Here is a 461,373-nt window from a genome sequence, read left to right as displayed (position 1 = left end):
CTGAACCTCACTACCACTAAAATCGTTATGCTCTAATTTACTGCCGGTAATTAAACGCCAATTTTTAGTGGGCGCGAACTCATACTGCAAGAAACCACTCGCCACGTCGTAATGCCGCTGCTCACGGGTAAAACGAATATACTGGTCAGGTAGCTTGTCGTCGGTGTAGCGATAAGCTAAGCCCCAAACCAAGCGCTGTCGATCATCAATACGGTAGCTGTGTTGAAAATCAGCGTCGTAACTGTCAACAGTCAAATTAAACAGCAGGTCGGTTCGCTCTGAGTGATCGGCATAGAATTTGAGACTATAATGCGATCGCTCATTTTGCTGATACTGCCAATGCGTCATAAAATTAATGCCCGAAAATTCCGCTCGGGCGTAGAGCAAGCTTTGTAAATTTAGGGCGTTTTGATCGGGAAGCACGAGTTCCTCCCCCTCCGCACCTTCATAGGCATTGAGCTGTAGGCTAAAGGCACCTAACTCAGGGCTGCCTTGATCGTAGCGTAGTCCAGCCTGTACCGAATTCCAGCCATCACGATTTTCAAGGCCGTCGGGCCTAATAGCATCGTCACGCTCAAAGGCCTTAATGTGAGCGCGCAGGTATTTTTGCTCCCCTAGCTGCACCCCAAAGCGATAGCCCGTAAACCATTTTTCCTCATTGCCAGCGCCCACTTCCAGCATGCCGCCCTGAGTATCGGCGCTGTGCCGGGTCACAATATTAATAACGCCATTAAAGGCATTAGAACCCCATAGCGATGCGCCTGGGCCACGCACTACTTCAATGCGTTCAATATCATTAATGAGGGTATCGAGGGTATCCCAAAACATACCAACCTTGGCGGGAGAAAACATACTCCGCCCGTCAACCAAAATAAGCAGGCGATTGGTAAATATGCCGCCATTAAACCCCCGAATACCGACACCCCATTTGGCAGAGCCAAACCGAGTAACCTCAACGCCGGGCACAAGCCGCAATAATTCAGGAATACTAGTCGCACCAGACCGCGCAATAGAATCCCGATTCAACACATACACTGCCGCAGACGACTCCCTATGCGACTCGCCTCGACGCACGCCCAGCGACACATCAATATCTAACAGCTCTTCTAAGCTCAACGACGCGAGATCTTCAGCGCGATAATCCTTGGCATTAAGCTCACTGGCAGCCAAGCCTACGCAAAGGCAAAATGCTGTTGCGCGCACGTCATATAATCTACTGCAATCGACCATAGCCGGCGCTTCCCATAATGATCATCGTCGCAGGAGACCTCTGGCGCAATGTAGCGAGCTCCCGTTTACAAAAAATCAACTCAAAATACCACGCGTTACGATCTACCACTTTTCGGTATCAACTGAAAATGAGGGCAGCGCAAGCTAAGAGGCATATAGGTGAACCCACCACTACTCCCCACTGGTTCAAAAAGTATAGAACACTAGGAGTAAACAGCGAGTTTGTTTGAGAAACTTCTCAGATCATGGGGCATCGTGCCCATCTGCCGCGCCGACCAGCGCGGCTACATGGCGAATAAATACCTGAGTAATCCGCAATTTGCATTCAAGCGTTCTTGCAGTGCACATTGATGTGTTACAGATAAGCAGACTGCCATTGGCCATTTCGGTAACAGGCAATCACCCTTGAGCTAGCGGGCAATTTGTCCTCGCAATAACTGCGATACAGCGCGGGAATAAGCTTACGAAACGAGAGATCGCCAGCACCACCAAAAATGACAATATCAAAGGGCTCTGTCATACCATTTCCTAATTATTTACGAGGTCAGTCACCAACAAGGGCGCATAGCCGAAGGCTTCCTAGCAACCGTGGGCAACTACATATCCATTACCGACGCACCGTGTTCGGCATCACTCACTAACTTTCTAAAACAAGAGAATAACTCGCGCCCCATGCCCTCTTGATGGCCACCGGCGTAAATCGCTACCGGCCGCTCGAACACAGATTCGTCAAGTACCCGCAAGACACTGCGCTCGGCGTCGAACTCGATCATATCGCCGTCACGCAACCGCGCTATTGGGCCACCATCAAGGGCCTCTGGGCTTAAATGAATTGCCGCAGGCACCTTGCCCGACGCCCCAGACATACGACCGTCCGTTACTAGAGCAACTTTGTAGCCACGGTCCTGCAACACACCAAGCAATGGCGTTAATTTGTGAAGTTCAGGCATACCATTCGCCTTGGGTCCTTGAAAACGCACCACGGCAATAAAATCGCGATTAAGATCACCAGAATCAAAGCGGGCCTTCATTTCATCTTGGTCATTAAAAATAACCGCAGGCGCCGTTAACACGCGATACTCAGGCTTGACTGCCGAGGTTTTAATCACCGAGCGTCCAAGGTTGCCCTGCAACAAGCGCAAGCCCCCTTCTTTGCTAAAGGGCTTTTTGACTGTGGCGATAATCTCTGCGTCCAAACTGACTGTCGGCCCATCGCGCCACACTAAACTGCCATCCTGATCTAAAAAGGGCTCTTTGCAATAACGCCGCATGCCACCTGCACCAGCGACCGTGCTCACATCGTTATGAAGCAGCCCGTTATCCAGCAATTCTTTAATTAATAGCGGCATGCCGCCGGCAGCCTGAAAATGATTTACATCGGCTAAGCCATTAGGGTAAATCCGGCACAACAAGGGCACCACTTCCGACAGCTCGGCCATGTCTTGCCAATTAATAATTACCCCAGCTGCGCGGGCAATGGCGACGAGGTGGATGGTGTGATTCGTAGAACCACCGGTTGCCAACAAGCCAATAATGCCGTTGATAATGCTCTTTTCATTAATCATCTCACCGAGCGGCAAAAACTCCGGCGATAGCGGCGACAATGTATTCAGCGTAGCAACCGCGGCTTTGGTCATTGCTTCGCGCATCGGCGTGCCCGGATTAATAAACGAACTGCCGGGCAACTGCATACCCATAATTTCCATCAGCATTTGGTTGCTATTTGCAGTGCCGTAAAAAGTGCAGGTACCGGCGCTGTGATAAGACTCACTTTCCGCCTTGAGCAATTCCGCTCGCCCTACCTTGCCTTCGGCGTAAAGCTGGCGAATACGGCTTTTCTCGGCGTTGGGCAGCCCCGACTCCATCGGCCCTGCGGGTACAAACAAACAGGGCAAATGCCCAAAGGCCAGCGCACCAATTGCCAAGCCCGGTACAATCTTGTCGCACACACCAAGACATAAAACGCCATCAAACATATCGTGAGAAAGCGCAACGCCAGCCGCCATCGCAATATTGTCGCGACTAAAGAGCGACAGTTCCATGCCCTCACGCCCCTGGGTCACGCCGTCGCACATCGCCGGCACACCACCAGCGAACTGAGCTACGGCGCCCAACTCGCGAGCCGCCGCTTTAATTTGCGCGGGGTAATCCTGAAACGGCTGGTGGGCCGACAACATATCGTTATAAGAAGAGACAATGGCAAAGTTCGCCGCGCGATCTATCGCCAGTGCAGACTTGTCGTGAGCATCTGAAGCGGCAAAACCGTGCGCTAAATTACCGCAGGATAAATGCCCTCGCGACACCCCAGGGCGATGGGCGCGACGAATTTTTTCAAGATACGCTTGCCGACTTGCTGCACTGCGCTCGATTACCGCTTGGGTGACCTTGTCGATAACGTCGTTAAGCACCTTATGTATCCTCGCTGATCCAACCGTTCATCGCCAATTAAAGCCTCACGCGCATTTCCCTTAATACGCCCGAGGCCAGCTTTTCGCCTATCTGCACCCAACTCTACACCCCAATGACCTCCGCAGTTAAGCCCAAATGGCCTTCCCAACTATCTATTTTGGCGCAAAGTCCTATCAAACAAGCAATTGCTAGGCCGGTTCCTTGCAGGCTCTTAAAGAACGAGACAAGGTTCAGGTGGTTGTCATGGACCTGTCTGAAACCTATCGCAGTATTGCTCGGCGTTACTTCCCAAACGCCATCATTACCGCAGACGGATTCCGCGTTGTGAGATTGATTAATCAACACTATTTAAAAGTCTGGTAGCAGTATGATCCCGAGGGCCGGAAGAACAGAGGTTTAATCAGCCTTATGCGTCGTCACCAGTGGAATTTGAGCGATGAGCAGCACGCGAACCTTATGAACTACTTAGCTAAGTACTCAGCGTTACAGATATTTTGGGCTCTTCATCATTAACGGGGGACACCGGCATTCATTAAACTGAATTTGCGAAGAAACAGTTTGATGGAGAATACCGATGTCCCACGCAGGAAGAATTATAGGCATACCTGGCCTTGAGATTGAACGGGTAGTCCGCAGGAAAGGGATCGAAGTCTGGGCAAAGCCTGTGCACAGGCCGCCTTGTAAGCATTGTCAGGGCAATGGCCTGAGGATTAAAGCCACGCATCTCAGGACGGTGAAGCACACTCGTCAGGGGAATCAAGTGATGACCTTGCACCTTCGAGTACCCAAGTACCATTGCCAGGAGTGTAAGCGCTATTTTCGTCACGCCTTTACCGGTATTCGTCCGCGTTTTCGCGCTTCAGAAGCCTATCGACTGGAAGTGTTCGAAGCCCACGATGGCGGTGTAACGCAGCGCAAGTTGTCTCGAACCCATCAAATCAGCCCAGCGACGGTAGAGCGTTGGTATCAGCACCATATTAAGCAAAAGCGTTCCGAGGGGGATCGCCGATATTGCCCTCGCGTATTAGGGATAGATGAGCATTTCTTTACCCGTAAAAAGGGTTATGCGACCACGCTTACCGACCTCAAGAATCACAAAGTGTTTGATGTCCAACTAGGACGATCAGAATTGAGTTTGCGCCGCTATTTAAAGGCCCTTGAGGGACGAGAGCGCGTTCAGGTTGTGGTGATGGATCTCTCGGAAACGTACCGCAGCATTGCCCGCCGCTACTTTCCCAATGCCGCGATCGTGGCTGACCGATTCCATGTGGTCAGGCTTATTAACCAGCACTTTTTAAGTGTCTGGAAGCAGCATGATCCTGAGGGCAGAAAGAACCGCGGTTTGATCAGTTTAATGCGTCGCCATCAATGGAATTTGCGGGATGAGCAGCACGCCAACCTTATGCAGTATTTGGCTGAGTACCCAGTGCTGCAAGCACTGTATGTGGCCAAGCAACGATTAATCCGATTTGTGTTGCTCAAGACCCTGACGCGCAAGAAAGCCAGCATCAAGTTGCCGGTATTCATGAAATTGCTTGATGAGCTAGCTGAGAGCCCGCTACGAGCGCTAGCTAACACATTGCGCTCCTGGTTGAAGCCCATTGTGGCCATGTGGCGATTTAGTAAAAGTAACGGAATAACTGAGGGCTTCCACAACAAAATGGAAATGATGACACGACGAGCGTATGGTTTTAGAAACTTTGAAAATTACAGGATGAGAGTGCTGGCCCACTGCGGGTGGGACGGAGTGATTAACAGGGTTTGATGAGTGCTATCCCCCGATAATGGGGTAGAGCCAATAACTGAGGGCTTCCACAACAAAATGGAAATGATGACACGACGAGCGTATGGTTTTAGAAACTTTGAAAATTACAGGATGAGAGTGCTGGCCCACTGCGGGTGGGACGGAGTGATTAACAGGGTTTGATGAGTGCTATCCCCCGATAATGGGGTAGAGCTATATTTTGGCTGTGGTCACAGGATGGGCACGATTTGGTCACAAGGTGGTCACAACAGAAAGTCCAGACGAAAAAAAAGCGCTGCATGTATGCAACGCTTTGAATTCTTTAGAGAAAATGGTGGGCCGTGATGGATTCGAACCATCGACCAATTGGTTAAAAGCCAACTGCTCTACCACTGAGCTAACGGCCCATATTCTCTTACTATGCTACCCGCGAGTTCCGGGGGCCGCATTGTAATGCTATCTTCCGAATGAATCCAGTATTATTTACCAGACCTAAATCACTGATTAATCGCCAAAATTGCGTCTTTTCAGTGACCCCGAAAGAGGCGCCTATAATACGGATTTCAAAAGAAAAAACAACCGCAACACACTAAAAAAAGCAGTTTTATTACAGTTTGTGGTATCGGGTGGGATCAGCGACGCCAGCTTGCAGAAAACCTTCGCGACGAAGATGGCAGCTGTCGCATCGCCCACAGGCTTCGCCTTCGGTATTCGCCCGATAACAGGACACTGTTTGCCCATAATCAACACCTAGGCCAGTACCTAACTTGACGATATCCGCCTTACTGAGCGCCATTAAGGGGGTGTGGATGCGCATGCCATGCCCTTCCACTCCGGCCTTGGTCGCGACATTCGCGAGGGTCTCGAAGGCCTCTATAAAGGCTGGGCGACAATCCGGGTAGCCCGAGTAGTCCACTGCGTTCACGCCGATAAATATATCGTCCGCATCGAGGACTTCCGCCCAGCCTAGGGCAATCGACAAAAACACGGTATTGCGCGCTGGCACATAGGTAACTGGAATACCCACTGCGCCCGCATCGGGAACATCGATTTTCATATCGGTTAAGGCTGAGCCACCAATACTGCTTAAATCTAATTTAATAATTTTAAATTCTTTGGCACCGCCACTTTCCGCAACGCGGCTGGCGGCAACTAATTCGGCGCGGTGACGCTGACCATAATCAAATGCCAGGGCATAGCACTCATACCCTGCTTTTATTGCCTGGGCCAATACCGTAGCGCTATCTAAGCCACCGGAAACCAGTACGACTGCTTTCTTTTGCAAAACACGTCCTCGTTGCTAATGCCCTGCGGCGTCATTCCACAATATTTTATGTAATTGCATTTGAAAGCGCACAGGGAGGTTATCTGTCACTATCCAGTTTGCCAAATCGGTGGCACTAAGCTGACCAAAGCTAGGCGAGAACAACACCTCGCCAGCACGTTTATTCAGCTGGTAACTATCGAGTTGAAACCGTGCCCAGTCGTAATCTTCACGATTACACAGCACGAACTTAACTTGGTCGTGGTCGGTAAGAAAGGGGATATTATCCATAAGATTGCGGTGCATTTCACCTGACGCGGGAGTTTTTAAGTCCATTACCCGCGAAACCCGCGCATCAACCTTTTCTATTGGTAGGGCGCCACTGGTTTCTAATGACACCTCATAGCCTGCGTCACAGAGCGCGGTGAGCAAGCTTAGGCATTCGGGCTGCGCTAGCGGTTCACCACCGGTCACGCATATATAGCGGGGAGAATACTGCGCTACTTCAGCGAGGATATCGTCCAATTCGCGACGCTCGCCACCGTGAAAGGCATACTCCGTGTCACAGTAAACGCAGCGCAAAGGGCAACCTGTAAGGCGCACAAATACTGTGGGTAAGCCCAAAGTACGAGACTCGCCCTGCAGAGAGTAAAATATTTCAGTAATACGAAGGGTGTTCGCTTTCATTAGCACTGGCTACCGGATACTGGATTGCTCCCGGAGACCAGCCGCGCAAGCTTTGCTCCGCGAACAATCAGAAATTCTTACGGAGAAATTCCCGTGATTTGTTCACTGCAGAGTTACCGGTACTGCCGTAACGGTCAATAACATGGGTCAGTAATTCTTGGGATTTTTGCTTATTGCCATTCAAAAAGTAAACCGTGCCCAGTTTATACATGGCCGCGGGGACTTTATCGTGGTCGGGGTATTTGCTTAGCAAATACTGAAAGGCGTCAGTTGCAGCCTTTAAATTCTGGGGTTTAACAGCGACGTAGAGTTCACCGAGCCAATACCACGCATTAGGTGTGTAGCGACCTGAGGGGTAGCGCTCAACATACGCCAAAAAAGACGTGATGGCTTGATCGTAATTGCCACTTCTCACCAAAGCGTAAGCGTCGGTGTAATCAGATGATTCATTGCCGTTACTTGCAACGGCGGGGACAGCACTAACTGCTGGCGAATTAACAACATCTGCACCCGTTACTGCGGCACCAGCTGCCTCACCAGTAATTCCAGCGTCACTTCCAACATCTACAGCGGCATTGGCTGCCGTAGAAGAGCTGCCAACCACGGCGCCAGCGGCGCCAGTGGTTAGCGAACCCAAACGGCGGTCTAGATCAATATAGCGATCTAGGCCCTGCTGTTTTAGCTGGCTGATCTGATGCTCTTGCTCTTCCACTATCCCCCGCAACGTCATCATTTCTTGACGAAGCTGCTGTAACTGCTGGTAGATCTCCCCTTGCATACTACGATTGGATTCAGCACCCGCTCGCGGAGAGTTCATATCAACAACTGGGGCCTGAGCCCAAAGTTGCGCCGACAGGCAGGCTGCCGGCAACAGTAAGAACAGTGGTTTTGTAAACTGCATCAGTACGCCTTTAAATTACTTCAGTTCAACGCGACGGTTCTGAGAGTAAGTTGCTTCAGACTGGCCGAATGCAACTGGACGCTCTTCGCCGTAGCTAACAGTCTCAATACGGTAGCGCGGAATGCCATTAATTGCCATGTAATCTGCAACTGCATTAGCACGACGCTCGCCTAGAGCGATGTTGTATTCACGGGTACCGCGTTCGTCAGCATGACCTTCCAGACGCACAGGGCCAGTAGTTTTCTTCAGACGAACAATTTGTGCGTCCAGAGCTTTACGAGCCTTAGCAGTCAAAGTGGCTTGGTCGAATTCGAAATGGAAAACCGTTTCGAGATTCATCATGTCCTGGGCATCGTACGCAGAAGCATTTGCATCAGCAGACTCAGTGTAAGTGCTAACGGTATCAGCACCTTCCTGGCCACTGCTATCGGTATCAGTTGATGCACAACCAGCCAACAGCACGCTGAAGAAAGCTACACCCAAAAACATATTTTTTGCTTGGTATTTCATGGCATTTTCCCGTCAAATTTTGATTACACACTTCCGGACACACAATTAATTTTGTCTGCCCGGTCTTTCTTTCCCGGCTACTACATCATTGAAGAAAAGGCGACCAAGCCGGTTCGCGCACATCCCCGAATCGCGACGGCAAGCGATACTTCACTCCACCGTCTATCGATACTGCCGCCAACACACCTTTACCATCGTACTGCGTTGCATACAATAGCATACTGGCGTTTGGCGCTACACTAGGTGACTCGTCCAAATTAGTGGTAGTGAGAATTTCAACACGGTTACGTTTCAAATCCTGTACTGCAATATGAAAATTACCGCTATTTCTATGCACTAACACTAATCCCAGACCGTCGGGCAGTACTCTTGCCCGCGCATTATAGTCACCTATAAATGTCATTCTTTCTACCGCACCGCTGCCCAGTTGGACCTTATAAATCTGCGGTTTACCGCCTCTGTCGGACGTGAATATTAACGATTTCCCGTCCGGCATCCAGGCCGGCTCAGTATCAATAGCAAAATGGTTGGTTACCTGCTGCAAACTGCCGCTGGCCAAATCCATCACATATATATCGGGACTGCCGTCCTTCGACAATACCATTGCCATTTGTGTTCCATCCGGTGAAAACACCGGAGAACTATTCAAACCTCTAAACGAGGTCAATTGCTTACGCACCCCAGTCAGCAGGTTCTGCGTATAGATTGCAGGCCTGCTAGTTTCAAAAGATACATAGGCGATTGTCTTGCCGTCGGGAGCCCAAGTCGGCGCCATAATTGGCTCTCGACTGTCAAAAAGTACCGATTCGTTGGCTCCATCGATGTCGCTTTTCAGCAACCGGAAGCGGGTTCGATTGCCCCCTTCGCGAACAGCGGAAACATAAAGCAGTTGCGTCCTAAATGCACCGCGAATATTTGTGAGTTTTTCATATATTTTGTCGCTGACCGTATGCGCGAGGTAACGCGGCTTGTCCACACTCACTGATTCCGTGCCAGTTAGGATCACACGCTGAGTATTAACGTCTAAAAGTTCATAATTCGCGGTCAGGGCATTCGGCCCATCCTGAGTCAATGAACCCACTACCACATAGTCGACACCCAGACTCTTCCAGTCGCGATAATAGACTTCACTGGCATTGCGCGGCCGTCCCAGCATGTCGCCACGACTCAAGGGCGCAAACTGGCCGCTGCGATGCAAATCCATCTCAATGATAGACGCAACATCCTCTGCCACCGCCACGCCGGGCTGCCAGCCGAAGGGCACAATGGCAATCGGTACCGGATCATCCTTGCCCTTATTAATTTCAATAGTGAGATCAGCTATTGCGAAATTGCCGGCCAGCACTAGTGCTAACACTGTAACGATTTGTTTAAACATTACCGCCTCAAATCTTGGGGTGAGAAATTAATCGTAAATCGTCGGAAATTCTTCTCGTACGCCGACGGATCTTTGCGGGCCAGCTCAGCCAGCTCTTCTATTTTACCTAAACGGGTGACCGCTCGGGTTACCGATAAATCAAAAGCGCTATCACCACTGCCTCTGGTAATCGTATGCCCAACGATTTCGCCGGTGGGCGTCGTCATAATCTGGATCGTGGTCTGCATGCCGTTTCTGGCTGACAGAGGCCGCGTCCAATTATTGGAAATTAAGGTCGTAATCAAATCGGCATAAGTCGACGCCAATTCACCGTCTTCAACCAAGTCATCTTCTGATGCTAGCGCATCAGCCAGCTCTTTTTGCTGCTCGCGACGAATCTCTTCCTCTAGGGCACGCTGCTTAGCCGCTTCCCGCGCTTTTTCCTGTTCCTTTTGTTTACGAATCTCCTCTGGCGTCGGCCCTTTCGGTTCAGGCTTTTTGACCTGCGGCACCGGCTTCGGTTTTGGCGGTGGCGGCGTTGGTTTTGGCTCGGGCTTTTTGACCGGCTCAGGCTTCGGTGCCGGTTTGACCACGGGCTTCGGCGTTGGTTTCGCCACGGGCTTAGCCGGTGCAGGCCGACTAACGGGTTTCTCTATAACCAGTTTCGCCTGTATTGCCAACGGCCGCGCTTCCAAGGGCTTGGTATCCTGCATAGCCGGAATACCGAACAGCAATAACGCGATTATGCCAGTGTGCAGACTGACGGTGACCGCTGCGGGAAGCAGTTTAATATCTGTCATCGCGCTTACTTCGCTCCACTGCGCGATTGAGGTTCCTCGGTAATCAAACCTATCGATGTTGCGCCAGCACCCTGCAAAACCGCCATCGCCGCGACTACCGCCGAATAATCAACCGCGCCGTCACCCTTCACCATCACTGGCGTTTTGGGCTTATTACGCAAAATCTTACTAATCTTGTCACCAATATCTGCCAATTCCGCTGGCTCGCCCTGCTTACTAGGGTCGCCGAGGGTCACGTAGTATTTACCCTGTTTATCTACCGAAACGACAATAGGGTCGTCGTCGGTCGGTGGTACCGGCTCGGTAGACGCCTGGGGCAATTCAACTTGCACACCTTGCACCAGCATTGGCGCCGTCACCATGAATACAATTAATAGCACCAACATAACATCAATGTAGGGAACCACATTGATGTCGGACATTGGCTTACGCTTATTTCGCCGCGACATAGCCGTTTCCCTTAATCCCGCGAGTGAATCTGGCGGTGTAAAATGCTAGAGAACTCTTCCGAGAAGGTATCGTACTTACCCGCGAGGGAATCGACCTTGGAAGAAAAACGGTTGTAACACACCACCGCCGGTATTGCGGCAATCAAACCCATCGCGGTCGCAACAAGCGCTTCAGAAATACCGGGGGCCACAGTTGCCAGCGTCGCTTGTTGCACCTGACCTAAGCCGTGGAACGAACCCATAATTCCCCACACTGTTCCGAGCAAGCCAACGTACGGGCTGGTAGAACCCACAGTAGCCAAGAATGGCAGGCCATGCTCCATCGCTTCTTCTTCCCGCGACAGCGCCACGCGCATCGAACGCTGACAAGCATCCATCATGGCATCGGAGTCCAGACGCTTTTTGGCGAGCCGGGTAAATTCTTTGTAGCCAGCCCGAAATACACTCTCCATCCCGAAGACGGCGTGTTTTTCTTCCCCTTCTTTATATAAGGTATGCAAATCGGTGCCAGACCAAAAACGCGATTCAAAGCGCTTCATCTCGTTCTCGGCCTGATTAAAATACATGACCCGGTTGGCAATTTGATACCAGGACACCACCGATGCAAGTAACAGCACCATCATTATCAGCTGCACAAACAGACTGGCCTGACTCACTAAGTGCCAAATGGAAAGCTCTTGTCCCACAGTTAACTCCTGATATTTTTTGTATTAATGCTGTAGCGCCGCCAATAGCGTCGCCGGTATTCGTTTTGGTTTTAATGTCGCGCTGTCGACGCAGGCTACTGTTACTTCTGCGTCGCAAATCAATTCTTCACCACGATACACTCGCTGTTCAAAGCGCAAGCTAACTCGAGCCGCCGCTATGACTCTGGCGGTAACAATAAGTTGCTCATCTAATCGTGCTGGACGTAAATATTTTGTCTGCAGTGCGCTAACTACAAACATTAGCGCGTCATTCATGATTTCTGTTTTAGAAAACCCCAGCGCCCGCATGTATTCTGTGCGTGCACGCTCCATGAATTTCAGGTAGTTCACATAAAAAACGATGCCACCCGCATCAGTGTCCTCGATATAGACTCGCAGCGGTAGCCTGAATTCCATTAGGGCGCACCACCGTTTTCGGTAATATCCCCACTTTTGGGCATTTCAAGACCAAAGTGACGGTAGGCCATATTGGTTACCACCCGGCCACGCGGTGTACGCATGATATAACCTTGCTGGATCAAGTAAGGCTCAAGTACATCTTCAATGGTACCGCGCTCTTCACTAATCGCGGCGGCAAGGCTGTCGACCCCTACTGGGCCGCCATCAAAACGCTCAATCATAGCCAACAATAAGCGCCGATCCTGATGATCAAAACCACTGCTGTCGACATTAAGCATATTTAATGCCTGATCGGCGATCTCCGCACTCACAAAACCATCGGCCTTCACTTCAGCATAATCTCGCACGCGCCGTAATAGCCGATTGGCAATACGCGGCGTGCCTCTGGAGCGCAGTGCAATTTCATGGGCACCGGCATCATCAAGGCGCATGCCGAGAATGCCCGCACTACGGCTAACAATGGTGGTGAGATCCTTCACCCCATAAAATTCCAAGCGCTGAACAATACCGAAGCGGTCCCGCAGCGGTGACGTTAACAAGCCCGCCCGAGTGGTAGCACCAACCAGTGTGAACGGCGGTAAATCTAATTTAATTGAACGTGCGGCCGGTCCTTCGCCAATCATGATATCCAGCTGATAGTCTTCCATCGCAGGATAGAGAATTTCCTCAATATTAGGGCTGAGACGATGGATCTCGTCGATAAACAGCACATCACCGGCATCGAGGTTGGTCAATAGAGCAGCAAGGTCACCCGCTTTTTCCAATACCGGCCCCGAGGTCGTTTTGAGCGACACCCCCATTTCATTGGCCAAGATATTTGCCAAGGTGGTTTTGCCCAAGCCTGGAGGGCCGAAAATCAGGGTGTGATCCAGTGGTTCATTGCGCATCCGCGCTGCACTAACAAATATCCCCATTTGCTCACGCACCGCTGGCTGACCAATATAATCAGCCAAACTTTTGGGTCGTATGGCGCGGTCATAGCGCTCTTCGGCAGGCTCGCCGAGTTCCGGCGCCACGAGGCGGTCTATTTCAATCACTGAGTTTTGCTCATTACTTAATCATGTTTTTTAAGGCAGCGCGGATTAATTCCTCGCTACTCGCATCGTCCAGTTTCAAGGCGCTAATTGCCTTGCTCGCCTCTTGGGGCTTATAGCCCAGCGCCACGAGGGCGGCCTCGGCTTCGGCGATATTCGCTCGGCCCAACGCCTGGGGCGTTGGCATACTTACACTGCCAAACTCCGGCGCCCAATCTTTGAGACGGTCACGCATCTCAATAACCAAGCGCTCAGCGGTCTTCTTACCCACCCCCGGCAAGCGCACCAGCGCAGCAGTATTACCATCTTGCACGCAGCGCACAAATTCATCGCTGTCGATGCCCGACATAATCGCCAAGGCCATTTTTGGGCCAACACCGTTTACCTTAATCAAATCCCGAAACAAGCGCCGCGCACGAACATCGCTAAAACCGAACAACTGCTGGGCATCTTCGCGAACTATAAACTGGGTGTAAAGCGCCACTTCCTCGCCCAGCGCGGGCAAATTATACAAAGTAGTCATGGGCACTAGCACTTCGTAGCCCACACCCTGTACATCAATCACAATTTCCGGTGCTTGTTTTTCAATCAACACGCCGCGCAAACGTCCTATCATTACTGCTCCAAACTTAGGTAAGGCGCCCGCGCCGCATGCGCGTTGCCGTGGTCGATGCCGACATTGTTAATAATCCCTGACGGGAGTTTGCATGGCAAATTGCCGCCGCCAGCGCATCGGCAGCATCTTCTTGGGGTACTGCCGGCAACTTCAGTAGAATTTTTACCATGTGCTGAATCTGGTCTTTATCCGCCGCACCGGTTCCCACCACAGCCTTTTTAATTTGCCTAGCGGTGTACTCAGCGACAATCAGATCATTACTGACGCAAGCCACCACCGCAGCGCCCCGCGCTTGCCCCAGCTTAAGTGCCGAACCAGCACTCTTGGCCATAAAAACCTCTTCCACCGCTGCCTCTACCGGGGAATACTCAGCAATGATGGTACTTAAGCTCTTAAAAATAATATCCAAGCGCGCAGGTAGCGCACCCGTAGGAAGGCGGATAACCCCGCTGGTAATATAGCGATGGCGATTGCCAATCACCTCTATCACCCCAAAGCCGGTTTTTTGTGAACCGGGGTCCACACCCAAAATAATTGTCATCGCAACCGCTGTGTTGTTCTTTATATAAGTGCAGATAGCCTAAACGGGATGTTTAGCCGCGATCCTCACCACCGCGCCAACTTCTGCGCAGTGGGCACCGATCAAGATATTATTATGCACAGGTTTGTACCGAGATTAACATGCTCTAGGCTCGCAGTTTGTGCCCGCAGCCACCATTAAGACAACTGATCGAGTACTGCTTGCGGGATTTGCGCATTGGTATGGACTTGCTGAACATCGTCGAGATCTTCGAGCATATCAACTAATCCCAGTAGCGCCTCGGCGCCAGCCACATCAAGCTCAACGTTCAGCGTAGCCAGCATCACTGTGTCCGCAGTGTCATGCTTAAAACCCGCTGCGAGCATCGCATCTTTAACGGCCATAAAATCGCCAAACTCAATCAACACCTCGGTGGACCCATCATCGTGGCTCACCACGTCTTCAGCGCCTGCTTCAAGCGCCGTCTCCATTAAGGCGTCTTCATCAATACCCGGCGCATAAACCAGCTGCCCCTTACGGCTAAATAAATAAGCGACGGAGCCATCAGTACCAAGATTACCACCGCGCTTATTAAAGGCGTGCCGCACATCGGCCACGGTACGGTTGCGATTATCAGTCATGCACTCAACAAATACGGCCACCCCACCAGCGCTATAGCCTTCGTAGCTGACTTCGTCATAATTATCACTATCGGCATTGCCCGCGCCACGGGCGATCGCCTTATCGATGGTATCGCGCTTCATATTGGCGGTGAGCGCCTTGTCGACCACCGCGCGCAAGCGCGGATTATCTTCAGGCGTCGGGCCACCCGCTTTAGCAGCGACGACAATCTCGCGAATCAATTTAGTGAAAATTTTGCCGCGCTTGGCATCTTGCCCAGCTTTGCGATGCTTGATATTGGCCCACTTGCTGTGACCCGCCATACAGCCTCCTGATAGCAGTGAGCCCCGCATTGCGAGGCTCACCCAGATCAAATAATCGAACGCCGCAGCGCCTTTTAGCCGATTATTATTTCTCTTCTAACTTGCGCAAACGAATATTCAGCTCGGTTAATTGCTTAACTTCAACTGTACCCGGTGCGTCTGTCATCACACAGGCCGCACTTTGGGTTTTAGGGAAGGCAATAACGTCGCGAATAGACTTTGCGCCAGTCATTAACATGACCAAACGATCCAGACCAAAGGCCAGACCACCGTGCGGTGGCGCGCCGTACTTAAGCGCGTCCAGCAAAAAGCCGAATTTCTCGTCGGCTTCTTCTGGGCCAATGCCCAACACGCGGAATACCGCCTGCTGCATGTCTGAGCGATGTATACGAACCGAACCGCCGCCAAGCTCAGTACCGTTAAGTACCATATCGTAGGCAATAGACAGGGCTTCACCCGGTGCTTTTTCAAGCTCTTCTGGGCTGCACGATGGCGCAGTAAAGGGGTGATGCAAGGAAGTCCAGTTGCCACTGCCATCTTTCTCAAACATTGGGAAGTCAACGACCCACAGTGGCGCCCACTCGCAGGTGTATAACTTAAGATCTTCACCGAGTTTGCAGCGCAGTGCGCCTAGAGCCTCGTTAACAACCTTGGCACTGTCGGCGCCAAAGAAGATCAAATCGCCATTCTCAGCGGCTAAGCGATCCAAAATCGCTGCACGCACGGGCTCAGGCAAGAATTTAACAATAGGCGACTGCAGGCCATTTTCCAGATCGCTCTTGTCGTTGACCTTGATATACGCCAGACCTTTGGCACCGTATATACCAACAAACTTGGTGTATTCGTCAATCTGCTTGCGAGTCAGGGCTTCATTACCACCGGGAACTTTCAGCGCAGCTACGCGACCTTCTGGGCTTTTGGCTGGACCAGAGAAGACTTTGAACTCCACGTCTTGCATCAAATCGCCAACGTCGACCATCTCGAGCGGAATCCGCAAATCAGGCTTGTCGCTACCAAAACGCGACATGGCCTCGGCGTACTTCATGGTAGGGAAGCTGCCAAGGTCAATATTCATCACTTCTTTAAACAGATCGCTAATCATGCCCTCGGTAACGGCCATTATCTGCTTGTCGTCCATAAACGACGTTTCAATATCGATCTGGGTAAATTCGGGCTGACGGTCGGCGCGCAGGTCTTCGTCGCGGAAGCACTTGGCGATTTGATAATAGCGGTCAAAACCAGACACCATCAGCAGCTGTTTAAACAACTGGGGCGATTGCGGCAGCGCAAAGAACTTACCCGCGTGAGTACGACTAGGCACCAAGTAGTCCCGGGCACCTTCTGGCGTGGCGCGGGTCAAAATAGGCGTTTCAATATCCAAGAAGTTCTGGCTATCGAGGTAACGGCGCAGCACCGAGGTAATCCGCGCGCGTAGGCGCAGCTTGTCGGCAATTTGTGGGCGACGAAGGTCTAGGTAGCGATAGCGCAAACGCACGTCTTCGCCAACATTGGTGTGATCGTCCAACTGGAATGGTGGGGTTTCTGACTCATTCAGAATTTCCAGCTCTTTGCCCAGCACTTCGATCTCGCCGGTTTTCATATTGGCGTTGACGGTCGCACCGGCGCGGGCGCGAACCCGGCCGCGAATACGCAAAACATATTCACCGCGCACCCGGTCAGCCGTGCGGAAATGCTCTTCGGTGTCTGGGTCAAACACCACCTGAACAATACCCTCACGGTCGCGCATATCTAGGAAGATAACCCCACCGTGATCTCGGCGGCGATCTACCCAACCACACAAGGTCACTTCTTGATCTATGTTCTCACTACCCAAGCTGCCGCAATAATGACTGCGCATGAATTCTGTCCCGCTATATCGAGTTTATAAAGTCACAATCCGAGTTTTAATCGGAGGAGGAAGATGTGGCCGGGGCGCTAGTGGCACCGCCATCGCCAGCCAAATTTTTCTTTTTGTCGCCAGATTTAAAATCGGTTTCATACCAACCACCGCCTTTTAGGCGAAATCCCGCCGCTGAAACCTTTTTGACCAGCTCTGCCGCTTTACACTCTGGGCAATCGCGCAGCGCCGGATCACTCATTTTGTGCAATGCTTCAAACTCATGCTCACAAGCCCGGCACGCATATTCGTAAATAGGCATATCAATCTCCCCAAACAAAACACATAAATGACATCATTAAGGGCCAAGCGGCTCAAAAGGAGCGGGATTATAACGCAAAGCATCCCCCGCAATAAATGCAAGAGCCTATTTGAGGGGGAAATAAACTGTAAAGCGGGGAGGTTTAGACCCCAAAGTAGCTAAAAAGCCACTTTGGGGGGAGTAAAGCGGGCACTTATACTGCGAAATCTTTCAGCTTTTTCAGTGGGCGAACCTTTACGGCCACACTCGCTGGCTTGGCTTTAAACATGGTTTCTTCACCGGTGAAGGGGTTAATGCCCTTGCGCGCCTTAGTCGCTGGCTTCTTCACTGTGGTGATTTTCATCAAACCGGGAATAGTGAACTCGCCTAATGCACGCTTTTTAATACTGCGCTCAATCAAGATTTCCAGCTCAGCCATAACATCACCAACCTGCTTACGGCTCAAATTGGTGTTTTCAGCAATTTCAGTCAGAATTTGAGTTTTGGTCATTTTCTCACTGATTGCTGTTGTTTTACGCTTAGGTGCCGCGCTTGCTGGTGCGCTCGCTTTTGCCTTAGCGGCAGCTTTTTTGGGAGCAGCTTTTTTTATCGCCATTATGATTATTCCTGTATCTCACGTTGAATAGTACTTGCCCATTTGAATCTTTAGCACCTCAAGCCAATACCTCAGCATTCACCACTAAAAAGTGCATGCGACTACCTATAGTCGATTGTTTTACGCAATACAAGATACAAGGGCCTTTTTTGATCAAAAACACTGTAAAAAAGGCATATTCTTATAAAAATCACCTCGTTTATCACCTTGCTCAGCAGTGCCCGCATTTTTCAAACCGCAATGAAAAACAAGCTTAACCACCTCATTTAAACCTAAAAATCCAAGGCTGAGCGACCTTGAATCACCTGTCGCAATTGCGCAACGACGCCCTGCAATTCGTCAGTTGAATACGGCTTCGCTGGCAACTGTCCCCATACCGGTTTCGGCCAAGCCGGATCTGAACTAAATCTGGCAATATGATGGATATGCAGTTGCGGCACCATATTGCCTAAGGCGGCAATATTTAACTTTTCGGCACCAAACTCACTCCGCAAAACTGCACTGCAAAGATTAGATTCCTGTAGGTATTGCAGCTGATCGTCACCACTCAAGTCGCAAATTTCACGCATTTCTGCGCGACGCGGCACCAAAATCAGCCACGGATACTGCTTATCGTTCATTAATAGCAGCCGACATAGGGCTAAATCACCCACAAAAGCGCAATCTCGGGCCAAAGCCTCATGTAATTCGAACATCACTACTCCTTGCGGCTGTACCGCGCTGCCGATCAATCGTAAAATGCGCACACTCTGATAAACAAGGCCAGAATTACATCATGCGCGCTAGCCAATTTCTAATTGCCACCATTAAAGAAACCCCCGCCGATGCTGAAGTCATCAGTCACCAGCTAATGCTGCGGGCGGGCATGATACGCAAGCTCGCCACCGGCCTCTACACCTGGCTGCCCATGGGCCTGCGAGTGCTGCGCAAAGTCGAAGCCATTATTCGCGAAGAAATGGACAATAGCGGCGCCATGGAAGTTCTCATGCCGGTCGCCCAACCTGCCGAATTATGGCAGGAATCTGGCCGCTGGGAACAATATGGCGCCGAGCTATTGCGTTTTAACGACCGCCACGGCCGTGATTTTTGCCTTGGCCCCACCCACGAAGAAGTAATTACCGACCTCATTCGCAACGAAATCAAAAGCTACAAACAGCTACCCGCCACCTTTTATCAGGTACAAACCAAATTCCGCGACGAGATTCGCCCGCGCTTTGGCGTAATGCGCTCGCGGGAATTCATTATGAAAGATGCCTACTCTTTTCATAATGACCAAGAATCCCTACAAGCGACCTACGACGTGATGCACGCCGCTTACTCACGCATTTTCACGCGTTTAGGCTTGGATTTCCGCCCCGTTATTGCCGACACCGGCTCCATTGGCGGTAGTGGCTCCCACGAATTTCACGTACTGGCGTCTTCTGGCGAAGACGATATCGCCTTCTCTGACACGTCAGACTATGCCGCGAATGTGGAGATGGCTGAAGCTATTGCCCCCGCCGGAGAACGCCCAGCGGCTAGCCAAGCGCTAGAAAAAATCGCCACGCCAAACACCCACAGCATCGACGACGTTAGCGCGCTGCTAAAGGTAGACGCCAAGCAGGTTTTAAAAACCCTCATCGTTTACGGTGAAGAAGATGAACATGGCAAACAAGACTTAATCGCACTGATCTTGCGTGGTGATCACCAGCTCAACGAGATTAAAGCTGAGAAAATAGTCGGCGTGGCCTCGCCACTTACCTTCGCGTCAGAAGAAGACATTGTCGCGACACTGGGCTGCAAGCCTGGATCAATTGGCCCAGCCGGTTTAAAAATTCGCGTTATTGCCGACCGCAGCGCAGCCCACAGCAGTGACTTCGTTTGTGGTGCCAACGAAGATGGTTTCCATCTTACCGGCAGCAACTGGGATCGCGACGCCGCCTTCACTGAAACCGCCGACATCCGCAATGTCGTAGAAGGTGACCCCAGCCCCGACGGCCAAGGCAGTCTGCTAATTAAGCGCGGCATTGAAGTGGGCCACATCTTCCAGCTCGGCACTAAGTATTCCGAAGCACTTAACGCCAGTGTGCTGAATGAAAACGGCAAAGACCAAATCATGACCATGGGCTGCTACGGAATTGGCGTTACCCGCGTGGTTGCCTCGGCCATTGAACAAAACAACGACGACAAAGGCATACTCTGGCCCGCCAGTATCGCGCCCTTTGAAATCGCCATCGTGCCGTTAAATATGCAAAAATCCGAGCGGGTTCGCGAGCAGGCTGAGACGCTCTATAACACCTTGCGCGGCTTAGGCTACGACGTGCTACTCGACGATCGTAACGAACGTCCCGGTGTTAAGTTTGCCGACATGGAGCTGATCGGCATTCCCCACCGCATCGTGATCGGCGACCGCGGGCTCGACAACGGCATGCTCGAATATAAAAATCGCCGCGCCGCAGACAATGAAGACATAGCCATTGACGATGTCGTCGACTTTATTCAGCAGCAGCTGCCTCGTTAACATGATGTGGCGCGGCCTCCAATCTGTCTTACTCGCGCTTTGCCTGCTCGCCGCTCCCAGTTGGGCGGCAACGGGCAAGGACGACCAAGACCGCGATGAGCTGCGTCAATATCTGCAACAGGCGATTGCCGAAGCCGACAGTTTTGAAGACCGTTTCGACGCCGAAGTCTGGCTATTCGATATGTCTAGTCGCATGAGTCGTTTTATAAAAGACCCTGAGGAACGCCTCACCTTTTTGCGCAGTGTTCACCGAGAGGCGAGCGCCGCTGAGCTAAGCCCCGAACTCGTCCTCGCGCTAATCGAGGTAGAAAGCTATTTTGATCGCTACGCGGTGTCCCGAGTCGGCGCCCAAGGCTTGATGCAAGTGATGCCCTTCTGGAAAAAAGAAATTGGCCGCCCGGAAGACAACCTCACCCAGCCCGACACCAACCTGCGCTACGGCTGCCATATATTAAAATTCTACTTAGACAAAGAGAAAGGCAATCTTCACCGCGCCCTGGCCCGCTACAACGGCAGCCTAGGCAAGCACTGGTACCCAGAGCGCGTGTTCACCCGCTGGCGCAAGCATTGGTATAACGGAGAGTTAAGCTTTAATTAACCGGGTAGAACTCATGATAAGGAAAGGTGAAAATCTCGACTTAGAGCGAATCGCAGAATTTGATGTTTTTTCCGGTTGCCGTCGCACTGAAATCAACGAAGGTCGACTTACCGTCTACGACAAAGGCGGCGATATCGTGGGGTTTATAGTGGAATCGCGCAAGGGCTTGCTCGGCCGCCCGTATATAGAATATTTAGCGGTCGACAATCATTATCGCCGACAAGGACTGGCGGTAAAGCTCCTTCAGGCTATTGAATCAAAGCACACCGGCAAGCGCTTGTTTATTTCAAGCGAGGCGACAAATACAGCCATGTTGAATCTGCTTAAAAACGAAGGCTATACAATGTCTGGCCGAATAGCGAATGCCAATCTTAGCGGGGCAGACGAGCTGTATTTTTTCAAGCAAATAAACTAAACGCGGACGCTTTGAAAATCTGTACCTTTCTACGCGCAATTATTCCCCTCTAAACAGGTAAAATTCATTGCCAGAACTAAAAACCATCGGCCTTTTTGTCATCACCGCACTCGCTGAAATTATCGGCTGTTACCTGCCCTATTTATGGCTGCGCGAAGGTAAATCGATTCTCCTGCTAATACCAGCCGCATTGAGTTTGGCGATATTTGCCTGGTTACTTACTTTACATCCCTCTGCGGCCGCCGCTGGCCGAGTCTATGCAGCCTATGGCGGCGTGTATATTGGCATGGCGATTTTATGGCTGTGGGCAGTAGAAGGCATTCGCCCAACACCATGGGACCTTATAGGCTCTAGCGTGGCACTGTTAGGCATGGCGATTATTATATTTGCACCGCGTGCGGCACAATAAAAAGAGACCTGTAATCCCTAGCTTGCGCTAGCGATTATTCGCCTCAAAGCCGGTAATAAATTCATAGGCTTGCGCCGCATCGTCCTGAAATGAGTACAACGTAAGATTTTCTTTTATATAATATTTATAATTTGGCAGATCAGCGATTTTATCCATATTTTGAAAACCCATAGACCAATCTTTAAAATTCCGGGCTTTAAGGCTGCCGGTGATGATGGTCAGCACATTGTGATGTCGTGGGTCTTTTCTGATGGTAGCGTACAGCTCACGTACCGTTTGCTCTTCACCTTCCAGCATCTGCATAAAATTGCCGCCTTTGTATAACAGCATGCCCGTAATACCGAGATTCAGATTTTTGGACTGGGACTGCCGCAAAAGTAGCAATAATTCTTCTTCAGGTAGCAACTGCACAGCAGAACTGACGTAGATCAAATAACAGATCATTTTCCCCTCCGATGGGTAAACGCCGTCTTTTTCAGGGCGCGGTCTCGCCCCCAATATGTAAGATAAGAATAGCGGCCGCAACTTGCCGACGTCGGCCAGGGAATCACTTCCACATTGACCTTTTTTATGCCGGTATTCGCGTTAAAAGATCCAATATGCTTTTAGATTAGCGCAATATCAAATTGGCTCAACAATTTCGCCAATATTTCCCGCCTTGGCCAATGCTAAAAAATCCTCGCCCAGTTCTAGGCTGCGTGTTGCCGAATCCCGCCACAGGCGCTTTCGCATAGTATCGTCGCCCTGCATACGCAGGAAGTCTCGCCGATCTGGAATGCGGCCTAATTCCGTCGACGCTAAGAACGACTCTGACGGACTAATTAACACCACTTTATCTAACAACGCTTTTGGGGTTTTCCGCCAAAAAAAGTATTTATCAAACCAACCAGAAGTAACTTCCGAATAAAAATGGGGGTAAAGCACGAGACCTTCGCCCTGCCAAAGATTTCCGGGCACGGGGTGATAATCAAGCAAGCCACCATCCCGGTGCATACCCGCTGGAGCGCCAAGCACGTCGCTGACACCGTGCATCACTACCGGAATAGAACCCGATGCCATTACCGCTGAACGTAAATTGTCGCGATTTAAGGCAACCCGATGGCTTACATAAGCGTCGCGGCCAGCGAGTGCGCCATCGGCTCGGTCATCAGCAAATATAACGCGCTGCATGCTTTTTTTATGAATATTGCGACCGAAGCCATTGAGCGCAAAGGCCAGGGCCATAGCGTATTTCTGCTGCGTCACCGAGGCACCTGCCAGCAAACCCTTGGCCAATACGGTGCCGCAGTGATATCGAAATACCGGATGGGCGAGAATTTCATCTACGCCCGCCTGATCGACAACGGCGTTCAATAATTTTTGAGTTTCAACATCGATGAGATCCGCGCTAAAGCCATTGGGATAGGATTGCTCAATATACGCATGGGCTAAGTCATCCAAAGCTTTGGCCGGGTCTTGCCGACACGCCCCGGCCAATTTAAATGCGCCGACCGAAGTACCAAATAAATTAATTGGATGATTAGCACCGACCAGCCACTGAGAAAAAATAGCGCGGTCTAAACCGTAAATAGCCAACCACTTCGCCGCACCGGAAGCGCCGAATACCGTACTTATATCTGCCGGACTCAGCCCATGCTTCTGAATATGCTCAAATGCAGCTTGACCTGCACGAATCCTTAATAAACCCATTACATCCTTTGAAAATATTCTGGCCCTTAGTATTAGGCATTGTATAACACCTAGCGCACAAACAGATAAACACTACCACGCGTTAGCCGCGCTGGACACTGAACCTCCATCTACAATTACCTGTCAGAGTGTTCGCGGTCAATATTAGCACTCGCCACCACAAGCCCACTCGCCCCGCCTTTCACTTGCCGCATATTTGGGTAAGATGGGAGATTCAGCGCCGAAGGATCGGCGTACTCATTGGCTTAATCAAGGAGTGATTAGCTATGCAGCGCAAACTCACCCAAGTCATTTTCGGCTTACTCGCACTCTGCAGTATCAATCTAGTTCACGCAGACGCGTCACTAACAGCGCAAACAACGCAAAAACCTGCCCTTATGCTGGCAAAACCCTACCGCAGCGACATTGAGCTTAAGCATTACTGGATCAGTGAAAAACTCGATGGCGTCAGAGCCTATTGGGACGGCACTCAGCTTATTTCTCGGCAAGGCAACCGCTTTTCAGCACCGGACTGGTTTACCCAAGGCTTCCCTAAGCAAGCATTAGATGGCGAGTTGTGGATGGGCCGCAATCGTTTTGCGGAGGTCTCCGGCGCGGTGAGGCGGCAAATTCCCGATCCAGCCCAATGGCAAAAGATACGCTTTATGGTGTTTGACTCGCCCGGCGAAACAGGAGACTTTGATCACCGGCTGCAGGCGCTAAGGGTATTGTTTGCTCAACTGAATAGTCCCTCAATCGCCTTGATAGAACAGTATAAAATCGATGACGAAACGGCGCTGATGCAAGCGCTCGATCAGATTATCGCCAACGGCGGTGAAGGCTTAATGCTGCATTTAGGCAGCGCACCCTACCGAGGTATTCGCAGTGATGATTTATTAAAGCTCAAGCGCTTTAGCGACGCCGAAGCGGTCGTTATTGGCCACATTCCGGGCAAGGGGAAATTCAGCGGGATGCTTGGCGCGGTGTTAGTGAAAATGCCAGATGGCCGGGAGTTCAAAATAGGTTCTGGCTTTAGTGACCAGCAGCGTCGTCACCCGCCCGCGATTGGCAGCACCATTAGCTATAAATACCAAGGTACTACGGCGAGCGGCTTACCGCGGTTTGCCAGCTTTTTTCGGACGCGCAATGATTTTTAATGCGAGCCTAGCAACGCCTTATTCGCTGTCACTACGGCTATTTTGGGCGGCCTTTTTTTGCTGGCGATATTCAATGGGAGTGAGTTCGGTCCAGCGCTTAAAGGCTCTATAAAAGGTGCTGGGTTCAGAAAAGCCGGTTAAATAAACCACATCGGCAATACTTTCATCGGTTCTTGCCAGCAGACGCTTGGCCAGAACACAACGGTAATCTGCCAGCACCTGATTAAAGCTGGTACCGGCTTCCGTTAACCTGGCCCGCAGCACCCGCTCATTCATGTCTAGTCGCGCCGCAACGCTCTCTAAACTGGGCTGGCCCAGCTCGAGCATTTCGGCAATGATCTGTCGCACGTCGCCCACCACGTCTTGGCGAGACAGGCGCTCTAATTGCTTGCTGGCCAATTTCTCATGCAATCGCAATAAATCGGGTTCAGCATGTGTTGAGGGTGTGGCGAGTATGCTGCTGGCAAAAACCAATGAGGCTTCCTGCTGTTTAAAGTGCACCGGACAGCCCATAACCTTACTGTATTCGTCGGCATCACCCACCGCATCGTGTAGTAGATTCACTTCGTCGGCAACAAACGCACCATCGGTGACCGCTTGAAAGTAACGTATTAAAAATCGCGCAAAGCACTCGTTACGATGACGAAAGATTAGGGCATCGTCATCGTCTTCGTCACCGGCAAACGCCAGAACTAACTTCGACTGAGTTTCACCGACATGCAGCTCAAATTGCATGGCATCGGTAACCAAGCGCTGATAATTTTGGGCGCGCTTGAGGCCCTCGCCAAAATTCGGGCTACTCAAAAATAAGTATTCCAGCACCTGACCACGATACACCTGCACCGCGTCCGCTAGATGCAAGCCAATATGGTGATCGCCACTAACGTCCTCTAGTACACGCCAGAACTGCTGTTGCGCCGCATGCGGGAAACGCGAACTGCGGTCTTGCAGCAAAGTGGTGGATATTCGACACTCGCTAACGATGCGTTCAACATCCAGCCCCATTGCCTGCATAGCCGGATACACCAGCTGAATCAGAAAACTGGAATCGCTTAAATCAGAAAGGTTCTTTGGACTTGTTTCAATCATTCAACACGGTTTCTGCTGGATACTAAGTGAGCGGGACTAAATCAGCGGCTATTGGCCGAGCTGCCAAAAAATAGGGCATGGTCGGGCTAATTATAGACGAGCAGTTATTCATTATACTGCACAGTCACACACCACTGGAATTGTCCCAGTATGGAGATAGAGTTGTATGACCGCAAGTGATGAGTTAAGACTGAAACGCCTGCCAAGCACCCTACCAATGCTACTAAAAGCAGCTATTACCCGCAAAAAGCCTAATTCAGCGCCTGTCTTCCCCAGTTACACCTTAACGGTTGCAAAAGTCATCTGCTCTAATAGCCAATTACAACGCTATCGCAAGACTTGTGGCTTTACCGCTAACAGCGAGACATTGCCGATCACATTTCTGCATGTTCAGGCATTTCGTCTGCACATGAAAATGATGCTAGACCCGCAGTTTCCAGTATCCCCAATGGGCTGCGTGCACTTGAGCAATAGTATTACCCAGTTTCGGCCTATTAATGCCCAAACCCCCTTAAGCTTGCAATGCCGGGTGTCTGACCACCAAGTTACTGATAAGGGCATAGAGTTCAGCTTTCACTGCGCGGCCTTTGTCGACCAGGAAAAAGTCTGGGAAGACACCAGCCGCTACCTTTCGCGCTGTAAAACTGACGTTGCAGCAAGCCCTAAAGCGGCTCGCAGCGAAGCCCGCGTATATGGTCAACAGCAAACCTTGGCCATTGGCCGCCAAGACGCCCGCAGCTATGCCCGCGCCTCAGGTGATTTCAATCCAATCCATCTCCACGATCTCAGCGCCAAAGTCTTGGGGTTTAAGCGCATGGTCATTCATGGCATGTGGAGCAAAGCAGCCTGCCTTGCGGCCTTGAACAAGGAGATTAACGGCGAAAGTTACTGCTGCGACATTGACTTTAAAACCCCCATTTTTCTACCTACACAAGTGCAGCTGCTCTTTGATACTAAAAATGACGGGGTCGATTTTGAGCTTCGCGATAAGGCGGGCACCAAGCCCCATCTTATCGGCACAATTCGTCTCATCGGCAACTAAGACGCCATTAATGCAGCTCCGGCACGCCTACTTTTTAAGTAGCAAGTCCGGAGCCATATTGCGCACCATTTCTCTAATACCCTGGCGCCAGTCAACCCGAGTTTCGCCAATCAGTGCGTGCATGGTGCCAGTATCAATCGACAAACTCCCAAACGCCTTAGGGTTATTCTGAAAACGCGGCGTGAATCCCGTTAGCTCGGCCAAGTAGTCACACCACTCTTCAATGCTCACCGCTTGGGAGCCGCCAAAATTGGTGGTGGTTACCTCGGGCGTTGCCGCCGCAAGTAAATAGGGTATTTTTGCAACATAGTCATCTGAGTGCAGCAAATTATAGTTATTCGGCGCATCGGGGTGTAAATCTATGGCCATATTTTCTTTCATCATTAGCAGGTGAAAATAGGGCCAACCACCGTTATTGCCATAAGGCACACTTAATCGAGCAATAGTCGTTGGTATTTTAAATTGGTGGGCTGCAAAGCGGCACACCGTTTCTGCCGCAATCTTGGCAATGCTATAGGTGGGGAACATTGCTCGGTGATTATCACCCAAAGCGTCGTTTTCACAGCGCGGTGACTGTCCCGCATATTGGTAAACCGCAGTAGATGACAAATGTAAAAACGCTTTAACGTTGCGGCAATGGGCCATTAAATTGCCGACGCCCTCGCCATTTGCGGCCAAGTCGTAATCAAAAAGCCCCGTTTTCACAACGGCAAAATTCAACACATAGTCAAAATCTTGTGGGCATGCGGCTAAGCTGTCCATATCGGCAAGATCGGCGCGAACGGTGTGAATACCGCGTTTTTCTAAATCGAGTCGCGCAGCTTTGTCGCTAAACCGGGCGAGCGCCGTCAATTCCGCTACATCGCACAAGGCGTCAAGCACTGGCGCGGCAACCTGGCCGGTTGGCCCGGTGACCAGAATTTTCGCCCCTTTTAAATCAACTGGAGTTACCGCCATAAACACGCCTCATCACAAGTATTTATCTTTTGAGACGAGTGTATAGGGGCTAATGGAGGTCGGGCACCGTCCAAACGGATGGCACCCAGATATTGCGAGGATTACAGCGCGTGTTACAGGTAACTCTCTAATTCACGCAGCCAGTCTTGGAGCTTCTTCATATTTTCTGGCCCCAAGCGCCACATCCATTTGCTGAGGGGATCGGCGTTTTCAAGGACTGGATCAACATATTGATACATGACCTTGGGACGCTTCATGGCAGCATTTTCAGGAATCGGCTCAACAATGAGCAAGTGCTCAATCATGGTCCGCAGCTGATTATCAAAGGACTGAGGGTTGCCCAGTTCGTTATAGGTGCCTTCTAAAAACGGCGACCATTTTTTATAGAATATAGCCAAACTCTTAGGATCTGCCGCCGTAACCGTGGAGATCATACTGTCCCAACGCGTGAAATTGCCTGGGTCATTCACTAAGCCGTCTTCTGTTTTAATCACCAAAAACGGTTCTTTGCTATATACAAAAGGCAAGTGTTTGGTTGGCAAGCGGTAGTTGGCTAATTGGTCTACTGCAGAAACCCATTTACGAACCTGCTCAGAAGGTTGCAACCAGCCAGCCAAAGGTGCAGACAATTTCGCAGCCGCGGCTCGGATTTGCTCGTCACTGCCGTTGACCGCAGCGGGTGGCTCTGGCACTTCTGCCGCTTTCTCGCTGTAATCTTCTTCAGACTCTACCGCGAGCGTTTGCTTCACCGTTTTTTCTGGCTTGTTCGTTTCATCAATAAGCGCCGATGTCGGCTCGTCATTAAATTCACTCGTCGCCGAGCGATCTAAAACAAACCAAACAAAAGCGGCAATTCCGACGATCACAACAACCGCAGATAATGCTTTCCAGTTCATCACAAAATCCTATCGTTAAATGAGGCAAATTTATTGTTGTGCCACAAAGTTGTACCAGACACAGACATCTACCGTAACGCCCTCAGCGATAGCATGCAAATAAGACGCCGTGGGGCATGATGGTATTACCGCGGCCAAAAATCAGCAACTAGGTATTGCTATACTACGCGGATATAAGTGAAAAACGCCACTTAGCGTGGCGTTTATGTGGTGAACTCTGTGCTCGACCTAGCGATTCGAGTAAAACAAGGCGCTACAGGTCGAAATCGTCAAGCAGATCCAGCTCATCCATTAGGCGTTTACGCTCTAGGCGCTCTTCAATTTTTCGGCGGATGCTACTGTCGCGCCCACCCATATCACGCCGCTCATCAAAATCGGCGCTCGAATCATCTTCTACAAGATCATCGATATCGTCATCAGCTAGGTCACTTGCCATTGCTTGCCCACTCCAGTACCACGTATATACAGAATGAACACCTCGGCTTACCGTGGTGGTTCAGGGCACTATTTATGATGAACACGCGACCCTGTCAATAAAAATTTTTTATTATTTCACTGGCGCAATTTAAGTCCGTCGATAATGCCCGAGCCTTTCAAAACCTTTCCTCAATATTTGCTAGCTAACTACCGCTAGCAAGCACTAACTTTTAAGAAAACAGGGTAGGTATATGTCACACCACCCCAGCTCATTTACCAAGCCGATTAAGACCATTCAAGGCCGCAGTACGATAGGCTTCAGCCATGGTTGGGTAATTAAAGGTTGTGGTCACAAAATAGCGTAAGGTATTGCCCCCGTTTTGCTGCTTCATAATAGCTTGGCCGATGTGGATAATTTCCGCCGCCTCGGCGCCAAAACAGTGGATGCCAAGAATCTCCAGCGTGTCCACGTGAAACAGCAGTTTGAGCATGCCCACAGTTTCGCCACTAATCTGCCCCCGGGCGGTATCTTTAAAGAACGCCCGCCCGACTTCATAAGGCACTTTGCCTTCCGTTAATTCCCGCTCAGTTTGGCCGACCGAGCTGATCTCGGGCAGGGTGTAAATCCCCGTGGGGACGTCATCAACAAAACGGCAGTGCTCTTTGCCCCGCGCCGACGCCGCCGCTGACCGCCCCTGGTCATATGCCGCGCTCGCTAAACTGGGCCAACCAATCACATCGCCCGCCGCAAATATCGTCGGCACGGCTGTTTGGTAATGCTCGTCTACCACCAGCTGGCCACGGTGATCAGTTTCTAAACCAACGGCATCCAAACCCAGGCCATCGGTATTACCACTGCGGCCATTACACCAAAGCAGAGCATCCGCATGGAGGCGCTTCCCCGACTCCAAATGCAACACAATTTCTTTGTCGCTCAACTCTACTGACTGATAGACCTCCCGATGGCGAATCATCACACCGGTGTTGCGCAGCTGGTAGCTCAAAGCATCAGAAATCTCATCGTCCAAGAACTCAAGCAAGCGATCTCGGCTATTAATCAACTCCACTTTCATGCCAATGCCGGCGAAAATCGACGCATATTCACAACCGATAACCCCCGCCCCATAAACAATGATTTTATTGGGGGTATTACTCATCTTCAGAATGCTATCGCTGTCATAAACCCGCGGGTGACTAAAGTCGATATTGGCGGGCTGGTAAGGCCGAGATCCTGTAGCGATCACCACACTGGCGGCAGTGATGATTTCGCTTTGGCCGTCCTCACCCTTTACCGAAATAGTATGTGGGTCAACAAAACGACCTTCACCGTGAATAAGACGAATCTGATTGCGGTGATAAAACCGGCTGCGCATAGCGACCTGACGCGCAATAACTTCATTGGCATGGCTCAACAAGCGCGGGTAAGTCAGCGTCCGAGGGTCGCCAATATCGCGAAATATTGGTGTCTGATTAAAACGAATTGCCTGCCGAACCATATGACGTAGTGCTTTAGACGGTAATGTCCCTTGGTGCGTACAGGCGCCACCTACCGTACCTTGCGCCTCAACAACCACAACACTGCGACCGTGTTTAACTGCATTTAATGCCGCGCTTTCGCCAGCCGGGCCGCTACCCAATACCACCATATCGTAATCAAACTTCTTTACCACTGTGACTCCCTCGTCGTCATATAGGCCCGTTGCTAGCTTACGCCACCACCTGCCCAATCGGAATTAGACCTTCTGCTAATAAAAACTCGCGCGCCACAATGGCAAACCCTAAAATACCCCTATTATTCAGCGCGCAGCCGGAGAAAAATCGTGTCTGACCTCAAACCCCATAGCCGAGAGTATTTTGGCGTAACCAGCCTGCTTGCCGCTCACCCCGATATGCGCAAACTAAAACGCAGTACCTCAGCCACCCACCTCCACGGCAATAAATTGTGGGGCAGTGCCTACATCCTCATGGACTATTTACAAGAACACCCACTGCAACCCGGCAGCCGCGTACTCGAACTGGGCTGCGGCTGGGGTTTAGCCAGCATTTATTGCGCCAAGTATTTGGGGGCAGATGTTACCGCCTTAGACGCAGACCCCGCCGTTTTCCCTTATCTCGCCCTATTAGCAGACCATAATAAAACGACGATCAACACCTTGAGTGGCGATTTTACCTCGCTCAGCGTTGAGGAGCTCGCCGAATACGACATCATTATCGCCAGCGACATCTGCTTTTGGGATGAAATGAGTGAGGCGCTATATGAACTCATTGCGCGAGCCGTCGATGCGGGGGTGAAACAAATTCTCATTGCCGACCCCCACCGCCCGCCATTTCTCGATGTTGCTGAAGCCTGCATCGACGATTTCTTTGCCGAACTGCTGCCCCGCGAGGTCATTACAAGTCGCCGCCATCGCGGCAGCATACTGGTAATTGAAAATGCCTAAGCCCAAAAGGCTGTCTTAAAAGTGACTTAATTTCGTCATACAACTGCAAACAGCTCGGCGTATGGTCTCAAGTGTGAGGATCATACTATGCGTTTAATACAGTCGATTAATCAGTTCGATGTAAGAATGTTTCTGGCCTGCGTCAATACTCGCCACCAGCAACACTTATCCCGCATTGCCCGCAGTGTATCAAAAACAGGAGATGGCTACGCTCAACTCGGCCTCCCGGTTCTGGTATATGCCGCAGGGATTCAACAGGGCCTAGCCTATTTTAGCGCGGTGCTAATCAGTTTTGCCGCTTGGCTGCCCGCCTACTGGGTTCTGAAAAACACCTGCCGAAGACGGCGTCCACCTGCGGCCATACCGGCGTTTAATGCATCGATCATCGCCTCCGATGAATTTAGTTTTCCGTCTGGTCACACCGCTGCCGCCTTTCTTTTAGCCACAATGACCGTACTGTTCTTCGGTGTCATTGGCGCCCCCTTGTTTATCTGGGCTGCAGCAGTAGCCGCCTCGCGGGTGATCTTAGGGGTTCACTTCCCTACCGACACATTGGCAGGCGCTAGCCTTGGTATTGGCATTGCACACCTGGGTCACAGTATTGCCATCGCCTAAGCTCGCAGCTGCACATACCTTGTCAGGACAAAATCCCTTATGAAATTACTTTACGGTGTGCAGGGCACAGGAAATGGCCATATTGCCCGCGCGCGAATGATGGCCCATCACTTTGCCAAACGCGGCATAGAGGTTCAGTATTTATTTAGCGGCAGACCACCTGAACAGTATTTCGATATGGCCGCCTTCGGCGATTACTGGCATTACGCCGGACTCACCTTTGCTACTGAACAAGGCCGCATTAGCAGTATAAAAACCCTGCGCCAACTGCGTCCGCTGCAATTTATTCGCGACCTGCGCAATATCGACTTGAGTCCCTTCGACGCTGTTATCACCGATTTCGAACCCCTTACCGCGTGGGCTGGTCGCCTGCAAAACAAAGCGGTAATTGGTATCGGTCATCAATACGCCTTCGGCAACGCAGCGGTTCCCGAAAGCGGCGCAGACTTACGCAACCGCCTCATAATGCGCTATTTCGCACCGGCTCGGTTTCGCTTAGGGCTGCACTGGAATCATTTTAATGCGGCCATCGCGCCGCCGATCATCAACCCTGAGGAACGTCGCGCCGCTGCTGCTGAACATATTTTGGTCTACCTACCCTTTGAAGATCAGCAGCGAGTGTGCGCCACCTTACAAAATATCCCCCAATATCAATTCATTCAGTACGCCCCGCAGCTCAGCGACACAAGTATTGGCAATGTCGCGCAGCGTAAAACCAGTCTCCACGATTTTAAGCACGATCTTTGCTCCGCCCGCGCGGTCATTTGCAACGCTGGATTTGAGCTCATAAGCGAATGCCTGCACATGGGTATTCCGGCACTCGCCAAACCGGTTTCCGGCCAAGCCGAACAACTCGGCAACGCCGCTGCGCTCAAGCAACTTAACTTAGCCAGTGTCATGGACGAATTTAGCCAGCACACCATTGAGCAATGGCTTTTAAATATTCCAGCGCAAACGCCACAGCACTACCCCGATGTCGCTGAAGCAATTTGCGACTGGGTATTAAAAGGGCAATGGCACGACAATGAGGCACTGGTTAATCAGCTCTGGCAAGAAACCGGCATCCATACGGCAATGCCACTATTAACGCCATAATGCCCCAAACCGACTCAGGCATTAATACGCCGCCGCTCGAAAATGAATGCCATGAGCACATCGGCCCCCAGTTGCCCGACTTCACCACAGTCATGGATGCCTGTCGCGGGCGCCTGCACAAACGCCTGTCGGAATTACTGTCATTAGAGCAGCTCTGCCGCCAAGCAGGTTCACTGATACAGAGCAGAACCGAAGCCCTAATTGACGTCGACGAGTTTACCCTGCCGCTGGTGTCACTGGTCATTGGCAATCCAGATACCGCCAAACACTGCCTATTCGTCACTGCGGGCATTCACGGCGTAGAACGCATTGGCACGCAAGTTTTACTCGCATGGCTAGAAAGCGTGGTAGAACGCTGTCGCTGGGACAGTCACTGGCGCCAACAATTTGAAAGTGAAATCTGTATTGTTGCCGTACCCATTGTGAATCCCGGCGGCATGCTCAGGGACTCGCGCTGCAACCCCAATGGCATTGACCTTAACCGCCACGCGCCGATCGATGCCGAAGACAAAGTGCCCTTTCTCGTCGGCGGTCAACGTCTATGGCGCAAAATACCCTGGTATCGGGGTCGTCGCGACGACGACTTTGAACCCGAATTCATCGCCCTCCAAAATATTATCGGACGACACTGCAAGCGTGGCCGACCAAGCATCGTAGTCGACTTCCACTCTGGTTTCGGCTTCCAAGACCACCTGTGGATACCCTACGCTTACCGCCGCCTTCCCATCGCCGATATTGGTAGCTACGTCGCCCTAAAATTATTGTGGGAACGCAATTTCCCCCACCACAATTACGTATTTGGCCCCCAAGCCATGCACTACCTCAGTCACGGCGACATATGGGATTACTTCTATCAGCGCTGTCGAGCACAAGGCATCACCCTGCTACCCCTCACCTTAGAAATGGGTTCGTGGTTATGGGTAAAAAAGCACCCCCAGCAATTATTTAGTTTTGCGGGTTTGTTCAACCCCACGGTGCCCCATCGCCACGCGAGGGTGTTACGTGGCCATTTACTACTGATCGACTTTTTACTCGCCGCCGCGCGCAATATGGAGCACTGGCAACCCAAGGGCGAGCAAGAACGAGAAATGCAGCAAATGGCCCAGAGTCTCTGGTATCGGCAGCTATAAAATATGAACATCAAACACTGGCTCTTTTTGCGTGGCCTTGGTCGAGAACAAGGACATTGGGGCGATTTTATACAGCGCTGCGAAATCCAGCTCGGCTGGCATTGCCACTGCCTCGACCTCCCAGGCTTTGGCAGTGAACACCAGCGGCCATCACCAACAAGAATCAGCGAAATTCGCCACGACCTACAGCAGCGACTCCCCGAGCCATTAAAAGCCAACACCCCTTTCGGCGTGGTTGCGCTGTCTCTCGGCGGTATGGTCGCCCTAGACTGGCTGGCCACTACGCCAGAGCAAATAGCCAAAATTATTTTTATTAATACCAGTACCGGTGACTGCCCACTATTTCAGCGCTTAAGATTTGCAGCACTCCCAACCGCTCTCAGCGCATTGCTTGCCCCCCATGAACACCAGCGAGAAAGGGCTGCCTTAAAAATGGTCAGCAATCATCACGCAAATGATCCCGCGTTATTACAAGCCTGGTATAAAATCAGCACGACCCAAGCAATAAAGAAAATAAATGTCCTGAGGCAATTATTCGCTGCCGCCCGCTATCGTGCACCGCCCGAATTGCCCGGCGCCTCACAACTCCTTATCAGCAGCCGCGCCGACCGCATGGTTTCATATCAATGCAGTGAATACTTAGCGGCAAAATATCGCTGGCCGCTTGTATTACATAGCAGCGCTGGCCACGACCTGCCGATTGATGATCCGGCGTGGTTGATTGAGGTGTTTAAGAGAAATGTTTAAAAAGTCGGACGTCGGGTGTCGGATGCCTGACGTCAACGCTCGTAGCTGACATCGGACGTGGCTCGAGTTTGCCATGACATTTAAAAAGATTTACTTTAGCAGTAATCCGCACACAACGATCCGTCCGGTGGTTTTACCCCACGTCAGACATCAGACGTCCGACCTCGCCCCCCAAATACCGCTTGCGCCGCGCCGCTTTCATTTTGCTAAGATCCACCAGCACCAAACCATCAATACAATCGGCAAAGTCGGGGTCAACATTAAATGCGGCGAAGCTAACACCGCCCGGCTCACAGAGTTCGGTATACTGCTTATAAAGCGTCGGCACTGCGCAGGACAGATCGGCAAGCTCTTGCTTTAGCTGTGTAAATTCAGCGCGATAATCGTCACCGCAAAATTGCAAAATGCTCGTTTCCGCGCGGTAAGGGCTTTTCGCACTAGCCCAGGCTTGAGTGGTGGGGAAATAAGTTTGATAAAATGGGATTAGCAGATCCTTCGCCGCTCGGGGTAGGCTATCGCTCAAACTCACCGGCCCAAATAAATAGCGCACGTCTGGATAGCGCTGCAAATACGTGCCCAGCCCCTGCCAAAGATAATCCAGACCATTGCGCCCCCAGTAGCGGGGCTGCACAAAACTGCGACCAAGCTCCGCGCCGCATTCAAAATATTCTTCGGCATAAGGAATTTGATAGTCAAATAAAGATTCGCTGTACAGGGTCTGGCCGTCGTCTAAACTCGCGATGCGCTTTAAACGGTAGGCGCCAACGAGCTCTAACTGGTTCTCATCCCACAGCACAATATGGTCGTAATAAGCATCAAAGCGATCCACATCGCGACGACGGCCGGTGCCTTCGCCAACCGCGCGAAAACTCACCTCTCGCAGTCGACCAATCTCCCGCATTACCGTGCAATCACCGCTGTATTGATAACAGTAAATTTCCATACCGTCTCGGGTATTACCCAAGTGGTCACATTGACGAATAGCGGCTCGCAATTCCTGGCGATCTTCCGGATGCGCAACTGCCTGGGCAACCGGCATAAAGCAAGGCTCACCCGCGCGTTTACGTCGCCCCAGTTTATATAGATGTTTTTTAAACAGACGCGCTTTAGCTGGTGCGGTAAGCGGTAACTTTTCATAGACATCAAACTCGATCGCCGAGCCAATAGTCACTCGCACAGTTCGATTATTTTGCTTAAACATTTCCCGAATCAACCACAGAGTAGATAATGGCTTTGCCAGTAAAGACAATGCGTAGAAGAACACCGAATTTCGGGCATTTATGTGAACCGGTAAGATTGGCGCTTTAGCCTTGACGGCAAACTTAATAAAGCCATTGCGCCAACGGCCATCACGGATACCTGTCGGACTAAATCGGGAAACCTCCCCGGCCGGAAAAATAATGACGGCACCTTCACTATTCAAATGGCCGTGGATTGCCTGTAAGTTTTCCTTGCGATTGCGTTTACCGCTCATATTGTCGACAGGCAGCAACAAACTCCGCAGCGGCTTTATCGCATAGAGCAGTTCATTCGCTACCACTTTGACATCAGAGCGCACCTCTGACACCAGTTTTAAGAGTGCCAGACCATCCAAGCTACCAATAGGATGATTAGAAATAATCACCACGCGGCCGGTGACCGGTATACGCTCTTTGTCTAGCGCGCTTACCGCGTAGCCAAAATCAAAATATTCTAGGCCTTTTTCAACAAAATCCAGTCCCTGCAAATAGGGGTAGTCGCGCTCAAACTGCTTGAACTCCGCTTCGTGAAATAGGTATTTAAGTAGCGCCGACAAGGTTTTCTTAATGCGCGGGCTGCCCTTAGATATCCGGGGAAACTGCTCATCTATGACTGAATCAACCGATATCATATGTAACTCCTATTAGTTAACCGGCGCGACGCAAAGGCACAACATCGGCTTTTACCCGGCCGCCGTTGCCGGTCATGCTTTGCAGCAGCGTTTGATGCTCTGTCCACTGCAGCAGTTCTAAATTGCCCTCAAAGGTCTCCCCTAGCAGGGTGCAGTTCTCTATCCAATCGCCGTCGTTGCAGTACAGCAAACCCTTTACTTTCTTAAGCGCTGGCTGGTGAATATGACCGCACACGACGCCGTCGAGCCCCCGCCGAGATGCCTCGCGGATAGCGGCCTCTTCAAACACACTAATGACCTGACGAGCGTTGGGAATACGCTGTTTTATATAGGTAGCGAGGGACCAATAATTGCGGCCGAAGCGCCGACGAATAAAATTGGCCCAGCGATTAAGAAATAACAAAAGATCGTAGGCTGCGTCGCCAACCAGGCCCTCCCACTTACTCAAACGCATATGCTCGTCCAAGCAATCACCGTGAAACATCAGCAATCGTTTGCCGTTTACGGTGGTGTGTATGGCTTCACGTTTTATTTCAATGGGGCCAAGAATGTGGCCGACATAATCGCGCAGAGGCTCGTCGTGATTACCCGGAATGTACACCACGCGCGTGCCAGTGCTAGCCTTTTTAAATAAGCTGCGTACCACTTCGTAGTGACTTGAGGGCCAATACAGACTGCGCTTTAGCGCCCAAAGGTCGACAACATCGCCAACCAAGTACAGCGTTTCACACTCTGTTTTCGCCAAAAAATCGAGAAGATAATCAGCTCGGCAATCTTTAAAGCCGAGGTGGATGTCAGATAACCAAACGGTTTTATAACGCTGTCCTAGCTCCACCCGTGTGTATCCTCTTTGCCCATTTGGGCCAAGATTAGGGTTTTAGTATGACAATAGCAGGACTAAACGAGGACAGTTTTATGACAAAGACGGGATTTAACGAAGAGCGAACGAGGGGCTACAGGCAGCTTAGCGCCGCAACGCCTCAGGGTAATACTCGGCGAGTACATCGTCTAAGCGACTCTCAGTAAGCGGCTTACTAGAAAAAGATTTAACCGCCGCCTTGCTTTGAGCCAAGGATGCATCATCAGGGTTAAGTGACGTAGTGAGCATTACTACAACCACACCAGCCTGCTGCGCCTCGGGTACATCGGCGTATTTTTCCAAAAACTGCCAACCGTTCATCACTGGCATATTAATATCCAAAAAAACCAACTCTGGCTTGGGGTAGCTACCATCTACTTCGGTGGTTAAATATTCCAGTGCTTCGCGGCCATTATTCACTTCTACGACCGCCTCAGCGCAGCCGTATTTCTCTATCACCAGACGATGAATGTAATTTGTGGCCTTGCAGTCGTCTATAAGCAAGACCCGTTTAAGCTTGTTCATCACGATTATCCCTGAGCGAAAAATAAAACACCGTGCCCACATTCAGCTGAGATTCTACCCAAATTTCACCACCGTGTAACTCTACCACTTTTTTACAGTGGGCCAAACCGATGCCACTTCCCTCAAATTCATCGCGCCCATGTAAGCGCTGAAAAATCATAAAAATGTGTTGGAAATGTTCAGGGGCAATACCAATACCGTTATCACTGACGCTAAACTGCCAGCAGTCTAAGCCTCGCTCCGCCGCAATAACGATTTTCGGGGACACATCGGGACGTCGAAACTTAAGCCCGTTGCTAATTAAATTTTGAAATAATAAGCGCAACTCCGTTATCTTCCCGGTAATAACTGGCAGGTCCTTATATTCAACACTGCCGCCCACTTCATCTAGCCGTAAGCTAAGATCCACACATACCGCGTCCACCAATTCTTGACAATTCACCTCAGTGAGATCTGACTCGCTCCCTAAGCGGCCGTAATCCAGTAGCCCACGGATCAAGGCCGTCATCCGCATAGTCGATTCTTTAATAAAACCCAAAAAGGTTTTAGCTTGTTCATCCATCTCAGAACCGTAGTTCTCTTCAAACATTTCTACTAAGCTTTGTACTGTGCGCAGTGGTTCCTGCAAATCATGTGACGCAATATAAGTAAATTGCTCCAATTCTTTGTATGCTACTTTCAGTTTTTGATTATTTACGCGCAGCTCAAGCTCAGCGCCTTTACGCTCAGCCACCTCAGTGGCCAGGAGGGCCTGCTTGCTCGACAATTCTTGCAATAGATTGTCAAAAACTCGCGCCAGTTCGCCCAACTCTCCACCATCATGAATCGGCAAGTCCTCACTTTGGGTTGCCAAGCCATCGCGATTCAGGGTGTTGCGCATAGAGATAATAGGCCCGGCGATACGTCGCGACGCATATATTGCCAATACCCCGGACATTAACAGCACAAAAATCAGAAACAGATAAATCTTACTGAGCACGCGTTCCTTGATGGCGAGGGCGTCTTGAAAGTCATGGCTGGTGGCTAAAATTAATCGATCGGTGCTGTCTTCAGGGTTATAGGCAATACTGCGCAAGGAATATACCGACGCCTTACCATTAGCATTACCTTTACCGTTTACCACCTCGAGCTGAGGGTTGTCCAATAGACGCTGAGTGGCAGGAAAATCTTGGCTTATATTGCTACTGCGACCATATTCAAAGGCAAAGCGACGTTCAGCCTCGGGGTGCGCTAAATATTCACCTCTACCATTGGCGATAACAAACTGATGATCTACCCCTGCTATCGATTTCAAGGCATCAAAGCTGGTTTGCAAATTGTGATTAATAACCACAATCCCGAATAGTTCGCCATCGGTGGTGTACACCGGCGTTGCTGCGCGAATAACTGGTTGCAAAGGCTCCACAATTTTGCCAAATTCACGGTTGAGCTCAATATCAGAAAGATAGACCTGACCGGCATCTAAACTTAGGGTTTCCGACAAATATTTACTCGCGCTTTTATCTTGTAATTCATTTTGCGAAACGCGCTGGATAGTGCCGTTAGGCCCGTAACGATCAACCCTAATTAACTCTAGGCCGTTAGCGCGAATAAAACGAATTTGCACGTTTTGAGGCTTTGCCTTGAGCATTTCGCTAAAGATTACCCCAAGCCGAGCTACCCATTCTGCTTCACTAGAACCATCTGAAGGATCGGCACCACCATTGCGCTCCGCCCGAATTAGCCCCTGAATAGGCGGGGTTCCTGTCACAAACCGCAGATCTCTAACCAATTCAGCCATATTGGCGCGAAACTGCACCGCTTGCAGCTCTGACTCGCTGATCAGATCTTGTTCAGTTGCGTTAAGTAGCTGCTCGTCTAACTGCCCAATAATGATGTAAATTATCACCGCATTACTGAGAACGATGAGTGCAGCGAAAGGGAACAGAATACGCCGAGTAATACTTTTTCGTTTGCCGAGTATCGGCATATGCTCGGAAGCAGGCATATAAAGGCTCGTGATGTAAGATTACCTACCATTAGGCAACTTATCGCAGTTGAGTCGCGGCTAAGGCGCAATAATAACTACGCAATCCCGTTGTTCTACTATAGGCAATAAGAATGCCGATAGCTATTATCCGGAGTCAAAATCAAATAGGTAGTTATCGCTATAAAGGCAGAACTTAGCCGTCGGCAACCGCCCCTAGTCACCGAGGCTTTTCTGCTAAAAGTGGTAAGCCAATGTCCCCCGATAAGTACGAGGTTCCATAGGGTGCGAGTGGCGGTCTAGCTGGGGTTCAATACCGGCGTTGCGCTCGGATAAAGTCCGTGAGGCATAGTAATAAGTGATATCGTCATCACGCTCATCCAAGGCATTGACAATCTCAAGCCCCAGCGATATACCATTGCTAAAGCGGTAGCCAATATTGGCATTGACGCTCTTCGAGGCCGCCGATTCAACATCACCGCCTTCGGTAAGCTTGCGAGGGCCGAAATAGCGCAGTCTAAGCCCCCCGTACACGCCGTTATCTAAATCGATACTCGCGCCCATAGCAAAGACCTGTTCAACGCTGTCGGGCACATATTTGCCCAATACCTGCCCCTCGTCGACCTGCAGTTGCTTAAACTCGGTTTCCGACGAGGCAACATCCATATCCAATACAAACCAGTCCACCGGCTGATAAAATACGCTCACCTCAAGGCCTTGGCGACGGCTGGCATCCCGAGGTTCGGTTGTCGACTCATCGCCAACAAACACCAACTCTGAGTCTAAATCTAAACGAAACGCCACCACCGACAGCTGAATATCATTGGCCAGCAAGCTGCGCATCCCCAATTCATAGCCGACCGACGAAGATATCAGCGGCACTGCACTTTCCCTTCTCACTACACCCCGCGCATCATTGCTGTGAAAGCCCTCGCCATAATTAATGAAGAACTCCGTGGTCGCGAATGGGCCAAAGCGCAGTGATAATTTGGGCGACAACAAGGCCTCGCGGTCGCTGCCACCCGCCGTCGCGTCAAGCTTATCGGCTACCGCCACATCAATGGTTTGGTAGCGCAAACCCGCGATTGAGGCAAACCACGCCGTCCATTGGCTGTGTACGCTGCTGTATACACCGAGCGCCTGCTCTTCCACCGCCGCGCTGGCAAACAGATCGTATATTAGGCCTCGCTGGCTAAAGCCCACACCCACGTCGTTAATATCGTCCAGTCGCCATTCACCGCCGTAGCGCAATTCATGTACCGCGCTTAGGGCCTGCGTAAAATCTAGCTGGCCGCCGAGAGTCAGGCGATTATCGAATTGGGTAAATTGGTCACCGCGCACCTCGGGGTCGTCACTGTTATCGCGGGAGTAATAACTCGCGTTAGAGCTTAAACGCAGCGCATAATCCACCACGTAAAATTGACTTTGCAGATTCAGACCATCGTTCAATACCGACCAAATTTCAGCCGACAGGCTATAGCGGTGGGTGTCGCCACCCGTGCTGTCATCTAGGGAACCATAGCGATCCACGCTGCCCTCAGCCACTAGGCGCTGGGGAATCTGATCTGTCGAGGTCCAATCCGCTTCATAGGCCATGGCCGTCAGCGAATAACCTTGCTTGCGATCACCACCGCTGTATTTCAATACACCATTGGCTTTATCAAAGCCCTCTGGCAGCTGCCATGGGCCGTCGTTTTGCTGAGACTCAAAAGCATAAACCAGCTGGCCATCTGCCGCCGCCACTCCGCCAAAGGCCAAGAGACGCGCATAATCGTTTTCGCCCGCGGTAAGTTTCACGGTCTGATTTGCCATAGCCCGCGCATAAGATGTTCGCGCTGTACCCGCCGAGGAAAAATCCCCCGCCTCGGCATAATAGGGACCTTTGCGATAAACAATGCGGTCGACCAATTCGGGAATTAAAAAATTAAGATCGGTATAACCTTGGCCATGACCGTGACTCACCATATTGATGGGCATGCCGTCGACATAATTAGCAAAGTCGCTGCCGTGATCCAAATTAAAGCCCCGCAAAAAATATTGATTCGCCTTGCCGTCACCGCTGTGCTGGGTCACCACCATACCCGGTATGGTTTCTAATAACTCGGCGGGACGCAGCGCTGGGCGGTGCGCAATTTGCGCTGCCAGAACCGTACCTACCGAAGCAGCCTCAGCGTCGGCTAGCCCCCTATTGGCGAGCGAGCTACCTGTAACCTGCACTTCTTCAAGCTGACCAGCGCTGCGCTCGCTCACACCACTCAAGCCAGCCGCGTATGCTGGACATGCAAAGACAAAACAACTTATTACTAGCGGATTAAATATCGAATTTTTCAAAGGAATCGCCTCTTGATTGCAACAATCTCAATGGCGGCGGGAAATTAACGAGGAAATAGCAGAAGCCACAGAAATGACTCTGATTATACTCGCCTGATTGCACACCCCGACCATCAGGTAAATGCATATCAGGCAGGTCTACTGGCTCACGACTTCATTCTACGCGTTTAAGAAAACGCCAGAAAATGCGCTAATCGCCTTCCCAAGTTCAGTGACAACACCTTACTCAGTGGCCGTGATTAGCACTCATCGCATACAGTTGCGGGGACAGCTTCAATTAATCTCGCAAAACCGAAAGTCAATTTTACGCACTGAATTCCCTATTAATCGCTACGGTGAAAATATCACCTTGGAACCTAAAAATGCGCAGCGACTTTAACCTAAGTAATATTTAAATTCATCAAAAAAAACTATTTAAAAAAGTTACTTTAAACCGCCAAAAATAAATGAAACAATATGGTATCGAAACCCAAAAACCGAATTAAATGCCTGTAAATAAAAACTATTTTTACCTAAAAAGCACAACACGCAACAATCCAACCGCTCTCAAAACAAAAACTAAAGACGACACAAATCCCTCCAACAATATGGAGCCATTCAAGTACAAATCTATTAAAAAATTAATTTATTTACGCGCCATCAACAAACTTAATCCCTCAATGCTAATCAGTTACATCAATCCTTTTACTTCAATCACTTCTACGCAATGGACACCCGCATGACGAATTTAGAAAACCTGCCCAACAATTGCGGCTTACTTATCTGTGGTCACGGCAGCCGCGCCAAAATCGCTGAGCAGGAATTTAGCCTACTCGCTAAAAACCTGCGCCAGCGCTACCCCAAACTCAAAATCGAATACGGCTTTTTAGAGTATTCCGCGCCCAATATTCACATGGCCCTCGACGCGCTTCGCGAGCAAGGTGTAAAAACCATTTACGCCGTTCCCGGTATGCTGTTTGCCGCCACCCACGCCCAGAACGATATTCCCTCGGTACTCACCAGTTACCAGCAAAAGCACCCAGATCTGCATATTCACTACGGCCGTGAACTGGGCCTACACAGCAATATGATTGCCGCCTTTCAGCAGCGCATTCTCAATTCTCTTGGCCACACTGAGATTCCCGCCCCCGGCGCCCTCTACGACACCATGCTGGTGGTCGTCGGTCGCGGCACCTCGGTCGTTAATGCCAATGCCGACGCCGCCAAGCTCTGCCGTATCGCCGCCGAGAGCCTGGGCTTCGGCTGGTCCGAGACGGTCTACTCTGGCGTCACCTTTCCCTCGGTTGGCCGGGGCTTAGAAATGGCCTGCAAGCTCGGCTTTAAAAAAATTGTTGTCGCTCCTTACTTCTTGTTTGGCGGCCGGCTTATTGACCGCATTCACAGCTATATTGATAAAGTCGCCGCCGAACAGCCCGAGGTGCAGTTCATCAAAGCCGATTATCTCCGCGACCACCCCAAAGTCATCGATACCTTTGTGGCCCGCTTTGCCGAAACCATGAACGGCAGCCAACAACAAACCGGTCTACTCGCCGACTTTAGCGCTCGGCTCGCCCGAGGCGAAGTTGACTTACATCACCACCACGCCGAATACCAAGAACCCAATGCAGCGTATCAGCACAGTCACGATCACGATCACCCCCACAGTCATTCACATGAGCACGAGCATTCCCATGAATATGAAAAGCAACATGAACATGGCCATAGCCATGCCCGCTACCAACATATCGCCCATCCCCACGGCCCCCGCACCATGATTAACGACAATGTCTGCTGCTGTTTTATGAGCCAATTCCCAGCAGAACTCATTGCCGAAGAGCAGGCGCGCAAGCCCGCCCTAGACGGTATACCTGCCTGCAAGAAGCGGTCTGCTTAACACCATTCGGCCCATTCCAAACTTAAAGCACCGGCTGTTTTAAGCTGGGATGGGCGGCGCTGCTATTCACATCGCGCAGACGAGCGGGCTTAACTTTGGGGCGATACACATGGGCCTTATCGTGGTCGTATAAATACGAGTCGCTAAAGTCTTCACTGGCCAAAACCCAGCCCACTAAAATCAAACTGGTGCGGGTAAATTTCTTGTCGCGTACCTTGGCAACAATATCGCTTAAGGTGCCAACAACTTTATCTTGATCCGGCCAGGAGGTGCGGTAGCAAACTGCCACTGGGCAGTCGGCGCCGTAGTGGGGAATTAGCTCCTCCACAATTTTATGAATACGGGTCACCCCCAAATGAATCGCCAAAGTCGCGCCGCTGGCGGCCAAGGCAGGCAGTCGCTCGCGCTCGGGAAATGGGGTTTTGCCTTCGTAGCGGGTGTGAATAATGGTTTGCGACACCCCAGATAGGGTTAACTCCTTGCCGAGCCACGCCGCCGAGGCCGAGGTTGCGGTCACGCCGGGAATAATCTCATAGTCAATATTTAGGGCCTGCAAGCGGCGGATTTGCTCGCCGATGGCGCCGTAAACCGAGGGGTCGCCGGAGTGAATCCGCGCCACATCATGGCCCTCCTCACTGGCCCAAGAAATATGTGCCATGATTTCATCAAGGTCTAAAGACGCGGTATCGACAATCCGCAGGGCATCGCCTTGCCGTCCAGCAAAAATATCGGTGGGCACCAATGAACCAGCGTAAAGCAACACCGGACAGGCACTGATTAAGCGCTGGCCTTTTACCGTGATTAACTCTGGGTCGCCGGGGCCGGCGCCTATAAAAAATACTTTCACAGCGTTTCCTTTTTAAAAATCTTTAAGCAAGCCAGTCGTAAAATTTACGCTTTGCTGGCATAACCGCGAGGCGTGTAAATCCATTCTTTACGGCCGTTAACAATATGACGGGTTTCGCGATTGCCCACCGACACCAAGGTGAACATATCAACGTCGCCGGCCTTAAGATCGCCCAAGCACGTAAAACGAATATCTTCGTCGCTGCGAGTGAGCTGGCGGCCGATTACCACTGGGGTATTTGCAGGGCGATACTGCAATAAAATGTCGCGGGCGGTATTCAGCTGCCAGTCCCGCTTTTTAGATACTGGATTATAAAAAGACACCACAAAATCGCCGCTGCCAGCGCCGTGTAAACGCTGCTCAATCACTTGCCAAGGCGTGAGCAAATCCGAGAGCGAGATCGTGCAAAAATCGTGGCCTAACATGGCGCCAACACGGCTCGCCGCCGCCTGCATCGCCGAAATACCCGGCACCACTTCAATATCGACCGCCAGCCATTCGGGGTGATGCTCTGCGCCGTTAAGCTGCTGATCTAATAGCTCAAACACCAAAGTGGCCATGGCGTAAATACCAATATCGCCGCTGGACACCAGCGCCGTGGCCTTGCCACTGGCGGCAAGATCTAGCGCCAACCGCGCTCGGCCAATCTCCTCGCCCAAGGGCAAATCATGGCAGCGTTTACCGGTGGTCATGTCTGCCAGCAAATCCAAATACAAGCCGTAGGCCACCACGTCGCTACACTGGGCGATAACGGCGCTAGCCAGCGGCGTAATCAAGCGCTCGTCGCCTGGGCCCATACCTACTAAATATAATTTACTCACAATCGCTCAATGTCCTTTTTGTGCTTCTATCGAATTCAACTTGGGGTAGGCTCGCGCTATCGCGCAGGTCGCCTTGGCATTTTTCTGCTTGCTTAGCAGTAATTCTGGGCTGTCGCCGGCGTAGTCTTGGGCCGCGTACAAGGCGGCGGATTCGGCCACGCCGTATACACCCACCGTTGCAAATACATAATCCGAGCGCTGACTAAGCAGCCCCTCAACCGTCGTGAGTTGCGGCACCGACCAAGTTTGAAACGCCAAGCGGTGCTTTGCGGCCAAACTGATTAAACCCATTTCGTCAGCCTTAATATCAATGCTGTTCAGGCTGTGAATATCGACCATCGACAATCCTGCTTGCTGCAGGCAGCTCGCCAGTAACTCTGCCAAGACGTCTTCAGGGCAATGTCGCTCGCAGCCCATGCCCACGGTATACACTGGCTTGAGATAGGGTTTGGCCGTGGTTTGCACAAATTGCGCGCCGAGCAGCTGCGCCACGTCAAAACCCCAGTCGTTGGCGCCGCCCTCGTGACCAGACAATAGCGGAATCACAAACTCGCCCTGCTCATCTAACACCAGTACGGCGGGGTCTTGATGCTTACTCACCAGCACCGGCGCCAAGCAGCGCACCGCAATACCGGTCGCACAAATTAAAATTAAGCGCTCACCGCGCAAAAAGGCCTGCTGCACAGTGCTAGCAAAATTATCCGGACGATAGCTCAGCACAGACAATGGAATCCGCGACAGTAAGTGCTCACCTAAACACTTCCCCGTTGGCGTTAAAGCAAAAATCCGAATCATGCCCGCGCCCCGCTACGACTCACCAAAAACAGCGAGAAATACGGCCCCGGCACTGCCTCCAATTGCCTAACATCCTCAACAATGCGCTCATTGGGCCGTCCCACAAATTCAAGATAGCGGGCATCGGCTTGCCGCCCCGCCTCGCTCAGCGCAGCGAGAATTTGCGGCCGCGCCTGCCCTGCTTTTAAAATAACCACCGTATCGTGGCGCTCAAGGGCCGCGCGTAATTCATCTGGGGCGTGGCGACCGCTAAGTACCGCAAACGACTCGGCAAGCATGGCGAGTGGTGTTTTACTGCGAGCAGCGGCGGCATTAATCGAGCTAATGCCGGGCACCACTTCGCAGTGAAACCCCTCAGCAAAACGCGCCATTAAATACGCAAAGGAACCAAAGAACAGCGGGTCGCCCTCACACAAAAACACCACATTACGGCCCGCACATAGCTGCTCGCTAATCCGCAGCGCGGCATCGTCGTAGGCAGCATTTGCCAGCGCGCGGTCGCGGTTCATGGGCATATAAATAGCAAGTCGTAAAGCTATACTCGCACTCATAGACGCCGCCGCAATTTCAGCCGCTTGAGAGTGACCGTCGGCATTTTCTAAAAAGGCAATCACATCGGCTTGGGCAATTAGGCGATGGGCTTTTAAGGTCAGTAGCTCTGGGTCGCCAGGCCCCACCCCCACCCCGTAAAAAATACCTTTTGCTTGGGCTGGGAGTAGAGTGGGAGTTTGCGTTTCCGGCAAATGCTCAGACATTGTCGATAACCTCGCTGCGCGCCGCCGTTTTTTCAAAACGGTACAAATACACCGGCAATAGTGGTCTAAAGCAGGGTTCACCGGCCAGCTCTCCACGGCGACTCACCGCAATTTGAAGGGCTTCGCTGCGATATTGGCCAGCCACTAATTGCTGTTCAAAACTGCGTAACAACTGCTGACTGGTCTCGGTAACCGCGCTCACTACCACGCAGCCCCCACGCGGAATACCCGACCACACTTGCTGTAAAATCTGAGTAAGCTCACCACCACTGCCGCCGATAAACACCTTATTCGCTGGCGGCAACTCAGCCAAGGCCGCAGGCGCGCGCCCCGCAATAATATGCAGGCGATCTGGCACCCCAAAGTGATCCCTATTTTGCAGCAAACACGCTAGGCGCTGCGCTTTAGATTCCACCGCAAACACCTGCGCCCCGCCGCCCCAGCGCGCCAACTCTACCGCCACACCACCGCAGCCTGCGCCGATATCCCACACCACATCGCCGGCCTGAACTTGCATTAGCGACAATATGTTCAAACGCACTTCGCGCTTGGTGAGCATGCCCTGACCACTGGCGCCGTCGGTAAAAAACTGCGCGTCGGCAATACCGGGGAATACCGGTAAGACGCCATCGCCCACCCCCGCATAAATCACCGAAACATGCAGCGCAGCAAACTCGCGATTCTGCCCGCTCCCCTCTGCCAGCAATTCAGTGACAGTCCAATGGCTAATCGCTTCCTGCGGGTAGCCCAAGTTCTCGCACACACTGATTCGCGCTTGGCTAAAACCGCACTCCACACAGAGCTGAGCCAGCTGGCGGGGATGACTGTGTTTGTCGGTCAATATCAGCAAGCGCGCGCCAGCGCGCAAATAACGCCGTAAAACTGAAACCGGACGGCCATGCAAACTCAGTACGTCTACATCCTGCAGCGACAAAGCCAAGCGATGGCAAGCCGCCTGAATACTGGATACCCCTGCATGGAAGCGCAGCGCATCAGCGCCAAAGTGGGCGATCAAACAGCGACCAATGCCGTAGTACAGTGGATCGCCCGAGGCCAGAACCACCACCCGCTTGTCTGGCATGTCCTCAAGCTGGGCGAGTAGTTCTGGAATTTTCGGCAGCAGACGCGCTCGCTGCTCAGGAACCCACGGCGCAACCAGCGCCAATTGCCGCGCACTGCCGATAACCCAATCTGCAGCGCCCAGTGCCGCTTGCGCGGTGGCGCTTAAATGCAATTCCTCGCCAGCTGAATTGCCCACGCCCAAACCAATGACATCCACGGGGGAAAGACGCGTTTGGCTTAATGACGGCATCGCCTTATCTAGCGGCATCAATACAGCTCCCCGCGATTACAGCGCAGCAGGGCATTGCACACCGAGGCGGCAATAGCGCTGCCCCCTTGACGGCCCAATAGGGTAATACACTCTATACCGAGTGTTTGATGGCAATCCCACAGCGCCTGTTTGGATTCCGCCGCGCCGACAAAGCCTACTGGAATGCCAATCACCAGTGCGGGGCGGCCCAAACTCGAATCACTCGCCAGCATTTCTAACAAACGAAATAAGGCGGTGGGGGCATTACCGATAATCACCACGCTGCCCGCTAAGTGCGGCCCCCAAAACTCCAGTGCCGCCATGCTGCGGGTTTCGCCCCGCGCTTGGGCTATTGCACTCACGCCCTCGGCATTTAAAAAGCACTGGGCTGGGCGCGCCAACATGCGCTTGGTCAGCCCCTGCTTAAGCATTTCTACATCGCAGAGTATTGGCGCCTGCGCGGCCAAGGCCCGCCGCCCAGCATCGCAAGCGCCCACACTAAACCGCAGCTGTGCTGCCAATGCAGGATCACCCGCGCTATGAATTACCCGCATTGCGACCTGTGTTTGCACAGCGTCAAAGGCCGACAAATCAGCCAGTTCGCGAATCATCGCAAAGCTATTGCGCTCTATTGCTTGCGGGTCTATTTCGTAATCGAATGTCATTTTAAAACCACGTCCAAAAACTATTCATTAGGGCTACTCGCCAAATAGCTTTGTTTAAGCGCTAACACCAAGGCCTGTTCGGTACTAAATTCTGTACACCATCTTTCATCACCCAGCACAGGCTCTGGCCGCCGCTGCATATACACCGGCAGGGATAATTGCCGCGCCGCCGCCAATTTTGCTGCCACTGCGTCGCCGCCACTGTTTTTGCAGACGATGGCGTCAATACCGTAGTTGCGCAGCAGCGCAAGTTCGCCCGCTAAAGAAAACGGCCCCACGGCCTGCACCCAAGACGCGTTATTTGTAAGCCCGCCTTGCAGCGGAATAGCGCTGCGAATGAGCAGCAATTGGCGATCTTTAAACAGCGCCAAATCATCGCTATCGAGCTGGCCTAGGCTCATAAAAATACGCTGTGGGCTTGTCTGAGCACTCGCCTTAAACAAGCACGGCAACTCCGCCAAATGATTAAACTCATGCCAATTATCATTCGGCCCCGCCTGCCACAGCGGGCGCGTAAAGCGCCAACAGGAAATACCTAGTTCGGTACTCGCAGCACTGGCACTGGCGCGTATTCTGCTGGCAAAGGGATGGGTGGCATCGACAATGCCTTGCACCCCGCGCCGCTGACACCACGCGGCCAAGCCGCCGTATTGGCTGAAGCCGCCACTAATGACCTCGCAAGGCAAGACTGGCTGGCGCACGATGCCAGCAAGGCTATAAATCAGCGGTCGGCCAATATTGGCTAACTGCTGGCAAATCGCCTTGGCCTCGCTGGTGCCGCCCAATATTAAAATCGTCATTGCGCTAGTGCCGTAGTGTTAGCCGAGAAATCACTGGCATGGCCGACGACTTCACCACGGCGATTTATTGCCCAAACTTCTAATTCGGTGGTGTGCGGCACAATGCGCCGCGCTTGGACTAGAGCTTGATTGCAAACAACGGCAGCGAGGTCTAGCCCTTCCGCATGGCAGAGATTTAACGCCTTTATGCTGGTGTTAGCATTTTTTACTTGGCTGCAAAGTGCATCATTAGCCCCTGCTTGCGCAGCCCAGTCGGCCAACTGCATAAAGTCGATGCTTGAGGCGCGGCTGTGTAAATCTAAATGCCCCGCCGCCAATTTACTGATTTTGCCAAAGCCGCCGCAGAGACTTAATTTCGCGATGGGCTTACGGCGCAAGTACTTTAAAACCGCGCCAACAAAGTCACCCATTTCGATGAGCGCCATATCCGCCAACTGATAATGGCGGCGAATATAATCTTCGCTTTGGTTGCCGGTGCTAGCGGCGATATGCTCGTAGCCATTGCTCGCCGCCACATCAATGCCCTGATGAATAGAGGCGATGTATGCGCTACAGGAAAACGGCCGCACAATGCCGCTGGTGCCTAGTACCGACAAACCACCAAGAATCCCCAAACGTGGATTCATGGTTTTTAAGGCGAGGGCTTCGCCGTTTTCTATGCCAATACCAATATCAAAACCGCCGTGATAATCCGCACCCGCCGCAATACCTTGCAAATGCTGGCTAATCATTTGCCGTGGTACCGGATTAATCGCTGGCTCCCCCACCGCCAAAGCCAAGCCACTACGAGTCACCGTGCCCACGCCGCGCTCGGCACGAAAATGCATGCCGCTGTTGGCGCTTAAAGCGAGATGAACAAACACCGTGGCGCCGTGGGTAACGTCGGGGTCATCACCCGCGTCTTTAATGGTTTTGGCCAGTACCCCTGCGCCTGCGGGGGACAAATACACAATGGGCAAGTCCACTATTTTGCCCTTGGGCAAGGTAATGCTGGCGCAGCTTATCGATTCATTGAAAAACAACTTTCTCGCTGCCGCTACCGCACAGGCTGTGGCGCAGCTACCCGTGGTTAAGCCGCTGCGCAGCGGCGTAACTGGGCTAGCGTTTTGGCTGGCATCTGCGCTCTCTGGCCACATAATTTATAGCGCCTGCACAAACCACACCGCGCCAAATACCACCGTGGCCGCGCCTAAGGCCTGCCTGAACAAATCAAATAAATTGCTGTGGCGCTGAGCCAAATACGATTGCACACTACCAAGGCCCAAGCCGAACACCACCATGCCCAATAGCACCGAGCAGGAGAAAACCAAGACATAAAGCAGCGCCGACAATAGCGCCATATCATTTATCACCGGCACCAAGGCCAAGGCTGGCGCGCTGCCCGCCAAGCCGTGCAGAGCGCCAACCATAACTGGGGTATGGGCTATGGCCGCAGGCATTGCGCTGTGTTTTGTAGAGTTTGAGGAATTGGCACCGGCATCATTCACGGTACTGCTTTTTACTAAATGAACATGCTCCAGCTCGCCATGCTCGTGCTGGTGCTTATGACGCAACACCACCACCCGTTCCCGTCGTAATTGCCACAACAGCGAACCGCCAATCACGACCAGCACCAAACCCACCGCAAGCTCGGCAAAATGACCTAGGCTCGCAGGCAAGCTCAGCCCCAGCCCAAACACCACGCCAGCGCTCAGCAACAGTACCGCGCCGTGGCCCAATGCCCAATGACTACAGTGGCGCAAGGTCAGCGCCAAATTGGCCGCTATACCGCGCTGTTTGCCGTTGTCGTGATGGCGATTGCTCAAGGCCGACACCGCCATAACATGATCTGCATCCATGGCGTGAACAAAGCCCAGCGAGAAACCCAAGGCGAGAATTGAAAGATTAATCCCTGACACAATCTGCATCCTTTATTTGCGTATGCGGCAAAAATACCTTGGCGATTACCTCGGGTGCCGAGAGAAAGAACAAGTGCAAGTACGAGGCGGTTAAACCCCGCTGCCGGTATATGGACTCGCCCGGTGCGGGGTGCTTTGGCCGCCTGCCGTAGCCAATCGGTTCTGGGGTGTTTTCTGACTGGGAGCGATGATGGGCGTGGGCGCGCAGCTCGCCCTCGGGCAATACCGCGCTCTGCATACCTTGGCAACCACCACGGCCACGCATGGCTGCCTGACCAGCCAACAGCCCCAGCATGGTATGGCGCGTACCCGCCAAATCTTTGAGGTTTTCTAGGCAATACATAAAGCCGCCACACTCGGCCAAAATCCCTTTGCCGCTTTGAAAAAACTGCTGAATTTCCCTGTGCATTGCGGTGTTCGCCGCCAACGCATCTGCGTGTAATTCTGGGTAGCCGCCGGGCAACCACAGGGCGTCGGCCTCGGGCAATTTAGCATCGTGAATTGGCGAGAAAAATAACAATTCGGCACCCATCGCGGTTAACAACCGGGTATTAGCGGGGTAAATAAAACTAAAGGCTTCATCCTGCGCAATCGCAATGCTCACCCCCGCCAATAAGCGCGGTGGCGGCATAATTGACTGGGCAGAAAATTTCACCGGCGGCGGCAGGCTCGCCAAGCTACTGGCAGCAACCAGCTCGGCGGCGGCATTAAAGCAGGCCTCTAATTCCTCGCGCACTTCACAGGCTTGCACCAAGCCGAGATGACGTTCCGGCAGGTGAATATTCGGCGTATTGGCAAAACTCGCTAACAAAGGCAGGCTTGCTGGCAGGGCGTCGGCAATCAGTTGCCGATGGCGCTCAGAAGCGCAGTGATTGACAATTAAACCCGTCACCGCAACGTCGTCGCGGTAATTGGCTAGGCCACAGGCCAGCGCCGCCGCCGTTTGCGCCATGCCCTTCACGTCCATAATCAGCACAATGGGAATGCCAAAGGTGCGCGCCAAATCCGCACTCGAGGGATCGCCGTCGAACATACCCATGGCGCCTTCCACCAAAATCAAATCGGCGGTTTGCGCAGCGCGATAAAACTGATCTCGGCAATAGGCCTCGCCCGCCATCCACAGATCGAGCTGAGCCACGGGATGACCAGAGGCCTGCTCTAAAATTTGCGGGTCTAAATAATCGGGGCCCATTTTAAAAATGCGCACCTCGCGGCCCTGCAAGCGATGGTAGCGGGCAATAGCCGCAGTAATCGTGGTTTTACCTTGGCCCGAGGCGGGCGCAGTCAAAAACACCGCCGGACATAAAATATCAGCAGGCATATGTCACCCCGCCCTTTGTTAAAAGAGAACGAGCAATAGCCAACTTTTGAACGTGCAAACGCAGTGTCATTTCCTACTCCTTTAGAAATTCTGAACGTACTTATATCGCCGTTAAATTAACGACGACGCGATACAATAAAACTCAGAATAAGCTAGGGATGTAGAATAAGGCCGGTATGCGGAATACACGCGTTATGAAAAACGAGGGAATATGCGGAATAGCGGCAATAAAGCCGAATTCCAGCGCTGGAAATTGCGCAGAAAACCGAGAGTACATGAAATCTCCTCGCACCCGCCGTGCGATGTTCTGTGAATGAAACCAATGGCCGGTCTTCGGGCTCATAAGCGGATCTCTCCTCGGTTCACCCCTTCCCATGCCGTGGCACAGTGGTTATGGCGAATCTAGCTTAATTACCGATGCGGGGGCAGCGCTGGATTCAAATACACACCAGACTTCCCGATTATCTCTTTACAGAGCACCTTTGGTGGGGCGATTGTAGCGACTTTAAGCTGGGAGGCAAAGGACTAAATGGCAACAAAGGCTCCGGGCATTAAGATTTAGCTTGGGCTTGCAATACCCCCATACATGCGCAGAATGATAGCTATGTATTCGGCTAGCGGACAAAATCATACAGCGCCTATTTGCCCAAAAATCCCCAAAAGAGTCTACAAACCTTGGTTTAAACCGCAATTTACTCAAAAAGTGCAAAGACTAAAAAACCAATCTCTCGGCAACACTTGAGCAAGCCCTTAGCGACAAATTAGCAAAGTTAAATTCTGAAAAATGGACCGATGAGAACAAGAACGCCATACAAGCCTACAATCAATTTATAGATGAACATGGCTGTTTTGGTGACGAATTCAGGGAGTTTTGATTGCCTTACATTACGACAATTCGTTCACGCTTTTTTCTAAATGGCTTCATACCCATACAGAGCGATATTAGAAATCACGCCCTAATTTAATAAGGACAGGCACTCTAAAATTGACAAAATAATAACTCTGCTTTACGTTTAATTCACCAAATCGTAAAAGGAATTACGATGACTTTACCTAGAAAAGCCCTAGTCTGTGTCGACGATACACCCTACTACCACGTCACTTCTCGCTGTGTTCGACGCTCGTTTCTCTGCGGCGTCGATCATGCCAGTGGCAAAGACTATTCCCATCGCCGACTCTTTATTGAGCAGCGCATCCATTTACTCAGTAGCCTGTTTGCTCTTGATATTGCCGCCTATGCAGTGATGGCTAATCACTTGCATTTGGTCGTCAAGCTCTCGCCGGACGTGGCCAATGATTGGTCTGATCGCGAGGTACTGGAGCGCTGGACGAGCTTATTCAAAGGGCCGTTCTTGGTTCAGCAATACCTTAAAGGTGTCGAGCTTCCTGCCCCGGAACAGCAGGTGCTAAATGAAATTATTTCGATCTATCGGCAGCGCTTAGCGAATTTGGGTTGGTTTATGAAATGTTTAAACGAGCCGATTGCCCGCATGGCGAATAAGGAAGATGGCTGCCGAGGCCATTTTTGGGAAGCCCGCTATTGCTCCCAAGCATTGTTAAGCGAAGAAGCACTATTAAGTTGTATGGCCTATGTGGATTTGAATCCAGTACGTGCAGCGATAGCACCGATCCCAGAATAATCTGAGCACACTAGTATTAAAGAGCGTATTCGCCCCTCATTGAACTTAGCAAAGAGCATCACCAACCTTATTCAAAGCCATCAACTTAATCATTTTAATTTCACCCTCAAACCCATGCTGCCCTTTGACGGAAATGCCACCGATAAACACCAACACGGCATTCGTTTTAAGCTCAAAGATTACCTAGAATTAGTGGACTACACTGGCAGGCAAGTTTGCAATGACAAACGCGGCGCTATCGCTCAAAACCTGCCCCCAATTCTAAAGCGCTTGGGTATTGACCAAAAAACATGGCTGAACAATGCCACTGCCTTTGAGCAGATTTATCGGAAACGCTTTGCGAAAACGCGGCAAGGTACAAACAAAGTCGCTTAATAATTCAAACTCTCACCTAAAACCCGATGGGCGGTTTGGCTCAGGGGCTTCTGCATTGCAAAACCGGCTTTCAACGGTAATTTCCGAGATTTTGTCGTCGGTGTTGTGAATACTCAGCGTAAAAGTAGGGCGTGATATTTATGATGAGGGGGGCTTTTCTTAGCTTTTAAAAAGTGCCTGTCCGTTATTAGGAAGATGCCTGTCCTTTTTGAAGATAGCACACCTCCAGCGATGGCATAGCACGAACCCAGTTAGACGTTAGCTCGCTAATTGCGGGCTGGCTGCTATTGAGAAAACCAACAAGCTTCACACCAAGCTCACCCTAAGCAGTCTGTGCCAATTTCGCCGTAAGATGCTGCTTAACTCCCGGCCATTCATTACTGATAATGGTGAACACCACGGAGTCTCGAATTCGGCCGTCGGCCATTACCATGTGGTTGCGCAGAATGCCTTCTTGCTTGGCGCCTAGGCGCAATATGGCGTTGCGGGAGTTTTGATTAAGAAAATCGGTGACGAACTCGACCCGGTTTACTTTTAGGTTTTCAAAGGCGTGTTCCAGCATCAAGAGTTTGGCTTCGGTATTGATGTGGGTTTTTTGATGGGATTTGGCAATGAAGCTAAAGCCTATTTCTACACGCTTATTTGGCGGGCTGGCGCGCATATAGCGACTGGAGCCAACTACCCTGCCACTGCGTTTATCGATGATGGCGAATACGAGGCCGTCGCCCTCTTCTAGCGCATAATAGGCGTTGCCGATAAATTCGTCGAGGTCGTCGGGGTGAGGAACTTTGGTAACGAAGATTCGCCACAATTCGCCGTCGGCGATGGCTTCGGCTAGGCCCTGCTTATGGCTAATCGACAGCGGCTCTAGTCGCACGTTGGGACCGTCTAACACTATCTTGTCGAATACCATAACACCTCCATGTCTATAGCCAATTTAACTACAGTTGGAAATGCAAAGCGAATGCCAACAGCTGCGTCATGAACAAATGGTTGCCGCTGCTGGCATTGGTGTTGTATCTGTAATTAGAAACTCAGGCGAATATCCATGCCATAGCTTTTGGGCTCGCCAAAATAGCCCGCTTGGTAGGCGCCCAGGCTAATGCTGTGCACTTTGTATTCCTGATCATCGAGGTTGCGCCCCCACAGTGCGACTTCTAGACCAAGGCGTCCGAGGCTGATATCCGACAGCGCGAGCCGTGCGTTTACTAGGCCGTAATCGTCGAGGAAAAAGCCGCTCATATCGTCATTAAAAGCCGTGCCGTAGCGCTCGTCGGTCCATTGATAGTCAATACTCGCATTCAGCATCATGGGGCTAGATACACTGCCCACCGCGCGCTCATAATCCAAGCCAAGAGTGTAATTGTGTTCTGGTGCATAGGGCATTTCGGCCTGATTGGCGACGTTTTCGCCCTGGGTTGGGCTAGCGCCGCGCTGGTCGATATATTCGATGAAATCGGCATCGGTATAGCCGTAAGACAGCTGCATGGTTAGGCCGCGCATTAACACCGCCATGACATCAATTTCAAAGCCGTCGATCTGAGCCTCACCTACGTTGAATACGTCGGTGAGGAAGATGGTGGCGTTATTGGTGATCTGCTGCAATTGCATGTCTTCGTATTCAGCGCGAAACACCGAGGCGTTGACGCTGACGCGATTATTAAGCCAGCTCGACTTGACCCCAAACTCGTAGGACACCATATGCTCTTCATCAAAAGGCGGGGTAAATCCGTCTTCGGTACTACGCACATTGTAACCACCCGACTTATAGGCGGTGACCACCTTAGCAAAGGTACTCAGCTCGTCGGTCCAGTTATAGTCTAGGGTGAGGCTGGGGTTAAAGTTGCTCCAAGTCTCGCTGTCTGACTGTTCGCCGCCAGTAAAATACACTGCACTGTCTTTGCGCGCTTCGCGCTTATCAACGGTGTAGCGTCCACCCAAAGTCACATCTAAGCGATGCGCAAGCATCGCTGGGGACCAAGTCAGCTGACCGTAGGCAGCATAGGCCTCAGAGGTTGAATAGATTTGCCGATCTTCAAGCGTCACGGTGAGTAAGGTGGGCGGCAAGAGTGGATTGGGGTCGGGAATTAGCACCGGCACGGTGTCGGTTTCTAGCTCGCTGCCGTGTTCTTTAAAGTAATATAGCCCGGCGACATAGCGCCAGTTTTCGCCGCTCTCACCGACAAACTGAAACTCTTGCGAGAGCTGATCTTGTTCAATGTCGACACCAATTTTAAAGCCGGGCAAGCCGCCACCGTAATTCTGCACAATATCTTCAGCAAGCTCACGGTAGCCGCTAATGGACTTTAGCTCGCCCCAGCCGGTATCGATGCTAACAATAAAGCTGTGACCGCTAATTTCGGTGTGGCTTGGTGTTACGCCGCCATCCCAACTACCAGTGTCACTGCGCTGTTCATTCGCCGGAATAGCATTGCCAGTAGAGGATGTGGTTTGGTAATAATGCTGGGGGCCGTCAATTTCGGAGAAGTCGTAAGCGTAATCAATACTTACTCGCTCGCTGAGATCCCAGCGCACGGCGGCGCGGCCAGCTTGTTTTTCTTCTTCGCCAAAGTTTTTACCTTCGCCGGTATTCTCAACCCAGCCGTCGTGGCCAGACTCTAAGTAACTTAGCTTGGCCGAAAAGCCGCCAACTTTTCCGCTTTCAATTTTGCTTAATAAGCGCCAGTAATCGCGATTACCCGCACTAAACTGCTGGCTAATGGCAAATTCTTCGCCGGGCTTTGCGGTAATTAAATTGATGGCGCCGCCGGTGGTATTGCGGCCGTATAAGGTGCCTTGCGGGCCACGCAGTACTTCAATGCGCTCAAGGTCGGCAACATCACTGGTTAAGCCAATACTGCGCGCGACGTAAACGCCGTCTAAATAAATGCCCACAGCGGGATCTTGAGTCGACTGGCTGTCGTTATTGCCAACCCCACGCATAAATACCACAAGGGAGCTGCGACTATTGGGGAAGGGTGTAATGGTGACGTTGGGCGCCAAGCCCGCAATGTCGCCAAGATCGCTAATGCCAAAGCGCTCGAGGCGCTCACTTGAAAATGCCAGAATTGAAATTGGGGTGTCCTGCAAAGAACTTTCCCGCTTTTCGGCGGTAACCAAAATTTCTTCTAGCGCCAAATCGTTTGCAGCCAGCGCGCCACTCGAGTTGAGCGCAATCGCCATCGCGAGAGCCGATACTCGGTAAACAAAATTGCTCATAACTGTCTCACTTGTCATTTTTATTATTGCGGAATCAAAACCGCACCATTTAACAAGGGATAATCGCAGCTCCCGCTATTGGCGAGCTATCGTCTGTATGGATTATCGAGTGAGTAGGTAAACTGGGAAGGGACTTTTACGATGAAAGTAGCACATATTAAGCCTCGAGTGACACGGCGGTATCGCGCCACTCGAGGCCAGTAAACTCAGCTAGCTAACGCGGCTATTACACTGCCATAGAGGCCACCAAGTACTAATACCAGTGTTGCCAGGCCACCAATACCAAAGCCTAGGCTGCGTTTTTCTGCCGCCATTAGGTAGCCCCGGCAATACAGCGCACGGCCAAGAACAAACAGGGCACCTAAGCCCGCTGCTACCGGTTCACTAACATAGCTAGCAAATAGCCACATCGCGGGAATCACCACTACCATTTGCTCTAGGGTATTTAGCTGCACACGAATCATTCTTTCCAACTTTGGGTCTCCGGTCATGGCCGGAGCCTGAATACCGGTTTTACCGCGGGTCATTCCAACCATCATCACAAACACAATGTACTCGAGTAAAATCACACCTATTACAACGCTAACTAATGCCATTTTCTTATTCCTATTTTATAAATACACCGAGAGGCTAAGTTTTAATCTCAACTACCCTGAATTGTCTGCTTACGTATTAACTGCTGCATACTTTGTTGCACATCGGGCCCTAACAAGGCCACCCAGCGCTGCGACAAAGACTCCAGACGTTTATCTACCCGGAGCAACTCCTCGTCACTCCCCTCTTCAAGCACTAACAGGCCCTGCTTTATGAGGGTGTCCATATAAACACGAAACAGGTTTTTATCGAAATATTCCGGCGCCTCGCGGCCACTTAGTATCGCTAAGCGCTGCGCCATTTCAATGGTGTGTTGTTCAATGTCTTTGCGAGGTGCTGGGGTGTCAGAAATTTCTTGTACCAATAACAGACTCGTTACGGTGTAGCGTTCAAAGGTTTCCCGCAGAATACGACCAAGCCCGGTCAACACGGCGTAGGTCTCGGTGCCGACATTGGCGCGGCTCAAGCTGCCGCCTGCCTCATTGCGACTCAGCAAATTGAGGTCGACCAAATTATTTATTTGTTCAGCAACCGCCTCGGCACAATCAGCAATACTCACACGCAAAAACAATTCTTGTTTCACAAAAGGGTAAAGCAAAACACAGGCCTGAATTAACTCGGCCTCGTTAACGGTCTGACTGTGGCGGAAAAAGCGTGCGATCAAACTCGGCAAAGCCAGTACGTGCATCACTGAATTGCGGTAATAGGTTAACATTACCGCTTCTTTTCCGGTCGCGGTAATAATCGGCCCCCAGGGGTGTTCAATACGCGAAAGTCCCGCCGTGCGCGCTGCCTGCTCAAATATTTCAATAGCACTGCCTTCAGGCAGCGTCACGTCTGGGCTATACGGCAGACGTTTTAAGAGTGCAATAAAATGATCTATTTGCAAAAGCAACTCGTCTTCGGCCATCGCCCGCTGAGGACTGGATAATAAGATCATGGACACTAGGCCAATGGGATTCACCACCGCCGCCGCGTTGATCCGCTCCATATTTTCTTGGGCGATATAATCGACTACCGCAGGCACAAAACTCTGGTCGCCCTGCTGATTCAACTTGCGCCAATTAGGCTCAATATGACTAAAACATTCATCCAGACTTAGTGGCTCACCGAAGGCGATATGGGGGCTGCCGTAAGACGATTTAAAAATTTTGCGGGCCTTTAACAAGCCGCCCGCCGATTCACTTTGCTTGGCGGCGCCACGCAGCTCTTTAACATAGGAGGCGCTTTCCACCAGTTTGTCGTAGCAAATGTAAATAGGAACTAAAGCCACCGAGCGGCCAGGCTGCTGAATAAAGCTGTCTACCGTCATTCGCAACATGCCCTTTTTGGGCGGCAATAATCGCCCAGTGCGGCTACGGCCACCCTCGGGGAAAAATTCCACGGGGTAGCCCCGGCTCAAAATTACATCTAAATAGGATTGAAACACGGCAGTATAAAGCGGTTGCCCAGAGAAGCTGCGGCGAATATAAAACGCGCCGCCCCGGCGCAACATGCCGCCCACCGGCCAAAAATTTAAATTCACGCCAGCGGCAATATGCGGTGCCAACAAACCCTGCACATAAAGCGTGTAAGAGATGAGCAAATAATCGAAATGGCTGCGATGAGAAGGCATATATATCAGCTGCTGACTATTTGCGGTCTCGCGTAGACGCTCAACATGATGGATATTTAAGCCCGAAAAAATCTTACGAAACACCCAACTCAAAATCAATTCTAGTGCGCGAATCATGCGGTCGTTGTAATTGGCCGCTACTTCTTCGGCCATTTTCCGCGCCTTCTTTTTTATGGCGCTCACGTCGTCTTCTGGCCCATTGAGTTCGGCAGCGATTGCGTCTTTCACTGTTTGACGACGCAGCACAACATCAATAATTTGCTGGCGCGACAGTGAACGCGGCCCAAGGCTCGCGGTTGCCCGACGCGAAAAGTAAAAGGACATCATGCGGGCCAGCATGGCCGCCGCGGCCACGGGGTCTTTCTTGCGCGCCACAAATTTATCAAAGGTTAAGGGCTGGGCGACATGCACCAGTACATTGCGGCGCTGGGCAATAATAATCAGCAATTTACGCAGCGCACCGGCGCGCTCGCCATCCCCGAGCAGTAATTTAAAGAACGAGGTCTCACTGCCGGGGTTACGCCCCCAAAAAATCGATACTGGTACAATCTGCAAGGGATAATCGCCTTGCGCAGCCTGCTCAATTAGCCCGGCCATAGTTTGCTGGCCGCGAGAACCGCCGCGCTGTCCAGCTAAAACAGGCAAATAAAGGCAGCTGGCGCGTCCGGCATCCGGCAATTTACCCGGCGAGGTGCGCAACAGGGGCAGGTCATGGGCTTTAAAGATGCGCTCAAGCAAAAAGCGATCAGTCCAGCTGTGCAAGCGCAGTACGTAACACACCGGCTTACCGCGAAGCTGATCGTACAGCGCTTCGTCAAATTGAATTAACTTTGGTTTTACGCCAGCAAGAAAAGGCGCCGACAACATTCGACACAGCACAAAATACAAACGGGTAAACCACGGCATGATGCTCAAATCCTTAGTCAATTCTGCGTCCACTCAATTATATTTGTCGTTTTAACGCCGAGTGAGCGCTTAGATGAGGGCCATTGTGGCCGCTGGCGGCAATTTTACTTGGTCTGCACGCTCCCGTCGCGTTTTTCGCTAAAGGCCACACTCTCGGTCACGCAAAAGCCGTCTTAGGGATAACAGGTAAGTCCTCGCTATTGGAGGTACAATTCACTCAATAGCTTTAAAGCTTAGCCTACACCCGTTGTTTTACCGTTTTTATACAGGTCGATACCATGAGCGAATCCCGCAGCCCCGTGTTTGACAATAGTTTCGCCCGCCTTTCTGGGCCATTCTATACCGCGCAAGCGCCAAGTTCGGTGCCAAACCCCGGCCTCATTCGTATTAACACCGCGTTAGCAGAGCAATTGAATATTTCCCCAGACTGGCTGGCCTCCCCCGAGGGCATTGCCACCATGGCGGGCAATCACGTTCCCGATGGCGCCCAAAGTCTTGCTGCGGTCTATGCAGGTCATCAGTTTGGCGGCTGGAATCCCCAGCTCGGCGACGGCCGCGCGGTTTTACTTGGCGAGTTAATAGGCACTGACGGTGTACGTTACGACTGGCAACTTAAAGGTTCAGGGCGCACGCCTTATTCCCGCGGTGGCGACGGTAAATCGCCATTGGGGCCAGTGCTTCGTGAATATATTCTGTGTGAAGCCATGGCGGCCTTGGGCGTACCAACCACGCGAGCCTTAGGTGCCGTCACCAGTGGCGAAATGGTGTTTCGCGACCAAGGCTTACCCGGCGCTGTCTTCAGCCGCGTGGCGCAGAGCCATATTCGCGTGGGCACCATGCAATTCTTTGCCGCGCGCCGAGACAATGAAGCCCTGCAAACTCTCAGCGACTACCTTATTCAACGTCACTTCCCTGACGCTGCCGAGGCCGAAAACCCCGTACTGGCGATGCTCAATAAGATTATTAGTCGCCAAGCCAGCCTAATAGCAAAATGGCAGAGTATTGGCTTTATTCATGGGGTAATGAACACCGACAATATGCTGCTGTGCGGCGAGACCATCGACTACGGCCCCTGCGCGTTTATGGACAGCTACGACCCGGCCACGGTATTCAGCTCAATAGACCACAACGGCCGCTACGCCTATGGCAACCAGCCCAGTATCGCGCACTGGAACCTAATACAATTGGCCCAAGCGCTGCTGCCGATTCTCGACAATAGCGCCACAGCGGACGACGACCGTGCCGTGGCCATTGCCCAAGAAGCCATTAATGCCTTCCCTGCGCAATTTCTAACAGCCTATCAAACTATTATTAAAGACAAGCTCGGGCTAAGTGAGTTTAAAGACAGTGACGACGCCTTATTTCAAACGCTGCTAAGTATTATGGAAGCACAAAAATCGGACTTTACGCTGTGTTTTAGACGCCTAGCAGAGTTAAGTAACGAGACCGCCTGTATTAATAGCAGCGTTCGCGAGTTGTTTGAATTTAACGAAGCTTTTACACCGTGCTTACAACAATGGCGCCAGCGTATCAGCGAAGACCCACAAAGCCCTGCCCAGCGCCAAACGCAGATGTTTGCCGCCAATCCAGTGTTTATTCCCCGCAACCATCTCGTACAAGAAGCGATTGCCGCCGCAGAACAAAATGGCGATTTCAGCTTTTTTAATCAGCTAGTCGATGTATTAGCAAAACCCGGCGAATTTGACCCTACTAAGTCGCGCTACGCTATGCCCGCAAAACCTGAGCAGCAAGTGCACCAAACTTTTTGCGGTACCTAAGCATGACAAACCGGCCAAACTTACTCAAAGTGGCAAACATAAAATTGTGAACCAAGCCGCCAGCGACATCACACTAAAATATTTGCAGGGCTATTCAGAGCAGCTGCAAAATCAGGTGCGCCAACTCATTAGCGAGCGGCGCCTAGCCGCCTATATTGAGCGGCGCTACGGGCAGCAACACCCCATTCAAAGTGACAAAGCCCTATACAAATATATTAATGACTTAAAACAAAACCACCTTCGCAACGCCCCGCAAATAGACAAAGTTTTATACGACAATCGTCTCGACCTTACCCACCGCGCCCTAGGCCTGCACACTGCTGTGTCCCGAGTGCAGGGCGGAAAATTAAAAGCCAAAAGGGAAATCCGAATCGCCTCGCTGTTTAAACATGCGCCGCCGGAGTTCTTAGAAATGATTGCGGTCCACGAGCTGGCCCACTTAAAGGAAGCTGACCACAACAAAGCCTTTTACAAACTTTGTGAATACATACTGCCCAATTACCACCAACTGGAATTTGATTTACGGATTTATCTCACCGCCCGGGAGCTTGTAAGCGAGTAAGAGCGCAAGTTCTCCGCATGAATACGTTCTAGCCCAGCCAGTATTAAATTACCGTAATTTGATCAAATATTCGCCAACAACTTTTGCCGTTAGCCTATTGATTACTATCACTTTCCGTCAATTCGGCGACATTAGCCGCCAAGTCTCGCTTCTTATTCGTGTTGTCACAAGCCAGCCAGAATGTATACTACGGGCAATATATGCACCGAGAACACCGAACAGTACGCATCCCCATGCCGTACCCGACGTGAAGTGCGAATAATAAAAATGACTATCCTTAACTCGCCCCAGCCCGCCCTTGGCCGTCCGTGGTGACAAAACCGACTCTTTTACACTCAGCCCGAGGTGTATGCATGAAGCACACAATTAAACCGCTCACATTCCTTATTTCTAGCCTGATTCTATCGGCTTGTGGTGGGGGCGGAGGCAGTAGTGCGACCACCGAACGTCCAACGTCACCTCAAACTAGCCTGACTGGCTACGTGATTGATGGGCCGGTAAAAGGCCTACTATACACCCGAAATAATCTCTTCCCATCGATTACCCCTACTGACGGCAGTTTTCGATTTAACGCGGGCGAAACCCTCCGTTTCACCTTGGGAAAAATTCCCCTCGGCGCGGTGCTGACGTCGGGTGACACCGTGTTTATTACCCCCAAACAGCTAGCCAATAACAATGAGACGATCCGCATTAACATCGGTCGCTTTCTTATCACCTTAGATTCCGATAAAGATCCACGCAACGGGATCGACATTAGCACCGTCGCACAGCAGGCCGCTGAACGATTTAGTGGCGCCGTCGATTTTCTGAACTTTGACGACAGCGCCTTAGCGGAATTTGCCCGCAGTGCAAATAACGACGGCAACCGCGAGCTGGTAAGCAAAGAAACGGCAAAGGCTCACCTAGATGCCAGCGAAGCTGATATTAGCGACGGCCAATACGACTATGACAGCAACTCCGACAACGGCACCGACAGGGATGGCGACGGTGTAAATAACGCCGACGATCAATGCCCAAATACCCCGACTGGGGCCACCGTGAACGCCAATGGCTGCATTGACCAAGTCGACGAGGCGCAAGACAGCGATAATGACGGCGTGGTGAATAGTGAAGACAACTGTCCCAATACCGCAAACCCTGACCAGCTCAATCTTGATGGCGACGAGCGCGGCGATGCTTGCGACGCCGACGCTGATGGCGACGGTATCCTTGATGAAGACGAAACCGATACCGACCCGCGCCTAGCGGATACCGACGGTGATGGTATTAAAGACGGCGCTGATAATTGCCCGACCATTGGCAACGCCCAGCAAAACGATACTGACAACGATGGGATTGGCGATGCCTGCGATGACGACATCGACAATGACGGCGTCGCAAACGACAGCGATGTATTCCCTTACGACTCGAGTGAAAGCAAAGACAATGATCTTGACGGCATTGGCGACAATGCTGACGACGACGATGACAATGACGGCGTTAAAGACGAAGACGATGCCTTCCCCTACGACCCGAGCGAAAGCAAAGACAATGATCTGGACGGCATTGGCGACAATGCTGACGACGACGATGACAACGACGGTGTAACCGATGAAGATGACGCCTTCCCCGAAGACAAAAATGAAACCAGTGATGCCGACAGTGATGGCGTTGGCGACAACAGCGACAGCTGTGCTAACACACCGGCAAACGATGGCCAGATTATTCGCGGTTGTTCAGAATCCCAGCGGCCTACCATCTCGGCCGCCAATACTAACGCCAGTGAAAATGACGCCACTGTTCAAATTCAGGTAGCTATTAGCGCAGCCCAAGATTTCGACATTTCATTTAGCTTTCATACCATTGACCGCAGCGCACAGGCGGGAACGGACTATAGCGCGAGCAGCGGCAGCGCGGTGATTGCAGCGGGAAATACCACCGCGAGTGTCACGGTCAATGTAATTGACGACGAGGAACTTGAAGGTACCGAAACCTTTGAGCTGAACGTCGACTCCTCTGATTTTGCTGTTATTGGCGAATCCGCAACGGCATCAATTACGCTCTATGACAACGACACCACGCAGAGCACACTGCGCGTTGGCGCGAGTAAACAACGCGTCAATCCAAACGCCAGCCAGATTAGCGGCGAAACGGAGCAGCGCTTAGGCGCTGCCCCGCGCACCCAAAAATTCAATCTTGGCGGCTTTGGCCTAAACCCCCTGCAAAATTTCTCTGACCCGTTCAACATGGCTGGCGACCAGCTTACACAAGCCGCCGAGCAGCCCTGTTTACTGCAAGACCAAAGCAGCTACGATCCTGCCAGTTTTACCGAAAGTCAGTGTTTAGAAAGCACCTGGATTCGCGCGTTGGTTATCGAACAGCCCGACCCAGAAAATATCGCCAATAATCAGGAAGTGGTGTTTTTAGTCTTAGACGCTATTGGCGCCGGTAATGTTATTCAAAATAATGTTCGCGCAGCGATTGTTGCTGCCACCGGCATTCCATCGACAAATATTGTTTTTGGCCAAACCCACAGTCACGCAGGTGCCGACCTTCAAGGTTTGTGGGGCGGCGTTCCGCAAAGCTGGCTTAACAATGTTTTATATCCGCAAGCAGTTGCCGCAGTGATCGAAGCGCGCTCGCGCAAACAGGATGTTGAACTCACTGTGCGCAGCGGCGCTCTGCCGGAATTCAACAATTATCGACGTCCACGTCAGACTGACCCGAACGTTGACGCCGATGTTATTGGCACACTGATGCAAGCAATATCGCTAAGCAGTGGCGAACCCGTTGCGCATTTTATGCAATTTAATGGGCACCCCGTCTCCATCAATGAGTCGCCGCGAATTCCACATCCCGACTATCCGCTTGGCGTTACTGATTACTTAGAATCGCTTGGCGGCGTTGCGCTTTACTTTAATGGTCCCATTGCCGACGCTTCTTCATCAGGCCGCCGTGAAGGCTGCGTGAATGATCCTAAATACGACAATGTCTCTGCCGATTACGGCAACCAGCACTGTAAAGGTGAAGGCATCGCAGACGGTGGGCTCGGTTTTCCTATAGAGCGCCGCATTAGCCACGGCCTTAGCATTCGCAACGAGGAAGTGCTGCTGCCAGTCACAAACCCGCTGTTTGTTGGCGCAGGCCTGCTTGGCGCCTTTAACCAGTATTACGACTTTACCGGCACTAATGGTCAACTGCCCGAGGAAGCCCGCGCGCAGGCCCAGTACTTACCCCAAGCCACCCCGTATACCACCACGAACGTTACGCGCATTACCTTAGGTGATGCTGAAACCGGACTGGAAATTGTCACCATTCCCGGTGAGGCGACCGGGACCTTTGGTAAGTGGATTCGCTCGCTGGCAAACCCGAACGCCCACACCATGCTGCTCGGACTAACCCAGAACAGCTTTGGTTATATTATTCCTGAAGAAGAATTCAGCGCACTTGATGCCTCCGGTGACGGCGGGCTAGCCGGTGTGCCATTTACTGGCTACGAAGAGTTTGTCTCCTTAGGGCCCTTAACCGCACCGCTGCTGAGAACCCAAGGTTATATTCCGCTGTTTGAGCGGGAAGAAGAGGCGCAAGCCTATTTACCACCGTATCTGGCGGCCTGTCAGACGGACCCCGCGAGTAACGAATGCTTGTTTAGTATGGCGGGATTCCGCGTTGACTATGTGCAGCGCGAATACGCTGACCGCTGCCATGAGTTTGGCGGCGAAGACGCCGCTATGTTCTGCGAGTTAGTAAACCCCAATACGCCGCTCGCCAGCCAGTGCCTTGCCGCCGGATTTCCCGACGGCATGTGTTCGGTATTTGGTGATATTGGTGAAGTCGCCCCGCCACAGGTACAGAATGCATCTTGCGAGCAGCAGAGCAATCTGCAAGGCAATCGCAGCTACCACGTTCAGCTGCCGCTAGTGGATCATGACGGCATTAATCAGGTGGTCAGTTTTCAAGTGCTGGAACCAACAAACTTCGATTGTAGCAAGCGCGCGACTGCAGCCCACCCTCTGCTTTTGCAAGGGCATGGCTACGGTGGCTCACGCAGCGAGTCGGGTTTTGCTGAGTATCGCAACGACGGCTACACGGTTATCAGTATTGATCAGCGAGGCTTTGGCGCCAGCTCCGGCACCATCAGGGTTATGGACCCGGAGTTTGAAGGGCAATATTTACTCGCAATATTAGATTGGGCTGAACAAAACCTTGATTATCTCGCGTGGAAAAATGACGCGAGCGGTGAACTTGTCGCGCGGCCAACGTCTGGCGAGAGTGTAGCTGGTGGCGACAATTTACTGGTCGGTGCCACGGGTGGAAGTTACGGCGGTGGCTACCAACTACTGCTGCTCACCGTTGATGAGAAAAAACGTCTCGATGCACTGCAACCCGATATAACCTGGCATGATTTGCGTAATTCATTAAATCCAGGCGATACCGTTAAATCAATGTGGACGGCGGCACTGGTCGGGCTTGGTGAAAGCGCGAGCTACGGCGTTGGTTTGAGCAATGGCCAAACACCGGATAACCGCGGGCAAGACCCCTTTATCAAAGAAACGCTCGCTCGGGGCGTCTCAAGTAATGAGTTCCCGCGCAGCGCCCTCGATTGGTTCCAATTTCACGGCTTAGGCTACTGGTGTCAGGCGGCTGGCCTACCCAGCATGCCTTACAAACAATACCCTGCCGACACCATAGCGATGATTCTCAACGGCAGTTTTGATCCAGGTGCACTGGTCTTGCCCAACGGTTCTGCAGCTGATTACCTAAGGGGTGTGAGCGTTTTACTCACCCAAGGCATGCCCGACACCTTATTTAACTTCAACGAAGCTTGGTGGAATCTGCAGTGTCTGACCGCAGCGGGTGCCGACGTAAATCTTTACACCCATACCAGCGGTCACGCACTACCCTACGCCCAAGCCCCAGACGGCCCGGCAACACCGGTTGGTGGCGCTGGCTGCAGCACAGACGAGCTGAAATGGTTTAATAGCAAATTACGTCCAGCACAAAGCCTCGTCGCCCTTGACGATGTGTGCATGGTGCTCGGTGACGGCGACACGGTTTACTTTGACGACACCGCACTATTGGCACCGCAACCAAATCTCAGCGCCCCTAGCAGCAACTTCAGCACCAGAGTAATAAATACCACTACTCCTGTGCCAAACGGTTATGCCGCAGCCACTAACGGTGTTGGCGCGGCACCAGTAGCGGTGGAATTGGGCGAGATTTTGAACGAAACCATTCTTGCGGGTATCGCGCATTTGAACGTTAACATTGCGGCGCCTGCAAGCATCAATGAAACGGCATTCAATTGCGATTCCCCCGACCTTGGCACCAATACCACTGGCTGCGACAGCATTATCTTTGCTGGCCTGGGTATAAAGTATGCCGGAACCGCTAACTGGGAACTGATCGACGACCAGCTCACGCCACTGCGTGGCTTAGGCGAGCACAGTGTCGACTTGGTCGGCGTTGCCGAACGTTTACTACCTGGCGATAGCATCGCGCTTCTGCTCTTTGGTCAGCACGTGCAATTTGTTGCGACATTCTCCCGCGATGCCAGCATTGCAGCGGTCACCGTCAACGGCACCGTAGATTTGCCCTTGTACAGTGTCGACAGCAATGGTGACCCGCAACCCGAACTAGGCAAACCCAGCGATGTATTCTCGCCAGCCCCAAGCCTAGCTGAATTCCAAGTCTGCGTACCCGACGATGGCCCCTGCCTTAGCGAAACACCACTCGTCGGCGAGGAACTGCAGTCTGCAGTGAATCAGCTGTACAACTTAATCAATAACACTGGCGCCTTGTCGGCAGACAACAGCGCCTTGTTACTGGAAGCGGCAAAAGCCAGTGTACAGGGCTGTGATGTACTCGACCCGGCACATTGCCTATTCCCCTTCCCGAGCGATCAATACACCACCCAGGCCCAAGTCGGCTCGCCGCAATCAGCCGACATGGGCGGCACCGGCCGCCGGGTAAACTTTAATCCCTTAGCGATGCCGCGCAATGTTGCAGGGAAACCAATTGACCCTACTGAGTGGAACCGCAACGACGGTTTCTCTCCCGGTCAAATGATCCTGACCTATGTTCCGGATATTGCTACTGTGAAAGATCAAAGCGGCAAACCCATCGGCCCCATTGAAGGCGCAGTGCCCATTACTCGTTTGGCCGATTACACCGCCAGCGACGCGCCAATAGTGGTCATTAATACAGCGACGGGCGAGCGCCATCCGATCTGGGCAGAAATTGATTTGAACGCAGGCATTTTTGTTCAGGGCAAAATACCCGAAACCGATCAACCTATACCGTCGCCGCCGACCAAAGGCGAAACACGGCCTGCGCTGATTATTCGCCCCGCGCAAAACTTTGAAGAGAGCACTCGTTATATTGTTGCGCTGCGCAAATTAAAAAATAATAGCGGCGAAACCATTGCGGCTGGCCCGGCTTTTCGTATGTGTCGCGACGGCGACGCCACTCTACTTCCGCAACTCAACGACCGCTGCGCGCAATTAGAAACCCAGGTCTTTGACTATTTGCCTCAGGATATTCATCGCGACGAACTCTACCTCGCCTGGGATTTCACCGTTGCCAGCGAGCGCAGCCTCGCTGGCCGCTTATTGCATATTCGTGATGACGCCTTTGCGACACTGGGCGAAACCGTGAATATATTACCGGGGCAAGCCGGCTATGAAATGGGACAGGCGCCGACCATTACCGTCGACAGTAACACTAACTCCTCCAACCCGCGCATCGCGCGTCGTATAGAAGGCACGATTACCGTGCCTAGCTATATAATGCCGAGCGACCCTTCGCCACTTGAAGGCGGCGCGATCAACGACTTATTTAATCGTTTGCGCGAGGATTACCCCGCAGCACTTGCAGAACTTTACAACCAGTGTCGTTCCTTTGCTCGGGACCTGCGTGACCTTGCCGGGGACCTGCGTGACGTTTGTCTGCCGCTTGATCCCGATGCACCGGAGTTCGGCCGCGCCGTGAGTGCACCGCCAAATCGCTTTTTCTATAATCCCACCGATGCACCGGACTCGCGATCCGTGTTTGGCGATGGCTTGCCCGATAGAGCTAGCCCGCAAGCCACCATGACCCGCAAGTATATTTGTAATATTCCAAACTCGGCCCTTATTAGCCCGGCACGGCCTTCACTCTACGGGCACGGTTTACTCGGCAGTCGTGGCGAAGTGAACTCGGGGCATGTGGCCGACATGGCCGATGCCCATAATATGATGTTCTGCGCGGTCGATTGGTTTGGCTTTTCCGAGGGGGATATCGCAAGCATCGTCGCAATATTGCTGGATGTTTCTAATCTACCCTCACTTACCGACAGCTCTCAGCAGGGCATGCTGAACATGATGTTCTTGGCCCGTGCCATGAAACACCCCGAGGGTTTTGCCGCGCAGCCTGCATTCCAAGATGGCGATGGCAAAGCATTATTTACCACTAACGAAGTCTACTACGACGGCAACAGCCAGGGTGGCATTATGGGCGGCGCGGTTGTTGCGGTATCTCGCGATGTTAATCGCGGGGTACTGGGCGTGCCGGGTATGAATTATTCAACCCTGCTGAGACGCAGCGTGGATTTTGACATTTACGCCACTCCCTTAAATCTCGCCTATCACGATGACCTCGATCGCAGTTTGGTGTTCTCTTTAATGGAGATGCTCTGGGAGCGCGCTGAAAACAACGGCTACGCCCACCATATGGGTACCGCCAGTTCAAGCAATACGCCCTACCCCAATACACCTGACAACGAACTTTTATTGCAAGTTGGCTTCTCTGATCATCAGGTCACTATGTGGAGCGCCGATGTAATGGCACGTACTATTCATGCAGGTGTTGACCGTCAAGATTTAGCGTTTCCCAACCGTCACCCCGATGAGCAGGAATACGCGCTACTTGACGACCTCACCGTTGCCAGTGGTGCGCAGTACATTGACAAGCAGTACGTCGGTTCTGCGCTGGCCATTTTCGATGCCTCGTGGGATGCCGCGCCCGATGACCGCTGCGCAACCCAAAGCACCTTGCCGGCACCTATCGGCAACGTTCCTCCGCGTAACCCAGAATCGATGCCAGCCGGGCAAAGCAACGATGACCCCCACGAATGTCCACGTCGTGAGCCCTCGGCAAAATGTCAGAAGTCGCATTTTTTATACCCAATAAGTGCGGTACTAAACGTTAACGGCGTGACTCGTGATGATCTCTGCCCGCAACTGCCAGCAATACCATAAATGACGCCGATCACAACTAAAGCAAATAGGACAAAAGCACTGCAATAGTTAATAGGCGCAAATTCAAAGGCCAATACCCATTCCGGTATTGGCCTTTTTTATTACTATGCTGGCCGCAACATCACAGACCAAGGCGCCAAGCAATAAGCTTGTTCTGGAATGTCGTAAGACTCTTTTGTGTAATACTGAGCCGAATAAGTGTGGCTAAGGTCACACTAAGAAATCATACGGTAGACAAGCACCGCAAACCTCTGCCAGAATCTGCGCTACAAAAATTTATGCGTTAACGTAAATAAAAATGCATTATGTATGAAGTGCAGCAAGTAAATTGGCTGCTGTAACAAGCAATATGGCAGTACAGGAAGTAGCCTGCCATAACAAACTCGGATCGCTGTATTTACATGTAACGACGTATCCACACTGCAAATGGAATTTGCTATGCCGACACGCCAAAACTCGAATGGCTTTAGTTTAATTGAAGTTTTAATCGCTCTTCTGATTACAGCCCTCGGCGTCATGGGCACCGTCGCCACTCATATCAATACCATTAAATTTAATCAGACATCTGACGTGCGCTCTCACGCCACTATGTTGGCGTATGAAATCGCGGACCGCATGCGTGCCAATCGCACGGCAGCATTATCGGGCCACTACGATATTACCCTTAGCGCTAACGCACCCACCGGCACGCCCAGCACCATTGCTGAAGTTGATCTACATGACTGGTTCAATGCGCTGACCTCCTATTTAAGCGAGGGCGATGGCAGCGTCGCCCGAAGCGGCAATATTTTTACCATCGTCGTACAGTGGGACGAGAGCCGTATTAGCAGTAGCAGGCAGGCCGATGCCAATGGCACCCACCTCCAGTCATTTGTGTTTACAACTGAGCTATGAGGGCAAGTCTATGACGCGAGCTGCACAGGCCGGTTTCGGCATTGTTGAACTGATGATCGCCATGACCTTGGGGCTATTTTTAAGCGCCGCTGTCATTCAGGTCACTCTCGCCAGCCAGCGCAGTCAGCGCGTATTAGAAGCCGCAGGACAACTCCAAGAGAGCGGCCGCATTGCGGTGAGTTTTCTTACCCGAGATCTCCGCATGGCGGGCTATATGGGTTGCCCAAACCTAGAGCGCATTCCGGTCAATATCATTGCCAAGAACCTGCCGAGCGACTTTAATTTTTCAGCTGCCGGTGTCTTGGTCGGGCAAGACAATATCAGTGCCGGCAATGATTACGATGCGGTTGAAAATACCGACGTTGTTATTATTCAGCGCGCCGCCTCACCCGCCGTTAATTTAGTGGGCAACGTCGATCAGGATAATGCCAATATTCAAATTAGCGCCAACCCAGCAGGTATTGGCGCTAATGACCTTGTGTTTGTTACAGACTGCATCACCGCCGACCTGTTTAGAGCGACAAACGTATCCAACGGCAACGGCAACGGCAACGGCAACGGCAACGGCAACAATAATAGTAGGGTGACCATCGCCCACGCGAGCAACAACAATACGCCAAACCGACTAAGCAAGATCTACGGCACCGATGCCGAAGTCATGGGCTTTCAATCACTGGCCTATTTTATTCGCGACACCAATCGCACCACAGCAGCGGGCAATCCCATTCACTCGCTATGGGTTCAGGCCCGCAGCCTCGGCAGCGGTGCGGCCCCGGCAGCCACCGAGCTTGTCGAAGGCGTTGAAAACATGCAAATCAGCTATGGTGAAGACACCAATGATGACCGCAATATTGATGTTTATCGCAGCGCCGCCGACGTGAGCAACTGGGCGGCCGTACTAAGTATTCGCATCGAATTACTCATGCACAGCCTAGATGACAATATCGTTGGCTCCTCCGGCGAGTTTGTGCAAAACAATCTGGAATTCAATGGCGCCGCCGTTGCCAGTGACCAACGCCTGCGCCAGGTATATCGCACCGCCGTCGCAATTCGCAATCGCCTGCCATGAGGGTCGCCGCCGCTATGGGACAACAGGACAAGCACATGAGCCAAATTAACCCCTCATTTCAGCGAGGTGCCGCGCTGCTTATCAGCCTCGTTTTTATGCTGATTCTCACTATTATTTGCGCCAGCGCGCTGCAGTCCACCACCTTGCAAGAACGCATGGCCGGTAATGCAAGAGACACCAATTCCGCATTCCAAGCTGCTGAAGCCGCGCTGCGCGAAGGCGAAAAAGTTTTGCAGGCCACGTCTGTTGGGCCCTTTAACGGCAGCAACGGTTTATACAAGCAATGCAGCGGAACTGGCATTGAATGCACTCCACCCGACTGGAACGATATTGCCTCCACCGGCTGGCGAACTGCCAGCGGTATAAGTGGAGTCTCCAGTGCACCACAATTTTACCTTGAAGAACTTACACAGCTGGATGACCCCCTTGCTGCGCTCGACGCTGGCAAACCCGTAAAGGTCATTACCAATTACCGCATCACCGCACGCGGTTTTGGCGTCAGTGACAGATCAATAGTGGTACTGCGCACAATTTATCGCCGCGAATAAAAAAATGAGAATTAAACATGATCGCTAAAGCTGGCTTACGCTGTTTACTGCTTATTATTGGCCCAATACTGCTCACCGCTATCTCGCCTAAGAGCTTAGCTGCACTTAATATAGCAAACACCCCGTTATCGTTTGCTACTGGTGTAAGTCCAAATATCATCATGGCGATTGACGACTCGGGCAGCATGGACGCAGAACTCCTTATGCCCACCAACGATGGCGCGCTGTGGTGGCATACCGGGAGCAAGAGTTTCGTCGGCCGAGATAAGGACGATGTCATCACTGCTGGCGTGCTTAACTTTAATAAGGTGGGTGGCGCCAACGGCACCTGGAAGAAATACACTTATCTTTTTCCCAACGGTACCGGCAGCGGCAATCGCGTCTACGGCGACAGTGATAACGACCACTACGCCGTACCGCCGACCGCGCAATTTGCCTTTGCCCGCTCACCGGATTACAACAAAGCCTATTTTAATCCAGAGGACATTTACGTACCCTGGCCTAGTGCTGGCAGTGCGACTTTTAGTAATATTATCGCAACGAGCGCGCCCAGCGACCCAACGCAGAACTCATCCAGCTTCGACCTTACGCAAAATATAAACAACAGCAATAACAATCATAAATTCAGATTTCAGCCGGGAATGCGCTTACCCAATGGCGATACCGCCACGAGCACCACCAACGAAGCCCTGAGCTACTACCCCGCTACTTTTTATTTAACGGAACCGCTGCCCAGCCGCTTTGCTTACACCAGCGCGCCACTAAGCGGCTATGCACCTGACGGCACAACAGTGCTGTATGGTTACGAAATCAAATCGGCGAATTTTTCGTCAACCGCAAACTACAATGCCATGATGCAGAACTTCGCTAATTGGTTTTCCTATTACCGCAAACGTCATTTAGCCACTCGCGCCGGTGTGGCCTTGTCTTTTTTCGACGTAAATAACGCCCGAGTTGGCGAATTTACCATTAACAATCGCAACAACGTTAGCATGAACGCCTTAGCGGATAGCAGCGACCGCATTAGCTTTTATGACACCATTTATTCCCGCGGCGGGAATGGCGGTGGCACGCCCAATCGCGAAGCACTCAATCACGCTGGCCAGCAATTTCAGCGCTCAAATAATGGCGCTCCAATCACCCACGCCTGCCAAGCTAATGCCGCCATTCTCTTTACCGACGGCTACAGCAATGTCAGCAGCATTAGTGGCGTCGGTAATGAAGATGGCGGTAAAGGCGCGCCCTACCAAGACTCCGCGAGTTCTACCATGGCCGATATCGCCATGAAATATTACGACAATCACTTGCGTTCAGACCTCGCCACCGGCCAAGTGCCCGTGGCGGCGGCCTGTAACCGACAAAGTCGGCCACCCGCTTTAGACTGCAAAACCAATTTACATATGCTCACTTATGCCGTCACCTTGGGTACCGGTGGCATTTTGTACGACCCAGACAATCCGGCAGACCCGTATGCAAATCCCCCTAACTGGCACACCACATTTGAAAACCGCAGCCCAACCGCAATCGACGACCTGTGGCACGCCACAATTAATGGTCGTGGCGCGCTCCTTATTGCCAGTAAGCCAGTAGAAATTGCCACAAAATTAAAATCGGCAATCACCCGTATTCTCCAGTCAATTGGCTCGTCATCCGCTATTGCCAGCAACTCCACTCGTTTAGATTCCGACACCTTAATATTTCAAGCGCGTTATGACAGCCGCGACTGGTCTGGGCAAATATTGGCCTATGAAGTCGCCAGCGATGGCGCCTTAGCCGACGTAAAGTGGGACAGTAACACCAGTAATGGCATTGCCTCTCACGGTGACCGCAACATACTCACGTGGTCCGACAGTGCCGTTAATTTCACCTGGGCGAACCTTGCCACTGCTGAAAAATCAGCGCTTACCGCCGACCTGACGTCAGCTGACGCGGCAATAGAGGGACCACGACGAGTCAACTGGCTGCGTGGCGACAGGAGCTTAGAAGGCACTAATCCCGACTATCGCATTCGCTCACACTTGCTCGGTGATATTGTCCACTCTAACCCATATTTCCACTGGGACCAGAACTACGGGTTTTCGCGTTTGTCCGGTACCGAAGGCAGTAGTTACGCAGCCTATCTTTCCGCAAAAAAAGCCAAACCGGCTATGCTATTTGTTGGCGCCAACGACGGTATGCTACACGGTTTTAATGCCAATACCGGCGCCGAAGAATTTGCCTATATTCCCAAACGCGCGTACAGCGCCTTATACACATTGACCAAGCCCGACTACGAGCACAAATTCTTTGTAGACGGTTCCCCCCTTGTTATTGATGCCTATTGGAACGATGCATGGCGTTCTGTATTAGTCGGTGCTAGCGGCGCCGGCGGCGGATCGGTCTTTGCTATTGATGTTAGTGACCCCGCCAATATCGACACCAACGATATTCTTTGGGATTTTCATACTGCGCCGACCGCCACTAACAAACTGGGCTTAAGCATGAGCAATCCAGTACTCACTCGTCTCGCCACGGGCGACTGGGTAGCGATTTTTGGCAACGGCTACAATAGCGACGACACCGTAAAATTGTTTGTGGTGAATCTTAATACCGGCGCCTTGATTACAGCGCTGGACACCAAAATCGATGGCGCCGACAACGGCCTCGGCGACATCTTGGCCGTAGACACTGACAACGACCGCATTACCGACTATGTCTATGCTGGCGACCTCAGCGGAAATGTTTGGAAATTTGATCTGAGCGCCACCAACAGCAGCCAGTGGGATTCCGCGTTTAAAACCGGCAGTGATCCCGCACCATTATTCGTTGCGAAAGATGTTGACGGCAACAGGCAGGCGATCACGGCCGCCATGACATCTGGCCGTCACCCCGACGGCGGTATTATGATTTACTTCGGCACCGGCAAATATTTTGAACAGGGCGATTCAGTAGTCAGTAGCTCGCCACAACTGCAAAGCTTTTACGGTATTCGAGACAACGGCAGCCGAATCAGCGCACGTAGCGATTTGCAGCTGCAAAGTATTATTTACGAGGCTACCCCCACACTGCGCGGCGGCACCGCCGAGTTTCCTGTCCGGGTAGTGTCGGACACTGCCGTAAACTACAGCGCCAAAAAAGGTTGGGTTCTCGACCTAAAAAACCCCAACGCCACCAATGGCGCTGGGGAGCGGGTCACCGATCAAGCCATATTGCGCAATGGCCGCGTTATTTTCAACACACTGATTCCCTCAGCAGACCCCTGCAACTTCGGTGGCACCAGCCACCTAATGGAAATCGACACCATCACTGGCGGTCGCCTCGCCAATACCGTGCTCGACATCAATGGCGACGGCTTAATTAATGACGATGATATGGTCAATATTAATGGCGATTTCTTCCCACCGAGCGGCAAAAAATTTGACCAATTAATCTCCCAACCAGGCATTATTGGCGCCGGTGAAAAAGAGTACAAATACACCTCCGGCTCCCGCGGAAGTATTGGCCTTACCCTAGAGCGCGGAACCGGCAAGGAATTGGGGCGGCAATCTTGGTGGCAGCTGCGATGAAAAAAACACTCATTGACCGCTGCGCCCGATTCATTGTATCAAAGCACACCCTCGGCTTTAGCTTAATCGAACTCTTAATTGTTATTGCCATAGTCGGCATATTAGCCGGCATTGCCTATCCGTCTTATCAAGAATCAGTCGCCAAAGCCCGTCGCAATGACGCCGCAGGAGCATTACAAGAGGCAGCCCAAGCCCTGGAGCGCTATTACAGCGTCAACGGCCGCTATATTAATAGCAGCGGCAGCCTACCGGCGATATACCCGACTCGCGTCCCCAACAGTGGTGCGAGCTATTACACTATTGCCGTTACCGGCACGCCCTCCGCCAATACTTACACATTGCGGGCAAGCCGCACTGGAAGCATGGCGGGTGATAAGTGCGGAAACTTTCAGATTAACCAGTCTGGGACGCTGTCTTTAGACTCGGCCGCGTCTGCTTATACCGTCGCCAAGTGCTGGCGACGTTAAGCGTAAAGACGACACTAGGCTGGTCTTGCCGCCGCAGGCCCAGCAATCGCCATCGCCTTAATATACGCTGGACGCTGAGAAACGCGATCTACATAAGCTTTAACATGTTCAAGGTCATCAATACCGCGGCCGCCAAATAGCGGCAATGCCGTTAAATTAAACATTACCATAATATCGGCGCAACTGAACTCTGGCCCCGCCAAGTAGGCCGACTCCGCAAGTCTGTCGTTCAAATAATGGTAGTAAGCATCTTCACGGCGTTTGGTCATTGCCTTAATAATATCGACCGCGCCGCCACCCTCACCCATGCCCAATTTGGTGAAAAACAGTTGCTGTAAATTATTATTGAATTGCATCCAGTACAGATAATCTGGGTAACACTCGTGGTCTGGGGCAATACTCAGCTTCGCCTGACCGTAGCGCTGGCTAATATACTCAACAATCGCCGCAGACTCCGCCATAACTCGCTCGCCGTCGCGAATAATTGGCGATGTACCCACTGGGTGTAAGGCGCGGTATTCCGGCGGCGCCAGCATATCTGCGCCGCGATCAAACCATTCTAAGTTATAAGGTAGATTCAGCTCTTCCATCAGCCACACAATCCGATCCGATTGCGATGCGCCCAGGTGGTATATTGTGATCATCATTGCCGTCCTTTCTGTTTTACATTGTAGTTATATCTTTATGTGTAGCACCTACGTTAACAGGCTACATTTAGATCTGCATTATTTACTCAGCGCGTTCTTATTGCGGCAATCTTCGGCATAAAAAAACCGCTGCAGCTTGCGCTACAGCGGCTTCCCTTTCCTGCCTTTTCGGCATTTTATAATGCTTTACAGTACTTCAAATAAACCCGCCGCGCCCATGCCGCCGCCAATGCACATGGTAACAACCACGTATTTAACACCGCGACGTTTACCTTCAAGCAGTGCGTGGCCAACCATGCGCGCGCCGCTCATGCCGAAAGGATGACCAATGGCGATTGCGCCGCCATTCACGTTAAGTTTGTCATTGTCGATGCCCAGTTGATCGCGGCAGTAGATTACCTGCGCCGCAAAAGCTTCGTTCAATTCCCACAAACCGATATCGCTGACTTTTAAACCCGCGCGCTTTAATAGCTTAGGTACAGCGAAGACTGGGCCAATGCCCATCTCGTCCGCCTTGCAACCAGAAACAGCCAATCCGCGATATAAGCCTAAGGGCGCCAACCCTTGTTGTTCAGCTAATTTACGATCCATAACGACGCAGGCTGAGGCGCCATCAGAAAGCTGAGATGCGTTACCGGCGGTAATGAAGCGACCTTGCTTTACCCATTGGCCGTCTTTCCAAACCGGCTCCAATACTGACAAGCTTTCAAGCGTTGTAGTAGGACGGTTACACTCGTCCTTCTCCAACAGCACCTCTTTAAATGTGGTCTCTTTAGTTTCTTTGTTGAACACCGACATACTGGCCTTAAAGGGCACAATTTCGTCGGTAAACAGGCCCGCTTGCTGCGCTGCCGCAACTCGCTGCTGGCTTTGCAGAGAATACAGGTCCTGAGCTTCACGGCTAATGCCATAACGACCGGCAACGATCTCAGCGGTCTCAATCATTGGGATATAAGCAGTAGGATCAATGTCCAATACCGTCTGTGAGACATTACGATGTGAATTTTTATGCTTAGTCTGAACAAGTGAAATAGATTCTAAACCGCCAGCAACGGCAATATCCATTTCATTACACATAATCGATTTTGCTGCCCAGGCGATTGACATCAAACCCGACGAGCACTGACGCTCTATCGCCATGCCCGGAACACTGTCTGGCAGACCGCCAGCAACAGCGCACAAGCGCCCGAGGTTATAAGCTTGAGTACCCTGTTGGGCAGCAGCGCCAAAGATCACATCTTCAACAGACGCCGGATCGATACCCGCGCGCTCAACCGCTGCGCGCACGACATGGCCGCCCATAGCCGGTGCTTCGGTATTGTTTAATGCGCCGCGAAATGATTTGCCCATACCCGTGCGGGCAGTTGAAACGATGACAGCTTCTCTCATGGTGTTTGTATCCTTTTTGAAATTTGATTTTGCATTTTAATTCGCAATATTTAATCAGGCGCTGAATCGTCAGACGTCCGACGTCGGGCGTCTGACGAACATTACGCTCGCTGTGACGAGCAACTTACAATTTCGCCGGTCATATAACTGGAATAATCCGAGGCGAGGAACATCATAATATTGGCAACTTCCCATACTTCGGCGCCGCGGCCATAGGCCTCGCGGGCCTCAAGTTCCGCCAACAATTCTTCCGGTGCTGATTTTTTAAGCATGGCGTGAACCGCCAAGGATGGCGCTACGGCATTGATGCGCACACCGAAGTCAGCGGCTTCTAAGGCGGCACAACGGGTCAGGGCCATTACCCCCGCTTTAGCGGCAGCGTAATGGGCCTGTTCTTTTTGGGCGCGCCAACCGAGTACTGAAGCGTTATTAACAATGACGCCCTCACCACGGGTTTTCATGACCTTCATCATGTAACGGGTCATGCGCATGGTGCCGTTGAGCGTAACGTCGATCACCTTATTCCACTCGGGGTCTTCCATCTCGATAAGCAGTTTTGTCGTGCCCAAACCCGCGTTATTGATCAGCACATCGACGCCGCCCAGTAACTCCTCGGCGGTATTGATTAGTGCCTGCACGTCGTCTTCAACAGCAACGTTACAGACTTTGCCATAGACCTGCTCGCAGCCGGTTTCTGCTTTTAGCTTTTCTACCGAGGCATTCAAACGGCCCTCGTGGATATCAGAAATAACGATACCCCGACACCCTTCCTCAATGGCGCGCTGCGCCGCCGAAAAGCCAATACCCGCGCCCGCCGCTGCGGTAATGAGTACCGACTTACCTTTTAATAAGCCGTGGCCTTTTACGTATTCTGGGACTTTGATGTTCATTGATTGCTCCGCTTGATGCTAAATGGGAGACGGGAGACGCAAAGTTCAATTCTTAGTATTGCCCGTCATCACTATATCTATGGTTAATTCGTGTTTTAACATTTCTATTCAGGCGCTAAACGGGAGACGGTAAACGCAAAAAAATCGACCTTAGCGTCTTCCTTCTCTCGTCAAGCATTTCATATCAAAAGCATTCGCTTCGCTCACGTGGATACCTGCCTACGCAGGTATGACGTGATGGTTAATTCTATCTATATTCAACGTCACTCATGCGTAGGCACGAGTCCATTTACCACCAAGCCAACACACTGGCTATTCGCTTAAATCATTCGCTTCGCTCACGTGAATACCTGCCTGCGCAGGTATGACTCAACCGTGACATCTATCTATACCCAACGTCACTCCTGCGTACGCAGGAGTCCACTTCCCACCAAGCCAGCACATTAGCTATTCTCTTCAACCATTCGCTTCGCTCACATGGATACCTGCCTCCGCAGGTATGACTCAACGGTGACATCTATCTGTATCCATCGTCACTCCTGCGTAGGCAGGAGTCCATTTACCACCAAGCCAGCACACTGGCTATTCGCTTAAACCATTCGCTTCGCTCACGTCAATACCTGCCTGCGCAGGTATGACTCAACCGTGACATCTATCTATACCCAACGTCACTCCTGCGTAGGCAGGAGTCCACTTACCACCAAGCCAGCACACTGACTATTCGCTTACACCATTCGCCTCGCTCACCTAGATACCTGCCTGCGCAGGTATGACTCAAAGGTGACATCTATCTGTATCCACCGTCACTCCTGCGTAGGCAGGAGTCCATTTACCACCAAGCCAGCACACTGGCTATTCGCTTAAGCCATTCGCTTCGCTCATCTGGATACCTGCCTACGCAGGTATGACGCTAGAGTGATTGCGCTACCTTGCCGCCTTTGCGTCTCCCGTTTCCCGTCCAGCGTTTCATAGCAAAAGCATTCGCTTCGCTAACCTGGATACCTGCCTTCGCAAGTAGGACTCAACGGTGACATCTATCTATATCCACCGTCACTCCTGCGTAGGTAGGAGTCCACTTACCACCAAGCCAGCACATTGGCTATTCGCCTCAACCATTCGCTTCGCTCACATGGATACCTGCCTTCGCAGGTATGACGCTAGAGTGATTGCGCTACCTTGCCGCCTTTGCGTCTCCCGTCTCCCGTCCAGCGTTTCATATCAAAGGCATTCGCTTCGCTCACTTGGGTACCTGCCTTCGTAGGTATGACGCTAGAGTTACTGCGCAATCTTCTCCGCCTTTGCGTCTCCCGTCCAGCGTCTCCCACCTCAAGCAAGCCTCAATTCCTTCGGCATTCCCAAGCCCCGCTCGGCAATAATATTGCGCTGAATTTGGTTAGTACCGCCGTAAATAGTGTCCGATCGCGTGAACAAGAATAGCGACTGCAAGCGATTTAATTCATAGGGCGTGTCGGCCAAGATATCCGCTTCGGGGCCGAGTATATCCACGGCGAGTTCGCCGAGGTCGCGGTGCCAAGTGGCCCAGTACAATTTATAAATCAGCGCTTCTTTTTGCAGACTGCCGTCACCGCCGCCAGAGAGCATACGCAGGCTGTTATAGCGCATTATCTTTAGGCCAATATGGGCGTCGGCAATGCGTTGGCGGATTAGCGGATCTTTAGCCGCGCCATTTTCTTTAGCGAGTTTAATGACTTCGTTCAATTCATTTTGAAAAGCCATTTGCTGGCCTAGGGTAGACACACCGCGCTCAAAGCCCAGCAGGCCCATGGCCACTTTCCAGCCGTCACCGGGCTGGCCGACAATATCCTCAGCCGCGCACTCGGCATCGTCAAAAAACACTTCGTTAAATTCAGAGGTGCCGGTGATTTGTTCAATCGGGCGGACGGTTACGCCGGGTTGATCCATTTTTATCAAGAAAAAACCCAAGCCTTTATGGGCTTTAGATTCAGGGTCCGTACGGGCAATCACAAAGCAGTATTCAGACTCGTGAGCCAATGAGGTCCAGACCTTCTGACCATTGATTAACCACTTGCCACTGGCTTCGTCGAAGCGCGCCTTGGTTTTAACATTGGCTAAATCTGAACCGGCGCTTGGCTCCGAGTATCCCTGGCACCAGAATTCAGTGCCGGACAAAATACCGGGCAAATATTTGCTTTTTTGTTCTTCGCTACCAAAGGCAATCAGCGTTGGGCCCGCTAAGCCCTCACCGATATGCCCCATACGCCCCGGTGCACCAGCCCGTGCGTATTCCTCAAAAAAGATGACCTGCTGTTCAATTGATAAACCACGCCCGCCGACTTCCTTCGGCCACCCCACACAGGTCCAACCGCCTTCGGCGAGCTTGCGCTCCCACGCCTTACGCTCCTCAGGGAACATGTGTTCATCACCTGGGCCGCCACGGAATTTCAGCTGGGCAAACTCACCAACTAAATTGTCCGCTAACCAGCCTGCAATCTCGGCGCGGAATTGTTCGTCTTCAGGGCTGAATTGTAGTTTCATAATGTCATGCTCAAATTAGTTTACAAGCGCGTCGGACGCCGGGTGTCTGACGTCGGAAGATAAAGCACCGCTATTTGCTTTCCTCCAACATCCGACTTCAGACGTCCGACTAATCAAGTAGTATCTTCGCCACGCGCTCGCGGTGATAACCGCTATCGCCGAGAAAATGTTCACTCGCTTTAGCGCGTTTGAAATACAGATGCACGTCGTATTCCCAGGTAAAGCCCACACCACCGTGAATCTGTAGCGCTTCACCGGCATTTTTAAAATAGGCTTCTGAGCAGTGGGATTTAGCGATACTGGCGGCTTCGCTTAATTCATTGGCGAGGGGGCCGTCGTTCAGGGCTTCGTCGGCAATACACGCGGCGTAATAAACCGCCGAACGGGCAACTTCGCCGCGTAGCATCATGTCGGCGGCCTTGTGTTTAATCGCTTGGAATCCCGCAATCGTGCGACCAAATTGGCTGCGACTTTTACTGTATTCCACTGACATATCCAGCACTTCCTGCATGCCGCCGGCTTGTTCGGCGGCCAGAGCAATGGTGGCTAGATCTAATATTTTATTTAAATGCTTAGCCGCCTTACCGAGATCGCCCATGACAGTGCTTTCGTCTAGGCGCAGATTGGTGACCGTAATAGTCGCCTGGCGGCGGGTTTGATCCATAGTGGGTAAAGCAGCACGTTCAATACCATTTAGATCCGTAGGACAGACAAAAAGGCTAATGCCATTTTCGCCAACACTGCCCTCTTCTCTTGCCGCAAATACCATAACATCGGCGTTATCGCCATCTAACACGTAACGGTAGTTGCCATTGAGAATAAAATCATTGCCGTCGCGGCGATAGGTCACCGATACCGCGCATGCATCCCAATTGCGGTTTGCAGAGTTAAACGCGAGACTGGCGATTTTGCCTTCGATTATTTGCGGTAAATACAGCGTTTTTTGTGCGTCGGTGCCCGCCACTAACAGGGCGTTAGTAGCCATAGCAACGCTCGACATATACGGCGCGCAAAGCAGGTAGCGCCCCATTTGCTCCAGCACGGCCACGAGTTCAACATAGCCTAGCCCCATGCCACCGTATTGTTCAGGGATATGCAGTGCCTGCCAATACATATCGGCACAAATGCTTTGCCACAGCGCGGGATCGAAACCTTTGTCACTGACCATCGCGGTGCGCACTGCCGCACTGGACGACGAGGCTTTTAAAAACGCCGCCGCCGTGTCGCGTATCATTTGCTGTTCTTCAGTAAATGCGAAATCCATACTGTCTCCGAAACACGACGGCGGCTTTCACGGCAGTGATGTAATAGCGCTTATCGCTCAAGCAATAAGCGCGATAGCATTACAAACGCAGCTGCAAACGCACAAAGGCGCCGTCTTCAAATTCAAATCTTTTGCCAATATCGGCATCAAAATCCATGCTGCCGTAACCAACTTGAATAGCCGAATTTTGGAACAAACTAAATTCGGCACTCACCGACCACTCGTCGTAACCTTCAATATCGCCGAAACTGGAGGCCTCTGGCGCGTAATATAAACCCGCCCGCAGGCGTACGATTTCGTTTAATGGCAGGCTCAAATCGCCGCCAAAGGCCACTGCACCACCGTTTATATCGGTGTCGTCGCCGTCCAAAGCAATTGCCTTTGCACCGACGCGGCCAGTAAGCGCACCGCGCTGACCGTTGGCGTATAAGCCCAGCGCAACCATGTCGGCATCGTCTTCATGGTGAAACCAATCCAGTTGCGCACTACTCTCTGGGCTCATATCGCCGGCAAGCGAAACGCCAAAGGTATCAGCGCCAAAACGAAACGCGACGCCGCCAGCCAGTGCCGAACTGCTCGCCGTTGCCAAGAGTAAAGCTGCAATAAAGGGGGCTTTCATGGTAGTGATTCTCCTGTTTATAAAGATCTAAGGATAAAATCAGCTACCATACACTTTCTGAGCCGGAACTGCCTGTTCTAGCAAGGTTTTTACTGCACCACCCACTTCACTGGGCGCCCAGCGATCACCTTTATCTACCTCTGGGCCTTTGCGCCAACCGTCGGCTAGGGATATTTTCCCGCCCTCGGCTTCAAACACACAGCCAGTGACATGAGCAGATTCACTGCTACCCAGCCAAACCAAGAGCGAAGACACATTCTCTGGGGCAAAAAAGTCAAAGCTACCGTCTTCTGGCTTAGCCATACGCGCGGCCATCGCTTCAACAGAGGTCGTCATATTAGTTCTTGCCGCTGGCGCAACCGCATTGGCAGTAATGCCGTAGCGCGCCAATTCCACGCCCTGATTCAAGGTCAGTGCCGCAATACCCGCTTTAGCCGCAGCGTAATTCGACTGACCAACGGAACCTTGCAGGCCAGCGCCCGAAGTCGTATTGATAATACGCGCGTCCACGGCTTTGCCTTCTTTCGACTTACCGCGCCAGTAGTGCACTGCGTGAGAAGTAATACAGAAGTGACCTTTCAAATGCACCGCCATAATAGTGTCCCACTCGGCTTCCGTCATTGACGCAAACATACGGTCGCGATTCACACCGGCGTTATTCAAGACAATATGCAGATCACCGTAGGTCTCAATGGCCTGTTTAACTGCATTCAAGCTGTCGTCATAATTGGTAATGTCAGAGGTATTCACCACAGCCTTACCACCGGCTGCAGTAATCTCTTCAACAACCTTTTGGGCAGCTTCTTCGTTAATATCATTCACAATCACCGAGGCGCCCTCGGCGGCAAAAACTTTGGCATGTGCCGCACCAAGGCCGCCACCTGCACCGGTGATAATCACCACTCTGTTGTCACAAATACCCATAGTTCCGAATCCTTTATGTTGATGCTGGGTCTGATGTCGGAAGTCAGAGGTCTGACGCTAAACCAACTCGTCCGACACCCGACTTCTGACGTCCGACTAAAGTCTCTCGATAATTGTTACATTCGCCTGCCCGCCGCCTTCGCACATCGTCTGCAGGCCGTAGCGGCCACCAGTGCGCTCGAGCTCATGCAATAGCGTGGTCATAAGTTTGGTGCCGGTGGCACCCAGTGGATGACCAAGGGCGATGGCGCCACCGTTAACATTGGTTTTAGCGTGGTCGTAGCCGGTTTCTTTTAACCAGGCCATAGACACTGACGCGAAGGCTTCATTGATTTCAACAAGATCAATGTCCTGCATCGACATACCGGCTTTCTTTAAGGCGTAAGCAGTTGCGGCAATCGGCGCTGTTAACATCCAAATCGGGTCGTCGGCGCGCACGCTGATATGATGAATACGAGCGCGGGGCGTTAGGTTATAGCGCTTTAAGGCGTCCTCGCTGACCAATAACATTGCACTAGACGCATCACAGGTCTGGCTCGATACGGCGGCGGTCACTTTGTCGCAGCCGAAAAGGAAATCCAGCTCAGCCATTTTTTCTAGACTGGAGTTGCGTGGCGTCTCATCCATTTTGACGTCGCCAAAAGGAATGATTTCCCGATCAAAACGGCCTTCAGCAATGGCGCGCAAGGCCCGCTGGTGAGACTCAAACGAATACTCTTCAAGATCCCGACGGGAGAAGCCCCATTTCTCAGCAATCATTTGCGCTGATTTAAACTGGGTTGGTGGCTCGGCGCCATAACGCGCTACCCAGCCAGTTGAACCCGAGAACGGATCGCTAAAACCCATTGGGATCGCCGCGGTCATTGCCGAAGAGATCGGAATCTGGGTCATGGTCTGCACGCCACCCGCGACCACCACGTCCATGGTGCCGGACATAATGGCCTGCGCGGCAAAATGCACCGACTGCTGCGAAGAACCACACTGCCGATCGATCGTGGTGCCCGGCACCTCGTCAGACAAACCAGCCGCCAGCCACGCACTGCGGGCAATATCCCCAGCCAATGGACCGATGGCGTCGACACAGCCAAAGATCACATCGTCGTATTCATTATCCGGAATACCATTGCGCTCGACGATGGCTTTTAAAACATGGGCACCCAAATCTGCGCCGTGCACATGAGCAAGACCACCCTTGCGGCGTCCAGTTGGACTGCGTACTGCATCAACGATATAGGCTTCAGCCATGATTATTCCTCTTTGTTAGTCGGACGTCGGAGGTCTGATGTCTGACGTGTAATTACTAGTTTATATAGGGCTCGACGTGCGTCCGACGGCAGACATCCGACCAAGCAACTCACGCTGCAAAGGTATTCCCCGCCCCCAATAGCGCGTCATCACCAAATACATAAGCGGCTAAACGCTGTTTATGAAATCCCGCAGTGCCGTAGCTGCTGTTTAATGCCCAGGCGCGTTTCATAAAAATATGTAAATCCATTTCCCAGGTGTAACCCATGGCGCCGTGGACTTGTATGCTGTTTTTTGCTGCTAAATCGGCGACTTCGCAGGCGACAATTTTGGCGTGACTGACATTGCGCCCAGCACTGCTGAGGTCATTGGCCAGTGCATAAGCTGCGCGATATACCGGGGTTTTGGCGTATTCGAGTTTATAAGCGATATTGGCCATATGGTGTTTTACGGCTTGGAAGGTGCCGATAGCCACACCGAATTGCTTGCGCTCGGAGGTGTACTGAACGGAGATATCAATCATGCGCTGGGTGGCGCCAAGTGCCTGCGCCGCTGCGGCAAGGGCGCCACGATTCAGTGCGCCGTTAATTATTTGCTGAGCAGCTTCGCCGTCGGCGAGCTTAGTGGCCGCCGCAACATCAAACTCCACCGCAAATAATTTACGACCAAGGTCTATCGATTCGTTATAGCGCAGATTTGCCTGCGCTGGCGTTACGGCATACAAGGCGCCGTCTTTTTCCAGAATCAGTAAATCAGCAATATGCGCGTCTTCTACCAGAGCATTCAACGCTAAACCAACCACGACCTTGGCTTCACCTGCCGCAATTTTCGGCAACCATTGGGCTGAAAACTCGCTGTTGCCTAATTGTAAAATAGTCGGCACCGCGACCAAAGCGCTGTGTACCAATGGCTCAGACAACGCGACATAACCCGCCTCTTGGGCCAGCAGCACAAAATCCAATTCATTCATGCCCAAGCCGCCAAATGCTTCTGGCACAGTGATCCCTGTTAAACCCAGTTCGACAAACTGCTGCCAAAGGCCGTCACTGCGACCGGTATCCGTCTGCCAAGCGGCGCGGATTGTTTCTGGCGTCACTTCATTAATCAGAAAGTCTTTTACCGATTCCTGAAATAACAACTGATCTTCGCTAAATGTAAAATCCATTCCGTTACCTATTCTATTTACTTTCGCTCATCACCAATTACCAAACCAAGCAGCGCAGATTTTTGTGCGCTGGCAAGGCAAAAATACGCGCAGGGCGAGAGCGTATATTTAATACGTGACCAACCGAGCATATTTTTAACGCAGCCAGCGTGCAAAAAGATCACTGCGTTACTTCCGCGGCATTCCCAGCAATCTTTCGGCGATGATGTTGCGTTGTATTTCATTGGTACCTGCGTATATCGGCCCCGACTGCGCAAACAACCAGCCGTCTAACCAACTACCCACTTCACCGGCATCTGGCGCATGGGGCAGTAATTCAGCGCGGGCACCCAAAATTTTCAAACCCAAGCCGTGCATTTGCTGATCTAGCTCAGACCAAAATATTTTATTGGTCGACGCCTCTGCGCCAATTTTGCCGCCCTGTATTAAGCGACAGGCGGTTTGGTAGGTTGTTAGTGCGTAGGCCTCGGCATCCATATAGGCGCGCAATACGGCGTCGCGTACGGCGGGATCCTGATCAGCAGATTCCTGATTGGCTTTGTATAAATTCACTAGACGCTTAGCGGTTTCTTGGAAACGCGCTGGCGAACGCAGCATTAAGCCGCGTTCAAATCCGGCGGTGGCCATGGCCACATTCCAGCCCTCGCCTTCACCACCTAAGCGGCAGTCGACGGGTACTTTGACGTTATCAAAAAAGATCTCGGCAAAGCCTGGCAAGCCATCTAATTGGGGGATTGGCCGCACGGTAATGCCTTCAGTTTCCAGCGGCACCAGAATAAACGTCAGGCCTTTATGGCGCTCTGAGGCTGGATCGGTGCGAAACATACCAAAGCACCAATCCGCCCACACCGCGCGGGTAGACCAGGTTTTTTGGCCGTTGATAATGTAATGGCTACCGTCTTCGCTTAATGTTGCGGTAGATCGAATGGCCGCCATATCGGAACCAGCATCGGGCTCAGACCAGCCCTGACACCAGATATCTTTACCGGTCGCCATGCCATTTAAAAAACGCTTTTTCTGCTCGTCAGTGCCGTATTCCATTAAGGTGGGGCCAAGCAAGAAAATACCGTTTTGGTTCACCCGCAGCGGCGCCCGCGCGGCGTAATACTCTTCTTCAAAAATTAGCCACTGCAATAAATCGGCGCCGCGACCACCCATTTCTTCCGGCCAGGTAATCATGCCCCAGCGACCTTCGTAGAGCTTGGCCTCCCACTCGCGGTGCTGCTGAAAACCAAGCTCGGTGTCGAAGCTCTGTAGCGGCTCTGTAGGCACGTTAGCCGCCAGCCAAGCGCGGACTTCTTTGCGGAAGGCGTTTTGTTGTTCGGTGTATTCGAGTTGCATGATGTATCCCGTTATTCGCAGTACGCTAGGCGGGAGACGGAAAACGCAAAACCACATTCTTTTGCGTCTCCCATCTCCCGTCTAGCATCTCCCATTACCTTAGAATTTCGCGTCGCGCTTCTCTACAAACGCGTCTTTGGCTTCCTGGGAATCTGGATCTGCATAAGCTTCCTGGGTAAAGCCTTGCTCCCAGCGGTATTTATCTTCTAGGTTGCCGTCTTCAATGCCGTTAAGTGCTTCTTTAGCAAGCTGCACCATGCGCGGTGATTTCGCGGCAATTTTGCGGGCGATGTCCCTGGCGGTATCGAGCAGCTGGTCACGGGGAACAACCTTTTCGACTGCACCCAGGCGGTAAGCTTCTTGAGCGTCGATAGGCTCACCGGTGAAGTACATATAGCGAACCTTTTGCACAGGGAACATGCGCTGCAAGTGCGCGCCGCCGCCCATGGCGCCGCGATCTACTTCGGGCACCGCGAAAGTTGCGCATTCCGAGGCAACTAAAACATCGGCTGCGCCGCTAATACCGATGCCGCCACCCAATACAAAGCCGTGCACTGCAACGATAACCGGCTTAGGATTGCGATGAATGGCTTTAAAGGTATCGTAATTACCTTTGTTCACTCTGGTGATCATGGCGCTATTGGCGGCCAATTCTTTTATGTCGACGCCTGCGCAAAAACCGCGGCCTTCAGCGGCGATAATAATTGCTCGCACGTCGGCGTTTTCACCTAAGGCGTTTAGCTCGGCAGCGATCGCCAACCAACCCGCACTGTTAAAGGCATTAACGGGCGGATGATTAAAAATAACTTCGGCAATCCCACTATCAATACGGGTAGAAAATGGCAGACTCATTGGTTTGCTCCCTGCGTGCACAGACGCTGTAATTGGGCTTCGGCTTCTACTACCAGGCCGCTAATTAATTCTTCACAACTCAGAATTTGGTCAATGACACCAGCGACCTGACCAGACGGTAAAACCCCGTCATCAGGCCGCCCATCAACCATGGCCTTTTGGATAATCATTGGTGCATTGGCCGACATAATGGCTTGCGCTGGCGTAAGGTCACCGTCTTTACTCATTGCCAGCGCAGATTTCAGTAAACCAAAAATACTGGCGCCGGTGAATTTACGAAATGCCAAACCATTGCGCAGTGCGATCACTAATTTTTTGAGGTTGCCAGCGCGCTCTAACTCACCTAAAAACCGGTTGAGAATCATGCGCTGCTGGATACCGTCGAGCGCTTGAGAAACGATAATCTCGGCGGGGTTTTTGCAATCGAGATAACGCTGCTTCGTCGCATCCGGAACCGGACTTTCTTTCGTTAATAAAAAGCGGGTGCCCATGGCAATGCCATCGGCCCCGAAAGCCATAGCCGCGACTAGGCCGCGACCATCTTTAAATCCGCCCGCGCCGAGCACCGGCACTTGTGCGCCCACGGCATCAACCACCAGGGGCAATAATAATGTTGTGGGTACCGAGCCGGTGTGACCACCACCCTCGCCGCCCTGAACCGTGACTGCGTCAGCGCCCATTTCTACTGCTTTGATGGCGTGCTTAGGCAAACCGACGGTTGGCATACACACCACACCGGCGTCTTTTAACTTGGCAACCATTTCTTTACCCGGCGAGCGGGAATAACTCACTGCCTTAACCTTGTGTTTAATCACAAGGTCTACAATCTCCGCCGCGTTCGGCTGATACATATGAAAGTTAACGCCAAAGTTCGCATCGGTAAGCGACTTTACTTTGAGAATATCGGCTTCCATTTGGGCAGGAGGAATCGTCGCACCAGCAAGAAAACCGAAACCACCGGCATTGCCTGTACCGGCCACCAAATTAGGATCAGCCACCCAGCCCATCGCCGTTTGAATAACAGGGTAGCGGCAGCCGAGGAGTTCGGTGATGCGGGTGTTAAGTAATTTTGACATAGCGTATTCAGCCTAAGGTGATAAGGTCTGACGACTGAGGTCGGATGTCGGACGTAAAACCATCGTCAGACTTCTGACGTCCGACGCCCGACTCACAAGCGCACTCCCGGCGGATTATCCTTCAGCTGCTTGCTGCGCAGATTATGAGGATCCATTTGCCGAATAATGTCTAACTGCTCCTCGGTTGGCGCGGTAGTTACGGCAATCGAAGCCGGCACATGCACTTCAAAGCCGGTGTTCTCGATCACTTCTTCTACGCTAACGCCGGGATGCAGGCTAACAATCTGCATTTGGCGATTCGGGCCGTTAAAATCGAATACACCCAAATTGGTGTAGACGCAGCGCAAATCAATCTCGTCGAAGCTATAACCCTTAGGCAGGCGCTCGGGGTTATAGCCGATGGTGCAGACCACATCGCACTCACCTTCGATAAAGACCCGCTTGCCATGAGCAGGCACCATATAGCTATTGGCGTGGCAGATAGAGTTACCGGGGAAACCCCGCACACCCAACATTTGCACTTTGGGCTTTTGGTAGTCGCCGCCCATGGCAGAAATATTCGACTGACCAAAACGATCAATCTGGGTCGGGCCACCAGTAAGGTGACGACGACCGCTCCACACATTGTCAAAAATGCGGCTAAAGCCCATCCAGTTTTCGTTCATTTGCACAAAATCGGCGGGGCGTTTACCGACGGGATTCGGCGTGGATAAAATCCATGCTTCCGAGTCGGTCATCATAATGCCGGGATTGGTAGTCAACATCGCTAGGCTTGCCGCAAGGCGCTGCAAAACGCCGATGCCGGTAACCAATACTTCGCCGTCATTGGCATAGGCCTGGGCATTAGCGCAAATCATCAATTCCGCCAAACTGTAATCGCTTGCAGGTGTACTCATTTCAATTCTCTCCTGTTAACCGATTAATAGACGGGCTGGGGCAGTTTACGAATGGCATCTAAGCCGCCAACTTTGGCCTGATATTCTTCTTCGCTACTGTCTTTAATGTATTTGTCAAAATAGGCGGCAAATCCACCCTCTTTGGCCGAGGCGTTGTATTCCTGGAAATGGGGAATATCAAAACCGTAATTGGGACTGCACGATGACGGGTGGGCGCCACCGGGAACCAGTGCAACGCCGCTAGTGAAATTGCGCTCCCAAAAGACAAGACGAGCATCGGCCGGCTCGGCAAAGGCATCGGCCTCCACGATTTCCTCACACGTCACATAGGTTTTAGCAGCGGCGCGCACAAACCAGTCATCCATATGATGATCCGGTGCTTTGATCTGACAAACGCCGCGCACATCGGCGCGATCAACGTGAACTAGCGCGGCATCAAGCTTGAGTGCAGGCATAGCAACCCACTCTTTGTCGTCGTAAGGGCTGTCGATGACTTTTATATCGGGATTAAATTTAATGACGTCGGTGCCCAAGCCCACTTTGGTAGGAATAAACGGGCAACCCCACGCTGCAGCGCGCAAGCCGAGGAGCATCATGCCCTCGTCAATCTCCATCACCTCCAATTCACCGCTCTGGCGGGCTGCCCGAAAATAGGGCTCCAAGGGAATGAAATCCAAGGACACAAAGGCAAACACCAATTTGCGTACTTTACCCGCTGCGCACAGCATGCCGACATCGGCACCACCGTAGGCAACGATTGTTAAATCTTTCAAGTCGGATTTAAGGATTTCGCGAATCAGCGCCATCGGCTTGCGACGCGGGCCCCAGCCACCAATACCAATGGTCATGCCGTCTCGCAACTGACCAACCATCTCCTGCAGACTCATTTGCTTATTCACGAGCGCTCCTTTTATTCACCCAATACGGGAATGATGTGTAACGGCAGGACGCCCAAAAAGAAAGTCGACGACCGGCCTGAATTACGATATACGTAAATATAACACCAATTAAATGCGCAAAACATAAATTATTGCAATATTTAACTCTAGATTAAGGATTATCGTCATCGTGAATAGCAATACCCACCCACAAGGCTTGTTTCGCAGCAGACGTTTTAACCGAAAGAGTTAATAGAGGAGCCAAATGAGGAGAAATCACCCACTTACTGTGGGCGTGTCAATGACCTTGCGGCCTATGCAACGACAGCGCAGGGGAGTATTGCCGCCGGATCAAGCACTGAAGATTGAGCACAGCCGCGGGCGCGAAGGCTGCGCCGCGACAATGAGGATATCGAAAAGTCTGAACCTTAGCTCAGCGCGCCCGCGCTGCAATACGGCGATATTCACGGTATTGCGGCGTCCAAAAATTACGCTCAATATCGCCACGCAACTCGTCGTCGCTGCGCTCGCTAGCGAGGCCTTCGGCCTGAGCAACCTTAGCTACCGCAAAGGCGATCGCTTTACTTAATTCAGCCAGCGCGGTCAGGGGCGGCAATACCACATTGCGGCTGGCATGATGAGCGCTAGATGCCTCAGCAAGGCAGCGGCTAGCCGCCATTAACATGCCATCACTCACCCGACGAGCCTTACTGGCGACCACCCCCAAACCGATACCAGGAAAAATATAGCTGTTGTTGCACTGGGAAATCTCGTAGCGCTCGCCCTTATACTCCACTGGCGCAAAGGGACTGCCGGTGGCGACAATCGCCTGACCATCGGTCCACTGCAAAATTTGCTCGGGACGCGCCTCAACATGACGCGACGGATTGCTTAACGGCAGCACAATGGGCTGGGCACAGCGGCGATGCAGCTGACGGATAACATTTTCAGTAAACAATCCCGGCTTACCTGATACACCAACCAACACACCCACATCAACATTGCTGACCACATCGAGCAAACTAGGGTAATCAAGCCCATTGCACTGCCAAGCCAGCTGGGCTGGCTGCGCGAGCGCCTCCTGAAAATCCAGTAAACCTGTCATACCCTGACTGACGAGGCCGAAGCGGTCTACCATATAAAGTTGCGAGCGCGCCTCGGCGTCGGTTAGCCCCTCTTCCACCATTGCGCGAATCAATTGCTCCGCGATACCACAGCCCGCCGAACCAGCACCGACAAACACAATATTTTGGTCCCGCAAGCGCTCGCCCTTACGCTTACATGCCGACAGCACGGTACCCAAGGTTACCGCTGCGGTACCTTGAATGTCGTCATTAAAACAGCAAGCACTGTCTTTGTGACGCTGCAAAATAGGCATGGCATTGGGTTGGGCGAAATCTTCAAACTGAATAAGCACGCCGGGCCAGCGCTGTTGCGCAGCCGCAATAAACTGATCAACAAATTCGTCGTACTCTTCCCGACCGATACGCGGATGGCGCATGCCCATGTACATCGGATCGTCGAGTAGGCTCTGGTTGTTAGTACCCACATCGAGCACAACTGGCAGGGTGTAGGCTGGACTGATGCCGCCGCACGCGGTGTATAGCGACAACTTGCCAATGGGGATACCCATACCACCGACACCTTGGTCACCGAGGCCCAGCACGCGCTCACCGTCGGTTACCACCAATACCTTAACGCGATCCTTGCTGACGCTGTGCAGAATATCGTCCATGTAACCACGATCTTCATAAGACACGAAAATGCCCCGCGCACTGCGATAAATATCGGAAAAGTGTTCACACGCCTCACCCACCGTCGGCGTATAGATAATCGGTAACATTTCTTCGAGATGATCGTTGAGCAAACGATAAAACAGAGTTTCGTTATTGTCCTGTACTGCACGCAGGTAGATATGCTTGTTAATCGGCTCCTCGAAACTGCAGTATTGCAGATAAGCGCGCTCAACTTGCTCGTCAATATTTTCATAGCGCGGCGGCAACAGTCCCATCAGATTGAAACTGCGGCGCTCCTTTTCAGTAAACGCCGATCCCTTATTTAGCAGCGGCGTCTCCAACAACAGAGGACCGGCGTAGGCAATATATAGGGGCTTATCGGAATTCATGGAACACTCGTCTCTGGCTTATACGGAAATAGGCTGCACATTCTACATATGAATATCGCCAATCACAAAATAAATAGTTACTTCAATGGCAGCCCGGCGGCGCATGTTAACAAACTTTAGCCCTCACTAGCAGCGCCAACTAAAACGCAAGGCGCAACGCCTCGCAAATTGCTAGCCGCGCCCGAAACAAGCAAAACAACCCTTCTATATCAATAACTTAAAATCAGGCGTGAAGCTTGCATATCGAACTACTGCGATTACCGGTAAGGAGGATTACAAAAATATGAGCAACAGCGGGCGGCAGGTAAATACAATACCAACGGCAAGAGTCATGCTTATAGACGACACCCCCAGCGAGCTTTATCGCCTAGAAATCATACTTAAGAGCTTGGGCTTCACCACCATTTGTTGCGACAAGCCCAGTAACGCCCTACAAATTCTACTGGTAAAACACGTGGACATTGTCATCTGTGACTGGCAAATGCCGAGCATGAGTGGCCTAGCCGTTTGTGAGAGTGTCAGTCAGAGCCCAGCGATGGGAGATCCCTATTTTATTATGCTGACCGGCCGTTGCGACCGATCAGACATGATTGAGGCAATAGATGCGGGTGCGGATGATTTCATCTGCAAACCGGCAGCACGAGATGAGTTACGCGCACGACTGCAAGCCGGTCTGCGCCGCCTTGATCGTGAGCGCGCATTGAGCAATAACCTCCGCTTAGCCTAACCGTGAGTAGCTGCTGCTAGAATGGCAAATACAAGTCGATGCCCGTGCTTGAGCTTAATTCACACCGGTAAAAATCACTCACCCTAACAGGCAAAATTAGCTTTGAAATTTCACCGGCTCTTTTGCCTTATCGCTAATTACAACCGTACTGGCAAGCTTGTCGTGCCAACCCTGTTTACGCCGATCAAACCCAACCCAAATAAAACCCAACATAAACACAAAGGCGGAAACATAGTAGCCAATATAGCGAATTAGCCATTGCACAGTGCTAGGTTTACCGCCGGTTTTGGCGTCGACGATTCGAATTTTCAGCAGCAGTTTCCCCGGTGTTGCAGACTTATACGTCCAGAAAATAATGACAACGATCGCTGGCAGAATGTAGTTAAGCAGCACACTTACGCCACCGCTCATACCCATGCTTTGAAAACTCATGGTCGAGGCGTGCATGCCATCGCGCTCGATACTCGACCACTGAGCGTCCCCCATTGTTAACGCGAAAACAGGCATCAGTAAGAGACCAAAAAGCACGGTATCAATAATGGACGCCCACACTCGCACCCAGAATCCGGCGTAGTCTAACTGCGTCTCTTCAGGGCTTTGCTGCGTCTCGTTCATTGTGGCTCCGTTCTGTGATTTTACTATTTTCACCAGAAATCATGCATCAAGTAGACAACGGCAGTCTCGCTTTGTTGCGGCAACCAGCAGCGCTGATGCAACAGGGTTCAGCCGTCGACAATACGGCTCATACGATAGTCATGCTTAACAAAATTCACCCCTAAGGAGCATTCAGTACGGCGCACGCCGGGCAAACCGGTGATTTTACTGTGTAAGAAGTGCGCTAATTCGGCATTATCTCGCACGAGGGTAATCGCCAAAATATCCGAGCGGCCCAGCATTTTTCCGACAAAACCAATCTCAGGCACGGCCGCAAGTTGTTCGGCGACATCATCGCACTGCGCGCTGCGCTCAACCTCTACCCAAATATAAGCAAGAGTCGGATTGCGCAAGCGAGCGATATTGGTCATGGCGGTGATCCGCACCTGCCCCTCGCTCTCCATCCGCTTGATGCGGCTGCGCACGGTGCCCTCGGTAATACCTAAATCGGCGGCAATTTTGCGATTGCTAATCCGGGCGTCTTGGGCCAAACCATCAAGAATTTTACGGTCGAGTTCGTCTAATTGCTTCTTAGCCACGGTCACCGCCCTAAACACCGTGCCCAAAGGGCACCCAATTCGATTGATTTTTTAACACATCCAGCGCCACCGACGGCTGCAATTTGCGCACGCCCGGCACCGCACCTAAACGCACCAGCAACTCGGTAAGACTCTCCTGATCCTTAGCCACCGCCAAGGTTTCAATGTCCAAGGTGCCCACCACCTGGCACACCGAAAACACCTCAGGGAAGGCCGCCAAATCATTTGCAACAGCATCAGCGGGACGCCCTTCAACTTGAATCCCCACCGCCAGCATCATGGAATAGCCGACCGCCTCGTAGTCCGTCACCGCCACAACCCGCAAGCTATCACCCTCTTCAAGGCGACGTACTCGTGAACGCACCGTGGCCTCGGTCAAACTCAATTCAGTAGCCAGGGCCTTAAAAGCCATGCGACCGTCTCGGCGCAAATGAGCGACTATGCGGTGGTCGACCTCATCCATATGCTGAGATGGCGCGGGGCGTAAATGATCGTCGCCTTCGAGTTCTGTCATCGTTATTTACCTTAGCTATTCTGGTTTTTACCGCCCAACAGACCTGCGGCTAGGGTTTTCAATTCCGTTTTCAACACTTTGCCCGAGGCATTTAGCGGTAGAGCCTCGACAAACTCAACGTAAAAGGGGCACTTATACCTAGCCAAGTGCTGGACGCAATATTCGCTTACCGCCTGCGCACTTAAATCGCTGGCTGTCTTTTTCACCACAAAGGCCATACCCACTTCGCCCTGCGGTGCCTTGGCCACGCCAATGACCGCGACCTGTGCAACCCCAGGCAAGCCGTACAAGACTTTCTCAACTTCGGCGGGGTATACATTTTCGCCGTTCATAATGTACATGTCTTTCAAACGATCGGTAATACGCAAATAGCCACGCTCGTCCATTACGCCAATATCGCCAGTCTTCAACCAGCCGTCGGCAGTAATGGCTTCGGCGGTGGCTTCAGGCATATCAAAATAGCCCTGCATCACGTTATAGCCTCGCAGCCAAACCTCGCCCTCGCTACCGCGAGGCACTTCTTCGCCGGTGTTGGGATTGGCGCAGATCAACTCGACGCCCTCAATCGCGCGCCCCGAGGTGCTCGCAATGGTTTCTGGCTCGTCCTCTGGGCGGCAAATACTGACCACGCCAGTGGACTCAGTCAAGCCATAGGCGGTAACCACGGTTTCAAATCCGAGAATATCTCGCATATCCCGCACCAGCTGCACCGGCACAGACGCGGCTCCCGTGACGCCCAGACGCAGGCTCGACAAGTCGTAGTCACCACGCTCTGGTGCATTCAAGAGCATTTCATACAGCGAGGGTGCGCCCGGCAACATCGTCACTTTGTCGCGCTCAATGGTCTCCAACACGCTGCGCTTATCGAACTTCGCCACCGGCAAAATGGTCGCGCCACTGATAATTGCCGCCAACCACCCGGCTTTATAACCAAAAGAGTGGAAAAAGGGATTCACAATTAAATAATTGTCGTCGCTGCGCAGCCCAACCGTCGCACTCCAACTCTGGAATACCCGAATGTTCTGCTCATGGCTGCACAAGACGCCCTTGGCCTTGCCAGTGGTACCCGAGGTGAACAGCATATCGGCGCTATCAAAGGGATTTACGGCCCGCTCGGCGGCAATGAATTTGGCGTCGTCTTGCGGCGAAGCGCTTGCCAAAAAATCTGCCCAGCTTATTGCCGTAGCAACACTGCCTGTGGCAGTAGACGGCAGCAAAATTCGCTGCTGCAAATTCGGCAGAGCTTGGTCCGCTAGCATCGCCAGCGGCTCACCCTTTTCTAGCTCCGTTACAGTAAGCAGCACAGTAACGCCAGCGCGAGCCAATATATCGGCGGCCTCGCTGCCCTGCAAACGGGTATTCAGTGGCACAAGAATAGCGCCTACTGACTGAGCGCCCGCCGCGGCCACGATCCACTCGGCACTGTTTGGCGCCCAAATGGCCACCCGGTCACCATGACCAAGCCCCATTGCCATAAAGGCACGGCCAGCACACCGGCGTAAATCGTTGAGAGCGGTATAAGAAATGTCGCGACCCGCTTCGCGAATGGCAACTTTAGCGCCAAATTGCTGCGCGGCCCACCCGAAAAGCCTCGGTAGAGTCAGCGGCATAGTGGTATTTTGCGGTGAGTTTTCCAGCAACATAGGCGAAGACTGTCCTGTTTAAATTTCCAACAGGCCCAAGTCTAGGGGGATGCGCGAGCCACGACAAGAGAAATGCGTAATTTACGGCAATCTAAATTACGCATTTAAGCCATCACTACAATTTAAACCACCCTGCGCTAAAATGATCCGACGTCGACAATAAGCCTAATTCTCAGCAAGCAGGCTTAGCTGCGCGCGCCGCCTCATGCACTAAAATCGCCTGTTTGCGCTCTGCCCCCCAGCGGTATTGGCTGAACTCGCCAGTGCTGCGAATTACCCGGTGGCAGGGTATGAGATAGGCGATATGATTGCGAGCGATGGCGCTCGCCACCGAACGAACAGATGAAGCGACCCCCATGGCACCCGCCAATTGCTGATAAGAACACACCTCGCCTTCGGGTATCGCCAATAAGGCCTCCCACACCTTTAACTGAAACTCGCTGCCCTTTAACAAAACGCGCAAAGGCGCAGTACTGGCTGTGGCTCCAGAAAATATCCGAGTAAACACGGAGCCAACAGCTTCTTGATCGCGCAGTAATTCAGCTGCCGGCCATTCTTTTTGTAATTCTTGAACCACCGCAGGCTCATCACTGGCCTGGTCAAAAAAGGCTACTTTACACACCCCGCGCCCTGTCTGGGCAATTAAGCAGCAACCGAATAGCGACGGCTGCACACCGTAAGTTATCTGCAGTCCAGCGCCCAGTCGGCGGTATTCACCAGGGGTCATGCACTCGGCTTTAATCATTAAATCGTGCAGGCGACTACTACCACTTAAACCGCTATCCAGCGCTGCGCCCTGCACACTATTGCTGCGCAACTGCTGTTTAGCGCGCTCCTTGGTCAGAAATTGCAGAAACTGCTTGGGCGAAATACCTGCCCACTCAGCAAATACTCGCTGCAGATGGTATTCACTCAGGCCCACGTAATTCGCCAGCTCCGCCAAGCCTGGCTGTGCTAACTGCCGCTCGGCAAGGTAACGGATTGCCTTGGCAACCCGTTGGTAATTAATATGTTGTTCGCTCATTGGCGCTAGCACCTTTATTGTCGTGTTCTCAGTTTGCCCATGGACTCGACATCCTACCACCCGATTCTTGCGTAAAATGACGGTGAGCTAGCATCAATGGCACAGGCTTTGCTCGAATTTGACTATACTGGGCTAAGATGAATTTTCTACATAGAACTTATCTGGGCTGGCCTGTCCAATAAATTCATTAGCGTGTTTCTCGCTACTTAGCACGCCACGATAAAACATCACGGAGAGACGTATGCCCACCGCATTAAAATACACCCTTATTGGTTTACTCAGTGTGGTGATATTAGCGGGCAGCGCCCTCGCCGCGCTCGTCTTTTGGATAGATCCAAATACCTTTAAAGACGAAATTGAAAAATTGGCCGCAGACCAGGGCCTCATCCTCCACTTAGACGGTGATTTGTCGTGGCAGATATTCCCTAATATTCAAATTGCCGTGGGCGAGGCTAGCCTAGCGACCCCAGCGTCACCAGACACAGCCAGCGCTGAGCTCCTGCGCTTTACGCAAGCCCAGCTCGCGGTGGCACTCAAACCTTTATTGCAAAAGCAGTTAGTCATTCAAGGCGTAAAACTCAGCGGCCTAAATGCTAATTTAGTCGTCGACAAAAACGGCGCCGGCAATTGGAGTAAAATAGGCAACCAAACAAAAACAACCGAAACCACACCCAGCGGGCAAAGCAGCGCCAAGCAAGACCTTGGCATTCAAAAACTGCAGCTCGACAACAGCACTGTGCATTATGTTAACGCGCAAACCGGACAGGATATTCTCCTTAAGAATCTCAGCCTAAGTGGCGAGAACATTCAATTGAATAACACTGAGTTTCCACTGCGACTCAGTAGTGAAGTTAGCTTCAAAGACGCTCAGCAAAATCTCGCCGCCGACATTGAGCTCAACGCCAAACTACAGATCAACGACACTCTCGATAACTTCGTAGTGAATGATGGCGATATTCGCCTAAGCGCTGAACACAGCAATGCCCAAGCCAAGCTCTCGGCGAAAACTCGCCTTAAACTCACCGCCACCGCAAATATGAAAGATGCGCTCGTTTGGTCGTTAAGCAATCTCGATGTGCAGGACACCAGCCTACAATACAGCGCCAAAGACGGCACCGAGCTAAAGCTGAAATCTTTAGATTTGACCGGCACAATTCAACCGGGTGGCGAGCCGGGCCTGCTGCGCCTGCAATCTGAACTCAGCTATAGCGCACCCAAACAACCCGTCATCAATACTCAAGTCACGCTGGCCTCTACTCTTAGCATCGATTCCGCCTTAAATAAGATCAACAGCACCGGCACGGTTTTCACAACGAGCATTGGCGACGAAACCATTAGTATCAAAGGCGATGCCCAGGCGACTATTGAACCCTTATCGTATCAGTCAAGTGTTCTGCTCAGCCCCGCCAATTTCCGTAAAATCGCCAAAACACTCGCGATTAGCTTACCCGAGATGGCAGAGGCCAATAGCCTGAGCAAGGTTGGCGTCAACGCGACAATTAAAGGCGATGACAAACTCATCGTAATATCTGGCCTTACTGCCACCCTCGACACCAGCACTATTAGCGGTGATATCAGCCTGCCGCTAGGTGAGGGCAAACTCACGAAATTGGCACTGAATATAGACAAAATCAATGTTGATCATTATCTGCCGCCGGCAAAAGAGACCCCACCCACCAGCAGTAAAGACAAGGCCAGCGCACCAACGCCGTCGTCCAGCAGCGACGAAATAGCCTTGCCCAGAGATATGCTGAACAGCTTAAATATTGAAGCAAATATTGGCGCTGGCGAGCTTATTATCAGCCAACTGCCATTCAAGAATCTGAAGCTAAAACTGTCGGCCAAGCAAGGCATTACTCAGCTTAGTCCTGTTAGCGGCCTAGTCTATGACAGTCCGTTTACGATTGCCGCCGAGATCGATACCCGCGCGACTGCCGCCAAATTTCAATTTAAGGCCGACAGCAAGCAACTACCTATTGGCAAAGTACTCACAGCGTTAGAAATTAGCCAGGAGCTGTCTGGTCTGAGCGACGTTGACCTTAATTTAAGCACCAACGGAGCAACTATTAGCAGCATTAAAAAGAACCTCGACGGCAATATTGTGCTCTCTGCCCAACAGCTGCGCTTAAATAATATGAATATTGAACGCGCATTCTGCCAACTCGTTAACCGTCTTCAGCAAGAAACCTTCGACCCCAATAATTGGCCGCTGTACACCGACCTTAAAGACGCGACCACAAAAATTGTTATTACCAAGGGCGTGGCTAAAATTGAACAACTCAATGCTGGGGTGACTAAACTCGCCCTTCGCGGTAACGGCAAAGTCGACTTAAGCAGCGATAGCTTTGATGTGGTCTTAAACACACGCCTCGCCCAAGCCGACCAAGACGCGATGGCGTGTAAAATAAATAACGAAAAGCTACTTAATCGCGACATTCCTATTCGCTGCAAAGCGAACTTTGACAGTGTCGGTGCCACCAGCTGCCTCCCAGACTTCCGCGTTATCGAAGACATTGCCAAGGAAAAAGCCAAAGACAAAGTAGAAGACAAAGCCAAAGAGTTGATCGATCGCAAAATGGGTGGCGAGAATGGTGAAGCCGCCAAACAACTGTTCAATCAGTTTTTCAAGAAATAGGGCCAGCTTCGCCCTTACAAAACCGATTCCCAGCGGCGAAAATCACGCTGTTGGGCACCGGCCACCGCCGCGCAACACAAGTGTCCGTTCGCAACACTCAGGCCATGGGCCAAATTAGGGGCAGCGCTTAAGGCCTGTTTTAGCGGCTGTGCAGCCAGCGCCAAAACAAAAGGCAATGTGGACAAACTCAAAGCCTGCGTAGCCGTGCGCGCCACTGCACTGGGAATATTCGCCACGCAGTAATGCACAATGCCCGACTCAACATAGGTCGGCGCTAAATGCGTCGTTGGGCGGGTAGTTGCAAAACACCCACCTTGATCGACAGCCACGTCCACTAACACCGAGCCGGGTGCCAGCCAATTGAGAGCCTCAGCAGACAAAAGCTTAGGCGCTGCCGCACCGGGTACCAGGGCGGCGCCGATGACCATATCAACCTCGGCCAATAAGCGCGGCAAATCGAGATTTTCACCGCCCAGCACCGTAAAACGATCGTGAGTAAATTGCGCGCGCAAACTGTTCTGTCGTGGCGAAAACGGCTCAATCAAGGTAACTTTGGCGCCCATTCCCAAGGCCACGTCTGCGGCATTACTGCCAACCACGCCGCCACCAAAAATCAACACATGCCCCGGATCGAGGCCTGCCACCGACCCCAGTAACACTCCCGAGCCGCCTTGCGCTTTCTCTAAACAGTGGGCGCCCGCCTGCGTGGCCAAACGCCCAGCAATTTCACTCATGGGTTTGAGCAGGGGCAGACGACCCTCATCGTCGGTGATGGTTTCGTAGGCAATGCAGTGGGCGCCGCTGGCAATAAGCGCATCGGTCAAAGACCGATTAGGGGCAAGGTGCAAATAGCAAAATACTATTTGTCCTGGTCGCAGCTGAGCAACCTCTTCTGCTTGGGGCTCCTTCACTTTGACGATCAATTCGGCTTGACGGTAAAGCTCCGCAACAGAGGACACAAGTGTGGCGCCGGCACCCTGATATTCGTCGTCGCTGTAACCTGATCCCAAACCAGCACCAGACTCCACGAGAACGCGATGACCTTGTTGAATGAGTGCGGCTAGCGCTGGCGGATGCAAACCAACGCGATACTCTTGCGCTTTGATTTCTTTGGGTACACCGATCCGCATACAACTCCCGGTTAAATCAATTTGCCAAACCTGATAAATCTGTAGACCTTACTTAGACTAAATTAGCTCCCACTGACCTTGACTTTGAGTAGCCCGAGACTCCTTCTCTAATTTAAGCAGATGCGCCGATAAAGACAATTTTGCAATGGGGTGAATGCTCACGTCGACGTCGCGATAGGCCACTGCCACCAATTCATCAAGATCACCTTTAGGAACCTCATTAAACGCCGCGACAATCCTAGCCTCCCGCCCTTGACGATGGGCAACCAGCCCCTCAACTTCAGCGTGCGGCGTGTCAATTAAACTGCCGTGACCCGGCGCGAGATAACGCATGGGGTAGCCGAGCAACAGCTTGAGGGAGTCCACATAATCTGCCATATCACCGGCGGGCGGAATAATTACCACGGTTGAACCCTGCATAATGTGGTCGCCGGTAAAAACACAGCCGCTGGTCTCTTCGATAAAACAATAGTGGTTGGCAACGTGACCCGGTGTATGAATTGCCCTTAGTATGCGCCCCTCAACGTCAAAGCAGTCATCATGCGCCAAGCCTGATGTTGGCGCAAAACGGGGGTCTTGATGGCCATCATCGGCAACCCTCGCACCGATTACCGGCACCCCAGGAAAACGCAGTTGCAACTCGGCCGCGCCCGGTGAGTGATCTGGATGGGTGTGAGTGGTCACAATACGCTCAATCTCACCACCCATGCTATGTACCGCAGCGACAATAGCCTCGATGTGCTCGGGAATATCGGGACCAGGGTCTAATACCGTGATTGATTTGTTGCCCAGTAAATAGGTATTGGTGCCTGGGCCTGTTAGCACACTGGGATTAGGCGCGACCAATCGATGGATACTCGGAAGAATTGTTTCCAATACACCTGCTTGCATAATAAACCTATCTCACTCAAAAAAAGCGACCAAGCACTTGGCCGTAAACAGTCATATATCAGATTAAGAGGGTCACCGGCTGATAGCAAGCCAGAATACCAAGGCACGCGAAGAAGTCAGACAGTGAAGCAAAAAAAGCGCAGCTATTACACATTTATGATACATTGTGCACATAGAGCGCAATAAGATAGCGGCTAAGTGTGCCCACTATCGATTTATTACGCGGTGACGGCCAAGCAGGGCAATGTGTGAAGCGGCTATTCGCTATGTTAATAAACGCCGAAATTCCCGAGATCGGCGAACGCTACCGGCGGGCAGCCAACGGCCTTGTTCTGGTCTTTGCGCTTGGCTATAGCATCGGCTTTTTACAACTCCTGCACCTTGGCGCCTATCTCGGCCCCGGCCTTGGTGACCTTGTTAGTTTTCAACCCTTAATAGACAGCCTCACGCGTCTCTACAACGAACAGCCTCTGCTTTATTACTGCGCTATCGGCTTATTGGTATTCACCACGGTGTTCCGCTTAATGGTGATGTTGGCAGGGTATTTCTTTTACCAATACGAACAAGGCCAGCGCTATCCGATTCAGTGGCTAGTGGTATTTTTGCTCTGCAATATGCTCGCGACGGCGGCTATTCCGGCAGTACTATTCGCGCTGGCAATATTAGGTAGTTTAGCTGGGGTGGGCTTTAGTGCAGGCTGGCATTGGATAGAACTCAACGTTAGCTTGGCCGAACAATTGGTTATGCACCACATCCCCACATTGATCGACGCGCCGGCGCCCTTAGCGGTAGTGTGCATTGCGGTTATTGCGGGCTTTTTCCATTATTGGTTTCACCGCCTAGGTCATCATAGCCGCTTACTATGGCTACTATTCCACCGCCCCCACCACATGACACCCGGTCTGGTGCAGTCAACCACCCTCGCGGTATTTAGTGCGCTACCACTCTTTGTATTCTTGGTTCTACCCTACAATTTAGTGCTTGGCGCTTGCACTAAATTGTTCAGCAGCGAACCACTGTATACCGAAGTTATTATTTACAATGCCCTGATTTTGATTCCAGAAATTTTCGGTCATCAAACGGCACTATATCGACGCGCCTCACGCAGCCGGATTATTCGTGTCGCCAGCTTCATCACCGGTGGTGGTGTGTACCATTATATGCATCACTCGTCGGAGCCAGAACATTGCGGCCGCAGCGGTGCGGTAAACCTGGTCAACCTCGGCGGCGGGCCCATGTTTATTTGGGATATTATTTTTGGTACGTACTGCCCATTAAGCGCCACAACACCGCGCGTCGGACTCAGTGGTCAACCCCGCCTGCACATGAATCCGCTGCGCTTAGCGCTGGCTGGCATCATGCAGCTGAGCAAAGAACTTATGATAAACCCGAGCTGGACGGACAAATGGCATATTGTCACCGGCAGCTCTGCTTACCAGCCCCCGCGCAGCCTAGATTATGCCATCCGCCACAGTCAGGCCGTTACCGCGCAAATAACACCCTGCCCTCACTCGGCAGGCCAAGCGCCTTATAAAAAACCTAATACAGGGGCTGGTTTAATCGCCAGCGCAAGCGCAAGCCCAGCAACAGAGCCGCAGAGCTAAGCCCCGCAAATAACCCCAGCCAAAACCCACTTGGCCCCATTGCGGGAACCAGTGCGTCGCTCATTGCCAAGGTATAACCAAGCGGCAAACCCACCCCCCAATAAGCAAACAAGGTCAACACCATGGGAATGGAGGTGTCTTCAAAGCCCCGCAAACACCCATTTGCGGTAACCTGAATAGCATCGGAGATTTGGTAGAGCGCCGCAAATAGCAGCAAATAACTCGCTAAAGCAATAACAGTGGCGTTATCAGTATAAATTAGCGGTATCCAGTTTTTTAACAGTATTAACATCACCGCGGCAGAACAGCCAATGCACAGGGTTATTTTAAACGACACCTTCACGGCCCGATTCAAGCCCTCCGCATCGTCGGCGCCCCGCGCCAAACCTACCCGGGTCGTTGCGGCCAGCGCAAAGCTCAAGGGCAGCATAAACAAGAGGGAGGTGAAATTGAGGGTGAGCTGATGCCCCGCAACTATTTCTGCGCCGGCCTGGCTAATAAACAAGGCGATAATACAAAACACACTGACTTCAAAAAAAATCGTCATGCCAACCGGCAGGCCGAGTTTGAGCAAGTACGCAATAGTTCGCGGTTCCCAGTGCCAAGGGCTAATGGATAGCCGCACCGCTTTATAGGCGCGATGGCGATGCACGTATACCAGTAGCATCGCCGCCATCAACCACATCACAATCGCTGTTGCCCAGCCACAGCCAACGCCGCCCATGGCCGGAATACCCAGCTTGCCGTAGATAAGTACATAGTTAACGGGAATATTGATAAGCAGACCGATCACGCTAATTAATAACACTGGCCGAGTATGACTAAGCGCTTCGGTATAACTACGCAGGGCCAACACCAATGCGATCGCAGGCATCCCCCAACTCAAACCAAAGAGGTATTCCAAGACCAGCGGCCGCATTGCCGGATCAACGTCCATAAATTCGAGCAAGGGCCCAGTATTACAAAGCAGTACCGCAGCGATCACACCCGCCGCCACGGCAATCGTCACCACTTGGTGCACCAAGGGGTTCACTCGTTGCAGTTGCTTGGCTCCAACATGGCGAGCCAACACCGAGGTTGCACTCATCAGCATTCCCGTCATAAACAGAAAGACTGGCACCCAAATACTGGCGCCCACCGCCACAGCGGCCAAATCTAAAGCCGAAACGCGACCGGCCATAACGGTATCGACAAAACCGTTGGCAGACTGGGCTAACTGACCACCGAATATAGGCAGCGCCAAACTAAGCTGGGCGCGCAACTCTAGACTGGATAACTGACGAGCAACTGAAGACATGGAAATTCCGAAGCAAAAAGCCGCCACACTCTAGCTCAGCAAGGCGCCCGCCGCAAATACTAGCGGCATAAAAAAAGGAAGCCTGAGCTTCCTTTTTAAACACCGAGTTGCTGTGTCAGACCATATTATTGATTACAACCACGGGGTCGACATCGGCGTCGTAATCAACACCGTCGATTTCAAACCCGAACAGACGCAAAAACTCGCGTTTATACCCAGCGAAATCAGTGGTTTCAAGTAGGTTCTCGGTGCTTACGGCCTCCCACATTTTAGCAACCGCATCTTGGATTTCTGGTCGCATTTCCAGACCATCCGCGCGCAATCTTCCCTCCTCGTCACGAATCGGTTCAGCGCCGTATAAGCTATTTTTAAACAAGCCATAAACCTGCTCAATGCAGCCCTCATGGCTACCATCACTCTTCATGACTTTAAACAGCAGCGCCAAATACAGCGGCATAACAGGAATTGCCGAGCTCGCTTGAGTGACTACCGCCTTTAATACCGACACGCGAGCATCGCCGCCTTTGGCCGCAAGACGTTCACGAATATTAATTACCCGCTTATCAAGATCTTTTTTAGCGGCGCCAATAGTGCCATGCCAGTAGATGTCCCACGTCAGGCGATCACCCAAATAGGTGTACGCAGTAGTTTTGGCGCCATCGGCCAATACACCGGCGTCATCTAGGGCGTCAATCCACATCTGCCAGTCTTCACCGCCCATGACAGCGACAGTGTTATTGATTTCTTCATCACTCGCCGCCGTCAAAGTGAAGTTTTCAATGGTTTCTTTATCGGTGTTCACGCCGCGCTGGGTAACATCCTTACCAATCGGCTTAAGCGTTGAATTATGCACCACACCGGTTTTTGGGTGCTGACGGCGGGGTGACGCCAAGCTATAGACCACCAGATCTATCTGGCCCAGATCCGCTTTTATCTGAGCGATGGTTTTTTCTTTAATCTCGTCTGAAAAGGCGTCGCCATTAATACTTTTAGCGTACAGTCCCTCGGCTTCGGCAAACTTGTGGAATGCGGCGGAGTTATACCAACCTGCAGTGCCGGGCTTCCGGTCAATACCTTCTTTCTCAAAGAAAATCCCGAGCGTAGCGGCACCGGCGCCAAACGCGGCGGTGATACGCGAGGCTAGACCGTAGCCCGTCGAGGCACCGATAACCAATACGCGCTTGGGGCCATCGGTGATCGCGCCCTGAGCCTTAACGTAGTCAATTTGCTGACTAACGTTGGCCTCACAACCCTTGGGGTGAGTGGTTACACACATAAAACCGCGCACACGAGGCTTGATGATCATAAGGTCCCTGCTCCAAATTATAGAAAAGATATTTCAGCGAGGGGCATTATAACCAGCCTTATCGACTCGCACTAATACTCACCGTCAACATAGAAAAGCGATTAGACTGAGTAAAACCACTAATCTAATACTGCTATGGCAGTATCACTGAATAAAATCTAAAAAAAATCTCATGTATTTCACACCAAGCAACACCTAGCTATGGTAAGATCCCAAAGTAACAACACTGTAACCTAAATCACATATAGCAATTTATGCGTAATATAATAGATATATAATTACGAATTAATAAATATAAACATCAATAGATCGCGATAATGCGCCAAGACATCAAGAGGCAGTCATGAACAAAACAAGGCTAAAATTCATAGCAGCAATCAGTGGCATCAGCTTGTCAGCTATCGGCACCAACGCCCTGGCACAAGAGAAGTTTGCTCTCGAAGAGGTGATTGTGACGGCCCAGAAGAAGGCTGAATCGCTGCAGGATACGCCCATTTCACTGACTGCTTTTGGCAGTGAACGCCTCGAAATTGAAGGTATTAGCAGTTTAGGCGATATCGGTTCTAAGGTTCCCAGCCTCACTATTGAACCATTTCCAATTAATAACGCCACTTTACGAATTTTTATTCGCGGCATTGGTATTTCTGACGCCCAAATAACCCAAGACCCACCAGTAGGCATATACGTAGACGGTGTTTACATTGCCCGCTCTACCGGCACCGCCTTGGATGTTGCTGATTTGGAGCGTATCGAAATATTGCGCGGTCCTCAGGGCACACTCTATGGTCGCAACACAACCGGCGGCGCGATTAACTTAATCACCAAAAAGCCGACCACTGACACCCTTGAGTTTAAGCAAAAGCTGACCTTTGGCAATCGCGATCTCTTTACTTCCAAGACCATGGTCAACATCCCCCTAACCGACACCTTGGCTGTTAAACTCGCGGCGCTGCAAACCATGCAAGACGGCCACGTTGCCAACGACGGTCCCGGTGGCGACTTTGGCGACCGTGATGTCGGCGGCTTTCGCTTTGATTTACGCTGGGATATTAGCGACACCCTCGCGCTAGACTACGCCTACGACAAATCTGATTTTGACTATTACAACAGCCAGTATCAGCATGTTCGAAAGCGCACCCCGATATCAGGGAGCCAAGCCGATTTAGTAGACGCTAGCGCTTACAGTAGCTACTCACCGAGCCGTCAACAAAGCGTCTCGACTATTGCAAATTTTGAACAGTCATCAACTGATATCGAAGGGCATGCCTTTACTCTCACCAAGGAATTTGATCACGTTCAATTGAAATATATTGGCGCCTTCCGTGAGCTTTACGACCAATCCTACGCCGACCTCGGCGGTGGCAAAGGCCTAGAGCCCGGCCAAGACCCCCACGGCAATGGCAGCACCAGCAAAAAAGTCTTCCGTCTAGACTCCAACGAATATTGCGGCCAAGCAGCAGAGTTTGTGCTTGGTGCTGGTCAATGTACCCCACTGGTCTACCCCAAGGTTTCTCAAGAGCAGTTTTCCCATGAGCTGCAATTGAGCGGCGACGCCTTCGACGGCAGCGTAGACTATATTGTGGGTGCTTATTACTTTGAAGAAACCGCGCAGGAAGACAACACGCCCCTGCATCACCAGCTGAGCGGCCCGATAAACCTCGGCCTCCCCTCGGTCGCTGCCATTCCCGGTATTGGTGCCTTACTAGGCGGCATTACTGATCCGCTAACGACGTTCCGCGCGGTTAATATGCTCAGCCAGAAATACGACATCGACAACAGCGCCGCTGCGATTTTTGGTCAGTTTACGTGGACACCCAAAATACTGGATGAACGTCTTCACCTAACTTTTGGCGCGCGTCACTCTGAGGACGAACGTAAAACGGTTAAGTTCCAGCGAGATATGACGATCGCAGAAACCGCCTTGACCGCAATTGACGTCTCCTTTGTTCAGTGTGGCAGTAATCCACTCAACGCCGACTGCCGTAATTTTGATAGCATTCCCGCGTCACAAGACTTCAGCAATGATTCCTTCAGCTTTGTTGCGGAATATGACATCACTGACGACATCAATATTTACGGCAAGCGTGTTGAAGCCTATAAGTCTGGCGGTTTTAATACCCGCGACCCACAAAAAGACGGCAATCAAGGCCCCGCAACCGACGGCAATGACTATGGCTTTGGTTATGCAGACGGCTTTGACGCGGAATACGTCACGTCGTATGAGCTAGGTCTAAAAAGCGAACTGATGGATCGCCGCCTACGTATCAATGCCAACGTCTTTTTTAGCCAATACGAAGACATGCAATTAAACTTTATCCTGACCGGCACTGTCGCAGACACCAAGGTCACCAACGCCGGTGAAGCAGAAATGTACGGCTTTGAAACCGATATTACGTTTATGCTGACCCGCGAGCTGTTGTTGATGGCCAACTACGCCTATCTCAATACCGAGGTAACCAAAGCGACTGACATAAACGGCAACGATGCCTCAGATAAGTTCGTGTTCTTCTCTGCGCCTGAAAACTCCTTCACTCTGTCTGCTGATTACACTTTGTTCCAAGCGGATTGGGGCACCGGTAGCGCGAATATCAGCGTAAACTATATGGACGAGCGCAACGGTGGCTCCCGCGCTGAAAATGTAAAGAATACGCATTTGCGCCAGTACGAGTTAGTTAATGCGCGGCTTAGCTTAAGCGACATCGCCTTTGCCGACGGACGTCTAGGTGCAGGCATATGGGCGAAGAACCTGCTCGACACGGAATACGAATTAACCGCCGTCGACAATCTACCCCAAGCTGACCGCTCAGTGATCTGGGGCGAACCGCGCACCTTCGGGCTTGATGTGTTTTACGAGTATTAATCAACACTAATAAAAAAGGCTGCTTCGGCAGCCTTTTTTTATGTACTGCAAACAGATCATTTACCGTGTAATGGCTGCCACGCACAATTTGCACTCGGTAAAGCATCAGCACTCGTGCGCGTAGACAATAAGATGAATAGGTAGCCCCATGACGACAACAGAAAAAACCACTGCCAGCAAGCCCCGTAACAGCGGCGATATTCAGCACTGGGACATCGAAACCGACGTTGCCATTATTGGTTTCGGCGGCGCCGGGGCAGCTGCCGCGATAGAAGCGGCCGACGCCGGTGCCAAGGTTACTATTTTTGAATTAGCCAGTGCCAGCGGTGGCTCCACGGCCCTGTCTAGCGCTGAAATCTATATGGGCGGTAATGGCGGCACCCCAGTCCAAAAAGCATGCGGTTATCACGACGACACCGAGAATATGGTGAATTACCTGAAAGCCTGTTTTGGCAATCAGGCCGACGACAGTAAAATTCGCGACTACTGCGAAAACAGTCTCAACCATTATCAGTGGCTCATCGGTCTTGGCGTGCCCTTTAAAATGAGCGAGCTGAAAGAACGGGCGATCATGGCCTTAACCGACGACTGCCTGCTGTTCACTGGCAATGAAAAAGCCTATCCCTTTACCGAGCATGCCACGCCGGTACCCCGTGGCCACAACCTCGAAGTAGAGGGCGACAACGGCGGCCCTCTACTAATGAAGATTCTCACTGAGGCGGTACAAAGTCGCCAAGTAGACGTCCACTACGATAGCCGCGCACTGACCTTAATTAGCAATGACAAGGGTGAAGTTGAAGGTATCGTAGTGCGCATCGATCAACAAGAAAAAGCCGTGCGCGCCCGCAAAGGCGTCATACTGTGCGCCGGCGGTTTCTGCATGAACGAAGCCATGGTGCGCAAATACGCGCCCACCTTTGACCGTGGTCTAATTCCCATCGGCAATCCGGGCGATACCGGCAGCGGCATTCTCATGGGCATGGGAGTGGGCGCTGGCACCACCAATATGCACGAATGCTTTGTCAGCCTGCCGTATTACCCCCCAGCCTCACTTACCTACGGTATTTTAATCAACGACAAGGCCCAGCGGTTTATTAATGAAGACTGCTATCACGGCCGTGTTGGCTATAACGCCTTAATGGCCCAAAGCAATGCCCAACGCATTTACTTTATTACCGATTTTGAAGGCTATGGCGACTACGAGAAAATGAGTTATCTCGGTGCGCAGGTGGCGGGAACCGGCGACAGCGTAGTCGAGTTAGAGCAAGAATTAGAATTACCCGCAGGTAGCCTGCAACACACTATAAGCCAATACAATGCTGGCGCCAGTGAAGGCAAAGACCCCTTGTTTCACAAAGCGGCGGCGTGGCTCCGACCACTCACACCGCCCTATGTGGCCTTGGATTGCACCTTAGGTCGCGGCCCCTTCTATCCGTTTTTTACCCTCGGCGGTCTAGATACCCTAGCCAGCGGCGAAGTGCTTAATCCTGACGGCGACATTATTCCCGGACTTTATGCTGCGGGTCGAACCACCGCTGGAATACCACGCACTGCCGCTGGCTACGCCAGCGGCATGTCGGTAGGTGACGTCACCTATTTCGGTCGTCGCGCAGGCCTCAGCGCCGCGCAAAAGTAATTCTGCAATCCCCCTGGCTGCGCTGCAATCAAGAGCGGCGCAGTCAGCCCGCTAAATTTTGCCGCTCGCGAGCGGCAGCTTCCCTATTCGTTGCCTATACTGTCGAGAATTCTGACGAAACGGTATTGTTCCTATATAGTTCAAGTACTTGAGGTGCACTTTTGCCACGAACATGCGATGCACCAAGCCAGTCGATTTAGCAATTTTGCCAACTACTGATTTTTTGCTTATTTTATGACCAACAGCCACAACCAAGAAACCGATCAAGTCGCGATACGTACGGAACAACAAGCACTCCAAAAGGCCGGTGGCCTGCACTGGTTTCACTGGCTAGTGGTTTGCTTGTCACTTCTGTTAACGCTTGGTGTGTGGCAATACTCCCGCTTGCAGGTACAAGATAAAATAGAAAACCGTTTTGAGCGCGAGGCAGACCAAGTTATTACCCTTATATCCGAGCGCCTACAAAAATACGAAGACGCACTCTGGGCCGGAGTCGCGACCATCAGCTCTCACAAAGGCAGCATAGACAATCAGCAGTGGCAGGCATTTGCCACCGAGCTGCATTTACCTGCAAAGTACAAAGGCATCAATGGCATTGGCGTCATCCACAATGTGCAAGCCGACAAGCTCGACAGCTACCTACAAGAGCAACGTCAACTCCGCCCCAATTACGCCATACACCCCCAGCACAATAACGACTATTTACTCCCCATAACGTATATCGAACCCGCTAAAGACAATTTAGCGGCGGTCGGCTTAGACGTCGCCCACGAAGCTAACCGCCTAAATGCCGCATTAAAAGCCAGAGATAGTGGCCAAGCGCAAATTACTGGCCCCATTGTCTTGGTACAAGACGCCGAAAAAACACCGGGGTTTTTATTCTATGCGCCCTTTTACACAGACTTGCAAAACGACGACTTAAGCGCGAGACGCAACAATTTTGCCGGCATGGTCTATGCGCCGTTTGTTGTCCATAAACTCATGCGCGGCACATTAGAAAAAAGCCGTCGCCAAGTCGGCATTAGCATTAGTGATAATGGTGACTACCTCTACGACGAAAACACCGCCAATGAAACAGACTTCGACCCGGAACCACTCTTCACCAAAACCTATCCAATCGACGTTTACGGCCGCCAGTGGCAGGTCAACGTGTGGTCAACCAAAGCATTTCGCACTGAAACCCAAAACTCGCAGCCGACCCTGATACTGATTGGCGGTATTTTTATCGACACAATGCTGCTCAGCCTATTTCTGCTGCTCTCACGGGCAAATCGACGCGCCCTGCTATTTGCCGAGCGCATGTCTGAAAGCTATCAATACAAAGCACAGGAACTGCAAAAATCCGTAGTACGTCTTGAGGCATCCAATGAGGAATTAGCCCAATTTGCCTTTGCCGCCTCCCACGATCTTCAGGAACCACTCCGTACCTTGAGCAATTTCAGCGAGCTTCTGGAAGAAGAGCTCGCGGACAAGGAACAAAGCGAACGGGTCTTACTGTCCGTTAAATTTATTAGTGAAGCGGCCGAGCGCATGCGCAACTTGGTCTTTGGCCTAATGTCTTACAGTCGAATAGGTCGCGAGCCGACACTCACGCAAGTTAATTGCAATAATCTCGTGGCAGACGTCATTGCCGACTTAGACGCCGCTATCGACCACAGCAACACCAATATCAGTATTGCCAAGCTACCCACCATTAGCGGCTTTGAAACCGAGCTGCACATGCTATTCCTAAACCTCATTAGCAATGCCCTTAAATTCAAAAAAGCCGACACTAATTTGCAAATAGATATTGTCTGCGTTGATAAAGGCGAGGACTGGTGCTTTACTGTCAGCGATAACGGCATTGGCATAGAGGCCGAGTATCTCGACCAAATTTTTATGATATTTAAACGGCTCCATAGCCAAGACGTATACCCTGGCAGTGGCATTGGTCTCGCCAACTGCAAAAAAGTAATCAATTTACACGGCGGGAAAATCTGGGTGAACTCAAGTTTGAACAAAGGCAGCACCTTCAGCTTTACCATACCCAAGGTGATTACACTATGACGAACAAGCTTGAGAAAATCATATTAATTGACGATAGTGGTGCCGACAATTATTACCATCAGATGATCGTCGAGAAAGCCAAGGTTTGTAAAATGGTCACCGCCTACGACCATGCTGGCGATGCGCTGAACATGCTCGGCGACGCAGTCAAAAATAAGCAGCGCCTACCCGACTTAATATTTTTAGATATTAACATGCCCGTTATTGACGGCTGGGAGTTTCTCAATCGTTACGAAGGCATTGTTCCTCAAGACCTTCGTCATCCAGTCATTATCATACTATCAACCTCGGTAAACCCCAGCGATCATGAGCGCGCGGAGTCTCACCCCTCTGTCACCGCGTATTGCAGTAAACCGCTGTCGGCAGACAAACTACGAGACATTGTCGATCAGTATTTTTCTTAGTCCTTGGGGCTCGAATAATGAGATTTGTCATTTCGCTTGCATAAGCATGGAAGTATTGTCACCACGTGCCCCACCATCTTCAAATATTTTTTCTACCAAGTAGATACCAGCCGCCACCAAAAAAACTAGCGCTCCGGCCGCAACAGCGCCCGTTGTCTTAAGAAAGCTAAAATGTTTCTCTGCAACTTCGTCTACTTCAGAAAACAAATGGCTATGCCCTGCTTTATCACTAAAGCCATTTTCATTTACCGTCGCAACGACCAGGGCCTCATGTTTACCATTAACAAAGGAAACTTGATAAGACTTGCCAGGCAATAGCGGCGGCGGACTGTTCACTGTTGCTTGGTAAGCTCGGGTAGTTGTGCAAGCGCTTATATTAAGCGCCATGACCACAACAATGACTCTAGATAATAGAGGCCTTGTGATTCGCATATAAAATCCCTTTTGTTGCCGCATACTTCCATTCCTACTTAATATAAGAGGAGCTACACCCGCGCAACAAAGAAAATTAATGGGTCAAAATTACAAACCTCCGGTCGAAGAAGCGCTGTAATCGGCACCACCTTAGCACCCCAAGCTCAAAAGCAAAAAGCCCGCACAACGGCGGGCTTTAGCTGTAGATCGAGCTGGATTTTAGAATAACTTACCCAAATTCATTAATTGGGTTTCACCGTTGCTGTCATCAACGCCATCGTTATCGTTCACCATCAGTAAATCGCCATTGGCTAACAAGGCCAAACCTTCGATTTTCTCGGTAACAAGACCACCGGTGGCTTTCATATCCGGCAATACGTCGCGAACCAAGGTTTTAGTCACTGTGGCGCCATCGGCGAGGCCAGTCGTGTCGAATTTATACAAGCGTTTGATGGCCGCGTCTGGCCCGCCCTGATTGTCCCGCTCAATCACCACAAATTCGCCATTACCAAGAGCGGTAATTTCCGACAAACCTACCCAGCCACCATTCTGAGACTCAGGAGCGTCAAGCTCGTAATAGAGGAAACTCCAACTTTCGGCGGCGATATCATAGATACCAATCCGCACCGCATCTTCGTTTTGCCAGGCGCGCTGGAACGCAACATACAGTTTGCCCTCGTACTCAGCCACCCCTTCAAAACCATTGTTGCGCTGAAGCAAATTCACCGCTGCAGGCAAAGTCACCGCCTTTTGAATAAGACCATCGGCGTCGGTGTTAATTAGCACATTCCTACTCGCAACAGGCCCATCAATCTGGTTGCCCTTGCCCTCTGAGGCAATCCAAAAATCGCCATCGGCCAGTTTGACAATACCTTCTGGGTCGATATTAACCGTCTTGTCATCGTTAACTGTAGCCGCAGGCAAGGTACCCAATGGTAAATTAGCTAACACCCCGTTGCTGTCGATAATATGAGTTTCGGTGGTGATTACGGCGGGTTGCTGGCTAACATCCAAGGTGAAAATCCGATTTTTCTTGTAGTAGCTGTCATCCACCGCGTATACCAAGGTGCCATCCGACGGGTCGGCAGACAAGCCAGACAAAGCGCTCCAAGGAATTGGCGAACCATCGTCACGATCATTGGATACGATGGTTGGGTAGCTGGCCGGCGCTATACCGTACTGATAGATATTCAGACCTGAGCGAATAACGGCGCCACGGTCATCTTCTTCACTGGCAGCAATGAGCAAATTGCGCGCGGGTATGGCCAAGGCGCCCTCCGGCCCAACACCGGCAGGGAGCACTTGCTTTAATACCGGCTTGGTAAAATCGGCCACGTCGTATACAAACACCACACTAGCTCGCTCCGAATTCACAAAGAGTAGGCGGTCTTCACCAAATACGCCGTACTCCGCGTTTTCCGGTTCATTACCTTTGTTTTCTGAGCGCGACTCAGGGTAGTGGCCAATACGGGCCGTCAGTTGATCTAGACTATTACCGGCCTCGAAAACCACTTCACCAGCGGTATTAAAAACACTAAAACTACGACTGCCACCGTCGAGGTCTCCCTCATTGGCGGTAACAAAATATTCCGTAGACAACCAGCTCACACCGTCGGGCTCACGTAATACGCCGCTTAGCGATTCGCTCTGGTTAATCACATCATCTTCATTGGCATCAATCCCAGTCAAATCGACAGTTCCTGCACTGAAGGATTTCACGATACTGCCGTCAGTAAGATCAACAAGGACGATGTGATTGTTTTCCTGCATGGAAACAAGCGCAATATTATCGGCATTGATATCCACAAACTCAGGCTCTGGATCAGTTGGGTATAAATCCGCTAACCCTGTGAGCCCCACGGCGCTGCTGGTCCAGTCAGCGGGCGCTCCGCTTAAATTTACCACCACCAACTTACCCGCTGGCATTTGCGGCAACGCGCCATCATTAAGATCTTCGTCACGCTCATTTTCGATCACCACGGCGGCATAGCTACCGTCTGGGCTCACCGCTACCGAGTCTGGCTGACCGCCAACATCAATTGAGTGAACAATGCTGCGAGTGGCAATATCCACTACTACTAGCAAACCGGAAACACTCACATAATCGCTGCTGGTATTGACGCCGACCAGTGCATAACCGCCTTTAATTGCGACTGACGTCGGTTCGCCAACGAGCGGCAATACACCCAAGCCAGTTGGCGCAGCGGGATTGGTGATATCGACAAAGCCCAACTGCTCTTTGGGGCTGTCAGTGTAAACGAGGGTCATACCGTCGGTGCTGGCAGCGACAATTTCGGCGGCCGTTGCGTCATCAGTATTGCAGGTCGCGTCGGCCTGCATGCATACCGGGTACACGGCAATGCGATTAAAGTTTTTTTCAGCGCTGGCTTGCGACGCAGGCGTTTTATTGTTGTCACCGCCACAAGCAGCCAAGATTAGCGGCGTTGCCAGTGCAATCCCCCACGATAATGCTGTTTTTTTAAATTGCATGAATCCTCCGAAAATGCGACAAAAATATGAATCGCTGTAGATTACGGAGGAATTGCGACAAAGCGCTGACAGTTTTATGTCAGTAAGATGGACTTTATATGACGCTGACCGCGCCCTCTGGTCCGGCGGCCCGCGTCACTTTAGTAAGTGCGGCTAGTCCTTAAAGCCGCTAAGGTGTTTGGCTGCTTGATACGCAAAGGTCATCGCCGGTCCCAAGGTCGAGCCCGGGCCCGGATACGTCGGCAGTACTGCCGCACTGCAATTCCCTACTGCGTACAAACCCGCGATAGCACTGCCATCGTCTTTGAGCACTTGGGCATCGGTGTTGGTCGCCAAACCGCCCTGGGTACCGAAATCGCCAGCCTCCAAACGCATAGCGTAAAACGGTGCCTCGTCAATTGCGCCCAGGCAGGGGTTTGGCTCAAAGCGCGGATCGCCGTAATAGCGGTCGTAAGCCGAATCGCCGCGCTGAAAATCGAGATCTTTACCGGTTTTGGCAAAGCCGTTCATTTTGCCTACCGTTGTCTCTAAATTATCAGCGTCGATGCCCAATTGTTCAGCAAGTTCGCGCACGGTATTCGCCTTACCCACCAACTTCGTTTCAAACCACTCTTTGGGTATGGTCCAATCGGGCTTCAAGGAGGCCGTCATCAGCGGACCAACGATATAGTCGCGGCGAAAACGAGCATCAAATATTTGATACATTGGCGAGCAAGGGGCCGCCTCGGTGTGCTGCTTGTAGAGGTCTTTCTGAAACGCCATGTAATTTTGCGACTCGTTGGCAAAGCGCTCACCGCGCAAATTCACAATACACGAGCCAGGGTAGGATTTTTCCATCACGCTAAGGCGAGGCGCCGGTTCACCGGGCACTGACACGGTGGTGCACCACCATGCGCCATCCATTAAGCGGGTTGCCGCACCCAGTTTCAGGCCAGCCTGAATTGCATCACCCGTATTGCCCTCAACGCCGCCACTCCAATCGCTACTGGTGGGCGCGGGCAGGTACTGCTCGCGCATCTGCTGATTGCGCTCAAAGCCGCCCGCGGCCAGAATCACGCCCTTGCGCGCCTGCACGCGCATGAGCTTGCCGTCACGCTTGATGATCGCGCCGACCACGCGGCCATTGTCTTCGATTAGCTCTTCCATCGGCGCACTAGCCCATAAGGGTATATTGCGCTTTTTTACCGAATACCACAGTCTGGCCACACCGGCCGCACCGGTACAAACATCACGTCCGAGGCCGTTGCCTTTGATTAGCCACGCAAAATCCAAAGCCCAGCTGGCAATTAACTTCATGGTTAATTTAATCCAGCCAGGTCCTTGCAAGGTCAGTAAAGCCGCTTCCACTTGAGTGAAATAAATGCGATTAAACAAACGCATCATATGATGTGAGGGACGGAGACGCTTGACGTCCTCGCCCAGCAATGATGAGTCAAAGCGCGCTGGCTCCATCGACCGGTGGCCGGTACGCGAGCCCTCAACATTGGTGTAATAATCTGGGTAATGCTCCAGGGTTTCATAGCGAACATCACTGCGCTCGTGCAAGAAATCGATCATCTTGGGGCCATTGCGTAAATAGCTGTCGATCATTTCCTCAGGTACAGCCCCTGGCGGGGTAGTGTTTAACAAATAAGCTTTAGCATCATCAAAGCTGTCTTGGGCACCAGCAGCTTTGGCGTAGCGGTTACAGGGAATCCACACCCCTCCGCCAGATGTCGCGCTGGTGCCGCCAATCTTCGCTGACTTTTCAACAATCAGTACGTCGGTCACACCCATCTCGTAGCTGCTTAAGGCGGCGGTAAGCGCACCGTTGCCGCTGCCAACAATTAATACATCTACGCTGTGATCCCAGCTTGTCTCAGTCATTATTATTTCCTGCATTCAATCTAAAATCGCGATGGCATTTTAGGTGGTTTACGCACCAACCAGCGTGATTAAGGTATGTCATAGCCGTATCGGCGATATAAAGCCCGTCATTGCACTATCATAAACGGCTATGGGCCAATAGCTCTATCATCCGTCTGCAGTACGCGACAACAACCATGACGACTCGCCACACATCAGGTAGGCTAAGCAAAGTTTGACGACGACAGCCCCGCATCAAGGGATCCCATATTATGACGACACTGTATAGCACCTTTCTGGAGCGCGCGCTGGCTCAACACGGCTCCTTAGCCGCCATTGAAGATCAGCTGCCTAGGGTCCTAAGCAATAAGGAGCTGGAGGCAATTCCAGACAAGCAGTTTTTAGCCGAAATGGCCGCATGCGTGTTTCGAGCAGGCTTTGTCTGGCGGGTGATTTCACTGAAATGGCCAGGGTTTGAAGAGGTGTTTAATGGCTTTTTGCCCATTTGGGTAGCATCAAGATCGCCAGAAGAAATAGAGGCCATGGCCAGTGACAAACGCATTGTGCGCAATTTAACCAAGGTTAAATCGGTTCAAGACAACGCCTTGTTTATCCTTGATATCCAGCGCGAACACGGCAGCTTTGGCAAGTTTTTAGCTGGCTGGCCAAGTGACGATATCACCGGCTTGTGGGCATACATGAAAAAACACGGCAGCCGTCTCGGCGGTAATTCTGGCCAGTATTTTCTGCGTTTTAGTGGCAAGGATACCTTTATTTTAAGCCGCGACGTGTGCACCGCACTACTAAGCGTCGGCATCATCGACAAGGCGCAAGTTACCGCGCAACGCGATCTAAAAAAGGTGCAAATGGCCTTTAATGAAATGCAACAAGAGAGTGGCCGCACCCTGGCCGAGCTAAGTATGATTTTGGCCCTATCCATTGGACCTCGCTAATCGCGTAATAGCGCTGTAAAGATAGCGAAGACTCGGCCTTCGCTATCTTTGCGCTAACGGATTAATGCGTGTGCGCCACAACGCCAACCTGCGGCATATTAGCCAAACCGATATCCCGCGCATGTTCTTCGAAGTCTTTGTTCTTCCAAAAGAATGCACCCGGCATGGTGGTAGGCACAACTAAAACATAAAACAGGCAGCGACCAATCAATGCCGTCGTCATAATCGAGCCGCACAATAATGCGCTCGCCATCAACGTCTCAACACCAAGCTCAGCACTGCTTAACAGCGCTACAGCAAGAAGCAGATTAGCGAGCGTCAGTAGATTGCGCAGCATATAGCTCTTACCAAACAAGGTGCATTGAATATAATGAGACACGCTGCCTTCATTATTCGCCTTGCTCATTGCCAGGCCGTGACGCCACAAACCAACACCTTCTAAAGCTGAGCCAATAACAATACTCACCAGACTCAGTTTCAGTATCGCCAAGCCATCGCCACCAATTAGCATCAGTGTTGGCACACCAATAACACCGAGCACAGCACCACCCAAAGTAAGCGCGGTACCCAAAAAGGCACTACCGGTCTGCCAGTGATTCCAGAAGGGCCGCGCAGGAATACGATAGCAGCGATACATATAGTACAGGCCAACAGCGCCTGCAATCAGCGCCAAATAGCCCGTTGTCGCGGCCACGACGGGAAAGCTACCCCACTCACCCAACAAGGCGGTAAACACGCGGTTCTCCGGCAGCATTGCGAGTAAATGCAGGCCCGCAAAGACCATATACAGAAGCATGCCCAAGCCTTCACGACACACCGGCGAGTGCCGCAAATTATTAAAGCCACGATAAAAACGCCATGGTTTGCCAAGGTGCGTAGCCGACATTAACATTCCCAAACCGGCAAGCCCAACGGTTACAGCCATGAGCGGGATATACATTACCGAATCCCGCAGGGCAATAATGCTTTCAATACCCAGCTGCGCGCCAAGGAAGCTCAATAAAAATGCACCTAGCGAAGTCTGGCTAACAAGGGTAAATATGACCAAGGGATTCTCACGTGAGCTGAGTTTGGCCAGGCTCCACTTTTTCTCTACGCCCTTCTTCTGATCTACCACCGGACGATATTGACCGTCGTCACCCTTGTGGTATTTCACCTCCATACCATCTGGGCGAGTGACCTCATCGGGCATGTTTTTGATTTGCTGAAAACGAATATTAGGGTGCGTGATTTCTGGGTCAGGGAAGCCAGGAATACTCGTTTTACCCTGTTCGCGATTTTCTGGAAGGTCATCGACAACGCCAAAATTCAAGGCATTGCCCAGGCACGCCGAAACGCAGGCCGGTTTTAAATTCACCTCCAAGCGGTCTACACACATATTGCACTTAGAGACCTGACCTTTTATGGGGTCCAACTGAGGCGCGTTATAGGGACAAACCCACGTGCAATAGCCACAGCCAAAACAGGTTTCTGGGTCTTGCAGCACCGCGCCGTATTCCACGTGTTTGGTATAAGCGCGTGTGGGGCAGCCTTTTAAGCACACTGGGTCATCACAATGATTACAGGCCATGGAAATATTCATGCGCTTAAAATCAGGGTAGGTGCCGCCCTCAACATAGCCAACCGACCGAAAGCTGATGTGTGCCGGATTGTCATTTTTCTCACTGCATGCCGCTTCGCAGGCATGGCAGCCTATACAGTTATCCGCCGTAAAATGAAAAGCGTGCTGTTTATTGCGATTGGGGTTATTACCCACCCCCGGCTCTTCATTGATGAACATTTCCCGACCAGCGGGCAAGGCACCGCCGGTACGGGCAATAAGGTCGATGGGCGCCTCGTAGTAATTTACCTCTGGGCCTGTTGGCTCCTTAAGAAAGGCATAACTGGGTTCATCGTCTCTAACTTTCCACATATTTAAGACCCTTTGTCGAACGCCTCGCACCGCTGGTACTAGGCTGCTCTAAAAACAATATGACAAACTACAAGGTGTTCTGCGCGACTATACGCCGCGCCAATTAATACGCTCGGCGCTCCACATTGAGCCGCCCTGCTTCTTTCTGATCGATCTGTTCAATGCGCACTGCGCACTGCTTAAACGCGGGCTGGCGGGAATATGGATCGAGCAACCCCAAGGACAGCCGATTCACACAATCGTGATAATGCATCGGGATAAACACCATGTTATGGGGCACACGTTGGGTGAGCTGAACCATGACCACGGCATCACCGCGCTTTGATACCAGCCGCACATAGCTCTGGTGTTTAACGCCCAGTTCACGCGCTGAATCTGGATTCATTTCCATATACGGCGTTGGGCTAAACTTATTCAAATTACCGATTTTCCCGGTCTTGGTGCGGGTGTGAAAATGTTCTATTACCCGCCCACTGTTTAACCAAAACGGATAGCTATCATCGGGCACTTCGTTATCTTCGATATAATCCATGGCCAGTAAATTGGCTTTGCCATTAGGTGTTGGAAAGACCCCATCGCTATACAAGCGCGGATTACCGGTGTCGTCGCCTTCACGCATCGGCCATTGGATGCCACGCTGGGTTTCAATCAGGTCATGACTCATTCCCGATATATCGAGATTGCGCGCCGCGCCCTTAGATAACTGTTTCATCTCGTCAAAAATATCTGAGGTACTGTCTGGGAAGGTCATCGCCCGGCCGCGCTCAAAACGCTTCGCCAATTCATTAAAAATCCAGTGATCAGCTTTGGCATTGCCCGGTGGCTCAACGAATTTACGCACTAAATTCACTCTGCGCTCGGTGTTAGTCAGCACCCCCTCCTTTTCACCCCAAACCGCAGCGGGGAAATAAACATGGGCGAAATTAACCGTTTCACAGTCCTTATAGCCGTCTTGTACCACCATAAATTCCAGCTTTTCTAAGGCCTTTTTAATGCGAGGTTGGTTGGGCATAGACGTTAAGGGATTGGTCGCAACAATCCACAGCGCTTTGATTTCTCCCGATTCGATCGCGGGAAAAATATCCGTTTGCTGCAAGCCGCGCTTAGCAGGGAAGAAGCTTTCGTCAATACCCCAAAATTTAGCCACCTCGTCGCGGTGCTCTTGTTTTTCAAGAGCGCGGTAGCCGGGCAGCCCAGAGCATGACGACCACTCCCGTGTGCCCATGGCATTGCACTGGCCGGTAATAGACAGGCTGGTGCCGCCGGGAATACCAATATTACCGGTAATCAAATTGAGGTTATTGATGCCGCATACACCATCGGTACCATGGGTACTCTGGTTAATCCCCATAGTCCAGATGCTCATCGCCGACGGCGCCTTAGCATAAATTCGGGCTACGTTTTTAATCATATCGGCATCGATACCGCAGATCCGCGAGGCGGTAACGGGATCGTATTTGGCAACCGTAGCTTTCAATTCATCAAAGCCATTGCAGTGGGCTTCAATATAAGCCTCATCTTGCAGGCCTTCGGCCAAGATAACGTGGGCAAGGGCATTTAGTAGAACGAGATCAGTACCGGGAGTAATCGGCAAATGAATATCGGCAAACTGAGCGAACATGGTGACCCTCGGGTCCACCACAATCAGTGGGAATTTGCGTTTTTCCAGCGCTTCTTTCAAGCGCCAATAAATAATAGGGTGCTGCTCTGGCAAATTGGAGCCAAAGGCCATTAAACAGTGAGTGCTTTCAAAATCGTCGTAGCACCCTGGCGGGCCGTCGGCACCAAAGGAGCGCTTATAGCCCGAAACCGCAGAGGCCATGCACAAGGTCGTGTTGCCGTCGTAGTTATTAGTGCCGATCACGCCCCGCACTAATTTTCCCAGCGTGTAAAATTCCTCGGTCAACAATTGCCCGGTAGATACTACCGCGACACTATCGCGCCCGTATTTTTCTTGTATGCGCATGAACTCGGCGGCGGTTTTATCCAGCGCGGTATCCCAACTGGTGGGCTGAAAAGCATCGTATATTTTATTGCGAATGAGCGGTTCTACACCGCGCCCAGCGCTATCACTCAATTCGTGCTCAAAAATGCCTTTTATACACAACTTGCCCTGATTAACGGGCGCATTGCCTTTGCCACGACTGGTCACTGGCTTGCCTTCGGCATTCAATCCAACCTCAATTGAGCAGCCTGTGGAGCAATACCCGCATACCGCGTATTTCCATTCGACAACTTTCTTATCAGTAATTGTGATTGGCTTTCTATTCTTACGCCCAAAGATCATCTACATCTCCCCTCATCACCGCAGCACCAAATTAGAGCATGCGGACAATTGCAAGCCGCCGCCAAGCGCACCATTATGGTGATTTATGGGCTATTTACGGCGCTATCTAATTAAGATCTACAAGAACCGTGCCAGTTAACTGAAGACCCACAAAAGAGCGAGGCCATGGCACAAAGCACTGGAAACATAGCGTTAAACACGGGGAGTTTTAGCGTAAGTCGGGCGAGCGCAGACTGAAGCTCTAGGCTTGTAATTAACTTAAGGAGTGACGCACTTTAAGAATAAGCTGACAGCTGGGACATGTATTTACGGCGAGGTGTATTTGGATCGCGGCGGCGGTGCCATTTTATTTGAGTATAAAAAAGGGGCCGAAGCCCCTTTTCCATGAGATTACCGAAGCTTATTCAGTAACTTCTGCCTGCATTACCGCAACAACACGGCGGTTAGCACGACGGCCATCCGCAGTTCTGTTATCAGCAATCGGACGCTCTTCACCATAACCAACTGCACTCAGACGATTTTCCGCAATATTGTAATCGCGAATCAGCGCGTTGCGTACAGAGTCTGCACGACGCTGTGACAGCTGCTTGTTATAAGCGGCGGCGCCATTGCTGTCGGCATGACCTTCAACAACTGCTTTCACACCAGTAAACTTGGTCATGAACTCAGCGACCTTTTTCAGCTCTGAGGCATAGGCAACCGGAATGGCGTCAGAGTTGTTAGGGAAGTTGATTTCCAACTTGATGCTTTCGGAGTGTTTGATTACAAACTTGCAACCGAATTTATCAACTTGACGACCTGCTGGGGTATTTGGACACTTGTCACGGTAGTTTGGCACGCCGTCACCGTCTTTATCCAAAGCGCAGCCCTTAGCGTCGACAGCAACACCAGCTGGAGTACCTGGGCACTGGTCAATACCATCTTCAACACCATCGGCATCAGAATCAGACATCATTGGCTTTGGCGCGGGCTTGGCAACAGATGTGCCACCAAAAGCGTAGCTCAAGCCAATCGAGGCATTGCCGTCACGAGTTTCGTGGTCAGTACCATAAACCAAGCGCGTGTCACCACGAACCGACCAGTTTTCATCAATTGTATAACGTACACCACCACCCACGTTTAACTGGGTCTGGCTGTCGTAGCGGCCACTTTCATAATCCGCTTCAATAACACCCATACCACCAGCGAGGTAAGGGGTGAACTTACTGTCATTGCTGAAGTAACGCAGCATATCTACGCTACTACCAAGAATCTTTTGATCCAGCGCACGAATATTGCGATCACTTGCCGCAACACTGTACAAACCACGCAATTCAATGCCCCAGTCTTTGCTGAGTACATATTCAGCACCAAACAAAGCAACTTCGGTGCTGGTTAAGTCACGCGAACCATCAAATACTTGGTAGCCGATTGCAGGGTTCAAATACCATGTGCCTTCTTCAGCTGCAGACGCTATCGTTGGCAACATGCAACTTGCAACGGCTGCACCCAATATAAATTTACGCATAACACTCCCCTTCATTTTTTTAGAAACTTCCTTTGCTATGCCGTGAAAGCACGCCATTAACTCAGAATAACACGGGTATTGACGCTTGCACGTTTGATTTTGTGTAATTTTACCACGCCACCCAACGAACAATGCATCCCTAAAAATCAGCACTCCGAACACTTATTAGCAGGCAAGTTCCCATGCACATGCTAAAAATAGCCGTATTTTGCGCTATTACCAAATTTTCAGACAAAAAATAATCACCATTCCATCACTTTTTTTATAAATGGAATGGTCAACTTTCTCTGCTCCACTAAGCTGACCTGGTCAAGAGTATTCAATATCCCAAACAAACTCGCAAGGTCTCGTTGACAACGCATATAAATATATTCAGCTACGGCATCCGAAATACTAATACCCCGCAGTCTAGCCCGAAACTGAAATGCTGCAAGTCGCGTGGCCTCATCGGAATCGCGAAGCAGGTAAACACTAAAGCTCTGCAAGCGTGAATGCAGGTCGGCGAGGGCGATGCCCTGCTGAACAATCGGTTTTGCCGAGGCAACTAACATCCGCGCCCCGGTTGTCAGCATCTGATTGTAGCAATTGAACAGCGCTCGCTCCCAATTTGGCCGCCCCGCGACTACGTCAAGGTCGTCTAAACAGAGCAAATCTAAATACTCTGAGCCTTCCAATAGGGCCTCGGGCTCATAATCCACAACGTCAGCAAGGGGGATGTAGCGAGCGTACAGGCCATTGGCGTCAGCCAAATGGCAGCAAGCCTGCAAAAGGTGGCTGCGACCGACCCCGCCGCTAAGATAAATCCACTTTTCACCCTGCGCCATTGCCTGCTGGCGAAGCTGATTAAGCAATAGCCGATGTTCATCGGCAATATAGAAATTATCAAAAGTAGCATCGTTGTCGAGTTTGAGCGCTAATGGCAGTTGCTGACTAGCCATCAATCCCCCAGCTCCCGCTCTTCGGCAGAGGCGGGAACAGCGCCGTAAAATCCACTTTGCTTATAATATTCGTGCAAATGGTTAATCATCACCTTTATTACTGCTGCAAAAGGCAGGGCCAGCAAGATACCGACAAAGCCAAACAACTGGCCACCCGCCAAAATTGCAAATATAACCATTACCGGGTGTAAGCCAATTTTATCGCCAACTAATAGCGGCGTTAACAGCATCGACTCTAATAACTGGCCAAACCCAAACACCGCCGCAACCCCCGCCAGCGGCCATAGACCGTCAAACTGAAAAAACGCCGCCGTACCCGCGGCGCCAATACCGACGATAACGCCGAGATACGGCACGATACTCGCCAAGCCCGCAGCCAAACCTAGGATCAACGCCAAATCAAGCCCCACTATCCACAGCCCTACCGTATACACAACCGCCAAGGCCAACATAACAAGTAACTGGCCACGGGCAAAAGCACCCAATATCTCATCACACTCTTTAGCAATAAGCACTGTGCGCGCTTCAATCGAACGCGGCAGTAAATTGCGAATCGCCGCCATTAAAACATCCCAGTCCCTCAGCAAGTAAAACGTCACCACTGGCACCAAGGTCATATTGGCCAGCCACGCAATCAAGGCCAGACTAGAGCCACTGACCTTGTCCCACAGATAAAAAAGTATGCCGCCAGCACTCGCCCAATGCTCACTGATCGCTTCCCGAGCACTCTCCATAGGTTGAGTTTGCTCAGGCAAGTCCAAATATTCACGTAGTTTAGGCAGACCAGTGGACTGTACCCAGCGCAGCCCGTCGTATATGCGTTCCATTAATAGCTGCAGCTGTTCAATCAGCAGCGGCAGGGTAATAAGTAAAATTAGCGCACCACCAAGACTAAGGGTCGCAAACACCGTCACTACGGCCCAAGTCCGCCCCATGCCCCTTGCCTCTAGTCTGTCGGCAAGAGGGTCACCCATATAAGCCAATACTGCCGCCAGCAAAAAAGGCATTAATATTGGTGCCAGCAAATGAATCAGCAGTGCAATTAGGCCAAGGCCAATAATCACCCACAGCGGCTTTGGCAGGGCTTTCATAGGTGTCGACCCGACCAGCGATAGAAGCCGCGCACTGATAGCGCGGCACTGTTCATTACCACCGTACTCGCGGGCTCTTCCATCAAGCGGCCATCGAGACTCAGAAAGCGCTTAACTTTTTCCATATCGTCATTTAATACCAGCTCCAATATCAACTCATTATCCGAGAGCCACACCGTGTTAGCATGCTGAACCACCGCCAAGCCCTCTAAATAAGTAATCATATCGGCGTAAGCGGCAAAGTTCGTGATACCACTCACGTGTATCAAACTATTCGCGCTATTCACTCCCCCACTGGCCACCACCGAGTATTTTGACGCCTGCAGGTCGGCGAGCGCACCCACTGGCCTCGCTAACAAGTCTCGCCCATCCAAGCCCTCGCTCTCAAGGCGGATCACTTCGTCGCCCTGCAAAACCATCCAGCTTGCAATCCACTGTCCAGTAGAAAACTGCGACGCGCGCCCCATCAACACAAATGGCGCGGAATAACGCGCCGACGCTCGGCGCACATCGTCTACCGACATCTGCCAGAGCTGATCACTCGTTAAATTCGTTGAATCCGCTAGGTCAAATAATGGCAGCTGCAAATCTAACCCTCGGCGTTGCGCCACTTCTTTTAAATCTTTAAGGAGTTCAGCCTGACTATCAGTACCCACAAACTGGCGTCCCTCAGCGGTATCTGCCAACAGCCAAACCAATACAGCGGGGCGATTCGCCGACCACACTGGCAACCCCGCTGACTGCAGTTCTGAATTGACTTGCCGAGGGGAAAAGCTGAGGCTGAGCAGCAGTATATCTTCGCCGTTTTCACCCTTGCTGCGCTGATAATGATACTGAGTAATCAAAGGCTCAGGCCTAGCCAACACCCCCGCAACGGCGGCATTACTCGCGATATCACCCCGACCGGAGACCCGAATAAAGACTCGCTCTAGTGCCTCAGCAGCAGCCTTTTTAAGAGTTTCAGGTGACTGGGATTCCACCACCAGCTGCTCATCGTATAAATTAGCCACGGTACCGGCCACCACGGCACTCATCCCTGCTACGACAAATAGCCAGAGAACAACCGACACCCTAATAATTTGCTTCACTTGTTTTAAGCCCTTTTGCCCGTCCCAAGGCGCCATTGTAGCAAGCAACCGGGACATCGTCGTGAGTAGTGGCAAAAAGTCGCGCTTTTGCTGCTGAATTAAACTCACAATCAAGCTAGAATGGCGCCCTCTTAGAGGACAGCCAACGACTATGACTGACACCAGTAAGCCAAGCTTAAGCTATAAAGATGCCGGCGTTGATATCGATGCCGGTGATGCGCTAGTAGAACGCATTAAAGATGTTGCCAAACGCACCCGTCGCCCGGAGGTCATGAGTGGCCTTGGCGGCTTCGGTGCCCTGTGCCAAATTCCAACTGGCTATAAAGAGCCGGTACTGGTTTCAGGCACCGACGGCGTCGGCACCAAACTCAAACTCGCGATGGATGTGGGTATTCACGACACCATCGGTATCGATTTGGTTGCCATGTGCGTCAATGACCTACTGGTGACCGGTGCGGAACCGCTCTTCTTTCTCGACTACTACGCCACTGGCGCCCTAAATGTCGATATTGCCGCCAATGTAGTTAGCGGCATTGGTACCGGCTGCGAACAGGCGGGTTGTGCACTGGTTGGCGGCGAAACCGCCGAAATGCCAGGCATGTATGAAGGCGATGATTACGATCTCGCGGGTTTCTGTGTTGGCGTGGTCGAAAAAGCCAATATCATTGACGGCAGCTCGGTCAAAATCGGCGATAAGTTGATAGGTATCAATTCGTCCGGCCCGCATTCCAATGGCTATTCGCTAGTGCGCAAGATTATTGAGCACAGCGGCGCCACGCTGGATCAAGCTTTTGGCGATAGCACCTTAGGGGAAACCCTGCTGGCGCCAACGCGAATCTACATTAAACCCGTACTGCGAGTTATCAAGCAATATCGGGTCAACGCCCTTGCCCATATTACCGGCGGCGGCTTGCTCGACAATATCCCCCGCGTTCTGCCGCGCAACACCAAAGCCGTCATTGACAGCAGCACTTGGCAGCGGCCAGCCATCTTTGACTGGCTGCAAGAGCAGGGCAATGTCGAGCCACGGGAAATGTATCGCACCTTTAACTGCGGTATTGGCATGGTAATGGCGGTTGCCGCCGATGACGCCGAAGCCGTTATCGACATGCTTACCCAGCAGGGTGAAGTAGCTCAAGAGATCGGCAGTATTGAAGCCGCAGGGGAAGACGAGCCGCAAGTCACTATTGCAGGCATGTAATTCATGCCCTGCAAACTTGTCATACTGCTCTCGGGTAGCGGCTCTAATCTCCAGGCATTTATCGATGCCAGTAGAGACGGCCTGCTACCTAGCGTCGAGATTTGCGCGGTCATCAGCAATAAGGCGCAAGCCTTTGGTCTGGAGCGGGCCAAGCAAGCTGGCATCGCTACCGCTTGTATCGACCACACCCAATTCGCCAGTCGCGAAGCCTTCGATGCCGAATTACAAGTCTGCATAGATAGCTACGACGCCGACTTGGTGGTGCTCGCTGGCTTTATGCGCATCCTTACCCCGGGTTTTGTTCGTCACTACCTGGGGCGGCTTATTAATATCCACCCTTCTTTACTACCTAAATACCCGGGCCTGCACACCCACCAGCGTGCGCTCGATGCGGGTGACCGTGAAGCGGGCGCCACTGTTCACTTCGTCACCGAAGAATTAGACGGCGGCCCCGCCATAATTCAGGCAAAAATACCGGTATTTCCTGGCGACGATGCTGCAGCACTTGCGACTCGGGTACTGTCCAAAGAGCATACAATCTACCCCCTGGCGGCGCGATGGTTTGCTGAGGGACGCTTAGTGTTACAGGACTCAAAGGCGGTATTCGATGAGCAAGTCTTACCCGAAACTGGCATTCTTTTTCAGCAAGAATAGCCTGCTCGCATTAGTATTTTTCACCCTTGCAAGCCATACATTTGCAAGCGGTGGCGGCATGAGCGCCATTCACGACACTGGGCCCAAAATGCTGGTTCCCGTCCCACCCGCTAAAACCAAGCCAATAAACGCTGAACCCACTAATGCGGAATCTGTTAAAACCCCAGCCGCCCAAACAAGCAAAATCCTGCCTTACGAAGCTGAATACAAAATTAGCAGTAATAGCTTAACCACCACAGCTACTCGCAGCCTAAGCAAGCAAGGTAATAATTGGCAGCTATCCCAACACGCCAAATTGATGTTTATCAAAGTCAGCGAAGAAAGCATAATTGAAGACGGTGCCATGGGCCTGCGGCCACTGCGCTATGAATACAATAATAGTTTCAGCAGCAAGCAAGACCAAAAAATTAACTTTGACTGGCCCCGCGCCCTCGCCACCGATAAAAAATACCGCAAACCGTGGTCGGCACCGCTAACGGCAGGCACCTTTGACCAGCTCAGCGCCCAACTGCAAATGCGCCAAGCGCTAATTTCTGGCCGTTTCGATACCGCCATGGTGCAAACTGTGGTCAACCGCGGCAAACACAAAACCTACCAAGTAGAAAAAATAGGTGAAGAAATCATCGACAGCCCAGTCGGCAAATTAAATACCGTGAAGCTGCGCCGCAGCCGCGAAGGCAGCGACAGCGAAACCATCGTGTGGCTGGCGAAAGACTGGAATTTTTTGATCGTTCGGCTTGAACAAACCGACGAAGATGACACCTACTCCTTGGAGTTACTCAGCGCTACCCTCAACGGTAAAAAAGTTAAGGGCTAGCTGCTGAAGTGTTACCTATGTGGCCGGTTTGCACCCTGTAACATGGATACCTGCCTGCGCAGGTATGACTACTTTGTAATTACAGGGAATCTATTTAATCGTCGCTCCTGCGGAGGCAGGAGCCCATCTCCGCAGCGGAGTACAGACCTAGGCTTACACGCAATCACATGGATAACTGCCTACAGAGGCATGACCACTCTGTAATCGCTGGGAATTTATCTGGCCGTCGCTCCTGCGAAGGCAGGAGCCCATCTTAGCAACAGAGTACAGATCTAGGTTTACACGCAATGACATGGATAACTGCCTACACAGGCATGATTACTCTGTAATTGCTGGGTATTTATCTGGCCGTCGCTCCTGCGAAGGCAGGAGCCCATCTTAGCAACAGAGTACAGATCTAGGTTTACACGCAATGACATGAATAACTGCCTACACAGGCATGATTACTCTGTAATTGCTGGGAATTTATCTGGTCGTCGCTCCTGCGAAAGCAGGAGCCCATCTTAGCAACGGAGTACAGACCTAGGCTTACACGCAATGACATGGATAACTGCCTACAGAGACATGACTACTCTGTAATCGCAGGAGATTTATCCGGTCTTAGCGTATACCGTCTCCCATCAAGCGTTTAGCGGCCTTGCTCAAGTCTTCGGCAGGGTCACCCCAGTTTGCCCCTGATACTTACCACCGCGATCTTTATAACTCACTTCGCAAATTTCGTCTGACTCAAAAAACAGCATCTGCGCCACACCTTCATTGGCGTAAATTTTCGCGGGCAAGGTGGTGGTATTAGAAAACTCCAAGGTCACGTGACCTTCCCACTCCGGCTCCAGCGGGGTGACGTTCACAATAATGCCGCAACGCGCATAGGTCGACTTACCTAAACACATGGTCAATACACTGCGAGGAATTCGAAAATATTCCACGGTGCGGGCCAATGCAAACGAATTAGGGGGAATAATGCAGTAGTCGGCCGTGATATCGACAAAGCTCTTCTCGTCAAAAGCTTTGGGGTCGACGGTTGCCGAGTAAATATTGGTAAAAACCTTAAACTCATTGGCGCAGCGCACATCGTAGCCATAGCTAGAAGTGCCATAAGAAATAATCTTAGAGCCACCCTGATCCCGCACTTGGCTCGGCTCAAAGGGTTCAATCATGCCCTCGTTTTCAGCCATGCGGCGAATCCATTTATCCGACTTGATACTCATTGTGTCCCCTTACCTTCTCAACCGCCGCTATCGTTTAAGCCGCTACTTTATAAAAATGAATTAATCATCACTAATGGAAATATTGGGAAAGGCATTACTCTGCACCCGTTGGCGTTTGGCCAGCTCCGCCGTCATGCCAATGGCCACGCTACGATACAAAGCCGCGGCATCGCCAGAAGGATCTGCCACCATCACCGGCTTACCGCAATCGGCTTGGCTGCGGATTTGCATAGACAAGGGCAGCGAGCCCAGCATTGGCACTTGGTAATTACTCGCCATCCGCGCGCCGCCACCCTCGCCAAACACATGTTCGTGATGACCGCACTCACTACAGATATGCACTGCCATATTTTCAACAATACCCAGTACGGGAACCGAGACTTTACGAAACATCTCAATGCCTTTTTTAGCGTCGAGCAGGGCAATATCCTGCGGCGTGGTAACGATAACTGCACCCGAAACTGGCACTTTTTGGGACAGGGTCAGCTGAATATCGCCTGTGCCCGGCGGCATATCAATAATGAGGTAATCCAAATCCTGCCAATAGGTTTGATTTAATAGCTGCTGCAGTGCGCCAGTTGCCATTGGCCCGCGCCATACCATCGGCGTATCTTCGGTAACCAAATAGCCCATGGACATCGATTGCACACCGTGCGCCTCAATCGGCAGCAAGTAATGGGTACCGTAGGGCTTGGGGCGCACACCATTGGCCACACCCAACATCATTTGCACACTGGGGCCGTATATATCAGCATCCAACAGACCAACCCTTGCGCCTTCGGAGACCAGTGCCAGGGCCAAATTCACCGCGGTAGTAGACTTACCAACCCCGCCTTTGCCGGAGGCTACCGCAATAATATTGCGGACATTCTCCATGCTTTTAATATTTTGCTGAGCGGCATAGGGCGCAATCTTCCAAGTGACTCGCACTGCCGCATCGGCAATACCATCAAGGCTTTTTAACACCGAACCTAAGCTTTGTTCGTAGGATTGCTGCGCACTGCGGGCGGCAAAACCCAGCTCCACAACCGCATCGACGCGACCACCCTTCACAGCAAGAGAATGAATATCGGCAAATTGTGCTAATGGCGCGGATAAGCCCGGCAAAACCACGGCCATTAATGCCTCGCGAACTTGAGATTCCAATTCTGTCGCCATTTCCTGCCTCTACTCAAATAAACCTTTTAATCAGCGGGCGAGTATACGCGGCAGACAAGCATCGAACAACGCCATAGCAGATGCACGAGTGGCCCAAAAACGCTATAGTATGGCGCCTCGGAATCCACCCGCGCCGCCAGCCCCGCAGCTGCCGCCGCCATGTTTACAACAAGGACACTCATGTCGCGCCAGATCCTCGTTACCAGCGCTCTGCCCTACGCCAATGGCCCACTCCACCTCGGCCACTTACTGGAATCTATCCAGACCGATATTTGGGTGCGTTTTCAAAAACAGCGCGGCAACGACTGCATCTATTTATGCGCCGACGATGCCCACGGCACCGCGATAATGCTCACCGCTGAAAAGCTCGGCATTACGCCGGAAGAGCAAATTGCTAGGGTAAAAGCCGAGCACGAGCGGGATTTGGCCGGATTTTTAATCCGCTTCGACAACTACCATTCCACCCACTCGCCTGAGTGCAAACATTACTCTGAAGAAATCTATCGCCGCCTCGACGCCAATGGCCATATTGAGCGCAAAGATGTCACCCAGCTATTTGATCCCGAGAAGCAGTTATTTCTCGCCGACCGCTACATCAAGGGCACCTGCCCCAAATGTAAAACCGAAGATCAATACGGCGACAACTGCGAAGCTTGTGGTGCCACCTACACCCCAGCGGAATTAATTAATCCGCGTTCGGCCATCTCCGGCGCCACGCCAATCGAGAAAAGCTCCACCCACTTTTTCTTTAAGCTCGGCGACTTTGAAAACCTGCTACGTCAGTGGACCAGCAGCGACGCCCTGCAGCCGCAAATCGCCAATAAACTGCGCGAATGGTTGGATGCCGGCCTGCACAGCTGGGACATCTCTCGCGATGCACCCTACTTCGGCTTTGAAATCCCCGGTGCGCCAGGCAAGTTCTTCTATGTTTGGCTAGACGCTCCCATTGGCTATATGGCCAGCTGCGCCAACTGGTGCGAGGCCAATGGCCGCGACTTTAATGAATTTTGGGGTGTTGACTCCAAAGCTGAGCTTTATCATTTTATTGGCAAAGACATTATCAACTTCCACGGTTTGTTCTGGCCTGCGATGCTCGACTCAGCAGGTTTCCGCCAGCCCACAGCGATTTATGCCCATGGTTTCTTAACCGTTAACGGCAAGAAAATGTCGAAGTCTCGCGGCACCTTTATCAAGGCCGAAACCTATCTGGAACACTTACCCGCCGAATACCTGCGCTATTACTTTGCGGCTAAATTATCCGGTGCGGTAGACGACATCGACTTAAACCTCGAAGACTTTATCAACCGAGTTAACTCAGACCTCGTTGGCAAGCTAGTCAATATCGCCAGCCGCAGCGCCAAATTTGTACACAAGGGCAATGCTGGCAAACTGGCTAGCACGCAGCACAACGTCGAACTGTGGAAACGCGTCACTGGCGCCAGCGATGCGATTGCCGAACTTTACGAGCAGCGCGAATACAGCAAAGCCGTGCGCGAAATCATGGCGCTGGCCGATGCCACCAACGAATACTTTGATTCCTGCGAACCGTGGAAACTGGCAAAAAGCGAAGACACCGCGGGCCAAGCCGCCGACGTTGCCTCCCAGTGCATCGATATATTCCGCGTGCTAATGACCTATCTCACACCAGTACTCCCAGAACTTGCCGTGCAAGCCGAAGCCTTCTTAAACTGCAAGCTGACATGGCAGGGCGAATTCAGCCCACTGCAAGACCACGCCATTGAGCCCTTTAAGGCGATGATGAATCGCGTTGACGCTGACAAAGTAGCGGCCATGGTCGCTGCCAGCGGCGACAGCAGCACCGCCAAGGCACCAGCAGCGCCAGTAAAAAACAAAGTGAAAAAGGCAGCGAAAGACAAAGACATGGGTATCGCAGACACAATAGCCTACCCCGATTTTGCTAAAATCGACCTGCGAGTAGCCGAGATCATCGCTGCCGAGGCAGTCGAGGGCGCCGACAAATTACTGCGACTCACCTTAAGCCTTGGCGAATACGGCGAGCGCCAAGTCTTTGCGGGCATTAAAACCGCTTACACTGCCGAGCAATTGGTGGGTAAACTCACGGTCATGGTGGCCAACCTCGAAGCCCGTAAAATGCGCTTTGGTCTATCCGAAGGCATGGTATTGGCTGCAGGCCCTGGCGATCAGGAAATTTGGTTGCTCAGCCCCGACAGTGGTGCCAAAGCCGGCATGAAAATCCAGTAAATTCAAGCTGCTGCGCGCGGCCAGCCGCGCGCCAGGGTTACAGTATTTTAAATTGAACGCTTGATCGAAATAAACTAAGATCCGAGCCATGAGTGTCTAGCCAGCTTATTTTGCTGGTCACTGCGCACCAATACTCAGCGCGGTGTCAACACAGAACTAAACGAGGCTACAATTGTGTTAGCAGACTATTCAATACTGTTAATCGGCGCCATTCTGGTTAACAACTTTGTACTGGTGCAGTTTTTGGGCCTGTGTCCATTTATGGGGGTTTCCAATAAATTGGAAACCGCCATTGGCATGTCCAGTGCAACTACCTTTGTACTGACCCTCGCCTCGATTTGCAGCTGGCTGACCTATGAGTGGCTATTGGTTCCACTCGGTCTCGAATACCTACGCACCATTACCTTCATCTTGGTCATAGCCGTTGTCGTGCAGTTCACCGAAATGGTGGTACGTAAATCTAGCCCTATGCTCTACAAGGTGCTTGGCGTATTCCTGCCCCTGATCACCACCAATTGCGCGGTACTCGGTGTTGCCCTGCTCAACATCAATAAAGACCACAGCTTTGTTGAATCAGCCCTGTATGGCTTTGGCGCCGCCGCTGGCTTTTCCATGGTTTTGGTATTGTTTGCCGCCATGCGCGAACGCATTACCGCCGCCGATGTGCCCCAACCCTTTAAAGGCCCTGCCGTTGGTATGATTACCGCCGGACTCATGTCACTGGCCTTTATGGGCTTCGCCGGTTTGGTATAACGATGATTGAATTAATTGCCCAAAACCCGTTTATCGCATCCCTGCTGGCACTGGTCAGTCTCGGCGTGGTGTTCGGCGCCCTACTCGGTTTTGCTGCAGTAAAATTTAAAACCGAGGGCGACCCAATCGCCGACCAAGTTGAGGCATTGCTGCCCCAAACCCAGTGCGGCCAGTGTGGCTACCCAGGCTGCCGCCCTTACGCCCAAGCCATTGCCGACGGCGACGACATTAACAAATGCCCACCCGGCGGCGAAGCCACTATTGCCGCACTTGCCGATTTATTGGGTGTAGAAGCCAAACCCCTAGACGCGGTAGAAGAGTCCGTGCCCTCGGTGGCCTATATTCGCGAAGACGAATGCATCGGCTGCACCAAATGTATTCAAGCCTGCCCCGTCGACGCCATTTTGGGCTCGGCTAAACACATGCACACCGTCATCGCCAGTGAATGTACCGGCTGCGATCTTTGCGTTGAACCCTGCCCTGTTGACTGTATAGAAATGCGCCCCATTGAAACCAGCTTGCAAACCTGGGCCTGGGACAAACCCAAGCCGCCAGAAGATCTGATCGCCACCGACCGCAGCGGGGCCAGCGCATGAGCCAGCCAAGCAGAAAGGTGTGGGATATTCACGGCGGTATTCACCCCGCAGAAAACAAACAGCAGTCTCTGCAATCGCCCATTAAAGCAGCTGGTATACCCCCGCAAATAATACTACCGCTCGCTCAGCACATTGGCGCCCCCGCCAGTCCGATCATTAGCGTCGGCGACCGCGTTTTAAAAGGCCAAATGATTGCCGAAGCCAAGGGCTTTGTTAGCGCCCCCGTACACGCGCCAACATCTGGCACGGTAGTGGCCATTGAATCGCGCTTAATCCCTCACCCCTCTGGCATGAGCGGTGCCTGTATTGTGATCGACACCGACGGCCAAGACGAGTGGGCTAAGCATAGCGGCGTCGAAGACTTTCGCAGCTTAAGCAAAATGGATTTAATTGACCGCGTTCGCCAAGCCGGTATTGCCGGCATGGGCGGTGCGGGCTTTCCGTCCGCAGTAAAACTCAGTACCCGCGACGACAAACCCATTGAGACCTTAATTCTCAACGGCACCGAGTGCGAACCCTATATCACTGCCGACGATATTTTAATGCGCGAGCGCGCCGCCGAAATTATTGCCGGTGCAGAAATTCTTCGTCATTTAATCAAGCCCAGCAAAGAAACCCTGATCGGCGTTGAAGACAATAAACCCGAGGGCATTGCCGCGCTGCAAAAAGCCGCGCAAGGCACCGGTATCGAAATTGTACCCTTCCCCACCAAATACCCCTCTGGTGGCGAAAAACAATTGATTCAAATATTAACCGGCAAAGAAGTACCCGCTGGCGGCCTGCCTGCTGATATCGGCATTGTCTGCCAAAACATCGGCACCGCCACCGCAATCTACCGCGCCATATGCTTAGGTGAGCCGCTCATCTCACGCATTACGACCATTACCGGTGAAGCCTGCAGCCAGCCCCGCAATTACGAAGTACTACTCGGCACGCCAGTGCAATTTCTGCTGGACCAAAGCGGCTTTAAAAAAGACGACTGCATTCGCTTGGTCATGGGCGGCCCCATGATGGGCTATACCCTGCAAGACACCGCAGTACCAATCGTGAAAACCAGCAACTGTGTACTCGCGCCCACTGCGGCCGAACTGCCGCCACCACCGCCAGCACAAGCTTGTATCCGCTGCGGCATGTGCGCCGAGGCCTGCCCAGTGTCGCTGTTGCCCCAGCAAATGTACTGGTTTTCCCGAGCGCAGGAACACGAAAAACTTGAAGATCACAAACTTTTCGACTGCATAGAGTGCGGCGCCTGTTCCTATGTGTGCCCCAGCAATATTCCATTGGTGCAGTACTACCGCGCATCAAAAGCCGAGATTCGCCAAGCCCAGCAAGACAAGATAAAAGCCGAGCGCTCCAAAGAACGTTTTGAAGCCCGCACCGCCAGACTCGAACAAGAAGAAGCCGAAAAAGAAGCTAAACGCGCGGCGCGGCTGCAAGCAGCAAAAGATAAAGCCGCTGCCGCTGTGAGCAACCCCGACAGCAGCAAAACTGATCTTATTCAAGCGGCCATTGAGCGCAGCAAGGCTAAAAAGGCCGATGCTGCCGACCCTGCCCACGACGCCATTGCTCGCGCACAGGCCAAACGCGACGGCAAAGTTGAGGAAGAAACCCCCGCAGCAAAAACTGAGCGTCTGCAATTACTCATTGCCAGCGCGGAGCGCAGACTCACCAGCGCCCGCGAAAAGCTCGCCCTAGCCAAAGAACAGGGCGGCGAAAACGTCGAGGCCTTTGCTACTGCGGTAATCAAAACCGAAGACAAGCTTACCGCCTTGCAAAAAGAACTCGCAGAGCACCAAGCCCGCTCGACGAGTGCGCCCGCAGACACCGGCGCCACCGATCCCGCGCAAGCCGCCATCGCCCGCGCGATGGCCAAACGCGCCGGTGCCAGCGCCGACGAAAGCGACGAAGACAAAACTCAACGTTTGCAAAACCTGGTCGCCACCACCGAAAAACGCCTCGCCGCCGCCCAGCAAAAGCTGAGTATTGCCCAAGAGCAAAACGACGCCAATGTCGCCGCCTTTGCCACTGGTGCTAAGAAAACCCAAAGCAAACTCGACAGCGCAAAACAAGAATTGGCAGAACACCTTGCCAAAGTTTCGGCAAAGGCCATCACCAAAGAAGCCGTATCAGCAGAGCAAGCGAGCAGCGACGATCCAGTGCAGGCCGCAATAGAACGCGCCAAAGCCGCGCGCGCCGCCCAGGCTGATATGAGCGAGGACGACAAACTCAAGCAAAGCATTGCGTCTTTAGAAAACCGCATCGCTCGCACGCAAGAAAAACTAAGCGCCGCCCAAGAAAGCGGCGACGACAAGGCCGAGATTCTCGCCGACTCAATCGCGAAGCTACAAGACAAACTGGCTAGCGCTAAAGAGAAGTTGGGCTAAACTTTTATACAGAGCACAAAGCAGACTATGGGATTTTTAAAAGTCAGTTCACCCCACGCTCACGGGCCGATGAGCACCGCCAGCGTCATGCGCCTTGTGCTTATGGCAACCCTGCCCGGCATGCTGGCACTGACCTGGTTCTTTGGTTTTGGCACCATTGTCAACGTACTGTGGGCCAGTATTACCGCCTTAGCGTTTGAAGCCTTGGCGCTGCGCTGGCGCAAGCGCCCTATTGGTTTTTATCTCAATGATTACAGCGCCCTTGTCACCGCATTTTTGCTTGGCATTGCCCTGCCACCTGCCGCGCCATTTTGGCTGATTATGATCGGTACTGGCTTCGCTATTTTAATCTGCAAACAACTCTATGGCGGCATGGGCTACAACCCCTTCAACCCCGCCATGGCCGCCTACGTCATGCTGCTGATTTCCTTCCCCGTGGAAATGACCACGTGGATGGCCCCCAAGGGCAGTTTTGCCGGCGACCTACTCGGCCCCATTGAGGCCCTGCGTTACTGCTTTGGTTTTGGTCGCGAAGCCATTGACGCAATTACCATGGCCACGCCGCTGGATGTGCTCAAACAAAATAACGCATTACTGGTCGACGATCTCTGGTCCCAGTCAGCCCAATTCGGCCAAATTTCGGGTAAAGGTTGGGAATGGGCAAACGCCGGTTTTTTATTGGGCGGCGCCTACCTAATATACCGCCGCATTTTTACCTGGCACGCGCCACTGAGCATGCTCGCCGCCTTAACGCTTATGTCACTGTTCTTCTATGACGGCGGCAGTTCTGCCTCTGGCGGCTCGCCGTTCTTCCACTTGTTCAGCGGCGCTACCATGCTCGGTGCCTTTTTTATTGTTACCGATCCTGTCACCTCGGCGGTGTCCAATCGCGGCCGCCTGATTTACGGCGCCTTGATCGGCTTGTTAATTTATATTATCCGGGTCTGGGGCAATTACCCCGACGCAGTGGCCTTCTCCGTGCTATTAATGAATTTTGCGGCACCCTTTATTGACCACTTCACTCAGCCCCGCACTTATGGACACAACACCGGAGCCGAAAAATGAATATTCTCGGCCAATCCATTAGTAAAAACAGCTTACTCCTCGGCCTGTTTGCAGTACTCACCACGGGTGTTATTGCGGGCACTTACCTTTCGACCCGGGGTTTAATTCAAGAAAATATCCGTCACGCCGAAGAACGTGCCTTACTGCAAATTATTCCTAAATCCAGGCACGATAACTCTATGCTCGACGATGTCGACACCGTCGCCGACAGCGAATTATTGGGCCTGCGCGAAACCAAGAAATTTTATCGCGCCACCCAAAACGGCGAGTTTGTCGGCGCTATTTTGCCCGCGACCGCCCGCGACGGTTATACCGGCGATATCGATATGATCGTTGGCATCAATGGCGACGGCAGCATTGCTGGCGTACGGGTTTTATCCCACAGAGAAACCCCTGGCCTTGGCGATCAGGTAGACTATAAAAAGAGCCACTGGGTAGACGGCTTTATCGGCAAGAGCCTGAACAACCCAGACGAAAGCAAATGGGCCGTAAAAAAAGACAAGGGCGTGTTTGACCAATTTACGGGTGCAACCATCACTCCCCGCGCCGTGACTGCCGCAGTACACCGCGCCCTACTTTACTTTGATGCCAATCGCACGACGATTACGGGCATCGAGTCCGATCAGGAGCACAGCCATGAGTGATATTAGCTATCGTGACATTTCCGTAAATGGCCTGTGGAAAAATAACCCCGCCATTGTCCAGTTACTCGGATTATGTCCTCTGCTCGCCGTGACTGGCTCGGTGATTAACGCACTCGGTATGGGCTTAGCGACCATGCTGGTGCTCACGATATCCAATACCTGCGTATCAATGATTCGCAGCTTTGCCTCAGACGCCATTCGCCTGCCCGCCTTTGTAATGATTATTGCGGCGGCCGTAACCTGCATCGAATTACTAATGCAGGCCTTCGCCTATGAGCTATTCCAAATTCTGGGTATTTTTCTGCCGCTGATTACCACCAACTGCGTAATTCTTGGCCGTGCCGACGCCTTTGCCTGTAAGAACAAAGTGCTACCCGCCATGTACGACGGCTTTATTATGGGCGTCGGCTTTGGGGTAATATTGATGTTGCTCGGCGCGGTACGCGAAGTGATTGGTACCGGCGCGATATTCGCGAATATGGACTTACTCTTTGGCGAGGGCGCCAAAGCGTGGAAGATTGTCTTGGTTGATGATTACACTGCCGTACTGGTGGCGATTCTACCGCCCGGCGCGTTTATCTTTACGGGCATGATTATCGCCCTGAAAAACATCATTGACGATGGCATTAAAAAGCGCGAAGCCGCAAAATCCGTGAATGCGACACCCACCAGCCGTCGAGTTCGGGTGACGGGCAATATTAGCTAAGTCTTAGGGGTGGCGCGATAACAGCGCCACCCCCTATCACAAAGCTATTCTACTTCGGCATCAAATTCCGCTTCCATCGCCGCATCGTTGCGGTATTGAAGCTGCAATCCCTTTAAGAAATTACGCAAAATTTGATCCTTACAATCCCGATAATGCTTGTGATCGGTTTTGCGGAAGAACGCACTCAGCTCATGCTTGCTGATAATCACGTCCGCTAACGCCAAGATTGCCATTACATCCTCGGCCTTGAGGTTAAGGGCAATTTTCAGCTTCATAAAAATCATATTATTGCTTAACCGCTTTTCGTTCTCTGGCTTTGGACCTTCGCGCTTACCACGTTTATCGCTAATCAAACCGTTGAGAAATGCCGCAAGATGCAGATCACTGAGGGGCTGATAAGTTGGGTCGCCTTCACGCTTCAACCAATCGCTCACCTCTTCTCGACTCACCAAATGATCTGCCAAACCAAAAACCGATATCATTTTTGCGTCATTAAAATCGAAGATGTAGCGCACTCGGCGCAGAACATCATTATTATCCATGCTTACTTCCCAATTGATTAAACGCTAAGGCCTATTGCCTTATTTACTCTAAACGCCTTTCTGCTCAAAACTTAAGGCCTGCAAGGTCACGCCCAAGGCCACAAATTTATAGCTCGCGGGCTATTATGCCATACTTGCCTCAACAAGAGGCTGCGAACCCATTAAAGCACAGCACTGCGCCCAAAATCCTAGAGCACACTCGACCTCAACATATCGAAACCGTCCAATATTCGCGCAACTAAATGGTCTTTTGGCCGAAAGCTCCCCTGACTATTCGCATTAAAATCTTGCTGCAGGTGATTTAACATTTTGAGTAAGCGGCGACGATGCATGCCCATCATCGCTTGCAAAGGATCGGTGACCACCCCAGAAAATGCGGCAAACGACGCCAAGGCAGCCAAGACACCCGCAAACATGCCCAGACTTAGCGCCATACTTGGCTCCGGCGGAAACAAACTGTAATACCACTGCCCGAGAGTATCACCTAGCCAAAATTGCTGGATTGCCAACTCCTCTGCCGCCAGCGATGCCAGCAGCGCAGCAACACCAATACCACCTGGGGTAAACTTTTGAAAAGCAAAAGCACCAAGCACCGTGCAAGACAAGCTATTGGCAATATCGGCCGAGGCCGTGCGCGTGTATTGATATTGCTGCAAGGCATCAATCAAAAGAGGTTCAATCAGCTGGCTAAACCCTTGCTCCGCTATGGGCTGCTGATTATGCTGGCGATAGACATCATGTAGGGCGGCCAGTATATTTGCTTCTAAGGCATTATCGTGGCCTTCACGATTCAGCAATTCACGCTTAATTAAATCGCTAATCTGGGTTTGCACCTTGGTATTAAGACCCGCTGGAATCGCGTCGAGCACGCGGCACAAACCGCTTAGGCTATTTGACTTCACCAAGCTGTATTTCAACAAGGCAAGTACGCCGTATAACGGCGCCCAAAACAAATTCAGTGGTGCTCGCAGCATATCCCAGCCTAGGGCAACACGGTTTAAGGCTATGGCGCCGGGGTAGTGAAAATGACGATCAATAAAGGCCGGTACCGCCGCCCGACATTCGTCAAAATAGCGGGCTGCAGCGGCATTAATAGCGCGTTCAACATCAGATTTAAGCTCTGTATTTACATCGTCAGCAACACGCAACGCACTATCAAACTCAGAAAATTCGCTCATGGCCCACGTTCTTCATAACACACTGCCAAGGGTTCGCCCCAAATAGGGCCAAGCACTCCGTCAATCCACTCCTCGCCAAAGCACGCAACTACTTAGATTTGCGCGATTTGGTCGGCTTCGTCGCTTTTGGTGGACGAGAACCACGGGGCGCCCGTTTTGCGTTATTGGCCTCTTGCTCCGCTAACTGACTCTCGCTGGGATTACGTGAACCCTGCTTAAAGCGTCGCTTGCGCTCCGCAGCGTCTGCCGCTTTTTTCGCTTGCGCTTCGGCAATAATAATTTCCTCAGCCACCACCATGTCTGGCGTTTCCAAGCTAATTCGGCCCACCGTACCCGCACGGAGCTCATTGATCAGCAATTCACAAATTTTATGCAGATTAATACGGCCGCCCGCGCTTAAAGCACCTCGCCGCAAGGCCGCCACTTCCAAAAAGGCCAACTCGGTATCCGGAATACTCTCAAGCTGAAAGCGCTCTTTGAGCAGTTCTGGGTAGGCCTTAATCAAGTAATCCGCCGCGTAAAAACCCACGTCGTCGTATTCCATGGCAGTGCTTTTAATTGCACCAGTCACAGCAAGGCGGTAGCTACTATTGGGGTTTTCAATTTTTGGCCAGAGAATTCCGGGGGTATCAAAGAGCACAATGCCACTGCCCAAATTTATGCGCTGCTGGCTTTTGGTGACCGCCGGTTCATTGCCCGTTTTGGCAATAACCCGGTCTGCCAGCGTATTAATAATGGTTGATTTACCCACATTGGGAATACCAACAATCATCGCGTTAATGGTTTTAACGCCGGCATCTTTTGCGGGAAACATTTGCCGACACAGCGTTAACAACTGCTTAATTTTAGCCGGCTCATCGGTGGTGGTCGCAAAGGTTTTCACCCCTCGCTGCAGCTCCAAATGCGTCTGCCACGCCGCAGTCACCAAGGGGTCAGCTAAATCGGATTTACTCAGTATTTTAATACAGGGCTTGTCACCGCGAATTTTGGCAATAGAAGGGTTTTCACTGGAATACGGAATACGGGCATCCAATACCTCGATCAGCAGATCGACCTGGGGCAAAAGCTCCCTGATGTCCTTCTGGGCCTTATGCATATGCCCCGGATACCACTGAATTGCCATGTAATGCGCCTTGCTTTTAGATAAAGGCCGTATTGTACGTTATGGCGGGGTAATTTAGCCAAACTCGCCTAGGCAGTATTGCGGCTTGGGCAATACAGCGATATCTCAACACACAAAATTCCACGTTTAGCGTATCAATTGCCAGTACGCAACCGCGTAAGCAATTAGCATCCTGCGGTGACTGAGCTCCCAAAATTGCTTAACCGACGCCACCAACTCAGCTAGCTTCGACTCCGCCCACGTGGCTCATCGCCCTCATAGAGCACAATATCTGAATGCAGGAACTCTGCTGCCTCTGCGGACCCCTCTACTTTGATCGCACTGCGCGCCAACATTTCTGTTTCAAACTCAGTTAACACACTCGCTCTCACGCCAACGTCGCGCCATTGAGATGAAGACCAGCAACCTTTTGAAATTGCCCGCGCCAGCGCCAAGGCATCCAGTAGCGCTTGATTTGCGCCCTGCCCCTTGAAGGGACTCATGGGGTGCGCCGCATCGCCAATCAGAGTTGCTTTCGCGCCTTTTTCCAAGTCTTCTGCTGTGAGTAATTCTCGGTCATATACTGGGTAGCCAGACACCCGCGCGAGCGGCGTCGCCGCTAAAATCTGAGGAATGGGATCGTGCCACGGGGTTCGTCGACAAGCTTCATCTTTAAGAGCTTGTGCGCCCTTAGCACTTAACACCTTAGCGTCGTTTTCTGCCATCGGAAAGCTCAGCTGCCACATTACTGAATCTGCCGCATAAGGCATAATATAGATTCGTTCATTGCCATTGGCAGTTTGAAACACCGTGGCCGAGTCCAATAGATCACTCTGTATGCCGTCAAGATCTGCCAAGGCACAAATGCCCAAGATCACAACACAACCAAGGTAGCGTAAAGGGCTTTCATCACCTATCAGTATGCTGCGCACAACACTGCGAATACCGTCAGCACCTACCACAAGGTCAGCCTTGGCCTGTTTTATTTCCCCGCTTACCTGAAAGCGCAGGTCAACACCCTCACCCTCGCATTCTTTAAAATCGACTAACTGATGCCCCCATGCCACCGCATTGACGCCACCGAGCTGTTCAAGCAGTGCTAAACGCAAAGACTGCCGTGCAATATGCACGTTGGTGCGCTTGGGTGATTTTTTGCTACCGGAATGCATCCATTTGCGCATTCCCCACTCACCAACCACCTTCCCTGCTGTGGTATGAACCACATGCCTAGTTGAAATCACTCCGGCCTCTAAGCCGAAAATGCCGAAGCCTTCTATGGCCTTACTCGCTTGCTGCAGAGTGAGCCCATATCCCTGCGAGCGGACATCAAAACCGCTGTCTCGTTCATAGAGCGTAAAAGGAATGCCACGATGCAAACATGCCACCGCTAGGGCGACCCCGCCAATGCCACCGCCAATAATCGCTATATGGGGGTAGTTTTCTTGGTTCGCAACAGTGCGGGCAACGGCTGGGATCAAACCGGAGCCAAGGCAATTCAGGCACAGCTCAAGGTGGGCCGTCGGCCGAACGGGGCTCGGTCCCGCGCCTTTCATTTTTTCGAATTCGCCCAACTGCCGCTGATAAAGCAAGCGCACTTTCTTACGAATTCTCCGGCCTCGCTTTCCGCGTCCCTGACAATTTGGACATATGGCCCAATGACCGCTTTCATTTTTCACTGATTGACTTCGTGTTTATGGGTAGCAATTCACCACCTCGACTCGAAAGGCAATAGTAGCCTATACCGCGAATAGAAACGTAGCAGAAAAACGTGAGGATGCCGGCTTAGCGGCAAAGTACCAGTGGCCAGCAGTATCTCTTGGCCATAGCGAACAAACGAAGGCCACCCAGATGCTCCGTCATGGAAGCCTTGGCATCGAGTTCATTCAGCTTAGCGTTAACACGAAATAGCTGTTTTCAAATCGCCAAACTCCCGCCTTCATAAGAAAAAACAACGCACGTTGGATTCGCCCCAGCGTTCATGACGACCGGAAATGTGTGACGTTAATGGTATTGGTGGCAGCTCTAATTGAGCCAACGCAACATAGGCGAGCGCTGCCTCGAAGGCATTCATTAATAAGATTCAAACCGTGATCGCCCCGACCACCTCAACGCCAATTCCCCACATTAGCGGCAGATGTAAAGCGTCCCAACGGTACCAACGCACTGGAGTCCGCCCCGCAGGTTTACCTCAATGCCGTAGTCGCTAAGCCCCAAGAATTATTCGACCGATTCAATACTCGCCAGCATTCAAAACTCGACAACAGCATAATTCGCCGCTAACGCCGCTTGTTGCCGCAAGACTTTCACGGCAGGTCTGCCACGCAAATTTAAGTAGCACTGGCATTAACCCTATCGCGCGCGGCATTGAACTTACCCGCTGCAGGAACATGAGCGCCGACCTTTGCCAAGCCAAATTTCGGCATATTATTGTACACACACTCGTACATGCCTTTTCTGGAAATATAGGTTTCATGCCAGATACCAACATCACCATTACTGCCCACTTTTTTATTAAACGCTGCCCACGCAGGCAAATGTAATGACGACTTATTTTTTGCATAGCGTTCAAGGTGCTCGAAGGAGCGCCAGTACTGCACCATAACTATGGTTCGACCAAACCACACCTCGTGGCTAATAAGCCCCGAGTCTGGATTGCGATAAAGCTCTTTAATCATTTTCGGCATGGCCCTCGCCACGGGCAACCATTTATGAATTTTCCAGGGCTTATTAATTCTCAAGCCAATTAAAAAAACAACAAATTCGCCGTCGACATCAGCTGTCATCCGTTCACTAAAAATCTTAGCCATACGTCAAACCTCCTTGTTAACTTGAATACCGTGATAAATCGCGCGCTCAGTTTTTACGTTTTCAACAACGACGAATATGCTGCGCTAGTTAGATGTACGGTTAGACTCATTTGCTAGACGAATGCCTTTCACGTCAGTTGGAAGCATGCTGACATGTACATCTCGCGCCGGCGTCCGCAACATACGATGCCCATCAAAATCAGGTTCGCGAACCCGCGGTTCATCGCATGCTTTCAGCAGAGAGCGAAGGTAGCGATCTTTCTCCCGAGGCTGAGCAAAGACCGCCAAACGATCAATGACCGGTTTCGAAGCAACCTCGGATACGGATATCGAACCAATCCGCTCAATTTAAAGTACTACATTGCCCAGAGTCTCACGAATAGCGCGCGTATGTTGGTCATTCATATCAGGTCACCGATAATCATAATCCTGAGTGTTCACTTCGCGACTTTCGCGGCGGCCAACAAGCCCTATATTACGGACTGCTTGTACTTTCACGCAGTGTCTAGGCAGTTCACGCGTTCGGAAGGGGACAATTGGAGCAAAGCCACGCCTTAATTTGTGCCGCTAGCCTAACTTGCTGTAAACATGGCCATCAATAATGCACCGCAGTTTAATATTCGGTAGCTCCATAATGTCTGTATTAAAGAACTTGCAGTGATCTCTATTGATTGCCTAGAGCGCCTTTTTTACGACTGACAAAAACCTAGTCTACTCGGCCACGCACACTGAATGCTGGCGACGCCAAACTACCCCGCCACAGCAAAGGCACATCCATTCCCGGCAAGACACTTGGCGCCTGATAAACTAGCCTAAAACGCTCATTTGCCGCGCTGACCACAATGGCTGAGGAGGTACTGCTGCCACGTTCTGTCACGTACCAGCGCGGCAAGCCCATATTGAGTTCTACCCGGTACACCTCACCTGGCGCTAAATTAATCATATCCGCCTCACGCAGCACATAAGGCGAGCAGCTCTTGTCGGCTTGACTCAAGCTGCGCCCGGTATCACCGAGAGACTGCAAACTAAAGCCGCAATGTTTATCGTTATCCGCAATTTTTAATTCGGTGTCCGACACATTCTGTAAACTCACCACCAATACTGGACTGCGTTGTGCAATTGTCGCACTGTCCCAATTTAAGGTATTGCTAAGCGCGGTTGTCGTTGGGTTAATCTGTTCAAACCCGATCCCCAAACGACTCCAGCGATAAGCACTAAGCACACCCAAACCATTGGAACCTACCGCAACGGCCACTTCCATGGGTATTTGCACACCCTCCCGGTCACCGCGTCTTAGTTCAATGGCTTCGCCACTCCCTTGTTCAACAAAGTATTGCTCAATACCGTAACTCACCGGGATTTGTCCCCCAAGCACCTCTCGGCTCACTCGGCCCCGGAGATAAAGTCCAGACGGTGGCGCACTATCACTTAAGTAATCCAGTTCATAAACATCGTCTGGGCCCGCCTTAAGCAAGGCATAAACTGCGGTACCGCGGCTAAGTGCCGTGCCCGCCGTTTTACCCCGATACTGGGCCAGATCCACAGAATTTAAGCCATAGCTCAAGCGAACATAGTCTCCCCGCATTGGGTCACGTGGGTCTACCGGCGCGGTGCGCAAATAAATTTGTTCTCCACGCTGACGCACCCATTCGCGCTGCCCTGCCAAATAGCCGAGCACCCCTAACTGACTCAACACCAGCGCCACAATCAATCCTTTACGCACGGGGCTTCTCCAACTTGCGGCGAGTATTTTGCTTGGCATAACGCTGGCCAATCACAAATAGCAGTATGCCAAGCAGTAAGAACACGCTAGAGCGTGCGAGTAAGCTATGAAACAAGTCGGTGAATCTCGCCAGGGCAAGCGCACTTAACATGATACAAGCCAAACCCAGAATTTTGCCACGACCATGCTCCGTGCCACGGTAGACAAACAGCAAGCTGTACAACAGAAATACCAGGTTAAATACCAAGCGGCCAAAGCCCTGTATATCAGCACCAAACATGGCCGGTAGCACAACAAAGAGTAATACAATAAGCACAAGACCAGTTTCCAACCAGGCCTCTGGATTCACTGGACGCGAACTACTTCTCAGCAAGGTTGCCAGCCAAACCGTCATTGTCAGTAGCGCCGGCACAAGCAAATGAAACAGACCAAAGCCCGGTACGGTCGACATACCTTGCTGCGACGGCATGCCAATAAAACTGCCAACAAAAACGAGGCCTAACCACAGCACTATCGCGACACTATAAAAGACACTTTTCGCTGCTGGGTAAGCTAAGCTCGTCGCTAATTGAGCAAACCCAAAATAGCTTCCCACCAATAGCAGTAATACGGGCATAAGGAATTGTTCACCAAAGCGCCACACCCCAAAGACGTAAAAGAGCGGCAGGCTTACCAGCGCCATCGCCAACAAACTGTTAGCGCGCTGCCACCACGCCAAGGGCAGAATAGCGCAGATGAGTATCCAGCTTGCTTGCGGCAAATGGCGCTGAAACTCAAAGGTTTCTAGCCCGGCCCACAAGGCGAGTAGCACCGTTGCCAATATGCCGTGGGCGGCCGACGGCAAAGCCCATGCAAGACTTAAGGCCGCGACAAACCACAGCAAAAAACCATCGGGGTAGTGCGCATCAAAATGGTAGATTTGCGCTACCAACCAGATCCCTGCACCAAAGAGAATAGTACCGAGTAAATGCAAGCTTTCGCCCAGCGAACGGCGCTGATCCTTAGCGTGAAAAAGTGCCATGCCCGCAATATGGGCCAGTAGAATTGAACCACCAATCACCGCCAGTTTGAGATAGCGATGCATATCTGCCCAGTTATAGGCAAAGAACAAAATGACGCCCATGCCAAAAATAGCCGCGCCCAATGCCGCAAAAATGACCTTACCCCAGCGGCCATCGCCACTGTAGCTGCGGCCGAGACCAACACGGCTAGCGCCGCCAGCGCGCCCATACACCATTGCTGGGTAGCGCGCATAAAGTGTTGTTGCCTGCTCGTCTGTAATAATCCCTTCCCTTAACCACTGGGCTATTTCTGCCCGCAGCCAAGGATTGTTATTGTCCATAATGCTCTCACAAATTAGTCATTTGCCGGGCCGATAGATCCGTCTACCGGCCAAATGGTTCCCGTAACGGTGAATATACACCTTCGCAAACGCAGCCAGAAAGCTCGCTTTCAGGAAGTTACTGACTTCGTCGCAGCTTATGCGGTCAGGTCAGCTCTTCCAGCACTCGCTCGGCAAAACCATGACCAGCCTCGGCATACAGGTTAAAGGTGATGCAACCCATACGTAGAAGTTCATCATGTTGATCCGGGAATCGGGACACCACAGCGATCTTACCCTGATAATTAAGCTGGTTGAGCAATTTAACAACTTCGATATTTTCTTCGTGATTACTGAGGCTCACTAAGATCATTCTGCGCCGTTGCAAACCCGCCCGCTCTAAAAAATCCCGGTCACTGGCATCGCCTGCTACACAATTAATGCCCGCCAGTTTCAGCTTTACTGCCTTATCGGCATTTTCTTCCACACCCACTATTTTTTCTGGGTAGTGCTGGCTAAGGTAGTCATAGGCGCCACTGCCAATTCGCCCCATACCAAAAATGATAATCTCAGCTTCGCCCATATTCACCGGACGCTCCAAGACTAATAATTGGCGACGCTCCAATTTTTGCAGCCGCTCGGCGATACGTGCGTACAAGCTGTGTACATGGGTATTAAAAGGCACGGCAATAAACAGAGACAAGGCCATCGCCACCGCTAAAGTCGTCAACCACTCTGCTGGCAGCGATCCAGCCTGCACTGCCATGGCCGCTACAATCAAGCCGAATTCACTGTAATTAAATAGCGATAGACCAACCAGTAGCGAGGTACGCGCTCGCAAGCGGAACAACAGCAGTAACGCAAAGTAGATCAATGGCCGCAGCAAGATGAGTCCCGCCAAGGCTAAAGCGACAGTCAGCATGGCGCCACTCGGCATACCGGCATAGCCAATACTCAAGAAAAAGGCGGTGAGAAATATGTCCTTAAAATTAATAAGGCTTTTATACAGCTCGACACTTTTAGTCGATTTGGACAGCAGAACGCCAAACAGCAGAGCTCCTAAACCACCTTCAAGGTGCACCAGTTCAAATAAGGCCGCAGCACCAACCGCTGTGCCAATACCAAATAATACTAACAATTCCCCGTGACCAGCCTGCTTAAGCAGTGCCACTAAGATAGGTCGCAGCAGGGGCAGCGCGAGCAAGGCGATGGCCCATTCCGACGGCGGCTGCTCGGCGGAAAAAACCAAAAAGCACACAGCAAAAATGTCTTGGACAATCAAAATACCGATAGCAATTTTGGCGTGAAGTGCTGCGCCTTCGCCACGCTCATCAAATATTTTTACGGCAAACACCGTGCTTGAAAACGACAAGGCAAAGGCAAGCATCCACGCCACGGAGGTTTCGACAGCTTGAAGTTCAGGGATTAACCAATGCAGACTCAAAAGTACCAGCGCCGTCAAAGGCACTACAAACACGGTGTGTAAACTTGCCGCAGCCCAAATCTGGGGGGCTAGCAACTCCCGCACATTGAGCTTTAACCCAATAGTGAATAGCAGCAGTATGATACCCAGCTCCGACAGAGCATGAATAAGCTCGGGGTCGCCCAACTGTAAACCACCGGCGATAAAACCCGCCACTAAATAGCCGAGTAAGGGCGGCATGCCAAGACGTTTAAATAACAAGCCGGCAATAAAGGCAATTCCGACCAGTAGGGGTTCAATCATTACAACTCACTCGTTAATAGCTATCGAAAATCAAGGTCGTGGTATACGCGGAATTAGAAGTGGGGTCTGCGCCTTGTATTGTTGATAATTAGGATCACTCCCCCAGCGCCTATTTGCGCTGGCTTCAAGGAGTGGAATCCCAGTTACTTTAGTCAACACCAAAATAACAAACAACGGTGATAACAAACCTAAATACAAACAGCCACTCAAAGCTGGAAAGGCGATAATACACACGCCAATCCACACTAATATTTCGCCAAAATAATTCGGGTGCCGAGACCACGCCCATAAGCCCTGGCGAATAAATTGTCCCTGATTACGTAAATCAGCGCGGAATCGCCGCTTCTGCACATCCGCAGCCACCTCCAACACCATGCCGAGCAGCCAACACAAGAAGCCTATGCCTGCGGTCCAGCCTAAGGGCTTATCCACGCCAGACGCCATTGCCAAGATCGCCGCAAGTGAAATCAGAAAAACCCACAATGCCTGAAGTGTCCACGTTACAAGAAAGCGATAAAAATTGATTTTAATTTTGTCAAAACGTGTATCTCGACCATCCACACACACTCGCCAAAATAAAAACCCACCCAAGCGTAGCGCCCAAATGACAATTAAACCGGCGAGCAAATAATTCCGATCAGTCTCAACACTCAAACTAAAGCAAACAAGGACGACTGCAATATTGCTCAACGCCCCTGTTAAATCATAGAAGCGTTCGGTGTGATTTAAATAAGCAGGAATAAATGCCAGCCACTGCACACCAAATGCGATCAGCAGTGACCACAGGGGCAAACTCAAACCACCATATGTCGGCAAACCTCGCCCAGCTGCACTGGCAAGCAGCAAACCTACCGCGGCCATCACCAACACCGCGAGCAAGGCTTTTAACCCAGACTTTTGCATTAGCGTTCTACCCCTAGGGTTTACAGACGTGTATGCAGCTTAACCGATACGGCAACTCCCATAAGGCCTATTTTTTTGCAGGCAAACTTTTATTCAACACCACATAACCAACAACGCCAGATAATAGAGAACCGATAATAATTCCCAGGCGCTCGTCAAACAGTTGGTTCACCCCAGACTCTTCAAAGGCTAGTGAGCCAACAAATAAACTCATGGTAAAACCAATACCACAGAGTAAGGCTGTGCCATACAAGGACAGCCAGGAGATATCTTCTGGCAACTTGGTGAGTTTAAGCTTCACGCCTAACCAACAAAAACCAAATACGCCGACCTGCTTGCCCACAAACAGACCCAAGGCAATACCGAGCGGCACACCGTGCAGTAAATGATCTAATCCCACACCGCTAAAACTAATACCTGAGTTACAAAACGCAAACACCGGCAAAATCACAAAGGCAACCGCCGCATGGAGGTCGTGTTCGAGGGATTTGGCTGGCGACTCCTTATTCATAATTTTTGCGCGCATGGGAATAAACATCGCCAACACCACCCCCGCCAGCGTCGCGTGTACCCCAGACTTAACCAAAGCCACCCACATCACAAGACCAATCAGCAGATAAGGGCTTTTTTCATCTACGCCTCGGCGATTCATCAAGGTTAAAATCAATACACAAGACCCCGCTACCACAATAGCGAGCAGGGAAATTTTACTGGTGTAAAAAAACGCAATTATCAGAATGGCGCCAACATCGTCAAATATTGCCAGTGAGGTTAAAAACACTTTTAAGGCAATTGGCACGCGCTGCCCCAATAAACTTAACACCCCTAGGGCAAAGGCGATATCTGTGGCCGTAGGAATTGCCCAGCCTTGTGCGGCAACTCCATCGCCACGATTCAGCGCCAAATAAATAAACGCCGGCACGACCATGCCGCCAATGGCGCCGAGGCCCGGCAGAATGATTTTGTTTAGCTCCGCCAGCTCCCCTTCCAAGAATTCACGTTTGAGTTCCAGCCCAACCATAAGGAAAAACACGGCCATTAGGCCGTCATTTACCCACATCAATAATGGTTTAGCCAATTTCAGCGCGCCGATCTGCACCACCACAGGGGTGTCAATCAAAAGATTGTAGATGCCCACCAACGGACTATTAGCCAGCAGGATGGCCAAGGCACTGGCCAATACCAGCAAAACTCCACCGGCGGACTCTTGTTTAAAAAAATGCTGTAAATACGACGAATCTGACTGGGACATACACACCTATAAGTTATTGCTCGGAATTACCAATAGCGCCTATACGCACTGAAGCTACCCCAAGATCATACCGACTGGGGCCGACAACACAATGTTTTCTATCGAGTTTCGGTGCTGTGCATTTGTAGCATTTCAACGCTATGCTAAAGGAAGCTTTGCAAAACTACTGCGCTCCGGCGACGCCCCACCGACCTTCGCTTAGCATGCATAAAAACTGCAGTGAGCACTTTGGCTGCGCTACGTTTTCCAAAGATTCCTGGGGCCAAGAGCTACACCAATATCGCCACCGACAAGGAAATAATAAATGACCGATAAGTCTAAATTACGCGGCGCCAACTTCCCCTCCGCTCGGGATGAACTGCCCAGTAATCAGCAAGACCAACCCGCAGCCTACCGGCTGGCCTATACCGATCAAGATTTCTTATTGCGCGAGGAGCTTCGCGGCCTGCGCTTTCACTTAGAATTGCAAAAGCCTGAAATGACGCTAAAAGAACACGGAGTCGAATCCACCATTGTCATTTTCGGCAGCGCCCGCTTTCCCTCCCCGGAAGACGCCGACGCAGCTTTAGTCATTGCTCAAGACAGTGGCGACCCCGCCAAAGTGAGGGCCGCCAAACGCGACCAACGCAATAGCCATCACTATGAGCAAGCCCGCCGCCTAGGTGAACTGATTACCACGCATTCCAATCACTGTGATCCCAACGAACAACTCTATGTGGTCACGGGCGGCGGCCCCGGCATTATGGAAGCCGCCAACCGCGGTGCCAGTGACGCCGGTGGCAAATCGATCGGCCTCAATATTGTATTGCCCCACGAACAAGATCCAAACCCCTATATCAGCCCTGAATTTTGCTTCCGTTTTCATTATTTCGGCATCCGCAAAATGCACTTTATGCTGCGCGCCAAGGCCGTGGTGGTGTGCCCCGGTGGCTTTGGTACTTTCGATGAATTATTCGAGGCCCTAACCCTCATTCAAACCGGTAAATCTAAACGGGTCCCGGTCATTCTCATTGGTCACGAGTTTTGGCGCCAGGCCATTAATTTGGAATTTCTCCGCGACGAGGGGGTTATCAGCCCCGAAGACGTCAATATGATCAGTGTCGTCGATACCGCCGAGCAAGCTTGGCAGCACATCGTTGATTTCTATCAACTCAGTCCTGGCGAGCGTATTCGCTGCTGAAAAATTCTGCCAAGTCGCTGTGAGGCATGTATTTCCCACAGTGATCAGCCACGAGCAAAACCAAATAGCACCAAGAAATTAGGGGTAAATATGCTATAGTGGCCGATTGTTTTTTGTTAACACGGTTGCCCATGTCCGCCCCTATTATTCGCTTTGACGCCATTCGTTTTGCCTATCAACTCGACCCCATTCTCGACAATTTTAGCTGGCAGTGGCCGGCCGGGCAGCATCTCGCGATCTTAGGCGGCAACGGCGCAGGCAAAACCACCCTCGCCAAACTCATTACCGATCAGCTGCGGCCTAACGCTGGCGACATCCACTACGCTGCTAATATTGGCCCAGATGATATCGCTCACATCTCGTTTGATTTACACCGCGAGTTGATGGAGCACGACCGCCGTTTTGACGACAGTGAAACCCGCGACGATGCCTTCGATGTTGGCACGCCAGTGCGCGCTATTATTTTGCAAGGCCAGCCCGCCAACGCAGAATTCGACAGCCTGTGCAGCAGGCTCGGTATTACGCACATACTAGACCAGGGTATCCGCTTCATCTCTACCGGTGAAAGTCGCAAAACCTTGCTAGCCCGCGCCCTCTTAGCCAAACCTGCGGCCCTGATTCTCGACAATCCTTTTGAGGGCTTGGATGTTAAGGCGCAAGCCGAAATGCGGACCATGCTCGACGAGTTACTTACTTCGCCAACACCGCTGATTCTGCTGACCAAAGACGCCAACGATATTCCCGACTGCATCGACACCGTATATCAAATGGCCCACGGCAAAATGCTGGGTGAATGCAGTGCGGCCGCCGCCAAGCAGGCCAGTCAAGCTTTGCATCACTATGCTAAACCACTGCCCATTGCCGACGCACCAGCCCACCCCGCCGACACCGCGCTATTAGAACTACGTAATATCAATGTGAATTTCCGTGGTAATCAGGTGCTCAGCGACATCAACTGGACCTTAATGCCCGACCAGCACTGCTGTATTAGCGGCCCTAACGGCGCTGGCAAGTCGACCTTGCTCGGCCTGCTCTGCGGCGAGAACGATAAGGCCTACGGCCAAGAGGTGTACCTATTCGGCAAGCGTCGCGGCGGCGGCGAAAGTATTTGGGAGGTTAAAGCCCAATTTGGCCTGCTTAATACCAGCATGCAAATGAATAATTTAAAACGCACCAAGGTGATCGACGTGGTAGCGTCTGGCTTATTTGATTCGGTAGGTTTATACACTGACTACAGCGAGTCTCAACGCCAGATGTTAGTTGCGTGGCTAGACGCGCTTGAACTGTTGCCCCTCAAAGAGCAGCGTTTCGACCGGCTGTCATTTGGTGAACAGCGCATGGTTTTACTGGCTAGAGCCATGGTCAAGTCGCCCCGTATTCTTATTTTAGATGAGCCCTGCATCGGCTTAGATAACGAGCAAAAATCGCGATTGCTCGGCGCCGTAGACCAAATTGCCGCCCACGGCCAAACCCGCATTTTATTCGTTAGCCATCGCAGTGAAGAACTGCCCGAGTGCATCAATCAGTTTATGGATTTAGTCCCCGCGGCGCAGGGCGGCTATACCGCCCAGATCCGCGAGGCCTAAGCCAGCCATTTTAGCTAGTCAAATACGCTTCGAAACCAGCCCCACACCTTCTCAGGTTCCGGGGCGCAGCCGCCGCGCTCACGGGGTGCACTGCCGCTCATAAAGGGCATATAACGCGCGTTTTCACACCACGACTGACTAAGCTTGCCACTGATGCTGTCCACCCACTGATACTCTACGCCATCTACCAGTGAAAATGGCATTTGCTCGGTGCTGGCCTCGGCCATAAACTGACGCCACACCATTAAGGCACCGCTGGCGCCGGTTAAGCCCGTTGAGGTGTTATTGTCTAAACCCATCCAGACCACAGCCATATAGTCCCCGGCAAAACCAGCAAACCAAGAGTCGCGGGTATCGTTACTGGTACCGGTTTTACCCGCCACCCGATAGTCTTTGGGCAACACCTGATACACCCCTTTGCCCGTGCCTTCGCGCACGGTTTCTAACATCGCGTATTGCAATAAATGCACTGCTGCAGAATTGACAACCTGTTTTGGCTTTTGCGGGTAGCGCGCCAATAACTCGCCCTTATTATCGGTAATGGCATAAATCGTACGCAGCGGTGTATAACGGCCATCTGCCGCCAAGGTCTGGTACATCGCCGCGACTTCTATTGGCGCCAACTCCGCTGAACCCAGTAACATCGATGGCACTTCGAGTAAGGGCCGCTGCACGCCAAGGCGCTGGAACATGGCCATAACCTTATCCAAGCCAACCTGCATACCCAACCGCGCAGTCGCTAAATTATAAGAGTGGGCCAATGCGGTGTGCAGGGGCACCTCGCCGTGGGATTTGCGATCGTAATTCGAAGGCCGCCACTGGCTGCCATTGGCATTGCTGATCGATACCGGCTCATCCGACACCTTGGTCAACAAACTATATTGATTGGGTTGATTTAGCGCGGCCAAGTACACGGCGGGTTTAGCCAATGAACCAATGGGCCGCAGCGCATCTAGGGCGCGGTTAAAGCCAGCGTATTTTGGCCGCTTGCCACCAATTACCGCGACGACATCACCGCTGTTTACCTTGGTCACGACCATGGCAACTTCTAAGTCTTTTTGACGGGCTTCCAGTCGCTGTAGGGATTTCACCGTTGCCTTTTCTGCGCGGCGCTGCAAAACCGGGTCAAAGGGCGTAAATATTCGCAAACCACTGGTTTGCAGCTCCTTGCTCTGATAATCACGGCTCAATTGACGCCGCACCAAGTCGACATAAGCAGGGTACACGCCGGCCAGTGCCGAGGTTTTGGCTAACTCTAAAGGCTCTTTCTGCCACTCTGCCAATTGCTGCGTGGTCAGCCAACCCTCTTCCTCTAGCTCGCCGAGCACAATATTGCGGCGGGTTTTGGCGCGCTCTGGGTGACGCCACGGGTCGTAATACGACGGCCCTTTAACGAGGCCCACCAGCATCGCAACCTGCCCTAAATTTAACTCCTCTAGGGGCCGGTTATAGTAGTGGCGCGCGGCAAGACCAAAGCCGTGAATAGCCCGATTGCCCTCCTGCCCCAAATAAACTTCGTTGATATACGCTTCTAAAATTCGGTCTTTGCTGTAATGCATCTCGGTTAAAATCGACATCACCGCTTCTTTGGCCTTGCGCCACAAGCTGCGCTCATTGCTGAGAATCGTGTTTTTAACCAATTGCTGGGTGAGTGTGCTGCCGCCCTGGACCGTGCGTCCCGCCTTTATATTGGCGAGCATAGCGCGCACGATACTGCGCGGCGAAATACCAAAATGGCTGTAGAAGTGCTGATCTTCCACCTGCACCAAGGTTTCAATCAGCATTTGCGGCGCTTCGGCAAGGCTTAACATCAGGCGGTCTTCATGGCGGCCGGGATACACCCCACCAATCACCATGGGATCGAGCTGCTCTTCAGCGATGCGATCACCCAATTTATTGCGCACCACGCCCACCGTGGTCGAGTTCATTTCAACCTCAATCTTGCGCGCGGGCTGCAGGCCGTCAGCAAAGGCGAAGGGCCGCAGATAAATCGTAAAATGATCGCCCTGACGAAAGTAACTACCTGGCTGATCCACCAAACGGCGGCTACTGTAACCCAGCTCACCTAATTCTGACTCTAGCTCATACGCCGTTAGAATAGCCCCCGTCGCCAGTACTAAGGGCCGTGCGTAGACTTTGGCGGGCTGCTCATAGCGCTGACGGTCAAACGTGCCGCGCACCTTGGCATCGCAGTAAGCGAAAAAAATCAACATGACGACCGCAAACGCCAAGCTAAGCTTGACGAATAAACCCCACCACGAGAATGTTGCTGCGGAAGCGCCACTCCCCTTAGATGCTTTCTTAACCATTCAATACGACCAGATACATTGCAAATCAGAATTCAAACCGGATAATAGCGGCACTTTACCGCAAGTTACTGGCAAATCAGATGAAAAAATACCACCTCTATGGAATTGGCGCCGCCTTAGTCGATACCGAAATCGAAATTAACGACGCAGAATTGCAATCCCTCGGCGTGGAAAAAGGCCTGATGACCCTCGTCGATGCAGCCCGTCAACAGGAACTGTTGGACAAGCTCAGCGGCCATATGGTTCACGCCAAACTCGCCAGTGGTGGTTCCGCCTGCAATAGCATTGTCGCTGCAGGCTATTTTGGCGCCAACAATTACTACTCCTGTAAAGTGGCGAACGATGAACACGGCCACTTCTTTATGAACGACATTAAAGCCGCCGGGGTCGATGCCGATTTTGACGGCGACAAGGCCGTCGGCACTACAGGTAAATGTTTGGTGCTGATCAGCCCCGATGCAGAACGCAGCATGAACACCCACCTGGGTATCAGCGAAACATTGTCAGTGGCCGAAATCAATGCCGAGGCACTCGCTCGCTCTGAGTATTTCTACGCCGAAGGCTATTTGGTTACCTCTGACTCTGGCCGCGCCGCGGCGATCGCCGGTCGCGAACTCGCTGAAAGCAACGGCGTCAAAACCGCGCTGAGCTTTTCAGATCCTGGGATGGTTAGCTTTTTTCGCGACGGTTTAAACGACATGCTGGGCAACGGGGTAGACCTGATTTTCTGCAATGAAGCTGAAGCGCTGGGCTGGGCAAACAGCGAGTCGCTTGATGACGCCGTTGCCGCACTGAAACAAGTTGCCAAGACCTTCGCCATCACCCTCGGTGCCAAAGGCGCACTGGTGTTTGACGGCGAACAATTGCATGAAATTTCAGGCCATAAGGTCGCAGCGGTAGACACCAACGGCGCGGGCGATATGTTTGCTGGCGCGTTCCTCTACGGCATTACCAACGGGTACAGCTACGCCAAGGCTGGCGCGCTGGCTAGCCGCGCTGCCGCCGAGGTTGTATCCCAATACGGTCCACGCCTACTCGGGCCGCGACATCAGGAATTACTCAGCGAGTTAAATCGTTAAGTACTCATTTGCTAGGCTGTCTCACGCGCTGGCGCGTTGAGGAAGCCTAGCGCCGTAAAGCTAAAACCTTGAAATCCCCGCCTTCTGACCACATATCAGCGTTATGACTTGCTGTATTTGGACTCCCCATGAGCACTAGCCCTTCGCTACAACTGATTTGCCCGCACTGCGCCGCAATTAACCGCGTACCCGAATCGCGCCTTACCGATGCGCCGGTATGCGGCAAGTGCAAGGCGCTATTGCTCGATGGCAAGGTCGTCAACGCCAGCGATGCTAATTTCAATCGCTATATTCAACAAAGCGGTTTGCCCGTGCTGGTTGATTTTTGGGCGCCTTGGTGCGGCCCCTGCCGCTCCTTTGCGCCAGTTTATAGCGAGCTTGCCGCCGAAATGCCCACTCATGTCAGTTTTCTTAAACTCGACACGGAAGCCAACCAGAACACGGCTGCGCAGCGTCAAATCCGCTCGATCCCGACGCTGATTCTATTTCATGGTGGCCGCGAAATTGCCCGGCTGTCTGGCGCACTGCCCAAGGGACAATTCAAGGACTGGCTAAACCAGCAACTGGCAACGCTATAGGCCAGCACGTTGCAAACATAAAAAAAGGCGGAGCCATTAACGCATCCGCCTTTTTTTAATTCAGATAATTCGCCTTAATTTTTTCGCAAGAACCCTACCAGCTTAGGGTCTTCAAACATGCTATTAAGCACTTCCACCACAAGGCCGTTAACCAGCTCGGCATTGTGAGACTCGCTTGGCGCATTAAAGAACTTCTGCTTGCGTTTCACTCGGTAGCGGCCTTCATAGCGCTCATTACCGCGACTAGCAACCACATTTACCACAGCTAACATATCCATGTCATAACCAACCCCGTCTTCTTTCGGGTGGTTGTAAACCAGCGATTCAAAAATCACATGGAGATCTGCCGTGTCGGCGCGCAGACTGTCGGTATCGTAGCCCATTGCCGCCATGTGCTTAGCCAAGGGCTTTTCAACCGCCAATGACAAATCGTTGGCAATGGTCACCACTGAGGTTTCGCGGTATGTGCCACCGCGGCTGCCCAGCACCTTGTTTTGACGCTGGTCACTGACCCTGACATGAACAGGGCTATTATTGCCAATACGCGCACTGGGCTCCGAAAATTTCGGGCTCAATTGAATCGCTTGCGGACTAGAGGCGCAGGCCGTAAGCCACACGCTGGCGGCGAGCACACAGGTTTTAAGTAAAGTTGAGTAAACCATCATTTATCCTTGAGATAACAAGTCACGTAAATCAGTTATAGCACCATTGGCGCGGCTAATATAAGACGCCATCACCAGTGAATGGTTGGCTAAAAAACCAAAACCACTGCCATTTAAGACCATTGGGCTGAACATTGCCTGCTGGGTTCCCTCTAGCTCACGAATTATTTGTCGTAAACTCACACTCGCATTTTTATTGGCCAATACATCGGCAAAATCCACCTCTACCGCCTTCAGGAAGCAAATCAGCGCCCAAGCCGTGCCGCGGGATTCGTAAAATACATTATCAATTTCCAGCCATGGGGTTTTTATCTGCAACTCAGTCGATGCCGGCGTAGACTGCCGTGCATTGGCGTCGTTGGCTAGATCCGTGTTCAAGCGCGGCCGCCCAACACTGGCACTCAAGCGCTGCGACAAACTCCCTAAACGTGACTCGACACCGGCCAGCCAGTAGCGCAAATTATCGGCGCGGGCGTAAAACTGGGCCTGGGGCTGATCTACATCAGCCAAGCGGCTGCGATAAGCCTTAAGAAATTTAATGCCCTGCCGGTATTCCGACTCAGAAGCAGGCACCGCCCAGCTATTATTAGAGAAGCTGAAGCGCGGCTCGGCCTTAGCCAGGTCGCCATCTTCTTGGGACTGCGACTGCGAGCGACTAAAGTTCTCGCGCATGGCGCGGCTAAGGTCTCTAACTTGAATAAGCACTCCGTATTCCCACGCGGGCATATCGTCCATAAAAATGCCTGGCGGGCTTATATCATTACTAATAAAACCGCCCGGCTTGTCGAGCAATGTTTCGGTAACATCAATTAATGCCGAGGTTGTTGCGCTGCCAATAACACCCACTTTGGTGTCTTTTTGCAAATACTGGGTATTGGGCATATCCGGTGTAAAGCTCCAATACACGCCAAATATCATCACAATCACGAGATAGACTGGCACGACGACAGCAGCTATTTTTAATGCAAGCCCATTGCCGAGCCATTCTTGCGCGCTCTCTTTGGCCCTAGCCACTAGGTCTTTTAGTTTTTCAATCATTAGTGCATTCCTGTGTGTTCAGTCGGGCTCATTGTGGAGCTAGATGTGGTGTTTGCGCTGGGCGCGGGTTTGAGCACACTAATTACCGGCGCATCGATGGCAAGAATCTCACCCTCAGCGGTTTTAAGGGTAAATTTCACCCGATCACCGTCTGCCAGCGGTCTGGTTAAATTAATTAACATTAAATGGTAGGCACCGGGCGCAAAAACAAATTCCCCGTTGGCCGGCACGGTGACCGCGTCCTCGCGCTGCATCGACATCATGCCATTACGATGCTGATGCCCATGTATTTCCAAACGCTCGGCGGCATCACTATCACCAGCCACAATCCGAACCTCTTGACCACGCGAATTTTGCACACTAAAAAATGCTGCGGTATTGCGTTGGCTGGGCGGCAAGCCCCGCACATAGGCATTTTCTACCGTAATTTGATCGGGCTGAGCCTGTAGCACAGCACTGAATAACAGCGCGGCCAAGCCGCCAACACTCATCCACTTACAACTCACAAACCCTCCAAGGCGCCGCCGCTTGCTTTTCGGCGACACAATTATTCGAACAACATAGCCTGAACTTAACCCTTCCGGGCAATACCTGTAAACTCGCTAGCAATGTGAATTTCGGCATCGAAACAACTAATTATGGCGTATCATAACGCCACCACAGCAGTGATTGTATTTATGAAACCGCTTTTATTATCGCTTATTTTTCTGCTCTTGGGTGCCAACGCCCACAGCCAGGATTTTTTTAATGCCACGCCACAAAGCTTTGGCGACAGCAATCCTAGCTTTTTGCCCGTGGAACAGGCCTACCAGTCAGACCTGCAGTGGAATAAAGACAATTTATTGCTTGGCTGGCAAATAACCGAGGGCTATTACCTCTATCGCGAACGTTTCGAGCTTAGCGCCAGCGTTGATGGCAAGCCTGTGGCGGTTAATAGCCGCTTTGAACCCGGCAAAGTCAAACAAGACCCTTATTTTGGCGAAACCGAAGTTTACTATCACAATACATCTATCGCGATCAGTGACATACCCAGCCAGCCCTTTACACTGAGTATTACGTCCCAAGGCTGCGCCGATGCTGGGCTATGCTATCCACCCCAAACCCAGCACTACCGTATTGATTCGATCAGCCAGCTAATTGAACAAACGACCGCACCCAAAAAGACCAGCCCCCTGCCCGCCACCGCAGATGTACCAACACTTTGGCTAATTTTAATTTTTGCCGCGCTCGGCGGCGCCATTCTCAATTTAATGCCCTGCGTTTTCCCGGTATTGGGTCTCAAGGTGCTGAGCTTCGCCAATGCCCGCAGCGGTAGCCCCGCCAGTCACGGTGTCGCGTACAGCGCTGGCGTAGTGTTGAGCTTTGTTGCGGTGGCCGGAGTATTAATCGCGCTGCAACAAGCTGGGCAAGCCATCGGCTGGGGCTTTCAACTGCAAACACCGTGGTTTGTCGCCCTACTCGCCAGCCTATTCTTTGTGCTGTCGCTGAACTTACTCGGCGTGTTTGAGATTGGCGGCAGCTGGATGAGTGTCGGTGACGACCTCAGTCGACAATCGGGTTATAGCGGCAGTTTTTTCACTGGCGTACTCGCCACCGTGGTCGCCAGCCCCTGCACAGCGCCCTTTATGGGCACGGCAGTGGGCTTTGCCGCTAGCCAAACACCGGCCATTTCACTGCTCGTGTTTGCCTTTATCGGTATCGGCATGGCGCTCCCGGTATTGTTGTTAACACTATTCCCCGCTGGCTTGCGTCGCCTTCCCAAACCGGGGCAATGGATGATCACACTCCGCCAGCTACTCGCCTTCCCCCTACTCGCCACCGCCGTGTGGTTAAGCTGGGTGGTTGGTCGCCAAACCGGCGCGAACGGTATGGCACTTATTTTATCTGCTTGGCTACTAATTGGTTTTGGCCTCTGGCTCTACAAACAGGGCCCAGCAGCCAAAATACTGGCCATGGTCTCTTATATTGCCGCACTAAGCCTTATTCTAATTGGTCTCAACAAGCCGATTGAGAATAACGCCATTGTGTCAGGCTTTGATAGCAGCCAAATTCAACGCCTGCGCGAAAGCGGCCAAAATGTGTTTTTAGATGTTACCGCCGACTGGTGCATAACCTGCGCCGCCAATGAAGCGCTGGTGTTACACACCGATACGATTCGCGCCGCCTTTATTCTTCACAATGTCCACTATGTCACAGCCGATTGGACGCGCTACGATCCGGCCATCACCCAGCTGCTCGCCGATTATCAGCGCAACGGCATTCCACTCTACATATATTTCCCAGCGGACCTTGCTGCTAGCCCCATCGTCTTGCCGCAGGTCTTAAGCAAATCGATGCTCCTTAGCTTGTTAGAGGAGTCAACTTAGGCCGATATCGGCGGTTTTCAGTGTTAGCACCGAAAACACTAGAGGGCACAAAATTCCGGTCATCTTCTGCAAACTTGCGGCTAACTGCACGCTATCTTAAAAAATTCACGGGATGCGTTGGACTCATAAAACCAAATAAGGCACAATCTGCGCATAACCTGAATTAAGCAAAATAGCAGTGACCTATGGCATCGATACTCGTACTTCACGGTCCCAATCTCAATCTCCTTGGCAGTCGCGAACCCGGCGTATACGGCAGCGCCACACTTGCCGATATCGACACTAGGTTACAGCTATCTGCCAAGGCGGCCGGGCATCATTTGCAATCAATGCAAAGCAACGCCGAATACGAGTTAATTGAACGCATCCACTTGGCGCGCCCTGAAGGCATCAACTTTATTATTATCAATCCCGCAGCCTTTACTCATACCAGTATTGCCCTGCGCGATGCCCTGCTGGCAGTAGACATCCCCTTTATTGAAGTGCACTTGTCCAATGTGCACGCGCGGGACAGTTTTCGTCATCATTCCTATTTTTCAGATATTGCCCAAGGGGTCATCTGCGGCCTGGGCGCTGCGGGTTATGAATACGCCTTGCAAGCAGCTATAAGCCAGTTAAGCGAATAACAAAACTAATCACTTCACTCACATTAAAGAGAGTTTCTATGGACATTAGAAAAGTAAAAAAGCTAATTGAGTTACTCGAAGAATCGAATATCGACGAGTTAGAGATAAAAGAGGGCGAAGAGTCAGTACGCATCAGCCGCAATAGCGCCGCCAAAGGCATGATGGCTCCTCAGTATATGCAACAGCCAATGCAATACGCGCCACAGCCAGCAGCCCCGGCACCAGCCGCTGCTGCTGCAGCTCCAGCTGAAGCGCAAGGCCCAAGCGGTCATTTAATTAAGTCGCCCATGGTCGGTACGTTCTACCGTTCACCTTCACCCTCTTCACCCGCCTTTGTTGAAGTTGGTCAGCACGTTAAAGCTGGCGATGTCATCTGCATCGTTGAAGCCATGAAAATGATGAACCAAATTGAAGCAGACAAGTCTGGCGTAATCGAGGCCATTTTGGTTGACGACGCTGAGCCCGTGGAATTTGACCAGCCCTTGATCACCATTGTGTAACACCGGCATAACTACGATCAAAGCACCAAAAGAGGGATTGATTCCAAATGCTTAAAAAAGTCGTCATTGCCAACCGTGGTGAAATTGCCCTGCGGATTTTGCGCGCCTGCAAAGAATTGGGTATTAAAACGGTAGCAGTACACTCAGCCGCCGACCGCGACCTGATGCACGTCCGTCTAGCTGACGAGTCCGTGTGTATTGGCCCCGCGCCATCGCCCGCGAGCTACCTGAATATTCCAGCTATCATTAGCGCAGCAGAAGTCACCGACGCCGTCGCCATTCACCCCGGCTATGGCTTCCTCGCCGAGAACGCTGACTTTGCTGAACAAGTTGAAAAGAGTGGGTTTATCTTTATTGGCCCCACACCCGACCTTATACGCATGATGGGCGACAAGGTCTCTGCGATAAAAGCCATGAAAAAAGCTGGCGTACCGACGGTACCTGGCTCCGATGGCCCCATCACCGATGACAATGAACACACCTTAAAAGTGGCCAAGCGCATCGGCTACCCCGTCATTATTAAGGCAGCAGCTGGCGGTGGTGGCCGCGGTATGCGAGTAGTTCACAGTGAGGCAGCGCTGCTCAACGCCGTCTATGTCACGCAGTCTGAAGCCAGCGCCGCCTTTGGCGACGGCACGGTATATATCGAGAAATTTCTCGAAAACCCCCGCCACGTCGAGATCCAGGTTTTGGCCGACGGCCAAGGAAATGCTATTCACCTAGGCGACCGCGACTGCTCTTTGCAGCGTCGTCACCAGAAGGTATTAGAAGAAGCGCCAGCACCGGGCATTCCCGACGAGATTCGCGCCCAGGTCGCCAAGTCTTGTGTTGATGCCTGTATTGCCATTAATTACCGTGGCGCTGGCACCTTCGAATTCCTCTACGAAAACGGCCAATTCTTCTTTATTGAGATGAATACCCGTATTCAGGTTGAGCACCCCGTCAGTGAAATGGTAACCGGTGTCGACCTTATCCAGCAGCAGCTGTTAATTGCTGGCGGCGAGAAACTGTCTATCACTCAGGACGATATCAAAATCAAAGGCCACGCCTTTGAGTGCCGGATAAATGCCGAAGACCCTAAAACCTTTATGCCCTGCCCAGGTTTGATTAAGCACTACCATGCGCCGGGTGGCCTAGGCGTACGGGTCGACTCGCACCTTTACAGCGGCTATACCGTTCCCCCTCATTACGACTCGATGATCGCCAAAATCATCACCTGGGGAGACAATCGCGAAATCGCCCTCAACCGCATGCGCAATGCTTTAGATGAGCTGGTGGTAGACGGCATTCGCACCAATACCGACTTACATCGGGATCTGGTTCGGGATGCGGCTTTCCGCGAAGGTGGCGTAAGTATTCACTACCTAGAAAAGAAGCTTAAACTGTAAAATAGTTTAAACTGCATATTCAAAAGGGGCTTCGGCCCCTTTTTTACATTTTGCCGACATTATTAAATTTCAAGAAGAGCCTACCCTATGACCTGGTTACAACTGCGCCTAGATACCAACCCAGCTTCTGCGCCGACGCTAGAAGATGCCCTGCTGGAAATAGGCGCTTCCGCAGTGACCATGGAAGACAACGCCGACCAACCCGTGTACGAGCCCGGCGTGGGAGAGACACCCATGTGGCAACAAACTCGGGTAACCGGTTTATTCACCGCCGACACCGATATGGATGCCGTTCTCGTCGCCTTAGAAGCGCAATTAGGCGAAGCGCTGCCGCCCCACCGCAGTGAAATTTTGGAAGACCGCGACTGGGTTCGGGAGTGGATGGACAGCTACCACCCCATTCAATGCGGCGAGCGCCTGTGGATTTGCCCAAGCTGGCGGGAGCCAGTGGACCCCAGCGCAGTGAATCTATTGCTCGACCCCGGCCTCGCCTTTGGCACCGGCACCCACCCCACCACGTGGCTGTGCATGCAGTGGCTAGATCAGCAAAACCTCGACGGCTTAACCGTTATCGACTATGGCTGCGGCTCAGGCATTTTAGGAATTGCAGCGCTGCTACTCGGCGCAAAAAGAGTCATTGCCATCGATAACGACCCGCAGGCACTGCTCGCAACCCGCGACAATGCTCAGCGCAATAATATCGACCACGACCGTATCGACTGCCTGCTCCCAGAGCAAATACCCAGCGATTTGCATGGCGACGTGATGGTTGCCAATATTCTCGCAGGCCCGCTAATCTCGCTAGCCCCCAACTTAGCGGCAGCGTTAAGCCCCGATGCGCCGATTTGTCTATCGGGTATTCTCAATAGCCAGGCCGAAGAATTGCTGACTTGCTACCGACAGTGGTTTAATGCGCTAGAACTGAATGCCAAGGACGAATGGGTCCGCATCAACGGCAAGAAGAAACCCTAAACTACTTAAGCACATTGAGCTCATGCCTAGCGAACACCAAGCACCGACTGACGTAGTTGAAAGTGTGTCATGCCCGCAATGCATGACGCGCTTTCGGCTCAAACCCCAGCAACTGAGTGCCGCTGACGGTTTAGTGCGCTGCGGCGTGTGCATGAGCATTTTCAATGCGGCAACGACAAACACGCCAGAAGCGCATTTACCCGCCGCCGAGCCACAACAAACCGCGCCCGAGCCTGCCGAGACGATCCACGCTGAAAGTGACGCGACCGCAGACTCCCCCCTAGACCTTATTGCCGGTTTAAGCACGCTAAACCATGACTTTGAACATCATCGCCCGCGTCACCAGCCCCGACGCTGGCCGTGGCTGATAGCGAATTTCATTGCCCTACTGGTACTGGCCGGGCAAGTTGCACTCTGGCAAAAGGACGCGGTATTCGCCAGCCCCGCTGGTGACTATTTACAGCAGCTATGCCCACTGCACCCACTACTGTGCGAGAACAAAGCGCCGGAAGCGCGCCAACTGGGAGACGTAGTGAGCACCCACCTTCTGGTTCGCAAACACCCTAGCGTGGCCAACGCACTGATTGTCGATACTATTTTATTAAATCGCAGTGCCGAGCCAGGCCCGTTCCCCGCCCTGAAGCTGCACTTCAGCGACATAAATGGCCAAACCCTTGCCAGCAGGGTGTTTCAACCCCGGGAATACCTGGCCGGAGAACTTAATGCGCTGTCAAATCTTGCCAGCCAGCAACCGGTGCACATTGCGCTAGAAATCGTTGACCCAGGCTCCACCGCCGTGAACTACCAGTTACAACTGCTGCCGTAAAGCCCCATTTGCGCACTTCTTTCACACTCAGAGTTGGTTATTTTCTGAGCGCAAGTCTTCCGGTAAAGTCCGCAAGCGAGTATCATAGCTGCCCTGTTTTCCCACTGTTAAGCACCCTTTTTTTCAGGCATGGCGATGATCCAGATAGGTCCTCACAAGCTTCCTGCTCGCGCTGTATTGGCGCCGATGGCGGGGATTACTGACCTGCCCTTTCGCAGGCTGTGTCGGGAATTTGGCGCCGGTTTAACTGTGTCAGAAATGGTGATTAGCGACACGCAGCTCTGGCATACGCGCAAAAGTCATTTACGCCTAGCTCACGACGACAATACGCCCCGCGCGGTGCAAATTGCCGGTGCAGAGCCAGCGATGATGGCAGAAGCCGCAAGAAGCTGTATGGAAATGGGCGCCGATATCATTGATATCAATATGGGCTGCCCAGCGAAAAAAGTGTGTAAGCGCGCCGCCGGTTCCGCTTTATTAAAGGAACCTGAGCTGGTTGAGCAAATACTCAAAGCAGTCGTTGCCGCAGTAGATATTCCAGTGACATTAAAAATTCGCACTGGATGGTCACCGGACCAACGCAATGGCCTAGCCATTGCGAAACTTGCGCAAGATTGCGGCATTAGCTCACTGGCGGTGCATGGTCGTACTCGACAATGCCGATATTTGGGAATGGCCGAGTACGATACGATTGCCGCGATTAAACAGGCAATTAGCATACCCGTATTCGCCAATGGTGATATCACCAGTGCCGAGCAAGCTAAATATGTATTGGATTACACCGGCGCCGACGGCGTAATGATCGGCCGTGGCGCACAGGGTAAACCATGGTTATTCCGTGAAATAGCCAGCTATTTGAGCACCGGAATTTTGGCTCCGGCCGCGACCACGGCAGAAATACAAGCAGTTATGCTGAGCCATCTCAGCGCGCTACACCATTTTTACGGAGAACAGAACGGCCTGCGTATCGCGCGCAAACATTGCGCATGGTATTTGCAGGAGCACGACGCCAACACTGGCTTTCGCAGTGAATTCAATCGCCTTGAATCTGCCAGTGCACAACTAGATGCTGTACATCGCTACTTTGAACAGCACGGCCAAACTTTACAGGACGCAGCAGCATGAACTTAACCAGCACCGACACCGCAGTGATGACTGAGGTCAGCGCCAACCCAACACCGTCGGCCGACGATATTAGCAAGGCAAAAACCTTGCGTGACAGTGTCGCCATAGCCCTTAACAACTACCTGACCAATCTAGACGGCCAGGACGTTTGCGATGTTTACAATATGGTTTTATCGGAGGTAGAAGCACCCCTACTCGAAGAAGTCATGCGCTACACCCGCAATAACCAAACCCGCGCATCGCAAATGCTCGGTTTGAATCGCGGCACCTTGCGCAAAAAGCTCAAGCAATATGATCTCTTGTAATTCGCTGCTCTGAACACAAATTTCGACACCCTTTTTTAAACCTTAAGGTAACACTCTCTGCATGACTACTGACAATCAGGCCCGTCCCGTAAAGCGCGCACTCATCAGCGTTTCCGACAAATCCGGTATTGTTGAATTCGCTCGCGAACTCAGCAAACTCGGTGTTGAATTACTCTCTACTGGCGGTACGTTTGCCCTGCTCAAGCAGAATGACATCGCAGTGACCGAAGTATCCGATTACACCGGCTTCCCCGAAATGATGGATGGCCGCGTTAAGACCTTGCACCCCAAGGTACACGGCGGCATTCTCGGTCGTCGCGGCATTGACGACGGTATTATGGTCGAGCACGGCATCGATGCCATCGACATGGTTATTGTTAATCTCTATCCCTTCGAAGCCACCGTTGCCAAACCCGGCTGCACCTTAGAAGACGCAGTAGAGAACATTGATATTGGCGGACCGACCATGGTTCGCGCTGCGGCTAAAAATCACCGCGACGTGGCCATTGTCGTTAATGCCACTGACTATCAAGTTATCCTAGATGAGCTGCAGGCCAATGAGGGCTGCACCACCCTCGCTACCCGCTTTGACTTAGCCATTAAAGCCTATGAACACACCGCCGCTTATGACGGTATGATCGCCAATTATTTCGGTCGCCTCGTACCCGGTGGCACCGAGAAGTTCCCGCGCACCTTTAATAGCCAATTCATTAAAGCCCAAGACATGCGTTACGGCGAAAACCCCCACCAGGATTCTGCGTTTTACGTTGAACGCCACCCTAGCGAAGCCTCTGTTGCCACGGCAACTCAGCTGCAGGGCAAAGCCCTGTCGTACAACAATATTGCCGACACCGACGCCGCACTGGAATGTGTTAAGTCCTTTGTGAAACCGGCCTGCGTTATTGTTAAACACGCCAACCCCTGCGGCGTCGCGGTCTCGCTGAATGGTATCGGCGAAGCTTACGACCTGGCATTTGCCACTGACCCAGAGTCGGCCTTTGGCGGTATTATCGCCTTTAACCGCGAACTCGACGCCGCCACTGCCAAAGCAATTTGCGACCGCCAGTTTGTTGAAGTCATTATTGCGCCTACCGTTAGCGAAGAAGCTGCGGCCATCATCGCCGAGAAGAAAAATCTGCGCCTACTTAGCTGTGGCCAGTGGGACAAGAGCAGCCCCGCCTTCGACTACAAACGCGTTAATGGCGGCCTGCTAGTACAAGATCGCGATCTCGGTATGATTACCGCCGCCGACCTGAAGATCGTGACCAAGCGCCAACCCGAGCCCAGCGAAATAGACGATATGATCTTCGCGTGGAAGGTTGCTAAGTTCGTTAAATCCAATGCCATAGTCTACGCCAAAAATCGTCAGACCATCGGCGTCGGAGCTGGCCAAATGAGCCGGATCAACTCAGCCCGCATCGCGGCAATCAAAGCCGAGCACGCTGGTTTACAAGTGGCCGGAGCGGTCATGGCTTCTGACGCCTTCTTCCCCTTCCGGGACGGTTTGGATAACGCAGGCGCTGCCGGTATTAAATGCGTGATCCAGCCCGGCGGCTCAATTCGCGACGAAGAAGTGATCGCCGCTGCCGACGAATACGGCATTGCGATGGCGTTTACCGGTATGCGCCACTTCCGGCACTAATCGCGCTAGATGCTCGAACAGAAGATGCTGGACGGGAGACGGGAGACGCCAAAAACGCCTCTGCTCCCCATTCAATTTTGCAATCAATTATAGAAATAAAGGAGCATGAACGCAGATAGTAGAAGAGGGGCCATTCCTTGCGTCTCCCATCTCCCATCAAGCGTTCACCCAAGCATATGAATGTACTCATCATTGGCAACGGCGGCCGCGAACACGCGCTGGCGTGGAAGGTTGCTCAATCAGCACAAGTTGAAACCGTATTTGTGGCCCCCGGCAATGCCGGCACGGCTTTAGACAACAATATTGAAAATGTGGCCATTGCTATTGACGACTTTGCCGCGCTAGCTGACTTTGCCGAGAACAATCAGGTCGGCCTCACCATCGTCGGCCCTGAGGCCCCCTTAGTTGAAGGCGTTGTTGATTTTTTCCAAGCCCGCAACCTGCCTTGCTTTGGCCCCACCAAGGGCGCCGCGCAGCTCGAAGGCTCCAAAGCCTTCACCAAAGATTTTCTCGCTCGCCATCAAATCCCCACCGGCAGCTACCAAAACTTTACCGAACTCGAACCCGCACTAGTTTATTTACGCGAACAGGGTGCGCCAATTGTGGTTAAAGCCGATGGCCTCGCCGCCGGTAAAGGCGTAATCGTTGCTGAAACCCTGGCGCAAGCCGAAGAGGCCGTGCGCGACATGCTGTCTGGTAATGCCTTTGGCGACGCCGGTTGCCGCGTGGTTATTGAAGAGTTTCTCGAAGGCGAAGAAGCCAGCTTTATCGTGATGGTCGACGGCGAAAATATTCTCGCCATGGCTACCAGCCAAGACCACAAACGGGTTGGCGACGGCGACACCGGCCCCAACACCGGCGGCATGGGCGCTTATTCCCCCGCACCAGTCGTTACGCCAGAAATCCATCAGCGCGTAATGGATGAGGTTATCATTCCCACCGTGCGCGGCATGGCCAGCGAAGGGAATCGCTACACTGGATTTTTATATGCCGGGCTAATGATTAACGCCCAGGGCGAACCCAAAGTAATTGAATACAATTGCCGCTTCGGCGACCCTGAAACCCAGCCCATTATGCTGCGTTTAAAGTCAGACTTAGCGGCGCTTTGCCTCGCTGCAATTGCTGGCAAACTTGACACCGTAACTGCTGACTGGGACGCGCGCCCAGCCGTTGGCGTGGTCCTAGCTGCGGGTGGCTACCCCAGCGATTACGCCAAGGGCGAGGTCATTACCGGCATTCCCGCAGAAACGGACTGCAGCAAGGTATTTCATGCCGGCACACGTCTAGCCGACGGCAAGCTAGTCACCAACGGCGGCCGCGTACTTTGCGCCACGGCAATGGCCAGTAGCGTTGCCGATGCCCAGCAGCTTGCCTACGCAGCAGCGAAACAGATAAAGTGGCGGGATGCCTTCTATCGCAACGACATCGCCTACCGCGCCATCGACCGTAAATAAACCTCGGTCGTACCGCCGCCTGCGCCGCTTTCTGGGCTTGCTGTTGCTGTGCATCAGCATTCCCAGCTTAGCGGCGCCAGTGCTCGTCCTCGATTCAAGTCAAAACAATACAAATCTCGCGGACTACACCGATGTTCTAATGGACCCGGACGCGCGCTACCGTATCGACGCGATCCAACAGCCAGAATTAAACACCCAATTTAGACCTAGCGGCATTGCTGACTTCCAGCTTTCAGGCACCACAGGGCGCCTCTGGTTCCGCTTCACGCTGCGCAATACCAGTAACGAAACCCAGCAACAGTTGTTGCAGGTTCAACCAAGTGATGCCAAATATATTGAAGTGTATCGCCAGGGGGAAATCATCGCGCCGTTTCCCACAAGCAAATTAATTCGCAGCGAGACTCTATTTGCCATCCCCGTTGCGGCAAATAGCCAAAGTACGTTTTACCTACGTATCGAATCCCCGATTGCACGACGCATTACTCTTGAATTACACAGCTATGCGAGCTTCCTTGGCCAAGTAAGTAAACGTGAATTTATCAATGCTGCTTTCTACGGCATTTTAGTATTACTGCTGCTATTTAATCTTGTCAGTGCACTTTTGCACAAAGACCGGCTTTTTATCTACCAAGCCCTGAATTGCGGACTCATCATTGTCTGCCAATTACTCGCATGGGGTTATATTGGCGAGGCTCAAGGACTAATGCCGCCATGGCAGGGTGCAAGCTTAATCACAGCTTTACTGGCGATCTGCATCCTAGAGCTACTCTACGCGCAAAGCTTTCCGGTATTTCCAGTGAATCGCGCGCAGCGCTGGCCAGCTATTATCCGGACAGCGATATTAGTAAATACCTTAGCCATTGCCATTGGTTTAATCAGCGATGGGCGCAGCGCCACAATCCTTGTGCACACACTTATACCCGCCAATGTTTTACTTTTATTTATCATGTCGCTGCACTGCTACTTAGTCAGTTACAGCCGTTTGATTTTTTATTATTTAACTACCCGTGCAGCCGTCATTTTACTTTATTCAGTAGCCCTTCTTAGCTACTTTCTAAACCTCAGCGATATCCCCTTAATCAACACCGCGATGATAGCGCTGGCAACGGGTGCCGCTATCAGTCAAACGTGCTTATTGTTTACTCGCCACCATCTACGCCAACGTAAACAGGCGCAAGACGATCAACACATTGCCGTCCTCGGTGAAGTGAATCGCGCTAAAACCGATATATTAGCTCGTATTACCCACGATATTCGCACCCCGCTAAGCGCCATGATCGGCGTAACAGAATTGCTTCACGACACCCGTTTAACCGCTAGCCAAGAGGACTATATCAGTACTTTACAGCGCTCTAGCCACGAACTGCTGCAATTGCTGGACGAGGCCAGTCAGGCAGTACGCTTTAGTGAAAGTGACGTTGAACTCAGCAACCAACTGATCAACTTACCCGAAATTATCGACGAGTCCCTCGCCGGATTCCGCAATATAGCCGCAGAACAAGCAATCGAATTAATTTGTGATATTGACAGTGAAGTCAGGGAACAACTTATCGGCGACCCGTCGCGAATTCGACAATTGTTATCCCACGTGATGAACAGTGCATTTGAACATTTTGAATCTGGCTATATTTTACTGAAAGTCTACCCATCAGAAACCAAGGCCGGGCTGACTTATTTTGACCTAAGCCATCGCGGCAAGGCCTTCAGCACCCAAGAGAAACAAGCGCTAAGCCGTTCCATTAGCAATGATAGTAGTATCACTAACGCGCGATTTGCCATCGCCGCTCAACTCATTAGCTTAATGCGCGGCCAAGTCAATGTCCGTACCTCGCCAAACGGTGCCCACATCCTAAGCTTTTCACTGCTACTGGGCGTGCCTAAAATTCCCGAGCAAAGCAGCACTGCTGGCACCGAGCTTCTCCAGGGTAAACGCCTGCTCGTTGTGGACAGCAACCAGACTTTTTGTAAGGTAGTCAGTAAGCAGTGCAGCACCTGGGGCATGCAAGTACTCACGGCGAACAGTGATAATGCCGCCGTAGCGATAGTGCGCAATCAACTACTACTCAATGCGCCAATAGAAATTCTATTAATCGACCAAGCGCTCCCAGGGGGCGGTTTAAAGCTAGCTCAGCGAATCTGCGATGACAGTCAAGCCGAAAATCAACAGCCGATCAGCTTGATGCTTGCCCACGCCAACATCAATTTTGATCGCGACGAATTACAAAGCGCTGGGATTCGCCGCGTACTGAGTAAACCGCTGAGCAGTGTCGCACTGCGCAGCGCGCTATTAGCTGAATGCCATTTCGACGCAAGTATTAATCATCGCTCGCCAGATCAATACAGCACTGACGCACTGAACCTGTCATCACTCAAATGTCTTATTGCCGAAGACAATCCGACCAACGCCCAAGTGCTAACGCGTATGCTGAGCAGCTTAGGCATTGACGTACATCACGTTGGGAATGGGCAACAAGCATTGAACTCGTTTATTCGTGGCCGTTTCGATTTTGTGATTATGGATATTGAAATGCCAATCATGGACGGCGCTGAAGCAACTCGGCAAATTCGTCTATTTGAAAGCGAAGAAGGCCGCGAGCGCACCCCCATTTTTGGACTCACGGCCAACACCTTAGACGAACAGCGCGACAGCTATCTGCGAGCAGGAATGGATTTACACTTAGTTAAACCCATTCGCTTGTGGGAGCTCGCCGAAGCGATCAAACGCTGGACGGGCTACCAACACACCAAAGCAGCCGTGAGCACGCCGCAGACGCCAGCACCGCAATAGCGAAAGTGGCGTATAATGTCTGACGGAGGATCAAAATGACCCGCGAATATTCCCTACTCGACCGCGCTATAATGAGCGCTGATCGCAGCTTAAAAACATTGGTGAGAGGCAGCGCAACTGCCAAGCGCAGCAACCCCGGCCACGCCCTGAATACTAGCCAAGGCGAAGAGCAACAGCGCCGCCACGCTTCTGGGCTAATGCGAATAAACCACACCGGAGAAGTCTGCGCCCAAGCCCTCTACCAAGGCCAAGCGCTGACCGCAAAAAATGCGGCCGTCAAAATTGCCATGGAACAAGCAGCCAATGAAGAAATTGATCACCTAGCATGGTGCGAACAACGCCTGCAAGAACTCGGTAGTCACACCAGCCACCTCAACCCGCTCTTTTATATTGCCTCGTTTGCCATTGGCGCTGGCGCTGGCGCAATCAGCGACCGCATCAGCCTCGGCTTTGTCGCCGCCACCGAAGACCAAGTTTGTGCGCACCTGCGGGAACACCTTAAAACCTTACCCGAAGACGACCTAAAATCTCGCGCCATCATCACCCAAATGCTAGAAGACGAAGCCGCCCATGCCACAATGGCAATTGACGCGGGCGGGCACGTGTTCCCCGCGCCCGTGAAAAAGGCAATGAGTTTAATGGCGAAGGTGATGACGGGGAGTACGTATTACGTTTAAAGGCTGCGCGACGCGTTACGGGAGACGGTAAACGCTTAAAAGTACGCCCACATTTTATGCGTCTCCCGTCTCCCGTCACGCATACCTGCCACTTATCGGCGGATGATAAATCATCTGCACCAAATTTCCGTCGGGATCGAGGCAGTAAAAACTGCGGGCGCCATCGCGATGTGTGCGAGGCTCGGCCTTGATTGCAACGCCATTCTCGAGCAAAAAAGCATGCCAGGCATCGACGTCCTCGATGTCATCAATAATAAAACCCAAATGGTCTAAGCGCTGCCCCGCTAGGGGGCGCTCACCGCCCTGATAGCGGTGCAGGGCTAAATTGTCGCAGCCGGAGCACAAATAGATATTATCTGGATCCGGCTGCCACTCAACCGCCATACCTAATAGCTCGGTATAAAAATGCAGGGTTTCATCAAAGTTCGCGACAAACAGCGCAAGATGGCGCAAGCCTGCATGGGCTTTAGGCCGATTTAACATAGCTATTCCTCGCTAGCAATCTCGTAGCTGTGACTCACATCGACACCGGCCGCTTCCATCATAATTGAGGCCGAGCAGTACTTTTCAGCTGAGAGCTCTACCGCACGCTTAACATGAGCCTCTTTGAGGCCTTTGCCACTCACCACAAAATGTAGGTGAATTTTGGTGAACACCGCCGGCACGGCGTCGGCACGCTCGGCTTCTAGCTCGCAACGGCAATCCAATACGTCTTGTCGGGACTTTTTAAGCATACTCATTACGTCAAAAGAGGCACAACCGCCCATACCAAGTAACAGCATCTCCATAGGGCGAACACCCATATTGCGACCGCCGTGATCTTCCGGGCCGTCCATGACGACCGAGTGGCCACTCCCCGATTCAGCCAAAAACATAGCACCATCAACCCACTTCACTGTTGCTTTCATTCCGCCCTCTTTGCGACTTGTGTAAATTAGCCTAAGCTTACCACAGCCCCTAGTATTCAGGCTCGCCATCAACGGCAAAGCAGGTCATACTTAGACCTGAAACACACGCATTGGACATTCTGCTAGATCAAGAGACCCCACAACCGTGCTGAACCCGCTAAAACCAGAAATTATAAATATAGAAGGCTTCTTAGCTCACTGCCACCGGCGCCGCTACCCCAGTAAAAGTACCCTGATTTACGCTGGCGATGACAGTGACGCCTTGTTTTACATCACCGAAGGCTCAGTGACCGTCATCATCGAAGACGATGAAGGACGCGAAATGATTGTCGCCTACTTAAACAAAGGCGATTTTTTCGGTGAAATGGGCGTGTTTGATGAAGACAGCCCAAGTACACGCAGCGCATTAGTCAAAAGCCGCACCGAATGTGAAATCGCAGAAATCAGCTACAGTAAATTCCGCGAACTCAGCGAACAGTATCCCGATATTTTATTAGCCTTGGGCCGACAAATGGCTAAGCGCTTGCGCTTAACTACCCGCAAAGTCGGCGATCTCGCCTTTTTAGATGTTACCGGCCGAGTCGCCCGCACTTTACTTGATCTGTGCAAACAGCCCGACGCAATGACTCACCCAGACGGCATGCAGATCAAAATTACCCGCCAAGAAATCGGCCGGATTGTGGGTTGTTCAAGAGAAATGGTTGGCCGTGTTTTGAAAACCCTAGAGGAACAGGGCTTGGTTAACGTGAAAGGTAAGACCATGGTCGTGTTTGGTACACGCTAGGTTTCGCCTAATGCTGGACGGGAGACCGGAGATGCAACAGCAAGTACGGCCCTCCATCTTTTTCACGCTGAACAGGATCGGCGGCAAAGCACCAGTCTTAGCGTTTGCCGTCTCCTATCCAGCGTTCAGCGGCCTCTCAGGTAAATAACTCAGCCAATTTCTCGCCCGGCTCGTCAGCGCGCATAAACGCTTCGCCCACCAAAAATGCATTCACACCTTTGCGACGCATTGCCGCCACGTCTGCAGCGGTGTGGATACTACTCTCGGTGACCACCAAAAATTCGTCGCTGATATCAGCTAACAAATTGAACGTCGTTTCTAGCGTGGTTTCAAAAGTATGCAGATTACGATTATTAATGCCGATAAGACGGTTACCCAACGGCAACGTACGCGCCAGCTCTTCGGCGTTATGCACCTCAATCAATACATCCAAACCCAACTCTAGGGCAAGTGCATTCAAGCTCGCCATGTCGGCGTCGTCCAATGCCGCAGCAATCAACAGAATGCAATCGGCGCCAATCGCTCGCGCCTCATAAACTTGATAGGGATCAACAATGAAATCTTTACGAATTACCGGTAGTGAACACGCCGCTCGCGCCTGCTGAAGATAAGCTTCTGAACCCTGGAAAAAGTCGGCATCGGTAAGTACTGATAAACACGCCGCGCCACCGCGCTCGTAGCTTGCGGCAATCTCGGCGGGGTGAAAATCTTCGCGAATAACACCCTTGGAGGGCGACGCCTTTTTAATCTCGGCAATCACTGCCGACTGCCCAGCCGCTAACTTCGCTTCCATTGCCCGAACAAAACCCCGAGGCGCCGAGGCTGCTTGAATTTGCTCCTTAAGCATGGCGATGGCAACGGCGGCGCTACGCTCAGCAACTTCTTCACGCTTACGATCGATAATTTTCTTTAAAATTGTTGGCGTATTTAATGACGAATTCATTTTTGCGATCCGCCAATTAAGCCCTGACTAAAGGCAGCGAGTTCACCCATTTTTTCTAGGGCCTGGCCACCGTGAATGGTGTCTTCAGCCAGCGCAACGCCATGTTTTAAAGTGCTGGTAACGCCAGCAACATAGAGCGCTGCGCCCGCATTTAAGGCGATCATGTCGGCGGCCTTTTTGCCCGCTTCGGTACTGCGCTTGCCCAGAGCATCGCGAATCAGCGCCAAGGAGCCCGCGCTATCTGTTACGTCCAGACCCACAAGACTTTGGCTTTTAATTCCCACGTCTTCGGGTGAGAGTAAATACTCCGTTATTGCGCCGTCTTTTAACTCGGCGACTTCGCTTGCGCAGGCCAAGCTAATCTCGTCTAAGCCGTCTTTGGCGTGAACCACCATCACATGCTCCGCACCTAAACGCTGCAGTACCTCCGCCAAGGGCCTGCACAGCTCGCTGCTAAACACACCCAAGACCAAGCGCGTCACGCCCGCGGGGTTGGTCAGCGGGCCCAAAATATTAAAAATCGTGCGCTGGGCAATTTCGCGGCGAACGCCAATAGCGTATTTCATTGCGCTGTGGTGATTAACAGCAAACATAAAACCAACACCCACCTCACGAATACAGCGGGCCACTTGCGCTGAGTTTAAATTGAGCTGAATACCCGCTGCTTCTAGTAGATCTGCGCTACCGCTTTTTGAGGACACCGAGCGATTGCCATGCTTTGCCACATGCGCCCCCGCCGCTGCCACCACAAAAGTACTGGCCGAAGAGACATTAAATAAATTAGCACCGTCACCGCCGGTGCCAACAATATCAACCACATTCCTTAAGCCGCTAATATCCACTGGCATCGCCAATTTGCGCATCACTCGCGCTGCGCCTTCAATCTCATCGAGACTTTCACTTTTCATCCGCAGTGCAATAAGAAACGCGGCAATCTGGGCGTCGGTGCATTTCCCGGTCATGATGTCAGTCATCACCGCCGTCATCTCGTCAGTACTCAGACTTATGTTTTGCACCAGCCGCCCGAGGGCAGCGGTTATTGTCATGGCCGTCATACGCCGCGCTCCAAAAAGTTTTTAAACAATTCATGGCCCTGTTCAGACAAAATGGACTCAGGGTGAAACTGCACACCCTCAACGTCGAGTGTCTTGTGACGCACGCCCATAATTTCATCGACACTGCCGTCTTCAAGCTGGGTCCATGAGGTTATTTCCAAACAGTCTGGCAGACTGGCTCTGTCGATGACCAGTGAGTGATAGCGGGTTGCGACTAGGGGATTATGCAAACCGCTAAATACGCCACTGTTGTGGTGGTGCATCGGGGAAGTCTTACCATGCATCACCTGCCTAGCCCGCACAATTTTGCCGCCAAACACCTGACCAATACTCTGATGCCCAAGACAAACACCGAGCACCGGAATCTTGCCCGCAAAGGCTTCGATTGCCGCCATGGAAATACCGGCTTCATTAGGAGTGCAGGGGCCAGGGGAAATCACGAGGTGAGTCGGCGCCAATGCCTGAATCTCCTCAATACTGATTTCATCATTGCGGACCACTTTGACGTCGGCGCCCAACTCAGCAAAATACTGCACCACGTTATAAGTAAAGGAGTCGTAATTATCGATCATTAATAACATTATGACGCCTCCATTTTGTTGGCCACACCGCTCTGTACCATTGACGCCGCTTTAAATACCGCCCGCGCCTTATTCATGGTTTCTTTCCATTCCAGTCTAGGCTGAGAATCGGCAACAATGCCGGCGCCAGCTTGAATATGCAGCTGACCATCTTTAATAACAGCCGTGCGGATTGCTATGGCGGTATCCATATTGCCATTCCAGCTTAAATAGCCGACTGCGCCACCGTAGACTCCGCGCTTGACTGGCTCAAGCTCGTCGATGATTTCCATTGCTCGCACCTTGGGCGCACCGCTCAAGGTACCTGCCGGCAAGGTCGCGCGGAGTACATCCATGGCGGTAATATCATCGCGCACTTGAGCCCGCACGTTCGAGACGATATGCATCACATGGGAGTAGCGTTCTACCACCATTTTATCGCTGAGCTCTACCGTACCGGTTTTGGCGACTCGACCAGCGTCATTACGGCCTAAATCGATCAGCATTAAATGCTCAGCAATTTCCTTGGGATCAGCGAGCAGCTCTTGTTCAAGGGCTAAATCTTCTGCGTCGTTATGACCCCGGCGGCGGGTACCGGCAATCGGCCGCACGGTGACTTCGCCATGCTCCAAGCGCGCCAGTATTTCCGGTGAAGAACCAACAATATGGAAGTCTTCCAGGTTGAGGTAATACATATAGGGCGACGGATTCAGATGACGCAGAGCGCGATAAAAATTCAGTGGTGAGGCATCAAAAGGAATACTCAGGCGCTGAGACAAAACCACCTGCATAGTGTCGCCAGCAAGAACGTAATCGCGCACTTTCTCGACTACTTCTTTAAATTTATCCTCACCGAAACTAGAAACAAAATCCGTTTCAGCGACACCATCGGCACTCAGATTCAGCTCCGGCAGCATAGGCGACAAGCCTCGCAACATCTGCGCATAGGAATCGAGACGCTCCTGAGCTTTGTCATAGGCCCCAGGATCAGCAGGATCGGCATGGGTAATAATCTTAACAACGCCAGAAAGATTATCAAAAACCAGCAATTCCTCAGACACCATCAACAAAATATCCGGTGTACCCAATACATCGGGTGGCGTTGTCGCCATTAATTTGGGTTCAATATACCGCACGCAATCATAGGCAAAATAACCGACCAAGCCACCATAAAACGCCGGAAGCTCATCTAAGTCTGGCACTTGATAACGAGCTTGAAAGGCCTCGACAAAGGCCAGTGGGTCGTCACACTCGTGGGACTCGATTAATTCACCGTCACGATGCACCGTGACCGCTAAACCTTCAGCACGCAATACGGTGCGCGCACCGAGGCCAATAATTGAATAACGGCCCCATTTTTCACCGCCGTGAACGGATTCAAATAGAAAACTGTAGGGCTCGGCAGCGAGCTTTAGGTAGGCACTAAGGGGAGTATCGAGGTCGGCCAGCACATCGCGATAAACCGGAATACGGTTATAGCTTTGCTGCGCCAGTTCATTATATCGCTGGGCTTGCATGATAAATCCTTAAAAATGGTGGGTCGGTTTGCCAGTTTGCTTTTGCAATAGCTACCATCGCCATCGACGGCAATCACACAGCAGTGTTATGCGGGCCTTATGCACCATTTTCGTAAACTCATCACACCAAATTAGAATAAACAACATTGTAACTGAGGTGGGCCTGCGGGGGAACCTCAAAAAAGTAGCGCCCGCCTTGCCCTTTATGCGCGTTTTCCAGTCTCACGAGCAAGCTGGTAGACTAGCGTCCTTTAGATAGAGAATGTTCACTGTGTTTGAAATATCAGCCGCCCTCACCCTGCCCGACGATGAAATTGAACTAAGCGCCATCCGCGCCCAAGGTGCCGGTGGTCAGAACGTCAACAAAGTGTCCTCTGCCATCCACTTGCGTTTTGATATCAAGGCCTCATCACTTCCCGACTATTACAAGCAACGCCTTCTGAATAAGAATGATCAACGCATCACCAAAGACGGCATTATTATCATCAAGGCCCAACAATTTCGCACCCAGGAAAAGAACCGAGATGACGCCCTGCAGCGTCTGCGCGAGTTCATTATAGAATCTGTTAAAACCTTACCACCCCGCCGCCCCACCAAGCCCACTAAAGGTTCCCAGCGCCGCCGCATGGACAATAAAACGCAACGCGGTAAAATCAAGTCACTGCGCGGCCGGATTGACGATTAACTCATCATCGCAAAGCCACTAGCCACCACCGTCATCACAAACAAAAACCACTTCAAGCTGCGCTGACTCGCCTTTAGCGCCAGACGAACACCCACTTTTGCGCCAAGTATTGAACCAAGACCAAGAACCAGCCCGGGCAACCACGCCACGAGATCTTGCCATATAAATACCGCCAACGCCGCCACGGTCAACGCAGCTGTACACAGCATTTTCAGGGCATTCGTCTTTACTAGGTCATATCGCAGGGTACCTGCCAAGGCCCCAATTAATACAAAACCAACGCCTGCCTGCACAAAGCCGCCGTAGATCCCTGCCGCAAACAAGCCCCAAAAGGCCTCGGGGCAATCTTTAAGTTGTTTTACCGATGTTCCCAGCGGTGGCGCTATCACCGCGGGTCTCACCAAAATAATGAGCGCCATACTCACCATGGCAAACAGCAAAACCGGCTTTAGATAGGCAACTGGCATATACGCTGCCGCAATCGCGCCAAACACCGAGCCCGCTAAAGTAGGCCGTAGCACAGACCACAGATCTGCCCGGGGCAATTGGCCATGGCGATCAAAATCACGCACCCCAGTCAGCGACTGCAACAATACTCCAACGCGATTAGTAGCATTGGCGACATCTGCAGGCAGCCCCATCACCATTAAGGCGGGCAAAGTCAGGTTTGACCCGCCACCGGCCAAGGTATTGATCACCCCGGCAACCAGGCCAACAGTTAGCAACAGCAAGATAAACCACGGGTTCATTGCCGCCAAAGAATCAATACCAATCACTCGTACAACTCCAAAAAGCCATCCACCATTGAATTAATTGCAAGGTAAGCTAATCGCGACTAAGTCGCTCAATATGGCGACGACATGCCGAACTTGAGCGGCAGTATATGCAGAATTACCTAAGTATAAGTTCGAATCGCCTATTTTAGCGTCCACTTTATACTACTTCACATCGACTAGATTTAGCTTAACGCCGAGCTACAACTAGCATAGGCTAGGAGGCCTTATGGCAAATTCAAACAATATTACCCTTAGCATTCCCTTAATTGGCAATATTATTCTCGTTGTGATTAGCGGCGCGTCCGCCCAAGTCAGTCTGGGTACACTGCCAACTATTGCACTTTGTGTGGCGCTAGTGCTCGGCGCAACAGCCCTAAGTCAATAAGAAGTGTGCGGCACCAACCCCTGGGTTCGCCTCAATATTTCGCATGCCCGCCCACCATCGCAAGAAAGCAGCCTAAGAAAAATCGCCTTAAGCGCTCGTTAGACAACTGAAAAACCGTGAATACCTAGGCAATATCGGGCATTATGCAGAGATAATCTGCTTTGACCCAAGGACGATATGATACTGGATCCTCAGCGTGTTCAGGACATCACCCGGAACAAAACCGCACTTATCAAGACGCTCGCGCAACTGTTTCTTAGCGAACTTCCTGATATGATTGATAGTATTGAGCTTTCTTTTAGCCAAGGCGACAAAAAGGCATTATCTAATGCGGTTCACCGCCTCAAGAGTGCGCTCGGCAATTTCGCCAGTTCAAGCTATTATCAAGAAGTGGGCGCTTTAGAAACTCGCGCATTAGAACTTGATGCAACGCAATGGCAAACGGACTGGCTCACTGCAAAAAACAAGCTAGACACGCTAATCATAGAATTAAAGCAGATGGCAGGACTATAACCCTCTATGGATGTGCTGATAGTCGACGATGACGCAGTGACCCGGCTCGCACTAAGCGCTGCACTAGAAGAGTGGGGCTTTGTACCGATCCTTGCTGAAAACGGCGAACAAGCCCTTAAAAAGCTTGAAATGGATAACGCCCCGCATTTGCTCATCTTTGATTGGTCAATGCCCGGCATGAGCGGCCCAGAACTGTGTAAAACCATCCGTAAACGTGAAGATGGGCAGTTTTTTTATATTCTGATGCTAACTGGCAAAGAGGGCAACGAAGCCATTATTGAAGCCATGGAAGCAGGCGCCGACGACTTTTTGAGCAAACCCTTCGATCATCGCGTACTAAAAGTGCGCATCGCGGCAGGCAGCCGCATTGTGCGTTTAGAGCAAACCCTAAACCAACTGGCTTCCAGAGACGCCCTCACCCAGTGCTGGAATCGCCGAATGATCGACGAGCTATTTACCAATAGCATCGCCGAGTCGACCCGTAAGCGCAGTGCCTTTTCAATTATGGTGTTGGATATTGACCACTTTAAAGTTGTTAATGACACCTACGGTCACGCCGCTGGCGACCTTGCCCTCAAACACGTGGTTAGCATTTTAAACACCAATCTTCGCGAATACGACCAGGTGGGTCGCTATGGCGGTGAGGAGTTTGTCATTCTCTTGCCAGCAACCGACGAAAACGAGGCCTGGGGTGTGGCAGAACGCGTCAGGTCTGCCATTCAGTTTCAGCCCACCGTAATTAATGATGGCGCAAAGATCGACCTAACGGTTAGCATCGGCATAGCGCAATTTGATCGCAGCCGGGATATAAACCAAAACACCTTTTTTGAGCGCGCCGACAAAGCACTGTACACCGCTAAACAATCTGGCCGAAACCGGATTATCTGCGCCGACTGATCAACATTAAAACGAATAATAAAAATTCCACTTAGAGTTAATTTAATGCAGTCATATCAAAAAAACGCACCCACACCACCCAAGCTAAGACACTCCCTCAGCGAGCTACCCCGTGCGGCAATTGAAGGGCAAGCACTGCTTCTGAGCTTGCCGCTACTGCGCAGTGCAGCCAAAGGCGACAAGCACCCAGTATTGATTGTTCCGGGCTTTGGCGGCGGTGATGGCAGCACGCTGTTACTGCGAAAATGGCTAACAAATCAAAATTTTGCCAGCAAAACTTGGGATTGCGGCCGTAACATAGCTACATATCGGCTACGCAGCATTGCTGATGCATTGAACTTCCGACAAGAAATGCTCGCTAAGCTACACCGCAGAGTGGAACAACTTTATGCCGAATACGACCGTAAAATAAGCTTAATCGGCTGGAGTCTTGGCGGACTGTACGTCGACCAACTTGCGCAAGAATGTCCCGAACGCATTCGTCAGGTCATCACTCTCGGCGCACCGCATGGCGACCCTCGAGGTACCGCAGCCTGGTCGCTAATGCAGCGCGTCTATCGCGGCAAACTATCTGACCCCGACCTCGAACGCGGTATAGCCGCATGGCAAAACAGTGGCGAGCCCAAGCCTCGCGCCGTGCCCACCACCGTTATTTATAGCCCAACAGACGGCTTAGTAGCCCCCAAGGAAGCTCGCTTGCCGATAAGTGCTGGCGCGGCCCACATCGCAATCAACGCCAGTCACTGCGGCTTAACCATAAACCCCCGTGTTTATTGGTTAATCGCCAACCGGCTCGCGCAAGCGGAAGGCCAGGAAAGCGACTTTTGTATGTCTGCCAAGCCCTGCTGGCTATAATCCAATTACCTCATATACTGATAATAATGCGGAGGCGAAAATAGAAATAGCCTCACAAATATCTACGCGAAACAGCAACAAAACCCGACCAACACCAAATTTTTGCAGAGTAAACAGCTAAATAAATTATAAAAAATAAATCATTACAAAAATTTAATAAAACCCATGATACCAAAAACCACTACAAACTCGACAACATAGCGCAGCTTCGAAACCGGAGCATCAATATCGAAAAAGAGGCTGATTGTAATTTTAAGGTTAATATGTTTTAACTTAGCAAGCTTGAATAACAATAACGATCCGAAACGGAGCGACTACGTGAATAAAATTTCCCCCTATGCTGCTGGGCTTTGCGCACTGACAACAGTTTTTAGCTGTAACAGTATTGCCGAAGCAAAAAAATCTGGCTTTGCGCTAGAAGAAGTGATCGTTACGGCGCAAAAAAAAGCCGAATCATTGCAAGACACGCCAATCTCACTCACTGCCTTTGGTGAGGAGCGCCTCGAAATTGACGGTATTAGTAGCCTGGGGGATATTGGCTCCAAAGTACCCAGCCTGACTATTGAGCCCTTCCCCATCAACAACGCAACGCTGCGCATCTTTATTCGTGGCGTGGGCATTTCTGATGTGCAAGTTACCCAAGACCCGCCGGTTGGCATTTATGTCGACGGCGTTTATATCGCCCGCTCAACCGGCACCGCCTTGGACGTTGCCGAGCTACAACGTATAGAAGTCCTCCGCGGCCCTCAGGGCACACTCTACGGGCGCAATACCACCGGGGGTGCTATCAACTTAATTACCAAACGCCCAAGTGTGGAAGAGTTTGAGTTGAAACAAAAATTTACGGTGGGTAATCGCAATCTCTTCACAGCAAAAACCTCCGCCAACATCCCGCTTGGCGACACCCTTGCTGCCAAGGTAGCGTATTTAAACACCCGCATGGACGGCTTTATTGAGAACACAGGGCCAGGTGGCGATTTCGGCGACAAGCAAGTTGAAGGCTACCGCATTGACCTGCGCTGGGACATCAGCGACAGCCTTACCCTCGATTACGCCTACGACAGCTCAGATTACGAATATTATAACTATATGTACCAATCGATCCGCCCAGGGGTACAAAACAAGGGGCAGGCCGAGCCGGTTCGGGAATACGCCGTTACCCAGTCCAAGCACAGCGAAGATCGCTTCGACGACATGGCTACTGCCAGGCCACTGGAAACCTCGGCCACCGAAATTGAAGGCCACTCATTAATCATCACCAAAACCTTTGAGAACGCCCAACTTAAATACATTGGCGCCTATCGAGAACTCTATGACGCCGCTTACGCGGATCTCGGCGGTGGTATTGGCTCCGAAAACTACCGCACCGACTCCCACGCCTATTGTGGTCCCTCAGTCCAGGCGCAAACCGGCGAAGATTGCCTGCCGCTCGTGGTACCGCAAATCAACCAAGAGCAATTTTCCCACGAGTTCCAATTTAGCGGCTCGGCACTCAATGGCAGTATCGACTACATCACGGGAGCGTATTATTTCGAAGAAGAAGCCACGGAAAACAATAGTCCGCTCCACCATCAGTTCAGCTCTGAAATCAGTGATGGCGTTATTCCCATTCCTGTACTGGGCGCAGCAATAGGTTCAGTATTATTAGACAGCGGTGACGTGCACCTGGTAAACATGCTCTCCCAGCGCTACGACATTAAGAACACCGCCATCGCCGCTTACGGCCAGTTCACCTGGACGCCCCGTATTCTCGACGAGCGCATGCACCTAACCTTTGGTGCACGCTATTCCCAAGACGAGCGCGAGGCCCTAAAAAATCAAACCGATAAAACCTATGTCGAAATCCGCTCATTAGATATGGCGATCGACATGGAGAACCTTGGCACCTTGGCGCCAATTCTCGAGCAGGGCGGCTTTTTAATACCGGGTGATCGCGCCTTTAATAACGTTCAAGCCCAAAAAGACTTTGACGATTCGTCCTTTAGCTTTATTGCCGAATTTGATGTCACCGACGACATCAATGTCTACGGCAAATTTGTGCAAGCGTATAAATCGGGTGGTTTCAACACCCGCGACCCGCAGCGCGGCGCCACCGGCGAAGCCCCCGGCACACCGGGTAAAGGCGACGACACGGCCACACCGGCCCCCGATGGTAATGTCTATGGCTTCGGTTTTGCCGACGGCTTTGATGAGGAGCATGTTGCCTCTGTCGAGCTCGGTATAAAAAGCGAATTACTCGACCGTCGCCTGCGGATTAACGCCAACGTATTCACCAGTGAATACACCGAAATGCAGCTGAACTTTATTTTGTCTGGCACCATTGCTGACACCAAGGTGACTAACGCTGGTGAAGCGACCATGCGCGGTTTAGAAGCCGACATCACCTACTTACCCACCGAAAACCTGATGTTAATGTTTAACTACGCGTATTTGGACGCTGAAGTAACCAAGGCCGAAGACGAGTTTGGCAATGACCTTTCCGACAGCTTTGTTTTCTACTCAGCGCCCAAAAACTCTTACACCGCCGCAGCAGATTGGACAATTGCCAATATGAACTGGGGCACGGTAGCGGTGAACATAAGCTATAACTTCATGGACAACCGCAACGGTGGGTCGCGGGCCCACAATGCTCGCAACACCTTTATTAGTGATTACGGCTTGGTCAATGGTCGCCTAAGCTTGAGTGAAATACCCGTGGGCAACTACGGTAAGTTCAATATCGGCATTTGGGGCAAAAACCTCGCCGACGAAGAATTTGAAATTACCGCCATCGACAACCTTCCTCACAGTGATCGCACCGTCATTTGGGGCGACCCTCGCAGCTACGGCGTTGACGTGATTTACGAATATTAATCATCTAAGCGCTCAGTAACAAAAACGGCAGCCTAGGCTGCCGTTTTTGTTACTGAGCAAGCAAGACCATCACATACCGACAATCGGCTGTATTAACCGAGCTAACCACCCCCGAAACGCTAAGGGCGCATCCATACCGGCAAGGCAAATACAGTCTTCGTCGCTATCGGCAACGGGCTGATGCTCAACGCTGGCATCGAGATCTGCAACGTCACCGGCATTAAATTTGCCCACATTATCGCTGTAGCCGCCGCGTAAGATCATGGTCAATTCGCTGCCACGATGACTGTGCACAGGCATTCTTTTACCTGCGGCAATCCTCAGTAAGCGCACATCGCCTTCATCACAGCTAAGAATAATCTGCTTTAAACCTGGCGCAATAGTCCGCTTCCAGGGTAATGCGTCAAAACTATCTTCCTGCAGAAAACGGTGTAATAACCGAGGAATTGCCTCAGGCACAGAGGCATTTGAATTCGCCTTATCATCAGGCACGCAGAGTTTCTCGGCGTGCTTACTTTCGCTTAAATTAGTATCTAGCTGTTCAAGAATATTTGTCCTCGCCCGAGCGGAAAGTGCCTTTGGCGTCAACGCGACCATCAAGCCCGCGCCCAACACCTCACCGGCATTCACGCTCACCCGGCACTCCGGGCAATACTGCAGATGGCAGCCAACCACTAAGGCCAAGCCAGCGGGCAATGCGCCCGCCGCATAGCTAAGCAGGGTTTCTTGATTCGGGTGATGCTCAATACGGCTCATACGCCATCTTCTCCAAAATGCTGACGAAAAGCTTTTATCGCCAGCCGCAAACTTGATTTAACGCTACCTAAAGGCATTCCGGTTTCACCGGCAATCTCGCTGTGGCTCTTGCCTTCGTAATAAGACTTGTAGACCACTTGCGCCTGACTCTGCGGCAAGGTGTCTAGCACCGCCTTTAAACGCTCGCCATCAGCATTTAAGCGCGCCTCGTCATCCACCGTCTCGGCCAAATTCTCGTCCGACTCATAGGCGATACCGCGCTGCTTACGCAATCGATCAATCCACAGATTTCTGGCAACACGAAATAACCAGGTGCTGACCGCCGCTTTCTCACGCGAGTACAAATGGGCTTTATTCCACAGGGCTAGCAAGGCCTCTTGGCTTAAGTCTTCAGCCATGGCAGGCTCCGCGCCCTGCCCCAGCAAATAGGCATTAACCCTCGGCGAAAAATAATCGAACAACTGCATGAAACTGTGTTTATCGCGCTCTTGCGCAATACGCTCTACACAGTCGGCCCAAAATTCGCCATTGCGCGCTTGCTCGACGGCAAGTTCTGCCATTTATGAACCCCTTGTTATACGTTTATACGTCGCCGTTGGGCGCCTGGATCAAGGTTTCTGAATTATCATTGGTGGACCACAGAATGGCCGCGATCAAAACAAACTGCAGCGGAATGCGCAACCACAATAGCTCTGGTGCTACCGGCCCGCCGAAAATAGGGATATCGCTGAGCGCTTGATAGATATTGGCGGGCAATACCAGCAAGCAATACACCGCAGCAAGCTTACCCGCCGCACTGCGCAGCGTCGGCAACAATATACCAATCACCAGCAACAGTTCCAGCACACCCGTTAGCCACACGATTAACAAAGGCCACGGCAAGATTGGCGGCACGATACCGGCAAAGTCCTCGGCCAGCAGGAAATGGCCTATCCCACCAAAAAAAAACACCAAACAAACCAGTAGCCGCAAAATACTTTTCAGCATATGCCTTCCTATACAGCTTATAGTAATTCTAAGTATTGCTCATTAACCCAGCATAGCGCCATTTTATAATTAGCATTGCCGCCTCAGCCCCTCACCTATACCATTAGGACAGTAAATAATGGAGTAAATCATGTCTTTGCCTACTTTTAAGTCAATGCCCGAGCTTATCGGCAATACCCCACTGATCCACCTCAAACAGGTATCAGAACTGACCGGCTGTACCATTTTAGGCAAAGCAGAGTTTCTCAACCCAGGTGGCTCTGTTAAAGACCGCACCGCATTAGGCATAATTCGCGACGCCGAAGCCAAGGGCACGCTGCGTCCGGGTGGCACCATCGTCGAGGGCACCGCTGGCAACACCGGGATTGGCCTGACCCTTATCGCCAACGCCCTAGGTTACCGCAGCGTGGTGGTAATGCCCCAAAGCCAGAGCCGAGAAAAAATCGAATTACTCGATTTATACGGTGCCGACCTGCGCCTTGTCACCGCCACGAGCTACAGCGACCCTAATCACTATATTCACACAGCCCGACGATTGGCCGAAAGTTTAAATGAATCGGAGCCTAACGGGGCAATTTGGGCTCGGCAATTTGATAATACCGCCAATACCGACATCCATGAACGCACAACTGGCCAAGAAATTTGGCAGCAAACAGCTGGCAATATCGACGGCTTTATTTGTGCGGTAGGCACCGGCGGCACTCTTGCTGGTGTCAGTCGCGCCCTCAAAGCCCACAAACCCGAGATCACGATTGGTTTGGCCGACCCCAAAGGTTCTTCACTTTATAATTATTTCACCAATGGCGAATTGCGCGGTGAGGGTAGATCAATCACCGAGGGCATTGGTATAAGCTTGGTTACCGATAATTTACGATTAGCCAATATCGATCAGGCCTTTGAGGTCAGCGATGCCGAAGCCCTGCCCTATATCTTTGACATGCTTCGTCACGAAGGTCTCTGCCTGGGGGGCTCCTCAGCCATTAATATTGCTGGCGCTGTGCAGCTAGCCCGCAAACTCGGCCCCGGCCACACAATTGTGACCATACTTTGCGACTACGGCGATCGCTATAAGAGCAAATTATTCAACCCAGTATTTTTAGAAAACATGGGCCTGCCGGCGCCAGACTGGACACGCAATTAAGCGTGCTTAGCGATCAAGCCCCAAACAACTAACGACATACCTGAATAACAAGCTCAATAAGAGACCTCACTATGCCGGAATGCCCTTTTGCCAATCTGCTAGACCCCGATACCTACGCGCAGGGTATGCCCTACGAGGCACTCCAAAAATTTCGCCAAGCAGGGCCGGTGCTTAAAATGGATGACCCCCTGACCGGCGTACCTTATTGGGCGGTAGTGGGCCAGCAAGAGCTTGACTACGTCTCTAAAAACCCCGCCCTATTTTCGTCAGCGCTGCGCAGCTCCTTCCCAATGGAGCACCCCCAGGACATGGTGGATTTAATTTTCAGCCACACCATTATCAATATGGACCCACCGCGCCACCAGAAAGTCCGGCGCATTGTACGTGAGGCTTTTACACCAAAGCGGGTCGACTCCTATGAGCCGGCATTTCGCGCCCATGCTAAGCGTATTTTGGATAATGTCGTGGCGCGCGGCGAATGCGAGTTTGTCGAAGAGGTCGCGGCGGAACTTCCACTCATAGCCATACTTGAGCTTTTAGGGGTGCCGCTTAGCGACCGCAAGCAGTTTTTCGACTGGACCAACACCATGATCTTCGCTGACGACCCCGACATGGCAACCAGCGAGCTAGACGGCCAGATTGCCGCAGGCGACTGTATTAACTACGCATTGCAACTGGCCGCAAAACATCGCAGCGAGCCCATGAACAATATAACGGGCGCCTTGCTCGATGGTGAAGTCGACGGCGAGGGCATATCAGAAGAAGACTTTGCCTGGATGTTTATTCTTATCTTGGTCGGCGGCAATGAATCTACCCGAACCGTAATCTCCCACGGCATGCGTCTTTTAATGGAGCATCCCGAGCAGCTCCAGTACTTAGTCGACAATCCCGCAAAGATACCCGCCGCAATCGACGAAATACTGCGGTTCAACACCGCGTTTATACAAATGCGTCGCACCGCGACCCAAGATATTGAGCTAGGTGGCCAAGCGATCAAAGCCGGTGACAAAGTCATTCTTCACTATCACGCCGTCAATCACGATGAAGCGGTATTTGGTGACGACGCCATGCAATTTGATGTTCGCCGCGCCGAGCGCATGCCCAAGCTGGCTCAGCAAGTGCGCTCATTTGGCATAGGACAGCACTTTTGCATTGGTTCCCACCTTGCCCGGTTAGAGTTACTCGTCATGTTCGAGGAGATCATCCCCCGATTGCGCAAACCCCGGACTAATGGCGAGCTAGAGTATATCCGCTCGTATTTTGTAAACGGCATAAAGAAAATGCCCATTCGCTTCGAAGCCGGCCATTAAGGCTCCCAAACTTATATTTATCAACAAAGGAACAAGGACATGGAAATCGGTCTTATTATCAGCCTCGCTGTCGTCCTATTTAGTATTTTTTATTTGGTCATGCTCTATAACGGCCTGGTCAGTTTAAAACACGCCGTGAGCAAGCACCTTGCCAATATTGACGTACTGCTCAAGCAGCGCCACGACGAGCTCCCCAAGCTCATCGAAACCTGCAAACAGTATATGAAGCACGAGCAAGAAACCCTCAGCAAGGTCATTACCGCCCGCCAGCAGGTGTCTGTTGCCCAGTCCAACCACGACATAATTGCCCTGGGGCAAGCTGAAACAAACTTGCGCGCTTCAACCGGCCAACTATTTGCACTGGCTGAAAACTACCCCGAGCTAAAAGCCGACAGCAGTTTTGCCGCCTTGCAAAATCGCATTTCAGAATTAGAAAATGCCATTGCCGATCGGCGTGAGGTCTATAACGAAGCGGTGAACAACAACAATGTTCGTATTGAACAATTTCCCGACGTCATCATCGCCCGCTGGTTTCGCTTTCACGCCTTCGATCTGCTGAAGTTTGCCAAAAGTGAAGTACAGGACGTCGATATAAAATCTTTGTTTAATTAATATGTCGGCGGATTATCTCAGCCTAGGAATCAGCGCCGCCATTGCCCTAGGCTGCGCCTATGGCAGCCTCAGCCGCCTGCACTCCGCCCGCATCATTGAAGATACCCCAACCTCTAAAATTCGCTCTGCGCACCAGGGTTATGTTGAGCTCATCGGCTTTGCCAAAGCCGGTACCTCAGAATTGCTACTCAGTGGCTTAAGCCAAACGCCCTGCCTGTGGTACCGCTACAATATTGAGCGCTACGAATCCTCAGGCAAAAATAGCCATTGGCGCAGTGTCGAACGCAAAACCAGCGAGCAGCCATTTATACTCAATGACGGTACCGGCGACTGTATTGTTTACCCCGATCGCGCCGAGGTGAGCACCCTGCGCAAAAAGGTATGGAAGGGCAGTGAACGCCATCCCAATAGCACGTTGAGTAAGCACAGCCTATTTGGCAGTCGCTATCGTTATACTGAAGAAATACTCTGCGCTGACGATTTACTCTATATCATTGGCCAATTTCAAACTCGGCACCCGCCCAGCGCCAGTGAGCTACAAGAAAAAGCGATGGCAACGATACTCAATGATTGGAAACGGGATTACGACCAGCTCGTCGCCCGTTTTGACCGCAACGGCGATGGTGAAATAGACCTACAAGAATGGGACTTAGTACGCGCCGAAGCCCTGCGCAAAGCGCAGCGCCAATACCGCAATCAAACGCCTCCGGCCCCGGTACATACCATCAGCTACTCGCCCAGTCGCCGACAACCCTATATGATTGCTAGCTCAGAACCCGATTCGCTGAGTAAACGCTTCCGCTGGCAGGCTTTTTTCTTGCTCGTTGCCAGCTTAGGCAGCGCAGTCGCGTTTATGTGGTTAATTGCCCAGTAATAAGCGATACCGATAAAATTGAAGAAGAAGGATTAGACAATGGCTACCCGCCGCAATACCAAGGAACGCATACTCGATGTTGCCGAAGGCCTGTTTGCCCAACAGGGCTTTGCTGCGACATCAGTAAGCGAGATTGCCGCTCAAGTTGGCATTAGCAGCCCAGGTATTTATAAACATTTCAGCAATAAATTTGCGATTTACGAGCAGGTTTGCCACCGGCTTTTCACCCCCTTGGCAGAGGCGACAAGAGGCATGGCCGCCGATGCCGATTTTGCTGACACCAGCCAGCAAATCTATCAAGTGCTATCGCTGTTGGCCACAACCCCTAATACCGCGCGTATCGTCCAGCACGCCACCCTCGCCCGCGACGAAACGCTAGACTTACTGAGTGACCGCTGGTACCGCAAATTTTTCTCGTCAATTAGCGACCCAGCCAAAAACCCCGACAAAGACTGGATCAACGTCCCCACCGCCATGGCCTTCCACTGCATGATTTTGGGTTACGTCACCCTGGCGCCGCTACACCACTCTATTTTTGGCGTTGACCCCCTACAACCTGAGCAGCTCGAAGCACAATTAAAATTCCAGCAGAATATGGTTAGTGGCTTAAATCACCTGATGCAGCATCAAAACATCCTCAAGTAATCTTGCTCAAATGCTCGGCAGCGCGCTGAAGACTATCGAGATAACGGGCTTCCAGCAGTCCCATTTCAGCGCTGTAGCTAGCGCGTTCTTCAGCACTTAAGGCCTTCCAATCTGCATGGGTTGGAATATGCGCCAAGCTAGCCGCCATATCGCTAAATACCGCAATATCGGCGCTATAGGCCGAATCCACCGCCGCCGTCTCGGCCAACACCGCCACCCGCAGCGCGCACTCACTTGCGCCCAACTGCCCAGCCAAATAGCTGCGCGTAAGGATCGAAATCCCTTCTCGTGCCGCCACGCCCTGCACCTCCAACTCATTTTGAAAGCCCGAGCGCTCAGCCTGTTCGCGCCGACGCTGTTCACGTAATTGCCACAGCAAGCGCCCAGCAATCACCATTAGCACCACAATTATTAAGGTAGCGGCGACCAGCCACACTCCATATTCGCCCATTCACAACTCCGCTAAAAACAGCTATCAAAACACCATTCTGACATCCGCATGGCCAAACACCTAGGAGCAAGCTTATAATTGCCGCCCTGTAAAAACGGAGGCCGCCAGTGACTAGCCCCAGCGCCATTAAATGGTCAACACAGCAATTGCAATTGCTTGACCAACGCATACTTCCCGCTCAAATTGAGTACCTAAGCTACAGCGAGCCCTTTGCGGTGGCTGAGGCCATTCGTAATATGGTGGTGCGCGGCGCACCCGCAATTGGCATCACCGCAGCCTACGGCATGGTACTGGCTGCGCAGCAACTCACATCTACGCCCGCCAGCGTCGCCGCGTGGTGTCAGGCACTTAGCGCGGCGCGCAGCGCCTTGGCTAATTCCCGCCCCACCGCCGTTAATTTATTTTGGGCACTGGAGCGCTGCGACCGCGTAATAGAAGAACAAGGCAATGGTGGCAATGTACTGGGCGCACTCACCGCGCTGGCAGAAAACATTCACGCCGAAGACATTAAGCTCAACCAGCGCATAGGCGATTTTGGCGCCAGCCTGATTCCCGCCAACAGCGTGGTGTACACCCACTGCAACGCCGGTGCCTTGGCCACCGGGGGCTACGGTACAGCACTGGGGGTTATTCGCTCCGCCTACCGCGACGGCAATATTCGCGGCGTGATTGCCGGAGAAACCCGGCCATGGCTGCAGGGCGCAAGGCTTACCAGCTGGGAACTAATGCAAGACGGTATTCCAGTGACCTTGGCCATTGAGGGCGCCGCGGCGCACCTTATGCGGGAACAAAAGCCCAGCTGGATTATTGTGGGCGCCGACCGCGTTGCCGCCAATGGCGATGCCGCGAATAAAATCGGCACCTATAACCTCGCTATTATCGCCAAATACCACGGTGTAAAAGTCATGGTTGCCGCGCCGACCAGTACCTTTGACGCCAATATCGACGGTGAGCAAATCCCCATTGAACAGCGCCCCGGCGAAGAAATCAGCCACAGCTTTGGCCAGCGGATTGCACCAGAAAATATCAATATTGCCAACCCGGCTTTTGACGTAACACCCGCCGCCTTAATCGACGCCATTGTTACCGAACACGGCATTATTCATGCCCCCAACCGTGACAAGGTCCTCGCCCACTTGCGCGCCGCCGCTGACAGCTAAAAAGGAAGAGAAGCCGCCATGATCGACAGCAAATACTTCTACCAGCAGGCCGTTGCCCTGGCCGCCGCTGGTGACGAGCTTTACCGCCGGGGCTGGGTGCCCGCCACCAGTGGTAACTTCTCTTGTCGCCTCAATGCCGAGTCGGCCATTGTCACTGCATCCGGCAATCACAAGGGCCGCCTTAGCCCCAGCGATTTCATTGCCGTTGACCTCCGTGCCAAGCCGATCAGCAGCGGCAAACCCTCGGCAGAAACCGCCCTGCACACCCAGCTGTATGCCCGCTTCGCCCACATAGGCGCAGTACTGCACTGCCACTCCCCAGCAGCCACGGTTTTGTCCATGGCACTGGCAAACAGCCCTGAACTGGTGTTAGAAAATTACGAGCTACTCAAAGCCTTTGATGGCGTCGACACCCACGCCACCCGCGTGAGCATCCCCATTTTTGCCAATACCCAAGATATCGACGCCCTTGCGGTAGAGGCCGATCAATACCTAGCCGAGCACCCCCTCTGCCCCGCCTATTTAATTCGCGGCCACGGCGTGTATTGCTGGGGCAAAGATTTAGACGCCTGTATGCGCAATTTAGAAGCCGTCGATTTTCTTTTACACTGCGAACTCGAAAGAATGCGCCTTAGCCGCTAGGAGCCACCATGAGTACACTGACTATTTTTGCCGATTCCGACAGCAACCAGTCGTTGGTGCACAGCACTGAGCCAAGTGAGATTAGCCGCTTACTCGGCGCCGAGGGCGTTCGCTTTGAGCAATGGCAAACCCGTGACGATACTCGCGCTGGCGATAGCCAAGACACCGTCTTAGCCGCTTATGCTGATGATGTGGAACGCTTGATACGCGAACAAGGCTACCAAACCGTAGACGTGATCAGCATCGCCAGTGACAATCCCCAAAAAGACGCCCTTCGCCAAAAGTTTTTAGACGAGCATACCCACAGCGAAGATGAAGTGCGCTTTTTTGTTGAGGGCCAAGGTCTGTTTGCCCTGCATATTGGCGACAAAGTATTTGAGATACTCTGCGAAAAAGGCGATTTACTAAGCGTACCCGCCAACACCAAGCACTGGTTTGATCTTGGCCCGGAGCCGGACTTAGTCGCCATTCGCTTTTTTAACAACCCCGATGGCTGGGTGGCGAATTACACCGGCAGCAAAATCGCCGACGCCTACTCACGCATTGCCGCAACAAACTAAAAGCCAAGGGAATAGACTGTGGTCAACACCATTCTTACCGACATTGAAGGCACCACCAGCTCAATTCATTTTGTGCATGAAGTGCTCTTCCCTTATGCGGCAAAGAATTTGCCTGAGTTTGTTCGCGGCAATCACACTAAACCTGAAGTAAGTAGCGCATTACAAGACGTTGCCGCATTAGCGGGCATTGCCGCCGATGATATTGAGGCCCTCATCGCCCAACTTTTGCACTGGATTAGCGACGACAAAAAAGTCACACCGCTTAAAAGCTTGCAGGGCTTAGTCTGGGAACACGGCTACCGCAACGGCGATTACCAAGCCCATATTTACGCGGACGCATTAGACTCCCTAAAAGCTTGGCATCAGCAAGGCCTGGGTCTTTATGTTTATTCCTCAGGCTCGGTTTACGCGCAAAAACTGTTTTTTGAATTTAACGAAGGCGGCGATTTAAGCGGCTTGTTTAAAGGCTATTTCGACACCGTTACCGGCGCCAAGCGCGAAGCCGAGTCCTACCAAAAAATTCAAAAAGCGATTGGCAAACCAGCCAGTGAAATTCTGTTTTTATCCGATATAGTTGAAGAGCTAGACGCCGCAGCGGAAGTCGGTATGCACACTGCGTGGCTACAAAGAGACGCGGCCGAAATGGAGTACCACCCCCACCATCGCTGCGTTCGCAGCTTTGCTGATATTGAATTATCGGCGCTCCGATAAAATACCGGCTTTAACAGATCGAATAGAGGAATATGGCAGCTGATTACGTGTGCTTTGGCCAATATTAGCAAAGCCCTTATCTAGATGGCTTTTCTACAAATATAACGCCTCGATAACCGAGGGCTGTAACGGAGCGAAGCGCAGTCGAAGGCGTCCGGCGCCGCAGGCGCGAAGTTCACTAACTTGTGATACGCGATTTCATGCCTCATCTACCAAACAGCATACCGATTCTTGCCACCATGAGCTTTGTAATGAAATTCAACGAATAAGACTTGTACTGTAAGCGCTCAATAAACCACATCTAATAATCTTCCCACTACGGCTTTACTCTTCAATTTTTAACTGAGGAGCTATTCATGACCACCATCAACAAAGCCCAATTCTGGCAAGACCATGTCACCGCCTGGCAAGGCAGCGGACTATCCCAAGCCGCGTATTGCAAGCAGCATGAGATCAAATTTCATAACTTCGCGTATTGGCGCAATCGATTGAGCCCCGCAAAAGCGCCCTCAGCAAAATTATTAAAACTGGGCGGCATGCCAGCCTCATCTCGTATGATAATGAATTTACCGCTCGGCGTTCGATTGGAATTATCCGCCAGCGATTTGCCTGTCGTGTTGCCCGCCGTGCTGCAACTCCTTCGGGAATCGAACTGATGCTGCGGCCGACATCCAATATTGAGGTCTATTTGTACATGGCCCCGGTAGATATGCGCAAGTCCATCAATGGCTTGGCCGCGCTGGTTGAAAACGAGCTGGCGCTCTCGCCGATGATGGAAGTCTTGTTTGTGTTTTGCAATCGTGGCCGAGATAAAATCAAACTCCTGTATTGGGAGCGAAATGGTTTTGTGGTCTGGTATAAGCGCCTAGAAAAGCAGCGCTTTAAATGGCCTCGCCAGTGCGAGTCAGGCTATGAATTACGCGATGGCCGCGACTTAAACCTCTTGCTCGATGGCTTGGATATTTGGCGCAATAAACCGCATGAAACCTTGTATTTTGACTCGGTTAGCTAACGGTCTTTTGGTATAATACGCGTCATGACGACGCGACCATCAACCCCTTCTTCTGACGATATCCACAGCCTCAAAGCTTTGCTTTTGGAGAAGGATAAACGCATCTCGTTACTCGAAGCACAAGTGCGTTTACTCAGGCATAAACGCTTTGCGGCCAGCAGCGAGAAGTCGGATGGGCAGGCCGAGCTGTTTAATGAAGCCGAAGCCGCTGAGCCTGTTCCCGAAGACGACCTTGACGAAAACACGGATGACGCCGAAACCGAAACAATCCAGTATGAGCGTCGCAAATCCCGTGGTCGTAAATCGTTACCCGCTGACTTGCCGCACGTTCGTATCGAACATGATCTGGCTGATGCCGACAAAGTCTGTGAATGCGGTTGTGCGTTAACGCATATTGGCGAAGACACCAGCGAGCAGCTGGATATCATTCCTGCAACCGTCCACGTCTTAGTACACGCCCGCCTGAAATACGCCTGCAAAGCGTGTGAATCGACGGTACGTACCGCCGCATTACCGGCGCAGCCCATTCCAAAAAGCAATGCGAGTGCAGGCCTACTGGCGTATATCGCTACCGCGAAATACCATGATGCGCTGCCACTGCACCGCCAAGAAGCCATCTTCAAACGGATGGAGATTGATATCCCCCGCAACACCCTCGCCAATTGGATGATGCGCAGCGGTGAATTGATCGCGCCACTTATCGCCCAGCTTGATAGCGAACTTCGCAGCGGCAAAATCATCCAGTGCGACGAAACGCCGCTTCAGGTGCTAAACGAACCGGACAGGCCCGCAAGTAGCCAATCGTATATGTGGGTCAGGCGCAGTGGCGCCCCCGATCACTCCATCGTGTTATATGATTATGCGCCGAGCCGCGCTGGCAGCGTGGCGGAAAAATTACTAAAGGACTTTAGTGGTTACCTGCAAACCGATGACTATGCGGGCTACCATGCCGTTGGACGCAAAGACGACATTAGCCATGTGGGGTGCTGGGCACACGCACGCCGTAAATTCGTTGATGCTCAAAAGGCAGGGACATCTAAAGACAAAAAGACTACCCGCATCGGCAAAGCCGATGTGGCGATCAGTTATATTGCCAAGCTGTACGCCATCGAAAAGCAGGCGAAAGACGCGAGCAGCGAAACTCGCCGCCAGCTACGCCAAGAGAAAAGTGTTCCGATCTTCAGCGCCCTTAGGGAGTGGCTGGACAAAACACTACACAGCACCTTGCCCAAAGGCCTACTCGGTACGGCGCTGGGTTATCTCAATAAGAACTGGGAAAAGCTCGTAGCCTACACAGAAGACGGCGACGTCAACATCGACAATAACCTTGCGGAGAACGCCATCCGCCCCTTCGTTATTGGCCGCAAAAATTGGCTGTTCAGCGCGACGCCCAGAGGTGCCCACGCCAGCGCCGCTATTTATAGCTTGATCGAAACCGCGAAAGCGAATGGCCTTGAACCTTACGCGTATTTGCGTGAGGTGTTTGCAAGACTGCCAAGCATATCCAGTGATGACGAATTGCAGGCATTGCTACCCTGGAATGTGTCCCTCGTATAGGGCGTGGTTAATTGAGCGCTTACCTAGCTAAAACACTTAACGCCCGGCTCACGCGCCGGTTTGGAGCCGCGAAGCGGCGGAAAATCGGTCGCCGTGCAGCCGATTGTTAACTGTTGATGCTCAACGTCAGCGGTACGTGGTCACTTATTGAAATCCACTCGTCGTGTTGACCGACCTGCAAATTACATTTTTCTGCAACGTCTGACGAGGTGAAAACGTAGTCAATGTGATAGGCCTTCTCGCGGTTCCGCTGCAAGAAAAATGTCGGGCTGGTCTCATTGCCCTGTTCTTCCTCGAAGACTCGATGATACTGGCTCTTGAAACCCATCTCACTAAGCTCGGCAACTACGTCCGAGTGATTCCACCAGCGGTCCGGCTTATCCCAGCGCACATTGCTATTAAAATCGCCGAGAATGACTGTCTTTGGCCCGCTAAGATCGTCACGGTGAATCTGAAGGTACTTCCAGAATTGCCCCATGTAGCCAAATGCTTCTTCATTGCGCCCCTTCGTCCAGACGGCCAGCACGGTGAAATCTCTATTGATAGTGAAAGGGAGAAAAAGCCTGAGATCTTCCGTGCTCCAATTCAGTGTTTCACTTTTGCTGAAAAGCCCAGGGACGGAAAAGCTGCCACTCCAATTTAACTTTTCGACTCGATGACCGTTTCGCGGAAAAATGCCGATGCCACGATTTTTTGACTCGCCCATCCACAGGTAGGAACCGGCCCACTCTCTATATGCGGGCGTCGATAACGCGGGATCTTCACATTCCTGCACCACCAAGACATCAGCTCGCAAGCTATCTGCTTCTGCAAGCTTTCGTCTGAGTGCTCCATTACAGTTCCAAGTTACGACTTTCATAGATAGAGACAGTTAACGCCGCATTCAACGGCTTGTCCGCTGCAATGCTTTGTTAAGCATTATCTGGCTTAGATTTGGCATCACGGGTTTCCGCGCTTTTTCTAGGACCTTCCGGTGTCATTGTATAAAGTGCCTCCAACTCTTTAGGCTCAGATATTCCTTTTTTGACAACAAAATTCAAAAGCTCAAACATCTTTGAAGCAATATGATCGAAGTCTTCATCAGACATTTCTCCAGGGTGGACAGCATTATTCCCAGTTATTCGGACAGTATCTGCCACTTTAACCACCAATGGCGGCAACGTATTTTTTGTCGCGAGAGATCTAATATCTTCATTAATGTTCTTTCCTTCTTCCCCAAGATGCCTACATAGTTTTTGCAATCCAAGTCTCAATAACGCAGCTGCACCTCTTGGGGACTTAGAAAATATACTGGCTGCTTCTTGGTAGTCTGCCACTACATCTTCTGGCATATCACTATCCGGAAGCGGGGCCGTACCAAAGTCGGGAAAGATCATTTCGCCTGCTATTGGCTTTAAGTAACCCTGATCATTCCTTATCTCCTTCGATAACCAAAGGCTAGATTTTCTGCACCTAGAACAATCAGCCTCTAAGTAATCTATGCGTTGGCCTTTATTTTGATTGACAAGCCAAGACCAATCCATATGCGCGTACGTTCCACAAAAAGGACAGTGAAACGCATCTAATGTAATTTCAGGAGCTACATAGTTCATAAATTATCTTGGGCCTTATTATTTAGGATGCTTAACGCCTGCGTCACGGGTGGCGAAAAGCGCAGCTTTTTGACATCCCGTGCACGCACTTGTTAGAAGTTTTTTCGCTCATTATTTACCTACTGGAATATGGTAAGTTGTAAAATACCGACCTAATTGTTCTGTTTTATGAACTTTAGTGGCCATTTTATTTAGTGCCTTGTACTCAGGCCTACTTTCAAGTAAATGAAATAGTATTTCTTTATGCCCTAACTCATTTGCCCAACACATGAGCACTTTAAAAATTGGAATGCCAAAACCCCAGAATTTTTGTGAGATAACAACAGCTAATTCAAAACCATTATCATCTGGCTGAATTCCACACCAACCAGCTAAAACCCCACCTATATAAACTGCCCGAATACGACAACCCTCTATCGCATCCACTTTAATTTTATCTCCCATCCACTCTTGAAGGCTGGCTGCATCAAAATATGGATGATCGATTAAATGTGTTCTCAGAGAATCCTCATTGACGACTGCCATGAAGTCTTCTGGATTCACTTGATTAAAACACAAAAATTCAATTTCACTCATATCTCAATACTTCTAACGCCCTGCGGCAGGGGCAGGCAAAAAAGCGTAGCGTTTTGACTGTCCCGCCGCGCTTTTCAGCGGCAACTGCCCGCCATTGTTAGTGATTGATAACCGCATAGGCGATTACTCCTACCGCACATAGAACAATAAGTATTCCTGATGCCGCCGCCCATGATCTTGCAAATATCTCTGGCTCTCCAGCCTCGATTATCGCCACACCAAATTGAAATCGTCTACCCGAAAGAAATCCAAAGATTACAGACAATCCGAGAGCTAGAAGCGCTACCCCCAGCTCGATTAGCGTATTCGGCCAAAATGACCAGTTTATAACACCCGATGACCGCAAAAATGACAGGCCCATTATTAGGAAAAATGCCGCTAAAAATGCGCCGTAGAGCTTATGAAATGCATTCTTCATGGAAATCACTAACGCCAAGCGTAACCGGGCCGAGCGAAGCGAGGGTCCGAGTTTACGCGCTTGTTATACGAACTTGGAGAACACAATGAATACGCAAGACATTGAGGCAGCAGTGAACTCGATAGAGCAGGATATTGTTGAAAGCACTGGCGGCGTTGAATATTTGAATATAACCCTGCAAACAAACGGGTTTGTACAGATTGTCGAGTTTGCTGGCATCAGGATTTGGGATAGCGAATCAGACGACAGGGAGTATGTAGACGAATTCGACGAGGACTCACGCGAGCCAATAGAAGCACATCTTCGTAGAGCGTTGCGCGAAGAGCTGGAGAAGCTGGCGCGTATAGTCGTATAACAGTCTGTTAATGAGGCCACTGGCCTCATAATAATTATTAGAAGGCGGCCTCTTAATTTTTTAATATTCAAAGTGCCGCACTGCAACTGATTGTTTTTCAATATATTTAATTTTGGCGTAGGAATGCCTTTCCTATTATGCTGGCCAAGGTACTTGACGGCAGCGGAAAGAAAAATATACTGCATATACATACAGCAAATGACAAGGATTGTCGACATGAGCGCTTCACCATTCCTTCGGTCTGTGCAGGAGTACATGCTTGTACGCCGATATAGCCTACGCACAATAAAGTCCTATTTATATTGGATCAAGTATTTCATTTTATTTAATCAAAAGCAGCACCCATCTTCCATGGGCACGCAAGAAGTAGAGGCATTTCTGAATCACCTTGTTGTTCAACGTAACGTTTCTGCCTCAACTCAGGCCATAGCATTGAATTCTATTGCGTTTTTATATAACAAATACTTAGGTCAACCATTGGGAACGTTAAGCGGGCTTAGGCATTCAAAGCGGCAAGCCAAGTTACCCGTGGTGTTAACGCAGAACGAAGTGGCTCTTCTATTATCGCAACTTGCAGGCACGCATAAACTGATGGTTGCCATGTTGTATGGCTCGGGCTTGCGTCGCATTGAGTTGTTGCGATTAAGAACAAAAGATATAGATTTTAATCATTTGCAGGTACAAGTGTGGCACGGCAAAGGTAATAAACACCGCTTGGTTACCTTGGCGCCGGAGCTTTTGGCCGCTTTACAGGCGCAAATTAATGAAGTTGAACGTTTACTTATTGGCGATTTGACGAATACGGTTTATGCAGGCGTGTGGATGCCAGATGCGATGGCGAGAAAATACCCCAAGGCGGCAACGTCATTGAATTGGCAGTATCTGTTTCCTGCAAGCAAATTAAGCCACGACCCTCATTGTGGCGCACTTCGCCGTCATCATTTTGACGAGTCAGCTTTAAATAAGGTAATCCGACGCGCAGCTATCCGTGCCCGTATTCGCAAAAATGTCACTAGCCATACTCTGCGCCATTCCTTTGCAACGCATTTATTGCAGTCCGGCGCAGATATTCGCACTGTACAGCAGCAGCTTGGGCATAGTGACGTAACAACCACCGAGATTTATACCCATGTTTTAAACCATGGTGCCTACGGCGTGCGCAGTCCGTTAAGCAGTATTTCGCGCCAAACACCACAAAGCCATGCAACGCTATAAGCTTAAAGCAGTTCTGTCTGCTGCCTTGAGGCCTGATGAAACACGGCAACCAGCGAGTAACGCATAAAGCCGGTGCAGGTGGTTAGGTAGTCGTGCAGGGCGTGTTTAACAATATCGGCAAAAGATTCATCTTGGTACTTCCACTGATCTGATTCGGCGAGCTGTTTCATTTTTGCGTTCATAGCAGACATATCGCATAAAACGCGGTGTTTTGCGTCGCGACTTTTGCTGTCGTCGGTAACGACGATGGTGAGTGTTGATGCTGTATTATCCCACTCGAACATGAGGTAGAGGGAGTCGTCGTTAATATTATCGGCCAACAACGCCACCGCGTGCTCTACGCAGTTTGCGAGTATAGCCTCGACGGTCATATTATCTGGGCTTGTAACAACGCTGCTATGGAGCACGTATTCGGCACCATGCTCTGTTATGGCGGTCTCTTCCCACGCTAAGCCTTGGTCTTTAAAGTCTTGCTGATATGCCACTGTGCTTCTTTAAATAAAAAGGGCTGCGTCGCTATGCGAGGCAGCCCCAATAATGGGTTTAACTGGTAGCGCTAGCGCTACAAAATGATGCGATTAACGAATACTGGCCGTCGCACGGCTCGCCAGATGGCTCGCTATTTTACGCTTTTGATAATCTTTTGCTGCGCTGGCTACCGTGCCACCGTTGCCAGAAGCCAACCAGCGTTTAATGCGGCCAGCGTCGCCCATGGGACTGGTTTTGCCAAACGAGTCTAACATGACGATGAGCAATTCTTTGCCGTCGACATTGGTTTTCATTACCAAGCAGCGACCGGCTTCGTCTAGGTAGCCGGTTTTACTCATGGCCACGTCCCAGCGCTGGTAGCGTACTAGCGGATTGGTGTTCACATAATCCAAGCGATAGCGCGGGCGACTAAAGTTAGCGGTATAGATTGAGGTGGTGGAGTACGTGGCAATTTCTCGGTACTTAGCCGCCGCCGCAACGAGCTTAGCCAAATCTTCGGCGGTAGATACGTTTTTGCCAGACAAGCCGCTGCTATCGACAAAATGTGTGTTTTTCATGCCTAGGGCGCGGGCTTTTGCGTTCATTCTGGCAACAAAGGCCGGTAGACCACCCGGGTAATTGCGGCCTAAGGCCGCTGCCGCCAAATTCTCTGATGACATAAGGGCAAGGCGCAGTACTTCACCTCGGGGCAGTTCGGAGTCTACCCGAATACGGGAGTGGTAGTAGTTAATGGCCTTGCGGTCATCATTGCTAAAGCGAATGGTTTCATTCAGTGGCAGCTTTGCGTCTAACACTACCATGGCCGTCATTACCTTGGTTAGCGAGGCAATTGGCTTTACCATATTCGCGTATTTTTTATACAGTACCTCGCCGCTATCGGCGTCAATAACCACGGCGCTAACCGAGGCTAGTTGTAAGTTGGCGGGGTTGCGTCCACCTTTATCCGTCGCCATAGCCGGCGAGATGAATAAGGCCAAGGCCAAAGAGAGCATTATTTTTATCATTACAATACCAATTAGCAAAAGTGAACTAACACTATAATTAAGCTGAGATTAGCACAGCCGAAAAAGCCAAAATGTCGACTCTGTTCAATTTTTATACAAATACGGTGTTTCCCGTACTAGCTAGCCTACTCGCTTACTTTCAAGCGCAGGCTATCTAATATCTGATCTACCGCTGCGCGGTCCATATCGCGGTCATCTTCAGCGCAGGCGTAGCTAATAAGTAACAAATGATCGCCAGCGTGTAAAAACCATTCCCGAATATAATCGCCTTCTTCGACAGTTTCAAACTCCCAGCCCTGATAATCGTCACCAATTTTGCAGGCTTTACCGTCATCAAGGCGCATACCAACTTCCAAAACAAGCTCGCGAACGTCATTCGCCGTAGCCGGTTTACCGTGTTGCGCTTGCAGAGTACTCAGGCTAATACAGCCTAATTCGTCCTGGTCAAAAATCAGAATACTGTCGTCGTCTTGCTCGGTACGCCACTCTTCAGGCAAGCCGATAAACCACCAATCAGATTCAACTTCTTGCATTTCAGTGTCTGACATTGACCGCTACCTGTGTAAATTTTAGAAGCATGATTTGCGCTTACTCGCCCAAGGGTAAATCTGCCGACATTAAAACAGCGTGTTCATAGCCGTCACCAAGGGGGTAATAGTTTTTTCTAATGCCGTCTTCAGCGAAACCGAGCTTGGTATATAAAGAACGCGCTACTGTATTAGATTCCCTAACCTCAAGTAAACAGCGCGCGCCACCAAATTGCTGCATCCACTCCAGCCCTTCGCTCAGCAACTGTCGCCCCACGCCTCGGCCACGGCTGTCGGTATCGACCACGATATTCAATAAGCTCACGTCGTCGAGCACGAGGGTATAGCAGCTGATGCCCAGCAATTCCTCGCCTTCCCAGAGACCGAGGCAATGATCGTCGCGCAAGCTGCGCAACCAGTTCATTTTGCCCCAGGGATGAGGGTCAGATCGGGCTTCGAGCAAAAGACATCGTTCAAGGTGATGCATAGCCAACATGGCGATACGGGTCATAGACTGAACACAACCTTGCGTAAGTTTTGCCACAAGGGCGCTTTCAAACTGCCATCGGCGAGCATGGCTGCGGGCTCCGCTGCGTATAGCAATTGAATTCCGGCAGATTGCAGGGTCGCCACGTCAATATAGGGCTGCAAAGCACTGCCAAATAAAATCACGCAATGGGCCTGCTGGCGCTCGGCCTGGGCCATGATATTGGCTTGCAGGGCCTCTTTGGCGGCGTCGCCACCCATGGTTAATCCGGGCGTTTTTAGCACCGGCCACTGAAAGCGCGACGTCGTGAATTCTGGAGCTTTGGCCAGCTTATGATGACGACTCACCGCCACCGCGATATTCGCCATGAGGCGCTTTTCAGCGGGGCTCGGCGGCGCGGTGGTGGTTTCAACAATCATCAACAGGCCGATGCCCGTTGCCACCAATTCAACATTAAACTCGGGGCTAACGGCCACATCAGTAGCTGCGCCGGGGGTGCTACTCGCTTGCGCGGGAGGCGGCGCGGCGCTCTCAAAACCCAGTTCCTGTAAGGCTGAGGCGATACGCGATCCGGCGCGCTGTGGCTCGCCGGTCGGCGCCGGTGTATTGCGCTCCTGCGCCTCGGCCATTTGCTGGTATTCAGTATCGGCATCAAAGCTCGCCACTTCGGCGGTTTCGACGTCGGCAAATTCGTCTTCTACGGCGATGTCCAGCTCAAAAATCGGTGACGGCGCTGCACCGTCAAGCACAAAGCGCGGCACATAGGTGTCGACACCCATCGCCTGCAAGTAATCGAGTCGCAGCGCCTCGTTCACTTTATACGCCCTCGTGCTGGGGGTGGGCTTTAAGCACCCCGGCGTCTAACAAATTAAGGGCATCGAGGTAGGCTTTAACTGAGGCAACGATAATATCGGTGTCGGCACCATTGCCATTTACAATGCTGCCATTTTTCTCGAGCCGCACCTGCACTTCCCCTTGGGAATCTGTGCCTTCAGTGATCGCATTCACCGAGTACAGCAGTAAATTGGCACCACTATTAACCAGCAGCTCCACCGCCTTAAACGCGGCGTCGACAGGACCATCGCCTTCCGCTGCCGCTTGTTGGGCTTGGCCGTCGATGAGCAGCTGAATATCGGCGCGTGGCTTAAAGCCACTGCGCGACACCGCTTCTAGCGCCACATAGCTGTAGCGCAGCTCAAGATCATCTGGCTGAACATCGTTCATCAGAGCCTGTAGGTCTTCGTCGAATATTTCGTGCTTTTTGTCGGCCAGCTCTTTAAAACGAGTGAACGCCAGATTCAAGGCGGCCTGATTATCTAGCGTGATGCCCAAATCTGCGAGGCGCGCTTTAAATGCGGCGCGACCTGAGTGCTTGCCCAGCACCAGTTTATTGGCGTTCCAGCCTACGTCTTCGGCGCGCATAATCTCGTAGGTTTCTCGATACTTAAGCACGCCGTCTTGATGGATGCCAGATTCATGCGCGAAGGCGTTGGCGCCAACAATTGCCTTATTCGGCTGCACCGGAAAGCCAGTGATCGACGACACCAAACGCGAGGTCGGCACAATTTGCGTGGCATCAACACCGACTTCTACCGGAAATATGTCGCTGCGGGTGCGAATCGCCATAACCAATTCTTCAAGCGAGGCATTACCCGCCCGCTCGCCCAAACCATTAATAGTGCACTCAACTTGGCGAGCGCCATGCATTACTGCCGACAGGGAGTTCGCTACCGCGAGGCCAAGGTCATTGTGGCAGTGCACCGAGAAAATCGCCTTATCGGCATTGGGCACGCCGTTCATGATTCTTGCGACCATGGCGCCGTATTCACCGGGTTCGCCATAGCCTACGGTGTCGGGCAGGTTAATTGTGCGGGCACCGGCATTAATCACTTGTTCAATGATCCGGCACATAAAGTCGTACTCGGAACGCGAGGCGTCTTCGCAAGAGAATTCAACATCGCCAATTAAATTACGGGCATGCTTAACCGCAGCGACGGCGCGCTCCAGCACATTGTCTGGCGCCATGCGCAGTTTGTATTCCATGTGGATTGGCGACGTGGCAATAAACGTGTGTATACGGCCAGCCGCGGCGGGCTTAAGTGCTTCAGCGGCGCGGTCGATATCTTCGGCGCCGGTACGTGCCAAGCTGCACACTATGCTGTTTTGCACTGTCTCGGCGACCGCCCGCACGGATTCAAAATCACCGACACTGGCAATAGCAAAGCCCGCCTCAATGACATCAACGCCCATTTTTTCCAGCATTTTGGCAATTCGCACTTTTTCGTCGCGGGTCATCGACGCACCGGGACTCTGCTCGCCATCGCGTAAGGTAGTGTCAAATATAATCAGGCGGTCTTTGGCCATGTCTAACTCCTAACAATCATTATTTGTGGCAGCATCATGGCGCCCTAGCAAACTCTGCTCGCAATTATAGTCGGACACGGCCCAGACTTCTTGGCTCTTTTGCAGGCGAAGGTGCTGTTTTTACAAGAAAATTCATTTACCAGCCCCCGCCATTGGCAAAAATGCCAAGGCCAAAGACTGAACTTCACTGCGGTATTCCGTCAAAGACCCCAGCACTGTGAGAAGAAAATCACCGCTTTCACAAAGTTTCGGGCGTTTATATTGGTGAATTTGTATACAATTTGCCTCTTTGCCTTAGTTTGTCAACCATTGGGCCGTAGCCCAATGATTTTTAGCCGTATTTAAGGGAGCAAGCCGCTTTATCATGCGAAGCACTTTAGTTTTTTGCGTAGCACTCAGCCTCCAGTGGTTTATCAGCTCGGCCGTCGCCAATGAGCAGACCCCAAACTCACTTGGCGATTCCGCGACCATTCCCGCAGACCCGGTTTTTACCCCTAATCCCCGTAAAAACCCAAGCCTGAATATCGACTTTGACAAAAATGGCAGCGCGGCGGGCAATACCGAGGTCGCGATCACCCTGCTTGGCCAAGATATATTACGCGGCAGTTTCGAACGCCTGTACTGGACTGCGGGCCAAGCGGTAGCTGGCTTAGCCATGCCCACACCGGTACTGGTTGCGGCTGGCACCAACCCCGGCCCCACCCTGTGCCTTACAGCAGCGGTACACGGTGACGAGCTCAACGGCGTAGAAACAATTCGCCGAGTGATGTTCAGCCTCGAAAGCGACAAACTCAATGGTGTGGTGATTGGCGTACCTATTGTTAACATGCACGGGTTTCGCCGCTCATCGCGCTACCTGCCAGATCGCCGCGACTTAAACCGCTATTTCCCTGGCGACCCTAAGGGCAGCTCGGCGGGTCGCATTGCTTACAGTTTTTTTAATGAGGTTATTTCCCATTGCGACCGCCTCATCGACATTCACACCGGCTCCTTCCATCGCACCAACCTCACCCAGCTGCGCGGTAACTTAGGCAAAGAAAGCGTGGCGCAATTCAGCCGCATGTTTCACGACGTAACCGTTATTGATGGTGCTGGTGCTCCAGGTACGCTGCGCCGCGCCTCGGTCGACGCCGGTATTCCGGCGGTAATCTTAGAGGCAGGCGAACCTTTGCGCCTCCAGCTAAAAGAAGTTAAACAGAGTGTTAATGGCATCAAGGCCGTTATGCACCATCTCAATATGATTGACGACAAGCCCCAGCGCGCACCTAAGCAAAACGTCTTTTATAAATCGACGTGGCTGCGCGCCGACCAAAGCGGCGTTTTTCTCAGCGAGGCCAAGCTCGGCCAAAACGTGAAAAAAGGCGATATTCTCGGCTCGGTCACCGACCCCATTACCAACCGCAGTTCGGTGATTCGCTCCAGTGTCGACGGTCAGATTATCGGTCTTGCGCTTAACCAAATGGTTATGCCCGGTTTTGCCGCCTATCACGTTGGCATTGCCGCCGATGTGAAGAAGGTAGCTGCTGACAAAGTCGCGGACAGTGTTGTCGCCGAGGCCCTCGAGCCGGTTGCTGAGAACATGAAGGAAGTGGCCAGAGAGGCGGCGCAAAAAGCCGCTAAAACCAGTAATGATCCTAAGGCCGTTGATGCCGCAGTACGCAAGGCGATCAAGGACAATGCGAAAAACACCTCGCAATTGGTAGACGAACCACCACGCACAAAAAGCGGTGGCGAGCCTGAAACCGAGGGCGCCAAAGAACCCGCTATGTCGATACGGCCCAATGACGAAATGGAAGAGCATCCCGAATAGCCCTGCAGTGACTTAGCCAGAACCAAAAAGCCCCGCCTTAGCTGCGGGGCTTTTTATTGTGCGCTTGGTAATTTAGCAGGTGAAGCCCAATTCCCGCTCTAACTGGGCAGCCAAATTAAACAGGGTCTCTTCATCGCCCATCCGCCCGGTAAACTGCATGCCAATCGGCAAGCCGCTCTCGCTCATATGCAGCGGCACCGACATACCGGGCAAGCCACTAACATTGCCCATAATGGTAAATGCCATCTTCGCCAAAATCGGCCCCGCCATTTGCTCCACCAAGCCGGTATTAAACAATAATTTACCCATATTCACCCGGTGACTCGCCAGCATCAGCAGCTCTTCAAGGCGGGAATTGGGCAGCACGCCATGGGGTTCTGCCGGGGTAGGCACGGTCGGGCAAAGCATGACATCAAAATCAGTCAATAAGCGCCCCATCGCCAGCTGAACATCATGCCAGCCGCGCTTAGCCGTGATGACGTCGGCGCCGCTGAACGAGCGACCCAGCATCGCCATATTTTTGGTGGCAGGTTCAAACTTGGCGACACAGGCGGCGCCATACTCACGGCGATAGCGGTCAACCATACTTGCCACTTCGGCGCAGACGACCACAAAGAAATCTCGCCAAAATTGCTTAACATCAATCTGTGGCTCGGCCTCCACCACCACGTGCCCAAGCTTTTCTAGCGATTGGGCGGTGGTATCTAACGCGGCTAGCACCTCGGCATCAACAACGGTATTCACCAAGGGTTTTCTGCTCAAGGCAATGCGTAGCGGTCGGGCTTCACGCTGGGTAGCAGCCAAAAAGCTGCCCTTGGGCGGGGCGATATTATAGGGCGCCCCAATCTCATGTCCGCTACTGCAGTCCAACATCGCTGCGCTGTCGCGAACACTGCGGGTAAGCACGTGCTCAGCAACAGCGCCCTGCCAATCTTCACCATTGTCGGGGCCAAGGGGATTGCGACCGCGAGAGGGCTTTAAGCCAAATACCCCGCACCAGGAAGATGGAAAGCGAATAGACCCGCCGCCATCGCCACCGTGGGCCATTGGCACAATACCCGCGGCCACAGCTGCTGCACTGCCACCAGAGGAGCCTCCGGTGCTATAACCATGCTTATGAGGGTTATGAGTGGGGCCAAAGGATTTGGGCTCGGTAGTGATTATTAGGCCAAACTCGGGGGTATTGGTTTTGGCAAAAATATTCACCCCGCTGGCTTTGTAGCGTCGCACCAGTTCGCTGTCGTAATCTGGTACCACAGCAATTCCCCGACTGCCCATACGCAGCGGTTCACCGGCAAAACAGGCCAATAAGTCTTTTAAAACAAAGGGCACGCCTTTAAACGGGCCGTCTGGTAGGCCTTGTTCTATTTGGCGATAGGCGCGCTCATCGAAGCGATGGATAATGGCATTTATACTTGGGTTACGCTCGTTGGCGACCGCCAGCGCAGCGTCAAGCAGCTCTTTAGGGCTTACCGCCCCAGTGCGAACCAGCTCGGCTAGGCCAAGGGCATCGTATTTACCGTATTCTTTAAACATTCCCGTCTCCGCGATCTTATTTGCTGCAAATAGTAACAGTTCTGTTACCTAAACTGAGCGAAACAAAGGGAATTAGCCTTTAACTAAATTGCCTTTGGCAGCGCGACACAATACGCGCTACAGTAGCTTACAAACGCTGACACACTGTTGGCTGGCAACATCCTCAATTCATAACAATATAAGGTTGCAGATATGCCGCTATCGAAAGACATTCTTGACGAAATTCGCGTATTAACCCAATTCAACCCAGCCTCTGCGCTTGAGGGCATTAAGGTTCATCACACCGCCGACCCCGCCACCATCGCTGCGACCGAGCGTTTATTTGCCAAAGAACTGATTACTCAAGCTGATGGCGGCTATCTCACCAATAGCGGCCTAGAAGTCATTCGCCACCTCGATAGCCTAATGACGGTTTTGAACTGCAAAGACAAAGAATTAGCCTAGATCCAAACATGCGGGAGGCCAAAGCCTTCCGCACATTATGGCAACTAACCGCAATCACTCGCGGCCGATTCGACGTTCACCGGCAAACCGAAAAAATCCAGATTGCTCCTCGCGCTGAATAAGCTCGCTCTGCTCGGCGAACAAGGCTGTTTGCAATGCCTGCAATCGCCGACGTTGCTCGCCACCAGTGTACTCGGCCAAAATGATTTGGCGCTGTTCCATATAGTTACTGCCAGTAGTCCACACCTCATCGCGACGCTTATCTAAGGCGGCCCAGCGATCAAGCGCTTGGGCATCCATACCCAAACCGCTGCGAATTCCCCTAAGTGACGCCAAACGCGTCGAGTCAGGAAGGTTTCGCAGCTCCTGCTGCACTGAGTCTAAACTTAGAAAGCGATCCATCAATTCCGTCCGCCGCGTAGCAAGCAAGGGCTCAGCCTTATCGCCCAAGGCATCGCGCACCGACGCCACAAATTGCGTTAATTTTTCTTCCGGTAGGCCTGTGGCCATTTCGTCTACCGCAATTAAGGCCTCTTCAATTTTGCGATTGCGTAGCTCTGCCGCCCAAATCTGTTCCGCGTCAGCGCCAAAAGCATCAAAGCGTTTAGCCCAAAGGGCGTCGCGACGCTCCAGCGGCGACATCGCGCGCAGTACATCGCGCTCGGTCAGCAGCCATGCATTGTAATTCGACCACGATTGATATTTGGCCAGTAATTCTGCAGCCAAGTCGGGGTACATTTGCGCCAGCAGTGCTTCAACACGACTCTCCCAATCCTCTGGGTAGCGCGATTTTAGATAGGAAATCAGCTGTTCTAGTAAGCGAATTTGCGCGTGCTTCACCTCGATCACGCTGGCAAATTTTTGAGTCAAATTCGCAATAAATTGCGCTTCATCAACTTCGTTTAATTGGGGTCTTACTCGATCATTCTCAGTCGGCTCGACATTCCCAACCGCCGTGGCAGTTAACATTGGCGCATGTACTTCATTGCTAACAGCCTGTTCTGGCGTTTGCCAGAACAGGCTAAAGCAAGCACTAACGACAATCGCCACCAACAAAATCACTACCCATGGTTTGCTTATCGTTTTCTCGCTCATAACACCTACTCACCCGTTTTATTAAAAGCCATTGTCGGCGATAAAATCGGTAATCGCGGCGTAAAATTCCATTTCGTCAAAGGTATCGGGTGGCACGCCAATCACGTCCAAATGATCTTGGTTTATCTTCCATGCGTGAGACGTCATTTGGGTTTGGTTGGGTGCGTTCAGGTCACCCACATAGCCAGTATTGCTCTGCGCCCAAACGTAATCTAGGCAGCCATAACATTCCCAGTACTCAAGACGATAACCCATTTGCTGAGAGTTAATACCGACTAAACCGTCGTCGTCATTGTCACTCGCATCGCCATCACCAGTACCGAGGGCACCGTCGCCATTGGCGTCATAGCTGGCGTAGCCGTCACCATCAATCTCAGTCCAAAGCTCCTTAAGCAAATACAAGGCGGGGTTCATATTGCCGTTGTCTTGACCTGTTAAAAAGCTCCGCGAGCGCTCGATATTCGCGGTTCCGGCAGGGTAGTTCTGATTAAACGCGTAGGTGCCCGTTGTCACTCCATCGTTGGGGTCAAAGTCATGATTCACCAGCTGCTTCAGCGCCGCGATCGCGTCGTTACCGCCGCTGTATATGGTGTTGCCAAAGTAGTCGGCCAAGGTCGCCAAAACAGACTGCACCCCAGGCTGCAAATTTAAAACATATTGCGCTATAGGCGAGCCACGGTGGGGCGACGAAATACTAATGCCGTATTTAACCACCCGATACCCGCGATTATCCTGCAGTAATTTAGCCGCTTTACGCAGGTCTAAACCACCTTGAGAGTGACCAATAATATTGACATAGCTGTGACCCGAGCTGGCCAAATAGCCTTCAATGTCTTGGTATAACTCGTAACCGCGCTGCTCCGAACCCGCAAAGGGCGTCACCGAAGCCACAAAAGACTCCTGCCCAGAATGAATGTCGGGATTACAGTAGTACTCACCCCACTGACAGGTATCTAAAACGTAAACGCCATAATCATCGCCCCAGTAGTCATAACCTAAAATATCATCGAATCCGGCCATGCCGTGGGCAAATACAATCGGGTATTGGGTTTTATTGGCGTCGCGCGCAAATGCAGGCGACATCGTTGTACTCACAAGTATTAAAAATCCAATACTCAGTAATTGGCTAAGCTTCATAGAGTTATTCTCCGGTATTATTTTTTTAAACTACGCGGAAGCCTTAGCATAAAAGCCGAGAAACCAAAGCCGTAACGGCCTACTGCGGAAACGCGAACAGCTTTTAGAGCTAACATCAGGCTTGCTATTATTTTTTTTAAGCCATCTTTGCACTAAACAGTTGCCGACACGTCCTGTGTGAAATCATCCAAGTTATCGATGACAACATTACATATTTTTAACACATACAAACAAGGCGAATCAATAAAAATATGGCTGGGTGGGATGCTCGTCACAGCTCAGCGCTTAAATGGCCTTGACGCAAATAGCGCGACCTAAGGCCACCGCAGTTTGATAAGCTGTGCGCCACACTGCGCGATAGCACTTTATATTGGAATAATATTTATGGATCCATTGACTCAGGGCTTACTCGGCGCCACCGCTGCCGCCAACTCCCGACTGGCTAAGGCGCCGCGCGCCGTGGCGCTGGGCCTCGGGTTTCTGGGTGGCATGGCCGCAGACCTCGATGTTTTGATCCGCTCCACTAGCGACCCTCTGCTGTTTTTAGAGTTTCATCGCCAGTTCACCCACTCCCTTGTGTTCATTCCCTTTGGCGGCTTGCTTTGCGGACTGGTATTGCACGCCCTGTTTGCCAAACGCAAAGGTTTTAGCCGCTGGCAAAGCATTCTGTTTTGCACCCTAGGCTACGCCACCCACGCACTGCTCGACGCCTGCACAACCTATGGCACGCAATTGTATTGGCCCTTTAGCAATGAGCGGGTCGCGTGGAATATTATGTCGATTATTGACCCGCTCTACACCGTGCCCATTGCGGCCTTACTCGCCCTTAGCTTAAGCCCTCAACGCCACTGGCTGGCACGCATCGCTTTATTCTGGGTGTTTGCCTACCCAGCTGTGGGATGGTGGCAGCGCGAGCGAGCAGAAAGTGTTGTTTACCAGCTCGCCGCGAGTCGCCAACACCAAGTACTTAGCTTGAGCGCCAAGCCCTCCTTTGCCAATTTATTGCTCTGGAAAGTCATTTACCGGACACCCGATTATTTTTACGTTGACGCCGTGCGCATGGGCATTAAGCCAAAAGTCATTGAAGGCACAGCCATTGCGCCCCTGGATATTCAACGCGATTTACCGTGGCTGCAAGCCGGGTCACAGCAGGCCTTAGACCTTGAGCGCTTCCGCTGGTTTTCCCAAGATTATATTGCCCTAGCGGCAAATAACCCGATGCGGGTTATTGATTTGCGCTACTCATTACTCCCCAATGAAATTGAAGCACTTTGGGGGATCGAGCTATCACCAAGCAATGGCGAACAACACGTGCGTTATATTACCCAACGCGGCGACAGCCGAGCGAAGTCCGTAGAACTGTGGAATATGCTATTTCACTGACCTGCACGCTAAAAATAGTAACCAAAATTTAGACGAAAGCCGCGAATATCTTCGGCCTGAATCACCGCCAAGCCTACGCGTAAAAAGCTCAGCTGGGCCATATGGCGGCGGGTACTGCCCACGCTCACCGCCAGCTCATTTTGGCTGCGCGTATAAGTGTCTGTGCCCTTAAAAAGCGTGTTCACTAAACTCAATTCAACACTGAGTAATTCGTGGGCGAAAGCCATAGGCATTGAATACAAAAGACCATTTCTAAATACTGTATTCGCCATATTCGGGTCAAACTCTTTACCGGCCAAGGTCACTTTCAAGGTTTTGTAATAACCTACAAGATTACCGATATATATTGAGTTCGGTGTAGATCCCAAGGGAATACGGTAAGCGCTAGACACCGACACGCCCGCCTGCTCAGCCTCTTGATCTAAATCACTGGATTTAACATAGCCCACGCTCATACCCGGCGTAATGGCCCAGTTTGCGCTTACGGGTAAACGCAACGCCAAGCCCGGCTGTATTGAATAGGTTTTAGCGTCATTTACCTCGCCCTGGGTAAGCGGCATGCTCAAAATCCATTGCCGACCCAAAATGCGTTGCGAGCGAAAGGTATACGTTAAGGGCAAAGTAACATAGCTGATCTTTACCCCGTTGGTTTCAAACTCACCAACGGTAAAACTAAGGCCAAAAAGATTGGGAATATCGCCAACCTCATCAAACACCAAGTTCAGTTGCTCCAAGCTAGTATCCAACACCAGCGCAAACGTATTGTCGACCGTTTGCGTTAGCAATGAGCCTGGATTGCCCGCTAATAGACTCGACGCACCCCCTAATAGCTCATCACCAAGACCCAACAGGGCTTGCAGCTCCGCCTCAATCGGCAAAAGCGATAAAGCGGCGTCAGTGGCAAGGGCTTTAGATGCCGTGGCGCCTAAACACAGTGTGAGTGCCAAGCACATTAACCGCCTCATCACACCCTCCCATGCCGCCCAATAGCCGCCACCCGACACACCGCGGCCCGTCACCTAAACAGGAGCAAGCGCAAGTTCACCGAGACCACTTGGTATAGCCCACAAAGGCCGGTTTAGCCAATACCGGGGTGTGCAGTGTGCTTATCCCCCGCTGCGGCCAACAAACCCTATTGAAATTCGCCGGTTTGCCCCAAACATTGTTAAACACCGAAACTTAGGAACTCGCTATGACTCAGCTCTCTGTGCTCGACCTTTCACCTATCACCGCAGATGGCTGTGCTGGCGACTCCCTACGCAACACCTTAGACTTAGCCCAACATGCAGAACAGTGGGGTTATCAGCGCTACTGGCTGGCGGAACACCACAATATGGCGGGCATCGCCAGCGCGGCAACGGCGGTGGTAATCGGCCATGTTGCCGCCGGAACCAAAACCATTCGCGTAGGCGCTGGCGGCGTTATGCTGCCCAACCACTCCCCCTTAGTTATTGCCGAGCAATTTGGCACCTTAGAGGCCTTATTCCCTGGGCGAATCGACCTCGGTCTAGGCCGCGCCCCCGGCAGCGACCAAGCCACCGCCTACGCGCTGCGCCGCAATCTGCACGCCGATGTCGACCAGTTCCCCAACGATGTTGTCGAGCTAATGAGTTATTTCGGTGAGGCAAAACCCGGACAGCAAATTCACGCCTTTCCCGGCAGAGGATTGAATGTCCCAATTTGGATATTAGGTTCCAGCTTATTCGGCGCCCAATTAGCGGCATCACTTGGCCTGCCCTACGCCTTTGCCTCGCACTTTGCGCCGGATCAAATGCTCGCGGCGATCAAAATTTATCGCGAGCGCTTCCGGCCCTCCGCCCAGCTCAGCAAGCCCTATGTGATGCTCGGCTTTAATATCTTTGCCGCCGACACCGACGCCCAAGCCAATTATCTAGCCAGCTCAATGCAGCGCGCCTTTGTGAATTTACGCCGAGGCAACCCCGGCAAACTTCAGCCGCCAGTCGATAATTACCTTCAAGAATTGTCGTTAAGTGAGCAGAGTCTGCTGCAGAACATAATGTCTTGCTCGGCCATTGGCAGCCCTGACACCGTGCTTGAAAAAACCCGGCAATTCATCGCCAAAACCGGCGCCGATGAATTAATGATTACATCACAGATTTACGATCACACCGCGCGTTTGCGGTCATATGAAATTGTGGGGGCAATGCAGAAACAGCTAAATGGCGAAGCTTGAGAGCCTAATACGCATCGTTCTCAGTAAACACCGTCACGTTTAAATCGTCCACTTCGGTAAGCCAAGCGCTAATAACCATTGGCTGGCAGCAGACCTGACAATCCTCAACATAGGTCTGCGCGCCCTCTGATGTATCGATCAGCAGCTCTATTCGCTCGCCACAATAGGGACACCGCTGACTGACCGATTCTAATGCGTTCATATGCACTCCCTTCAATTGGCACCCAATGAAACTATAATGAGGGGCATAGTGGCCAATATGCAAACCCTAGACGCTATGGCATTTATCAATGCCCAGCGGCAAAGACATCAGCTTTAACAAAAAAAATCGTAAAAACGCCCATACTCCAACGTGTAATAGCGGGATCATACCGCGACATTACAAATTATACCCTTCACCAGAATTGCGAATCGGCAATGCGCCTGTACCAAACTTTGCTTAACGGCGCTTTTCCGTAAAATAATTATTTATTGGGGGGGATTACCGGGTGGCGGATGACCAATTATGACTACGGCTCTCGCCTAAAATGAATTACCGGGCCGATATTCGAGCCTTTTGGGCCAACACATGCCTTACATGCTTGGCCACCCTGTGGGTGAAGCAATAGAACTTACTCGCTGGGATACACCATAGAGATTGTCTCGATCGCGCAGCGACTTAGCGCCTCAGAGTTACTGGCAATTACGTCATCTATTCGCGTTAATGCGTCGCTAATCGGTTTAAAGGCAAGCTGTTCTGCACTGCGCAGCGCAGTGCAGTTTTTTCTTAAACTCAGCAAATAGTGTTCAGCATTGTTGTTGCTAAAAATTAGGTGGCGGTCGTCTAGATACTGCCAATCGGTAACCTGATAGTCGTCAACGGCTTCCACACTCTCGCCGGGGCGGTAACCGTATTCCGCCAAGCGTTCGTCCAGCGCCGGTTCGTCTTTGACTAGGGCGCAGCCGATAAGCGACACCGCTAAAATTTGAGCAAGCCCTATTTTTATATATTGTAAGTTCATATCCGCCTCCGGGAATGAATGTACACAAGTCTATGTACATTAGTCAGACCGCACCAAGGCGTCGAGGTTCGATACAGCCAATATGCCAGCTCAAGCGATTTTTTTTGCCTGAAACAAATCGAGACGAAAGGTCTTGCGCCCGGCACTAAAATTAACCGCAATGGTATGCTTATCAATGGCGAGTACTGCACCTCGGCCAAATTTGTCGTGCGCCAGTATATCGCCAACGCAAAAATCTTTAGCACTGGCGTCGGCACCTTCTAGTGCAGCATTCACCGCGGACTCCGGCGCGGGCTGCAATACCCTCGACACTAATAAGCGGGGGAAAAAGCGTTTTGTACTGGCAAAGCTCACGACCAAACCAACTGCATCAACATCGCTTACGCGCCCAAGGCCATAGCGTTTATGCTGCAGGTAGGCGCCCAGCTCAGGGTATCCGACCGAGCTTACTGCGGTATTTGCCTGCCAGTCGGGCACAACCGCATCTAAATACCGCTGCGCCACGCTGGCAGTAGGGCTACCGCGCGGTGGCAGATCAAATTGACGTGCACCTGTCTCGATCTGCGAACTAAGGCGCTGCGCCAAATCCAGATCCATCTCCGCCAAAAACGGGCTCGGAAGCTGATGCAACTCCGGGCGCTGGTCAGTCGCCCAGCCATTTGTCGCATCCAGCCCCGGCGCAAATAAATACAAGGCTTTTATCGCCCGTGTCATTGCAACGTACATTAGGCGGCGCTCAGCCTCCAAATGGTCAAGCTCTTGTCGGCGCCTATTACCCGCTTGGTAAGGCATGTAGTGGGCGCTCAAATTAGGAAGTAGGACAACAGGCCATTCTAGGCCCTTGCTGCGGTGCATGGTGGTGATGGTTACCGCCCCAGCGGTCGTAACCGCGCTGCCACTCTGATCACTCAATTCGGCCAGCATGGCTAAAATGGCGCTCGGCGCTTGGTCCCCCTGCAGTGCGACAAACTCAATAAAGGCACTCACCGTGGCAGCACGATTTTCACCGTCTTCTCGATTTAGCGCGTTATCTCGCATTAAGTTCAATAGATCGAGATCATTCACAAAGCGTCTTAGACCCCGCCCCGCTTCGCGCTCCCCACCTAACTGCTCCAGCACCGTAGCAAGGCTTTGCAGGCGTTTTTCTTGATAAAAGGACAAGCTGTCTTCAGAGCGGTGTAAGGCGCTAAAGTCGCTTAGCACTATGCGCTCGGCATAGCCCCGCAACACCTCGTGACGAATCTTTAGCTCGCAGAATTTTAATATATCAAATAGTTGCTGATGCTGTTCAGCGGGGTCCTGGCTGGTAAATTCCCCCGCCATTAAACCCAGCAAGCTCATTAACACCTTAATTTCGCTGCGCTCAAGCACCCGGCTGCCACCCATGACCCGATTGGGAATACCCCGTTTCAGCAAAGCCAATTCGACCGGGGCAGCTTGAGCCCAAGTCCGGCATAAAAATGCCATTTCACTATAAGCCCGCCCTTCCGCCCGCTGGGCTTCGCAGGCCTGAGCGAAAACCGCACCATCGGGGTTTTGCAAGCAGAGTTCAACATGGCTAGGCGCGGCGGAGTCTGCACTGATACAGAGCAGTGGATCGCGACGCTGATTATGGCTAATCAACTGGGCAGCCGCTAATGCCAGCTGGTGACCGTAGCGGAAGGTTCGCGACAGTTGATAAGACTGATGGGGGTATGTATCGCCAAAGTAACTGAGCATATATTCGGGTTTGGCGCCGCGAAACTCATAAATACACTGATCCGCGTCGCCCACCACCTGCAATTTCGCGCGCGCTCCAGCCAGGGTCTTGAGCATAAAAAACTGGATGTCATTAATATCCTGAAATTCATCAACAACAAACAACTCTACGCGGTTAGCCAAAAAGTCAGCCAATGCCGGATCATTGGCAATCAGCCGACAGGGGTCGTAAAGAAAATCGGCAAAGCTCACCCTTGCCGCCGCCTTGCGCCACTGCTCAAAGCGTGCAAAAGCTTCAATGAATAGCTGATACTGCTCAGGGTAGCCGCCAAGCGCAAAGCTAACTTCCGGTGCCGCTAAGGTTGATTTGGCGAGGTCAACGAATCCAGCAAAAGTATCCAGCCACTGCTGTTGCTCATCGCGAATCGCCGCACGTAGCGCCGATGTGCCCGCTGCCGCTTGCAAGGCCTTGAGCATTTCTAAACCAGCTTGCACATCACCGAGGGGGGTGGGATCAAAGGCCGCTAAATGCCCCTCTTTGGCCAGCGACATCGCCAAATTACGTCCCATGGCATGGAAGGTGCGCACCGGCGGCAGCTGAGCACTTGCACCCGCCGCAATGCGGAGCTTATGACTAAAATCCTCTTGCGCCGCTTTATTGAACATCACCACTCGAATTAAACGCGGGTCCATACCCTCGCGTAAGCGCGCCAAAACGTAGGCCACCATGGTGCTGGTTTTACCTGCACCCGCCACCGCCATAACACGCGCGTGGCCGCCACGATGACGAGTAATACATTGCTGCTCTTCGGTAAGCATAGAAAACGCGAGACACAAAAAAGGTCTTGCAGGATAGCAAGCTTGGCACTGTGCTTCACTCCCCATTTTGATTGATAACGGCCAGGCCATGCCAAGTGGGCTAACAGCCTTCGGTATGCAGGTACTCTCTGCTACAATTTAACTCACCCGAATAGCACTGAAATGACTTGTATAAATAAGTGCGTAATGTGGAACAAGCTTAAGGACACCGCAGTGGGCAGACCCTCAAAACCAATTATAACGAAAGAGCTGGCCGCCAAAGCGGCCCTCGCAGTGATCGATAGCCAAGGTATCGGGGGCATGAGCTTACAGCTAGTTGCGCAAAATTTAGGGGTAAAGGCGCCATCGCTTTATTATCACTTTAAAAACAAGGCTGAATTACTCACCGAAGTCGCTAGATCCCTGCTAACCGAAGCCCGTATTTCAGAAAAGCAGCATTTTGAGGATTGGCGGGAGGCGATAAGCACCCTAGCCCTAGCCACCCGGAAGTCAATTTTACAACACCCTAAAGCCGCGCCATTGCTTCTAGAGTTCTTCCCCCGGCATCTCATGCTAAAAAGCTATGATTACTGGGTAGGCAAATTCGACCTCCCCATCGAGAAGCGCTTGCTGGTCATTGAAGGCGTGGAAAAATTGACCTTTGGGTCGGCTATGCTCGGCGCAATGAGCCGCGCTGGCGGCAAAGAACCGATGCCGTCTTTTTCACCTGAGCAATTCCCGCACTTACACGCGGCTACCGCCGCCAATGAACTGGACGAAACAGCCATATTTGTCGCCACCTTAAAGGCTTTTCTAAACGCCTTTTGAACAAGCCCTGCCAATATATGCCGCCCCGAGAAAGTGCAAAATCTTTTAACTCATCATAAAAACATTACGATTTGCTAATACAGCAGAAAAATTGGCGATTATATTGCGATTGCAATGGAACATCGCAGCCAAGCCATGCAAAATACGTGGCCTGTTATTTTACGGCAAATGTCAACAGTGACCACATCTCAACAGTGAGTGATCACCAACAGACCCAGCAATAACGCAAGGCACGGTTAATGGATTTTCAGCAAATACAGGTCGAAATACGCGGGGCAGTGGGCATACTAAGCTTAAACGCCCCCGACAAACTGAATGCACTGACGCCCTTAATGGTAAACGAGATCAGCACTGCCATTGACCATATCGCACAACAGTGCCGAGTCATGATCATTACCGGTGCTGGACGGGCCTTTTGCGCAGGCGCGTCTTTAAACCCCAAAAATCCACTAAGCCCTGTTGACCAAGACCCCAGCGCAAGAGACCTCGGTTTAGTACTCGAACAACAGCTCAACCCTATAATGCTCAAGCTCAAAAATTTAGACATTCCGTGGATTAGCGCCGTGCGTGGCGCAGCGGCAGGGTTTGGCGCGTCGCTAGCCTTAGCTGCCGACATGGTTGTGGCCAGTGAGACCGCTTATTTCGCCCAAATTTTTTCCAAAATCGGCCTTGTTCCAGACGGCGGTGCTACCCACCTCCTCAGCCGAACCATTGGCCGCGTGCGCACAATGGAGTTAATGCTCCTAGGCAACCGCCTTAGCGCTGAAAACGCCCTGAGCTGGGGGCTAGTTAATCGCGTGGTTGAAGACCAGCAGCTTGAAGAGCAGGCTTTTGCATTAGCGACCACCTTGGCCAATGGCCCCAGCCAAGCACTGGGCATGACCCGCAAAGCAATATGGGCGGCCACCGACGAGAGCTGGGAACTGACCTTAGACAGTGAGCGCGAACAGCAAAAAATAGCTGGCCGCAGCAAAGATTTTGACGAAGGCCTCGCGGCGTTCACCGAAAAGCGCCCTGCGGCGTTCAGCGGTCTATAACAAGGATTTACCGCAATACCAGTAGTGCGGCAATGCCACACCAAAATTGAACAAAACCAAGTGAGAATATGTTTATGAGTGAACATTGTATAATCATTGGCGCAAGCCACGCAGCAGCCCAACTAGCCTCTAGCCTGCGCCAAGAGGGTTGGGAAGGAAAAATCTCTATCGTCGGTGACGAGCCATACATGCCTTACCACCGCCCGCCACTATCAAAAGCCTTCTTTGTTGGCGAGAAATCAGAAGACGAGCTTTTAATTCGCGCCGCCAATTTTTACGAAAAAAACAACATCGACCTCCTACTCGGCTGCAGAGTGAGCCGTATAGATCGCGACGCCAAGAAGATCATCCTGCAGGACGATGCTGAGATTGCCTACACCAAACTGGCGATTACCACCGGTGCACGAGTACGAAAAATTCCCTTTAAGGGCAGCGAGTTGGCTGGCGTATTTTATATGCGCGACCTTAACGACGTTAAACAAACCCACAAATTTACCGGCAAAGGTAAATCGGCGGTCATTATTGGCGGCGGCTATATTGGCTTAGAAACAGCGGCATCGCTGCGCAAAATTGGTATGTCGGTCACGGTTATTGAGGCCATGAGCCGCGTTCTACAGCGTGTTACCGCACCGGAAGTCTCCGCGTTCTATACCCGCATCCACACCGAAGAAGGTGTCGATATTCGCACCGATGCTGGCGTAGACGCCATTACGGGTGAGCAGCATGTGGACGGCGTCCGTCTCAGTGACGGCACTACCATACCCGCTGACCTCGTCATTATTGGCGTTGGCGTAATACCCAATATTGAAATCGCTGAGGCAGCGGGCCTAACAATCGATAATGGCATTGTGGTTGATGAACATGCACGCACCAATGACCACGATATTCTTGCCGCAGGTGATTGCACTAATCACTACAATCCCATTTACCAGCGTAAACTGCGCCTTGAGTCAGTGCAAAATGCCACAGACCAAGCAAAGATTGCCGCTAAAGCCATCTGCGGTAAGCTTGAAGCCTATAATGCACTGCCCTGGTTCTGGTCTGATCAATATGATTTAAAACTGCAAATTGCGGGCTTGTCGCAAGGCTTTGACCAAGTCATTATTCGCGGCGACAGTGAAAACAGCCGCAGCTTTGCCGCCTTTTACCTCTGTGAAGGACGCTTAATTGCGGTAGATGCAATCAACCGTCCCAAGGAGTTTATGACCACTAAGCGTGCCTTGAGCACTGGGCAAACTGCCGACCCTATAAAACTTGCTGACGATTCAATCGACATCAAAGACGCCTTTACCAATTAATATCAAGTAAGAGAGAAAGACATGCCTTTAATTATTTTCAAATCTCACGACGGTGAAACCAAAGAAGTTCACGCCGAAGCTGGCACCAGCGTTATGCAGGCTGCGGTTGATAACGGTATCGATGGTATTCTTGGCGAATGCGGCGGCTGTTGCAGCTGCGCCACCTGCCACTGCTACATTGACCCAGCTTGGGTGGCTAAAGTCAGCCCAGCAGACAGCACAGAAGTCGATATGCTCGATTGCGTCCTTGAGCCCAAGGAAACGAGCCGCCTAAGCTGCCAGGTAATCCTCACCGACGAAATGGATGGCATTATCATCGATATGCCTGAGTCTCAGTACTAAACCCCTTCGGTATTGAGCGCTGAACGCTGTTTGCTCCACACTATGTGGTAATCAAACAGCGTTCAGAAACCGCTCGCTCCAGCTAAAGCGCTTAACTTCTTATCGGCCCACCATTTTCACCCGGCCACCGAGAACCACCTATAGTGTCAGCAAAGGGGTGAAAACCTTCCTCATCCAGCGGGCCTTCCAAGGTAATTTGACGGTCTAAAAACACCGGTGTCCACAAATGAGCTTGCGGCTCGCTACGCGGTGGCAAACGACTCGCCACGGGGTCCCAAGGGCTGTCGTTCAAGCGCAAATTACCCTCGAGTTTTTCGACAAAGGCCGTGCCATATTTACTGTAAACACGAACAACATGGGGCGGGAAATCATAGTCGGTCTTGGTCATATCAACACCGCGCAAACATTTTATCCACCACTCATTGGTTTCAAACTCAGGGGGGATTTCACCCACGCCGCTGACCTTTCCGTGGTATTCCAAGAACGTGTAACCGCGGTGGGTGACGCTGGCAGAAATCGTATCCATAAGGCGGAAATATTTGGTTTCAGCGTAAAATTTCGGCTGCCCCCAGCGCTCATGGCTACCAAAAATTGCGGCTTCCTGGTCAATGCCAATGCCGAGGGTGTATTCACCCTCTATGCCATTGTATATCGCATCAACATTGACCACGCAGCCGTATTCGGGCTCGTTCAACACCGGAAAATTGTAGATGGTTATAGTGACTTTTGGACTTTTTCCCGGTGAAATTCCGGGCGGTAACAAAGCCGCGATATTGGCTGGATCCGTTAAATAACTGATTTTCAACATTGGCCAGTTGAGGATTTCTCCGGGAACCGTTACGGGCGAAACAGGCGTAGTCATAGTACTTCCTCGTTATTATTGATTAGGGTTTGACCGAGCTTAAGCAACATAAAACTGTTTGAACCACTTGCGGTATTTGGCAATTGGACCATCACCATCGCAAAGTGTCGGCTCTTCGAGATAGACCTTATTTTCCCAAATAGGAATATCCTGATTCACCTGATGCACGATCTCATCGCGGAAGGCATTGGCATAAAGTGTGTGCTCATCGCTCTGCTGCTTAGGCAGAGTGAAACAAAAGCGCATATGGATATTTTGGTCGTCAATTGGGGTGATTGTGCCCATCATCACGACATCAAACAGCCGCGAGAATTTTTGATAGGTGAGCCCAGGACCATAGGACCAAGCTTCTAAGCGGCCCTCATCATAGCTCTGGCCACTGCGATCAATATTGCCAAATTCGTCCATCGCCTCTTGCTTGCTGTCCATTAGCGTACAGCGAGTGTGACCATTCATCGTCACCACACCCTGAGGCATTTCTGGTGAGTTGTGTACGGTAACAAAGTGCGCGATATCTGCGGCGTTTTCACCGGTTTCCTGAATAATCGAATTAATTTCCCACTCGAAGGTGTCGACGTCCGTCCACTCCGGTGAGTGCAACTCGGCAATGGTGTGCACCTCAAAACTCGGCTCGGCGCCTTCTGGGTGATACCAAGCCCAGATCATTTGATTGCGTTCAGTAACGGGGTAGCGGCCAATAGCTTGTTTACCGTCGACCTTTGGCGGCATATTTTTGGCGTAGGGCACCTTGGTACAATAACCCTCGCCATTAAACTCCCATGCATGAAATGGGCAGCTGATGCTCTCGCCCTTAACAACGCCGCCATGGCCCAAGTGAGCGCCCAAATGCGGGCAATGCGCATTTAACAGCGTGGCCTCACCTGATTCTGTGCGAAATAACACTAAGTCCCGGCCAAAATAGCGCAATGGCTTCACATCGCCCACCGCGAGCTCTGCAGAATATCCAATGGCAAACCAACCCAGTGGAATAGGCTTGTCATACCGCTTACTCATACTATCTCTCCTGCGAAACATGAACTTTCCAATAAGGATAAGCCAAAAAGGTAACCGTGGTGTAAAAAAAGTATACGGTTTCCATTTGCAGGTCAAGCAAGGTTTGTAAAAATTGAATTACGGATCATTAATCCGAGGCGGAGCAATGCGCCTCGCAGAGACGGAGATAGCCTAAAACACTGGGCTCGCGGCTATTTAGGAAGAGTTTCAGTCGCGCGGAAAAAATGGGCATACCGCCAAGCCTTAGCGCCATGCTGACCAAACCACAGCACACTTGACGCCATGGCCGAATACCGCGCCTTAAGACCCGGCGAGCATGCTACTTACAATAAAATCTCGCAACTGGGAGAAGCGCTCTTGGGTGTTGTAATTATCATCGTGTAGCCAATTGAGAGTAATGGCATTCGCCATTCCCACCGTCATTTCTGCACAGAACTCGGGGGTGATCCCAGGCTTTAACTGAGATTGGCTATTGCTGTATAGCCGATAAAAATAGCTATTCATAAATGCCAATTGGCCCGCCCCCTGACTTAAATTAGTCGACAAGGAACCCACTAAATAAGCAATTAACTCGCGCTCTAACTTACTAGCGGTACTATTGCGTGTTGCCAAAATTCCAAGAATATAATCGAGTTGTTCCGCTAAATCACCGGATGTAGCAATCGCCTCACTCACCAAGTCATCGGTACGCTGCAACAACTCAGACTGGCATATATCAACCATTAAATCGTGTTTGGATGCGTAATAATTGTAAAACGTCTTTTTGGCAATATCGACACAGTCGCAAATAGCATCAATAGTGATGCCTTCTACGCCGTAACGCGCGATAAGGCGCAGGGTCTGTTCCGAGATATTCTCCCGAACGGCCTTCTTCTTACGCTCACGGCGTCCAAGCTGTGTCACTGGCAATTATCCACCCCAATATTTCGTCAAAGCAGAGATAGTAACGTATGCACAGCGCTTAGGCCAAGATCGCCATCAACTTGCGACTTGAGGCCCGCCTTATTTGTGCAGCTCAATACAGTAAGATCAAGTATTTAAATTAATTGGTGGGGCATTAATATCGCCCGACTTCGCCACATCTAGGATCTCATTTAAGGTCAGACCAATCTCTGCGATTAGCGTCGTTTCAATGTCAGCGGCCTGTAATACAGTTTGAATTTTTATCTGTACTTGATTACTTAAGCGATCTATCGGTTTAACATTCAAAATACTTGAGGTTCCCGCGATTGCATGCACTTTCCGGTAAACATCGCGCAACAATTCCGGCGAATAATCGCTAGCAATATAATCCTGCCACAGGCTTAAAACGGGTAACACCCGTTCGTATAGATTAGCAATATACTCCGCCTGCAGCGTCGCCAGCTGAGCGTCGACACTTGGCTTTTCGTTTAACTCGCGTTCACTCATAACACGCCGCCCATATTGCCCGCACATCGTCGGCCAGGGTCATCGGGTTAAAGGGCTTGCTTATCACGTCTGCTGCGCCAAGGCGTTTAAATTGCTCCACTTCATCGGCTTGAACTTTTGCAGTAATAAACACCACCGGCGTCGTTTTGAACTCCGGCATATCTCTAAGTTTACAAAGTATTTGCGGACCATCCATGCCGGGCATCATCACATCAAGAATAATTAACTGCGGCATAAAGTCATGAATTAAACTCAAACCTTCTTCGCCACCGGCACAAGTGATGACATTTAAGGCACCAACTTGACGCAGAGCAATCTCCGCCACCAAGCGAATATCTGGCTCATCTTCAATATACAAAACTCGTTCAAGCTCTGGGCATGTCGTCATTGAGGGCTACCCTGCCTCTGTAATTGTTGTTTTAAATCAACATGAAATTCTGTGCCTTTGCCAACCACCGTGTCAAAAGAAAGCTCACCATGATGTCGCTCAATAATGGCTTTGGAAATATGTAAGCCCAAGCCGGTGCCGCTCATTTCGCGTTTATCTGAGGTATCCGCCTGAGTGAACTTTTCAAATACTCTGTTCTGAAAATCGAGGGGAATGCCAGGGCCATAATCGCGCACCGTAATCCGGATGCCATCATCCCTGCGCCTAGCTTCAATCTCTATTTGTGAGTTCTGATGAGAAAACTTTGCCGCGTTCGACATTAAATTACTCATCACCTGCATAAGGCGATCTGGGTCCACATAAATATGGAGATTTCCCGGACAATCTATTAACACAAATTTGACGTGATGCTTTTCCGCATAAGCCTGATTGTCAGAAATCGCAGTTTCTAAAAACGAATGCAATCGTACTCGTCTAAAATTTAACTTCATTTTTTCAGATTCAATTTTAGAAATATCTAAAATATCATTAATCAATAACAATAAACGATCACTGTTCTTGTGAGCGATGGTAATGAGCATTTTCTCCTGATCGGACCCCTTGGCCACAGCCTTACCTATAATCAGCTCTAACGATGCCTTGATTGACGTTAACGGCGTTCGCAGTTCATGACTTACCGTGGCAATAAATTCATCTTTAATACGCTGCTCATGCACTCTGCGCATCGCCTCTCGGAGCTTTTCTTCAGTTTCTTTACGTTCTGAAATATCCCGAACAATACCGGTAAACATGCGCTGACCGTTGACTTCCATCTCGCTAATGGCCAATTCCAATGGAAACGTGGTGCCGTCTTTCCGAAGACCAGTAACCTCTCGACCAATGCCAATAATTTTCTTTTCGCCGGTATGAAGGTAATTTTTTAAGTATTGGTCGTGTTCATGCCGATACGGGTCGGGCATCAGCATCGAAACATTCTTACCGCTAAGCTCATCTAAACGGTAACCAAATATTTTTTCGGCCGCGGGGTTAACCGTCTCAATACAACCGCGATCACTAATGGTGATAACACCATCCACAATGGTGTCGAGAATTGCCTTGGTGCGCGTCAACAATTCACGGAGCTTCTCTTCAGTGGCCTTGCGCAGCGATATATCCCGGACGATGCCAGTAAACATACGCTGGCCATTCACCTCCATTTCACTAATAGCCAACTCTAGAGGGAAGGTACTGCCGTCTTTGCGTCGGCCAGTGACCTCGCGACCAATACCAATAATTTTCTTTTCGCCGGTACTAAGATAATTACTAAGGTAGCTGTCGTGCTCACGTTGGTAGGGGTTTGGCATCAACATTGAGACATTTTGACCACTGAGCTCATCTAGACGGTAGCCAAATATTTTTTCTACCGCAGGATTAACGGTTTCAATTAAGCCGCGATCACTAATCGTAATCACGCCATCTACGATTGTCTCTACAATCGCCTTTGTACGTGACAGTAAATCATTGACCGCGTCCTGCCCCTTCATGCATTCCCCTGAATTTTTTAACAAACAGCCCACTACTACAAAGAGTGTAGCTATGTGAACTATCTCAGTAACTGGGAAATATACTTACGAAACCCGGAGCCTGCCAATAACGCGCCCTAGGACACGCGTAAGCAATTGATAAATAGCACTAAATTATATTTTTTACACATTAGCGTATACCGGCCAAGCCCCATGATAAAAAATTAACTTGTGAGCATAATTACACTGTAGTATATTTTTTAGGACAAAAACATCGCGACTTCCGTTCGCGTATAAGCTCGTCAGTTCCAACAAATATAATACGAGGATAGCCAGTATGCCCCAATCGCTGCCAGAATTAGCCCCGATCGAAACCTTATTCGACCCGACATCAAAGGCATACAGCGAGAATCCCGGGCCGCAATGCCTCGCAATAGCCGAACGCGGCCCCCTCGTATGGTATGCCCCGTGGCAGGCGTGGATTATGACCCAAATGCCCGACATCATGGACTGCTGGAAACGGGAATACCTCTCCTCAGATTTCTACGACTGGGAATTTGCACCACCGCGTCCCACCGAAGAAAACTGGAATAATTTTGAAAAAGCCCTGGTTGGCCACAGCCTGCTAGCCGATCAAGGCCATCATCGTTTGGTTCGTCGCATCACCGCACCAGCATTTTCGCGCAACGTCGTTGAGAATATTCAGCGCCGCCTTGAGCCTCATGTTAAAAAGCTATTTGATGAGATTGGCGAGCCTGAGAGTTTTGACTATATCGAGGAAGTCGCGAGACACATTCCCTTTATCTCGATAACCGCCATGATCGGCGTACCAGAAAAATATTGGCCCGCGATGAAGCGGGTAACCATGACGTTTACCGAAACATGGAACCCAACCATTTCTGAAGAGCGCAGGCTACGCGCGCAAGACGACAGCAATAAAGCCATCGATATTCTGCAAGAGGTAATAGCCGAGCGCCGCAAGGACCCTGTAGACGGTGACTTTCTCAGCACCCTACTTAAAATTGAAGCTGAGAATGAGAAATTTAATGAGTGGGATATTATTACGTTAATTTTGGCGCTAATTGGCGCTGGCGCAGACACCACGCTGGTAGCCCAGCAGTGGTCGGTTTATACCTTGCTAAAAAATCCCGATCAAATCCCCTTAGCACTAGAGTCGGCCGATGCCTTCTCGAATGCCTTTAGCGAAATAATGCGCTGGTCAGGCAACTCTAAAATGGGCTTTGCTCGCTATGCCCCAGCAGATATGGCGCTTCTTGGCCAAGAAGTGAAAAAGGGGCAGATGATTTTAATGATGCCCCACCTCAAGGATCACAACCCCGAGTATTATGACGAGCCAGAGAAGCTGGATGTTCGCCGCGTATTCGAACCCGATGTGCTCTTTGGCTACGGGCCACGCTTTTGCATTGGCGCAGCACTGGCTAAACGCCAATTGTACTTAACACTAAGTGAACTATTTAAGCGTTTTCCTAAACTCAGCCTTGCTGAGGAGCCAGAAAAAAGCTTAGAAGATCATAATTCCGTGGTGTTTAAGACATTAATACTCAACACCAACTGCAACTAAGCATTCACTATCTGAGCACCTAATACAGGCAGCAAAGTGCCTGTATTAGGTTTAAGCTCAGTCTTACATTGCGAAGTAAAACTTCGCTCCCAAAGACAGCATGTCGACATCAGTGTCGTCGATATCGTAACGGTCAAAGCCAACGGTAAGATGAAGTTCGCGACTCACCTGAAAGGCCGCGCCAATGCCAAAATAGATATCAGTGCCATCGTCACTTTCAGTAGACTTCAATCCACCCACAGTAATAGTAGCATCAGTATCCCATGCAATTAGGCCCGCGCGTCCGGTTAGTTCAAAGCCAGGCTGCAGAGGAATAAATAAACCTAAGCCAGCGAATGCACCAGTTGTTTCCGCCGAAATAGAATCCGTACCACTGCGCCCAGAAACCTCGCCTAGATCAACATAGCCCCCCTCAATCGCGACATTCGGCCCCATACGCACACCAATGCCCATGGTATAACCATTGTCTTCGTCATCAACATTAGAACCGCTGTCCAAATCGTAACTGGTTTTACCAAACTGACCAGTAACATACATTGTCGCCGTCTGAGCCAATGCAGACACAGGTAATACTGCAGCCATCAATACCGCTGCCAAACCCAAGTTCTTATTCATAACGCTTTCCCCGCATAAATAATAGTAAAGACCAGCAAAAATACTGGTACTTCAACGCGCAGACTAGCCTGAGTGATTTATGACACCCCCCAATACATACCCGTGCGCCGCGTCGATCATAGCAAGAGCGCCTCTACTTCCGCTAGATGCTGTCATGTAAAAGCGCTAGGTAACTGGCAGCCTCAAGCCGCTAAGTATTCGCCGAGTGAATCCCGTATACTGTCAAATTAATTTGGCCAGTGATGGCCAACCATTCCGCCAATTCGCCACGGGTTTATGCTTACCTCAACTCCCACTTTAGCAGATAACTTCGTAGCCCCGCCTTGCGCTGAAAAGATCAGTATTCTGATGCAAGATGAGCACATCTTGCTGATAAATAAACCCAGCGGCCTACTTAGCCTGTCGGGCAAAAATCCGCTCAATAAGGATTCGGTTCACTATCGCCTAGTTCAACAATTTCCGACTGCCACACTGGCCCACCGCCTCGATTTAGGCACCTCAGGCCTTATGATTATTGCCCTGAATAAGCTCGCAAACGCCAAGCTGACCACGCAATTTCAGCAGCGTAGCATTGGAAAAACCTATATCAGCGTAGTAGCCGGTCACGTACAACGTGACACGGGCTATATAGAAGCGCCTATTGCCAAAGATCTGGCAAACTTCCCTCTGCAAAAGATTTGCTTTGCCACCGGCAAGCAGGCGCAAAGTCATTATCAGGTTTTAGAACGTCTGGATAACCCACCTCGCAGCCGCATTAAGTTTACCCCGCAAACCGGCCGAACCCACCAGCTTCGCATCCACAGCCAGGCACTAGGCCACCCCATTTTAGGCTGCGACCTTTATGGCACACCTCAGACCCAGGCCATGGCCGCGCGCTTACTGCTCCATGCAGACAATATTGTGTTTCGCCACCCAATAAGTACTGAGCCAATTAACGTACACTGCCCCTGCCCATTTTAACGGCCCCGGTAGTCCCGCTGGGCATGACCTAGACCGTCGCTTCGGTTATATTTATTGCGATTGCTACTTTTGGCGCGCCCACAGCGGCGGACCCATGCAAAGCGGATAAGTCCTAATATGGATAGTTGTTATTATTTAGAAAGCTTTAGTAGAAGCTCGGATTTACCCCAGCAAATACCCTTTGCCGCACAAGCTACTTCTATCGGTCGCGGTGCCGACAATGATATTGTCATTCACAATGCAGCGCTCTCTCGCCGTCATGCCCGCCTCGAGTTAGTCAATGACAAACCAGCACTCACCGACCTCGGCAGTACCAACGGCAGTTTTGTCAATCGCCAACGCATTAGCCAAACCACGCCGCTAAAACCTGGCGATGTAGTGCACTTTGCCGGCGTTGAATATTGCCTGAAACAGCGGAATTTAGCGGCAAACACAGATTGCGATGACCACACCAGAATTTCCCATCGCACACTGCCCAGCAATTTTCCCGTTCTTGGCAGCGAGCTCTTAACGCTATTAACCAAAGCCCAAGTAACAAGCTACCAACAAGCGATAATGGACAATCAAGGAAATATCTTTGGCCACGAGCTACTGGGCCGGGGACGACATCCCGCCCTAAACGAAAACCCCTATGAGCTGTTTTTAATCGCAGCGCAAATGGGCAAAGAAATTGAACTCAGCGAGCTTTTTCGTCAGCGCAGTTTTGCTCAAGCCAAAAGTGCCAATATCCGTACACCGCTGTTTTTCAACTGCCACCCACTGGAGTGTCGAGAGCCAGACAAACTACTTGCTGGCTTACACCGGCTGCGGCGCCAATACCCAGACCTACGTTTAATTTTCGAAGTTCACGAAGCCGCAATAACCGACCTAAACATTATGCGGCGTATTCGTGCTGGTTTAAGGGATTTGGACATCAACTTGGCCTACGATGACTTTGGCGCTGGCCAAGCCCGCCTATTAGAGCTAGCCGAAGCGCCTCCGGACATCCTCAAATTCGACATCAGCTTAGTAAGAGGCGCTGGCGATCAGCATTCTGTACATCACAAGCTACTTTCGTCTCTTAATGCGATGGTGCAGGATATGGGTATATCCACCCTAGCGGAAGGTGTCGAGAATCAGGCCGTTGCCGATGCCTGCGCCGGAATGGGCATCGACTATTTTCAAGGCTACTACTTTGGCCGACCAACTGAAATAAGATCTTAAGTTACCGCTATACACCGCATCGTTTAGCTAAGCGCGATACCTACCACCCGATTACGGCCGGTTTGCTTTGCCTTGTACAATTGCTCGTCCGCAGCGCCCAGCAAAACTTCTTCGGACTCACGCTCACTCGGCACAGTAGTCGCTACACCGACACTAATGGTGACCATATCAGCATTAGCAGACTCCGAATGCGGCATCGCTAAATTTTCTATTTGCAAACGCAGGCTTTCTGCCTTGTTCATCGCACCGGCAAGATCGGTTTCAGGCATTAGACAAACGAACTCTTCCCCACCATACCGCGCCGCTAAATCTCGGCCTCGCCAATTGCTCTCCGCAAGCGCGCTCGCCACGCGCTTCAGGCAATTATCCCCTTCCAAATGACCGTAATGGTCGTTATATTTTTTGAAATGGTCGACATCGATCATAATGACGGAAAGCGAATTTCCGCCTCGACGGCACGCGCGCCACTCCGCATCTAAGCGCTCGTCAAAGAAACGCCGATTAGGGATACGAGTCAGGCCATCAATCGAAGCCAATGCCCGCAATGCATCTGATTGCATTTTTAGCGTTAAATGTGTTTTTACCCGAGCACGCACTACAGCAGGGTTCACTGGCTTGGTAATAAAATCAACCGCGCCCACTTCCAAGCCACGCGTCTCCTCTTCAGGACTGTCTTGAGAGGTGACGAAGATTATGGGTATATTCTGAGTCTCGGCGTCTGCTTTAAGTATTTTGCAAACTTCTATTCCGTCCATATCCGGCATCAGCACATCAAGCAGAATTAAATCCGGCCGCTTTTGCCGACACACGTCAATTGCTTGTTGACCACTCGTGGCCATAAACACTTCGCTATCTTTAGCAAAGACCTGATAGAGCGCCTGAATATTGACGGGCTGATCATCAACCACCAATAGCCGAGGGCGCTCTGATACCAACGTGCCGGAGATCAACCCAGATGTCAGCGCGGGCTTAAGTTCACTCATAACCATAACCTGATATTGTGCATAGCGTTGTGATCAAATACATTACCGTAAAAATCAGTTATCCCTCATCATATTTAAAGCCTCTAGCGCTGCGGCAAAATCAAGACTCGCCATGGCTTCCCGCACCTTAATCGCTGGTTCGCTATCGACTGCAAATATAGCACGTAAACTTTCAAAACTGTCTAAAGCACTCATATTACTGTCTTTAAGAAGGCGCCCAAACTCATCAAGCTTGGCGTTTATTTCCTCATCGATTAAAGGTGGAGGCGTCACATCCCGTGACGGCGCCGCCAACGAGTCCGCAAGTTTAAGCATGACCTCACAAGCTTCTTCGAGATGCACTTCGGTAGCGTTTAGCAGGGTCTCAATAACCGGAACTTCAACGAGGCCTTTCGCTGCCATTTCAAGCTCGGAGAGTCGGCTCGCTAACGCCTGCGCACCCAATGTTCCCGCCACACCGCGCAAAGTGTGTAGCTCTCGAACAGCGCCAGGTCTATTACCCTTTTGAATTAATAAAAGAACTTTGCCAAGATCATCACGGTGTCGACTCGCAAACATCCGCGCCTGACTTGCATACAACTCCCGATTATTACCTAAACGCAACAAGGCCTCTTTAAATGCAAAACCAACGGGGGCTTCCGGAAGGTCTCCCCGGCCTTCACTTTTACTTACTGCGTCAACCTGCGGATTTGACTTAGCGCGACCGCAGACGGTTTGCAATACCGTGACTAGCTCAGCCAAATCAAAGGGTTTACCAATATGATCATTCATTCCCGCCGCTAAGCAGGCGGCGCGATCCGCAGGCATCGCATTAGCGGTCATTGCGACTATGGGTAAATAGTTCAATTTTAAGGTTTCGCGAATCTCCCGTGTCGCCGTATAGCCGTCCATCACCGGCATCTGAATATCCATTAATACCGCATCAAATGGCAGCTTCGCATGCCGAATACTGTCCAAGGCAATTTGACCATTATCAGCCACGACTATCTCAGCACCCTCAATTGCGAGCAGCTCTCGCGCGACCTGCTGATTAGTAATATTATCTTCCACCAAGAGTATACGCATACCAACAAGGCCATCATTAGTCGCTTTCGATTGCTGTATACCCGTTTTATACTCAGCCGATTTATCTGCTAATGCCTCTATAATTGTATTGTATATATCCGAGGCGGTGACCGGTTTCATCAAGAAACCATCAAGCGCTGTGCTGATGGCGTCTTCCTGCTGCTCAAAAACCTCTTTAGCGTGCCCCGTTACCATCACAAGCCGTGGAGTTAGGGTGTCGGCACAAAGCGCTTGAATAGCACTTGCGGTCTGCCAGCCATCTAAACCCGGCATCATCCAATCGATAAAAACAATATCATAGGGCTTAGCTTCAAGGAGACTCCGCTTAATCAGCTCCAAACCAATATTGCCGCTTTCCGCCTCTTCGACTTCCCAACCAAGATTTTGACAAATACCAGCAATAATCTCTCGGGCATGCGCATTATCGTCCAGAACAAGTAAACGCAGATTTTCGTACTCAACCGGCAGTGCCCGCCGCGCCGGCTCGCGCAGCGCACCATCTTCTACTGGCTCAATAATAAGTGAAAACGAAAAAGTACTGCCTTTGCCCTCTTCACTTTCGACTTCTAATTCGCCCCCCATCAGCCGAATTAATCGCTGACATATCACCAGGCCAAGCCCGGTTCCGCCAAACCGTCGTGTCGTAGCCGCTTCGGCCTGAGTAAAAGATTCAAAAACCCGTTTTTGCTGATCGGCCGACATACCGATTCCGGTGTCGCTGACTTTAAACCCCAGCACCATGCTATTACTGCGTTCATGCTGTACAAAAACCGACAGCATTACCTCACCTTGCTCGGTAAATTTAACGGCATTTCCCGCCAAGTTAATTAGAATTTGCTTTATGCGCAATGAATCACCCAGCACGGTTTTGGGCACCGCAGGGTCGATATTGAAAAGTATTTCAACATTCTTATCGCTAATATTCATACTCAGGATAACAGCGATATCCTTTAATATTTCATCAATAGAAAACGGTCTTTTTTCAAGTAATAGTTTCCCAGCTTCTATTTTAGAAAAATCAAGAATGTCGTTAATGATGCCCAATAGCGCTTCGGCAGCACCGCTGGCCTTTGAGACATAATCTAACTGACGATTGGTCATGTCGGTATATTTTAATAAATTCAGCATTCCCAACACAGCATTCATTGGGGTGCGAATTTCATGACTCATATTCGCTAAAAACTCACCCTTGGTCTTACTCGCCTCTTCAGCCATTGCCTTTGCTTTCATCAGCTCAGCTTGTTGTTGCTTCTGCAAGGTAAGGTCTCGAGCAATACCTATATAGCCGCTTACCTTATTTTCCTTATCGTACAAAGTGTTGCTTTTCAGCAATACAGGTATTCGCGTTCCATCTTTGCGAATAAACGTCCATTCCTTTTCATAATTCACATCTTGAGTAATAAGCTTGCCATTACTATCTACCAACGTTTTATGATCTAACTGCGCCAATCTTTTTAATTCAGCTTCTATTTCTTCTTTAATAAACATTACCTGCATGGTCCGCTTATTTACCATTTCACTGGCGCTATAACCAAGCATCGCTTCTGCCGCTGGATTAAAAAGCGTTATAGTGCCATCAGGTTTGTTTGCAAAAATCGCGTAGCCTGCGTTTGCTAAAATAGCATCCTGTAACACGCCAGACGCTTCGAGCTCACTTGTCCGTGCGGCAACTTGCTCTTCTAATCGATGATTCATTTCAACTAATTGTGCTTGCGCCGCCTTCATATCACTAATATCCCGAATAATATTAGCGGCGGCAAATATTCTTCCGTTAGCGTCCTTAACGGGAGAAACGGTTATCGACACATAAATAACATCACCATCCTGATCACGACGACGAGTCTCAAAATTGGGAATCGTTTCACCATTGAAAACTCTTTTCCGAAGCATGACCGCTTCGTCTTCCAAGTCTTCAGGTACGACCAAGCTGTTCATCGTCTTACCGACAACTTGTTCCGTTGCGTAGCCAAACATCCGCTGAGCGGCATCGTTCCAACTATGAATAACACCGTCAACCGTCTCACTCACAATGGCGTCATTAGACCCCTCAACAATGGCAGCCATTGACGAGTTCTGTCGCGCAGGTTCTTCTCGGCGCCTGATATTTATTGCCATGAGGTACAAAAACACCAAGGTAATAAACAATAAGCTAACCAATATAATAAGATTATATGTTCGCGCCGCAGCCACTGTTTGATCTACGACACTTTCGGGTGCTAAAACCGCCACGCCCAAGGAGTGATCGCCATCATAATAATTTTCACGGGCCGCGATATAAAATAGCGCGCCATCACTTACTCGATATAATTTATTTTCTTTGCTACTGAACGTTCTATCAAACTCATCCTGCCAGCGAAACGGTGCACCCAATTCAAAGCCAAAAGCGCGACCAGCCTCCGGGTGCATAAGGAAATCGCCGTCAGAGTTAACAAGATACACATTCTCGTCTGACGAAAAATCTGCACCTATCGTTGCAAAAATATCGAGCAAATTTACATTTATGACGAGCACTCCAAAAGCACTACCGGCTTTGTCGAAAACAGGAGTAGCAAGTCTTAAGGTTGGGATATGAGGAATTTCTATTTCACCGAATTCACGATTAAGATCAATTTTTGATACGTAAACTTCGCCAAGCGCTCTGTTAAGTGATTCAAAGAAATAATCGCGGTCAGCTTTTTGTTGTAATTGCGCAGCGCCAATCACCGCTATCTTCTGCCCTTTTCTATCGACACGAACCAATTCACGCCCTTGATCGGCAACACCAATATAGCGAACTTGCTGGACGCCGGGCTGAATCTCCAAATAAGCGGAGAAAATTTCTTGCAAGCGCTGTTCCCAGACTTCCGTAGCATTATTTACCTGAGGATCAATTCCGCCATTGTTTTTCGCCCTAATAATACCTTGTATCGGCGGTGTCCCTGCGAGGAATAAGGTATCCCTTTTCAAACGTTCAATACTTGCCATAAACGCTTTGCTGCGTTCGTCGACAGCATTGCGCAAATGATTTTCTAGTTGGCGCTCTTCCTTTATGCGAACGTTACGGTCAGACACTGGGATCATTAATACGGTAAGAACAACAAAGAGCAACAAGACAAAAGACAGGAACCTCATCTTGAACGTGGTGATAATTATCTTCAGCGCTTCAATCACTCAATTGCCTCTTTACACTTTATAGAACCAAAGCAGAGTATAGCCGCACGATACCTATACACCGTTCGTTGTCGGAACGAAACCAGCCTTGCCAGTAGGTATAATGACTCGCCATGGCAGTTTTAGTTGCCGAAAATGCCGTTACGCGAAGTCGCACAGGCAAATAGCGCTCATTTAGACTCAACAAAACAAAACAAAATCAGTGGTTTATCATAGCATATACGATTTATGGCACGAAGCATTCTCAATGCCAGCGATTTCTATTATTGTGGATGTTTTAACATCCTCGACGTTCAGAGAGGGGTGACGCCCATGAACAGCAAGATGATTTATTCACTTGCCGCACTTGCGATTGCAGTTTATGCCATAGGATTTTTACGTTCGGACTTCCAAGAAAAGGCAGACTACCGTGTGAGCTGGCAACTTGTCGACGGCCAACTTATAGACGGCCCTAAAGCAATCGTGCTAGATCAAGGACAGAGGCTTATTCTTGTTGTGCACAGCAATCAGCCAGAACAGCTGAAATTGCAAGGTTATGATGAAACACTTCAACTCAAGTCTAATACGCCCCAGGAACTAAACATTCCACTATCAAAAAGCGGCCACTTTAGATTGGAACTGTTACCCCACGGTATATTGTTAGGCACGCTTGACGTCAAGCCAAATTGATACTGCGCGCCTTTTTCCCACAGTTATAGTTTAGTCTCTAACGCGCTTCACCCCAAGTTCAGTGCTACTCGCTTGCGCCAGGACGGCGCAGGGCAGTCCAAATTAGAACTATTTCAGTATTTTCACAAATATGTCACCAATTTTCACATTGCAGCATGTACAAGTAGCGGCTCAGCCATCACAAGTCTAGCCAGTGCATCTATCTCACCGCCAGCATCGCCGACAAATGATTTGCGAGGGCAGCCGCAAGCCATTAAATATTGCAAAATTTCATCTAAAGAGCACCTTTTCAGGGGCATCTCTTCATTTTCATAGATATTTAACACCCTTCCTTCTAGCGCAATTGCTGCCACATAAGCTCCACTAGGTAATAGACGGATAAATACCTGGGACAACGGCAAGGCAGCAAGCTGATCAGTAAATACTTTGCTCATAAATCACCTTTTATTCTTAATAGCACACAAGATACTTTTCGTAACATCCGGTGTTATGCTACGTAAAAACCAAATAAATCAATGCACGAAAAGTGGCCACCAAGCATGCAACATCACGTTTTACCGCTTAGCCATAAGGGTTAAAGCAAAAACAAGGCCAACCCCTAGCCACAAACGCTGCGATACAGACACTAAGATCGACTTCAGCTTTGATATACTGCGTGGCAGACAGAATTAAGCGACCTAATTTCCCAAAAACCGTCAAATGTGGAAACAAATATGAACCCAACACCTACACTCATAGACGCATCACTCTCCGTCAACGCTGGTTATGCCACTCTCCGCTTTGAACGCGACGACCTCCGCAACGCTCTCACCGGCACAAACCTGATCAACGATTTGTGCAACACCATTGCCTGGGCCAATGCCAACAAAGCGATTTCCACCCTGATTATTACGGGCGCAGGCAAAGCCTTCAGCTCGGGCGGCAATGTGAAAGAAATGCGCGACAAGCAGGGTATGTTTGGCGGCAGCCAAGCGGAAATCAGCGACAGCTACCGCAACGGTATCCAGCGCATATCCCGGGCTATGCACAGTGCAGAAATAGTAACCATCGCCGCGGTCAACGGGGCCGCGGTTGGTGCGGGCTTTGACTTATGCAGTATGGCCGATTTACGCATAGGTTGTGAACACACTCGTTTTGGCGAGACATTTATTAATCTAGGGATAATTCCCGGCGACGGAGGCGCGTGGTTTTTGCAGCGCTTAGTAGGCTACCAACGAGCGGCGGAACTTAGCTTTAGCGGCCGGATCATTGACAGCAAGGAAGCTTTAGAAATGGGGATATTACTCGAATGTGTCGCTAGCGAGGAATTAATGGCCACGGCAGAGGCTTACGCCCGAGATTATGCGACTAAGCCACCTTTAGCACTGCGACAAACCAAACGCCTAATGAAGCTGGCACAACGCCAAGAGTTAAGTGACTTTTTGGACGTCTGCGCCGATGTTCAGTCCCAATGTCACCACACCAAGGACCATCACCGCGCCGTTGACGCATTTGTGAATAAAACGACTGCACAATTTGAAGGAAACTAATACGAACTAAGACTAGCCATGCGGCTAGTCTTTAAACCGGCGAGACCTCGGTTTTATCAACAACGCCTTTGCCTTCTTCAAATACTTCCATGGTGACCTTAAAACCCCACAGGCGACTAAGATGCTTAAGGACTTCCGTGGCGTCGTCGGTAAGCGGCCGCTCCCGCAAGCGGTTATAACGCAATACCAAGGATCGGTCGCCCATGTGCTCGTAGCGCACAATTTGAATATCTGGCACTAAGACATCGCGATTATATTGTTTGGAGAGTAAGCGCCTCACCTCGCGGTAGCCTTCTTCATTGTGAATAGCCTCCACCCGCAAATGATCAGCCTTGTGCTCGTCGGCAATGGCGAACAAATGAAATTCACGGATCAACTTGGGGGATAAATACTGGGCAATAAAAGACTCATCTTTGTAATTGCGCATGGCAAAGTCCAGCACCTCGCGCCAGTCTTTATCGACAATATCTGGGAACCACTCTCGATCCTCCTCATCAGGCTCTTCACAGATGCGTCGAATATCGCGCATCATCGCAAAGCCCAATGCATAGGGATTTATGCCTGAATAGCCGGGGTGATCAAAACCAGGCTGCATCACCACATTGGTGTGAGACTGCAAAATTTCGAACATAAAGCCGTCATCCACCAGACCACGGTCGTACATGCTATTTAACAAGGTATAGTGCCAAAAGGTCGCCCAGCCCTCATTCATCACTTTAGTTAAACCCTGGGGGTAAAAATATTGGGCCAGCTTACGCACAATGCGCACAATCTCACGTTGCCAGGGTTCAAGTGTCGGCGAGTATTTTTCAATAAAATACAGCAGGTTTTCCTGAGGCTCAGGAGGGAATACTCGCTTTTTCTTTTTTGCACTTGCGCCGTCATCGGGCTTTTGTGGCACAGTGCGCCAAATATCGTCGTACTGTTTCCAGGCATGCTCTTCACGCTCATGCTGGCGCTGGAGCTCATCCTCAGCCGACAGTGGCGAGGGCCGATGAAAGCGGTCTACGCCGTGATCCATCAAGGCGTGGCAGGCGTCCAAGGTCTCTTCTACGCGATCTTCGCCGTAACGCTGCTCGCACTCAAAAATATACTTTCGAGCAAATACCATGTAATCGACAATGGCGTCGGCGCTGGTCCACTGCTTAAACAAGTAATTACCTTTAAAAAAGGAATTGTGTCCGTAGCAAGCGTGGGCAATTACCAGCGCCTGCATGGGCATGCTGTTATCTTCCATTAAATAGGCAATACAGGGGTCGGAGTTAATCACCAGCTCATAGGCTAAGCCACGCTGGCCGCGCCGGTAGGCTTCCTCGTTTTGAATAAACTCCTTGCCGTAACTCCAGTGCGCGTAGCTTATTGGCAAACCCACAGACGCGTAGGCGTCGAGCATTTGTTCCGAGGCAATCACCTCGATCTGATTGGGGTAGGTATCTAGGCCAAACTCTTTGGCGATAATGCCAATTTCTTTATCGTAGCGCTGCAACAGCTCAAAGTCCCAGTCGCCACCCCGCGATAACACGCTGTCTTTCAATGGCCTCATGCAGTCTCCCTCTGAAACAGCTCCCGCAACACTGGGTAAACATCCCCGCGATCCATCACCGTACTCATGGCAAAGGTGGCGTCGCGAATTTGGCTATACGCCGCCGCCAGCGGAGTAATACTGCTAGGGCTGTCGGGAATTTCGACGTAGGCGAAATACCTGCACAGGGGCAGAATATCTTTGCTGAGGCGCATCGCGCTACGCTGAGGGTCACTGCCAAAGGCATCGCCGTCGGAAACTTGCGCGCCGTAGATATTCCACTGACTCGGCGAGTAGCGATCTTCGAGGATTTCGATCATTAAATTGAGCGCAGACATCACCACGGTACCGCCAGTTTGGGGGTCGTGAAAAAACGCCTGCTCATCGACCTCCTCTGCATTGGAGGTGTGACGAATAAAGACCAGCTCGACGTGTTCGTATTTACGGCTAAGAAAAAGATAAAGCAAGGTGAAAAAGCGCTTGGCCAGGTCCTTCTTCTGTTCCGACATCGACGCCGACACGTCCATTAAGCAAAACATCACTGCACGGCTAATTGGCTTGGGTTCTTTTACGCGATGACGAAAACGCAGATCGTATTCGTCTAAAAATGGAATTCGCTCAATCCGCTTTTCCAGTGCCTCAATATCTTCAGCAGTGCCAGCTCCCGCTTTTAATTCGGCTAATTCACGATTCAACGGTGCGCGCAGGGCGATGCGTCTGGCCATGGCGTTTTGCAGGGAGCGCGGCACCGACAAATTTGCGGGCACCCCACTTGGCGTGTAACCCGCACGACGATAGGTAAACTGCTTTGAATCACCGAGCACATTACGCGCCAAGCGGGGCAGTTCAAGATCGTCAAAAAACAAGTTCATAAACTCTTCTTTAGAGAGTGTGAACATAAAGTTGTCTTGACCTTCCTCGCCCTGACCTTCGCCACTGCCAGAGCCGCCACCACCACCGCCACCAGAAGGCGGCTTGGCGATACGGTCACCGGTAGTGAACTCCCTATTGCCGGGATGTACCATTTCGCGGTCGCCACCGCGGCCAACGCGAAACTTTGGTTCGGAAATATCTTTAACCGGAATACCAACTTCGCCGCCCCGCGACATGTCGGTAATCGAGCGGTCGGCGACAATATCGGCGACCGATCTGCGCAGCTGCGCCTTGTAACGCCTGATAAAACGCTGGCGATTGCTGGCGTTTTTATTGCGATCATTCAGGCGGCGGTCAATGATCATTGACATATTACGCCCCTTTCATTGACTGAGTATTAACCCGATTTTCTAACCCGCAAATACCACTCGGACAACAGTCTGACCTGTTTCGGGGTATACCCCTTCTCAACCATACGCGTCACAAAGTTCTCGTGCTTCTGCTTGTCTTCAACTGAGGCTTTGGCATTGAAGGAAATAACGGGCAACAGCTCTTCGGTACTTGAGAACATTTTTTTCTCAATGACCTCACGCAATTTCTCGTAGCTAGTCCAGCTGGGATTGCGACCCTCGTTTTGCGCCCGCGCCCGCAATACAAAATTGACTATTTCGTTGCGGAAATCTTTAGGGTTGGCAATGCCCGCGGGTTTTTCAATTTTTTCCAATTCGCTATTTAAGGTGCCGCGATCAAAAATTGCACCGGTTTCTGGGTCGCGATAATCTTCGTCTTGAATCCAATAATCGGCAAAGGTCACGTAGCGATCAAAAATATTTTGACCGTACTCTGAGTACGATTCCAAATAAGCGGTTTGAATTTCCTTACCCACATACTCGGCGTAGCGCACTGCGAGCCAGCCCTTGATAAATTCTAGGTAAGTTCGCTGGGTGTCTTCCGGCAATTGCTCGCGAAGAATACGCTGCTCCAGCACATACATTAAGTGCACGGGGTTGGCGGCAATCTCGGCGTTATCGTAGTTAAATACCGCCGACAATACCTTAAAGGCAAAGCGGGTCGACATGCCGGTCATGCCCTCGTCGATGCCCGCGTAATCGCGATACTCTTGGAAGGATTTAGCAGCTGGATCGGTGTCTTTTAAGGATTCGCCATCATAGACCCGCATTTTAGAGTAAATACTGGAATTCTCTGGCTCCTTGAGCCGAGACAAAACCGTAAACTGGGCCAACATTTCCAGCGTTCCGGGTGCGCATGGCGCCTTAGACAAGGAACTGTGGCGCATCAATTTCTCGTAAATTTTGACCTCTTCGGACACCTGCAAACAATAGGGAACCTTAACGATATACACCCGATCAAGGAACGCCTCGTTGTGTTTGTCGTTTCTAAAAGTCAGCCACTCCGACTCATTAGAGTGAGCCAAAATAATCCCTTGGAAAGGGATCGCCGAGAAACCTTCAGTGCCCTTGTAATTGCCCTCTTGGGTAGCGGTTAACAGCGGGTGCAGCATTTTGATGGGCGCTTTGAACATCTCCACAAATTCAAGCAGACCTTGGTTGGCTAAACACAGACCACCGGAATAAGAGTAGGCATCGGGATCGTCTTGGGCATAAGCTTCAAGTTTACGAATATCTACCTTACCGACCAAGGTGGATATATCTTGGTTGTTCTCGTCACCGGGTTCGGTTTTTGTAACCGCAACCTGTTTCAAGACCGAAGGTTGAATTCGTACCACGCGGAATTTTGTTAAATCACCTTCGTATTCATCTAGGCGTTTAATTGCCCACGGCGAAGACAGGCCGGTGAGATAGCGCGTGGGAATACCGTATTCTTTTTCCAGTTGTTCGCCATCGCGCAGCGGGTCAAACAAACCCAGCGGCGACTCATTAATTGGCGAGCCTTTCAGCGCATAAATTGGCGCCGCTTCCATTAACTTTTTTAATCTTTCTGCGATGGAGGATTTACCGCCGCCAACGGGGCCCAGCAAATACAGAACCTGCTTGCGCTCCTCCAAACCTTGAGCTGCGTGTTTAAAGAACGCCACAATCTGCGCAATAACATCTTCGAGGCCATAAAACTCCTCAAAGGCTGGGTAGCGGGGAATAAGACGATTAGAAAAAATACGGGATAAACGCGGGTCTTTGCGGGTGTCAATAAGCTCTGGCTCGCCGATGGCGGCCAACATACGCTCCGCAGGGGTTGCGTAAGCAAGTGGGTCCTGACGACAGAGGTCTAAATAGGCCTCAAGGGACATTTCTTCTTCACGCCCCTTCAGGTATTGCTCACGAACATTGTCTAATATGCCCATCTTTGCAATCTCCTTCTGTGCTGTGCTGCGGCGCCAAAAAACTCCACGACAAGGATATTTTAAACGCCCTTTATGTGTGCAAGCATCTTTACTGTACTCCGTTACGAGATGACCATCCAGTTGGATTATCAATAATTTACGGAATAAATCTAAAAAAATATTTGCTCGTACACGAAACTTTTAAACATTCTAGTGACAGCAAAATCATGGTGCGAATTAGCGCACACCACCATCTTGGATACTACCTATCTGCCGAGGGTTTATGCCTAAAGCGCTTCAACAATATTTATGCAGACAAATACATAAACTTAAAGTAAATCGCTCACTAAAGATTAAGCAAGATTGCGGCCATCACAAAATATTGCGGATCATAAGAGAAACATTAGCGAGCATGCCCCCGCGTGGCGGTGCGTTAATAATCGCGGCACGGGTGAGCGACAGTCGCTATTCAAGCGGACTGACCGTGTTTAGGAGCGGATTTGAAATTGCCCAGTGAGGGGAATAAATCGAAAGGGTGCGACACTGAAATCAGCAATATCGCCCCATTATAATGCAGAAAATAAGGAGCCAAAAAAATGGCGAAAAAGCCGATTAGCGTTCAATTTGCCCGAGGTTAGCGTGAATAACACTACCGTTAATAACCGGACTGCTTGCACAGAACCAAATTGTTGCGGCAATTTCAGCAGGGTCAATCAAACGCCCAAAACTGACCATGCCAGTGATGCCCGCCAACACCGCCGGATCATCACCGAGCATGCCTCTTAACATGCCGGTATCAGTGAAACCTGGGCAAATACACGCGCTATGAATTCCGGAGCCGATCAAATCCTGAGTCGTTGCCCGCATTAAACCAATAACCCCGTGCTTGCTGGCAATATAGGAAGCACAGCCCGCCACAGCCTTCTCACTCAAGGTTGAGCCCATATAAAGAATTGCGGAACCCGGCTTCATTAGCGGTATCAGTAGCGCGTTTAACTGCTGCGGCGCCACTAGGTTGACCTGCAATACCTGCCGAAAGTTTTCAGCGGCCAAATTACCGACGCTATCGCCGTCATGGCGGGCGGCATTGTGCAGCAACACCACCTGATCGGCATCCTCGGCAATGGCTGCCAGCTCTGCGCCACAACTTTGCAACCAATCTGCTTGCTGCATATCGACACAGATCTGTTCCGCACCTTCTAAAGCGATACCTCTGCGCGATAGGTTAACAATTCGGTAGCCCTCAGCCTGGAATCGCTGCGCCGTAGCGTAGCCAATACCTTGGCTGCCGCCACTGACAATCAATACTTTCTTCATTTTTCATTCCCAGTTGCCAAACTTAGTGTTCTGAACTGCCCTTGACCTGAGCTTGGTCTAATGCAGCTATGCCACTGCAGCATCGTCGCTGCTAATCCCGACTCCAGCTCGCCGAGCCCCATTGACCGGGACCTGAAGAGACTTTCATGATTAACTCACGAATTTCATTGCCCTCAATAAACGGCGCGTCACGCAGTAAGAGCTCTAATAGATAGCGGGCGAATTCCTCAACAGTGGTATTGCGCACTGGCAGGACCAAGGTATCTGAGATTAGAAAGGGAATTTCCTCGCCATTGAACTCAGCAATGTATTGCGCACCCTCAGTGCGAATCTGCATAAACGGTGACGCTGCGGGCAGCAAGGTGTACTCATCGAGCTGGGCACAGAGCTTACGCAAGCGGGTTTTAATCTCCACATAACTAAAACACATGCCATTGTCACCCACATCGGCGGTTAACAATAAACTGACCTTGAAATTATGGCCGTGCAGACGCTCCCGCTCGGTGGCGGAAAAAATGGTGAAATGCGCACCGGAAAACTTCAAGTCTTCTTTGCTGATTTCAATACAGGTATAGGCTTTTACAGGCATTAGGGGTGGGGGTCCTTCTCGTTATTTTGGCAGTTCTGTGCCTTAAATCTATTTCCCTAGCTTAACGTACTCACCGCGCTCTTTGCACTCTCAGTGGCCTGCATATTCTTAGAAGGTCTTTAACGCCGTCTCAACCTCTGCCAGTAGGGTCAATTCATCCAGGTTAGCGCCATCAATGACAATATCGGCATACTGTCTATAGAGCGGCAGGCGCTCGGCGTAGACCTCAGCCAAACTTGAGCCTGACGGCCCGGCAATACCGCGACTATCAAGGTTCTGCACCCGACGAAGAATCTCGTCTAGGGGAATATCCAAAAATACACAGGGGCCAAAGCGCTTCAAATGGGCCATGGCCTCGGCGCTGTATACAGCGCTACCACCGGTGGCGACAATCTGGCCGGTGAAGCAGTGATTGATCAAGACCTGCGCTTCGATCTCACGCAGCGCTAAATAGCCGCGCTGATCAAGTATCGCCTGCAATGTTAAGCCTTCACGCTGCTCAATAAGGCGATCGGTATCAATCAAAGGCATGCTGCGTTGGCTTGCAAGGCGAACACCAATGGTCGATTTACCCGCCCCGGGCATACCGATAAGAATAATTGCCGTTCCAGCATCAAAAGCCATAATTCACGCTACTCAACATAAACACTAGCCTACCTTGCCACAAAGTCCGGGCAATGGCGCCACACGCAAATAAAAAAGGCAGCTAACGCCTGAGCGCTAGCTGCCTTTTTTATTTAGCAAAGCGCGTGTAGCGCACTATTCAGACTGAAACATTTCCAAAATAGCGGAGAAATCGCGCTGGGCATTACCTTTTTGAGAGAACGAGGAGTACAGACTGCGCGCCAGTGACCCCATTGGCACCGCGCTTTGCGTAACCAAGCTATTTTCCATGGCTAGTCCCAAATCCTTAAGCATGAGCTGCACCATAAAGCCGGGCTTATAGTCATTTGACGCTGGCGCGGTAGGCATAACGTCCGGGTAGGGATTGTAGTTTTCTAGCGACCAGTTCTTACCAGAGCTGTTGAGCATGATCTCTGACAATACCTTAGGATCTAGGCCATTGTTTGCACCCAATTGCAGTGCTTCTGCGGTGCCTATCATGTGTACTGCAAGGAGCATATTATTGCAGATTTTAGCGATCTGACCGGCGCCGTGATCCCCAGCAAGAAAAATATTTTTCCCCATGCCCTCAAGGACTTTTTTGCCCCGTTCAAAAGCCGCTGTATCGCCACCACACATAAAGGCCAGCGTGCCAGCCTGCGCGGCCTTAACGCCACCAGATACCGGGGCATCCAGCATTTGCAAACCCTGCGCCGTTGCTGCCTCGCCAACCTTGCGGGCGGTTTCAGCATCGATAGTGCTGCAATCCATAAACAAAGTACCGGTGCTCGCCTTCGCGATCAAACCTTCGTCACCAAGGTATAGGCCAGCCACATGCTTGCCCGCAGGTAACATGGTTATCACGGTATCAGCGCCAGCGAGCGCGTCCAATGCCGTGGCCGCTTTGCTGGCTCCCTGGGCAACAACCGCATCCATCGCGGCGTCCACCAAGTCAAAAACCGTGACCTGATGGCCAGCTTTAACCAGATTGGCAGCCATTGGCCCGCCCATATTCCCTAAACCAATAAACGCTATATTCGCCATGACACTTACCTATTTATTAGATTGCTGACGGCCCAGTGGCCACCTCAAGATTAAAAAATGGAACGGCCTAGGCCGCCCCAAAACCATTGCCTAGTTATTCATTTTGCTACTGACCATGGATTCACCTATAAATCAGCCAGTGGGTTCTCTGCCCAGGGCGCGGTAAAATGATGATCGATTAAAGACTGCGGCACCTCGGCTGGCGATGCATGCTGCCAGGCGGGGTTTTTGTCTTTGTCTATTAACAGCGCGCGCACACCTTCAGCAAACTCGGGCTGACGAATAATCGTGGTTGATAGCAATGCCTCGGCCTGAAAGGCCGCTTTCAAACTCAAGCCCTTACAGCGGCGAATTTGCTCGGCAATCAAGCGCGCACTCAGCGGCGAGCCTGACGCCAAGGTCGCGGCAGCTTTCTGAACCCAGGGATTTTCAGACTGTGCAGCAATAATGCTATTGATCACCGCAAGATCGTCGTCACCAGCGCAGATCTGCTCAATCTCTAGCGCTGCGGCCTCAACGTTTCCTGCAGGTAGCGCGGCTTTCGAGCGAGCAACGAAGCCAGCCATCAAATCAAAAACACGCTCTTGGTTATCGGCAACACCGGTAGACCACGCCACGTCGGTTAAGGCGTTCAATACCTCTCCAGCGTACTCGTGTTCAATAAAGCCCTCAGCCAAACCGAGATACAGCGCATCCGCCGCATTAAACGAGGCGCCAGTTAAGGCCAAGAACAAACCAGCTTTACCCGGCATGCGGTTCAAAAAATAACTACCGCCAACATCGGGGTATAAGCCAATGGTGATCTCAGGCATGGCCAAACGGGTTTTTTCGGTAACAACCCGATAGCTACCCGCCGCAAACACGCCCATACCACCGCCCATAACAATACCGTGGCCCCAAACAATGACCGGCTTGTCGAATTGGTGCAGCAAATAGTCAACGCGGTATTCCTGTTCAAAAAACGCTTCTGCGTATTCACAGGGGCCACCGGGCTGCTCGACGGATGACTTATATAAAGCCTGAACATCGCCACCGGCACACAGGGCTTTTTGCCCAGCGCCATGAATAAACACACAGGCAATATCACTGCGCTCGCGCCATTCCCGGAGCTTGACCAACATCAGCTCAACCATATTCAGCGTGAGTGAATTCAAGGTCTTTTCGACATTCAGGGTAATAACACCCACCGCAGGACCACTCGCCGAGCGACGCTCTTCAAATAGAACTTCTTCAATATGCGCCACCATTACGCGTTCTTCCACGCTGGGCTGCGCTTTTCAAGAAAGGCATTCACACCTTCCTTTTGATCTAAAGTGTCGAATAACTGAATAAAGCGCTCGCGCTCAAGCAGCAAACCCTGAGGCATAACCGCTTCGCGAGGCTTGTGAATCAGTTCTTTGCAGAAGGTCACGGAAACTGGGCTTTGCTGGGCAACCTGCGCCGCCAAGGCCAGTGCCGCTGCTTTAGCCGTACCGGATTCAACAACTTCCTCAACCAAACCAAGACTCAGCGCTTTATCTGCTTTAATACGCTCCCCGCACAAAATAATGCGCTTAGCCCAACCTGGGCCAACCAAGGCGGTCAAACGCTGAGTACCGCCGGCGCAGGGCAGCAAACCCACTTTCGCTTCTGGCAGCGCCATTTGGGCATGAGCTTCTGCAATACGAATATCGCAGGCTAAAGCACATTCCAAACCGCCACCCATGGCAAAGCCATTGATCGCCGCAATTGAAACACCGCGGAAATCAGCAAGTGCCTCAAAGGCTTGGCCAAATTTTAAACCAATGTCTTGGGCAACCGCTTTGTCGCCGCTGGCAAACATTTTTAAATCGGCGCCCGCTGAGAAGAATTTCTCGCCAGCGCCAGTAATCACTAGGCTGTAAATATTTTTGTCGGCATTTAAATTGGCGATCAGCTCGCGCATACCACTTAAAGATTCAGCATCCCAAGTATTTGCACCTGGGTTGTCGATGGTAATCAAAGCTGTATGGTCAATGATCTCTACTTTTAGTTTTTCTGTGGGACTGTAGTTGCTCACTTAATCACCTCCAAGGCGCCATCTATTAATAAACGTCGGCCAATAATGACCCGCATAATTTCATTGGTCCCTTCCAGAATCTGATGCACGCGACTGTCGCGAACATGGCGTTCTAGTGGGTACTCCTTAATGTAACCGTAACCACCATGCAATTGCAGGGCGTCATTGCAAATTGTGAAGCATACATCTGTCGCAAAGCGTTTTGCCATGGCGCAATAGGTACTGGCTTCCGGGTCGCCGCTATCGAGTTTAAACGCCGCCAAGCGCACCATCTGCCGCGCAGCCACCAGATCGGTGGTCATATCAGCCAATTTAAACTGGGTGTTCTGAAAGTCGGCAATCGCCTGACCAAACTGTTTACGCTCTTTTACGTATTCAATGGTCGCTTCCAGCGCGGCCTGAGCGGTGCCAATTGAGCAGGTGGCGATGTTGATACGGCCGCCATCCAAGCCTTTCATGGCAATTTTAAAACCTTGGCCTTCGCTGCCCAGCATATTCGCCGCCGGAACCACCACGTCTTCGAAGCTCACGGTGCGAGTCGGCTGGCTATTCCAGCCCATTTTCTCTTCTTTCTTGCCGTAGCTTATACCCGGAGCATCCGCCGGAATCGCAAAGGCACTAATACCTTTAGGGCCGTCGGCGCCGGTGCGCAACATCACCACCAGCAAGTCGGTTGAGCCCGCGCCAGAGATAAACATTTTGCTGCCGTTAACAATATAGTTATCGCCATCGGCGCGGGCGGTGCTACGCAAGCTACCTGCATCGGAACCGGCGCTGGGCTCTGTTAAGCAATAAGACGCGAGCTTTTCACCCATCACCAAATCGCCACACCACTGCTCTATTAAAGCCGGTTTGCCGTAGGTGCCGACCATACTGGTCGCCATATTGTGAATGGTCAAAAACGCCGCGGTAGAAGTGCAGCCCCGCGCCAATTCTTCAACAATGACGCTGGTATCCAAGCGGCTCATACCCAAACCACCCGCGTCTTCAGGGGTATACATACCCATAAAGCCTAATTCACCGGCCTGCTTTAGCGCATCTTTGGGGAAAATGTGTTCAGCGTCCCACTGGGCCGCATTCGGCTTAAATATGCCGTCGGCAAATGACCGCGCACTTTCGGCGAACGCTTTTTGATCGTCGGAAAGGTTAAAGTCCATAGGGTTCTCTTTGTTATTTAATCATCAATAAAAACGCCGCGGAAAGCGCGGCGTTTAGAAGCAAAGCTTACTTGAACTTATCCATTACTTTGCCGAAGAGCTCTTCGTCAGATGGAATCACTTTAGTCACCGCCAGCGGCTTAGACACCCAGGTTTCGTTGATCAGGTCGCGCCAAGTGATATTGTTATTGGTGCTGTTATTACCCCAAGAACCACAACCGAGTGAGAAGGTTTGACGCATACCATTCCATAAGTTACCGCTGTTAGACGGCGCCTGTGGCTGGTTAACCATCACCCGAGAGGTTTTGGTCGCGTAGGCAAACTTCATGATGTTCTCATCACTATAAGAATAAATACCGCAGGAGTGGCCCTGCCCCTGATAGGCCTGAATGGCGTTAGTCATGGCAATGGCGCCGTCAATATCTTTCACGGTGTAGAAAGCCATCACAACCGACATTTTCTCCCCAGAGAAGGGGTGATCTGGGCCTGCACCCGTTTCAGGCACAATGAAGAAGGTCTTGCCTTCGGGTAGGTCAATGCCCGACATTTCAGCCAGTACGCTCGCAGGCTGGGCAACAATACGCGGGGCAATGTGGCCGTCTTCCCAAATAATACTCTGCAACTTAGCTTTCTCTTCAGCGTTGCAGATATAACCGCCCTGGGCTTGCAGCTTTTCAAGCAGCGCGTCGACGTTTGATTCAAAGGCGATAACCGCGTTGTCTGAAGAGCAGGATGCCGCCAGATCTAAAGTTTTAGAAATACGGATTTTTTCAGCAGCTTCATCTAGGTCTGCGGTGTCATCAACAGTGATAACCGCATTACCTGCGCCCACACCCAGTGCAGGGGTGCCGCTTGAGTATGCCGATTTCACCATCGGCGCGCCGCCGGTAGCCAGAATACGGTCGCATTGCTTCATCAGTTCAGCGGTACCTTCCATCGACGGGCTGTCCATGGAAATAACCAAATCCTCTGGTGCGCCACAAGCTTTAAGGGCGCCGCGCATCAAATCGCAGATCATTTTGTTGGTCAATTTTGAGCGCGGGTGCGGTGCAACAATAATAGAGTTACGGCCTTTAATCGCAGATATCGCTTTAATGACTGGCGTGGCCTCTGGGTTGGTGCAAGGTGTTAGGGCACCGATCACCCCTACTGGCTTGGCGATTTTAACGATATTGCGTTCTTTATCTTCTTCCAGAATACCGACCGACTTATCATTGATAATATCGAACAATGCAGCGCGGGTTTTTTTAAATATTTTGAGGAACTTGCCGTCATAATTACCGAGCTGGGTCTCTTCTACGGTGAATTTGGCGATTTTTTCGGCAACATCCTGGCGCGCAACAGACCACACCATCGCGGTGATCAGTTCGTCGACTTGCTCTTGGCTATAATCGGCGATCTGAGCTTGCGCGGCGCGCGAGCGGGCAATCAGAGACTGCACAAGTAGTGCCTCTTCTGTAGTAGCAACAGCGGTTTCAGCGGCCATGATATCTCTCCGGGTTATTTTTGTGGTTTACAACAGCGTAGCTGGGTCGCAGCCAGCCACGCAGAAATAGGGCAACCATATAAACACAGTTAGGAATCCGGTAGGATTGATTATATTGCCGACTTGATGGACTATATTGCGCATAGACTTTGGTCTAAACAATTTTTTAAAAAAAGAAAAAACCACCTAAATCCAAAGGTTTACCATGCCCATCACCTCAGACTGGCCGCTCCCCCCCCAAGGTATTCGCTTTCTAACACCCCAATTTGTACAAACACAATTGGCCGCACACCCCCTAACACAGGGCTTGTATCCCCTCGCCATGGGCTACTACCCCGCCGCTTTTGGCCACCGCATGCAACGCCAGCAACACGACAGTCATCTGCTTATTTACTGCATTGCCGGCAAAGGCACTTTAATGTGCGACGACAAACACTACCGCATCAATAGCGGCGATATTATTCTGCTGCCACCAGACCACCCCCACGCATACAAAGCCGATGGCAAAGACCCGTGGACCATTTACTGGCTGCATTTTGACGGGAATTTAGCCGACGACTTTTACCAGCATATTCAACTCAGCAGCCCCTGCGTGAATATTGGCGTGCAACCCCGGGTGGTGCGAATATTTGACGGCCTTTCAGAATTGCGCCGCAGTGCCTATCAATTCGCCGAATTTATGCAGGGCGGGCATCAGTTGCAAGCCCTGCTCAGCTATATTGCACTTCTGGTTCGTCAACAACGCCCGCAGAGTGGTAAGGCACTGAACTGGGAACGGCTGCGCGCCACCATGCAGGAACATATTCACGGCCAACTCAATCTCGACGAATTGGCCGCGGAAGTAAAATTATCGAAATATCACTTCACCAAAAAATTTAAAGCCCATACCGGCCAATCGCCGATTCAGTATTTTATTAATATGAAAATTCAGCGGGCCTGCTATTTACTCGACAGCACCAGCCAATCAGTAAAACAGGTGGCCGCCGCCGTCGGCTACGATGACGCCTATTATTTTTCCCGGCTGTTTAAAAAAACCATTGGCCTAGCGCCGAGTGACTACCGCCAGCACCGTCGCAGCTAAGCCACCTAGAAAATCTTACCCTCCATAACCGTTACCGCCTGCCCAGACAAAGTAACCCTGTCGCCACTAATTGCGACCTCTACTTCGCCGCTACGAGCAGATATCTGCCGCCCTCGCAGTGCATTGCAGCCAAGCTTTTGAGACCAATAATGCGCCAGCGCACAATGCGCAGAGCCGGTTACGGGGTCTTCATCAATACCTGCAGCAGGCGCAAAAAAGCGCGAGACAAAATCCACATCACTATGATCGCCAACAGCTGCACTGGCAGTGACAATCAAACCCCGCGCCGGCAAAGCGGCAATTGCCGCGAGATCGGGCACAAAATTTTGCACCGCCGCGCTATCTGCCAGTTCAATCAATAAATCTTCGCCCGCACTAAAGGCCGCCACAACACTATTTGCCAAGCCGCGCACCGGCAGGCTATCCGCGAGCGGCGCGGTTTCAACCAGTGGAAATTCCAGCGCGATGCCATCGTCATGTAAACGGGCAGACAATTCACCACTGCGGCTTGCAAAACGCAGCTGCGTCGCACTAATACCGCACTGATTCCACAGCACATGAGCGGCTGCCAAAGTCGCATGACCGCAGAGATTCACCTCGGTCAATGGCGTAAACCAGCGCAAGCGGTAGTGACCATCGGCAAGAAATTGTAAATACGTAGTCTCAGACAAATTAAACTCAGCCGCTAATAGCTGCATTTCCACATCGGACATATCTCCTTCTTGCAAACACACGGCCGCAGGATTACCGCGATATTTCTGCCGACTAAAGGCATCTACTACAAAATATTTCATACATTTATTCCTAATGAATATTCCACCACCACTCCCGCTCCTGAATACTTGCGCCACCCCCGCCCGCGAGTAATATTATGATCACCGCAAGTACGCCACTGATAAAAAGTGTATTTGCAAAATACAATAATAGCGGTAATTTTTTTAACCGATAAAAAAGTAGTTTCAATGTATTCACTACAGACTCCTTTCCGCCCTGCTGAGCTATAACCGAGACATACTCAGATTAACGCGACAAGAAAAACCATAACAGATACACTATTATTTCATTGACCCAGTACAGATTAGCATTTTTAACAACTGTGCTGCATAACAGTTCAGCACCAGGAAGCCACAATGCCGCCCCGCTACCGTCAAATCGCTAGTCAGATTGCCGAGCATATCGAGCAAGGTCAGCTCAATATCGGCGACAAACTCCCCGGCGTGCGCCAAGCCAGTGAAGCCCACCATGTCAGCCTATCTACCGCACTGGCTGCCTACCGCTATTTAGAGCAAGAGCAATATATCGAGGCGCGACCGCGCTCCGGCTTTTATATTAAAGCCCGTTTTGAAAACGCGGTGTGTCCTCCTAGCGAGTCCCGACCCGATACCAAGCCCACCCTCATTAATAGCCAGCAACGGGTCATGCAGGTCATCTCTGCTGCCAACCGGCCCGGCATACTGCGATTGGGGGCGACTGTTCCCGATGCCAGCTTTTTACCGGTAGCGGCGCTAGAGCGGGCCCTAGCGAGCGCCGCCCGGCACCCCCACGCGCGCAGCAATGGCTACGAATTCCCTCCGGGCTATCTGGGTCTGCGCCAACAGCTCGCCAAACGCATGAACAAGCTTGGTTGCCAACTTCATGCCGACGACATCACGATTACACAGGGCTGCCAAGAAGCCCTATATCTGGCCCTTAAAGTAAGCTGCCGAGCAGGCGATATTGTCGCCTTAGAGTCGCCACTTTTTTATGGCTTGCTGCAAATAATTGATTCACTAGGCCTACAAGCCCTAGAAATACCCACAGATCCTCAGCACGGCATTTCCTTGGAAGCCTTGCAGTTAGCGATCGAGAAATGGCCCGTCAAAGCATGTATTGTGGTCAGCAATTTCAGCAACCCCATTGGCGCCACGTTAAACGATACCCGAAAGCGAGATTTGGTCGCCATGCTCAGCGCGGCGCGCATCCCATTAATTGAAGATGATATTTACGGTGAATTAAGTTTTGAGCAACTGCGGCCAAGCATCGCCAAGCGCTACGACACAGACAGTGACGTGCTGTACTGCTCCTCACTGTCGAAGTCCCTATCACCAGCGCTGCGCATAGGCTGGATTGCTGGAGGCAAATACAGCGAGGAATTGAATTATCAAAAATTCACCTTAAACGCCGCTAGCGCCACCATTCCGCAATTGGCCGCCGAACGCCTGCTGCGCAGCGGCGAATACGACCGCCACCTACATCGCATGCGGGCGGCACTGGCCACCTCAACAGCGCGCATCAGAGAAGCCTTAGCGCGGCATATGCCTAGCGGCACCCAAATCACCCAACCTCGAGGTGGCTATGCCCTGTGGTTAGAACTGCCCAAACAGGTCGACACCCTGTTATTAGCTGAGCAAGCCCTAGCGCAAAACATTAGCATTGCCGCTGGACCGCTGTTTACCGCCAGCGAAAAATACCGGCATTGCCTGCGAATTTCCTGCGCCTGCCCCTGGAATACTCAACTCGAAGAGGGTTTAGCCACGCTGGGTATCTTGGCGAATGCGCAGTGTATTTAACGAGTTGCAGCGGCCAACAACTCATTGAGCAAACGTGGCACTTCAACGCTGGCCAGCCCGTAGCGGGTTTCCGAAAACGCGGACTGCACTGCCGATGGCTCTAAATTTACTTCGATGGTATGGGCCCCGACACTTGCCGCCGCTTGCACAAAACCCGCCGCCGGATAGACATTGCCCGAGGTACCCACCGCAATAAACAAATCACACTGCTCCAGGGCGGTGTAAATCTCATCCATTCCCAAGGGCATCTCGCCAAACCATACGATGTGCGGGCGCAGACCGCCACGCAGGCCGCAACAGGCGCAGCGAGCGTCCGCGCTGATATCGGTGGCGATTGGATAAACCACCCCACTATAGCTGCACTGCATTTTGAGTAATTCGCCATGCATATGAATAAGTTTTTGCGAGCCCGCGCGCTCATGAAGATCGTCAATATTTTGGGTGACGAGTAAAAGCTCACCGCTAAATTTTTTCTCAAATTCAGCAAGCGCTAAATGAGCCGGATTTACGCTTACCGCTGCACTTAATAATTGGCGACGGCGCTCGTTGTAGAAGCGCTGCACTAGCGTGGGATTCGCCGCAAAACCCTCAGGGGTCGCCACGTCTTCAACCCGGTGTTCCTCCCAAAGGCCGTCTGCCGCACGAAACGTCTTAATGCCAGACTCTGCGGAGATCCCCGCGCCAGTCAATACCACTACCCGCTGATACGCCATACTCACTCTTAAAACCACGGCCGCTGATTAAGCACATAGCTCTGCTCAAATTCCGCGTCGGATTTAGTGATGTAAATAATAAACTCAATAAAGGCAATAATCGCAACGACAAGGGAGGGCAGGCCCAGAAGAATAAAACCAAACACAAAGGCCAGCACCATGATCACGCCCTGCTTGGTATAGCCCAAGTAAAATTTATGTACGCCAAACACCCCAAAGAAAAATGCGAACAGTGCCGCAGCCACTTTTTTAGACGAGCCAGAAACCAACGCGGTATCTACATAAATGGCTTCGGCCTGCGCACCCGCTGCCACGAAATCCACGGCAACACCGGCCCGGATATCAGTGTCGGCTTGCCACTGCGCGGCGGTGAACGAATAACGCTGACCGTCTTCGGCGCTAATCACACCGGCGCCAGTGTCGGCTTTGAAATCGAGTATTTTGCCTTTCATTGATCAATGCCCTTTCTCGGTAGTTTCATATCATTAGTGCAATTAGCTCGTTCTACGCACAGACTAAATTAGCTGCTTTTGCCAAAAGGTAGCTGCGCCTTGTTCAGGGTCGAGTTCGTAGGGCGCAAAACCGCAACGCTGATACACCCGCTGTGCGCTGAGGTTGTTCGCTAGCACCTCTAAGGTCAGTTTGCAGTAGTCATGACAGCGAGCAAACTCTTCAAGCTCAGCAATCATGCGATCACTCAAGCCCTGCCCCCGGTATTGCGGTAAAACCATCACATCGTGGATATTCAGCAGTGGCCTACATTTAAAGGTAGAAAATCCGCGCAGGGCGGTAAGCAGCGCCACCGCATTTTCACCATCAAAGGCCAATAAGGTAATGGCGCCCGCTTCACCGGCTAAGGCATCACACAAATTCATTAACACCTCCTGCGGCAATGCCTCGCCGCCACCCATAGGGTCTAAGGCATAAGCTGACATTAAGGTGATAATTCCGGCCCGGTGAGCGACGTTGTGATAATCAGCGATTGCAATTTTCAAGCTTGCATTATCCATTGGCGCCGGGCCCCAGCGGCTGGCCATGACTAAATTCAACAAAATTGCCATCGGGGTCACGTAGCCCGCAGTAATAACCAACGGGATAGGGTTCTTCGCGTGTCGCCCAAGCGAGTATGCCATCTTGTTTACCCCGCGCCGCAATAACATCTACCGCCGCGCGGCTGGGCAGCGCAAAACCCAGATGCGAAAAATCGCTATCGAGCTGATTACGACCGGGACCACCCGGCAGCAACACTAAAATAAACTCCTGCTCGCGCCCCGCTTCCGCCAGCCAAACAACCTCACCTCCAGCCTTATTATCGCGCTGATGAATTAATTTCAAACCCGCATAATCTTGGTAAAAAGCTATGCAAGCTTCAATGTCACGAACATGAAGTGCCAAATGAGTCAAAACCGCAGACATTGTAAGTCCCCTACTAAGCGAAGCTTGTGTGCAAACAGACTAGCAAATGACCCGGCCTAAAGTCTAAGCACTTAGCCACCAAGCCAAGCCCTTACAGCGTGTCGACTAAATGACGCAATTGCGCCCGAAACCACTGTTGAGCAGCGTCACCATCTAAGGCCTTAGGCCACATCATCCAAATCGGGATTGGATCAATCGGCAAAGGAAAATCAAAACACTGTATATCAAACGCGCCAGCGAAAACTTTCTGCATTCGCGAGGGCATCACCGCGAGATAATCGGTAGCCGCGACCACCGGCAACATACTCGAGAAATTCTGTACTTGCGCCGCTTTTTTACGCAACAGTGATTTGCCACCTAAGGCCTGCTCTAGCTGGCTGCGCTCGCGGCTGCGCGGCGGTAAAAAGACATGCTCTTCGGCAAGGTATTGTTCAAGAGATAGCCCGCCGTTAATCCGAGGGTGATCGGCTCTGGCAATGACAACCAAGCGCTCTTGGGCAAGCTGCTCAGTACAAATATAGTCCTGCGTCAGGGGCACATAGTCTATTAATACATCGACATCTAAGCGCCGTAAACTAAGGGCCAAATCTTGGTCCTGACCAGCAAATGCTAAAGTCTCTACCGTAAGTTCTGAGCCGGCCAGTTGCAACAGAGCCATGAGCGGGCCAAGCGCCACGGCTTCAAAATAGTTGTCGCCAAGCAGACGAAAACAACGCTGATCGCGACTCGGTTCAAAATGCTGCTCTTTGGCTAGCGCACCGCGCACTAATGCCAGCGCCTCGCGGATTTGCGGGTATATCAGCTGAGCCCGGGGTGTGGGCGTCATCCCCAAGCGGCTACGGACAAACAGCTCGTCGTTAAATGTCAGACGCAGGCGCTGCAAGGCCGCGCTCATGGCTGGCTGACTCATCCCTAGCCGGTCCGCGGCGCGAGTCATATTCTCTTCAAGCATCAAGGCATCAAAGATCGACAGTAAATTAAGATCTACGCCGCGCAGATTAAACATAGAGTGCGCCTACATTATATTTAATTTGGATAATATTTATATATAACATCAAATTTACAAATAATAATAGCGCCGTATGCTGTAAAGACAATAAAGCATATTAGGAATACAGCCATGGACAATATCGTCAGCCTCTCCGTTATTTTGTTTATTATTTTGGCCTCCATATGGGAATGGCAGGCTGGGCGTAACAGCAATGGTAAAAAGTCCCGTGAAGATTGGGGCATGGCAGTCATCGCTGCATTTGGTCTGAGCGCGGTGCAGCGGCCAGCCCTAATATTTAGCATTGCATGGCTCGGCACCCAGCTGGCACCGCATTATCAAGGTAGCCTCGGCTGGTTGCAGGAGGCTTATTTTTGGCCGGTGCTCATTGCCTATATTTTTATCGAGGAGTTATTACATAGCGGTGCCCATTTCTTTTCCCATGCACGGCGACCCCGCTGGAAGCCCCTGCTTGTCGTTCAGCAACTGTTCAAAATGGGCCACCGCCCTCACCATTTTTCGGGGGGCAACGACGGCCGAGGCGAGTTAAGCGTGACCCAAACCTTTGTTGAACACTGGCTGTTCTGGTTCATTATGCCCAACTTCTGGTTTCAGTTTTTGTGCCTTTATTTAGGATTAACTGAGGTGTTTTTAATTGGCACGGTGTTCAAAGGCCTGTGGGCGGCCCATAACCACGTTAATTGGAATTACGATTTATATTTCTTGAATCACCCTTGGCCGTGGGTGCGCAAAACCATGCGCGGCCTCTGCCATATTATTACTTTCCCTACACAGCACCACCACCATCATGCGCGGGGCAAAAACTCCGCAAAGAATATGTGCAATTTATTGGCATTGTATGACTGGCTGCTTTTCGGCACCCTCGCAATAGAAACGGAGAAGCCGAGCCAGTATGGGTGGAAGCAGTCACCCAAAGAAGAGCACAGTATTTGGTACCGCTACTTTGCAATCGATCTAAAGAAGTTGGGCTAGGCTGGGTGAGGGCTTAATGAATCCCGCTCATGCGGGCAAGCATTAGGCTGCCAACGGTGATCAAAGACACAATTACAAGTAAGATGCCCAATAATTTAAGCGGTCGATAAGGCTTGCGATCAGTCTCGTTGTAACCTTGTTTTAAGAAGGCGTCGACTTTAGCTTGATCTTCAGGGTTAAGCTTATTGTGTTCGTTTTCCATTACGTCACCACGGGTTAGGCATCACCACCCTTCTGTTATTAACAAAAGCACAGGCAATAAAAAAGGCGGCATCATTATCGCAAGATGCCGCCTTCTTCTCCAGCTTTACCGTTTACCCAAAATTTAGATAAACGCTTCTTCTGGAATATCCATCAAACTCGCACTGCCGTTGCGAATAGACTCGCTCAAGCCTTTGGCCTGTGGCAATAGGCGCTGCACAAAGAAGCGTGCGGTGTGCAGCTTGGCTTGCGCGAAGGCATCACCCTGCGCACAGTCACCACTCAATACCGCTTTGCACATCATCGCCCACATATAGGTGTACAGCGTGAAGCCCATAACGTGGAGGAATTCGACCGAAGCCGCGCCAATCGCGTTTGCATCGCCATTTTTAGTCTGTTCAAGCACGTAAGCAGATAGTGACTCGAGGTTATCTACCGCCTCATTCAGCGGGCTTAGAAACTCATCCATACCCTGCACCGCCGTAGCTGAAGCGCTAAACTCGCGCATTTCAGCAACTAACAACGCCAAGGTTTGACCGCCGTTAGCAGCAATCTTACGACCCATTAAGTCCAGCGCTTGAATACCGTTGGTGCCTTCATAAATCTGGCTAATGCGCACATCACGCACCAACTGTTCCATACCCCATTCGCGCACATAGCCGTGGCCACCAAAAATCTGCTGGCCGTGCACAGTGCCTTCAAGGCCTTTATCGGTAAGGAAAGCTTTGGCTACTGGGGTTAGCAATTCAACCATAGCCGCGCCACGCTCTTGGGCCTCGCCACTGGCAAATTTAGATAAATCCAATTGCTTGCCAACGTATACCGCAAAAGCCCGCCCTGCTTCTACATAGGCTTTTTGGGTGAGCAGCATGCGGCGTACATCTGGGTGCACAATGATCGGATCGGCGGCGCCATCTTTATTCACCGGACCTGATGGTGCGCGGCTTTGAGTGCGCTCGCGGGCGTAAAGAGAAGACCACTGATACGCCGCCTCGGCCGCGCTCAAGCCTTGTATACCCACAGACAAACGCTCGTAGTTCATCATGGTGAACATGCCTTGCAGGCCGCGATTGATTTCACCAACCAAATAGCCTTCAGCGCCGTCGAAATTCATCACGCAGGTCGCTGACGCATTAATACCCATTTTGTGTTCAATGCTGCCGCAGCTCACGCCGTTGGCCTCGCCCAAGCTACCATCGTCGTTAACTTTAAACTTTGGCACCAAGAAGAGAGAAATACCCTTAGATCCAGCTGGAGCGTCTGGCAGTTTCGCCAACACCAAATGAATAACATTCTCGGTCAGGTCGTGATCGCCGCCGGTGATGAATATCTTGGTGCCACTAACGCTGTAGCTACCATCAGCCTGAGGCACAGCCTTGGTGCGAATCATACCCAGGTCTGTACCGGCATGGCTTTCGGTCAAGCACATGGCGCCAGCCCATTTGGCAGAGTACATATTTGGCAGGAATTTGGTTTTGAGCTCTTCAGATGCATGGCTGGCAATCGCCAGTGCTGCGCCCGAGGTCAGCGTTAAATAGAGCCCCATGGCGATATTGGAGGAGTAAAGCATCTCTTCAAACAATAGCACCAACATTTTAGGCATTGTTTGGCCGCCGTATTCTGGCGCACCAGACAGACCGCCCCAACCACCGTCAGCCAATTGTTTAAAGGCTTCGGGGTAACCTTTGGGCGTAGTCACTACGCCATCTGCCCAGGTCACACCTTCTTCGTGACCAGGCTGGCTCAAAGGCGCAATCAGGCTCTCGTTAATTTTGGCACTTTCTTCCAAAATTGCGTCGGCCAATTCCCGGTTTACGTCTTCCATTGCAGGCATGGTTTCCCAGAGCTGCTCGGCGTGAAAAACATCGTGTAACACAAACTGCATATCGCGCAGGGGGGCTTTATATTCAGGCATTTAGAGATCCTCTAGACAAGCGGCGACACAAGGTCGCCGCAATCAAAATGGGTTTTAGTGCCAATTAAAATGCAAAGGCATCTTCTGGCATGTCCATCAAGCTATCTGCGCCGTTCAACATCGCGATCTTATGGGCCTCGGTACGTGGCAATATGCGCTGATAATAGAAATTAGCAGTTTGCACCTTGGCTTTAAGGAACGCATCGTCAGCATCACCGTCGAGGGCAACCGACGCCATACGCGCCCACATATAAGCCAGCGACACATAGCCAGCATACATCAAGTAATCGACAGAGGCGGCGCCAACTTCATCGGCATTAGCCATGGCTTTTTCACCCAGTTTACCGGTGATTTCACCCCACTCTTTATTCAATTCAGCAAGCTTGGTGACAAAGGGTGCCATGCCCGGCTTGTCTTGCTGCTCTTTGCAGAAGCTGTGAATGATTTTGGTGAACACCATTAACTGCTTGCCGCCGCTGCCCATCACTTTACGACCCAACAAATCGAGGGCTTGGATACCAGTAGTGCCTTCATACAAAGTAGAGATGCGCAAATCGCGAACAATCTGCTCCATGCCCCACTCAGAAATAAAGCCGTGACCACCAAAAACCTGCATACCGTAGTTAGCAGATTCTAGGCCGGTTTCGGTTACAAAGGCCTTGGCGATTGGCGTCAGCAATTCAGACAGTTCTTCTGCATCTTTGCGCGCCTGTTCATCGCCAGAGAAGTAGAAGGTATCAACCAATTGCGCAACCCAATAGATAAAGGCGCGGCTGCCTTCAGCAAAGGCCTTTTGCGTTAACAGCATACGGCGCACATCGGCGTGCACGATCAATGGATCAGCTGGGCCATTGGGATTTTTCGGGCCGCTCAATGAGCGCATTTGCAGGCGGTCTTTAGCGTACGCCAGTGCACCTTGGAATGACGCTTCACCCGCTGACAAACCTTGCAAAGCTGTACCCAACCGCGCTGAGTTCATCATATGGAACATGGCATTCAAGCCGCGATTTTCTTCGCCAACCAAAAAGCCTTTAGCGCTGTCGAAATTCATTACACAGGTAGCAGACGCTTTAATACCCATTTTGTGTTCGATGCTGCCACAGTGCACGCCATTGCGCTCACCAACTTCACCATTTTCATCAGGCAGGAACTTAGGCACAACAAACAGTGAAATACCCTTAGTGCCTTCTGGCGCGCCTTCAACCCGGGCCAGCACCAAATGGATAATATTCTCCATCATGTCGTGCTCGCCACCCGAGATGAAAATCTTGGTGCCGGTAACATTGTAACTACCGTCGGCATTGGCCTCGGCTTTAGTGCGCAACAGACCAAGGTCTGAACCGCAGTGGGACTCGGTTAAACACATAGTGCCGCCCCAAGTACCTTCAGTCATTTTACCTAAATACGTCTGCTGCAATTCGTCGCTGGCGTAGACTTCAAGCAAACGCGCGGCAGACTGCGACAAGCCCGTGTACATTCCCCAAGACCAGCAAGCAGAGCTGACCATTTCGGTGACAACTAAGCCCAAAGAATTCGGCAAGCCTTGACCGCCAAACTCAGGGTTCGCAGTCATTGACGGCCAACCACCTTCAGCATATTGCTGATAGGCTTCTTTAAAACCCTTAGGGGTTTTGACACCGTCTTCAGACCAAGTACAACCTTCTTGATCACCAGGCTGGTTCAGCGGAGAAAGAACATTTTCAGAAAACTTGGCGCCTTCACTAATAATGGCGTCCATTAAGTCTTCACTGACCTCTTCACGAGTAGCGAGACTGGCGAAATGTTTATCGCTCTTAAGTACATCTTTTAACACGAAATTAATATCGCGGAGCGGAGCTGTGTATTGCGGCATGGTAATGACCTCATGTGCATGGTGGCCGCGGCAGTGCCTGCCGGGCAATGTTGACAGTGACAACTATAGCGCTTTTATTACGTCTTGCAAGTGTTTTTGGATGTACAGAAAAGTCATTTAGGTCAATGACATTGAATATTAGGTCGATTAATGCAGAATTTTCACGGTACGTTTAATGAACACCCCAGAAGTATTTCCAGCGCAAATCGTTAAGCATAGGCATCAGCATAGCTGACATTTCATCATGACACAGGGAGAAGACGAAAATTGTGTAGCGCTTATAACAGGCCGTCAGGGCCGGTCGCTAGGCGAGAAGAGAGATATCGAGACATTCAGCTACCAGCGCGGGGTCTGGCCGAGCTAAATTAGGCACCACACCCAGACAGGGGGCGGGTAACAGCTGGCGAAGTGTCGCCAAGTTTTCATCAAAACACGCCATTTCAGCGTCAAGTTTATTTGCAACCCAACCAGCAATAAGCAGACCGTCAGCTTGGATTGCTTCAGCGGTAAGTACAGCATGATTAATACAGCCCAGCTTCATGCCAACTACCAAGATCACCGGTGTTTGCAATTCGATCGCTAGACCAGACAGCATTTCTCGCTGATTTAAGGGAACGCGCCAACCGCCTGCACCCTCGATCAATACCAAATCGGCCTTGCGCATCATCACGCCGCGACAAAACCCAGCCAATTGCGACACACTAAGGCGCCGACCAGCTTGCTCAGCGGCAATATGCGGTGCAATTGGCGGCGCTAGCAATACCGGATTCACCTGCGCATAGGGCAATGACTCGGTCATTGCCGCCATCAACATGAGCGCATCGCTATTACGCAAGCCGTCGGCGCTTTGCTCAGCACCTGCGGCAACCGGCTTTATGGCTAGCGTTTTTAAACCCAGCTTAGCTGCGGCACCTAAAATGCCGCAGGCTATTAGCGTTTTGCCCACATCCGTGTCAGTGCCAGCAATAAAGTAGTGCTTAGATTTCAAACTCAGCACCCTTAACAAGGTAAGTCATTATTTGCTCTCACCGTAGCGCTGCCATGCGTCAACCAAGCGTTCTTGGTTAGCCCGGATATAAGCAGCATTTAGGCGATCGCCACTGAAATAGGTATTACGCAAATCATTATAAACGGTAGGAATAATATTCGGCCCAAACACTAAGCGATTGCCCTGCTCGCCAAGAATGGTGGTAATACCATAGGCCCAGTTAGCCTGACCTTCAACATGCACACCAGCAACTCGGGTCATACCCTTGCGCGGCGTTAAGGGAATCGTAAAACCCAAGGTTGCAAAGGCGTTATCTTCAGACTTTTTGTACAAAAGATGCAACCTGACATCACCAACATGCTGAGTAAACTCCAGTCGGTAGCCCGAATCTTCGTTATAGAAATCGCCCCCCGTAATATCAACTGAAGTATTAATACTTTGCGCAAAATAACGATAAGACCACAAGCGCGCGTTATGGGTATTTTCTGGGCGCTGCTTCTCTTCAAAATCAGTGGCTATAATTTTAAAACGGTGACGGCCATCGCCGGGTTCCCAGCGACTTTCAAGCGATGCGCCGTCGACTGAACCATAGAAACGACCATAAGAAATCATGCTGGTAAAGCCTTGCCCATGACGGAAAGTCTGACTAAAGATACGGTCTTTAACACCTTCCGTTACCCGCTGATTGTAAAAAACACCGCCATAAATCCCTTCGCGAGTGAAGTCTTTCGTATCGTTAACATTCCAGTCGCGGCTGACATTAAAGGCAGCACCTCGCCACAGCGGCAAAACCACATCCGCTCGTGCAGCTAAGGAGTAATCAAAAACACCGTACTCCGTTCCCACAGTTGACGACAAAATAGGGCGAATACGCACATCAGGTCTGAAAGCTAAATAATCGATGCTGTTTTTTATACTTGCAGCAAAAATCCCGCCGTCTGCGCTGCGGCGCCGAAGTCTATTTGCTGGGGCGGTCACCATCTCTGAATCGGGAATAGCGCCATTACCCCTTAAAAAGGCCTTCCATGCGACAACTTCGCCACCTAAACCAAAGGTAGCAACGCCGTATTTTTCTAGCTGCAAATAAAAGCGGTCACCATCGGGAAGCGACATGGCCGCAACACCCGCGGCAACACCTAGAGCATCAATGTCATTAGCATTGTATTGCACATTTTCAAAAGCGATGACCCACTCACGACCGTATTTTTGCACCCGCACTTGCTCAAAATTAGCCGCAACAAAACGATCATGCAGTGCTTTCTCGCCATTCACCGCGTCTAAACGTGACATCGCTTCCGCTGGCGAGGCCGTGGGTGGCGCAAGCAAGGGGTTATTGGCTAATAATTCGTCATTACCGTAACTCTCGGTAATAACATACGAGGAATTAAGTACGGCCTCAGAACGTGGCCGATCTTTTGGTAAAACCCGTGCATACTCTGCCGCTAAGGGTATTTTGACATTAAAGCCATACCAATCTTGGCGATCGTCTACGCCTTCTTCGGCAGAATACATCCACAACATCGATGCTTGCCAGCCACCCGGCAACCAGTGTTCTGGCGTTGACAACCGAATACCGGTATTCATTGAGTAGGCGTCATCTTCCAGTATTACGCTTAACCAATCTGTAGCCGCAAATTCTACACCGCCATAAATCCCATCTAATCGACCGGTGCCTTCAACTCGACCGTCGTAAGTACCCGCGCCGAGGGTCGTGCGAATGGGGCCATATTGCCACGTTGCTACCGCATACTTGGTATCGTATTCGTTAACCGAACCACCAAAATCCATTTCACCAATGGCGAAATTAAGCCCCGGCAGCAACTCCCAAGGGAGTTGTAATTTAATATTAAATGATAAGTCTGAGCCTCCTGAAGTAGTCTCAGGTGACACATTGCGCCCCACCATCTCAAAATGGGGAAAGGCCCCGGCTGCAAAATTGATATCATTGCCGGTGTCATTCAGTGTTCGCGGCCGAGCAAAACGACCATCGACCTGATTATCCCAAGCAATTGTCGCTGTGCCGTATTCTAGCACCGAGGCGTCTGGCACGTTTAATAGGCCGCTCACACCTTGCATATTCATATTCCCTTGCGCAAATGCAAGCGTTGATACGGCCGTTAACAGTCCAGCACCAATATTCCTTTTCAAGGGAAACCTCTCATTTTTTAATATAAATTTTGCGCTAAGTTTAACGCAAAAAAAAGGGTGGCTATATAGCCACCCTTAAAAACCACCGTTTAATATTAAAGCGTACCGCCGCTGCCACCGGTACCACCCGTACCGCCCGTGCCACCTGTCGCACAGGTTTTAGTGCCCAGCGTTAACACCAAGGGATTAGTAAACGTATTACCTTTGTTAGGCCCCGCCGTTGCTTCGCTGCCATTTCCTGCCACAGTAATCGTGTAGGTCGGAGCAGCAAAAATCGACGCGGTATAACTTCCGCTTGCAGACGTGCTGAATGATGTAAAGTTTGAGCCTGAGCTAATTGCGCCACTGGCGGCAACCGCTTCATATTGGCCAGCGATATTAGCACATGCAGCCCTTGTCTTGATTTCAAGATTGACCGGGACTGGGGCAACGGTACCCCCGTTTTCTACATTCAACTTCACAACACCGCCGATTAAATTGCAGGTACCCGCCGCCGCATAGCCAGCCAATGCCCCGCTTGTCGCAGCCGCTGACGCTGCGCCGCCACTCGGCGTAAAAGTAGCAACCCCCACACCAGGGTTAGCCGGATCAACTGCCCCAACACTAACCGCAAAGCTCGGCAAATTATAGACATCGAATGAAGACGTCACGGACGCTGAGTCATTCGCCCAACCACCGCTTCCAACGGCCAGTTTTAGGTACAAATTTAGGGTTCTATTATTCGGCACACCATTTTTATCAACGACTGAGACCGTGCCGTCAGCACCTGATGCGCAGGTATTGAAGTAAAAATCGAGGTTAAAGTAGCTTAAGTGATCCGAGGTAAACGTAACAAATAACTCTGGCTGACCACCAACGGTACGCGTTTGAACCGTCGCAATTTGCTGGGCGCCCTGAGCATCAAGCTGAGCGGTCCACCTGCCCTTAATCTCATCATAAGACCATACCGGCACAGTATCGCCTGCAGACACAACGCTATTGCTGTCTACATCCTGGCCAACGGTGGATCCAGAAGGGTAAGGAGTGCCATCGGGGATGACCATTTCAACTTCAACTTTTTGGCCATTAAATTTGGTGATCAGCTTACCCGCTGAGTCACGTAACTCAATTGCCGCAAAACCAGCCGATGCCATTGATCCCGGATTCTGACCACTGACCTGCATACCTGTTAAGCCACCGGGAAAAAGCGCAAGGGCGCCGTCAGCAGGGGTTACTGCAGGGTCGGTATCATTGTCAAAATAGACCGTTTCCAGCGTAATAGGGCCGGGGGCAGGCGCAGTGCCGTCCGCCAAGGACATTTGAGTACCTGCAGGAATTCTGACTTTCGCCGTACCCTTTACCGCTGCCTGGCCAGCACCGGCGGCACGCTTGTCTGTCGTCAGCACTAAATCTGTATCATTAGTTGCTATACCACCGGAAACCGTTGCATTACCAACCACCGATTTATATGCCGTTGGCGTTGTCGCCGCGGCGGTTTTGGAGGTTAATATAATGGTCTCCGCATACTGACCAGAAGCGGTATACGAGCCCAATTTACTGCTGGCGATATAGCCAGACGCCGAACCCACAAAAACAACATCAAGTGGGTCGTTCTTAATCAAGTCTGAGGAGCTCACCAAATCGAGAAAGACAATACCATTCGCACCCGCGGTATAGCTAACTTTGGAAACATCGTCATTGACCGACGAGAACCGCGCAGCATCATTAGGCCCGCCATCCTGGTCTTCAATTTGAATAGTGCCCGAAATCGGCTGACGCTTTTCATCCACTAAGCGCACCACAAATAGGCTGTCCTCGACTGGCCGGACAACTTTCGCTGATTCGTCGTTAAAGCAAGCCGTTAGCGCTCCCGCTGACATAACCCCCGCAGCAATCAGGGTTAGTCGCATATTCCCCTTATTATTCATATCTACACCCACCTGTTATAAGAAGCAGACTGCATTATTAGCTTAGATTTTCAGCCCAGTAGATATATAGCACACTGAATACCATGCGCCACCGCAAACAAAAATTAATTCGGTTTTACAAACACGCACACCACGATATCCGCTCACACGGGACGCTAAGAAGGAAGGTGGTTTTATTAGCAAGTCGCCATTTCAGGAATGATAAGGCACTTATTAGCTGGACCACAGGAAACGAGGGTAAGCCCTGCTTTACTTTTGATTGCTCATTATTTACACAAAAAAAAGGGCAGCTAAACGCTGCCCTTTTCAGTCACTAACGCTCGCGATTAAACCTGACCACCACTGCCGCCAGTACCACCAGTGCCGCCAGTGCCGCCAGTGGCACCACCAGAAGTTGGCTTCTGCGCAGTGCCGCCATTACCGCTAGGCTGAGCAGTTACGCCAGTTGTAGCACCAGGAGTATAGCTATTAGCCTGAGTTTTAATGCCTTGCGCCACGCTTGCAGGAACTGCAGTACCTGTAGCAATTTTAGTGCGCAAATCAGCTAGAACCGCCATGCTACCGCCATTAGTGGCAGCATATTTAGCGAAACCAGCCAAATATGTAGCCAGCTGACCCGCGACATTATTACCCAAATTAGTCGGGTTAGCAGTGTTAACAGGAGTAGACGCCTGCATCAGGTTCAACGCACCGCCGTTTGCCACCATACCAGGCGCGAAAAGACGTCCGATTTCGCCATAGCTAGCTTTAGCCGCTGCCGCAGTTCTGTTTGCCGCGCCAGCTGGCAAGCTGTCAAACAATGCAGTTGCAAGCTCAGTGAATGGGTTTACGCCGATTTTTCCGCCAACCTCTGCAATTGACTGGGCGTCAGGAATTACAGAACGCATTGGTTCAGTCTGCGGCTGAGTAGAGTTATCAGACTCATCAAAATAAGTCCCGCCTACACATGTAATAACAACTGGGTAATCATTTGCGCCGAAACCAGGAGTAACTGCCACCTGCACTTCACCATTCGCATCGGTTGTACCAGCAAAACCATTGGTATTCACTGCGGTTTTATAATTACAAGTTGCGCCGTTAATAGCACCCTTTGCAGCACCAAGACCGAAGCCAGTAGTACTTGGGTCAGAACTTTTGTCGTTGAAACACCCAGTCAGCGCTCCAGCTGCAACCATGCTGGCAGCAAACATAGTTAGCCGCATTTTTTCCGAGTTGATCATAGTAAAACTCCGTTTCTTCATTTTAGAACTAAATATTGCCAGCATCGACGCAAATCGCGCCAGACCCCCACCCAAATAACTGCCAGTAACCTGGCGTTACATATTATTTAACCGTACTACGAGTACTTAAGACCCTCTTGACGCGGCTAGCACATATTAAACCACGGGCACGAGACAAGTGCCCACCTCAGTCAAATATAACTATAGCCATCAACAAGACGGTACCGTCTTTAGCAAAGTCACTTTATCCTAGCAATTAATGCATCATAATTTAAATATATTCTTGTTAAAGAATTACTATTTACGCATTAAAATTGCCGTTTAATTGATGCAAGCTCTGCGCCACGAACAATGAATAAAAGTGAACGGCCGCTAAGCAGCGATAAAAACCGCCTGCAAAGCCTTAATTCAGCCCAACTACCCTTGCTTTAAACCAAATTTTTATTACTTTGAACTATGTCCGTCTTTTTAATACTGCTTAACATAGCTCAATGATGCCTTTTTTGCACTATCCAAAGGCTGTTGCCCCAAAATATACCAAGAAGCTCCCTACAATAAGGCAGTTTTACCGGCTTTTACTAAGTTTTAAATACCAAAGCTGGTAGCTCGCGGGCAACTTTAGCTCGGCACCGCGATAAACTTCGTACTGCTGCGTGAGCGCTTGCAAGCGCTGCCGCCCCGTCAAGCCACTCGGCCGCCCGCCGTTGACATTATGGGCACCAATACTCTTTAACTCCCGGGTCAGTTCAGACAAGCGGTCGTAGTACATGACCTCAACGACCTCTTCCCAAGCTTCAATGGCTAGGCTTGAGCCGGATATCGCCGCCGCTAAATCGTCCCGCTCAGCGAATTGATTGACATGTACAAAGCCGTCAACTCGGCGCCAAGCACTGCGCAGCTCATGAAGCGTATTTGGCCCCAGAGTAGCGATGACCGCAGAGCCACCTGGCTGCAAAACCCGCTCTATCTCAAACATCAGTCCCGCTAAGTTCTCGCACCACTGCAGGGCCAGACTTGAAAAAATAGTCGCCACGCTGTTATCTGCTAAGGGCAAGTCTTCAGCATCGCCACACACAAAATAATTTGCAATATTTGGATATTGCTCAGCGGCATGCCCCACCATACCCGCCGCCAAATCTAAGGCTAACAGCGGCTCTGCGCCTATACGAGCCTGCAAAGCTGGCAGGCTATATCCGGTTCCGCAGCCAAGATCCAGCACTGGCCCGGCGATCTCTTGTGGCAAATAGGCGATCAAGCGATCTGCAACACGACGCTGCAGTAGCGCGGCGCCATCATAGCTATGGGCGGCGCGACTAAACGAGCGACCAATATCCGATTTATTCAGCTGCGCTGGCTTATCCGTTGCGACATAGCCCCAATTACGGCAATAAGACAGCAACAAAGAACTAAGTTCCCCTGCGTCAGCTAAAAATAATATATGCCCCCGGTCCGCAAGCTGCTGGCTACTGTGCTGGGGATAGCGCTCAGCAAAAATGTCGGCTGCAGCGCTAGGCACTAGCGCGTCCTCCCCACCAAAGAGATAAAGACAGGGGCAGGCCAAGTCAGCCAGCGCTTGCCGATTATCCAGTGATTGCAAGCAAGCCAATCCCAGAGACAAATTTTCTTGTGAAGGCGCTATCGCAAGACCCTGAAGCTCCGCACGAACTTCTTTTGCATGGCAATCGCCATGTAATTGCAATAACTCAAAGCGACGTAAGCTGGCACGAGGATTAGCAGCAACCAGAGCAGAAAAGGCATCAAAGTCTTGCTTTGCCATTGCCGCGGGCCAATCAGCGTCAGCGACAAACACCGCATTACTCGCCACACAGATCAGCGCCTGCACCCGATCGGGGAAACGCGCCGCCAATCGCGTTGCCAGCATGCCCCCCAAAGACCAGCCACAATAAATAGCACTTGCTGGGACTAACGGCAAAATTGCGTCAATATAATGATCTGGATCGCTGCTCGCCATCACCTTAGCGCTGCGTCCGCAGCCGGGCAGATCAATGAGGGTAATGTGGAAGTCGCGGCGCAGCGCAGCCAATAAGGGCCGCCAAATAGATGAATCACTGGCCCAGCCATGCAGTAAAACCAGTTCCGCCGCATCCTTTCGGTAGGCCGCCAAGTGCTCGCGATAAATAGCCATTAAATAGCCAGCGCCTCAACAAGCGCCGCCAACAAGCAATCAATGTCCGCTTTGCTGTGCCCTGCCGACAGGGTAATTCGCAGACGCGAGCTGCCTACCGGCACCGTAGGTGGGCGTATCGCAGAAACCAGTATACCGCGCTGCTCTAATGCGCTGCTGAGCGCCATTGCAGCGATTTCGTCGCCTATCAGCAGGGGCTGAATAGCGGTATTTGATGCCATCACCGGCAGCGCCAGCGCGATGGCCTTATCACGAAAATAGCGAATCAACTCTTGCAAATGACTGCGCCGCCAAGGCTCATCAACCAGCAAGTCCAAAGCTGCAATAGTGGCCGCAGCGACCGCCGGCGGCATCGCAGTGGTGTAAATATAGGGGCGCGCAAATTGGATAAGCGATTCTATTAGCTCATCACTTCCCGCCACAAAGGCACCAAAACTACCAAGTCCCTTGCCCAAGGTGCCCATAAGCACCGGCAATTGCTGCTGATCGAGGTCAAAAAATTCAGCGCTACCTGCGCCATTTTCACCCAGCACACCAAAGCCATGGGCATCATCGGCCATTAGCCAGGCATCGTATTTGTGCGCCAATGCAGCCAGCGCTGGCAACGGCGCCATGTCGCCATCCATACTGAATACCGCATCGACCACTATTAAACGGTTGCCATCCGCAGGCAGTTTTTGCAATCGGCGTTCGAGGTCAGCCATATCATTGTGCTGAAAACGCTGAAAACGCGCGCCACTGAGCAAGCCCGCATCTAGGAGCGAGGCATGATTGAGGCGATCTTCAAGGATATGATCGCCCTTTCCCATTAAGGCCGTAACCGTGCCGAGATTCGCCATGTAACCCGTGGAGAATAATAACGCGCGCTCACGCCCCGTGATTTTAGCCAAGCGCTCTTCAAGCTGATGGTGCAGCTCAGAATGGCCACAGACCAAATGGGAGGCGCCACCACCCACACCGAACTGAGCGGCGGTGTCCTGCATTGCGGCAATTAATTTAGGATGGTTTGCCAAGCCTAGGTAGTCGTTGCTGCAAAATTGCAGCAAATCACGGCCGTCAACTTGCAGCCGCGGCCCTTGAGCAGACTCTAGCACTCGACGACGTCGGTAGCGGGATTGGTGTCGGCGCTCGGCGAGGCGGCGCTGCAAGACCTCATTCATCACAATGAATTACAGCGCCGACAATTAAGCGGTAGCGTCGTAGAAAAATCGATCATTCTCGACTTGTTGCACGGCGCCCAGCAGGGCCTCGCTTTGCGCATCATCGTCGTGTTCAACATGACGCTCTTCAGGCTTAATGCCAAGACGACCAAACAACTCTAGGTCTTTATTTGCTTTGGGGTTGGGCGTGGTGAGTAGTTTTTCACCATAGAATATCGAGTTAGCACCGGCAAAATACGCCAAGGCATGCATTTCCTCATTCATGGATTCGCGACCAGCAGACAGGCGAACATGGGATTTTGGCATCATAATCCGCGCCACCGCGATAGTGCGGATAAAATCGAAGGGATCGAGATCGGCCACATCGGCCATTGGCGTGCCTTCTACTTTCACTAGCATGTTAATGGGTACACTTTCTGGCTGCACCGGCAAATTAGCTAATTGCAGCAACAAACCCGCACGGTCTTTGATGGACTCGCCCATACCAACAATGCCGCCACTACACACTTTGATGCCAGCATCACGGACATTAGACAAGGTGCCGAGGCGATCTTGGTAGGTGCGCGTAGTAATAATCTCACCGTAGAATTCGGGCGAGGTGTCCAAATTGTGGTTGTAATAATCTAATCCGGCTTCTGCCAATTCGGCCGCCTGGTCCCCGGTTAACATACCCAAGGTCATACAGGTTTCTAAACCCATTTCCTTTACGCCCTTCACCATCGCAGTGACGTAAGGCATGTCTTTTTTCTTGGGCGAACGCCATGCGGCCCCCATGCAAAAGCGGGTTGTGCCCGAAGCTTTGGCAGCCCGAGCCTCGGCCAAAACTTTCTCAACTTCCATCAATTTTTCAGCTTCAAGCCCGGTGTCGTAGCGATTACTTTGCGGGCAATATTTACAATCTTCTGGACAGGCGCCCGTTTTAATCGACAATAAGGTGCTGACCTGAACTGCATTGGGATCAAAGTTAGCGCGGTGCACAGTTTGCGCCTGAAACAACAGATCATTAAAAGGCTGGGCAAATAAGGCCTGAACTTCCTGGCTAGTCCAATCTGTGCGAATTACCGTGGGCGCGAGTGCTGTCATCTTAAAGTCCAGTTTAGGCAAGATCATAAAGCCTACTATGATAAAGGCTTAATGCAAGCTGTCAACCTGCAAGGATGCACATGGTTAACAGATTTTATAAAACGCTGATTTACAATGCTTTTAGCGGCATGTGCGTGCTTTGTGGTGACGCTAGTTTTAGGCAAATTGACCTTTGCCGAGACTGTGAAGCCGACCTACCCTGGCTAGAAAGCCACTGCGCCCGCTGCGCGCTGCCGCTTGCAAGCCATGAGAAGTACAGCGAATGTGGTCGCTGCATCAGCAAGCCACCGGCCTTTTCCCAATGCCTAAGCGCACTGCGTTATGATTTTCCGGTAGATCGCCTGATTGCAGGATTTAAACACCGCGGCAAACTTAGCTATGGCTCAGTGTTAGCCCAGCTATGGCTTAACACAGTCGGCGGAGACATCGACACAGTGCCCGATCTCCTCGTTCCCGTTCCCATCCATTGGCGGCGGCGCTGGCAGCGCGGTTTCAATCAAGCCACGGTGCTCGCCAACCACTGGAGCCAGGCTTTAGATATTCCAGTTTGTCACGCGCTTACCCACCCCCGCGCCACCCCACCCCAACAAGCCCTCAACGCAGCGATGCGCCAAAAAAATATCAAACAGGCCTTCGCATTTATTCCTCAAAGCCCAATCCGCGGCAAGCATGTCGCGGTGATCGACGACGTAGTGACGACAACCGCGACAGCTAATACCGTGGCCGCTATACTGGCGCGCAACGGCGCACGGCAGATTGATATCTGGTGTCTAGCCAGAACACCCTGACCCATTAATTTAGATAGGAGGCGACAAATGCACCACAAGCAGCACCGCCGCCTTTTAGCCCGGCATTACGCTACAGGCTGGCCAGCATGAGCGACCACGATTGGCTGGCTATTTTCCTGACACTAAAACTGGCGGGACTCACCACCCTAATCCTGCTGGTCATCGCCACACCTCTGGCCTGGTGGATGGCGAATACGCCATGGCGCGGCAAGCCCGTTATTGAAGCCCTTGTCGCACTGCCACTGGTATTACCGCCAACGGTTTTAGGCTTTTATTTACTCATCGCTTTTGCACCCAGCTCACCGATTGCCCAGTTTTGGCTTAGCTTAACCGGCGAAAATCTCGCGTTTAGCTTCAGCGCCCTGGTCATTGCTTCAGTGCTGTATTCGCTACCCTTTGTGGTGCAGCCACTGCAAAGTGGTTTTCAGCAAGTCCCCAAAGCCCTATTGGAAACCGCCGCGAGCTTGGGCGCCGCCCGCCTCGACCGCTTTATTAGTATTGTTGTGCCCCTGTGCCGCAGCAACTTCTTGGTTGCTATTACCTTGGGTTTTGCCCATACCGTGGGCGAATTTGGCGTAGTGCTAATGATTGGCGGCAATATCCCAGGTCGCACCCAGGTGCTGTCTATCGCACTCTACGACCGCGTTGAATCCCTGCAATATGGCGCCGCCCACTGGCTAGCCGGTGGCCTCATCGCCTTCTCCTTTATTGTCCTTTGCTGGGTATACCGTTTAAACCGCTATCGCGGCCTTGAGCTGGGTAACCGCCATTTGCCCAAGGCACGGGCATGAGCTTACTGCTATCACTACACTTGCAGCGCGGCGACTTCCGGCTGGATATTGACACCGCCTTGCCAAGCACCGGCATTACCGCTATTTGCGGCCCCAGCGGCAGCGGCAAAACGAGCTTGCTACGCTGCATCGCCGGATTGGATCGCGCGCCCGACGGCATGGTGCAATTTTTAGGCAGTGACTGGCAAAGCCAAGGGCTATTCCTACAATGTGAAAAGCGTGGAGTAGGGCTGGTTTTCCAAGATGCCCAATTATTCCCACACCTCAACGTTGCGGCGAATCTAGGCTACGCCGAAAGACGGCAATTTCGTTCAGCCGGGCCAAGTGTTGAGGAAGTCTGCAATTGGCTGCAAATTACTGCGCTGCTAAATCGCGATGTTAACAAGCTCTCGGGCGGCGAGCGCAAACGAGTCGCTATTGCCCGCGCTCTTTTGCGTCATCCACAATTACTGCTAATGGATGAACCTTTGTCAGGGCTGCACGACGCCGCCAGAGACGAAATGATGGACGTACTACAGCGGCTGCCCCAGCACTTAAGCTTGCCGATTATCTACGTTAGCCATAGCTTCCATGAAGTCAGCCGCCTCGCCGATCACGTGGTATTACTAGAAAACGGACAGCTCATTGCCGAAGGTGACCTGGTCGAGCTCAGCAGTCGCCTCGACCTACCCCTTAGCCGTCAGCAAAATGCGGGCGCGGTACTTAACGCCACGCTTCTTGGCCATGACCATGAATACCAGTTAAGCACCTTGCAACTCACTACGGACCATCAACTCAGCATTAATCAAATATCCGCTGCACCGGGCCAGCAGCTCAGGCTTTTTGTTGCGGCCAGAGACATCAGTATCAGCCTTGAAGCGCCGACCCAAAGTAGCATTTTAAATAGCTTAAGATGCACCATAGACACCATTGACGGCGATATCGCCCGGAATAAAGCCATGAACCCCCAAGTCACTGTACGCCTAAGTGTCGGCGATCAGTATTTACTGGCTCGCATCACCCGCAAATCCCGCGACCGCCTAGCCTTACACGCTGGTCAGGAAGTATTTGCGCAAATCAAAACTGTCGCCCTCGTCAATGAAACTGGAGTCGCATCATGAGCGAGAACGAACAGCAGGATTTTGCAGAACTTAACCCCGATCGGGTTATCGACGCCGTTGAAAGCCTTGGATTCATCAGCGATCTGCGGGTATTTGCTTTAAACAGCTACGAAAATCGCGTATACCAATTTGGCCTGGAAGACAAAGAACCCCTCGTCGTGAAGTTTTACCGCCCAGAGCGCTGGAGCGACGAACAAATTTTAGAGGAACACCAATTTACACAGCAACTTTTTGACACTGACATTCCGGTCATTGCCCCGTGGCGCGACGAAAAGGGTAGCAGCTTGTTCAGCTTTGAGGGTTACCGCTTCGCGCTCTACCCCCGTCGCGGCGGCCACGCCCCAGCTCTCGACGATATGGACAACCTCTTCCAGCTTGGCCGATTGATAGGCCGACTTCACCTCGTTGGTGCCAGCACGCCTTTTCAGTATCGACCAACGCTAGACACGGCAAGCTTCGGTGACGATAGCCGCAGTTTTATTCTCGACGGGGTGATTCCCGCCAGCCTAGGTGACGCCTATGCCAGCCTCAGCGCCGACCTCCTCAAACTCGTTCACCAGCGCTTTGCCGATATTACGCCCAGCTATATTCGCACCCACGGCGACGGTCATGTCGGCAACATTTTGTCCCGCAATGGCGAAACCTGGCTGGTCGATTTTGACGACAGCCGTATGGCCCCCGCAATACAGGATTTGTGGATGTTCCTCTCCGGCGAACCCGACGCCCAGCAGCGCGCCATTATGGAGTTGGTAGAGGGCTACAACGAATTTTACGACTTTAACCCCAAAGAACTTGGCCTTATCGAGGCCCTGCGCAGCCTGCGCATTATGCATCACGCGGCGTGGCTTGCGCGGCGCTGGCAAGACCCAGCCTTTCCAAAAGCCTTTCCCTGGTTTAATACTGAGCGTTACTGGGGCGAGCATATCCTGCAATTGCGAGAGCAATTAGCCTTGATGCAAGAAGCGCCTCTGCGTTTGCCCTACTAGGCGATGAGAGAAAATAAAAACAAACCGCCATCACAATGATCCAACCGCAGTGTTTACACGTACAACATTCACTGCTACTTTCGGCAGCACTACTAGGTGCTGCCGTTAGACCACAGGAAAATAAAATTAAGCGCCGCCAAAACAGCTTTCCGATGCTACTCGGCTAGCCCGCCCGTTGTTCCGGCGGCGCTGAGCTCGTGGTGAGTTCAAACCGGCTTAGCAGACAAGTGCAGGAGTTAACGCATGCTAACAATTCAAGTGAACGGTGTTTCCCACACCGTCGATGCCCCCGAAGACAAACCCTTGCTATGGGTGTTGCGTGAAAATCTCAAATTGACTGGCAGCAAGTACGGCTGCGGCCAAGCCCTGTGCGGCGCTTGCACTGTGCATATCGACGGCCAGCCCACCCGCGCCTGCGTTATGCCCGTTGGCGCCGTGGGCAATAAAGCGGTACGCACCGTTGAAGACATTCGCAACGAACACATCGGCAGTCTCGTGCAAGACGCCTGGCGGGAATTGAACGTACCCCAATGCGGCTACTGCCAATCGGGCCAAATTATGGCCGCAACGGCGCTACTGAAAAGTAATTCAGCGCCGAGCGACCAAGATATAGACCGCGCCATGTCAGGCAACATCTGCCGCTGCGGCACCTATCCACGCATTCGCAAGGCGATTCACAAAATCGCCAGCGAACAACTGTAGGAGCAGCCCATGACGCACTCTGGTTTTAGTCGACGAGATTTTATTCGTGTCAGCGTTATGGCCGGCGGCGGCTTGCTGGTTGCCTGCGGAGGTGGCTCGTCTGGCAGTCGCCCAACAACGCCACCCAGCAACAATAACGGCACGCCAACACCCACCCCCGCTGAAGAGTTTATTCTGGGTGAGTTTATGCGCATAGGCACCGATAACCGCATAACGGTGCTGGTCGGTGCAACGGAAATCGGTCAGGGCGCCCTCACCGCGATCCCGATGATTGTCGCCGAAGAATTAGATGCCGACTGGAGCCTGGTCAGCGCCGAACAATCACCGGTCGCGGCCAATTTTAACAATCCCTACTTCCAAAACTTACTGCAATTTACCGTGGCCAGCTCAGCAATCCGTGGCTATTTCGATGCTCAACGCAGTGTCGGCGCCGCAATTCGGCAAATGCTGATTAACGCCGCCGCCAAACTGTGGGGCGTTAATGCCAGTAGCCTGCGCACTGAGGCCAGCTACGTCATCGACGATATCGGCGGTCGCAGCGCGAGCTACGGCGAGCTGTCCAGCGCCGCCGCCAACGAGAGTGTGCCAAGTAATCCGCCCCTTAAAGACCCGGCCAGCTATCGAATTATTGGCACCTCGCCCCAGCGCACCGACGCCAGCGCCAAAACTGACGGCAGTTTTAAATACGGCATGGATGTCGACATCCCCGGCATGCTTACGGCCCTGATTGCCCGGCCACCCCGTTTTAACGGCCAAGCCCTAAGTGTCGATGACAACGCCGCGCTTGCGGTGCCTGGCGTGCGCAGCGTGCACACCATACCCGGCGGTGTCGCGGTAGTCGCCGACGATTTTTGGGCTGCCCAACAAGGGCGTAAAGCGCTGCAAGTCAGCTGGAATGAGCTACTCGCTGGCCGCACCGACTCCGCCAGTCAGCGCAATGATTACAATCTACGTCTTAATTTGCCGGGCCTACCCATTCGCAGCGACGGCTCAACACTACTGGCGCAACTCCAAGCCAGCGAGACCCTGAGTGCCGACTACTACTTTCCTTTTATGGCACACGCGGCCATGGAGCCACTGAATGTGGTGGTAGACTACGACGGCAGTAGCGCAGAAATCTGGACCGGAACCCAGTCCGCCACCCTCGACAAAATTTTTGCAGGCGTCGTGTTAGGTCTCCTACCCGATCAAATCAATTTCCATATGATGCCCGCTGGCGGCGGCTTTGGTCGACGCGGCAACCCGCTGGCCGATTTTGTCCGCGACGCCTGCTTTGTTGCCAAAGCCCTACAACAGCCAGTGAAAGTCATCTGGACTCGAGAAGATGACATGAAAGGCGGCTATTACCGCCCTGCGGCATCCGTGCGGGTGTCAGCGTCATTAAACAGTGCCGATGAAATAACCGCATGGACTCACCGCGCGGTAACCCAAGATGTCACGGCATCGCTGTATGTCGAAAATGCGCTCGATGCACTGCATGACATGGAGTTACCTCCGCTCGCCGAGCTGACCGATTTCGAAACCGGTATGCCGTATAAAATCGACAATGTGTTGATGGATGCACATCTGACCGTACTCCCCACAATGCCTTCGCTGTGGATGCGCTCAGTCAATAAATTCTCCGACGTTTTTGCCCAAGAGACGTTTATTGACGAACTAGCCCTGCGGGTCAGGCAAAACCCATATACATTCCGGCGCCAATTACTCAGCGAAAAGCCCCGTCACCGCGCCGTGCTCGACGCAGTAAGCCAAGCAGCAAACTGGGGGCGAAGCACCTCCGGCGTGAGCCAGGGCATTGCGGTTATGGGCCACTGGAATAGCTTTATTGCCCAAGTCGTCGAGGTGTCGGTGTCTGCTAACCGCGAGCTAACCGTGCACAGAGTGGTCAGCGCCGTCGATTGCGGCACAGCCGTCAACCCCGACCTTGTTATCGCCCAAGTCGAGTCCGCAGTCATTTTTGCGCTGTCTAGCGTGCTTTTCGGTGAGATTTTACTCGAAGACGGCGTGGTGCAGCAGAGCAACTTCGATGACTACCCAGTATTGCGTATGCACCAAACGCCGATCATTGAAACGGTGATTGTGAATAGCGGTAATTCTGTTGGTGGTGTGGGTGAAATTGGTGTGCCCTGTGTTGGTCCGGCCCTAGCCAATGCCATTTTCGCCGCCACCGGTGAACGCATCCGCGAATTACCGCTAAGCCGCCTCAATTTTATTATCGCGTGATCTCGGAGCCGACAATGACATCGTATTTTGCAAAAATCCGCAGCCGCCTGCCAATGATATGGCTAATGATCGCCGCCAGCCTACTCAGCACAACCGCCATTGCGCAATCGCCGCTGTTTCAGCCGCTATTTGAGGTGCTCACCCACCCCCGCTGCTTAAACTGTCACACCAAAACCGAGTTTCCTCGCCAAGGTGACGAAAGACGCCGCCACGACCAACTCGTCGTTCGTGGCGAAGACAACCACGGCGCGCCAACACTGCAATGCTCAGCCTGCCACCAAGATAGCAATGTGGCCGACGACGAGGTGCCCGGCGCCCCGCACTGGGGGCTGGCACCACTAAGCATGGCATGGGAGGACTTAAGCCCTAGCCAGCTCTGTGCCGCGCTTAAAGACACCGGTAAAAATGGCAATCGCAGCCTAGAGGATTTATTCCGACACATGACCGAGGATGAATTGGTTTTATGGGGTTGGAATCCCGGCGCGAATCGCAGTACGCCGCCACTGAGTCAAAGTGAATTCGCCGACGCTTTGCGGCTTTGGGTAAATGCGGGAGGACCTTGCTAGCCCCCGTCCATGGGGGTTGTATACAGTACTTAAGCGCGAGACCTTATTTTGCGTTTTTGCATCTGACTCACCCCCACGATATCTAGGGTGCGAGTTTTACCGTTTAACAAAGGCCAATTAATTCGTTTACCCGTTCGCAAACCAATTAAGGCACAACCGACTGGCGAGAGAATAGACACTTTTCTCTTGGTCAAATCGGCCTGCCATGGCAGCACCAAAGTGACTTTACTTTCTTTGCTCAGCTCGGGGTCAAAAAAATCAACAGTGGCATTTAATGACACCACATTGTCAGGAAAACCCTCGTCAGCCAGCACCTTCGCCTTGCGCATTTCCTCTGCCAGGGCCACTGTCGCCTCAGACCGATTACACTTTATAAACTCGGTTAAGGACAGGTAGTCCGACTCTTTTATCAATAAGTACTCATCATCCAAATTAGTCAACACTCGTCTCTCCAAGCATAGTACCGACAATATGCCGCACCTTATTGCACGGCACACTTTCAGTTCTAAATTTATTAGCGTGGTTAATCAGGCGACCGAGCAAGCTCCATCGCCTTGAAAGAGAAAGGCCGGCACCAAAAATTCGGGCAGCCCGTCCACTGTTAAAATAATTGAAATTAAATTTAAGATTTCGTTTTTATTATTCATGGCGGCCACATTAGCATGTCTTCATACAAAAACAAGTTTTGAAACTTGCGCTTGTTCAAACATTTACTAAAAGTAGCCGGTGGGCAAGACCTCAAGCGGAATTCGCTGGGAGCACCGCTATCAATATTAGATTCAACTTTTTAGTCTATAGCCGGTGCGAAAAATCCACGCAATCAAGGCCAAGCAAATCACCATAAATAGCAAAATCATTGCCACGCTGACCCCAACATCGACGTCAGCAACATCGTAAAAACTCCAACGAAAAGCGCTGATCAAATACACAACGGGATTAGCGAGGGTAATGGTCTGCCACAGGGGCGGCAACATAGTAATGGAATAGAAACTGCCACCAAGAAAGGTCAGCGGTGTCACAATGAGCATCGGTATAATTTGCAGTTTTTCAAAACCATCTGCCCAAATACCAATAATAAAGCCAAACAAACTAAAGGTGACCGCCGTCAACACCAGAAATGTGACCATCCACACCGGATGGGCAATATGATAATCAACGAATATGCGCGCCGTAATAAGGATAATCCCACCCAGTATCACTGACTTACTGGCCGCCGCACCCACATAGCCAAGCAGAATCTCGGGCATGGAAATTGGCGCCGATAAAATTTCGTAGATGGTGCCGTTGTATTTAGGAAAATATATCCCGAAGGAAGCATTGGAAATACTCTCGGTTAACAAAGCCAGCATAATTAAACCGGGAATAATAAACGCGCCGTAGCTCACCCCATCAATTTCTACCATGCGCGAACCAATCGCCGAGCCAAACACCACAAAATACAGTGAGGTCGATATGACTGGCGAGGCAATGCTTTGCATCAAAGTCCGCCAAGTACGGCCTAACTCAAACAAATAAATAGCCCGAATAGCGTGAATATTCATGACATTAGCTCCGATGCCTGCGGCGCGTCAGCGGGTGGCTGGGCAGATACCAGGCTAACAAAAATTTCCTCTAGAGAGCGTTGCCGCGATTGTAAGTCTTTATAGTCAATGCCGTGCTCATCGAGGCGGCGGAAGAGATCCGCAATGCCGGTGTGCTCACTTTGGGTATCAAAATGGTAAATTAATTCCATTCCCTCATTACCCAGACTTAAAGGATAAGCTTGCAGCTCCTGCGGCAGCACAGCCAAGGGCTTTTGCAACTGCAGGCGCAGTTGCTTTTGCCCAAGCTTATCCATCAACACACGCTTGTCTTCTACCAGAACTATTTCGCCTTTGTTAATCACGCCAATTCGGTCAGCCATTTCTTCGGCCTCTTCTATATAGTGGGTGGTCAGAATAATTGTCACGCCCCGCTGCCGCAGCCCCCGCACCATATTCCACATATCCCGACGCAGCTCCACATCTACCCCCGCGGTCGGCTCATCTAAAAACAGGATTTCAGGCTCATGCGATAGCGCCTTCGCAATCATCACCCGGCGCTTCATGCCACCCGACAAGGACATGATCCGCGAATCCTTTTTATCCCACAGCGATAGTTGACGGAGAATTTGTTCGATGTACGCGGGATTAGGGGGCTTACCGAACAAACCTCGACTAAACTTGACCGTTGCCATCACGCTTTCAAAACCATCTGTGCAGAGCTCTTGCGGCACCAAGCCTATCTTGCTGCGGGCCGCGCGATAGTCCCGCACAATATCGTGGCCGTCAGCACTGATTGTCCCGCTACTAGGATTGACAATGCCGCAAATAATACTAATCAAGGTGGTTTTGCCAGCACCGTTGGGACCAAGCAGCGCAAAAATTTCACCTCGGCGAATATCGAGACTAATATTATTCAGAGCCCGAAAGCCCCCAGCATAGATTTTATTCAGATTGGATACGCTAATAATGGCCGACACACAGACTCCTAGCTAATAACACCAAAATAAAGGCCAAGAAGTGTCAACCATGTCCGTGCTTGAGGCAAGGTCTGCCAAGTAATAATGGCTTAAGCAGCCTGTAGTTGCTGCCAGAACATATTGGCGGCGGCATCGCTCATGGCGGCTACGGCCTCTGAGTCTAAGTAAATGCCGTCAATCAGCAATCGACTCATGCCGTGTAAAGTCGACCAACTTACCTGGGCATAGCGCAGCGGATCAACCGTGGCAGACACCAACTCTGCTTTTTGCCAACAGCGAATCTGATCAACATAAACCTTAAATGAAGTGTAGGCTTCGCCTTTCAAAGACGCCGTCAACTGCTCGGACTTCCACAAATGACCGCCAAACATTAAGTCGTAATACTCGGCGTTACTCACCGCAAAATCGATATAGCGACGTATAAATAAGCGAATCGCCGCCTCATCAATCACGGCAGCGGGCTCAGAAGTGTCAAGGCGGGTGGTAACAATACGTCGAAAGCGCCGAAAGCCCTCTTCAGCAACGGCACACAGAAGAGCCTGCTTATCGCTAAAATGATGGTATGGTGCAGTGCGCGACACGCCAACCGCGAGGGCAAGCTTTCGCATTGACAAGGCAGCCTCCCCCTCTTCACGAATCAAATTGGCGGCAGCATCGAGCAGCTGCCGTCGCAGATCACCATGATGGTAGGGCTTAACTTCTGTTGCACCGGCGCTAATTTCAGATGTAGACATCCGACCAATCTACCAAGGCATCTTGACGCTGTCTATATTTGCATTTTATTGAAACCGACAGCGTTGAGAGTTTCGCAAAACACCGGTGTCTTAAAACCATTATATTGCGCGTGTAAAATAGCTCAGTGGTGCGGGAACAAGCACCTAACTACGCACTCCATAGTGAACAGCAATTTGCCACCCCGACAGGATCCACATGAGCATACTCAGAATTCGCACCTTCATCGGCATGCTGTGCACTTGTATTGCCGTGGCCGCCCAGCTTACTTTTGCCACAACTGCAAGCGCTGCTCCAGCCCGCCATATCGAAATCAACAGCACCTTACTCACCGAGATGAGCGGCATCACTGCAAGCGCTCATCACAATAATCGTTACTGGGCACATAACGACAGTGGCGACCGCCCCCGCCTAGTTGCCTTTAATGAGCAGGGGCAACACCTCACTGAGCTACGTATCAAAGGCGCTAGCGCTTTTGATTGGGAAGATATAGACAGCTTTAGCGACACCACTGGCAGCTATTTAGTCCTTGCTGATATTGGCGACAATATGGCGTTTCGGCCCTACACGGACGTGTATGTAATAGCCGAGCCTACTGTGCTGAAATCGCCGGTGATGGAAGCCAGCGTGCAACGCCATTTCATGCTAATAAACGAAGACGGCCCCCGAGACGCCGAAGCCCTCGCGGTAGACAGCGCCGAGCGCTTTGTCTATTTGCTGAGTAAACGCGACGTCCACCCTCGCCTCTACCGCTTTTCCCTAGACGCGCTGACAGAACAGCCAGTGCCATTGAATTATTTAGGGGAGATCCGCAGTATCCCAAGTGTCGACAAACACCAAGCTCAAGGCGCCGGACGCATCACTCGTTTTTCTCCAACAGCGATGGCATTTAGCCCTAACGGTGACGCCGCCATTATTGTCACCCTCGGTAAAACCTACTATTTTCCGCGCAAACAAAATCAAAGCTGGCTGCAAGTCTTAAACGCAACACCCGTCGTGGTGAACGTAAAATCCCTGCCGCAAATTGAAGCCGGAACCTTTAGCCGAGACGGCAAACGTCTACTGATTGGCTCAGAAGGCGTTCCCGCGAAAATGGAAATATTAGACCGGCCCACAGCAAAATAAGTTAAGCGTCATATGGATATCCGCAGCGCGCCCCTAATCCTTAGTACTCGGCTTTACCAATATTCGCAACCAGCGCAAGAAGCCGTTTTTTTGTAACACCATTTTATCGACACCATCAAAAAATTTAGCCTGCCCCTCTGGGTCAGCAAAATAGTCTGCGCGGGTTTTCATTGGTCGAGTCACATCCAGCTCTTTCACCACAACGGCCGGATTACCGGCTACCACAACATTCGCAGGCACATCCCGGCTCACTACCGCGCAGGCCGCAACCACGCTGTTTTCACCAATGGTGACGCCCTTAAGCACGGTACTGCGGTCACCCAGCCACACATTATTAGCGATATGAACCGGGGCAAAATCGGTACTGCGACTCGCTCGGTCGTACATCTGATGCCAATCGCTGTCAGTGATATATACACCATTGGCGATCATGACGCTGTCACCAATAATGATTTCATTGGCGGCCGAAATTCGAGTACCCGGACTAATCAGCACATAGTCACCAATTTTAATTCGACCACTGTGCTCGTCATTTCCCCAAACGCCAATTTTTACCCGATTTTCCGGCTCACCTATTACCGTGGCACAGTGGCCAATTTCAATATTTGGCCCCGAGATCGAGATATACCAAGGCTTCATAAAGGTCGGGTAATCGCCCAGAAAATCACAGGCGGGCTTTAGAAAATGCTGGGTATACCAACTGCGAAAGCGTAAATAGTTCTTTTTAACCCAATAGGGTCGCTGATCCTGCCGCATAATGAGTCCACTGGAAAACGTCATTCTAGTGTCGCAAGCCCATTGCGTGGGGGCAATGGCTGTAAATTACCAAAACATGAAGATCGTGGCTCAGTGTGGGGGGCAAAGGTTACACGAGCAACACGCCGCGCTATACTTTGGCGACAATTTCGATACACTATTCATCATGACTATTCACGCCGCAAAAAAGACTGACAAACTCGATCCTGTATGGCAAACCATCCGCAAGGAAACCGCCTGCGAGGTCGAGCGCGAGCCAGTACTAGCCAGTTTTCTACACGCAACCATCCTCAATCACGACACCCTGGAAACCGCGCTTAGCTTTCACTTGGCACACAGTCTCGACAGCCCAGCCGCATCAGCGCTGCTGGTAAGAGAGGTCATTGAAGAAGCGTTTATTAGCGACCCCAGTATTGGCGGCGCCATACGCGCCGATATCTGCGCGGTATTTGAGCGCGACTCGGCATGTGGCAGTCTGTCGATACCCTTTTTATATTTCAAAGGCTTCCATGCCCTGCAGTCTTATCGCATTGCCCACGCCCTGTGGTTACAGGGCCGGACATCGCTAGCCCTGTATTTCCAGAACCGAATCTCCTGCGAGTTTGGCGTCGACATTCACCCCGCCGCTAGAATCGGTCAAGGAATTCTGATGGATCACGCGACGGGTATTGTGATCGGCGAAACCGCCGTCGTGGGCAATAATGTATCTATTATGCAATCGGTCACTCTTGGCGGCACCGGTAAAGAAGAGGGTGATCGCCACCCCAAGGTCGCTGATGGCGTATTACTCAGCGCTGGCGCAAAAATACTGGGCAATATACATATTGGTGAGGGTGCGCAAGTAATGGCCGGTAGCGTGGTGTTACGCGATGTACCGCCTCATACCGTGGTCGCTGGCGTGCCCGCCAAGGTTATTGGCAAGCCCGACTGTCAGGCGCCCGCGCTATCGATGAATCACCGCGCCTGTTGCGATGAATAAGCGCGACGAGCATGTTATTTCCGTCGCGTTTACCCTTTCCTCTTACCTCTCTGTTTAGCGCTTACACACCGGCTTAATACCTCTGGCCTGCGCCTGCTGGTAGAGGGGGGTTGCTGTCGCTAACTGCCTTTGCAAATCTTTAATCCGCGACGCGTGGGAGGGGTGGGTCGACATAAACTCAGGCGGCTGACCGCCACTGGCTGCACTCATGTTTTGCCACAGACTAATACTCGCCTCAGGGTTAAAGCCCGACTTCGCCATTAAATCCAAACCCACTAAATCGGCTTCTGACTCTTGAGCCCGACCGTAAGGTAGCACAACCCCATATTGCGTACCCAAGCCAAGCAAGCCCATCACAGTCTCTTTACCTGCCCCTTCACCCAATAACACCCCCACTAACTGGGTACCCGTACCGGCGACACTTTGCACCGACATCCGCTCGGCACTGTGATGCGCCAAGACATGGCCCACTTCATGACCAATTACCGTCGCGAGCTGATCAGCATTTTTCGCCACAGAGAATATACCGGTATGAACACCAATTTTTTTACCCGGTAATGCAAAGGCGTTAGCTGAGGCTTCCTGAAATACCACAACCTCCCAACTGCCCCGCCACTCCGAGGGTAGGCTGGCGGTAATCGCATCAGCAACACAACTAACATAGCGATTCGTCGCGCCGTCCTTATTGATGGTCATTTTCTTTTTCATTTCTTCAAACGCTGTGCCGCCCATCTGCGACATTTCACCATCTGAAAACAAAAGCATTTGACGGCGCCCAGTAGGTGACTCCGCACAAGCCACCACAGTTGCCGCCAATAACAAGGCCAAAACTGGCTTAATCATCTTCATAAAACTCCCTGTTGAATTAGCGTATTAGGAAAGAATGCCCGTCATTATGGCATAGCCGCCAGCGCTGTGAATGGTGTAATCTGCAAGAATAAAGAAAAGGAGTATGCCTTGTGTCTGAGCTTTGTGGCTGGTGTCTCAGTGACCCGCAATATATTCGCTACCATAATACGGAGTGGGGCGTACCCAGTGACGACGACGCCAAACATTTTGAGTTTCTTATTTTGGAATCTGCGCAAGCCGGTCTCAGTTGGCTCACCATACTACGCAAGCGCGAAGGCTATCGAAAAGCATTTGCCAATTTCAATCCCCGTAAAGTCGCCAAATTTGACGCCGACATGGTCGAGGTTTTAAAGGCCAACCCTGCAATTGTGCGCAACCGTTTAAAAATAGAAAGCGCCATTAGCAACGCCCGCCTGTTTTTAGACATTCAAAAGGAATACGGCAGCTTTGCTCGCTATATGTGGTCCTACTTCGATGACACCCCACTGCAAAATCACTGGCGCAGTTTGTCCGACGTACCCGCTACCAGCACCCAATCAGATCACATTAGTAAAGATCTAAAAAAACGCGGATTTCGTTTTTTTGGCAGCACCATTTGTTATGCCAATTTACAGGCCTTGGGCTTTGTTAATGATCATCTGCTTAGCTGCCCCAGACACGCGGCGTGCGCTGAATTAGGCAATAATTTTCGACCACATTGGTTATAAGGACGGCTTATATGAAAACCAGTAAACTATTTATTCTTATCGTAGCGATGCTGCTAAGTGCCTGCAGCACGACCAATGTCGTGAGCGATTACAATCCCAATATTGATTTCAGTCGCTACCAACACTACCTCTGGTCAGAGAGTAGTGGCGCAGATAAGAACATTTCGCCCTTTATTATCGACAATGTTAAAGCAGCGCTGCAAACCCAGCTAAGCAATCGCGCATACCTCAAAGCTCCGGCTCCGCAAGCGGCCGACTTTATTGTTAAGTACTATTTGGCAGAAGCCGCCGACACCATCGACCGCAGCCCGCGACTTGGCTTAGGAATCGGCAGCTTTGGCGGCAATTTCGGTATGAGCAGCTCGGTCGGCGTGCCCCTAGGCAAGGACACCGTCAATCGCAATGTACAAATCATAATTGACTTTATAAATCCTGCTGACATGAAGCTAAGTTGGCGAGGATCTCTGGTCGTGGAGCTTCATAATAGCGACCCCAAAGCCAATACTGCGATGATAGAAGAAGCCGTTGCCGAGATCCTGAACCAGTTCCCGCCGAGCAAGCAATGAAACACTAACGGAAACAGTAAGGAAATAACGCTTTAATAGCCGCTTTATCCATACCCTGAAACAGCTCAATATTTCGCTCAGGAATAGCATCTGGATTGGGGTAGGCCGCCAATACTGCCTCTAAACTCGCCTCGCGCAATAAATGAAATATGGGGTACGGGGCCCGATTGGTGAAGTTTTCAGCGTCGTTTTTATTCGTTCCAGCAAACTGATACTGGGGATGGAAACTCGCAATTTGAATTTCACCCTCCCAATCGCCTTCCAATAAGATGGCATCAGCAATATCCAAGAAGTCGTTGTAGTCGTAGAAATCGCCCAACATATTGGGCACCACCAAAAGACTCGTTTCCAAGGTCGCCACTGGGGTCTCTTCTAACCGACACAGCGCGAGGTGCAGGTCAGAGGCTAAATCTTCAGGGTTTTGTGCCAAACTAACGTCGATACTAACCCGCTCATCCTGAAGAGGCTTAGCGGCAAAGGGACAAAGCCCCAAATCGACAACCACTTGCTCAAGCCAACGGCGAATTTCAGCTTCCACCACTTTTTTATCGTCATTTACCAAACTCATCACGCCCATCTCACTCCCAAAACTGCCCCAGCAATAGATTTATAGGAAATCACAGCGCCTCGGCTTAGACAAAAATACAATAATAAAGCGCTATTTAGCGCGGGGCAGGCCGCCCTGACACTGCTAGACTAAAGCAGACGATTGTAGCAGCAATGGCCGCATTCTCTTAAGACCAGCGCTACTGCATACGCTAGCTACGGTTAGGAGCATAATATGAAACGCTATTTTTTTCTGGCTGATAATCTCGACAAACTCGAAGCTGTTGAACACGACCTCGAAGCAAACGGTATTTCCACCCCGCAAATTCATGTATTAAGCAATGATGATCGCGGCGTAACCATACGCAAGCTCAACGATGTTGAAGCGGTATTACGCAAAGATGTTGTCCACTCAATGGAGCGCGGCGCATTGATCGGCGCAGCCGCTTCTGCGGTTGTACTCGCGGTCGGCCACTACTCCGGCGCAACCGAAACTGCAGCAGGCTGGACGCCTTTTATTTTCCTCGCCATCGTCGTGCTAGGTTTCTTTACGTGGGAAGGTGGACTATTTGGCATTCAAGAGCCCCACCACGAGTTCAAACGCTTTCAGCAAGCTTTGGCGAGTGGACGCCATTTATTACTGATCGATATTAATGAAAAGGACCACGGTATTCTCAATCGCGTAACCGCCCATTACCCCGAACTCGAATTTTCCGGTACAGGTAATGGCGCTCCGCAATGGTTTATCAGTCTACAAAACAAATGGAAACATTTTGTGGAGGTTATGCCTTAACAATCAGGCAACTAATATCTTTATTGGAGGCACAAAAAAGGCGGGAAAACCCGCCTTTTTTGCACTTTAACTAATCTGCTATTTGCTGTGATACGGCGCCGACAGCTCCCGAACACATTCAATGAATGCGCCGGCATGGGCAGGGTCAACTTCAGGGGTAATACCGTGGCCCAAATTAAAGATATGGCCCGGAGCAGTGCCGTAGCGCGCTAAAATTGTCGCCACTTCTTCGCGAATTCGCGCGGGTGACGCCCGCAACATCGACGGGTCCATATTGCCCTGCAGGGCAACTTTATCGCCGACCCGAGCTCTTGCCGCGCCAATATCTGTAGTCCAATCCAAACCCAGTGCCGAGGCACCGGTGGCGGCCATTAGCTCTAACCACTGGCCACCATTTTTGGTGAACAAAATAACCGGTACTTTGCGACCGTCATTTTCTTTAATCAGGCCGTCAACGATACGCTGCATATAACGCAGGCTGAATTCCTGATAGGCGTTATGGCTCAGTGCCCCGCCCCAGGTATCAAAAATTTGTACCGCTTGGGCGCCCGCGCGAATTTGATCATTCAAATACGCAGTGACACTTTGGGCCAATTTATCGAGTAGCGCGTGCATAAGCTCAGGCTGGTCAAAAGCCAAGGCCTTGCAGCGGGCATGGTCTTTTGAGCCACCGCCCTCAACCATATAAGTAGCCAAGGTCCACGGGCTGCCAGAAAAACCAATCAAAGGCACCCTGCCATTTAACTCTCGGCGGATAGTACGCACCGCATCGCAGACGTAAGTGAGGTCATTCTCACCATCGACAACGGGAAGCGCTTCAACATCCGCCATCGTCCGCACGGTTTTCTTAAAACGCGGGCCTTCACCGGTTTCAAAATACAAGCCCAAACCCATGGCATCGGGAATAGTCAAAATATCTGAAAACAGGATGGCGGCGTCTAAGGGATAGCGCTCTAGCGGCTGTAAAGTTACTTCGCAGGCCAGCTCAGGGTTCATACACAACGACATAAAATCGCCGGCCTTGCCACGAGTAGCGCGGTATTCGGGTAGATAACGGCCAGCTTGGCGCATCATCCATACTGGCGTGTATTCTACCGGCTCGCGCTGGAGGGCGCGCAGGAAGGTATCGTTTTTAAGTTCAGTCATAATAAACCTTTAGTCGGGCGTCGGAAGTCAGGTGTCTGACGCCTTTGCGCCTGACCTCCGACCTCAGACCTCAGACTTGTAAATAATCCAATATGCCTTCAGCGGCTTGGCGGCCTTCCCATACAGCGGTAACCACCAAGTCTGAGCCGCGCACCATATCACCACCAGCAAATATCTTAGGATTGCTGGTTTGGAATTTATAGGTTTGCTGCTCGGCGGCGTCGATACCGCCCCAGCTATTTACGGTAACACCTGCATCCGGTATCCACGACGGTGGATTCGGCTGGAAACCAAAGGCAACCAACACCACGTCTGCGGGAATCACTTCTTCGCTGCCCGGAATCACTTCGGGGCGACGACGGCCATTCTCGTCGGGTTCACCAAGCTGGGTACTTACAACCTTGATACCTTCGACATGGGCATCGCCAACAATCGCGATGGGCTGGCGATTAAAGAAGAACTGCACGCCTTCTTCACCGGCGTTTTGTACTTCTTTACGCGAGCCTGGCATATTTTCTTCATCGCGGCGGTAAGCGCAAACTACGCTTTCCGCGCCCTGACGAATCGAGGTGCGGTTGCAGTCCATCGCTGTGTCACCACCGCCTAAAACCACAACCCGCTTGCCCTTCACATCAATAAAGTCGGCTGGATTTTTTTCCCAGCCCATATTGCGATTTACATTCGACACCAAGAACGGCAAGGCATCGTAGACACCGGGTAAATCTTCGCCAGGGAAGCCACCCTTCATGTATTTGTAAGTACCCATACCAAGGAACACGGCATCGTATTCTTCGAGCAAGGACTCTAGCGTGATATCAACACCGACATCGACGTTAACGCGGAACTCTACGCCCATGTCTTCCAACACTTTGCGGCGACGCTGGATCACAGACTTTTCAAGCTTGAACTCAGGAATACCAAAAGTCAGCAGACCACCAATTTCTGGGTAACGGTCAAAGACGACGGGCTTGACACCAGCGCGCACCAGGACATCGGCGCAGCCGATACCCGCAGGGCCAGAGCCAATGACCGCAACTTTCTTATCAGTCCACACCCGCTTCGACATGTCTGGGCGCCAGCCCATGGCCAGTGCAGTATCGGTTATGTACTTTTCAGTAGACCCGATTGTTACCGCGCCAAAACCGTCGTTTAGGGTACATGCACCCTCGCACAGTCGATCCTGCGGGCACACTCGACCGCAGACTTCTGGCAAGCTATTGGTCTGGTGGCTTAATTCCGCCGCCTCAAACAAATTGCCCTCGGTAACCAGCTTTAACCAGTTAGGAATATAGTTGTGAACTGGGCATTTCCACTCACAATAGGGGTTGCCACAGCTCAGACAACGATGCGACTGCTGCTTTACGTCCTCTTCTTTATAGGGCTCGTAAATTTCAACAAACGCAGTTTTACGCTGCACCATGTCTTTTTTACCGGGATCCTGACGACCAACATCAAGAAACTGGAATGTATTTTGTAAACGTTCTGCCATTTTCGATTTACCTCATCGCTACTCGGCTAGCTTATTCCGGACGTCTTCTGGTGGAGTCAAGCAAACGGCTGAGGCTCGCCGCCTTGGGCTTAATCATCCAGAACTTACCGATGTAGTCGTCAAAATTATCAAGTATATGCTGTCCCCACGCCGATCCGGTTTCAGTCACAAACTCTTGAATATTGCCGCGCAGATGCGCCCGATAGGCCTCCATAGACTCAGAGGTAATCCGACACATTTCAACTAACTCACTGTTATAGCGGTCAACGAAGCGGTTGGCTTCATCGAGCACATAGGCGAAACCGCCCGTCATGCCTGCACCAAAATTGACGCCGGTTGGCCCTAATACGGTCACATTACCACCAGTCATATACTCACAACAGTGATCGCCGGCACCCTCAACCACCGCATGGGCGCCCGAGTTACGTACGCCAAAGCGCTCACCAGCGGTCCCCGCTGCAAACAATTTACCGCCAGTAGCACCGTACAAACAGGTATTACCCACAATAGACGTATCTTGACTCGCAAACACACTGCCCTTGGGCGGGTAAATAACCAATTTGCCGCCAGCCATACCTTTACCGACATAGTCGTTGGCATCGCCTTCCAAATACATATTCAAACCACCGGCATTCCATACGCCAAAGCTCTGGCCCGCAGTTCCTTTCAAATTCAAGGTCACCGGCGCGTCATCCATGCCCAGATTGCCGTAACGCTTGGCAATTTCACCAGACAGGCGTGCACCAATAGAGCGGTCACAGTTGGTAACGGTAAAATCCAAGGTAATGCCGGTCTTGGCTTCAATCGCAGGCAGGGCCGCAGCAACCATGACCTCGGCTTTTTCGCCCTTATCGAAGGGGGCGTTTAAGTCCACTTCGCAAAACTCAGGCTGACCTGCCATCGCAGGATCTTTGTACAAGATCGGTGCCAAGTCGAGCAAACCGTGATTCTCGGTCTGTCCCTGCTTTTGCTCCATTAAATCGGTACGACCAATCAATTCCGCCATGGTGCGAATGCCCATGCTGGCCATCCACTCACGGGTTTCCATGGCAATAAAGGTGAAGAAATTCATCACCATTTCCACAGTACCGATGAAATGCTCGTCACGCAGACGCTCATCTTGGGTTGCAACACCGGTCGCACAGTTATTTAAGTGACAAATACGCAGGTACTTACAGCCCAGTGCCACCATCGGCGTGGTACCAAAACCGAAACTCTCAGCGCCGAGCATGGCCGCCTTCACGACGTCGAGGCCGGTTTTTAAGCCGCCGTCAGTCTGTACCCGCACCTTGCCACGCAAGCCATTGCCGCGCAGAGTTTGTTGAGCCTCAGATAAACCGAGCTCCCAAGGCGAACCTGCATAGCGAATCGAGGTGATCGGGCTCGCCGCCGTACCACCATCGTAGCCGGAGATGGTAATCAAATCGGCATAGGCTTTCGCCACACCCGCGGCAATAGTGCCAACACCAGGCTCAGATACCAATTTAACCGACACTAGCGCACTTGGATTGACCTGTTTAAGGTCAAAAATAAGCTGGGCCAAATCTTCAATGGAGTAAATGTCGTGATGAGGTGGCGGCGAAATCAAGGTTACACCTGGCACCGCATAGCGCAGACGCGCGATCAAGGCGTTAACTTTACCGCCAGGCAACTGGCCACCTTCACCGGGCTTAGCACCCTGGGCCACCTTTATCTGCAGAACTTCGGCGTTCACCAAGTAGTGTGGGGTAACACCAAAGCGGCCAGACGCCACCTGCTTAATTTTAGATACCCGCTCAGTACCGTAGCGCGCGGGGTCTTCGCCGCCCTCACCAGAGTTAGAGCGGCCACCCAAGCGGTTCATTGCAGTTGCTAATGCTTCATGTGCTTCAGGGCTTAATGCACCCAGCGACATACCCGCTGAGTCAAAACGGCGCAGCACACTTTCAATCGGCTCCACTTCATCTAGCGGAATAGCTTTAACATCTGCCTTAATGCCGAGCAAATCGCGCAATGTCGCAATAGGCCGATTATTGACGAGATTGGAATACTTCTTCCACACCGCGTAATCGCCGCTTTTTACTGCGTCTTGCAAGGTCATTACCACGTCGGGATTAAACGCGTGATATTCCTTGCCGTGCACATACTTCAGCAAGCCACCTTGATCCAACGGCTTGCGTGGTAACCATGCAATGGTCGCCAAGGCTTCTTGATCGCGCTGCAACTGCTCAAATCCGGCACCAGCGATACGGCTGGCAACGCCTTTAAAGCAGGTATCGACAATTTCATCTGCCAAACCAATAGCTTCAAACAGCTGGGCACCGCGGTAAGACGCAATAGTCGAAATGCCCATTTTGGACATAATCTTGAGCAGGCCCTTATTAATACCCTTGCAATAATTGGTGTGAGCAGTTTGCTCGTCGCCAAGAATTTCGCCACTTTCCAGCATGTCGCTGATCACGGCGAAGGCCATATAGGGGTAAACAGCTGTCGCACCAAAACCAAACAAGCAGGCCATTTGATGAGAGTCACGGCCACTGCCGGTCTCAACCACAATATTGGCATCGCAGCGCAAACCCTGCTTAATCAGGTGGTGATGTACCGCACCCGTTGCCAGCAAGCTGTGAACCACCAGCATACCTGGCTCTACCGCACGGTCACTGAGCAGCAAAATAACTTTACCGCTGCGCACGGCCGCCTCTGCAGCCTCGGCAACGGCAGTTACCGCGTCTTGTAAGGAGGTCAACGCTGGGTCATAAGCCAGTTCAATCCGCGCCAAGGGGTAGCGCGGTGAATCGACATGCATCAAGCGGTCAAATTTATCTGGTGACAATACCGGGCTGGTTAAAATTAAGCGGTCAGCGTGATCAGCAGTCTGTTCAAAAACATTTTGCTCGGCGCCGAGCAGCGTCTCCAAACTCATAACAATCGATTCCCGCAAGGGGTCGATTGGCGGATTGGTAACCTGCGCAAACTTTTGACGGAAGTAGTCATATAGCGAGCGTTGCTGAGAACTCAACACCGCCATAGGGGTGTCGTCGCCCATCGAGCCTACGGCTTCATTGCCGCTGTCGGCCAAAGCAGACAATACCTGCTCACGCTCTTCAAAGCTGACCTGAAAATACTTTTGCAAGGCGACAAGGGTATCACCCTCGGGCAGTGCTGGACGGTTGCCTTGACCCAACTGATCTTGGAGGCGATTGCCGTTTTCCCGCAACCACTGCTTATAGGGGTGCGCCGATTTAAGGCGGTTGTCGACTTCTTCGGTATGAAGAAGCTCGCCAGTTTCGGTGTCAACAACCAAAATTTGGCCGGGGCCAACGCGGCCCTTGGCAACAACGTCGTCAGGCTGATAACCGTAAGTACCTATTTCCGAGGCCACGGTAATAAAGCCATCTTTGGTAATTACCCAGCGTGACGGACGCAAGCCATTGCGATCTAGCATACACACGGCGTAGCGGCCGTCGGTAAGCACCAAACCAGCAGGGCCGTCCCAAGGCTCCATGTGCATGGAGTTGTATTCGTAGAATGCCTTTAAATCAGCATCCATATGCTCGATATTTTGCCAAGCTGGCGGTACTAGCATACGTACCGCACGGAACAAATCCATGCCGCCAGCAACCAGCAGTTCAAGCATATTATCGAGACTTGAAGAGTCGGAGCCGGTGCGGTTAACCAGTGGCATTAGCTCAGACACATCAGGCAGCAATGGGCTACTAAAATTACCCGTGCGCGCCTCAGCCCAATTGCGGTTACCTTCAATGGTGTTGATCTCACCATTGTGAGCCAACATGCGGAACGGCTGCGCCAAAGGCCAGCGCGGGCTAGTATTGGTTGAAAAGCGCTGGTGGAATACGCAAATTGCCGTTTCTAGCTCAGGGTTGGCCAGGTCAAGATAAAACCTCGGCAAATCCACTGGCATTACCAGACCTTTATAAGAGATAACATCGCTGGATAAGCTGCTGATATAAAAATCAGGATCATCAGCAGTAGCGATCTCGGCTTGACGACGCACCACAAACAAACACGTGCGTAGCTGCTGAGTGTCCATACCCTCAACATTGATAAACACTTGTTCAATACGGGGCAGGCTCGCGAGAGCGATTTCGCCGCATACCGATGAATCAACGGGCACTTCACGCCACCCAGCCGGCGTCAAACCATTATTGATCAGCACCTTTTCAAACGCAGCACGGGCCGCTTGAGCCAGCAAAGGATCACGGCTCAAGAAAATTTGGCCAACCCCGTAAGTAGCGGTTAACTCGGTACCGCAATCTTTACGAGCTACGGAGCGCAAAAAACCATCCGGTTTTTTAAGCAGCAGGCCGCAGCCATCACCGGTTTTGCCATCCGCAGCAATACCGCCGCGATGGGTCATACACGTCAGTGATTCGATGGCTGTCTGCAATAATTTGTGACTGGCGGTGCCCTGCATATGGGCAATCAGGCCAAAGCCACAGTTATCGCGCACATCATCAGGTCTGTACAGGCCTGTACTCATAAAACGACTCTCGCAAAATTACTAAGAAAAACAAAAAGATAGTCGGAAAGAATGTTTCGGAATTTTACACATACCCGAAAAAAGGAGTGACATTCTACACGGACGAGGCACCAGCGACAAACTTCGCCCGCTCCAGCGATCAATTTTTAATCAATCACCTGCAAATAATACTCGCTAGGCACCTACGCCGGCGGCGAGCAAAACCTGGCTAATCATTTCAACGCTAGCCTCGGAACTCACCACCGCCTCACCCAAACCCGTTAACAATATAAGGCGTAACTGGCCATCCAGCACCTTCTTGTCACGCCCCATGAGCTGCAAAAATTGATCCACATTCATATTTGACGGCGGAGAAATAGGCAGACCAGCATTTGCCAAAAGGGCCAAACCCCGTGCTTCAACTTCAGGCTCTAGCCATGCCATTTTAACCGATAGCGCTAGCGCTAGCGCCGTACCTGCGGCGACAGCCTCACCATGCAGCCAATTGCCATAGCCTTCTGCCGTTTCAATAGCATGACCAAAGGTATGCCCGAGATTTAAGATAGCGCGCCGCCCACCCTCGCGCTCATCATCGGCAACGACATTTGCTTTATTCACACAACAGCGGTACACGGCCTCGCTCAATAATTCGGCATCACGCGCCATTAAGCCGCTCATATTTTGCTCTAACCAAGTAAAAAAATCGGCATCACAAATCAAACCGTATTTAATTACCTCAGCCATACCCGCCGAAAACTCGCGGTCTGGCAGGGTTTTCAATACATTTAAGTCTGCTAATACACAATTGGGCTGATGAAAGGCGCCAATCATGTTCTTGCCCAGCGGGTGATTCACGCCAGTTTTTCCGCCGACCGAAGAATCCACCATGGCCAACAGCGTTGTTGGGATCTGAATAAACTGAACACCACGCTGATAACAGGCCGCCGCAAAACCACACATATCGCCAACAACGCCGCCACCAAGGGCAATAAGCGTAGTGCTGCGATTGTGATTCGCCTGCAGTAGGGTGTCGAAAATATTTTCCAGCACAGCCAAGGTTTTATGGGCCTCGCCGTCCGGCAAAATCACTTCACAGACCGACTTGCCCGCCAGCTGCTGCTTCAAGCTCGCCAAATAAAGTGGCGCGATGGTGTCATTGCTAACAATACAAACCTGCTGGCCGCGAATATATTTCAGCCACAGCGCGCCATCACCAAGGATACCGGGCGCGATAAAAATGGGATAGCTACGCGCTCCCAAATCGAGTTCGAGGTGTTTCATTAATAATATATCCGGGAAAAGATTAAAGTGCCCCTAGACCGGGACACTTAGTATATCAATATTGCGCGCTGAGGTCGCTGGCGCCGAGCTGCTCACACAATTCCTGAACAACTGACTTCGGAGTGCGATTATCCGTTAATACCGTGTAATCGGCAATTTCTTCGTAGAGAGGTTCACGCAGGGCCATTAAGTTTCGCAGGGTTGTACCGGGATCACCATTTTGCAACAGTGGACGCTTGCGATCCCGAGCGGTACGTCGCACCTGCTCCTCCACTGAGGTTTTAAGATAAATCACCGTGCCTCTAGCGACCATCAACTTACGGCTCACACTGCGCAATACCGCACCGCCACCAGTAGAAATAACCACTTGAGAGCCATCACTCAACTCAGACAGCATACTCTCTTCACGATCACGAAATCCCTCTTCACCTTCCATATCGAAGATCCAAGGAATATCCACACCGCTACGCTCTTCTATCTCACGATCGACATCGCAAAATTCAAAACGCAAGGTCTCTGCCAACAAACGGCCAATAGTGCTCTTTCCCGCCCCCATTGGCCCAACTAAAAATACTGCACCCGACTTCATCATCTGCAATCAATCTACCAAACTGTCGGCGAGAATGCGCGGCGTAATAAAGATTAACGTCTCCTGCTTCTCACGAGTCACTGTGGTGGTCTTAAACAAATGACCAAAAAAGGGAATATCGCCTAGCAATGGCACCTTGGTTTCTGACTGCACGTCAATTTGGTCATAAACCCCACCAAGCACAACCGTTTCACCATTGCTCACCAATACCCGAGTTTTCAGCTCAGTGGTGTCGATTGTTGGCACCTGACCGCCCAAGCCGGTAGAAATGACCAGCGAGCCAATGGTGTCCTGATTGATCGTCAGATCCATAATAATTCGGTCATCTGGCGTGATAATCGGCGTCACATCTAACTTCAATACCGCTTCTTTAAAGGCAATGGTGGTTTCACCACTGGCTGAGGATTCCGGATAAGGAATCTCAGTACCCGATTTAATGATTGCCGGTTCTTTATCACCCGTTACCACACGAGGTTGCGATACGATCTCGCCGCGGCCCTTAGACTCCAGTGCCGACAACTCCAAGTTCAACAAAACATCTGGGCTAATAAAACCTAGTGCAAAAGAACCCGCCGCACCAGAGACGCCAAGGTCAGTAACCAAGCCGGGTACCGCAGTATACGTTGGTGAACCGGCGGCCAAGGCACTCAGGTAATTGTTCTGGGTTGCCTGGTCACTTGCTATATCACCATTGGCGGAATACACCTTATCGCCGTCTTGCTTAATATAGGCCCCGCCCCACTTAACCCCTAATGAGCGGTCAAAGTCTGAGCTTGCGCGAACAATACGCGCTTCAATTTGCACTTGGCGCACGGGGACATCTATAAGGGCTATCAGGCGACGGAACTCGTCCAAACGCTCGGCCGTTTCAGTAATCAGCAGTGAGTTGGTGCGTTCGTCGACAATAACTGAACCGCGAGGGGAAAGAATACTGCCTGTCGATGGCCCGTCACTGTTGCCACTATTGTTATTACCGTTGTCATTGCCATTGCGCGCAAACAACTTAAATAATTCTGATGCATCCGCATAACGCACGCGAATAAATTCACTTTGCAGCGGTGCGAGCTCCTCAACTTGCTTCTGAGCCTCAATTTCTTGCCGCTCACGCTCGGATATTTCTGCCGCGGGCGCAACCATCAGAACATTACCCACCTGGCGCTTATCTAAGCCCTTAGTCTTTAGCACTAATTCAAGCGCTTGATCCCAAGGTACATTTTGCAAGCGCAGCGTAATATTGCCTTTAACCGTATCACTGGCAACCAAGTTCAGTTCAGTGAAATCAGCAATCAACTGCAACACCGAGCGGACTTCAATATCCTGGAAATTCAGTGACAGCTTTTCGCCAACATAAGCGAATTCACGACGACGGTCAGCCACTTCTTTCTTTGTTAATGGCTTAACGCTCACGACGTATTCAGTATCGGTTTGATACGCAAGGTAGTCGTATTCCCCCTGGGCCTCAATGGCCAACTTCGCACCCTTCTCGCCCATGCGCGCTTCGATCGATTTCACCGGGGTTGCAAAATCAACGACATCAAAGCGGCGCTGTAAGCTGGCGGGCAGGTTAACGCCGCCAAAATCCACTTTGATTTTAGATCCTTCGACGTAGACATTGATATCAGCCTTGGCATCAGCCAACTGAATCACCAAGCGGCCTTCACCCTTATCGCCACGACGAAAATCAAGATCGGTTATATTATTAGCCGCCGGCGTCGCCGCTTTGGCCGACGAGACTAACGGGCTATTGTACTTCTCTTTCAGGTAGGCCTGACCGCCACCGCTACCAACCTCAACGATGAGCGTATTGCCTTCTGCACGCGTCTGGTATGACGCGAGTTTCACTAAGTTCAGCACAACCCGAGTTCTGTCCCGGCCCTCTAACACCACGGCGCTACTGGCATTATCGTAGGCTAGGGGGAATTTCTTCTGAGACAATTTATTACCCGTCGCAACCAGGTCCAGCGCAATTCGAGCAGGCTTTTCAATGGTGTAGCCCTTCACTTCTGGCGCCGGGCCATCAAAGGTAAAGCGCGCTTCAAAGCTGCCACCCTGCAGTGAGTTAAATTGCACATCCGTCAAGTTGGCTGCTGAAGCGGCTATCGACGCCAACAACAAACACACCCCACCTAGGATCTGTCGCCCCATATTTGTGGTCGCGCTACCAGCGCGCTTGCCCTGCACTGCGCTTTGCATTTGCTTTCGGGTATTCATCTACTTCTCCGCCAATCGAATTCTTAGTTACGGACTTTCAGTTCAAGGGAGCGCGGCCGTTCAACCCAGCCATCCCCGCCGGTGGAGACAATCTCAATAACCGTCAGGTAGTTCTCCGCAACCTCAATAATTTTGCCGTAATTCCGGCCTAGGTAATTACTTTCTTTAACCCGATGCACACCGCCATCGGCGTCCTTCACTAACGCCCACAATTTCCCGTTTAAGCGCACCGTTCCCACCACCGTCAAGGAGTCTAGTGAGTACTGTTCTAAATATTCTTTCTCGCGCTTGGTATCAGGCTTAACACTGCTAGCCGCTTCAAGTCGTGCAATCTCTTTAACATCAACCGGGCGATTAAAAGGGCCCCGCAGACCAGACGCCGAATAGCTAAACGCGCGGTAAGCTTTGAGAGCAGGAATCGGTGGAATTTGTCCAGATGGCGCCGCCCGCTTCGCGGCGACAAAGGCGTCTAGATCGGCAAACTGAGCGCCACCACCGCAAGCGGCCAATACCAGCGTAAAGCTGGCGACAAGGGAAACGCGCTTAATCATGAACCCGCCTCCGTGTCTTTATAACGGTATGTCTTAGCCGTAATCGACATGGTTTGCTGACTTTGCTCCTTATTGGAGCTAATCGTATAGTCGTGCAAGGTCACTATTCGTGGCAGGCCGGCGATACCGCTCACAAAGGCCGCCAAATCGTGGTAACTACCGCTCACCTTGATGGCAATGGGCAGCTCTACATAAAATTCCTGAACTCGCTCGGCCTGGAGCTGGATGCTGCTGATTTCCAAGCCATTCGAAACTGCCTTCTCGGTCATGTCTTCTAAGAGGCCGGGCACTTCGGTGTCGACTGGCAACTGACTAAGTAAAATGCCAAAAGACTCCTCCATCTCCTCCATCTGCTTTTTCAGTGGGATCAGCTTCGCTGCCTTGAATGCTTTTTTCTCAAATTCTTGCTTTAACTGAACTTCTTTAGCCTCAACACTCGACAGCTTGACACGCAAATCTGCAATCACATAAAAATAGCCACCCGCCAAGCACAACACAAAAACCCCAAGCCATACTGCTGCCCTCACCAATAATGGCCAAGCCCCAATATTCTCAACAGTTAGGTCACTGACGTCGAAGCTTTTTACTTCTTCGACTAATTCTTGCCACTCCGCCACAGCTATCGCTCCCTACTTCTCATCATCAGGCGCAGGCGCACTGATCTGGAAAGACAATTTGAAACTACTGGCTTGATCGCCGTAGGCTGAAGCCGCACTCACCGCAGTCAGGTTCGGATCGGCAAACCAAGGTGAGCCGTCCAATTTACGCATTAAGCTGGATACTCTATTATTCGATTCAGCAATGCCTTCCACATTTACCTGTTTATCACGCCGAACTACCGAGGTGTAAAACAAGCCATCGGGTAGGGTTCTCACCATTTCATCGAAGACCCGCACTATTAGCGGCCGGGTACCCTGCAAATCCTGAATAATCGTCATTCGGTCGAGTAATTGCTGGCGGCGCTTTTCAAGCTCACTAATTTCGGCCACTTCCTTATTAATTTTAGTTATTTGGGCCTGCATATAATTATTGCGTGCTTCCTGACCACTGATTGCACTATTCACAATCGACATGGCGAGTAAAATCAACAGTGCCCCCAGCACAGCCACACCGCCGAGCACCACGAGGAACTGCTGTTTAATCAGCTCGCGGCGCTCCTCGCGCCAAGGCAATAAGTTAATCGTTGCCATTAATCAAAACTCCTCAGTGCCAAACCGCAGGCAATCAGCATGGCCGGGGCATCACTGGTCAATTTAGTGGCGTCTACACCCGGTGCAACCGACATGGCCGCAAACGGGTTCGCAATAACCGTATCTATGCCCAAGCGCTCTTGGACCAGCTCGACCAAGCCCTGCATGGCGGCAACACCGCCAGCTAATAAAATAATATCGACACCGCTGTACTGACTGGCCGAATAAAAGAATTGCAGTGACCTAGATACCTGTTGAATAACCGCTTCTCGGAACGGAGCCAAGACTTCACTGTCATAGTCATCGGATAGTCCGCCTTGCTTTTTGGCCAGACCAGCTTCTTCCACCGTCAAGCCATAGCGACGCTGGATCTCTTCGGTTAGCTGACGACCGCCAAACAATTGGTCGCGGGTATAAACTGTTTCGCCGTTCACGATCACACTGAGGGAGGTCATACTGGCGCCAACATCGACAATGGCCACCACCGTATTCTCATCACAGCCTAGCTGCTGAGCGATAAGATCAAAACTCCGCTCAATAGCGTAGGCCTCGACATCCACCACTTTTGGGGTAATCCCAGCAATTTCTAATGACTCAACCCGCGTATCGACGTTATCGCGACGACAAGCCACGAGCATCACATCCACCATTTCCGGGTTGGTTTCCGATTCACCCAAGACCTCAAAGTCCAGAGAAACCTCATCTAATGGGTAAGGAATATACTGATCAGCCTCGAGGGAAATCTGCGTTTCCATGGCATTTTCATGCAGACCCGCAGGCATGTGCAGAACTTTGGTAATAATTGCCGAACCAGGCACTGCCACCGCGGCGCGTTTCAGCTTGCTGCGAGATCGGGAGTGCACTGCACGCACAACGTCGCCCACCTGCTCGACATCAGCAATATTTTTTTCGACCACAACCTGCGACGGCAGAGACATTACCGCGTAGCTTTCTACGCGATATTTCTCGCCACTCCGGCTCAACTCCAGTAACTTAACCGCACTGGAACTGATGTCAATACCGAGCAGACTCCGGGAACCCTGACCGCCAAACAAGCCATCTAGCACTGTAGTTTTCCTATTTACATCGTGGACTTAGAGCGCACTTTTATATACAAGATTAAATACCAGTGTATACCAATGCGCAAATAGTTATGAAAAAAAGACGCCGATAATGTCACAGTTTTAGTTATCCTAGCCTTCGATTTTCTACCGACATCTCAATTTACAGGAAAAATATGCCAAGCAAGACCCGAATTCTCCGCCTTTTCATCGGCCTAGGCATTCTCGCCAGCTGCGGCGCCGTGATGATTTTCGCCGCGGCATTCCTTTATATTAGCCCTAAATTGCCATCCGTCGAGGCGTTAAAAGACATTCAACTGCAAACACCGCTGCGGATATACAGCGCAGACGGCAAGCTGCTTGGAGAATTTGGCGAAAAGCGTCGCTCCCCCATTAGCTTCCAAGAAGTCCCCGAGCTCTTTATCAAAGCCTTTCTCGCCGCCGAAGATGACCGCTTTTATATCCATCACGGTGTCGACATCACCAGTCTGCTGCGTGCTGCGTCCCAGTTAATCACTAGTGGCAGCATCCAATCGGGCGGCTCGACAATCACCATGCAGGTGGCCAAGAACTACTTTCTTAGCCAAGAACGCACCTTTACCCGGAAATTCACCGAAATTTTCTTGGCCATCGAAATAGAGCGTGCACTCAGTAAGGGCGACATTCTCGAGCTATACCTAAACAAGATTTTCCTCGGTAACCATGCCTATGGTATCGAGGCTGCCGGTCAAGTCTATTACGGAAAACCCATAAAAGAGCTCAATCTCGCGCAAATGGCCATGATCGCCGGACTCCCGAAGGCGCCGTCGGCCTATAACCCCGTCGCCAACCCCAATCGCGCCAAAATACGTCGTAACTGGATATTGGGCCGAATGCTTAGTCTTGGCTATATCACACAGGCTGACTACCAAACTGCCATTGCCGAACCTATCAGCGCCAAGGCCTATGGCACCCAGCTCGATGTTGATGCTCCTTACGTATCAGAAATGGTGCGCCTGCACATGCTCGAGCGCTACGGCCGAACCGCCTATGAAGATGGCTTCACCGTCATCACCACAGTCGATAGCCGACTCCAAAACTCAGCGAATAACGCTCTTCTCGACGGCGTGATTGAATATGACACGCGGCATGGCTACCGCGGCGCGGAGCGACACTGGAATCTCAGTAAAGATATCGACGATGAGCAGCGCGAGCGCCTAAGCCAAAAATTAGAAGAAATTGGCAGCATTGGGCCCTGGCATCCAGCATTGGTTTTGAATGTAGCCGAGAAAAGCGCCACCTTGCTACTCTCCACTGGCGACCAAACGACGCTGGAGTGGAGCCACGGCCTAGAGGGAACGATCCGTTATATTAGCGAGGACAGGGTCAGCTACGCACCAGAAACGGCGAGTGACTTACTCGCGGCAGGTGACGTAATACGTGTGCGCATGAGCCAGACGGAACCGCGCCACTGGGAACTGTCACAGCTCCCCAAAATTCAGGGTGCACTCGTCTCCCTAAACGCCGATAGCGGGGCAATACTCAGCTTAGTGGGCGGCTACAACTATCAAAAAAGCGCCTTTAACCGCGTCACCCAAGCAGAGCGTCAACCGGGTTCGAATTTCAAACCCTTTATTTATACCGCCGCCCTCGATAACGGTTTCACCCCGGCCACTATTATTAACGACGCGCCCATCGTCTTTGAGGACAGCGGGCTCGGCGACACCTGGCGCCCCAGCAATGACAACGGCACATTCAATGGCCCCATGCGCCTGCGCAAAGCACTGTATATGTCGCGCAACCTGGTTTCTATCAGAGTACTCAGAGACCTCGGCATCGGCAAAGCCATCGACTATATAGCCCGCTTCGGTTTTGACCCAAACAAGCTACCACGCGATCTTTCGCTCGCGCTCGGCAGCCATTCGCTAACCCCGCTGGATATTGTTAGCGGCTACGCGGTGTTTGCCAATGGCGGTTACAAAGTAAAGCCCTATATTATCGATCGCATTATTGACCGCGACGGCAACACCCTTTACCGCGCCGAACCCGATATCGTCTGCCGCAACTGCAGCACCGACGAAGATGGCGACCTACTAAACCCTCACCATCGAATGGAGGCCGACACCCTCGACGACATCATTAATAACAGCAGCAGCGAGGCACCGAAGGCCAACTACGCCAAACGCGTACTCAGCGAAGACGTCGCCTTTCTGATCGACAGTATTTTACAAGACGTCATCACGCGAGGAACCGGCCGCAAAGCACTGGTGCTAAAGCGCAGCGACGCAGCGGGCAAAACCGGTACCACTAACGGGCCTACCGACGCGTGGTTCTCTGGTTACAGCGGCGGCATTGTGACCTCGGCCTGGGTCGGCTTTGACCAAAACAACAATCTTGGTCGCCGCGAGTACGGTGGCTCTGTCGCCCTGCCCATCTGGATTGATTACATGAAAGAAGCGCTCAAAAACAAACCCGAGCGCCACTTAAAGCAACCGGACAATGTCATCTCGGTAAGAATTGACCCAGATACCGGCAACCTCGCCCAACCCGGCCAGAGCAACGCTATATTTGAATACTTCCGCAGCGACAATGCGCCGAGCGAGGGCTTCAACCAACCCCAAAGCCCCTACGGCAGCAGTGCTGGCGACGATCCAATAGAAATATTTTAAATATAAAAATGACCAAAGCCTGGCGGCCTAAATGGCCTCCAGCGCTTCAGCGAGAGTTTTCACCCCCACGACTTCCATGCCGACCAAGTCACCCCGCGGCGCATTACCATGAGGCACAATAGCTCGGCGAAATCCGTGCTTACGAGCCTCTTGGAGCCGCTCCTGGCCGCTGGGCACCGGGCGAATTTCCCCCGACAGACCGACTTCACCAAAGACCACTAAATCTTCAGGCAAAGGGCGATCCCGAAAGCTCGACACAATTGCGAAAAGCAATGCTAAGTCAGAACCGGTTTCCAGCACTTTAACGCCACCTACCACGTTAACGAACACATCTTGATCACCAACCTGTAAGCCACCGTGACGATGTAGCACCGCCAGCAACATCGCCAAACGGTTTTGCTCTAAACCCACCGCCACCCGGCGCGGATTGCCAAATCCAGAGCTATCGACCAAGGCCTGGATCTCGACCAAGAGCGGCCGCGTACCCTCCCACACCACCATCACAGTACTGCCAGACGACACCACATCACCGCGATTAAGAAAGATCGCAGACGGGTTCTTAACTTCTTTAAGACCCAATTCCGTCATGGCAAACACACCTAGCTCATTCACCGCACCAAATCGGTTTTTACTCCCGCGCAAGGTGCGATAGCGACTATCACTGCTGCCCTCAAGCATGATCGAGCAATCAATAATATGCTCAAGCACCTTGGGGCCAGCCAAACCGCCATCCTTGGTTACATGACCAACCATCAACAGTACCGTGCCAGTCTGCTTGGCGAAGCGGGTGAGCGCCGCAGCGCACTCCCGCACCTGTGAAACACTGCCGGGCGCCGAGTTGACTTGCTCGCTGTGTAAAACCTGAATCGAATCCACCACTAATATGGCGGGTTTATTCGCCATCGCTTGGGCCAAAATCAACTCGAGACTGGTTTCCGAGCACAGCTTTAGGGTATCTGCACTTAAATTCAGACGCTGAGCCCGCATCGCAATCTGCGGCAGCGACTCTTCGCCAGTCACATAAAGGCATTCGCATTGATTCGCCAAACGACACAGAACTTGCAAGAGCAGCGTACTTTTGCCCGCCCCCGGATGCCCACCGATCAATACCGCAGAGCCAGGCACCAGCCCGCCGCCCAAGACCCGATCAAATTCATCAAAACCAGTGGAGCGCCTTGGCAAGGCCTCAATACTGACATTGGCGAGCATTTGCACCTCACCGCCAACTTCACCCGCATAACCTTGCCGCACTGGTGCTGCTTTGGCACTCGTCGCAGGCCCTAAACGCAGCTCCGACAAGGTATTCCAAGCGCCGCAATCCTGACACTGGCCCTGCCATTTATTGTGGTCAGAACCACAGTCCACACACACATACGCGGTTTTTTGTTTTGCCATAATACTGAAGCAATCGCTCCCTCTTACTGATAAAGATCAGACGATAAACGTCCAGAATTTGGTGGTGACAACAGGGCTGACAGCAGCCCATACAAGGCCGTACAATGGCCCGCTATCCACAGAGTAAATAGCATGTCGGCCGCTTTTGTAGAACGCCAACTATTGGTATCCCCCTCCCTCGCCGCAACACTCGGCTTAGAGGCAGCACTGCTGTATCAATTGCTAGCGGAATGGCTACCCCTGCTCGACAGCCGGGAAAGCCAAGGAATTCAATGGTATATCATTGACAAACAGCGCCTGAATAAACAACTCCCGTTTTGGGACATGGATAAAATTGAAGAAGTGCTACGCACCCTGAATGACCAGGGACTCATTATTATCGGCGCAGCCCTAATGAGCAATGCACAAAATATTCGGCTGGCATTTACCCAAGCCAAATCCGCAGCACCAGCAGTGCAAGCAAGCCCCGCCGCAGCCCAAACTGAGAGCGCGACACCGCAGTCAACTATACAACAGCCGGTACGCAGGGGCTCGCTGGTCGCCAACACCACAAGAGTGAACCAACACACCAACACTGCCAATCCTCGCCACCCGGTGCCCGGCAACAATATAATTGCAGCAGACTGGCTCCCCGACCAAGCGGGCATCGACTACCTAACCCGCTTTAATCAGGTCGACCCCGCGTTTATCAACGCCGTGCTACCCGAGTTTATCGCCCATTACCGCGACACGGGCGAAACCCGCAGCTCGTGGAACAGTGCGTTTAGCCAGTATGTCAGTCGCCGCTGGAAAAAAGAGCAGTACCAAAAAATTGAATTGTCGCGCAATCAACCCATTGGCGACAACTGGAAGCCCAGCCTCGATGCCCTTGAAATTCTCGAGCGCGACGGTATTAGCCGCAATTTTATTGAAGACGCCATTCCCGAGTTTACCCTGTTCTGGCGAGAGCGCGGCACCGCCGACAGCAATTGGAATTCGCGCTTTATACAGCATATTCGCCTGCAATGGGCGCGCTATACCAATGCCGTCAGCAATGAAAACGTCATCGCGCCAATTCCCGGCAACTGGCAGCCCAATGATTCAGTCTTCGATATTTTGCGTATGGCCCGTATCGACCCGGAATTTGCCAAAGCACAAATCGCCGAATTTATATTATTCTGGCAAGACAGCGGCCAAGCACACCGTTCATGGAACACAAAATTTCTCCAACATGTAAAATACCGTTGGGCAAACAATCATCAACTGGGACAGAGCGATGCAAGACAGCAACAAGCTCCTGGAGCAAGCAAACCGGCAACTGGCTTCATCGCCAAACACACCGACCGCAGCTGGGCAGACGAACTCTGAACCCCTACCAGACAGAGACGCCGTAATCGACGCGCTTAACCAGATGTTTGCGGAGTTCGAGCTGGTCTACCACAACCAATACAACAAGGCCTTTTCAAATCCTGAAAAGCTCTCCTATGCCAAGAAAATTTGGTTTAGCAATCTGCGCCACATCAGCCCAGAGCGAATTATTGCCGCGACCCACCGCGCCATTCGCGAATCTGAGTTTTTGCCGACGGTTAAAGGTATTTTAAAATACTGCGAACCCGATCTGCGCGAACTCGGTTTACCCGACAGCCACAGTGCCTATATGGAAGCGTGTCGCGCACCTCAGCCCAAGGCCGAGTACAACTGGTCACACCCCGCGGTTTATCACGCTGGCCGCGCCTGCGACTGGTTTTTTCTTGCGGGCACTGCCGAGCACACTGCTTATCCGGTGTTTAAGCGGCACTACGAGGATATCTGCCAACGCGTTATTAACGGCGAGACCCTGAGTTTACCTGCACAAATCGCGCTTCCAGAGACCATTAGCAAGCCACTGAGCCCCGACGAACAGCGTCAGCGCATGCAGCAGCTCAGAGACGAACTCGACATATAATCCTTAAGTCAAATCCAATCGTGCAGGGCGCCCACGCAAACGCTACAATAGCGGCCTAATTAAGCTGGCCGCCCCGCCAAGACCATACCAAGTAGGCAGAATTTATGGCAGACGACAAAACCACCCACTTCGGTTACAAAACCGTCGACAGCAAAGACAAAGTCAAAATGGTCGCTGGCGTCTTTCACTCTGTGGCGGCCAAATACGACATCATGAACGACCTCATGTCCGGTGGCGTCCATCGCCTGTGGAAGCGCTTTACCATTGAACTGTCTGGCGTGCGTCCCGGCAATAAAGTATTGGACATTGCCGGCGGGACCGGCGACCTCGCCGCAAAATTTAGCCGCTTAGTTGGCAGCAGTGGCAAGGTTGTGCTGGCCGACATCAATGACTCGATGCTCACCGTTGGCCGAGAAAAACTGACCAACAAAGGCATCGTCGGCAATATCGAATATGTACAGGCCAACGCCGAATGCCTGCCCTTCCCCGACAATTACTTTGACTGCATTACTATTGCTTTTGGCCTGCGCAATGTCACCGACAAAGACGCCGCACTGCGCTCCATGAACAGGGTACTCAAACCCGGCGGTCGCCTGCTGGTGCTGGAGTTTTCCAAACCCGTTAATCCGGTCATCGCAAAGCTCTACGACCGCTACTCTTTTGATGTTTTGCCCAAGATGGGCCAACTCGTTACGAATGACGCAGACAGTTACCGCTATTTGGCCGAGAGCATCCGCATGCACCCCGATCAAGACACCCTCAAAGGCATGATGAGCGATGCGGGCTTTGTCGATGTGCGCTATCACAATATGACGGCGGGCGTCGTTGCCGTGCACCGGGGCATAAAGCCGTGATTCCACCGGTACTCCAAGGTGCGGCGATTTCCGGCCTTGAAAACCTAATTAATAGAGCACTTCATCTCGACCCCAGTGCCCGCGCGAAACTATTGAGCTTAGACGGCCAACGTTTTGCCCTTGAGCTAAAGGAGCCCGATCTTAATATCGGCATCGGCATTACTGGTAGTCGCCTGCGTATACTCGGCAGCCTAAACGAAGGCATTAGCACCCGGCTCAGTGGTCGCTGGAGTGAGTTTGCCGCCGTGGCGACGGCCGCCGACCCAGCTGCGGCGCTGATCAATGGCAATATTCGGATCAGCGGCGATACCGCACCGCTATTAGCATTGCGTAAAATTCTTGCCGACCTCGACATTGACTGGGAGCAACCGCTCGCCGATTCCTTTGGCGACGTCGCCGCCCACCAAATTGGCACTGGCCTGCGGGCTGGCCACCGCTGGCTAAATGCAACTCGGCAAAACTTACACCGCCAGTTTGAAGAGTTTTTGGTCGAAGAGAGCAATCTCGTTCCCCACCCCTGTCAGGCCGACGATTTCTATCAACAAATTGACGATGTTAAGGCTCGCAGTGAACGCCTTGAAGCGAAACTGCGCCGCCTGCAAGCACGGCTAACACCCCAAACCAATAAAAATTAAGGAAACACTATGGGGCTGCGTCGCCTGCTCGCTATTTGCTGGATTATTTGTGTCTACCGACTAGATACCCTCATCCCCACTGAGCACCTACCACTGCGCGCCCGCTTATTATTGCGCTGCGGCCCGTGGCGCTTATTTGCCAAAGGCAAATACAGTCGCGGCGAACGCTTACGTTTAGGCTTAGAAAACCTGGGCCCAATATTTATTAAATTCGGCCAGATTCTGTCAACTCGCCGCGACCTTCTCGCCGACGACGTGGCCATGGAACTCGCTAAACTCCAAGATCAGGTCCCCCCCTTCGGCAGCGAACAAGCCGTCGCGGTAATTGAGGCCGCGCTGGGCAAACCCATTGAGCAACTCTTTCTTAAGTTTGATCGCCAGCCCCTCGCCTCTGCATCCATCGCACAAGTCCATACCGCCACCATCGACAACAACATCGATGTGGTTGTTAAAGTGGTGCGCCCGGGCATCGAGCACATTATTAGTGCCGACCTAAAACTGCTACAAACCATTGCGGTACTCATTGCCCGCTATATTCCCGACGGCCGCCGCCTGCGACCGGTTGAAGTGGTGGAAGACTACCGTCACACAATACTAGATGAACTGGATTTACAGCGTGAAGGCGCCAATACCTCCCAGCTACGTCGCAATTTCAAAGACTCTGAAGTGCTCTATGTGCCTGAGGTGTACTGGGATTACACCCGTCGCAATATATTAGTTATGGAGCGCATTTACGGTATTCCCGTTACCGATGTTGAAACCTTAAAAGAACAAGGTACCGACATGAAAAAGCTCGCTGAGCGTGGCGTAGAAATTTTCTTTACCCAGGTGTTTCGCGACAGTTTCTTTCATGCCGACATGCACCCCGGCAATATTTTTATTGCCCACAATCGCCCCAACTCCCCCCAGTACATCGCGATAGACTGCGCCATTATCGGCAGCCTCAGCGATTTCGATCAATATTATTTAGCCCGCAATTTACTGGCGATATTTCAGCGCAATTACCGGGAGGTCGCCGAACTCCATATTGAGTGTGGCTGGGTGCCGCCAGAAACCCGCGTGCATGAGTTTGAAGCCGCCATCCGCACGGTCAGTGAGCCTATCTTTGAAAAGCCACTGGCGGAGATCTCCTTTGGTCTCTTGCTCTTGCAGCTGTTCCAAACTGCCCGCCGCTTTGACATGGAAGTGCAGCCCTCTCTGGTGCTACTGCAAAAAACCCTATTGAATATTGAAGGTCTGGGCCGCCAGCTTTACCCTCAGCTGGATTTATGGTCTACCGCCATGCCATTTTTGGAGCGCTGGGTGCGCGATCGCTACTCGCCGCAAAGTGTCTTGAAAAAAGTCAGTCACCGCATTCCCGGCTGGTTAGAACAGCTACCTAACTTACCTGAGGCGCTACTGGAACGCGGCGGCGCAGGCAAAGAGCAGATTTCTGCAAACACCAAAGCAGAGCGCCAACTTCAACACGATTTTGCTGAAATGATTAAGCAACAAGCGCAGCGCGGCCGCAATCAACGCCTTGCCATAGTTGCCGCGCTGGCAGCGGCCTTAGTCAGCGACCCCGGAATCCGAGCGGGCTTACAAGAACTCCCCAGCATGAGTATTGGCCTATTTGCTGTCGCTTTGTATTTCTTTATCCGCAGCCGCTGAGGTAAAGTATGGCCCTGATCAATATCGACACGAACACCCAAGCCTCTTGGAAACAGTATGAGCAGTAAACCCAATACCAGCCCGTGGCTTGAGCAAGTAAAGTGGAACGCCGACGGACTCGTCGCCGCTATTGCCCAAGACGCCAAAAGTGGCCGCGTGCTTATGATGGCATGGATGAACAGTGAATCTTTGCAACTTACGATTAGCAGCGGCGACGCCGTTTACTGGTCGCGCTCACGCAATAAATTATGGCGCAAAGGTGAAAGCTCCGGTCACGTACAAAAAATTCACTCCATTGCCCTAGATTGCGACGGCGACGCCCTGCTTATGCAAGTGGAGCAAATTGGCGGTATCGCCTGTCACACGGGGCGCGAAAGCTGCTTTTATCGCCAGCTTAAAGGCGACAACTGGCAGAGTATGGAAGCGGTATTAAAAGATCCCGCAACAATGTATAAAAGCGTGGACCAGTAATATGCCAGAATCGATTTTAAGTCAGCTCGACCAAGTACTGGCGGCCCGCAAAAGCGCCAGTCCAGACAGTTCCTATGTCGCCAGCCTTCACTACAAAGGCCTAAATAAAATACTGGAAAAAGTCGGCGAAGAGGCCTTTGAAACCGTTATCGCCGCCAAAGACGCACAAGTCAGTGGCGACAATAGTAAAGTAATCTACGAAACCGCTGATTTGTGGTTTCACAGTTTGGTGATGCTGTCGGAACTTGGCGAAAGCCACCAACCGATTCTCGACGAACTCGCCCGCCGTTTTGGCCTTTCAGGTCTGGACGAAAAAGCGGCGCGGGACAAATAATTAATTTTCATTTTTAGCAAAAGGACATAATCATGGGCTTAGGCGGCATTAGCATTTGGCAACTCCTCATCATCCTTGCCATCGTGGTTTTATTATTTGGCACCAAAAAACTCAAGGGCATGGGCAGCGACCTCGGCGGCGCCCTTAAAGGCTTTAAAGACAGTATGAAAGGTGACGAAGACGAGGAAGCTAAAAACCTCGAAAGCAAAGCCGAGCAAGACGCCGGCACGGCAAAAACCGAGAGCAAAGAAGAGTCTAAGCACTAAATGTTCGATATTGGTTTTGCAGAGCTATTGGTGATCGGTGTCCTCGGCTTACTGGTCATTGGCCCCGAACGCTTGCCTGGCACAGTGCGCACCGTCGCACTCTGGATAGGTCGCCTACGCCGCAGCTTTAGTGATATTCGCAGCGAAATTGAGCGCGAAGTTGGCGCCGATGAAATTCGCCGCCAACTTCACAACGAATCAGTTCTGGCATCGCTAAAAGAAAGCAAAGACCAATTAAATAAAGAAATGAACAAGGCTGGCGAAGGGCTGCGTGACATTGAAAACAGTATTGCCCCTAAGCAAAATTCTACAGCCGACGAAAAGCTCGAAAGCAAAAACACGCCGAATACGGAAGAACAAAGCCTAGCGCCAGCCGCTAATGAACAAGCACCCAATAAACAAGATCCCACATCATGACTGACGCCGACCAAGATCAAGGTCAGCCGCTGGTTGCCCACCTAACAGAATTACGCGACCGCCTTCTGCGCGTGGTACTCGCCGTGCTGGTCTGCGCCGTTGGCCTAATGCCCTTCGCCAACACTATTTACAGCTTTGTTGCCGAGCCGCTGCGCCGCTACCTGCCGGAAGGCACTAGCATGATCGCCACGGAAATTGCCTCGCCCTTCCTAACACCGTTTAAACTGGTGCTGGTCTCGGCATTTTGTATGGCGATGCCAGTAATACTCCACCAGATTTGGCAGTTTGTTGCACCCGGTATGTACCGCCACGAAAAGCGCATCGCTGCCCCACTACTCGCCTCAAGCGTTATCTTGTTTTATGCGGGACTGGCTTTCGCCTACTATGTGGTTTTCCCGCTGGTATTCGGCTTTTTCAGCGGTATCACCCCCGAAGGTGTCAACTACACCCCCGACATCGCCCGATTCCTAGACACCGCCCTAAAGCTGTTCCTCGCCTTTGGCATCGCCTTTGAAATCCCCATCGCCACCGTACTCCTCATCGCCTCCGGCGTGACCAGCGCCGAAGACTTAGCCGCCAAACGCCCCTATGTCATCATCGGCTGCTTTGTATTCGGCATGCTGCTCACCCCACCGGACGTTATCTCACAAGCACTGCTCGCAGTGCCGATGTGGTTTTTGTTTGAAGTGGGGATTGTGTTTGGGCGCTTGGTGAAGAAGAAGCAAGCGGAGTCTGACGTCTAAGGTCTGAGGTCGGACGTGGAATGCGCTGAATGCTTGACGGGAGATGGGAGACGCTAAAATTAAAAGCGAGCATTTAGTGAGCGCAGCGAATGCCTTTAAGCGTCAGACATCCGACGTCTGACTCCCGAATAAATACTGCCTCTTCGTCAGACGCCCGACATCAGACGTCCGACCAATTAGTATTCATCCGCCTGCTCATAGCCAAAGGCCAAATTCTCAAAGCGCGTATGCTTGCCCACAAAACTTAACCTAGCGGTACCAATCGGGCCGTTACGCTGTTTGCCGATGATTATTTCCGCCATACCTTTATCCGCCGATTCCTCGTTATACACTTCATCGCGGTAGATAAACATAATAACGTCGGCGTCTTGCTCGATGGCGCCCGATTCCCGCAAATCCGAGTTAATCGGTCGTTTGTTAGGCCGCTGCTCCAAGGCGCGGTTAAGCTGCGACAGCGCTACGACCGGACATTCAAATTCTTTGGCGATGCCTTTCAAAGAGCGCGAGATTTCAGAAATCTCAGCGGTTCGCCCTTCGCTCGCGGTGCCCGCGACTTTCATTAACTGAAGGTAATCGAGCATGATCATGCCGACGCTGCCGTGCTCGCGCACAATCTTACGCGCCCGAGAACGCACTTCGGTGGGGGTTAGCGCCGGTGTGTCGTCAATAAATAGCAGCTTGTCTTTGAGCTTGGTCACCGCCGAACTCAGCTTAGGCCAATCCTCTTCTTCCAAACGGCCTGTTCTTATTCGAGTCTGATCAATACGGCCAACAGAAGACAGCATCCGCATCATCAGCTGATTGGCGGGCATTTCCATACTGAACACCAGAATGGGTTGCTCGCTTTTCATCAGCGCATTTTCGACGAGGTTCATCGCAAAAGTGGTCTTACCCATCGAGGGACGGGCTGCAACAATGATCAGGTCAGAGTTTTGCAGGCCCGAGGTCATTTCATCGAGCTTTTCAAAGCCCGTGGTTAAACCCGTTACCGCATCTTCGTTGCTAAACAGCTCGTCGATTTTATCAACCGCCGACTTCAATAGCGGGTTGATGGGGGTGAGGCCGCCAGTTTTAGGGCGCTCCTCAGAGATCTGCATGATGGCCCGCTCGGCCTCATCCAGAATCTCGTCGCTGTTGCGACCTTCAGGGTTAAAACTGCTGTCGGCAATGGCATTCGCCGCACTGATTAACGAGCGGAAGGTCGCGCGCTCGCGCACCGCTTGGGCGTAGGCCCGAATATTTACTACCGAAGGGGTGTTATTGGCGATTTCAGCCAAATACGCCGCGCCACCGACCTGCTCTAGCTGCCCCGCCTTAGCCAGCTCCTCTGCCAGTGTTACCACGTCTATTGGCAACTCGAGGGTGACCAAGCGGGTCATTTGCGCGAATATTTTGCGATGCTCAGGGCGGAAGAAATCACCCTCGCCAACCACATCGGCCACCGAGTCCCAGCTTTCGTTGGCGATCATTAGGCCGCCAAGCACCGACTGCTCTGCCTCTACCGAATGGGGGGGCATTTTCAGTTGCGCAAAATCGCTCTCTTCTTCAAAGGGCGGCGGAGATTCAGAATAAGCTTCGGGGTACACGGAACCATCACTAGGAATAAACAGATCGGGCATTGTGGCAAAAAAAAAGCACCGCCGCTACAAAGAACGGCAGTGCTTTTTACACCTGACTAGCAGCCGCGACAAAGCACAGCCCTAAGCACAAAGATCGCATTAACAACCCTGCACTTTCTAGATCAGATCATAGACAGATCAGCAAAATTACTCGGCAACAACCGCAATGCTAACAGTCTGTACTACATCACTGTGCAATTGAATTGCCACGTCGTAGGTACCCAGATCGCGAATTGGACCTTCTGGCATACGTACTTCGCTTTTATTCAATTCAACGCCAGCTGCCGTTACTGCGTCAGCAATATCGCGAGTACCGATAGAGCCGAACAGCTTGCCGCCGTCGCCAGAATTCGCTTCAATAGTGACTGTCAACGCCGCCAGCTTTTCAGCACGGGCATCAGCAACACTGCGCTTTTCAGCAGCAGTCGCTTCTAAATCAGCGCGACGCGCTTCAAATTCAGCAACATTTGTTTTAGTGGCAGGTACTGCTTTGCCAAATGGAATCAGGAAATTACGGCCATAGCCGCCTTTAACATTAACCTGATCACCTAAATTGCCAAGCTTGCCAATTTTCTCCAGCAGAATCACTTGCATGGTTCTCACCCTCTTAAATTCGTCTGCGTTTGCGCCGCTCTATTGTTGAGAGCGATTCGGCAAACGCCGCCTAATATCAATCCAACTATCTACAATCGCCATCAAAATCAAGCCCGCCCAAAGCGGCCCCAATAACAACAGCGCTACGTAAAAAACTATTAACCATGCGCGACCTAAACCCAAGCGTCCTGCGGCACCGTGCACCAAGGCAATACCGGAAATTACAATGGGCAGCATACACATCACCCCCCAAAACCGATAATCCCCACCAACATTGCTTACTAGCAACATCAGCGCAACCAAGGTCACTGTTATGGCTGGCGGTAATCGAAACTGCCACATTTCCTGGCGAAACCCGCCGGGATTGTACAGTATGGACTGCCACCACCGCGCTAGCATCACCGCCAGCGTACTCCACAACACCGTGCTAACACCGATCACCGCGGCGATATCGCCGTTGCCAATCTCTGGCAAACGCCCAGACGCAGAAACCTGCATCCGCTCTAGCATGGGTTGCACCATTGCCAGAATCGAGGCCAGATAATCACTGGCCATGTGCATCAAGATTAATGCTGTTAGCAAACCGGCGCCAACCGCAGCCAGCATTGCGTAGGCCCATTGCTGGGTGCTGCGCAAAACCGCTGCACTTGCTGCGGCGCCAAGCAGCATGGTCAAGGGACCAACATCTGCTCCAATAGCGGCCACCGCAATTGCCGGTAACAATGCCCAAAATACAACGTAGGCACCTTCGCTCAAGCCTTTGCGCAACATCACCAATGCTGCGGCTGCAACGCCAACCCAGGCAAACATGAGCGTACCAACACCCAAGCCTGCAACGGCTACCGCCTGCAAGCGCCCTTTCATAATGAATTCAGCTAAGGCGCGCATAATTTTACGTCGTTTGATTACTTATGGCTGTCTGTGTAAGGCAGCAAAGCAAGGAAACGCGCGCGCTTAATTGCGGTAGACAATTGGCGCTGGTATCTAGCATTTGTACCCGTGATACGGCTAGGTACAATTTTACCTGTTTCTGAAACATAGGCTTTCAGGGTTTCCAGATCTTTATAATCGATCTGGCTGACGCCTTCCGCGGTGAAGCGGCAAAATTTACGACGACGGAAAAAACGTGCCATAACTATTCTCCTAACTCAGCAATTATTCAGCGTCGTCTTCAGCCGTATCGGCTTCAGAGTCACTATTGTCATCAGTCGTCGACTCAGAGTCGTCACGGCTGCGCTCAACACGCTGTTCACTGCGGCTACGACGCTCGCGGCTCTCGTTCTCTGCCTTCATGATCGGCGACTCTTCAGTCACAGCTTCATCGCAGCGAATAATAAGATTACGCAGAACGGCATCGTTATAACGGAAGTTAGTAGTCAACTCTTCCACAGCTTCAGCAGACGCTTCAGCATTGATCAGCACGTAGTGTGCCTTGTGGATTTTGTTGATAGGGTAAGCCAGTTGACGACGGCCCCAATCTTCTAGGCGGTGAACTTTACCGCCGTCTTTTTCGATGGCTTGCGTATAACGCTCAACCATACCTGGTACTTGCTCGCTCTGGTCTGGATGGACCAAGAACACTATCTCGTAGTGACGCATTTTACAGCTCCTTACGGGTTAAGCCACCCTTTACGGTGTGACAAGGAGGACAGCTCCGACCAAAATAGTCGGAACTACCAATAAATCAAGAGCGCGGATTTTAGGTATATCGGGGATGATATGCAAGTGATTCGTACAGTTATTAGCCAATTCAGGCTTTTATGCGCTGACGCACCGCCTCGAAAAGACAAATACCCGTCGCCACCGACACATTCAAACTACTTACCGAGCCCGCCATAGGCAGTTTCGCTAAGTAATCACAGTTCTCACGAGTAAGGCGCCGCATACCACTGCCCTCCGCGCCGAGGACCAAGGCACGCGGCCCAGTCAAATCTTGCTCGTAAAGCGACAGCTCTGCTTCGCCAGCCATGCCCACCACCCACACCCCTGCTTGCTGCATTTGCTGCAGACTGCGGGCGAGATTCGTAACCTGCACAAAGGGCACAACCTCGGCTGCACCACAGGCAACTTTCAGCACTGTAGCGCTAAGCCCCACCGAATTATCGCGAGGCGCGACGACGACAGTCACCCCAGCGGCATCGGCGCTGCGCAAGCACGCACCTAGATTATGAGGATCGGTAACACCATCGAGCACCAACACCAATGCCGAGCTTCCCGCCGCCACCACTAAATCCAGAAGATCTTTTTCCTGAAACTGAGCAGCCGCCTCGACCAGCGCGATAAGCCCCTGGTGACGCCCTTCAACCATCGCGTCTAATTCAGGACGCGCTCGCTGAATAACATGAACCTTTGCAGCCTTAGCGAGATCCAACACTTCTTGCACACGCTTATCGAGCCGCCCCGCCTGCACATACAACTCTTGAACTCGCTCAGGACTGCGGGCCAGCACGCTCTGCACGGCATGTATGCCAAAAATCTTTTCTGCCACTGAATAAAATCTCTATCGACTACGACGCGTTCGTGGTGCGCCCGACTTAGGTTTGCCACCCGATTTTTTGGGGGTATCACTTGGCGCGGCAGACTTAGCACCCGATCGACTGCGACGAGGCTGTGCTTTAGGCTTAGCCTCTGCAGCAGCTTTTGCTTCTGCCGCCTTAGCTCCTACAGACTTAAATGCCGCCTTGGGCTTAGCCGAGGCCTTGGCCTTAGTTGGCATCAAGCCTTTTAACCCCTTCGCCAGGGCCTCGCGAACCGAGGTCTTTTTCGGCACGGCAACCGGCACATCAGCGACAACAGGCGCAACGACTTGGCGCTTTTTACGCGGCGCAGACTTTGCTGCAGGTGCGCTAGCGTCGGGCTTGCGACGACGAGGTGAGTCGGCAGCGGCTTTTGGCTCAGTATTCCGACCGCGACTTTGGCCTGGCTTGCGACGCTGGCGCTTAGGCCCATCACTAGCGGGCTTAGCCGTGTCAAAAGCAGCCTTTTTACCGATGTCATCGCCCGCCAACACACCAAGATCGATTTTCCGCTGATCGAGGTTAACGGCCAACACTTGCACCTTCAAGGCATCACCCAGCTGGAAAACGCGACGCGTCCGCTCGCCAATCAAACGCTGATGAGCTTGGTCAAACTGATAGAAATCTTGGGGCAAAGCGGTGATGTGCACCAAACCTTCTATATAGAGATCTTGCAACTCGACAAACATGCCGAAACCCGTCACGGCAGTAATAATACCTTCGTGCTCACTGCCGACATGGTCTTGTAAGAATTCGCATTTCAAAAAAGCCATTACATCGCGACTGGCCTCATCTGCTCGGCGCTCAGCGACCGACGAATTCCCGCCCTGGGCAATAAGGGCCTCCAGATCATAGGGATAGATTTTTTTACGATCAATGTTTGGTGCATCGCCTACTTTATGGAAGCACGCTGGCGCCTCGCCACCACCACTGCGCACCAAATAGCGCAATGCGCGATGCACTAGCAAATCTGGGTAGCGTCGAATCGGCGAGGTAAAATGGGTATAGCCTGCATAGTGCAGACCAAAATGACCTTCGTTCTCTGGGTGGTAAACCGCCTGACTTAAAGAGCGCAGCATCATGGTTTGAATTACCGCAGCATCTGGACGCTCACCCAGATTCGACAACAGCATTTGATAATCTTTAGGGCTAGGCTCTTCGCCACCCTGCAAACTCAAACCGATCTCGCCGAGGAATTCTCGCAAATTCGTTAACTTCTGTTCTGACGGACCGCTGTGCACGCGGTACAAGGCTTCCAGCCCAGAGCGATCTAGCGCTCTAGCGGTCGCGACATTCGCACACAACATGCACTCTTCAATCAGCTTGTGAGCATCGTGACGACGGATCGGCACAATTGCTTCAATGCGCTTCTCATCGTCAAACACGATCCGCGTTTCCACGGTTTCAAAGTCGATGGCACCGCGTTCAGACCGCGCTTTGCGCAGCACTTTGTAAAGGTCGTGTAAATAACGCAGCTGGGGCAATAAATGCGCATTGCGCCCCGTGTTGTGCTTAGGATCAACACCCTCAAGCTCCAACAGTGCACCCACCTCGTTATAGGTTAAACGGGCATGAGAGCGAATTAAACCTTCATAAAACACATAGCCACTCAGCTTGCCGCTGGCGCTAATGGTCATTTCACAAACCATCGTCAAACGGTCTACATCGGGCTTTAGCGAGCAAAGGCCATTGGACAAGGCCTCGGGCAACATCGGCACCACGCGGTCGGGGAAATACACCGAGGTAGCGCGCTTATGCGCCTCTTGATCAAGGGCTGAACCCACTTGCACATAATGAGAAACATCGGCAATAGCCACCCACAGACGGTAGCCGCCAGTTTTCTTGGGCTCGCAGTACACCGCGTCATCAAAATCTCGCGCATCTTCGCCGTCGATAGTGACCAGCGGCAATTGGCGCAAATCGACTCTATGTGCTTTGTCCGCCTCGGCGGGTTCAGAACCAAAGCGCCGCGCCTCTTCTTCAACGGCCTCCGGCCACTCAAAGGGAATATCATGGCTGCGGATCGCCAACTCGGTGGCCACACCAACCGTACGGCGATCACCCAGCACTTCAGTAATACGGCCCCGCGCCTGTTGACGCTGACCGGGTTGCTGAGTCAGTTCAACCATCACGTAATCGCCTTCTTTGGCGGTCGCGACGTCGTTATCCTCAAGTGCCAACCAATTCTGGATGCGTGTATTCTCAGGAACTACCTGAGGCAGGCCACGGTGCATCATTAACTTACCCACAAGCTGCTGGGTATTATGCTCAACCACTTCAACAATCACGCCTTCACGGCGGCCGCGCTGATCGACACCAGTCACTTCAACCTTGACAGTATCACCATCAAAAACCTGCTGCATCTGGCGATTAGCCAGATACACGTCTTCAGACTCACCATCAATACTAACAAAACCGAAGCCGTCACGATGGCCGATAACCTTACCGACCATGCTGTCGCCGCCACTAATAGCGCGCAATTGGCCGCGACGACCTTCTATAATTTGGCCATCACGCAACATCGCCTTAATTCGGCGGCGCAGACCTTCTTCCTGCTCCTCACCTTCAATCTCAAGCTGGCGGCGCAGCTGCGCCTGGCTAATGCCCTTCTCGCTTTCTTTCAACTGTTCGAGGATATATTCACGGCTGGGAACCGGGTTTTCGTAGTTCGAGGCCTCACGTTCAGCGTGGGGATCGGGGATATTTCGGCGTTTAGCCATTCAGTCAGACTTCCTTTATACAATGAAAATTTAAAAATATGGGTGTAGTGTAACTCAACCGTTGACAAAAATACTTTCTATCAGTAAATTGCGCGCCTCGGCATAAACGCTGATCATCCCCTGCCCAGGTGGTGAAATTGGTAGACACGCTAGCTTCAGGTGCTAGTCCTCGCAAGGGGGTGGAGGTTCAAGTCCTCTCCTGGGCACCATTATTTACCCTTTAAAACCCACTCGCTAAGACTCGAGATATAGCACCGAATTTCGCGGTGTGCGTAATTTTGAGACTACTTTTTCAAGTAATTGGTAATAAAGCGATCGGGCTCTACCCCATTATCGGGGGATAGCACTCATCAAACCCTGTTAATCACTCCGTCCCACCCGCAGTGGGCCAGCACTCTCATCCTGTAATTTTCAAAGTTTCTAAAACCATACGCTCGTCGTGTCATCATTTCCATTTTGTTGTGGAAGCCCTCAGTTATTCCGTTACTTTTACTAAATCGCCACATGGCCACAATGGGCTTCAACCAGGAGCGCAATGTGTTAGCTAGCGCTCGTAGCGGGCTCTCAGCTAGCTCATCAAGCAATTTCATGAATACCGGCAACTTGATGCTGGCTTTCTTGCGCGTCAGGGTCTTGAGCAACACAAATCGGATTAATCGTTGCTTGGCCACATACAGTGCTTGCAGCACTGGGTACTCAGCCAAATACTGCATAAGGTTGGCGTGCTGCTCATCCCGCAAATTCCATTGATGGCGACGCATTAAACTGATCAAACCGCGGTTCTTTCTGCCCTCAGGATCATGCTGCTTCCAGACACTTAAAAAGTGCTGGTTAATAAGCCTGACCACATGGAATCGGTCAGCCACGATCGCGGCATTGGGAAAGTAGCGGCGGGCAATGCTGCGGTACGTTTCCGAGAGATCCATCACCACAACCTGAACGCGCTCTCGTCCCTCAAGGGCCTTTAAATAGCGGCGCAAACTCAATTCTGATCGTCCTAGTTGGACATCAAACACTTTGTGATTCTTGAGGTCGGTAAGCGTGGTCGCATAACCCTTTTTACGGGTAAAGAAATGCTCATCTATCCCTAATACGCGAGGGCAATATCGGCGATCCCCCTCGGAACGCTTTTGCTTAATATGGTGCTGATACCAACGCTCTACCGTCGCTGGGCTGATTTGATGGGTTCGAGACAACTTGCGCTGCGTTACACCGCCATCGTGGGCTTCGAACACTTCCAGTCGATAGGCTTCTGAAGCGCGAAAACGCGGACGAATACCGGTAAAGGCGTGACGAAAATAGCGCTTACACTCCTGGCAATGGTACTTGGGTACTCGAAGGTGCAAGGTCATCACTTGATTCCCCTGACGAGTGTGCTTCACCGTCCTGAGATGCGTGGCTTTAATCCTCAGGCCATTGCCCTGACAATGCTTACAAGGCGGCCTGTGCACAGGCTTTGCCCAGACTTCGATCCCTTTCCTGCGGACTACCCGTTCAATCTCAAGGCCAGGTATGCCTATAATTCTTCCTGCGTGGGACATCGGTATTCTCCATCAAACTGTTTCTTCGCAAATTCAGTTTAATGAATGCCGGTGTCCCCCGTTAATGATGAAGAGCCAGCGATCGGCACGACACCACCGCCACATCTGCCAAAGAGCCCCGCAGCGATCAACCCCCAAGCGAAACACCCTCTGTTTCAAGCACCGTAGCGACATCCGCCCGCTCAATGATTTTGACTAAAATCGACTGAATAGTTTCGTCTTCACGAGCATCCTGTTCGCAGCTAAATTTTTGCTCCTGCGCAGCAGCCCCCTCTTCCGAAATAAACGAGATAACGACTTCACTGGCTGAGTCAGGGCTTTTGCCAAAATACGCTAAAGATATAAGTGGGTAACCGTGAAAGCCTTTTTTAACCTGCTTGGCGATACGTTTTTTGGCTTTATCTACGTTCATGGTGACGCTCTGTGTTAGCTGTTTCTGCGACATTACACCGAAAGCACTAGGCCGACCAGCGCCGCACTACGACTCCCCCTAATTAGACTTAGCAGGCAAAGCAAACGCAATAATATAATCACCCATCGACCGCTGATACATATGATGCCCCCCAGCCGCAATTACCACATATTGTCGACCGCCCCGCTGGTAGGTCATTGGCGATGCAGTCGCATCGACGGGCAAGGTGTGCTGCCATAGCATTTCACCGCTGGCAGCCGAAAACGCTCGGAAGCGCCGATCCATCGTTGCGCCGATAAACACCAGGTTGCCCGCCGTCATTAGCGCGCCACCCAAATTCGGTGTGCCCCAATTAATGTCGAAGGGCAGCGGCAGGGGCGCCATCTCATGAACTGACCCCAAGGGCTTTTGCCACAGCACTTCGCCCTTGGCTAAATCGATCGCCATTAATTTTCCCCACGGCGGTTCACTACAGGGAATTCCCAGTGGCGACAGCAGACTCTCAACCACCACGGTATAGGGCGTGCCTGCCATGGTAATACGCATGGTTTTACCTGCGGGCGGTAAATGCTCTCCCGTTTCGGCGCTGCTAGTGGGTTTTAAATATCCTACAAACGGCGCGGTATTTACATTAATTACCAGTTGCTGGCGTTCCGGCCAAAATACCCCGCCGCCCCAATTCGCACCACCAAGACTACCTGGCAGCATTAGCGTGGGGCTCTCGGTCAATGCGGTAAACAAGCCCTGATTATTCAAACCCGCAATTTTTTCCGCGCAGGCACCGCGATCCCAAGGCGTCAACCCCCAAGCGCTTTCGGCATTTAAATTGTGATTCAATAATAAGGGCAGTTCAGTGGACACTGGCTGAGTAGGTGACAAATGTTCACCCACCACCGCCAACTGAGGCACAGGCTTTTCAAGAATGGGGAATAATGGCTCACCGGTCTCCCGATGAAACACAAAAACAAAACCCTGCTTAGTTAGCTGCACAACCGCAGGAATCGATTTGCCACTGCGTTGTAAATCGATCAACATCGGCTGCGCGGGGGTGTCGTAATCCCAAACATCGTGATGCACAAACTGAAAATTCCACACCATTTCGCCGGTGCTACCGCGCAATACTACCAGCGAGTTCGCATAGCGATTATCGCCAGGGCGAAGCGCGCCGTAATAATCTGGCGATGGCGCGCCGGTAGGAATAAAGACCAGATCCCGCGCTTCATCCACCGATAATGGCGCCCAGGCGTTTGCGCCACCAGAGGCAGCAACGGCATCGACAGGCCACTGCCCGGCGTTCGGCGCGGTTGCATCTAAAGGGATGGGTTCAAATTGCCAGCGCAGCGCTCCGCTGCGAGCGTCAAAGGCCTTTACCGTGCCGCGCGGGGTGTGGGCGCGAACAAAATCCACCACCGCCGACCCCACAATGATGGTGTTATTTATCACCACCGGTGGCGACACGCTGCCGATATCACCGGGAACAAAACCCTCTTCATCGGTATACAGTTTTACCGTGCCCTTATTACCAAAGCCTGCACACAATTTGCCATTGCGAGCATCGAGGGCAATCAAACGGCGATCATGGGTTGCGGTGAATATACGCTGACCGCACAGTTCACCATCATTAGCAGAATCGGCCCACCAACTCACGCCACGACACTTAAACGGGCGATCACCGGCCAGCGAGATTTTAGGATCAAATCGCCAGCGTTCAACGCCGGTTTCTGGATTAAGAGCGATTACCTGATTGAACGCTGTGCAGAACACCAAATGCCCACCCGCGGCCTCTGGCAATAATATCGGCGTGGTTTCTAAGGCGCTGCGCGGCAACTGTTCGGCAAATGTCTCCGCCTCGCCGCTACGATACTGCCAGGCCACTGCCAAGCCCTCGACATTGTCGCTACTAATTTGCTGATGCGCAGAGAAACCTGAGCCCCCTTGATCTCCCCGATAATAAGACCAGTCCTGCGCAGCTACTGGCAAAGTAACTGCGCAGGCGCCCAGCAGCAGTATCGCGCGCGGTATTTTCATTGCGGGTAAGGCGTAATGTGAATCAAGGTAGGCTGAGCATCTTCTATTTGCCAGCTTGGAAAATGCGAGTTCGAGGTATATACCGAGCCGTCTTCAGCGATTTCAATATCTCGTGTAAATGTGCGACGGCGCGGCATTGGGTAAACCTGCCAAGTCTCAGTCGCGATATCAAAGCGCATAACTGTGTCTGACTGATTACCGTTAACCCACACTACGCTGCGCGCCCTATCCACATTCAATGCATAGGGAAATTCGCTAACAACGGGTAAATCATATTCCTTTAGAATTTTAGTTTGCGGGTCGTACATAACTAACAAACCAGCCTGAAACGCCACCATCCACACGCGGTTCTCGGCATCTACCCGCAGGCGGCGCGGACCAATCACTTCAATATCAATTACCGTGACTTCGCCCGTTTCAGGATCGATATAACCGAAATCATTGGCATATAGCCGCGCAAACCAGACCCGTCCGTCTGGCGCGACATCGATACCGTACGGCATAGGCAGCCCGCTAGACTCACGATCGACTGAGGGCATAGGACGCGTCTCTGGGTCCAGCCAAAATATCAGCGGCAGAAGCTTAATGGTCAGCCACTCTTTAATATTGCGAGCGGGGATATCGAAATAGCTAAATACCTTTTTTTGACGATCCCACATCGCTACTTGGGACGACAGCGCGAGGGTAAACCACACTCGGTCTTGCTCGTCGGTACGAATAGTATGGGGATAAAAGCCCCGAGTCATTTCGTGACGGGTAAAGGTTTTGGTCTGGGGGTCAAATTCCAACAAGGCTCGCTGCATCGACGGCGTGATAAAAATATGGCCATCTTTAGGCGACACGGCAAATGAGTGCACCCCCATATAATTATTAATTTTGCCGTAAGCTTTGAAGCGATTTCCTAAGAATCCGCCAAGCTTGTCGTCGGACTCATGGGGCACCGTGTACACCGTGTATACACCCGTTTTGGGATTCACTTCATAAATGCGGTCTTGAAGATTATCGCCTACGTACACCATGCCATTGGGATGCAGAATAAAGTCATGCATTTGGGAGAAACCGTCACCAATCGGCCACTCGGTATAACTCGCTCCAGCCAGGGCCGAATCCCAGGGCCGGGGCTCTGGCACCGTTTCATAGCTCGCGTTTAAACTGTGGTAACCCGCGGCCAAACCCTCCGCCAAAGGCTGGCGCAAGTCACCAGCAATACGAGCACCATAACCACCCATGCAATCAATAACGGTCAACCACTCTTCAGCGCTGCGTTCAACCCGCATAAACGGCGAGGCCTGTTGATGGCAAAACGCACAATTTAAGGCGAAATGTTGTCGTAAGGCCTCGCCACCACCGATATCAAGCTGAGACAACCACACATTCGACGGCTTTTGTTCTGCCAGCACTCGGCGATCCTGCTCACGCTCCATCTGCACCGTCAGGCCTTCACCCAAAGACAACTGTGCAGCGACCGCTGCCGCGCGCAAGCTAACATCTTTAAAGCCAGGCTTGCGAAAGCGATAATCATAGGCAATGCCAGTATCAGGAAAATTTAGCATGCCATTGGCATCGCTAAAGCGGGTATTTTCGACAGCAGACTGATTACTGACACCGTCGGCGGGATAACCCTCATCAGCCAAGATCAGCTTCGGCTTTTGCGCCAATACCCGGGTAACCATTACCGTAGCCAATCCTTCGCCAGAGTCATCAGTCACTATCAGGTCCTTCGCCAGCGCGTGTCCCGCCAGCACCATGCACAGCCCTGCCCACAAGATTTTATTCATTACTGCTCGCATTACACTATCCTATTATTTTTTTTGTACGCAGCGCCGCATAAACCGGCGCAAATCAAAAAGTGCGTCTAATAATTTAAACGCAGAGTCATACCGACGCTGCGAGGGTCGCCCAAAAAGGTTTGATAAGAGCCCTCCGGCGAGCCAACATTGGCATCGAGTACCGCGTGGAACGTGGCCGGACCGATAGCCGAGGCATACTGTTCATCTGTTAAATTCTTCACCCACAAGGCGACATCGACATTGGCGCTGCGCCAACCGAGCCGAGCATCAAAAACGCCGTAGGCTGGCTCCTCGTGACGGGGATCAAGATCGGGAATATAGTGGGTTGAGCCCTGATAACGATAGGCCAAACGACTGTAGAGATCGCCGCTAAACAGCGGCTGGGTATAACGCAGAGCTGCGTTACCAGCGAGGCTCGGGGTAAACGGCAGCTTCTCCCCACTGAGGTCACACTGCGCGTATTCATTGTCGGGTTCGCGGCCGTAATAGCATTGCCCACCGTCGTAGCTCTTGTAAACAACATCTAGTGCAGTGGCACTTATGCTTAAAGTGAAGCGATCAGATAGCAACAGTAAACCTTCGACCTCAGCGCCATCCATAATAACCTGGTCCGCACTGTTCACCACAAAACTTAAGCCAACAAAAGAGGCATTCTGCTGGCCATCATAAATGGTATGAAATAGCGCACCGTTAAGCCGCGCACGCTGGTCCCAAAATTCTGCTTTCCAGCCAAACTCAAAGTTCTGTACTTCTTCAGAATCAAAGTCGCGCAGTTCTGGCGGAACCGTTCCCGACTCCAAATTAAAGCCGCCCGCTTTAAACCCTGTTGAGTATGTTAGGTACAACATAATATCCGGGCTAGCAAAATAACTGAGGCTGGTTTTACCCGTCGTTGCCGACCAGCTTTGCGTTGAGCCATAGGGATCAACATTTGGGGCGACGGAACACACGGGATTCGTATCGAAAGGTGCCGAGCAACCGTTGGCTGCGGTATTGTAGGTCGCGATATAACCGTCTTTTTCTTCCTCGGAATAACGCAGCCCTAGACTGAGATTCCATTTTTCGCTGAGGTCAAAGTCGGCTTGAGCAAATACACCGTAACTGGTGGTCTGCTGCTCCGCACGGTAAAAGGCTTCGTCGCCGTCAACCCCTAATATCGGCACCTGGGCGGGAGACCCTACCGGCAATGGCAGCGGAACAGGCAGCGCTGCGGCCACAAAATATTTCGCTACAATCGTACCGTATTCTTCAACCTGATCTTCCATGCGCAAGAAGGGCTGATCCCAATCACCGCGCTGAAAGTCGTTGTAATAATAATACACCCCTGTCATCCAACGCAGGCTATCGCTGCCTTCAGACGCGATACGGAACTCTTGGGAAATAGAGTCGCCCGCGTGCTTGTCGAAATTACTGGCGATATTGATCGGCATAAGCTCGACGTTATACATGTATTTTTCAGAGTCGTATGTGTCAAAGCTTGAAATAGAGGTAAAGCTGTAACCGTCGCCGCCGTATTGCACATTCAAAATAATATCGCTGGAATCCTGCACAATAAGCGGTTTCAAATTGTGTTCCACTACGTGATCGAGGGGATCGTTATTGCTAATGTCATAACCCGCCTCACTGATCATCTCGCGGGTTTTGGCGCTGTAATACATATCGGCCGCCATGGCATTCATGTCGCGCTCTAACCAACCCGCAATTAAACGCGCGCTCCAGCGATCCGAAAAGTCATACTGCAATTGGCCACGCAGCGCGATGTCATTGAGATTACCGCTGTCTGGGCCACTGAGGTTTTCGGTCAGATTACCGCGCCGAGTGGTACTGGCACTTAAACGGCCTGCCATTTTTTCGGTGAGGGGTCCGCTAACATAGCCCTTAAGCTGATGTAAGTTGTCGCTGGCATAAGTGAATTCCACCATGGTTTCTAACTCGCGGCTTGGCGGCGCTGACGATACTGCAATCAAACCGGCAGACGCATTTTTACCGTACAAGGTACTCTGCGGTCCCTTCAATACCTCGATCGCTTGCACGTCAACAATATCCCCTAGGCCCACCCCCGACCGCGAGCGAAATGCACCATCAATATACAGTGCTACTGCAGGCTCAAAGGTGGGAACATTGGCCGCGTTACCAATACCGCGTATGCGCACTGCGGTACTCATTGGCTGCTCGGTAGTTAAGATATACAGTGAGGGGACCAGAGCAGAGACATCGCTAATATCGCGAAATCCAGACTCTTGCAAATCATCGGCTGAGAGTGCCGAAACAGCGCCCGGCACATCCTGAAGACTTTCTGTGCGCTTTTGGGCCGTAACCACCACCTCTTCGAGTACTGGTGCGGCAATTGCCGCATTAGCCAAGCCAATGGCGAGGATAATCGGTTTAAGAGCCAAATCACTCACGGTGAATTTTATTGTCATTTTACGCTCCTTGGCCGGTCGCCGTGACCGCAATATTTATTATTTTTTATGCTTAGTTTTTAATTTTGTAGGCCAGCAAAACATTGCCGGGCAGCTGCCCAAACATGCTGTAACCCGAAAGCACATACAGCCACTCGCCAACCACAATTTGCCCAGCAACATCAATAGCGCCGCCATGGCCCGCTAATCCGTTGCTTGCATTGACCGGCACCGCCGTATTGTCTGTCCACAGAACCTTGCCACTGGCGCGGTCAAACACCCGCATAGTGCCATCGAGCCCGCCACTAAAGACGAGCTCATCACTCACCGTAATGGCCGACGACAAACCGTAGTAAAAGCTGCATCGATAGAGTTCAGCTGGATCCACTTTGCTCGCCGAGCGATTATTTTCTAAGCCAACCAAGGGCCGTTTACTGTAGTCAAAATCGCAATTTCGCTTAACGGCATGCCCCCAAAGCACATCGCCATCGCTTACATTTAAAGCATACAGCCCCGGCTTTGGGGTATACCCCGCCACCTCTCGCTCCGGGTCGGCTATCGGCACATACAGCGAGTCACCCGCCAGTGCCATACCCCAATGAATACCACCATTGCTTGTACCTTGGCTAAGCCGCTTTCGCCAAACTACGCGTTGCTTATCATTGCCGTCGGGATTAAGGGCAAACACTTCGCCGGATTTTTGACCCGCTAATAGCAACTGCCTACCATCAAAATCCGCAATAATAATTGACGCGCCAAAATCAAAATCTTGACCGGGATTGTCTGGGCAATTCGCCCCACCGTTTAAACACGCTGCATTCCAAATATCACCGGCAGTAGCCTGAAATTTCCACACTAGGTCGCCGCTATCTAAATCCAGTGCAATCACCGCGTCACTGGTGTCGGTAGCCGGTGCACTCAGATTTTCGCCAGTTCCGATATACAATCGATTGCGCTGGACATCGATGGTGGGCGTTGACCACACCGCCGCACCAGACGGCCCATAGCGATCTTGGCCCACTCTATTTTTACCCTGCAAAATGGCATCACGACTGGCATGCCACGTCCACAGCTTGTCGCCGCTGTCTGCGGCAAGCGCCATTACCCCGCCATGAGAAGTGCAACAAATATGACTGGGGCTGCCCGCCGCCGCCACCTCGAATAAGGAAATCGGCACATAAAGACGATCATCGTGGTAGCTAATCGACCCCGAAATTACCGAGTAATTGTTCAGCCGCGCCGAGCGCTGCCAAACAATATCCAAGGTATTGGGATCAAGGGCATATACCGTTGCCAATGAGTCTGCAAAAACCAGCAACTGTCTAGAGTCGCTCAGGGTCGCGACGGTAATAGCTGAGCGAATACCACTAATCATTTTGGTGTGAGCGATGACGCAGCCACTATGACGATTTAAAACGAATAACTTTCCCGCTTTATCGCCAACAAACAGGCGATCACCAATTACCGCAGGTTGCGAACGCATATCGCTGACTCGCGGAAAGGCAAAGCTCCATGCCAAACTAAGATCGCCAACGTTATTTGCGTCGATAAGCGTTTGCTTAGACGAGATAAAGCGACGATTTTCAGGCCCTAAGCCCCAGCTCGCCAAAATTGGACTGGCGCTGGTATTTTGCGATTGCTCACACATTGCATCGGCAATCCAATCGTACTGATTAGTCGCACTGCCCGCTAAATAATGCGCAATCAAGCCCCGCTTCTGTTTACTAAGATGAGCCGCCATTGGCTGCATTTTGCCAAACTCCATGGCAATCATCAGATCTTCTTTGGCGAGTCTAGATAGCGCCTCACGTGTCGGCGCATGCATTGTTGGATTGTCGTGACAGCTGGCACAGTGCTTGTCAAAAAGGTATTCACCGGCACGGGCCAGTGGCAAGTGTTCCGCATTGCGCAACACCCATGCTTCCCCATGCTGCACAAGCCACGTTTGCACTGGTGCACGACTCAGAGCAGCGGCGAGACCCACCGCCACGATGATAAAAACAATTATGCGCTTCTTCATTAATGCCCCGTTATTATTGTATGAGGTCTTCCCTGCTAAAGGCACGGCAGCGCTTACGCTGCCGTGCCGTTTTAGCGGTCTATTCGCTTATTTCCATACTCGACAAACGACGGTCGGCCGCAACCTCCGCCTCACAAAAACGACCAGCAACCCACTCTTTGCGCGAATACATCTGGGTTTGGTCGGCGAAATAAGGCGACTCACTATTAGTCGATTGCGAGTAAGTCAAAATCGTTTGCGTATCAGGACACTCGTCGCCATCAAAAGACACCACCTGCACAAAGCTGGCGCCATGAACGACGTCGTTATAGCCCGCCTCTGAATTGCTCCAGGTATTGCTCATCGCATTAAATACGCCGTAGCCACCGGGACCGCCATGCATAGGAATTTTGGCCTCTCCGCGCGATTCGGTAGCATGGGTGCGCAAGCTGGCATCCAATGGAATACCGTTCCCTTGTAAGTCGCTAATTGCCGATGCCAGCGCGTATTGCACGTGGGGATTAGCAATATTCAGCCCGCTAGGTGTATTCACAGGATCGTTAACGTCAAAAGGCGTTGTCCACACATCGGCAAAACCAAAGCCACTTGCCGCCGTCCCCGTAGGCACATCACTAATAAACAAATTCGCAACAAAGCGCCTAAATAGCACCGCACCTGGGGCATCAAGATCGTCGCGGCGAGTCCAGCTGGCTAATACCGCACAGGCCTCAGCGGTTTGCACCGGACCACCGGCACCAATCATACCGGGTGTTACCGCGCACAATTGCAGCAAGTCATCCAACCACAGTTCGGCCGCCATGTGACGATTATTAAAAATGAGATCCTGCATTTGTTGGCGAGTAAATTTAGTACCGGGTAGACCGTCGCTACCATCAATCCGCTGCTTGGTCATAAGCAGTCCGAGACGGGTGCGCATCCGCCGCTCAGTACCTTCGTCGCCAATAATACGAAAAAAGCCTTCAAGAGGCTGTTCAGGGCTCGATAGCCAATAACTGTCGTTCGAGTTAGTGAGGTAATCGCGACGAATCAACCAGGGCATATTGTCAGGGCCAATAATACCGGTTTGCACCGCATCGGCGTCATTATCCCAGGCACAAGCAGCCCGCGAACCGTCTAACACCGGTAAACCCAAGGTATTTGCTGTGGCCACGCCAAGAGGTGACGCGCACTCTAGGGCCTTTTGATCCGAGACATTTGGCGTCACCGAAATATCCGCGTACAAGGCCTCGCCATTACTGTCGGCAGCAATGGTGTTCACCCAAGGGATACCTTGATTGCGCTGCATTATTGCCAATAACTCGCGGACACTCTGCGCGCGATTGGTTTCCACAAAATGATTTAAATAGCGGAAATTAAGCGCATTGGCGTCGGCCAGAGCGAACGCCACTGCAGGGGTCCACGGAAATACCGGTAAACCCAGTATCTCGGTCAACACCGGCCCCCAGCGCGTTGAGTAAAGGGTACGAGATACCGCAGTGCCATCAGCAAGCTCAACACTTAATTCTTGGGCAAGCATCGCTTCCGGCTGACCGTCGACTAAATAGGAGGTCGGGTCGCCCGGCACCAACGTTAATTGATAGGGCGTAAATCGCCACGCCGACGACACGGTATGGCTCCACGCCAAGTTCTGGGTATGCCCAATTAAGATCATGGGCACGCCAAACAAAGCTGAACCCGTCGTATCTAATGTACCGGGAATAGTCATATGCGCTTGATGGAAACGCTCAGCGCCATCCCAAGGGAAATGCGGATTCCCCAATAGCATACCCTTGCCGTTTGCCGTTGCTTCAGAACCCAGCGCAATCGCATTACTGCCAATTTGAATACCCTGCCAAGCCTCACCAAGCTGCTGTGCGATCTGCTCGGGGCTCGACGTATTCGCGCTCAGCGAGTTTGGTCCCGGCGGTTGCGCGCTACCAATGCCATTAATTGCCACGGCCGAGCTACCGAGCAAGGCCAGCTGGTAAAAACGACGGTACACATCCAATTCGGTAATCGGCCTCACCCAGCTCGCACCACGGCACGTGGGATCAGGTAGGTTTTCAACACCAACATCGCGCAGGTAGCGGTTGTATCCCGCCACATAACCCTTCACCAGCGCTTGGGCCTCAGGCAAAGGCCCCAGTGGCGGCGCCTGTGCCATTAGATTTTCCACGCGCTGTTCGGCGTTAATTAATTTAAAGAAAAAATCTGAATTTAAATTATTATTGGTGGTGCCATTACCCGTCATGGTCCAACTGGCATCAGGCCCAAAGTATTTTGACCGTTCGCCAGACACCGTCACATAGACATCGGCAATAGTGCAAATATTATCTTCGGCAAAGGCGTAGCTATAGCCATAGCCGATACCGGCGTAGTCATTGGCTTTAATATGCACCATGCCGTACTCACCGCGACGAATTTCCGCGCGGAAAGCACTGTCCTCCACCACAGGGTCAATAGGCTTTTGGCCACTCGAATAGGAATTACCTCCGCCACAAGCGGAAATCAACAGGCTCACTGTAGCAATATAAATACTGCGATTTATCATTTATACATCCATCTATTTATTTAAGACTGCGACAACTAATTATTATTCAAATAGCCGCATTTAAAGCTGGTTTAGCCTTCACCATTCACGTCAGCACTCTTGAGTGAGGCATGGAAAACAATCGCAAAATCTATTATTGAAAACACGTCACGCCCGCCCTCGGCACCCAATGCACAGGCCAAAGCACAAGGCGCGCAAAGACACATAATATACACTAAGTAACTTAATACCAAGGTCTGACCCTAAGCCCAAACTCCCCGCTCTGGCGTTGCCTAAACCGACTCACGCACCTTGCTGCAATGTGTTCACTTTAGAGTGAGCTAAATGCACGGGCGATAAACTACCCTGCAAGCTCAGGCGCGGCTCATAGTTTTTACGAAGGTTTAATAGCCGCAAACAGACTTTTCGCAGGCAGTGTAAATGGAAATAAAAAACGAGGGAGGGACGAGTAAAACGAGCCGCCCCGAACGGAGCGGCTCAAATAGACTTAAACTAGCTCAATTGCCACAGCGGTGGCTTCGCCGCCGCCAATGCATAGGCTGGCAATGCCACGTTTCAAACCGCGATTACGTAAGGCGTGAATCAAGGTCACCACAATGCGCGCCCCAGAGCAGCCCAGCGGATGCCCCAGCGAACACGCGCCGCCATTCACATTGATCTTTTCTAGCGGAATACCTAGGAGCTTATGGGGTAGCAATGCAACCATGGCAAAGGCTTCGTTTATTTCAAACAAATCGACATCGCCCGCCCCCCAGCCAAGGCCCTTCATCAACTTTTCAACCGCGTACACCGGCGCGACTGGGAATTGCTCTGGCGCGCCAGCATGACGAGAATAAGCTAGGATTTTGGCCAAGGGCTCAGCGTCTAGGCCGCTACCAATTAATAAGGCCGCCGCACCGTCAGAAATAGAACTGGCATTAGCAGCCGTTATGACCCCCTCCTTAGAGAACGCGGGGCGCAACTGACGAATTTTTTCGGGGCGCGCATTGCCCGGCTGCTCATCATCACTGTGACCATCGTGAGCGGCAATCTCATTGATGAAAGCGCCTGACTTTTGGGCTGCCAGCGCACGTTCTAGTGACATTAGCGCATAATCATCGAGTTCCTCGCGGGTAAAATGATGCTCTGCTGCAACTTGCTCAGCCACCAAGCCCATTAACTTACCGGAATAAGCGTCCTCTAGACCGTCGACAAACATAGCATCGCGCAGCTGGCCATGACCTAGGCGATAACCTTGGCGGGCGCGATCCATAAGATACGGCGCCAAGCTCATGTTCTCCATACCGCCAGCAATCACCAGTTTGCTGCTACCCGCTTTGATTTGATCCATGCCGCTCATAATAGACTGCATACCTGAGCCGCAGACTTTACTTACCGTTACACAGGGCGTCGCCTCGCTCAAACCGGCTTTTAACGCAGCTTGCCGCGCAGGCGCCTGACCAATACCGGCAGATACCACATTCCCCATCAGCACTTCATCGATGCGCTCAGCAACATCAAAGCCCTCGCACGCGGCTTTAATTGCAGTTGCCCCTAACTCCGGCGCGCTGGCCTTCACAAACTGGCCGTTTAAGCCGCCCAGGGCGGTACGCTTAGCGGAATAGATAAATGTCATGGCAGAGTCCTGTGTCGTCAAATCGAAGGATTAATCATTAAGATGCTTGAGTTTCATTCAATGCGCGATAAACCTAGCATGAGCTGCTCTGCTTATACGCTAAGATACAGCGGCGGCAGTCCCGCCGCTTAACGGCGCAATAATAACATACGTGATTAAAACACCGTAAACTGCGGCACTATTTAGCTCATTGCCGTGGCTGCACTACAAATCTACGGAATGCTTTATTAGCAGGTAATATAAGCGTGCGGAATCTATAAAGCTGGCGGTAGACACTCGTTCATCAGTGCCGTGCATTCCCGCCAACTCATCTGGCCCAACCTCAAGCCCAAGAAAGCGGTAGCTGGCATCACTTATCTCCTCAAAGTGGCGGGCGTCGGTCGCGCCAACCACAAGGCGCGGCGCAACAGTGGTGTCTGGTCGCACTTGCCGAATAAGTTGACTCAAAACTTTAAACCCCGAGGAATTAAGCGGGGCAAGCTTTGAAGGATTATTAGAAAAATCACTGTATAGCGAGACTTCGATGTGGGGATCGTCAATAACCTCGGTCACGTATTGAATTACCGACTCGACAGTGTCACCGGGCAATATCCGAAAATTGACCACGGCCTCGGCACTGTGCGGTAGTACATTATCCTTTACCCCAGCCGTCATCATTGTTGCGGCCGTGGTCGTACGAATACCTGCAGCGGTGGTTGGCATCTCGGCCAGAGTTGCCTCGGCCAGCGGTCCGAACAGCCACAAATTGGCAAACACAAGCCGCTGGACAAACGGCGCCTTGGCACCCAGCGCCATAATCGTGTCGCGGGTAAAGCTAAGATCAGCCGGAAAGGGATTATTCTCTAAACGGTTAATTGCCCGCGCCACCAAGCCCAAGGCGGTATGACGCGGCGGCATTGAGGCGTGACCACCCACCCCGCGAGCCGTGATTTTTAAACTGGTATAGCCCTTTTCCGCGGGGCCGATTAGCGCCACCCGGCCATCCACACCAGGGATCAAGCCCTTGGTAACAAAACCACCTTCGTCTAGCAAAAAGCCAAGACGCACATCACGCTCGGCCAATATCGCCGCCATGGCTTTAGCACCTTCGCCGCCCACTTCTTCGTCGTGACCAAAGCCAAAATATATTGCCCGCTCAGGCACAAAGCCCTCGGCCAGCAAGCGCTCCGCCGCCTCTAACAAACTAATTAAACTGCCCTTATCATCAAGGGCGCCGCGCCCCCATATAAAGCCGTCGGCGACCACCCCCGCAAACGGCGGATGCGTCCATTCCTCTTCACTACCCCCACTCACCGGCACCACATCTTGGTGGGCTAAAAACATGATAGGGGTCTGCTCGCCACTAGCCGGCCAGTGCAGTAACAGCGACTGGCCAGCCACCACCTCCACCTCGAGCTGACTAAATACCCGCGGGTAGCGCTCTTTCAAAAAGGCGTGAAATGCGGCAAACGCCGCAGCGTCTGGGGGCTGATCTCCACCTCGCGATACCGTGGGTATCTGTATAGCAGCACTTAAGCTGGCAATGGCGCGGGCCTCATCCCAGTTAAGGCTAGCCGATGTTTCGAGCGGCGGCGCATCAGCGCCAAATTGCCAGCCCCGCAGGAGCACAACCGCGCACAATAATATTAGGGCGACCAGCGCCCCGGCCAATAGCTTTTTCATAATCTATGCCTTACTGAAACTGGTAACTCACTTCAAGACCAAAATGACGCGGTGCGCCAGGCACCCGATTCGCCACACCAATCACGCTGGTTACTGCAATTCCGCCAACGAAATAAGGGGTGTCTTTAAGGTTATTGATATACGCGCTGACATTTAGGCGCTCATTCACTTCCCACATCAGCCGACCATTGTAGGTCTCGTATTGATCAATAAAGGAGCTATCGTAATTGCCGCTAAGATAATCGGTGCCGATAAAAATCTCATCAGAATAGTAGTACTGGAGACTGGGTACGAATAATCCTAAATCCGTGGGCCAATCGTACTGAACCACCAAGCCCCGCACATTTTGAGGCACTTGGGGAAAGGCTTCATTGCTACGATCGACAATGGCAAAACCATCGGCGGTATTGGTGCCCAAATCGTATTCAATAAAATCGCCGTCGGTGTATCCGGCATTGGCATTAACCGTCCAGTTACCCAGCAGTGCCGTTAACTCCAATTCAAAACCGTCAACCACTGCCTTACCGGCGTTACCGGTGAACTGCACCACTTCGGTATTGGTATTGCCACGTTCATACAGCGCCACCTGCAAATCGGTGTAGTCCAGCTGGTAGACTGCCACATTAAATCGCAGGCGCTGATCAAGGGCGTCAATCTTCACGCCGAACTCGGTATTACGCACTTGCTCGGGCTCAAACTGCTGAATATTGGAGCCGGTTTGGGTAGAGCGCACATCGAGGCCACCCGACTTAAAACCGTCACTTACCGTCACATAGGCAATCAAACTATCGAGATTTAAGCGGCTGGCGAGCTCATCCGGCGCAATCATATTGGCTGTGAACAGTGGCGTGAATTCAGAGAATGTGGTGCTGCCCGCAATCGACGGCAAAAAAACCAGAGGTACTTCCGGGGCCTGATAGGCAAAGTATTGATCGCGACTAACAGGGCTATAGATACCGTCCATGGCGTGCACAACTGGCGTGATGATGGCAGGGTTACTGCCAATCTGGGCATTGAGGCGATTTGCGTATTCCTCGTAATCTGGCACCACCATGGTGTGAATACTGCTGCGCTCCTCTTCGGTATAACGCAGCCCCAAGGTGAGTTGCAGCCAATCGTAAACATCCCACGACGCCTGCGCAAAAATCGCCTTAGTTTCATTTTCATAGTCCGCCAAGGAGGCGGTATTAGCCTGGACAGGCAATAATAATTCCGACGGCACCGGCAGCGGCACCGGTAAACCAACCGCGGCACTGGCGGGAATACCGACCAAACCGTTGTCGCCAACCTCAGTACCATCAAGGGTATTCGTCAACTCCTCTCGTGCGTAGAACACCCCAAAGGTCAGGTTCAAGGTATCGTCGAGCAGACTGCCATTAAACTTTAGTTCTTGGGTAAATTGATTGCGCTCGGCGTCTGGCGCGGTCATGCCGCCGCCCGCAAACACCACATTACCAGCGTTGGGCCCCACGCTAACACTCCGCACTGCGGTGCCGTCGGAATCGCCACTGATGCGAATATTGTTCTGAAAGGCGTAGCTGGTAATGCTTTCCATATCAAAGCCCAGCACCGGCAAGCGCAGGGTCAGGGCGTGCATCTGGTTATCGATGGCGTATACCGCATCATCGTCGTTTTGACTCACGGCAAACTGGTCTGCCAAGGCCGTGCTGGCGTCACAGGCCGCCTGCAAGTTTTCACCGCCGTCGCCGCGATAAACCCCCTGCGTCAAGATTGCGCCACTGTTCTGAAATTGACAGTTATACGGTGTACCGCGCTCGTCTATCCGGCTAAAAAAGCTAAAGAAATCAAGCTCGAGGCTGTCGTTCACATCCCAAATAGTGCGTTGGGAAAACGCCGTGCGATCTTCATCAAATAAATTATGGCTAGACGCCGCATTCTCAATATAGCCATCACTACGCTTAGAGCTCAGCGCAAAACGTGTACTAATCGCATCGCCAGCCCAGGGCACATTAGCATTTAGCTTAGCGTCTTTACGGCCATCGCTGCCCAGCGTAACTCGAGCAGACAATTCCAGCGCATCGATATGTGGGCGCTTAGAATCCACCAACAGCGCACCGCCAATATTGTTTTTACCAAACAAGGTTCCCTGGGGGCCGCGCAGCACTTGAATATTTGCCACATCTACGGCATCGAGGAGCTGGGCATCCGAGCGCGGCACATACACCCCATTTAAATAAATACCCACGCCGGGGTCTAACACCGGATTACCAGAGCGCTGGCCAATGCCGCGAATAAATATGGCGGGGGCTTTGTAATTGGTTTGCGAGAACTGCAGGCTGGGGCTAAGGGTTTCGACATCGGCAATAGAGCTAACCCCCATCGCCTCTAAGTAATCTGAGCCCAAGGCCGTCACTGCCAATGGGGTTTCCTGAAGGCTTTCTTCCCTTCGGCGGGCCGTGACCACCACCTCTTCGAGTACGGCTTTAACACGGGGCGTCGTCGATGACTCCGCGTGCAAGAATCCAGAGCCAAGCAATAACGGCGATAAAACCGACACCCCCAACCCCCAAGCCTGTAGCCGCAGCATAAAACACTCCCCAATAAATTATTATTTATGGGCCACATCCTAGCTTGTTACAAAGAATTAACCAATGTTCTCATAGAAAACATTCATGAATTTTTCTCCACAACGCCTTACCCGCTCATTAAATTAGCAAGCCGCGCACCGTCACAAAGCCAAAATTGAGGAGGGAAATACACTTTGATATAGTTAACGGCCGGTACACATGCCAGTAACAGCAAGCGGAATGTAGCTCAGCTTGGTAGAGCACTGCGTTCGGGACGCAGGGGTCGGAGGTTCGAATCCTCTCATTCCGACCAATCCAAAATATGCGCAGCACACTCACTTTCGGCGACGGCCGACAAACTCAACAATGGCTTTCGAATCAGGCTAAGTGTAGTGATCTATTACACCAACGCCGAACAAAAACCATTTGCCAACACTGCTGACACGAGCTCATATTTTTTGGTGTAAAACAAGAAATGTAAGCATTCATTCTTACTCTTGGCGCGAAGGCATATAACACGACCTTGCGCCCAGCCCGGCACACTAGGCAAAGATAATTTTTAAAAACCAGCTAGGGCAATTTATCAAATTAATGGAATAGATTTATTCTGAATACTCGCCTTCTGGAATCATCATTAATCGCCCCATCACTCAATAAGAGAAGCCTGCCAAACTAACGTTAACTATTTCGCCAGCACCGCCGCTATAACCGCAACATTTGCGATATCTTCGGCAGAGCAACCACGGGATAAGTCCATCCACGGTTTGGCAAAGCCCTGCAGAACCGGGCCAATTGCTTTTGCACCGCCAATGCGCTCCGCGATTTTGTAGCCAATATTGCCTGCGTTTAAATCTGGAAAAATAAATACATTGGCCTTACCTGCAACAACCGAGTTCGGCGCCTTTTTCTGAGCAATTTCCGGCACCAAGGCCGCATCAAATTGCATTTCGCCGTCAACCGCCAACTCCGGACACGCAACTTGCACGTGTTCCAGCGCGGCTCTAACTTTCTCAACATTGGGGTGTTCTGCCGAGCCTCTGGTCGAGAATGAAAGCAGTGCGACGCTTGGTGTCTGGCCAGTTAGCAATTCATGACTCTTTGCGCTGCAAATAGCAATGTCGGCAAGGGCTACGCTATCGGGGTCAGGGTTCACTGCGCAATCACCAAAACTGAGTAAACGCCCGTCACGCAGTTCCATAATAAAGATACTGGACACCTGCTTTGCGCCTTTAGCCAAACCCAGCCCCTGAATACCTGCACGCAACACGTCGGCAGTGGTTGCTATCGAGCCCGCCACACAGCCATCAGCATAGCCCAGCCTGACGAGCAGCGCCGCCAGCAACAAGGGGTTCTCAAGCGCCACCCTCGCCTTGTCCAAGGTCATTCCCTTAGCGGCACGAAATTCAGTCAAGGCCGCCGCTGCGCGTTCACGCCAGTCATTGGCATCACTCAGTTCAGAGAACACCTCAACACCCTTCGGCGCGGTAAGCACTCCGTCAGGCAGCGTAATAAACACAATCTGAACAATATTTTGGGCAGCCAATTCTGCTGCGGCCTGCATAACACGTGGATCTGCGCTTTCCGGCAATAAGATCCGTTTTCTATTCGTCATCGCCGCATGGCGAAGCTGATGAATAATCCCTGTCATACCCAGCCCTTTCTGTAAATTGCGCAGTTTTTAATAATGTGCAATGCAAAAAGGCAGACGCAAAGCGCCTGCCTTCATTGTTTCATCGCAAATGAACATCAACATGCAGAAGCTTAAGCTATTGCAGTCGTTGTCGCACGCGGATTATGCCAAAAGTTCGTCGGGCACGTCCATTTCCATAAACAGTAACGCTAGACCATGAACCTTACCCTGAGCATCCATAATCAGTGTTTCAGTACCGCCACCACCGAGTGAATCTTCCAAAATAAAATTCAGCGCGTTGAGGTTATCTAACTCATAGCGCGTCACTGTACCAAAGCAGATTTCTTTAAAGTGCTCTTTTACCAACTCGGTGGTCAGTGTCTTTTTAAGAAACTGATATATCGCCGGGGTGCGAGCTTTAATACCCACATTGGAACCGTCGCCTTTATCACCGCTGCGGGCAATGGCAATATCCATCAACTGTACTTTAGCCATGATTATACTTCCTCTACCGTAACGGTGGTGGTGACTTTGGTTTTGTCGATCAACGCCGGCCAGTAGCCAACAATCTCGGTTGGCCGTGGACGACCCGCCGCAAATCCAGTAACACCCACAGGGCCGCTAGTAATCAGTGGCGCAACTTCCCTGCCAAGTAGATTAAGCAATTCTTTGTTCTGGCTCTTTGCGCCAACACGCAACAACACTTCTGCAGGCTCTTCGTTCTGCTTCACAATGCCCTTGTAGCAAACATTGGTGCCAAACACTTCTACGAAGCGATCTTCTTCTGGAATCGGCGTACCGTAAAGGGCCACACGGTCAAACAAAATTTGTGCTGCTAGCTCGGCTTTCTGAACCGCATCTGGCGCGGTATAAGTCAGAGTACCAACAATCTTGTAGCCGTTTTCATATGACATCGACACTTTGTAAGTCGGCGTTGGCGCACTACCCTTAATACCAGATACACGCACGCGGTTCTCGCCATCTTGCTCTAGCTGAATGGTGGTGAAGTCGGTCTGGCAGTCTGGTCCAAGGTAACCCTTTGGATCACCTAGCTCATACAGCAACTGCGAAGAGATGGTATCGATATTGACCAAACCACCAGTACCTTCGTGCTTAGTAACAACAAATGTGCCGTCAGCTTTGGCCTCTACAACTGGGTAGCCAATGCGAGCAAAATCGGGCACAGATTTCCAATCGCAGTAGTTACCACCGGTGCACTGGGCGCCACATTCTAGAATATGACCCATAACCGTACCGGCAGCTAGCTTGTCGAAATCGTCCATCGACCAGCCAAATTCATAAATCAGCGGCGCAAGTACTACCGAGGGGTCGGTAGCGCGGCCAGTAACTACAATGTCAGCGCCCTGGGCCAAAGCGTCAGCAATCGGCTTAGCGCCGATATACACGTTGGCGCTCGACATTCTGCTCAGCACTTGCTCAACACCTTCGCCGGTATCGAGGTTTTTAAACGCTTCTCCGGACTTCATCAGCTCGGGAATCTGGTCGAGGATATCGTCGCCTTCGACAATACCGATTTTAATGCCGGTCAAGCCTAATTCTTTAACAACTTCTTTTATCGCCTTCAAGCAGCCCTGAGGGTTAACACCACCAGCGTTGGCAATAACTTTAATGCCTTTTTCTTTACACGTTGGCAGAATCTCTTTCAGCATCGACACGAAGTCAGTGGCGTAGCCCAGCTCGGGGTTGCGCAGGCGCTGCTTCTGCATAATGCTCATGGTTACTTCGGCCAAATAATCCAGCGTCAGATAATCCAGCGGGCCTTCCGACACCAGACGCTTGGGTCCGAGGAGACTGTCGCCCCAAAAACCCTGTCCGTTGGCGATCAGTACGGTTTTGTCACTCATAGTCAGTACCTATAGATCGTGTAAAAAAATGGCGCACCACAATTGCAGTGCTTGGCTTACTCGTTTAATTCGTTCCAAGCAGCTAACTGCCTAGATAATTAACATAATTGCGCGATCCAACAGGTCTCAAACGATCCAGTTGGGTTTACGCTTTTCTAAGAATGCGGTTAAGCCCTCTTGGCCTTCGGTGCTACCCCGGGTTTCTGCAATACGCTTGCTGCTGTCGGCAATGAGCTCGGGGGTAATTTCACGGTTCGCGTAGTCCATAATTAGGCGCTTCGCCTCAGCAACGCCCCGTGGACCATTGCGCAAAAGGCTTTTTAAGATACGCTCAATACCTTCATCCAAATGCGCTTCAGACTCAACCAGCTCAGTAACCAAGCCCAACTCTCTGGCTTTGGCCGCATCAATAAGCTCTGCGGTAGTAAAGTAGCGCCGCGATGCGCGCTCGCCAATTGCGTTAATAACATAGGGGCTGATGGTTGCCGGAATCATCCCGACCTTAACTTCACTTAAGCAGAATGCCGCCGCTGGTGAAGCCACCGCAATATCGCAACAACTCACCAAACCTACACCGCCACCAAAAGCTGCGCCTTGCACTCTGGCAATGGTCAACTTTGGTAAGGTATTTAAACGACGTAGCATTTCTGCCAGCAATTCCGAGTCACGAAGATTCTCTTCATAGCCGTATTGGGCCATGCGCCGCATCCAGTTCAGGTCGCCGCCAGCACAAAAGCTCTTGCCAGTAGACGCCAAAATTAGCGCTCTTACTGAGTCATCTTGCGCCGCTTTGGTAAATGCCTCGCTCAGCGCTGCAACTACGGTGTCATCGAAGGCATTGTGAATTTCTGGCCGAATAAGGGTAACTGTCGCAACGCCGCGGGCATCTACAGTGTATTGAATTGGAGCGTCTGCCATGGTGTATGTCTATCCTCTACTCAATGAAATTGCTGAATTTTAGGCACAAAAAGTAACATGCTCTGCGATTTCTCAACCATTCAGCAATACAATGATTAAAATATACTACACATGCGAACCTTTCGCTAGCTTTTATATTGACGGAAATCCGTCTATCGAAGAACAGACCGCTGCCTGTTAGCCTAAGCGGTATTAAAAATGCAATTCAAACAATAAGCAAAAGGTGAATTCACGATGAAAATGAACTTTGAGCAAATAAAAGCCGCCTTTGACCAGGAAACCGCCCAGCGCAAACTCGTTCGCAAGCGCGACGAAATTCCCATGGCATTCGAAGACATTACCACCGACTGGCTAGACGACGTCCTGGGCGCCAAGGCCAATGGCAGCACGGTAACCGGTTTTACCCTCGGGCCAGAGGACGAGGGCACATCGAGCCGTCGCCGCATTGAAATTCAGTACAGCTCGGAACAGCACACCCTGCCTAGCAGCGTGTTCTGTAAGGCTACATTTACCCTGCCCAGCCGCTGCCTACTGGGCATGAACGGCGCCATTGAAGGTGAAGTAAAGTTTTACAATATTGTTCGACCACAACTCGATATCGAAGCGCCTACCGCCCGCTTTGCCAATTTCAATCCAAACACCCTGAATTCCATCGTCATGCTCGACGACATGACCGGCAGCGTGACCTTTAGCGACCACACCACAGTCATTACTGAACAGCTTGCCAAGGAGCAGCTGGGGATTCTCGCCAAACTCCACGGCAAGTACTATCAAAGTGCGGCATTACAAGGCGAGCTGTCCTACCTCAATACGTGGTCGGATTTTTTTACGATTACCGCCAACGAGGCAGGTTTCGGCCCCCAGGCCGACATCGGCTTTCGTGAAGCAAAAGAAGTTATTCCCGCAAATTTATTTAAAAAGGCCGATCAAATTTGGCCGGCCACCCTCGCCAGTGTCAATGCGCATAAAAGCCTGCCCCACACCGTGGTTCACTCCGATGTTCACCTGAAAAATTGGTATATCACCGCCGACAAACACATGGGGTTGAGCGACTGGCAATGTATGTGTGTTGGTCACTGGGGGCGCGACTTGGCCTATGTCTTATCAACCAGCTTAACCATAGGCGATCGCCGCGCGTGGGAAAAAGACCTTATCCAATACTACCTAAAAGAGCTGAAGGCCAATGGCGGCCCAGACACGCCCTTTGGCGATGCATGGAATTACTACCGCCAGAACCTCTTCGGCGCCCTAGCATGGTGGACACCGGTACTCAGCCCCAACCCCGATGTGCCCGACATGCAACCCCGCGACACCAGCTTAGAATTCATTAGCCGCATGACCCACGCAATTGACGACACCCAAGCCCTAGACAGCCTGTGATGCTTCGCACAATCAGGTAACAAAAAACGGGCCCGATTGGGCCCGTTTTTTGTTACTAGGCAGCATTCCTGCCGCCACAAATTAGCGATTAAAAACTGTAGCGCACCGCAACCCCGTAAGTCGCTGGCGGCGCCGCCGAAACAAAATCACCAAAGGTACTTTGCTGCGAGTAATACGAGTACTCGCTATCGAGCATATTGCGAGCATAAAGCCGGAAGCGCCACGCTTCATCCTTGGTGGTAAGGGCAACTTCGGCATTCAAAACATCATAGCTGTCTTGCTCGGTACGGTTGTCTGGCTCCCAGTAGAAGCCGTCGTTGTAGTAATAAGAAACATTGTAGTTAACCTCCCCCAACGCGGTATCTTGGCGGTAATTAGCGCTAATATTTGAGGTGAATTTTGGCGCGCGGGTCATTTCATTACCAGCGAGATCAGCAAAGCTTTGTTCGTTACCTGAGCCACTCGACTTTGGCGATATCACAGGACCGGCGTCAAAATTGGTGTACTCGGTCTCTAGCAGCGCCACCGCGACGTTAATATCGAAATTATCGGTAACGTAATATTGGGTCTCGACCTCTGCACCGTACATTTCCGAATCGCCAACATTAAACAAAAATACCGCACCACCGAGAATTTGCTGCAACTGAAGGTTTTGGAAGTCGTAATAGAACAATGAGGCATTCACCCGCAAACTACGATCAAGGAAGTCGCCTTTAAAACCCACCTCATAGGCATCAAGCTCTTCAGGATCAACCGGCTCCGGCGCACTGCCGGTGACCACAAGGGTATTGTAAACACCACTTTTAAAGCCTCGGCTGTAACTTGCATACAGCAGCACATTGTCTTTTAACTCGTGGTCTAACGCCAAGCGCCAACTAGGTGAGGTCCAGCTTTCATCCGCAGTAAAGGGGGCCACATTACTACCAACAGTAGTGGCGCCGGAAAGCTCGCGCTTGTCTTTGGTATAGCGCGCCCCAAGCGTTGCCTTGGTGGCCGAGCTGATATCGTAACTCCCCTGAGCGTATGCGGCATACGAGGTGGTTTCCTGTAGAGAGTCCACGCCAATATTGGCACTCGGCGTTGCAACGACAGTATCGTCATAGGCGGCGTCTGCATTGAGATAATACAAGCCTGCTGTCCACTGCAGGGCGCCATCCCCGGTCGAATTTAGCTGAAACTCCTGACTAAACTGCTCGGTATACTGGCGGATATAGAAGTTAACCACTTCGCTGGGGCCGGAGTCTTGATCGAGTAAATAATTCAATTCACTTCGGGTTTTAGCGGTGGTTGAAATTAATTCAAAGTGCTCAAAATCGCGACGATATTTACCAGAAAAAGAATCGGTAGAGGTGTCTGCCAGTGGCTCCTGATTGGTGTTTATATCCTGATAATCACCGGTATTAGTACCGCCACCGGTTGCGGTGGTGCCCACTGCCGCTTGACGAGCAATACCCACATCACTGCGCCGATTAGCGCGCAGCGCGCTCAAAACCAAACTGCTATTGTCATCAATATCAAATAGCACTTTACTGCGCAGCGAACTGCTCTCTTCTCCTGGCCGCTCTTCTCCGCGAGTAATATTGTCGCCGTAGCCTTTATCGCGGTTTAGGTAAAATGCCGACAGGTCGATGGCTACCGAATCAGTTAAACCGGTGCTGGCATACGCGTCTGTGCGCAGCTCGCCATAGCTGCCGTAGCTCAAGCCAAGCAACCCGGAGGTTTCATGCGTGGGATCTTTAGTGATTACGTGAATTAGACCGCCGGTGGCATTGCGACCAAACAGCGTACCCTGCGGCCCCCGCAGCACTTCAACCCGCTCGATATTATTAAAGTCCATTACCGAGCCCGCCATAGACGAGTAGTAAACCCCGTCTACATAGGTCGATACACTGCTCTCATCACCAACCGAGGAGTTTTTTGTGCCCACACCCCGAATAAACGGGGTGGCTGAACCCACTTGCCGACTAAATTGTAAATTGGGAACGACCTGCGTTAATTCATCCGAGCCACTTATGCCAGTTTTTTCCAGCATGCTTGCCGATGCTGCAGTAATGGCAATAGGTACATCTTGGACATTTTCCGCACGCTTTTGGGCGGTCACGATGACCTCCTCGAGCTCCGCATAAGTTGCCAGCGAAGGCATAATAAGAAATGCGCCCAATAATCTCGCCGCATTAAGCTTAACTTTGTGCATAAACAAACCTCGTCGATTATTTATATTATTTGAGTAAACAGGCAGACTTAAACTTAGCAGACTATTAATTAGCATGCGATATTTACGCAAACAAAATTACTACCAATAACAAGCTAAATTAAATACAAATACACAGAGAGCTTTGGTGCGACGTTTTACGCAATAAGGGGACAATATTAGTGGCTTAACGCGGCAATCAATGCGGTGCGACTGTGGACATCGAATTTTTTGTAAATTCGCCGCAGGTGATTTTCAATCGTATACTCAGACAAGGCCAAGCAGGCGCTAATCTGTTTATTGCTAAAACCCCGCAGCATTTGCGCTACCACGTCTTTTTCTCGCGGCGTCAGGAGCATTTGATGCCGCACAGGAATATCAGCAAGAGGGCGTGCTGATTTACTCAGCTCATTTTCTCGGCAGGCAGCCAGGATACCGTTGTCGATTAAATGGTCTGCTGCGCTCATTAACCAGCTTTGGGTTTTCGCTACAGCACTCTCCGCATAAATATGCCGAGACTGGCGCGCGCCATTACCCAATAGCATACCCGCCACCAAGTAAAACCGCCGACTTAACCGCCGCGACAAAGCCGCAGTTTCTATATAGCCAGCCCCGCGCAGTGCATGAGTATAATAATTTGCTGCCGCGCCAAACTGCTTGGCGGGCAAATGCGACATACCAAGCTCGCCCCCTCCCAATAACGCATTACTAACGCCGCCGTGGGGCAACAAGGGATCATCGCGGAACACGCCCTGCCGATAGACCGTAAGCAGTTCTGGCGCAATACCGGTATTGTGCAAAAAACGGATCGACGGGCCGTCACCAGACACATCGTAAAGGAATAAGGCCAGCTCGCTCGCGCGGCTAGTGCGCAGTACATCACAACTGTAAGCGGCGTTAAGTGAATTAAACTCCGCGACCGGGCTGAGGGACATAGGATGCATCCTCGTCGCAAACTTACTTGGCCACACCGCAGGATTTTATAAAATTATAAGGCGGCGCAACACGTGTAAACACAAAACAAACATCGACGATGAGCTACTTGCTTGCGCAGCACACCGTCGATGTTTAGCAAGATTTAAATGAACTTACGAAAATTTGGTTTACGCTTCTCATTAAAGGCATTAACGCCTTCTTTAGACTCGTCAGTGTCGTAGTACATTTTAACCGCATTCAGCGCCATCATGCTGGTGCCGCGAATTGACTCGCTGTCGCAGTTGAATGAACGCTTCGCCAAGGCCATTGCCGTTGGGCTGTGCTGCAGCATGGTTTCACACCAGCTGGTTACTTCAGCCTCGAGCTCAGCAGCGGGGACCACTTTGTTTACTAGGCCCATATCGGCCATTTCTTGAGCGGTATAACGCTTACACATATACCAAATTTCGCGGGCTTTCTTCTCGCCAACAATCCGCGCGAGGTAGGCCGTGCCCCAGCCAGCATCAACAGAACCTACTTTAGGGCCAACCTGCCCCATCTGCGCGGTATCTGCAGCAATGGTCAGGTCACAAATCGTTGCCAGCACATGCCCACCACCAATAGCATAACCGTTGACTGCGGCAATAACCGGCTTAGGAATATCCCGAATAGCTGACTGCAACTCATCAATAGGCAGACCAACAACGCCACGACCATCGTAGTCGCCGTCGTGATTAGACTGATCGCCACCGGTACAAAATGCTTTATCACCAGTACCTGTTAACACCACAACACCAACGGTTTTGTCGCTAGCAGCAGTCAAAAAAGCGTGGATCAGCTCTTCAATGGTTTTGCCGCGAAAAGCGTTATAAACCTTAGGGCGGTTAATAATAATCCACGCCGCACCGTTGCGGTTTTCGTAAATAATGTCTTCATAAGGTGTAGTAGCAAACATAATGTATTCCTCTTAAATTAAAAGACCTTGGCAGCGCCCCTTTTCAGGGGCGGAGCTCAACGGCATTAACTCATGGTTAAACCACCAGAAATGGAGATTGCTTGCCCGGTCATATAGGCGGCGTCGTCGCTGCCTAAAAAGGCGATCATGCCGGGGTAATCTTCTGGTTGCGCCATGCGACGCAGAGGAATGCCTCTGGCCATAGACTCTTTCCATTTCTCAGCTTCGGCACCCGTGCCAACAACCGCCGCCATTGCTGGGGTATCTGTGGGACCAGGGCAAACCGCATTAACAAGGATATTGCTGCGCGCCAGTTCGCGGGCCATCGACTTAGTAAACGCAATAGTGCCGCCCTTACAGGCGGAGTAAACCGCTTCATTGCTGGTGCCAACACGGCCCGCATCGGAAGCCACATTCACCACCCGACCACCTTTGCGCTCCACCATCCGCTTACACACGGCAGAGTGCAGATTGATAGGGCCGAGCAAATTCAGGCTAATAATTTTTTGCCACAAATCTGGGCCAGTCGTTAAGAAAGGCGCAGGCTTATCCCAACCAGCATTGTTAACCAGCAGCCAAATTGGGCCTAATTCGGCTTCAACCTTAGCGACGGATGCTTCTACTGCATCAAGATTAGTAATATCCGTCATAAACGGCACTACAGACCCAGCCGCACCCGCCGCTTTGGACTTTTCTGCCACCGCTGCCGATGCCTCGGGATTAATATCAAATAGGGCGACATGACAGCCCTCTGCAGCCAAACGAAGTACTATCGCTTCACCAATACCGCTACCACCACCGGTTACAATCGCTATTTTTCCCGATAAGCCTTTCAAAACACACCTCTCTTCTATCGTCTGAGCCTAGTGTAGGCGCCATTACTGTCTACACTGTGTAACCACATATTGCGGCCTTATCTTCGGCGACACGGCATTTCGTCGCCACTGATTCTCATTATAGACACAGCCTTAGCAACCTTACAATACGCTTGCTATTGTTTTGCATACTAATTAAAATTGTAATATAAGCTAAGCCACACTTTAGACGGGCACCAAACACGCAGGCGTGGGGCACTATGCTACCTTAAGTCGAACGCTGAGGTAGCAATGAAATACTAGCCCAAATCGACGTAACAACTCATAATTTGCAGCAGCTTAATAATGGGCAGTGCAAGCAACGCGCGAGGGATGCCAACAGTGTCTACAACGGATGATTTGTTAGCAGAAATCAACACAACCCCCACCGGGCCCGGCACACTGGCCCTCTTTGACTTTGACGGCACCATCATTGCTGGTTATTCCTCGCTATTTATTTTGCGCGAACAACTGCGGCGCGGCGACATCACCACACAAGATTTTGCAAGGGTAGTACTTGCTCTAATAAACCATCAAGCGGGGCTAATGGACGACCACGGCCTAATGGAGCTTGGCGCATCGTTTTTAAAAGGCAGCCCGGTACAAAGCTTTGATGAGCTTTGCAGGCAAGTCTACGAAAAACAGATTAACAAACGAATTTACCCAGAAGCACGCGCACTTATTGCCGCACACCGAGCGCGTGGCCATGTTGTCGCCATAGCCTCCTCAGCACCGGAGCAAGCAATAAGACAAGTGGCGCAAGATTTGCAAATTGAACACATTGCCAGCTCTCACTATATTGTTGCCGAAGGCATATTCACTGGCGCCGTGACAATGCCGGTTTGCTGGGGTTTTGGCAAACGCCTTGCGGCAGAGAAATTGGCCAGCCAGCTAAACTGCCAGCTAGAAAAGGCCTTTTTCTATACCGACAGCGATGAAGACCTACCGCTGCTGGACGTCGTCGGCCACCCCACTGCGGTCAACCCCAATGCCCGTCTCAAGCAGCACGCCGATTTCAAAGACTGGCCCAGCGTCGCCTTTAAACCTCGGCGCTGGCGCCTGCGGGAATTAGGCGGCACCGCTGCGGTGTATGTGTCGCTGGTCACCAGCTATCTCGGCGGCTTAGGTATCGCGCGCCTAGACGGCGACCGTAAGCGCGGGCGCGGATTCATGCTTAAGCACTTCACCGACAGCGTGTGCAAATTGATCGGCATGGATATCGAGCTTATCAACGAGCACTACTTACGCGACAACCCTGCCAGCGTCGTCATTTTTAATCATCAAAGCGCCGCCGACGGCTTTATTATTCTTAAACTCCTGCGCGAGAACTACGCGGGGATTGGCAAGCGCGCCTTTGGTCGCGAGCCCTTGCTGTCGGACGCCTATGAATTTGCTGGCGTCATTCCCATCGACCGCGAAGACGGCAAAGCGGCTATCGCCAGCATGGCACCTTTAGTCGACGCTATTACTAAAGAAGGCCGCAGCGTAGCAGTGGCGCCAGAGGGCACCCGCAGCACGTCGCGCATGCCAGGCCCATTTAAAAAGGGTGCCTTCCACCTCGCCTTAGATGCCAAGGTCAATATCGTGCCGGTGGTAATACACAACTCCGTTAACATCCAGACCAAAGGTGACAAGCTATTCCACGCCGCCAAAGTCACCGTAGAAATCTTGCCGCCGATCGATACGAGCAACTGGCAACGAGAAAACCTGAATAGCCATATTGCCGATGTTCGGCAGCAGTATTTACAGGCACTGGGTTTTGCATCACCTGAAGCCAGCACCCCAGCGACGCAAACCGCCGCAAAAAAGGCGCCACGTAAAAGGAAGGTGACAACATGAAGCAGCTCAAGCCTCAGGACGCTCAGTTTCTCTATATGGAAACTGAAAACAATCTGTCTAACGTCACCATGATATGTGTTTACACGCCGCCCGAAACACCCGTTCAGGCACAAGTTGAGTACGACCCCCTCGCCGCGATAAGCAGCCAATTACAAAAGCGACTTCCGCTAAGCACCATTTTTACCCATAGAATTAAATCGGTCGCAATGAATCTTGATTACCCCTACTGGGAAAAAGATCCACACTTCCAATTTGAAAATCACCTCAGCCGCGTCAATGCAGCGGCACCCGGCGACCGCACGGCACTAAACAAAGCCGCAGCCAACTTCCACTCCCGCCCCTTAGATCTGCGGCGGCCACCGTGGGAAGCGCAGATCGTCACTGGCCTAGACAATATTGACAACTTAGCCGTCGGCAGTTTCGCGCTACTAATTAAGCTTCACCACGCCGCCATTGACGGCACCGCGGCAATGCAGCTTTTTCTTGGTTTGCACGACAGCAACCCCGAGCCAACAACAAGCCCCATAAACGTAGGCAACGTCCCAGAACAGCACCCCTACCCGAGTCGCCAGCAATTGCTGCGCAAAGCGCGGCAAAATTACCTGCAGTCGCCAGTGAAGGCCGCCAATCGCATTATTAGCCAATTAAAGTCTATGCGTGGCACAAAAACTCACACAGACCTTGTGCCGCACGTAAAAAAGCCACCGGTACCTAAAACCCGCTTTAATCAAGCCGTGAGCCCAGAGAAAAAACTCGTCACTCACAGCTTTCCACTCGACCAAATCAAGCTCTTGCGTGGACTATGCGCTGGGGCCACGCTGAACGATATTATTCTCGGCATTTGCAGCGGCGCGCTAAACCGCTACCTCAGTCACCATCAGGAACTCCCCAATATTCCACTCGTGGCCTGGGTGCCAATAAACGCCCGTCGCCCCGGCGACGCAGCCGACGACGGCAATAATATTAGCGCGATGGCAATTAACTTAGCCAGCCAAATCAGTGACCCAATTGAGCGCTTACAGCTTATTGTAGCCACCACCCAAGAGGCTAAAGCTGCCCGCACCGGCACAGCCGCCAGAATGGTTACCGATCTCAGTCAGGAACTGCCCAGCGTCGGCATGGCCGCGTTCACCAAGCTACTGCTCGCTTCCGGCGTCACCGGAAAAATATGCAATCTTGCGGTTTCGAATGTTCCCGGACCAACAGCCCCGCTTTTCTTAAAAGGTGCACAGTGCCGAGAGCAATACGGAATGGTGCCCCTTGGCGACAACATGGGCCTATTCTTTGTGGTTATGAGTTACAACGGCTCACTCAATATTAGCATTACCACAACCGAGGCAATCCTCCCAGACGACACATTTATGGTGAACTGTTTGCAGGAGGAATTCACGCTGCTGCAGCAAAAACTCAATAGCGGCAAGTAATGGCAACGCCCCAGTGCAAGACACTTAGCCCCATATTACGGACCGCTTATGACGCAAGCTAATAGTTACAATGAATGGCGTGAAGCCGCAATCGAGCGCGACCGCAAATCTGGCATGCTGGCTTGGCGGCAAGCGGAAAGCAGTCGTCTGTACGATTACCGCTCAATACGAAATCGACTCACCAAAATCAGTGAAAAGCGCGCTAGCGGCGATAGTAAAGGCTTACTATTTGCACTTAATGAGGGAATTCACGGCAATATGGCCGGCATGGGTAATGCCCTACTGTACAAACGCGCCGCCTTTGGCACCAAATTTTTAATAGACGAATACACCACCGAAGTCGGCGAAGCACTGTCCTACTTAGCCAGCGACGACGTCACCAATATTAGCCTGGCGCAAAAAGCCGATTTTTTTCAGCGCGCCAGCCATTGTTTTGGCCGATCAGCACTCATGTTAAGCGGTTCAGGCACCCTGTTCTACTTTCATCTTGGCGTTGTAAAATCGCTCTGGGAACAGGATCTTTTACCTAAAATCATCTGCGGCTCCAGCGGCGGCGCGTTAATAAGCTCTTTGGTTGCCACTCATTCGCAACAAGAACTCCAAAAAATATTTGACCCAGAGTACATTCGCTTTGAAGTGGAACAAAACAGCCGCGCCCTGCCTGGTTTTGGCTTATTGCGTAAGCAGGCAATTCCGCTCAGCGCCGTTAAAGAGCTGTACGCCCGTCTAATCCCGGAAATTACCTTTGAAGAAGCCTACCAGCTCACCGGCTATAAACTGAACATATCCGTTGCACCGGTAGAAAAGCACCAATCCTCTAGGTTACTCAACGCCATTGCCTCGCCAAATGTCTTGGTGCGCGACGCGGTAATGGCCTCGTCCGCATTTCCCGGATTTTTCCCCGCCGTCGCCCTCAGAGCAAAAGATGAACACGGCAATATTCGTCCCTACCTTGAAGACCGAAAATGGATGGATGGCTCAATTTCAGACGATATGCCCATAAAACGCATTGCGCGTTTATACGGTGTTAACCATTTTATTGTTAGCCAAACCAATCCTGCGGCACTGCCCTTTATTCACGGGGAAAAATCCTCGGTCGGTGCAGGCGTTATCAAGCGCGCGTTTAAAAACACCACGCGGGAGTGGCTATTAGCCGGCAATAAGCTAATCAGTCATCCCGGCGCCAGCCAGTCGACATTCAATAGTGCGGCGACGATATTGGGCCAAGTACTCTCCCAAACCTACACCGGCGACATCAATATTCTGCCACCGAGCCGCTTACACAATCCTATTAGCTTATTAGCGGGGCGAAGTAATGAAGAGGCACTGGCCCTGATCAACGCCGGAGAGCAGGCGAGCTGGCCACATATTGAACGCATTCGCATCCAAACCCATATCAGCCGTTTGTTAGATCAGCTATTGAAAAAAATCGATGCTCAAATACTGTATCCTCACCGCCATTAAATACGCCTAAAAAGAGTTATTTTACTATGCCAGTTCATGTAGAAAGCTTTACCAACGCCAATGGGCTAAACATACATACTCGCAGTTGGTCTGTCTCTCAGGCTAAGGCCCACGTTGTTATTGTGCACGGCCTTGGTGAACACGGCGCTCGCTATCAGGCGCTGGCAGAAACCCTGAATAATAGCGGCTATAACTGCTATGCTCTCGACCATCCTGGACATGGTTTGTCTGATGGCAAAAAAGGCCATATCGATAATTTTTCAATGTTTATCGACACTACCGTGGAGTTTATTCAACGCGTCCGCGCCACTGCGCCGGAGCTTCCCTGCTTTATGATTGGCCACAGTATGGGTGGTGTCATCGCCACCAATGTACTTATTCAAAACCCGGAGCTCATTGATGCCTGCGTGCTGTCTGGCCCCGCACTGGCCACCGATGAAGCCGTTGGCCCACTGCTAAAGCGCATTTTAAAAACAATAGCAGCGGTATTTCCCCGTCTGCCGGTTTTTGCCGTAGACCCAAGTTTGGTATGCAGCGTGCCCGAGGTGGTTGCTGAATACCGCGAAGATCCATTAGTGCTCAGTGGCAGAGGCACAGCAAATTTAATAGTTGAAATATTGGCAGGTAGCGTCCAGGCAATGGCCGGCGCCAAGTCAATCAATACCCCGATGCTACTTTTGCACGGCGAACAAGATGCACTCGCCCACCCCAAAGGCTCGCAAATGCTTTACGACACCATTGCATCGACCGACAAAAAAATAGTGATATACCCCAAGCTCTACCACGAAATTTTTCATGAGGCATGCAAATACGAAATTTACGCCGATATTGCCGAGTGGCTTAACAAACGCCTAAGCAGTCACTAATGTAATTTATAGGAATAAACTGCATGACAGAAACCAATAAAAATCCTTGGCCAACAGGTATAAAGCAAACTATCGTTTTCATCGCAGACTGCAGCAATAAGCGCGAGATGAAATTGATAAGTAGCTACATCACGAAATTTCAGCCCTCTGGTAGTAAGTATGAAGTGGTGTATCGCCCCTTGCGCAATACGGCTCTACATTCACTGCGTAAAGGTGATCTGTGCCAAACGCTAAGCAAACACACAGACTGCTTTTTAGTGCCCATTCGCCTCAACTGGGAGCCAAAAGATAAGCAGAACGAAAGCTTAGAGTTGATCGATTTTATAGCTGGACGCACCACCAACCCAAATCGCCTGCATCAGTTTCTGTCCAGTCTCACCGGCGGCTTGGACAACAGTGTGGTGGTGGGCTTGGGCGCGACATTATCAAGCCTCCAATCTGAGTTTGCCAAAAAGCAGGAGCAAGGGTTTCAGTACACAAACCTGAGCGCGTTCATTGAGCGTTCCGCCTTATTATCTCTCGAAAAAGCCCAACGCAATGTCAGCGGCGCGCGGTATCGCATTCCGCACCTGATTAACGATGAAGTGCTAACGCGCCCGGCGATGCGCGCAGCGCTAGCCACCATTCAAAAGCAAAGTGGCAAGCCCCTCGCCAACCTCGAGAAATACGCTCGCCAATGCCTTACCGAGATGGCCGCGACGCCCACACCAATGGGCAATGACCTCGCCGCCGCATTAGGCAAGTTTATGTCGACGCGAGGCTTTGACCCCGACATCGATATTGACGAGCACGAGATTGAGCGCATCCGTAAACTGCTCAAAGAAAAGCCCGTCGCCTTTTTGTTTACCCATAAATCCCATATCGACGGATTTTTACTGATCTGGCTATTTCATAAGTACAATTTGCCACCGGCGCATATTTTTGGTGGCATAAATATGAGCCTGCCGGGCCTCGGCAAATTATTGCGCAGCTCAGGTGCTATTTTTATTCGGCGCAGTTTCAGCAATGACGAAACCTACAAGGCGGTATTCAAAAATTACATCGACTACTTGGGCGAGAAGCGCTTCCCCGTTATGTGGGCACTGGAAGGCACCCGCTCGCGCATTGGCAAACTAATGCCACCACGCTACGGCCTAATTAACTACGTGGCCAGCGCCTATGCTCGAGACGATGCGCAAGATCTGGTCATGATGCCCATATCCATTTGCTACGACCAAGTACCGGAGATCGCTGATTACGATGCCCTCCAAGGCGGCGGCAGTAAACGGCCGGAATCAGCCTCGTGGTTTATGGAATACATCAGTGGCCTAAAAAACCCCCACGGCAAAATCCACGTCAGTTTTGGCGAAGGCGTTCCCATCAGCCGTTATATCGACAAATCTAATCCCGTAGTAGAACCCCGCGCCGTTCAAAAATTAGCATTTGACCTCGCCGTTGACGTAAACCTAGCAACGCCGGTCACCGTAAACGGGCTAATTTGCTACGTGTTGCTTGAAAACGGCCACAGGGCCATTAACTTCAAAGAACTCAGCGACGGCATAGCGTCCTTACTCACACTATCAAAATTGCTTAATTTCAAGGTTAGCAACGAAGTCGAACACTTTAGTGAGGCCACACTACGGATCTATTTGCAGCAACTCGGTGAAACCGGCGTCATTAACATCGTTAACGACGGCATTGAGTCGGTCTATATGATTCCCCACGACAGCGGCCGCAAGGCCGCGTTCTATCGCAACGGTATACTGCACTTCCTTACCACGAGCGCCATTGCCGAACTCGCCCTACTCGGCGTGCGCAGTGACGGCGACGCCGCCATGGCAGAGTTCCATCACGAAGCGCTACGAATACGCGAGCTGTTAAAATACGAATTTTTCTTTCAGGGCAGCGAGGATTTCATCCAAACCTTAGAACAGGAAATGAGCCTGCGTCTACCGCAGTGGCAAAGCCTCATTAGCACCGGCGAAATTGGTGCTCAGGAAATGATTAAACAGTTTGAGCCACTCATTGGTCACGGCACACTACGTTCGTTTATAGAAGCCTATTTACTCATTGCCCGCACCCTGCGCATGGAAGCGGCCATGCGTAACAGCGAGCCCAAAGCACTCATAGAGCGCGCGCTCACACTGGGAAAACAACGGGTATTGCAGCAACGTATTCACTGCGAAGAATCGGTGTCGTCGGTGTACTTTGAAAACGCCATCAAAATCGCCGAAAGCCTAAACTTGCTTGAAGCCTCAGCGGATGTCGTTGAACGGCGTCAACAATGGCTAAATGAACTGCGCCACCTTACCGCCAACCTCCGAGTACTGGCATCGGTTAGCGATGCCAGACGGATTGCAGAACGCGCGCGCTTAGAAGAGACACTGGCTTACAGTTAAACTAAGTGGCAGATGAATATTTGCACCAATATTTCAGGCAATCGATAAAACAAAAAAATGCCGACGCTAGCGTCGGCAAAATAATATGGTCTGTCTCTTAAGTAAGGCTACTACACTTAAGCAGCAGCCTTGACCTCTTGCTCATCACCAAACCAATCTGGCCAGCCAGCGCGCTCGTTTTGCGCTTTAGCTAAGACGCGTTCTTCGCTGCTTGCCAACTCCAAGTCCCAACGCTTTAGTGCAGGTTTGGCAATGACATTATTCCATACCGGCGGAATTAAGGCGCTCAAGAAGCAGATGAAGACATTAGGCATTTTGATTGCTGTCGTATCAGGCTTAAGCTTGTAATACGGCGTATAGGCATTGAGGTGGTGATCCGCGTGATTGGTGATCTCAAAGGCGATTACACGAGTCATTGGCCCAAGGTGATTCCAAACATGGCGGCGACCAATCGGTTTACCAGGCACCCGAACCTGACCAAAATGCTGGAAGAAGTTAAAGGTCTCTACCCAAAGGCGCGCAACCAAAACCGAGGCAATACCGCACACCAAGGCCACCGGGCCACCAATCGCGAATATAATTCCCTGGAAAGCAAGCTGGGCAATAATGGCAGGCCACATGCGGTGTTTAAGCGAATATCGACCCATACCGCGTTTTTCAAGCGCGTCGCTTTCTAAGCGAAACGCGCAAATTGTACTGTGGTATACCGCGGGCAATGCAAATGTGTACAGCGACTCACCCCGTGCGGCGGTATCACTGTCTAGCGGTGTACCAACATCTAAGTGGTGACCCGACATATGCGCGATATTCCGCGTGCAATCAAGGTATACAACCTGACAATAGGTCCCGACAAACTGACGCATTACACCGCGCTGGTGATACAACTCATGGGCGGCTGGCACCACCACAATAACCGACAGCCAAGTTACCGACAAAGTAGCACCAAGGAGCTCGGCAGTGCTAAGTGTGCCACCACCAATTTTCCATGCCAGTACAAATAATAAGCATGGTCCCGCCACCGAGCTGATCCAAATCGGAATATTTGCCAAGGTTCGGTTATTAATATGACGCTCTTTAAGGTCAATAGGTAGTAAATAGTCGGCTAAGGCCAGTGCCGGCAACGTTATTATTCCGAACCACACCCACGGTCCGCCAACGATGATCGACACAGCGGTAAGCAACTGAATCAATGGAGAAAAGTAGTAACGCGCATAATCAAACATGCTAATAACCTCTTATTTTAGTGCTTTATTTTAATACCACACTAAAAAAGCCTCGATGCAATATCGAGGCTCTCTAGTCGAAGTTTAGATCACTTTTTAAATATTTCCTTTGAAATAATCGTTTTCATTATCTCGATGGAGCCACCGGCAATTTTGACAATACGAGCATCGGCATAAGCGCGACAAATGGGGTATTCCCACATATAGCCCCAGCCGCCAAACAGCTGCAAACACTCATCTACTGCTTTGCAGTGCAAGTTACTCAACTGCATTTTGGCGATTGCGGCCGTTACGGAATCCAGCTTGCCAGCAATAAATAATTCAATGCACTTATCGGTAAACACCCGACCAACCACTGCTTCGGCGTACAGCTCGGCCAGTTTAAACTGGGTGTTTTGGAAGTCGGCAATAGTCTGGCCAAAGGCTTCACGTTGAGACACGTAGTCTCTGGTCCACTCGATAACAGTCTCGGTGACCGTCGCACTGCGAATCGTTTGGGCAAGACGCTCTTGGGCGAGTTTCTGCATCATGATTTTGAAACCCTTACCCTCTTCACCAAGCATATTGGTGGCGGGTACGCGAACGTCTTCAAAAAACAGTTCTGAGGTGTCCTGCGCTTTCATGCCCAGTTTGTCGAGGTTTTTACCGCGCACAAAGCCTTTCATGTCGCCTTCAACAATGAACAAAGTAACGCCGTTGGCGCCAGCAGCAGAATCGGTCTTGGTTGCGCACACTAAAATATCGCAGTTCTGGCCGTTAGAAATAAAGACTTTCTGACCATTGATGATGAAGTCATCACCATCGCGAACCGCTTTGGTACGAATATTTTTTAGATCGCTGCCCGCATGGGGTTCTGTCATACCGAGAGAACCGATCCATTCACCGGATACCATCTTCGGCAGAATACGTTTTTTCTGCTCTTCGGTACCAAATGAATTGATATACGTAGCAACCAAATCGGTGTGAATCAAAAATCCTGGGCCGGAGTAACCGGAGCGGAACAATTCTTCAAATACCACTACGTCGTAGAGGTAATCGGCACCTAAGCCGCCATACTCTTCCGCGATGGTGCAGCAGAGCATGCCCGCTTCACCCGCTTTTAGCCAAAGTTCACGGGGCACAACACCGTCTTTTTCCCATTGTTCGTGATAGGGGGCGATTTCCTTCTCAATAAACCGCCGAACCGATTCCCGAAACATATTATGTTCTTCGTTAAAGAGCGTTCTTTCTATCATTATGAACCACCAATTTATTTACTTCACAATCGTAATTTTCGCTTGAGTACTATATAGCTAAAAAATTTTACTTAAATTAGGCTGCGCTTAGCTTGTAGCCCAACTCATTTTTAAACTGCCATTGCAGTTGAGCTATTAATTCTTGTGAGCCGCTATACGCCAATTCGCCGCGCTGGAACATACTCAGGCAAGACAGCGGACCACCCGTCCATTTAGGAAAGCCAACGCCGTAAATAGCCAGTAAATCCACGCCCGCCAGTAGAGCGTCATTAGCGCTGTCATCATCGCTCAACTGGCTTGTTAGCCAGTCGTAAACAGCAACTGACAAGCCAAGCAACAAGGGTAGGCCAAGTTCTTTATTTGGCACTTGGGTATTTTGAGCTGGCACTGCGAGGTCGTCGATCGCTATTCGTGCCAAAGACTCCAAACCGACCGCCTCACACTGGGTATAAAAATTCTGTGCGGAAACACCCGCGTTTGCATATGCCGCGCGCATAGCGGTAAGTAGCACTTCATTCACGCTCTGGGCACTACGGCTCAATACAATAGCCTTTGCACTGCGTTGCAATACCGCCATGGCACGCGCATTAGACTCCGCCGATTCAGCCGCCGCCAATTCAACAACTTCACTGCGGGCAAAGTTATTCGCCAGTCGCAGCACCGGCTTTGCGCCCGCACCGCTTGGGGCTGAGCCAAGCTGGTGAACCAATAAATCTGCGCGACCATCATCACTGCTCGCGGCGGCTATATAAAAATCTGCTTCCGCTTGCTGGGCCATTTTTCTAAACGGATTTTTACCTAAATCGAGGTCTCCCAAGAGAACAAAACTCGTCGGAGCTGAAACAGCGGGTAAACCCACTAACGACTGCTTAGTCGCTGCGGTCTTTGATAAAAAGCAGCTCGTCACCATATTTGACGACACCGGATTACTCATTAAATCGACAAAGATATCCCACTCAACATCACAGGCTGTATCAATTGGTTTTGTGTAGCCGCCAACGAGGCAATTGATAATGGCATCGACTGCTGGATAGAGCTTGGCATCGCGGTCGCTGATGCCGGCCACTTGGCAAGCCCAGTGCCGAAAACCAGTATCTGTCGTTGCCACAGCGACATCGGTGGCCATACGATATTCTGGCGAATCCCAGCGCGCACCAGCGTTCATGCTCAGTACCATTTCGCTGGCGGTAGCCACAAGATTTTCTGCTGAGGCAAGGCGGTCTACTAAACCGCTTGCTTTAGCTTGCGCCGCAGACAGCGGCTTGCCATCCAGCAACATTTTAGTGCTGAGTTCAAGACCAACATAGCGAGGTAAACGCTGGGTGCCACCCGCGCCAGGCAAAAGGCCAAGCAAGACTTCGGGGAGTCCGAGCTGGACATAGGGCGCATCAATACACACCCGGCCATGGCAGGCCATCGCCAACTCTAAGCCACCACCGAGGGCGAGACCATTTACCGCAGCAACAGTGGGCACCGGCAACTTTTCTAAACGGCGGAATAATTTGCCTAGATAACTATAGCGATCACGCATTTCTTGCCACGTGGCAGAAAACCGCATGGCGCCAAAATCTTGGATCATGGCTAAATCGGCGCCCGCAACAAAACTCGATTTACCGGACGTGATGACCAATCCGGCAGGCGGCTGACCCGCTGCAACAGCCTTTTCGATCAACTCAATTAAGGCGGCAAGATCAGCCATCATCGCTTCAGAAAATACATTGAAGGGCCGCCCCGGCATATCTAGAGTCGCCACCATAACGCCACTCGAATCTGCAGTTACAGTTATGTTCTTCATAGATTGACTCTTAAGCACCGATAACTCCTAGATAGTTACGCCCTGCTTTCACCTCAAGAAAAATGTGAACTACCAGAACCACTTGAATACCTAGTATAGCTATTAGTTTGCAAAAGTAAAGTTCGCTAGCGATCATTTAATCCAAAAAGTTCCGAGCGGTATGTTTTACACATATTACAAGCAGAGCTCAGCCCATAAGCTTATACCAATGCCTAGGACTCAAGCATTCTTACTAGGGTTTTCATTGGCTCACTTGGCAAAAATTTAGTGCTATAAGCTGCCGCCAAGGGCACGGGCTCCACTTTTTCGACAATATTTAAAAACGAAAACTCATCAAGAAAGGCCTCATTGTCTTTATATGAGGCTGACACGGTACCAATGGTATCGCTGTTGGCGACAATTTTGCAGGCAGCTGAAAAATGACCAATGATATGCAACTGTTTTTCTGGCGGAATAACCGGCGCACCAAACAGTTGATTAATCAGCTCCGCGGTTGCCACACTGCGGTCTGCCAGCGCCATCGGAAACTGATTTAACTCGCCTATATTTATCTTTTTTCGGTCACCCAAAGGGTGGGCCTTACGTACAAAAAAACAGATTTCCAGTGGCGGCAGCGGATGGATGGTAAATTGAGATTTGTGCAAGCTAATTGCCGGCGCCGGACCAACTAATAAATCAATATCGCGGTTTACTAAATGGTGAATGCTCTGCTCAATCCAACCTGCGGTTTGTTCAATTCTGACATCGGGGTGAGCCATTAGCATTTGCGTTAGCGCGGTGTTTAACAGCGACACCAAGGACGGCGGACAAACTCCCACACGTATCCGCGAACTACTTAGCTGGCGTCCCAACTTGGCATCGGTTGTCAACTGATCTAGGTCGGCCACAATGCGCGCTGCGCGATCAATAAAGCTTCGCCCCTGAGACGTGGCGTGCATGCCACGGGCGTAGCGTTCAAATAAGGCAAAACCGACCTCAGCTTCAATGTCGGCAATGTTTTTAGTCAGGGCCGATTGCGTAATGTGAACCTGCTTTGCCGCTGCGGTTAATGATCCGCAGCGATCTACCGCCACAATATGACGCAGTTTATTTGGATTCAAAGGTATTCCCTTTTCGAATAATATAGAATAAATATCATTAGACGGAATATTTAAACTTTGTCAATCTTTGCGTCAAATTAAGACCACAGGATCAACCTCATGATAGAGCGCGCCATCTATACCGAAGACCACGCAATGTTTCGCGAGAGCGTCAAAAAAATGTACGCTCAGGAGCTTACCCCCTACGTAGAGGAGTGGGAAACCAAAGGTATTGTCAGCCGCGAATTCTGGCGCGCCTGCGGTAATAACGGCATGTTACTGCCAGATATCCCAGAGACCTACGGTGGCGGCGGACTAGACTTTAAATTCAATGCCATTCTGCTAGAGGAAACGGCCCTCGCCGGCACCACCGGCCCGGCATTTGGGGTACACAATGATATTGTCGCCCACTATATTAATAACTACGGCAGTGAGACGGTCAAACAACACTGGCTACCCAAAATGGCAAGCGGCGAGGCCATTGGCGCCATTTGCATGAGCGAACCCAGCACCGGTAGCGATTTAAAAAACATCCGCACCAAGGCTACCCCGGTAGAGGGCGGCTTCTTACTCAACGGGTCCAAAACCTTTATCACCAATGGTCTAAATGCCGACGTGGCCGTTATTGCCGCTCGGGTAGGTGACGATAGCGGTGCGCGGGCAATTTCACTGTTTGTTTGCGGCTGTGATCAAGCAGGCTTCATTAAAGGACGCAAGCTCGACAAGGTCGGCAACCGCTCATCTGACACCGCCGAGCTGTTCTTTGAAGACGTCTTTATTCCCCAGGAGAATATGCTGGGTAAACAAGGCGAAGGCTTTATCTATATGATGAAAGAGCTACCCCAGGAGCGCCTGTCCATCGCCATCTCCTGCCAGGCCGCAGCACAGCACGCCTACGATATTGCCGTAGACTACGTAAAAGAGCGGCAAGCCTTTGGCAAAGCGGTATTCGACTTTCAAAACACCCGCTTTGTTTTGGCCAACCTCAAAACCAATTTACAAGTAGGTTGGGCCCACTTAGATGCCTGTATACAAGCGCTGGTTGACGGCAAACTCGCCACCCACGAAGCCGCCGCCGCCAAACTCTGGCACAGCGAGCTGCGCTGTAAAGTGGTAGACGACTGCCTACAGCTCTTTGGTGGCTACGGCTATATTGAGGAGTACGAAATTGCCCGCTTATGGCGCGACGCACGGGTAATGCGCCTATACGGCGGCACCTCAGAAATTATGAAAGACTTAATCAGCCGCTCTATTTAACGAGGATATGACCATGGCTCTTCCCGAAATTCTCACTAAAAATGTGCGCCTACCCGTTATGGCCGCACCAATGTTTATCGCCTCGACACCGGAGTTAGTTATAGCCCAGTGCAAGGCCGGTATTATTGGCTCAATTCCCGCCCTAAATGCCCGCCCGCAAAGCCAACTCGAAGACTGGATTATCAAAATTCAAACTGAGTTAGCCGAATACGACCGCCAAAATCCAGATCAGCCAGCCGCGCCTTTTGCTATTAACCAAATATCCCACCCCAGCAACGACCGCTTAATGGGCGATCTGGAAATTATCGCAAAATATAAAATTCCTATTGTGATTGTGAGCCTCTATGTCGCGCCACAAATCTGCGAGGTGGTGCACAGCTACGGTGGTATTGTGCTCAACGATATTATTTCTAATCGCCAAGCCAAAAAATCGGTTGAAGGCGGGGTTGATGGTCTTATTGCCGTTGCCGCAGGTGCAGGTGGCCACACCGGCAATATTTCACCCTTTGCCTTGGTATCCGAAATACGAGAGTGGTGGGACGGACCACTCGCCCTCTCTGGCTGCATTGCCACCGGCCAAAATATTCTGGCAGCCTTGGCCACCGGCGCAGACTTCGCTTATATTGGCTCGCCGTTTATAGCTACCAAAGAAGCCAATGCCGTCGCCGACTACAAGGCCATGATCGTTGACGGTAGCGCCAAAGACATCATCACCACCGACGCCTTCAGCGGCGTACCCGCCAACTTTTTAGTCGGCTCCGTAGAGCGCGCAGGGCTAGATCCAAAATCACTAAAACGCGATGCCGACAAAGCCATTGATGTAAGCGAAACCAGCCAGAGTTTTAATACTTGGAAGGATATCTGGGGCTGCGGACAAGGTATTAATGCGGTTAAAAACATAGTACCAACGGCTGAATTGGTTGCCCGCCTCAGCCGTGAATATGAGGCCGCTCGCCGCACCTTTCTGGATCGCATTGGCTGAGTGAGCAAATCGCCCTTCGTTGCTAAAACGCGCATACAAGGGCGGAAACTCACAACTATGCGCGCTTAAAATCCTTAAGCGCGCCTATCAACCGCACTCCATACGCACCAGCAATGTATTCAGCCTCGACTCGACTCGGCCTTGATTCCTTCGGTTAACAGCTTTGGCGCCTCGTCGCGATGGAAGCCCGAGTATGCTTGCGAGTTGCTATGTTCGGTCGGCGGGTTCCAGCACAGGCGCGCGTTTGGCGCGCCGCCATCAACACGAATGCAGCTACCCGTGATATACGCCGCCACCGGCGAAAGCAAATACGTTATTGCGCCGGAAATTTCCGCAACATTACCGTAGCGCTGCAAGGGAATCGCTTGAGGAAATTTTAGAATCTCCGCTTGTGCCGCCGGCTCATAAGTATCGAAGCCGCTACTCGCAATGCCACCTGGAGCAACACAATTTACCCTCACTCCAGCGGGCGCCCATTCCGAGGCCGCACTCTCTGACAGCGTGAGCATACCGCCTCGCGATGCACCCGAGTGGGCATAGTTTGGCCAGCCATTCCAGATATCAGCAATAATATTGACAATGCTTCCACCGTTTTTTGCCATCCAACGATTGTAGACTTCGCGCATCATCATAAATCCACCGAACAAATTAAGGCGCACCACGGCTTCAAAGCCCTTGCTGCTAATCTCACTTATCGGCTGTCGATACTGACCGCCAGCATTATTTACCAGTCCGTCTATGCGTTTGTGGTCTGCTAGTACCGCTTCGATCACAGCAATGACCTGTTCCTCATTGCGAATATCGCCGGGGTATATCGCGCATAAGCCGCCGTCAGCAATAATTTCCTGTTGAACAATTTCCAGCTTCTCTCGGGTACGGCCCATAATTGCCACGGTCGCACCGAGCGAAGCAAGCTCATGCGCGGTACAGCGACCAATGCCGCTACCACCGCCAGTGATAATAATGACCTGATTCTTGAACAGACCATCTCGGTATACAGATTGATATTTCATAAACACACCACGCTATTAAAAAAAAACCGCCCAATTGGGCGGTTAAAACTTGCTGGAAGAAATCGACTTAGTTTAAGAAAGTATCAAAATCCCACTTAATTTTCAGACCATAAAGCCGTGGCGGTGCCAAAGTAACCGAGCGACCAAAGTCTTGCTGCAAAATAGAAGCGTAGTAATCCTTGTCTTTAGCATTATCAACAAATGCCGTTAACTGTAAGCCCCAAGGGTCGTAGAAGTAGCTGGTACGTAGAGACCATATCTCATACTGATCCTGTACATAGAACGGTGAGTTCTGCGGCGTTGTGAAATACTCACTTTTATAAGAGTAGTCTACTGCCAACTCAAGCCCACCAAAATCGCCAATATCGATATATTGGTTAACAGATACAGACGAAGTCAGCTTCGGTGCACGAGGCACTTGGTTGCCAGTGAAATCGCGCGGGCCATTGATTACACCACCAGTGGAAATCGGCAGTTCAATTCCCAACAAGCCGAGCGGAATATCCTCTAAACCACCGGGTCCAAAGTACAAGCCCGTGGTATCGTCGAAGCCCTCACCATTTTCATAATCGGTGAACTCAGAGTTTACGTAAGAAGCACCACCGGTAATTGCTAAGCCTGGGTTCCAGTTTGGCATCGGCTGCCATTGCATGTCCATCTCAACACCCTTCGCCTCTGCAGCGCCAGCGTTGGCATAACGTACAATTGCACCAGAGGTGAATGACACAATACCGGTAAGCAGGTTCTTGGTTTCAGATGCATAGATTGCGCCGTTGAGCTGCAATGTGCCATCTAGCCATTCAGACTTGAAGCCCAATTCAATCGCGGTTGCCTCTTCACCTTCAACTGCGTCAGGGTCGCCAAAGAAGTTAACAATGTTGTAGGTTGGGCTTTTGTAGCCGCGCTGTATCGAAGTATAAATCTGCGTTGTTTCATCAGGAAACCACTGCAGAGATATCTTTGGTGAAAAGGTGTCTTCTTCTAGTGGCTCACCACCAAATTCTGAAATAAGCGTATTCCGCGAGTAATCATCGCCCTCATAATAGGACTGATCCATACCAGGAGACAAAGTGTCGACCAAGTACAAATTAGTTTTACTAATTTCCCGTGTTTCCTCTTGATAGCGTGCACCCAAGGTCAGCTTCCAATCTTCACTAATGCTATAAGTACCCTGGAAGTATACAGCGTCAGACTCAGTATTAAGTATTCCGCCTGACTCAAGCGTTACTTTTGGCTGATCAGCTAACAAGCCACCCAAAGCCTTTGGTAAAAATCCCGTTGCGAAGCCATTATTAACAAAAAAGAATAAGCGGCCAAAGCCACCCTCAGCCTCTAAACGATAATAGCCCGCAACCCATTCAAAGCTATCTGAGCCTGGAGTCTCTGAATTCGACAGCACCTGAAATTCATAAGTTTGCTGGTCGTTATACTGATCGTAAACAAAAAATCCGGAGCGATCTTCATCGGTAGAATCGTAGTCGTACTGCCCAAAGTCTACGTCAGCTAGCTGGTCTGCATAGGTGAATTTGAGATCAACAGGACCAGGGCGCCACTCAAGTATCGCACCAAACATGGTGTTAATAGTGCCGTTACCACCCTCAAAGTTGGTGTGGGTCTCGCGATCTGGCTCATCGACATCCGCGCCCGCACCCAATATCAATGATGGGCGCGTGTTTTCCTGAGTAAGCGAGTTACCATTATATTGATTCACATAAGAACCAATTAAGGTTGCCGAGAACTCATCGGCATCCCATTTGATTTTGACACGGCCGCCTTCGGAGAAATCTTCACGAATCGGTTGTTCAACGCCGTTATTGTAGTTCATGCCATAATTTTCGTGACCGTCTTTGAAGGCTGCCAAGGTGACGCCGAGACCGTCAAAAATAGGCAATCCCAAATACGCTTGGTACTCCTCGCTACCGTAATTGCCCGTTGCGTACTTCACATTACCCACAATCTCATCGACTGGGGGATCTTCAGTTACAATGCTGATTGCGCCCGCCGTGGCATTACGGCCGAACAAGGTACCCTGGGGACCTTTAAGCACTTCAACCCGCTTTACTGGTCCTAAGGTATCTTGCTTACCCTGGCTAGCCGGAATGTTTATGCCATCGATATAGGTCGCCACACTGGGGTCCGCATTGGGCAGGAACGCATCACTACCAACACCGCGCAGGTAAATCAGTGTGTAGCCATAGGTATAAGTGAAGGTTAATCCCGGTGTGATACGCTGCAGGTCGGCGGTGTCTTCAATATTGAACGCATCGAGCTTATCACCAGAAAACGCCTGAATCGCAATAGGAACATCTTGGGAGTCCTCCTCCCGCTTCTGCGCCGTAACCACTACCTCTTCGAGCAAGCGGTTGCTACGCTTAGCTTTCGTTCCACTCCCGTCTTGAGCGTACGTCGCTGTAGCCAATAGCGGCAGTGTCGCGACCGCGACAGCTAAAACACTTTTCTTCATATCATTCACCCTTGCATAACAATTATTGTCTTTCTAAATTGCTTCAAAATTCGTCGATTCTATGTCGACGATATTCTTGCTAACATTATGTATACTATTTATTCATAAGCGAACTAATGTGTCAAACATTTTTACTTACTAACTAAAAATCTGTGAACTTTGCATGAATTAACTGTCGTTAGTTATTGTTAGATAATATTTCTGCAATTGGTATTACGCACACCCCCGACATTTGGATGCGTGCTTATAACTAAAATATTCCACAGCAAAACCGCGCTACCCTAATATTTGCATCCCGTGGACGATAACATTAAGGCAGAGCGCTGACGGCAATTTACAACTTCAAAATTGCCTTTACACATTTTCCGCTGTGCTGATCGGCAACTGCTTGATTAATTTCATTAAATGAATAGAAGTCGCAAATTTTATCAAATGGGAATTTGCCTTCCATATGCAAGTTAACCATAACGGGAATAAACTCAGCAGGGTCGGCATCCCCCTCACAAATTCCCTTAACTTTTATGCCACAAAGCAGGAGGTTAAGCACATCCAGCTTAAGCATTGCATCGTCTTCAGTACTCGGAACACCCACAATTCCTATTGTCCCTGCCGCAGCCATGGCTGCCACAAGTCCAGCAAACACCACATTTTTGCCTGTGGTATCGAGCGCATAGTTAAGGCCGTTTGGCACAATAGCCCGTATAGCTTCGGTCATATTACCTGCCATTGGGTCAATAACGTGCGTCGCGCCCAACTCCAGCGCCAACTTGCGGCGATTCTCGTGGGGCTCGACAACAATAATTGTTTCGCAACCCTGCACCACCGCGCCCAATACGGCAGCAAGACCCACTGCTCCGCCACCGGTGACCGCAACCGCAGAACCCGCCTCACAGGCCATTGAACGCATGAATGTACCTGCGCCGGTCTGAATACCGCAGCCTAAGGGGCCAAGCAGCTCCAAAGGGGCATCATCACGCACCTTAATCACATTGTTTTCATAGCACAGTGCGTAGCTCGCGAAAGACGACTGACCAAAGAAATGACTGCTTACTGAACCCGCGCTATCTGAAAGCGCTTTAGAGCCATCTGCACGAATACCGACAAAATTAAGCGGCGCAAACTGCTGACAATAGTTGTGGTGATCGTGGTCGCAGGGCGCGCACTTTTCACAAAAGGTGTATGACAACACCACGTGATCGCCCGGTTTTACCGACGTCACGCCCGCACCTACTTTTTCAACAATTCCCGCACCTTCGTGCCCGAGTACAATGGGCATTTCCGCAGGAATCGCCTGATCTCGCGCCGCGATATCGGTGTGACACACGCCAACCCCGACAATGCGAACAAGCACTTCATCTGCGCGGGGATCTTCAAGCTCCAACTTCTCTATCGTAAAGTCTGCTCCGGCCGACCGGCTTACTGCTGCTGTTATTTGCATTTTTATCTTCCTAATTCGACGTTAAACAAGGCCCACTAAAATCAATCGTCCAATAAAGCACAAACGGATTTAGACTCGGTAAACATCAACACGCCGTCTTCACCGACTTCGCGACCGATACCTGACTCTTTAAATCCACCAAAAGGCATTGCCGCATCCACCACAAAATAGGTGTTAATCCACACTGTTCCAGCATGGATTGCTGCCGCCATTTTGTGGGCGGTTTTAACGTTTTTACAATACAGGTTAGCGCCCAAGCCATATTGACTTTGATTTGCTAATTTCACAGCCTCTTCTTCGGTGCTGAATTTGGTTGCCGTAAGCACCGGCCCAAATATTTCCTCATTAAACACTCGCGAGTCCGCACTCGCACCAGACAAAATAGTGGGCTTAACAAAGTAACCTTGTCCTGGCACGTCACCCTCTGGCGAAATGCGTTCAGCGCCCTCTTCCTGACCAATTTTTATATAATTTTCTATGCGTTCACGTTGCTTTTTATTCACCACGGGGCCAATCATGGTTGTCGGATCTTGGCCGGCGCCAATCGGCAGGTTTTTGGCAACTTCATTAATACCAGCCACCACCACATCGTAGATTGATTCGTGGCAGAGCAAACGCGATCCGGCAAAGCAAGTTTGCCCAGAGTTAAAGAAGATCGCCATGGCCGCATCGGGTATGGCTTTGTCGAGATCGGCATCTGGCATGATAATCGTAGGCGACTTACCGCCCAGCTCTAAGCTGACCCGGCGCAGGTCATTAGCCGAGCTACGCAATATATGCTTACCTACCGGTGTAGAGCCGGTAAAGGCAATTTTATCAACGTCTGGATGAGTAATTAAGGCTTCGCCAGCGACTTCACCCACCCCCGTCACAATGTTCAAGGCACCGGGTGGAACGCCCGCTTCGAGCATAAGCTCAGCAAGACGCAAGGTAGTTAATGATGTCACTTCCGAGGGCTTAAGCACCACTGTACAACCCGCAGCGAGCGCTGATGCAATTTTCCAGGAGGCCATTGGCAGAGGGTAATTCCAGGGCACAATCGCACCCACTACACCGACAGGCTGACGCAGAGTATAGGCGTGGTACTGGCGACCATCACCAGAAATTGGCAGGGTTTTGCCGTAAATTTTTGTGCACCAGCCCGCCATATAACGAAATACTTCAACCGACGAGGGAATGTCGACCATCATCGCCAAATGTTTGGGCTTGCCGTTATCAAAACTCTCTAGCAGGGCCAGCTCTTCAGCGTGAGCTTCAATTTTAAGTGCAACTTGCTCCAATAGTCGGCTGCGATCGATAGGACGCATCCGCGACCACGCCGTCGATTCAAATGTTTTGCGCGCCGCCTTTACCGCCGCGTCAATTTCTGCTGCGCCACCGGCAGCGATAGACGTAAAAATTTCACCATTAGCGGGATTTTCAACACTCAGGGTTTCGCCACTATAGGCGTCACACCAGTCGCTACCGATTAACATTTTGCCCGAGGGCACGCTGATATCACTAAGGGAATTCATAAAGCGTCTCCGTTTATTATTAACATTTGAACCGGCGACGCTCACCTAAAAGCGTCGCGAGTAAACACACATCAGTCTTGGCGAGAAATACCGTGACTGGCATCTAAAAACTTATCCGCGTGAATATTTTTCTCAACAATATCGAGCTCTAAGACTGTTGCCGTCACCGCGTCGATCATCGGCGGCGGGCCACACAAATAGACCTGGGTATCTGCAGACAAATACTGCCCGGCAACGGGTTCAATCGCGGTATTAACAAAGCCGCGCAAGCCCTGCCAATCACTGTCTTCAGGCTCGTCAGATAACACTGGCACAAACTGGAAGGCGCCATCCCAAGCTTCGCCAATTTTTTGAATGCGATCCAAGCAATACAAATCAGCTTGACTGCGCGCACCAAAGAACATCACGCAGGGGCGGCCATGAGGCTGCTTGGCCGCCTGCTCTAACAGGCTCACAATAGGCGCAAGACCACTACCACCGCCAACACAAATAATCGGGCCGCGACCATCGCGCAGCCAAAAGTTGCCAGCGGGGCCATGAATCGCCACTTTGACACCGGCTAGCTTGTCGGCAAATAACATGCCGGTAAACTCACCGCCGGGCACGTTACGAATAAAGAGCTCGACCTCTTGGCAACCCTCTTCTTCTGGCGCCATGGCAAAGGAATACGAGCGCGCACCAAAGATCTCTTCGTGGTGAACCTGCAGGTACTGCCCCGCATCAAACTTAACGGGGCGATCGAGGCGAATCGTTACCTTACGGGTATCGTGGGTCAGGTCTTCACACTTAATGATCTCGCCCTCGAAATCTTCTGGCGGCGTTAGGTGCTTCAATTCGAAATTGGGAATCTCAACAACTGCATCTGATTTTAATGCCGCCTGACAGGTCAGAATCACATTACTTTGTAACTCCTCTGCCTCTAAGACATAGGCAAAATTCGTTAATTCTCTAACCTTGCCTTCAGCCAACTTACATTTACACGTGCCACAGGTGCCTACAGTGCAGCTGTGAGGCATTGCATAACCGGCGGCCAAACCCGCCTCCAGAATAGATTGTCCGGGCTTAACCTCAAAACTCACCCCGGCGGGCATAACGGTAACCCGCTTGGAAGATGGCTTTAAAAATGAAAATAATGACACATGAACTCCTACGCGCGCTTTGACGCAACCAGCCGCCAACAAAGCGCCCTGACCTATTATTAGTTACCTTCACTTAATTTAAGCTTGCGAACCATTAATGTCAAGACTAGAAAATTCCCCACCACAATGTATTCTCGTAGTACTTCCGCCCAATATTTCACCAAGATACCAACCCTACTACCGAGCCACACAATAAAACTCACGGATTTCCACTAATATGGCAATTAGCTATTTACCATTTTATTTCGCATGCGTACTATTATCATCATTATAGAAAATTTATCGCTCGATACGCGCTTGCTAGCACACTGACATTTAACACTAAATAGCACTGCTGACAGTACAATACTGAATACATAAAGAGGCTTTACTATGTTTAATAACAGCACCCTTAATGGCAAACGAATTCTCGTTACCGGTGGCGGAACAGGTCTTGGCAAGGAAATCAGCAGAGGATTACTCGCCTGTGGCGCTGAAGTGTACATTTGCGGACGCCGTGAAAGCGTATTACAGACCACCTGCGAAGAACTGGGTGCCGATACCGGCGGCAAAATCCACTACCGCATTTGCGATATCCGCGACCCAGAATCGATTGACGACATGGTAGAGTCGATTTTCACCGAAGGCCCGCTAAGCGGCTTGATCAACAACGCCGCAGCGAACTTCATCTCCCCCACCAAAGACTTATCGCCACGGGGCTATCAAGCTATTCGCTCCACCGTAATGGACGGCTCTTTCTACACTGTATTAGCCGTGGGTAAGCGCTGGATCAATCTTGGGATTCGCGGCAGTATCGTTAGTAACTTAGTAACCTGGGTATGGACCGGTTCGGCCTATGTCGTGCCGTCGGCAATGTCTAAAACCGCCATCGACTCCATGACCAAGTCTCTCGCGGTAGAGTGGGGACCTTACGGCATTCGTCTCAACGCAGTTGCCCCCGGCCCCTTCCCCACCGAAGGTGCTTGGGAAAAGCTCAACCCCACCGGTAAATCGAGCGGCGCCACCGATTCGTCTAGCGTACCGATGCGCCGCTACGGTGAAATGCCAGAATTAGCTAACTTAATGATTTTCTTACAAGCTGACGGCTGCGACTACTTAACAGGACAGACCATTGCCATTGATGGCGGCCACCATTTAGCCGCGCCGAGCACCTTTGCCAGCCTATCTGATCTGAGCGACGACGACTGGAGTAATATTCGCGAGAACCTGAAAGCCTCAGCTGACAAAGAGAAGAGCGAGCGCTCTACGGGCTAATAACACCGCCCTAGACCTTAACGATAAGAGAGCTAAATCATGGAATTAACGGCGTTTAAATTTAAAATAGAGAATGGCGTTGCCCGCATCACCCTGAGTCAAGGTAAGCGAGGCAACCCGTTTGATTCGACATTTTGTCGCGAATTCAATCTACTCGCTACCGAATGCGATGATAATCGCGACGTTCGCGCGGTTATCATCGACGCCGAAGGCCCTTATTTCAGTGTGGGCGGAGATTTAAAAACCTTTGCTAACGGCGAGCGTGCAGCCCTGCCTCGTTTTATTAAAACCGCAACCGCCGATATGCACATGGGTGTTTCGCGACTTGCGCGCATGGACGCCCCGGTAATTTTCAGCTGCGACGCATTGGTGGCGGGCGGTGGTGTCGCCTTGGCGGCGGCAGCCGACTTTGTACTAATCGGCCCCAATGCTAAGTTTTACGCGGCCTTCGCTGGCATTGGCTTTTCCTGCGATTGCGGCTCTTCCTATTTTCTACCCCGGCGTGTTGGTACCAGAAAGGCATTTTCCTTCTTTGCCCGCAATCAGAATTGGAGCGCCGAACAAGCCTTGGAGTACGGCTTGGCCACGGAAATCCACGCATCCGAAGAACTTGCCGAAGCCACGAATCAACTGGCCCGGGAGCTGGCAACTGGACCAACCTTTACCTATGGTCAATACAAGAATTTGTTTTTGAGCAGTTTCGGCAATGGCCTTGAAAGCCAAATGGAAATGGAGTCTCGGGCGCTGACCGAATGCACTCGCAGCGACGACACCTGGAACGCGGTGTTAGCCGTGGCCAACAAAGAACAAGTTACCTTCCACTATAAATAATATTAAAAGAGGATCGACAATATGTGGGCCTTTCCAGAAATTCGCAACGTTGCAGACATTGTCCGCTATAACGCCAAACAGTACCCGCAACAGACTGCCACTCAGTTTATGGGCTACGCGCTCAGCTGGGCTGAGTTTGATGAAAAATCCAGCAAAATGGCCAATGCCATGCGCAGCGCCGGCGTAAACCAAGGTGACCGCGTGCTGTACTACGCAGGCAATGCCGACGACTATTTTCTCACCATTTATGCCTGTGCAAAAATTAATGCTGTATTCATTCCCATGAACTGGCGCCTGTCGAGCACTGAAGCTGCCGGCATCCTCAACGACGCCAAGCCGGCCTTGGCCATCGTCCAAAATAGCTTTAAGGACCTCTGGGACAGCGCTCGCAGCATGATCGACCTCGATATTCCGAGCATTGATATGATCGCTGGTCAGCGCGAGCAAAACCCCCTTTGGCAGTGGTACGACGGCGCCGATAGCAGCGACCCTAACGCCTATTGCGGTCTTGACGATACCACATGGCAAATTTACACCTCCGGCACCACCGGTATTCCCAAAGGCGTAGAGTTTTGCCAAGCGGGCATTATGAATATGCGCCTGTGTGAACACCTTGAGCCCGCCTATACTTGGGGCGCACAAGATCGCTTCTTATTTTGCGTACCAAGCTTCCATTTACTGGGCCTTGGTCTGTCAATGCAGGCGATGTACAACGGCGCTACTATTGTTATCGCCACCCAATTTGACCCGACCGAAGTCTTGCAGCTAATCAATGAGCAAAAACCGAGCTTGGCTGGCGTAGCGCCGGTCATGCTACAAATGTTGCTGGATCACCCGAAAACAGAAAATACCGATTTCAGCAGTCTGCGTGAAATTATGTACGCTGGCTCGGCTATTTCCGTTGGGCTATTAAAACGCGCTATGGAAAAAATACCCTGTAAATTCATGCAATTTTATGGCTCCACCGAATCCGGCGGTGCAATCACACTGCTGCGCCCAGATGACCACGACCTCAACAACGAGCATCGTTTAACCTCCTGCGGAAAACCGCTGCCGCTAATCGAAATCAAAATTATCGACACCGATGGCCAAACGCTGCCAGCCAACCAGCCGGGCGAAATGCTCATTAAGCTACCCTCTATCGCAAAAGGCTATTGGCAAAAGGGAGAAGCGTGGCAGGAGGTATTCAATACTGGCTGGTATAAATCGGGTGATGTGGGCTACTTCGACGACGAAGGCTACTTCTATATCGTCGACCGCGCCAAAGACATGATCGTCACCGGCGGTGAAAACGTCTATTCCACCGAAGTCGAAAACTGCTTGTCACTGCATCCAGATGTCGCCGCCGCTGCCGTAATTGGCGTGCCCAGCGAGAAATGGGGAGAAGAAGTTAAAGCCATGATCATTCTCCGATCTGGCACCAAGCCCAGCGAAGCCGATATAATAGATTATTGCAAAGCGCACCTAGCGCGCTACAAATGCCCAAAATCAGTAGCGTTTGTCGACGACTTCCCGCGCACCGGCGCTGGCAAGGTGTCGAAAAAAGATCTCCGCGCTCCCTACTGGGAGAATCACGGGCGCAGCATCGGCTAGACCAATAACTTTACGGGAATTATTTTCCATTTTTTGTTACGCTAGCTAACATTCAATAGACCAACCGGAGTTTTACAATGATCACAACCTACGATGACGCGTGGCTAATCGATGGCCGCCGCAGCGGCTTTGGTGCAGTAAACGGCACAATCTCGAACATTTCCGCAACCGATCTCGGTATTGCTGTCGTGAAAGGCCTGCTTAGCGAGGCGAAGATCAATCCCCAGGACATCGACTGCCTATTTGCCGCCAACCTTGCCCCCTCTGACTTTGACGCGGGCTATTTACCTCGGCACATTGGCTTGTACTCCGGTCTTCCCCAAGGCGCACCGGCACTAATGCTGCAGCGTCTGTGTGGTTCAGGTTTCGAACTTATTGCCGCAGCTGCCGATTACCGCCAGCTCAATAAAGCCGAAGTGATGCTCTGCGTAGGCAGTGAATCAATGTCTCGTATGCCAGTCGCCAGCTTCACTAGCCGCAGCGGCTTTAAATTGGGTCAAGTCGACTTCCGCGACTACCTGCTTGAGCTGCTCTACGACGCCGCCGCCGATATCCCAATGGGTATCACTGCCGAGAATCTCGCCAAGCAGTACAATTTAAGCCGCGTTGAAGTCGATCAATTCGCGATGACCAGCTTTGAGCGGGCCTTAGCCGCGCAAAAATCCGGTGTGCTCGCTGATGAAATACTCACGCTCACCAACCAAACCTTTGAATGCGAAGGTTTGAAAACCAAGCAGTTTAAACTGCCACGCGGTGTTGAAAGCTTCGCAACTGACGAGCATGTGCGCCCCACCACCCTAGAGACACTGGCGAAATTGCGCCCCTCTTTCACTAAGGATGGCGTACAAACTGGCGGCAATAGCTCGGGCATTGTAGACGGCGCCGCTGCCGCATTGGTTTCTAGCAAAGCATATGCTGATCGCACTGGTCTTAAGCCCCTCGCTAAAATCGTCGCCTCTTCTGCAGCCGGTGTTGATCCCCACTACATGGGTATCGGCCCAGTTCCAGCAATCAAAGCCTTGTTAGAAGCCACTGGCCTAAGCATTGATGACATTGGTTTGTTCGAAATTAACGAAGCATTCTCGGCTCAGTGTCTTGCCGTAGCCCGCGAGTTAAAAATTGACGAGAGCAAACTCAACGTCAACGGCGGCGCAACTGCATACGGCCACCCACTGGCTGCAACCGGTGTGCGCTGTACTACAACCGTTGCTAAAGAAATGAAACGCCGCGGCGTTAAATACGGTATTGCTTCAGCCTGTGTAGGCGGTGGCCAAGGCAGCGCTATACTGCTGGAAAACCCCGACGCATAAGCTATACGCCATTAGCAGCAACGCTGCTATGTAAACCCAAAACGGCAGCCCTAGGGCTGCCGTTTTACTTTGTGGCGCAGTATATAAAATTATTCGGCCAGCAGAGCATCTACCGTCGGCAATGCTTTAGGATTACCGTCAAATCCCATCGGCAAAAACCACGCGCGCCCCATATTAGTATGCGCCTCAGCGTACTGAATTAATGCCTTCGTGCTTTCACGCTTAAATGCCGCACTGGTGTCACTACATGCCAGAATACGCTCTAGATGGAAGCCCATAGCTGTCACCTCAAGGTTTTTTCGCGCGACATCAAGCTCTGCCAGCGAGCCTGCAACACTCTCCTCAGCTGCGCCAAGCTCCAGTAGCGCATCGGCTAATTTAAACAGCAATCGCTGGCAGTAATCATCAACCGCATGCTCGCGATTAGCCTGCTGCTGCAACGCCGCAAGATGACCTAACATTAGGCCCGCTTGCTCTTTGGCAAGGGGCTGATCATCGCGAATCGCGGGCATAATGGTGTCTTGCAGAGTACGCATCATGGTATCAATGCGCAGTGCGCTAGATGGATTCATTACTGAACCTCCTTAAGCAGGCTTAATAGTTCGGCGGAAAAGGAGTGCCCTGCTGCGGTAAGCCAACTCAGCAATACATCTTGATGACTGTGCTTTCGACTAGCAGTTTGCGCCGCAGTGGCAAGGCAAATTGCCACACATTTGTACACGCTCAATACCTTATAAAAATGCAGAGTTTTGGCATCGACTAGACGGCCCGTTGCCGCGCGGTAGCGTTCACACAGTTCCTCTGGCGTCATCAGCCCCGACGCCATAATCTGACCGTCTTCGGTCACGCCCTTGTGGCAAATAATCCACGCCAGGTCTTCGTGGTAGTCGCCAATATGGGCCAGTTCCCAATCTAAAACCGTGCTAATTTCTTGGCTGTCTTCGTCAAATAAATAATTGCCGGTGCGGTAGTCGGCGTGGACCACCACTAATTCCCGCGCGCTGGGAAGATTGTCGCGCATCCAGCGCTCGGCCAAGCCCATCAGCGGCGAGCCTTCAATGGCGTCATCCTGCCACACACTGCTCCACCAATTTAATTGCCAGCGCGCCGCCTGCTGGGGGTCGGCATCCGGCACCTGAAACACCTCTGGCTTAAAATCCACGGCCACCCCATGCATGGCCACCAAGTAGTCAATAAATTGCGCCGAGAGCCGCTCGCGGAACCGCTCAGGCAATAACGCACCCAAGCCCGACACATTGCCGCTGTCACCGCTGGGCTTGGTGACACCACCAATAAAGCCGCAAATCAGTGCCGGTCGCCCCAGCTCAGCGCCCTCTATGTCTGCCCATAACACCGGTGGCACCGGTAATACACTCTGCATGCAGTTAAGCACTTCGTACTCTTTACGGCGATCAGTCACCACCGCGCTTTCTAAGGGATCCATACGCAGTACGCAGCGCTGTACAGGCCCGGCCGCAGAATGTAAATCAAAAACAAATTGCTCCTTAGACGCGCCCCCACCCATTCGGCGCAGACCTTTCACCTCAGCCCCAGCCAAACCTTGAGCGCGAATGAAAGCCTCTAACTTAGGCAGCAGTTGCTCTGCACTCAGCGACTGGTATACACCGTGGGATTTATTGTTCGCAGCCTGCTGTAACATCGCCACCACGCTAGGTTCAATATCGCGACCCAACTCAAAGCTCGCCGCCACACTAGACAAGCTCATTTGACCACCTCGGCTTTTGCTTTAACGTAGTTAATCAGGCTATTAGTCCACATCACTTCGCAACAGCCACCGCCGGGCTGACCGTCGATGAAAGCGGAAATCGGCGATTCAAAAAGCGTAATCATCGGATCAGGTGAAAGATAAAAAGTCGCGAACGGGACCCCTTGAAAGCGAGTTGATCGCCCGGCGGTATCGACAATATCCGCATTGACAACACGCGTGGTCATGTCGTCATTCATCTCAAAATCAATATCCACGTCAACCACCTGAGCGATATGGCCGTTCTTATCCACGTAACCGCGAATCAGGGTTTGGCCCATCGACTCCAGCTTCCAAAAATGCACGCTTAACTCTGGGCCCGCTTGGGCGTGTATCCATTTCCAGTGCTGATTCACACCCCAGTCCCGGGTACCCCAGGAATGGTCACGCTGGGTGTAGCCGCGCAACGCGATCTCTTTGCCAGCGAAGCGAATCAACCCCGATTGCGTGCCCTGCTGCTCAAAGCGGTCATGAGCAATCCACTGGGGGCAACCGCCTTTATGAGAGCTATAAGCGTAAGCGGGTTGGCTGGCGGTGAAATGAAAGTCTATTTCGAATTTATCAGATTGATAGCGAATGTGGGCAGTTTCTAGCAAGGTGCCCAAGCGCAGCTGCAAGCCCGCGACGCGCCAGTCAAAAAAATCCATTTCGGCGGCTACCGCAATACCATCAAAACTTTCGATCAACGGCTCTGGCCCAATGCCAGGGCCAAAAAGGGTGACCGCGCAACCCGCCCTACCTTCGCCATTGACCCAAGTGTAAACAATACCCGCCACCCCCTCTTCCGGCAGCTGTAATAAATAAGCCAGCGACTCTCGGGCCAGCGGCCCACTGCCAAGTTTATGACGATTATCGTGAATAGGGTCGAGTGGTTTTATATCGGTGGTGTACACGCGCTGCATAGAGCCTTCCTTTATTATTTGCTTAAGTATTATTACCAAGCATAACAATTAAGGAAAAACCAGCAATGGACCAATTTCAGCTAACGGCACCGCTGCTATTCGCCGGACCAACGCTGCAGTACAAAATAATTTTAGAGTAAACCGAGCTGCTGAACCGCCGCCAAGAGCGCGGTACGATTGTGTACATTAAATTTACGAAACAAGCGTTTAAAGTGATTCTCAATAGTGTATTCGGACAACGACAATACAGCGGCGATCTGCTTATTGCCATAGCCTGCATATAAGGCATTAATGACATCCCGCTCCCTCGGTGTCAGTGTCAGCGTCTGCTCAATAGTAGAATAATGGCTAGAATCCGCCGAAAGTAATGGCGCAATCAACGACGACATTAGCGCCGTTGCCGACTCCCCCACAAAATGATCTAAGTCATCAATCACACTATGAGTAGCGGATATTTCGCCGTATTCTCGACCGCGATCTTGGCCCATTAGGCCGCCCACCAAAAAAATATCAGGGGTATAAGGGTGAATTACCGAAACAATATCGCGATAACCAACGCGGTTAATATAATTCCAATAGCTGTCACCTTCGCTATCGCTGCCCTCAAACTGGCAGCGATCTAAAACAGCCACCTCCTTGTTAGCACCTTGCTGCTTTATGTGATTTAAAAATGGATCGTGTGCCCACAAGCCTTGGCTGTACACCGATTTAATTTGGGCGCTCATGCCGTAATGACAAAAAAAGTGAACACCCGCTCGCTCAGGCCGAGCAGAGAACAAAAACAAACAAAAATTATTTGCTCCCGACCGGCTCATGATATCTTGGGCGAATTGATGTTGATGGCTAGTAAGTGTATGCATGGCTATTATTTTATTACCTAGCTAACAATTAGCATCCAGTGTAGTGCTAGGTTCAAGTCATCGTCAACTACTAGTCGATACGCCCAAATTTCATACTAAAATCATCAGTACTCGCAGCAAAGGTCTCCCTGTGGTCCTGCTATTTAGTATACTGTGCCTCGCTGAGCTGGCCTCGACATAAGCGAGAGCAGGCTTAACACTATTGGTGCTTATCACAAGCCCCCTTTCGGTAATTAGGTGAGGACAATAATTTTGGCAGAAAGCCCCAAAAAAGCGAGGGTTCCGCAGACACAGCGCACGGCGATTATGCGTTATCGCTTGTCAAAAGCCGCTTTTGAGGTCATCAAAGATGTCGGCTTTGCTAATTTCCGCACCTCTGCTGTGTCTAAGCAAGCAGGGGTTTCCCAGGGCGCCCAGCTTCATCATTATCCCACCAAAAATGATCTGACCTTGGCAGCAATGCAATACGCTTACGAGCAATCGAATAGTATTTTCACCCGCAATATTGCCGCCTTTCGACCCGACGACGATCCCGTTGATGCGGCAATGAAAGACGCCGAAGATTTCTTTATGTCTGACTATTTCATGGTCGCACTGGATATATTAATGGCGGGGGGCAAGAACGAAGAATTACGCGGCCAACAAATTGAGCTTGCAGTGACCAGTCGCTCCCTCGTCGAAAAGGCGTGGATCGACCGTCTGGTAGATTTAGGTTGGGACAAGGAGCTCGCCGAAGACATTCTCAATATCAGCTTTTGTTTAGTAAGAGGCTATGTGGTGAAAATGCTCATCAGCGAAAACCCCAAGCAATATCGGCGTTTGGTTCAGCGCTGGAAAAGTATGGTTAGCAGTGCTGTAACGCTAGGCTGACAAGCCCTCTTACCAATATCCGTGCCTTTTGCCGATTCACGGCAAAAGGCACATGCCGCTGAGTTCAACCCACACCTTAACGCAATGGTAGCTCAAACCAAAATACAGCCCCTTGCCCTGGTTCCGATTCAAATCCAATTGAGCCTCCCATGCGCTCAATCAACTGACGAGTTATCGCGAGCCCCAACCCTGAGCCTCCATGCTGCCGTGTATCTGAGCTATCTGCTTGAGAGAATCGCGTAAAAATGCTTTTACGAAAAGACCAGGGAATTCCGCTACCGTGGTCAGATACTTCTACACGAGCCTTGTCGTCGACAGTTTTAATAATAATTTCAACGAGCCCACCCTCGGGCGAAAACTTAATGGCATTTGATATTAGATTACTCAAAACTTGTTGGAGACGCATGGCATCAACTCGCACAAGCAGCTCATTTTTCAAGGAGGTCTTAAATATCAAACTAATACGCCGCATACTGCCGTAAGGACGCATATCCTCAATTGCAGGTACCACAATCGCCTCCAGCGGCTGCCATTCCAGTTCAAAATTGAGCTTTCCGGCGCTCATTTTCTCCATATCGAGTAAATCGTTTATTAGCGAGCGTAGTCGCTGACTATTTTTGTGGGCTACATCCACCATTCCTGACATGGGTTCTGAGACAGGTCCAAATACCCCGCCAACGATTAAATCAAGACTGCCGACTATTGAGGTCAACGGCGTTCGCAATTCGTGGCTGACCGTCGAGAGAAATTCGCTTTTCAAATTAGCGAGCCGTTTCCGCTCCGTTATATCTTCAGCAATACCCAAATAACCGGTAATTTCGCCGACCGTGGAGCGTATTGTCGTAACCACCAATGACACTGAAAAACGATGCCCATCTTTGTGAATATACGTCCACTCCCGAGTTTCTTGGCCATCAACCTCTGACCGCCCAACAAAAACTCGGAAGCCAGAAACAACAGTATAGAACTCTGCACTAAGCTCCTTGCCGCGGGCTTCTATCTCAGCGTCACAATGGAACATTAACGGGGTTTGCAACCCCACCATATCCGCTGCGCGATAACCCAACATTCGCTCAGAACCCTTATTAAATATCGTTATCAGGCCGTTGATATCCGTCGCGACAATCGAAAACTCTGAGGCCGAGGCCAGTACTGAGCGTAGTAAATCGTGAGTATTTCCTAGGTCAGCATGAGCATCCTGCAATTCTGCCAGCGCTTTCTCCGTTCGGCTCTTCTCGGCGCGAACTTGCTCAAATAGCTCTTCTTGGCTAAATACCAGTGCGAAGGAGCGAGTAGTAAGAAATACTTTAATAACGCTGTAACTAAGTAAAATAAAACCCGAAGCAAAAATAATATGCGCAAACCACCACAGATGATTCCATGCCGAACTGAGCAAAAAGGTTGCCGATGACTGAGCAAAAAACAACAGTGATACGGAGTAAATTGTCATCAGAGGCGAATTCAGTCCCCGCAGCCGCACGATCGCAACACACAATAGCGAAAGCAGCAAAGCACTAAGTTCAAAAACCTTTTGTGCGGGCGGCGCCCAACTTGTTGACGCCAGGCCAAAAACTGCGACATTGATTATTATCAGAACAGTAGTCCAAGAACGCCAACTACCTCGGCGCTGCTTTTCGTCATTATCCAAGGCCGGTTTACCATAAGTCAGCAGTCCAACAAAAAAGCAGCCAACCATGACCAGCCTACTAACTGGCCCGTATAGCACAAACTGCCAAATATTTACTGAAGCTATACGGGTGAAAATTCCATGGCAGGCATAAATAAGCGTAAAAGAAAAGAAACCAAGCGCCAACCAGCGCAAAAATCGCTCACCGGAGTACTGAAAACACTGCCATGCTATTACTGCAATGAAACCGCTCTGCAGGAGCGCTATCGCAATCGCCAATTCGTGACCAGCATGACTGATAAAATGCAGATGGTGGTCTTGAAAAAAATACAGGTAGGTAGTGAAAAATGCAGGAATTAAACTCGATATGCCAATGATAAGAATCGCGTAAGTAGAGCTCAAACGTCGAATAAGATCAGGCGCCGTCATAATTTGCATAACTGTCTTACCAATAGTGAGGGAAGCTTCCGAGCAAATTAAATCGAATGGTGCTGCAATATGGAAATAACACTCCACACGAACATCGATCACCCTTTTTAGGGCCAAAGTTTTTCAAAGTGCCATCATTTAACATAAAGCTAAGGATCACAAGACGAATTTGTAGCGGCAAGCTAGGTATAAACACCTACAAGCCAGATAAGCTTAAGCTCTGAATAGGAACGGACATCGGTCGAGGAATGGCGGGCTATATAGCGTTTATAAACACCTTAAAAGCCCGTCGTCGCAGGTTATCCTAGCCCGCAGTGACTAAACCAAGCATAGCGCCGGTCGCCGTCATTTTAAGGCGGGGGCGGCCTTGTGCTCGGCCATCAGACTGCTCCTGCCTGTCTATTTTCTGCCAGCCAGAAAAACCAAGCGTGACACTCACCCGCGCATTGATTGCCTCAAGTACTTGCGCCGCAGACAGCGTTCCTTCCATAGGCAATACATTACTGTCGGCATCGGCCATCACCGCCGCCACAGCATCACGCGCGCATTTTTTATTGCTGCCAATAATGCCTTTAGGACCGCGCTTAATCCAACCCGTTACATAAGCGCCAGCAATCGCAATGCCATTATCAACAATGCGCGAGTCACGACTGGGGATAACACCTCGCACGTCATCAAAAGGCAGGCCATCAATTGCCAAACCGCGATAGCCAATCGCCGCCAGCACCAAGCCGGCGTTTAACGCCTGCTCAGACTGATCACGCCTATCTACAACCTTAATTTGTGCAACTTGCCCCTCGCCAACAATAGCGGTTGGCGCGGCATTAAAGCGAAATACAATTCTACGGCTACCCTGAGATTTTTCTTTGCACAGCTTGGCTAAGGCATTCACTTTTAATTGGGTTTCATAGTCCGCGTTTTCTGGAGTCAAGGATAAATCAGTGCCCTCAACACTTATCGCGGTATCGGCAAGCTCACCAAGCTCCATTAACTCGGGATAGTTAAATGCGGCGTGCTCCGGCCCGCGACGGCCAAGAATGACAATTTCCTTGAGCTGACTTTTGCCAAGTGCGTCCAGCGCATAGCTGGCAATATCGGTATTATGCAAAGTGCTAATGGGCGAAAATAAAATTCTGGCCACGTCCATCGCCACATTGCCATTGCCAACCAGCACCGCGCGCTCGCAACGCAAATCAAACTGTAAATCACTAAAGTCGGGGTGGCCGTTATACCAGCTCACAAACGCCCGAGCTGAATCACTGCCGCGCAGATCTTCACCCGTAACACCCAAGCGACGCTCATCGTCTGCGCCCACGGCGTAAATAACGCCGTCGTACCACTGGCTTAAATCTGCGGGACTAACATCCCTACCCACCTGCACATTACCAATAAACCGAAAGCCCTGGCGCCTAGCAATACTGTCGTAAATCGCCGCCATGCGCTTTTTATCGGGGTGATCCGGCGCAACGCCAGAGCGAATTAAGCCCCAAGGGGTAGGCAGCCGTTCAAGCACGTCCACCTCAACGGGGCGCCGAACAATTTGGTTTAAGCCACCATTAATAAAGGTGCCGCCAGGGCCTTCCAATAAATGCCCTGCGGAATACATTCCCGCTGGGCCGCTGCCCACAATAGCGATGCGTAGGGGGCGTTCACTTATCATGACGAAGCTCCGCAACGGCTTGGGTATGGGATTGAAAGTGCGCGGCGTTAATGCCGATATAATCCAGCCATTTTTCTGGGAGCTGGTCTTCGGCGAATATCGCGTTTACTGGGCAAGCCTCTCTACAAGCATCGCAATCAACACACAGCACAGGATTGATATAGAGCTGCGTTGCTGCGTCAAACCCAGAATCATCCGGCATGGGACTGATACAGTCCACAGGACACACTTCAATGCAGGAATAATCTGCCACACAGGGCGCGGTAATAACATAGCTCATGACGCCATCTCCACCACATCGCGCAGAGAACGAATGCGCACGCTAATCCCATTAACCGTGGCATTGCCACTGGGCAAGTCTGCCGAGTCTGCACGATTAGTGGTAAGTTGATTATAGCCAGCACCGCCCACCGCAACTGCGCGCTGCCAGCCGCCCTCGTGACCCCAGCCATGAGGGAGCGCCAAGCTACCGGGCATCATCTCGTCGCTAATACGCGCTTCTGGCACCCGAATTTGCCCATAAGGTGAACTTATTTCGACTGGATCGCCCTCTTCGATACCATAGCGCGCGGCGTCCGTGGGGTGAATACGCAAACGCTGAACACGGTCGGCCACTACCAATTTGGAAATATTGTGCAGCCAGGTATTTTGCGAACGCAGCTCCCGCTGACTAATAAGACTTAACGGATAGTTTTCATCCTGCGCAAAAGAGCTCGCCAATAAGCGCGCCATCTCTGTTCTAAATACCGCATGATCGAGATTCACTTTTTTATCTTTGGTAAACATCCTTTTATTGAGAACACCGGTTGGCAGGCCGTTGGCCAATTTAATTGCACCGTCATTATTCAATAGCTTTTTGCGACTTAAGCCTGAGGGCCGCAAACCAAACCAATCTCCCTCTGGCCCAGTGCGCAAGCCCACATCCATTAAAAATGAGGGACTGGGTCTAAGCCCTAATTTACCCAATAGCTGAGCACCGGGAAAATCTGCCGGCACAATACCAATGCGCTTAGATATTTCATCCATAATCCACGCGTCATCGCGAACATCGCCTCGCGCTTTTAAAGTAGGGCCCACCCACTGAGCGTGGGGTACACCAGAATGCGATTGGGTAAAAATAGGAAAGCCTTCGCGCTCTAACCACGTAGTTGGCGGTAAAATATAATCCGCCATACGGCTGGTTTCAGTAATATAGATATCTTGGGAAATGAGTAAATCGAGCTGTTTAAAGGCATCTCGCAACTCCCCAGCAGCCGGGCTACTGGTGGCCGGATTCGCGCCAATGACCATCATTGCCCGCAACTGGCCTTTGCCTGGGGTGGTAATTTCGCGAGGAATACTTACCACCGGCGCCGTGCCTGCCACTTCTGGAAAGCCATCCACCCGAGTGCGCCAGCGATCATAGCCCGTTGATTTCAACTGATGCATCAGCGCTTCTAGGTCAATAAATGGCCGAGCAAAACACCAGCCGCCCTCGCGATCTAAATTGCCGGTGGCGATATTAAGCACATCAAGTAGATATTTGCTTAAGGTGGCAAATGGCCCAATTGACATACCGCAGCGCCCGTAAGCACAGGCCGAAGGGGCAGCAGCAAAATCCCTCGCCAATTGCTGGATATCAGCAACAGGGATTCCCGCTGCATCCGAGGCTTGTGCCAAGGAAACTGGCGCAAGCAAATCCGTTATAATTTCAGAACCCGAAGTTTGGCGCTGCAATGCAGCGAGGTCTGCTAAGCCTTCATCAAAAATAACCTTTAACATAGCCGCGAGCAACCACGCATCACCATTGGGTCGGATAGGTAGATGCTCGAAAAGTTCTGCGGTTTCGCTCCGCCGTGGGTCAATAACCACCACCCTACCGCCCCGCGCTGTTACGCCAAGCATGGTGTCTCGGAAGCGGCCAATATTGGCCATACTGCCATGGGACACCACTGGATTAGCGCCAATGCACAACATAAAATCGGTGCGGGCAATGTCTGGCACTGGGTTTAAAAAATTACTGCCATAAAGCAGTTGGCTCACCAGCCAATAGCCATTGATGTCGATAGAGGCGGCACTGTACAAATGCTTGGTTTTTAGAGCCCCTGCCATGCCAAACAAATTGAGAAAGGCACCGAAGTTCCAGGCAACAGAATTGCCTTGATACAAGCCAATAGATTCACGGCCATGCACTTTAATAATGGCATTTAAGCGTTCGCCAATTTCGTCTAGCGCCTGCTCCCAAGAGACTGCAACAAAAGAACCATCATCGGTTCTCTTTAAAGGATGCAATACGCGATCGCTATCATCGCGAACCGCACCAAAGGCAAGACCTTTAGAACAAGCAAAACCTTTTGAATTAGGGTGGTCAGGATCGGGGCGCAGCTTAATTAGATCGTCATCTTTAATCGTTGCCACTAAACCGCAGGACGATTCACAGACACCACAAAATATTTTTTTGTCGATACGCGGGGAAGACGAACGCTTATTATTCATTATTGGCGCTATCATATAAATTACCTGCAATCCGTGATTGGTGATCTACGTCTTGCTGTATAAACGCAAAAAAGCGCATACCCTTTTGAGTACACGCGTTGCGGGCTTATATCGCCACTGATATTTACAAACCAAGCCCTAAACCTAATGGTGAGGTAACAAGCGGGATGGCTGGCAGTGTTCCAACAATACCCGATTGAGTGAGAATAGTGCCATTACCCAAAAGATAAGGGACAATATTCATGGGATCAGTTGCAGCCACTTCTAACACCGGCACCGTACTAAACAAGGCACCCGTACCCAAGCTGCTACCAATGCCGATTACCGTATTAAGGGTATCTAAAGGCTCTAGCTCGCTGCCCATCGCAATAAGACCGGGAAGCGCACCGGAATTTCGCCCCAAGCTGCGCGGCACATCCTCAAGAAGCCCAGGAATTACACCTGGCAGCGCAGCCACATTGACGATGCCCTCTAAGCTAGGAATGCCACCCCCATCTAAACCACCCATCAGCGGCAAGGCTGGAATCTGTGCAACGGAAGCGCCAGCTTGAAAGCAAGATGCTACGACCGCCACTAGTGCTACTATAGATTTTATTTTCATTTTCAACTCCTAAACGCTATTTATTTCATTCAACAAGCAAAGCCAAAAAGTCGGCTTACCTTAGCTCAATTAATAAAACATCTGATCAAAATTCCATTTCACGCGCATGCCCATCAAGCGCGGTGGCGCCAACACCACAGTACGCCCAAAGTCTTGCTGCAGTATCGTGCCAAAGTATTCTTCATCCAAGGCGTTATTGACAAAAGCAGTTAGCTGAAGACCATAGGGATCATAGAAATAACTTAGACGAGCATTCCAAAGACCGTATGCTTCCTGTTCAAAGAAAGGCGAGTTTTGCGGGGTGGTGTTATAACCGCCGTTGTAGTAATAATCCACGCCGATTTCGAGATCACCGGCATTGCCCATGGCAATACGTTGGTTCGCCGCAAAGGTATAGCTGATATCAGGCGTACGCACTACATCATTACCAGAGAAGTCACGCTCCGTGTTACCGGTAAGGCCATCTGGCCCAAAATACAATCCCGTATCATCGTCAAAGCCAGCACCATTAGTGTATTCGGTATACTTAGCATCTAAATAAGTTACCGAGCCCGTTAATGCTAAGCCGGGGTTGATGTTTGACATTGGCTGCCACTGAAAATCCATCTCTGCGCCTTCGATTTCAGATCGACCGGCATTTTGGAAGCGTACTATCCCCCCGGAGGTTAACGATACAATCGCGGTTAACACATCTTTTATGTCGGTTTTAAATATTGCCGCATTTAGACGTAAGGTATCGTCAAACAAATCGGTTTTAATACCAAGTTCAACCGCGGTCGCCGTCTCTTTACCCACTAGATCTGGGTCAGAGAAAAAGTTAATTGTGTTATAGGTAGGGCTTTTAAAACCCTGCGATGCAGAGGCATAGATTTGGGTCGAGTCAGTTGGCAAGTACTGCACCGCAATCCGAGGTGACATCGTCTCCTCTTTAACATCGGGAACGCTAAAGGTACTAATGCGCTGGTTATTTTTCCGATCACCGCCGCTGATATAATACGGATCACTCTGCTCACCACTGGTCAGCAAAACCGCATCCAGAAACGCGTCACGAACACCACGTGTTTCCGATTGATAACGAGCACCAAGTGTTAGATTCCATTCTTCATTAAAGGTATAAGTACCTTGGAAGAATGCCGAATTTGAATCGGTATACAAAACCGAGCCAGCCTCAAGTGTTACATTTAACGCAGGATCAGCCAATATGCCATTTAGGAGCGGAACTGCAGCCACCAAAGAATCAATCGGTAAGATATTTTCCGCAAAGCCACCCGGACCAACGGTAAAGTATAAACTATCGAACCCGCCTTCAGCCTCAAGCCTATATAAGCCCGTCACCCATTCAAACTTATCACTACCAGGGGTTTCTGAATTCGACGTAAACTGGAGCTCATAAGTCCTTTGTTCATTAAACTGGCCATCAACAAAATAAAACGTTACTTGGTTATTTTCGGTTGAATCATAATCATATGCACCATAAGGAAGTTCAACACCGTTATCCGCATAAATAAACTTCATATCTATAGGACCAGGGCTCCATTCCAAAACAGCAGCATACATAGTATTTTCAGTTTCGTTACCACCTTGAATGTCATTGTGCCAATTACGATCAGCCGTATCGGGTTCATAGGCACCAGTAACAAGGCCAGACGGACGGGTATTTTCGTTAATCAGTGAGTTCCCGTTAAACTGATGAATATAAGACCCTATTAGCGTAGCGCTAAAGGTATCGCTTATATCCCATCGTAATTTTAATCGGCCACCTTTGGTAAAGTCTTTACGCTCAGGAGCAGGAACTCCTTCATTGGTGGTGTTTTTACCCATAATCATGGGTAATTCTTCAAAGTAAGCAAGGGTAAAGCCAACGTCTTCAGTAAGCGGGCTACCCACATATACGCTATATGACTTTTTATCCACCGTTTCGTTGAGACTATCTAGATCATAAACACCGTATTCCGCATTAAGCGATCCTACGAACTCTTCTGGTGGATTTGCAGTAACAATATTGATCGCACCGCCGGTGGAGTTACGACCAAACAACGTGCCTTGCGGTCCTTTCAAAACCTCCACCCGCTCAACTGGGCCTAGCGTGTCATTTTTACCCTGGCTAGACGGGATATTGATACCATCTATATAAGTTGCCACACTCGGATCCGCTGATGGCAAGAATGCATCGGTACCCACACCACGCAAATAAATCAGCGTGTATCCATAAGTAAAGGTAAAGGTTAAGCCGGGTGTAATACGCGCTAAATCTGCAGTACTTTCTATACCGAAGGCATCCAATTTTTCGGAGCTAAAAGCAGAGATACTAATCGGTACATCTTGCGAGTTTTCTTCGCGCTTCTGCGCGGTCACGGTCACTTCTTCTAGCAACCTGTTGCTGCTTTTCTTTTTGACGATCTCCGCAGCCCCAGCACCTTGTGCGTAGGAAAAACCACTACTTAACAATGAAACCCCAACAAGGGCCGCAAGCTTCCTCATGTTCAAATCCTCACCAAACAAACGAGATTATTGTTATCAATACTTCGCTAAACTACTTTTCGCACACTAACCAATTTCAATATAATTTACCACGAAACTATATTATTGCAAGCACTAGATTAGATATTGCTGATTTTACGTACCAAGAACACTTGGACCCCAAGAGCTCCCTCTCAGTACCACAAAGGGATTTAGACGCCGATTGAAATTAACCTATTTTTATAAATTTCATAAACAAATCATATGCTTATAAAAATTTCATCACATTACCTCCGCTATCAACATAGCCAAGCAGACCACGGCCAGCCACCCATTCATCATGTGTTTCCAAGGATTTGGCAGGGCATTCACTTCCATAAATGACATCATAATAGCTTTAACTTTAAGGGTAGATATCAATATGATCACCACCGAAGCAAGGACATAACCGTGAAATTCCTCGAACGTAAACCAAGACGCAATCGTTGCCAGCAGCAGAGCCATGGCAACCAAATTCTTTTTATCTCGAAGCTGTGCCATATTCACGCTCCCAAAAAATAGATTAACGGAAAAATAAAAACCCACAACAAATCAACCATATGCCAGTAAATACCGCCGCCTTCAACAGCCGCGACGTTATTAGCGCTGTACTTGCCTCGCCTTGTGTTAATAAAAAGCACGAGTAGAACCACCATACCACCAACCACATGAAGCAAATGTATACCGGTAATAATGTAATAAAACATAAAAAAGTCGTTACTCAAGATGCTAATACCATCTTGAATCTTTGCGTTGTATTCCATTGCTTTATTGATAATAAAAATAACACCACAAAAAAAAGCCGACGCCAGAAATAGCGCGCAATCCTTCTGGGCATTTTTCTTCAGAGCTTTAACAGCCAGCACTACAAACCAAGAACTAAGCAGGAGTATGAGGGTATTAATTGCTCCCAAATTTTGATTGAGTTGCGCTTGAGAGGATATATATGTAGCGAGATCTGCATTACGCTCCATTAAGTATGAAACAAAAAACAGGGCGAACATGCACATATCGGCAAAAATAAATATTAAAATGCCCTCTTCTACCGCGGGCACCCTTTCGTCTTCAATAGAAACACTCACCACCAACTCCTTTTCTTATAATCAAAAAAAAGATCACCTACGAATGTCGACAACCATTCAAAAGGCGATCTTAAAAGGGACTAATTAAGCTCGTGACAATTCAGGACTGGCTAGCGCAGCGCTTTCACTCGCCTTGATACGACGATGCACTTCTTTAATCATAAAGGTGCTCGCGATTGTGAACCAACCAAGCCAGCATGCGTAAGGGATGTAGTAGCTAAGCATGCCATCCCAAGCAAAAGGCCCCGTTGTTACGACACCCGTTAAGCTCGCAGGTATAAAGCTAAGACCACACCATATGGTGAGGTAACATACCCAGCGAGGGAAAAGCGGTACTTCACGTTTATCGGCCAAACCAACGAGCGCCGCAGCAATCATTTGCAATGTCGTACAGGCATATTGCAAATCTATGCACAACCACCCCAGATCCGTGAGCATCCTTGTGATTGCTGGATCTTGGTCCGGACGAAACGCAGCGGCCACCCAAAAGAAAGCACTAAACGACACGACCATCACAGTGAGCCCACCCCCGAGCAACTGGAGATTAGCCATCACTGGAAATCGGCCTTCAACTCTCGCCATTTGAGTGCTCAGCAGGGCCGTCCAAGGCAAATAGAAAACCACGGTAATAAGAGAAACTATAAAACCGAGTCGAATTGAGCCAAGATTCTCGGTATACCGCGCGTGTAAGGCTTCAGCCGTCAAAGCAGGTGAGGGATTTGGCAAATTCTGACCAATAATCCCCCAAAAAACGATAAAGGTCACTAAAAATGCCGGACCGCACCATGCGCTAATTAATTCATGCCGAAAGGCAGTTTTTTCATCCATCGCTATATACCTCGCTTGCTGTAAAAACACCAAGCTCAGCCTTTTTTAGCGAAACTTGGCCTCATCAAAAGACACAATTGCCTTCCGTAATAATCGATCTAACTCAGCCTGTTCTTTATCATCAAGCCCCGAAAACGCACTTGCTACCGGGCCCGCAACACTGGGAGTAGCTTTGCTAACAACTTGCTCGCCGAGCTTAGTAATTTCAACCACACTGCGACGACCATCTAATTTCCCAGCCTTACGACTGATATAACCGGCCTTCTCTAAGGTGACGATAACCTTGGACATATTAGGACGGCTGGTGCCAACCAATTCACTTAATTCACTAGGTGACGCACGGCCCTTGTCGCTAGCAACCAAAACACACAAAGCATGGTAGCTGTGCTCGGTCAGTCCTAGCTCATCAAACACACCGCCAAAGTAGTCACCAAGACCGTAGGCGGCAATTCTCACCAAGCGCACCAATATGGTTTGCTGCTTAGGCAATTCTGGTAGTGCTTTTGCCAATGGCTCTGTGGTGCGCTCCACCGACCGCAATCGTTCTATCCCTCTCACCCATTTACTCCCTTGTCCAATTCGATGTTCGTTAGCAAACAGCTCATGGTATTGGGGAAGTCACAATGGCGTCAAGCCATGATAAAACTTTGTTTTTAGTAGTAATAAAGGCTAGCAACCAGCAATGAGCCCTAGCTCTACACCCACTTTTTTATTAAAAAAGGCTACTCCAACATGCAAAGCAGCCAAACCGTCAGCAAGGGTAAATGCTTGACGAAAGACCAAATAGAAACCTTTTTCTCAACACCAAATTACTCGTTCCGACACTACGCGCCGACCTTATAGTTTATAAGTAATTTACTAAGAAACTATTTTTCTACTATTTGCCCCCCATGTCAAGTACTTCACATCAATAATATTTCACTAGCGAAGTAAAACCTTCAGACCAAGAAACCCTCGCCAGCGAACGAGGGTTTCACGCTTATTGATGATCACTAACGACTAATCACATAAACACCGAGCGTAAGTAATACTCAGGTATATCATCATCAATATGCTCTGGAACCGATAAGCCCAGCGATTCACTGATTTCATCAAGTATTAACGGATCGTCAATTGTTGCGGGTATTTTAAAAACATCACCATTAACCATTTTTTGCAATGTGGCGCGCAATATCTTGCCAGACCGGGTTTTTGGTAAACGCTTAACAACCACCGCACGCTTAAAGCAGGCCACCGCACCAATTTGCTCACGCACCATGGCAACAGCCTCTTTTTCCACATCCTCGGAGCTGCGCTCTAAACCGGCGTTCAGTACCAATAGGCCCACCGGCACTTGGCCCTTCATGGCATCATTCACGCCAAACACCGCGCACTCGGCCACGTCGTGATGGGCGGCGAGCACTTCTTCCATACGCCCAGTAGAAAGACGATGACCGGCAACATTTATAACGTCGTCGGTGCGGCTCATAATGAACACATAACCATCTTCGTCGATATAACCTGCGTCACCGGCATTGTAGAAACCGGGGTAGCGACTTAAATATTTATCGATAAAGCCCTGATCGTTTTTCCACAAGCTCGGCAAGGTCCCAGGCGGCAGCGGCAGGCGAATCGCTAGCGCGCCCATCTCACCTGCAGGCAAAGTGTCGCCCGCTTCGTCGAGTACCACTACATCAAAACCCGGTACACATTTGCCCGATGAACCGTATTTAACGGGGAATAGACCACGACCAGCGCAATTTGCCACTGCAGGCCAACCTAATTCGGTCTGCCACCAATGATCGATAACAGGAATATTGAGTTGTTTTTCGGCCCATTGAATAGTGTCTGGGTCTGCTCGCTCCCCCGCCAAAAACAAGTTTTGCAAGCTCGACAGGTCGAAATCTTCTGGACCGTGACCCTCTGGATCTTGCTGTTTTATCGCGCGAATCGCCGTCGGCGCGGTAAACATGGCCTTCACTTTATGGCGTTCAATCAGCCGCCAGTAGCTAAACGCATCTGGGGTGCCCACCGGCTTGCCTTCAAACATCAGCGCTGTCGCGCCGCGGACAAGCGGGCCGTAAACTATATAGGAGTGCCCCACTACCCAGCCAATATCAGAGGCCGCCCAAAACACATCACCAGGATCGATGCCGTAGATATTCTCCAGACTCCAATCCATCGCAACCAAATGACTGCCGTTGTCGCGAATCACGCCCTTGGGGTTACCGGTGGTGCCGGAGGTGTAAATAATATACAGGGGATCAGTGGCTTGTAGCACCGCACATTCGGCAGGCTTGGCAGTGCTCTCACATTCGTGCCAATCCAAATCCCGGCCAGCCTGCATATCCGCCTGCAACTGTGGTCGCTGTAGAATGATGCACTTTTCCGGAGGATACTTACAGTATTCAATAGCTTCGTCTAACAGCGGTTTGTAAGCAATTAAGCGAGTTGGCTCAATGCCGCAAGACGCCGAAATCACCAGCTTGGCCTCGCAGTCATCAATGCGCGAGGCCAATTCATTAGCGGCAAAGCCACCAAACACCACGGAGTGAACAGCGCCAATGCGCGCGCAAGCCTGCATCGCTACTGCCGCCTCTGGCACCATCGGCATATAGATAACGACGCGGTCGCCTTTTTCTATGCCAAGGGCTTTCAGGGCCCCGGCAAAATGCTCTACTCGCTTCAGCAATTGCGCGTAAGTAATGTGCTCCACACAATCGGTCACTGGGCTGTCGTAAATCAGTGCAGTTTGATCACCGCGACCGGCAGCCACATGCCGATCTAGGCAGTTATAACTGGTATTACACTGGCCGTCGCTAAACCAACGGTAGAGCGGCGCCCGACTGTCATCGAGAGTAATAGTAGGTGAATGGAACCAATCAATCGCCTTGGCGGCCTTTTCCCAAAGCGCAATATTTTCCTGCATATTCATTATTATTCTCCTTTACTCAAAAACAACCGCCAGCGAACCGACCCCCGAAATTTCCAGCGACATTTCATCGCCTGCTTTTATCGGCTCTAGTGGCACCAAGGATCCTGATAAAATAATGTCGCCAGCAAGCAAGCTAATACCGTACTCACCTAGAGTATTGGCCAGCCACGCCACACAGCTAAGTGGGTTGCCTAATGCCGCCGCGCCAAGACCTTCGCTAAGCAGCTGGCCATTTTTATACACTTTCATCTCAAGCGCAGGGAGGTCGAGCTCGCGAGGGTCGACTTTGTGGGCTTCACTAACAACAAAGCTTCCGCAGGAAGCATTATCGGCCACGGTGTCTTGAATTTTGATTGCCCAGTTAGCAATGCGGGAATCGACGATTTCGAAGCAAGGCATAATATAATCGGTAGCCGCCAATACATCGGCTTCGCTAACGCCCGGTCCTTTTAAATCACTTTTCAAACGAAAGGCAATTTCGCCCTCGGCCTTGGGCGCGATCATGCCTGTTAAGGACAAACGTTCGCTAAACTGCATTTTATCGGTCAGAAAGCCAAAGTCTGGCTGCCTAACATTGAGCATGTTTTGCACTGCGTCGCTGGTGACGCCAATTTTCTTGCCAATTAGGCGCTCGCCATCGGCCTCGCGCATTGCCAGCATATTCAGTGACACTTTGTAGGCATCATCAATAGTGATTGCCGGGAAACGCTCGGTTAATGGCGACACCGCCACGCCGGTGCGCAGAGACTGATACAACTCATCACTTATTTTTTTTAATTCTTGCTGTTCCATTATGCACTTCCGTTTTTCTTGTCGTTTATGAGTATGCGGGCTGATTACAAAATAATACTGATCTTGGCTTGAGGTCTAAGTCCATCTAAGGCCAGATTGCAGACCTTGCGCGCGATCTTCAAATTGCCGTCACGCTCATCCAGCACATAGCGATAATTACCCACAAACATGTCGGTTTGGCCATTCTTAGTGCGATAAATAACAAACGCCGCAGACGCCAAAATGCGACCCTGCTCATCTTCGCCGAGAAGCAAAATATTACTAACCAAATGCTGAACCTTAGAGCGCGGAAATTCGGCGTGACAGGTTTTCTTCTCTAGGCGAATGACCCGCTCTTTTAAGCGCGCGTGGTTGTCGGCAATATAGTACAAATGCTTGGCCGGATCGGCTTCTTCAGCGGATACGTCGGTAGGCGGCACAAAGTAAGCGCCGTCTTCAGTAAACAGTTCAAACCAGGTATCGAGCTGCCAGCTATCCAACAGACTCGCCTCGTAATTTAGAAATTGTTGCACTTGAAAAAAGCGCATTAAATTTTCTTGGGATGCAATATTATTCATGGCTGCTACCCTCCTCGATTGTGCTAATCCGGCGATTCCACTCCCGCCAGAAAGCGCGCATTTGCAACTCGTCGTCAAAAGACGCTTGCTTGGCTTTCATGCCCTTAGAGATATCATTCCACGGCGCATTGGCCGCAGCTTGGAAACCGCGCTGGCAATGTTCCAAGGCCTCAACATCGTCAGGGGTTGCAAAACCGCCGGGGCCGATAAATTCCAAGAAATTAGACAGGCGATACTCGCGGCGCCATTCACTTTCGTCTGCTACCCCAAGTGCAAAGGCATTAATCATCATTTCGTCAGGCGCGGTTGGGTAAAACGTGCGCACCGTGATCGCCATAATGTCGTTGATAACGAGGTTGGGGAAAATAATCATATTGCGATTAAGGGTCGCCATTTGCTTAGCTTTGTCTTCGCCAAGACGTTCAACCAGTTCGGCGTATACCTGATCTAATTCTTGCTTGCCCTTTTCGCCCCACATCGGAATCCACTGAGCGATAGGACGCCCCCAGGGTGCGCTGTATTCGATAACGGCATGGCCATTGCCCAAGTCGTAGCCCTTGCCCGCCAGCTTGGTTGCCGACAAACTACCATTGGTGTTCATCAAATAATCGAGATAGGTCGCGTGGGTGGTCTCAGCGTGATAGCCATCAACACTGTTTTCCACCAGTAACTTCCAATTAGCGCGAATCGAGTACTCTTGAGTACCCCCGACAATTTCCATGCCTGCGGTTGATTGATTGGCAACAATATCGAGGTAGTCCTTGGCGCCCGCTAAATAATCTGGCAGCGGCTCAATATCTTGCTTAAAGCTTATAAAATAGAAGCCGGCGTACTGATCTAAACGCGGCAGCGAGCGCAAATTGCAATTGCCCTCGTCTTTAAAATCTTTGGCGTAAGCGGGCTCGCCAGAAAGGTGGGCGATCTCGCCGGTATTTTTAAATACCCAGCCGTGATACATGCACTGAAAACTTTTGGCCTTGCCTTTTTTCTCGCGGCAAACCGTGGCGCCGCGGTGAGGGCAAACATTAAAGAAAGCGCGGATTTCATTGTCGCGACCACGCACAAACAACAGGTTTTGATTTGCTACCGTGCGGCTAACAAAATCGCCCGGTTCAAGCAACTCAGACTCATGACCAAGATACAGCCAGCAATTCTGAAAAATTTTATCGCGCTCTTGTTCGAAGATCTCTTGACTAGTAAAACTGCGCCGAGCCACTTTGAATTGGCCACGCTCCATATCATCTATAATTAGCGGATCATTCATCACACTTCAGCCTCTTGTTATGTTTGTGTAAGCGTTAAATTTATACTTCACGCCGCTTATTCGCTAAGCGACATACTCCGGATCTTCTAAGGTGAGGTACTGCCACATACGACCAAATACATTACCGGTAGTGACGTGGCGATCGCGTATCTCATCTTGATCCAAACAACCCTGCTCAGGCGCGAAATTGGCAGCGCGAACTTGCAGTTCCAAGCGTGCAGTGTCTTCAAGAAACCACGCGTAGCTCAGCATTTCTTCTAAAGATGCTGCCGCAATCACCGCGCCATTGCCCCGCATTACGAGAGCGGGTCGTTTGGCCATAAGTTCAACCAAGGCCTTTGCAGCCTCGTCATTGCGCAGCAGCCGCGGATCGCGCCACAGCGGAATATCATTGCCAAAATAGGCGCTCAAACCATGGCGACAGCGCGGCGTTAAACCCTGAGTAGACAGTGCCATGATCGCTGGCGGCATAATGCGACCGACCGCATTTACTTCAGGCCTTGAGGCGTATAGGTTTTGGTGAATACGTACTTCGCCAAGCACACCTTCAGGCAGCGGCCCTCGCACCGGCACTCGCTGATTCTCAGCCCCGGCGGGAATACAGCCCATGGGCATAGCTGGACACACCCAAAAGTAATCGTCATTTTCTCTAAAGCTACAGTGTCCAAAAGCGTGTACCAAACCTGCGCGACTCAGTGCCCGTGCCGCCATGCGCAACATCCGCTGCTGATCAGCAAGCATCAGCGGCGACTGCGCACCGCTCATGACGCCGCTCCAGTCAAAATGCCTCGCTCTCTCGCCATTGTTAAGGCGAGATCTTCTATCATGTCTTCTTGACCACCCACGGTGCCGCGCCGCCCTAATTCGACCAATACATCGCGAGCTGAAATGCCATAGCGTTGCTCCGCGCGTTTAGCAAATAATAAGAAGGAGCTGTACACACCAGCGTAGCCAAGCGTGAGCGAGTCACGATCAATGCGGATGGGCTGATCCATCATCGGTACAATCAAGTCTTCGGCAACATCCATAATTTTGTATAAATCAATGCCGGTCGCCATTCCCATACGATGCATCACGGCAACCAATACTTCTAAAGGCGTATTGCCCGCGCCTGCACCAAGACCTGCCACCGAGCCATCAATACGGCTGGCACCAGCTTCGATCGCAGCAATAGAATTAGCAACACCCATCGCCATATTGTGGTGACCATGAAAGCCAATCTCGACATTGGCGGGCAGCGCTTCGCGCAGGGTTTTAATTTTGAGGCTGACTTCGGCAGGTAACATATAGCCCGCTGAGTCAGTGCAATAAATACAGTTGGCGCCGTAGCTGACCATGAGCTTGGCTTGCGCGAGCAAATGCTCGGCGCTCACCATATGAGCCATCATCAAAAAGCCAACGGTGTCTAAGCCCTGCTCAGCGGCAAACTGAATATGTTGCTGACTCACATCAGCCTCAGTGCAGTGGGTGGCAACACGAATTGTGCTCACACCACAGTTAATTGCCATGCGCAGGTGATCTACAGTACCAATGCCCGGCAGTAGCAGGGCCGATACCTTGGCCTGCTTCATCTTGGGCACCACCGCGTTGAGGTATTCTTCGTCACTGTGCGCCGGAAAACCATAGTTCAAGGATGCGCCGCCAAGGCCGTCGCCGTGGGTCACTTCAATAAGGGGCATACCGGCAGCGTCTAGGGCGGTAGACACGGCGACCATTTCCTCTAGACTAATCTGGTGCTGCTTAGAGTGCATGCCGTCGCGAAGACTCATGTCGTGGAGCTTTACTGCTACTGATGATTCCATATTATTCTCCGCCCTCTTTCGCACCGGACGCACCTTGCTGTACCAACATTTCGCCAGTGCGCAGTGCCGCCGCCGTCATAATGTCTAAATTACCCGCGTATTTGGGCAGGAAGTCGCCAAGGCCTTCCACTTCCAAAAAGATCGTGACCTTTTTTCCGTCAAATACCGGACCGTTTACTAATTTATAGCCGGGCACGTATTTTTGAACTTCAGCCACCATGGCGTGTACTGATTCAACAATCTCTTGTTGCTTAGCCTCACCTTCCACCAAACAATGCACGGTATCTCGCATCATCAGTGGCGGCTCAGCGGGATTAACGACGATAATGGCCTTGCCCTTGGCAGCGCCGCCAACCTTTTCTATTGCGCTGGCGGTAGTCCGAGTAAACTCGTCAATATTCATTCGGGTTCCCGGGCCAATTGATTTTGACGCCACCGTGGCAATAATCTCGGCGTAGCTTACCGCTTGCACCCGCGACACCGCCGCCACCATTGGGATCGTTGCCTGGCCACCGCAGGTCACCATATTCACATTCTTTAAGTCGCTGCCCGCGAGGGAAGCGAGGTTGACTGGCGGAATACAGAATGGGCCGATGGCTGCGGGCGTTAAATCAATCATCGTCACCCCCAGCTCAGTCAACTTGCGGCTGTTTTCGGCATGAGCGTAGGCCGAGGTCGCGTCGAAGGCAATGGTAATACCGTCGCGCTTCACCGCTGCTACCAACCCCTCTACACCCTCAGCAGTGGTGTTAACACCCATCGCCGCAGCACGCTGTAAACCTTCTGAAGCTGGGTCTATACCGACCATCCACACTGGTTCCAGCCACTCGGAACGAGACATTTTAATCAATAGATCGGTGCCAATATTCCCAGACCCAATAATCGCGGCACGCTGTTTTAATGACATATTTTAAAACCCTATATAAAGATCAAACTCGCATTAAAAAATTTCGCACTAGATCGGCAAAGGCGCGGGGCTTTTCCACCTGAGTCCAGTGACCACACTGGCTAAAGGTATGAAGTTCAGAATTTTTCAATAGACGATGCGCCTTGATAGAATTTTCCATTGGCACAATGACGTCTTCGCGGCCGTGAACGACGAGCGCCTCGTGATTAATCAAGCGGATTTCGTCTTCAGGTATACACAAGCCATTTAGCTTTTCTTGCATAGGCTCAGGAAATAACTGTTCGTAGGCATCTTGGTAGCCAGGGCGAATACTAGCCTCGTACCGCGATTTTATAATTTCATGACTTACTAAATTTTTGTTATAGGCAAATACCGACATCAACTCTGCCATCGCTTCGACCGAAGGCTTATAGCCCCACACCAAACGCAGACCTTCGGTAATTTCGAAGTGAATTCCCGCCGCACCCATCATCACAAAACGCTCGACCCGCTCGGGGTGACGCGCCGCCATCGCTAAGCTGAGCGCGCCGCCAAAGGAATTGCCCACAAAATGCGCCTTGCTCACGCCAACGGCATCCATAAATTCACAGACAAAGACCAACCAGTTATCCATATTATATTCAAAATTTTTGGGGTGATCGGTGTAACCAAAGCCCACCACATCTGGCGCCAAGACATAAAAATCATTTTGCAATTCAGGCAGTAATAAGCGCCAGTTGGCATAGCCAGTGACGCCGGGGCCTGAGCCGTGCAGCAGTATCACACAGGGCTTACTCTTGTCGCCGGCCTCTAGGTAATTTGCGCCGTAGCCACTACGTAGTTCTGCGCGTTTGCCCATCTCAGGATTCGTTTCGCTCATGTTTTTCTCCGCCGAATAATTTAAATTACTTATTTTTGAATAACGATTAAGCGTGCCTATTCAGGTTTTTTAAAACGCTTAGGCTTGGGATTAATATAGATATCACCGTCGATTACCTTAGCATCAAAAAACGGCAGCGGCGTGCGGCAAGGCATGGTTAAGGCCTCGCCAGTGCGCACATCAAATCGACCGTTATGCCAAGCACATTCCACAATATGGCCCTGCTGCTCACCCTCTTCACTTAAAGAAGCTGCGCCGTGGGTACAGCGGTCCGAGGTCACATAGATCTCACCGTCGAGCTGATAAATCGCTAAATCTAAACGACCGCCAGGATGCTTGGCAGTACCAATATCATTACGTGGCAAATCGGCAATTTTGCAAATAAAGGCCCACTCCACACTTTGCTGTTCATCTTTAGCAATAACATCGCTATTCATTATTGTTCTCCTAATTAATCTGGGGCGTCAGCTCTGCGGATCGCTTACAAGCTGACCAACAAATGCTCACAGCATTGTCGAGCCACCGTTAACGCTAATCACTTGGCCTGTTACAAACGCGGCATCGTCACCGGCGAGGTAGCGCACCATTGAGGCAACCTCATTCGTTTTCGCCGCGCGCCCCATGGGAATAACATTAAGAAATTTTTCGGCTGTATTGGGATCGTTATCAAGAAAGTGCGCCAATGCAGCGGTTTGTACTGCACAGGGCGCAACCGTATTTACGGTGATATTGTCCCTTGCAAACTCCCGCGCCAAACCTGTTGTCATACCGTGAACGCCACCTTTGGCAGCATTGTAGGCAGCGTGATCAGCCAGCCCATTGCGCACAGAATCTGCACCAATATTAATAATGCGGCCAAAGCCCCGCGCCTTCATGCCCGGCAATACCGCCCAGCAGCACCATAGCGCCGTCCACAAATTGCGGTTCACTGTTTGGGTAAGCGTCTCTGGCGTGTGATCTAAAAACGACTTAATTATGCCGCCGCCAGCGTTGTTGACCAGTATCGCCGCACCGCCCAACTCCTCAGCAAGACGAATCAGGGCCTCGGCATCGGCTTGAAGTGACAAGTCACCAGCATTTACGGCAATACGCTGTTCTGCGCTAGCCTGCGCAACGAGGTCGGCCTTGAGGTCTGCCAATTTTTGGGCATCTAGATCGGCCAAAACGAGGTCAGCACCAGCCTCTAAAAAGGAGCTGGCGATGGCCTTGCCAATATCACTGCAAGCGCCGGTGATAACCGCAAGTTTGCCCACTAAAGATTGCGCGACCATGCTTAGCGATCCTTGCCAGCAATAACGCCAGCGCTTGAAAACGTTGGCTTCGGTTTACCACCCCACAAATCCATAGTGGTTGAGGAGTTCTCTAACATCCGGGGCTCCCGCGCGTTTTCTGCGGGGAACTCTTCCATACCAAAGCTAAACTCGGCGGTCATACCATCGGGATCGAGGAAGTAGAGAAACACACTGCCCGAGGGCTTATGTCGGCCAGGGCCAAAAACAATATCGACACCGGCATCCATCAGACGATTTCTGGCGCGGCCAATATCATCAATCTCGGTAACCATAAAGTTAACGTGATGCAGGCCGTTCTCAGGGCTCTTTACTAGCGCAAGGCTGTGATGAAAGGGATTGGGATAGCAACGCGCCCACACAGCCTTGTCTTCAACAAAGTCGGAACTTAGCAAACCAAAATCCCGCTCTAATACTTCCCAGCAGCCATCTAAGTCGACCACCCGCAATACCACATGACCTAGCCGCTGAATATTGGCAACGGTTGGCTGATACGCCTTACCTAAATCCATTACCGACGCAAAATACTCAAAGGTCACCCGCGTTGTGGGTTCATAAAGACGAAAGCCACCGGCGACGCGCAAAAATGGCAACTCTTCGCTGGGTATAGGCCAAATTTCATAACCGCGAGCTTCAAAGTGCGTGGCCGCCGCGGCAAGATCGGCACTGGACGCCAACTGGAATGCCACCCGACGCAGGCCTGGCTCATCGGCCTGATACAAGAGCAAGCTTGCCGCATGACTGTCGCAACGCAAGGCCGAACTTTCACCGACCTGCTCGGCGCTAAGCTCAAGACCAAGTAGATCTGAGTAAAAACTGGTTGAACGGGACAAATCGCTTACATTCAGCGCAACGTAACTGAGCTGGCGATAAAGAAATGGAACATCCATTGGAATATGCCCTTTTAATTATTGTGCTTGAGGCCTTGGCAAACCAAGACAAAACAAACCGTGTAAACGCACTGTATTTTTATTTTAGATTTCTGTCAACACTAGGGCTTAAAATTTCTACACGCAAATGAGGCATCAGGGACAAGACTAGACCGCAGGCTAAACGCCACGGCACGAGAAAAGCATTCTTTAAGTATCTGGGTGTTGCAGGGTTACAGAGGGGCAAACGGAGAACACGCAAAATGCGCCGCCGTCGACAGCAGAGGGAAACTTAACGCGAGCACAGAGCGAGCTGGCCACCGAAGCGGCGGCCAGAGAGGCCCAGCGCCGAAAACAAACGCTACTTGTCTTTGATTGCCATATTGGCTTTCATGGTTTTGATATTACGATTCAACTTGCGCAGGACATCAACCACCTGCACAACTTCTTCGTGGCTAATCTCATCGAGCATCTGCTTATTACAGTCCAAGGTAAGAATACGCATTTCCTTGATTACACGACGACCTTCCTTGGTGATGAAGATACGCTTAATGCGACGATCACCAGGGTCTGCGCGGCGCTCAACCATACCGACATCTTCCAAGCGATCAATCAAACCGCTCAAAGTGACTTTGCCTAAGTTCATATCATCAGCAAGGTCTGACTGGGTTAAGCCATCGCGGCGCGACAGATAGGCTAGCGCCCATGCCTGTGAGCGAGTAACGCGCAGCGGCTTAAAAATTTCATCAATCACAATACGGCGCAAACGCGCGGCGTCATGAATCAAAAATCCCAACCTAATCTTCGCATCTTCATCAGAAACCTGCAGGTCACCTGAAAGTGCCTCGTCGTATCCTTTTGAGCTTGCCACCTTTGCCATCACAGACCTCTTTAATCACAGCCAGAACGAATAAAATAAACCTAAATTTTAACCATTCATATAGTAACAATATCCAAGCTAAATGTATGCTTATTTTCCTCAATAAATCAAGCTCTTATCATATTGATTCACAACTCAATTATTGCCTTAAAGCGAATAGCGCCACGTCATCCAGTAAATCGCCAAGCGATATTCTGACACAGCCACAAACCCTTTTATTGGAGAGCGTTATTTACCTCGCTTACGAAAGGTATCGGGCGATACACCGTACCAGCGCTTAAACGCGCGGCGAAAATTAGACGCATCGTGATAATTGAGCAAAGTCGCCACAACATCGACACTCAACTGGGTGTTCAGCAAATAGCCCTCGGCCAATGATGACAGCACCTGATCGCGCACCTCACGAAAACCTACGCCTTCTTGCGCCAAGCGCCTTGCCAAGGTCCGCTTACTGACAAACAGGGCTGCTGCAACATCGGCCTCCACCAGCTGATGATTCGGGCTAGACAGCAATAATCTGCGCACTTGGCTAACAACGTTATGCTCATCTGGTGTCATCTGCCGCAGTAGCTGTCGGCATTGATCCAAGGCAAGCTCGTAATTACGAGAGTCTGAGGAGGCGTTAACTGTATTAGCTAGTGCAGCTGGAATCCGCAGCAGATTTTCCTTCGCTGAAAAATTTACCACGCAGGGATAGGCACTGTAATATTTCTCGCGGTAGCTAGGTGGCGGATAGCTTAGCCACAAGCCCCCCTCCGACAAAGGGCGTCCTAATATCGACTCTGTGATCGCAAGCAAGCCCAAGCTAAGGGTTTCTATAAACAATCGATAAACTTTCTGTGTCACTCCATGGCTTACGCCAAGACGACACTCCAGCCAGTCCTCGGTTTTACATACAGATATGGCGGTCAGGTTCATACGCAAGGGCAAATAATCGCGAAAGCTCTCCAGCGCCTCTAAGAGCGTCGGACTGCTGTTCACCAAAAAACCCATCGGTCCATGGGTAGATGGCGTAATCTGCTTGCCATAATACAGACCAAACGCCTCGTCCCCAGAGATGTCCAGGGCATTACTCAAAATTTGCACCTGCTGCCGACCGTTGAGATACCGATCATCGCGAAGCAAATCGCGCCCTAACACCCCCGAACCAAACATGAGCCTATCCAGTTGGCGCTCACCGAGCCCCAAGGCCCGAGCAGCCACCCGCGAGTACGTCATGGGAATCGCGGCCGTTGTCATATTACTGTCGGAGAACTCCATTATTTCATCACCGCTGACCATGGTTAGTTTATTGTACGCACGCAATCAAAATTGGCAATAAATGACCTTATATTGGCAATAAATGACCTGCGTTAATTTTTGTACAGTTCCATACTGATCAACAGCGAAAGAAGCTCGGCGCACATGCCATTCAGCCGCAACATTCACTAACAATAATTTAATGCAGGAAGGTGATTGATCATGTTTGATTACATTCGATATTACACAGGCCCACTGGCGCAGATCGCTGCCGCCGTGGGTATATGTGCCGGCGGTATTTACGCGTGGACCGGCCTATCAACCCTGCTGCTGTTTGCACTGATCGACGGCGTAATGCCCCGCGACACCAAGCAGCGCAGTATTAAAAACGCATCCCTCGCCTTAATCCCAGTTTGGTTGGGCGCCGTGTTCTCTGTTGGCCTATATATGATTCTCGCCTGGCAGATCGGCAAAGGCGATATGAGCTTTATGGCCATGCTTGGCGGCGCGCTATCCGCTTCTTGGCTCGGGGTTATTATCGGCGTGCCTACCACGCACGAGTTGTACCACAAGCAGGGTACACTCATGAAGTTTGTGGGCACCTATTGTCAGGTTATATACTTAGATGCCACCCGCAATATTGCGCACATGGTCGGCCACCACCTCGACGTTGGCACCCCCGATGACTGCGATACGGCAGCGCGCGGCTCAACGCTTTACTCCTTTGCACCCTACGCCGTGTATGAAAGCACCAAAACTGCATGGCGCCTAGAAAGCGAAGCCTTAGTAAAACGCGGTTACGGCCGCTGGTCTATTCATCACCAGCTGTGGAAAGGCATAATCGCTTTGACCATCTTTGCACTGGCCCTGTATGTCCTTGGTGGCCTAGCGGCTCTGGCGTTTGGGCTTGGTGGCGCTGCCGCAGCACGTCTGTGGGTAGAAACTTTCAATTACTTCCAGCACTACGGGCAAGTGCGCGTAGCCGGCAAACCGATTGGTCGCCGCCACGTGTGGAATCACCTGCACCCCATTAGTCGTGTTGTGGCTTTTGAAATTACCAACCACGCCGACCACCACCTGGATGCCTATATCCCCTTTTACCGCTTAAAGCCCGACACCTCTGCAGTAGTACTGCCTAATGTGTTTGTGTGTTTTCTCACCGCCTTAATTCCACCGATTTGGCACCGCATGATCATTATGCCCGCGCTAAAAGAATGGGATCTCAACTTTGCCAGCGCCGAAGAGCAAGTACTTGCCCGTGAGCAAAACCGCAAAGCCGGCTGGCCAGATTGGTTTGCCGAGCGCGAAAGCAATCCAAGCCAAGCGCAAATGTCTGGCGTCTAAACATACCGTCACACAGCATTCATGCAGGGCAGCCAATTGGCTGCCCTTTTGGCGTTTATAAATCAGTGCAAGCTAGGCTAGGCATGCTCCGCGCTATCCCTGAGAAAGACAAAAAAAGAAAACTTAGAAATAAAAAGGAATACGCCAATGACAAGAAAAACAAAAATAATAAACCTGGTGTTTGGCTGTCAACTCCTAGTTCTTAGTGCTGCCAGCCAAGCTGGGCTCGGCAGCTACCTCAATGGCGCAGGCGCAACAAATCGCGCACTGTCTGGCGCAGGCGTCGCCTTTGCCGAAGACAGCATGGTAATTGCGACAAATCCGGCGGGAATTTTAGCTCTAGAAAAAGACGGCTGGGTGCTCGGCAGTATTTTTCTGTCTGCGGGGCAAACCGCCTACGCCAAGGAACCAACAGCAAGCAGTCAGCCCAATGGCGCTTTTGTATTCGCCCCCGGCCAACGCCGAGCCGAGCCCGATGTACCCGCCGAGATTGACGGTGTTTTCCCCATCCCTTTTGGCGCAATACATCGCCAAATAGATGAACGTAACGCCATTGGCCTTGTGGTCTACGGCAACGGCGGCATCAACATCAACTACAAGGCTTTTGACAATCCGAACTGCCCTAGCAATACCCCGCAACAGGGTTATTTGTGTTTCGGTGACACCGGCTCGGATATTGCGCAAATCTTCATCGCGCCCACATGGTCACACCAGCTAAATGAGCGACTGCGCATCGGTATTAGCCCCGAGCTAATTTACCAAACGATAGAAGTAAACGGCTTTCAATTATTTTCACCAGCCTCCGCTGCGCCGAATAAACTCAGCAACAATGGCCATTCACAAAGTTTTGGCTACGGTATAAAAACGGGAGCCACCTTAGTTATCAACGATCAACTCACCGCCGGCCTGACCTTGCAATCCAAAGGCTATATGCAAAAACACCAAGAGTATCGCGGACTATTGGCAGAGCAAGGTGATCTCGATATAGCACCCTACCTGCAATACGGACTTGCATGGCAAGCAAATCCATCGCTAACTCTAATTGCTGATTATCAGCGAATTTATTTTTCCAAGGTTAAAGCCTACGCCAACTCCGGTAGCGCTCCCGGCCGCTACGGTGACGACAACGGCCCCGGCTTTGGCTGGAGTGATTTAAGCGTACTGAAGCTGGGCCTACATTATCGAGTAGACGAAAAAATCACCCTGAGGTTTGGCTATAGCGACGTGCACAAGAAACCCCTCGATCAACGGGAGATTATTAACAACTTAATTTCAACAGCCGTTTTTGACGAGCGCTACAATGTCGGGATCAGTTGGTCACCCAATACGATAGACACAATCGACCTCACCTTTAACTACGTCCCCAAGCAAGAGATTATCGGCAACAACCCGCTCGCTAGCGATCAGCAAATTACCTTGAGCAACAAGCTCGCGTCAATTGATATTGCGTGGCGAAAATCCTTTTAAGCATTATGTTTGCCCAATAAAAAAGCAAATAGAAACAAAAAAAGACCACTTTCTCAGTGGCCAAGTAGGGTGATCATAATAAAACTGCTTAAGTGAATTACGCGCCGTCGCTTAAGCAGTAACACCACTGATAATCATGTCAGCTGCTTTTTCGGCAATCATCATTGTGGGGAAGTTGGTATTGCCGCTGATAATCTCCGGCATAATCGACGCGTCAACGACCCGCAGCCCCTGCACCCCGTGAACTCGCAATTGGGCATCGACAACCGCCATGTCGTCGCTGCCCATCTTGCAGGTGCCCACAGGGTGGTAGAGCGAGTTAGCGTGCTGACGAATATACTGATCCAGACCTTGGTCATCATCGCAGTGCGAGCCAGGTCCATATTCTATTCCGCGAAAATCATCATAAGCAGGCTGCGCAATAATTTTGCGCGTTAATCTAATTGCATCACGCAGGACTCGCAGATCGTCTGGGTCAGTAAAATATTGAGGATCAATGGCTGGCGCTACGCTCGCATCGGCAGATTGTATTTTAACGGTTCCAGCACTTCGGGGCCGACAGCCGTTCATCACCGCCATAAAGCCCTCTTCTTGTATTATGTCGCGGCCATGATCGTTATACATAATCGGCACCGAGTAGATTTGCAAATCTGGATAGGCTAAATCCGGTGAGGTTTTAAGATGCCCCCACGCCTCCAGCGCCCCAACAGAGGTCGGCCCAGAACGAAACAGCAAATATTTACTCAAGGCAGAAATCATCGCCATCGGCTTTAAATCGGCCAATAGTGAATAGGGTTTGGTACTGCGCTGTTTAACGGCAATGGCGATATGATCTTTTAGGTTTTTACCCACCCCTAACAACGGCAGCTTGAGCTCAATTCCATGAGGTGTTAAATCCGCAGGATCTCCAATCCCTGATAACTGCAAAACTTGCGGGCTATTGATTGCCCCACCGCATAATAATATTTCGCGGCGCGCGGCGAGTCGCTGAGTTCGACCGCGATGAACATTTTCCACCGCCGTGGCGCGGCCATCGCTAACGACCACCCGCTTAACTAAAGCATCGGTAATTACATTTAAATTAGGTCTGGATAATACTGGCTTTAAATAACAGGCCGAAGCGCTCTGCCGCAGGCCATCGGCGTAATTGCCCTGCATTTGCGCCATGCCGTGCGGATCGCCGCCATTCATGTCTTTATTAAAAGGATGGCCCGCTTGCACACCGCCGTCTATCCACGCCCGCGAACTCGGGTTCATGCTGTCCATGGGTGTAACGGTAACGCCAACGGGGCCATCTAAGCCGCGCTGCGCCGGATTACCGCCAGGCATGCGCTCGACTTTTTTAAAGTATGGTAGACAGTCTGCGTAGGACCAATTTTCATTACCCAAATCGGCCCAATGATCGTAGTCGCCGGCATTGCCCCGCGACACCACCAAGCCATTAATTGAGCTAGAACCGCCAAGAACTTTACCCCGCGGAAAGTACATGGTGCGCCCGCCCAAACCCGTCTGAGCGATGGATTCGTAATTCCAATTTCCCTTCCCAGATTTCATCAAGGGGAAAAATCCGGCGGGCATTCTATATAAAAGATTACTGTCTTTGCCGCCAGCCTCCAGCAGCACAACATTTACCGCAGGGTCAGCACTCAGCCGATTAGCCAATACGCAGCCCGCAGAGCCCGCCCCCACAATGATATAGTCCGGCGTAAAATTCATTATTAGTATTCCTGTAATACAAGGCCGCAAAGCTACAAAGGCAACAAGCCTAATTCACACTAATTAGTGCTGACTTTCGGGCATAGTCAACACCAAACCGTCCAGTTCGTCGCTCATGAGTATCTGGCAAGAGAGACGACTGCTTGCGCCGGCATTGTCGGTTAAAGACAGCATATCTTGTTCAATTCCTTCTTGCGCTCCGCCGGTTTTCGCCAACCAAGTTTGATCCACATAAACATGGCAGGTGCCGCAGGCGGCAACGCCACCGCAATCACCATCAATCCCCGGCACTAAATTATCTAGCGCCGCTTCCATCGCAGACACGCCGCTTTGGGCCTCTACGGCGTATTCTTGTTTGTCTGAGGTAATAAAAATGAGCTTTGGCATAAGATTAAATCCAGTCAGTATCATTATTCGCAATGTTAAAAAATATGCTGCGCGCCACTACGTTAAACGTGTAAGCGCACCTGCATATCAATAAAACCATTAATTAAATTAGACGGCACACGGGTCGGCTCACCAACCACTTCAATACGGGAGTAGCGCTTAGTAGCTTCTTCCCAGAGCACTTTAAGCTGTAGCTCGGCCAATCTATTGCCTAGGCAGCGGTGGATACCAAAGCCAAATGACAAATGCTGTCTAGCGCGAGGCCGATCGGCGATAAAATCCATTGGCCTATCAATAACTTCGTCGTCGCGATTACCCGACAAATACCACATCACCACCTTGTCGCCCTTGCGAATTTGCTTGCCGCGAAACTCTACGTCTTCTAATGCGGTGCGGCGCATATGGGCAATCGGGGTTTGCCAGCGCACAATTTCTGGCACCATGCTCGCTAACAGACTCGGGTTATTTTTAACTTTGGTAAATTCATCGGGATAGAGATGACAGGCCAAGGCGCCGCCCGACATAGAGCTGCGCGTAGTGTCGTTGCCGCCCACAATAAGCAGCACCAACATACCGAGAAAATCGGTGGCGGTCAGGTCTTGCATCGTTGGTGCATGTGCCAACATGGAGATCAAATCTGGCCGTGGCGGCAGCGCCTTGCGCTCGTCGTAAAGCCGCTGAAAATAAGCCAAACATTCAAGCAACTCCGCTTCACGCTGCTCCCAAGAATCCACCAAGCCGTAACCCGGACGAGTGGTAACGATATCTGACCAGCGCGTCAGCTTACGGCGATCCTCCAGCGGAAAGTCCAACAACGTGGCCAACATCATGGTGGTGAGTTCAATCGAGACCAGATCAACCCAATTAAACTCTTCGCCAATAGGCAATGAATCTAATACCTCGCTGGTGCGCTCCCTAATCAATTTCTCAAAGCGCAGCAAATTCTGCGGCGCCACAATCGGGCTTACCGCCATGCGGTGAACGTCGTGGGTTGGCGGGTCCATACCCAAAAAGTTGGGCAGGTACATTGCGCCGTCTACTGCATTGAGGGTGGTATCATCAAGAACAAAAGCACCAACGCTCACGTCCGACGAAAACACTTTGTGATTGGTGTCGATATCAACAATATCGCGGTATTTGGTTATTGACCAATAGGGCCCATAAATACTGTCTTTACAATAATGCACTGGGTCTTCGCGGCGTAAACGCTCAAAGTAAGGGTGCAGGCCATTGCGTGCAAATAGCTCAGTTTGACTAACATCAAAATCTTCTAGCGGCAGCGACTTGGCGAGTTCGGCATCTATGGTATTGGTAATCATTTCAGTACTCCGGTTGACGGTTTAAACACCGCGTCTTTATTTTTTATCAGTCTATTGGCGAAATCTGCTCGCTAACCCGTACCTAAGGACGGGCTGCGCATAATATTCTCAACATTCCGCGCATGTTCAGCTGAAAGCGATTGCAACAGCGCGCTATCACGTAGCCCCAGCGCTGACACTAGCAATTGCGTCGCCAACAACATCTGGGGTCTTTGAACCGAGCAACGTAAGCGCCGACACGTAAATAACGCAGTTGTGATTAAGCTCGCAGTCTATGGCAGCTTTAATTACCATAAGCCGTACTTTAGGAGGGCCTAGCTAAAGACCAAATAATAAAGGATGGGGCATGGGCGCAAAATGCACGATGGCGAAGTAAAAAAGGCCGCCACGATCAAAAGCGCCCTGTTTGGCCATAATGCACGCACAATAATAAGAGGATAGAGTCTTGCCCAATAAAGCTGCCCAATTTCGCCGCACTGCCGAGCATATCGACCAGCAAATAGGCCGCAATGAGCCGCCGAACTTCCTGTTTCAAAGCCTGCGCATTCCAGTTTTAAGCAATATACAAACGCCAAGCGGCTTACGCGCCAAATGCTTAAGCGCAGTAGCACCCGTTGGTTACGGCAAAACTGTACTTATGTCGATGCTACTCGCCGATCTTCGCCACGCGGGTAAACAATGTCTGTGGCTGTCACTCGATGAACGCGACAATACCGTCGAGAGCCTAATAAACGAACTTGGTTCGATCTTGCGCGGCGACAAAAATCAAGCCCACCCTACCCAAGCGCTCTTTCACGGCCACGAGCCCCGCGACACCAGCATCGACAAACTGCTTTCGATACTGAATAGCCACCCCCTCGCCATCACGCTCTTTATTGATAATTTGCATTTTTGTCGCGACGAATCCCTAGGCCTGTTTCTTGATCAGCTACTTTTTAAAACCCGCGCAAATGTCCAGCTCGTGTTATCCAGCACCGAGGACTTACCTTTAGACTACCCCCGCGCGCAACTCGAAGGTCTTGTTCAACAAATCGGCCCCAAAGAATTAAGCTTTAGCCAAGAAAACGTTACTAGCCTATTCGGCGATTCACTAACAAGCCAAATTGGCGAACAAGGTGTTGCCGAGGTCACCCGTAAAACCGAGGGCTGGCCGGCTGCGGTGCGCATGGCGCAAATTATATTAAGCCAAGCGGAACAGCCACTAAGCGCGCTCGCGGCGTTTTCTGGCTCAGACGAATCACTCGCGCAACTATTAAACCGTCAGGTGCTATCCGGCTTTTCGGCCGAGCTCCGGCAATTTCTGCTCGCCGTATCTCAGCTGCGTACCTTTAATATGGAGCTGTGCAGCGCAGCCATTGGCGGCGATCACGTGGCAGAGCATTTAAACGACTTAATTGAACGCAATGTGTTTGTTATTCCGCTGGATCGCAATCGCAGCTGGTACCGCTTACATGGCTTATTCCGCGACCATCTACTACGCGAAGCGAGCCTTCACCTAAACAAACAAGAGCGCCAAGACATTCAGCTGCGGGCATCGGCATGGTGCCAGCGCAATCAATATTGGCGCGATGCCATTAACTACGCCTTAGATGCCGAATCTAGCAGCACCGCCATGCCAATCCTGGAGCAAATCGCCCCCTCGTTTGTGCGCGATCGCGGCGCGGTATTGCAATATATTCGCTGGATCGAAATTCTCCACGACGAAGGTAAGCAAGTCAGTTTAGAAGCCGAATACTGGTTTGTGTGGGCGCTGGCCTTTCACCGCCGCTACGAGTACGCGCGCAAGCAAATCAATAATCTCTACCAGCGCATGCAGGGTCAGCAAAACAAAAACAACTCCGCTAGCGAAACTGAGTTGCATCGTCGTATTGCAATATTAAGAACCTCGATCGACAGCCTTAGCGACCAACTCGAAGACGCCTACCTCGGCGCCAAACAATGGCTAGACAGCGCCGGTGCCGACTGCAATGACTCTTTTAATTTAACTGCCGCCAACTGCATTATTGGCTGCTATTTTATGAATACCTTCCACTTTAGCGATGCCCGCCAGCATCTTCAGGCGGCTAAAGAAACCGCCTACCAAACCAATAGTAGCTATGTCGATGGCTGGGTTCATGCCTACACCGCCCTGGTGGGAATACACGAAGGTAATTACGCCAATAGTTATACCGAAATCGTTTCTGCGCTGACCACCACCCGCGGCGCGCTAGGCGATGAATCGGGTATTTGCGGAACCATGGCGCTGGTGGCCGCCCGCTGCGCGGTGGGCATGGGACTAGACCAAGACGCCCATCAACTCCTCGCCTTCGGTATGAAAACCGCCCGCACCCACGGTTTTCTTGAGGCCGCTGCCAGCGGGCTCGAAGCCGCCGTATTACTCTGGCAAGGCCACGGCGACGAGACCATACCGCTAAGCAGTATGTGGGAAGTTGCGAACGCCTACCCTACTCGCCTCTCGCTTATGCTGTCGTGCTTTCTTATTAAACGCCTTATTGTGTTAGGGCATATTGACGAAGCCTGCGCTGAGGCGGAGCGCGCCGGTCTGCAACGCGCGGTAGAATCATCGAACCAACGGGGGACAAAGGCGACTGCAATTCCCTTGCTCGCCACCCTAATCAACAGTGCACTGATCGACCTCGATTTGGCACTTGGTCGCCTAAAACCGGCAAACACCTTAATAGGCCAAGACCTTAAGCGCGCCAAAAAACAAAGCTGCAATGCTAGGCAAGTGGAACTCGAATTGAATAGTGCAGTCATCGCTACCCAGAATCAGGATTACACCTTGGCCGTGCGCCATATTACCCGCGCCCTGCGCATTGCCGCAAGCCGACGCATACTCAGGCCATTTATCGATCAAGTTGATGTGCTACACGCCGTCATCAGCGCGAGTAAAGCCTCGGCCTGGGGTTTTGTATCAGATCAGGAACGGCAATTTTTTGCCGAAATTTGCCGTTTATTACCCAGCGATGATGCGGATGATGCGAGTGAAATTGCGACAGAGAATGAGCAGCCACGCCTGCTTGGCAAGCTCACCGCCCGCGAGCTAGAACTACTCGGCTTTATTGGCGCCGGCCTAAGTAATCAGCAGCTCGCCGACCGAATTGACGTTTCCTTAACCACCGTTAAATGGCATTTACAAAACCTGTACGGCAAGCTCGGCGTATCTAGCCGGACCGCCGCCTTGGCTAAAGCGAGAAACCTTAACGTTATTCCCTGATGCAGCCAACAATAGTCTATTGAGTAATATTGTTGGCTGCGGCCTGCCCATCTAAATTACAAGGAAGCTAATTTGTTTGGCAGCCTGAATGGAGACCTTAAATATCGACCTCAGTTACGGCTGTCAGGATTTCAGGGAGTATTTCTGCTGGCGACAGCGCGGGCGTAATACTACCCAAGCCAATAAGCTGATCGCCAAGCAAGGTATCGAGACCGAGTAAATCCAGTTCCAGCCCTGAGGAAACAAGCGGAATAGCTGGCAGGATAAAAATTGACTCTGACAATATCGAATTTCCCGCCACTAAGAACTCGACTATTCCGAGTGGATTTTGATAAAGCACCTCAGCTCCTGGAACAAAGCCAAAAATCAATTTAGAGTCTAGCCCCGTTGGCACCTGCGCCAGCGGATCACCAAGAATCTGGCCCATCTCTGTAGTCAGTAACCCGACCTTACCAAGCGCGGTATTTGCGGGCAGCACATCACCACCAGGCAGAGTACCTAAGATCGACAGTTCGCTGCCGACCATACCGCCACCAGCCAGTAGGTCACCCAATACGGGGATTTGAGCCTGCGCTAAAGCCAAAGGGGCTGCCGACAGTATCGAGACCAAACCAAAACCTAATAGTGAATTATTCATTATGATTATCCCTCTCGTAATTTTCAAAAACTCTCATTAGCGAAATGCGCTAAAGCCTTGTCCGACCGCAGTCGCTGCGGTCGCTAAAGTCATGTTTATTAAAATCGACTTGCTTATACTTCGTTTCATCGCGTTAACAATTACTCAAACATCAGCCCATAATCCCACTTCAAGCGCACACCATAGAAGCGCGGCGCAGCCAAGCTTACCGTACGGCCGAAATCTGACTGCATAATAGTTGCGAAGTAATCTTTATCCTTGGCGTTATCAACATAGGCGGTGACTTGCAGGCCAAGTGGATCATAGAAGTAAGTAGCCCGAGCGCCCCAAACCTCGAATTGGTCCTGAATAAAATAGGGTGAAGCTTGCGGTGTGGTGTTGTATTCACCTTTATAGGAATAATCGACAGCAAACTCTAAATTGCCGTAATCACCAAGTTCAATAAATTGATTCAAAGAAATACTTGAACTCAATTTTGGCGTTCTCACTACAGAGTTACCGGTGAAGTCTCGTGGTTCCTGCAGAGGAATACCGGTCAAATTATCTGGGCCAAAATACAAGCCAGTTTCATCATCAAAACCCGATCCATTTTTATAGTCGGTGTATTTTGCATCAATATAACTGGCACCACCGGTTATCGCTAAGCCAGGATTCCAATCCGGCATGGGCTGCCACTGAAAATCTAACTCGGCGCCGTCAGACACTGCCTCGTTGGCGTTCGAAAAACGCACAATACCGCCCGAGGTAAACGATACAATCGCAGTAACGAGGTCCTTGGCAACGGAACGGAAGACAGCGCCGTTTAATTGCAGCTCGCCATTCAGCATTTCAGATTTAAAGCCTAGCTCAAACGCAGTGGCTTCTTCGGCCTTAACAAGATCTGGCGGGGTAAAAAAGTTAACAACGTTAAAGGTTGGACTCTTATAGCTTCTCGACAGCGACGTATAAAATTGCACAACATCACTCGCAAAATACTGGCTGGCAATACGCCACGAGGTGGTATTGGCATCGACCTCTTTACCCTCAAAGCTCAGCACTCGCGTATTTCTGGAAAAATCATTGCCCTCATAATACTCCGGCGGCGGGTTTCCACTAGTCGTATCCACTAGGTCTAAGTAGGTATCACCGATTTCTCGGTGTTCCTCTTGATACCGCGCACCCAGTGTTAAGTTAAAACGTTCATCAAAGGTCCAAGTGCCCTGGAAGTAAACCGAATCGGCAGTGGTGTCTAATATCCCTGTCGACTGCAACATAACTTCGTTATTGGCGGTAAGCTCTCGCAACAAGGTTGTAACCGTGCCGCTCAATACCGGTGGCAGCGCATTGGTTATAGCCGGAGTCACTAATCCCGTATTAACAGTAAAAAACAATCGATCAAAGCCCGAGGATGCCTCTAAGTGATAGAGGCCCGCCGCCCACTCTAAATTATCACTCAGCCAAGTTTCTTCGTTAGAAGTAAATTGCAGTTCATAGGTATCCTGTAGCGAAGGCTCGTTATATACAAAAAATGTAGCCCCTGAACTTGGGGTACTATCGTAGTCAAACTGGCCCCAATCTACGTCAGTCTCGATATTAGACGCAGTAAATTTCATATCAAATGGACCTGGGCTCCATTCAAAAATCGCTCCATAAATATAATTTTGGGTGCCGCTGCCACCCTCAAAGTCATTCTCTAGACGACGATCAGCCTTGGTTTCTGAGCCGTCTCCGCCGGCCAGAATCAGGGCAGGACGTGTATTTTCCAGCATCAGCGAACTGCCATTGAACTGATTAATATACGAGCCAATTACCGTAGCGCTCATAGAATCACTGATATCCCAGCGAAACTTTAATCGCGCCCCCTCGTCCTTATCCTCCCGCTCTGGCCCAGGGACGGTCTCACCATCAGGGCCGGTTAAATAATTATGCGCTATGATATCGCCGCGATTTTGAAACAAAGACACCGTTGCCCCGAGCCCACCAACAAGGTTGCTGGCACCATAAAGCTGATAGCCCCGCCGCCCATAATTTCCGATATCCGCCTTAAGAGTGCCAGCAATAGGCTCGCCTTCTGGTGGCGGATCTGCGGTAACAATGCTAACCGCGCCGCCGGTGGCATTTCGTCCGAACAATGTCCCTTGCGGGCCTTTAAGTACTTCAACCCGCTGAACTGGACCGAGCGTATCATTCTTGCCACGTGTGGCAGGAATATTGATCCCGTCAATGTAAGTTGCAACAGAAGGGTCGGCGCTGGGCAAAAATGCATCGCTACCCACGCCTCGTAAATAGATAACGGTGTAACCGTAAGTGTAAGTAAATGTGAGCCCGGGGGTTATTTTTTGTAGGTCTGAGGTATTTTCAATACCAAAGGCTTCCAGCTTATCACCGCTGAACGCGGAGATAGCAATTGGAACATCCTGAGAATCCTCTTCGCGCTTTTGGGCCGTAACCACAACTTCCTCGAGCAAACGGTTACGGCTTACTTTCTTCTTATAGGTCGCATCTTCGTCAGCATGATTATAATTACTCATACATGCAACCATTGACGCCATTAGCACCACTCTACAGTTATTCTTACTAGACATTTTTATTCTCCTTAAAACATGAGAATAATTGTCGTTCAAAAATGCCACCAAAAAACCGTACTAAAGAACAGAGTTACTTAATTGACAACGAGAATTATGGTTTTTTCAACACACGATAGTGTTTGGGAGGGATAGTAGGTTTTATGCTAAGCCGTACCTGCACAATATCTAGTTATTATTTACCGGCATAGCATGTCACTTCAGCCTGGGGAGTTGGAACTTAGCTCGAAAAAGCACTCCAGTCTACGCCGAAGCCGGCCCCCATTTTTCTTCAGCCTGCGCAAGTACCTTCATAGACTCCCTAGGTTCCGCAGCATTTAAGGGATCATAGCTAGGATGGAAAGTCTTTAGCAGCCTAGGCACTATGTATTTTGCCATTCTGAAACTAACACCGAGCATCCGCAGACGGCTTTTCCACGGGTCAGCTATTTTTCCTGATTTGCGATCTTCTGAAATAATATAGAAAGCCGTCTTGAACATATAATTGAGCATATGAGGGCCCGCATATACGATTCCGAACAGGCGGTACCAATAACTACCATACAATTTATGAAAAAGCTTGAACGCGACATGGCGGTGTTCATATTCTTCTGCCAAGTGCCAGCGCCACAAATCCAGCGTAGGGTCACACACAGAAGGGGACTCTAGCTCTTTAGCGCCCTCCAAAAAATAGCACGCCACAATTAGTCCCAGCGTTTCAAAACCTTCAGTATAAGCAAGACAGAATTTATGGCTTCGGGTCTCAGCAAAGCCCTTATAATCGGCCTGCATTTTCTTTTCACGCTGCGCTAATTCTGGGTAACCACTCGCCCGCAATTTGGCATTGTATCTTGCGTGATTTTTAAAATGCCGAGTCTCTTGCTGAATGAAGATCTTACAATCATTAATTAGCTCGGCATTTTCTTCGTTATCCTCTAACATTTCTATACCAGCACGAACGGTGCGATTTAGAAATGGTTCGAGATACGGCAAGTATGTCGATGATGCATTCCAAAATTGAGCAAACTCAGGCGTGTCCGGCGTCCAATGCAACTCCGAATCTGTATAGTCAATTTGTATATGTCGTACCTTCATACTACACCACCTGCAATATCGTATTAACTAGAGTAGGTTACTCAGCGCGATGTTTATCTATGTAACGCTCACGGAACACAAGATAAATCGGAAAGGTGAAGGACACGCCAATATACGACAAGGCCACAAAGAACCAACCCCATTTCTTACCTGCGCCGATACGCTCACAATCGAACACCACCCAAATCATAAATACCGCCCAGGCGATCATCATGTCGATACTTAAAAACGCTGCGGTGCCACCGGCATCTATGGCATCGCCAAAGAAGGCAATAGGGTTGAGAATATTGCCGCCATTACGCATCCAGTCAAAAGCAAAAGGCCACGTTAACAACAACGCAGCTATACCAAAAACAATGAACACACCATGCTTAATACTCAAACCTTTCATACTGAATGTCCTTTAATGTTATTTTTAGAGTGAGTTGCTGAAAGTAGTCAATCTGCGCCTTATCGAACTCATAGACATCAACGCCCTACTGGGCGCTGCCGCACACATACTCAGCTAGTGTGCGTATGTGTGCTTATTTATGACCAGTGCCATATGGCCTGCATCAAAAGTGAAGAAGCAATTCATTATACACATCAAGTTTGTATACACAACATCAACTAGCGAACTAAAAATGTGATACACAAGATGTCCCGATAGCGCAGTAAAAATACCCATTTCGCACTTTATATAAACGACCATTTCTACATACAAAAAAGCCACTTACCCCCTGGAACTACCCGGCGTAAGTGGCAAGAAATTTATACCGCTATTTAAAACTGGGGCGCAATCATCTCAGTCACGCCCGCCCGCTTTCAGTATGACTTAGGCATGCCCAAGACCTTTTCGCCAATAAAGGACAAAATCATCTGCTCGGTGACGGGGGCAATCCGCGGCAAAACGGATTCACGTAATAAACGCTCAACGTGATATTCCCGCGCATAACCCATACCGCCGTGGGTCAACACCGCTTTAGTACAGGTATCGAAGGCGGCGCGGGCACTGAGGAATTTTGCAGCATTGGCTTCGGCTGCACAGGGTAGGCCTTTGTCGTATAAGTCTGCTGCACGCAAGCACATCCAGTAAGCAGACTCGAGATAAGTCCACGCTTCGGCAAGTGGGTGCTGAATGCCTTGGTTTTGACCAATGGGGCGACCGAATACAACTCGCTCTTGGGCGTATTTAGCGGCCTTGTCTAGTGCTGAACGACCTATACCAATCGCTTCAATTCCAACCAAGACCCGCTCTGGGTTAAGGCTGTCGAGCAGATAGTAAAAACCCTTGCCCTCTTCGCCAATCCGGTCGCAATCTGGAATGAAATAATCGTCGATATAGGTGGCATTAGAGTCAACAGCATTGCGGCCCATCTTTTTAATACGACGAACTTCGATTTTAGTGCGATCTAGATCGGCGTAAAACAGGGTCATCCCGTCGGTCGGACGCTTGCACTCTTCTTTCGGTGTAGTACGTGTAAGCAATACAATTTTGTGTGCTTCTTGACCGGTCGACGTCCACATTTTGCGGCCATTGACGATATAACCACCGTCCACTTTTTTTGCAAAGGTTTTAATACTGGTGGTATCCAAACCCGCATCAGGCTCAGTCACACCAAAGCAGGCTTTTTCTTCACCTTTAATTAGCGGCACCAACCAGCGCTTTTTCTGCTCTTCAGAGCCATGCACCACAATTGAATGAGGACCAAACAAATTAATATGGATTGCTGAAGCCGCCGACTGACCACCGCCACTGGCTGCCACCGCATGCATCATAATCGCTGCTTCGGTTACACCTAGGCCTGCGCCACCCAGCTCTTCTGGCATGGTGATACCCAGCCAGCCCGATTTTGCCATTGCGTTATAAAATTCTTCAGGGAAGCGCGCCTCTTCATCGCATTCCATCCAGTAGTCATCGCTGAATTCCGAGCAAATTTTACGTACGCTTTCGTCAATTTCTTTGTGCAGATCACTGAGATTTATATCCACGGCCGATGCCTCTCTTTAACAATCGTATTGATAACCATACATGGAAATAATGTTAGCATGTAAATCGTTCTGATGCGAATCAAGTGTTTTGATTTTACAGTTTAAAGACCGCACCTCACAACAGGAATCGTTGTTCAAACTCAGCAAAAAGGCGATCACGGTGATCAGGGTGCGCAATGGCCACCAAGCGCTCAGCGCGGGTCACCATATCTGCACCGCGCAAATACGCGCTGCCATATTCAGTAACCACCACATCAACAAGATACTGGGGCACGGAGACGGGCACACCGCTATCCAACCGCGCAACGATACGCGACTGCTCGCCCGTTGGATCGGCCGCTGGCAGGGCGATAATCGAACAGCCATCGTATTGCGCTCTGGCCCCGGCGGCAAAATCGGGTAAACCACCAGGGCCGCTAACAAAGCGCCCGCCCAGCATTTCGGCATTAGCCTGACCAAACAGATCAAGCTCCATGGATGAATTCACCGCAAACAACTTGGGCACTTGCGCCAACACCTGCGCACTGTGGCAGGCTTCAACACCGCATATATTCAGTTTTTTGAATTCTGGCAAGCGGCGATAAAACGCACTGCTACCTAAGGCGACAATACTGGTCACCGTCGCATCAAGATCCAATGCCCCCGCATCCAATAATGACACAATGCCATCGCTGGCCATGCCACTGTGGATACGCAGCTGACGATGATCGGCTAGCGCCGCCATCAACTGATTGGGAATTTTACCCAGCCCACACTGCAGCGCGGCGCCATTGGGAATTAAGGCGGCAACATGTTCCGCGATTGCCTGAGCGACCGCATTGGGCTTGCCAGGGTCGTAAGTTGCCAGTGGCAAATCACTCTCGCAGTAGGCTTCAATGTCGGCCATCGCCAGCTTAGGCGAGCCCGCCAGCACCGGCACATTGGGGTTTAGCACCGCTAATACGCGAGGTTTGCGACTCAGCAACTGAGGCAAAAATTCGCCTTGCAAGCCCAGCGAGCAATAGCCATCGCTATCTGGCGGCGAAACCTGCACTAGCACCGTATTGATCACGCCGTCGCTGCAAAGGTGTTGCAACGTAGCGGTGTAAGACATCGGCGCAAAGCGCACATGGCCTGCAGCCAAACTTTTACGGAATCCGCCCTGCATAAAACCAACGGTCATCCGCCGGTTTTCATTGGCCAAATTTCGCGAGTTAACCCCGGGAATAAAACTGCAGTGAAACTCTGCGCCCGCGGCAAGCTCCGGCGTAGTTGCCAGCAGCTCGGTCACCGCAATGGGCTCGCCCGCGCTACCAGAAACAAACACTTTATCGCCCGCGCGAATTGCGCCGGCCAGCGCTTCAACAGAAACAGCCCTCATACCCTTTTCTCCAAGCTCGCTCAGTGTGCCGTAATTGGAATGGTGCTTAAGCGCCTTCCAAACCAACGATGCTAATTGCACACACCCCGTTATAGGGTACGCCACCAAGATTGTGGCTTAAGCCTAGTTTAGGATTCGGTAACTGGCGATCTCCCGCCCGGCCCTGCATTTGCAAATAGTGTTCATACACCATACGCAAACCCGATGCCGCAATGGGGTGACCAAAGCACTTTAGACCGCCGTCGATCTGGCACGGCAATTCACCGTCGGCATCATATACGCCATCGAGTATGTCGCGCCAAGCTTCGCCGTCAGCAGAAAGGCCCAGGTCTTCCATGGTGACAAGCTCGGTAATAGAGAAGCAGTCGTGTACTTCGACTGCACTTAGCTCTTTGCGGGGATTGGTGATGCCCGCTTCTTTATACGCGGCCTTGGCAGCGTTGCGGGTATTTGGCACATAACTGCCATCCCAATCTTTAAAGCCCTGCTCGCGACCCGAACTGGCCGACAACTGCAAAGATTTAATGGTTACCAAATTGGTTTTACCCAGCGAACGAGCAATCTCAGGCGTGGTGACAATCGCGCAAGCCGCGCCGTCAGAAACACCACAACAGTCGAACACACCTAAGGGATCGGCGATCAGCGGCGCGTTCAAAATGGTTTCCATGCTTACCGCTTTACGCAGGTGAGCCTTGGGATTTTTAGCGCCGTTCTGATGGCTCTTCCACGACACCCGCGCCATCGCCTGCTTTAGCACGTCTTTCTCAAGACCGTACTTGGTGCGATAGCCCGCGGCCAGCTGAGCGAAGCCTGCTGGCGCAGAACCGTAGGGCATCCACAAATCGTTGAACGTGCCTTTCGGCATATGAGGCAAGCCACCATAGCCGGTGTCTTTTAATTTTTCAGCGCCAATCGCCAGCGCAATATCAACGGCGCCAGATGCCACCGCATAGGTCGCACCGCGCAGGGCCTCGGTGCCGGTAGCGCACATATTTTCGACGCGGGTTACCGGAATACCGTCTAGACGCAGGGCGGTAGAAAGCGGAATAGCAGAGTTACCCACATTAATTTTGTCGGCAGCAGAGCCATACCAAACTGCGCCAATACGCGCCTTTTCAATACCCGCATCGGCCAGCGCTTCGTTAAACGCCTCGGCCATAAGATCTTCAGAACCGGCGTCCCAGCGCTCGCCAAACTGGCTGCAGCCCATACCGATAATTGCGACTTTGTCTTTAATTCCTGTGGCCATGTTTACTCTCCTGCGGCGCTAACGATGGGGCGTGCTTTCCAGAAATAACGGCGGTAACCGCGCATCTTGTCTAACTCTTTAATGCGGAAGGTCATTTCCAGCGGGGTGCCAACATCGATGCCCTCGGGGCCAACATCAACAATTTCCATTAACATCCGCGCGCCATTGTCGAACTGGGAAAGCCCCATATACAGCGGCGGCGATTGCGAAAACATCAACCAGTCAGCGGTAACCGTGAGTACCTTGGCTTTTTCGTCGGCCAGCGGCGCGGGCGATTGCGTGTCGAAGGCACCGCAATTAACGCAGTTAGGCAAGCGCGGAAACTGAATGGTGTCGCAGTCACGGCATTTGCCGCCAACAAATTCAAAGGTTTGATCTGCCACGCGGTACTGCTGAGTCAGTGCGGTTTTTTGATCCGTTTCCGAACGCATGCCCCACTCAACCTCAATTTCGCCAGAGAAACTGAGCATCTTCATATACGCTGTTTCTTGGTGACGGCGCGCCAAATTACCTGCCAAACCACGGCGACCGGTATCACTGCCCTTGGCGGCCATTTCAAAGGCGATCACTTCACAGCCTTGGGCAAAGGCGGCAATAATAATTAAGTCGCCGGGCTGTGCCCGCTCTAGGGCTTCGGTCAGCAGCAGCAAGGAATGCGCTGCGCCGGTGTCGCCCACGTTATTACGCAGGTCTGGCAGCACGGCCGCATCGGCAATACCAATCTTTTTAGCAGCAAAACCATCGGCGCGGGGACCACCGCCAGCCAAGCCAAAATGCGCAACATCCGCAGCGGTTTTACCTAGGCGCCGCAACAATGCGTTTACCGCTTCCGGCACCAACTTGCCAACACCTTCATCGCGAATCCAACGCTCTTCCCAAGCGTATTCGTAGTCAGAATTTGACTCACGAAAATGGTCAACAAACGGTACAGACAAGGATTCGCTACCCAAATAAATGGCCAGTAAATCGTCGCCGCTGCCCAGTAACAATGCTGCAGCACCGTCGCCAAACAACATTTCTTGGGCACTGCCAAGCTTGGTTCGGCGCTTTTCACCGGCTACCAATAACTGGCTAGCGCCGCTCTCGCAGGCGTGGCTAAGGGCGCTCAGGCCTGCGCGGGTTGATGCTGTTTGATCGCTGGTCGCAACATTGCGCGGCGCACCCAATGCGCTGGCGACCAAGGTCGCGTTTTGCACATCGGCAAATGGCGCGCTAGTACTAGCCAAACAAAGCCGCGCCAGGGCGTTTACATCTTGGCCGCGCATACAATCCCGCGAGGCTTCAACCGCCATGGTAATGACGTCTTCGTCCCAAGAGCAGAAGGCTTTTTCGCCCTTGCCCAAACCACGTAAACCGGGCAGAGCCCACGCATGTGCCTTGGCAATTTCGCTGCGCTGCATCCGTCTTGCTGGAATATAGGCTCCAAAGGAGCGAATCCCGATTGCTGTACTCATATCTCTCTCCAAAGACACTGCCAGCGACTATGGCCAACAGGGCGATCTGTATTCTGGTCTTAAATTTGGGCTTAAATTAGGTAGTAGGCTTGGGCATTCATTCAAGATTTGCGCTAGGCGCCGACCTTAATATTTACGCCGCTCGCCCTAACAAATTTCGATTTTGGCCTACACTGGATCCCAGCTGAACACATCCATTGAACGCTCAAGGGGATAAAAATCACCTTCAAACATGGGAAACACGCGATCAATAATCGCCTCGGCACTGATACCGGCTTCGTCGCCAATATGAGCAGTGCGGATCGGCCGCGGCTGGCTGAACAAATACACCTCATTCGCCCGCGCGCCAAAAATCTGACCACTTACATGGGCACCTTCATCGGAAATAAGTGCGCAAATCAATGGCGCTACTTTTTTCGGCTCCATGCGCTCAATAACCTTCCAGCGCGCCTCGTCTTCTTCAGTTTCGCGGGGAATACCGTTCATCACCATTGGCGTCATTGCAAACGGTGCCACACAGTTAGAACGCACATTAAAGCGCTGCATATCGAGGGCTACCGACTTAGACAGACCAACCAAGCCCATTTTGCCCGCGGCGTAATTTGCCTGACCGAAATTACCAACCAAGCCCGAGGTCGACGTCATATGTACCATTGCGCCACTGCCCTGCTCTTTCATAAACGGTGCGACTGCACGCGCCGTGTTGAAGCAGCCCTTGAGATTGACCTGAATAGAAAGATCCCACTCTTCTTCGGACATTTTGTGAAAAATGCGATCGCGAAGAATACCGGCATTGTTAACTAGGCCATCCACCCGGCCCCAAGCCTCTATGGCGATATTGACCAAATTCACGGCCTCGGCCATCAAGCCAATATTATCGGTAGACGAAACAGCTTCACCGCCCGCCTTGCGAATGCTCTCGGCAACCAGCTCGGCAATTGCCACGCCGTTGTCGTCTTTGGCCAAGTCATTAACCACCACTTTGGCACCTTGCAATGCACAGTATTCGGCAATGCACTGCCCCACTCCGCGGCCTGCACCGGTAACAATAACGACCTTATCCTTCAGTAAATCTGGCATATTCACTCCCACGCTGACTATCTTTCCCCAGCGAATACCGCGCTGGCAATTTAACAGGCATTAGATTATATTGCTAATAGTTCACTAGCTTACAATATGATGGGTAAGACTGTCCAGCGCTAACAGTATTTGTGTGGTGGGCTAATTAGGTCTACACAGCCCTAGCTTATTCGGCAAGGTGAGGAATCAAAATCCAACTATGATTCGCATACAAACTAAAGATAAAGCATTAAATAGACACTACAATCTTTCGCACCCCCCAGAAATTGCACTGCAAACTCAGCGTAAGCTTTACCGCTAAACAAAGAGGCACTGACATGAATCTTGACGCCCTACTGGCACACAAGTTTGAAGCAAAAACAGTTACATACGACGAGCGAGACACCATGCTCTACGCCTTAAGTTTAGGCGCCGGAAGCTCGCCCCATGAAGAAGTGGACTTAAATTTTGTCTACGAAAAAAATTTACTGGCCCTACCCACCATCTCGGCGGCTTTAGCACACCCCGGCGCATGGATGACCGATCCCAAATTTGATATCAACTTGGTCAAGCTTCTCCATGTCGAACAGCGCACCAGGTTTTATCAAGCCATCGCACCAAGCGGGACAATAAAGGCGGAATACCGCGTTTCTGCCATCGTCGACAAAGGCGCAGCCAAGGGCGCGCTTATGTATTTTGACAAAGACCTATATAACGCCATTAACAATGAACTACTCTGCACGGTAAAGTCCTGCTATTTACTACGCGACGACGGCGGCTGTGGCGAGTTTGGCACGCCACCCGCTCCCCTGGCGCCAACACCAAGCGGCACTCCAGATTACGTTGACGAACATAAAATTGATGACCGGGCCGCCTTATTTTACCGCCTCAATGGCGACCGCAACCCGCTACATATTGACCCTGCCATTGCCCAAAAAGCTGGCTTTGCAAAACCGATTATTCATGGGCTCTGCGTCTACGGCATATGCGGATTAACACTAACTAGGCAAATACTTAATGCCGACGTCAGCAGAATGGCCTCCTTAGCTCTGCGCTTCAGCGCACCCGCTTACCCTGGGGAAACGCTTCTTATCGAGGCTTGGCAGCTAGAGGGCGGCATCACTTTTCGCGCCACCGCCAAGGAGCGCAATCAAGTAGTGATCAATAATGGCTTCATCGACTTAAATTGACTCAAGCACTACAAATTATTGATGTGCCTCGGCACAACTTCTGGGGGAGAGGGGTATTTGTGAAAAATGTAAATGCCGCGTTCTCCCCCAAAATTCCTCAGAGCATTACCGTCCGGCTCAAGAGAATAGGCAGCGGCGCAGTTATGCGTCACGGCTTAACCTCGGCAATAACAAATCTGCTATTAATAAAATAATAAAGGGTGACTCAATTCCGCCCCACCCAAGGAAGAAAAATCGTAACTTTCGTCTTCTGGGTAGAGGGTAATAATACTGAGGTGGGGCTGAGACGCGAATGCACTTGGCCCCAAAGCCCCAGCCATGGTGCCTACACTAAAAAAGCGTTTCATTTCTCCGGCGATATTAATAGCCACCCTGAAACTCGCCATTGGCTCAGTATGTGCCGCGCGCTGCTGCCAATCAGCCGGCACACTCGGGTAGGCCTGCAATCGCGCTAACGCTTTTTCGGCATTGGCGTCACCGGTAAGCAGCGCGGATTGCTGGATCGACATCAAAATAGCCGACAAGGTATCAGCCCAATCGCCAGCGGCATCGTCCACCACCGCTTGAGCAAACAAAAAATCATAGAAATTACTCAGCGATGCCAACCCATCTGCATCAAGCAAATTTCCGTAAAAATTTACCCAGCCGCGATTCACCATAAGGATATTTGCCGAGCCATCGACAACCGATGCGGGATAGGGATCGAGCGTTCGCAGGTGCATCGTCATTGCCTTGCGCAACCATTTGAGCTCTGGTGCATTAAAATCAACCGGCTCCTCATTCGGCGCAAAGCCCGCCGCAATTAACAAATGATTTAAATCGCGCTTACCCAAACTTAACACCCGCGCAATATCAAGCACCATGGCTTCACTGGCACGGCTACTACCATTTTCTAATCTACTAATATGTCGTGGCGAACTACCTAAACGCCCCGCCAGTGCCTCTTGGCTTACACCATGTACGCCACGCCAAAATTTTAAGAATCGGCCAAATACTGATTTTGTATCCGTACTCTGCATTTGCAATTACGCTCACGTTTTCGCCGAATCATTTACACCGATTCAGCCACAATATTTTTAAATACAAATTCCTAATTCTTAGCAATTTGCGCAGATTCACTTTGCACCAGGATTACACGAGTTCAGCAAGTACCCAATAATACAATTGCGCATTAGCGAGATTAATGGATTAAAGGCTTTCATACAGCTTGCTCAAGCAATGCTTTTAATCCCTCAACCGAACGATCCACGGTGGCTGACCAAAGTGGCTCAAGATCTTGCAGTGCCAGATGTGCCATAATCTGCGGATAAGCGGCCGCACTGTCAGCGGCGGATAAACGCTGAACCACTCTTGCTTCACTTGCATGAATTTCAAACACCGCAAAGCCCATTACCGCCCACAATAAGCCTTGCGCGTGCAAAACGGCCGATCCCATCGGCATACCCTGCTCCTGCAGCAGCGCAGTCACCGCGTCTATTTTACTCAGTGCCGCGGGCGCTGTACCTGCCAGTCCGATTAAAAATGGCAGGCCAGGGTGGGATTTTACTGCTCCGCGGAGGGAGTTCATCCAGCTTCGCAACTGCTGGTCCCATTCCAAATCAGTATTTAATGATAGTTCCAGCGCGGCCAGCGCCTGCTCAGCCAAAACCTCAAACAACGCCTCTTTACTCGGAAAGTACGTGTACAAATTTCCCGGCACAGTATCTAAGCGTTTAGCGAGCTGGCGCAGCGAGAAAGACTCCCCACCATTTTGCTGTAACAGCGCCATTGCCGCGTCGAGAACCTGCTCTCTAGATAGCCGCGCCGGGCGACCTGCGGCCGCATCGACAGACGATTTTCTCGATTTAGCGCCTAAATTCAAACCACCTTCTGACATTTAATGCCCCCAAATCTTGACATAATGAACACTGTTCATTTAAATTACTGATCACCGTTCACTAATTATACTGTTAAGCGGACAAAAACCCCAAAAAGAACACCGCAATCACTCTCGGATATAGTCATGACCACAGCAAGCCATCTTTCAGAATTCCCCGAACTCGGCTTTTATACGCTACCGGGACACACAGAGAACCCCGCCGACATGTTAAGCGAGGTTCGCCAGGCCGAAGCCTTAGGCCTGGGCTCAGCGTGGATATCCGAGCGTTTTGACGTAAAGGAAGTCGCCGCGCTGGCAGGCGCCGCTGGCGCAGTAAGCAACAAGTTATTTATCGGCAGCGGCGCGACCAATATCAATTCTCGCCACCCCATGCTCACTGCCTCTATGGCGACGACACTGCATCGGCTCACTCAAGGCCGCTTCGCACTCGGCGTGGCCAGGGGCGTAGGCATTCGCTACGACTTAATGGGCATGGAGAAAATGAGCAACGCACACCTCTCTGAGTTTGCCGGATTAATGCGCCAGCTATGGCAGGGTGAGCGCGTTAGCCACAACGGCAAGCTCGGTCACTTTCCCTATCTGCACATGAGCGAGTGGATGAATGAAGATATTCCCCTGATGTTTGTTGGCTTTGGCCCCAAAAGCCTCAAGTTTGCCGGCAGTCTATTTGACGGTGTTATTCTCCATACCTTTTTATCTGACGACGCACTCAAACGCGCGGTTGCCCATGTTCGTGAAGGGGCTGAAGCGGCGGGCCGCGACCCCCACTCGGTAAAGGTATGGAGCGTACTGGCCACCGCCTGCGATGCCGACGAAGCTACCTACCTAAAATATATCGTCGCGCGTATGGCGACGTATCTGCAGGCGCCCCACTACGGCGAGCTACTGGTTAATACCAATGGCTGGGATCTGGCCGTGTTAGAGCGCTTCCGCGCTGACGAAGTCGTCAGCGCCATGCCCGGCGGAATAGACAGTGTCGCGACGATCGACCAGCTTAAACACATCCGCACACTGCTCCCTGAGTCATGGCTACCTGCCGCAGTAGGAAGCCCCAAAGTCTGCGCACAACGCTTCCAGGATCAGTTTAATGCCGGCGCTGACGGCGTCATTATTCATGCCAGTACACCAAGTGAATTCGCGCCGGTGCTGGATGCCTACCGAGTTATCCGCGATACCGCACGCTTTGCTGATCGCACCAACCGTCCCTGCTGAGATACGCCAATGACTCAAGAATTGCGCCCCACCCCAAGCCTCGACGCGCCTGACACGGTTCGCCTTAGCCTACAGGACTGGCTGACAGAATCTGTTTACCCCAACCGCAAGCTTATTATTCCGGCGATAGTCATCCCCGAAAATACCGGGATGTCGAACATCACACTGTTATTCGATTGCGTGCTCGATGACCAAGAAACGATGCCCATGGTAGCGCGCCTGCAAGCTCAGGGTGACAAGCTCGCGTTCCCTGAGTACAACCTGCCTATGCAGTACGCAGCAATGGAGGCCCTAGGCAAAATATCGGGCTTACAGCTTCCCCAACTCGTCGCACAGGAGCCGAGTGGCGAGATTTTAGGGACGCCGTTTTATATCATGCAGCGCTGCGACGGCCGCATTCCGCCAGATATGCCTCCCTACCATATGGACGGCTGGCTATTAGACGCAAGTCCCGCCGACCGTAAAGCACTATGGAACAGCGCGATCAGTATGATCGCTACTCTACACGCCCAAGATCCAACGGCAGCGCCCCTAGCCGGTTTCGTCCAGCAGTATAACTTCCCTAAATCTCTCGATGAGCAGCTGCGTTACTGGGAGCATTATATGGCCTGGGGGTTGGAAGGCGCGCACAACGAGGCCTGCGAACAAGCCTTGGCATGGCTGCGCCAGCATCAACCCGAGGAGCAATGTCTGCGCCTATGCTGGGGTGACTCGCGAATGGCTAATGTGATATTTGACCCCACCAAAAATGAAATCGCGGCACTACTCGACTGGGAAATGCTCTGTATGGGCGATCCTTTGCAAGACATTGCGTGGTGGATTTTTATGGATGAAGTATTCAGTCACGGCATTGGCATACCGCGACTTGAGGGCTTCCCCGACATTGATACCAGCACGCAATTATGGTCTACACTCAGCGGGCATAAGTACGACAAGCTACATTACTATCGCGTGTACGCGGGCATGCGTATTTCATTGATTCTTGCGCGGATGTCACTGGCAACCGACGGCAGCATGGTCGAAGACAGCTTTGCCAGCCAATACACGCTTAAAGTAATGTCGGAAAAGAACTAGGCTGGTATCATTTATTAGCCAGCGTGCTTAGCACGCAAAACGCGGCAATATTGACGAGCGCAGTAATCTATCCCGACCATTGTTGAGTAAACGCTGCGCTAGCCGCCAAACATTAAGACGGAGATGGGCATGAATTATCGACCACTGATTTTTATTCTCATTTCCGCTGTCGCGTTAACGGCGCTATTTGTCGCATTAAAGCCCGCTCCGGGACCATCAATCCAACAAGAACCCACTGCAAACGCGGGAACGACAACCGCTGTGCCAGAAAAATCAGCACACAGGTTTGAACTTGTCATTGAGGGCGGCGCACTGACTTCTGGCCCCCGCCGCATCGAAGTTTCGCAAGGCAGCGCGGTCGAACTTGAGGTCAGCACCGATCACGCAGACGAATTACACCTCCACGGCTATGACCTAAAATTGCAACTCACCGCCGGTGAGTCGGCCACACTAACCTTTAGAGCAGATCACTCGGGCCGTTTTGGCCTTGAACTACATCATAGCCACGGCGAAATTGCCACACTGGAAGTCATGCCTACACCCTAATATTCAATTCATAATCATCAAAATACTGGACTCAAATAAAGTTCTAAATGGTGTTCCGCACGCCACAAGGAACCGCTAAGCGATATGCCGCCAGCGTCACACTCAAAAGCGCTAAAATTTGATGAGCGCCACATCACAAGGCCACCACAGAGATTGCAATATGAGCAGTATTATCAAACAAGTAGATATTGAGCAGCTTGAAGCTGAGGGTCTTCCCGATAATTTAGCGAACAGCAGCTACGAATTGATCCAGCGCGGCGCCGCCATCAATCCAAATGCGCCGGCTCTCACCTTCTTCCTTAACGGCAATAACCACCGCAACACCGATACCTGGACCTACCAGCAACTGCTCGGTCAAATTACCCAGTGTGCTAATTTTTTTCATGAGCTGGGCGCCAACAAAGACACGGTTATTGCCTTTATTTTACCTAATTTACCAGAAACCCATTTTGTGATTTGGGGCGGTCAGGCGAGCGGTATTATCGCGGCAATTAACCCTCTACTTGAAACCGAGGCCATTAGCGATTTGCTCGACACCGCGAACGCCGAAATTTTGGTGACACTTGCTCCCTTTCCCGGCACAGACCTTTGGCCTAAGGTTCAGCCAGCACTTGCTAAGTTACCAAAACTAAAACATCTAGTGCTGGTCAATCTCGCAGACCGAGTACAGGGCTTAAAAAAGCCAATCGCAAAACTGCTCGCCAAACGTGAGGAATGGCGATTACATGGATTAGCAGGCATTGCAGCTGCGTTACCAAGCAATATCAAAACGCATTATCTTCAATCCGGATTGGCTCGCCAGCCCAGCGATCACTTGCTTAGTCAACGCATTATTGACCCACAAGATTACTCCTCTTATTTCTGTACCGGCGGCACCACCGGCCTGCCCAAAATCGCAATGCGCAAGCATTGTAATGAGGTAGCGAATGTTTGGAGCTCAGCGCAATTTTTAGGCGATGGCATCGGCCCCGGCAAAAACGTGTTTTGCGGTTTACCGCTGTTTCACGTCAACGCAGTCCAAGTCACCGGACTACTCCCCTTCTCGAACGGAGCCCACGTGATACTAGGCAGCCCGCAAGGCTATCGCGGAGAAGGCGTCGTTAGCAATTTTTGGGATATTGTCGAACACCATCGCGTGCATTTTTTCAGTGGCGTGCCCACGCTCTATGCCGCGTTAATGCAAATTCCAACTGGCAAACACGATATTAGTAGCCTCGAGTTTGGCCTTTGTGGTGCAGCACCCATGCCTAAAGAGGTCTTTAAGAACTTTCAGGAGCGTACAGGACTAAAAATTCTTGAGGGTTACGGGCTCACTGAAGGCACATGCGTCAGCAGTGTAAATCCGCCCCTAGGAGAACGTCGCCTTGGATCCATCGGTTTACGTATTCCCGGTCAATTGATGAAAGCCGTTCTTCTTGACGAAGAAAGCGGAGCCTACCTGGGTGATTGTACCGTCGACGAAATAGGCGCATTGATTATATCTGGCCCTAATGTATTTGCTGGCTACACTGTAGAAGAGCAAAATCGCAACATATGGGTAGACACTGGCGATGGTCGTAAATGGCTAAATACCGGCGACCTCGGCCGCCAAGATGCCGAGGGCTATTTTTGGCTCACTGGCCGGAAAAAAGAACTTATCATCCGCGGTGGCCACAATATCGACCCCCTCACGATTGAGGCCCCCTTACATCAACATCCCGCAGTTGAAATTGCCGCCGCCGTCGGTAGGCCCGACCAATACGCCGGAGAACTCCCCGTTGCCTACGTTCAGTTAAAAGCGCAACAATCAGTGACTGAAGCCGAGCTAATGCTGTTTTGTCAAAACAATATTTCGGAGCGGGCCGCGCAACCAAAATTTATCCGTATTATCGACGCCATGCCACTAACCGGCGTTGGCAAAATATTTAAACCTACGCTTAAAAAGATGGAAATGATCAGCGTCATTACTGAACAGCTGCAAGACGCAGGTATAGACCTACGCGACATTAGCATTAACGACGAAAAGCTGCGCGGCACGGTTATCCGCATTAGTCTTGTCGACAGCTCTGCGCAAGCACAGGCTAAAGAAATTTTAGGTCACTATTCAATGACAATTGAATTTAATTAGAAAATCATTGGCAATCACCAAATTATGAATTCCTATGCCTAAAATAGAGCACCAACACCACAAACATCGCGCAGAGCGCAACGCCCACTAACAGCTCGTTTAATACTGGCGAAAAAACAAACAGGAAACCTTGCCCCTTAATGAGCGCAGAAAAACTGGACACAGCAAATGGCATCATAAACAAACGAGCCGTTTGCCATCGACTACCGCTAGCATCAACACTTAGCATTAAACCCAAGCCAATAATTGCGCTGATACCCAGCGCATTTATCCATATTTTAGGGGCGGGATCAAAATAAAAGTAGACTGTAGTCAAATACCAAATCAAGTAGCACCACAATACTATTTTTCCATTTTTGATCTTTGCCAAATACCGTCCTAGCGCCGTCATATAAAACTTACCCCAGCCTATTACTTACTTAGCACATTAATTTCTAAGCACTTTTTTGCCGACAGGGAATTACTCACAATACATATCTTCTCTGCCTTACGAAGCAGGGTTTCCGCTTTTGATCTACTCGCGGCATCCGCAACAAGCAACGTCACGGAAATCGTTATCTTAGTGAACAACATACTGCGCTCGACTTTATCTAGCTCACCTTTACTGTGACACTCAATAGATAGCCAGTCTAACTTAGCCAACTCCGCCACCGTTCGAAATGACAGAACAAAACAATTCGCCGCAGCCGCCATGAGCAACTCCTCAGGCGACCATTTATCGCCAGGGCCATCGAATTGGCTTGGCGCATTAACCGCCAATGCGGGTAAATGATCTGCAAAAACGTTTAAGGATCCCTGCGGATGCCCGCTTACGGTTACCGAGTAGTGATGTGGTAATTCATGCATGACTTATCCCCAGCGACATAGCAAATTGGTTTTAATAGGCAGGTCCGAAAAATACGTAGCCGTAAATACAAGATCAAAATAACAGTGTACTTATTGAAGCCCCGGCGCTGAATCGGCTACTTACCAATGCCTGCAGAAGATTAATAAGCTAAACAGCTCGCAGCATTTACTGACCCACCGTGGTAAATTACGCTTGTAACGTGGAATAATAAACAAAAGCGATGTATTTTATGAAAATAAAATCCCCCAGCTCAGCTATTGCCCTCGCCATTTTCATTAGCGAGCTAGGCAGCCTTGCAACTGGCTGTGCGAGCAAACAAAGCCAGCCGTCGATACAAATCGACCCGCCGCCAGCAAATGCAGTTGCAAACTTATTAGACGATGAAATAAACCCAATCAGCGCAAAATCCGCTTTTTCTCCGGAGGAAAACATTCTCGCTATTGACGCCGACATGCGCTATTTCGTCGAAGAAAATGTACCGGCCGCCTTAAACCCACGCGCCCGTTTAAGCTATCTTTTAGACGCCATGGTTCGCCCCTCACAGCTCGGCCTATCATACGACCCTGGGATCACATTTAACGCAACTGAGACCTTTTATGCGCGAAAGGGCAACTGCCTGTCGTTAAGCTCCTTATTCATTGCCTTGGCACGAGAGGCTAACCTCAACGCCTATTACAATGAAGTGACGATTCCGCCCAGCTGGGACATGGTTAGTGACAACAGCATGGTGTTTTATAAGCACATTAACGTCGTCGTCGATTTTGGCGAAGACGGACAGGAAATCGTTGATCTTAGTGTTGATAATTACGAGTATCACTACCCGCAACACCGACTCAGCGAACAAGAAGCGGCCGCCCAACATTACAATAATCGTGGTGCCGAGTTTCTTAACCAGGGCAAGAACGACGAAGCGATGCGCTATTTCCATAGAGCGCTCTATTTAGACCCGCAAGCCGGGCATATTTGGGGGAATTTAGGTACTTTATTTCGTCGACTTGGTCACCAGCAAGATGCAGAGTTAGCCTACCGACAGGCGCTAACCTTAAATATTAACGATCAAGTTGCTATTAGCAATCTAAGTCGCCTGTATCGTGAACAAGGTGATACCGGGAAAGCGCGTGAGCTTGAGAAAGTAGCGGAGGAATTCAGAAAGAAAAATCCATTTTGGCACTATACCCGTGCAAAAGCGGAGTATGAAAAAGGAGAGTATGCAAATGCTTTGCAAGCGATAAAGCACGCTATTGCACTCAGAAAGAATGAACACCGTTTTTACCGTTTTGCATCCTTGATCTATTTTCGACAGGGAAAGCGGGATTTGGCTGCCACCTACGCCGAAAAGGCTGCGAAGCTTAAAGTGGCATCGAGTGCCAATATCGAAAATTAAAAAAGAACGTCAAGCTGACGCTCTTTTTTAATTGAAAGCAGAATTTTAGAATTAGTATTTCCAGCTTAAATCAAGCCCAAAACTAGTGCCTACTTCCTGCTCTAAAATCACAACATTATGACCGCTACTATTCTTCTGCTCAAACTCTCGCTTGGCATTAAGCAAATTACCGAGCTTAACTTTGACAGAAATATTTTCAGTGGGGTAGTAATTATAAATAAGATCCAATGAACCGAAGGGCTGTTCAAAAGCGTCATCATTACCCGATGTACCAGCAAAGAAAATTCGTTCGCCGGAAACGTTATATAGCAACGATGCACTATGCTGTTCGTTCGGAGAATCATAACCCAAAGAAGCGTTCACCACATATTTAGAGTGCCCAGTAAGTCGACGGTCGGTATTGGTTACTTCATTATTGGTGGTTATGGTAATTTCAGAGTCGCTCAAGGTGACATTACCTGACAAAAACAAACCTGCGGGCAAGGTTTTCAGGCCCTCAAACTCAATCCCGTAGACTTCACCTGAATCACCGTTAATATAACGCAGCACCGTGTCGTCATCTGAGCCAGCCCCTTCAACTTGCTCAATAGGCAATTGCAAATCCTTATAAAAAAGTGACACGGTAAAATTATCGCCACCGTCGTAATAGAATTCACTACGCAGATCGTAGTTTCGCACCTCCGTGGACTTCAATCGAGGATTGCCAAATACGCGCACACTCAACTCCGGATCGATATACGCAACGTCGGCGAGTTCACGCAGATCGGGCCGCACGACAGTTTCACTCACACTAAAACGCAACTGAAACTCATTGGCAGCAAGTAGATCAACACCTGAATAGGTAAGTGCAATACTCGAATAGATATCATCATTCTGTACTGCAAAGGTCTGTTTAGGATCGTTAAGCGCATTGATTAGCTGCTGGTTAAATACCCCAGTAAAATCCAACAAGTTCACCGGTAAGACTGCTTGCTGATACTCTTCCCAACGTGCACCCGCAGTCAGTCGCCATTCTTCACTCACGCGGAAGTCTACTTCGCCAAAAACGGCTCCGATTTTCTGCGCGGCGACATAGCTTTCATTACCGAAACCCGAGCCCATAGAAATATCAAAGCTATTAGCGAGATTGGCAATACTCCCGTCGGAGAAAACACTGGCAGGTGTACCCACAGTCGACAATGTCCCCACATTGGCCGTGTAGCCATAATATTCCCGAGTTTTATCAGAATTCCACCATCCGCCTGACAAATTCAATTCCCGTCCTGAAAGATCTACAGGAAGAGAAAATTTCCCACCCCAACTTTCAACGCTGTCTTTCAGTGACAAAAACTCGAACTGACCGGACGACGAGGATTTTGATATATAAGGCGTTGGTTCAGCTGTATTTCGATCTAAAGAGCCAATAAAACTCGTTGCATTCGGAATATCAGTTGTGGCTTCTGCGTCAGAGTAAAACCAGTCGAGGCTGAGCATCTCCAAGGCCGTTAGTGGCGCGAAATTGCCCAAGCGGTGGCTACCTTTTATTTGACTTAAGACCAATTCACGCTCTTCCATGCGTGTCGCATAATTCCGATCTGGGCTATTGTCTACCACCGGATTATCATTGCTAAAGCTTGTGGTGATTCGCGCCTCATCGGAATCATTCTGAATATTATAATGACTCAACTGCACCGAGTGGTCTTGAGCGTACTCTGCACCAAGCACAAACGCCAACGTGGTGCGCTCCTCATGTACTGTGCGTTCTACCTCTGCAAAGTTGGTTTCTGGACTACCGATGCTGCGTTTGGTCTGATTTTTATTGCGATAATCTTCATCATAAGCACCGCTAATTGAGGCACCTAAAACCAGCTCGTCGGCTACATCCCAAGCATTTCCAAGATCAACTTTTATATCGCGATCTCGATCTAAACTACCCGGGGAAATAGCGACGTTACGGTTTAGCGACAGAATTAAATCCCGCTGAATACCCTCTGCTTGCTCACGCGTTACCGCGTTGCCAGAATCATTTTCAACATCGTATATATTAGTTTGTGACAAATCACCTTGATAACGACTTATGGCTGATCGCAATGCTCCAGGAAGCGCACTTGAGCCGCTATCAGGGTAGCTGAAGCCATCATCGCTCTCGCTATTAAAACCGGTACCGATACTAATCGCAGCAACAGGCCCCGATGGAACGTTACGGGTGCGGATATCAATTGCGCCGCCACCAAAGTTAGCGGGCAAATCCGGCCCCCAAGATTTCTGTACTTTCAGAGATTCAACAATACTCGCAGGAAATAAATCTAAAGGAATAACGCTCCGAGCTAAGTCTGGTGAAGGCACCGCCGCGCCATTAACAGTGACATTGCTGTAGCGCTCGCCTAAACCACGAATATAGATAAATTTATTGTCGATCAAGGTTACACCAGTCACGCGGCGAAGCGCGGAACCAACATCGCTATCACCCGCACGCGAGATTGCTTCAAACCCTAAAAAGTCAGCTGAATAAGGTAGCTCTAAACGTTCATCAACCAATGAAGCTGCAACACTTTGCAAGCGGCCGACTACAACCACTTCTTCTAAGGCAGATGGCGAAAATATATCGGCGTTACCGGTATCTGCTTCTTGAGCGATAACAGCGCCTGTAAAACTGCTGGTCACCAGCGCAACAGCCATTGCTAGCGGCGTCAGCGAAAATCGTGTAGTTAACATAATCATAATCCTAAGTGCTCTGAAAAATGCCCCTCTCTTGGGAGGGGCGTTCAAGCGCTATACTACCGATGGGCCGCCAGAAGCAAGCCCACCTCCCTAATAAATGAAGGGGTTTGAGAACGACTTAGGGATTCAGTGGCGCAGTCAAGCCAACTGTCCAGCCCGCCAACCAATCATCACCGGCATTCGCGCCACCGAGGTAGGTCGGCTTGGTGAAGAAACTTGCGTCTATAGTTGAGACATCAGTCAAGGCGCTAGCCTGGTCAAATACCGGCGTGCCAGCGCCATTAGTAATTGCTGCCGCCGTTTTATAACCGCGGGTACCCACGCCACCAACGATCAAGCTTTGAGCAGGAAGATCTGCACCAGTGATAATAACGTTGTTGGTGTTGTCGTTAGCCGGGGTATCTGCATTAATACCGCCACCAGCAAGCCAATTCACCAAGTCGAAACTGCCTTTGGTCGCACCACTTACTTTCGTTGCTTCGGTACATGCAATTACGTTACTGCTGGCTTTGCTTGTTTTGTCTTGAGCCGCATCAATAGTTTGTGGCCCCTCAGTATCATCCAACTCTAAACACTCTTGACTGGCCATGCCGGCCGCATTTGAGGTTACAATTGAGTTATACATTTGAAAGTGCACACCTTCCCGGAACAATGGGCCTTCAGAGTCGCCCTTCGAGGTCGCGTTAACACCCGTATTTTCCTTAATGCCCGATGTTACACAGGTCATATTGGAGATAATGAGATTCGTCTTGGGGGTGATGCCGTCGCCGCGATTAGAGCCAGTATTATCCCCTTCGATACAGCGGTTGGCTCCCGACGTGTGTACTACCACAGCGTATTGAATTTTACCGTTATAACCTTCCGAGTAATCGATTGAATCATCACCCGCATTAACGACAACAATGTGATCTAGATTGACCGCACCACCAAACATTTCAAAACCGTCGTCTTGAGTGGTGTAAGCCTGAACATGACTGATAATAGTCCCGCTACCAACACCGTTTAAAGTGACAGCATTCAACTCATTACCGTCGATAACTTCAAAACCAGCGTGTTTAACGACCACATATTTCAGTACACCTGAGCTTTCTGCATTGTTATTACCACCGTAAGTGGCTGGCTGCCCTTCTGCCTCTTGATTACAGTTATGAACATTGTTTGCGGTAGCAACAAAATCGCTCACCGCGCCAGTACCAGAGCCTGAAGCAGTACCGTCATGGCACTTGTTAGTCTTGCCGTTACCATTAATTTGCAAACCACCCCAAAGACCGCGGTCGTCTTCAGTGGCTACGCCATCGATGTCTTCATCTGCCGTAAAGGTGATTGGCGAGCCGGGGGTGCCTTCCGCAAAGATTTGCGAACCACGCGCTATACGCACATAACTTTCTGGACGCTTAAATACCATGGTGACACCGGCATCGATTGTTAACTTGGTGCCTTCACCTTCTTGTGGAATTAATGTGCCGGCAGCAGCAGCTTGCGCATCAACGTCATCACCTATAAACAAACTATCTGCAAATTCGTGAACACCAGCTATGGTCTGGAACTTCACCGTAGGAGCGGTAATTGGGTTAGCAGAGCTTACGAAGCTAGCAGGATAGAAACAGTCAGCACCAACAACCTGCCCCTGATAGGTCTGACCTGATTCAACATACGATGCACATGGGTTTGAACCACCACTACCACCGTTACTAGTACTATTATCAACACTATTATCGATATTAGTTGGGCTCAGATTAATATCGCCGCCACCACAAGCTGCAAGCAGTAGTGCTGATGACATTGCTGTCAGTGCAAATATTTTTTTCATATGAACTTATCTCCGGAACAGACTCTAAGGTTTTCTAGGATTGTATTAATGGGGCACATCTTAGGGAGATTTGGTGACAGATATATGAAGCAGGTATTTCAGTTATATGACAAACCAATAAGTTCAATATAAAGCGGACAATTCCGGATTTTAATTTAGCTGAATATTATTACGTATATAGTCCGCCTTACCCTACGTATCCCGCATCTACATTGAATACCTCGCTAGCTGGCAGTAGGATGTGCAATTGATCCTCAATCGACATAAATAGGTATTGGTTATGCAACTTCGCAACCCCAATCTTCTTAGAGGCGAATCTTATATTGCTGGTATTTGGCAGCAGGGCGAGGACCTTAAAACTTTTGCCGTTCAAAACCCGTCAACCGGCGAAACTATACTGAATGTCGCCGATTTAAATGATCAGGATGCCGAGCGAGCAATTGCTGCGGCCTACGCAGCCAAACCTTCTTGGGCAGCGCTAACCGTGAAAGAACGCGCTAAATTATTGCGTCGCTGGTTTGATCTCATCATGGAAAATCAAGACGATCTAGCGCTGATATTAACTACTGAACAAGGTAAACCTTTGGCTGAGGCCAAGGGTGAAATTGCCTATGGCGCCAGCTATATCGAATGGTTTGCCGAAGAAGCAAAGCGCGTCTATGGCGATATTATCGCGCCCCCCAACAGCAGCCAGCGTTTATTTGTTATTAAGCAGCCTATTGGTGTTGTAGCGTCCATAACCCCATGGAATTTTCCAAATGCCATGCTTGCCCGCAAAGCGGCTCCGGCACTCGCGGCCGGATGCACCTTTGTAGCCAAACCCGCACATGAAACCCCTTTATCTGCAATCGCATTGGCCGTTCTTGCCGAACAAGCGGGAATCCCTGCGGGCGTCTTTAATATAGTTTGTAGCAGCAGCGCACCCACCATCGGCAAAGTAATGACTAGCAGCCCCTTGGTCAGTAAATTAAGTTTTACAGGTTCGACCCAGGTAGGGAAAACATTACTAGAACAATGCGCTGGCACGGTTAAAAAGACCTCTATGGAGCTGGGGGGCAACGCGCCTTTTATTGTGTTCAACGATGCCAATCTCGATTTAGCGATAAAAGGCTTAATGAGCTCCAAATTTCGCAACGCGGGGCAAACCTGTGTTTGCACCAATCGCATCTACATACAACGTGACATACACGAGGCCTTTGCCGAAAAGCTCAGCACGGCGATGAAGGGCCTTCATACCGGTAATGGCAGCCGCACCGACGTTAACATCGGCCCGCTTATAACGACCAAGGCAGTCGCCAAGGTAACGTCACTCGTAGACGACGCCATCACCAAAGGTGCGACAGTGTTATATCAGGCAGAGGTGAATACTAACGCCGGAGATATAGACACCCACTTCTACCCCCCAACCCTAATTAGCGGCGTGACCAAAGATATGCAAATTAGCCGCGATGAAATATTCGGCCCTGTCGCTGCCATTTCCATTTTCGACACCGAAGAAGACGTACTTGCATCAGCCAACAACACGGAATTTGGCCTTGCCTCCTATTTCTACACCAGCGACATCAGCCGGGTATGGCGTTTTGGCGAAGCCCTGGAATACGGCATAGTGGGTATTAACGAAGGCTTGATCTCTAACGAGATGGCTCCCTTCGGCGGTATTAAAGAGTCGGGCTTTGGCCGTGAAGGCTCGAAGTACGGCATTGAGGACTATATGGAAATTAAGTATATGTGCCTTGGCGGGATTTGATCTTAACGCGGGAGACGGTGAACTCACCGTGCTCGGGAGATGCGTGACGGGAGACGGAAGACGCTAAAAACATAAAGCCCCAGCAGGGTTTCCTGCTGGGGCTTTTTTGTGGGTATGCGCAAGACTGGGAACCAAAGACTTGGTGTTGATTTTTTCTTTTGCGTCTTCCGTCTCCCGTCTAGCGTGGAGCTGTCTGGGGGTACTGCGGGTTATAAAAAAACTAAAAAACCAGCGTTGCAGTACTTAATAAAGTTTGGCGCGTAGTGATGACCTACTTTGTGTTGGAAGCAGTGCTTCCAATCGCTACGCGACGCCTTCGCTGCGCTACGTCGCACCAAACTCGTTCTTGCAGAACAGAGTTTGTCGCATGAGCCCGATATTTAGTGAGAGACGCTCCTCGCGTCCTAAATAAAAAACCCCGTCCAGCATAAGCTGAACGGGGTATTTTATTTAGAAGCCTGGCGATGACCTACTCTCGCATGGGGAAACCCCAAACTACCATCGGCGATGACACGTTTCACTTCTGAGTTCGGGATGGGATCAGGTGGTACCATGTCTCTATGGTCGCCAGGCAAACTGGCTTGGTTAAATGAGGTGTCTTACGTACTTTCGTACTGCGTCATTCAATCCAAATAAGGTGGTAAATAAGCTGATATAAACAAGTTTTCTCATGTGTGTAGCTCTCACTACACGCAACAATCCGCTGCAGTTTCTTCATTGTGACAACAAGACCACTTAATTATATGGTCAAGCCTCACGAGCAATTAGTACAGGTTAGCTCAATGCCTCGCAGCACTTACACACCCTGCCTATCAACGTCCTGGTCTTGAACGGCTCTTTAGGGGGCTCAAGGCCCCAGGGAGATCTAATCTTGGAAGAGGCTTCGCGCTTAGATGCTTTCAGCGCTTATCCCGTCCGAACGTAGCTACCGGGCAATGCATCTGGCGATACAACCCGAACACCAGAGGTTCGTCCACTTCGGTCCTCTCGTACTAGAAGCAGCTTTCCTCAAATCTCCAACGCCCACGGCAGATAGGGACCGAACTGTCTCACGACGTTCTGAACCCAGCTCGCGTACCACTTTAAATGGCGAACAGCCATACCCTTGGGACCGGCTTCAGCCCCAGGATGTGATGAGCCGACATCGAGGTGCCAAACACCGCCGTCGATGTGAACTCTTGGGCGGTATCAGCCTGTTATCCCCGGAGTACCTTTTATCCGTTGAGCGATGGCCCTTCCATACAGAACCACCGGATCACTATGACCTACTTTCGTACCTGCTCGACTTGTCAGTCTCGCAGTCAAGCGCGCTTATGCCATTACACTAACCGCATGATTTCCGACCATGCTTAGCGCACCTTCGTGCTCCTCCGTTACTCTTTGGGAGGAGACCGCCCCAGTCAAACTACCCACCACACAATGTCCTCGAACCAGATAATGGTCCAGAGTTAGAACCCCAACAGTACCAGGCTGGTATTTCAAGATTGGCTCCACCTAAGCTAGCGCCTAAGTTTCAAAGCCTCCCAGCTATCCTACACAAGTAATATCAGAGTCCACTGTGAAGCTATAGTAAAGGTTCACGGGGTCTTTCCGTCTAGCCGCGGGTATACGGCATCTTAACCGCAAATTCAATTTCACTGAGTCTCGGGTGGAGACAGCGTGGCCATCATTACGCCATTCGTGCAGGTCGGAACTTACCCGACAAGGAATTTCGCTACCTTAGGACCGTTATAGTTACGGCCGCCGTTTACCGGGGCTTCGATCAAGAGCTTCGCTTGCGCTAACCCCATCAATTAACCTTCCGGCACCGGGCAGGCGTCACACCGTATACGTCCACTTTCGTGTTTGCACAGTGCTATGTTTTTGATAAACAGTTGCAGCCACCTGGTCACTTCGACTCCCCTCAGCTTACGGAGCAAGTCCGATCACCAAAGGGAGCGTACCTTCTCCCGAAGTTACGGTACCATTTTGCCTAGTTCCTTCACCCGAGTTCTCTCAAGCGCCTTGGTATTCTCTACCTGACCACCTGTGTCGGTTTGGGGTACGGTTTGTTATAACCTGAAGCTTAGAAGCTTTTCTTGGAAGCATGGCATCAACGACTTCGTCCAAAAGAGGACTCGTATTCGCTTCTCAGCCTTAGGGAACCGGATTTGCCTAATCCCCCAGCCTACGAGCTTAAACGCGGACAACCATCGCCGCGATCGCCTAGCCTACTCCGTCCCTCCATCGCAGTTATAACAAGTACGGGAATATTAACCCGTTTTCCATCGACTACGCATTTCTGCCTCGCCTTAGGGGCCGACTAACCCTGTCCTGATTAACATGGGACAGGAAACCTTGGTCTTCCGGCGGGGGAGTTTTTCACTCCCCTTGTCGTTACTCATGTCAGCATTCGCACTTCTGATACCTCCAGCAAACCTCTCGATTCACCTTCGCAGGCTTACAGAACGCTCCTCTACCATGCGTGCAAGCACGCATCCGCAGCTTCGGTTACACATTTAGCCCCGTTATATCTTCCGCGCAGGCCGACTCGACTAGTGAGCTATTACGCTTTCTTTAAAGGGTGGCTGCTTCTAAGCCAACCTCCTAGCTGTCTAAGCCTTCCCACATCGTTTCCCACTTAATGTGTATTAGGGACCTTAGCTGGCGGTCTGGGTTGTTTCCCTCTTGACAACGGACGTTAGCACCCGCTGTCTGTCTGCCGTGATTGAACTCCTAGGTATTCGGAGTTTGCATGGGGTTGGTAAGTCGGGATGACCCCCTAGCCCAAACAGTGCTCTACCCCCTAGGGTTAGACACGACGCTCTACCTAAATAGATTTCGAGGAGAACCAGCTATCTCCGAGCTTGATTAGCCTTTCACTCCGATCCACAACTCATCCCCAAATTTTTCAACATTTGTGGGTTCGGTCCTCCAATGCCTGTTACGGCATCTTCAACCTGGCCATGGATAGATCGCCCGGTTTCGGGTCTAATGCCAGCAACTAATTCGCCCTATTAAGACTCGGTTTCCCTACGGCTCCCCTATACGGTTAACCTTGCTACTGACATTAAGTCGCTGACCCATTATACAAAAGGTACGCAGTCACAGAACAAGTCTGCTCCTACTGCTTGTACGCATACGGTTTCAGGATCTATTTCACTCCCCTCACAGGGGTTCTTTTCGCCTTTCCCTCACGGTACTGGTTCACTATCGGTCAATTGGTAGTATTTAGCCTTGGAGGATGGTCCCCCCATCTTCAGTCAAGATAACACGTGTCCCGACCTACTTATCGCAAGCTTAGTACCACAGATGTGTTTTCGTGTACGGGGCTATCACCCTGTATCGCCAGACTTTCCAGACTGTTCCACTAACACTTCTGCTATCACTTGCAGGCTGTTCCCCTTTCGCTC

Annotated in this window: 401 protein-coding genes, 3 tRNA genes, 2 rRNA genes, 2 pseudogenes and 2 riboswitches (2 of these 410 running past the window's edge); of the genes and pseudogenes, 145 read left to right on the top strand and 263 right to left on the bottom strand. The window is 51.2% G+C overall.

Translation table 11 applies throughout. The features are described from left to right. From AZF00_RS05685 to edd, 3 genes are all read right to left on the bottom strand, one after another. Window positions 1-1,203, bottom strand: partial view of a TonB-dependent receptor plug domain-containing protein gene (locus tag AZF00_RS05685; RefSeq protein WP_197465715.1) — the 5' portion only. It extends 777 nt beyond the left edge of the window; only the first 1,203 of its 1,980 coding nucleotides appear in the window; its start codon is at window positions 1,201-1,203; its stop codon lies beyond the left edge, outside the window. 382 nt (window positions 1,204-1,585) lie between these two features. Next, the gene (locus tag AZF00_RS19130; RefSeq protein WP_082793655.1) at window positions 1,586-1,750 is read right to left on the bottom strand and encodes a hypothetical protein; all 165 of its coding nucleotides are present in this window, start codon (window positions 1,748-1,750) and stop codon (window positions 1,586-1,588) included. A 76-nt stretch (window positions 1,751-1,826) separates the two neighbouring features. Further along, window positions 1,827-3,638, bottom strand: a complete 1,812-nt coding sequence (gene edd, locus AZF00_RS05680) for a phosphogluconate dehydratase (protein ID WP_062383334.1) — start codon at window positions 3,636-3,638, stop codon at window positions 1,827-1,829. A 244-nt stretch (window positions 3,639-3,882) separates the two neighbouring features. Here edd and AZF00_RS19450 point away from each other — a divergent pair, with 244 nt between their 5' ends. The 3 genes and pseudogenes from AZF00_RS19450 to AZF00_RS19790 form a co-directional block, all read left to right on the top strand. Further along, the gene (locus tag AZF00_RS19450; RefSeq protein WP_082793654.1) at window positions 3,883-4,002 is read left to right on the top strand and encodes a transposase; all 120 of its coding nucleotides are present in this window, start codon (window positions 3,883-3,885) and stop codon (window positions 4,000-4,002) included. A 211-nt stretch (window positions 4,003-4,213) separates the two neighbouring features. After that, complete coding sequence (locus AZF00_RS05675; protein ID WP_062382734.1) at window positions 4,214-5,404, top strand: ISL3 family transposase; 1,191 nt, start codon at window positions 4,214-4,216, stop codon at window positions 5,402-5,404. A 33-nt stretch (window positions 5,405-5,437) separates the two neighbouring features. After that, a pseudogene (locus AZF00_RS19790) lies at window positions 5,438-5,566 on the top strand (transposase); the annotation flags it as partial. Window positions 5,567-5,715: 149 nt separating this feature from the next. Here the strand turns inward: AZF00_RS19790 and AZF00_RS05670 are convergent. From AZF00_RS05670 to AZF00_RS05585, 18 genes are all read right to left on the bottom strand, one after another. Next, window positions 5,716-5,790: transfer RNA gene (locus AZF00_RS05670), tRNA-Lys, on the bottom strand. Window positions 5,791-5,990: 200 nt separating this feature from the next. Further along, window positions 5,991-6,668: a 7-cyano-7-deazaguanine synthase QueC gene (gene queC / locus AZF00_RS05665; protein ID WP_008246660.1), complete on the bottom strand. Its 678-nt coding sequence runs from the start codon at window positions 6,666-6,668 to the stop codon at window positions 5,991-5,993. A 15-nt stretch (window positions 6,669-6,683) separates the two neighbouring features. Next, window positions 6,684-7,334: a 7-carboxy-7-deazaguanine synthase QueE gene (gene queE, locus AZF00_RS05660; RefSeq protein WP_008246658.1), complete on the bottom strand. Its 651-nt coding sequence runs from the start codon at window positions 7,332-7,334 to the stop codon at window positions 6,684-6,686. A 67-nt stretch (window positions 7,335-7,401) separates the two neighbouring features. Beyond that, window positions 7,402-8,235: a tol-pal system protein YbgF gene (ybgF, locus tag AZF00_RS05655; RefSeq protein WP_008246657.1), complete on the bottom strand. Its 834-nt coding sequence runs from the start codon at window positions 8,233-8,235 to the stop codon at window positions 7,402-7,404. 15 nt (window positions 8,236-8,250) lie between these two features. After that, window positions 8,251-8,745 carry an OmpA family protein gene (locus tag AZF00_RS05650; RefSeq protein ID WP_008246656.1) on the bottom strand — a complete coding sequence of 165 codons (495 nt, stop codon included), beginning with the start codon at window positions 8,743-8,745 and terminating at the stop codon, window positions 8,251-8,253. 85 nt (window positions 8,746-8,830) lie between these two features. Further along, window positions 8,831-10,123, bottom strand: a complete 1,293-nt coding sequence (tolB, locus tag AZF00_RS05645) for a Tol-Pal system beta propeller repeat protein TolB (RefSeq protein ID WP_008246655.1) — start codon at window positions 10,121-10,123, stop codon at window positions 8,831-8,833. Next, a complete protein-coding gene (locus tag AZF00_RS19310; RefSeq protein WP_008246654.1) occupies window positions 10,123-10,902 on the bottom strand; it encodes an energy transducer TonB in 780 nt (259 codons plus the stop codon). Before AZF00_RS19310 ends, tolB begins: the two co-directional genes overlap by 1 nt. 5 nt (window positions 10,903-10,907) lie before the next feature. Further along, window positions 10,908-11,351 carry a protein TolR gene (tolR, locus tag AZF00_RS05635; RefSeq protein WP_008246653.1) on the bottom strand — a complete coding sequence of 148 codons (444 nt, stop codon included), beginning with the start codon at window positions 11,349-11,351 and terminating at the stop codon, window positions 10,908-10,910. Window positions 11,352-11,362: 11 nt separating this feature from the next. Continuing rightward, the gene (gene tolQ / locus AZF00_RS05630; RefSeq protein WP_008246652.1) at window positions 11,363-12,037 is read right to left on the bottom strand and encodes a protein TolQ; all 675 of its coding nucleotides are present in this window, start codon (window positions 12,035-12,037) and stop codon (window positions 11,363-11,365) included. A 24-nt stretch (window positions 12,038-12,061) separates the two neighbouring features. Beyond that, the gene (gene ybgC / locus AZF00_RS05625; RefSeq protein ID WP_008246651.1) at window positions 12,062-12,454 is read right to left on the bottom strand and encodes a tol-pal system-associated acyl-CoA thioesterase; all 393 of its coding nucleotides are present in this window, start codon (window positions 12,452-12,454) and stop codon (window positions 12,062-12,064) included. Beyond that, window positions 12,454-13,494 (bottom strand): Holliday junction branch migration DNA helicase RuvB, encoded by a 1,041-nt coding sequence (gene ruvB, locus AZF00_RS05620; protein WP_008246650.1) that lies wholly within the window; start codon window positions 13,492-13,494, stop codon window positions 12,454-12,456. The genes ybgC and ruvB overlap by 1 nt, the downstream gene beginning before the upstream one ends. Window positions 13,495-13,507: 13 nt before the next feature. Further along, window positions 13,508-14,107, bottom strand: coding sequence for a Holliday junction branch migration protein RuvA (gene ruvA, locus AZF00_RS05615; protein WP_008246649.1), 600 nt, complete (start codon window positions 14,105-14,107; stop codon window positions 13,508-13,510). A gap of 13 nt (window positions 14,108-14,120) precedes the next feature. Beyond that, window positions 14,121-14,648: a crossover junction endodeoxyribonuclease RuvC gene (ruvC, locus tag AZF00_RS05610; protein ID WP_008246648.1), complete on the bottom strand. Its 528-nt coding sequence runs from the start codon at window positions 14,646-14,648 to the stop codon at window positions 14,121-14,123. Window positions 14,649-14,824: 176 nt separating this feature from the next. After that, window positions 14,825-15,571: a YebC/PmpR family DNA-binding transcriptional regulator gene (locus AZF00_RS05605; RefSeq protein ID WP_008246647.1), complete on the bottom strand. Its 747-nt coding sequence runs from the start codon at window positions 15,569-15,571 to the stop codon at window positions 14,825-14,827. A gap of 85 nt (window positions 15,572-15,656) precedes the next feature. Beyond that, a complete protein-coding gene (aspS, locus tag AZF00_RS05600; RefSeq protein WP_008246646.1) occupies window positions 15,657-17,429 on the bottom strand; it encodes an aspartate--tRNA ligase in 1,773 nt (590 codons plus the stop codon). A 46-nt stretch (window positions 17,430-17,475) separates the two neighbouring features. After that, window positions 17,476-17,730: an FmdB family zinc ribbon protein gene (locus AZF00_RS05595; protein ID WP_008246645.1), complete on the bottom strand. Its 255-nt coding sequence runs from the start codon at window positions 17,728-17,730 to the stop codon at window positions 17,476-17,478. Window positions 17,731-17,923: 193 nt separating this feature from the next. After that, window positions 17,924-18,325: an HU family DNA-binding protein gene (locus AZF00_RS05590; RefSeq protein ID WP_008246644.1), complete on the bottom strand. Its 402-nt coding sequence runs from the start codon at window positions 18,323-18,325 to the stop codon at window positions 17,924-17,926. A 272-nt stretch (window positions 18,326-18,597) separates the two neighbouring features. Continuing rightward, window positions 18,598-19,020, bottom strand: coding sequence for an HIT domain-containing protein (locus tag AZF00_RS05585; RefSeq protein ID WP_008246643.1), 423 nt, complete (start codon window positions 19,018-19,020; stop codon window positions 18,598-18,600). An 80-nt stretch (window positions 19,021-19,100) separates the two neighbouring features. On the opposite strand from AZF00_RS05585, the gene AZF00_RS05580 reads away from it, so the two are divergent. From AZF00_RS05580 to AZF00_RS05565, 4 genes are all read left to right on the top strand, one after another. Next, entirely contained in the window at window positions 19,101-20,825 is a 1,725-nt protein-coding gene (locus tag AZF00_RS05580) for a proline--tRNA ligase (protein WP_008246642.1), read from the top strand. Between the two features lies 1 nt (window position 20,826). After that, the gene (locus tag AZF00_RS05575; RefSeq protein WP_008246641.1) at window positions 20,827-21,423 is read left to right on the top strand and encodes a lytic transglycosylase domain-containing protein; all 597 of its coding nucleotides are present in this window, start codon (window positions 20,827-20,829) and stop codon (window positions 21,421-21,423) included. Window positions 21,424-21,436: 13 nt separating this feature from the next. After that, window positions 21,437-21,838, top strand: coding sequence for a GNAT family N-acetyltransferase (locus tag AZF00_RS05570; RefSeq protein ID WP_008246640.1), 402 nt, complete (start codon window positions 21,437-21,439; stop codon window positions 21,836-21,838). 67 nt (window positions 21,839-21,905) lie between these two features. Next, complete coding sequence (locus AZF00_RS05565) at window positions 21,906-22,247, top strand: YnfA family protein (protein WP_008246639.1); 342 nt, start codon at window positions 21,906-21,908, stop codon at window positions 22,245-22,247. Between the two features lie 27 nt (window positions 22,248-22,274). Here AZF00_RS05565 and AZF00_RS05560 read toward each other — a convergent pair whose 3' ends face one another. Together AZF00_RS05560 and AZF00_RS05555 are read right to left on the bottom strand one after the other, a co-directional pair. Further along, window positions 22,275-22,691 carry a BLUF domain-containing protein gene (locus AZF00_RS05560; protein WP_008246638.1) on the bottom strand — a complete coding sequence of 139 codons (417 nt, stop codon included), beginning with the start codon at window positions 22,689-22,691 and terminating at the stop codon, window positions 22,275-22,277. Between the two features lie 177 nt (window positions 22,692-22,868). Beyond that, the gene (locus AZF00_RS05555; RefSeq protein WP_008246637.1) at window positions 22,869-23,936 is read right to left on the bottom strand and encodes a hypothetical protein; all 1,068 of its coding nucleotides are present in this window, start codon (window positions 23,934-23,936) and stop codon (window positions 22,869-22,871) included. A 266-nt stretch (window positions 23,937-24,202) separates the two neighbouring features. Between AZF00_RS05555 and AZF00_RS05550 the strand changes: the two genes are divergently transcribed. Further along, window positions 24,203-25,072 (top strand): DNA ligase, encoded by an 870-nt coding sequence (locus AZF00_RS05550; protein ID WP_008246636.1) that lies wholly within the window; start codon window positions 24,203-24,205, stop codon window positions 25,070-25,072. 18 nt (window positions 25,073-25,090) lie between these two features. Here the strand turns inward: AZF00_RS05550 and AZF00_RS05545 are convergent, their stop codons facing one another. Then, complete coding sequence (locus AZF00_RS05545; protein ID WP_008246634.1) at window positions 25,091-26,161, bottom strand: AraC family transcriptional regulator; 1,071 nt, start codon at window positions 26,159-26,161, stop codon at window positions 25,091-25,093. A gap of 166 nt (window positions 26,162-26,327) precedes the next feature. Here AZF00_RS05545 and AZF00_RS05540 point away from each other — a divergent pair, with 166 nt between their 5' ends. Beyond that, window positions 26,328-27,203, top strand: a complete 876-nt coding sequence (locus tag AZF00_RS05540; RefSeq protein ID WP_008246633.1) for a MaoC family dehydratase — start codon at window positions 26,328-26,330, stop codon at window positions 27,201-27,203. Window positions 27,204-27,230: 27 nt separating this feature from the next. Here AZF00_RS05540 and AZF00_RS05535 read toward each other — a convergent pair whose 3' ends face one another. The 4 genes from AZF00_RS05535 to sthA form a co-directional block, all read right to left on the bottom strand. After that, complete coding sequence (locus AZF00_RS05535; protein WP_008246614.1) at window positions 27,231-28,160, bottom strand: NAD-dependent epimerase/dehydratase family protein; 930 nt, start codon at window positions 28,158-28,160, stop codon at window positions 27,231-27,233. A 113-nt stretch (window positions 28,161-28,273) separates the two neighbouring features. Further along, the gene (locus tag AZF00_RS05530; protein WP_008246613.1) at window positions 28,274-29,056 is read right to left on the bottom strand and encodes a DUF3014 domain-containing protein; all 783 of its coding nucleotides are present in this window, start codon (window positions 29,054-29,056) and stop codon (window positions 28,274-28,276) included. Window positions 29,057-29,309: 253 nt separating this feature from the next. After that, a complete protein-coding gene (locus AZF00_RS05525) occupies window positions 29,310-29,492 on the bottom strand; it encodes a PA3496 family putative envelope integrity protein (RefSeq protein ID WP_008246612.1) in 183 nt (60 codons plus the stop codon). A 250-nt stretch (window positions 29,493-29,742) separates the two neighbouring features. Then, a complete protein-coding gene (gene sthA, locus AZF00_RS05520; protein WP_040802575.1) occupies window positions 29,743-31,119 on the bottom strand; it encodes a Si-specific NAD(P)(+) transhydrogenase in 1,377 nt (458 codons plus the stop codon). Window positions 31,120-31,293: 174 nt separating this feature from the next. Here sthA and AZF00_RS05515 point away from each other — a divergent pair, with 174 nt between their 5' ends. From AZF00_RS05515 to AZF00_RS05495, 5 genes are all read left to right on the top strand, one after another. Next, window positions 31,294-31,914 carry a class I SAM-dependent methyltransferase gene (locus tag AZF00_RS05515; RefSeq protein WP_008246610.1) on the top strand — a complete coding sequence of 207 codons (621 nt, stop codon included), beginning with the start codon at window positions 31,294-31,296 and terminating at the stop codon, window positions 31,912-31,914. Window positions 31,915-32,001: 87 nt separating this feature from the next. Further along, window positions 32,002-32,529 (top strand): phosphatase PAP2 family protein, encoded by a 528-nt coding sequence (locus AZF00_RS05510; protein WP_008246609.1) that lies wholly within the window; start codon window positions 32,002-32,004, stop codon window positions 32,527-32,529. 39 nt (window positions 32,530-32,568) lie between these two features. Next, complete coding sequence (locus AZF00_RS05505) at window positions 32,569-33,624, top strand: MJ1255/VC2487 family glycosyltransferase (RefSeq protein ID WP_008246608.1); 1,056 nt, start codon at window positions 32,569-32,571, stop codon at window positions 33,622-33,624. Next, entirely contained in the window at window positions 33,624-34,754 is a 1,131-nt protein-coding gene (locus tag AZF00_RS05500) for a DUF2817 domain-containing protein (RefSeq protein WP_008246606.1), read from the top strand. Before AZF00_RS05505 ends, AZF00_RS05500 begins: the two co-directional genes overlap by 1 nt. Before the next feature lie 3 nt (window positions 34,755-34,757). After that, a complete protein-coding gene (locus tag AZF00_RS05495; protein ID WP_008246603.1) occupies window positions 34,758-35,501 on the top strand; it encodes an alpha/beta fold hydrolase in 744 nt (247 codons plus the stop codon). Window positions 35,502-35,634: 133 nt separating this feature from the next. On the opposite strand, the gene olsF is transcribed toward AZF00_RS05495, so the two are convergent. From olsF to AZF00_RS05470, 5 genes are all read right to left on the bottom strand, one after another. Continuing rightward, complete coding sequence (olsF, locus tag AZF00_RS05490; protein ID WP_008246599.1) at window positions 35,635-37,371, bottom strand: bifunctional ornithine lipid synthase OlsF; 1,737 nt, start codon at window positions 37,369-37,371, stop codon at window positions 35,635-35,637. Between the two features lie 16 nt (window positions 37,372-37,387). Next, window positions 37,388-38,206, bottom strand: coding sequence for a UDP-2,3-diacylglucosamine diphosphatase (locus AZF00_RS05485; protein ID WP_008246597.1), 819 nt, complete (start codon window positions 38,204-38,206; stop codon window positions 37,388-37,390). Window positions 38,207-38,335: 129 nt separating this feature from the next. After that, complete coding sequence (locus AZF00_RS05480; protein WP_008246595.1) at window positions 38,336-38,755, bottom strand: response regulator; 420 nt, start codon at window positions 38,753-38,755, stop codon at window positions 38,336-38,338. After that, window positions 38,742-40,742 (bottom strand): sensor histidine kinase, encoded by a 2,001-nt coding sequence (locus AZF00_RS05475; RefSeq protein ID WP_008246594.1) that lies wholly within the window; start codon window positions 40,740-40,742, stop codon window positions 38,742-38,744. The genes AZF00_RS05480 and AZF00_RS05475 overlap by 14 nt, the downstream gene beginning before the upstream one ends. A 216-nt stretch (window positions 40,743-40,958) precedes the next feature. Next, window positions 40,959-43,052 (bottom strand): TonB-dependent receptor, encoded by a 2,094-nt coding sequence (locus AZF00_RS05470; RefSeq protein WP_008246592.1) that lies wholly within the window; start codon window positions 43,050-43,052, stop codon window positions 40,959-40,961. Between the two features lie 115 nt (window positions 43,053-43,167). Then, window positions 43,168-43,427: riboswitch (cobalamin riboswitch) on the bottom strand. A gap of 343 nt (window positions 43,428-43,770) precedes the next feature. On the opposite strand from AZF00_RS05470, the gene AZF00_RS05460 reads away from it, so the two are divergent. Next, window positions 43,771-44,925, top strand: a complete 1,155-nt coding sequence (locus AZF00_RS05460) for a sirohydrochlorin chelatase (protein ID WP_008246589.1) — start codon at window positions 43,771-43,773, stop codon at window positions 44,923-44,925. A gap of 22 nt (window positions 44,926-44,947) precedes the next feature. On the opposite strand, the gene cobM is transcribed toward AZF00_RS05460, so the two are convergent. The 11 genes from cobM to AZF00_RS19305 form a co-directional block, all read right to left on the bottom strand. Continuing rightward, on the bottom strand, window positions 44,948-45,772 hold the full coding sequence (gene cobM / locus AZF00_RS05455) for a precorrin-4 C(11)-methyltransferase (RefSeq protein WP_008246587.1): 825 nt from the start codon (window positions 45,770-45,772) through the stop codon (window positions 44,948-44,950). A gap of 44 nt (window positions 45,773-45,816) precedes the next feature. Beyond that, entirely contained in the window at window positions 45,817-46,593 is a 777-nt protein-coding gene (cobJ, locus tag AZF00_RS05450) for a precorrin-3B C(17)-methyltransferase (protein WP_008246585.1), read from the bottom strand. Window positions 46,594-46,599: 6 nt separating this feature from the next. Next, window positions 46,600-47,388 (bottom strand): cobalamin biosynthesis protein, encoded by a 789-nt coding sequence (locus AZF00_RS05445; RefSeq protein ID WP_008246583.1) that lies wholly within the window; start codon window positions 47,386-47,388, stop codon window positions 46,600-46,602. Beyond that, complete coding sequence (gene cobI, locus AZF00_RS05440) at window positions 47,385-48,143, bottom strand: precorrin-2 C(20)-methyltransferase (RefSeq protein ID WP_008246581.1); 759 nt, start codon at window positions 48,141-48,143, stop codon at window positions 47,385-47,387. Before cobI ends, AZF00_RS05445 begins: the two co-directional genes overlap by 4 nt. Then, entirely contained in the window at window positions 48,136-49,473 is a 1,338-nt protein-coding gene (locus AZF00_RS05435) for a bifunctional cobalt-precorrin-7 (C(5))-methyltransferase/cobalt-precorrin-6B (C(15))-methyltransferase (RefSeq protein WP_008246578.1), read from the bottom strand. Before AZF00_RS05435 ends, cobI begins: the two co-directional genes overlap by 8 nt. After that, complete coding sequence (locus AZF00_RS05430; protein WP_008246577.1) at window positions 49,473-50,120, bottom strand: precorrin-8X methylmutase; 648 nt, start codon at window positions 50,118-50,120, stop codon at window positions 49,473-49,475. Before AZF00_RS05430 ends, AZF00_RS05435 begins: the two co-directional genes overlap by 1 nt. Window positions 50,121-50,140: 20 nt before the next feature. Next, entirely contained in the window at window positions 50,141-50,920 is a 780-nt protein-coding gene (locus AZF00_RS05425; protein ID WP_008246576.1) for a precorrin-6A/cobalt-precorrin-6A reductase, read from the bottom strand. Then, window positions 50,917-52,056 carry a cobalt-precorrin-5B (C(1))-methyltransferase gene (locus tag AZF00_RS05420; protein WP_008246575.1) on the bottom strand — a complete coding sequence of 380 codons (1,140 nt, stop codon included), beginning with the start codon at window positions 52,054-52,056 and terminating at the stop codon, window positions 50,917-50,919. The genes AZF00_RS05425 and AZF00_RS05420 overlap by 4 nt, the downstream gene beginning before the upstream one ends. A gap of 3 nt (window positions 52,057-52,059) precedes the next feature. Next, window positions 52,060-52,818 carry a hypothetical protein gene (locus AZF00_RS05415; protein ID WP_008246574.1) on the bottom strand — a complete coding sequence of 253 codons (759 nt, stop codon included), beginning with the start codon at window positions 52,816-52,818 and terminating at the stop codon, window positions 52,060-52,062. Beyond that, window positions 52,805-54,139 carry a cobyrinic acid a,c-diamide synthase CobB gene (locus tag AZF00_RS05410; protein WP_008246573.1) on the bottom strand — a complete coding sequence of 445 codons (1,335 nt, stop codon included), beginning with the start codon at window positions 54,137-54,139 and terminating at the stop codon, window positions 52,805-52,807. Before AZF00_RS05410 ends, AZF00_RS05415 begins: the two co-directional genes overlap by 14 nt. Before the next feature lie 142 nt (window positions 54,140-54,281). Further along, window positions 54,282-54,482: a hypothetical protein gene (locus tag AZF00_RS19305; protein WP_156474848.1), complete on the bottom strand. Its 201-nt coding sequence runs from the start codon at window positions 54,480-54,482 to the stop codon at window positions 54,282-54,284. Beyond that, a riboswitch (cobalamin riboswitch) is annotated at window positions 54,447-54,638 on the bottom strand. (Overlaps the previous gene by 36 nt.) Window positions 54,639-54,918: 280 nt before the next feature. On the opposite strand from AZF00_RS19305, the pseudogene AZF00_RS19595 reads away from it, so the two are divergent. The 3 genes and pseudogenes from AZF00_RS19595 to AZF00_RS19585 form a co-directional block, all read left to right on the top strand. Beyond that, window positions 54,919-55,014 (top strand): annotated as a pseudogene (locus AZF00_RS19595) (type II toxin-antitoxin system CcdA family antitoxin); the annotation flags it as partial. A 168-nt stretch (window positions 55,015-55,182) separates the two neighbouring features. After that, the gene (locus tag AZF00_RS19590; protein WP_008246572.1) at window positions 55,183-55,779 is read left to right on the top strand and encodes a transposase; all 597 of its coding nucleotides are present in this window, start codon (window positions 55,183-55,185) and stop codon (window positions 55,777-55,779) included. 39 nt (window positions 55,780-55,818) lie between these two features. Continuing rightward, complete coding sequence (locus AZF00_RS19585; RefSeq protein ID WP_008246571.1) at window positions 55,819-56,154, top strand: hypothetical protein; 336 nt, start codon at window positions 55,819-55,821, stop codon at window positions 56,152-56,154. A gap of 322 nt (window positions 56,155-56,476) precedes the next feature. On the opposite strand, the gene AZF00_RS05400 is transcribed toward AZF00_RS19585, so the two are convergent. The 4 genes from AZF00_RS05400 to plsB all read right to left on the bottom strand — a co-directional run bounded on the left by AZF00_RS05400 (window position 56,477) and on the right by plsB (window position 62,509). Next, complete coding sequence (locus AZF00_RS05400; protein WP_008246570.1) at window positions 56,477-57,067, bottom strand: GNAT family N-acetyltransferase; 591 nt, start codon at window positions 57,065-57,067, stop codon at window positions 56,477-56,479. Window positions 57,068-57,180: 113 nt separating this feature from the next. Next, complete coding sequence (locus AZF00_RS05395) at window positions 57,181-59,373, bottom strand: TonB-dependent receptor (RefSeq protein ID WP_008246568.1); 2,193 nt, start codon at window positions 59,371-59,373, stop codon at window positions 57,181-57,183. Window positions 59,374-59,579: 206 nt separating this feature from the next. Beyond that, window positions 59,580-59,969, bottom strand: coding sequence for an MAPEG family protein (locus AZF00_RS05390; RefSeq protein ID WP_008246566.1), 390 nt, complete (start codon window positions 59,967-59,969; stop codon window positions 59,580-59,582). 47 nt (window positions 59,970-60,016) lie between these two features. Beyond that, window positions 60,017-62,509 (bottom strand): glycerol-3-phosphate 1-O-acyltransferase PlsB, encoded by a 2,493-nt coding sequence (gene plsB / locus AZF00_RS05385; protein ID WP_143829302.1) that lies wholly within the window; start codon window positions 62,507-62,509, stop codon window positions 60,017-60,019. Between the two features lie 257 nt (window positions 62,510-62,766). On the opposite strand from plsB, the gene AZF00_RS05380 reads away from it, so the two are divergent. The 8 genes from AZF00_RS05380 (at window position 62,767) to AZF00_RS19720 (ending at window position 79,567) form a co-directional block, all read left to right on the top strand. Beyond that, on the top strand, window positions 62,767-64,266 hold the full coding sequence (locus tag AZF00_RS05380) for a protein adenylyltransferase SelO (RefSeq protein ID WP_008246563.1): 1,500 nt from the start codon (window positions 62,767-62,769) through the stop codon (window positions 64,264-64,266). Window positions 64,267-64,312: 46 nt separating this feature from the next. Then, complete coding sequence (locus AZF00_RS05375) at window positions 64,313-64,828, top strand: M48 metallopeptidase family protein (RefSeq protein ID WP_008246562.1); 516 nt, start codon at window positions 64,313-64,315, stop codon at window positions 64,826-64,828. 353 nt (window positions 64,829-65,181) lie between these two features. Then, window positions 65,182-73,044, top strand: coding sequence for a thrombospondin type 3 repeat-containing protein (locus AZF00_RS05370; protein ID WP_008246560.1), 7,863 nt, complete (start codon window positions 65,182-65,184; stop codon window positions 73,042-73,044). 438 nt (window positions 73,045-73,482) lie between these two features. Continuing rightward, window positions 73,483-73,938, top strand: a complete 456-nt coding sequence (gene pilV / locus AZF00_RS05365) for a type IV pilus modification protein PilV (RefSeq protein WP_008246558.1) — start codon at window positions 73,483-73,485, stop codon at window positions 73,936-73,938. Window positions 73,939-73,948: 10 nt separating this feature from the next. Next, window positions 73,949-75,007 carry a PilW family protein gene (locus AZF00_RS05360; RefSeq protein ID WP_008246556.1) on the top strand — a complete coding sequence of 353 codons (1,059 nt, stop codon included), beginning with the start codon at window positions 73,949-73,951 and terminating at the stop codon, window positions 75,005-75,007. 35 nt (window positions 75,008-75,042) lie between these two features. Further along, the gene (locus AZF00_RS05355; protein ID WP_008246555.1) at window positions 75,043-75,555 is read left to right on the top strand and encodes a pilus assembly PilX family protein; all 513 of its coding nucleotides are present in this window, start codon (window positions 75,043-75,045) and stop codon (window positions 75,553-75,555) included. A gap of 17 nt (window positions 75,556-75,572) precedes the next feature. Continuing rightward, window positions 75,573-79,100, top strand: a complete 3,528-nt coding sequence (locus AZF00_RS05350) for a pilus assembly protein (protein ID WP_008246553.1) — start codon at window positions 75,573-75,575, stop codon at window positions 79,098-79,100. Next, entirely contained in the window at window positions 79,097-79,567 is a 471-nt protein-coding gene (locus AZF00_RS19720; protein ID WP_008246552.1) for a type IV pilin protein, read from the top strand. The genes AZF00_RS05350 and AZF00_RS19720 overlap by 4 nt, the downstream gene beginning before the upstream one ends. 14 nt (window positions 79,568-79,581) lie before the next feature. Here the strand turns inward: AZF00_RS19720 and AZF00_RS05340 are convergent, their stop codons facing one another. From AZF00_RS05340 to AZF00_RS05270, 15 genes are all read right to left on the bottom strand, one after another. Next, a complete protein-coding gene (locus AZF00_RS05340) occupies window positions 79,582-80,214 on the bottom strand; it encodes a glutathione S-transferase family protein (protein WP_231856192.1) in 633 nt (210 codons plus the stop codon). Between the two features lie 186 nt (window positions 80,215-80,400). Beyond that, the gene (locus tag AZF00_RS05335) at window positions 80,401-81,603 is read right to left on the bottom strand and encodes an acetyl-CoA C-acyltransferase (RefSeq protein ID WP_008246548.1); all 1,203 of its coding nucleotides are present in this window, start codon (window positions 81,601-81,603) and stop codon (window positions 80,401-80,403) included. A gap of 101 nt (window positions 81,604-81,704) precedes the next feature. Further along, entirely contained in the window at window positions 81,705-82,493 is a 789-nt protein-coding gene (locus tag AZF00_RS05330) for an SDR family oxidoreductase (RefSeq protein ID WP_008246546.1), read from the bottom strand. Between the two features lie 1,326 nt (window positions 82,494-83,819). After that, the gene (locus AZF00_RS05325) at window positions 83,820-85,010 is read right to left on the bottom strand and encodes an acyl-CoA dehydrogenase family protein (protein WP_008246544.1); all 1,191 of its coding nucleotides are present in this window, start codon (window positions 85,008-85,010) and stop codon (window positions 83,820-83,822) included. 109 nt (window positions 85,011-85,119) lie between these two features. Further along, complete coding sequence (locus AZF00_RS05320) at window positions 85,120-86,274, bottom strand: acyl-CoA dehydrogenase family protein (protein WP_008246542.1); 1,155 nt, start codon at window positions 86,272-86,274, stop codon at window positions 85,120-85,122. Window positions 86,275-86,353: 79 nt separating this feature from the next. Continuing rightward, window positions 86,354-86,893: a YfaZ family outer membrane protein gene (locus tag AZF00_RS05315; RefSeq protein ID WP_008246540.1), complete on the bottom strand. Its 540-nt coding sequence runs from the start codon at window positions 86,891-86,893 to the stop codon at window positions 86,354-86,356. A gap of 39 nt (window positions 86,894-86,932) precedes the next feature. Then, window positions 86,933-87,817, bottom strand: coding sequence for an SDR family oxidoreductase (locus tag AZF00_RS05310; RefSeq protein ID WP_008246538.1), 885 nt, complete (start codon window positions 87,815-87,817; stop codon window positions 86,933-86,935). Window positions 87,818-87,913: 96 nt separating this feature from the next. Continuing rightward, window positions 87,914-89,062 (bottom strand): acetyl-CoA C-acetyltransferase, encoded by a 1,149-nt coding sequence (locus tag AZF00_RS05305; RefSeq protein ID WP_008246536.1) that lies wholly within the window; start codon window positions 89,060-89,062, stop codon window positions 87,914-87,916. Between the two features lie 109 nt (window positions 89,063-89,171). After that, window positions 89,172-90,227, bottom strand: a complete 1,056-nt coding sequence (locus tag AZF00_RS05300; protein WP_008246535.1) for an acyl-CoA dehydrogenase family protein — start codon at window positions 90,225-90,227, stop codon at window positions 89,172-89,174. Between the two features lie 168 nt (window positions 90,228-90,395). Beyond that, window positions 90,396-91,568 carry an acyl-CoA dehydrogenase gene (locus AZF00_RS05295; protein ID WP_008246534.1) on the bottom strand — a complete coding sequence of 391 codons (1,173 nt, stop codon included), beginning with the start codon at window positions 91,566-91,568 and terminating at the stop codon, window positions 90,396-90,398. A gap of 99 nt (window positions 91,569-91,667) precedes the next feature. Next, window positions 91,668-92,420: an enoyl-CoA hydratase family protein gene (locus tag AZF00_RS05290; protein ID WP_008246533.1), complete on the bottom strand. Its 753-nt coding sequence runs from the start codon at window positions 92,418-92,420 to the stop codon at window positions 91,668-91,670. Continuing rightward, window positions 92,417-93,496 (bottom strand): NAD(P)H-dependent flavin oxidoreductase, encoded by a 1,080-nt coding sequence (locus tag AZF00_RS05285; RefSeq protein WP_008246532.1) that lies wholly within the window; start codon window positions 93,494-93,496, stop codon window positions 92,417-92,419. Before AZF00_RS05285 ends, AZF00_RS05290 begins: the two co-directional genes overlap by 4 nt. Window positions 93,497-93,588: 92 nt before the next feature. Then, on the bottom strand, window positions 93,589-94,392 hold the full coding sequence (locus AZF00_RS05280; RefSeq protein ID WP_062383327.1) for a CoA-transferase subunit beta: 804 nt from the start codon (window positions 94,390-94,392) through the stop codon (window positions 93,589-93,591). A 23-nt stretch (window positions 94,393-94,415) separates the two neighbouring features. Next, complete coding sequence (locus AZF00_RS05275) at window positions 94,416-95,291, bottom strand: CoA transferase subunit A (protein ID WP_062383324.1); 876 nt, start codon at window positions 95,289-95,291, stop codon at window positions 94,416-94,418. A gap of 412 nt (window positions 95,292-95,703) precedes the next feature. Next, the gene (locus tag AZF00_RS05270; protein ID WP_062383321.1) at window positions 95,704-97,395 is read right to left on the bottom strand and encodes an NAD-dependent malic enzyme; all 1,692 of its coding nucleotides are present in this window, start codon (window positions 97,393-97,395) and stop codon (window positions 95,704-95,706) included. Between the two features lie 283 nt (window positions 97,396-97,678). Here AZF00_RS05270 and AZF00_RS05265 point away from each other — a divergent pair, with 283 nt between their 5' ends. Beyond that, complete coding sequence (locus AZF00_RS05265) at window positions 97,679-98,122, top strand: response regulator (protein WP_082793652.1); 444 nt, start codon at window positions 97,679-97,681, stop codon at window positions 98,120-98,122. Between the two features lie 96 nt (window positions 98,123-98,218). Here AZF00_RS05265 and AZF00_RS05260 read toward each other — a convergent pair whose 3' ends face one another. The 5 genes from AZF00_RS05260 to AZF00_RS05240 form a co-directional block, all read right to left on the bottom strand. Then, on the bottom strand, window positions 98,219-98,737 hold the full coding sequence (locus AZF00_RS05260) for an RDD family protein (RefSeq protein WP_062383315.1): 519 nt from the start codon (window positions 98,735-98,737) through the stop codon (window positions 98,219-98,221). A gap of 107 nt (window positions 98,738-98,844) precedes the next feature. After that, on the bottom strand, window positions 98,845-99,315 hold the full coding sequence (locus AZF00_RS05255; RefSeq protein WP_008246526.1) for an Lrp/AsnC family transcriptional regulator: 471 nt from the start codon (window positions 99,313-99,315) through the stop codon (window positions 98,845-98,847). Window positions 99,316-99,325: 10 nt separating this feature from the next. Beyond that, a complete protein-coding gene (locus AZF00_RS05250; RefSeq protein WP_008246525.1) occupies window positions 99,326-99,829 on the bottom strand; it encodes an Lrp/AsnC family transcriptional regulator in 504 nt (167 codons plus the stop codon). A gap of 11 nt (window positions 99,830-99,840) precedes the next feature. Further along, entirely contained in the window at window positions 99,841-101,472 is a 1,632-nt protein-coding gene (locus AZF00_RS05245) for a FadD3 family acyl-CoA ligase (RefSeq protein WP_082793651.1), read from the bottom strand. Between the two features lie 172 nt (window positions 101,473-101,644). Then, window positions 101,645-102,496, bottom strand: a complete 852-nt coding sequence (locus tag AZF00_RS05240) for a bifunctional transcriptional activator/DNA repair enzyme AdaA (protein WP_062383313.1) — start codon at window positions 102,494-102,496, stop codon at window positions 101,645-101,647. A 241-nt stretch (window positions 102,497-102,737) separates the two neighbouring features. Here AZF00_RS05240 and AZF00_RS05235 point away from each other — a divergent pair, with 241 nt between their 5' ends. Then, window positions 102,738-105,131 carry an AsmA family protein gene (locus AZF00_RS05235; RefSeq protein WP_062383311.1) on the top strand — a complete coding sequence of 798 codons (2,394 nt, stop codon included), beginning with the start codon at window positions 102,738-102,740 and terminating at the stop codon, window positions 105,129-105,131. A 14-nt stretch (window positions 105,132-105,145) separates the two neighbouring features. Here AZF00_RS05235 and ald read toward each other — a convergent pair whose 3' ends face one another. Together ald and AZF00_RS05225 are read right to left on the bottom strand one after the other, a co-directional pair. Then, window positions 105,146-106,261: an alanine dehydrogenase gene (gene ald, locus AZF00_RS05230; RefSeq protein WP_062383308.1), complete on the bottom strand. Its 1,116-nt coding sequence runs from the start codon at window positions 106,259-106,261 to the stop codon at window positions 105,146-105,148. 57 nt (window positions 106,262-106,318) lie between these two features. Continuing rightward, on the bottom strand, window positions 106,319-107,152 hold the full coding sequence (locus AZF00_RS05225; RefSeq protein WP_062383307.1) for an MBL fold metallo-hydrolase: 834 nt from the start codon (window positions 107,150-107,152) through the stop codon (window positions 106,319-106,321). A 200-nt stretch (window positions 107,153-107,352) separates the two neighbouring features. Here AZF00_RS05225 and AZF00_RS05220 point away from each other — a divergent pair, with 200 nt between their 5' ends. Next, the gene (locus AZF00_RS05220; protein WP_062383304.1) at window positions 107,353-108,756 is read left to right on the top strand and encodes a sterol desaturase family protein; all 1,404 of its coding nucleotides are present in this window, start codon (window positions 107,353-107,355) and stop codon (window positions 108,754-108,756) included. Here the strand turns inward: AZF00_RS05220 and AZF00_RS05215 are convergent. Together AZF00_RS05215 and fabV are read right to left on the bottom strand one after the other, a co-directional pair. Then, window positions 108,692-110,053, bottom strand: coding sequence for an MATE family efflux transporter (locus tag AZF00_RS05215; protein ID WP_062383300.1), 1,362 nt, complete (start codon window positions 110,051-110,053; stop codon window positions 108,692-108,694). The genes AZF00_RS05220 and AZF00_RS05215 overlap by 65 nt on opposite strands. A gap of 115 nt (window positions 110,054-110,168) precedes the next feature. After that, entirely contained in the window at window positions 110,169-111,359 is a 1,191-nt protein-coding gene (gene fabV / locus AZF00_RS05210; protein ID WP_062383296.1) for an enoyl-ACP reductase FabV, read from the bottom strand. 343 nt (window positions 111,360-111,702) lie between these two features. Between fabV and AZF00_RS05205 the strand changes: the two genes are divergently transcribed. The 4 genes from AZF00_RS05205 to AZF00_RS05190 all read left to right on the top strand — a co-directional run bounded on the left by AZF00_RS05205 (window position 111,703) and on the right by AZF00_RS05190 (window position 118,305). Further along, entirely contained in the window at window positions 111,703-114,219 is a 2,517-nt protein-coding gene (locus tag AZF00_RS05205; RefSeq protein WP_062383293.1) for a TonB-dependent receptor, read from the top strand. Between the two features lie 148 nt (window positions 114,220-114,367). Beyond that, window positions 114,368-115,855 carry an FAD-dependent oxidoreductase gene (locus AZF00_RS05200; protein ID WP_062383288.1) on the top strand — a complete coding sequence of 496 codons (1,488 nt, stop codon included), beginning with the start codon at window positions 114,368-114,370 and terminating at the stop codon, window positions 115,853-115,855. 234 nt (window positions 115,856-116,089) lie between these two features. Further along, a complete protein-coding gene (locus tag AZF00_RS05195; RefSeq protein ID WP_062383283.1) occupies window positions 116,090-117,901 on the top strand; it encodes a CHASE domain-containing protein in 1,812 nt (603 codons plus the stop codon). Then, window positions 117,898-118,305, top strand: coding sequence for a response regulator (locus tag AZF00_RS05190; RefSeq protein WP_062383280.1), 408 nt, complete (start codon window positions 117,898-117,900; stop codon window positions 118,303-118,305). The genes AZF00_RS05195 and AZF00_RS05190 overlap by 4 nt, the downstream gene beginning before the upstream one ends. A gap of 27 nt (window positions 118,306-118,332) precedes the next feature. Here AZF00_RS05190 and AZF00_RS05185 read toward each other — a convergent pair whose 3' ends face one another. The 3 genes from AZF00_RS05185 to AZF00_RS05175 form a co-directional block, all read right to left on the bottom strand. Then, window positions 118,333-118,761 carry a hypothetical protein gene (locus AZF00_RS05185; protein ID WP_156474847.1) on the bottom strand — a complete coding sequence of 143 codons (429 nt, stop codon included), beginning with the start codon at window positions 118,759-118,761 and terminating at the stop codon, window positions 118,333-118,335. 177 nt (window positions 118,762-118,938) lie between these two features. Further along, a complete protein-coding gene (locus AZF00_RS05180; RefSeq protein WP_062383274.1) occupies window positions 118,939-121,209 on the bottom strand; it encodes an esterase-like activity of phytase family protein in 2,271 nt (756 codons plus the stop codon). Window positions 121,210-121,362: 153 nt separating this feature from the next. Then, the gene (locus AZF00_RS05175) at window positions 121,363-123,075 is read right to left on the bottom strand and encodes an FAD-binding protein (protein ID WP_062383271.1); all 1,713 of its coding nucleotides are present in this window, start codon (window positions 123,073-123,075) and stop codon (window positions 121,363-121,365) included. 251 nt (window positions 123,076-123,326) lie between these two features. On the opposite strand from AZF00_RS05175, the gene AZF00_RS05170 reads away from it, so the two are divergent. Continuing rightward, window positions 123,327-124,007 (top strand): DNA-3-methyladenine glycosylase I, encoded by a 681-nt coding sequence (locus AZF00_RS05170; protein WP_062383268.1) that lies wholly within the window; start codon window positions 123,327-123,329, stop codon window positions 124,005-124,007. A 61-nt stretch (window positions 124,008-124,068) separates the two neighbouring features. On the opposite strand, the gene AZF00_RS05165 is transcribed toward AZF00_RS05170, so the two are convergent. The 6 genes from AZF00_RS05165 to AZF00_RS05140 all read right to left on the bottom strand — a co-directional run bounded on the left by AZF00_RS05165 (window position 124,069) and on the right by AZF00_RS05140 (window position 132,938). After that, window positions 124,069-125,919 carry a DmsC/YnfH family molybdoenzyme membrane anchor subunit gene (locus AZF00_RS05165; protein WP_062383265.1) on the bottom strand — a complete coding sequence of 617 codons (1,851 nt, stop codon included), beginning with the start codon at window positions 125,917-125,919 and terminating at the stop codon, window positions 124,069-124,071. Between the two features lie 103 nt (window positions 125,920-126,022). Continuing rightward, window positions 126,023-128,206: a molybdopterin oxidoreductase family protein gene (locus AZF00_RS05160; RefSeq protein ID WP_062383259.1), complete on the bottom strand. Its 2,184-nt coding sequence runs from the start codon at window positions 128,204-128,206 to the stop codon at window positions 126,023-126,025. Between the two features lie 400 nt (window positions 128,207-128,606). Beyond that, a complete protein-coding gene (locus AZF00_RS05155) occupies window positions 128,607-129,713 on the bottom strand; it encodes an OmpA family protein (protein WP_008246495.1) in 1,107 nt (368 codons plus the stop codon). A gap of 242 nt (window positions 129,714-129,955) precedes the next feature. Next, complete coding sequence (gene hda, locus AZF00_RS05150; protein ID WP_008246494.1) at window positions 129,956-130,651, bottom strand: DnaA regulatory inactivator Hda; 696 nt, start codon at window positions 130,649-130,651, stop codon at window positions 129,956-129,958. Further along, complete coding sequence (locus AZF00_RS05145) at window positions 130,651-131,742, bottom strand: AI-2E family transporter (RefSeq protein ID WP_008246493.1); 1,092 nt, start codon at window positions 131,740-131,742, stop codon at window positions 130,651-130,653. Before AZF00_RS05145 ends, hda begins: the two co-directional genes overlap by 1 nt. After that, window positions 131,739-132,938, bottom strand: a complete 1,200-nt coding sequence (locus tag AZF00_RS05140; RefSeq protein WP_062383256.1) for a DUF2066 domain-containing protein — start codon at window positions 132,936-132,938, stop codon at window positions 131,739-131,741. Before AZF00_RS05140 ends, AZF00_RS05145 begins: the two co-directional genes overlap by 4 nt. Before the next feature lie 43 nt (window positions 132,939-132,981). Here AZF00_RS05140 and purM point away from each other — a divergent pair, with 43 nt between their 5' ends. Genes purM through AZF00_RS05125 form a run of 3 tightly spaced genes read left to right on the top strand, consistent with a single transcriptional unit; the run spans window position 132,982 to window position 135,502 of the window. After that, window positions 132,982-134,031 (top strand): phosphoribosylformylglycinamidine cyclo-ligase, encoded by a 1,050-nt coding sequence (gene purM / locus AZF00_RS19445; protein WP_008246471.1) that lies wholly within the window; start codon window positions 132,982-132,984, stop codon window positions 134,029-134,031. 3 nt (window positions 134,032-134,034) lie between these two features. Next, window positions 134,035-134,685 (top strand): phosphoribosylglycinamide formyltransferase, encoded by a 651-nt coding sequence (gene purN, locus AZF00_RS19440; RefSeq protein ID WP_008246470.1) that lies wholly within the window; start codon window positions 134,035-134,037, stop codon window positions 134,683-134,685. After that, window positions 134,639-135,502, top strand: coding sequence for a DUF3108 domain-containing protein (locus tag AZF00_RS05125; protein WP_008246469.1), 864 nt, complete (start codon window positions 134,639-134,641; stop codon window positions 135,500-135,502). Before purN ends, AZF00_RS05125 begins: the two co-directional genes overlap by 47 nt. A 641-nt stretch (window positions 135,503-136,143) precedes the next feature. On the opposite strand, the gene dcd is transcribed toward AZF00_RS05125, so the two are convergent. Further along, on the bottom strand, window positions 136,144-136,710 hold the full coding sequence (gene dcd, locus AZF00_RS05120; RefSeq protein WP_008246468.1) for a dCTP deaminase: 567 nt from the start codon (window positions 136,708-136,710) through the stop codon (window positions 136,144-136,146). A gap of 60 nt (window positions 136,711-136,770) precedes the next feature. Next, a complete protein-coding gene (gene apbC / locus AZF00_RS05115; RefSeq protein WP_008246467.1) occupies window positions 136,771-137,868 on the bottom strand; it encodes an iron-sulfur cluster carrier protein ApbC in 1,098 nt (365 codons plus the stop codon). A gap of 159 nt (window positions 137,869-138,027) precedes the next feature. Between apbC and metG the strand changes: the two genes are divergently transcribed. The 7 genes from metG to AZF00_RS05080 all read left to right on the top strand — a co-directional run bounded on the left by metG (window position 138,028) and on the right by AZF00_RS05080 (window position 146,239). Further along, complete coding sequence (metG, locus tag AZF00_RS05110; protein WP_418112928.1) at window positions 138,028-140,091, top strand: methionine--tRNA ligase; 2,064 nt, start codon at window positions 138,028-138,030, stop codon at window positions 140,089-140,091. A 174-nt stretch (window positions 140,092-140,265) separates the two neighbouring features. Beyond that, complete coding sequence (gene rsxA, locus AZF00_RS05105; protein WP_008246465.1) at window positions 140,266-140,844, top strand: electron transport complex subunit RsxA; 579 nt, start codon at window positions 140,266-140,268, stop codon at window positions 140,842-140,844. Between the two features lie 2 nt (window positions 140,845-140,846). Then, the gene (rsxB, locus tag AZF00_RS05100) at window positions 140,847-141,440 is read left to right on the top strand and encodes an electron transport complex subunit RsxB (RefSeq protein WP_008246464.1); all 594 of its coding nucleotides are present in this window, start codon (window positions 140,847-140,849) and stop codon (window positions 141,438-141,440) included. After that, window positions 141,437-143,824: an electron transport complex subunit RsxC gene (rsxC, locus tag AZF00_RS05095; RefSeq protein WP_008246463.1), complete on the top strand. Its 2,388-nt coding sequence runs from the start codon at window positions 141,437-141,439 to the stop codon at window positions 143,822-143,824. Before rsxB ends, rsxC begins: the two co-directional genes overlap by 4 nt. A gap of 27 nt (window positions 143,825-143,851) precedes the next feature. Continuing rightward, on the top strand, window positions 143,852-144,889 hold the full coding sequence (rsxD, locus tag AZF00_RS05090) for an electron transport complex subunit RsxD (protein ID WP_008246462.1): 1,038 nt from the start codon (window positions 143,852-143,854) through the stop codon (window positions 144,887-144,889). A 2-nt stretch (window positions 144,890-144,891) separates the two neighbouring features. Continuing rightward, the gene (gene rsxG, locus AZF00_RS05085) at window positions 144,892-145,533 is read left to right on the top strand and encodes an electron transport complex subunit RsxG (protein ID WP_143829309.1); all 642 of its coding nucleotides are present in this window, start codon (window positions 144,892-144,894) and stop codon (window positions 145,531-145,533) included. Then, complete coding sequence (locus AZF00_RS05080; protein ID WP_008246460.1) at window positions 145,526-146,239, top strand: electron transport complex subunit E; 714 nt, start codon at window positions 145,526-145,528, stop codon at window positions 146,237-146,239. Before rsxG ends, AZF00_RS05080 begins: the two co-directional genes overlap by 8 nt. A 44-nt stretch (window positions 146,240-146,283) precedes the next feature. Here AZF00_RS05080 and AZF00_RS05075 read toward each other — a convergent pair whose 3' ends face one another. The 11 genes from AZF00_RS05075 to nhaA form a co-directional block, all read right to left on the bottom strand. Further along, entirely contained in the window at window positions 146,284-146,781 is a 498-nt protein-coding gene (locus AZF00_RS05075; RefSeq protein ID WP_008246459.1) for a YehS family protein, read from the bottom strand. A gap of 188 nt (window positions 146,782-146,969) precedes the next feature. Then, window positions 146,970-147,959, bottom strand: coding sequence for a DUF6635 family protein (locus tag AZF00_RS05070; protein WP_008246458.1), 990 nt, complete (start codon window positions 147,957-147,959; stop codon window positions 146,970-146,972). Window positions 147,960-148,047: 88 nt separating this feature from the next. Then, entirely contained in the window at window positions 148,048-149,082 is a 1,035-nt protein-coding gene (ylqF, locus tag AZF00_RS05065; protein WP_008246457.1) for a ribosome biogenesis GTPase YlqF, read from the bottom strand. A 221-nt stretch (window positions 149,083-149,303) separates the two neighbouring features. After that, on the bottom strand, window positions 149,304-150,614 hold the full coding sequence (locus tag AZF00_RS05060; protein WP_197465714.1) for an FAD-dependent oxidoreductase: 1,311 nt from the start codon (window positions 150,612-150,614) through the stop codon (window positions 149,304-149,306). A gap of 774 nt (window positions 150,615-151,388) precedes the next feature. After that, the gene (locus tag AZF00_RS05055) at window positions 151,389-151,868 is read right to left on the bottom strand and encodes a DUF4188 domain-containing protein (RefSeq protein WP_008246453.1); all 480 of its coding nucleotides are present in this window, start codon (window positions 151,866-151,868) and stop codon (window positions 151,389-151,391) included. Between the two features lie 84 nt (window positions 151,869-151,952). Next, window positions 151,953-152,207 carry a GrpB family protein gene (locus AZF00_RS19785; RefSeq protein ID WP_418112972.1) on the bottom strand — a complete coding sequence of 85 codons (255 nt, stop codon included), beginning with the start codon at window positions 152,205-152,207 and terminating at the stop codon, window positions 151,953-151,955. Between the two features lie 367 nt (window positions 152,208-152,574). Beyond that, complete coding sequence (locus tag AZF00_RS05045) at window positions 152,575-153,591, bottom strand: GDYXXLXY domain-containing protein (RefSeq protein ID WP_008246450.1); 1,017 nt, start codon at window positions 153,589-153,591, stop codon at window positions 152,575-152,577. Next, window positions 153,584-154,933 (bottom strand): DUF2157 domain-containing protein, encoded by a 1,350-nt coding sequence (locus tag AZF00_RS05040; RefSeq protein ID WP_008246449.1) that lies wholly within the window; start codon window positions 154,931-154,933, stop codon window positions 153,584-153,586. Before AZF00_RS05040 ends, AZF00_RS05045 begins: the two co-directional genes overlap by 8 nt. Window positions 154,934-155,078: 145 nt before the next feature. Further along, on the bottom strand, window positions 155,079-156,638 hold the full coding sequence (locus tag AZF00_RS05035) for a cation:proton antiporter domain-containing protein (RefSeq protein WP_008246448.1): 1,560 nt from the start codon (window positions 156,636-156,638) through the stop codon (window positions 155,079-155,081). 30 nt (window positions 156,639-156,668) lie between these two features. Next, the gene (locus AZF00_RS05030; protein WP_008246447.1) at window positions 156,669-157,541 is read right to left on the bottom strand and encodes a DUF1295 domain-containing protein; all 873 of its coding nucleotides are present in this window, start codon (window positions 157,539-157,541) and stop codon (window positions 156,669-156,671) included. A gap of 67 nt (window positions 157,542-157,608) precedes the next feature. Continuing rightward, entirely contained in the window at window positions 157,609-158,793 is a 1,185-nt protein-coding gene (gene nhaA / locus AZF00_RS05025) for a Na+/H+ antiporter NhaA (protein WP_008246446.1), read from the bottom strand. A 304-nt stretch (window positions 158,794-159,097) separates the two neighbouring features. Here nhaA and AZF00_RS05020 point away from each other — a divergent pair, with 304 nt between their 5' ends. Next, on the top strand, window positions 159,098-159,973 hold the full coding sequence (locus AZF00_RS05020) for an LOG family protein (RefSeq protein WP_008246445.1): 876 nt from the start codon (window positions 159,098-159,100) through the stop codon (window positions 159,971-159,973). 131 nt (window positions 159,974-160,104) lie between these two features. Beyond that, entirely contained in the window at window positions 160,105-161,559 is a 1,455-nt protein-coding gene (locus tag AZF00_RS05015; protein WP_008246444.1) for an ATP-binding cassette domain-containing protein, read from the top strand. A gap of 14 nt (window positions 161,560-161,573) precedes the next feature. On the opposite strand, the gene mrcB is transcribed toward AZF00_RS05015, so the two are convergent. Further along, window positions 161,574-163,868 (bottom strand): penicillin-binding protein 1B, encoded by a 2,295-nt coding sequence (gene mrcB / locus AZF00_RS05010; RefSeq protein WP_081482579.1) that lies wholly within the window; start codon window positions 163,866-163,868, stop codon window positions 161,574-161,576. A gap of 80 nt (window positions 163,869-163,948) precedes the next feature. Here mrcB and AZF00_RS05005 point away from each other — a divergent pair, with 80 nt between their 5' ends. Further along, complete coding sequence (locus AZF00_RS05005; RefSeq protein WP_008246441.1) at window positions 163,949-164,947, top strand: adenosine kinase; 999 nt, start codon at window positions 163,949-163,951, stop codon at window positions 164,945-164,947. Between the two features lie 128 nt (window positions 164,948-165,075). Then, complete coding sequence (gene trxC / locus AZF00_RS05000; protein WP_008246438.1) at window positions 165,076-165,525, top strand: thioredoxin TrxC; 450 nt, start codon at window positions 165,076-165,078, stop codon at window positions 165,523-165,525. Window positions 165,526-165,599: 74 nt separating this feature from the next. Here the strand turns inward: trxC and AZF00_RS04995 are convergent, their stop codons facing one another. Genes AZF00_RS04995 through AZF00_RS04985 form a run of 3 tightly spaced genes read right to left on the bottom strand, consistent with a single transcriptional unit; the run spans window position 165,600 to window position 167,731 of the window. Continuing rightward, on the bottom strand, window positions 165,600-166,190 hold the full coding sequence (locus tag AZF00_RS04995; RefSeq protein ID WP_008246436.1) for a YajG family lipoprotein: 591 nt from the start codon (window positions 166,188-166,190) through the stop codon (window positions 165,600-165,602). After that, entirely contained in the window at window positions 166,191-167,225 is a 1,035-nt protein-coding gene (locus AZF00_RS04990) for a DUF2333 family protein (RefSeq protein ID WP_008246432.1), read from the bottom strand. Further along, entirely contained in the window at window positions 167,225-167,731 is a 507-nt protein-coding gene (locus AZF00_RS04985) for a copper chaperone PCu(A)C (protein WP_231856191.1), read from the bottom strand. Before AZF00_RS04985 ends, AZF00_RS04990 begins: the two co-directional genes overlap by 1 nt. Window positions 167,732-167,902: 171 nt before the next feature. Between AZF00_RS04985 and AZF00_RS04980 the strand changes: the two genes are divergently transcribed. The 12 genes from AZF00_RS04980 (at window position 167,903) to coq7 (ending at window position 181,894) form a co-directional block, all read left to right on the top strand. After that, a complete protein-coding gene (locus tag AZF00_RS04980) occupies window positions 167,903-169,591 on the top strand; it encodes a protein-disulfide reductase DsbD family protein (protein WP_081482587.1) in 1,689 nt (562 codons plus the stop codon). A gap of 185 nt (window positions 169,592-169,776) precedes the next feature. Beyond that, a complete protein-coding gene (aroQ, locus tag AZF00_RS04975) occupies window positions 169,777-170,217 on the top strand; it encodes a type II 3-dehydroquinate dehydratase (RefSeq protein ID WP_008246426.1) in 441 nt (146 codons plus the stop codon). 38 nt (window positions 170,218-170,255) lie between these two features. Beyond that, a complete protein-coding gene (gene accB, locus AZF00_RS04970; protein WP_008246425.1) occupies window positions 170,256-170,717 on the top strand; it encodes an acetyl-CoA carboxylase biotin carboxyl carrier protein in 462 nt (153 codons plus the stop codon). Between the two features lie 47 nt (window positions 170,718-170,764). Beyond that, window positions 170,765-172,105, top strand: coding sequence for an acetyl-CoA carboxylase biotin carboxylase subunit (accC, locus tag AZF00_RS04965; protein WP_008246424.1), 1,341 nt, complete (start codon window positions 170,765-170,767; stop codon window positions 172,103-172,105). 87 nt (window positions 172,106-172,192) lie between these two features. After that, a complete protein-coding gene (gene prmA / locus AZF00_RS04960) occupies window positions 172,193-173,077 on the top strand; it encodes a 50S ribosomal protein L11 methyltransferase (RefSeq protein WP_008246423.1) in 885 nt (294 codons plus the stop codon). Window positions 173,078-173,099: 22 nt separating this feature from the next. Further along, window positions 173,100-173,903, top strand: coding sequence for a zinc-ribbon and DUF3426 domain-containing protein (locus AZF00_RS04955; RefSeq protein ID WP_143829301.1), 804 nt, complete (start codon window positions 173,100-173,102; stop codon window positions 173,901-173,903). A gap of 135 nt (window positions 173,904-174,038) precedes the next feature. Then, window positions 174,039-175,028, top strand: coding sequence for a tRNA dihydrouridine synthase DusB (dusB, locus tag AZF00_RS04950; protein ID WP_008246421.1), 990 nt, complete (start codon window positions 174,039-174,041; stop codon window positions 175,026-175,028). 26 nt (window positions 175,029-175,054) lie between these two features. Next, entirely contained in the window at window positions 175,055-175,333 is a 279-nt protein-coding gene (gene fis, locus AZF00_RS04945; RefSeq protein WP_040802536.1) for a DNA-binding transcriptional regulator Fis, read from the top strand. 61 nt (window positions 175,334-175,394) lie between these two features. After that, complete coding sequence (gene purH, locus AZF00_RS04940) at window positions 175,395-176,975, top strand: bifunctional phosphoribosylaminoimidazolecarboxamide formyltransferase/IMP cyclohydrolase (protein ID WP_008246419.1); 1,581 nt, start codon at window positions 175,395-175,397, stop codon at window positions 176,973-176,975. A 176-nt stretch (window positions 176,976-177,151) separates the two neighbouring features. Continuing rightward, window positions 177,152-178,429 carry a phosphoribosylamine--glycine ligase gene (gene purD, locus AZF00_RS04935; protein WP_008246418.1) on the top strand — a complete coding sequence of 426 codons (1,278 nt, stop codon included), beginning with the start codon at window positions 177,152-177,154 and terminating at the stop codon, window positions 178,427-178,429. Further along, a complete protein-coding gene (locus tag AZF00_RS04930) occupies window positions 178,380-181,217 on the top strand; it encodes a response regulator (protein WP_008246417.1) in 2,838 nt (945 codons plus the stop codon). The genes purD and AZF00_RS04930 overlap by 50 nt, the downstream gene beginning before the upstream one ends. 35 nt (window positions 181,218-181,252) lie before the next feature. Next, a complete protein-coding gene (gene coq7 / locus AZF00_RS04925) occupies window positions 181,253-181,894 on the top strand; it encodes a 2-polyprenyl-3-methyl-6-methoxy-1,4-benzoquinone monooxygenase (RefSeq protein ID WP_008246416.1) in 642 nt (213 codons plus the stop codon). 75 nt (window positions 181,895-181,969) lie between these two features. On the opposite strand, the gene AZF00_RS04920 is transcribed toward coq7, so the two are convergent. Together AZF00_RS04920 and AZF00_RS04915 are read right to left on the bottom strand one after the other, a co-directional pair. Next, window positions 181,970-182,377, bottom strand: a complete 408-nt coding sequence (locus tag AZF00_RS04920; protein ID WP_008246415.1) for a VOC family protein — start codon at window positions 182,375-182,377, stop codon at window positions 181,970-181,972. Between the two features lie 2 nt (window positions 182,378-182,379). Next, complete coding sequence (locus tag AZF00_RS04915; RefSeq protein ID WP_008246414.1) at window positions 182,380-182,802, bottom strand: OsmC family protein; 423 nt, start codon at window positions 182,800-182,802, stop codon at window positions 182,380-182,382. A gap of 145 nt (window positions 182,803-182,947) precedes the next feature. Between AZF00_RS04915 and crp the strand changes: the two genes are divergently transcribed. Next, window positions 182,948-183,586 (top strand): cAMP-activated global transcriptional regulator CRP, encoded by a 639-nt coding sequence (gene crp / locus AZF00_RS04910; RefSeq protein ID WP_008246411.1) that lies wholly within the window; start codon window positions 182,948-182,950, stop codon window positions 183,584-183,586. Between the two features lie 136 nt (window positions 183,587-183,722). Here crp and trpC read toward each other — a convergent pair whose 3' ends face one another. From trpC to trpE, 4 genes are read right to left on the bottom strand one after another with little or no spacing between them, the layout of a single operon-like run. Beyond that, complete coding sequence (gene trpC / locus AZF00_RS04905; protein ID WP_008246409.1) at window positions 183,723-184,529, bottom strand: indole-3-glycerol phosphate synthase TrpC; 807 nt, start codon at window positions 184,527-184,529, stop codon at window positions 183,723-183,725. Then, window positions 184,526-185,575, bottom strand: a complete 1,050-nt coding sequence (trpD, locus tag AZF00_RS04900; protein ID WP_040802534.1) for an anthranilate phosphoribosyltransferase — start codon at window positions 185,573-185,575, stop codon at window positions 184,526-184,528. The genes trpC and trpD overlap by 4 nt, the downstream gene beginning before the upstream one ends. 5 nt (window positions 185,576-185,580) lie before the next feature. After that, the gene (locus AZF00_RS04895) at window positions 185,581-186,165 is read right to left on the bottom strand and encodes an aminodeoxychorismate/anthranilate synthase component II (RefSeq protein ID WP_008246405.1); all 585 of its coding nucleotides are present in this window, start codon (window positions 186,163-186,165) and stop codon (window positions 185,581-185,583) included. Continuing rightward, window positions 186,165-187,661 (bottom strand): anthranilate synthase component I, encoded by a 1,497-nt coding sequence (gene trpE, locus AZF00_RS04890; RefSeq protein ID WP_008246403.1) that lies wholly within the window; start codon window positions 187,659-187,661, stop codon window positions 186,165-186,167. Before trpE ends, AZF00_RS04895 begins: the two co-directional genes overlap by 1 nt. A 271-nt stretch (window positions 187,662-187,932) precedes the next feature. Here trpE and arfB point away from each other — a divergent pair, with 271 nt between their 5' ends. Continuing rightward, window positions 187,933-188,346: an alternative ribosome rescue aminoacyl-tRNA hydrolase ArfB gene (gene arfB, locus AZF00_RS04885; RefSeq protein WP_008246401.1), complete on the top strand. Its 414-nt coding sequence runs from the start codon at window positions 187,933-187,935 to the stop codon at window positions 188,344-188,346. Here arfB and AZF00_RS04880 read toward each other — a convergent pair. Beyond that, on the bottom strand, window positions 188,343-189,122 hold the full coding sequence (locus AZF00_RS04880) for a sulfite exporter TauE/SafE family protein (RefSeq protein WP_008246399.1): 780 nt from the start codon (window positions 189,120-189,122) through the stop codon (window positions 188,343-188,345). The genes arfB and AZF00_RS04880 overlap by 4 nt on opposite strands. 226 nt (window positions 189,123-189,348) lie before the next feature. On the opposite strand from AZF00_RS04880, the gene AZF00_RS19295 reads away from it, so the two are divergent. From AZF00_RS19295 to AZF00_RS04860, 5 genes are all read left to right on the top strand, one after another. After that, a complete protein-coding gene (locus tag AZF00_RS19295; RefSeq protein WP_156474846.1) occupies window positions 189,349-189,507 on the top strand; it encodes a hypothetical protein in 159 nt (52 codons plus the stop codon). 177 nt (window positions 189,508-189,684) lie between these two features. Next, the gene (locus AZF00_RS04875) at window positions 189,685-190,020 is read left to right on the top strand and encodes an Hpt domain-containing protein (protein ID WP_008246397.1); all 336 of its coding nucleotides are present in this window, start codon (window positions 189,685-189,687) and stop codon (window positions 190,018-190,020) included. Window positions 190,021-190,026: 6 nt separating this feature from the next. Continuing rightward, window positions 190,027-190,917 carry a GGDEF domain-containing response regulator gene (locus AZF00_RS04870; RefSeq protein WP_008246396.1) on the top strand — a complete coding sequence of 297 codons (891 nt, stop codon included), beginning with the start codon at window positions 190,027-190,029 and terminating at the stop codon, window positions 190,915-190,917. Window positions 190,918-190,962: 45 nt separating this feature from the next. After that, window positions 190,963-191,772 (top strand): YqiA/YcfP family alpha/beta fold hydrolase, encoded by an 810-nt coding sequence (locus AZF00_RS04865; protein WP_008246394.1) that lies wholly within the window; start codon window positions 190,963-190,965, stop codon window positions 191,770-191,772. 318 nt (window positions 191,773-192,090) lie between these two features. Beyond that, window positions 192,091-194,625: a TonB-dependent receptor gene (locus AZF00_RS04860; protein ID WP_008246392.1), complete on the top strand. Its 2,535-nt coding sequence runs from the start codon at window positions 192,091-192,093 to the stop codon at window positions 194,623-194,625. Window positions 194,626-194,694: 69 nt separating this feature from the next. Here the strand turns inward: AZF00_RS04860 and AZF00_RS04855 are convergent, their stop codons facing one another. From AZF00_RS04855 to AZF00_RS04845, 3 genes are read right to left on the bottom strand one after another with little or no spacing between them, the layout of a single operon-like run. Continuing rightward, the gene (locus AZF00_RS04855; protein ID WP_008246390.1) at window positions 194,695-195,381 is read right to left on the bottom strand and encodes a ChrR family anti-sigma-E factor; all 687 of its coding nucleotides are present in this window, start codon (window positions 195,379-195,381) and stop codon (window positions 194,695-194,697) included. Beyond that, a complete protein-coding gene (locus AZF00_RS04850; RefSeq protein WP_008246388.1) occupies window positions 195,378-195,941 on the bottom strand; it encodes a sigma-70 family RNA polymerase sigma factor in 564 nt (187 codons plus the stop codon). The genes AZF00_RS04855 and AZF00_RS04850 overlap by 4 nt, the downstream gene beginning before the upstream one ends. 22 nt (window positions 195,942-195,963) lie before the next feature. Continuing rightward, on the bottom strand, window positions 195,964-196,368 hold the full coding sequence (locus AZF00_RS04845; RefSeq protein WP_008246387.1) for a DoxX family protein: 405 nt from the start codon (window positions 196,366-196,368) through the stop codon (window positions 195,964-195,966). A 130-nt stretch (window positions 196,369-196,498) separates the two neighbouring features. On the opposite strand from AZF00_RS04845, the gene AZF00_RS04840 reads away from it, so the two are divergent. From AZF00_RS04840 to AZF00_RS04820, 5 genes are all read left to right on the top strand, one after another. Beyond that, a complete protein-coding gene (locus tag AZF00_RS04840; protein ID WP_008246385.1) occupies window positions 196,499-197,509 on the top strand; it encodes a cysteine synthase A in 1,011 nt (336 codons plus the stop codon). A 71-nt stretch (window positions 197,510-197,580) separates the two neighbouring features. Then, window positions 197,581-198,819, top strand: coding sequence for a cytochrome P450 (locus AZF00_RS04835; RefSeq protein WP_008246383.1), 1,239 nt, complete (start codon window positions 197,581-197,583; stop codon window positions 198,817-198,819). 39 nt (window positions 198,820-198,858) lie between these two features. Then, window positions 198,859-199,431 (top strand): LemA family protein, encoded by a 573-nt coding sequence (locus AZF00_RS04830; RefSeq protein ID WP_008246382.1) that lies wholly within the window; start codon window positions 198,859-198,861, stop codon window positions 199,429-199,431. A 1-nt stretch (window position 199,432) separates the two neighbouring features. Beyond that, entirely contained in the window at window positions 199,433-200,305 is an 873-nt protein-coding gene (locus tag AZF00_RS04825; protein ID WP_008246380.1) for a GIDE domain-containing protein, read from the top strand. Between the two features lie 39 nt (window positions 200,306-200,344). Further along, a complete protein-coding gene (locus AZF00_RS04820; protein WP_008246378.1) occupies window positions 200,345-200,950 on the top strand; it encodes a TetR/AcrR family transcriptional regulator in 606 nt (201 codons plus the stop codon). Here AZF00_RS04820 and AZF00_RS04815 read toward each other — a convergent pair. Further along, entirely contained in the window at window positions 200,943-201,401 is a 459-nt protein-coding gene (locus tag AZF00_RS04815) for a DUF2489 domain-containing protein (protein ID WP_008246376.1), read from the bottom strand. The genes AZF00_RS04820 and AZF00_RS04815 overlap by 8 nt on opposite strands. Before the next feature lie 107 nt (window positions 201,402-201,508). Between AZF00_RS04815 and mtnA the strand changes: the two genes are divergently transcribed. From mtnA to tnpC, 7 genes are all read left to right on the top strand, one after another. Continuing rightward, entirely contained in the window at window positions 201,509-202,561 is a 1,053-nt protein-coding gene (gene mtnA, locus AZF00_RS04810; RefSeq protein WP_008246373.1) for an S-methyl-5-thioribose-1-phosphate isomerase, read from the top strand. Between the two features lie 18 nt (window positions 202,562-202,579). Continuing rightward, window positions 202,580-203,203: a methylthioribulose 1-phosphate dehydratase gene (locus AZF00_RS04805; RefSeq protein ID WP_008246372.1), complete on the top strand. Its 624-nt coding sequence runs from the start codon at window positions 202,580-202,582 to the stop codon at window positions 203,201-203,203. Between the two features lie 8 nt (window positions 203,204-203,211). Continuing rightward, complete coding sequence (locus AZF00_RS04800; RefSeq protein ID WP_008246371.1) at window positions 203,212-203,763, top strand: 1,2-dihydroxy-3-keto-5-methylthiopentene dioxygenase; 552 nt, start codon at window positions 203,212-203,214, stop codon at window positions 203,761-203,763. 18 nt (window positions 203,764-203,781) lie between these two features. Next, window positions 203,782-204,474 (top strand): acireductone synthase, encoded by a 693-nt coding sequence (gene mtnC / locus AZF00_RS04795; RefSeq protein WP_008246370.1) that lies wholly within the window; start codon window positions 203,782-203,784, stop codon window positions 204,472-204,474. A 356-nt stretch (window positions 204,475-204,830) separates the two neighbouring features. Next, complete coding sequence (tnpA, locus tag AZF00_RS04790; RefSeq protein ID WP_008251071.1) at window positions 204,831-205,130, top strand: IS66 family insertion sequence element accessory protein TnpA; 300 nt, start codon at window positions 204,831-204,833, stop codon at window positions 205,128-205,130. After that, window positions 205,130-205,486, top strand: a complete 357-nt coding sequence (gene tnpB, locus AZF00_RS04785; RefSeq protein ID WP_008251070.1) for an IS66 family insertion sequence element accessory protein TnpB — start codon at window positions 205,130-205,132, stop codon at window positions 205,484-205,486. The genes tnpA and tnpB overlap by 1 nt, the downstream gene beginning before the upstream one ends. 24 nt (window positions 205,487-205,510) lie before the next feature. Continuing rightward, a complete protein-coding gene (gene tnpC, locus AZF00_RS04780) occupies window positions 205,511-207,043 on the top strand; it encodes an IS66 family transposase (protein ID WP_008251068.1) in 1,533 nt (510 codons plus the stop codon). A gap of 106 nt (window positions 207,044-207,149) precedes the next feature. Here tnpC and AZF00_RS04775 read toward each other — a convergent pair whose 3' ends face one another. The 4 genes from AZF00_RS04775 to AZF00_RS04760 all read right to left on the bottom strand — a co-directional run bounded on the left by AZF00_RS04775 (window position 207,150) and on the right by AZF00_RS04760 (window position 209,629). After that, window positions 207,150-207,902 (bottom strand): endonuclease/exonuclease/phosphatase family protein, encoded by a 753-nt coding sequence (locus tag AZF00_RS04775; RefSeq protein ID WP_008246369.1) that lies wholly within the window; start codon window positions 207,900-207,902, stop codon window positions 207,150-207,152. 52 nt (window positions 207,903-207,954) lie between these two features. After that, window positions 207,955-208,635 (bottom strand): DUF4145 domain-containing protein, encoded by a 681-nt coding sequence (locus AZF00_RS04770; RefSeq protein WP_040802426.1) that lies wholly within the window; start codon window positions 208,633-208,635, stop codon window positions 207,955-207,957. A 111-nt stretch (window positions 208,636-208,746) separates the two neighbouring features. Next, complete coding sequence (locus tag AZF00_RS04765) at window positions 208,747-209,211, bottom strand: hypothetical protein (protein ID WP_062383255.1); 465 nt, start codon at window positions 209,209-209,211, stop codon at window positions 208,747-208,749. A 97-nt stretch (window positions 209,212-209,308) separates the two neighbouring features. Further along, entirely contained in the window at window positions 209,309-209,629 is a 321-nt protein-coding gene (locus AZF00_RS04760; RefSeq protein WP_008246367.1) for a hypothetical protein, read from the bottom strand. 85 nt (window positions 209,630-209,714) lie between these two features. Between AZF00_RS04760 and AZF00_RS19290 the strand changes: the two genes are divergently transcribed. Together AZF00_RS19290 and AZF00_RS04750 are read left to right on the top strand one after the other, a co-directional pair. Continuing rightward, window positions 209,715-209,984, top strand: coding sequence for a hypothetical protein (locus tag AZF00_RS19290; protein ID WP_156474845.1), 270 nt, complete (start codon window positions 209,715-209,717; stop codon window positions 209,982-209,984). Between the two features lie 123 nt (window positions 209,985-210,107). Beyond that, on the top strand, window positions 210,108-211,199 hold the full coding sequence (locus AZF00_RS04750) for an integron integrase (RefSeq protein WP_335338879.1): 1,092 nt from the start codon (window positions 210,108-210,110) through the stop codon (window positions 211,197-211,199). Window positions 211,200-211,201: 2 nt separating this feature from the next. Here the strand turns inward: AZF00_RS04750 and AZF00_RS04745 are convergent, their stop codons facing one another. From AZF00_RS04745 to AZF00_RS04720, 6 genes are all read right to left on the bottom strand, one after another. Continuing rightward, complete coding sequence (locus AZF00_RS04745) at window positions 211,202-211,684, bottom strand: hypothetical protein (protein ID WP_008246364.1); 483 nt, start codon at window positions 211,682-211,684, stop codon at window positions 211,202-211,204. A gap of 93 nt (window positions 211,685-211,777) precedes the next feature. Beyond that, window positions 211,778-212,692, bottom strand: a complete 915-nt coding sequence (gene pbpG / locus AZF00_RS04740) for a D-alanyl-D-alanine endopeptidase (RefSeq protein WP_143829299.1) — start codon at window positions 212,690-212,692, stop codon at window positions 211,778-211,780. A gap of 125 nt (window positions 212,693-212,817) precedes the next feature. Beyond that, entirely contained in the window at window positions 212,818-213,240 is a 423-nt protein-coding gene (locus AZF00_RS04735) for a hypothetical protein (protein WP_008246362.1), read from the bottom strand. 40 nt (window positions 213,241-213,280) lie between these two features. Next, on the bottom strand, window positions 213,281-213,730 hold the full coding sequence (gene rimI / locus AZF00_RS04730) for a ribosomal protein S18-alanine N-acetyltransferase (protein WP_008246360.1): 450 nt from the start codon (window positions 213,728-213,730) through the stop codon (window positions 213,281-213,283). Continuing rightward, the gene (locus tag AZF00_RS04725; protein WP_008246358.1) at window positions 213,727-214,521 is read right to left on the bottom strand and encodes a hypothetical protein; all 795 of its coding nucleotides are present in this window, start codon (window positions 214,519-214,521) and stop codon (window positions 213,727-213,729) included. Before AZF00_RS04725 ends, rimI begins: the two co-directional genes overlap by 4 nt. A 1-nt stretch (window position 214,522) precedes the next feature. Beyond that, a complete protein-coding gene (locus AZF00_RS04720) occupies window positions 214,523-216,070 on the bottom strand; it encodes a 2-isopropylmalate synthase (RefSeq protein ID WP_008246356.1) in 1,548 nt (515 codons plus the stop codon). A 364-nt stretch (window positions 216,071-216,434) separates the two neighbouring features. Here AZF00_RS04720 and AZF00_RS04715 point away from each other — a divergent pair, with 364 nt between their 5' ends. Further along, window positions 216,435-217,880 carry a succinylglutamate desuccinylase/aspartoacylase family protein gene (locus tag AZF00_RS04715; RefSeq protein WP_008246354.1) on the top strand — a complete coding sequence of 482 codons (1,446 nt, stop codon included), beginning with the start codon at window positions 216,435-216,437 and terminating at the stop codon, window positions 217,878-217,880. 72 nt (window positions 217,881-217,952) lie between these two features. Here the strand turns inward: AZF00_RS04715 and AZF00_RS04710 are convergent, their stop codons facing one another. After that, window positions 217,953-219,416: an amidase gene (locus tag AZF00_RS04710; protein WP_008246352.1), complete on the bottom strand. Its 1,464-nt coding sequence runs from the start codon at window positions 219,414-219,416 to the stop codon at window positions 217,953-217,955. 192 nt (window positions 219,417-219,608) lie between these two features. On the opposite strand from AZF00_RS04710, the gene AZF00_RS04705 reads away from it, so the two are divergent. Further along, window positions 219,609-219,860, top strand: a complete 252-nt coding sequence (locus tag AZF00_RS04705; protein ID WP_008246349.1) for a TIGR02647 family protein — start codon at window positions 219,609-219,611, stop codon at window positions 219,858-219,860. 54 nt (window positions 219,861-219,914) lie between these two features. On the opposite strand, the gene AZF00_RS04700 is transcribed toward AZF00_RS04705, so the two are convergent. Continuing rightward, window positions 219,915-220,955, bottom strand: coding sequence for a hypothetical protein (locus AZF00_RS04700; protein ID WP_008246348.1), 1,041 nt, complete (start codon window positions 220,953-220,955; stop codon window positions 219,915-219,917). A 21-nt stretch (window positions 220,956-220,976) separates the two neighbouring features. Further along, window positions 220,977-222,092 carry an esterase/lipase family protein gene (locus tag AZF00_RS04695; protein WP_008246347.1) on the bottom strand — a complete coding sequence of 372 codons (1,116 nt, stop codon included), beginning with the start codon at window positions 222,090-222,092 and terminating at the stop codon, window positions 220,977-220,979. A gap of 384 nt (window positions 222,093-222,476) precedes the next feature. On the opposite strand from AZF00_RS04695, the gene AZF00_RS04690 reads away from it, so the two are divergent. After that, window positions 222,477-223,475, top strand: coding sequence for a metal-dependent hydrolase (locus AZF00_RS04690; protein ID WP_008246346.1), 999 nt, complete (start codon window positions 222,477-222,479; stop codon window positions 223,473-223,475). Window positions 223,476-223,483: 8 nt separating this feature from the next. Here AZF00_RS04690 and AZF00_RS04685 read toward each other — a convergent pair whose 3' ends face one another. After that, window positions 223,484-224,440: a hypothetical protein gene (locus AZF00_RS04685; protein ID WP_143829298.1), complete on the bottom strand. Its 957-nt coding sequence runs from the start codon at window positions 224,438-224,440 to the stop codon at window positions 223,484-223,486. Window positions 224,441-224,667: 227 nt separating this feature from the next. Here AZF00_RS04685 and AZF00_RS04680 point away from each other — a divergent pair, with 227 nt between their 5' ends. Further along, entirely contained in the window at window positions 224,668-225,669 is a 1,002-nt protein-coding gene (locus tag AZF00_RS04680; protein ID WP_008246344.1) for an LLM class flavin-dependent oxidoreductase, read from the top strand. Window positions 225,670-225,673: 4 nt separating this feature from the next. On the opposite strand, the gene AZF00_RS04675 is transcribed toward AZF00_RS04680, so the two are convergent. The 3 genes from AZF00_RS04675 to AZF00_RS04665 all read right to left on the bottom strand — a co-directional run bounded on the left by AZF00_RS04675 (window position 225,674) and on the right by AZF00_RS04665 (window position 229,187). After that, window positions 225,674-225,871, bottom strand: a complete 198-nt coding sequence (locus AZF00_RS04675; RefSeq protein WP_008246337.1) for a CPXCG motif-containing cysteine-rich protein — start codon at window positions 225,869-225,871, stop codon at window positions 225,674-225,676. A gap of 409 nt (window positions 225,872-226,280) precedes the next feature. Further along, window positions 226,281-226,670 (bottom strand): DUF6491 family protein, encoded by a 390-nt coding sequence (locus AZF00_RS04670; protein ID WP_008246335.1) that lies wholly within the window; start codon window positions 226,668-226,670, stop codon window positions 226,281-226,283. Between the two features lie 90 nt (window positions 226,671-226,760). Continuing rightward, entirely contained in the window at window positions 226,761-229,187 is a 2,427-nt protein-coding gene (locus AZF00_RS04665) for an ATP-dependent helicase (protein ID WP_040802422.1), read from the bottom strand. 213 nt (window positions 229,188-229,400) lie between these two features. On the opposite strand from AZF00_RS04665, the gene AZF00_RS04660 reads away from it, so the two are divergent. The 4 genes from AZF00_RS04660 (at window position 229,401) to AZF00_RS04645 (ending at window position 232,671) form a co-directional block, all read left to right on the top strand. Next, window positions 229,401-229,994: a TetR/AcrR family transcriptional regulator gene (locus AZF00_RS04660; protein ID WP_008246332.1), complete on the top strand. Its 594-nt coding sequence runs from the start codon at window positions 229,401-229,403 to the stop codon at window positions 229,992-229,994. A gap of 239 nt (window positions 229,995-230,233) precedes the next feature. Further along, window positions 230,234-231,031, top strand: a complete 798-nt coding sequence (locus AZF00_RS04655; RefSeq protein WP_008246331.1) for an enoyl-CoA hydratase-related protein — start codon at window positions 230,234-230,236, stop codon at window positions 231,029-231,031. 74 nt (window positions 231,032-231,105) lie between these two features. Further along, complete coding sequence (locus tag AZF00_RS04650) at window positions 231,106-232,329, top strand: NAD(P)/FAD-dependent oxidoreductase (RefSeq protein WP_008246330.1); 1,224 nt, start codon at window positions 231,106-231,108, stop codon at window positions 232,327-232,329. Between the two features lie 21 nt (window positions 232,330-232,350). Next, the gene (locus AZF00_RS04645) at window positions 232,351-232,671 is read left to right on the top strand and encodes a 2Fe-2S iron-sulfur cluster-binding protein (RefSeq protein WP_008246329.1); all 321 of its coding nucleotides are present in this window, start codon (window positions 232,351-232,353) and stop codon (window positions 232,669-232,671) included. Between the two features lie 91 nt (window positions 232,672-232,762). Here the strand turns inward: AZF00_RS04645 and AZF00_RS04640 are convergent, their stop codons facing one another. The 6 genes from AZF00_RS04640 to AZF00_RS04615 all read right to left on the bottom strand — a co-directional run bounded on the left by AZF00_RS04640 (window position 232,763) and on the right by AZF00_RS04615 (window position 237,868). Then, window positions 232,763-233,533, bottom strand: a complete 771-nt coding sequence (locus AZF00_RS04640; RefSeq protein WP_008246328.1) for an acetoacetate decarboxylase family protein — start codon at window positions 233,531-233,533, stop codon at window positions 232,763-232,765. Window positions 233,534-233,572: 39 nt separating this feature from the next. Next, the gene (locus AZF00_RS04635; RefSeq protein WP_008246327.1) at window positions 233,573-234,547 is read right to left on the bottom strand and encodes a Rieske 2Fe-2S domain-containing protein; all 975 of its coding nucleotides are present in this window, start codon (window positions 234,545-234,547) and stop codon (window positions 233,573-233,575) included. A gap of 300 nt (window positions 234,548-234,847) precedes the next feature. Further along, window positions 234,848-235,450: a TetR/AcrR family transcriptional regulator gene (locus AZF00_RS04630; protein ID WP_008246324.1), complete on the bottom strand. Its 603-nt coding sequence runs from the start codon at window positions 235,448-235,450 to the stop codon at window positions 234,848-234,850. Between the two features lie 126 nt (window positions 235,451-235,576). Next, a complete protein-coding gene (locus AZF00_RS04625; RefSeq protein WP_008246322.1) occupies window positions 235,577-235,957 on the bottom strand; it encodes a hypothetical protein in 381 nt (126 codons plus the stop codon). Continuing rightward, window positions 235,950-236,345 carry a response regulator gene (locus AZF00_RS04620; protein WP_008246321.1) on the bottom strand — a complete coding sequence of 132 codons (396 nt, stop codon included), beginning with the start codon at window positions 236,343-236,345 and terminating at the stop codon, window positions 235,950-235,952. Before AZF00_RS04620 ends, AZF00_RS04625 begins: the two co-directional genes overlap by 8 nt. Continuing rightward, window positions 236,342-237,868 carry a PAS domain-containing sensor histidine kinase gene (locus AZF00_RS04615; protein WP_008246319.1) on the bottom strand — a complete coding sequence of 509 codons (1,527 nt, stop codon included), beginning with the start codon at window positions 237,866-237,868 and terminating at the stop codon, window positions 236,342-236,344. Before AZF00_RS04615 ends, AZF00_RS04620 begins: the two co-directional genes overlap by 4 nt. 316 nt (window positions 237,869-238,184) lie before the next feature. Between AZF00_RS04615 and AZF00_RS04610 the strand changes: the two genes are divergently transcribed. Further along, window positions 238,185-239,429: a cytochrome P450 gene (locus tag AZF00_RS04610; RefSeq protein ID WP_008246318.1), complete on the top strand. Its 1,245-nt coding sequence runs from the start codon at window positions 238,185-238,187 to the stop codon at window positions 239,427-239,429. A gap of 63 nt (window positions 239,430-239,492) precedes the next feature. On the opposite strand, the gene AZF00_RS04605 is transcribed toward AZF00_RS04610, so the two are convergent. Beyond that, window positions 239,493-240,044, bottom strand: coding sequence for an outer membrane beta-barrel protein (locus tag AZF00_RS04605; protein ID WP_008246317.1), 552 nt, complete (start codon window positions 240,042-240,044; stop codon window positions 239,493-239,495). Between the two features lie 366 nt (window positions 240,045-240,410). Between AZF00_RS04605 and AZF00_RS04600 the strand changes: the two genes are divergently transcribed. Then, window positions 240,411-241,004, top strand: coding sequence for a pseudouridine synthase (locus AZF00_RS04600; RefSeq protein WP_231856190.1), 594 nt, complete (start codon window positions 240,411-240,413; stop codon window positions 241,002-241,004). A gap of 117 nt (window positions 241,005-241,121) precedes the next feature. Further along, on the top strand, window positions 241,122-242,207 hold the full coding sequence (locus tag AZF00_RS04595) for an EAL domain-containing protein (protein ID WP_008246315.1): 1,086 nt from the start codon (window positions 241,122-241,124) through the stop codon (window positions 242,205-242,207). A gap of 23 nt (window positions 242,208-242,230) precedes the next feature. Here AZF00_RS04595 and AZF00_RS04590 read toward each other — a convergent pair whose 3' ends face one another. Continuing rightward, window positions 242,231-243,190, bottom strand: a complete 960-nt coding sequence (locus AZF00_RS04590; protein WP_008246314.1) for a diguanylate cyclase — start codon at window positions 243,188-243,190, stop codon at window positions 242,231-242,233. Window positions 243,191-243,244: 54 nt separating this feature from the next. Continuing rightward, window positions 243,245-247,405 (bottom strand): response regulator, encoded by a 4,161-nt coding sequence (locus AZF00_RS04585; RefSeq protein WP_062383247.1) that lies wholly within the window; start codon window positions 247,403-247,405, stop codon window positions 243,245-243,247. Window positions 247,406-247,717: 312 nt separating this feature from the next. On the opposite strand from AZF00_RS04585, the gene AZF00_RS04580 reads away from it, so the two are divergent. Then, the gene (locus AZF00_RS04580) at window positions 247,718-248,074 is read left to right on the top strand and encodes a hypothetical protein (protein ID WP_008246307.1); all 357 of its coding nucleotides are present in this window, start codon (window positions 247,718-247,720) and stop codon (window positions 248,072-248,074) included. Between the two features lie 143 nt (window positions 248,075-248,217). Here AZF00_RS04580 and AZF00_RS04575 read toward each other — a convergent pair whose 3' ends face one another. After that, window positions 248,218-248,508 carry a hypothetical protein gene (locus tag AZF00_RS04575; RefSeq protein ID WP_008246306.1) on the bottom strand — a complete coding sequence of 97 codons (291 nt, stop codon included), beginning with the start codon at window positions 248,506-248,508 and terminating at the stop codon, window positions 248,218-248,220. A 279-nt stretch (window positions 248,509-248,787) separates the two neighbouring features. Here AZF00_RS04575 and AZF00_RS04570 point away from each other — a divergent pair, with 279 nt between their 5' ends. Then, the gene (locus AZF00_RS04570; protein ID WP_008246305.1) at window positions 248,788-249,603 is read left to right on the top strand and encodes an enoyl-CoA hydratase-related protein; all 816 of its coding nucleotides are present in this window, start codon (window positions 248,788-248,790) and stop codon (window positions 249,601-249,603) included. Between the two features lie 31 nt (window positions 249,604-249,634). Here the strand turns inward: AZF00_RS04570 and AZF00_RS04565 are convergent, their stop codons facing one another. The 11 genes from AZF00_RS04565 to AZF00_RS04515 all read right to left on the bottom strand — a co-directional run bounded on the left by AZF00_RS04565 (window position 249,635) and on the right by AZF00_RS04515 (window position 262,531). Beyond that, complete coding sequence (locus AZF00_RS04565; RefSeq protein WP_008246304.1) at window positions 249,635-251,146, bottom strand: SpoVR family protein; 1,512 nt, start codon at window positions 251,144-251,146, stop codon at window positions 249,635-249,637. After that, complete coding sequence (locus AZF00_RS04560) at window positions 251,143-252,369, bottom strand: YeaH/YhbH family protein (RefSeq protein ID WP_008246302.1); 1,227 nt, start codon at window positions 252,367-252,369, stop codon at window positions 251,143-251,145. Before AZF00_RS04560 ends, AZF00_RS04565 begins: the two co-directional genes overlap by 4 nt. A gap of 26 nt (window positions 252,370-252,395) precedes the next feature. Then, on the bottom strand, window positions 252,396-254,318 hold the full coding sequence (locus AZF00_RS04555; RefSeq protein WP_008246301.1) for a PrkA family serine protein kinase: 1,923 nt from the start codon (window positions 254,316-254,318) through the stop codon (window positions 252,396-252,398). Window positions 254,319-254,909: 591 nt separating this feature from the next. Beyond that, on the bottom strand, window positions 254,910-255,614 hold the full coding sequence (locus AZF00_RS04550) for an SDR family NAD(P)-dependent oxidoreductase (protein WP_008246299.1): 705 nt from the start codon (window positions 255,612-255,614) through the stop codon (window positions 254,910-254,912). 91 nt (window positions 255,615-255,705) lie between these two features. Continuing rightward, window positions 255,706-256,203 carry a 6-pyruvoyl trahydropterin synthase family protein gene (locus AZF00_RS04545; RefSeq protein WP_008246296.1) on the bottom strand — a complete coding sequence of 166 codons (498 nt, stop codon included), beginning with the start codon at window positions 256,201-256,203 and terminating at the stop codon, window positions 255,706-255,708. 108 nt (window positions 256,204-256,311) lie between these two features. Further along, window positions 256,312-256,827, bottom strand: coding sequence for a shikimate kinase (locus tag AZF00_RS04540; protein ID WP_008246294.1), 516 nt, complete (start codon window positions 256,825-256,827; stop codon window positions 256,312-256,314). A gap of 135 nt (window positions 256,828-256,962) precedes the next feature. Then, a complete protein-coding gene (gene mmsB, locus AZF00_RS04535; RefSeq protein WP_008246293.1) occupies window positions 256,963-257,850 on the bottom strand; it encodes a 3-hydroxyisobutyrate dehydrogenase in 888 nt (295 codons plus the stop codon). 125 nt (window positions 257,851-257,975) lie between these two features. Continuing rightward, window positions 257,976-259,112, bottom strand: coding sequence for an enoyl-CoA hydratase/isomerase family protein (locus AZF00_RS04530; protein WP_231856189.1), 1,137 nt, complete (start codon window positions 259,110-259,112; stop codon window positions 257,976-257,978). Then, on the bottom strand, window positions 259,097-259,888 hold the full coding sequence (locus tag AZF00_RS04525) for an enoyl-CoA hydratase (protein ID WP_008246283.1): 792 nt from the start codon (window positions 259,886-259,888) through the stop codon (window positions 259,097-259,099). The genes AZF00_RS04530 and AZF00_RS04525 overlap by 16 nt, the downstream gene beginning before the upstream one ends. Continuing rightward, window positions 259,885-261,045, bottom strand: a complete 1,161-nt coding sequence (locus AZF00_RS04520; protein WP_008246273.1) for an acyl-CoA dehydrogenase family protein — start codon at window positions 261,043-261,045, stop codon at window positions 259,885-259,887. Before AZF00_RS04520 ends, AZF00_RS04525 begins: the two co-directional genes overlap by 4 nt. Window positions 261,046-261,112: 67 nt before the next feature. Further along, complete coding sequence (locus tag AZF00_RS04515) at window positions 261,113-262,531, bottom strand: aldehyde dehydrogenase family protein (RefSeq protein WP_008246272.1); 1,419 nt, start codon at window positions 262,529-262,531, stop codon at window positions 261,113-261,115. Window positions 262,532-262,736: 205 nt separating this feature from the next. Between AZF00_RS04515 and AZF00_RS04510 the strand changes: the two genes are divergently transcribed. After that, a complete protein-coding gene (locus AZF00_RS04510; RefSeq protein WP_008246271.1) occupies window positions 262,737-263,612 on the top strand; it encodes an AraC family transcriptional regulator in 876 nt (291 codons plus the stop codon). Between the two features lie 5 nt (window positions 263,613-263,617). Here the strand turns inward: AZF00_RS04510 and AZF00_RS04505 are convergent, their stop codons facing one another. Together AZF00_RS04505 and AZF00_RS19285 are read right to left on the bottom strand one after the other, a co-directional pair. Next, window positions 263,618-264,406: a PhzF family protein gene (locus AZF00_RS04505; RefSeq protein ID WP_008246269.1), complete on the bottom strand. Its 789-nt coding sequence runs from the start codon at window positions 264,404-264,406 to the stop codon at window positions 263,618-263,620. Between the two features lie 10 nt (window positions 264,407-264,416). Next, window positions 264,417-264,584 carry a hypothetical protein gene (locus AZF00_RS19285; protein WP_156474844.1) on the bottom strand — a complete coding sequence of 56 codons (168 nt, stop codon included), beginning with the start codon at window positions 264,582-264,584 and terminating at the stop codon, window positions 264,417-264,419. Between the two features lie 158 nt (window positions 264,585-264,742). Between AZF00_RS19285 and AZF00_RS04500 the strand changes: the two genes are divergently transcribed. Continuing rightward, the gene (locus AZF00_RS04500) at window positions 264,743-266,161 is read left to right on the top strand and encodes an aminotransferase-like domain-containing protein (RefSeq protein WP_008246266.1); all 1,419 of its coding nucleotides are present in this window, start codon (window positions 264,743-264,745) and stop codon (window positions 266,159-266,161) included. Here the strand turns inward: AZF00_RS04500 and cobB are convergent. The 5 genes from cobB to AZF00_RS04475 form a co-directional block, all read right to left on the bottom strand. Next, the gene (gene cobB, locus AZF00_RS04495) at window positions 266,158-266,874 is read right to left on the bottom strand and encodes a Sir2 family NAD+-dependent deacetylase (protein WP_008246265.1); all 717 of its coding nucleotides are present in this window, start codon (window positions 266,872-266,874) and stop codon (window positions 266,158-266,160) included. The two genes, AZF00_RS04500 and cobB, sit on opposite strands and share 4 nt — an antisense overlap. 8 nt (window positions 266,875-266,882) lie before the next feature. Then, on the bottom strand, window positions 266,883-267,326 hold the full coding sequence (locus tag AZF00_RS04490; RefSeq protein WP_008246263.1) for an NINE protein: 444 nt from the start codon (window positions 267,324-267,326) through the stop codon (window positions 266,883-266,885). Window positions 267,327-267,389: 63 nt separating this feature from the next. After that, on the bottom strand, window positions 267,390-267,884 hold the full coding sequence (locus AZF00_RS04485) for a GNAT family N-acetyltransferase (protein ID WP_008246260.1): 495 nt from the start codon (window positions 267,882-267,884) through the stop codon (window positions 267,390-267,392). Further along, window positions 267,877-268,290 (bottom strand): VOC family protein, encoded by a 414-nt coding sequence (locus tag AZF00_RS04480; protein WP_008246258.1) that lies wholly within the window; start codon window positions 268,288-268,290, stop codon window positions 267,877-267,879. The genes AZF00_RS04485 and AZF00_RS04480 overlap by 8 nt, the downstream gene beginning before the upstream one ends. Before the next feature lie 91 nt (window positions 268,291-268,381). Next, on the bottom strand, window positions 268,382-269,296 hold the full coding sequence (locus tag AZF00_RS04475; RefSeq protein ID WP_062383241.1) for a LysR substrate-binding domain-containing protein: 915 nt from the start codon (window positions 269,294-269,296) through the stop codon (window positions 268,382-268,384). A gap of 114 nt (window positions 269,297-269,410) precedes the next feature. Here AZF00_RS04475 and AZF00_RS04470 point away from each other — a divergent pair, with 114 nt between their 5' ends. Beyond that, on the top strand, window positions 269,411-270,271 hold the full coding sequence (locus tag AZF00_RS04470) for a sterol desaturase family protein (RefSeq protein ID WP_008246255.1): 861 nt from the start codon (window positions 269,411-269,413) through the stop codon (window positions 270,269-270,271). A gap of 13 nt (window positions 270,272-270,284) precedes the next feature. Here the strand turns inward: AZF00_RS04470 and AZF00_RS04465 are convergent, their stop codons facing one another. From AZF00_RS04465 to bioB, 10 genes are all read right to left on the bottom strand, one after another. Continuing rightward, window positions 270,285-270,473 carry a DUF3094 family protein gene (locus tag AZF00_RS04465; protein ID WP_008246253.1) on the bottom strand — a complete coding sequence of 63 codons (189 nt, stop codon included), beginning with the start codon at window positions 270,471-270,473 and terminating at the stop codon, window positions 270,285-270,287. A 123-nt stretch (window positions 270,474-270,596) separates the two neighbouring features. Continuing rightward, window positions 270,597-272,387: an acyl-CoA dehydrogenase C-terminal domain-containing protein gene (locus AZF00_RS04460; RefSeq protein ID WP_008246251.1), complete on the bottom strand. Its 1,791-nt coding sequence runs from the start codon at window positions 272,385-272,387 to the stop codon at window positions 270,597-270,599. A gap of 64 nt (window positions 272,388-272,451) precedes the next feature. Further along, window positions 272,452-274,239, bottom strand: coding sequence for an acyl-CoA dehydrogenase C-terminal domain-containing protein (locus AZF00_RS04455; RefSeq protein ID WP_008246249.1), 1,788 nt, complete (start codon window positions 274,237-274,239; stop codon window positions 272,452-272,454). A 304-nt stretch (window positions 274,240-274,543) separates the two neighbouring features. Then, the gene (gene bioD, locus AZF00_RS04450; RefSeq protein WP_008246247.1) at window positions 274,544-275,227 is read right to left on the bottom strand and encodes a dethiobiotin synthase; all 684 of its coding nucleotides are present in this window, start codon (window positions 275,225-275,227) and stop codon (window positions 274,544-274,546) included. A gap of 27 nt (window positions 275,228-275,254) precedes the next feature. Continuing rightward, complete coding sequence (locus AZF00_RS04445) at window positions 275,255-277,303, bottom strand: YjbH domain-containing protein (protein ID WP_008246246.1); 2,049 nt, start codon at window positions 277,301-277,303, stop codon at window positions 275,255-275,257. Window positions 277,304-277,470: 167 nt separating this feature from the next. Continuing rightward, entirely contained in the window at window positions 277,471-279,282 is a 1,812-nt protein-coding gene (locus tag AZF00_RS04440) for a hypothetical protein (RefSeq protein WP_062383238.1), read from the bottom strand. A gap of 326 nt (window positions 279,283-279,608) precedes the next feature. Continuing rightward, window positions 279,609-280,547, bottom strand: coding sequence for a hypothetical protein (locus AZF00_RS04435; RefSeq protein ID WP_156474843.1), 939 nt, complete (start codon window positions 280,545-280,547; stop codon window positions 279,609-279,611). 520 nt (window positions 280,548-281,067) lie between these two features. Further along, window positions 281,068-282,648: a malonyl-ACP O-methyltransferase BioC gene (gene bioC / locus AZF00_RS19075; protein WP_082793650.1), complete on the bottom strand. Its 1,581-nt coding sequence runs from the start codon at window positions 282,646-282,648 to the stop codon at window positions 281,068-281,070. Continuing rightward, on the bottom strand, window positions 282,648-283,808 hold the full coding sequence (bioF, locus tag AZF00_RS04425; RefSeq protein ID WP_062383226.1) for an 8-amino-7-oxononanoate synthase: 1,161 nt from the start codon (window positions 283,806-283,808) through the stop codon (window positions 282,648-282,650). The genes bioC and bioF overlap by 1 nt, the downstream gene beginning before the upstream one ends. A gap of 24 nt (window positions 283,809-283,832) precedes the next feature. Beyond that, complete coding sequence (bioB, locus tag AZF00_RS04420) at window positions 283,833-284,891, bottom strand: biotin synthase BioB (RefSeq protein ID WP_008246241.1); 1,059 nt, start codon at window positions 284,889-284,891, stop codon at window positions 283,833-283,835. A gap of 80 nt (window positions 284,892-284,971) precedes the next feature. Between bioB and AZF00_RS04415 the strand changes: the two genes are divergently transcribed. The 7 genes from AZF00_RS04415 (at window position 284,972) to AZF00_RS04385 (ending at window position 292,047) form a co-directional block, all read left to right on the top strand. Then, window positions 284,972-285,679, top strand: coding sequence for a ComF family protein (locus AZF00_RS04415; RefSeq protein ID WP_082793649.1), 708 nt, complete (start codon window positions 284,972-284,974; stop codon window positions 285,677-285,679). A gap of 86 nt (window positions 285,680-285,765) precedes the next feature. Then, on the top strand, window positions 285,766-286,470 hold the full coding sequence (modB, locus tag AZF00_RS04410) for a molybdate ABC transporter permease subunit (RefSeq protein WP_062383220.1): 705 nt from the start codon (window positions 285,766-285,768) through the stop codon (window positions 286,468-286,470). Further along, window positions 286,467-287,570 (top strand): molybdenum ABC transporter ATP-binding protein, encoded by a 1,104-nt coding sequence (gene modC, locus AZF00_RS04405; protein ID WP_062383218.1) that lies wholly within the window; start codon window positions 286,467-286,469, stop codon window positions 287,568-287,570. The genes modB and modC overlap by 4 nt, the downstream gene beginning before the upstream one ends. Then, the gene (locus AZF00_RS04400; protein ID WP_008246234.1) at window positions 287,567-288,556 is read left to right on the top strand and encodes an SrkA family protein kinase; all 990 of its coding nucleotides are present in this window, start codon (window positions 287,567-287,569) and stop codon (window positions 288,554-288,556) included. The genes modC and AZF00_RS04400 overlap by 4 nt, the downstream gene beginning before the upstream one ends. Window positions 288,557-288,799: 243 nt before the next feature. Beyond that, a complete protein-coding gene (locus AZF00_RS04395; RefSeq protein WP_008246233.1) occupies window positions 288,800-289,258 on the top strand; it encodes a (2Fe-2S)-binding protein in 459 nt (152 codons plus the stop codon). Between the two features lie 9 nt (window positions 289,259-289,267). Then, window positions 289,268-291,481: a xanthine dehydrogenase family protein molybdopterin-binding subunit gene (locus tag AZF00_RS04390; RefSeq protein WP_008246231.1), complete on the top strand. Its 2,214-nt coding sequence runs from the start codon at window positions 289,268-289,270 to the stop codon at window positions 291,479-291,481. 14 nt (window positions 291,482-291,495) lie between these two features. Then, window positions 291,496-292,047, top strand: coding sequence for a hypothetical protein (locus tag AZF00_RS04385; RefSeq protein WP_008246229.1), 552 nt, complete (start codon window positions 291,496-291,498; stop codon window positions 292,045-292,047). Window positions 292,048-292,076: 29 nt separating this feature from the next. On the opposite strand, the gene AZF00_RS04380 is transcribed toward AZF00_RS04385, so the two are convergent. The 4 genes from AZF00_RS04380 to AZF00_RS04365 form a co-directional block, all read right to left on the bottom strand. Beyond that, window positions 292,077-292,490, bottom strand: coding sequence for a GreA/GreB family elongation factor (locus tag AZF00_RS04380; protein ID WP_008246227.1), 414 nt, complete (start codon window positions 292,488-292,490; stop codon window positions 292,077-292,079). A 336-nt stretch (window positions 292,491-292,826) separates the two neighbouring features. Next, window positions 292,827-293,588, bottom strand: coding sequence for an ABC transporter permease (locus AZF00_RS04375; protein WP_008246225.1), 762 nt, complete (start codon window positions 293,586-293,588; stop codon window positions 292,827-292,829). Further along, window positions 293,585-294,547, bottom strand: a complete 963-nt coding sequence (locus AZF00_RS04370) for an ABC transporter ATP-binding protein (RefSeq protein WP_008246223.1) — start codon at window positions 294,545-294,547, stop codon at window positions 293,585-293,587. The genes AZF00_RS04375 and AZF00_RS04370 overlap by 4 nt, the downstream gene beginning before the upstream one ends. An 89-nt stretch (window positions 294,548-294,636) precedes the next feature. Then, complete coding sequence (locus AZF00_RS04365) at window positions 294,637-295,281, bottom strand: TetR/AcrR family transcriptional regulator (protein ID WP_008246222.1); 645 nt, start codon at window positions 295,279-295,281, stop codon at window positions 294,637-294,639. A gap of 196 nt (window positions 295,282-295,477) precedes the next feature. Here AZF00_RS04365 and AZF00_RS04360 point away from each other — a divergent pair, with 196 nt between their 5' ends. Continuing rightward, on the top strand, window positions 295,478-296,404 hold the full coding sequence (locus AZF00_RS04360) for an esterase-like activity of phytase family protein (RefSeq protein ID WP_008246221.1): 927 nt from the start codon (window positions 295,478-295,480) through the stop codon (window positions 296,402-296,404). 33 nt (window positions 296,405-296,437) lie between these two features. Here AZF00_RS04360 and AZF00_RS04355 read toward each other — a convergent pair whose 3' ends face one another. After that, window positions 296,438-297,160, bottom strand: coding sequence for an acyltransferase (locus AZF00_RS04355; RefSeq protein WP_008246220.1), 723 nt, complete (start codon window positions 297,158-297,160; stop codon window positions 296,438-296,440). A gap of 166 nt (window positions 297,161-297,326) precedes the next feature. On the opposite strand from AZF00_RS04355, the gene cysE reads away from it, so the two are divergent. Beyond that, a complete protein-coding gene (cysE, locus tag AZF00_RS04350; protein WP_040802499.1) occupies window positions 297,327-298,139 on the top strand; it encodes a serine O-acetyltransferase in 813 nt (270 codons plus the stop codon). 54 nt (window positions 298,140-298,193) lie between these two features. Here the strand turns inward: cysE and AZF00_RS04345 are convergent, their stop codons facing one another. Beyond that, a complete protein-coding gene (locus AZF00_RS04345; RefSeq protein ID WP_231856188.1) occupies window positions 298,194-298,988 on the bottom strand; it encodes a M48 family metallopeptidase in 795 nt (264 codons plus the stop codon). 110 nt (window positions 298,989-299,098) lie between these two features. Between AZF00_RS04345 and AZF00_RS04340 the strand changes: the two genes are divergently transcribed. Together AZF00_RS04340 and AZF00_RS04335 are read left to right on the top strand one after the other, a co-directional pair. After that, entirely contained in the window at window positions 299,099-299,695 is a 597-nt protein-coding gene (locus AZF00_RS04340) for a DNA-3-methyladenine glycosylase I (protein WP_008246217.1), read from the top strand. Between the two features lie 11 nt (window positions 299,696-299,706). Next, the gene (locus AZF00_RS04335) at window positions 299,707-300,261 is read left to right on the top strand and encodes a DUF4136 domain-containing protein (RefSeq protein ID WP_008246205.1); all 555 of its coding nucleotides are present in this window, start codon (window positions 299,707-299,709) and stop codon (window positions 300,259-300,261) included. 4 nt (window positions 300,262-300,265) lie between these two features. Here AZF00_RS04335 and AZF00_RS04330 read toward each other — a convergent pair whose 3' ends face one another. After that, window positions 300,266-300,829, bottom strand: a complete 564-nt coding sequence (locus AZF00_RS04330) for a DUF1415 domain-containing protein (protein ID WP_040802497.1) — start codon at window positions 300,827-300,829, stop codon at window positions 300,266-300,268. Window positions 300,830-301,042: 213 nt separating this feature from the next. Between AZF00_RS04330 and AZF00_RS04325 the strand changes: the two genes are divergently transcribed. Continuing rightward, entirely contained in the window at window positions 301,043-301,600 is a 558-nt protein-coding gene (locus AZF00_RS04325) for a hypothetical protein (RefSeq protein WP_008246203.1), read from the top strand. A gap of 78 nt (window positions 301,601-301,678) precedes the next feature. On the opposite strand, the gene hemE is transcribed toward AZF00_RS04325, so the two are convergent. From hemE to AZF00_RS04275, 10 genes are all read right to left on the bottom strand, one after another. Beyond that, the gene (gene hemE, locus AZF00_RS04320) at window positions 301,679-302,746 is read right to left on the bottom strand and encodes a uroporphyrinogen decarboxylase (RefSeq protein WP_008246202.1); all 1,068 of its coding nucleotides are present in this window, start codon (window positions 302,744-302,746) and stop codon (window positions 301,679-301,681) included. A 70-nt stretch (window positions 302,747-302,816) separates the two neighbouring features. Next, window positions 302,817-304,235 carry a glutamate synthase small subunit GltD family protein gene (locus AZF00_RS04315; RefSeq protein WP_008246201.1) on the bottom strand — a complete coding sequence of 473 codons (1,419 nt, stop codon included), beginning with the start codon at window positions 304,233-304,235 and terminating at the stop codon, window positions 302,817-302,819. 31 nt (window positions 304,236-304,266) lie between these two features. Further along, window positions 304,267-308,715, bottom strand: coding sequence for a glutamate synthase large subunit (gene gltB / locus AZF00_RS04310; protein ID WP_008246200.1), 4,449 nt, complete (start codon window positions 308,713-308,715; stop codon window positions 304,267-304,269). 174 nt (window positions 308,716-308,889) lie between these two features. Beyond that, window positions 308,890-309,975, bottom strand: a complete 1,086-nt coding sequence (gene aroB / locus AZF00_RS04305; protein ID WP_008246199.1) for a 3-dehydroquinate synthase — start codon at window positions 309,973-309,975, stop codon at window positions 308,890-308,892. Between the two features lie 55 nt (window positions 309,976-310,030). Further along, window positions 310,031-310,567, bottom strand: coding sequence for a shikimate kinase AroK (gene aroK, locus AZF00_RS04300; protein ID WP_008246198.1), 537 nt, complete (start codon window positions 310,565-310,567; stop codon window positions 310,031-310,033). Window positions 310,568-310,573: 6 nt separating this feature from the next. After that, complete coding sequence (gene pilQ, locus AZF00_RS04295) at window positions 310,574-312,775, bottom strand: type IV pilus secretin PilQ (RefSeq protein WP_008246196.1); 2,202 nt, start codon at window positions 312,773-312,775, stop codon at window positions 310,574-310,576. Between the two features lie 23 nt (window positions 312,776-312,798). Continuing rightward, window positions 312,799-313,326, bottom strand: coding sequence for a pilus assembly protein PilP (locus tag AZF00_RS04290; RefSeq protein WP_008246195.1), 528 nt, complete (start codon window positions 313,324-313,326; stop codon window positions 312,799-312,801). Next, entirely contained in the window at window positions 313,323-313,943 is a 621-nt protein-coding gene (locus AZF00_RS04285; protein WP_008246194.1) for a type IV pilus inner membrane component PilO, read from the bottom strand. The genes AZF00_RS04290 and AZF00_RS04285 overlap by 4 nt, the downstream gene beginning before the upstream one ends. A 12-nt stretch (window positions 313,944-313,955) precedes the next feature. Then, complete coding sequence (locus tag AZF00_RS04280; RefSeq protein ID WP_008246193.1) at window positions 313,956-314,516, bottom strand: PilN domain-containing protein; 561 nt, start codon at window positions 314,514-314,516, stop codon at window positions 313,956-313,958. After that, window positions 314,516-315,583, bottom strand: coding sequence for a pilus assembly protein PilM (locus tag AZF00_RS04275; protein WP_008246192.1), 1,068 nt, complete (start codon window positions 315,581-315,583; stop codon window positions 314,516-314,518). The genes AZF00_RS04280 and AZF00_RS04275 overlap by 1 nt, the downstream gene beginning before the upstream one ends. A gap of 170 nt (window positions 315,584-315,753) precedes the next feature. Here AZF00_RS04275 and AZF00_RS04270 point away from each other — a divergent pair, with 170 nt between their 5' ends. After that, on the top strand, window positions 315,754-318,225 hold the full coding sequence (locus AZF00_RS04270) for a penicillin-binding protein 1A (RefSeq protein WP_008246191.1): 2,472 nt from the start codon (window positions 315,754-315,756) through the stop codon (window positions 318,223-318,225). A 27-nt stretch (window positions 318,226-318,252) separates the two neighbouring features. On the opposite strand, the gene radA is transcribed toward AZF00_RS04270, so the two are convergent. Further along, window positions 318,253-319,620, bottom strand: a complete 1,368-nt coding sequence (gene radA, locus AZF00_RS04265) for a DNA repair protein RadA (RefSeq protein ID WP_008246190.1) — start codon at window positions 319,618-319,620, stop codon at window positions 318,253-318,255. A 132-nt stretch (window positions 319,621-319,752) separates the two neighbouring features. Between radA and AZF00_RS04260 the strand changes: the two genes are divergently transcribed. The 10 genes from AZF00_RS04260 to tatC all read left to right on the top strand — a co-directional run bounded on the left by AZF00_RS04260 (window position 319,753) and on the right by tatC (window position 326,914). Next, the gene (locus tag AZF00_RS04260) at window positions 319,753-320,967 is read left to right on the top strand and encodes a DnaT-like ssDNA-binding domain-containing protein (RefSeq protein ID WP_008246189.1); all 1,215 of its coding nucleotides are present in this window, start codon (window positions 319,753-319,755) and stop codon (window positions 320,965-320,967) included. Beyond that, window positions 320,876-321,544: a replication protein P gene (locus AZF00_RS04255; protein WP_143829293.1), complete on the top strand. Its 669-nt coding sequence runs from the start codon at window positions 320,876-320,878 to the stop codon at window positions 321,542-321,544. The genes AZF00_RS04260 and AZF00_RS04255 overlap by 92 nt, the downstream gene beginning before the upstream one ends. A gap of 104 nt (window positions 321,545-321,648) precedes the next feature. Next, window positions 321,649-322,398, top strand: coding sequence for a bifunctional demethylmenaquinone methyltransferase/2-methoxy-6-polyprenyl-1,4-benzoquinol methylase UbiE (ubiE, locus tag AZF00_RS04250; RefSeq protein ID WP_008246187.1), 750 nt, complete (start codon window positions 321,649-321,651; stop codon window positions 322,396-322,398). Further along, complete coding sequence (locus AZF00_RS04245) at window positions 322,395-323,033, top strand: ubiquinone biosynthesis accessory factor UbiJ (protein WP_008246186.1); 639 nt, start codon at window positions 322,395-322,397, stop codon at window positions 323,031-323,033. Before ubiE ends, AZF00_RS04245 begins: the two co-directional genes overlap by 4 nt. Before the next feature lie 9 nt (window positions 323,034-323,042). Continuing rightward, on the top strand, window positions 323,043-324,683 hold the full coding sequence (gene ubiB / locus AZF00_RS04240) for a ubiquinone biosynthesis regulatory protein kinase UbiB (protein WP_008246185.1): 1,641 nt from the start codon (window positions 323,043-323,045) through the stop codon (window positions 324,681-324,683). 57 nt (window positions 324,684-324,740) lie between these two features. After that, on the top strand, window positions 324,741-325,154 hold the full coding sequence (gene hisI, locus AZF00_RS04235) for a phosphoribosyl-AMP cyclohydrolase (protein WP_008246184.1): 414 nt from the start codon (window positions 324,741-324,743) through the stop codon (window positions 325,152-325,154). 1 nt (window position 325,155) lies between these two features. Beyond that, window positions 325,156-325,488 (top strand): phosphoribosyl-ATP diphosphatase, encoded by a 333-nt coding sequence (locus tag AZF00_RS04230; RefSeq protein ID WP_008246183.1) that lies wholly within the window; start codon window positions 325,156-325,158, stop codon window positions 325,486-325,488. A 32-nt stretch (window positions 325,489-325,520) separates the two neighbouring features. After that, window positions 325,521-325,754 carry a Sec-independent protein translocase subunit TatA gene (gene tatA / locus AZF00_RS04225; RefSeq protein ID WP_008246182.1) on the top strand — a complete coding sequence of 78 codons (234 nt, stop codon included), beginning with the start codon at window positions 325,521-325,523 and terminating at the stop codon, window positions 325,752-325,754. Then, window positions 325,755-326,171: a Sec-independent protein translocase protein TatB gene (gene tatB, locus AZF00_RS04220; RefSeq protein WP_008246181.1), complete on the top strand. Its 417-nt coding sequence runs from the start codon at window positions 325,755-325,757 to the stop codon at window positions 326,169-326,171. Further along, on the top strand, window positions 326,168-326,914 hold the full coding sequence (gene tatC, locus AZF00_RS04215) for a twin-arginine translocase subunit TatC (RefSeq protein WP_008246173.1): 747 nt from the start codon (window positions 326,168-326,170) through the stop codon (window positions 326,912-326,914). The genes tatB and tatC overlap by 4 nt, the downstream gene beginning before the upstream one ends. Window positions 326,915-327,090: 176 nt before the next feature. Here the strand turns inward: tatC and dnaB are convergent, their stop codons facing one another. From dnaB to rnr, 7 genes are all read right to left on the bottom strand, one after another. Beyond that, complete coding sequence (gene dnaB / locus AZF00_RS04210; protein WP_008246171.1) at window positions 327,091-328,533, bottom strand: replicative DNA helicase; 1,443 nt, start codon at window positions 328,531-328,533, stop codon at window positions 327,091-327,093. Between the two features lie 147 nt (window positions 328,534-328,680). Continuing rightward, on the bottom strand, window positions 328,681-329,127 hold the full coding sequence (gene rplI / locus AZF00_RS04205) for a 50S ribosomal protein L9 (protein ID WP_008246170.1): 447 nt from the start codon (window positions 329,125-329,127) through the stop codon (window positions 328,681-328,683). 39 nt (window positions 329,128-329,166) lie between these two features. Then, entirely contained in the window at window positions 329,167-330,015 is an 849-nt protein-coding gene (locus tag AZF00_RS04200) for a YybS family protein (protein WP_008246168.1), read from the bottom strand. Between the two features lie 17 nt (window positions 330,016-330,032). Then, on the bottom strand, window positions 330,033-330,260 hold the full coding sequence (rpsR, locus tag AZF00_RS04195) for a 30S ribosomal protein S18 (protein WP_008246166.1): 228 nt from the start codon (window positions 330,258-330,260) through the stop codon (window positions 330,033-330,035). A 22-nt stretch (window positions 330,261-330,282) separates the two neighbouring features. Then, window positions 330,283-330,726: a 30S ribosomal protein S6 gene (rpsF, locus tag AZF00_RS04190; RefSeq protein ID WP_008246165.1), complete on the bottom strand. Its 444-nt coding sequence runs from the start codon at window positions 330,724-330,726 to the stop codon at window positions 330,283-330,285. Between the two features lie 151 nt (window positions 330,727-330,877). After that, window positions 330,878-331,615, bottom strand: coding sequence for a 23S rRNA (guanosine(2251)-2'-O)-methyltransferase RlmB (gene rlmB, locus AZF00_RS04185; RefSeq protein ID WP_008246164.1), 738 nt, complete (start codon window positions 331,613-331,615; stop codon window positions 330,878-330,880). Window positions 331,616-331,627: 12 nt separating this feature from the next. Next, window positions 331,628-334,363, bottom strand: a complete 2,736-nt coding sequence (rnr, locus tag AZF00_RS04180; RefSeq protein ID WP_008246163.1) for a ribonuclease R — start codon at window positions 334,361-334,363, stop codon at window positions 331,628-331,630. A gap of 122 nt (window positions 334,364-334,485) precedes the next feature. On the opposite strand from rnr, the gene AZF00_RS04175 reads away from it, so the two are divergent. Next, window positions 334,486-334,572: transfer RNA gene (locus AZF00_RS04175), tRNA-Leu, on the top strand. Window positions 334,573-334,713: 141 nt separating this feature from the next. On the opposite strand, the gene AZF00_RS04170 is transcribed toward AZF00_RS04175, so the two are convergent. The 10 genes from AZF00_RS04170 to AZF00_RS04125 all read right to left on the bottom strand — a co-directional run bounded on the left by AZF00_RS04170 (window position 334,714) and on the right by AZF00_RS04125 (window position 352,911). Then, entirely contained in the window at window positions 334,714-335,904 is a 1,191-nt protein-coding gene (locus AZF00_RS04170) for an ISL3 family transposase (RefSeq protein ID WP_062382734.1), read from the bottom strand. A 127-nt stretch (window positions 335,905-336,031) separates the two neighbouring features. After that, window positions 336,032-336,316: a hypothetical protein gene (locus tag AZF00_RS04165; protein WP_008246162.1), complete on the bottom strand. Its 285-nt coding sequence runs from the start codon at window positions 336,314-336,316 to the stop codon at window positions 336,032-336,034. Window positions 336,317-336,394: 78 nt separating this feature from the next. Continuing rightward, window positions 336,395-338,344 (bottom strand): pyrroloquinoline quinone-dependent dehydrogenase, encoded by a 1,950-nt coding sequence (locus AZF00_RS04160; RefSeq protein ID WP_008246161.1) that lies wholly within the window; start codon window positions 338,342-338,344, stop codon window positions 336,395-336,397. After that, complete coding sequence (locus tag AZF00_RS04155) at window positions 338,341-340,122, bottom strand: Vgb family protein (RefSeq protein WP_231856187.1); 1,782 nt, start codon at window positions 340,120-340,122, stop codon at window positions 338,341-338,343. The genes AZF00_RS04160 and AZF00_RS04155 overlap by 4 nt, the downstream gene beginning before the upstream one ends. 77 nt (window positions 340,123-340,199) lie before the next feature. Then, complete coding sequence (locus tag AZF00_RS04150; protein WP_008246158.1) at window positions 340,200-342,557, bottom strand: TonB-dependent receptor; 2,358 nt, start codon at window positions 342,555-342,557, stop codon at window positions 340,200-340,202. A gap of 52 nt (window positions 342,558-342,609) precedes the next feature. Continuing rightward, window positions 342,610-344,556 (bottom strand): BamB-related PQQ repeat family beta-propellar protein, encoded by a 1,947-nt coding sequence (locus AZF00_RS04145; protein WP_008246156.1) that lies wholly within the window; start codon window positions 344,554-344,556, stop codon window positions 342,610-342,612. 79 nt (window positions 344,557-344,635) lie between these two features. After that, window positions 344,636-347,086 (bottom strand): penicillin acylase family protein, encoded by a 2,451-nt coding sequence (locus AZF00_RS04140; protein ID WP_008246154.1) that lies wholly within the window; start codon window positions 347,084-347,086, stop codon window positions 344,636-344,638. 487 nt (window positions 347,087-347,573) lie between these two features. Continuing rightward, the gene (locus AZF00_RS04135) at window positions 347,574-348,701 is read right to left on the bottom strand and encodes a thiolase family protein (RefSeq protein WP_008246151.1); all 1,128 of its coding nucleotides are present in this window, start codon (window positions 348,699-348,701) and stop codon (window positions 347,574-347,576) included. A 204-nt stretch (window positions 348,702-348,905) separates the two neighbouring features. Beyond that, the gene (locus AZF00_RS04130; RefSeq protein ID WP_008246149.1) at window positions 348,906-350,363 is read right to left on the bottom strand and encodes a M20 family peptidase; all 1,458 of its coding nucleotides are present in this window, start codon (window positions 350,361-350,363) and stop codon (window positions 348,906-348,908) included. Window positions 350,364-350,373: 10 nt separating this feature from the next. Continuing rightward, window positions 350,374-352,911: a TonB-dependent receptor gene (locus AZF00_RS04125; RefSeq protein ID WP_008246148.1), complete on the bottom strand. Its 2,538-nt coding sequence runs from the start codon at window positions 352,909-352,911 to the stop codon at window positions 350,374-350,376. A gap of 216 nt (window positions 352,912-353,127) precedes the next feature. On the opposite strand from AZF00_RS04125, the gene AZF00_RS04120 reads away from it, so the two are divergent. Continuing rightward, window positions 353,128-353,204, top strand: a tRNA-Pro gene (locus tag AZF00_RS04120). Window positions 353,205-353,573: 369 nt separating this feature from the next. Here AZF00_RS04120 and pta read toward each other — a convergent pair. The 4 genes from pta to AZF00_RS04100 form a co-directional block, all read right to left on the bottom strand. After that, window positions 353,574-354,539 (bottom strand): phosphate acetyltransferase, encoded by a 966-nt coding sequence (pta, locus tag AZF00_RS04115; RefSeq protein WP_008246146.1) that lies wholly within the window; start codon window positions 354,537-354,539, stop codon window positions 353,574-353,576. Between the two features lie 144 nt (window positions 354,540-354,683). Beyond that, window positions 354,684-355,016, bottom strand: coding sequence for an AtuA-related protein (locus AZF00_RS04110; RefSeq protein ID WP_008246144.1), 333 nt, complete (start codon window positions 355,014-355,016; stop codon window positions 354,684-354,686). 2 nt (window positions 355,017-355,018) lie between these two features. After that, window positions 355,019-356,386, bottom strand: coding sequence for an acyclic terpene utilization AtuA family protein (locus tag AZF00_RS04105; protein WP_008246142.1), 1,368 nt, complete (start codon window positions 356,384-356,386; stop codon window positions 355,019-355,021). 126 nt (window positions 356,387-356,512) lie between these two features. Continuing rightward, window positions 356,513-357,304: an enoyl-CoA hydratase/isomerase family protein gene (locus AZF00_RS04100; RefSeq protein WP_008246141.1), complete on the bottom strand. Its 792-nt coding sequence runs from the start codon at window positions 357,302-357,304 to the stop codon at window positions 356,513-356,515. A 234-nt stretch (window positions 357,305-357,538) separates the two neighbouring features. Here AZF00_RS04100 and AZF00_RS04095 point away from each other — a divergent pair, with 234 nt between their 5' ends. Continuing rightward, complete coding sequence (locus AZF00_RS04095; RefSeq protein WP_008246138.1) at window positions 357,539-358,684, top strand: aminoglycoside phosphotransferase family protein; 1,146 nt, start codon at window positions 357,539-357,541, stop codon at window positions 358,682-358,684. A gap of 88 nt (window positions 358,685-358,772) precedes the next feature. Here the strand turns inward: AZF00_RS04095 and AZF00_RS04090 are convergent, their stop codons facing one another. The 4 genes from AZF00_RS04090 to AZF00_RS04075 all read right to left on the bottom strand — a co-directional run bounded on the left by AZF00_RS04090 (window position 358,773) and on the right by AZF00_RS04075 (window position 363,581). Further along, window positions 358,773-360,878, bottom strand: coding sequence for a TonB-dependent receptor (locus tag AZF00_RS04090; protein WP_197465713.1), 2,106 nt, complete (start codon window positions 360,876-360,878; stop codon window positions 358,773-358,775). A gap of 176 nt (window positions 360,879-361,054) precedes the next feature. Beyond that, the gene (locus AZF00_RS04085) at window positions 361,055-361,810 is read right to left on the bottom strand and encodes a helix-turn-helix transcriptional regulator (RefSeq protein WP_008246135.1); all 756 of its coding nucleotides are present in this window, start codon (window positions 361,808-361,810) and stop codon (window positions 361,055-361,057) included. Between the two features lie 143 nt (window positions 361,811-361,953). Then, entirely contained in the window at window positions 361,954-362,745 is a 792-nt protein-coding gene (locus tag AZF00_RS04080) for an enoyl-CoA hydratase-related protein (protein WP_008246133.1), read from the bottom strand. A 65-nt stretch (window positions 362,746-362,810) separates the two neighbouring features. After that, window positions 362,811-363,581, bottom strand: coding sequence for an SDR family NAD(P)-dependent oxidoreductase (locus tag AZF00_RS04075; RefSeq protein ID WP_008246131.1), 771 nt, complete (start codon window positions 363,579-363,581; stop codon window positions 362,811-362,813). A 360-nt stretch (window positions 363,582-363,941) separates the two neighbouring features. Between AZF00_RS04075 and AZF00_RS04070 the strand changes: the two genes are divergently transcribed. From AZF00_RS04070 to AZF00_RS04050, 5 genes are read left to right on the top strand one after another with little or no spacing between them, the layout of a single operon-like run. Then, on the top strand, window positions 363,942-365,438 hold the full coding sequence (locus tag AZF00_RS04070; RefSeq protein ID WP_050985153.1) for an HAD-IB family hydrolase: 1,497 nt from the start codon (window positions 363,942-363,944) through the stop codon (window positions 365,436-365,438). Next, on the top strand, window positions 365,435-366,862 hold the full coding sequence (locus AZF00_RS04065; RefSeq protein WP_008246127.1) for a wax ester/triacylglycerol synthase family O-acyltransferase: 1,428 nt from the start codon (window positions 365,435-365,437) through the stop codon (window positions 366,860-366,862). Before AZF00_RS04070 ends, AZF00_RS04065 begins: the two co-directional genes overlap by 4 nt. A gap of 48 nt (window positions 366,863-366,910) precedes the next feature. After that, window positions 366,911-368,326: a DUF3336 domain-containing protein gene (locus AZF00_RS04060; protein ID WP_008246125.1), complete on the top strand. Its 1,416-nt coding sequence runs from the start codon at window positions 366,911-366,913 to the stop codon at window positions 368,324-368,326. A gap of 26 nt (window positions 368,327-368,352) precedes the next feature. After that, window positions 368,353-369,192 carry an alpha/beta hydrolase gene (locus AZF00_RS04055; RefSeq protein WP_008246124.1) on the top strand — a complete coding sequence of 280 codons (840 nt, stop codon included), beginning with the start codon at window positions 368,353-368,355 and terminating at the stop codon, window positions 369,190-369,192. Between the two features lie 23 nt (window positions 369,193-369,215). Beyond that, window positions 369,216-371,570 (top strand): 1-acyl-sn-glycerol-3-phosphate acyltransferase, encoded by a 2,355-nt coding sequence (locus AZF00_RS04050; RefSeq protein ID WP_008246115.1) that lies wholly within the window; start codon window positions 369,216-369,218, stop codon window positions 371,568-371,570. Window positions 371,571-371,686: 116 nt separating this feature from the next. Here the strand turns inward: AZF00_RS04050 and AZF00_RS04045 are convergent, their stop codons facing one another. From AZF00_RS04045 to AZF00_RS04030, 4 genes are all read right to left on the bottom strand, one after another. Then, window positions 371,687-372,793: an alkane 1-monooxygenase gene (locus AZF00_RS04045; RefSeq protein ID WP_008246114.1), complete on the bottom strand. Its 1,107-nt coding sequence runs from the start codon at window positions 372,791-372,793 to the stop codon at window positions 371,687-371,689. A gap of 89 nt (window positions 372,794-372,882) precedes the next feature. Next, window positions 372,883-374,028, bottom strand: a complete 1,146-nt coding sequence (locus AZF00_RS04040; protein WP_040802402.1) for an acyl-CoA dehydrogenase family protein — start codon at window positions 374,026-374,028, stop codon at window positions 372,883-372,885. A gap of 76 nt (window positions 374,029-374,104) precedes the next feature. Continuing rightward, window positions 374,105-375,823 (bottom strand): enoyl-CoA hydratase-related protein, encoded by a 1,719-nt coding sequence (locus AZF00_RS04035; protein WP_008246112.1) that lies wholly within the window; start codon window positions 375,821-375,823, stop codon window positions 374,105-374,107. Between the two features lie 212 nt (window positions 375,824-376,035). Continuing rightward, window positions 376,036-376,923 carry a LysR family transcriptional regulator gene (locus tag AZF00_RS04030; RefSeq protein WP_008246111.1) on the bottom strand — a complete coding sequence of 296 codons (888 nt, stop codon included), beginning with the start codon at window positions 376,921-376,923 and terminating at the stop codon, window positions 376,036-376,038. Between the two features lie 99 nt (window positions 376,924-377,022). Here AZF00_RS04030 and AZF00_RS04025 point away from each other — a divergent pair, with 99 nt between their 5' ends. Both AZF00_RS04025 and AZF00_RS04020 read left to right on the top strand, forming a co-directional pair. Continuing rightward, entirely contained in the window at window positions 377,023-378,159 is a 1,137-nt protein-coding gene (locus AZF00_RS04025) for an acyl-CoA dehydrogenase family protein (protein WP_008246110.1), read from the top strand. A gap of 13 nt (window positions 378,160-378,172) precedes the next feature. Further along, complete coding sequence (locus AZF00_RS04020; RefSeq protein WP_008246109.1) at window positions 378,173-379,141, top strand: NAD(P)H-dependent flavin oxidoreductase; 969 nt, start codon at window positions 378,173-378,175, stop codon at window positions 379,139-379,141. 119 nt (window positions 379,142-379,260) lie between these two features. On the opposite strand, the gene AZF00_RS04015 is transcribed toward AZF00_RS04020, so the two are convergent. The 5 genes from AZF00_RS04015 to AZF00_RS03995 form a co-directional block, all read right to left on the bottom strand. Further along, window positions 379,261-380,154, bottom strand: coding sequence for an SDR family oxidoreductase (locus tag AZF00_RS04015; RefSeq protein WP_008246108.1), 894 nt, complete (start codon window positions 380,152-380,154; stop codon window positions 379,261-379,263). 67 nt (window positions 380,155-380,221) lie between these two features. Further along, window positions 380,222-382,618: a TonB-dependent receptor gene (locus AZF00_RS04010; protein WP_008246107.1), complete on the bottom strand. Its 2,397-nt coding sequence runs from the start codon at window positions 382,616-382,618 to the stop codon at window positions 380,222-380,224. A 334-nt stretch (window positions 382,619-382,952) separates the two neighbouring features. Next, window positions 382,953-384,056, bottom strand: coding sequence for an NAD(P)-dependent alcohol dehydrogenase (locus AZF00_RS04005; protein WP_008246104.1), 1,104 nt, complete (start codon window positions 384,054-384,056; stop codon window positions 382,953-382,955). A gap of 41 nt (window positions 384,057-384,097) precedes the next feature. Further along, complete coding sequence (locus AZF00_RS04000; RefSeq protein WP_008246102.1) at window positions 384,098-385,570, bottom strand: aldehyde dehydrogenase family protein; 1,473 nt, start codon at window positions 385,568-385,570, stop codon at window positions 384,098-384,100. A gap of 71 nt (window positions 385,571-385,641) precedes the next feature. Further along, a complete protein-coding gene (locus tag AZF00_RS03995; RefSeq protein ID WP_008246100.1) occupies window positions 385,642-386,709 on the bottom strand; it encodes an NADH:ubiquinone reductase (Na(+)-transporting) subunit F in 1,068 nt (355 codons plus the stop codon). A 372-nt stretch (window positions 386,710-387,081) separates the two neighbouring features. On the opposite strand from AZF00_RS03995, the gene AZF00_RS03990 reads away from it, so the two are divergent. From AZF00_RS03990 to AZF00_RS03975, 4 genes are all read left to right on the top strand, one after another. Next, complete coding sequence (locus AZF00_RS03990) at window positions 387,082-387,963, top strand: SDR family oxidoreductase (protein ID WP_008246098.1); 882 nt, start codon at window positions 387,082-387,084, stop codon at window positions 387,961-387,963. A gap of 39 nt (window positions 387,964-388,002) precedes the next feature. Beyond that, on the top strand, window positions 388,003-388,794 hold the full coding sequence (locus AZF00_RS03985) for an enoyl-CoA hydratase/isomerase family protein (RefSeq protein WP_008246090.1): 792 nt from the start codon (window positions 388,003-388,005) through the stop codon (window positions 388,792-388,794). Window positions 388,795-388,815: 21 nt separating this feature from the next. Continuing rightward, a complete protein-coding gene (locus AZF00_RS03980) occupies window positions 388,816-390,387 on the top strand; it encodes a long-chain-fatty-acid--CoA ligase (RefSeq protein WP_008246089.1) in 1,572 nt (523 codons plus the stop codon). Window positions 390,388-390,464: 77 nt separating this feature from the next. Further along, window positions 390,465-391,697 carry a thiolase family protein gene (locus tag AZF00_RS03975; RefSeq protein ID WP_008246086.1) on the top strand — a complete coding sequence of 411 codons (1,233 nt, stop codon included), beginning with the start codon at window positions 390,465-390,467 and terminating at the stop codon, window positions 391,695-391,697. 89 nt (window positions 391,698-391,786) lie between these two features. Here the strand turns inward: AZF00_RS03975 and AZF00_RS03970 are convergent, their stop codons facing one another. From AZF00_RS03970 to AZF00_RS03955, 4 genes are all read right to left on the bottom strand, one after another. After that, complete coding sequence (locus tag AZF00_RS03970) at window positions 391,787-392,269, bottom strand: hypothetical protein (RefSeq protein ID WP_008246084.1); 483 nt, start codon at window positions 392,267-392,269, stop codon at window positions 391,787-391,789. After that, window positions 392,269-393,423, bottom strand: coding sequence for a phosphotransferase family protein (locus tag AZF00_RS03965; RefSeq protein ID WP_008246083.1), 1,155 nt, complete (start codon window positions 393,421-393,423; stop codon window positions 392,269-392,271). The genes AZF00_RS03970 and AZF00_RS03965 overlap by 1 nt, the downstream gene beginning before the upstream one ends. After that, complete coding sequence (locus AZF00_RS03960; protein WP_008246082.1) at window positions 393,420-394,364, bottom strand: DUF7064 domain-containing protein; 945 nt, start codon at window positions 394,362-394,364, stop codon at window positions 393,420-393,422. The genes AZF00_RS03965 and AZF00_RS03960 overlap by 4 nt, the downstream gene beginning before the upstream one ends. A 131-nt stretch (window positions 394,365-394,495) precedes the next feature. Beyond that, a complete protein-coding gene (locus AZF00_RS03955) occupies window positions 394,496-395,224 on the bottom strand; it encodes a helix-turn-helix transcriptional regulator (protein WP_008246081.1) in 729 nt (242 codons plus the stop codon). A gap of 252 nt (window positions 395,225-395,476) precedes the next feature. On the opposite strand from AZF00_RS03955, the gene AZF00_RS03950 reads away from it, so the two are divergent. Further along, window positions 395,477-396,094: a TetR/AcrR family transcriptional regulator gene (locus AZF00_RS03950; protein WP_008246080.1), complete on the top strand. Its 618-nt coding sequence runs from the start codon at window positions 395,477-395,479 to the stop codon at window positions 396,092-396,094. A gap of 76 nt (window positions 396,095-396,170) precedes the next feature. Here AZF00_RS03950 and AZF00_RS03945 read toward each other — a convergent pair whose 3' ends face one another. The 23 genes from AZF00_RS03945 to AZF00_RS03835 form a co-directional block, all read right to left on the bottom strand. Further along, window positions 396,171-398,159, bottom strand: a complete 1,989-nt coding sequence (locus AZF00_RS03945) for a sensor histidine kinase (protein ID WP_008246078.1) — start codon at window positions 398,157-398,159, stop codon at window positions 396,171-396,173. A gap of 295 nt (window positions 398,160-398,454) precedes the next feature. Continuing rightward, complete coding sequence (locus AZF00_RS03940) at window positions 398,455-399,810, bottom strand: FAD-dependent oxidoreductase (protein ID WP_008246069.1); 1,356 nt, start codon at window positions 399,808-399,810, stop codon at window positions 398,455-398,457. Beyond that, window positions 399,800-400,090: a 4Fe-4S dicluster domain-containing protein gene (locus AZF00_RS03935; protein WP_008246067.1), complete on the bottom strand. Its 291-nt coding sequence runs from the start codon at window positions 400,088-400,090 to the stop codon at window positions 399,800-399,802. Before AZF00_RS03935 ends, AZF00_RS03940 begins: the two co-directional genes overlap by 11 nt. Beyond that, window positions 400,087-402,285, bottom strand: coding sequence for a molybdopterin-containing oxidoreductase family protein (locus AZF00_RS03930; protein ID WP_040802398.1), 2,199 nt, complete (start codon window positions 402,283-402,285; stop codon window positions 400,087-400,089). The genes AZF00_RS03935 and AZF00_RS03930 overlap by 4 nt, the downstream gene beginning before the upstream one ends. 124 nt (window positions 402,286-402,409) lie before the next feature. Then, window positions 402,410-402,886, bottom strand: coding sequence for a hypothetical protein (locus AZF00_RS03925; protein ID WP_008246063.1), 477 nt, complete (start codon window positions 402,884-402,886; stop codon window positions 402,410-402,412). Between the two features lie 69 nt (window positions 402,887-402,955). Then, a complete protein-coding gene (locus tag AZF00_RS03920) occupies window positions 402,956-405,367 on the bottom strand; it encodes a TonB-dependent receptor (protein ID WP_008246062.1) in 2,412 nt (803 codons plus the stop codon). Window positions 405,368-405,628: 261 nt separating this feature from the next. Further along, window positions 405,629-405,886 carry a hypothetical protein gene (locus AZF00_RS03915; protein WP_008246058.1) on the bottom strand — a complete coding sequence of 86 codons (258 nt, stop codon included), beginning with the start codon at window positions 405,884-405,886 and terminating at the stop codon, window positions 405,629-405,631. A gap of 2 nt (window positions 405,887-405,888) precedes the next feature. Beyond that, complete coding sequence (locus AZF00_RS03910; RefSeq protein ID WP_008246057.1) at window positions 405,889-406,467, bottom strand: cytochrome c oxidase subunit 3; 579 nt, start codon at window positions 406,465-406,467, stop codon at window positions 405,889-405,891. 84 nt (window positions 406,468-406,551) lie between these two features. Beyond that, window positions 406,552-407,295 carry a hypothetical protein gene (locus AZF00_RS03905; protein WP_008246055.1) on the bottom strand — a complete coding sequence of 248 codons (744 nt, stop codon included), beginning with the start codon at window positions 407,293-407,295 and terminating at the stop codon, window positions 406,552-406,554. Between the two features lie 45 nt (window positions 407,296-407,340). Then, window positions 407,341-407,853, bottom strand: a complete 513-nt coding sequence (locus AZF00_RS03900) for a MarR family winged helix-turn-helix transcriptional regulator (RefSeq protein ID WP_197465712.1) — start codon at window positions 407,851-407,853, stop codon at window positions 407,341-407,343. A 445-nt stretch (window positions 407,854-408,298) separates the two neighbouring features. Continuing rightward, window positions 408,299-410,209 (bottom strand): AMP-binding protein, encoded by a 1,911-nt coding sequence (locus tag AZF00_RS03895; RefSeq protein WP_008246051.1) that lies wholly within the window; start codon window positions 410,207-410,209, stop codon window positions 408,299-408,301. Window positions 410,210-410,221: 12 nt separating this feature from the next. After that, window positions 410,222-411,001 (bottom strand): fumarylacetoacetate hydrolase family protein, encoded by a 780-nt coding sequence (locus tag AZF00_RS03890; RefSeq protein ID WP_008246049.1) that lies wholly within the window; start codon window positions 410,999-411,001, stop codon window positions 410,222-410,224. Between the two features lie 44 nt (window positions 411,002-411,045). Next, window positions 411,046-411,558, bottom strand: coding sequence for an aromatic-ring-hydroxylating dioxygenase subunit beta (locus AZF00_RS03885; protein ID WP_062383209.1), 513 nt, complete (start codon window positions 411,556-411,558; stop codon window positions 411,046-411,048). After that, window positions 411,551-412,822 (bottom strand): aromatic ring-hydroxylating oxygenase subunit alpha, encoded by a 1,272-nt coding sequence (locus AZF00_RS03880; RefSeq protein WP_008246047.1) that lies wholly within the window; start codon window positions 412,820-412,822, stop codon window positions 411,551-411,553. The genes AZF00_RS03885 and AZF00_RS03880 overlap by 8 nt, the downstream gene beginning before the upstream one ends. 63 nt (window positions 412,823-412,885) lie before the next feature. Continuing rightward, window positions 412,886-413,587 (bottom strand): class II aldolase/adducin family protein, encoded by a 702-nt coding sequence (locus AZF00_RS03875; RefSeq protein WP_008246046.1) that lies wholly within the window; start codon window positions 413,585-413,587, stop codon window positions 412,886-412,888. Further along, window positions 413,584-414,624, bottom strand: coding sequence for a 4-hydroxy-2-oxovalerate aldolase (gene dmpG / locus AZF00_RS03870; RefSeq protein WP_008246045.1), 1,041 nt, complete (start codon window positions 414,622-414,624; stop codon window positions 413,584-413,586). Before dmpG ends, AZF00_RS03875 begins: the two co-directional genes overlap by 4 nt. A gap of 1 nt (window position 414,625) precedes the next feature. Continuing rightward, the gene (locus AZF00_RS03865) at window positions 414,626-415,531 is read right to left on the bottom strand and encodes an acetaldehyde dehydrogenase (acetylating) (protein WP_008246044.1); all 906 of its coding nucleotides are present in this window, start codon (window positions 415,529-415,531) and stop codon (window positions 414,626-414,628) included. 22 nt (window positions 415,532-415,553) lie between these two features. Next, window positions 415,554-416,390 carry an alpha/beta fold hydrolase gene (locus AZF00_RS03860; protein WP_008246042.1) on the bottom strand — a complete coding sequence of 279 codons (837 nt, stop codon included), beginning with the start codon at window positions 416,388-416,390 and terminating at the stop codon, window positions 415,554-415,556. 56 nt (window positions 416,391-416,446) lie between these two features. After that, window positions 416,447-416,827 (bottom strand): non-heme iron oxygenase ferredoxin subunit, encoded by a 381-nt coding sequence (locus AZF00_RS03855; protein WP_008246041.1) that lies wholly within the window; start codon window positions 416,825-416,827, stop codon window positions 416,447-416,449. A gap of 66 nt (window positions 416,828-416,893) precedes the next feature. Beyond that, window positions 416,894-417,661 (bottom strand): SDR family oxidoreductase, encoded by a 768-nt coding sequence (locus tag AZF00_RS03850; protein ID WP_008246040.1) that lies wholly within the window; start codon window positions 417,659-417,661, stop codon window positions 416,894-416,896. A gap of 2 nt (window positions 417,662-417,663) precedes the next feature. Further along, a complete protein-coding gene (locus AZF00_RS03845) occupies window positions 417,664-418,569 on the bottom strand; it encodes a VOC family protein (RefSeq protein ID WP_008246039.1) in 906 nt (301 codons plus the stop codon). Window positions 418,570-418,909: 340 nt separating this feature from the next. Beyond that, on the bottom strand, window positions 418,910-419,428 hold the full coding sequence (locus AZF00_RS03840) for a MarR family winged helix-turn-helix transcriptional regulator (protein ID WP_008246038.1): 519 nt from the start codon (window positions 419,426-419,428) through the stop codon (window positions 418,910-418,912). 228 nt (window positions 419,429-419,656) lie between these two features. Further along, a complete protein-coding gene (locus AZF00_RS03835) occupies window positions 419,657-420,709 on the bottom strand; it encodes an AraC family transcriptional regulator (RefSeq protein WP_008246037.1) in 1,053 nt (350 codons plus the stop codon). A 180-nt stretch (window positions 420,710-420,889) separates the two neighbouring features. Between AZF00_RS03835 and AZF00_RS03830 the strand changes: the two genes are divergently transcribed. Together AZF00_RS03830 and AZF00_RS03825 are read left to right on the top strand one after the other, a co-directional pair. After that, complete coding sequence (locus tag AZF00_RS03830) at window positions 420,890-422,011, top strand: alkane 1-monooxygenase (RefSeq protein WP_008246036.1); 1,122 nt, start codon at window positions 420,890-420,892, stop codon at window positions 422,009-422,011. Window positions 422,012-422,158: 147 nt separating this feature from the next. Next, window positions 422,159-423,478, top strand: coding sequence for an OmpP1/FadL family transporter (locus AZF00_RS03825; RefSeq protein WP_008246035.1), 1,320 nt, complete (start codon window positions 422,159-422,161; stop codon window positions 423,476-423,478). Between the two features lie 111 nt (window positions 423,479-423,589). Here AZF00_RS03825 and AZF00_RS03820 read toward each other — a convergent pair whose 3' ends face one another. From AZF00_RS03820 to AZF00_RS03810, 3 genes are all read right to left on the bottom strand, one after another. Further along, window positions 423,590-425,194: a GMC family oxidoreductase gene (locus AZF00_RS03820; RefSeq protein ID WP_008246034.1), complete on the bottom strand. Its 1,605-nt coding sequence runs from the start codon at window positions 425,192-425,194 to the stop codon at window positions 423,590-423,592. 63 nt (window positions 425,195-425,257) lie between these two features. Continuing rightward, the gene (locus tag AZF00_RS03815) at window positions 425,258-425,581 is read right to left on the bottom strand and encodes a 2Fe-2S iron-sulfur cluster-binding protein (RefSeq protein ID WP_008246032.1); all 324 of its coding nucleotides are present in this window, start codon (window positions 425,579-425,581) and stop codon (window positions 425,258-425,260) included. A 62-nt stretch (window positions 425,582-425,643) separates the two neighbouring features. Next, window positions 425,644-426,900: a cytochrome P450 gene (locus AZF00_RS03810; RefSeq protein ID WP_008246029.1), complete on the bottom strand. Its 1,257-nt coding sequence runs from the start codon at window positions 426,898-426,900 to the stop codon at window positions 425,644-425,646. A gap of 445 nt (window positions 426,901-427,345) precedes the next feature. Between AZF00_RS03810 and AZF00_RS03805 the strand changes: the two genes are divergently transcribed. Continuing rightward, on the top strand, window positions 427,346-430,117 hold the full coding sequence (locus AZF00_RS03805) for a winged helix-turn-helix domain-containing protein (RefSeq protein WP_008246027.1): 2,772 nt from the start codon (window positions 427,346-427,348) through the stop codon (window positions 430,115-430,117). 97 nt (window positions 430,118-430,214) lie between these two features. On the opposite strand, the gene AZF00_RS03800 is transcribed toward AZF00_RS03805, so the two are convergent. From AZF00_RS03800 to AZF00_RS03760, 9 genes are all read right to left on the bottom strand, one after another. Continuing rightward, window positions 430,215-430,754: a hypothetical protein gene (locus tag AZF00_RS03800; protein ID WP_008246025.1), complete on the bottom strand. Its 540-nt coding sequence runs from the start codon at window positions 430,752-430,754 to the stop codon at window positions 430,215-430,217. A 140-nt stretch (window positions 430,755-430,894) separates the two neighbouring features. Next, the gene (locus tag AZF00_RS03795) at window positions 430,895-433,264 is read right to left on the bottom strand and encodes a TonB-dependent receptor (protein ID WP_040802393.1); all 2,370 of its coding nucleotides are present in this window, start codon (window positions 433,262-433,264) and stop codon (window positions 430,895-430,897) included. 297 nt (window positions 433,265-433,561) lie between these two features. Further along, window positions 433,562-434,392, bottom strand: coding sequence for a metal-dependent hydrolase (locus AZF00_RS03790; protein ID WP_008246022.1), 831 nt, complete (start codon window positions 434,390-434,392; stop codon window positions 433,562-433,564). 37 nt (window positions 434,393-434,429) lie between these two features. Continuing rightward, on the bottom strand, window positions 434,430-434,783 hold the full coding sequence (locus AZF00_RS03785) for a DUF2834 domain-containing protein (RefSeq protein WP_008246020.1): 354 nt from the start codon (window positions 434,781-434,783) through the stop codon (window positions 434,430-434,432). A 413-nt stretch (window positions 434,784-435,196) separates the two neighbouring features. Further along, window positions 435,197-436,363 (bottom strand): acyl-CoA dehydrogenase family protein, encoded by a 1,167-nt coding sequence (locus AZF00_RS03780; protein WP_008246018.1) that lies wholly within the window; start codon window positions 436,361-436,363, stop codon window positions 435,197-435,199. Window positions 436,364-436,478: 115 nt separating this feature from the next. Further along, window positions 436,479-437,723, bottom strand: a complete 1,245-nt coding sequence (locus tag AZF00_RS03775) for an acetyl-CoA hydrolase/transferase family protein (RefSeq protein ID WP_008246017.1) — start codon at window positions 437,721-437,723, stop codon at window positions 436,479-436,481. 46 nt (window positions 437,724-437,769) lie between these two features. Continuing rightward, on the bottom strand, window positions 437,770-438,972 hold the full coding sequence (locus AZF00_RS03770; protein WP_008246016.1) for an acetyl-CoA acetyltransferase: 1,203 nt from the start codon (window positions 438,970-438,972) through the stop codon (window positions 437,770-437,772). 2 nt (window positions 438,973-438,974) lie between these two features. After that, window positions 438,975-440,426 (bottom strand): zinc ribbon domain-containing protein, encoded by a 1,452-nt coding sequence (locus tag AZF00_RS03765; protein ID WP_040802392.1) that lies wholly within the window; start codon window positions 440,424-440,426, stop codon window positions 438,975-438,977. 168 nt (window positions 440,427-440,594) lie between these two features. After that, window positions 440,595-441,506, bottom strand: a complete 912-nt coding sequence (locus tag AZF00_RS03760; protein WP_008246014.1) for an SDR family NAD(P)-dependent oxidoreductase — start codon at window positions 441,504-441,506, stop codon at window positions 440,595-440,597. A 317-nt stretch (window positions 441,507-441,823) separates the two neighbouring features. Here AZF00_RS03760 and AZF00_RS03755 point away from each other — a divergent pair, with 317 nt between their 5' ends. Then, window positions 441,824-442,675: a MaoC/PaaZ C-terminal domain-containing protein gene (locus AZF00_RS03755; protein WP_008246012.1), complete on the top strand. Its 852-nt coding sequence runs from the start codon at window positions 441,824-441,826 to the stop codon at window positions 442,673-442,675. 182 nt (window positions 442,676-442,857) lie between these two features. Here the strand turns inward: AZF00_RS03755 and AZF00_RS03750 are convergent, their stop codons facing one another. Both AZF00_RS03750 and AZF00_RS03745 read right to left on the bottom strand, forming a co-directional pair. Further along, a complete protein-coding gene (locus AZF00_RS03750; RefSeq protein ID WP_008246009.1) occupies window positions 442,858-443,694 on the bottom strand; it encodes a helix-turn-helix domain-containing protein in 837 nt (278 codons plus the stop codon). Window positions 443,695-443,873: 179 nt separating this feature from the next. After that, window positions 443,874-444,551, bottom strand: a complete 678-nt coding sequence (locus AZF00_RS03745; RefSeq protein WP_008246007.1) for a TetR/AcrR family transcriptional regulator — start codon at window positions 444,549-444,551, stop codon at window positions 443,874-443,876. Between the two features lie 126 nt (window positions 444,552-444,677). Here AZF00_RS03745 and AZF00_RS03740 point away from each other — a divergent pair, with 126 nt between their 5' ends. The 4 genes from AZF00_RS03740 (at window position 444,678) to AZF00_RS03725 (ending at window position 449,493) form a co-directional block, all read left to right on the top strand. Beyond that, window positions 444,678-445,766: a TIGR03857 family LLM class F420-dependent oxidoreductase gene (locus tag AZF00_RS03740; protein ID WP_040802390.1), complete on the top strand. Its 1,089-nt coding sequence runs from the start codon at window positions 444,678-444,680 to the stop codon at window positions 445,764-445,766. Between the two features lie 9 nt (window positions 445,767-445,775). Beyond that, on the top strand, window positions 445,776-446,840 hold the full coding sequence (locus AZF00_RS03735; RefSeq protein ID WP_008246002.1) for a phosphotransferase family protein: 1,065 nt from the start codon (window positions 445,776-445,778) through the stop codon (window positions 446,838-446,840). A 129-nt stretch (window positions 446,841-446,969) separates the two neighbouring features. Beyond that, window positions 446,970-447,386 (top strand): cupredoxin domain-containing protein, encoded by a 417-nt coding sequence (locus AZF00_RS03730; protein ID WP_008246001.1) that lies wholly within the window; start codon window positions 446,970-446,972, stop codon window positions 447,384-447,386. Between the two features lie 160 nt (window positions 447,387-447,546). Continuing rightward, entirely contained in the window at window positions 447,547-449,493 is a 1,947-nt protein-coding gene (locus AZF00_RS03725) for an acyl-CoA synthetase (protein WP_008246000.1), read from the top strand. 22 nt (window positions 449,494-449,515) lie between these two features. On the opposite strand, the gene AZF00_RS03720 is transcribed toward AZF00_RS03725, so the two are convergent. Both AZF00_RS03720 and AZF00_RS03715 read right to left on the bottom strand, forming a co-directional pair. Further along, window positions 449,516-449,863: a hypothetical protein gene (locus tag AZF00_RS03720; protein WP_231856186.1), complete on the bottom strand. Its 348-nt coding sequence runs from the start codon at window positions 449,861-449,863 to the stop codon at window positions 449,516-449,518. A gap of 41 nt (window positions 449,864-449,904) precedes the next feature. After that, window positions 449,905-450,339: an OsmC family protein gene (locus AZF00_RS03715; RefSeq protein WP_008245995.1), complete on the bottom strand. Its 435-nt coding sequence runs from the start codon at window positions 450,337-450,339 to the stop codon at window positions 449,905-449,907. Window positions 450,340-450,569: 230 nt separating this feature from the next. On the opposite strand from AZF00_RS03715, the gene AZF00_RS03710 reads away from it, so the two are divergent. After that, the gene (locus AZF00_RS03710) at window positions 450,570-451,724 is read left to right on the top strand and encodes a tetratricopeptide repeat protein (RefSeq protein WP_040802387.1); all 1,155 of its coding nucleotides are present in this window, start codon (window positions 450,570-450,572) and stop codon (window positions 451,722-451,724) included. A gap of 51 nt (window positions 451,725-451,775) precedes the next feature. Here AZF00_RS03710 and AZF00_RS03705 read toward each other — a convergent pair whose 3' ends face one another. Then, a complete protein-coding gene (locus tag AZF00_RS03705; RefSeq protein ID WP_008245993.1) occupies window positions 451,776-454,418 on the bottom strand; it encodes a TonB-dependent receptor domain-containing protein in 2,643 nt (880 codons plus the stop codon). 124 nt (window positions 454,419-454,542) lie between these two features. Then, on the bottom strand, window positions 454,543-456,234 hold the full coding sequence (locus tag AZF00_RS03700; RefSeq protein WP_008245981.1) for a beta-helix domain-containing protein: 1,692 nt from the start codon (window positions 456,232-456,234) through the stop codon (window positions 454,543-454,545). 280 nt (window positions 456,235-456,514) lie between these two features. On the opposite strand from AZF00_RS03700, the gene AZF00_RS03695 reads away from it, so the two are divergent. Then, window positions 456,515-457,981, top strand: coding sequence for an NAD-dependent succinate-semialdehyde dehydrogenase (locus AZF00_RS03695; RefSeq protein ID WP_008245980.1), 1,467 nt, complete (start codon window positions 456,515-456,517; stop codon window positions 457,979-457,981). A 456-nt stretch (window positions 457,982-458,437) separates the two neighbouring features. Here the strand turns inward: AZF00_RS03695 and rrf are convergent. Both rrf and AZF00_RS03685 read right to left on the bottom strand, forming a co-directional pair. Beyond that, window positions 458,438-458,553 (bottom strand): 5S ribosomal RNA (gene rrf, locus AZF00_RS03690). A gap of 171 nt (window positions 458,554-458,724) precedes the next feature. Then, window positions 458,725-461,373, bottom strand: a 23S ribosomal RNA gene (locus AZF00_RS03685); it runs 251 nt beyond the window's last position.

It is taken from the genome of Zhongshania aliphaticivorans (genome assembly GCF_001586255.1).
GTDB classification, from domain to species: Bacteria; Pseudomonadota; Gammaproteobacteria; order Pseudomonadales; family Spongiibacteraceae; genus Spongiibacter; species Spongiibacter aliphaticivorans.
The sequence above is the reverse complement of the archived record's forward strand: the minus strand, read 5'-3'. Positions and strand labels throughout refer to the sequence as shown.

Bases quoted from the DNA above. Each gene is read 5' to 3' on its own strand.
- coq7 (WP_008246416.1), top strand. From the start codon at position 181,253: ATGACCCGCGAATATTCCCTACTCGACCGCGCTATAATGAGCGCTGAT.
- gltB (WP_008246200.1), bottom strand. From the start codon at position 308,715: ATGAGTACAGGCCTGTACAGACCTGATGATGTGCGCGATAACTGTGGC.
- AZF00_RS04870 (WP_008246396.1), top strand. From the start codon at position 190,027: ATGGATGTGCTGATAGTCGACGATGACGCAGTGACCCGGCTCGCACTA.
- AZF00_RS04665 (WP_040802422.1), bottom strand. From the start codon at position 229,187: ATGCTTACCGAAGAGCAGCAATGTATTACTCGTCATCGTGGCGGCCAC.
- AZF00_RS04005 (WP_008246104.1), bottom strand. From the start codon at position 384,056: ATGCAAATAACAGCAGCAGTAAGCCGGTCGGCCGGAGCAGACTTTACG.
- AZF00_RS05180 (WP_062383274.1), bottom strand. From the start codon at position 121,209: ATGCAATTTAAAAAAACAGCATTATCGTGGGGGATTGCACTGGCAACG.
- apbC (WP_008246467.1), bottom strand. From the start codon at position 137,868: ATGGCGACAGAATTGGAATCTCAAGTTCGCGAGGCATTAATGGCCGTG.
- AZF00_RS04060 (WP_008246125.1), top strand. From the start codon at position 366,911: ATGACGCAAGCTAATAGTTACAATGAATGGCGTGAAGCCGCAATCGAG.
- AZF00_RS04580 (WP_008246307.1), top strand. From the start codon at position 247,718: ATGAACAGCAAGATGATTTATTCACTTGCCGCACTTGCGATTGCAGTT.
- AZF00_RS04025 (WP_008246110.1), top strand. From the start codon at position 377,023: ATGATAGAGCGCGCCATCTATACCGAAGACCACGCAATGTTTCGCGAG.
- AZF00_RS04000 (WP_008246102.1), bottom strand. From the start codon at position 385,570: ATGAATTCCCTTAGTGATATCAGCGTGCCCTCGGGCAAAATGTTAATC.
- modC (WP_062383218.1), top strand. From the start codon at position 286,467: ATGAGCTTACTGCTATCACTACACTTGCAGCGCGGCGACTTCCGGCTG.
- tnpC (WP_008251068.1), top strand. From the start codon at position 205,511: ATGACGACGCGACCATCAACCCCTTCTTCTGACGATATCCACAGCCTC.
- AZF00_RS05425 (WP_008246576.1), bottom strand. From the start codon at position 50,920: ATGACGATTTTAATATTGGGCGGCACCAGCGAGGCCAAGGCGATTTGC.
- trpC (WP_008246409.1), bottom strand. From the start codon at position 184,529: ATGAATTCGTCATTAAATACGCCAACAATTTTAAAGAAAATTATCGAT.
- AZF00_RS04355 (WP_008246220.1), bottom strand. From the start codon at position 297,160: ATGCGGCAGGATCAGCGACCCTATTGGGTTAAAAAGAACTATTTACGC.
- AZF00_RS04680 (WP_008246344.1), top strand. From the start codon at position 224,668: ATGACTCAGCTCTCTGTGCTCGACCTTTCACCTATCACCGCAGATGGC.
- AZF00_RS04385 (WP_008246229.1), top strand. From the start codon at position 291,496: ATGACATCGTATTTTGCAAAAATCCGCAGCCGCCTGCCAATGATATGG.
- AZF00_RS05290 (WP_008246533.1), bottom strand. From the start codon at position 92,420: ATGAGTCTGCCATTTTCTACCCGTATTGATAGTGGGATTGCCGAAGTT.
- AZF00_RS04395 (WP_008246233.1), top strand. From the start codon at position 288,800: ATGCTAACAATTCAAGTGAACGGTGTTTCCCACACCGTCGATGCCCCC.
- AZF00_RS03845 (WP_008246039.1), bottom strand. From the start codon at position 418,569: ATGGATGTTCCATTTCTTTATCGCCAGCTCAGTTACGTTGCGCTGAAT.
- AZF00_RS04455 (WP_008246249.1), bottom strand. From the start codon at position 274,239: ATGCCGCAATACACAGCTCCGCTCCGCGATATTAATTTCGTGTTAAAA.
- AZF00_RS04590 (WP_008246314.1), bottom strand. From the start codon at position 243,190: ATGAGTGAACTTAAGCCCGCGCTGACATCTGGGTTGATCTCCGGCACG.
- AZF00_RS03735 (WP_008246002.1), top strand. From the start codon at position 445,776: ATGACTCAAGAATTGCGCCCCACCCCAAGCCTCGACGCGCCTGACACG.
- AZF00_RS04765 (WP_062383255.1), bottom strand. From the start codon at position 209,211: ATGAGTGAAATTGAATTTTTGTGTTTTAATCAAGTGAATCCAGAAGAC.
- AZF00_RS04550 (WP_008246299.1), bottom strand. From the start codon at position 255,614: ATGAAGAAAGTATTGATTGTCAGTGGCGGCAGCCAAGGTATTGGCTAC.
- AZF00_RS05215 (WP_062383300.1), bottom strand. From the start codon at position 110,053: ATGTCTTCAGTTGCTCGTCAGTTATCCAGTCTAGAGTTGCGCGCCCAG.
- ruvA (WP_008246649.1), bottom strand. From the start codon at position 14,107: ATGATAGGACGTTTGCGCGGCGTGTTGATTGAAAAACAAGCACCGGAA.
- olsF (WP_008246599.1), bottom strand. From the start codon at position 37,371: ATGATATCGGTTGATTCAGTCATAGATGAGCAGTTTCCCCGGATATCT.
- AZF00_RS05595 (WP_008246645.1), bottom strand. From the start codon at position 17,730: ATGCCTATTTACGAATATGCGTGCCGGGCTTGTGAGCATGAGTTTGAA.
- mrcB (WP_081482579.1), bottom strand. From the start codon at position 163,868: ATGGTTAAGAAAGCATCTAAGGGGAGTGGCGCTTCCGCAGCAACATTC.
- AZF00_RS05055 (WP_008246453.1), bottom strand. From the start codon at position 151,868: ATGGCTAAGATTTTTAGTGAACGGATGACAGCTGATGTCGACGGCGAA.
- AZF00_RS04415 (WP_082793649.1), top strand. From the start codon at position 284,972: ATGGTTAACAGATTTTATAAAACGCTGATTTACAATGCTTTTAGCGGC.
- AZF00_RS04050 (WP_008246115.1), top strand. From the start codon at position 369,216: ATGACAGAAACCAATAAAAATCCTTGGCCAACAGGTATAAAGCAAACT.
- AZF00_RS04475 (WP_062383241.1), bottom strand. From the start codon at position 269,296: ATGTTTAATCTGCGCGGCGTAGATCTTAATTTACTGTCGATCTTTGAT.
- aroQ (WP_008246426.1), top strand. From the start codon at position 169,777: ATGGCATCGATACTCGTACTTCACGGTCCCAATCTCAATCTCCTTGGC.
- AZF00_RS03855 (WP_008246041.1), bottom strand. From the start codon at position 416,827: ATGAATAGCGATGTTATTGCTAAAGATGAACAGCAAAGTGTGGAGTGG.
- AZF00_RS05320 (WP_008246542.1), bottom strand. From the start codon at position 86,274: ATGGATTTCGCATTTACTGAAGAACAGCAAATGATACGCGACACGGCG.
- AZF00_RS05350 (WP_008246553.1), top strand. From the start codon at position 75,573: ATGATCGCTAAAGCTGGCTTACGCTGTTTACTGCTTATTATTGGCCCA.
- dusB (WP_008246421.1), top strand. From the start codon at position 174,039: ATGATCCAGATAGGTCCTCACAAGCTTCCTGCTCGCGCTGTATTGGCG.
- AZF00_RS04010 (WP_008246107.1), bottom strand. From the start codon at position 382,618: ATGAAGAAAAGTGTTTTAGCTGTCGCGGTCGCGACACTGCCGCTATTG.
- AZF00_RS03800 (WP_008246025.1), bottom strand. From the start codon at position 430,754: ATGAATAATTCACTATTAGGTTTTGGTTTGGTCTCGATACTGTCGGCA.
- AZF00_RS04770 (WP_040802426.1), bottom strand. From the start codon at position 208,635: ATGAACTATGTAGCTCCTGAAATTACATTAGATGCGTTTCACTGTCCT.
- AZF00_RS05285 (WP_008246532.1), bottom strand. From the start codon at position 93,496: ATGTCAAAATTACTTAACACCCGCATCACCGAACTCCTCGGCTGCCGC.
- tatB (WP_008246181.1), top strand. From the start codon at position 325,755: ATGTTCGATATTGGTTTTGCAGAGCTATTGGTGATCGGTGTCCTCGGC.
- pilV (WP_008246558.1), top strand. From the start codon at position 73,483: ATGCCGACACGCCAAAACTCGAATGGCTTTAGTTTAATTGAAGTTTTA.
- AZF00_RS03930 (WP_040802398.1), bottom strand. From the start codon at position 402,285: ATGAATAATAAGCGTTCGTCTTCCCCGCGTATCGACAAAAAAATATTT.
- AZF00_RS04255 (WP_143829293.1), top strand. From the start codon at position 320,876: ATGCAAGACAGCAACAAGCTCCTGGAGCAAGCAAACCGGCAACTGGCT.
- AZF00_RS04915 (WP_008246414.1), bottom strand. From the start codon at position 182,802: ATGAAAGCAACAGTGAAGTGGGTTGATGGTGCTATGTTTTTGGCTGAA.
- rnr (WP_008246163.1), bottom strand. From the start codon at position 334,363: ATGGCTAAACGCCGAAATATCCCCGATCCCCACGCTGAACGTGAGGCC.
- AZF00_RS19295 (WP_156474846.1), top strand. From the start codon at position 189,349: ATGGCAAATTCAAACAATATTACCCTTAGCATTCCCTTAATTGGCAAT.
- AZF00_RS05335 (WP_008246548.1), bottom strand. From the start codon at position 81,603: ATGAGAGAAGCTGTCATCGTTTCAACTGCCCGCACGGGTATGGGCAAA.
- AZF00_RS05270 (WP_062383321.1), bottom strand. From the start codon at position 97,395: ATGAATTCCGATAAGCCCCTATATATTGCCTACGCCGGTCCTCTGTTG.
- AZF00_RS04290 (WP_008246195.1), bottom strand. From the start codon at position 313,326: ATGATTAAGCGCGTTTCCCTTGTCGCCAGCTTTACGCTGGTATTGGCC.
- AZF00_RS03940 (WP_008246069.1), bottom strand. From the start codon at position 399,810: ATGATAAGTGAACGCCCCCTACGCATCGCTATTGTGGGCAGCGGCCCA.
- AZF00_RS04045 (WP_008246114.1), bottom strand. From the start codon at position 372,793: ATGTTTGATTATGCGCGTTACTACTTTTCTCCATTGATTCAGTTGCTT.
- AZF00_RS04510 (WP_008246271.1), top strand. From the start codon at position 262,737: ATGCCCATCACCTCAGACTGGCCGCTCCCCCCCCAAGGTATTCGCTTT.
- AZF00_RS05070 (WP_008246458.1), bottom strand. From the start codon at position 147,959: ATGAGCGAATTTTCTGAGTTTGATAGTGCGTTGCGTGTTGCTGACGAT.
- AZF00_RS05570 (WP_008246640.1), top strand. From the start codon at position 21,437: ATGATAAGGAAAGGTGAAAATCTCGACTTAGAGCGAATCGCAGAATTT.
- AZF00_RS03715 (WP_008245995.1), bottom strand. From the start codon at position 450,339: ATGCATGAATTACCACATCACTACTCGGTAACCGTAAGCGGGCATCCG.
- AZF00_RS05580 (WP_008246642.1), top strand. From the start codon at position 19,101: ATGCGCGCTAGCCAATTTCTAATTGCCACCATTAAAGAAACCCCCGCC.
- AZF00_RS04690 (WP_008246346.1), top strand. From the start codon at position 222,477: ATGGATCCATTGACTCAGGGCTTACTCGGCGCCACCGCTGCCGCCAAC.
- AZF00_RS19305 (WP_156474848.1), bottom strand. From the start codon at position 54,482: ATGAGCCCGAAGACCGGCCATTGGTTTCATTCACAGAACATCGCACGG.
- AZF00_RS04365 (WP_008246222.1), bottom strand. From the start codon at position 295,281: ATGTCTACATCTGAAATTAGCGCCGGTGCAACAGAAGTTAAGCCCTAC.
- AZF00_RS04710 (WP_008246352.1), bottom strand. From the start codon at position 219,416: ATGTTTAAAGAATACGGTAAATACGATGCCCTTGGCCTAGCCGAGCTG.
- accB (WP_008246425.1), top strand. From the start codon at position 170,256: ATGGACATTAGAAAAGTAAAAAAGCTAATTGAGTTACTCGAAGAATCG.
- AZF00_RS05165 (WP_062383265.1), bottom strand. From the start codon at position 125,919: ATGTGGAAAGTTAGAGACGATGAACCCAGTTATGCCTTTCTTAAGGAG.
- queE (WP_008246658.1), bottom strand. From the start codon at position 7,334: ATGAAAGCGAACACCCTTCGTATTACTGAAATATTTTACTCTCTGCAG.
- tolR (WP_008246653.1), bottom strand. From the start codon at position 11,351: ATGTCGCGGCGAAATAAGCGTAAGCCAATGTCCGACATCAATGTGGTT.
- AZF00_RS04150 (WP_008246158.1), bottom strand. From the start codon at position 342,557: ATGACAATAAAATTCACCGTGAGTGATTTGGCTCTTAAACCGATTATC.
- AZF00_RS04850 (WP_008246388.1), bottom strand. From the start codon at position 195,941: ATGGCAGAACTTGCCGTCGAGCAAGCGCGCAATGGCGAATTTTGGGCC.
- AZF00_RS04155 (WP_231856187.1), bottom strand. From the start codon at position 340,122: ATGAATAAAATCTTGTGGGCAGGGCTGTGCATGGTGCTGGCGGGACAC.
- AZF00_RS03765 (WP_040802392.1), bottom strand. From the start codon at position 440,426: ATGAGTACAGCAATCGGGATTCGCTCCTTTGGAGCCTATATTCCAGCA.
- AZF00_RS04715 (WP_008246354.1), top strand. From the start codon at position 216,435: ATGCGAAGCACTTTAGTTTTTTGCGTAGCACTCAGCCTCCAGTGGTTT.
- aroB (WP_008246199.1), bottom strand. From the start codon at position 309,975: ATGAAACACCTCGAACTCGATTTGGGAGCGCGTAGCTATCCCATTTTT.
- AZF00_RS03945 (WP_008246078.1), bottom strand. From the start codon at position 398,159: ATGCAAATTATGACGGCGCCTGATCTTATTCGACGTTTGAGCTCTACT.
- AZF00_RS04655 (WP_008246331.1), top strand. From the start codon at position 230,234: ATGGATTTTCAGCAAATACAGGTCGAAATACGCGGGGCAGTGGGCATA.
- tnpA (WP_008251071.1), top strand. From the start codon at position 204,831: ATGACCACCATCAACAAAGCCCAATTCTGGCAAGACCATGTCACCGCC.
- rsxD (WP_008246462.1), top strand. From the start codon at position 143,852: ATGGGATTTTTAAAAGTCAGTTCACCCCACGCTCACGGGCCGATGAGC.
- AZF00_RS04875 (WP_008246397.1), top strand. From the start codon at position 189,685: ATGATACTGGATCCTCAGCGTGTTCAGGACATCACCCGGAACAAAACC.
- AZF00_RS04505 (WP_008246269.1), bottom strand. From the start codon at position 264,406: ATGAAATATTTTGTAGTAGATGCCTTTAGTCGGCAGAAATATCGCGGT.
- AZF00_RS05200 (WP_062383288.1), top strand. From the start codon at position 114,368: ATGACGACAACAGAAAAAACCACTGCCAGCAAGCCCCGTAACAGCGGC.
- AZF00_RS03825 (WP_008246035.1), top strand. From the start codon at position 422,159: ATGACAAGAAAAACAAAAATAATAAACCTGGTGTTTGGCTGTCAACTC.
- AZF00_RS05250 (WP_008246525.1), bottom strand. From the start codon at position 99,829: ATGACAGAACTCGAAGGCGACGATCATTTACGCCCCGCGCCATCTCAG.
- AZF00_RS04865 (WP_008246394.1), top strand. From the start codon at position 190,963: ATGCAGTCATATCAAAAAAACGCACCCACACCACCCAAGCTAAGACAC.
- rpsF (WP_008246165.1), bottom strand. From the start codon at position 330,726: ATGCGTCACTACGAGATAGTGTTCTTGGTCCATCCAGACCAGAGCGAG.
- AZF00_RS05475 (WP_008246594.1), bottom strand. From the start codon at position 40,742: ATGCCTGCTTCCGAGCATATGCCGATACTCGGCAAACGAAAAAGTATT.
- AZF00_RS05205 (WP_062383293.1), top strand. From the start codon at position 111,703: ATGAACAAAACAAGGCTAAAATTCATAGCAGCAATCAGTGGCATCAGC.
- AZF00_RS04375 (WP_008246225.1), bottom strand. From the start codon at position 293,588: ATGAATATTCACGCTATTCGGGCTATTTATTTGTTTGAGTTAGGCCGT.
- aroK (WP_008246198.1), bottom strand. From the start codon at position 310,567: ATGATGAAGTCGGGTGCAGTATTTTTAGTTGGGCCAATGGGGGCGGGA.
- AZF00_RS05310 (WP_008246538.1), bottom strand. From the start codon at position 87,817: ATGGGTATTTGTGACAACAGAGTGGTGATTATCACCGGTGCAGGTGGC.
- tatC (WP_008246173.1), top strand. From the start codon at position 326,168: ATGACTGACGCCGACCAAGATCAAGGTCAGCCGCTGGTTGCCCACCTA.
- AZF00_RS03725 (WP_008246000.1), top strand. From the start codon at position 447,547: ATGAGCAGTATTATCAAACAAGTAGATATTGAGCAGCTTGAAGCTGAG.
- AZF00_RS05330 (WP_008246546.1), bottom strand. From the start codon at position 82,493: ATGAACATCAAAGTCCCAGAATACGTAAAAGGCCACGGCTTATTAAAA.
- rsxC (WP_008246463.1), top strand. From the start codon at position 141,437: ATGAGCCAGCCAAGCAGAAAGGTGTGGGATATTCACGGCGGTATTCAC.
- AZF00_RS04565 (WP_008246304.1), bottom strand. From the start codon at position 251,146: ATGAGGCCATTGAAAGACAGCGTGTTATCGCGGGGTGGCGACTGGGAC.
- AZF00_RS04170 (WP_062382734.1), bottom strand. From the start codon at position 335,904: ATGTCCCACGCAGGAAGAATTATAGGCATACCTGGCCTTGAGATTGAA.
- AZF00_RS04330 (WP_040802497.1), bottom strand. From the start codon at position 300,829: ATGAGTTTGGTAAATGACGATAAAAAAGTGGTGGAAGCTGAAATTCGC.
- AZF00_RS04695 (WP_008246347.1), bottom strand. From the start codon at position 222,092: ATGAAGCTTAGCCAATTACTGAGTATTGGATTTTTAATACTTGTGAGT.
- AZF00_RS05145 (WP_008246493.1), bottom strand. From the start codon at position 131,742: ATGAAAGCCCTGCCAAAGCCGCTGTGGGTGATTATTGGCCTTGGCCTA.
- AZF00_RS04315 (WP_008246201.1), bottom strand. From the start codon at position 304,235: ATGGCAGAACGTTTACAAAATACATTCCAGTTTCTTGATGTTGGTCGT.
- fabV (WP_062383296.1), bottom strand. From the start codon at position 111,359: ATGATCATCAAGCCTCGTGTGCGCGGTTTTATGTGTGTAACCACTCAC.
- AZF00_RS05190 (WP_062383280.1), top strand. From the start codon at position 117,898: ATGACGAACAAGCTTGAGAAAATCATATTAATTGACGATAGTGGTGCC.
- accC (WP_008246424.1), top strand. From the start codon at position 170,765: ATGCTTAAAAAAGTCGTCATTGCCAACCGTGGTGAAATTGCCCTGCGG.
- AZF00_RS04015 (WP_008246108.1), bottom strand. From the start codon at position 380,154: ATGAAATATCAATCTGTATACCGAGATGGTCTGTTCAAGAATCAGGTC.
- AZF00_RS04835 (WP_008246383.1), top strand. From the start codon at position 197,581: ATGCCGGAATGCCCTTTTGCCAATCTGCTAGACCCCGATACCTACGCG.
- AZF00_RS04555 (WP_008246301.1), bottom strand. From the start codon at position 254,318: ATGGGCATATTAGACAATGTTCGTGAGCAATACCTGAAGGGGCGTGAA.
- AZF00_RS04470 (WP_008246255.1), top strand. From the start codon at position 269,411: ATGGACAATATCGTCAGCCTCTCCGTTATTTTGTTTATTATTTTGGCC.
- AZF00_RS19450 (WP_082793654.1), top strand. From the start codon at position 3,883: ATGGACCTGTCTGAAACCTATCGCAGTATTGCTCGGCGTTACTTCCCA.
- AZF00_RS03960 (WP_008246082.1), bottom strand. From the start codon at position 394,364: ATGCAGCGCGTGTACACCACCGATATAAAACCACTCGACCCTATTCAC.
- metG (WP_418112928.1), top strand. From the start codon at position 138,028: ATGTTTACAACAAGGACACTCATGTCGCGCCAGATCCTCGTTACCAGC.
- prmA (WP_008246423.1), top strand. From the start codon at position 172,193: ATGACCTGGTTACAACTGCGCCTAGATACCAACCCAGCTTCTGCGCCG.
- AZF00_RS05240 (WP_062383313.1), bottom strand. From the start codon at position 102,496: ATGAGCGAACAACATATTAATTACCAACGGGTTGCCAAGGCAATCCGT.
- AZF00_RS04575 (WP_008246306.1), bottom strand. From the start codon at position 248,508: ATGAGCAAAGTATTTACTGATCAGCTTGCTGCCTTGCCGTTGTCCCAG.
- AZF00_RS03695 (WP_008245980.1), top strand. From the start codon at position 456,515: ATGCAACTTCGCAACCCCAATCTTCTTAGAGGCGAATCTTATATTGCT.
- dcd (WP_008246468.1), bottom strand. From the start codon at position 136,710: ATGAGTATCAAGTCGGATAAATGGATTCGCCGCATGGCTGAAAACGAG.
- AZF00_RS04605 (WP_008246317.1), bottom strand. From the start codon at position 240,044: ATGAATAAGAACTTGGGTTTGGCAGCGGTATTGATGGCTGCAGTATTA.
- AZF00_RS04620 (WP_008246321.1), bottom strand. From the start codon at position 236,345: ATGACGACATGCCCAGAGCTTGAACGAGTTTTGTATATTGAAGATGAG.
- AZF00_RS04845 (WP_008246387.1), bottom strand. From the start codon at position 196,368: ATGCTGAAAAGTATTTTGCGGCTACTGGTTTGTTTGGTGTTTTTTTTT.
- AZF00_RS03885 (WP_062383209.1), bottom strand. From the start codon at position 411,558: ATGAATAATATTGCATCCCAAGAAAATTTAATGCGCTTTTTTCAAGTG.
- AZF00_RS03745 (WP_008246007.1), bottom strand. From the start codon at position 444,551: ATGTCAGAAGGTGGTTTGAATTTAGGCGCTAAATCGAGAAAATCGTCT.
- hisI (WP_008246184.1), top strand. From the start codon at position 324,741: ATGAGCAGTAAACCCAATACCAGCCCGTGGCTTGAGCAAGTAAAGTGG.
- AZF00_RS04705 (WP_008246349.1), top strand. From the start codon at position 219,609: ATGCCGCTATCGAAAGACATTCTTGACGAAATTCGCGTATTAACCCAA.
- AZF00_RS05675 (WP_062382734.1), top strand. From the start codon at position 4,214: ATGTCCCACGCAGGAAGAATTATAGGCATACCTGGCCTTGAGATTGAA.
- AZF00_RS05195 (WP_062383283.1), top strand. From the start codon at position 116,090: ATGACCAACAGCCACAACCAAGAAACCGATCAAGTCGCGATACGTACG.
- AZF00_RS05125 (WP_008246469.1), top strand. From the start codon at position 134,639: ATGAGCAAGTCTTACCCGAAACTGGCATTCTTTTTCAGCAAGAATAGC.
- AZF00_RS04090 (WP_197465713.1), bottom strand. From the start codon at position 360,878: ATGCACAAAGTTAAGCTTAATGCGGCGAGATTATTGGGCGCATTTCTT.
- AZF00_RS03840 (WP_008246038.1), bottom strand. From the start codon at position 419,428: ATGGCAAAGGTGGCAAGCTCAAAAGGATACGACGAGGCACTTTCAGGT.
- AZF00_RS05650 (WP_008246656.1), bottom strand. From the start codon at position 8,745: ATGAAATACCAAGCAAAAAATATGTTTTTGGGTGTAGCTTTCTTCAGC.
- AZF00_RS05075 (WP_008246459.1), bottom strand. From the start codon at position 146,781: ATGGATAATAATGATGTTCTGCGCCGAGTGCGCTACATCTTCGATTTT.
- AZF00_RS05245 (WP_082793651.1), bottom strand. From the start codon at position 101,472: ATGTTGCTGGAAAACTCACCGCAAAATACCACTATGCCGCTGACTCTA.
- AZF00_RS03820 (WP_008246034.1), bottom strand. From the start codon at position 425,194: ATGAATTTTACGCCGGACTATATCATTGTGGGGGCGGGCTCTGCGGGC.
- AZF00_RS03890 (WP_008246049.1), bottom strand. From the start codon at position 411,001: ATGGAACAGCAAGAATTAAAAAAAATAAGTGATGAGTTGTATCAGTCT.
- AZF00_RS05040 (WP_008246449.1), bottom strand. From the start codon at position 154,933: ATGGACAATAACAATCCTTGGCTGCGGGCAGAAATAGCCCAGTGGTTA.
- tnpB (WP_008251070.1), top strand. From the start codon at position 205,130: ATGCTGCGGCCGACATCCAATATTGAGGTCTATTTGTACATGGCCCCG.
- AZF00_RS05060 (WP_197465714.1), bottom strand. From the start codon at position 150,614: ATGAAAGGCGCGGGACCGAGCCCCGTTCGGCCGACGGCCCACCTTGAG.
- AZF00_RS03760 (WP_008246014.1), bottom strand. From the start codon at position 441,506: ATGCCAGATTTACTGAAGGATAAGGTCGTTATTGTTACCGGTGCAGGC.
- AZF00_RS04130 (WP_008246149.1), bottom strand. From the start codon at position 350,363: ATGAAAAAGCTATTGGCCGGGGCGCTGGTCGCCCTAATATTATTGTGC.
- AZF00_RS03880 (WP_008246047.1), bottom strand. From the start codon at position 412,822: ATGAATGATCCGCTAATTATAGATGATATGGAGCGTGGCCAATTCAAA.
- AZF00_RS04720 (WP_008246356.1), bottom strand. From the start codon at position 216,070: ATGGCCAAAGACCGCCTGATTATATTTGACACTACCTTACGCGATGGC.
- AZF00_RS05545 (WP_008246634.1), bottom strand. From the start codon at position 26,161: ATGATTGAAACAAGTCCAAAGAACCTTTCTGATTTAAGCGATTCCAGT.
- AZF00_RS03750 (WP_008246009.1), bottom strand. From the start codon at position 443,694: ATGCAGAGTACGGATACAAAATCAGTATTTGGCCGATTCTTAAAATTT.
- AZF00_RS05185 (WP_156474847.1), bottom strand. From the start codon at position 118,761: ATGCGGCAACAAAAGGGATTTTATATGCGAATCACAAGGCCTCTATTA.
- AZF00_RS05395 (WP_008246568.1), bottom strand. From the start codon at position 59,373: ATGAGCAATTTTGTTTACCGAGTATCGGCTCTCGCGATGGCGATTGCG.
- AZF00_RS19590 (WP_008246572.1), top strand. From the start codon at position 55,183: ATGACTTTACCTAGAAAAGCCCTAGTCTGTGTCGACGATACACCCTAC.
- AZF00_RS04635 (WP_008246327.1), bottom strand. From the start codon at position 234,547: ATGAGTAAGCGGTATGACAAGCCTATTCCACTGGGTTGGTTTGCCATT.
- AZF00_RS04160 (WP_008246161.1), bottom strand. From the start codon at position 338,344: ATGAAAATACCGCGCGCGATACTGCTGCTGGGCGCCTGCGCAGTTACT.
- AZF00_RS04800 (WP_008246371.1), top strand. From the start codon at position 203,212: ATGAGTACACTGACTATTTTTGCCGATTCCGACAGCAACCAGTCGTTG.
- AZF00_RS03790 (WP_008246022.1), bottom strand. From the start codon at position 434,392: ATGAAGGTACGACATATACAAATTGACTATACAGATTCGGAGTTGCAT.
- AZF00_RS05540 (WP_008246633.1), top strand. From the start codon at position 26,328: ATGACCGCAAGTGATGAGTTAAGACTGAAACGCCTGCCAAGCACCCTA.
- rsxB (WP_008246464.1), top strand. From the start codon at position 140,847: ATGATTGAATTAATTGCCCAAAACCCGTTTATCGCATCCCTGCTGGCA.
- AZF00_RS03740 (WP_040802390.1), top strand. From the start codon at position 444,678: ATGACCACAGCAAGCCATCTTTCAGAATTCCCCGAACTCGGCTTTTAT.
- AZF00_RS05030 (WP_008246447.1), bottom strand. From the start codon at position 157,541: ATGCAAAAGTCTGGGTTAAAAGCCTTGCTCGCGGTGTTGGTGATGGCC.
- AZF00_RS04895 (WP_008246405.1), bottom strand. From the start codon at position 186,165: ATGTTATTAATGATCGATAATTACGACTCCTTTACTTATAACGTGGTG.
- AZF00_RS04480 (WP_008246258.1), bottom strand. From the start codon at position 268,290: ATGTCTGCGGTTTTGACTCATTTGGCACTTCATGTTCGTGACATTGAA.
- AZF00_RS04325 (WP_008246203.1), top strand. From the start codon at position 301,043: ATGAAACGCTATTTTTTTCTGGCTGATAATCTCGACAAACTCGAAGCT.
- AZF00_RS05280 (WP_062383327.1), bottom strand. From the start codon at position 94,392: ATGAGTACACCTGCAAGCGATTACAGTTTGGCGGAATTGATGATTTGC.
- tatA (WP_008246182.1), top strand. From the start codon at position 325,521: ATGGGCTTAGGCGGCATTAGCATTTGGCAACTCCTCATCATCCTTGCC.
- pilQ (WP_008246196.1), bottom strand. From the start codon at position 312,775: ATGAATACCCGAAAGCAAATGCAAAGCGCAGTGCAGGGCAAGCGCGCT.
- AZF00_RS04520 (WP_008246273.1), bottom strand. From the start codon at position 261,045: ATGGACTTTAACCTTTCCGACGATCAAAAAGCGTTCGCCGAAAGTGCG.
- AZF00_RS05175 (WP_062383271.1), bottom strand. From the start codon at position 123,075: ATGACTGAGACAAGCTGGGATCACAGCGTAGATGTATTAATTGTTGGC.
- AZF00_RS05435 (WP_008246578.1), bottom strand. From the start codon at position 49,473: ATGCCGCTAGATAAGGCGATGCCGTCATTAAGCCAAACGCGTCTTTCC.
- AZF00_RS04980 (WP_081482587.1), top strand. From the start codon at position 167,903: ATGAAACCGCTTTTATTATCGCTTATTTTTCTGCTCTTGGGTGCCAAC.
- AZF00_RS05015 (WP_008246444.1), top strand. From the start codon at position 160,105: ATGTCCGCCCCTATTATTCGCTTTGACGCCATTCGTTTTGCCTATCAA.
- AZF00_RS05495 (WP_008246603.1), top strand. From the start codon at position 34,758: ATGAACATCAAACACTGGCTCTTTTTGCGTGGCCTTGGTCGAGAACAA.
- AZF00_RS05530 (WP_008246613.1), bottom strand. From the start codon at position 29,056: ATGAACTGGAAAGCATTATCTGCGGTTGTTGTGATCGTCGGAATTGCC.
- AZF00_RS03875 (WP_008246046.1), bottom strand. From the start codon at position 413,587: ATGAGCGGTGCGCAGTCGCCGCTGATGCTTGCTGATCAGCAGCGGATG.
- AZF00_RS04080 (WP_008246133.1), bottom strand. From the start codon at position 362,745: ATGTTTGCTACTACACCTTATGAAGACATTATTTACGAAAACCGCAAC.
- ald (WP_062383308.1), bottom strand. From the start codon at position 106,261: ATGCGGATCGGTGTACCCAAAGAAATCAAAGCGCAAGAGTATCGCGTT.
- AZF00_RS04490 (WP_008246263.1), bottom strand. From the start codon at position 267,326: ATGAAAGGCAAAATACTCGATTTCAAAGCCGACACTGGCGCCGGTGTG.
- AZF00_RS03775 (WP_008246017.1), bottom strand. From the start codon at position 437,723: ATGAGGGCTGTTTCTGTTGAAGCGCTGGCCGGCGCAATTCGCGCGGGC.
- AZF00_RS03970 (WP_008246084.1), bottom strand. From the start codon at position 392,269: ATGAATCCATCTAGCGCACTGCGCATTGATACCATGATGCGTACTCTG.
- bioB (WP_008246241.1), bottom strand. From the start codon at position 284,891: ATGACAGCACTCGCGCCCACGGTAATTCGCACAGATTGGACTAGCCAG.
- AZF00_RS04465 (WP_008246253.1), bottom strand. From the start codon at position 270,473: ATGGAAAACGAACACAATAAGCTTAACCCTGAAGATCAAGCTAAAGTC.
- AZF00_RS04460 (WP_008246251.1), bottom strand. From the start codon at position 272,387: ATGCCTGAATATAAAGCCCCCCTGCGCGATATGCAGTTTGTGTTACAC.
- AZF00_RS05555 (WP_008246637.1), bottom strand. From the start codon at position 23,936: ATGGGTTTATTAAGGATTCGTGCAGGTCAAGCTGCATTTGAGCATATT.
- AZF00_RS04645 (WP_008246329.1), top strand. From the start codon at position 232,351: ATGCCTTTAATTATTTTCAAATCTCACGACGGTGAAACCAAAGAAGTT.
- AZF00_RS05505 (WP_008246608.1), top strand. From the start codon at position 32,569: ATGAAATTACTTTACGGTGTGCAGGGCACAGGAAATGGCCATATTGCC.
- AZF00_RS05550 (WP_008246636.1), top strand. From the start codon at position 24,203: ATGCAGCGCAAACTCACCCAAGTCATTTTCGGCTTACTCGCACTCTGC.
- AZF00_RS04545 (WP_008246296.1), bottom strand. From the start codon at position 256,203: ATGCCTGTAAAAGCCTATACCTGTATTGAAATCAGCAAAGAAGACTTG.
- AZF00_RS04390 (WP_008246231.1), top strand. From the start codon at position 289,268: ATGACGCACTCTGGTTTTAGTCGACGAGATTTTATTCGTGTCAGCGTT.
- rplI (WP_008246170.1), bottom strand. From the start codon at position 329,127: ATGCAAGTGATTCTGCTGGAGAAAATTGGCAAGCTTGGCAATTTAGGT.
- AZF00_RS04855 (WP_008246390.1), bottom strand. From the start codon at position 195,381: ATGAGCCGTATTGAGCATCACCCGAATCAAGAAACCCTGCTTAGCTAT.
- AZF00_RS04110 (WP_008246144.1), bottom strand. From the start codon at position 355,016: ATGGCTAAAGTACAGTTGATGGATATTGCCATTGCCCGCAGCGGTGAT.
- AZF00_RS05510 (WP_008246609.1), top strand. From the start codon at position 32,002: ATGCGTTTAATACAGTCGATTAATCAGTTCGATGTAAGAATGTTTCTG.
- AZF00_RS04125 (WP_008246148.1), bottom strand. From the start codon at position 352,911: ATGCTGCGGCTACAGGCTTGGGGGTTGGGGGTGTCGGTTTTATCGCCG.
- hemE (WP_008246202.1), bottom strand. From the start codon at position 302,746: ATGACTGAACTTAAAAACGATACCTTCCTGCGCGCCCTCCAGCGCGAG.
- bioC (WP_082793650.1), bottom strand. From the start codon at position 282,648: ATGGCTATTTATCGCGAGCACTTGGCGGCCTACCGAAAGGATGCGGCG.
- AZF00_RS05500 (WP_008246606.1), top strand. From the start codon at position 33,624: ATGCCCCAAACCGACTCAGGCATTAATACGCCGCCGCTCGAAAATGAA.
- aspS (WP_008246646.1), bottom strand. From the start codon at position 17,429: ATGCGCAGTCATTATTGCGGCAGCTTGGGTAGTGAGAACATAGATCAA.
- AZF00_RS03915 (WP_008246058.1), bottom strand. From the start codon at position 405,886: ATGGCACAGCTTCGAGATAAAAAGAATTTGGTTGCCATGGCTCTGCTG.
- ybgF (WP_008246657.1), bottom strand. From the start codon at position 8,235: ATGCAGTTTACAAAACCACTGTTCTTACTGTTGCCGGCAGCCTGCCTG.
- AZF00_RS03955 (WP_008246081.1), bottom strand. From the start codon at position 395,224: ATGCATACACTTACTAGCCATCAACATCAATTCGCCCAAGATATCATG.
- AZF00_RS04085 (WP_008246135.1), bottom strand. From the start codon at position 361,810: ATGTCCCTCAGCCCGGTCGCGGAGTTTAATTCACTTAACGCCGCTTAC.
- AZF00_RS05005 (WP_008246441.1), top strand. From the start codon at position 163,949: ATGAAAAAATACCACCTCTATGGAATTGGCGCCGCCTTAGTCGATACC.
- cobI (WP_008246581.1), bottom strand. From the start codon at position 48,143: ATGTCTGAGCATTTGCCGGAAACGCAAACTCCCACTCTACTCCCAGCC.
- AZF00_RS05480 (WP_008246595.1), bottom strand. From the start codon at position 38,755: ATGAACAAGCTTAAACGGGTCTTGCTTATAGACGACTGCAAGGCCACA.
- AZF00_RS03810 (WP_008246029.1), bottom strand. From the start codon at position 426,900: ATGATTACCAATACCATAGATGCCGAACTCGCCAAGTCGCTGCCGCTA.
- AZF00_RS04440 (WP_062383238.1), bottom strand. From the start codon at position 279,282: ATGAATAATAAGGGGAATATGCGACTAACCCTGATTGCTGCGGGGGTT.
- AZF00_RS05400 (WP_008246570.1), bottom strand. From the start codon at position 57,067: ATGGTATTCGACAAGATAGTGTTAGACGGTCCCAACGTGCGACTAGAG.
- AZF00_RS04640 (WP_008246328.1), bottom strand. From the start codon at position 233,533: ATGACTACGCCTGTTTCGCCCGTAACGGTTCCCGGAGAAATCCTCAAC.
- AZF00_RS05370 (WP_008246560.1), top strand. From the start codon at position 65,182: ATGAAGCACACAATTAAACCGCTCACATTCCTTATTTCTAGCCTGATT.
- AZF00_RS03980 (WP_008246089.1), top strand. From the start codon at position 388,816: ATGTGGGCCTTTCCAGAAATTCGCAACGTTGCAGACATTGTCCGCTAT.
- AZF00_RS19720 (WP_008246552.1), top strand. From the start codon at position 79,097: ATGAAAAAAACACTCATTGACCGCTGCGCCCGATTCATTGTATCAAAG.
- ubiB (WP_008246185.1), top strand. From the start codon at position 323,043: ATGGGGCTGCGTCGCCTGCTCGCTATTTGCTGGATTATTTGTGTCTAC.
- AZF00_RS04775 (WP_008246369.1), bottom strand. From the start codon at position 207,902: ATGAAAGTCGTAACTTGGAACTGTAATGGAGCACTCAGACGAAAGCTT.
- AZF00_RS05340 (WP_231856192.1), bottom strand. From the start codon at position 80,214: ATGATGATCACAATATACCACCTGGGCGCATCGCAATCGGATCGGATT.
- AZF00_RS03770 (WP_008246016.1), bottom strand. From the start codon at position 438,972: ATGGCCACAGGAATTAAAGACAAAGTCGCAATTATCGGTATGGGCTGC.
- AZF00_RS05605 (WP_008246647.1), bottom strand. From the start codon at position 15,571: ATGGCGGGTCACAGCAAGTGGGCCAATATCAAGCATCGCAAAGCTGGG.
- modB (WP_062383220.1), top strand. From the start codon at position 285,766: ATGAGCGACCACGATTGGCTGGCTATTTTCCTGACACTAAAACTGGCG.
- AZF00_RS03860 (WP_008246042.1), bottom strand. From the start codon at position 416,390: ATGAGCGAAACGAATCCTGAGATGGGCAAACGCGCAGAACTACGTAGT.
- AZF00_RS05305 (WP_008246536.1), bottom strand. From the start codon at position 89,062: ATGGCTGAAGCCTATATCGTTGATGCAGTACGCAGTCCAACTGGACGC.
- AZF00_RS05300 (WP_008246535.1), bottom strand. From the start codon at position 90,227: ATGGATTTTACATTTAGCGAAGATCAGTTGTTATTTCAGGAATCGGTA.
- AZF00_RS04515 (WP_008246272.1), bottom strand. From the start codon at position 262,531: ATGGCCGCTGAAACCGCTGTTGCTACTACAGAAGAGGCACTACTTGTG.
- AZF00_RS04345 (WP_231856188.1), bottom strand. From the start codon at position 298,988: ATGAAGATGATTAAGCCAGTTTTGGCCTTGTTATTGGCGGCAACTGTG.
- AZF00_RS04615 (WP_008246319.1), bottom strand. From the start codon at position 237,868: ATGAAGGGGCAGGACGCGGTCAATGATTTACTGTCACGTACAAAGGCG.
- AZF00_RS04270 (WP_008246191.1), top strand. From the start codon at position 315,754: ATGCCAAGCAAGACCCGAATTCTCCGCCTTTTCATCGGCCTAGGCATT.
- AZF00_RS04830 (WP_008246382.1), top strand. From the start codon at position 198,859: ATGGAAATCGGTCTTATTATCAGCCTCGCTGTCGTCCTATTTAGTATT.
- AZF00_RS04140 (WP_008246154.1), bottom strand. From the start codon at position 347,086: ATGATAAATCGCAGTATTTATATTGCTACAGTGAGCCTGTTGATTTCC.
- AZF00_RS03865 (WP_008246044.1), bottom strand. From the start codon at position 415,531: ATGTCATTAAAACAGCGTGCCGCGATTATTGGGTCTGGGAATATTGGC.
- AZF00_RS05160 (WP_062383259.1), bottom strand. From the start codon at position 128,206: ATGATCTTTGGGCGTAAGAATAGAAAGCCAATCACAATTACTGATAAG.
- AZF00_RS03920 (WP_008246062.1), bottom strand. From the start codon at position 405,367: ATGAGGAAGCTTGCGGCCCTTGTTGGGGTTTCATTGTTAAGTAGTGGT.
- AZF00_RS04095 (WP_008246138.1), top strand. From the start codon at position 357,539: ATGAAAATGAACTTTGAGCAAATAAAAGCCGCCTTTGACCAGGAAACC.
- tolB (WP_008246655.1), bottom strand. From the start codon at position 10,123: ATGTTTAAACAAATCGTTACAGTGTTAGCACTAGTGCTGGCCGGCAAT.
- purD (WP_008246418.1), top strand. From the start codon at position 177,152: ATGAATGTACTCATCATTGGCAACGGCGGCCGCGAACACGCGCTGGCG.
- AZF00_RS03990 (WP_008246098.1), top strand. From the start codon at position 387,082: ATGTTTAATAACAGCACCCTTAATGGCAAACGAATTCTCGTTACCGGT.
- AZF00_RS04445 (WP_008246246.1), bottom strand. From the start codon at position 277,303: ATGCAAGGTGTGAGCGGCCTATTAAACGTGCCAGACGCCTCGGTGCTA.
- AZF00_RS05225 (WP_062383307.1), bottom strand. From the start codon at position 107,152: ATGCAAGCAGGTGTATTGGAAACAATTCTTCCGAGTATCCATCGATTG.
- AZF00_RS05410 (WP_008246573.1), bottom strand. From the start codon at position 54,139: ATGCCTGCTGATATTTTATGTCCGGCGGTGTTTTTGACTGCGCCCGCC.
- AZF00_RS05155 (WP_008246495.1), bottom strand. From the start codon at position 129,713: ATGCGTAAATTTATATTGGGTGCAGCCGTTGCAAGTTGCATGTTGCCA.
- AZF00_RS04685 (WP_143829298.1), bottom strand. From the start codon at position 224,440: ATGAGGCGGTTAATGTGCTTGGCACTCACACTGTGTTTAGGCGCCACG.
- AZF00_RS03710 (WP_040802387.1), top strand. From the start codon at position 450,570: ATGAAAATAAAATCCCCCAGCTCAGCTATTGCCCTCGCCATTTTCATT.
- AZF00_RS04560 (WP_008246302.1), bottom strand. From the start codon at position 252,369: ATGTCAATGATCATTGACCGCCGCCTGAATGATCGCAATAAAAACGCC.
- AZF00_RS04990 (WP_008246432.1), bottom strand. From the start codon at position 167,225: ATGATTGAAAAACTAAAAGACCTAGTGGCTAGGGCCAAAGAGAGCGCG.
- AZF00_RS04840 (WP_008246385.1), top strand. From the start codon at position 196,499: ATGTCTTTGCCTACTTTTAAGTCAATGCCCGAGCTTATCGGCAATACC.
- AZF00_RS04815 (WP_008246376.1), bottom strand. From the start codon at position 201,401: ATGGGCGAATATGGAGTGTGGCTGGTCGCCGCTACCTTAATAATTGTG.
- AZF00_RS04995 (WP_008246436.1), bottom strand. From the start codon at position 166,190: ATGATGGTTTACTCAACTTTACTTAAAACCTGTGTGCTCGCCGCCAGC.
- AZF00_RS05560 (WP_008246638.1), bottom strand. From the start codon at position 22,691: ATGATCTGTTATTTGATCTACGTCAGTTCTGCTGTGCAGTTGCTACCT.
- AZF00_RS05430 (WP_008246577.1), bottom strand. From the start codon at position 50,120: ATGACATTCGATTACGAAATAGACCCGCAAGCAATAGAGCGCAATAGC.
- AZF00_RS04805 (WP_008246372.1), top strand. From the start codon at position 202,580: ATGATCGACAGCAAATACTTCTACCAGCAGGCCGTTGCCCTGGCCGCC.
- AZF00_RS04760 (WP_008246367.1), bottom strand. From the start codon at position 209,629: ATGAAGAATGCATTTCATAAGCTCTACGGCGCATTTTTAGCGGCATTT.
- AZF00_RS05390 (WP_008246566.1), bottom strand. From the start codon at position 59,969: ATGGCATTAGTTAGCGTTGTAATAGGTGTGATTTTACTCGAGTACATT.
- AZF00_RS03795 (WP_040802393.1), bottom strand. From the start codon at position 433,264: ATGAGTAATTATAATCATGCTGACGAAGATGCGACCTATAAGAAGAAA.
- AZF00_RS05315 (WP_008246540.1), bottom strand. From the start codon at position 86,893: ATGAAAGCCCCCTTTATTGCAGCTTTACTCTTGGCAACGGCGAGCAGT.
- AZF00_RS19310 (WP_008246654.1), bottom strand. From the start codon at position 10,902: ATGACAGATATTAAACTGCTTCCCGCAGCGGTCACCGTCAGTCTGCAC.
- AZF00_RS04335 (WP_008246205.1), top strand. From the start codon at position 299,707: ATGAAAACCAGTAAACTATTTATTCTTATCGTAGCGATGCTGCTAAGT.
- AZF00_RS04625 (WP_008246322.1), bottom strand. From the start codon at position 235,957: ATGAGTGAACGCGAGTTAAACGAAAAGCCAAGTGTCGACGCTCAGCTG.
- AZF00_RS03730 (WP_008246001.1), top strand. From the start codon at position 446,970: ATGAATTATCGACCACTGATTTTTATTCTCATTTCCGCTGTCGCGTTA.
- trpD (WP_040802534.1), bottom strand. From the start codon at position 185,575: ATGACAATAACCGCTGCCCTCGGGCGGCTGGTGCAAAACATAAGTCTG.
- AZF00_RS05445 (WP_008246583.1), bottom strand. From the start codon at position 47,388: ATGATTCGGATTTTTGCTTTAACGCCAACGGGGAAGTGTTTAGGTGAG.
- rpsR (WP_008246166.1), bottom strand. From the start codon at position 330,260: ATGGCACGTTTTTTCCGTCGTCGTAAATTTTGCCGCTTCACCGCGGAA.
- AZF00_RS05360 (WP_008246556.1), top strand. From the start codon at position 73,949: ATGACGCGAGCTGCACAGGCCGGTTTCGGCATTGTTGAACTGATGATC.
- AZF00_RS05295 (WP_008246534.1), bottom strand. From the start codon at position 91,568: ATGCAACTCGAATACACCGAACAACAAAACGCCTTCCGCAAAGAAGTC.
- AZF00_RS04485 (WP_008246260.1), bottom strand. From the start codon at position 267,884: ATGGATAATGCAAGCTTGAAAATTGCAATCGCTGATTATCACAACGTC.
- AZF00_RS04675 (WP_008246337.1), bottom strand. From the start codon at position 225,871: ATGAACGCATTAGAATCGGTCAGTCAGCGGTGTCCCTATTGTGGCGAG.
- AZF00_RS04065 (WP_008246127.1), top strand. From the start codon at position 365,435: ATGAAGCAGCTCAAGCCTCAGGACGCTCAGTTTCTCTATATGGAAACT.
- AZF00_RS05325 (WP_008246544.1), bottom strand. From the start codon at position 85,010: ATGAAACTACAATTCAGCCCTGAAGACGAACAATTCCGCGCCGAGATT.
- dnaB (WP_008246171.1), bottom strand. From the start codon at position 328,533: ATGCCCGATCTGTTTATTCCTAGTGATGGTTCCGTGTACCCCGAAGCT.
- purM (WP_008246471.1), top strand. From the start codon at position 132,982: ATGACTGACACCAGTAAGCCAAGCTTAAGCTATAAAGATGCCGGCGTT.
- fis (WP_040802536.1), top strand. From the start codon at position 175,055: ATGACTGAGGTCAGCGCCAACCCAACACCGTCGGCCGACGATATTAGC.
- AZF00_RS04400 (WP_008246234.1), top strand. From the start codon at position 287,567: ATGAGCGAGAACGAACAGCAGGATTTTGCAGAACTTAACCCCGATCGG.
- AZF00_RS05355 (WP_008246555.1), top strand. From the start codon at position 75,043: ATGAGCCAAATTAACCCCTCATTTCAGCGAGGTGCCGCGCTGCTTATC.
- AZF00_RS03835 (WP_008246037.1), bottom strand. From the start codon at position 420,709: ATGGTCAGCGGTGATGAAATAATGGAGTTCTCCGACAGTAATATGACA.
- AZF00_RS04825 (WP_008246380.1), top strand. From the start codon at position 199,433: ATGTCGGCGGATTATCTCAGCCTAGGAATCAGCGCCGCCATTGCCCTA.
- AZF00_RS05235 (WP_062383311.1), top strand. From the start codon at position 102,738: ATGCCCACCGCATTAAAATACACCCTTATTGGTTTACTCAGTGTGGTG.
- AZF00_RS05460 (WP_008246589.1), top strand. From the start codon at position 43,771: ATGACGAATTTAGAAAACCTGCCCAACAATTGCGGCTTACTTATCTGT.
- AZF00_RS03965 (WP_008246083.1), bottom strand. From the start codon at position 393,423: ATGAGCTTGTCTAGTGTGGCGGCGAGCTTTGAGTTGGGTCGCGATATT.
- AZF00_RS04230 (WP_008246183.1), top strand. From the start codon at position 325,156: ATGCCAGAATCGATTTTAAGTCAGCTCGACCAAGTACTGGCGGCCCGC.
- cysE (WP_040802499.1), top strand. From the start codon at position 297,327: ATGACTATTCACGCCGCAAAAAAGACTGACAAACTCGATCCTGTATGG.
- trpE (WP_008246403.1), bottom strand. From the start codon at position 187,661: ATGCAAGCCCAGCGATATAATGAACTGGCGCAGCAAAGCTATAACCGT.
- AZF00_RS04360 (WP_008246221.1), top strand. From the start codon at position 295,478: ATGAGCATACTCAGAATTCGCACCTTCATCGGCATGCTGTGCACTTGT.
- AZF00_RS04570 (WP_008246305.1), top strand. From the start codon at position 248,788: ATGAACCCAACACCTACACTCATAGACGCATCACTCTCCGTCAACGCT.
- AZF00_RS04200 (WP_008246168.1), bottom strand. From the start codon at position 330,015: ATGCGCGCCTTAGCTGAATTCATTATGAAAGGGCGCTTGCAGGCGGTA.
- AZF00_RS19290 (WP_156474845.1), top strand. From the start codon at position 209,715: ATGAATACGCAAGACATTGAGGCAGCAGTGAACTCGATAGAGCAGGAT.
- pbpG (WP_143829299.1), bottom strand. From the start codon at position 212,692: ATGATAAAAATAATGCTCTCTTTGGCCTTGGCCTTATTCATCTCGCCG.
- pta (WP_008246146.1), bottom strand. From the start codon at position 354,539: ATGACAGGGATTATTCATCAGCTTCGCCATGCGGCGATGACGAATAGA.
- AZF00_RS03755 (WP_008246012.1), top strand. From the start codon at position 441,824: ATGAATCTTGACGCCCTACTGGCACACAAGTTTGAAGCAAAAACAGTT.
- cobB (WP_008246265.1), bottom strand. From the start codon at position 266,874: ATGGCGTATCAGCGGGTAGTGGTATTGACTGGCGCGGGGATCTCCGCA.
- AZF00_RS04055 (WP_008246124.1), top strand. From the start codon at position 368,353: ATGCCAGTTCATGTAGAAAGCTTTACCAACGCCAATGGGCTAAACATA.
- AZF00_RS04595 (WP_008246315.1), top strand. From the start codon at position 241,122: ATGGATAGTTGTTATTATTTAGAAAGCTTTAGTAGAAGCTCGGATTTA.
- AZF00_RS04100 (WP_008246141.1), bottom strand. From the start codon at position 357,304: ATGGCAGACGCTCCAATTCAATACACTGTAGATGCCCGCGGCGTTGCG.
- sthA (WP_040802575.1), bottom strand. From the start codon at position 31,119: ATGGTGGTATTGGGTAGCGGCCCGGCTGGCGAAAGCGCGGCATTAAAT.
- AZF00_RS04650 (WP_008246330.1), top strand. From the start codon at position 231,106: ATGAGTGAACATTGTATAATCATTGGCGCAAGCCACGCAGCAGCCCAA.
- bioF (WP_062383226.1), bottom strand. From the start codon at position 283,808: ATGAATGAGGTCTTGCAGCGCCGCCTCGCCGAGCGCCGACACCAATCC.
- AZF00_RS04540 (WP_008246294.1), bottom strand. From the start codon at position 256,827: ATGGCTTTTGATGCTGGAACGGCAATTATTCTTATCGGTATGCCCGGG.
- AZF00_RS05380 (WP_008246563.1), top strand. From the start codon at position 62,767: ATGAGCGAATCCCGCAGCCCCGTGTTTGACAATAGTTTCGCCCGCCTT.
- AZF00_RS05525 (WP_008246612.1), bottom strand. From the start codon at position 29,492: ATGGCAAGTGACCTAGCTGATGACGATATCGATGATCTTGTAGAAGAT.
- ubiE (WP_008246187.1), top strand. From the start codon at position 321,649: ATGGCAGACGACAAAACCACCCACTTCGGTTACAAAACCGTCGACAGC.
- AZF00_RS04955 (WP_143829301.1), top strand. From the start codon at position 173,100: ATGCCTAGCGAACACCAAGCACCGACTGACGTAGTTGAAAGTGTGTCA.
- AZF00_RS03705 (WP_008245993.1), bottom strand. From the start codon at position 454,418: ATGTTAACTACACGATTTTCGCTGACGCCGCTAGCAATGGCTGTTGCG.
- AZF00_RS04500 (WP_008246266.1), top strand. From the start codon at position 264,743: ATGCCGCCCCGCTACCGTCAAATCGCTAGTCAGATTGCCGAGCATATC.
- AZF00_RS04435 (WP_156474843.1), bottom strand. From the start codon at position 280,547: ATGCTGGCAATATTTAGTTCTAAAATGAAGAAACGGAGTTTTACTATG.
- AZF00_RS05170 (WP_062383268.1), top strand. From the start codon at position 123,327: ATGACGACACTGTATAGCACCTTTCTGGAGCGCGCGCTGGCTCAACAC.
- nhaA (WP_008246446.1), bottom strand. From the start codon at position 158,793: ATGTCCCAGTCAGATTCGTCGTATTTACAGCATTTTTTTAAACAAGAG.
- AZF00_RS03895 (WP_008246051.1), bottom strand. From the start codon at position 410,209: ATGAATATGCAGGAAAATATTGCGCTTTGGGAAAAGGCCGCCAAGGCG.
- dmpG (WP_008246045.1), bottom strand. From the start codon at position 414,624: ATGGAATCATCAGTAGCAGTAAAGCTCCACGACATGAGTCTTCGCGAC.
- AZF00_RS04035 (WP_008246112.1), bottom strand. From the start codon at position 375,823: ATGAAGAACATAACTGTAACTGCAGATTCGAGTGGCGTTATGGTGGCG.
- AZF00_RS05585 (WP_008246643.1), bottom strand. From the start codon at position 19,020: ATGTTCGAATTACATGAGGCTTTGGCCCGAGATTGCGCTTTTGTGGGT.
- AZF00_RS04735 (WP_008246362.1), bottom strand. From the start codon at position 213,240: ATGTCAGACACTGAAATGCAAGAAGTTGAATCTGATTGGTGGTTTATC.
- AZF00_RS04135 (WP_008246151.1), bottom strand. From the start codon at position 348,701: ATGACATTTATCTATTCCGCTAAGCGTACCGCCCTGGGCGGCTTAAAC.
- AZF00_RS03905 (WP_008246055.1), bottom strand. From the start codon at position 407,295: ATGGATGAAAAAACTGCCTTTCGGCATGAATTAATTAGCGCATGGTGC.
- AZF00_RS04280 (WP_008246193.1), bottom strand. From the start codon at position 314,516: ATGGCAACGATTAACTTATTGCCTTGGCGCGAGGAGCGCCGCGAGCTG.
- AZF00_RS05535 (WP_008246614.1), bottom strand. From the start codon at position 28,160: ATGGCGGTAACTCCAGTTGATTTAAAAGGGGCGAAAATTCTGGTCACC.
- AZF00_RS03815 (WP_008246032.1), bottom strand. From the start codon at position 425,581: ATGCCAAAGCTCATTTTTATTACCTCAGACAAACAAGAATACGCCGTA.
- mmsB (WP_008246293.1), bottom strand. From the start codon at position 257,850: ATGGCGAATATAGCGTTTATTGGTTTAGGGAATATGGGCGGGCCAATG.
- purH (WP_008246419.1), top strand. From the start codon at position 175,395: ATGACTACTGACAATCAGGCCCGTCCCGTAAAGCGCGCACTCATCAGC.
- rimI (WP_008246360.1), bottom strand. From the start codon at position 213,730: ATGACCCGTATCGCCATGTTGGCTATGCATCACCTTGAACGATGTCTT.
- AZF00_RS04920 (WP_008246415.1), bottom strand. From the start codon at position 182,377: ATGTTAAATCGGCCTAAAGCCCATGCAGGCTTGCGCCATCTTGCGCTG.
- AZF00_RS05575 (WP_008246641.1), top strand. From the start codon at position 20,827: ATGATGTGGCGCGGCCTCCAATCTGTCTTACTCGCGCTTTGCCTGCTC.
- trxC (WP_008246438.1), top strand. From the start codon at position 165,076: ATGAGCACTAGCCCTTCGCTACAACTGATTTGCCCGCACTGCGCCGCA.
- AZF00_RS03975 (WP_008246086.1), top strand. From the start codon at position 390,465: ATGATCACAACCTACGATGACGCGTGGCTAATCGATGGCCGCCGCAGC.
- AZF00_RS04105 (WP_008246142.1), bottom strand. From the start codon at position 356,386: ATGAGTGACAAAACCGTACTGATCGCCAACGGACAGGGTTTTTGGGGC.
- AZF00_RS03830 (WP_008246036.1), top strand. From the start codon at position 420,890: ATGTTTGATTACATTCGATATTACACAGGCCCACTGGCGCAGATCGCT.
- ruvC (WP_008246648.1), bottom strand. From the start codon at position 14,648: ATGACAATTATTTTGGGTGTGGACCCCGGTTCACAAAAAACCGGCTTT.
- AZF00_RS04040 (WP_040802402.1), bottom strand. From the start codon at position 374,028: ATGATAGAAAGAACGCTCTTTAACGAAGAACATAATATGTTTCGGGAA.
- AZF00_RS03850 (WP_008246040.1), bottom strand. From the start codon at position 417,661: ATGGTCGCGCAATCTTTAGTGGGCAAACTTGCGGTTATCACCGGCGCT.
- AZF00_RS03785 (WP_008246020.1), bottom strand. From the start codon at position 434,783: ATGAAAGGTTTGAGTATTAAGCATGGTGTGTTCATTGTTTTTGGTATA.
- AZF00_RS05080 (WP_008246460.1), top strand. From the start codon at position 145,526: ATGAGTGATATTAGCTATCGTGACATTTCCGTAAATGGCCTGTGGAAA.
- AZF00_RS04820 (WP_008246378.1), top strand. From the start codon at position 200,345: ATGGCTACCCGCCGCAATACCAAGGAACGCATACTCGATGTTGCCGAA.
- ylqF (WP_008246457.1), bottom strand. From the start codon at position 149,082: ATGGCAATTCAGTGGTATCCGGGGCATATGCATAAGGCCCAGAAGGAC.
- AZF00_RS05035 (WP_008246448.1), bottom strand. From the start codon at position 156,638: ATGATTGAACCCCTACTGGTCGGAATTGCCTTTATTGCCGGCTTGTTA.
- purN (WP_008246470.1), top strand. From the start codon at position 134,035: ATGCCCTGCAAACTTGTCATACTGCTCTCGGGTAGCGGCTCTAATCTC.
- hda (WP_008246494.1), bottom strand. From the start codon at position 130,651: ATGGCTAGTCAGCAACTGCCATTAGCGCTCAAACTCGACAACGATGCT.
- AZF00_RS04700 (WP_008246348.1), bottom strand. From the start codon at position 220,955: ATGAGCGAGAAAACGATAAGCAAACCATGGGTAGTGATTTTGTTGGTG.
- AZF00_RS04020 (WP_008246109.1), top strand. From the start codon at position 378,173: ATGGCTCTTCCCGAAATTCTCACTAAAAATGTGCGCCTACCCGTTATG.
- AZF00_RS03985 (WP_008246090.1), top strand. From the start codon at position 388,003: ATGGAATTAACGGCGTTTAAATTTAAAATAGAGAATGGCGTTGCCCGC.
- AZF00_RS04930 (WP_008246417.1), top strand. From the start codon at position 178,380: ATGCCTTCTATCGCAACGACATCGCCTACCGCGCCATCGACCGTAAAT.
- AZF00_RS04750 (WP_335338879.1), top strand. From the start codon at position 210,108: ATGCCTTTCCTATTATGCTGGCCAAGGTACTTGACGGCAGCGGAAAGA.
- AZF00_RS03935 (WP_008246067.1), bottom strand. From the start codon at position 400,090: ATGAGCTATGTTATTACCGCGCCCTGTGTGGCAGATTATTCCTGCATT.
- ybgC (WP_008246651.1), bottom strand. From the start codon at position 12,454: ATGGAATTCAGGCTACCGCTGCGAGTCTATATCGAGGACACTGATGCG.
- AZF00_RS03700 (WP_008245981.1), bottom strand. From the start codon at position 456,234: ATGAAAAAAATATTTGCACTGACAGCAATGTCATCAGCACTACTGCTT.
- AZF00_RS05020 (WP_008246445.1), top strand. From the start codon at position 159,098: ATGACCGATAAGTCTAAATTACGCGGCGCCAACTTCCCCTCCGCTCGG.
- AZF00_RS05590 (WP_008246644.1), bottom strand. From the start codon at position 18,325: ATGGCGATAAAAAAAGCTGCTCCCAAAAAAGCTGCCGCTAAGGCAAAA.
- AZF00_RS19130 (WP_082793655.1), bottom strand. From the start codon at position 1,750: ATGACAGAGCCCTTTGATATTGTCATTTTTGGTGGTGCTGGCGATCTC.
- AZF00_RS04670 (WP_008246335.1), bottom strand. From the start codon at position 226,670: ATGAACTTACAATATATAAAAATAGGGCTTGCTCAAATTTTAGCGGTG.
- radA (WP_008246190.1), bottom strand. From the start codon at position 319,620: ATGGCAAAACAAAAAACCGCGTATGTGTGTGTGGACTGTGGTTCTGAC.
- AZF00_RS04145 (WP_008246156.1), bottom strand. From the start codon at position 344,556: ATGAAGAAGCGCATAATTGTTTTTATCATCGTGGCGGTGGGTCTCGCC.
- AZF00_RS05265 (WP_082793652.1), top strand. From the start codon at position 97,679: ATGAGCAACAGCGGGCGGCAGGTAAATACAATACCAACGGCAAGAGTC.
- AZF00_RS04610 (WP_008246318.1), top strand. From the start codon at position 238,185: ATGCCCCAATCGCTGCCAGAATTAGCCCCGATCGAAACCTTATTCGAC.
- AZF00_RS03925 (WP_008246063.1), bottom strand. From the start codon at position 402,886: ATGAAAATAAAATCTATAGTAGCACTAGTGGCGGTCGTAGCATCTTGC.
- AZF00_RS04165 (WP_008246162.1), bottom strand. From the start codon at position 336,316: ATGAACGTAGATAAAGCCAAAAAACGTATCGCCAAGCAGGTTAAAAAA.
- AZF00_RS05420 (WP_008246575.1), bottom strand. From the start codon at position 52,056: ATGTGGCCAGAGAGCGCAGATGCCAGCCAAAACGCTAGCCCAGTTACG.
- AZF00_RS04260 (WP_008246189.1), top strand. From the start codon at position 319,753: ATGTCGGCCGCTTTTGTAGAACGCCAACTATTGGTATCCCCCTCCCTC.
- AZF00_RS05260 (WP_062383315.1), bottom strand. From the start codon at position 98,737: ATGAACGAGACGCAGCAAAGCCCTGAAGAGACGCAGTTAGACTACGCC.